At 70.9% G+C, this 461373-nt stretch carries 429 protein-coding genes, 6 tRNA genes, 6 pseudogenes and 1 riboswitch; of the genes and pseudogenes, 281 read left to right on the top strand and 160 right to left on the bottom strand.

Features of this window, described 5'->3' with window-relative positions; genetic code table 11:
• The first annotated feature begins 92 nt into the window (after positions 1 to 92).
• Both O7631_RS02205 and O7631_RS02200 read left to right on the top strand, forming a co-directional pair.
• A complete protein-coding gene (locus O7631_RS02205) occupies positions 93 to 1592 on the top strand; it encodes an amino acid permease (RefSeq protein ID WP_278142778.1) in 1500 nt (499 codons plus the stop codon).
• Between the two features lie 121 nt (positions 1593 to 1713).
• Positions 1714 to 2721: a LacI family DNA-binding transcriptional regulator gene (locus tag O7631_RS02200; RefSeq protein ID WP_278142777.1), complete on the top strand. Its 1008-nt coding sequence runs from the start codon at positions 1714 to 1716 to the stop codon at positions 2719 to 2721.
• On the opposite strand, the gene O7631_RS02195 is transcribed toward O7631_RS02200, so the two are convergent.
• From O7631_RS02195 to O7631_RS02185, 3 genes are all read right to left on the bottom strand, one after another.
• On the bottom strand, positions 2718 to 3443 hold the full coding sequence (locus O7631_RS02195; protein ID WP_278142776.1) for a methyltransferase domain-containing protein: 726 nt from the start codon (positions 3441 to 3443) through the stop codon (positions 2718 to 2720). The two genes, O7631_RS02200 and O7631_RS02195, sit on opposite strands and share 4 nt — an antisense overlap.
• A 615-nt stretch (positions 3444 to 4058) precedes the next feature.
• Positions 4059 to 4367, bottom strand: coding sequence for a hypothetical protein (locus tag O7631_RS02190; RefSeq protein WP_124822832.1), 309 nt, complete (start codon positions 4365 to 4367; stop codon positions 4059 to 4061).
• A gap of 38 nt (positions 4368 to 4405) precedes the next feature.
• Positions 4406 to 6043, bottom strand: a complete 1638-nt coding sequence (locus O7631_RS02185) for an ABC-F family ATP-binding cassette domain-containing protein (protein ID WP_278142774.1) — start codon at positions 6041 to 6043, stop codon at positions 4406 to 4408.
• A gap of 62 nt (positions 6044 to 6105) precedes the next feature.
• On the opposite strand from O7631_RS02185, the gene O7631_RS02180 reads away from it, so the two are divergent.
• From O7631_RS02180 to O7631_RS02170, 3 genes are all read left to right on the top strand, one after another.
• Positions 6106 to 6876 (top strand): ROK family protein, encoded by a 771-nt coding sequence (locus O7631_RS02180; protein ID WP_088987486.1) that lies wholly within the window; start codon positions 6106 to 6108, stop codon positions 6874 to 6876.
• Between the two features lie 90 nt (positions 6877 to 6966).
• Positions 6967 to 7335, top strand: coding sequence for a tetratricopeptide repeat protein (locus O7631_RS02175; RefSeq protein ID WP_088987487.1), 369 nt, complete (start codon positions 6967 to 6969; stop codon positions 7333 to 7335).
• 164 nt (positions 7336 to 7499) lie between these two features.
• Entirely contained in the window at positions 7500 to 7754 is a 255-nt protein-coding gene (locus O7631_RS02170) for a Smr/MutS family protein (protein WP_088987488.1), read from the top strand.
• On the opposite strand, the gene O7631_RS02165 is transcribed toward O7631_RS02170, so the two are convergent.
• From O7631_RS02165 to O7631_RS02155, 3 genes are all read right to left on the bottom strand, one after another.
• Positions 7688 to 8083 carry a tyrosine-type recombinase/integrase gene (locus O7631_RS02165; protein WP_278142773.1) on the bottom strand — a complete coding sequence of 132 codons (396 nt, stop codon included), beginning with the start codon at positions 8081 to 8083 and terminating at the stop codon, positions 7688 to 7690. The genes O7631_RS02170 and O7631_RS02165 overlap by 67 nt on opposite strands.
• A 971-nt stretch (positions 8084 to 9054) precedes the next feature.
• Positions 9055 to 9573, bottom strand: coding sequence for a hypothetical protein (locus O7631_RS02160; RefSeq protein ID WP_278142772.1), 519 nt, complete (start codon positions 9571 to 9573; stop codon positions 9055 to 9057).
• Between the two features lie 131 nt (positions 9574 to 9704).
• On the bottom strand, positions 9705 to 10616 hold the full coding sequence (locus O7631_RS02155; protein WP_278142771.1) for a pentapeptide repeat-containing protein: 912 nt from the start codon (positions 10614 to 10616) through the stop codon (positions 9705 to 9707).
• Positions 10617 to 11184: 568 nt separating this feature from the next.
• Here O7631_RS02155 and O7631_RS02150 point away from each other — a divergent pair.
• From O7631_RS02150 to O7631_RS02140, 3 genes are all read left to right on the top strand, one after another.
• Positions 11185 to 12018, top strand: coding sequence for a hypothetical protein (locus O7631_RS02150; RefSeq protein ID WP_278142770.1), 834 nt, complete (start codon positions 11185 to 11187; stop codon positions 12016 to 12018).
• A 477-nt stretch (positions 12019 to 12495) separates the two neighbouring features.
• On the top strand, positions 12496 to 12756 hold the full coding sequence (locus O7631_RS02145; protein ID WP_278142769.1) for a hypothetical protein: 261 nt from the start codon (positions 12496 to 12498) through the stop codon (positions 12754 to 12756).
• Positions 12757 to 13190: 434 nt separating this feature from the next.
• A complete protein-coding gene (locus tag O7631_RS02140) occupies positions 13191 to 13757 on the top strand; it encodes an NUDIX hydrolase (protein WP_278142768.1) in 567 nt (188 codons plus the stop codon).
• Here the strand turns inward: O7631_RS02140 and O7631_RS02135 are convergent, their stop codons facing one another.
• Positions 13758 to 15167, bottom strand: a complete 1410-nt coding sequence (locus O7631_RS02135) for a helix-turn-helix transcriptional regulator (protein ID WP_278142767.1) — start codon at positions 15165 to 15167, stop codon at positions 13758 to 13760.
• A gap of 147 nt (positions 15168 to 15314) precedes the next feature.
• Between O7631_RS02135 and O7631_RS02130 the strand changes: the two genes are divergently transcribed.
• Positions 15315 to 15650, top strand: a complete 336-nt coding sequence (locus O7631_RS02130) for a hypothetical protein (RefSeq protein ID WP_278142766.1) — start codon at positions 15315 to 15317, stop codon at positions 15648 to 15650.
• A gap of 411 nt (positions 15651 to 16061) precedes the next feature.
• Positions 16062 to 16235: a hypothetical protein gene (locus O7631_RS02125; protein WP_278142764.1), complete on the top strand. Its 174-nt coding sequence runs from the start codon at positions 16062 to 16064 to the stop codon at positions 16233 to 16235.
• 15 nt (positions 16236 to 16250) lie between these two features.
• Here O7631_RS02125 and O7631_RS02120 read toward each other — a convergent pair whose 3' ends face one another.
• The 3 genes from O7631_RS02120 to O7631_RS02110 form a co-directional block, all read right to left on the bottom strand.
• Entirely contained in the window at positions 16251 to 16595 is a 345-nt protein-coding gene (locus O7631_RS02120) for a hypothetical protein (RefSeq protein ID WP_278142762.1), read from the bottom strand.
• A 17-nt stretch (positions 16596 to 16612) separates the two neighbouring features.
• On the bottom strand, positions 16613 to 17107 hold the full coding sequence (locus tag O7631_RS02115; protein WP_278142761.1) for a GNAT family N-acetyltransferase: 495 nt from the start codon (positions 17105 to 17107) through the stop codon (positions 16613 to 16615).
• Positions 17108 to 17186: 79 nt separating this feature from the next.
• Positions 17187 to 17432, bottom strand: coding sequence for a hypothetical protein (locus tag O7631_RS02110; protein ID WP_278142760.1), 246 nt, complete (start codon positions 17430 to 17432; stop codon positions 17187 to 17189).
• Positions 17433 to 17613: 181 nt separating this feature from the next.
• On the opposite strand from O7631_RS02110, the gene O7631_RS02105 reads away from it, so the two are divergent.
• Together O7631_RS02105 and O7631_RS02100 are read left to right on the top strand one after the other, a co-directional pair.
• A complete protein-coding gene (locus tag O7631_RS02105) occupies positions 17614 to 18414 on the top strand; it encodes a hypothetical protein (protein ID WP_278142759.1) in 801 nt (266 codons plus the stop codon).
• 15 nt (positions 18415 to 18429) lie between these two features.
• On the top strand, positions 18430 to 19371 hold the full coding sequence (locus O7631_RS02100; protein WP_278142758.1) for a threonine/serine dehydratase: 942 nt from the start codon (positions 18430 to 18432) through the stop codon (positions 19369 to 19371).
• 21 nt (positions 19372 to 19392) lie between these two features.
• Here the strand turns inward: O7631_RS02100 and O7631_RS02095 are convergent, their stop codons facing one another.
• Complete coding sequence (locus O7631_RS02095; protein ID WP_278142757.1) at positions 19393 to 21501, bottom strand: tetratricopeptide repeat protein; 2109 nt, start codon at positions 21499 to 21501, stop codon at positions 19393 to 19395.
• Positions 21502 to 21819: 318 nt separating this feature from the next.
• Between O7631_RS02095 and O7631_RS02090 the strand changes: the two genes are divergently transcribed.
• Positions 21820 to 22308 (top strand): hypothetical protein, encoded by a 489-nt coding sequence (locus O7631_RS02090; protein WP_278142756.1) that lies wholly within the window; start codon positions 21820 to 21822, stop codon positions 22306 to 22308.
• 107 nt (positions 22309 to 22415) lie between these two features.
• Here O7631_RS02090 and O7631_RS02085 read toward each other — a convergent pair whose 3' ends face one another.
• Complete coding sequence (locus O7631_RS02085; protein ID WP_278142755.1) at positions 22416 to 24839, bottom strand: M28 family peptidase; 2424 nt, start codon at positions 24837 to 24839, stop codon at positions 22416 to 22418.
• Positions 24840 to 25135: 296 nt separating this feature from the next.
• On the opposite strand from O7631_RS02085, the gene O7631_RS02080 reads away from it, so the two are divergent.
• The 7 genes from O7631_RS02080 (at position 25136) to O7631_RS02050 (ending at position 33832) form a co-directional block, all read left to right on the top strand.
• Positions 25136 to 26335 (top strand): fused response regulator/phosphatase, encoded by a 1200-nt coding sequence (locus O7631_RS02080; RefSeq protein ID WP_145778819.1) that lies wholly within the window; start codon positions 25136 to 25138, stop codon positions 26333 to 26335.
• Positions 26332 to 28065: a sensor histidine kinase gene (locus O7631_RS02075; protein ID WP_278142754.1), complete on the top strand. Its 1734-nt coding sequence runs from the start codon at positions 26332 to 26334 to the stop codon at positions 28063 to 28065. Before O7631_RS02080 ends, O7631_RS02075 begins: the two co-directional genes overlap by 4 nt.
• A complete protein-coding gene (locus tag O7631_RS02070; RefSeq protein WP_269682249.1) occupies positions 28062 to 28514 on the top strand; it encodes a response regulator in 453 nt (150 codons plus the stop codon). The genes O7631_RS02075 and O7631_RS02070 overlap by 4 nt, the downstream gene beginning before the upstream one ends.
• Positions 28507 to 29316 (top strand): inositol monophosphatase, encoded by an 810-nt coding sequence (locus O7631_RS02065; RefSeq protein WP_278142753.1) that lies wholly within the window; start codon positions 28507 to 28509, stop codon positions 29314 to 29316. Before O7631_RS02070 ends, O7631_RS02065 begins: the two co-directional genes overlap by 8 nt.
• A gap of 227 nt (positions 29317 to 29543) precedes the next feature.
• Positions 29544 to 30518, top strand: a complete 975-nt coding sequence (locus tag O7631_RS02060; RefSeq protein ID WP_278147816.1) for a hypothetical protein — start codon at positions 29544 to 29546, stop codon at positions 30516 to 30518.
• A 36-nt stretch (positions 30519 to 30554) separates the two neighbouring features.
• The gene (locus O7631_RS02055; RefSeq protein WP_278142752.1) at positions 30555 to 32117 is read left to right on the top strand and encodes a fused MFS/spermidine synthase; all 1563 of its coding nucleotides are present in this window, start codon (positions 30555 to 30557) and stop codon (positions 32115 to 32117) included.
• A 71-nt stretch (positions 32118 to 32188) separates the two neighbouring features.
• On the top strand, positions 32189 to 33832 hold the full coding sequence (locus O7631_RS02050; RefSeq protein ID WP_278142751.1) for a serine/threonine-protein kinase: 1644 nt from the start codon (positions 32189 to 32191) through the stop codon (positions 33830 to 33832).
• 41 nt (positions 33833 to 33873) lie between these two features.
• On the opposite strand, the gene O7631_RS02045 is transcribed toward O7631_RS02050, so the two are convergent.
• Positions 33874 to 34542, bottom strand: a complete 669-nt coding sequence (locus tag O7631_RS02045) for a TrkA family potassium uptake protein (protein ID WP_278142750.1) — start codon at positions 34540 to 34542, stop codon at positions 33874 to 33876.
• Between the two features lie 17 nt (positions 34543 to 34559).
• Positions 34560 to 35894: a potassium transporter TrkG gene (locus O7631_RS02040; RefSeq protein WP_278142749.1), complete on the bottom strand. Its 1335-nt coding sequence runs from the start codon at positions 35892 to 35894 to the stop codon at positions 34560 to 34562.
• A 142-nt stretch (positions 35895 to 36036) separates the two neighbouring features.
• On the opposite strand from O7631_RS02040, the gene O7631_RS02035 reads away from it, so the two are divergent.
• The 8 genes from O7631_RS02035 to O7631_RS02000 all read left to right on the top strand — a co-directional run bounded on the left by O7631_RS02035 (position 36037) and on the right by O7631_RS02000 (position 45967).
• Positions 36037 to 37161 carry a glycerophosphodiester phosphodiesterase gene (locus O7631_RS02035; protein WP_278142748.1) on the top strand — a complete coding sequence of 375 codons (1125 nt, stop codon included), beginning with the start codon at positions 36037 to 36039 and terminating at the stop codon, positions 37159 to 37161.
• Positions 37162 to 37605: 444 nt separating this feature from the next.
• Positions 37606 to 38805 (top strand): substrate-binding domain-containing protein, encoded by a 1200-nt coding sequence (locus tag O7631_RS02030; protein ID WP_269682255.1) that lies wholly within the window; start codon positions 37606 to 37608, stop codon positions 38803 to 38805.
• Between the two features lie 3 nt (positions 38806 to 38808).
• Positions 38809 to 39552, top strand: a complete 744-nt coding sequence (locus O7631_RS02025; RefSeq protein WP_145778829.1) for an ABC transporter ATP-binding protein — start codon at positions 38809 to 38811, stop codon at positions 39550 to 39552.
• 79 nt (positions 39553 to 39631) lie between these two features.
• Positions 39632 to 40393 (top strand): ABC transporter ATP-binding protein, encoded by a 762-nt coding sequence (locus O7631_RS02020; protein WP_278142747.1) that lies wholly within the window; start codon positions 39632 to 39634, stop codon positions 40391 to 40393.
• Positions 40393 to 41283 carry a branched-chain amino acid ABC transporter permease gene (locus O7631_RS02015; RefSeq protein ID WP_088987511.1) on the top strand — a complete coding sequence of 297 codons (891 nt, stop codon included), beginning with the start codon at positions 40393 to 40395 and terminating at the stop codon, positions 41281 to 41283. Before O7631_RS02020 ends, O7631_RS02015 begins: the two co-directional genes overlap by 1 nt.
• Positions 41280 to 42389 carry a branched-chain amino acid ABC transporter permease gene (locus O7631_RS02010; protein WP_278142746.1) on the top strand — a complete coding sequence of 370 codons (1110 nt, stop codon included), beginning with the start codon at positions 41280 to 41282 and terminating at the stop codon, positions 42387 to 42389. The genes O7631_RS02015 and O7631_RS02010 overlap by 4 nt, the downstream gene beginning before the upstream one ends.
• Before the next feature lie 162 nt (positions 42390 to 42551).
• Positions 42552 to 44675 (top strand): RecQ family ATP-dependent DNA helicase, encoded by a 2124-nt coding sequence (locus O7631_RS02005; protein WP_278142745.1) that lies wholly within the window; start codon positions 42552 to 42554, stop codon positions 44673 to 44675.
• 359 nt (positions 44676 to 45034) lie between these two features.
• Positions 45035 to 45967 carry a hypothetical protein gene (locus O7631_RS02000; protein ID WP_278147815.1) on the top strand — a complete coding sequence of 311 codons (933 nt, stop codon included), beginning with the start codon at positions 45035 to 45037 and terminating at the stop codon, positions 45965 to 45967.
• A 352-nt stretch (positions 45968 to 46319) separates the two neighbouring features.
• Here the strand turns inward: O7631_RS02000 and O7631_RS01995 are convergent, their stop codons facing one another.
• On the bottom strand, positions 46320 to 46736 hold the full coding sequence (locus O7631_RS01995; RefSeq protein ID WP_088987517.1) for a helix-turn-helix domain-containing protein: 417 nt from the start codon (positions 46734 to 46736) through the stop codon (positions 46320 to 46322).
• A 247-nt stretch (positions 46737 to 46983) separates the two neighbouring features.
• On the opposite strand from O7631_RS01995, the gene O7631_RS01990 reads away from it, so the two are divergent.
• On the top strand, positions 46984 to 47415 hold the full coding sequence (locus O7631_RS01990) for a hypothetical protein (RefSeq protein WP_278142744.1): 432 nt from the start codon (positions 46984 to 46986) through the stop codon (positions 47413 to 47415).
• Here O7631_RS01990 and O7631_RS01985 read toward each other — a convergent pair.
• Together O7631_RS01985 and O7631_RS01980 are read right to left on the bottom strand one after the other, a co-directional pair.
• Positions 47412 to 48560, bottom strand: a complete 1149-nt coding sequence (locus O7631_RS01985; protein WP_278142743.1) for an SAM-dependent methyltransferase — start codon at positions 48558 to 48560, stop codon at positions 47412 to 47414. The two genes, O7631_RS01990 and O7631_RS01985, sit on opposite strands and share 4 nt — an antisense overlap.
• Before the next feature lie 85 nt (positions 48561 to 48645).
• Complete coding sequence (locus tag O7631_RS01980; RefSeq protein ID WP_278147814.1) at positions 48646 to 50334, bottom strand: DEAD/DEAH box helicase; 1689 nt, start codon at positions 50332 to 50334, stop codon at positions 48646 to 48648.
• A 284-nt stretch (positions 50335 to 50618) separates the two neighbouring features.
• On the opposite strand from O7631_RS01980, the gene O7631_RS01975 reads away from it, so the two are divergent.
• Positions 50619 to 51269, top strand: a complete 651-nt coding sequence (locus O7631_RS01975; RefSeq protein ID WP_278142742.1) for a ferritin-like fold-containing protein — start codon at positions 50619 to 50621, stop codon at positions 51267 to 51269.
• Positions 51270 to 51365: 96 nt separating this feature from the next.
• Here the strand turns inward: O7631_RS01975 and O7631_RS01970 are convergent, their stop codons facing one another.
• Both O7631_RS01970 and O7631_RS01965 read right to left on the bottom strand, forming a co-directional pair.
• Positions 51366 to 51593 (bottom strand): DUF3107 domain-containing protein, encoded by a 228-nt coding sequence (locus O7631_RS01970; protein WP_030329796.1) that lies wholly within the window; start codon positions 51591 to 51593, stop codon positions 51366 to 51368.
• Positions 51594 to 51657: 64 nt separating this feature from the next.
• The gene (locus O7631_RS01965; protein ID WP_278142741.1) at positions 51658 to 52296 is read right to left on the bottom strand and encodes a TetR/AcrR family transcriptional regulator; all 639 of its coding nucleotides are present in this window, start codon (positions 52294 to 52296) and stop codon (positions 51658 to 51660) included.
• Between the two features lie 1495 nt (positions 52297 to 53791).
• Here O7631_RS01965 and O7631_RS01960 point away from each other — a divergent pair.
• From O7631_RS01960 to O7631_RS01935, 6 genes and pseudogenes are all read left to right on the top strand, one after another.
• Positions 53792 to 55843, top strand: a complete 2052-nt coding sequence (locus O7631_RS01960; RefSeq protein WP_278147813.1) for a hypothetical protein — start codon at positions 53792 to 53794, stop codon at positions 55841 to 55843.
• A gap of 23 nt (positions 55844 to 55866) precedes the next feature.
• Positions 55867 to 56841 (top strand): alpha/beta hydrolase, encoded by a 975-nt coding sequence (locus tag O7631_RS01955; RefSeq protein ID WP_278142740.1) that lies wholly within the window; start codon positions 55867 to 55869, stop codon positions 56839 to 56841.
• A gap of 5 nt (positions 56842 to 56846) precedes the next feature.
• Positions 56847 to 57701: a DUF3152 domain-containing protein gene (locus O7631_RS01950; protein WP_278142739.1), complete on the top strand. Its 855-nt coding sequence runs from the start codon at positions 56847 to 56849 to the stop codon at positions 57699 to 57701.
• Between the two features lie 102 nt (positions 57702 to 57803).
• Positions 57804 to 58628, top strand: coding sequence for a DUF3152 domain-containing protein (locus O7631_RS01945; protein WP_278142738.1), 825 nt, complete (start codon positions 57804 to 57806; stop codon positions 58626 to 58628).
• A 56-nt stretch (positions 58629 to 58684) separates the two neighbouring features.
• A pseudogene (gene moeZ / locus O7631_RS01940) lies at positions 58685 to 59933 on the top strand (adenylyltransferase/sulfurtransferase MoeZ).
• Between the two features lie 286 nt (positions 59934 to 60219).
• The gene (locus O7631_RS01935; RefSeq protein ID WP_278142736.1) at positions 60220 to 61056 is read left to right on the top strand and encodes a prenyltransferase/squalene oxidase repeat-containing protein; all 837 of its coding nucleotides are present in this window, start codon (positions 60220 to 60222) and stop codon (positions 61054 to 61056) included.
• A gap of 200 nt (positions 61057 to 61256) precedes the next feature.
• On the opposite strand, the pseudogene O7631_RS01930 reads toward O7631_RS01935, so the two are convergent.
• Both O7631_RS01930 and proB read right to left on the bottom strand, forming a co-directional pair.
• Positions 61257 to 62504, bottom strand: a pseudogene (locus O7631_RS01930) (glutamate-5-semialdehyde dehydrogenase); the annotation flags it as partial.
• A gap of 21 nt (positions 62505 to 62525) precedes the next feature.
• Positions 62526 to 63683 carry a glutamate 5-kinase gene (gene proB, locus O7631_RS01925; RefSeq protein WP_278142735.1) on the bottom strand — a complete coding sequence of 386 codons (1158 nt, stop codon included), beginning with the start codon at positions 63681 to 63683 and terminating at the stop codon, positions 62526 to 62528.
• A 13-nt stretch (positions 63684 to 63696) separates the two neighbouring features.
• Here proB and O7631_RS01920 point away from each other — a divergent pair, with 13 nt between their 5' ends.
• From O7631_RS01920 to O7631_RS01910, 3 genes and pseudogenes are all read left to right on the top strand, one after another.
• Entirely contained in the window at positions 63697 to 64011 is a 315-nt protein-coding gene (locus O7631_RS01920; protein ID WP_278142734.1) for an MGMT family protein, read from the top strand.
• A gap of 171 nt (positions 64012 to 64182) precedes the next feature.
• A pseudogene (locus O7631_RS01915) lies at positions 64183 to 65526 on the top strand (MFS transporter); the annotation flags it as partial.
• 170 nt (positions 65527 to 65696) lie between these two features.
• Entirely contained in the window at positions 65697 to 67184 is a 1488-nt protein-coding gene (locus O7631_RS01910; protein WP_278142733.1) for an aminotransferase class V-fold PLP-dependent enzyme, read from the top strand.
• Between the two features lie 52 nt (positions 67185 to 67236).
• Here O7631_RS01910 and O7631_RS01905 read toward each other — a convergent pair whose 3' ends face one another.
• Entirely contained in the window at positions 67237 to 68442 is a 1206-nt protein-coding gene (locus tag O7631_RS01905; RefSeq protein ID WP_278142732.1) for a hypothetical protein, read from the bottom strand.
• Positions 68435 to 68995 (bottom strand): SigE family RNA polymerase sigma factor, encoded by a 561-nt coding sequence (locus O7631_RS01900; protein ID WP_278142731.1) that lies wholly within the window; start codon positions 68993 to 68995, stop codon positions 68435 to 68437. Before O7631_RS01900 ends, O7631_RS01905 begins: the two co-directional genes overlap by 8 nt.
• A 230-nt stretch (positions 68996 to 69225) precedes the next feature.
• Between O7631_RS01900 and O7631_RS01895 the strand changes: the two genes are divergently transcribed.
• Both O7631_RS01895 and O7631_RS01890 read left to right on the top strand, forming a co-directional pair.
• Positions 69226 to 69807: an NADH-quinone oxidoreductase subunit B gene (locus tag O7631_RS01895; RefSeq protein WP_278142730.1), complete on the top strand. Its 582-nt coding sequence runs from the start codon at positions 69226 to 69228 to the stop codon at positions 69805 to 69807.
• A 101-nt stretch (positions 69808 to 69908) separates the two neighbouring features.
• The gene (locus tag O7631_RS01890) at positions 69909 to 71225 is read left to right on the top strand and encodes a DUF2252 domain-containing protein (protein WP_278142729.1); all 1317 of its coding nucleotides are present in this window, start codon (positions 69909 to 69911) and stop codon (positions 71223 to 71225) included.
• Between the two features lie 16 nt (positions 71226 to 71241).
• On the opposite strand, the gene O7631_RS01885 is transcribed toward O7631_RS01890, so the two are convergent.
• Positions 71242 to 72288 (bottom strand): glucose 1-dehydrogenase, encoded by a 1047-nt coding sequence (locus tag O7631_RS01885; RefSeq protein WP_278142728.1) that lies wholly within the window; start codon positions 72286 to 72288, stop codon positions 71242 to 71244.
• Positions 72289 to 72393: 105 nt separating this feature from the next.
• On the opposite strand from O7631_RS01885, the pseudogene O7631_RS01880 reads away from it, so the two are divergent.
• Both O7631_RS01880 and O7631_RS01875 read left to right on the top strand, forming a co-directional pair.
• Positions 72394 to 72960, top strand: a pseudogene (locus tag O7631_RS01880) (NADH-quinone oxidoreductase subunit C); the annotation flags it as partial.
• A gap of 332 nt (positions 72961 to 73292) precedes the next feature.
• Positions 73293 to 74255, top strand: a complete 963-nt coding sequence (locus O7631_RS01875) for a complex I subunit 1 family protein (protein ID WP_145778856.1) — start codon at positions 73293 to 73295, stop codon at positions 74253 to 74255.
• 148 nt (positions 74256 to 74403) lie between these two features.
• Here the strand turns inward: O7631_RS01875 and O7631_RS01870 are convergent, their stop codons facing one another.
• Positions 74404 to 75423 (bottom strand): glutathione S-transferase C-terminal domain-containing protein, encoded by a 1020-nt coding sequence (locus O7631_RS01870; protein ID WP_278142727.1) that lies wholly within the window; start codon positions 75421 to 75423, stop codon positions 74404 to 74406.
• An 89-nt stretch (positions 75424 to 75512) separates the two neighbouring features.
• On the opposite strand from O7631_RS01870, the gene O7631_RS01865 reads away from it, so the two are divergent.
• Positions 75513 to 75938, top strand: coding sequence for an ester cyclase (locus O7631_RS01865; RefSeq protein WP_278142726.1), 426 nt, complete (start codon positions 75513 to 75515; stop codon positions 75936 to 75938).
• On the opposite strand, the gene O7631_RS01860 is transcribed toward O7631_RS01865, so the two are convergent.
• Positions 75919 to 76494, bottom strand: coding sequence for a Uma2 family endonuclease (locus O7631_RS01860; protein WP_278142725.1), 576 nt, complete (start codon positions 76492 to 76494; stop codon positions 75919 to 75921). The two genes, O7631_RS01865 and O7631_RS01860, sit on opposite strands and share 20 nt — an antisense overlap.
• A gap of 94 nt (positions 76495 to 76588) precedes the next feature.
• Here O7631_RS01860 and O7631_RS01855 point away from each other — a divergent pair, with 94 nt between their 5' ends.
• The 10 genes from O7631_RS01855 (at position 76589) to O7631_RS01810 (ending at position 86646) form a co-directional block, all read left to right on the top strand.
• Positions 76589 to 77197: an NADH-quinone oxidoreductase subunit I gene (locus O7631_RS01855; RefSeq protein WP_278142724.1), complete on the top strand. Its 609-nt coding sequence runs from the start codon at positions 76589 to 76591 to the stop codon at positions 77195 to 77197.
• Positions 77198 to 77222: 25 nt separating this feature from the next.
• Positions 77223 to 77783, top strand: coding sequence for an NADH-quinone oxidoreductase subunit J (locus tag O7631_RS01850; protein WP_244311550.1), 561 nt, complete (start codon positions 77223 to 77225; stop codon positions 77781 to 77783).
• Positions 77780 to 78142 (top strand): NADH-quinone oxidoreductase subunit NuoK, encoded by a 363-nt coding sequence (nuoK, locus tag O7631_RS01845; RefSeq protein ID WP_278142723.1) that lies wholly within the window; start codon positions 77780 to 77782, stop codon positions 78140 to 78142. Before O7631_RS01850 ends, nuoK begins: the two co-directional genes overlap by 4 nt.
• Complete coding sequence (locus O7631_RS01840) at positions 78139 to 80070, top strand: NADH-quinone oxidoreductase subunit L (protein WP_278142722.1); 1932 nt, start codon at positions 78139 to 78141, stop codon at positions 80068 to 80070. The genes nuoK and O7631_RS01840 overlap by 4 nt, the downstream gene beginning before the upstream one ends.
• The gene (locus O7631_RS01835; protein WP_278142721.1) at positions 80067 to 81575 is read left to right on the top strand and encodes an NADH-quinone oxidoreductase subunit M; all 1509 of its coding nucleotides are present in this window, start codon (positions 80067 to 80069) and stop codon (positions 81573 to 81575) included. The genes O7631_RS01840 and O7631_RS01835 overlap by 4 nt, the downstream gene beginning before the upstream one ends.
• Entirely contained in the window at positions 81572 to 83059 is a 1488-nt protein-coding gene (locus tag O7631_RS01830) for a proton-conducting transporter membrane subunit (protein WP_278142720.1), read from the top strand. Before O7631_RS01835 ends, O7631_RS01830 begins: the two co-directional genes overlap by 4 nt.
• A 120-nt stretch (positions 83060 to 83179) precedes the next feature.
• Entirely contained in the window at positions 83180 to 84055 is an 876-nt protein-coding gene (gene htpX, locus O7631_RS01825) for a zinc metalloprotease HtpX (protein ID WP_269682290.1), read from the top strand.
• Positions 84056 to 84200: 145 nt separating this feature from the next.
• The gene (locus tag O7631_RS01820) at positions 84201 to 85460 is read left to right on the top strand and encodes an MFS transporter (RefSeq protein WP_269682291.1); all 1260 of its coding nucleotides are present in this window, start codon (positions 84201 to 84203) and stop codon (positions 85458 to 85460) included.
• Positions 85461 to 85537: 77 nt separating this feature from the next.
• The gene (locus tag O7631_RS01815) at positions 85538 to 86065 is read left to right on the top strand and encodes a dihydrofolate reductase family protein (RefSeq protein ID WP_278142719.1); all 528 of its coding nucleotides are present in this window, start codon (positions 85538 to 85540) and stop codon (positions 86063 to 86065) included.
• Between the two features lie 200 nt (positions 86066 to 86265).
• The gene (locus tag O7631_RS01810) at positions 86266 to 86646 is read left to right on the top strand and encodes a hypothetical protein (protein WP_278142718.1); all 381 of its coding nucleotides are present in this window, start codon (positions 86266 to 86268) and stop codon (positions 86644 to 86646) included.
• 53 nt (positions 86647 to 86699) lie between these two features.
• Here O7631_RS01810 and O7631_RS01805 read toward each other — a convergent pair whose 3' ends face one another.
• Both O7631_RS01805 and O7631_RS01800 read right to left on the bottom strand, forming a co-directional pair.
• On the bottom strand, positions 86700 to 87338 hold the full coding sequence (locus O7631_RS01805; RefSeq protein WP_278142717.1) for a class I SAM-dependent methyltransferase family protein: 639 nt from the start codon (positions 87336 to 87338) through the stop codon (positions 86700 to 86702).
• 134 nt (positions 87339 to 87472) lie between these two features.
• Positions 87473 to 87967: a YajQ family cyclic di-GMP-binding protein gene (locus tag O7631_RS01800; protein WP_088987555.1), complete on the bottom strand. Its 495-nt coding sequence runs from the start codon at positions 87965 to 87967 to the stop codon at positions 87473 to 87475.
• A 147-nt stretch (positions 87968 to 88114) separates the two neighbouring features.
• Between O7631_RS01800 and O7631_RS01795 the strand changes: the two genes are divergently transcribed.
• Both O7631_RS01795 and O7631_RS01790 read left to right on the top strand, forming a co-directional pair.
• Positions 88115 to 88198, top strand: a tRNA-Tyr gene (locus O7631_RS01795).
• Positions 88199 to 88353: 155 nt separating this feature from the next.
• Positions 88354 to 88836 carry a hypothetical protein gene (locus tag O7631_RS01790; RefSeq protein WP_278142716.1) on the top strand — a complete coding sequence of 161 codons (483 nt, stop codon included), beginning with the start codon at positions 88354 to 88356 and terminating at the stop codon, positions 88834 to 88836.
• Here O7631_RS01790 and O7631_RS01785 read toward each other — a convergent pair.
• The 11 genes from O7631_RS01785 to O7631_RS01735 form a co-directional block, all read right to left on the bottom strand.
• Entirely contained in the window at positions 88833 to 90239 is a 1407-nt protein-coding gene (locus O7631_RS01785; RefSeq protein WP_278142715.1) for a tyrosine-type recombinase/integrase, read from the bottom strand. The two genes, O7631_RS01790 and O7631_RS01785, sit on opposite strands and share 4 nt — an antisense overlap.
• On the bottom strand, positions 90236 to 90439 hold the full coding sequence (locus O7631_RS01780; RefSeq protein WP_187691360.1) for a helix-turn-helix domain-containing protein: 204 nt from the start codon (positions 90437 to 90439) through the stop codon (positions 90236 to 90238). The genes O7631_RS01785 and O7631_RS01780 overlap by 4 nt, the downstream gene beginning before the upstream one ends.
• Before the next feature lie 533 nt (positions 90440 to 90972).
• Entirely contained in the window at positions 90973 to 92571 is a 1599-nt protein-coding gene (locus tag O7631_RS01775) for a YfjI family protein (protein WP_278142714.1), read from the bottom strand.
• A 4-nt stretch (positions 92572 to 92575) separates the two neighbouring features.
• Complete coding sequence (locus O7631_RS01770; RefSeq protein ID WP_278142713.1) at positions 92576 to 93316, bottom strand: DNA cytosine methyltransferase; 741 nt, start codon at positions 93314 to 93316, stop codon at positions 92576 to 92578.
• The gene (locus O7631_RS01765; RefSeq protein WP_278142712.1) at positions 93313 to 94212 is read right to left on the bottom strand and encodes a bifunctional DNA primase/polymerase; all 900 of its coding nucleotides are present in this window, start codon (positions 94210 to 94212) and stop codon (positions 93313 to 93315) included. The genes O7631_RS01770 and O7631_RS01765 overlap by 4 nt, the downstream gene beginning before the upstream one ends.
• A gap of 12 nt (positions 94213 to 94224) precedes the next feature.
• Complete coding sequence (locus O7631_RS01760; RefSeq protein ID WP_278142711.1) at positions 94225 to 94464, bottom strand: hypothetical protein; 240 nt, start codon at positions 94462 to 94464, stop codon at positions 94225 to 94227.
• Positions 94464 to 94760 (bottom strand): hypothetical protein, encoded by a 297-nt coding sequence (locus tag O7631_RS01755; RefSeq protein WP_278142710.1) that lies wholly within the window; start codon positions 94758 to 94760, stop codon positions 94464 to 94466. Before O7631_RS01755 ends, O7631_RS01760 begins: the two co-directional genes overlap by 1 nt.
• 387 nt (positions 94761 to 95147) lie before the next feature.
• Positions 95148 to 97373, bottom strand: coding sequence for a cell division protein FtsK (locus tag O7631_RS01750; protein ID WP_278142709.1), 2226 nt, complete (start codon positions 97371 to 97373; stop codon positions 95148 to 95150).
• A 93-nt stretch (positions 97374 to 97466) separates the two neighbouring features.
• Positions 97467 to 98387 carry an ABC transporter permease gene (locus tag O7631_RS01745; RefSeq protein WP_278142708.1) on the bottom strand — a complete coding sequence of 307 codons (921 nt, stop codon included), beginning with the start codon at positions 98385 to 98387 and terminating at the stop codon, positions 97467 to 97469.
• Entirely contained in the window at positions 98384 to 98758 is a 375-nt protein-coding gene (locus tag O7631_RS01740) for an RRQRL motif-containing zinc-binding protein (RefSeq protein WP_278142707.1), read from the bottom strand. The genes O7631_RS01745 and O7631_RS01740 overlap by 4 nt, the downstream gene beginning before the upstream one ends.
• Positions 98758 to 99003: a DUF6284 family protein gene (locus O7631_RS01735; protein WP_278142706.1), complete on the bottom strand. Its 246-nt coding sequence runs from the start codon at positions 99001 to 99003 to the stop codon at positions 98758 to 98760. Before O7631_RS01735 ends, O7631_RS01740 begins: the two co-directional genes overlap by 1 nt.
• Before the next feature lie 409 nt (positions 99004 to 99412).
• Between O7631_RS01735 and O7631_RS01730 the strand changes: the two genes are divergently transcribed.
• Genes O7631_RS01730 through O7631_RS01720 form a run of 3 tightly spaced genes read left to right on the top strand, consistent with a single transcriptional unit; the run spans position 99413 to position 102820 of the window.
• A complete protein-coding gene (locus O7631_RS01730; RefSeq protein ID WP_278142705.1) occupies positions 99413 to 100279 on the top strand; it encodes a GntR family transcriptional regulator in 867 nt (288 codons plus the stop codon).
• On the top strand, positions 100276 to 100971 hold the full coding sequence (locus O7631_RS01725; RefSeq protein WP_278142704.1) for an HAD family phosphatase: 696 nt from the start codon (positions 100276 to 100278) through the stop codon (positions 100969 to 100971). The genes O7631_RS01730 and O7631_RS01725 overlap by 4 nt, the downstream gene beginning before the upstream one ends.
• Positions 100964 to 102820, top strand: a complete 1857-nt coding sequence (locus tag O7631_RS01720) for a hypothetical protein (protein ID WP_278142703.1) — start codon at positions 100964 to 100966, stop codon at positions 102818 to 102820. Before O7631_RS01725 ends, O7631_RS01720 begins: the two co-directional genes overlap by 8 nt.
• 297 nt (positions 102821 to 103117) lie before the next feature.
• Here the strand turns inward: O7631_RS01720 and O7631_RS01715 are convergent, their stop codons facing one another.
• Positions 103118 to 104071 (bottom strand): HNH endonuclease signature motif containing protein, encoded by a 954-nt coding sequence (locus tag O7631_RS01715; RefSeq protein ID WP_278142702.1) that lies wholly within the window; start codon positions 104069 to 104071, stop codon positions 103118 to 103120.
• 349 nt (positions 104072 to 104420) lie between these two features.
• Here O7631_RS01715 and O7631_RS01710 point away from each other — a divergent pair, with 349 nt between their 5' ends.
• From O7631_RS01710 to truA, 60 genes are all read left to right on the top strand, one after another.
• Positions 104421 to 105674 carry a pentapeptide repeat-containing protein gene (locus O7631_RS01710; protein WP_278142701.1) on the top strand — a complete coding sequence of 418 codons (1254 nt, stop codon included), beginning with the start codon at positions 104421 to 104423 and terminating at the stop codon, positions 105672 to 105674.
• A 353-nt stretch (positions 105675 to 106027) separates the two neighbouring features.
• On the top strand, positions 106028 to 106456 hold the full coding sequence (locus tag O7631_RS01705; RefSeq protein WP_278142700.1) for a hypothetical protein: 429 nt from the start codon (positions 106028 to 106030) through the stop codon (positions 106454 to 106456).
• Positions 106457 to 106810: 354 nt separating this feature from the next.
• Entirely contained in the window at positions 106811 to 108001 is a 1191-nt protein-coding gene (locus O7631_RS01700) for an epoxide hydrolase family protein (RefSeq protein WP_278142699.1), read from the top strand.
• Between the two features lie 899 nt (positions 108002 to 108900).
• On the top strand, positions 108901 to 109059 hold the full coding sequence (locus tag O7631_RS01695) for a hypothetical protein (protein WP_278142698.1): 159 nt from the start codon (positions 108901 to 108903) through the stop codon (positions 109057 to 109059).
• A 32-nt stretch (positions 109060 to 109091) separates the two neighbouring features.
• Complete coding sequence (locus O7631_RS01690) at positions 109092 to 111623, top strand: GGDEF and EAL domain-containing protein (protein WP_278142697.1); 2532 nt, start codon at positions 109092 to 109094, stop codon at positions 111621 to 111623.
• 93 nt (positions 111624 to 111716) lie between these two features.
• Positions 111717 to 111789: transfer RNA gene (locus tag O7631_RS01685), tRNA-Thr, on the top strand.
• A gap of 24 nt (positions 111790 to 111813) precedes the next feature.
• A tRNA-Met gene (locus tag O7631_RS01680) sits at positions 111814 to 111886 on the top strand.
• A 132-nt stretch (positions 111887 to 112018) separates the two neighbouring features.
• A complete protein-coding gene (gene rpmG / locus O7631_RS01675; protein WP_007073056.1) occupies positions 112019 to 112186 on the top strand; it encodes a 50S ribosomal protein L33 in 168 nt (55 codons plus the stop codon).
• A gap of 124 nt (positions 112187 to 112310) precedes the next feature.
• Entirely contained in the window at positions 112311 to 112757 is a 447-nt protein-coding gene (locus tag O7631_RS01670) for a MaoC family dehydratase N-terminal domain-containing protein (RefSeq protein WP_145778883.1), read from the top strand.
• A gap of 1 nt (position 112758) precedes the next feature.
• Entirely contained in the window at positions 112759 to 113151 is a 393-nt protein-coding gene (locus tag O7631_RS01665) for a MaoC family dehydratase (RefSeq protein WP_278142696.1), read from the top strand.
• A gap of 129 nt (positions 113152 to 113280) precedes the next feature.
• Positions 113281 to 113353: transfer RNA gene (locus tag O7631_RS01660), tRNA-Trp, on the top strand.
• 214 nt (positions 113354 to 113567) lie between these two features.
• Positions 113568 to 113960: a preprotein translocase subunit SecE gene (secE, locus tag O7631_RS01655; RefSeq protein ID WP_269682297.1), complete on the top strand. Its 393-nt coding sequence runs from the start codon at positions 113568 to 113570 to the stop codon at positions 113958 to 113960.
• A gap of 39 nt (positions 113961 to 113999) precedes the next feature.
• Entirely contained in the window at positions 114000 to 114722 is a 723-nt protein-coding gene (gene nusG / locus O7631_RS01650; RefSeq protein WP_088987561.1) for a transcription termination/antitermination protein NusG, read from the top strand.
• 186 nt (positions 114723 to 114908) lie between these two features.
• Positions 114909 to 115340: a 50S ribosomal protein L11 gene (gene rplK, locus O7631_RS01645; protein ID WP_145778886.1), complete on the top strand. Its 432-nt coding sequence runs from the start codon at positions 114909 to 114911 to the stop codon at positions 115338 to 115340.
• Positions 115341 to 115418: 78 nt separating this feature from the next.
• The gene (gene rplA / locus O7631_RS01640) at positions 115419 to 116135 is read left to right on the top strand and encodes a 50S ribosomal protein L1 (protein ID WP_278142695.1); all 717 of its coding nucleotides are present in this window, start codon (positions 115419 to 115421) and stop codon (positions 116133 to 116135) included.
• A gap of 80 nt (positions 116136 to 116215) precedes the next feature.
• The gene (locus tag O7631_RS01635; protein ID WP_278142694.1) at positions 116216 to 117106 is read left to right on the top strand and encodes an ABC transporter ATP-binding protein; all 891 of its coding nucleotides are present in this window, start codon (positions 116216 to 116218) and stop codon (positions 117104 to 117106) included.
• On the top strand, positions 117103 to 117792 hold the full coding sequence (locus O7631_RS01630) for a hypothetical protein (protein WP_278142693.1): 690 nt from the start codon (positions 117103 to 117105) through the stop codon (positions 117790 to 117792). The genes O7631_RS01635 and O7631_RS01630 overlap by 4 nt, the downstream gene beginning before the upstream one ends.
• Before the next feature lie 339 nt (positions 117793 to 118131).
• On the top strand, positions 118132 to 118677 hold the full coding sequence (gene rplJ / locus O7631_RS01625) for a 50S ribosomal protein L10 (RefSeq protein WP_278142692.1): 546 nt from the start codon (positions 118132 to 118134) through the stop codon (positions 118675 to 118677).
• 55 nt (positions 118678 to 118732) lie between these two features.
• The gene (rplL, locus tag O7631_RS01620; protein ID WP_145778891.1) at positions 118733 to 119122 is read left to right on the top strand and encodes a 50S ribosomal protein L7/L12; all 390 of its coding nucleotides are present in this window, start codon (positions 118733 to 118735) and stop codon (positions 119120 to 119122) included.
• 569 nt (positions 119123 to 119691) lie between these two features.
• Complete coding sequence (locus O7631_RS01615; protein ID WP_278142691.1) at positions 119692 to 123123, top strand: DNA-directed RNA polymerase subunit beta; 3432 nt, start codon at positions 119692 to 119694, stop codon at positions 123121 to 123123.
• A gap of 80 nt (positions 123124 to 123203) precedes the next feature.
• The gene (locus tag O7631_RS01610) at positions 123204 to 127091 is read left to right on the top strand and encodes a DNA-directed RNA polymerase subunit beta' (RefSeq protein WP_088987569.1); all 3888 of its coding nucleotides are present in this window, start codon (positions 123204 to 123206) and stop codon (positions 127089 to 127091) included.
• Positions 127092 to 127185: 94 nt separating this feature from the next.
• Positions 127186 to 127554, top strand: a complete 369-nt coding sequence (locus O7631_RS01605; RefSeq protein WP_278142690.1) for a hypothetical protein — start codon at positions 127186 to 127188, stop codon at positions 127552 to 127554.
• Between the two features lie 633 nt (positions 127555 to 128187).
• A complete protein-coding gene (locus O7631_RS01600) occupies positions 128188 to 128622 on the top strand; it encodes a phage holin family protein (RefSeq protein WP_278142688.1) in 435 nt (144 codons plus the stop codon).
• Between the two features lie 505 nt (positions 128623 to 129127).
• Positions 129128 to 129502, top strand: a complete 375-nt coding sequence (gene rpsL / locus O7631_RS01595; RefSeq protein WP_007465318.1) for a 30S ribosomal protein S12 — start codon at positions 129128 to 129130, stop codon at positions 129500 to 129502.
• A 1-nt stretch (position 129503) separates the two neighbouring features.
• Positions 129504 to 129974, top strand: coding sequence for a 30S ribosomal protein S7 (gene rpsG / locus O7631_RS01590; RefSeq protein ID WP_007465317.1), 471 nt, complete (start codon positions 129504 to 129506; stop codon positions 129972 to 129974).
• A 76-nt stretch (positions 129975 to 130050) separates the two neighbouring features.
• Positions 130051 to 132147 carry an elongation factor G gene (gene fusA, locus O7631_RS01585; protein ID WP_269682302.1) on the top strand — a complete coding sequence of 699 codons (2097 nt, stop codon included), beginning with the start codon at positions 130051 to 130053 and terminating at the stop codon, positions 132145 to 132147.
• Between the two features lie 212 nt (positions 132148 to 132359).
• Positions 132360 to 133553, top strand: a complete 1194-nt coding sequence (tuf, locus tag O7631_RS01580) for an elongation factor Tu (protein ID WP_145778897.1) — start codon at positions 132360 to 132362, stop codon at positions 133551 to 133553.
• Between the two features lie 350 nt (positions 133554 to 133903).
• Positions 133904 to 134212, top strand: a complete 309-nt coding sequence (gene rpsJ / locus O7631_RS01575) for a 30S ribosomal protein S10 (protein WP_007073037.1) — start codon at positions 133904 to 133906, stop codon at positions 134210 to 134212.
• Between the two features lie 11 nt (positions 134213 to 134223).
• Positions 134224 to 134889, top strand: coding sequence for a 50S ribosomal protein L3 (gene rplC, locus O7631_RS01570; protein WP_278142686.1), 666 nt, complete (start codon positions 134224 to 134226; stop codon positions 134887 to 134889).
• The gene (rplD, locus tag O7631_RS01565) at positions 134886 to 135536 is read left to right on the top strand and encodes a 50S ribosomal protein L4 (RefSeq protein WP_088987575.1); all 651 of its coding nucleotides are present in this window, start codon (positions 134886 to 134888) and stop codon (positions 135534 to 135536) included. Before rplC ends, rplD begins: the two co-directional genes overlap by 4 nt.
• Positions 135533 to 135835, top strand: coding sequence for a 50S ribosomal protein L23 (rplW, locus tag O7631_RS01560; protein WP_007465304.1), 303 nt, complete (start codon positions 135533 to 135535; stop codon positions 135833 to 135835). Before rplD ends, rplW begins: the two co-directional genes overlap by 4 nt.
• A 12-nt stretch (positions 135836 to 135847) precedes the next feature.
• Complete coding sequence (gene rplB / locus O7631_RS01555) at positions 135848 to 136687, top strand: 50S ribosomal protein L2 (protein ID WP_088987576.1); 840 nt, start codon at positions 135848 to 135850, stop codon at positions 136685 to 136687.
• Between the two features lie 12 nt (positions 136688 to 136699).
• On the top strand, positions 136700 to 136981 hold the full coding sequence (gene rpsS, locus O7631_RS01550; RefSeq protein ID WP_007465299.1) for a 30S ribosomal protein S19: 282 nt from the start codon (positions 136700 to 136702) through the stop codon (positions 136979 to 136981).
• 42 nt (positions 136982 to 137023) lie between these two features.
• A complete protein-coding gene (gene rplV / locus O7631_RS01545; RefSeq protein WP_088987577.1) occupies positions 137024 to 137482 on the top strand; it encodes a 50S ribosomal protein L22 in 459 nt (152 codons plus the stop codon).
• A complete protein-coding gene (rpsC, locus tag O7631_RS01540; protein ID WP_145778898.1) occupies positions 137482 to 138351 on the top strand; it encodes a 30S ribosomal protein S3 in 870 nt (289 codons plus the stop codon). The genes rplV and rpsC overlap by 1 nt, the downstream gene beginning before the upstream one ends.
• A gap of 3 nt (positions 138352 to 138354) precedes the next feature.
• A complete protein-coding gene (gene rplP, locus O7631_RS01535) occupies positions 138355 to 138780 on the top strand; it encodes a 50S ribosomal protein L16 (protein ID WP_053653940.1) in 426 nt (141 codons plus the stop codon).
• The gene (rpmC, locus tag O7631_RS01530; protein WP_007465283.1) at positions 138780 to 139016 is read left to right on the top strand and encodes a 50S ribosomal protein L29; all 237 of its coding nucleotides are present in this window, start codon (positions 138780 to 138782) and stop codon (positions 139014 to 139016) included. Before rplP ends, rpmC begins: the two co-directional genes overlap by 1 nt.
• Positions 139013 to 139291, top strand: a complete 279-nt coding sequence (gene rpsQ, locus O7631_RS01525) for a 30S ribosomal protein S17 (protein ID WP_112584814.1) — start codon at positions 139013 to 139015, stop codon at positions 139289 to 139291. Before rpmC ends, rpsQ begins: the two co-directional genes overlap by 4 nt.
• A gap of 97 nt (positions 139292 to 139388) precedes the next feature.
• The gene (rplN, locus tag O7631_RS01520; protein ID WP_007073026.1) at positions 139389 to 139757 is read left to right on the top strand and encodes a 50S ribosomal protein L14; all 369 of its coding nucleotides are present in this window, start codon (positions 139389 to 139391) and stop codon (positions 139755 to 139757) included.
• Positions 139754 to 140074, top strand: coding sequence for a 50S ribosomal protein L24 (gene rplX, locus O7631_RS01515; RefSeq protein ID WP_007465276.1), 321 nt, complete (start codon positions 139754 to 139756; stop codon positions 140072 to 140074). Before rplN ends, rplX begins: the two co-directional genes overlap by 4 nt.
• The gene (gene rplE / locus O7631_RS01510; RefSeq protein WP_088987580.1) at positions 140074 to 140640 is read left to right on the top strand and encodes a 50S ribosomal protein L5; all 567 of its coding nucleotides are present in this window, start codon (positions 140074 to 140076) and stop codon (positions 140638 to 140640) included. The genes rplX and rplE overlap by 1 nt, the downstream gene beginning before the upstream one ends.
• 1 nt (position 140641) lies before the next feature.
• Complete coding sequence (locus tag O7631_RS01505) at positions 140642 to 140827, top strand: type Z 30S ribosomal protein S14 (RefSeq protein WP_007465272.1); 186 nt, start codon at positions 140642 to 140644, stop codon at positions 140825 to 140827.
• Between the two features lie 116 nt (positions 140828 to 140943).
• On the top strand, positions 140944 to 141351 hold the full coding sequence (gene rpsH, locus O7631_RS01500; protein WP_007465270.1) for a 30S ribosomal protein S8: 408 nt from the start codon (positions 140944 to 140946) through the stop codon (positions 141349 to 141351).
• Between the two features lie 16 nt (positions 141352 to 141367).
• A complete protein-coding gene (gene rplF / locus O7631_RS01495; protein WP_278142685.1) occupies positions 141368 to 141910 on the top strand; it encodes a 50S ribosomal protein L6 in 543 nt (180 codons plus the stop codon).
• 8 nt (positions 141911 to 141918) lie between these two features.
• Positions 141919 to 142296 (top strand): 50S ribosomal protein L18, encoded by a 378-nt coding sequence (gene rplR / locus O7631_RS01490; RefSeq protein ID WP_347403535.1) that lies wholly within the window; start codon positions 141919 to 141921, stop codon positions 142294 to 142296.
• Between the two features lie 33 nt (positions 142297 to 142329).
• A complete protein-coding gene (gene rpsE, locus O7631_RS01485) occupies positions 142330 to 142944 on the top strand; it encodes a 30S ribosomal protein S5 (RefSeq protein WP_013288621.1) in 615 nt (204 codons plus the stop codon).
• Entirely contained in the window at positions 142944 to 143126 is a 183-nt protein-coding gene (gene rpmD, locus O7631_RS01480) for a 50S ribosomal protein L30 (RefSeq protein WP_030329904.1), read from the top strand. Before rpsE ends, rpmD begins: the two co-directional genes overlap by 1 nt.
• Complete coding sequence (gene rplO, locus O7631_RS01475; RefSeq protein WP_088987584.1) at positions 143126 to 143569, top strand: 50S ribosomal protein L15; 444 nt, start codon at positions 143126 to 143128, stop codon at positions 143567 to 143569. Before rpmD ends, rplO begins: the two co-directional genes overlap by 1 nt.
• A gap of 236 nt (positions 143570 to 143805) precedes the next feature.
• Complete coding sequence (secY, locus tag O7631_RS01470) at positions 143806 to 145134, top strand: preprotein translocase subunit SecY (RefSeq protein WP_278142684.1); 1329 nt, start codon at positions 143806 to 143808, stop codon at positions 145132 to 145134.
• Positions 145135 to 145788, top strand: coding sequence for an adenylate kinase (locus O7631_RS01465; RefSeq protein ID WP_088950228.1), 654 nt, complete (start codon positions 145135 to 145137; stop codon positions 145786 to 145788).
• 88 nt (positions 145789 to 145876) lie between these two features.
• Entirely contained in the window at positions 145877 to 146728 is an 852-nt protein-coding gene (gene map, locus O7631_RS01460) for a type I methionyl aminopeptidase (protein ID WP_278142683.1), read from the top strand.
• Between the two features lie 397 nt (positions 146729 to 147125).
• Entirely contained in the window at positions 147126 to 147713 is a 588-nt protein-coding gene (locus O7631_RS01455) for a DUF1707 domain-containing protein (RefSeq protein WP_278147812.1), read from the top strand.
• Positions 147714 to 148160: 447 nt separating this feature from the next.
• A complete protein-coding gene (gene infA, locus O7631_RS01450) occupies positions 148161 to 148382 on the top strand; it encodes a translation initiation factor IF-1 (RefSeq protein ID WP_007073013.1) in 222 nt (73 codons plus the stop codon).
• Positions 148383 to 148473: 91 nt separating this feature from the next.
• A complete protein-coding gene (gene rpmJ, locus O7631_RS01445; RefSeq protein WP_088952025.1) occupies positions 148474 to 148587 on the top strand; it encodes a 50S ribosomal protein L36 in 114 nt (37 codons plus the stop codon).
• A 213-nt stretch (positions 148588 to 148800) separates the two neighbouring features.
• Complete coding sequence (rpsM, locus tag O7631_RS01440) at positions 148801 to 149181, top strand: 30S ribosomal protein S13 (protein WP_007465236.1); 381 nt, start codon at positions 148801 to 148803, stop codon at positions 149179 to 149181.
• A gap of 87 nt (positions 149182 to 149268) precedes the next feature.
• The gene (gene rpsK, locus O7631_RS01435; RefSeq protein ID WP_007073011.1) at positions 149269 to 149676 is read left to right on the top strand and encodes a 30S ribosomal protein S11; all 408 of its coding nucleotides are present in this window, start codon (positions 149269 to 149271) and stop codon (positions 149674 to 149676) included.
• A 13-nt stretch (positions 149677 to 149689) separates the two neighbouring features.
• On the top strand, positions 149690 to 150316 hold the full coding sequence (rpsD, locus tag O7631_RS01430; RefSeq protein ID WP_007465229.1) for a 30S ribosomal protein S4: 627 nt from the start codon (positions 149690 to 149692) through the stop codon (positions 150314 to 150316).
• A gap of 98 nt (positions 150317 to 150414) precedes the next feature.
• Complete coding sequence (locus O7631_RS01425) at positions 150415 to 151437, top strand: DNA-directed RNA polymerase subunit alpha (protein ID WP_007465227.1); 1023 nt, start codon at positions 150415 to 150417, stop codon at positions 151435 to 151437.
• Between the two features lie 34 nt (positions 151438 to 151471).
• On the top strand, positions 151472 to 152029 hold the full coding sequence (gene rplQ / locus O7631_RS01420; protein ID WP_088987590.1) for a 50S ribosomal protein L17: 558 nt from the start codon (positions 151472 to 151474) through the stop codon (positions 152027 to 152029).
• A 67-nt stretch (positions 152030 to 152096) separates the two neighbouring features.
• A complete protein-coding gene (gene truA / locus O7631_RS01415) occupies positions 152097 to 152927 on the top strand; it encodes a tRNA pseudouridine(38-40) synthase TruA (protein WP_278142682.1) in 831 nt (276 codons plus the stop codon).
• 8 nt (positions 152928 to 152935) lie between these two features.
• Here truA and O7631_RS01410 read toward each other — a convergent pair whose 3' ends face one another.
• Positions 152936 to 154042: a hypothetical protein gene (locus O7631_RS01410; RefSeq protein WP_278142681.1), complete on the bottom strand. Its 1107-nt coding sequence runs from the start codon at positions 154040 to 154042 to the stop codon at positions 152936 to 152938.
• Positions 154043 to 154145: 103 nt separating this feature from the next.
• Between O7631_RS01410 and O7631_RS01405 the strand changes: the two genes are divergently transcribed.
• Together O7631_RS01405 and O7631_RS01400 are read left to right on the top strand one after the other, a co-directional pair.
• A complete protein-coding gene (locus O7631_RS01405; RefSeq protein ID WP_278142680.1) occupies positions 154146 to 154751 on the top strand; it encodes a methyltransferase in 606 nt (201 codons plus the stop codon).
• Between the two features lie 41 nt (positions 154752 to 154792).
• A complete protein-coding gene (locus O7631_RS01400; protein ID WP_278142679.1) occupies positions 154793 to 156472 on the top strand; it encodes an ATP-binding cassette domain-containing protein in 1680 nt (559 codons plus the stop codon).
• 35 nt (positions 156473 to 156507) lie between these two features.
• Here O7631_RS01400 and O7631_RS01395 read toward each other — a convergent pair whose 3' ends face one another.
• The gene (locus O7631_RS01395; protein ID WP_278142678.1) at positions 156508 to 159309 is read right to left on the bottom strand and encodes a BTAD domain-containing putative transcriptional regulator; all 2802 of its coding nucleotides are present in this window, start codon (positions 159307 to 159309) and stop codon (positions 156508 to 156510) included.
• 173 nt (positions 159310 to 159482) lie between these two features.
• On the opposite strand from O7631_RS01395, the gene O7631_RS01390 reads away from it, so the two are divergent.
• Positions 159483 to 160055, top strand: coding sequence for a peptidoglycan-binding domain-containing protein (locus O7631_RS01390; RefSeq protein WP_278142677.1), 573 nt, complete (start codon positions 159483 to 159485; stop codon positions 160053 to 160055).
• Positions 160056 to 160215: 160 nt separating this feature from the next.
• Positions 160216 to 161178 (top strand): aldo/keto reductase, encoded by a 963-nt coding sequence (locus tag O7631_RS01385; protein ID WP_278142676.1) that lies wholly within the window; start codon positions 160216 to 160218, stop codon positions 161176 to 161178.
• A 164-nt stretch (positions 161179 to 161342) separates the two neighbouring features.
• Here O7631_RS01385 and O7631_RS01380 read toward each other — a convergent pair whose 3' ends face one another.
• Positions 161343 to 161939 carry a hypothetical protein gene (locus O7631_RS01380; protein WP_278142675.1) on the bottom strand — a complete coding sequence of 199 codons (597 nt, stop codon included), beginning with the start codon at positions 161937 to 161939 and terminating at the stop codon, positions 161343 to 161345.
• Positions 161940 to 162010: 71 nt separating this feature from the next.
• On the bottom strand, positions 162011 to 167839 hold the full coding sequence (locus O7631_RS01375; RefSeq protein WP_278142674.1) for a ThuA domain-containing protein: 5829 nt from the start codon (positions 167837 to 167839) through the stop codon (positions 162011 to 162013).
• Between the two features lie 301 nt (positions 167840 to 168140).
• A riboswitch (TPP riboswitch) is annotated at positions 168141 to 168250 on the top strand.
• Between O7631_RS01375 and thiE the strand changes: the two genes are divergently transcribed.
• From thiE to thiC, 7 genes are all read left to right on the top strand, one after another.
• Complete coding sequence (thiE, locus tag O7631_RS01370) at positions 168245 to 168871, top strand: thiamine phosphate synthase (protein ID WP_278142673.1); 627 nt, start codon at positions 168245 to 168247, stop codon at positions 168869 to 168871. It overlaps the preceding riboswitch by 6 nt.
• Positions 168868 to 170025, top strand: coding sequence for a glycine oxidase ThiO (thiO, locus tag O7631_RS01365; RefSeq protein ID WP_278147811.1), 1158 nt, complete (start codon positions 168868 to 168870; stop codon positions 170023 to 170025). Before thiE ends, thiO begins: the two co-directional genes overlap by 4 nt.
• On the top strand, positions 170016 to 170216 hold the full coding sequence (gene thiS, locus O7631_RS01360; RefSeq protein WP_278142672.1) for a sulfur carrier protein ThiS: 201 nt from the start codon (positions 170016 to 170018) through the stop codon (positions 170214 to 170216). The genes thiO and thiS overlap by 10 nt, the downstream gene beginning before the upstream one ends.
• Positions 170213 to 170992 (top strand): thiazole synthase, encoded by a 780-nt coding sequence (locus O7631_RS01355; RefSeq protein ID WP_278142671.1) that lies wholly within the window; start codon positions 170213 to 170215, stop codon positions 170990 to 170992. Before thiS ends, O7631_RS01355 begins: the two co-directional genes overlap by 4 nt.
• Positions 170993 to 171093: 101 nt before the next feature.
• On the top strand, positions 171094 to 171861 hold the full coding sequence (locus O7631_RS01350; protein WP_347403534.1) for a thiamine phosphate synthase: 768 nt from the start codon (positions 171094 to 171096) through the stop codon (positions 171859 to 171861).
• On the top strand, positions 171858 to 172643 hold the full coding sequence (gene thiD / locus O7631_RS01345) for a bifunctional hydroxymethylpyrimidine kinase/phosphomethylpyrimidine kinase (protein ID WP_278142669.1): 786 nt from the start codon (positions 171858 to 171860) through the stop codon (positions 172641 to 172643). The genes O7631_RS01350 and thiD overlap by 4 nt, the downstream gene beginning before the upstream one ends.
• Before the next feature lie 17 nt (positions 172644 to 172660).
• A complete protein-coding gene (thiC, locus tag O7631_RS01340; RefSeq protein ID WP_269682320.1) occupies positions 172661 to 174253 on the top strand; it encodes a phosphomethylpyrimidine synthase ThiC in 1593 nt (530 codons plus the stop codon).
• Between the two features lie 177 nt (positions 174254 to 174430).
• Here thiC and O7631_RS01335 read toward each other — a convergent pair whose 3' ends face one another.
• From O7631_RS01335 to O7631_RS01320, 4 genes are all read right to left on the bottom strand, one after another.
• Entirely contained in the window at positions 174431 to 177433 is a 3003-nt protein-coding gene (locus O7631_RS01335) for a hypothetical protein (RefSeq protein WP_278142668.1), read from the bottom strand.
• A 77-nt stretch (positions 177434 to 177510) separates the two neighbouring features.
• Positions 177511 to 177819 (bottom strand): cupin, encoded by a 309-nt coding sequence (locus O7631_RS01330; RefSeq protein ID WP_278142667.1) that lies wholly within the window; start codon positions 177817 to 177819, stop codon positions 177511 to 177513.
• Positions 177816 to 178766: an LLM class F420-dependent oxidoreductase gene (locus O7631_RS01325; RefSeq protein WP_278142666.1), complete on the bottom strand. Its 951-nt coding sequence runs from the start codon at positions 178764 to 178766 to the stop codon at positions 177816 to 177818. Before O7631_RS01325 ends, O7631_RS01330 begins: the two co-directional genes overlap by 4 nt.
• A gap of 2 nt (positions 178767 to 178768) precedes the next feature.
• The gene (locus O7631_RS01320) at positions 178769 to 179554 is read right to left on the bottom strand and encodes an ABC transporter ATP-binding protein (protein ID WP_278142665.1); all 786 of its coding nucleotides are present in this window, start codon (positions 179552 to 179554) and stop codon (positions 178769 to 178771) included.
• Positions 179555 to 179820: 266 nt separating this feature from the next.
• On the opposite strand from O7631_RS01320, the gene O7631_RS01315 reads away from it, so the two are divergent.
• A complete protein-coding gene (locus O7631_RS01315; protein ID WP_269682323.1) occupies positions 179821 to 180852 on the top strand; it encodes an ABC transporter substrate-binding protein in 1032 nt (343 codons plus the stop codon).
• Between the two features lie 103 nt (positions 180853 to 180955).
• A complete protein-coding gene (locus O7631_RS01310; RefSeq protein ID WP_269682324.1) occupies positions 180956 to 181813 on the top strand; it encodes an ABC transporter permease in 858 nt (285 codons plus the stop codon).
• Between the two features lie 233 nt (positions 181814 to 182046).
• Here the strand turns inward: O7631_RS01310 and O7631_RS01305 are convergent, their stop codons facing one another.
• Entirely contained in the window at positions 182047 to 183201 is a 1155-nt protein-coding gene (locus tag O7631_RS01305) for an ABC transporter substrate-binding protein (RefSeq protein ID WP_278147810.1), read from the bottom strand.
• 468 nt (positions 183202 to 183669) lie between these two features.
• Between O7631_RS01305 and O7631_RS01300 the strand changes: the two genes are divergently transcribed.
• The 4 genes from O7631_RS01300 to O7631_RS01285 all read left to right on the top strand — a co-directional run bounded on the left by O7631_RS01300 (position 183670) and on the right by O7631_RS01285 (position 188282).
• Positions 183670 to 186819, top strand: a complete 3150-nt coding sequence (locus O7631_RS01300) for a sensor histidine kinase (RefSeq protein ID WP_278142664.1) — start codon at positions 183670 to 183672, stop codon at positions 186817 to 186819.
• Positions 186816 to 187223, top strand: a complete 408-nt coding sequence (locus tag O7631_RS01295; RefSeq protein ID WP_007465177.1) for a roadblock/LC7 domain-containing protein — start codon at positions 186816 to 186818, stop codon at positions 187221 to 187223. The genes O7631_RS01300 and O7631_RS01295 overlap by 4 nt, the downstream gene beginning before the upstream one ends.
• An 89-nt stretch (positions 187224 to 187312) precedes the next feature.
• Entirely contained in the window at positions 187313 to 187678 is a 366-nt protein-coding gene (locus O7631_RS01290) for a DUF742 domain-containing protein (RefSeq protein ID WP_088950207.1), read from the top strand.
• The gene (locus O7631_RS01285; RefSeq protein WP_145778925.1) at positions 187659 to 188282 is read left to right on the top strand and encodes an ATP/GTP-binding protein; all 624 of its coding nucleotides are present in this window, start codon (positions 187659 to 187661) and stop codon (positions 188280 to 188282) included. The genes O7631_RS01290 and O7631_RS01285 overlap by 20 nt, the downstream gene beginning before the upstream one ends.
• A gap of 47 nt (positions 188283 to 188329) precedes the next feature.
• Here the strand turns inward: O7631_RS01285 and O7631_RS01280 are convergent, their stop codons facing one another.
• From O7631_RS01280 to O7631_RS01255, 6 genes are all read right to left on the bottom strand, one after another.
• Complete coding sequence (locus O7631_RS01280) at positions 188330 to 189418, bottom strand: uroporphyrinogen-III synthase (RefSeq protein ID WP_145778926.1); 1089 nt, start codon at positions 189416 to 189418, stop codon at positions 188330 to 188332.
• Positions 189418 to 189765: a nitrite reductase small subunit NirD gene (gene nirD, locus O7631_RS01275; protein ID WP_269682327.1), complete on the bottom strand. Its 348-nt coding sequence runs from the start codon at positions 189763 to 189765 to the stop codon at positions 189418 to 189420. Before nirD ends, O7631_RS01280 begins: the two co-directional genes overlap by 1 nt.
• Entirely contained in the window at positions 189762 to 192284 is a 2523-nt protein-coding gene (gene nirB / locus O7631_RS01270; protein ID WP_278142663.1) for a nitrite reductase large subunit NirB, read from the bottom strand. Before nirB ends, nirD begins: the two co-directional genes overlap by 4 nt.
• Entirely contained in the window at positions 192281 to 193720 is a 1440-nt protein-coding gene (locus O7631_RS01265; RefSeq protein ID WP_278142662.1) for an FAD-dependent oxidoreductase, read from the bottom strand. Before O7631_RS01265 ends, nirB begins: the two co-directional genes overlap by 4 nt.
• The gene (locus O7631_RS01260; RefSeq protein WP_278142661.1) at positions 193717 to 195951 is read right to left on the bottom strand and encodes a molybdopterin oxidoreductase family protein; all 2235 of its coding nucleotides are present in this window, start codon (positions 195949 to 195951) and stop codon (positions 193717 to 193719) included. The genes O7631_RS01265 and O7631_RS01260 overlap by 4 nt, the downstream gene beginning before the upstream one ends.
• 412 nt (positions 195952 to 196363) lie before the next feature.
• Positions 196364 to 196588 (bottom strand): hypothetical protein, encoded by a 225-nt coding sequence (locus O7631_RS01255; protein ID WP_278142660.1) that lies wholly within the window; start codon positions 196586 to 196588, stop codon positions 196364 to 196366.
• Positions 196589 to 196960: 372 nt separating this feature from the next.
• Between O7631_RS01255 and O7631_RS01250 the strand changes: the two genes are divergently transcribed.
• The 9 genes from O7631_RS01250 to glmM all read left to right on the top strand — a co-directional run bounded on the left by O7631_RS01250 (position 196961) and on the right by glmM (position 203512).
• Positions 196961 to 197728: a helix-turn-helix transcriptional regulator gene (locus O7631_RS01250; protein ID WP_278142659.1), complete on the top strand. Its 768-nt coding sequence runs from the start codon at positions 196961 to 196963 to the stop codon at positions 197726 to 197728.
• Positions 197719 to 197919, top strand: a complete 201-nt coding sequence (locus tag O7631_RS01245) for a DUF397 domain-containing protein (protein WP_278142658.1) — start codon at positions 197719 to 197721, stop codon at positions 197917 to 197919. Before O7631_RS01250 ends, O7631_RS01245 begins: the two co-directional genes overlap by 10 nt.
• A gap of 136 nt (positions 197920 to 198055) precedes the next feature.
• Positions 198056 to 198751 (top strand): methyltransferase domain-containing protein, encoded by a 696-nt coding sequence (locus O7631_RS01240; protein WP_278142657.1) that lies wholly within the window; start codon positions 198056 to 198058, stop codon positions 198749 to 198751.
• Between the two features lie 90 nt (positions 198752 to 198841).
• Positions 198842 to 199099, top strand: a complete 258-nt coding sequence (locus O7631_RS01235) for a DUF6364 family protein (RefSeq protein WP_088950199.1) — start codon at positions 198842 to 198844, stop codon at positions 199097 to 199099.
• Positions 199089 to 199382 carry a hypothetical protein gene (locus O7631_RS01230; RefSeq protein ID WP_145778937.1) on the top strand — a complete coding sequence of 98 codons (294 nt, stop codon included), beginning with the start codon at positions 199089 to 199091 and terminating at the stop codon, positions 199380 to 199382. The genes O7631_RS01235 and O7631_RS01230 overlap by 11 nt, the downstream gene beginning before the upstream one ends.
• Positions 199383 to 199510: 128 nt before the next feature.
• Complete coding sequence (locus O7631_RS01225; RefSeq protein WP_278142656.1) at positions 199511 to 200893, top strand: nitrate/nitrite transporter; 1383 nt, start codon at positions 199511 to 199513, stop codon at positions 200891 to 200893.
• 209 nt (positions 200894 to 201102) lie between these two features.
• Entirely contained in the window at positions 201103 to 201546 is a 444-nt protein-coding gene (gene rplM / locus O7631_RS01220; protein WP_088987625.1) for a 50S ribosomal protein L13, read from the top strand.
• Positions 201547 to 201566: 20 nt separating this feature from the next.
• Positions 201567 to 202040: a 30S ribosomal protein S9 gene (rpsI, locus tag O7631_RS01215; RefSeq protein WP_269682337.1), complete on the top strand. Its 474-nt coding sequence runs from the start codon at positions 201567 to 201569 to the stop codon at positions 202038 to 202040.
• A 116-nt stretch (positions 202041 to 202156) separates the two neighbouring features.
• A complete protein-coding gene (gene glmM / locus O7631_RS01210; protein ID WP_278142655.1) occupies positions 202157 to 203512 on the top strand; it encodes a phosphoglucosamine mutase in 1356 nt (451 codons plus the stop codon).
• Positions 203513 to 203569: 57 nt separating this feature from the next.
• On the opposite strand, the gene O7631_RS01205 is transcribed toward glmM, so the two are convergent.
• Both O7631_RS01205 and O7631_RS01200 read right to left on the bottom strand, forming a co-directional pair.
• The gene (locus O7631_RS01205; protein WP_278142654.1) at positions 203570 to 204757 is read right to left on the bottom strand and encodes a pyridoxal phosphate-dependent aminotransferase; all 1188 of its coding nucleotides are present in this window, start codon (positions 204755 to 204757) and stop codon (positions 203570 to 203572) included.
• A 221-nt stretch (positions 204758 to 204978) separates the two neighbouring features.
• Positions 204979 to 205482, bottom strand: coding sequence for an MmpS family transport accessory protein (locus O7631_RS01200; protein WP_278142653.1), 504 nt, complete (start codon positions 205480 to 205482; stop codon positions 204979 to 204981).
• A 766-nt stretch (positions 205483 to 206248) separates the two neighbouring features.
• Here O7631_RS01200 and glmS point away from each other — a divergent pair.
• A complete protein-coding gene (gene glmS, locus O7631_RS01195) occupies positions 206249 to 208162 on the top strand; it encodes a glutamine--fructose-6-phosphate transaminase (isomerizing) (protein WP_278142652.1) in 1914 nt (637 codons plus the stop codon).
• A gap of 4 nt (positions 208163 to 208166) precedes the next feature.
• Here glmS and O7631_RS01190 read toward each other — a convergent pair whose 3' ends face one another.
• Both O7631_RS01190 and O7631_RS01185 read right to left on the bottom strand, forming a co-directional pair.
• A complete protein-coding gene (locus O7631_RS01190) occupies positions 208167 to 209759 on the bottom strand; it encodes an alpha/beta hydrolase (protein WP_278142651.1) in 1593 nt (530 codons plus the stop codon).
• A complete protein-coding gene (locus tag O7631_RS01185) occupies positions 209756 to 210052 on the bottom strand; it encodes a hypothetical protein (protein WP_278142650.1) in 297 nt (98 codons plus the stop codon). The genes O7631_RS01190 and O7631_RS01185 overlap by 4 nt, the downstream gene beginning before the upstream one ends.
• Positions 210053 to 210226: 174 nt before the next feature.
• Here O7631_RS01185 and O7631_RS01180 point away from each other — a divergent pair, with 174 nt between their 5' ends.
• The 6 genes from O7631_RS01180 (at position 210227) to ung (ending at position 215689) form a co-directional block, all read left to right on the top strand.
• Positions 210227 to 210595, top strand: coding sequence for a holo-ACP synthase (locus O7631_RS01180; protein WP_278142649.1), 369 nt, complete (start codon positions 210227 to 210229; stop codon positions 210593 to 210595).
• 55 nt (positions 210596 to 210650) lie between these two features.
• Positions 210651 to 212120, top strand: coding sequence for an NAD(P)H-hydrate dehydratase (locus tag O7631_RS01175; RefSeq protein WP_278142647.1), 1470 nt, complete (start codon positions 210651 to 210653; stop codon positions 212118 to 212120).
• A gap of 80 nt (positions 212121 to 212200) precedes the next feature.
• A complete protein-coding gene (gene alr, locus O7631_RS01170; protein WP_278142646.1) occupies positions 212201 to 213319 on the top strand; it encodes an alanine racemase in 1119 nt (372 codons plus the stop codon).
• Positions 213316 to 214419: an alpha/beta hydrolase gene (locus O7631_RS01165; RefSeq protein WP_278142645.1), complete on the top strand. Its 1104-nt coding sequence runs from the start codon at positions 213316 to 213318 to the stop codon at positions 214417 to 214419. The genes alr and O7631_RS01165 overlap by 4 nt, the downstream gene beginning before the upstream one ends.
• Complete coding sequence (gene tsaE, locus O7631_RS01160; RefSeq protein WP_278142644.1) at positions 214416 to 214898, top strand: tRNA (adenosine(37)-N6)-threonylcarbamoyltransferase complex ATPase subunit type 1 TsaE; 483 nt, start codon at positions 214416 to 214418, stop codon at positions 214896 to 214898. Before O7631_RS01165 ends, tsaE begins: the two co-directional genes overlap by 4 nt.
• An 89-nt stretch (positions 214899 to 214987) precedes the next feature.
• On the top strand, positions 214988 to 215689 hold the full coding sequence (gene ung / locus O7631_RS01155) for a uracil-DNA glycosylase (RefSeq protein ID WP_145778951.1): 702 nt from the start codon (positions 214988 to 214990) through the stop codon (positions 215687 to 215689).
• 2 nt (positions 215690 to 215691) lie between these two features.
• Here the strand turns inward: ung and O7631_RS01150 are convergent, their stop codons facing one another.
• Positions 215692 to 216396, bottom strand: a complete 705-nt coding sequence (locus O7631_RS01150) for a helix-turn-helix transcriptional regulator (protein WP_278142642.1) — start codon at positions 216394 to 216396, stop codon at positions 215692 to 215694.
• Positions 216397 to 216742: 346 nt separating this feature from the next.
• Here O7631_RS01150 and tsaB point away from each other — a divergent pair, with 346 nt between their 5' ends.
• The 4 genes from tsaB to O7631_RS01130 are packed head-to-tail and all read left to right on the top strand — an operon-like array spanning position 216743 to position 219206.
• The gene (gene tsaB, locus O7631_RS01145) at positions 216743 to 217420 is read left to right on the top strand and encodes a tRNA (adenosine(37)-N6)-threonylcarbamoyltransferase complex dimerization subunit type 1 TsaB (RefSeq protein WP_278142641.1); all 678 of its coding nucleotides are present in this window, start codon (positions 216743 to 216745) and stop codon (positions 217418 to 217420) included.
• The gene (rimI, locus tag O7631_RS01140) at positions 217417 to 217899 is read left to right on the top strand and encodes a ribosomal protein S18-alanine N-acetyltransferase (protein WP_278142640.1); all 483 of its coding nucleotides are present in this window, start codon (positions 217417 to 217419) and stop codon (positions 217897 to 217899) included. The genes tsaB and rimI overlap by 4 nt, the downstream gene beginning before the upstream one ends.
• On the top strand, positions 217892 to 218938 hold the full coding sequence (tsaD, locus tag O7631_RS01135; RefSeq protein ID WP_145778955.1) for a tRNA (adenosine(37)-N6)-threonylcarbamoyltransferase complex transferase subunit TsaD: 1047 nt from the start codon (positions 217892 to 217894) through the stop codon (positions 218936 to 218938). The genes rimI and tsaD overlap by 8 nt, the downstream gene beginning before the upstream one ends.
• Before the next feature lie 13 nt (positions 218939 to 218951).
• Entirely contained in the window at positions 218952 to 219206 is a 255-nt protein-coding gene (locus O7631_RS01130; RefSeq protein ID WP_088987640.1) for a hypothetical protein, read from the top strand.
• A 24-nt stretch (positions 219207 to 219230) separates the two neighbouring features.
• On the opposite strand, the gene O7631_RS01125 is transcribed toward O7631_RS01130, so the two are convergent.
• The 8 genes from O7631_RS01125 to O7631_RS01090 form a co-directional block, all read right to left on the bottom strand.
• A complete protein-coding gene (locus O7631_RS01125) occupies positions 219231 to 219971 on the bottom strand; it encodes a DUF4142 domain-containing protein (RefSeq protein ID WP_269682354.1) in 741 nt (246 codons plus the stop codon).
• Between the two features lie 125 nt (positions 219972 to 220096).
• Entirely contained in the window at positions 220097 to 220393 is a 297-nt protein-coding gene (locus tag O7631_RS01120; RefSeq protein ID WP_278142639.1) for a DUF1707 domain-containing protein, read from the bottom strand.
• 19 nt (positions 220394 to 220412) lie between these two features.
• Positions 220413 to 221594, bottom strand: coding sequence for an ROK family protein (locus tag O7631_RS01115; RefSeq protein WP_088987643.1), 1182 nt, complete (start codon positions 221592 to 221594; stop codon positions 220413 to 220415).
• 24 nt (positions 221595 to 221618) lie between these two features.
• Positions 221619 to 222881 carry an ABC transporter permease gene (locus O7631_RS01110; protein ID WP_278142638.1) on the bottom strand — a complete coding sequence of 421 codons (1263 nt, stop codon included), beginning with the start codon at positions 222879 to 222881 and terminating at the stop codon, positions 221619 to 221621.
• Positions 222878 to 223696 (bottom strand): ATP-binding cassette domain-containing protein, encoded by an 819-nt coding sequence (locus O7631_RS01105; RefSeq protein ID WP_088987645.1) that lies wholly within the window; start codon positions 223694 to 223696, stop codon positions 222878 to 222880. The genes O7631_RS01110 and O7631_RS01105 overlap by 4 nt, the downstream gene beginning before the upstream one ends.
• A 115-nt stretch (positions 223697 to 223811) precedes the next feature.
• Positions 223812 to 224906 carry a substrate-binding domain-containing protein gene (locus O7631_RS01100; protein ID WP_278142636.1) on the bottom strand — a complete coding sequence of 365 codons (1095 nt, stop codon included), beginning with the start codon at positions 224904 to 224906 and terminating at the stop codon, positions 223812 to 223814.
• 177 nt (positions 224907 to 225083) lie between these two features.
• Entirely contained in the window at positions 225084 to 225563 is a 480-nt protein-coding gene (ybaK, locus tag O7631_RS01095; RefSeq protein ID WP_088987647.1) for a Cys-tRNA(Pro) deacylase, read from the bottom strand.
• Positions 225564 to 225573: 10 nt separating this feature from the next.
• Positions 225574 to 226770 carry a methyltransferase domain-containing protein gene (locus O7631_RS01090; protein WP_278142635.1) on the bottom strand — a complete coding sequence of 399 codons (1197 nt, stop codon included), beginning with the start codon at positions 226768 to 226770 and terminating at the stop codon, positions 225574 to 225576.
• A gap of 260 nt (positions 226771 to 227030) precedes the next feature.
• On the opposite strand from O7631_RS01090, the gene groES reads away from it, so the two are divergent.
• From groES to O7631_RS01075, 3 genes are all read left to right on the top strand, one after another.
• Positions 227031 to 227345 carry a co-chaperone GroES gene (groES, locus tag O7631_RS01085; protein WP_030330046.1) on the top strand — a complete coding sequence of 105 codons (315 nt, stop codon included), beginning with the start codon at positions 227031 to 227033 and terminating at the stop codon, positions 227343 to 227345.
• Positions 227346 to 227415: 70 nt separating this feature from the next.
• A complete protein-coding gene (groL, locus tag O7631_RS01080; protein WP_269682359.1) occupies positions 227416 to 229056 on the top strand; it encodes a chaperonin GroEL in 1641 nt (546 codons plus the stop codon).
• Positions 229057 to 229189: 133 nt separating this feature from the next.
• On the top strand, positions 229190 to 230908 hold the full coding sequence (locus O7631_RS01075; protein WP_278142634.1) for a molybdopterin-dependent oxidoreductase: 1719 nt from the start codon (positions 229190 to 229192) through the stop codon (positions 230906 to 230908).
• A gap of 344 nt (positions 230909 to 231252) precedes the next feature.
• Here O7631_RS01075 and O7631_RS01070 read toward each other — a convergent pair whose 3' ends face one another.
• Positions 231253 to 231834, bottom strand: coding sequence for a hypothetical protein (locus tag O7631_RS01070; protein ID WP_278142633.1), 582 nt, complete (start codon positions 231832 to 231834; stop codon positions 231253 to 231255).
• Between the two features lie 681 nt (positions 231835 to 232515).
• Positions 232516 to 232899, bottom strand: coding sequence for a WhiB family transcriptional regulator (locus O7631_RS01065; protein WP_088991383.1), 384 nt, complete (start codon positions 232897 to 232899; stop codon positions 232516 to 232518).
• Between the two features lie 252 nt (positions 232900 to 233151).
• Here O7631_RS01065 and O7631_RS01060 point away from each other — a divergent pair, with 252 nt between their 5' ends.
• Positions 233152 to 233970 carry a response regulator transcription factor gene (locus O7631_RS01060; protein ID WP_278142632.1) on the top strand — a complete coding sequence of 273 codons (819 nt, stop codon included), beginning with the start codon at positions 233152 to 233154 and terminating at the stop codon, positions 233968 to 233970.
• Between the two features lie 53 nt (positions 233971 to 234023).
• Here O7631_RS01060 and O7631_RS01055 read toward each other — a convergent pair whose 3' ends face one another.
• Positions 234024 to 234443 carry a DUF5319 domain-containing protein gene (locus O7631_RS01055; RefSeq protein WP_088987653.1) on the bottom strand — a complete coding sequence of 140 codons (420 nt, stop codon included), beginning with the start codon at positions 234441 to 234443 and terminating at the stop codon, positions 234024 to 234026.
• Between the two features lie 185 nt (positions 234444 to 234628).
• Between O7631_RS01055 and guaB the strand changes: the two genes are divergently transcribed.
• Complete coding sequence (guaB, locus tag O7631_RS01050) at positions 234629 to 236191, top strand: IMP dehydrogenase (protein WP_269682364.1); 1563 nt, start codon at positions 234629 to 234631, stop codon at positions 236189 to 236191.
• Between the two features lie 30 nt (positions 236192 to 236221).
• On the top strand, positions 236222 to 237340 hold the full coding sequence (locus O7631_RS01045; RefSeq protein ID WP_278142631.1) for a GuaB3 family IMP dehydrogenase-related protein: 1119 nt from the start codon (positions 236222 to 236224) through the stop codon (positions 237338 to 237340).
• Positions 237341 to 237404: 64 nt separating this feature from the next.
• Here O7631_RS01045 and O7631_RS01040 read toward each other — a convergent pair whose 3' ends face one another.
• Positions 237405 to 238517, bottom strand: coding sequence for a sugar phosphate isomerase/epimerase (locus O7631_RS01040; RefSeq protein ID WP_278142630.1), 1113 nt, complete (start codon positions 238515 to 238517; stop codon positions 237405 to 237407).
• Between the two features lie 185 nt (positions 238518 to 238702).
• Here O7631_RS01040 and O7631_RS01035 point away from each other — a divergent pair, with 185 nt between their 5' ends.
• Positions 238703 to 240127 (top strand): M1 family metallopeptidase, encoded by a 1425-nt coding sequence (locus tag O7631_RS01035; protein ID WP_278142629.1) that lies wholly within the window; start codon positions 238703 to 238705, stop codon positions 240125 to 240127.
• A gap of 106 nt (positions 240128 to 240233) precedes the next feature.
• Positions 240234 to 241691, top strand: coding sequence for a M1 family metallopeptidase (locus O7631_RS01030; protein ID WP_278142627.1), 1458 nt, complete (start codon positions 240234 to 240236; stop codon positions 241689 to 241691).
• Positions 241692 to 241859: 168 nt separating this feature from the next.
• Here O7631_RS01030 and O7631_RS01025 read toward each other — a convergent pair whose 3' ends face one another.
• Positions 241860 to 242978, bottom strand: coding sequence for an LCP family protein (locus O7631_RS01025; RefSeq protein WP_278142625.1), 1119 nt, complete (start codon positions 242976 to 242978; stop codon positions 241860 to 241862).
• 144 nt (positions 242979 to 243122) lie between these two features.
• On the opposite strand from O7631_RS01025, the gene O7631_RS01020 reads away from it, so the two are divergent.
• Positions 243123 to 244820 (top strand): GMC family oxidoreductase, encoded by a 1698-nt coding sequence (locus O7631_RS01020; RefSeq protein WP_278142623.1) that lies wholly within the window; start codon positions 243123 to 243125, stop codon positions 244818 to 244820.
• A 67-nt stretch (positions 244821 to 244887) separates the two neighbouring features.
• Complete coding sequence (gene guaA, locus O7631_RS01015; protein WP_278142622.1) at positions 244888 to 246444, top strand: glutamine-hydrolyzing GMP synthase; 1557 nt, start codon at positions 244888 to 244890, stop codon at positions 246442 to 246444.
• A 7-nt stretch (positions 246445 to 246451) separates the two neighbouring features.
• On the opposite strand, the gene O7631_RS01010 is transcribed toward guaA, so the two are convergent.
• Positions 246452 to 246820 carry a PspC domain-containing protein gene (locus tag O7631_RS01010; RefSeq protein WP_278142621.1) on the bottom strand — a complete coding sequence of 123 codons (369 nt, stop codon included), beginning with the start codon at positions 246818 to 246820 and terminating at the stop codon, positions 246452 to 246454.
• A gap of 143 nt (positions 246821 to 246963) precedes the next feature.
• Between O7631_RS01010 and O7631_RS01005 the strand changes: the two genes are divergently transcribed.
• The 3 genes from O7631_RS01005 (at position 246964) to O7631_RS00995 (ending at position 250289) form a co-directional block, all read left to right on the top strand.
• The gene (locus O7631_RS01005) at positions 246964 to 247914 is read left to right on the top strand and encodes an NUDIX domain-containing protein (RefSeq protein ID WP_088987662.1); all 951 of its coding nucleotides are present in this window, start codon (positions 246964 to 246966) and stop codon (positions 247912 to 247914) included.
• Positions 247915 to 248102: 188 nt separating this feature from the next.
• Positions 248103 to 249005, top strand: coding sequence for an NUDIX domain-containing protein (locus O7631_RS01000; RefSeq protein WP_278147809.1), 903 nt, complete (start codon positions 248103 to 248105; stop codon positions 249003 to 249005).
• A 345-nt stretch (positions 249006 to 249350) separates the two neighbouring features.
• Positions 249351 to 250289: a CDP-alcohol phosphatidyltransferase family protein gene (locus O7631_RS00995; protein ID WP_278142620.1), complete on the top strand. Its 939-nt coding sequence runs from the start codon at positions 249351 to 249353 to the stop codon at positions 250287 to 250289.
• 90 nt (positions 250290 to 250379) lie between these two features.
• Here O7631_RS00995 and O7631_RS00990 read toward each other — a convergent pair whose 3' ends face one another.
• From O7631_RS00990 to O7631_RS00980, 3 genes and pseudogenes are all read right to left on the bottom strand, one after another.
• Complete coding sequence (locus O7631_RS00990) at positions 250380 to 251633, bottom strand: phosphatidylserine decarboxylase (RefSeq protein ID WP_278142618.1); 1254 nt, start codon at positions 251631 to 251633, stop codon at positions 250380 to 250382.
• A 577-nt stretch (positions 251634 to 252210) separates the two neighbouring features.
• Positions 252211 to 252396: pseudogene (locus tag O7631_RS00985) on the bottom strand (hypothetical protein); the annotation flags it as partial.
• Positions 252393 to 254198, bottom strand: a complete 1806-nt coding sequence (locus O7631_RS00980; protein WP_278142617.1) for a PspC domain-containing protein — start codon at positions 254196 to 254198, stop codon at positions 252393 to 252395. The gene O7631_RS00980 and the pseudogene O7631_RS00985, both read right to left, overlap by 4 nt.
• A 173-nt stretch (positions 254199 to 254371) precedes the next feature.
• Between O7631_RS00980 and O7631_RS00975 the strand changes: the two genes are divergently transcribed.
• The 7 genes from O7631_RS00975 to O7631_RS00945 all read left to right on the top strand — a co-directional run bounded on the left by O7631_RS00975 (position 254372) and on the right by O7631_RS00945 (position 262628).
• On the top strand, positions 254372 to 255619 hold the full coding sequence (locus O7631_RS00975; RefSeq protein WP_269683757.1) for an ATP-binding protein: 1248 nt from the start codon (positions 254372 to 254374) through the stop codon (positions 255617 to 255619).
• A gap of 2 nt (positions 255620 to 255621) precedes the next feature.
• The gene (locus O7631_RS00970) at positions 255622 to 256308 is read left to right on the top strand and encodes a response regulator transcription factor (RefSeq protein ID WP_278147808.1); all 687 of its coding nucleotides are present in this window, start codon (positions 255622 to 255624) and stop codon (positions 256306 to 256308) included.
• Between the two features lie 580 nt (positions 256309 to 256888).
• Positions 256889 to 258529 carry an ABC transporter substrate-binding protein gene (locus O7631_RS00965; protein ID WP_278142616.1) on the top strand — a complete coding sequence of 547 codons (1641 nt, stop codon included), beginning with the start codon at positions 256889 to 256891 and terminating at the stop codon, positions 258527 to 258529.
• Positions 258530 to 258677: 148 nt separating this feature from the next.
• Positions 258678 to 259604 carry an ABC transporter permease gene (locus O7631_RS00960; RefSeq protein WP_278142615.1) on the top strand — a complete coding sequence of 309 codons (927 nt, stop codon included), beginning with the start codon at positions 258678 to 258680 and terminating at the stop codon, positions 259602 to 259604.
• Complete coding sequence (locus O7631_RS00955) at positions 259597 to 260568, top strand: ABC transporter permease (RefSeq protein ID WP_278142614.1); 972 nt, start codon at positions 259597 to 259599, stop codon at positions 260566 to 260568. Before O7631_RS00960 ends, O7631_RS00955 begins: the two co-directional genes overlap by 8 nt.
• Positions 260569 to 260593: 25 nt before the next feature.
• A complete protein-coding gene (locus O7631_RS00950) occupies positions 260594 to 261622 on the top strand; it encodes an ABC transporter ATP-binding protein (protein WP_278147807.1) in 1029 nt (342 codons plus the stop codon).
• Positions 261615 to 262628 (top strand): dipeptide ABC transporter ATP-binding protein, encoded by a 1014-nt coding sequence (locus O7631_RS00945; protein WP_269682381.1) that lies wholly within the window; start codon positions 261615 to 261617, stop codon positions 262626 to 262628. Before O7631_RS00950 ends, O7631_RS00945 begins: the two co-directional genes overlap by 8 nt.
• Positions 262629 to 262786: 158 nt before the next feature.
• On the opposite strand, the gene O7631_RS00940 is transcribed toward O7631_RS00945, so the two are convergent.
• Entirely contained in the window at positions 262787 to 263092 is a 306-nt protein-coding gene (locus O7631_RS00940) for a chorismate mutase (RefSeq protein ID WP_269683759.1), read from the bottom strand.
• Positions 263093 to 263528: 436 nt separating this feature from the next.
• Here O7631_RS00940 and pcrA point away from each other — a divergent pair, with 436 nt between their 5' ends.
• On the top strand, positions 263529 to 265934 hold the full coding sequence (pcrA, locus tag O7631_RS00935; protein WP_278142613.1) for a DNA helicase PcrA: 2406 nt from the start codon (positions 263529 to 263531) through the stop codon (positions 265932 to 265934).
• 80 nt (positions 265935 to 266014) lie between these two features.
• Here the strand turns inward: pcrA and O7631_RS00930 are convergent, their stop codons facing one another.
• Together O7631_RS00930 and O7631_RS00925 are read right to left on the bottom strand one after the other, a co-directional pair.
• Positions 266015 to 266785, bottom strand: a complete 771-nt coding sequence (locus tag O7631_RS00930; protein ID WP_278142612.1) for a M23 family metallopeptidase — start codon at positions 266783 to 266785, stop codon at positions 266015 to 266017.
• 273 nt (positions 266786 to 267058) lie between these two features.
• The gene (locus O7631_RS00925; protein ID WP_278142611.1) at positions 267059 to 267769 is read right to left on the bottom strand and encodes a M23 family metallopeptidase; all 711 of its coding nucleotides are present in this window, start codon (positions 267767 to 267769) and stop codon (positions 267059 to 267061) included.
• 494 nt (positions 267770 to 268263) lie between these two features.
• Here O7631_RS00925 and O7631_RS00920 point away from each other — a divergent pair, with 494 nt between their 5' ends.
• From O7631_RS00920 to sucD, 3 genes are all read left to right on the top strand, one after another.
• On the top strand, positions 268264 to 268668 hold the full coding sequence (locus O7631_RS00920) for a cobalamin B12-binding domain-containing protein (protein WP_088987674.1): 405 nt from the start codon (positions 268264 to 268266) through the stop codon (positions 268666 to 268668).
• A 430-nt stretch (positions 268669 to 269098) separates the two neighbouring features.
• Positions 269099 to 270277 carry an ADP-forming succinate--CoA ligase subunit beta gene (gene sucC / locus O7631_RS00915; RefSeq protein WP_278142610.1) on the top strand — a complete coding sequence of 393 codons (1179 nt, stop codon included), beginning with the start codon at positions 269099 to 269101 and terminating at the stop codon, positions 270275 to 270277.
• A 2-nt stretch (positions 270278 to 270279) separates the two neighbouring features.
• Complete coding sequence (gene sucD / locus O7631_RS00910) at positions 270280 to 271167, top strand: succinate--CoA ligase subunit alpha (RefSeq protein WP_269682385.1); 888 nt, start codon at positions 270280 to 270282, stop codon at positions 271165 to 271167.
• A 64-nt stretch (positions 271168 to 271231) separates the two neighbouring features.
• On the opposite strand, the gene O7631_RS00905 is transcribed toward sucD, so the two are convergent.
• Complete coding sequence (locus O7631_RS00905) at positions 271232 to 271498, bottom strand: DUF4190 domain-containing protein (protein ID WP_145778990.1); 267 nt, start codon at positions 271496 to 271498, stop codon at positions 271232 to 271234.
• Between the two features lie 552 nt (positions 271499 to 272050).
• On the opposite strand from O7631_RS00905, the gene O7631_RS00900 reads away from it, so the two are divergent.
• Positions 272051 to 273340 carry a DUF6350 family protein gene (locus O7631_RS00900; protein WP_278142609.1) on the top strand — a complete coding sequence of 430 codons (1290 nt, stop codon included), beginning with the start codon at positions 272051 to 272053 and terminating at the stop codon, positions 273338 to 273340.
• A 55-nt stretch (positions 273341 to 273395) separates the two neighbouring features.
• On the opposite strand, the gene O7631_RS00895 is transcribed toward O7631_RS00900, so the two are convergent.
• Entirely contained in the window at positions 273396 to 273896 is a 501-nt protein-coding gene (locus O7631_RS00895) for a DUF4190 domain-containing protein (protein WP_269682387.1), read from the bottom strand.
• A gap of 272 nt (positions 273897 to 274168) precedes the next feature.
• Here O7631_RS00895 and purN point away from each other — a divergent pair, with 272 nt between their 5' ends.
• Both purN and purH read left to right on the top strand, forming a co-directional pair.
• A complete protein-coding gene (purN, locus tag O7631_RS00890; protein ID WP_278142608.1) occupies positions 274169 to 274789 on the top strand; it encodes a phosphoribosylglycinamide formyltransferase in 621 nt (206 codons plus the stop codon).
• Positions 274786 to 276357, top strand: a complete 1572-nt coding sequence (gene purH, locus O7631_RS00885) for a bifunctional phosphoribosylaminoimidazolecarboxamide formyltransferase/IMP cyclohydrolase (protein ID WP_278142607.1) — start codon at positions 274786 to 274788, stop codon at positions 276355 to 276357. The genes purN and purH overlap by 4 nt, the downstream gene beginning before the upstream one ends.
• Positions 276358 to 276516: 159 nt before the next feature.
• On the opposite strand, the gene O7631_RS00880 is transcribed toward purH, so the two are convergent.
• The 5 genes from O7631_RS00880 to O7631_RS00860 form a co-directional block, all read right to left on the bottom strand.
• Positions 276517 to 277557, bottom strand: coding sequence for a dipeptide ABC transporter ATP-binding protein (locus O7631_RS00880; RefSeq protein WP_278142606.1), 1041 nt, complete (start codon positions 277555 to 277557; stop codon positions 276517 to 276519).
• Positions 277538 to 278569 carry an ABC transporter ATP-binding protein gene (locus O7631_RS00875; RefSeq protein WP_088987683.1) on the bottom strand — a complete coding sequence of 344 codons (1032 nt, stop codon included), beginning with the start codon at positions 278567 to 278569 and terminating at the stop codon, positions 277538 to 277540. The genes O7631_RS00880 and O7631_RS00875 overlap by 20 nt, the downstream gene beginning before the upstream one ends.
• Positions 278570 to 278633: 64 nt before the next feature.
• Positions 278634 to 279590, bottom strand: a complete 957-nt coding sequence (locus O7631_RS00870) for an ABC transporter permease (RefSeq protein WP_269682390.1) — start codon at positions 279588 to 279590, stop codon at positions 278634 to 278636.
• Between the two features lie 69 nt (positions 279591 to 279659).
• Positions 279660 to 280598: an ABC transporter permease gene (locus O7631_RS00865; protein ID WP_088987685.1), complete on the bottom strand. Its 939-nt coding sequence runs from the start codon at positions 280596 to 280598 to the stop codon at positions 279660 to 279662.
• 197 nt (positions 280599 to 280795) lie between these two features.
• Positions 280796 to 282397, bottom strand: a complete 1602-nt coding sequence (locus O7631_RS00860; protein ID WP_278142604.1) for an ABC transporter substrate-binding protein — start codon at positions 282395 to 282397, stop codon at positions 280796 to 280798.
• A 448-nt stretch (positions 282398 to 282845) separates the two neighbouring features.
• On the opposite strand from O7631_RS00860, the gene O7631_RS00855 reads away from it, so the two are divergent.
• Together O7631_RS00855 and O7631_RS00850 are read left to right on the top strand one after the other, a co-directional pair.
• A complete protein-coding gene (locus O7631_RS00855) occupies positions 282846 to 283706 on the top strand; it encodes a bifunctional methylenetetrahydrofolate dehydrogenase/methenyltetrahydrofolate cyclohydrolase (protein ID WP_088987687.1) in 861 nt (286 codons plus the stop codon).
• A 127-nt stretch (positions 283707 to 283833) separates the two neighbouring features.
• Positions 283834 to 284784, top strand: coding sequence for a malate dehydrogenase (locus O7631_RS00850; protein WP_112583765.1), 951 nt, complete (start codon positions 283834 to 283836; stop codon positions 284782 to 284784).
• A 211-nt stretch (positions 284785 to 284995) separates the two neighbouring features.
• Here O7631_RS00850 and O7631_RS00845 read toward each other — a convergent pair whose 3' ends face one another.
• Positions 284996 to 285799 (bottom strand): MBL fold metallo-hydrolase, encoded by an 804-nt coding sequence (locus tag O7631_RS00845; RefSeq protein WP_278142603.1) that lies wholly within the window; start codon positions 285797 to 285799, stop codon positions 284996 to 284998.
• A gap of 137 nt (positions 285800 to 285936) precedes the next feature.
• On the opposite strand from O7631_RS00845, the gene O7631_RS00840 reads away from it, so the two are divergent.
• Positions 285937 to 287154 carry an NADP-dependent isocitrate dehydrogenase gene (locus tag O7631_RS00840; RefSeq protein ID WP_088987690.1) on the top strand — a complete coding sequence of 406 codons (1218 nt, stop codon included), beginning with the start codon at positions 285937 to 285939 and terminating at the stop codon, positions 287152 to 287154.
• A gap of 307 nt (positions 287155 to 287461) precedes the next feature.
• Here the strand turns inward: O7631_RS00840 and galT are convergent, their stop codons facing one another.
• From galT to cysC, 3 genes are all read right to left on the bottom strand, one after another.
• The gene (gene galT, locus O7631_RS00835) at positions 287462 to 288538 is read right to left on the bottom strand and encodes a galactose-1-phosphate uridylyltransferase (protein WP_278142602.1); all 1077 of its coding nucleotides are present in this window, start codon (positions 288536 to 288538) and stop codon (positions 287462 to 287464) included.
• The gene (locus tag O7631_RS00830) at positions 288538 to 289359 is read right to left on the bottom strand and encodes a DeoR/GlpR family DNA-binding transcription regulator (protein WP_278142601.1); all 822 of its coding nucleotides are present in this window, start codon (positions 289357 to 289359) and stop codon (positions 288538 to 288540) included. Before O7631_RS00830 ends, galT begins: the two co-directional genes overlap by 1 nt.
• Positions 289360 to 289470: 111 nt before the next feature.
• A complete protein-coding gene (cysC, locus tag O7631_RS00825) occupies positions 289471 to 291000 on the bottom strand; it encodes an adenylyl-sulfate kinase (protein WP_278142600.1) in 1530 nt (509 codons plus the stop codon).
• Between the two features lie 362 nt (positions 291001 to 291362).
• Here cysC and O7631_RS00820 point away from each other — a divergent pair, with 362 nt between their 5' ends.
• The 5 genes from O7631_RS00820 (at position 291363) to O7631_RS00800 (ending at position 295536) form a co-directional block, all read left to right on the top strand.
• Complete coding sequence (locus O7631_RS00820; protein WP_088987693.1) at positions 291363 to 292277, top strand: ABC transporter ATP-binding protein; 915 nt, start codon at positions 291363 to 291365, stop codon at positions 292275 to 292277.
• Positions 292270 to 293175, top strand: coding sequence for an ABC transporter permease (locus tag O7631_RS00815; RefSeq protein ID WP_278142598.1), 906 nt, complete (start codon positions 292270 to 292272; stop codon positions 293173 to 293175). Before O7631_RS00820 ends, O7631_RS00815 begins: the two co-directional genes overlap by 8 nt.
• Positions 293175 to 294086 (top strand): ABC transporter ATP-binding protein, encoded by a 912-nt coding sequence (locus O7631_RS00810; RefSeq protein ID WP_278142596.1) that lies wholly within the window; start codon positions 293175 to 293177, stop codon positions 294084 to 294086. Before O7631_RS00815 ends, O7631_RS00810 begins: the two co-directional genes overlap by 1 nt.
• 1 nt (position 294087) lies before the next feature.
• Complete coding sequence (locus tag O7631_RS00805) at positions 294088 to 294798, top strand: ABC transporter permease subunit (RefSeq protein ID WP_278142594.1); 711 nt, start codon at positions 294088 to 294090, stop codon at positions 294796 to 294798.
• A gap of 93 nt (positions 294799 to 294891) precedes the next feature.
• Positions 294892 to 295536, top strand: a complete 645-nt coding sequence (locus tag O7631_RS00800) for a hypothetical protein (RefSeq protein WP_278142593.1) — start codon at positions 294892 to 294894, stop codon at positions 295534 to 295536.
• Between the two features lie 45 nt (positions 295537 to 295581).
• On the opposite strand, the gene valS is transcribed toward O7631_RS00800, so the two are convergent.
• From valS to O7631_RS00765, 7 genes are all read right to left on the bottom strand, one after another.
• Positions 295582 to 298197: a valine--tRNA ligase gene (gene valS, locus O7631_RS00795; protein ID WP_278142592.1), complete on the bottom strand. Its 2616-nt coding sequence runs from the start codon at positions 298195 to 298197 to the stop codon at positions 295582 to 295584.
• A 54-nt stretch (positions 298198 to 298251) separates the two neighbouring features.
• Positions 298252 to 300132: an ABC transporter ATP-binding protein gene (locus O7631_RS00790; protein WP_278142591.1), complete on the bottom strand. Its 1881-nt coding sequence runs from the start codon at positions 300130 to 300132 to the stop codon at positions 298252 to 298254.
• A complete protein-coding gene (locus tag O7631_RS00785; RefSeq protein ID WP_278142590.1) occupies positions 300129 to 301985 on the bottom strand; it encodes an ABC transporter ATP-binding protein in 1857 nt (618 codons plus the stop codon). Before O7631_RS00785 ends, O7631_RS00790 begins: the two co-directional genes overlap by 4 nt.
• Before the next feature lie 38 nt (positions 301986 to 302023).
• Positions 302024 to 302533, bottom strand: coding sequence for a methylated-DNA--[protein]-cysteine S-methyltransferase (locus tag O7631_RS00780; RefSeq protein WP_278142589.1), 510 nt, complete (start codon positions 302531 to 302533; stop codon positions 302024 to 302026).
• Complete coding sequence (locus O7631_RS00775; RefSeq protein WP_278142588.1) at positions 302530 to 304023, bottom strand: AlkA N-terminal domain-containing protein; 1494 nt, start codon at positions 304021 to 304023, stop codon at positions 302530 to 302532. The genes O7631_RS00780 and O7631_RS00775 overlap by 4 nt, the downstream gene beginning before the upstream one ends.
• A gap of 78 nt (positions 304024 to 304101) precedes the next feature.
• Entirely contained in the window at positions 304102 to 305499 is a 1398-nt protein-coding gene (locus O7631_RS00770; protein ID WP_278142587.1) for an FAD-dependent oxidoreductase, read from the bottom strand.
• A 776-nt stretch (positions 305500 to 306275) separates the two neighbouring features.
• Positions 306276 to 306785: a SigE family RNA polymerase sigma factor gene (locus O7631_RS00765; RefSeq protein ID WP_278142586.1), complete on the bottom strand. Its 510-nt coding sequence runs from the start codon at positions 306783 to 306785 to the stop codon at positions 306276 to 306278.
• A 140-nt stretch (positions 306786 to 306925) separates the two neighbouring features.
• Here O7631_RS00765 and O7631_RS00760 point away from each other — a divergent pair, with 140 nt between their 5' ends.
• From O7631_RS00760 to ychF, 3 genes are all read left to right on the top strand, one after another.
• A complete protein-coding gene (locus tag O7631_RS00760) occupies positions 306926 to 307429 on the top strand; it encodes a hypothetical protein (RefSeq protein ID WP_278142585.1) in 504 nt (167 codons plus the stop codon).
• 71 nt (positions 307430 to 307500) lie between these two features.
• Positions 307501 to 308235 carry a peptidase E gene (locus tag O7631_RS00755; protein ID WP_278142584.1) on the top strand — a complete coding sequence of 245 codons (735 nt, stop codon included), beginning with the start codon at positions 307501 to 307503 and terminating at the stop codon, positions 308233 to 308235.
• Positions 308236 to 308305: 70 nt separating this feature from the next.
• Complete coding sequence (gene ychF / locus O7631_RS00750) at positions 308306 to 309391, top strand: redox-regulated ATPase YchF (protein WP_278142583.1); 1086 nt, start codon at positions 308306 to 308308, stop codon at positions 309389 to 309391.
• A 186-nt stretch (positions 309392 to 309577) separates the two neighbouring features.
• Here ychF and O7631_RS00745 read toward each other — a convergent pair whose 3' ends face one another.
• Positions 309578 to 309958 (bottom strand): VOC family protein, encoded by a 381-nt coding sequence (locus O7631_RS00745; RefSeq protein ID WP_278142582.1) that lies wholly within the window; start codon positions 309956 to 309958, stop codon positions 309578 to 309580.
• A gap of 100 nt (positions 309959 to 310058) precedes the next feature.
• Between O7631_RS00745 and O7631_RS00740 the strand changes: the two genes are divergently transcribed.
• Entirely contained in the window at positions 310059 to 310886 is an 828-nt protein-coding gene (locus O7631_RS00740; RefSeq protein WP_278142581.1) for an MBL fold metallo-hydrolase, read from the top strand.
• Positions 310887 to 311285: 399 nt separating this feature from the next.
• On the top strand, positions 311286 to 311420 hold the full coding sequence (locus tag O7631_RS00735) for a hypothetical protein (RefSeq protein ID WP_278142580.1): 135 nt from the start codon (positions 311286 to 311288) through the stop codon (positions 311418 to 311420).
• A gap of 141 nt (positions 311421 to 311561) precedes the next feature.
• On the opposite strand, the gene O7631_RS00730 is transcribed toward O7631_RS00735, so the two are convergent.
• Positions 311562 to 312065 (bottom strand): DUF3592 domain-containing protein, encoded by a 504-nt coding sequence (locus O7631_RS00730; protein ID WP_278142579.1) that lies wholly within the window; start codon positions 312063 to 312065, stop codon positions 311562 to 311564.
• 94 nt (positions 312066 to 312159) lie between these two features.
• On the opposite strand from O7631_RS00730, the gene O7631_RS00725 reads away from it, so the two are divergent.
• Positions 312160 to 312918, top strand: coding sequence for a class I SAM-dependent methyltransferase (locus O7631_RS00725; protein ID WP_278142578.1), 759 nt, complete (start codon positions 312160 to 312162; stop codon positions 312916 to 312918).
• 17 nt (positions 312919 to 312935) lie between these two features.
• Here O7631_RS00725 and O7631_RS00720 read toward each other — a convergent pair whose 3' ends face one another.
• The gene (locus O7631_RS00720) at positions 312936 to 314408 is read right to left on the bottom strand and encodes a hypothetical protein (protein WP_278142577.1); all 1473 of its coding nucleotides are present in this window, start codon (positions 314406 to 314408) and stop codon (positions 312936 to 312938) included.
• A gap of 53 nt (positions 314409 to 314461) precedes the next feature.
• Complete coding sequence (locus O7631_RS00715; RefSeq protein ID WP_278142576.1) at positions 314462 to 314830, bottom strand: VOC family protein; 369 nt, start codon at positions 314828 to 314830, stop codon at positions 314462 to 314464.
• Between the two features lie 114 nt (positions 314831 to 314944).
• Between O7631_RS00715 and O7631_RS00710 the strand changes: the two genes are divergently transcribed.
• From O7631_RS00710 to O7631_RS00700, 3 genes are read left to right on the top strand one after another with little or no spacing between them, the layout of a single operon-like run.
• Positions 314945 to 315403: an SRPBCC domain-containing protein gene (locus O7631_RS00710; protein WP_278142575.1), complete on the top strand. Its 459-nt coding sequence runs from the start codon at positions 314945 to 314947 to the stop codon at positions 315401 to 315403.
• A complete protein-coding gene (locus tag O7631_RS00705; protein WP_278142574.1) occupies positions 315400 to 315750 on the top strand; it encodes a metalloregulator ArsR/SmtB family transcription factor in 351 nt (116 codons plus the stop codon). The genes O7631_RS00710 and O7631_RS00705 overlap by 4 nt, the downstream gene beginning before the upstream one ends.
• A gap of 2 nt (positions 315751 to 315752) precedes the next feature.
• Positions 315753 to 316196 (top strand): SRPBCC domain-containing protein, encoded by a 444-nt coding sequence (locus O7631_RS00700; RefSeq protein WP_278142573.1) that lies wholly within the window; start codon positions 315753 to 315755, stop codon positions 316194 to 316196.
• On the opposite strand, the gene O7631_RS00695 is transcribed toward O7631_RS00700, so the two are convergent.
• From O7631_RS00695 to O7631_RS00675, 5 genes are all read right to left on the bottom strand, one after another.
• Positions 316180 to 317460, bottom strand: a complete 1281-nt coding sequence (locus O7631_RS00695) for an MFS transporter (protein ID WP_278142572.1) — start codon at positions 317458 to 317460, stop codon at positions 316180 to 316182. The two genes, O7631_RS00700 and O7631_RS00695, sit on opposite strands and share 17 nt — an antisense overlap.
• 117 nt (positions 317461 to 317577) lie before the next feature.
• Positions 317578 to 318309: a class I SAM-dependent methyltransferase gene (locus O7631_RS00690; RefSeq protein WP_278142571.1), complete on the bottom strand. Its 732-nt coding sequence runs from the start codon at positions 318307 to 318309 to the stop codon at positions 317578 to 317580.
• Between the two features lie 228 nt (positions 318310 to 318537).
• A complete protein-coding gene (locus tag O7631_RS00685; RefSeq protein WP_030337500.1) occupies positions 318538 to 318900 on the bottom strand; it encodes a PH domain-containing protein in 363 nt (120 codons plus the stop codon).
• Positions 318901 to 318910: 10 nt separating this feature from the next.
• On the bottom strand, positions 318911 to 319666 hold the full coding sequence (locus O7631_RS00680; RefSeq protein WP_278142570.1) for a class I SAM-dependent methyltransferase: 756 nt from the start codon (positions 319664 to 319666) through the stop codon (positions 318911 to 318913).
• Positions 319663 to 320547, bottom strand: coding sequence for a LysR family transcriptional regulator (locus O7631_RS00675; protein ID WP_278142569.1), 885 nt, complete (start codon positions 320545 to 320547; stop codon positions 319663 to 319665). The genes O7631_RS00680 and O7631_RS00675 overlap by 4 nt, the downstream gene beginning before the upstream one ends.
• A 115-nt stretch (positions 320548 to 320662) precedes the next feature.
• Between O7631_RS00675 and O7631_RS00670 the strand changes: the two genes are divergently transcribed.
• On the top strand, positions 320663 to 321016 hold the full coding sequence (locus O7631_RS00670) for a DUF1801 domain-containing protein (RefSeq protein WP_278142568.1): 354 nt from the start codon (positions 320663 to 320665) through the stop codon (positions 321014 to 321016).
• Entirely contained in the window at positions 321013 to 321435 is a 423-nt protein-coding gene (locus tag O7631_RS00665) for a VOC family protein (protein WP_278142567.1), read from the top strand. Before O7631_RS00670 ends, O7631_RS00665 begins: the two co-directional genes overlap by 4 nt.
• On the opposite strand, the gene O7631_RS00660 is transcribed toward O7631_RS00665, so the two are convergent.
• Positions 321422 to 321730 carry a 4a-hydroxytetrahydrobiopterin dehydratase gene (locus tag O7631_RS00660; RefSeq protein ID WP_088991390.1) on the bottom strand — a complete coding sequence of 103 codons (309 nt, stop codon included), beginning with the start codon at positions 321728 to 321730 and terminating at the stop codon, positions 321422 to 321424. The genes O7631_RS00665 and O7631_RS00660 overlap by 14 nt on opposite strands.
• A gap of 183 nt (positions 321731 to 321913) precedes the next feature.
• On the opposite strand from O7631_RS00660, the gene O7631_RS00655 reads away from it, so the two are divergent.
• Entirely contained in the window at positions 321914 to 322354 is a 441-nt protein-coding gene (locus tag O7631_RS00655; RefSeq protein WP_278142566.1) for a (deoxy)nucleoside triphosphate pyrophosphohydrolase, read from the top strand.
• 330 nt (positions 322355 to 322684) lie between these two features.
• On the opposite strand, the gene O7631_RS00650 is transcribed toward O7631_RS00655, so the two are convergent.
• The 6 genes from O7631_RS00650 to O7631_RS00625 form a co-directional block, all read right to left on the bottom strand.
• Complete coding sequence (locus O7631_RS00650) at positions 322685 to 323746, bottom strand: succinate dehydrogenase/fumarate reductase iron-sulfur subunit (protein WP_145779036.1); 1062 nt, start codon at positions 323744 to 323746, stop codon at positions 322685 to 322687.
• On the bottom strand, positions 323743 to 325671 hold the full coding sequence (locus tag O7631_RS00645) for a fumarate reductase/succinate dehydrogenase flavoprotein subunit (protein WP_278142565.1): 1929 nt from the start codon (positions 325669 to 325671) through the stop codon (positions 323743 to 323745). Before O7631_RS00645 ends, O7631_RS00650 begins: the two co-directional genes overlap by 4 nt.
• A 12-nt stretch (positions 325672 to 325683) precedes the next feature.
• Positions 325684 to 326490, bottom strand: a complete 807-nt coding sequence (locus O7631_RS00640; RefSeq protein ID WP_278142564.1) for a hypothetical protein — start codon at positions 326488 to 326490, stop codon at positions 325684 to 325686.
• A gap of 222 nt (positions 326491 to 326712) precedes the next feature.
• Positions 326713 to 328119 carry a metallopeptidase TldD-related protein gene (locus tag O7631_RS00635; RefSeq protein WP_278142563.1) on the bottom strand — a complete coding sequence of 469 codons (1407 nt, stop codon included), beginning with the start codon at positions 328117 to 328119 and terminating at the stop codon, positions 326713 to 326715.
• 58 nt (positions 328120 to 328177) lie between these two features.
• Positions 328178 to 329614 carry a TldD/PmbA family protein gene (locus O7631_RS00630; protein WP_278142562.1) on the bottom strand — a complete coding sequence of 479 codons (1437 nt, stop codon included), beginning with the start codon at positions 329612 to 329614 and terminating at the stop codon, positions 328178 to 328180.
• Between the two features lie 32 nt (positions 329615 to 329646).
• Positions 329647 to 330195, bottom strand: a complete 549-nt coding sequence (locus O7631_RS00625) for a Uma2 family endonuclease (RefSeq protein WP_278142561.1) — start codon at positions 330193 to 330195, stop codon at positions 329647 to 329649.
• Positions 330196 to 330472: 277 nt separating this feature from the next.
• Here O7631_RS00625 and O7631_RS00620 point away from each other — a divergent pair, with 277 nt between their 5' ends.
• The 9 genes from O7631_RS00620 (at position 330473) to O7631_RS00580 (ending at position 339963) form a co-directional block, all read left to right on the top strand.
• On the top strand, positions 330473 to 331528 hold the full coding sequence (locus O7631_RS00620) for an ABC transporter ATP-binding protein (protein WP_278147806.1): 1056 nt from the start codon (positions 330473 to 330475) through the stop codon (positions 331526 to 331528).
• Complete coding sequence (locus O7631_RS00615) at positions 331525 to 332616, top strand: dipeptide ABC transporter ATP-binding protein (RefSeq protein WP_278142560.1); 1092 nt, start codon at positions 331525 to 331527, stop codon at positions 332614 to 332616. Before O7631_RS00620 ends, O7631_RS00615 begins: the two co-directional genes overlap by 4 nt.
• Complete coding sequence (locus O7631_RS00610) at positions 332613 to 333620, top strand: ABC transporter permease (RefSeq protein WP_269682429.1); 1008 nt, start codon at positions 332613 to 332615, stop codon at positions 333618 to 333620. Before O7631_RS00615 ends, O7631_RS00610 begins: the two co-directional genes overlap by 4 nt.
• Before the next feature lie 10 nt (positions 333621 to 333630).
• Positions 333631 to 334617: an ABC transporter permease gene (locus O7631_RS00605; protein ID WP_088987719.1), complete on the top strand. Its 987-nt coding sequence runs from the start codon at positions 333631 to 333633 to the stop codon at positions 334615 to 334617.
• 147 nt (positions 334618 to 334764) lie between these two features.
• Positions 334765 to 336507, top strand: coding sequence for an ABC transporter substrate-binding protein (locus O7631_RS00600; protein WP_278142559.1), 1743 nt, complete (start codon positions 334765 to 334767; stop codon positions 336505 to 336507).
• A gap of 273 nt (positions 336508 to 336780) precedes the next feature.
• A complete protein-coding gene (locus tag O7631_RS00595; RefSeq protein ID WP_278142558.1) occupies positions 336781 to 337896 on the top strand; it encodes an alpha/beta hydrolase in 1116 nt (371 codons plus the stop codon).
• A 205-nt stretch (positions 337897 to 338101) separates the two neighbouring features.
• A complete protein-coding gene (locus O7631_RS00590) occupies positions 338102 to 338776 on the top strand; it encodes a uridylate kinase (RefSeq protein WP_278142557.1) in 675 nt (224 codons plus the stop codon).
• A gap of 36 nt (positions 338777 to 338812) precedes the next feature.
• Positions 338813 to 339364 (top strand): ATP-binding protein, encoded by a 552-nt coding sequence (locus O7631_RS00585; RefSeq protein WP_278142556.1) that lies wholly within the window; start codon positions 338813 to 338815, stop codon positions 339362 to 339364.
• 227 nt (positions 339365 to 339591) lie between these two features.
• Positions 339592 to 339963 carry a DUF805 domain-containing protein gene (locus tag O7631_RS00580; protein WP_278142555.1) on the top strand — a complete coding sequence of 124 codons (372 nt, stop codon included), beginning with the start codon at positions 339592 to 339594 and terminating at the stop codon, positions 339961 to 339963.
• A gap of 102 nt (positions 339964 to 340065) precedes the next feature.
• On the opposite strand, the gene O7631_RS00575 is transcribed toward O7631_RS00580, so the two are convergent.
• Positions 340066 to 342210 carry a prolyl oligopeptidase family serine peptidase gene (locus O7631_RS00575; RefSeq protein WP_278142554.1) on the bottom strand — a complete coding sequence of 715 codons (2145 nt, stop codon included), beginning with the start codon at positions 342208 to 342210 and terminating at the stop codon, positions 340066 to 340068.
• Positions 342211 to 342296: 86 nt separating this feature from the next.
• Between O7631_RS00575 and mshB the strand changes: the two genes are divergently transcribed.
• The 3 genes from mshB (at position 342297) to O7631_RS00560 (ending at position 344222) form a co-directional block, all read left to right on the top strand.
• Entirely contained in the window at positions 342297 to 343223 is a 927-nt protein-coding gene (mshB, locus tag O7631_RS00570) for an N-acetyl-1-D-myo-inositol-2-amino-2-deoxy-alpha-D-glucopyranoside deacetylase (protein ID WP_278142553.1), read from the top strand.
• A 17-nt stretch (positions 343224 to 343240) separates the two neighbouring features.
• Positions 343241 to 343675 carry a hypothetical protein gene (locus O7631_RS00565; protein WP_278147805.1) on the top strand — a complete coding sequence of 145 codons (435 nt, stop codon included), beginning with the start codon at positions 343241 to 343243 and terminating at the stop codon, positions 343673 to 343675.
• 82 nt (positions 343676 to 343757) lie between these two features.
• Positions 343758 to 344222, top strand: coding sequence for a hypothetical protein (locus O7631_RS00560; protein ID WP_278142552.1), 465 nt, complete (start codon positions 343758 to 343760; stop codon positions 344220 to 344222).
• 111 nt (positions 344223 to 344333) lie between these two features.
• On the opposite strand, the gene O7631_RS00555 is transcribed toward O7631_RS00560, so the two are convergent.
• Entirely contained in the window at positions 344334 to 345476 is a 1143-nt protein-coding gene (locus tag O7631_RS00555; RefSeq protein ID WP_278142551.1) for a GNAT family N-acetyltransferase, read from the bottom strand.
• A gap of 78 nt (positions 345477 to 345554) precedes the next feature.
• Here O7631_RS00555 and fdxA point away from each other — a divergent pair, with 78 nt between their 5' ends.
• The 5 genes from fdxA to O7631_RS00530 are packed head-to-tail and all read left to right on the top strand — an operon-like array spanning position 345555 to position 349334.
• Positions 345555 to 345881: a ferredoxin gene (fdxA, locus tag O7631_RS00550; protein ID WP_030490464.1), complete on the top strand. Its 327-nt coding sequence runs from the start codon at positions 345555 to 345557 to the stop codon at positions 345879 to 345881.
• Complete coding sequence (dapC, locus tag O7631_RS00545) at positions 345878 to 346984, top strand: succinyldiaminopimelate transaminase (protein ID WP_278147804.1); 1107 nt, start codon at positions 345878 to 345880, stop codon at positions 346982 to 346984. Before fdxA ends, dapC begins: the two co-directional genes overlap by 4 nt.
• 16 nt (positions 346985 to 347000) lie before the next feature.
• Positions 347001 to 348029: a prephenate dehydrogenase/arogenate dehydrogenase family protein gene (locus O7631_RS00540; RefSeq protein WP_278142550.1), complete on the top strand. Its 1029-nt coding sequence runs from the start codon at positions 347001 to 347003 to the stop codon at positions 348027 to 348029.
• A 10-nt stretch (positions 348030 to 348039) separates the two neighbouring features.
• Positions 348040 to 348687: an SIMPL domain-containing protein gene (locus O7631_RS00535; protein ID WP_278142549.1), complete on the top strand. Its 648-nt coding sequence runs from the start codon at positions 348040 to 348042 to the stop codon at positions 348685 to 348687.
• Positions 348687 to 349334 carry a nucleoside/nucleotide kinase family protein gene (locus O7631_RS00530; protein ID WP_278142548.1) on the top strand — a complete coding sequence of 216 codons (648 nt, stop codon included), beginning with the start codon at positions 348687 to 348689 and terminating at the stop codon, positions 349332 to 349334. Before O7631_RS00535 ends, O7631_RS00530 begins: the two co-directional genes overlap by 1 nt.
• A gap of 68 nt (positions 349335 to 349402) precedes the next feature.
• Here O7631_RS00530 and O7631_RS00525 read toward each other — a convergent pair whose 3' ends face one another.
• Entirely contained in the window at positions 349403 to 349960 is a 558-nt protein-coding gene (locus O7631_RS00525) for a sugar O-acetyltransferase (RefSeq protein ID WP_278142547.1), read from the bottom strand.
• Positions 349961 to 350122: 162 nt separating this feature from the next.
• Between O7631_RS00525 and O7631_RS00520 the strand changes: the two genes are divergently transcribed.
• Positions 350123 to 353419: a S8 family serine peptidase gene (locus tag O7631_RS00520; RefSeq protein WP_278142545.1), complete on the top strand. Its 3297-nt coding sequence runs from the start codon at positions 350123 to 350125 to the stop codon at positions 353417 to 353419.
• Positions 353420 to 353470: 51 nt separating this feature from the next.
• Here the strand turns inward: O7631_RS00520 and dapD are convergent, their stop codons facing one another.
• Positions 353471 to 354430, bottom strand: a complete 960-nt coding sequence (dapD, locus tag O7631_RS00515; protein WP_278142544.1) for a 2,3,4,5-tetrahydropyridine-2,6-dicarboxylate N-succinyltransferase — start codon at positions 354428 to 354430, stop codon at positions 353471 to 353473.
• Between the two features lie 77 nt (positions 354431 to 354507).
• On the opposite strand from dapD, the gene dapE reads away from it, so the two are divergent.
• The 8 genes from dapE (at position 354508) to O7631_RS00475 (ending at position 367046) form a co-directional block, all read left to right on the top strand.
• Positions 354508 to 355581 (top strand): succinyl-diaminopimelate desuccinylase, encoded by a 1074-nt coding sequence (gene dapE, locus O7631_RS00510; RefSeq protein ID WP_088987737.1) that lies wholly within the window; start codon positions 354508 to 354510, stop codon positions 355579 to 355581.
• 380 nt (positions 355582 to 355961) lie between these two features.
• On the top strand, positions 355962 to 356825 hold the full coding sequence (locus O7631_RS00505) for a TIGR00730 family Rossman fold protein (RefSeq protein ID WP_269682447.1): 864 nt from the start codon (positions 355962 to 355964) through the stop codon (positions 356823 to 356825).
• Complete coding sequence (locus tag O7631_RS00500) at positions 356825 to 357370, top strand: TIGR00730 family Rossman fold protein (RefSeq protein WP_278142543.1); 546 nt, start codon at positions 356825 to 356827, stop codon at positions 357368 to 357370. Before O7631_RS00505 ends, O7631_RS00500 begins: the two co-directional genes overlap by 1 nt.
• A gap of 157 nt (positions 357371 to 357527) precedes the next feature.
• Positions 357528 to 361100, top strand: a complete 3573-nt coding sequence (locus tag O7631_RS00495) for an ATP-dependent DNA helicase (protein ID WP_278142542.1) — start codon at positions 357528 to 357530, stop codon at positions 361098 to 361100.
• Positions 361100 to 364555: a UvrD-helicase domain-containing protein gene (locus O7631_RS00490; protein ID WP_278142541.1), complete on the top strand. Its 3456-nt coding sequence runs from the start codon at positions 361100 to 361102 to the stop codon at positions 364553 to 364555. The genes O7631_RS00495 and O7631_RS00490 overlap by 1 nt, the downstream gene beginning before the upstream one ends.
• A 226-nt stretch (positions 364556 to 364781) precedes the next feature.
• Positions 364782 to 364985, top strand: coding sequence for a cold-shock protein (locus tag O7631_RS00485; RefSeq protein ID WP_007464836.1), 204 nt, complete (start codon positions 364782 to 364784; stop codon positions 364983 to 364985).
• Between the two features lie 223 nt (positions 364986 to 365208).
• The gene (locus O7631_RS00480; RefSeq protein ID WP_278142540.1) at positions 365209 to 366522 is read left to right on the top strand and encodes a DEAD/DEAH box helicase; all 1314 of its coding nucleotides are present in this window, start codon (positions 365209 to 365211) and stop codon (positions 366520 to 366522) included.
• Between the two features lie 323 nt (positions 366523 to 366845).
• Entirely contained in the window at positions 366846 to 367046 is a 201-nt protein-coding gene (locus O7631_RS00475) for a hypothetical protein (RefSeq protein ID WP_278142539.1), read from the top strand.
• Positions 367047 to 367153: 107 nt separating this feature from the next.
• On the opposite strand, the gene O7631_RS00470 is transcribed toward O7631_RS00475, so the two are convergent.
• Genes O7631_RS00470 through O7631_RS00455 form a run of 4 tightly spaced genes read right to left on the bottom strand, consistent with a single transcriptional unit; the run spans position 367154 to position 370303 of the window.
• Positions 367154 to 367582 (bottom strand): Rrf2 family transcriptional regulator, encoded by a 429-nt coding sequence (locus O7631_RS00470; protein WP_278142538.1) that lies wholly within the window; start codon positions 367580 to 367582, stop codon positions 367154 to 367156.
• Between the two features lie 3 nt (positions 367583 to 367585).
• Positions 367586 to 368470 carry an ABC transporter permease gene (locus O7631_RS00465; RefSeq protein ID WP_278142537.1) on the bottom strand — a complete coding sequence of 295 codons (885 nt, stop codon included), beginning with the start codon at positions 368468 to 368470 and terminating at the stop codon, positions 367586 to 367588.
• Positions 368460 to 369239 carry an ABC transporter ATP-binding protein gene (locus O7631_RS00460; RefSeq protein ID WP_278142536.1) on the bottom strand — a complete coding sequence of 260 codons (780 nt, stop codon included), beginning with the start codon at positions 369237 to 369239 and terminating at the stop codon, positions 368460 to 368462. Before O7631_RS00460 ends, O7631_RS00465 begins: the two co-directional genes overlap by 11 nt.
• Entirely contained in the window at positions 369236 to 370303 is a 1068-nt protein-coding gene (locus O7631_RS00455; protein WP_278142535.1) for an ABC transporter substrate-binding protein, read from the bottom strand. Before O7631_RS00455 ends, O7631_RS00460 begins: the two co-directional genes overlap by 4 nt.
• A 174-nt stretch (positions 370304 to 370477) precedes the next feature.
• Between O7631_RS00455 and O7631_RS00450 the strand changes: the two genes are divergently transcribed.
• Genes O7631_RS00450 through nudC form a run of 4 tightly spaced genes read left to right on the top strand, consistent with a single transcriptional unit; the run spans position 370478 to position 375245 of the window.
• Positions 370478 to 371593 (top strand): LLM class flavin-dependent oxidoreductase, encoded by a 1116-nt coding sequence (locus tag O7631_RS00450; RefSeq protein ID WP_278142534.1) that lies wholly within the window; start codon positions 370478 to 370480, stop codon positions 371591 to 371593.
• 10 nt (positions 371594 to 371603) lie between these two features.
• Positions 371604 to 372911: a pitrilysin family protein gene (locus O7631_RS00445; RefSeq protein WP_278142533.1), complete on the top strand. Its 1308-nt coding sequence runs from the start codon at positions 371604 to 371606 to the stop codon at positions 372909 to 372911.
• Complete coding sequence (locus tag O7631_RS00440; RefSeq protein ID WP_278142532.1) at positions 372908 to 374248, top strand: pitrilysin family protein; 1341 nt, start codon at positions 372908 to 372910, stop codon at positions 374246 to 374248. Before O7631_RS00445 ends, O7631_RS00440 begins: the two co-directional genes overlap by 4 nt.
• Before the next feature lie 37 nt (positions 374249 to 374285).
• The gene (nudC, locus tag O7631_RS00435) at positions 374286 to 375245 is read left to right on the top strand and encodes an NAD(+) diphosphatase (protein ID WP_278142531.1); all 960 of its coding nucleotides are present in this window, start codon (positions 374286 to 374288) and stop codon (positions 375243 to 375245) included.
• Positions 375246 to 375372: 127 nt separating this feature from the next.
• On the opposite strand, the gene O7631_RS00430 is transcribed toward nudC, so the two are convergent.
• From O7631_RS00430 to O7631_RS00420, 3 genes are all read right to left on the bottom strand, one after another.
• A complete protein-coding gene (locus O7631_RS00430) occupies positions 375373 to 375648 on the bottom strand; it encodes a hypothetical protein (RefSeq protein ID WP_278142530.1) in 276 nt (91 codons plus the stop codon).
• 213 nt (positions 375649 to 375861) lie between these two features.
• Entirely contained in the window at positions 375862 to 376101 is a 240-nt protein-coding gene (locus tag O7631_RS00425) for a DUF397 domain-containing protein (RefSeq protein WP_269682461.1), read from the bottom strand.
• A gap of 74 nt (positions 376102 to 376175) precedes the next feature.
• Positions 376176 to 377156 (bottom strand): helix-turn-helix transcriptional regulator, encoded by a 981-nt coding sequence (locus O7631_RS00420; RefSeq protein ID WP_278142529.1) that lies wholly within the window; start codon positions 377154 to 377156, stop codon positions 376176 to 376178.
• A 216-nt stretch (positions 377157 to 377372) separates the two neighbouring features.
• On the opposite strand from O7631_RS00420, the gene O7631_RS00415 reads away from it, so the two are divergent.
• Complete coding sequence (locus O7631_RS00415) at positions 377373 to 378659, top strand: MFS transporter (RefSeq protein ID WP_278142528.1); 1287 nt, start codon at positions 377373 to 377375, stop codon at positions 378657 to 378659.
• Positions 378660 to 378726: 67 nt separating this feature from the next.
• On the opposite strand, the gene O7631_RS00410 is transcribed toward O7631_RS00415, so the two are convergent.
• A complete protein-coding gene (locus tag O7631_RS00410; protein ID WP_088991393.1) occupies positions 378727 to 378969 on the bottom strand; it encodes a mycoredoxin in 243 nt (80 codons plus the stop codon).
• A 92-nt stretch (positions 378970 to 379061) separates the two neighbouring features.
• Between O7631_RS00410 and O7631_RS00405 the strand changes: the two genes are divergently transcribed.
• From O7631_RS00405 to O7631_RS00395, 3 genes are all read left to right on the top strand, one after another.
• The gene (locus tag O7631_RS00405) at positions 379062 to 381227 is read left to right on the top strand and encodes an ATP-dependent DNA helicase UvrD2 (RefSeq protein ID WP_278142527.1); all 2166 of its coding nucleotides are present in this window, start codon (positions 379062 to 379064) and stop codon (positions 381225 to 381227) included.
• Between the two features lie 122 nt (positions 381228 to 381349).
• Positions 381350 to 381601 (top strand): hypothetical protein, encoded by a 252-nt coding sequence (locus O7631_RS00400; RefSeq protein WP_145779085.1) that lies wholly within the window; start codon positions 381350 to 381352, stop codon positions 381599 to 381601.
• 129 nt (positions 381602 to 381730) lie between these two features.
• Positions 381731 to 382096 carry a WhiB family transcriptional regulator gene (locus O7631_RS00395; RefSeq protein WP_145779086.1) on the top strand — a complete coding sequence of 122 codons (366 nt, stop codon included), beginning with the start codon at positions 381731 to 381733 and terminating at the stop codon, positions 382094 to 382096.
• Between the two features lie 293 nt (positions 382097 to 382389).
• Here the strand turns inward: O7631_RS00395 and O7631_RS00390 are convergent, their stop codons facing one another.
• From O7631_RS00390 to O7631_RS00380, 3 genes are all read right to left on the bottom strand, one after another.
• A complete protein-coding gene (locus tag O7631_RS00390) occupies positions 382390 to 383736 on the bottom strand; it encodes an AarF/ABC1/UbiB kinase family protein (RefSeq protein ID WP_278142526.1) in 1347 nt (448 codons plus the stop codon).
• The gene (locus O7631_RS00385; protein ID WP_278142525.1) at positions 383733 to 384845 is read right to left on the bottom strand and encodes a TOMM precursor leader peptide-binding protein; all 1113 of its coding nucleotides are present in this window, start codon (positions 384843 to 384845) and stop codon (positions 383733 to 383735) included. Before O7631_RS00385 ends, O7631_RS00390 begins: the two co-directional genes overlap by 4 nt.
• A gap of 209 nt (positions 384846 to 385054) precedes the next feature.
• A complete protein-coding gene (locus tag O7631_RS00380) occupies positions 385055 to 385225 on the bottom strand; it encodes a DUF5679 domain-containing protein (RefSeq protein ID WP_167457767.1) in 171 nt (56 codons plus the stop codon).
• Between the two features lie 514 nt (positions 385226 to 385739).
• Here O7631_RS00380 and O7631_RS00375 point away from each other — a divergent pair.
• Both O7631_RS00375 and O7631_RS00370 read left to right on the top strand, forming a co-directional pair.
• A complete protein-coding gene (locus tag O7631_RS00375) occupies positions 385740 to 386270 on the top strand; it encodes a M48 family metallopeptidase (RefSeq protein ID WP_278142524.1) in 531 nt (176 codons plus the stop codon).
• Between the two features lie 170 nt (positions 386271 to 386440).
• Entirely contained in the window at positions 386441 to 387052 is a 612-nt protein-coding gene (locus tag O7631_RS00370; protein ID WP_278142523.1) for a hypothetical protein, read from the top strand.
• A gap of 313 nt (positions 387053 to 387365) precedes the next feature.
• Here the strand turns inward: O7631_RS00370 and O7631_RS00365 are convergent, their stop codons facing one another.
• On the bottom strand, positions 387366 to 388649 hold the full coding sequence (locus tag O7631_RS00365; RefSeq protein ID WP_278142522.1) for a zinc-dependent metalloprotease: 1284 nt from the start codon (positions 388647 to 388649) through the stop codon (positions 387366 to 387368).
• Positions 388650 to 388764: 115 nt separating this feature from the next.
• Between O7631_RS00365 and O7631_RS00360 the strand changes: the two genes are divergently transcribed.
• The 6 genes from O7631_RS00360 (at position 388765) to O7631_RS00335 (ending at position 394864) form a co-directional block, all read left to right on the top strand.
• Complete coding sequence (locus O7631_RS00360; protein ID WP_278142521.1) at positions 388765 to 389778, top strand: PDZ domain-containing protein; 1014 nt, start codon at positions 388765 to 388767, stop codon at positions 389776 to 389778.
• Between the two features lie 96 nt (positions 389779 to 389874).
• Positions 389875 to 392880, top strand: a complete 3006-nt coding sequence (locus O7631_RS00355) for a UPF0182 family protein (protein ID WP_278142520.1) — start codon at positions 389875 to 389877, stop codon at positions 392878 to 392880.
• 184 nt (positions 392881 to 393064) lie between these two features.
• Positions 393065 to 393574: a SigE family RNA polymerase sigma factor gene (locus O7631_RS00350; protein WP_278142519.1), complete on the top strand. Its 510-nt coding sequence runs from the start codon at positions 393065 to 393067 to the stop codon at positions 393572 to 393574.
• 10 nt (positions 393575 to 393584) lie between these two features.
• Positions 393585 to 394508 (top strand): hypothetical protein, encoded by a 924-nt coding sequence (locus O7631_RS00345; protein ID WP_278142518.1) that lies wholly within the window; start codon positions 393585 to 393587, stop codon positions 394506 to 394508.
• Positions 394509 to 394593: 85 nt separating this feature from the next.
• Positions 394594 to 394667 (top strand) — tRNA-Met (locus O7631_RS00340).
• Between the two features lie 123 nt (positions 394668 to 394790).
• Positions 394791 to 394864: transfer RNA gene (locus O7631_RS00335), tRNA-Met, on the top strand.
• 102 nt (positions 394865 to 394966) lie between these two features.
• On the opposite strand, the gene O7631_RS00330 is transcribed toward O7631_RS00335, so the two are convergent.
• Positions 394967 to 398737, bottom strand: a complete 3771-nt coding sequence (locus tag O7631_RS00330) for a S8 family serine peptidase (RefSeq protein ID WP_278142517.1) — start codon at positions 398735 to 398737, stop codon at positions 394967 to 394969.
• A 144-nt stretch (positions 398738 to 398881) separates the two neighbouring features.
• On the opposite strand from O7631_RS00330, the gene O7631_RS00325 reads away from it, so the two are divergent.
• On the top strand, positions 398882 to 399130 hold the full coding sequence (locus O7631_RS00325) for a hypothetical protein (RefSeq protein WP_088950039.1): 249 nt from the start codon (positions 398882 to 398884) through the stop codon (positions 399128 to 399130).
• Between the two features lie 62 nt (positions 399131 to 399192).
• On the opposite strand, the gene O7631_RS00320 is transcribed toward O7631_RS00325, so the two are convergent.
• Positions 399193 to 400524, bottom strand: coding sequence for an extracellular solute-binding protein (locus tag O7631_RS00320; protein ID WP_278142516.1), 1332 nt, complete (start codon positions 400522 to 400524; stop codon positions 399193 to 399195).
• A gap of 139 nt (positions 400525 to 400663) precedes the next feature.
• Here O7631_RS00320 and O7631_RS00315 point away from each other — a divergent pair, with 139 nt between their 5' ends.
• Positions 400664 to 401497: a phosphoribosylaminoimidazolesuccinocarboxamide synthase gene (locus tag O7631_RS00315; protein ID WP_269682478.1), complete on the top strand. Its 834-nt coding sequence runs from the start codon at positions 400664 to 400666 to the stop codon at positions 401495 to 401497.
• 15 nt (positions 401498 to 401512) lie between these two features.
• Here the strand turns inward: O7631_RS00315 and glpK are convergent, their stop codons facing one another.
• The gene (glpK, locus tag O7631_RS00310; RefSeq protein WP_278142515.1) at positions 401513 to 402997 is read right to left on the bottom strand and encodes a glycerol kinase GlpK; all 1485 of its coding nucleotides are present in this window, start codon (positions 402995 to 402997) and stop codon (positions 401513 to 401515) included.
• A gap of 102 nt (positions 402998 to 403099) precedes the next feature.
• Here glpK and O7631_RS00305 point away from each other — a divergent pair, with 102 nt between their 5' ends.
• Positions 403100 to 404038: a ribose-phosphate pyrophosphokinase gene (locus tag O7631_RS00305; protein ID WP_145779099.1), complete on the top strand. Its 939-nt coding sequence runs from the start codon at positions 403100 to 403102 to the stop codon at positions 404036 to 404038.
• Positions 404039 to 404061: 23 nt separating this feature from the next.
• On the opposite strand, the gene O7631_RS00300 is transcribed toward O7631_RS00305, so the two are convergent.
• On the bottom strand, positions 404062 to 404517 hold the full coding sequence (locus O7631_RS00300) for an ATP-binding protein (protein WP_278142513.1): 456 nt from the start codon (positions 404515 to 404517) through the stop codon (positions 404062 to 404064).
• A 120-nt stretch (positions 404518 to 404637) separates the two neighbouring features.
• On the opposite strand from O7631_RS00300, the gene O7631_RS00295 reads away from it, so the two are divergent.
• Complete coding sequence (locus O7631_RS00295) at positions 404638 to 405777, top strand: DUF5931 domain-containing protein (RefSeq protein ID WP_278142512.1); 1140 nt, start codon at positions 404638 to 404640, stop codon at positions 405775 to 405777.
• 14 nt (positions 405778 to 405791) lie between these two features.
• Positions 405792 to 406445, top strand: a complete 654-nt coding sequence (locus O7631_RS00290) for a response regulator transcription factor (RefSeq protein ID WP_278147803.1) — start codon at positions 405792 to 405794, stop codon at positions 406443 to 406445.
• A 21-nt stretch (positions 406446 to 406466) separates the two neighbouring features.
• On the opposite strand, the gene O7631_RS00285 is transcribed toward O7631_RS00290, so the two are convergent.
• From O7631_RS00285 to O7631_RS00275, 3 genes are all read right to left on the bottom strand, one after another.
• Positions 406467 to 407039 (bottom strand): DUF5709 domain-containing protein, encoded by a 573-nt coding sequence (locus O7631_RS00285; RefSeq protein ID WP_088987777.1) that lies wholly within the window; start codon positions 407037 to 407039, stop codon positions 406467 to 406469.
• An 89-nt stretch (positions 407040 to 407128) separates the two neighbouring features.
• Positions 407129 to 408034, bottom strand: a complete 906-nt coding sequence (locus O7631_RS00280; RefSeq protein ID WP_278142511.1) for an ATP-binding protein — start codon at positions 408032 to 408034, stop codon at positions 407129 to 407131.
• On the bottom strand, positions 408034 to 409032 hold the full coding sequence (locus O7631_RS00275) for an SDR family oxidoreductase (RefSeq protein ID WP_269682483.1): 999 nt from the start codon (positions 409030 to 409032) through the stop codon (positions 408034 to 408036). The genes O7631_RS00280 and O7631_RS00275 overlap by 1 nt, the downstream gene beginning before the upstream one ends.
• Positions 409033 to 409256: 224 nt before the next feature.
• Here O7631_RS00275 and O7631_RS00270 point away from each other — a divergent pair, with 224 nt between their 5' ends.
• On the top strand, positions 409257 to 410456 hold the full coding sequence (locus tag O7631_RS00270) for a glycosyltransferase (protein WP_278142510.1): 1200 nt from the start codon (positions 409257 to 409259) through the stop codon (positions 410454 to 410456).
• 239 nt (positions 410457 to 410695) lie between these two features.
• Here O7631_RS00270 and O7631_RS00265 read toward each other — a convergent pair whose 3' ends face one another.
• The 4 genes from O7631_RS00265 to aroA all read right to left on the bottom strand — a co-directional run bounded on the left by O7631_RS00265 (position 410696) and on the right by aroA (position 414890).
• A complete protein-coding gene (locus tag O7631_RS00265) occupies positions 410696 to 411550 on the bottom strand; it encodes a hypothetical protein (protein WP_278147802.1) in 855 nt (284 codons plus the stop codon).
• Between the two features lie 59 nt (positions 411551 to 411609).
• Positions 411610 to 412428, bottom strand: coding sequence for a histidinol-phosphatase (gene hisN, locus O7631_RS00260; RefSeq protein ID WP_278142509.1), 819 nt, complete (start codon positions 412426 to 412428; stop codon positions 411610 to 411612).
• Between the two features lie 28 nt (positions 412429 to 412456).
• The gene (gene rsgA, locus O7631_RS00255) at positions 412457 to 413467 is read right to left on the bottom strand and encodes a ribosome small subunit-dependent GTPase A (protein ID WP_278142508.1); all 1011 of its coding nucleotides are present in this window, start codon (positions 413465 to 413467) and stop codon (positions 412457 to 412459) included.
• 121 nt (positions 413468 to 413588) lie between these two features.
• Entirely contained in the window at positions 413589 to 414890 is a 1302-nt protein-coding gene (gene aroA, locus O7631_RS00250; RefSeq protein WP_278142507.1) for a 3-phosphoshikimate 1-carboxyvinyltransferase, read from the bottom strand.
• A gap of 102 nt (positions 414891 to 414992) precedes the next feature.
• On the opposite strand from aroA, the gene O7631_RS00245 reads away from it, so the two are divergent.
• The 8 genes from O7631_RS00245 (at position 414993) to O7631_RS00210 (ending at position 419518) form a co-directional block, all read left to right on the top strand.
• Entirely contained in the window at positions 414993 to 415703 is a 711-nt protein-coding gene (locus O7631_RS00245) for an SOS response-associated peptidase (RefSeq protein ID WP_278142506.1), read from the top strand.
• A 196-nt stretch (positions 415704 to 415899) separates the two neighbouring features.
• On the top strand, positions 415900 to 416292 hold the full coding sequence (locus O7631_RS00240; RefSeq protein ID WP_088987786.1) for a WhiB family transcriptional regulator: 393 nt from the start codon (positions 415900 to 415902) through the stop codon (positions 416290 to 416292).
• 52 nt (positions 416293 to 416344) lie between these two features.
• The gene (locus tag O7631_RS00235; RefSeq protein WP_278142505.1) at positions 416345 to 416962 is read left to right on the top strand and encodes an alpha/beta family hydrolase; all 618 of its coding nucleotides are present in this window, start codon (positions 416345 to 416347) and stop codon (positions 416960 to 416962) included.
• 294 nt (positions 416963 to 417256) lie between these two features.
• The gene (locus tag O7631_RS00230; protein WP_278142504.1) at positions 417257 to 418084 is read left to right on the top strand and encodes a sigma-70 family RNA polymerase sigma factor; all 828 of its coding nucleotides are present in this window, start codon (positions 417257 to 417259) and stop codon (positions 418082 to 418084) included.
• 1 nt (position 418085) lies between these two features.
• Positions 418086 to 418373, top strand: a complete 288-nt coding sequence (gene rsrA / locus O7631_RS00225) for a mycothiol system anti-sigma-R factor (protein WP_030336658.1) — start codon at positions 418086 to 418088, stop codon at positions 418371 to 418373.
• An 81-nt stretch (positions 418374 to 418454) separates the two neighbouring features.
• Positions 418455 to 418586 carry a hypothetical protein gene (locus tag O7631_RS00220; RefSeq protein WP_278142503.1) on the top strand — a complete coding sequence of 44 codons (132 nt, stop codon included), beginning with the start codon at positions 418455 to 418457 and terminating at the stop codon, positions 418584 to 418586.
• A 210-nt stretch (positions 418587 to 418796) separates the two neighbouring features.
• Positions 418797 to 419012 carry a biotin/lipoyl-binding carrier protein gene (locus O7631_RS00215; RefSeq protein ID WP_145779113.1) on the top strand — a complete coding sequence of 72 codons (216 nt, stop codon included), beginning with the start codon at positions 418797 to 418799 and terminating at the stop codon, positions 419010 to 419012.
• Complete coding sequence (locus tag O7631_RS00210) at positions 419009 to 419518, top strand: GNAT family N-acetyltransferase (protein WP_278142502.1); 510 nt, start codon at positions 419009 to 419011, stop codon at positions 419516 to 419518. Before O7631_RS00215 ends, O7631_RS00210 begins: the two co-directional genes overlap by 4 nt.
• Before the next feature lie 178 nt (positions 419519 to 419696).
• Here O7631_RS00210 and O7631_RS00205 read toward each other — a convergent pair whose 3' ends face one another.
• Positions 419697 to 420323: a TetR/AcrR family transcriptional regulator gene (locus tag O7631_RS00205; protein WP_278142501.1), complete on the bottom strand. Its 627-nt coding sequence runs from the start codon at positions 420321 to 420323 to the stop codon at positions 419697 to 419699.
• Positions 420324 to 420435: 112 nt separating this feature from the next.
• Here O7631_RS00205 and O7631_RS00200 point away from each other — a divergent pair, with 112 nt between their 5' ends.
• Positions 420436 to 422022: an MDR family MFS transporter gene (locus O7631_RS00200; RefSeq protein WP_278142500.1), complete on the top strand. Its 1587-nt coding sequence runs from the start codon at positions 420436 to 420438 to the stop codon at positions 422020 to 422022.
• A 72-nt stretch (positions 422023 to 422094) separates the two neighbouring features.
• Here the strand turns inward: O7631_RS00200 and O7631_RS00195 are convergent, their stop codons facing one another.
• Positions 422095 to 423924, bottom strand: a complete 1830-nt coding sequence (locus O7631_RS00195) for a tetratricopeptide repeat protein (RefSeq protein WP_278142499.1) — start codon at positions 423922 to 423924, stop codon at positions 422095 to 422097.
• A 189-nt stretch (positions 423925 to 424113) separates the two neighbouring features.
• Between O7631_RS00195 and O7631_RS00190 the strand changes: the two genes are divergently transcribed.
• Positions 424114 to 425145 carry an SIS domain-containing protein gene (locus O7631_RS00190; RefSeq protein WP_278147801.1) on the top strand — a complete coding sequence of 344 codons (1032 nt, stop codon included), beginning with the start codon at positions 424114 to 424116 and terminating at the stop codon, positions 425143 to 425145.
• A gap of 25 nt (positions 425146 to 425170) precedes the next feature.
• Entirely contained in the window at positions 425171 to 426763 is a 1593-nt protein-coding gene (locus O7631_RS00185) for a PAS domain-containing sensor histidine kinase (RefSeq protein ID WP_278142498.1), read from the top strand.
• Between the two features lie 340 nt (positions 426764 to 427103).
• Here O7631_RS00185 and O7631_RS00180 read toward each other — a convergent pair whose 3' ends face one another.
• A complete protein-coding gene (locus O7631_RS00180) occupies positions 427104 to 428612 on the bottom strand; it encodes a glycosyltransferase family 39 protein (protein ID WP_278142497.1) in 1509 nt (502 codons plus the stop codon).
• Between the two features lie 409 nt (positions 428613 to 429021).
• On the opposite strand from O7631_RS00180, the gene O7631_RS00175 reads away from it, so the two are divergent.
• The 4 genes from O7631_RS00175 to O7631_RS00160 are packed head-to-tail and all read left to right on the top strand — an operon-like array spanning position 429022 to position 432435.
• Positions 429022 to 430734, top strand: coding sequence for a nitrite/sulfite reductase (locus O7631_RS00175; RefSeq protein ID WP_278142496.1), 1713 nt, complete (start codon positions 429022 to 429024; stop codon positions 430732 to 430734).
• A complete protein-coding gene (locus O7631_RS00170; protein WP_167393614.1) occupies positions 430731 to 430892 on the top strand; it encodes a hypothetical protein in 162 nt (53 codons plus the stop codon). Before O7631_RS00175 ends, O7631_RS00170 begins: the two co-directional genes overlap by 4 nt.
• Positions 430889 to 431650, top strand: coding sequence for a phosphoadenylyl-sulfate reductase (locus tag O7631_RS00165; RefSeq protein ID WP_278142495.1), 762 nt, complete (start codon positions 430889 to 430891; stop codon positions 431648 to 431650). Before O7631_RS00170 ends, O7631_RS00165 begins: the two co-directional genes overlap by 4 nt.
• On the top strand, positions 431647 to 432435 hold the full coding sequence (locus O7631_RS00160) for a CbiX/SirB N-terminal domain-containing protein (protein ID WP_278147800.1): 789 nt from the start codon (positions 431647 to 431649) through the stop codon (positions 432433 to 432435). The genes O7631_RS00165 and O7631_RS00160 overlap by 4 nt, the downstream gene beginning before the upstream one ends.
• Positions 432436 to 432523: 88 nt before the next feature.
• On the opposite strand, the gene O7631_RS00155 is transcribed toward O7631_RS00160, so the two are convergent.
• Positions 432524 to 432781, bottom strand: a complete 258-nt coding sequence (locus tag O7631_RS00155) for a WhiB family transcriptional regulator (protein ID WP_007072794.1) — start codon at positions 432779 to 432781, stop codon at positions 432524 to 432526.
• A 449-nt stretch (positions 432782 to 433230) separates the two neighbouring features.
• The gene (locus O7631_RS00150; protein WP_278142494.1) at positions 433231 to 434178 is read right to left on the bottom strand and encodes a diacylglycerol kinase family protein; all 948 of its coding nucleotides are present in this window, start codon (positions 434176 to 434178) and stop codon (positions 433231 to 433233) included.
• Positions 434179 to 434221: 43 nt separating this feature from the next.
• On the opposite strand from O7631_RS00150, the gene O7631_RS00145 reads away from it, so the two are divergent.
• Positions 434222 to 434611 carry a hypothetical protein gene (locus tag O7631_RS00145; protein ID WP_269682498.1) on the top strand — a complete coding sequence of 130 codons (390 nt, stop codon included), beginning with the start codon at positions 434222 to 434224 and terminating at the stop codon, positions 434609 to 434611.
• Positions 434612 to 434720: 109 nt separating this feature from the next.
• Here O7631_RS00145 and O7631_RS00140 read toward each other — a convergent pair whose 3' ends face one another.
• The 3 genes from O7631_RS00140 to sodN are packed head-to-tail and all read right to left on the bottom strand — an operon-like array spanning position 434721 to position 436107.
• Complete coding sequence (locus O7631_RS00140) at positions 434721 to 435128, bottom strand: ATP-binding protein (RefSeq protein ID WP_278142493.1); 408 nt, start codon at positions 435126 to 435128, stop codon at positions 434721 to 434723.
• 32 nt (positions 435129 to 435160) lie between these two features.
• Positions 435161 to 435706, bottom strand: coding sequence for a GNAT family N-acetyltransferase (locus tag O7631_RS00135; protein ID WP_278142492.1), 546 nt, complete (start codon positions 435704 to 435706; stop codon positions 435161 to 435163).
• A complete protein-coding gene (gene sodN / locus O7631_RS00130; protein WP_278142491.1) occupies positions 435703 to 436107 on the bottom strand; it encodes a superoxide dismutase, Ni in 405 nt (134 codons plus the stop codon). Before sodN ends, O7631_RS00135 begins: the two co-directional genes overlap by 4 nt.
• An 84-nt stretch (positions 436108 to 436191) precedes the next feature.
• On the opposite strand from sodN, the gene O7631_RS00125 reads away from it, so the two are divergent.
• The 3 genes from O7631_RS00125 (at position 436192) to O7631_RS00115 (ending at position 438880) form a co-directional block, all read left to right on the top strand.
• Positions 436192 to 436542 carry a S24/S26 family peptidase gene (locus O7631_RS00125; protein ID WP_278142490.1) on the top strand — a complete coding sequence of 117 codons (351 nt, stop codon included), beginning with the start codon at positions 436192 to 436194 and terminating at the stop codon, positions 436540 to 436542.
• 144 nt (positions 436543 to 436686) lie between these two features.
• On the top strand, positions 436687 to 437865 hold the full coding sequence (locus tag O7631_RS00120) for an NADP-dependent malic enzyme (RefSeq protein WP_278142489.1): 1179 nt from the start codon (positions 436687 to 436689) through the stop codon (positions 437863 to 437865).
• Positions 437866 to 437917: 52 nt separating this feature from the next.
• A complete protein-coding gene (locus O7631_RS00115) occupies positions 437918 to 438880 on the top strand; it encodes a zinc-binding dehydrogenase (protein WP_278142488.1) in 963 nt (320 codons plus the stop codon).
• 179 nt (positions 438881 to 439059) lie between these two features.
• Here the strand turns inward: O7631_RS00115 and O7631_RS00110 are convergent, their stop codons facing one another.
• Positions 439060 to 440028, bottom strand: coding sequence for a chlorophyllase (locus O7631_RS00110; protein ID WP_278142487.1), 969 nt, complete (start codon positions 440026 to 440028; stop codon positions 439060 to 439062).
• A 74-nt stretch (positions 440029 to 440102) separates the two neighbouring features.
• The gene (locus O7631_RS00105; protein WP_278142486.1) at positions 440103 to 441152 is read right to left on the bottom strand and encodes an aldo/keto reductase; all 1050 of its coding nucleotides are present in this window, start codon (positions 441150 to 441152) and stop codon (positions 440103 to 440105) included.
• A 90-nt stretch (positions 441153 to 441242) separates the two neighbouring features.
• Between O7631_RS00105 and O7631_RS00100 the strand changes: the two genes are divergently transcribed.
• Positions 441243 to 441704, top strand: coding sequence for a MerR family transcriptional regulator (locus O7631_RS00100; RefSeq protein ID WP_278142485.1), 462 nt, complete (start codon positions 441243 to 441245; stop codon positions 441702 to 441704).
• On the opposite strand, the gene O7631_RS00095 is transcribed toward O7631_RS00100, so the two are convergent.
• Complete coding sequence (locus O7631_RS00095) at positions 441586 to 442131, bottom strand: aminoglycoside adenylyltransferase (protein WP_278142484.1); 546 nt, start codon at positions 442129 to 442131, stop codon at positions 441586 to 441588. The two genes, O7631_RS00100 and O7631_RS00095, sit on opposite strands and share 119 nt — an antisense overlap.
• 49 nt (positions 442132 to 442180) lie before the next feature.
• Entirely contained in the window at positions 442181 to 443074 is an 894-nt protein-coding gene (locus O7631_RS00090) for an alpha/beta hydrolase (protein WP_278142482.1), read from the bottom strand.
• Positions 443075 to 443230: 156 nt separating this feature from the next.
• Here O7631_RS00090 and O7631_RS00085 point away from each other — a divergent pair, with 156 nt between their 5' ends.
• A complete protein-coding gene (locus O7631_RS00085; RefSeq protein ID WP_278142481.1) occupies positions 443231 to 443401 on the top strand; it encodes a hypothetical protein in 171 nt (56 codons plus the stop codon).
• 20 nt (positions 443402 to 443421) lie between these two features.
• Here O7631_RS00085 and O7631_RS00080 read toward each other — a convergent pair whose 3' ends face one another.
• The 4 genes from O7631_RS00080 to O7631_RS00065 all read right to left on the bottom strand — a co-directional run bounded on the left by O7631_RS00080 (position 443422) and on the right by O7631_RS00065 (position 450770).
• Positions 443422 to 444537 carry an acetate kinase gene (locus O7631_RS00080; protein WP_278142480.1) on the bottom strand — a complete coding sequence of 372 codons (1116 nt, stop codon included), beginning with the start codon at positions 444535 to 444537 and terminating at the stop codon, positions 443422 to 443424.
• Complete coding sequence (gene pta, locus O7631_RS00075) at positions 444534 to 446603, bottom strand: phosphate acetyltransferase (protein ID WP_278142479.1); 2070 nt, start codon at positions 446601 to 446603, stop codon at positions 444534 to 444536. The genes O7631_RS00080 and pta overlap by 4 nt, the downstream gene beginning before the upstream one ends.
• Positions 446604 to 446701: 98 nt before the next feature.
• The gene (locus O7631_RS00070) at positions 446702 to 446887 is read right to left on the bottom strand and encodes a DUF6104 family protein (protein WP_088987811.1); all 186 of its coding nucleotides are present in this window, start codon (positions 446885 to 446887) and stop codon (positions 446702 to 446704) included.
• 121 nt (positions 446888 to 447008) lie between these two features.
• Positions 447009 to 450770, bottom strand: a complete 3762-nt coding sequence (locus O7631_RS00065; RefSeq protein WP_278142478.1) for a multifunctional oxoglutarate decarboxylase/oxoglutarate dehydrogenase thiamine pyrophosphate-binding subunit/dihydrolipoyllysine-residue succinyltransferase subunit — start codon at positions 450768 to 450770, stop codon at positions 447009 to 447011.
• Between the two features lie 273 nt (positions 450771 to 451043).
• On the opposite strand from O7631_RS00065, the gene O7631_RS00060 reads away from it, so the two are divergent.
• Both O7631_RS00060 and O7631_RS00055 read left to right on the top strand, forming a co-directional pair.
• On the top strand, positions 451044 to 451382 hold the full coding sequence (locus O7631_RS00060; RefSeq protein ID WP_278142477.1) for a hypothetical protein: 339 nt from the start codon (positions 451044 to 451046) through the stop codon (positions 451380 to 451382).
• Complete coding sequence (locus O7631_RS00055) at positions 451379 to 451774, top strand: hypothetical protein (protein WP_278142476.1); 396 nt, start codon at positions 451379 to 451381, stop codon at positions 451772 to 451774. Before O7631_RS00060 ends, O7631_RS00055 begins: the two co-directional genes overlap by 4 nt.
• Before the next feature lie 80 nt (positions 451775 to 451854).
• Here O7631_RS00055 and O7631_RS00050 read toward each other — a convergent pair whose 3' ends face one another.
• The 3 genes from O7631_RS00050 to O7631_RS00040 all read right to left on the bottom strand — a co-directional run bounded on the left by O7631_RS00050 (position 451855) and on the right by O7631_RS00040 (position 454400).
• A complete protein-coding gene (locus tag O7631_RS00050) occupies positions 451855 to 452679 on the bottom strand; it encodes an ABC transporter permease subunit (RefSeq protein ID WP_088987815.1) in 825 nt (274 codons plus the stop codon).
• The gene (locus O7631_RS00045; RefSeq protein ID WP_278142475.1) at positions 452676 to 453611 is read right to left on the bottom strand and encodes an ABC transporter ATP-binding protein; all 936 of its coding nucleotides are present in this window, start codon (positions 453609 to 453611) and stop codon (positions 452676 to 452678) included. The genes O7631_RS00050 and O7631_RS00045 overlap by 4 nt, the downstream gene beginning before the upstream one ends.
• Positions 453612 to 453752: 141 nt before the next feature.
• On the bottom strand, positions 453753 to 454400 hold the full coding sequence (locus tag O7631_RS00040) for a hypothetical protein (RefSeq protein WP_278142474.1): 648 nt from the start codon (positions 454398 to 454400) through the stop codon (positions 453753 to 453755).
• 157 nt (positions 454401 to 454557) lie between these two features.
• Between O7631_RS00040 and O7631_RS00035 the strand changes: the two genes are divergently transcribed.
• From O7631_RS00035 to O7631_RS00005, 7 genes and pseudogenes are all read left to right on the top strand, one after another.
• On the top strand, positions 454558 to 455334 hold the full coding sequence (locus tag O7631_RS00035) for a GNAT family N-acyltransferase (RefSeq protein WP_278142473.1): 777 nt from the start codon (positions 454558 to 454560) through the stop codon (positions 455332 to 455334).
• Entirely contained in the window at positions 455331 to 456269 is a 939-nt protein-coding gene (locus O7631_RS00030) for a lysophospholipid acyltransferase family protein (protein WP_278142472.1), read from the top strand. Before O7631_RS00035 ends, O7631_RS00030 begins: the two co-directional genes overlap by 4 nt.
• Before the next feature lie 425 nt (positions 456270 to 456694).
• A complete protein-coding gene (locus O7631_RS00025; RefSeq protein ID WP_278142471.1) occupies positions 456695 to 457522 on the top strand; it encodes a DUF4097 family beta strand repeat-containing protein in 828 nt (275 codons plus the stop codon).
• A complete protein-coding gene (locus O7631_RS00020) occupies positions 457519 to 458130 on the top strand; it encodes a PadR family transcriptional regulator (RefSeq protein ID WP_278142470.1) in 612 nt (203 codons plus the stop codon). The genes O7631_RS00025 and O7631_RS00020 overlap by 4 nt, the downstream gene beginning before the upstream one ends.
• Positions 458131 to 458215: 85 nt before the next feature.
• Positions 458216 to 458917: a response regulator transcription factor gene (locus O7631_RS00015; protein WP_030336721.1), complete on the top strand. Its 702-nt coding sequence runs from the start codon at positions 458216 to 458218 to the stop codon at positions 458915 to 458917.
• Positions 458914 to 460500 (top strand): HAMP domain-containing sensor histidine kinase, encoded by a 1587-nt coding sequence (locus O7631_RS00010; RefSeq protein ID WP_278142469.1) that lies wholly within the window; start codon positions 458914 to 458916, stop codon positions 460498 to 460500. Before O7631_RS00015 ends, O7631_RS00010 begins: the two co-directional genes overlap by 4 nt.
• Positions 460501 to 460562: 62 nt before the next feature.
• Positions 460563 to 461373, top strand: a pseudogene (locus O7631_RS00005) (peptidase S1); the annotation flags it as partial.

Below are 461373 nucleotides of genomic sequence, written 5' to 3'. Positions count from 1 at the left end.
GCAAGGGTTCGTGGTTGACCATTCCCGCCGTTGGGTAGCAACGCCGGTCACCGGCCGCCACCAGGTGGTCGCACGGTGGGAGGGGTGACCGCGTGTCCGTGCTACGAACAAAACCGATCAAGGACGTGATAGCCCAGAGTGAGGCGGACGGCTCCGAGGGCGGGCTCGGGCTGAAGAGGCGGCTCGGGGCGCTCGACCTCACCGGCTTCGGCATCGGCATCGTCATCGGCACCGGGATCTTCACGCTCACCGGAATCGAGGCCCGGGACAGCGCCGGGCCGGGCGTGGTGATCTCCTTCGCCATCGCCGGCGTGGTGGCCCTGCTCGCCGCGCTCTGCTACGCCGAGCTGGCGTCCAGCGTGCCGACCGCGGGCAGCGCCTACACCTACGCGTACGCCACGATGGGTGAGATCGTCGCCTGGATCATCGGCTGGGACCTGCTGCTGGAGTTCGCGCTCGGTGCCGCCGTGGTCGCCCGAGGCTGGTCCGGCTATCTCGCCGAACTGTTCGACCTGCCGACCCGCTGGTTCGGCGAGGAGGGCAGCACCGTCAACCTCGGTGCCATCGCCATCGTGCTGATCCTCGGCGTCGTCGCGATCGTCGGCATCCGCGAGTCCGCCCGGATCACCAACCTGCTGGTGCTGGTCAAGGTGGCCATCTGCGTCTTCGTGGTGGTGGCCGGTCTGTTCTTCGTCAGGGCCGCCAACCTCACCCCGTTCATCCCGCCGGCCGAGCCCGCGGGCAGCGGCGACGACGGCATCAAGCAGCCGGTCACCCAGGCCCTCTTCGGGCTGGAACCGTCGGTCTTCGGCTTCGTCGGAGTGCTCAGCGCCGCCGCTGTGGTCTTCTTCGCGTACACCGGCTTCGAGGCTGTGGCCAACCTGGGCGAGGAGACGCGCAAGCCCAAGCGGGACCTCACCCTGGGTCTGCTCGGCACGCTGCTGATCTCCACGGTGCTGTACATCGGCGTCTCGCTGGTCGTGGTGGGCATGGTGCCGTACACCGAGATCGACCGTGGCGCCCCGATCGCCTCGGCCTTCGAGTCGGTCGGCGCGGGCTGGGCCGCCGTGCTGGTCTCCATCGCCGCTGTCGCCGGCCTGACCAGCGTCATCCTGGTCGACCTGGTGGCGATGGGCCGGATCGGCTTCGCCATCGCCCGGGACGGCCTGATCCCGCCCTCGATCGCGAAGGTGCACCCGCGCTGGGGCACCCCGTACCGGATCTCGGCGATCATGACGGTGGCGGTCGCGCTGCTGGCCGGGTTCCTGCCGCTGTCCGCCCTGGCCGACCTGGTCAGCATCGGCGCGCTCTGCGCGTTCGTGCTGGTGTCGGTGGCGGTGCCGATTCTGCGCCGCAAGCGCCCCGACCTGGAGCGGCCGTTCCGGGTGCCGTTCTCCCCGGTGCTGCCGATCGTCTCCGCGCTGGCCTGCTTCTACCTGATGCTGAACCTGTCGGTGGAGACGTGGCTGCGGTTCCTCGCCTGGATGCTGCTCGGAGCGCTCATCTACTTCGGGTACGGCTACCGCCGCAACCGGCTGGCCCGCCACGAGCCGGCCGTCGCCGCCCCGCAGCCGCGCGAACCGAGCGCCTGACCCCGACCTGCGCAAAAGGGTCCCCGCCTCGGCGGGGCCCTTTGTGGCGCAGGTACGCGGGGACCGTTGCGGCGAGGCCGACGCGGTACGGTGCGCTGGGTCACATCGGGGAGGTTGCGACGTGCGGCACAGGCTCAAGGACGTGGCCGAGCGCGCCGGGGTGTCGGTCAAGACCGTCTCCAACGTCGTCAACGGCTACGTGCACGTCCGGCCGGACACCAGGGCCCGCGTCGAAGAGGCGATCGCCGAGCTCAACTACCGGCCCAACCTCTCCGCCCGGCACCTGCGCAAGGGCCGCACCGGCGTGATCGCGTTGGCCGTTCCGGAACTGGACATCCCGTACTTCGCCGAGCTGGCCCGCCACGTGGTCACCGCCGCCGCCGCGTACGGCTGGACGGTGCTGATCGACCAGACCGGCGGCCGGCGTGAGCAGGAACGGGTGGCCGCCTGCGGCATCACCGACCACCTGATCGACGGGCTCATCGTCAGCCCGCTGGCGCTCACCGCGGAGGACCTGGTCGGCCTGGACGGCACGCCGACGGTGCTGCTCGGCGAGCGGGTCGCGCACGCCCCGGCCGACCGCGTGGTCATCGACAACGTGACCGCGGCGCGGGAGATCACCGATCACCTGATCAAGCTCGGTCACCGCCGGATCGCGGCCATCGGCTCCCAGCGCACCGACGAGGGCGCCAGCGCCCGACTGCGCCTGGCCGGCTACGCCGACGCGCTGCGCGCCGCCGGGCTCGACTACGACGAGGCCCTGGTGGCGCCCGCGCCGGCCTGGCACCGCGCCGACGGCGCGGCCGCGATGCGCGGCCTGCTCACCTCCGGGGTACGTCCCGACGCCGTCTTCTGCTTCAACGACACGCTGGCGCTCGGCGCCCTGCGCGCTCTGCACGAGGCCGGTCTGCGGGTGCCGGAGGACGTGGCGGTGGTCGGCTTCGACGACATCGAGGACGGCAGGTTCTCCATCCCCACCCTGAGCACCGTCGCGCCGGACAAGGAGCGGATCGCCCACCTGGCTGTCGAACTCCTGGCCAACCGCCTGGACGGCGACCGGGCCGCCCCCGCGAAGGCGCTCTCCGCTCCCTACCGCCTGGAACTGCGCGAGTCCACCAGGACTCCCTAGTCGAAGAAGCGGGCCAGGTGCGGCTTGGATGCCAGGTCGGCGTCCGGGGGGAGTGGGGTCAGGTCGGCGAAGATCGAGGCGCCGTCGCAGCCCGCGTGCAACGGGTACCACCGCGGCGTGCCCGGCGGCCGGCCCTGGCAGATCCCCTTGAACGTCTGCACGTCCATCAACCGGACGTGGGTCGGGTCGGCGACCGCGTTCACGTGCCCCCACCAGGGGCTCATCACGTGCAGGACGCCACCCGGACGCAACACCCGGTGGCACTCGTCCACCAGCGGCAGGAAGTCGATCAGGTGCTCCAGGATGTGCACCGCGAAGAGGACGTCCACCGAGTTGTCCGCCAGCGGCAGGGAGCCGGACAGGTCCGCGACCGCGTTCACCCCCGGCGCGGGGTAGATGTCCAGACCCAGGTTGCTCGACCACTGCTTGGTCGGCCCGCAACCGAGGTCCACCACCACCGGCGCTCGTCCGTCGATGCCGACCCGGCACCAGACGCCGTAGACGCCGGCCAGTCGCCCCACCAGGTCGCGTACCAGCCGTAACTCGGCGGGTTCGGCGACGTCCCCGCTGAGGTGGGCCACCCCCCGGTCGAACCGCACCTCCACCCTCAGGTCCCGCAGCCGGTCGTCGTGCCGGACCTGGTCCGCCCACGCCTGAGCGAGAAAGTCGTCGATCGCCCGCAGCCGGTCGGCCGAGGGCGGAGTCTGTGCCAAAGCGACCATTCGGGCCACCTCCCGCCGCGCGATACCCGCAATCGCGCCCGGTATGCCCCGTTGACCGGCTCGAGCAGTGGATCGGCGCGCTCGTCAGCGGACAGCCGCAGCCTGGCCCCCGGCCGGAAAGCCGCGACCTGCCTGGGTCGAGCCCTGGTCCGGCCTGGCCCGCGACCTCATTGGCGGAGCGGTAGCTCGGCTGTCCGGCGGGCATCACTCCGGTGAGCGATATACCTGTGAGTCATAAATATGACTCACAGGTATATCGCTCACCGGGAACACCGGGCCGAGTCAGCGCCACCCGGTCAGACCGCCCGCGGAAGGTCTGGGCCCTGCGAAGATGGCCACGCTGAGCGGCCGGGTCCGAAGCGACTACGGGCCGCGCGGCGACGGACCGGTCACGCGCCGCGGCGGCCACGCCGCGAGCGGCCGGGCCGGACCGGTCACGCGCCGCGGCGGCCAGGCCCCGAGCGGCCGGGCCGGACCGGTCACGCGCCGCGCGGCCACGCCCCGAGCGGCCGGGCCGGACCGGTCACGCGCCGCGCGGCCGGGCCAGAGCGGCCACACGGCGGGGCGCCTACCTGGTGGGCGGCCATGCCCGAGCGGCCACTTCGGGCGGCCGGGTCAGCCCGAGAGGGTACGGCGGCCCCCGCGCATTCGCTGGCGGGGCGGAGGGTCGGCCGGCTTCGGCCGCTTGAGGTGATAGCGGTGCAACTCGTGGTTGCCGGGCAGGGACGGGTCCTCGCTCATCGCGACCAGTTCCCAGCCCTGGTCGCCGGCCCGGTTCAGGTGGGCCAGCGAGGTGTCGCCGTAGGGCGTCACGTCGACCATCGAGCCGTCCGGGCCGTACCAGACGAACACGACCTCCCAGCCGAGGTCGTTGGTCGCCGCCTGACGGCGGCGGACCAGCAGGGCGTACTCCCACTTGAGCATGGCGTCATTCTCACCCCGCAGCGGCCCGCGGACCCGGATCAATCCTCGGCGATCCGCCCGCCGTCGACCCGCAGGCGCCGGTTGGTCTCGATGGCGGCCAGCATCCGCCGGTCGTGGGTGACCAGCAGCAGCGTTCCGGGGTAGGTGGCCAGCGCCGATTCGAGCTGTTCGATGGCGGGCAGGTCCAGGTGGTTGGTGGGCTCGTCGAGCACCAGCAGGTTGACCCCACGACCCTGGAGCAGGGCCAACGCCGCCCGGGTCCGCTCACCGGGGGAGAGGGTGGCCGCCGGTCGGGGCACGTGCGCCGCGCGCAGCCCGAACTTCGCCAGCAGGGTCCGCGCGTCGGCGGGCGACATGTGGGGTACGGCAGCGTGGAACGCGTCGATCAGCGGCGCGTCACCGAGGAACAACCCGCGGGCCTGGTCCACCTCACCGACCACGACGCCGGGCCCGAGCGAGGCGGTGCCGGCGTCCAGCGGCAACCGGCCGAGCAGCGCGGCCAGCAGTGTCGACTTGCCGGAACCGTTCGCCCCGGTGACCGCCACCCGGTCCGCCCAGTCGATCTGAAGGTCGACCGGGCCGAGGGTGAACCCGCCCCGGCGTACCACAGCACCTCGCAGCGTGGCCACGACGGCGCCGGCGCGGGGCGCGGCGGCGATCTCCATCCGCAGCTCCCACTCCTTGCGGGGCTCCTCGACCACCTCCAGCCGTTCGATCAGCCGGTCGGTCTGCTTGGCCTTCGCGGCCTGCTTCTCGCTCGACTCGGCCCGCAGCTTGCGGCCGATCTTGTCGTTGTCGGTGGCCTTGCGGCGGGCGTTCTTCACGCCCTTCTCCATCCAGCCACGTTGGGTGCGCGCCCGCGCCTCCAGACCGGCCTTCGTATCGGCGTACTCCTCGTAGTCCGCGCGGGCGTGCCGGCGCGCCACCTCGCGCTCCTCCAGGTAGGCCGCGTAGCCACCGCCGTAGTGGTTGACCTGCTGCTGCGGCAGGTCCAGCTCCAACACCCGGGTCACCGTGCGGGTCAGGAACTCCCGGTCGTGGCTGACCAGCACCGTGCCGGCGCGCAGCCCGGTGACGAACTCCTCCAGCCGCTCCAACCCGGCCAGGTCCAGGTCGTTCGTCGGCTCGTCGAGCAGGAACACGTCGTACCGGCTCAGCAGCAACGACGCCAGCCCCGCCCGGGCCGCCTGACCGCCCGACAACCCGGTCATGGCGTGGTCTAGGTCCACCGCCAGACCCAGGTCGGCGCTCACCTGCTCGGCGCGTTCGTCCAGGTCTGCGCCGCCGAGGGCGAGCCAACGCTCCAACGCGTCGCCGTACGCGTCGTCGGCGCCCGCCGTCCCGGCGGTCAACGCCTCGGTCGCCGCGTCCAACGCCGCCTGCGCGGCGGTCACCCCGGTCCGCCGGGCCAGGAAGTCACGCACCGTCTCACCCGGTCGCCGTTCCGGCTCCTGCGGCAGGTGCCCGACCGTGGCGGTGGGCGGGCTGAGCCGGACGCTGCCGGCCTCGACCGGCAACAACCCGGCGAGGGTACGCAGCAACGTCGACTTGCCGGCCCCGTTCGGCCCGACCAGGCCGATCACGTCGCCGGGGGCGACAACCAGGTCCAACCCGGCGAAGAGTGAGCGGTCGCCGTGCCCGGCGGCCAGGTCCTTGACGATCATCGTGGCGCTCATCAGGACGGCAGCCTATCCGGCTGCCGGCATACGAGCCGACGGCAGCGGGCAGACTCAACGGCGTGGTGACCACACTGGCGATCGACTGCGGCGGCGGAGGCATCAAGGCCTCCGTGCTGGACGAGGCGGGCACGATGCGGGCCCGACCGTTGCGGGTGCCCACCCCGTACCCGTTGCCGCCTGCGCTTTTCGTCTCGACCCTGCTGGATCTGGGCGGACGCCTGCCGACGGCGGACCGGCTGACCGTCGGCGTACCCGGGATGATCCGGCACGGGGTGGTCGTCGCCACGCCGCACTACGTGACCCGCAGCGGCCCGCGCAGCCGCGTCGACCCGGACCTGCTCGCCGAGTGGTCCGGCTGGGACGCCCGGGGCGCCCTCGCGGACGCCTTCGGGGTGCCCGCGCTGGTGCTCAACGACGCCGAGGTGCACGGGGCCGGGGTGGTCGCCGGCACCGGCTGCGAGCTGGTGCTGACCCTCGGGACCGGGCTGGGCAGCGCGCTCTTCGACGGCGGGGTGCTCGCTCCGCACCTGGAGCTGTCGCACGCGCCGGTGCGGTGGGGCACCACCTACGACACGTACGTGGGTGAGCCGGAACGCCGGCGGCTCGGCGACGCCTTCTGGTCCCGCCGGATCCGGCAGGTGGTCGACGGGCTGCGCCCGGTGTTCCGGTGGGACCGGCTCTACCTGGGCGGGGGCAACTCCCGACTGATCCGGCCCGAGCAGCTCGCCCGGATGGGTGACGACGTGGTGGTGGTGCCGAACACCGCCGGAATCGTCGGTGGTGTCCGTGCTTGGGAGCTTTCCGCCGGACGCCGGGACGCCCGCACCTGACCCCTATTCGACTCCCGGGAACAGTCGCCAAACCTCCGGTGTTGTGCCAGCGTCGGAACAGGTGACGGTGCGACCGAGGGGGTGGGGCAGATGGATCTTCTGGCGGACTACCGGCGGGCGACCATGTTCTTCGAAACCGGTGACCCGAGCGGAGCGGCCCGACTGCTGGAGCCGATCGTCGACGCCGAACCCGGCAACGCGGCCGTTCGGCAGCTGCTGGCCCGGGCGTACTTCCAGTCGGCCCAGCTCAACCGGGCCGAGGAGCACCTGCGGGAGCTGATCGACCGGGACCCCAGCGACCACTACGCGCACCACGTGCTCGGTCGGACGCTGGAGCGGCTCAACCGGCACAACGACGCGCTGCGGCACCTGCGGATCGCCGCCGCGATGTACGCGACGAACGACGACTACCGGACCGCGCTGGAGCGGGTGGAGACCCGAGTGGGCGGCACACGCTGAGGCGCGAACCGGTGACGTGGCAGGGGCGGTCCTCCGGGGCCGCCCCTTCGTCGTCCGGTGGTTGCCCCTGGTCGTTCGGTGGCCACCCCTGGTCGTTGGGTGGGCGGGCCGTGCGGCGTGCCTAGGATGGCGGACATGGGACCTGACCGGCCGGGGGCTGCGGCATGAAGCTCAAGCTGGACCTGCACGACATCTTCAACAAGGGCCAGGACATCGACCGCGCGCTGCGCGGGATCATGGACGAGGCGGTGGCGAAGAAGGCCACCCTCGTCGAGATCATCCCCGGCAAGGGGTCCGGCCAGCTCAAGAAGCGCGTGCTCCGGTTCCTCGACCAGAAGGACGTCAAGCAGCTCTACCACCGCGTGGAGAAGGACTCGAAGAACTTCGGCCGACTCTTCGTCCACTTCCGCTGGAAGTAGAGGCGACATAGCCTCCGACCTGCGTAGTAGGTCCCTGCCGAGGCCGTCGAACCATGATCATGCCCTGTCCAGGCCGTCCAGGGATCCCGGAGGGTCTGCGCCGGCCTGGTCTCCCCGAGTGCCTTGTCGATCGCCCGGCGGGTGCGATCCTCGTTGGCCGGTAGTAGGTGGGTGTAGGTCCGGAGGGTGAAGCCTGGGTCCGCGTGGCCCAGGTAGGCCGACAGAGCCTTGATGCTCTTCCCGACGTCCAGGAGGACCGAGGCGTAGGTGTGCCGCAGGACGTGCGTTCCGTTGTGTCGGTCATCGGGGATGCCGGTCGCCCGGATCACGGGCTCTCAGACGGCGGAATTGAACATCGCGCGGGACAGCCGCCAGGCCGGCGGGTGTCGTCAGGTACAGCTCACCGGTTAGCGTCTCTCACGGCAGGGTCACCGGGACCGGCGGGGCAATCCCGCAGTGTTGCTCGAGTCTCCCGGCTATCGAATCAGGCAACGGAACTTCACGGACTAACTGCCCTTTGGCGGGCGAAGATCAGCGAACCTCGGACCAACTTGATCTGCCGAGTGAAATGTAGGACCGGACGAGTCGGGTCGAGATCCCGGGACTGACCGCGAAGATTCCCCCTGCCGTAGGCTGCATCCCGCGCCCAAGTCCACCGCTATCCGGTACCGGGGACGCACGTTCTTTCGAAGCGCAGTCAACCGGATGACCGGGTCGCGGCACCACCTTGGTCGGAGCGGGTTTCGGTCGGCGAATGCTCTTGACCGCGAACGGGTTGCTTACGACCTTCTTGTCGTCCACCGGCGCGTTGAGAATCATCGACGCTGAGGAGCCGCACGGTGCTCCTCAGCCACCACAGTCGCGCGTCACTAGGTCACTCACGTGCCGATCCTACTTGGGTTGCAGACCATAGCTAGACGGCTAGCGTGACGCCTCAGTCGCGGCCGAGCGGGCGCGGTCTTCACGGCCTAGGCGTACCAACAGCGTGCGGAGTTCAGTGAGGTCAACACTCAACCGGCTCCAGCCCTCACGCCAACGTTCATCAAGAGACTCGCTCCGCTGCGCCAGATGACGACTTTCAGCCGCCAGTGAGTTAAGCAGGACTGCGATTTGACGAACGTGTTCTGGCGATTCCCGGGGAACGTCGAGATGTGTCGGCCCCCGAACGTCAACACCTACCTCGTCTGCGATGACACGGCTGGTAGTCACCAGCATGCGCTGAAGGCGAGTCCGTAGCAGGTAGGCCGACCTCGCGTCATACGCAGCCGAAATCACCTCGTCGAGGCGTTTAATACAAATGTCATACCGCAAGGCGAGACACCTCCCTCACTAGGATATCAGCCCGTTCAACCCACCGTCTGCTCATTGCGAAACTGGCGCCAACCGGCCACGGACGAAGCCGCGCGAGGGACATTCTGTAGGTGTATAGCTCGGGGAACTCTTCCGAAATTTCCGGCGGCAGCTGCATGCGATGGCAAAAATGCTGAACAGCAGTATGCCGACCAAACCGTGGATCGCCAAGCAGGTAGCAGCCCAAAATGGCTGCATGCCGGATCGTCGTAGCTATGGCGGCCAACTCGAACTCCGGCGTGCTGTCCTGCAACCGTATTGCCGATCGAACATCAGTGAGCGAGAGTTCAAAGGATTGGACGTCTTCCCGCCCACGCCTATAGGGAGGAATTCTCCGGAGTAGTTGCTGGTACCTGTCGATTCCCGTGCCGTTCCCTCCAATCACCTTGCCTTCGAGATTCAAGTGCGCAATGAATGGCGATCCATTCGCGTGCATTGCGCGGAACTCTTCCCACTTGTACTGGCTCACAGAAGTTCCGTAGGGGACCGCTTCGCCGATTCCGTGAGCTAGGTCGGATACTACGAGAACGTCACGATCGCTATGCTCGTCAGCACTGCCTCGCGCATGCGAGCCGTAGAGCACAATGACGTGAGGGCTGTCTACTTCCATCGCTCAAAGACCGCCCTGAATAAAAGGGTGACAGTGAGCCCGCCGAACAGAACCCCGGTTAGGACCTCAAGGAAGGCGATTGTTTGAGCGTAGCCGGAGGTATACTTCAACTGGGAAATGCTTGACCCTGGCAGCATCGAGCCAATACTGGCTAGCCATGCGTCCGTCCACTCAGCCGGGCCGTCTGGTTTTTGCAATCCTCGCCGACCAGCGAAAAAGAGCGCCGGAAACAGGATTAGGGTAGTGAAGGCCCAATTTCTGAGGACGACGAGGTAACTTCGCTTGTATCCCCATAGATAGCCCCGAAGGCGGCTCGAAGCGTATTCCACGAAAGCTGCAACGCGGTCCCATCCGCGGAACTTTTCTTTGTAATACTGCGAGGACTGCGTGAAGGCCGCCTTTAGGTATTCTTCTTGGGCTGCAACACCTGCCTGCCTATACCACTCAGCGTCTTTCACATCGCCTGCGAGCCTGGCTTCGTCTGACAGGTTGACACAAAGGTGATGTTTCAGATTGGGTTCCTGCGGGAGGCCATGCTGCAACTCCCGTCGGGGAATCCAGCAACCTTTGAAATGATTGTAGTAGCGGAAATCGTTGCGTCGCAGGTCTATCTTTGTGAAGTCGCAGTCGATGAACTTGGATGCATTGAATGCGGAGTCCTCTAGCCGCGTTCCCCTGAAGTAGCAGTCAACGAAGACGCAGTCAATGAAGGTCAGATTCTTCATCTTGCAGTTCTTAAAGCTGACATTCGCGAAGGTGCAGTGCTTGAACGTGACGCCCTCAATACCTCGATTGTCGAGACGCTGAGAGGCGAATAGCGAGTCCTCAATCGTGCTCCCCGCTTTGATGACCTGGGGCAGCGCGCCGGGTTGGCGGCCGACGAGATAGGAGGAGGCCGGCATGGCAAATTTCTATCACAACTAGCCCGTCTAGGGCTCCCCAGATCGGGCCAGCTTGGACAACCTCCCAGACGATGCAAGTGAGAACTTTTTGTACGAAATCAGGCGGCCAGCTTCGCAGGCCGCTCGCGCCTCCGAACCTGGGCCGGGCCTATGGCCCGCCGCCGCGCCTCTGGCCTTAGGCAGCCAGCGCGACGGTGACAGCCTGCCTTGGCGCGACATACGAAGAAGCCCCGGGCCGCCATGATCGATGATGGTTCCGGGGCTTCAAGGTGATCGAGACACAGGCAATGCCCTCGGCGGGGCGCTCGGGCGCTCTGGGATGGTGGCACCATCCCAACCTCTGTCCGGGCAAAGTGGAGCAGGTGGGGCCTGCCTGCTCCACAACGATGCGGACGAAGGCTGAAGGCTGACGGGATGGCTAAGAGCCGGTAGGACTGTTAGGGCGGGCATGCACACGGACGAAGTTTGCTTCGAACGTCCGAGTAAATCCGAACGAAGTCGGTTAGCTGTCGGCAAGGCGACTGTTGATTGGTTGTCGTAGGCGTAGGCGCTGGTTCATCCTGGCTCGGTGGAACTAGAGGCAGCAGACGACGGCCGGCAGGGCAGGACATCGGGTAGCGCTGCTGAAGGCACTACACCTAAGATCGAATATAAGCTTGCCTTCGGGCCTCGGCGGCGGAAAAGGGTTAGTCCTGCATTGCCGTACCTCGCCGCAATCGTCCAAATCCCAATTCTTGCGATCGTCCTATCATTGGGCGATGACGGCAAGTCACCTTGGCTCGATCGATATGCACGCCTCTTCAATGGGGCGAATTCCGGCAACGGATGGATCGTGTTGGGCTGGTGGAGGGAGGCGCTTGTACTTGCCGTTCTTTTCTTGCTGCTTGTCGCCTTGCAGCGCTCGCTGCGCTCTCGAGCAAACAATGTCGGCCTCAGTAAGCCGCCTTGGATACTTATTATGCTTATCGCCGCTGCCGCCTTGTCGGTTGGCGGACTTACTCTACTGATGCTTTTTCATGAAGCGTCAAGGGCCAAGTTGGATGCTCAACCTCAACTCCGCATTGACGCGATCAAGACGGCTGCGACGGTCGTGGTCGGCACGACTGGAGTAGGGGCGCTGTTGGTCTCGCTGCGGCGGCATTGGATGGGGGAGGGGGATCGAGTAAGCGAAAGCTTCAACAAGGCCATTGATCTTCTCGCGCATGAGGCAAAAATTGTGCAGGTCAGCGGGTTGGTAATGTTGGAGCGCTTGATGATCGCCCATCCTGAATATGACTTCAGTGCGGCTGAAATAATCAACTATTACCGATTGGAGTCTACGGGTTACGAAAACTGGATTGCGCGACGAATCCTGCATCGCCAACACCACTTTGAGTTGGAGCGGGTGGAAGACGGCGATTAGCTCGGGACCCCTGCGCACGATAAGAGACGGCAGCCGCGATGGGCCACCCGGGATGAAGGCCACCGCTAGATCCACAGCCTCAAGATCGAGCGAGTCCCATCAAGGTCGAAGGTGTAAGGGGTTCAGATCCCCGAGGGGATTCCCTGCCCCTGGATCGTCATCCGCACCGCCGCTAGCGTTGGCTTCGTGACGAGTGAGATCGAGCCGGATGTACAGCGACTGCGGGAGCAGGCGCTGACGAGCGTCGGTCGGTCATCTGGTCGGGCGCCGTTCCGTTCCGTTCTCTACCACCTGACACGAGGCCGGCTGGACAGGCGCCCGCGCTATACCGTCGGTCAGCTTCCGACACTTAGGACTCCTTGGCAAGACACCGTCTCTGGTCGGTACTTCGGTTGGCGCTGTAGGGAGGCGAACTTGGGCGGCCGGTTCGCCTTCGCGGTGGAATACATCGTGTGCCAGTGCTGCCGAGCAGCTTGGGTGGACAAGCCCTACACGGCCGAGGAGTACCAACGCAAGGGGCTTGCCTCAGCTGCGTTGAGGGCGCTGCGCGAAGAGAATTCCGGGATGACTTGGTCCACGGGCAGCGGACACATGAGCGACGCGAAAGCTTTCTGGATAGCTGTCGGCACGGGTGTTCCTGGCGAGTACAAGCAGCGCGAGCTGTGCGAGCACATCGGCAGACACAGGGGAGTGAAGCCGCGCTGGCTGCTCAGGCGGCAGCAGCGACAGTGCGACTGAGCGCTGGCTCCGTGGCTGATTGACCGAACGCCCGGGTTCTCGGGCGGCGCTGAACGCAGCACCAAGATCATGCCGTTGCCAGGCTGCTGATGGTGGACCAGTAGCGACGAAGGTTGACCGATGTTGACTGTCTACTTCCCAGGTCGGGAGGTGTGAAGCCCGCCTTAGTCGCCCCTGCCTGCCACCGAGATCAATACCGCTGGAAGTAGAGGCTGCGCCTCTTCCGACCGGCGTGGTCGGTCCATGCGGTCATCGGCCCTTGGGTTTAGGTAGATCGCTTCGAAGCTAGATTCGATCTAGCTTCGGGAGGGTCGTGGCCACTGCGCCTGCCGACGCCGAGGTTCCGATCCCGAGGAGGTTCGGCATCGGGTGGAGCGGAATTTTCGTCATGAGGCGCGGTGATGCGTCCGCGTCAGCGGTCGGATACTGGGCGGGTGACGGAGGAGCAGGTTACCGAGCCAACGCGGTGGACGATTCACGGTGAGCGGGTGGTGGACGGCAGCCGGCGGGCTCGGTTGAGCATTGCCGACGTGGAACTGCCGGATGGGGTCCGCTTCGAGCAGTACGTGATCAGGGCTCCCCGGTCAGCCATGGTTGCGGTGCTCGATGAGCAGGAGCGCCTGCTGCTGATGCGGCGGCACCGGTTCGTGTTCGACCGGTGGGTGTGGGAGCTGCCTGGGGGTTACGTCGACGACGGTGAGCAGCCGGCGGCATGCGCGGTCCGGGAGGTTGAGGAGGAGACCGGATGGCGCCCGGGTTCGGTGGAGCCAATGCTGTCGTTCCAGCCGTGGGTGGCGACGGCGGATGCGGAGAACTTGTTGTTCCTCGCCCGCGATGCGATACAAACCGGTTCGCCGGTGGACGTCAACGAGGCCGAGCGGGTGGCCTGGGTGCCGTTGGCGGAAGCGCGTGACCTCGTGTTCCGGGGTGAGATCGTGGGGTCCGGCACGGTGATCGCGGTGTTGGAGCTGGTCGCGCGCAAGGCCCGGGGTGAGCTGTAGTCAGCGGCGTTGACCGAGGGTCGCGTCGACGCTGCTGATGAAGTGTCGGACGGCTGGCCGGCGGCGGTGCGCTGTGAGTTCGGTCTGCAGGTCGCGTAGGTACCGGACGGCTCGGGCTGACCGCAGTTGAGAGGTCAGCGTGAGCGCTTCGGCCCCGATGGCGCTGGCGCGATCGGGCTCGCCGTGGTGGGCGTGGATGGATGCGAGGAGAGTGAGGTTGAAGGCCTTCCCGCGGACGTAGCGTTCGTCCATTTGCAGCGATCGGACGGTGAAGCGTTCGGCCTGCTGGTGGCGTCCGAGGGCGCGGAAGCAGTGGCCGAACTTCGCTGACAGGTACGCCTCGTCGAAGTAGCCGAGCCATTGCGGGTCGCTGCTGCGGTCAGCACGGTCGAGGAGCTGTTCTGCCTGGTGCAGTGCGGTGGTGCAGGCGCGTTCGTCCCGCCCGGCGGCGTGGGCATGGGCTTCCATGACCAGCGCCTCGGCGGTCAGCACCGCCAGGCCGGCGCGTTGTGCCGTCTGCCGGGCGGCGCGGGCGAGATCGATGCCGCTGGCATTGTGGCCGAGGTAGGTGGCTTGGTGGCTCATCGCGGCGAGGATTTCGGTGCCGAGTCCAGCATCATCGGCAGCTCGGGCTAGGTCGAGAGCGTGGGTGAGGTAGCGCTGGGCGAGGCCGTGTTCGGCCATGTCGTATGCCTGCCAGCCCGCGAGCTGAGTCAACTCGGCGACGGCGGCGAGTAGCTTGCGGCCGGTCGCCGGATCGTAGCGTCCCTCGGTCAGCAGGGGCGTGACCTCGTGGTTGAGGTAGCGGGCGAGGGTTTCACGGGCATGGCCGCCGCCGTGCTGGTTGTCGAGCCGCCGGTAGGTGGAGGTCATCTCACGGATGGTGTCGATGTCGGGTTGACCGACTGGTCGGTGACCTCTCTGTCCGACGGGTTGCGTAGTGGGGGCGGTGAACCAGCGCAGCGCGGGCAGGGTGTAGCCAGCGGAGCTGAATACTGTCTGACGGAGCATGTCTCGGCGGTTCACGTCGCCTTCCCACAGCTGTGTGGTGGCGCGGACGGTCTCGCGCCAGGATTGGTCGTTTGGCACATCACCGCGCGGCCTGGTGGGGGAGAGGTGCTGTGGTTGGCGGCAGGGTGCAAGGCCGAGCAACATCCGGATCTCGTCAGGCATGCCGCAGCCGTCGGCGATCCGCTCCAGCACCTCGATGGACGTCACATTCCGCCCGGCGATCACCCGGCTGACGTAACCCTGTTCCAGGCCAACCACGGCCCCGATGCGTGTCTGACTCGCCCCCGTGTGCCGGGCGAGCAGCCGGAACAGAGTGCCGATGTCCCGGACGCGCACTGCGGTCCTGACGTCTTCCCGTGCCCAGAAATCGTCCGGAATCCGAAAGTGGTCGAGTGGCACAACCGCTCCCACCGTTGTCGAGCGACTACGCATCGTGCTCAACCTGGAGCTTAGGTCTGGTACTCGTGCAGGTCGAGCCCGCTCATGTCACCGTGATATGGCTAGCGGACATGGCCGTGTGACCGCAGCCAGCGGGACCGTCTTGGCATGTTGTTCGATGTCGAGAACCCACCGGTCGAACCGCCTGACGGCTGTCGCCACCGGCTGCTGTGGCGGTTGTGCCGAGCACTGTGGGAAGACCACCGCCCCTGTCGTGCCGGCCACTACCCCAGCGTCGGATGGTTCCATGCCGACCAACGTGTGTCGTGCCGCCTGGCACGCCTCGCCCTCGAAGGCCTGCTGACCGCCAGCGGTGAGCAGGGCGTCGCGTCATCGCTGTGGCTCGATGTTGCCCGGAGCCGTATCGCCACGGGCGACATCAACCTCGCCGCCGTTATGGCGGAGGCACGCTGGCACCGTCGTCGTGCAGGCCTGCCGGAGTGAGGATGGCCGCGATTCACGGCCTAGAGGCCCTCATCGGCCACGCCCAAGCTCAAGTCGACGCTGCGGACGAACTCCTGGTGCTCCACGACGAGGGCGGACTCGACCTGTGTCGATGCGGCCGGCCGCACCCCTGCCCGGAGCGACTCAGATGGCTCCAGAGAAGGGCGCACTTCGTACGCCTGATCGGCGTCCCACAGTGACCACCCACGGCCCGGTGATGCCGATCTGGACCTGCGGAGGCTGCAACGCGCCTTGGCCCTGCCAGACGCGACAGAAAGAACTACGCGCTGAGTACGAGGACGCAGCCGTCTCCCTAGCGCTTTACATGGGTGCTCAACTGGTCTGCGCCTCGCGGGATCTGAGCTGGGTGCCTGCCGGGGTCCTGCACCGTCGCTTTCTCGGTTGGACCCGATGAGCATCCTTCGGCGGGGTGACGAGAAGTTCCACTACAGCTACGGCTCCCACAGGTGGATCCCGCCGGGCCCCGACTACGACCAGGAAGTCTGGGATGAACAGGTTCGCCAGCACAAGCACGGTCACCTGCGGAACGAGCGTCCGAAGATCCGCATCCAGCGCCTGATCTGAGGCGTGCGGTGGCGGTCAGAGGCTGGCGGCGAGCAAGCCGCACACGACCAGCGGAAGCACCGCGGACAGGGTGCCCACCGCTGCCGACGAGCGGATCCGGGTACGGGAGACGAGCACCGCGAGCATCGCCAGGCTGACCAGCAATGCGAGGAACAGCGCGGGCGTGGCCACGTAGAGCCCGAAGAGCAGCGCCCGCGACCGTTCGGAGTCGCATGCCCCGCCGCAGTCTGCCGGGACCGCCCCGGAGAGCGTGCTGAGGAACAGGCCGAACGCAACGACGAGAGCCACGTACCAGCCGGCCAGCACCAGGAAGGATGAGCGCGCGTCAGCGAGATGGGTACGTGACGGTGCCAGAGTCATGACGGAAGTATCCGGGGTCAACCCCCGATCTCGGCGACCATCGTGTCCGCGTCCTCGAACGACTCGACAGTGCGGAACCCTTCGGCGGCGTACAGCCTCGCGGCGAAGTTCGCCCGTTCCACGCTCAGCGACACTGTGCGGATGCCGCGTGACCGTGCGGCGTCGAGAACGGCGCGCAGGAGCATCCGGCCCACACCTCGGCCTCGCCAGGACTCCACCACGCCGATGGTCAGCTCGGGAACGTCGTCACTCACGTACCCGTAGCCCGGATCGGCGGCGGTCAGGAATCGGAACCAAGCCGCGCCGACCGGCCCATCAGTCGGGTCCACCGCAACCAGGCCGAAGTCGTCCGGCCGCATCCAGCCGGTGACGTAGTGGGCCAGCGCGGGGTTCGCCAGGATCTCTTCGTGGGACCAGTTGCGCTCGGGTAGCCAGTTCACGGCCTCCACGAGCATGTCGACCAGGAAATCGGAATCAGCCGAGGTGGCCGCACGGAGGCCGAGGTCAGTCACCGCCGAAGCGTCGCACACAGGACCGGCAGAGCGAGGATCAGCGCCGGTGGGTGCGGGCCTGGGGCAGCGTACGAAAGGGTCAGTGAGCCGTTGCGTCGGCGCGGGCGCTGTGGCCGACCGGGCTGCGGGACCAGCACTGCGGGCGTTGCCGGACGGCCAGGTCCAACGCCAGGTGATCGGACTCGATCATCTCCCGGGCTATTCGACGTGCCATTTCCAGGCGGTCGACGTGCAAGTCAAGATCCGTCGGACCGGCGCCAGCCATATCGAACTCCTCGTCAGCGTTCGAGCTATTCGCATCATGCGGCACGTCGGGAATCGTCACCATTCTCCGATCGGTGGAAAGCTCCCGCCGTACGGCTCGGTGTCGCGTACCCCGGTTGCGCCGATGGTAGCGGCGGCCTCGCCACCCCGCCGGGAACTGCGGAAAGCCGGTCTTGCCGACGGTTTGTACATTGCACGGTGCGACTTGTCCGGTGAGGGATCTTCGTTACGGGAGGACCGCCGTGCAGCATTCGAGCAGGACCGATCCATTGTTCGTCGCCGTCGAATCAGACTCGATCATCCGTGCGGACGTTGCCGGGCTCATCGCGGGGCGGCTGGCCGCCATCCGGGTGCCGGGGCTGTTGTCCGCCGCCCGGTGTCACGCGATCACGGCTGCGCTCGCCGACGCGCCGATGGACCGCTACGACGAGAGTCGGGTCTTTCCGGTCGTCGCCAAGTTCGGCCCGGCCATCAACGACCACCGGGCCGCCGGTGAGCTTCGGGACGACTACTGGGATGCGGCCCGCGCGGCCGACAAGAGCTGGTCCACGTTGGGCCTGCCGGACTCACCACGGGAGTTGTGCCTGTCGGCGTTCCGGACCGCCTGGCCGGATGTCGCACCCGGCCGTCGACAGGGTCGGGAGATGCACGTCGGCATCGTCCGCGAGATCAACGCCGGCCTCCAGGTGCACTTCGACGACGCGGTCCGGGAGTACGCGGGCCGGCTGCTCGACGGTGACGTGGTGGCGCAGTTGGCGTTCAACATCTACATCCGGGTGCCGCCCGCGGGCGGGGAGACGGTGCTGTGGCGGCGGCGGTGGCAGCCGGGCGACGAGGAACGGCGGATCCCCGGCGGGTACGGCTTCGACGAGTCGGTGACCGCCGACACGCAGTCGTTGACGCTGCGGCCCACGCTCGGTGAGGGTTTCCTGTTCGATCCCCGGCACTATCACACGGTGCGTCCCGCGACCGACGGCCGCCGGATCTCCATAGGATGTTTTGTCGGGCTCACCGACGACGGCCGACTGGCCCTCTGGTCGTAGCGAAGGGCGTTTCCCATGGTGGACAGAAGCGACGTGGAGGCGGCTGCGGCACTTGTCGAGGGGCGGGTCCGGGAAACCCCGGTCATCGCCGTCGACGGTGCCGACCTGGGGGTGCCGGGGCAGCTCAGTTTGAAACTGGAGTTGCACCAGCACACCGGCTCGTTCAAGCCGCGCGGGGCGTTCAACCGGATGCTCCAGGGTGCGTTGCCGGCGGCCGGGGTGATCGCCGCGTCGGGCGGCAACCACGGCCTCGCCGTCGCGTACGCGGCCCGGTCGCTGGGCGTTCCGGCGGAGGTCTTCGTGCCGGTCACCGCCTCGCCGGTGAAGGTGCAGCGGTTGGCCGGGCTCGGCGCGCAGGTGCGCCAGGTCGGCCAGCACTACGCCGAGGCCCTGGCCGCGAGCACCCAGCGGGCCGCGGAGAGCGGCGCGTTGGTGGTCCACGCGTACGACCAGCCGGAGGTGGTGGCCGGGCAGGGGACCGTCGGCCGGGAGCTGGAACGGCAGGTCGACGGGATCGACACCGTGCTGGTGGCGGTCGGCGGTGGTGGGTTGGTGTCCGGCATCGCCAGTTGGTTCGACGGGTCGGTGCGGGTCGTCGCCGTCGAGCCCGAGCAGATCCCCACCCTGCACTCGGCGCTCAAGGCCGGCCGGCCGGTCGACATCGAGGTCGGTGGCATCGCCACGGATTCGCTGGGCGCCCGCCGCATCGGTGAGATCGCCTACAACACCGCCAGTCGGACCGGTGTGGAGTCCGTGCTGGTCCGCGACGAGGACCTGGTGCGGGCGCGCCGGCTGCTCTGGTCGGAGCTGCGGGTCACCGCCGAGTTGGGTGGGGCTGCCGCGCTGGCCGCGCTGGTCGGCGGGGCGTACGTGCCACAGCCGGAGGAGCGCGTGGCAGTGGTCATCTGCGGTGGCAACACCGACCCGAGCGACCTGGGCCCGGCCGCGCCGCACTGACCGGGCAAAGCACTGACCCGCTCAGTCGCCGTTTCGCAGGCGACGCAGCGCGTGTTCGATCTGGAGAGTGTCCAGGTGGGTGTCTCCCAGTAGTCGCCGACGGTCGGCCAGGAGTTGCTCGTACTCCTCGATGGCCGGTTCCAGTCGCCCGTCGAGCAGCAGCACCGCGGCCAGGGTGGCCCGGATGGCCAGCACCTCACTGCGGTCGGCGTGCCGGGGCTCCACAGTGGCGAGGGTGGCCCGCAACTCGGTCTCGGCCTCGGCCAGCCGCCCCTGCGCCTGCATGCAGCGGGCCAGCGTGTGCCGGGCTTGCCAGGTCTCCGGTTGGTTGAGCGGCCAGGTCCGGTAGCGGACCTCCAGGATGGCGTGCAGCATCTCCTCGGCCTCGGGTGCCCGCTGCTGGGCGAGCACCGCCAGCGCGAGACTGTGCCGCACGATCATGGTGTCCCAGTGCTCCGGGCCGCGGACCTGGTCCTCCGCGGCGACGATCTGCCGCAGCTCCGTCTCGGCCTCCGGCCACTGGCGCTGCGCCATGATCGCCTTGGTGAGCTTGTGCCGGCTGGCGAGGGTGTCGGCGTCGTCGCTGCCAAGCACCCGGGTGCGGTCCGCGATCACGTCGCGGAGCACCCGGTCGGCCATCTCCGGTTGGTTGCGCTCCAGCCAGGTGCGGCCCAGCTCGTGGCGCAGCGCCAGCACCTGCGGCCGGTCCAAGTCGTGGTCGTACGCGGCGCAGCCCCGCACGATCGGGTCGAGGATGTCGAAGGCCGAGCCGGGTAGGCCGATCGCGATGAGGTAGCGGGCGGTGAGTCGGGCCAGCTCCAGTGCGCGGCGTACCGTCTCGGGGTCGTGCTTGTGTTTCTGCGGCACCAGGTATTCGCGCACGGCCTCGACCAGGTGCGGCACCAGGACGTCCCAGTTGGTCCAGGCCGCCGAGTCGTCCGGGCTCTGCCCCTCGGTGGCGGCGAGCAGCAGCTTCATGACCAGCCCGTGGTATTCGGCGATCTGCTCACGGACCTCGTCGCGGTCGCGGAACATCGCGTGCACCAGCGGGTGCAGCGACAGCACGTGCGCGAACGCCGGGTCGGTGACCTCGTCCTGGACGTCGAAGTCGACCAGGGCGAGGTCGGCGATGCCCTCCAGCACCTTCACCCGTTGCTGGCCGGTGAGCCCCTTGAACAGTGGCGACTCGGCCAGGATCGCCGGCTTGAGCACCACCTCGTAGGGCACCGGGGAAACGCTCAGGCAGGCCAGCACGTTGAGCAACGGCCGGCTCTGCTGGAGCTTGCGGCGGGACAGCAGGTCCAGGGACAGGTCGTCGACCTCGCGGACGATCTCCAGACCGAGCGACTCGTCGAGGTCGACGTCGGGGGCGTCGAGCGGTGCGCGGAACCGGCGCTGCACGGCGGCCCGGTAGTCCGCGAAGGTGGTGATGGTGGACGAGCCGCGCCAGACCGGGCTGGCGTTGACCGACTTCAGGTAGTTGCCGGCGGCGCGCAGGGCGAGGGGCAGACCGCCCAGCTCCCGGGCCAACTCCCGGGCGTCGGCGACGTCACCGGCCTGCCGACCGGCCCGGTCGATCAGCACCTGCGCACCGGCGTCGGCGTCCAGTGGCCGCACCTGGTGCAGCGTCGACCAGGTGCCCCAGGTGGCCCGGTTGCCGTCCCGGGTGGTCACGATGACCACGCCGTCCTCGGCCTCCGGGCGGCGCAACCAACCGGTGCCGTCGGCGAGCACCCCGTCGGTGGGGCCCAGGGTGGCGGGCTCGTCCGCGCTGTCGAAGATCAGCAACCAGGGCTGCGCGGCCTGGTTGAGGTAGCGCCACACCAGGTCGGTGGCGCTGATCATCCCAGCCCAGGCCTGGTCGACCTGGGTCTCCGAGGCGCCGAGTTGGCTGACCACCTCCCGCATGCCGGAGTTGAGCCGCCCCGCCTGCACCCACCAGACCGTCCGGCCGTCGGCCCGCGCGCGGCGGGCGATCTCCAGGGCGACGTGGCTCTTGCCGGAGCCGCCCATGCCGCACAGGATGTGCACCGAGGGCCCCTCGGTGCCTTCCGCGGGCCGCACGATCTCGTCGATCAGGCCGTCGCGGCCGTGCAGTGGGCTGTCGAGTCGCCCGAGCGGTGGGTCCACGGAGACGCGACTCGGCCGGTCGTACGCAGGCCGGGGCGCTGTGACATCCTCGGGTGGAACGTCCGCAGTCAATGCGGTCCCCCTTCGGTGGCGATATTGCAGTGGGGTCGGCGGAAGATCCTGTCCATCTGATGGACAGTCGGAGGGATTGTCGACCACACCACGTCGACAGCAAGCCTATCCACCGTCGTGCTGTGTTGCACACTCACCGTTTAGGCCACACGGATGACCGTAATCGGTGTCCCGATTCCCATTCCGCAGTCGAATCCGGCCGATCCGCCGTGTGTGGCACTCGACAGGGGCATCCACGATGGACTGATGAACTGGTCGCCAATCCAGGACGTGGTCGACTGGGGTTCCGTACCGGACTGGTTCGGTGCGGTCGGCTCCATCGCCAGTGTGCTGTTCGTCTACCTTGGACTGCGGCGGGAGATCCGCGCCCGGCGCAGCGACGACCTGCGGATCCGGGCCGCCCAGGCGCGGTTGGTATCGGCGGTGGTCGAGATCCGCGGCACGTCGGTTCTGCGGGTCACGGTGGCAAACGAGAGCGACGCGCCGGTGCTGGACGTGGCGGTGCTGGCCCGGGTCGTCGCGCCGGACGACCCGGACGGCGCGTCCGTCGAGCTGGCCGCCGCGAAACACGTCCGCCGGATTCCTGGCCGCGACACGCAGGACATCTTCGTCACCGTTACGGCGGAGCACCGGTTGCGCCCGGCCGACACCGTTCTGGTGGATCTCACCTTCACCGATCACGACGGAAATCGGTGGCACCGTATCGGCGCCGGTCAGCCCGAGCCAGTGGACTGACCACATTCCGACTGAACGATTCCGGAAAGGGAGACCGGCGTTTCGGTGGCTCCGAATAGTCGGTGGTCCGGCGGGCGATTCACCACGCCGGACCACCGCAGTGTCCGTCAGATGGGATAGGTGCGGGCGACCGCCAACATCTCCGAACTGTGCGACCCGACGACGCCGACGGCCGGCGGCCGGGCCCGGAAACCGGGCAGTGCCTCCAACCCGTCGCTCGCGTCCATCGCCCGCAACGCGACCTGCGCGGCGGTGGGCCGCACCGTCAGCGTGACCTCGATGCCCTCCGCCGGCGGGGCGTGGAAGACCAACCCGAAGCCCCACTTCCCCTCACGGGGTTCCACCGGCACCGACCGTCCGGCCACCTCGGCCCGCAGCACGGTGGCGGTCGACGTGTCGACGTGCAGGGTCGCGAGCCGGGCCACCCGCTGCGGGGTCAGCCGCAGCCGCAGCGTGCGTTCGCCGCCGGCGGTGGTGGTGTCGCCCAGCACGTCGAGCTTCGGCGCCGGCAGGTTCGCCGTCTGCGCCGGCCCGGCCCGCAGCTCACCGTCGCCGAGCCCGGGGAAGTCGTCGCCGACGTCGGCCATCCCGTCCACGTAGCCGGCCGTCCACGGCTGCGGATCGCTCTCGTGGCTGAGCCAACGGGCCTGACCGGTGCCGGCGTCCATCGCGTACATCAGGTGGGTGGGCGCGGGATGCGCGGCGTCGAAGCGGTCGACGGCCAGCCCGACCCCGGCGAGCACCAGCGCCGCCACGGCGGCGGCCCCGGCCGGCAGCACACCGAGCCGCCGGGCCCGCAGCGCCAGCAGCCCGCGCTGCCCACCGGCCTGCGGGTGCAGGAGGTCGACCACCGGCAGGGCGGTCAGGCCGAGCAGCACCGCCACCAGCGCGGCCACCCCGCCCATGCCCATCCCCAGCGCCGGGAAGAGCAGCACCACCGTCGGCAGCAGGATGAGCACGCCGACGGCCGCGGCGGCCGTCACCGCCACCACCGGCCACGGCCCGGTCTGACGGGTACGCAGCGCGACCAACCCGCCGAGCGCGCCGGCCAGTGCCGGCAGTGTGGTGAGGTACGCCCCGCCGGGCACCGCCACGGCGAGCAGCACGCCGAGCAGCGCCAGCCAGGCCAGCCCGCCGACGGCGAGCGCGGCCGGGCCGATCCGACGGCGGGTCAGCGCGTACCAGGTGAACAGGATGGCGGCGGCCAGCGCCAGGACGGCCAAGCGGTACCAGACAGGTCGGTACGGGTCGAGCAGTTCGGCGTACCCCGGTCGGATCGTGGTGATCGCGAGCCAGAGCAGTTGCGCGGCGACCGGAGCGGCCACGATCGGCACCAGGGCCAGCCCGAAGCCGGCGGCCAGCCGGCCGGTGCCGGCCCGACCCTGCCGACGGGTCAGCCAGCCCAGCGCGACCACCGCCGCCACCGCGAGCAGGGCGAGCGGAAGCGTGAGCCAGCCCGGGTAGCGGACCAGACCACCGGGGACCGGGAAGTAGGTGGCGTCGTGCCCGGAGCGCAGGTCGGTCAGGTCGACGGCGCCGAACTCCCGGGCGACTCCCAGCGCGTTGTCCCCGTGCTGCTGGAGGCTGCCCCGGTCCATGGCCGCCGGGGTGTCCAACGGGGTGTGGTAGATCGCACCCCCGTCGATGTACGCCGAGTTCAGCCCGACGAACTTCTGGTCGAGGAACGCGGTGAAGTCGGTGTCGTTGGGCAGCGCGCGGTAGATCTCCACGGCGAACGAGGTGCCGACCGGGTGCGGGGCGGCGCGGCCGAAGACGTCCACCAGCTTCGCGTTGTTGGTCGACGTCTCGAACATGATCACCGGCCCGGTGGACCCCCGGGCCTCCAGGTTCAGCACCACACCACCGTCGGCGGCCAGCGGGTGACTGGCGGCGAACGCCGACGCGCCGCACAGGCACGCCTCCTCGGCGTCGGTCAGCACGAAGACGATGTCGTTGCGGGGCCGGGGGCCGGTGGTGAGCGCGCGGGCCACCTCCAGGATGGCCGAGGTGCCGGCGGCGTCGTCGTTGCCGCCCGGCCCGGTCTGCACCGAGTCGTAGTGGGCGACCAGGAAGATCCGGCCCGTCGACGCGGTGCCGGGCAGCCGGGCCACCACGTTGCGGACCCGGGCCATGGTCGCCCCGCCCGCCGCCCCGCTGAGCTGGCCGGCCTCCGGCGCCACAGTGTCCTGCACCTCGGTCTCCAGGCCCAGCCCGCGCAACCGCTGCTCGATGTGCGCGCGTACCTGGTCGTTGGCCGGGCTGCCGGCGACGTGCGTCCGGGCCGCGATCACCTGGACGTCCTCGAACGCCCGGCCCGCGCTGAACTCACCAGCCGGCGCGTTTGCCGGCTTCGGCGCCGGGGTGCGCAGGTCGAGCAGGCTGCCGGTGCCGACGGCGGCCAGCGCGACCAGCGCGGCGGCGGCGGCCAGCAGCCGCCGGCGAGGTCGCGTCAACGCCCGGTCGGCCGGGGGTACGCCCCGAGTCGGGCGGGACGGTGTGCCCGTCGTGGCCGGGGTGGTGGGTGCGCCCACGGAAACTCCTCGGGGGGTGGTGGGGCCTGGGGTGGCACCATCCTGCCCGTCGGTGCCCGCCGACGGGATGGCCGGTAAGCCGTACCTCGACCCGCCGCCCGGTTTGTCATCAGGTGGGCAGTGACGCGGTCCATCCCCCTCCCCGCCCGCGCCGGAGGCGTCGTGTTGTGTGCGACCGTTGTGTAATACAGGATCAGCAGGGCACTCGGAAGGAGCCCGACATCACCAGCGAACTCCCGCGCCTCGCGGCGGTGACCCGGCCGACCCGGGGACCCGGTCTGACCGGTTCCCCTGTCGTGTCGTACCCGCATGGCGGCCTGGCGAGGCACGCCAACCTGCCACCGGGAGAGCGGTTGCGGGTGCTGCTGGTGGAAGACGACGAGGGTGACGCCTTCCTGGTCGGTGAGCTGCTCGCCGAGACCAACTCGATGATCGACCTGGTGGTCGCCACCAGTCTCAGCGAGGCGCGGCAGCGGATCACCGACGTGGACTGCGTCCTGCTCGACCTGGGCCTGCCCGACGCGCAGGGGCTGGACGGGCTGCGCCAGGTGCTGGAGATGTCCAGCGGTGCCGCGGTCTGTGTGCTGACCGGCCGTTCCGACGAGCACCTGGGTGTCGTCGCGGTCGCCGAGGGCGCGCAGGACTACCTGGTCAAGGGCCAGGTCGACGGGGTGTTGCTGACCCGGGCACTGCGCTACGCAGTGGAGCGCAAGCGCGCCGACGTGAACGCCCGTCGGCTGCGCGAGGTCGAGCTGCGCCAGGCCGAATCGGCCCGCCTCGAACGCGGCCTGCTGCCACAGCCGCTGATGACGACCGACCAGGTGGCGGTGCACACCTTCTACCGGCCGGGCCGGCACGCCGCGCTGATCGGCGGGGACTTCTTCGACGTGGTGCAGACCCGCCCGGACCGCCTCGACCTGATCGTCGGCGATGTCTGCGGGCACGGGGTGGACGAGGCCGCGCTCGGCGTCGAGCTGCGGGTGGCCTGGCGGGCCCTGGTGCTCGCCGGAGTGCCGGACGACGAGGTGCTGCCCGCGCTGGAGCAGGTGCTGATGAGCGAACGCCGCCTTCAGGAGATCTTCGCGACAGTGGCCACCGCCAGGCTGGACCTGGACGCCAACCGGGCCACCGTCCGACTCGCCGGGCACCCGCCGCCGCTGCTGCTCTCCGGTGGCCGGGTCGCCCCGGTGCCCGCGCCCGGTGGCCGGCTGCTGGGCGTACGACCCCGCCGGCCGATCGCCTACGACCTGGAGTTCGACACCGATGACTGGTCCCTGCTGATGTACACCGACGGCCTCATCGAGGGGCGGGTGGGCGAGGGCAACGAACGCCTCGACGTGCCCGGTCTGAGCGGTCTGCTCGGCGAACCGGCCAACCGCGAGGTGTCGCTGACCGAGCTGCCGGCCTGGCTGGTCGGCAGGGCCGAGCGGCTCAACGGCGGCCCGCTCGCCGACGACGTGGCCATGCTGCTGGTCAGCCGGGGAGGTGGCCGGTGAAGCCGGTGGTCGGCGGCTGGAGTCTGCGCCGCCGGGTCGTCACCCTGCTCACCGTCGTGGGTGTGCTGCTGATCGGTCTGGCCGCCGCGGAGGCGGCGGTGGCGGCCCGCAACCGCACCCAGATCGACGCCGTCCTGAACCAGACCGGCCCGTTGCGGGTGCAGTCGCAGGAACTGCTCAACGCGTTGCTCGACCAGGAGACCGGGATCCGCGGGTACGCGGTCAGCGGTGACCCGGCCGACCTGAATCCCTACCGGGAAGGGCTCGCCCAGGAGACGAGTGTCGTCACCTCGATGCGGGAGTTGCTCGACGACTACCCGCAGATCGGTCAGGAGTTGCGGACCGTCGAGCAGCGCAGCTCGCAGTGGCGGCAGTCGGTCGCGGAACCGGTGATCAGCACCACCGAGCAGAGCGGCACCAGAGCTGGACAGGCGTTGATCACCGAAGCGGCCCGCCAGCAGTTCGACCAGGTGCGCGCCGCGGTGAACGACCTCCAGGCGGAGATCCTGACCGCCCGGGAGCAGGCCGCCACCGACGTGCGGACGAGCAGTAACGTGCTGGTCGTCCTGCTGATCATCGCCGCCCTGGTGGTGGTCGTCGCCGGCGCGGTGCTGCTGGTCTCGCTGGACCGGATGGTGGTCCGTCCGCTGACCGCCCTGGCCGACCAGGTCCGCGAGGTCGCCGAGGGCGACTACCAGCACCGCATCTCCACCGTCGGCCCTCCGGAATTCATCCGGCTCGGCGACGACGTGGACGCGATGCGCCAGAAGATCGCCGCCGACCTGGCCGAGGTGCGGGGCGCGCGCGAGCGCATCGAGTGGGTCAACAGCCAACTCCAGAAGCAGGCCGAGGAGCTGACCCGGTCCAACCGTGACCTGGAGCAGTTCGCGTACGTGGCCTCGCACGACCTGCAGGAGCCGCTGCGCAAGGTGGCCAGCTTCTGCCAGCTGCTCCAGCGCCGCTACGCCGGGCAGCTGGACGAGCGGGCCGACCAGTACATCGCGTTCGCGGTGGACGGCGCCCAGCGCATGCAGCGCCTGATCAACGACCTGCTCGCGTTCTCCCGGATCGGCCGGCTCACCACCGGCTTCGTCGAGGTCGACCTGAACAAGGTGATGGGCGACGTGGCCGGGCAGACCGAGGCCGCCCGGCAGTACGCCGACGCCGAGCTGACCTGGACCGACCTGCCGGTGATCTCGGGTGAGGAACCGTTGCTCACCAACCTGTTGGCCAACCTGGTCAGCAACTCGATCAAGTTCCGCCGCGCCGACGTACCGCCCAGGGTGCACGTCTCGGCCCGCCTGGTGGGCGCCGAGTGGGAGATCAGCTGCGAGGACAACGGCATCGGGATCGAGCCGGAGTTCGCCGACAAGATCTTCGTGATCTTCCAGCGGCTGCACTCGAAAGACGCGTACCCGGGCACCGGCATCGGGCTGGCCATCGTCAAGAAGATCGTCGAGTACCACGGCGGCCGGGTCTGGGTGGACACCGACGTGCCGGAGGGCACCGCGATTCGCTTCACCCTGCCGGCGCTGCCGGCGGACGTGGAAGCGGCTGCCGCCGTCGAGTCGCCGGACCAGCCGACCGCTCTGCCGGCGGGCGACACGACGCCCCCGGACGAGGCTCCGGCAGCGCCGGCCGAGCAGTCCGACGTAGCGGACCGGCCGGACCGGGCCGACGAGCCGTCGGGAAGCGGTAGAACGGGTGACATGAGGGAGACGGTGGGATGACCGCGCCGGCGGATGGCAAGAGCCCGATCGAGGTCCTGCTCGTCGAGGACGACCCGGGTGACGTGCTGATGACCCAGGAGGCGTTCGAGGAGCACAAGCTGCGCAACCGGCTGACCGTCGTCTCCGACGGCGCCGAGGCGCTCGCCTACCTGCGGCGGGAGGGCCAGTACGCCGACGCGGTCCCGCCCGACCTGATCCTGCTCGACCTCAACCTGCCCCGCCGCGACGGTCGGGAGGTGCTCGAAGAGATCAAGAAGGACCAGGAGCTGCGTCGGATCCCGGTCGTGGTGCTCACCACCTCCCAGGCCGACGAGGACATCCTGCGCAGCTACCAGCTGCACGCCAACGCCTACGTGACCAAGCCGGTGGACTTCGAGCGCTTCATCTCGGTGGTCCGCCAGATCGACGAGTTCTTCGTCAGCGTGGTCAAGCTGCCGCCGCGTGGCTGACACCCTGCTCGACGACGTCGGTGACCTCCTGCGGGAGGCCGCCGACCAGGTCGTGCTGCCGCTGTTCCGCAAGCTCGACGACGACGACGTGTCGGAGAAGGCACCCGGTGAGGTGGTGACCGTCGCCGACCGTCGCGCCGAGGAACTGCTCTCGGCGGGGCTGCGTCGGCTCCGGCCGGGCTCGATGGTGGTCGGCGAGGAGGGCGTCGCCGACGACCCGGGGCTGCTGCGGCACCTGCGCTCCGGCGGGGACGTCTGGTTGGTCGACCCCGTCGACGGCACCGCCAACTTCGCCGCGGGACGCCGACCGTTCGCCCTCATGGTGTCGCTGCTGACCGACGGGCGACCGGCCGCCGGCTGGATCCTCGACCCGCTCGCCGACACCCTCGCCGTCGGCTCGGCGGACGACGGCACCCTGCTCAACGGTCGACCGGTGGACCGCACCACAGCGACCCCACCGCTGGGCGAGCTGCGCGGGGCAGCGATGACCCGGTTCCTGCCGCCGGCGACCAGGGACCGGGTCCGCGCCGGCGGTCGGCAGCTCGGTGAGCTGCTGCCCGGCCAACACTGCGCCGGCCGGGAGTACCTGGACATCCTCACCGGAGAGCAGCAGTTCGTCCTCTTCTGGCGCACCCTGCCGTGGGACCATGCGCCGGGCACCCTGCTGGTCCGCGCCGCCGGTGGCGTCGCCCGCCGTTTCGACGGCGTCGACTACCACCCGGCCGACGACGACCGCGGCCTGCTCGTCGCCGCCAACGAACAGATCTGGGCCGAGGTCCGCGACGCCCTCCTCGACGGCTGATCCGCGCCCTGCGCGACGACGCCGAAACGCTCTGTCGACATCTGGGCACCCCGGCGGTCTGAGGGCTGGTCAGCAGGCCGTCGTCCGGTATCGTGACCGGCGGTCTCCGCCAGCAGGCCGCCGACCGGCGCCGGCGGGGACGCCGCCGCAGTTGGTTCACCGGCGGTCGACGGAAGGACGCTTTCGTGCCCAGGACCAGGCTTCGCCCGCGGCTCGGCCGCCGCGCCCTGTTCGCTCTGCTCGCCACCGTCGCGTTGGTGCTCGGCGGTGCCGCCGTGCCCGCGTACGCGGAGCCCGGCGAGGGTGGCAGCAAGAAGCTCCAGGACGCTCTGGAGCTGACCGCCAAGGGCCACATCGAGGCGAAGGCCAAACTGGACAACTCCAAGCGTCGCCAGACGGCGCTGGCCGGCGAGCTGACGACTGTCGAGGGTCGGATGGTCGGGCTGACCGCCCAGGTGGGCGAGGTGGCCGCACAGTCGTACCGGGTCGGTCGACTCACCCCGGCGACGATGCTGCTCAACACGAGCACGCCGCAGGCGTTCCTCGAACGCGTGAGTGACCTCGACCTGATGGCCCAGCGCGACGCCAAGCGGCTGCGTGACCTCGTCGAGGCCAAAGAGCAGGCGCAGCAGGCCAAGATCGCCATCGACGCCGAGGTCCGCGAGCAGCAGAAACAACTCGCCGTGATGGCGAAGAAGAAGAAGGAGGCCGAGGCGGCGCTCGCCGAGGTCAGCTCCGGCAGCAGCAGCGGTTTCAGCGGCGGCAGCTCCGCGTCGGCGACCCCGGCCCCGCGTAACTCGGACGGGTCCTGGCCGTCGGAGTCGTGTTCGGTGAAGGACCCGACCACGTCCGGCTGCATCACGCCGCGCACCCTGAACGCGCTGAAGCAGACCCAGGCGGCCGGCTACAAGCGGCACGTCTCCTGCAAGCGCAGTGGCGGTGGTGGCGAGCACCCCAAGGGGCGGGCCTGCGACTTCTCGGCCGCCACGAACGGCTTCGAGGACAAGAACGCGACCGGCGGCGACAAGGCGTACGGGGACAGCCTGGCCGCCTGGCACGTGCGCAACGCCGACCGCCTCGGGGTGCTCTACGTGATCTGGTACCGGCAGATCTGGCATCCGGGCACGGGGTGGCGCTCCTACAGCGGCAGCGGCAGCCCTGCCGCATCCCACACGAACCATGTTCATCTCTCGATGTACTGACCCGAAGCGCCAGCTTCGCTGCGTACCATCGCGACGATGAGCTCCCCACCGTCCGACGTAACGGCCCCGCCGGCATCCCCGGCCTCGCCCGCTCCGGCCACCGGCCGGGCGTTGCCCAACGGCCTGGCCGCCTTCCTGGTCTTCTTCTCCAGCGGGGCCGTGCTGGTGCTGGAAACCGTCGCGCTGCGCCTGGTCGGCCCGTACGTCGGGGTGACCCTCCAGGTGACCAGCTCGGTGATCGGCATCGCGCTGGCCGCCATCGCGTACGGGGCGTGGTCCGGTGGGTGGCTGGCCGACCGGCGCAACCCGCGTGGCCTGCTGGCGCCGGCGCTGGTGCTGGCCGGCATCGCCACCGCGATCACCCTGCCGGTGGTCCGCTACGCCGGTGAGGTGCTGCGGGGCGGGGCGGCCAGCGGCATCCTGCTGCTGGTGGCGCTGGCCGTGTTCGTGCCGGCCGCCCTGCTGGCCGCCGTCACCCCGCTGGTCGTGAAGCTCCAACTCGCCGACCTGCGCCGCACCGGCCAGGTGGTCGGTCGACTCTCCGGGATCGGCACCCTGGGCGGCATCACCGCCACCCTGCTCACCGGCTTCGTGCTGGTCGCCGCGCTGCGCAGCACTGTCATCCTGCTGACCCTCGCGATCGCGCTCGGGCTGGTCGGCATCGGTCTCGGCTGGTACCTGCGCCGGCAGGAGCCCACCGAACTGCCCGGCCCGGCCCGGACCAGGGCCGCGTTGGCTGTCCTCGGCCTGGTCGGGGCAGGGCTGACCACGATCGCGCCGAACCCGTGCGACATCGAGACGGCGTACCACTGCGCCCGCGTCGAGTCGGACCCGAACCGGCCCACCGGCCGGACACTCCTGCTCAACTCGGCCCACCACTCGTACGTGGACCTCGCCGACCCGAAGCACCTGGAGTACGCGTACACGAAGTGGATCGGCGCGGTCGCCGACGTCGCCGCGCCCTCCGGGCAGCGACTGGACGCGCTGCACCTGGGCGGCGGCGGTTTCACCGTCCCGGGCTACCTCACCGCCACCCGGCCGGGCACCGAGAACGTCGTGTTCGAGATCGACGGCGGCCTGGTCGAGCTGGGCAGGCAGGAACTGGGCGTACGCACGGGGCCGGAGCTGCGGGCGGTGGTGGGTGACGCCCGGATGCTGGTGGCCGGCGAGCCGACGGACAGCCGGGACCTGGTCGTCGGTGACGCGTTCGGCCACCTGGTGGTGCCGTGGCACCTGGCCACCCGGGAGATGGCGGCCGAGATCCGGCGGGTGACCCGCCCCGGTGGCGTGTACGTGCAGAACGTCATCGACTACCCGCCACTGCGCTTCATCCGCGCCGAGCTGGCCACCGTCGGGGCCGAGTTCCGGCACGTCGCGTTGATCGCGCCGCCGGAGGCACTCGCCGAGCAGCAGGGCTCCAACTTCCTCATCGTCGGCTCGGACGCGCCGCTGCCGCTGGAGGCCGTCCGCGCCCGGCTGAGCCAGGTGGACCCCAAGGTCAGCCTGCTCTCCGGCGCGGAGCTGACGGAGTTCATCGGCTCGGCGCTGGTGTTGACCGACGACTACGCCCCGGTGGACCAACTGTTGGCGACCGCCTGATCGGGTGACTTTCCTGACCGATTCCGATCCTTCAGGTGTAGGTGTGTCCAGCCTGGGCAACAACGGCCACCATGGGCGGTGGGGACCGGAACAACGCGCAACTCCTCGATGAGCGGTACCGGCTCGTCGAGCAACTCGGCGCGGGCGGCATGTCGGTGGTCTGGCGTGGCTACGACGAGGTGTTGGGCCGCCAGGTCGCGGTGAAGGTGCTGGCCTCGCGGCTGGCCAGCGACCGGGCCTTCCGGCACCGGATCCGGGTGGAGGCGCAGGCCGCCGCGCGGCTCTGCCACCCCAACATCACCAACGTGTACGACTACGGCGAGTCCGAGCAGGTCGGCCTGACCGTGCCGTACGTGGTGATGGAGCTGGTCGACGGAGCCTCACTCGCCAACCGGTTGGGCCGGGAGGTCAGCCTGCCGTGGCGTGAGGCGGTGACGATCGGCGCCGAGGTCAGCTCGGCGCTGGCCACCGCGCACGCCCGTGGTGTGGTGCACCGCGACGTCACCCCGGGCAACGTGATGCTCACGCCGACCGGTGTGAAGGTCGTCGACTTCGGCATCTCCGCGCTGGTGGGGGAGAGCGAGAAGGGCCCGGACGGCGCGCTGCTCGGCACCCCCGCCTACCTGGCCCCGGAGCGGTTGGACAACGGTCAGGTCTCCCCGGCCACCGACGTGTACGCCGTCGGTCTGCTGCTCTACCGCATGCTCACCGGTCGGCTGCCCTGGCAGGCCAGCACGACCACGCAGATGCTGCGCGCGCACATGTACAACGACCCGGACCCGATGCCACCGGTGCCCGGCCTGCCGGACGAGGTGACCGACCTGGTGCGGCGCTGCCTGGCCAAGCAGCCCGGTGACCGCCCGGCCACCGCCGAACTGGCCCGGACCCTCGCCGAGGCGGCCGGAATGCTCGCCGCGGTGCCGGTCTCGCCGGCCGCCGGGCACCTGGACCCGGCCGCGCTGGCCAACGCGGGCACCACGATCCTGCCCTGGTCCGCGGCGACCGACGCGTTGCCGCTGTCCCGCACCCGCAACCGGAGCCGGCGGATGGACCGGCGTCGCCGGCGGGTCGAGGCCGGGGTGGCCGCCGTCGGCCTGATCGCTGTCACCGGCGCGATGTGGGGCTTCACCTCGCGCAGCCCGGCCAGCGGCGACGACCGGCCGACCACCGAGGCGCGGATGGGCCTGCCACAGGCACCGACGTGCGACGTGACGTACGCGCTGCGGGCCGACACCGGTAAGGACTTCGCCGCCGAGCTGACAGTGACCAACAGCGGCAAGCAGGAACTCCGGGACTGGACGATGAACTTCACGTTCCCCGGCCAGCAGACCGTGACGAAGTCCGAGCCGACGTCGGTGCAGCAGCAGGGGAGCACGGTGCTGATCCGACCCGCGGCCCAGCGCACCACCCTGGCGCCCGGCGCCGCCGAGAAGGTCACCCTGTCCGGCACGTACAGCGGGGCCAACCCGCTGCCGGTGGAGTTCCGGCTCGGTGACGTGACCTGCGGGGTACGCGTCTCCGGGGTGGCCGGCAGCGTCCCGTCCACCGCACCGGCGACGAAGGCGGCCACCACCACGAAGGCCCCGCCGAAGAAGGCGACGACCCCCAGCGGTTCCGGGGGTGGTGCCGCCCAGAAGGCGAAGCCGCCGAAGGCCGCGAAGGGCCCGGCGAAGCCCGGCGATGCCAAGGGGCCGGGTGGTCCGGGAAAAGGGTGAAGGCCCCTGAGGGGCACGGTGGGCCGAAGAAGAAGTGACGGTCAGCGTCGCTCCGCGAACCGTTGGACCTGGTCGATCCCGCCCTCCACGATCAGCACCCCGCCCTGCGTGAGGGTCGTGTCGTCCGAGGCGTACCGGAAACGCTCGCCGGGCACCTTCGCGCCGATCACCCGGACGCCGGAACGCTCGTCCGGGCGCAGGTCGAGCAGGGTGCGCCCGACGAACGACTCCGGAACCCGGACGGTGGCGATCGCGAAGTCGTCGTCGAACTCGACGAAGTCCAGCAGCCGGCTGACGATCAGGTGCGCCACCCGGTCACCGGTCTCCGCCTCCGGGAAGATCACGTGGTGCGCGCCCACCGACGACAGGATCTTGGCGTGTTTCTGCGAGGTGGCCCGCGCCCAGATCTGCGGCACACCCAACTCGACCAACGCCAGCACGGTGAGGACGCTCGCCTCCACCGACGCCCCGATGGCCACCACCGCGCGGGTGAAACTGGCGACGCCGAGCTGACGGAGCGCCCCCTCCTCGGTCGAGTCGGCTTGGACCACCCGGTCGATCTGGTCGGCAAAGCGCTGTACCTGGGCCGGGTTGCGGTCGACAGCCAGCACCTCGCGGTCCATCCGGCTGAGCGCCGCGGCCAGGTGGCAGCCGAAGCGACCCAACCCGATCACCACGATGCCGCCGCCGTCAGATCGTCTCGCGGACACCTCGACCCTCCTCGTTGCTAGCCGACAATTGGTTGCTCCTGGGGGTAGCGGTAGAGCCTGCGTCGGGTGTTCAGGGCGATCGCCGACCCCAGGGTGAGCGGCCCGACCCGGCCGATGAACATCAGCACGGTGAGCACGAGTTGGCCGCTGGCCGGCAGTTCGCCGGCGAGACCGACGGTGAGCCCGGTGGTGCTGAACACGGAGGTGACCTCGAACAGGGCCGCGACGAACCGCACGCCTTCGGTGAGCAGCAGCAGGAGCATGGTTCCGGCCGTGACGAGCGCGACGCTGAGCAGAGCGACCGTGACGGCCTGTCGCTGGCTCGCGGTGGCCACCCGGCGGTGCCCGACCGTCACGTCCGGCTCGCCGCGCAGTTCCGCCCAGATGGTGAACCCGAGCAGGAAGAACGTGGACACCTTGATGCCCCCGGCCGTGCTGGCGCTGCCGCCGCCGATGAACATCAGCACGATCAGCAGCGGATAGCTCTCCTCCTGAAGGTCGGCGATGTTCAGCACGCTGTAACCGCCGGTGCGGCTCAACGCGATCTGGGTGAACGACGCGAGCACTTTGCCGGCGGCGTCGTACGAGCCGATGGTGCTGGCGTTGGTCCACTCGGCGGCGAGCAGACCGGCGAAGCCCAGCAGCAGCAGGGCGAGGCTGCCCCAGATGGTCAGCTTCGTGGCCACCACCCACCCCGCCGGCTTGCGCCACTCACGGACCGCCTCGAACAGGGCCGGAAACCCGAGCCCGCCGACGATCCCACCGAACGCCAGCGGCAGCGACACCCACGGATCGCGGGCGAAGGCCAGCAGACCGTCGCTGTAGAGCGCGAATCCGCAGTTGTTGAACGCCTGGACAGCGTGGAACCCCCCTGACCAGAGAGCCCGTCCCGGCCCGTAGTCGTACGCCCACCAGAGCCGGCCGGCGACCACGGCGGTCATCACCGCCTCGCAGGCGAAGACGGTCACCGCGATCCGACGCAGCAGCCGGGCCACGTCGCCGATCCCGAACTCCGCCGTCTCGGCCTGCACCAGCAGCCGGTTGCGCAGGCCCAGTTGGCGTGAGACCACCAGGATGACCAGCGCCGCGGCGGTGAGGATGCCGAGACCGCCGAGCTGGGTGAGCAGGGTGATCACCACCAGCCCCGGGCCGGACCAGTAGTTGGGGGTGTCGTTGATCGCCATTCCCGTGACCGACACCGCCGAGGTGGCGGTGAACAACGCGGTGACCACCGGCGGACGTTGGTGATCGACTGTTGCCCAGCGCGCCATCAACAGCCCGGTGCCCAGCAGGATCGGCACCAGGAACCCCAGCGGCACCAGCCGCACGGGGTTGCGGAAGAACCAGCGCACCAGACAATCTTCCTTTTCCGGACCGATGTCGGAGCGGGAACGCCCATTCCGGAGATTCACCTGCCGGTCAGTCGTCGACCAACTCCCGGCCAACCGCAGGCGGTCTGCTGTCCGCGACACCCTTCGATGACAGGAGACGGCGTTGCGACGTACCCTCTCGACCCTCGGCGTGGCCGGCGCGCTGCTCGCCGCCACCGCGGTCGCCGTGCCCACGATGGCCGCCGCCGAGCCCTCGACCGGCGCGGACCGCGCCCGGGCGAACGACCGTCCGATCGTGATCGGTCACCGAGGTGCCAGCGGCTACCGGCCGGAACACACACTGGAGGCGTACCGGCTGGCGATCCGGATGGGTGCCGACTACATCGAACCGGACCTGGTGTCGACGTCCGACGGCGTCCTGGTCGCCCGGCACGAGAACGAAATCTCCGGCACCACCGACGTGTCGGCCCACCCGGAGTTCGCGGCCCGCAAGGCGACCAAAGTCATCGACGGTGTCGCCGTGACCGGCTGGTTCACCGAGGACTTCACACTGGCCGAGCTGAAGACGCTGCGAGCCAAGGAACGACTGCCGCAGGTCCGGGTGGCGAACACCGCCTTCGACGGCCGTTTCGAGGTGCCCACCCTCCAGGAGGTCATCGACCTGGCCCGGACCGAGGGGCGGGCACGGGGCCGCACCATCGGTATCTACCCGGAGACCAAGCACCCGACCTACTTCGCGTCGATCGGCAAGCCGTTGGAGGAGCCGCTGCTGAAGGTGCTGCGGCAGAACAAGCTGGACCGCAAGAATTCGCCGGTCTTCATCCAGTCGTTCGAGACGGCGAACCTGCGTCGCCTGAGCCGGCTCACCGACGTGAAGCTGGTGCAGCTGCTCGACGCCACCGGCCGCCCGTACGACTTCACCGTCGCCGGTGACACCCGCAGCTACCAGGACCTCGTCACGCCGGCCGGGTTGAAGTGGATCGCCGGGTACGCCGACGGCATCGGCGCGAACAAGAACCTGCTGGTGCCCCGGGACGCGGCCGGCAACCTGCTCGCCCCCACCAACGTCGTGCGCGACTCGCACCGCGAGCGGCTGCTCGTGCACTCCTGGACGTTCCGCGCGGAGAACCAGTTCCTCCCCGTGGACTTCCGGATCGGCACCGATCCCAACGCTCGTGGCGACATCACGGCCGAGTACGAGCTCTTCCTCGGCCTGGGCCTGGACGGCGTCTTCAGCGACCACCCGGACACCGCCGTCGCCGCCCGCGCCGGCCTCGCCGACAACTGACCTCGGCCGGAGCTGATCCGCTCCGACCGATCGCTGGGCCGATCACGCCCGGCCCAGACGCTGGCCCGTCGTCCGCCACCCGGATGGCGGGCCAGCGGCACGTCCGAGGCGCGAACCGCCAGGCCGCGCGGCGTGATCGACTCCAGGTCGGTGACGTGGGGGTGTCCGGCGTTCGGGATGGAACGACCTCGCCGATGTGGAGTCGATCATCGATTGACCGAACCGGGGCGGATGGCGCGAGACGACACACACCACGTGCGGTCCGTGGGGGTTCGGGCCACCGGGACCGACGACGCTCCGGTGGCCGTGCGGGCCGTTGTAACCTCCGGCCACCTCATTCCTGTTACTTGTGTGTTTCTGCCACATAGCTCGTGGGTGACGTCACTTCTAGCGTGAGCCGTCACGAAGAAGTTCTCTCCCTCCGAGTCCTCATGTGGAGTCGCAATGACGGTCCGGACGACGCGGCGGGTGTTCCTCTCCGCCGCCACGATGATGGCCGCGGCGCTGGCCGCCACGGCCTGTGGTAGCCCGCAGGACACCGCCACCGGCGGCGGCGACAGTGCCGCCCCGGTCAAGGTCGGCCTGGTGTACTCCCAGTCGGGAGCCCTGGCCAGTTACGGCAAGCAGTACATCGAGGGTTTCAAGGCGGGGCTCGACTTCGCCACCAAGGGCACCGGCAAGGTCGGTGACCGGAAGATCGAGTTGACCGAGGTCGACGACGCGGGTGACCCGGCCAAGGCGGTTTCCGCAGCGAAGGACCTGATCGGCAAGGGTACGAAGATCATCGCCGGTTCCACCGCCTCCGGCGTGGCGTTGCAGGTCGCGCCGATCGCGGCGCAGAACAAGGTCCTGTTCATCAGTGGACCGGCCGCCACCGATGCGGTGACCGGCGCGAACAAGTACACGTTCCGTTCCGGCCGCCAGTCCTACCAGGACGTGGTGACCGCCAAGTCCTTCATCGGCGACCCAACCGGCAAGAAGGTAGTGGTCTTCGCGCAGGACGGCGCGTTCGGCGACGCCAACGAGGCAGCCGTCAAGGCCGTCATCGGCGGGGCGGGCGCCACCGTGAGCAGTGTCCGGGCCCCGGCCAGCGCCACCGAGTTCACCCCGTTCGCCAGCCAGATCAAGACCGCCAAGCCGGACCTGCTCTTCGTGGCCTGGGCCGGCACCACCGCCCCGGCCATGTGGCAGACCCTCGACCAGCAGGGTGTGCTCGCGTCCACCACCGTGGTCACCGGTTTGGACATCCGCGCCTCGTGGCCGACCTTCGGGGCTGCCGGCACCAAGATCTCCTTCCTGTCGCACTACTTCGACGGCGCCAGCGACACCGAGGCCAGCAAGGCGCTCAAGGCCAAGGTCAACACCATCGACCTGTTCCACCCGGACGGCTTCGCCGCCGCCCAGATGGTGGTTCGGGCGGCCCAGGAGGGCGGGGACGACGTCGACAAGATGGTCACCGCTCTGGAGGGCTGGAGCTTCGACGGGGTCAAGGGCAAGATGACCATCCGGGCCGCCGACCACGCGCTGCTCCAGCCGATGTTCCAGGCCAAGCTGGCCGGCAGCGGCACCGCGTTCACGGCCACCGCGCAGAAGAGCCTCACCGGTGACGAGACCGCGCCACCGGCCGTGGCCATGAAGGGCTGACCCATGCTCGCCACCCGCGGTCTGACCTGGCGGATCGGTGAGGTCGCCATCGTCGACAGCGTCTACCTCGACCTCGAGCCCGGGGAGTTCCTGGGCGTGATCGGGCCGAACGGCGCCGGCAAGACCTCACTGTTCAACCTGATCACCGGCCTGCGTCGGGCCACGGAGGGCCGGATCACCCTGGACGGGCAGGACATCGGTGCGCTTCCGCCGCACCGGCGTGCCCGCCTGGGGCTGGGCCGTACCTTCCAGGCGTCCTCGGTCTTCGGCTCGCTCAGCGTGCGGGAGAACGTCCGGCTCGCCGTTCAGGCGCACCGCGGGGGCTCGATGGCACTGTGGCGGCGGGCGGCGGCCGACCGGGAGGTGGCCGCCGCCGCCGACGCGGCGCTGGACCGGGTCGGCCTCGCCCACCGGGGTACGGCACTCGCCGGCACCCTGGCCCACGGCGAGAAGCGCAAGTTGGAGATCGCCCTGCTGCTCGCCGGTGAACCCCGGGTGATGCTGCTGGACGAACCGATGGCCGGGGTCAGCGCCGAGGACATCCCGGAACTGGTCGCCGTCATCAAGTCCCTGACCGGCGACAGCGGCCGGGCGGTGCTGATGGTCGAGCACCACATGGACGTCATCCTGGAGCTGGCCGACCGGATCGCCGTCATGCACCACGGCGCGCTGCTGGCCTGCGACACCCCGGAGACGGTGATGGCCAACCCCACGGTGCAAGAGGCCTACCTGGGGGAGTCGCTGTGAGCGCGAGGAGTGAGCCGGGTTTGCGAGCCCCGCAGTCGCGAACGGAGGCAGCGCTGTGAGCGCGAGGAGTGAGCCGGGTTTGCGAGCCCCGCAGTCGCGAACGGAAGCGGCTCAGCTGGAACCCGTTCTCAGTGTCGAGGACCTGTCGGTCCGGATCTCCGGACTGCACATCCTCCAGGGCGTGTCCTTCACCGTCGCCCCGACCGGCGTGACGGTCCTGCTGGGCCGCAACGGTGTCGGCAAGACCACGACGTTGCGTGCGATCCTCGGCCTCACGCCGCCCGCCGGGGAGGTCCACGGCACCATCCGGATGGGCGCGCAGAGCCTGCTGAGCCAGCCCACCCACCGGCTGGTCCGCGGTGGGCTCGGTTACGTGCCGGAGGACCGGGACGTGTTCGCCGGCCTCACCGTCGCCGAGAACCTCCGGCTCGCCGAACGGCGTGGCACCAGCCCGGCGTACGACAAGGTCTTCGCGCTCTTCCCGGAGCTGGACCGGCGCGGACGGCAACGGGCCGGCTCGCTCTCCGGCGGCCAACAGCAGATGCTCGCGATCGGTCGGGTGCTGCTCAACGACAACCGGCTGTTGCTGGTCGACGAGCCGACCAAGGGGCTGGCGCCGAAGGTGGTGACCGAGGTGGCGGAGGTGCTGGAACGGGTGGCGGAGTCGGTGCCCGTGCTGCTCGTCGAGCAGAACCTGGCTGTCGTACGCCGGCTGGCCCGGGACGCGGTGGTGCTGGCCGCCGGCAAGGTGGCCTGGACCGGTGACGCCCACGAGTTGCTGTTGGAGACGGCGTTGACCAAGTCGCTGTTGGGTGTCGGCTCGGCGGAGGTGAAGCACTAATGGGGACCGTCATTCTCCTGGCGTTGACCGGGCTCGGCCTGGCGGCGCTGTACTTCCTCGTCGCCTCCGGCCTGTCCCTGGTCTTCGGCCTGGCCGACGTGCTCAACTTCGCGCACGGGCTGTTCCTCGGCGTCGGCGCGTACGGCACCTGGTGGGCGGCGGGCAACCTGCCGGGCGCGGGCCCCGACGGGTTCGGCTTCGTGTTGGCTGTCGCGTTCGGGGTGGCCGCCGGCACGCTGGTGGCGATCCTGGTCGAGCTGGTGCTGATCCGTCCGCTCTACTCCCGCACCATCGAACAGGTGCTGGTCACCGTCGGCCTGTCGCTGGCCGGGGTGGCGCTGTTGCAGGCCACCTGGGGTGCGGACGCCCGTCCGTTCCCGCGCCCCGACTGGACGCGGCAGGTGACCGGGATCCTCGGCGCGCAGGTGCCGAACGGCGGCCTGCTGCTGATCATCGCGGCGGTGCTGGTGCTCGGCGCGATCCTGGCGTTCCTGCGCTGGACCCGGTACGGCCTGGTGATCCGGGCCGGGGTGGAGAACCGGGAGATGGTGACCGCGCTCGGCATCGACGTGCGCAAGGCGTTCACGTTGGTCTTCGCGATCGGCGGGGCGGCTGCCGCGCTCGCCGGCGCGCTGGGCGGCGTCTACTTCGGCACCGTCTCGCCCGGTCAGGGCAGCTCACTGCTGATCTTCGCGTTCATCGTGGTGGTGATCGGTGGGATGGGCTCGGTGGTCGGCTCCGCGTACGCGGCGGTCGTGGTCGGGCTGGTGCAGCAGTTCGTCAACTACTACGGCACGTCCGGGCTGGGCGACATCTGCGTGGTCGGGCTGCTGGCCGTGGTGCTGCTGCTGCGCCCGCAGGGCATCGCCGGAAAGGTGGCAACGGCATGACGGTGATCGACGCGCCTCCCGCGCAGGTGCCGGACGAACTGACCCCGCAGCGGGGGCGGTGGCACCGGGTCCGCCCGTTCCTGCCGCTCGTCGCGCTCGTCGTGCTGGCGATCCTGCCGTACTCGACGCTCTCCCTGCCGGGGATCTTCGAGGGGCCGGTCAACTCGCCCGGAACGCTGCAACTGCTCGCCATCTGCCTGATCTTCGGCGGGCTGGCGGCGGGTTACGACCTGCTCTTCGGCCGGACCGGGATGCTCTCCTTCGGGCACGCGCTGTACTTCGCCGCCGGCGTCTACGGCACCGACATCCTCGTCACCCGGGCCGGCCTGCCGCTGTGGCAGGCAGCCCTGCTGACCGTCACCGGCGGCACGATCCTCGCCGCGCTGCTCGGTGCGGTGGCGCTGCGGACCGTGGGCATCGCGTTCGCCATGGTCACGCTGGCCTTCGCGCAGGTCGGGGCGATCCTGGTGGCCCGCGACTTCGGTGGGCTCACCGGCGGTGAGGAGGGCCTGCCGCTGGACGTGTCCGGGCTGCCCGCCGGACTGGTCGGGGTGACCAACACCGTCAACCTGTACTGGCTGGCACTGGCGTACCTGACGCTCGTGGTCTTCGTGGTGCACCGCGTCAGCGGGTCGCCGACCGGTCGGGTGCTCGCCGGTCTGCGTGACGACGAACGCCGGATCGGCGTGCTCGGGCTGGACCCGTACCGCTACAAGCTGGTCGCGTTCACCCTGGCCGGTGGGTTGGCGTCGGCGGGCGGGGTGGTCTACGTCCTGATCGTCGGCGGCGCGTCGCCGCACATCACGTCCTCCGAGCTGACCCTGTCGCTGCTGGTCATGGTGGTGCTCGGCGGGCCGGGCACCCGGTGGGGGCCGGTGCTCGGCGGTGTCCTCTACATGTACCTGGACCACCGGCTCACCGCCTTCGGCGCCAGCGATGCCGTCGACAGCCTGCCGGCTGTCCTCAGTCACCCGTTGAGCCAGCCGCTGTTCGTCCTGGGGACGGTCTTCATCCTGGCCGTCTACTTCTTCCCCGGCGGCCTGGCGGGCCTGGCCCCCCGCGTAGCCCACCTGACCAGATCCCTCCGCCCAGGCCCCCGCCCCTGACTCCGACCTTGTTGATCAAGAGGTTTGCGTCAGGATCCGGCCGAACGATGACGCAAACCTCTTGATCAACGGGGATTGGGCGGCGGCCCCCCGCGGTCAACGGAGCGCTTCGGGCCCCGTTGACCGTGGGAGTTCGCCGGCGACGGCTGGTAGACATGTCGGGTGCAGACAGCAGAGCGGGCAGCGGTACGGGAGCGGGCCGAGGCGGTGCTGCGCCGGCTGGCCGGTGACCACGCTCGGCTGCGCGAGGACCAGTGGCGGGCCATCGAGGCGCTCGTCGTCGACCGGCGGCGGGTGCTCTGTGTGCAGCGCACCGGTTGGGGCAAGTCGGCTGTCTACTTCGTGGCGACCGCCCTGCTGCGGGACGGCGGGGAGCACGGCCCCACGGTGATCGTCTCGCCGCTGCTGGCGTTGATGCGTAACCAGGTCGAGGCGGCGGCCCGGGCCGGCATCCGGGCCCGCACGATCAACTCGGCGAACCTCGACGAGTGGGACGAGATCACCGCCGAGATCCAGACCGGGGCCGTGGACGTGCTGCTGATCAGCCCGGAACGGCTCAACAATCCGGACTTCCGTGACGGCGTGTTGCCGAAGCTGGCCGCTACCACCGGGCTGCTGGTGGTCGACGAGGCGCACTGCGTCTCCGACTGGGGGCACGACTTCCGCCCCGACTACCGGCGGCTGCGCACGTTCCTCGCCGAGCTGCCGGAGCGCACGCCGGTGCTGGCCACCACCGCCACCGCCAACTCCCGGGTCACCCAGGACGTGGCCGAGCAGTTGGGCGACGCGCTCGTCCTGCGCGGCACCCTGGACCGCGAGTCGCTGCGCCTCGGGGTGCTCGACCTGCCCAGCCCTGCGCACCGGCTGGCCTGGCTCGCCGACCACCTGGACCAGCTGCCCGGCTCGGGGATCGTCTACACGCTGACCGTGGCGGCGGCGGGGGAGACCGCCGAGTTCCTGCGCTCCCGGGGTTACCCGGTGTCCTCGTACACCGGGCAGGTCGAGGACGCCGACCGGCGGGCAGCCGAACAGGACCTGCTCGACAACAAGATCAAGGCACTGGTCGCCACCAGCGCGCTCGGCATGGGTTTCGACAAGCCTGACCTGGGCTTCGTCGTCCACCTCGGCGCGCCACCGTCGCCGATCGCGTACTACCAGCAGGTCGGCCGCGCCGGTCGCGCCGTGGAGCACGCCGAGGTCCTGCTGCTGCCCGGTGCGGAGGACGCCGCGATCTGGCGATACTTCGCCTCGTTGGCGTTCCCGCCGGAGCAGCAGGTCCGGGCCGTGCTGGCCGCCCTGCACACCGACCGCCCGCTTTCCACCCAGGCCCTCGAACCCCTCGTCGACCTGCGCCGAGCCCGGTTGGAGCTGATGCTCAAGGTTCTCGACGTGGACGGCGCGGTCCGCCGGGTGCGCGGTGGCTGGCTCGCCACCGGCGAGCCCTGGACCTATGACGAGGCCCGGTTGCGCCGCGTCGCCGAGGCACGCACCGTCGAACAACAGGCCATGCGGGAGTACGCGACCACGTCCGACTGCCGGATGCGGTATCTACGGGAACGCCTGGACGACACCGGGGCTGCCGACTGCGGTCGCTGCGACAGGTGCGCCGAGCCCCTCTTCGTCGCCGACGTGTCGACGGCAGCTCTCGCCGCCGCGCAGACCTTCCTGGGCCGGCCCGGTGTGGAGATCGCCCCCAAGAAGCTCTGGCCGACCGGGCTCGACGCGGTGGGCGTACCCCTCAAGGGCCGGATCGCCCCCGCGGAGCAGGCCCTGCCGGGCCGCGCGGTCGGGCGTCTCTCCGACCTGGGCTGGGGTGGCCGGCTGCGGGATCTCGTCGGCCCGGAGGCGCCCGACGCTCCGGTGCCCGACGACGTGGCCGGCGCCGTGGTGGAGGTGCTGAAGGCGTGGGCGCACGGCGACGACCCGTGGCCCCGCCGACCGGTGGCCGTGGTCGCGGTCGGCTCCCGGCGGCGGCCCCGGCTGGTCGGGTCGCTCGCCGAGCGGATCTCCGCCGTGGGTCGGCTGCCGCTCCTCGGCCAGGTCACGCCGGTCGGTGCGGGTGGTCCCGGCGGGCCGCGCGGCAACAGCGCCCAACGGGTACGCGCGCTGCACGACACCTTCACCGTGCCGACCGATCTGGCCGACGCACTGGCCGGCCTGGACGGCCCGGTGCTCCTCGTCGACGACCTGATCGACTCGGGTTGGACGATGACGCTCGTGGCTCGGGCGCTACGCCGGGCCGGCGCACCCGACGTGCTCCCGCTCGCCCTCGCCGTCGCCGGGTGACCCGTTCTCGGTCGGTGGCTCGCTCGGTGCCGGTCGGTTTCGCCGTCGTCGGGTGGCCCGTTCCCGGTCGGTGGCTCGGTTCGGTGCCGGTCGGTCTCGCCGTCGTCGGGTGGCCCGTTCTCGGTCGGTGGCTCGGTTCGGTGCCGGTCGGTGCAGAAGTTCCCCGGCGGCGTCGAATGCGATGGTCGCCACGCCGTCCGGGCGTCGGTCCAGGCCGGCCCGGCGCGGCGGTACCGTGGGCGGCATGACCGACCAGCAGCCCGACACCCGCGCCGCCTTCCACCAGGGGGTTCACGTGCTGGGCGTCGGCGGTGCCTGACGAGGTCTCCGCCGTGCCGGTGTCCGACGAGGTCTCCGCCGTGCGGGCGCCTGACGAGGTCTCCGCCGCGCCGGACCGGGCCACACTGCGGCTGGCGCTGGTGGTCGGCGGGCTGGTGCTGGCGGTCCTGCTCGGTTTCGGCCTCGGCCGGTTGAACGAGGGCGGCACCACCACCGGCCCCCCTTCGCTGGCCGCCGAACACACCGACCCACCGGGCGTCGGCCCGCACAACCACGGCACCGCCACGGGCACCGACCAGGGCGCGCCGACCGAGCCGGGTGGCCTGGCGGTCAGCTCGGCCGGGCTGACCCTGGTGCCGCTGTCCACCGACTTCACCGCCGGTCGCCCCGGTCAGCTCCGCTTCCAGGTACGCGACGTGCAGCGCCGGCCGGTCACCCGCTTCGCCGTCGTGCACGACAAGCCGATGCACCTCATCGTCGTACGACGGGACCTGACCGGCTACCAGCACCTGCACCCGACCATGGCGGCCGACGGCACCTGGTCGGTGCCGTTGACACTCGCGCAGCCCGGCGTCTGGCGCGCGTACACCGACTTCACCGTCGTCGCTGACAACGGCGCGCAGACCGCGGTGACCCTCGGCGCGGACCTGGTGGTGCCCGGTGACTACCAGCCCCGCCCGCTGCCGGGACCGGCCACCTCGACGACGGTGGACGGGTTCACGGTCGGCTACCAGGGCACTCCGCAGGCCGGGACGACAGTGCCACTGACCTTCCGGGTCGACGGCGCGGGCGGAGCCGCCCAGCTGGAGCGTTACCTCGGGGCGTACGGGCACCTGGTGGCACTGCGCGAGGGTGACCTCGGCTACCTGCACGTACACCCGGAACCGGAACTCGTCGACGGTCAGATCAAGTTCTGGCTGACCACCCCGGGGTCGGGCCGCTACCGCCTCTATCTCGACTTCCAGGTAGGCCCCACCGTCCACACGGCGGAGTTCACCCTCACCGTCCCCTAAGGCCCCACCCGCCCCCTGCGCCACCCCGCTCGCCCCGTTGATCATGAAGTTATCGCCACTCTCCACGGCGTGTCGGCGCCATAACTTCATGATCGATGCTCGGAACGGGTCGGCCCGGCCCGTTCCGGGTTGAGAGCCGGTGTCGGTCGGCGCTGACGTTCTGCTTTTGGGCTCGCGAGCCCTCTCCGGCGGGAGATCCGCGCAACATCGGGGATATTGCTGTGTCCTGCGTGTCGGAGGCAGCAACATCCCCGATGTTGTGAGGATCTTGGGCGCGGGGCGCGGGGCGCGGGGCGCGGGGCGCGGGGCGCGGGGCGCGGGGCGCGGGGCGCGGGGCGCGGGGCGCGGGGCGCTAGCCGGCGCGGCGGATGGGGCGTCGGGCCAGGTAGCGGAGCAGGTCGCGGATGTGGTGCTTCTCCTCGGCGGGGACCGTGGGATCGGCCAGCCGGTCCAGGATGGCGCGGACGTCCGCCTCGACGGGGCCGTCATCGTGGCGTCGGCGCGGTGTGGGGCCGGCGTCGGGCAGCCCGAGCGCACGGAAGGCTGCCGCGACCGGCAGATCCAGTGCGGCGCAGAAGCCGCGTACCTTCGCCAGTTCGGGATAGTCCTGCCAGTCACCCGCGAGCCAGCGGAACACGGTGGAGCGGCCAACGCCCGTGTGTGAGGCAAGATCGGTCACGGTCCAGCCACGTTCGTCGCGAGCGTCATCGATGGCGCGCCGGACGAAGCGGGCGAAGGCCATCTGCGGTGATACGTCGGCTGATGCCATCCCTGTGTGTCTTTCCCTCCTGCCGGAGCACCGGGACGATGCGCTTCCGAGGGTAGTACGCCCGAGGGCGGAAACAATTGACTGACCGCACAAACTGTCCCGTGGATGAGACTTTTTCTCCGGCAGCATGGTGCGACCCGAAAATTGCACCGAGCGATCATCATCGTTGTTCCACTAAGCTCGGTGCCCGTCCCGGCCTGGCGTCTTGCGCCTGCCGCGTCCGACCGCACCATCGCCGAGGAGCACCATGGTCGACCCGAGCCGCCCCCAGCCGTACCAGCCCGGTGCGGTGAGCCTCTTCTTCGTCGCCAAGGCCGGCGTCTTCGCTGCCGGGTTCTGGATCTGGCTGCTGGTCCTGGTGCTCCGCACCAGTTCCGCGACCGGTCTGCACGTGTTGGCCGCCACCGGCGCGATCACCACGACGCTGGTCGGTGTCGTGCTGGGCGCCCGGATGGCGTTGCAGCACAGTGCGGCCGTCCGGCACGCCGAGGTCAAGAAGCTGCTGGTGGATATCTCCTGGAACGCCTTCGCCGCGGCCGGCAACGCCGAGAGCGCAGGCAAGGTCGTTCCCTTCCCGACCGCCCCGGTAGACGGGGATCGCGCCGGCCACCGGCCCGGCATCGACCGGGTGTCCGTCCTCGACGGCGGCACCCGCGACCGTAGCGACCGCCGCCGTTAGTCGTCGCCGGAGAGCAGGGTCTCCAGGCGAGGCGTAACCTGCCACTGGTCGACCAGCTCGCGGTACTCCGCACGCTGTGCGTCGGTCGGCGCGCCGCCGGTGCGGCGCGCACGGATCAGCAGGTTGCGCGGCGTGTGCTGGGAGTCCACGAACTCCACCACCTCGGCCCGGTACCCGTGCACGCGCAGCAACCCGGCGCGCAGCGCGTCGGTGAGCACGTCGGCGAAACGCTCGCGCAGGATGCCCTGCCGGGTCAGCAGCTCGTACGGGGACGGGGCCGGGTGGGCGCGGAGCTGCTTGGCCAGATCGTGGTGGCAGCACGGGGCGGCCAGCACCCAACGGGCGTCCCAGCGCACCGCGCGGGCCAACGCCTCGTCGGTGGCGGTGTCGCAGGCGTGCAGTGCCAGCACCAGGTCGGGCGCGGGGTCGACGACGGCGTCGGCGATGGTGCCGGCCACGAAGCTGACCTGATCGGCCCAGCCCAACCGTTGCGCCAACTCGGTGTTGCGCTGCCGCTGGTCTTCGCGGACGTCCACACCGACCAGGTGCACGTCCAACCCTCGACCGGTCAGGTAGCGGTACGCGGCGAACGTCAGGTAGGCGTTGCCGCAGCCCAGGTCGACGACCCGGAGCGGGCCGGTCAGGTCGTCGGGCAGGGTCGCGGCGAGGGCCCGCAGGAACGCGTCCACCTGACGGCGTTTGGCCGCCGAGCCGCCGATCTCGGTGAAGATCGGGTCACCGGGATCGAGGAGGTACTCCTTGGCCCGGTCGTTCCCGCTCGGCTTCGCCGCCGCACGGGTGGTCGAGGCCCGGTGCACCTGAGCCTCGCCGGACTTGGTCACCCGCAGTTGGAGCGTCGCGTCGGCCGTCTCCACGTGCCAGTTGCCGAAGGGCTCGGCCAACAGTTCGTCGACCGCGACGGCGGCCTCCGCGCCGGGAGCGACGTTGCGGGTGTACGGGCGAGAGCCGTCCGACGTGGCGATCTGGATGCGGGGCCCGGCCTTGAGCGTCACCGGCCGCAGCTCGGCCCGAACCATCGAGGGGCGGTGCCCACGGCGTCGTCCGGCGGCGACCGCCCGGGTCAGCGCGGGGTCGAGTAGCAGCGCCCGGACCTCGGTCAGGGCGGCGTCCAGTGGTTCCGGCATCGTTCCATCTTCGGCAGGCGGGGTGGGAAGGGAACATCCCCCGTACCGCGCGGGCGGTGCGGGGGATGTCAGGTGTGGCTGCTGGTCAGTCGGCGGTCGCCTCGGCCGGCGTACCCGCACCGGAGCCGCCGCCACGGCGCCGCCGGCGGCGACGCGGCTTCGACGGCTCGCCGTCGGAGGCGGCGGCCGGCTCGGTGGCGCCGGTCTCGGCGGTGATCACCGCGGTCGCCTCGCCCGCGACCACCTCGCCGGCCCTGCGACGACGCCGACGGCGGGGGGTACGGGTGCCTTCCTCGGTGGCGTCACCAGCGGGTGCCTCGGCGACGTCCGCAGTGCCGGCGTCGGAGCGGCCACGGCGGCTGTCGCCCCGGCCCCGCCGCTCGCCGCGCCCCTCGCCACGGCTCTCACCGCGTCGGGAACCCCGACCGCCGCCGTCGCCCCGGCGGGAGCGCGTCGTCCCGCCCAGATCCTCCTCGATCTCGGCGGACAGCCCGGCCCGGGTGCGCTCGGCCGTGGGCAGCGTGCCGCTGACCTCGGTGGAGATGTGCAGGTCGGTGTAGAGGTGCGGCGACGTGTGGTACGTCTCCGGCGGCTCCGGCATCTCCAGACCGAGGGTCTTGTCGATGATCCGCCAGCGCGGCATGTCGTCCCAGTCGACGAAGGTCACCGCCACGCCCGTCGCGCCGGCCCGGCCGGTACGACCGATCCGGTGGGTGTAGGTGTCCTGGTCTTCGGGGCAGTCGTAGTTGATCACGTGGGTGACGCCGGTGACGTCCAGCCCTCGGGCCGCCACGTCGGTGGCGACCAGAATGTCGATCTTGCCGGCGCGGAAGGCGCGCAGTGCCCGCTCGCGAGCGCCCTGGCCGAGGTCACCGTGCACCGCGGCGACCGCGAACCCGCGGAAGTCGAGGTCCTCGGCGACCCGGTCGGCGGCCCGCTTGGTGCGGGTGAAGATCATGGTCAGCCCACGCCCTTCCGCCTGGAGGATGCGTGCCACCACCTCGACCTTGTTCATCGAGTGGGTGCGGTAGACCAACTGCTGGGTCTGCGGCGACGGACCGGTCTCGGCGGTGTGCCCGGCGTGGATCGTCATCGGCTGGCGCAGGAAGCGCCGGGACAGCGTGACGATCGGGTCCGGCATGGTGGCCGAGAAGAGCATCGTCTGCCGGTCTTCCGGAAGCATTGCGAGGATCTTCTCGACATCGTCGAGGAAGCCCAGGTCGAGCATCCGGTCGGCCTCGTCGAGGACGAGGGCGTGCACCCGGTCCAGACGGAGGTGCTTCTGCTTCTGCAGGTCCATCAACCGGCCGGGGGTGCCGACCAGGATCTCCACGCCCTTGCGCAGCGCGTCGATCTGCGGCTCGTACGCCACGCCGCCGTAGATCGGCAGCACCCGGACGCCGCGCGTGCGGCCGGCGGCGGCCAGGTCCTTGGCGACCTGGATGCCCAGCTCACGGGTGGGGACGACGACCAGCGCCTGCGGGACGCCGTCGCCTCCCTCGCCCGGCGCGAACACCCGGTCCAACAGGGGTACGCCGAAGCCGAGGGTCTTGCCGGTGCCCGTGGGCGCCTGGCCGATCAGGTCGACGCCGCGCAGCGCGATCGGGATCGCGTACTCCTGGATGGCGAAGGCGCGGGTGATGCCGGCCGCGGCCAGAGCCTCGACCGTCTCGGCGCGGGCGCCGAGTGCGGCGAACGTGGGGGCCTCCGGTCGAACCGGGGCGGTGGGGGCCAGTTCCTGGCCGTCCATCAGATCTTGAGTCAACTCGCTCATCTGGATGTGGGGGTGCCCTCTCGTGGGTGCGCCCGTCATGTCCTCAGGGCGCGTTCGGTATGACGCGGGCCACACGGTCGGCGGCAGACTGCCGAGCCGGACCGGGCCGCACGCGCGCCGCGGGCTGAGCTTCGATCAGATCGGCGCCCACGGCAACTGCTCCATGCTACCTGAACAGGCATGCCCCCGTCCCGATTCCCATCCGGCCACTCGCCACGCGGGGCAAGCAAATGTGACCTACGTCACGTCAGCTCGAACGCTCGGACACGGGGTAGCCTGCGCTCGTGTCCACGCCGACCACCCCCGGTCCCGCCGTCGCCGACCTGCTGGGCCTGGTGGCCTTCGGCGAGCTGCTCGCCTTCGAGCGGATGGCTGGTGATGCTCGGTTCGCCCCTGACCTGCGCCGTCGAGCCGCGCTGAACGAGATGGCCGCCGCCGAGATCGTCAACTACCGGCGTCTCGCCGACCGGCTCACCGCGCTGGGTGTGCCGCCGGAGGACGCGATGGCGCCCTACGTCGAGCCGCTGCAGGCGTACCACGACTCGACCGAGCCTCGGGACTGGGCGGAGGTGGTCGCCAAGGCGTACGTCGGCGACGCCATCACCGACGACTTCATCCGGGAGATCGCCGACGCACTGGACGAACCGGACCGGGCACTGGTGCTCGACGTCCTGCACGACTCCCGCTACGCCGAATTCGCCGCGGCCGAGATCCGAGTGGCGGTCGCCGACGATCCGCGAGTGGCCGGCCGGCTGTCCATGTGGGGGCGGCGGCTGGTCGGCGAGGCGCTGTCCCAGGCGAGCCGTGTCGCCACCGAGCGGGCCGCACTCACCACGCTCATCGCGCGGGACGGCCGGGTCGACGTGCCCGGGCTGTTCGGCAGGCTCACCGCCGCGCACACCGCGCGAATGGCCGCCGCCGGGCTGAACAACTGACCGCCTGGCCGGTCGGGGCCGGTCTGCGACGGTCGGGACCGGGGCCGGCCTGCGGCAGGTGGGCCGAACGCCGACCTGCCGCGATGGCCGGACCGGTCAGCGGACGGTGAAACCGACCGCCCGGGGCGACGCCTCGGCGATCTCGACGTAGGCGACCTTCTCGACCGGAACGATGACCCGCCGGCCCTTCTCGTCGGTCAGGGAGAGCGTGCCGCCGTTGCCGGCGAAGGCGTCGGTCACGATCTGCTCGATCTCGGCCGGCGACTGCGCGCTGTCCAGTACCAGCTCGCGCGGCGCGTACTGCACGCCGATCTTGACCTCCACTGTGCCTCCTCAACTGGGGCGAAAGAACCGCCCTGCGAAGGCTATCCGATCACGGGGTCGACGGTCAGGCTGACTCACCTTGCAGCGGGAAGCTCGCGATGCCGCGCCACGACAACGCGGCCACCAACGCCTCGGCCTCGGCCTTCGGCACCTGCCGGCCACCGGCCAGCCAGAACTGCGCGGCCGTCTCGGCGGCGCCGACCAGCCCGGAGGCGAGCAGCTCGGCGTGCGCCCGGCTCACCCCGGTGTCCGAGATGATGGTGTCGGTGATCGCCGCGATGCAGCCCTGCTCGACCCGCTCCACCCGCTGCCGCACCGCCGGGTCGTTGCGCAGATCCGACTCGAAGACGAGCCGGAACGCCTCGCTCTCGTGGTCGACGAAGTCGAAGTACGCGCGAACCGAGGCGCTGACCCGCTCCTTGTTGTCGCTGGTGCCGTGCATCGCGTCCTGCACCTGAGCGACGATGGCGTCACAGTGCGTGTCGAGCAGCGCGAGGTAGAGGTCCATCTTCCCGGGGAAGTGTTGGTAGAGCACCGGCTTCGACACCCCGGCCCGCTCGGCGATGTCGTCCATCGCGGCGGCGTGGTAACCCTGGGCGACGAACACCTCCTGCGCCGCAGCGAGAAGCTGCTTACGACGCGCGGAGCGGGGCAGGCGGGTGGGCCGGCCAGCGGTCTGTGCACCATTCCCCGCAGCGGTCATGGGATCCTCCGAGTTCTCCGTACGAGCCGGCATTTTCCCCCCAGACCGGCGAGGTCACTGACCACCGTCGTGGAAATGGCCCGCCGCTGTAACTTATCGCCACTCTCGGCACACGGTAGCCTCAGCGGGGGCGACCAAGGAGCGCGCGGTGAGTGAAACAGGGCAACCCGGAGCCGCCACCCCGGGAGAACACGGTGACGGAGCGGGTCAGCACGACGACCCGAGTCGTCCCGTCAGTGGGTGGGCGCCTCAGTCGGGTGGGTGGCCCCGAGCCGCCGACCCCGATGACGCCCGGGAGCAGGCGCCGCGCTGGCAGCCCGACCCGGTCTCCGGCTGGCGTACCTCCTCCACCCGCCACGGCGACCTTCCGTCGCCCCTGGCCGGGTCGCCCGGCGACCCGGAGCCGCCGGCCCGGGTCAACGGCCACCACGCCAACGGTGTGCACCCCCCGGACGACACCAACGGGGTCCGTCGCCCCGGTCTCGAACCGACCGGGGGACGTCCCACGCCGGTGAGCGCACCACCCGGGCTGCCCGGCGAGGGGCGACCCGAGACGACCGGTGACCGTCTGGTGGTTCCCGCGCAACGTCCCGTGCCTTCCGCGGAGCAGGGCGGCGGCGAGCCGGACACGGGCGCCGGTCCACGTTCCACAGCCGATCCCGCCGCCGCGCATCGCGCCCGTTGGGCCGAGCCCGGGCTGCCCACCTCGGCGCCACCGGCCGTCCAGGTGCCGCCCGTCGGCACCGCCGCGTCGGGCTTCGAGGTGCCGCCCGGCTTCCACGCGCCGATCGGGGAACGGCTCGCGGCAGACGATCCGTCGGCCACGTCACGCGACTGGCGGGACCCGCTGACCCCGGAGCCTCCGGCGGCACCGGGGCGCACCCCGGGCCCGGACGCGCACGCCGACCCGGGTCGCGGTGCCGAGTCGGGTCGCGGTGCCGAGTCGGGTCGCGGTGCCGAGTCGGGTCGCGGTGCCGAGTCGGGTCGCGGTGCCGATCCGGGTCGCGGTGCTGAGCCGGGTCGCGGCGCCGAAGGCTCCCGCTCGGGAGAGACGCACCGCGCCGGGGAGCCGCCGGCCGTCGAGCCGGACTGGTCGGGGCCGAGCTGGAACCGTCCGAGCTGGGACCGCGGTTGGGCACCGCCCTGGTCCCGCCAGAACGACGAGCCGGACGGCCCGCCGACGCGGGACGAGTCCGCGTCCGGTTGGGTCGCCGAGCCGGTCCAGCCGTACGAGCCGGTACGGGCCGAGTCACCCCGCCCGTACGAACCGGTCCGCGCCGATTCACCGCGTGGGTACGAGCCCGTCCGAGGTGAGACCGCACCCGAATCCGCGCCGGAAGACCCTGTCGAGCCGGTCGGCGTGCCGCCGACCGCCCGCCCGTCCTGGGCTGCTCCATCCGCTGCGCCGCCTGCCGATCGTTCCCTCCGGTCCGTCGACTCGGACCCGTCCCCGACCAGCGGCCCGCCGGTACCGTCGTCGGCACCGCCGCCCACCGTGGGGCGTCCGTCCTGGGCCGGCGGCCCGTCCCCGACCAGTGGTCCGCCGGCCGATCGCCCGTCCTGGGCCGGTGGTCCGACGCCGACCAGTGGCCCGCCGGCCGATCGCCCGTCCTGGGCCGGGTCCGGGAGCACCCGTGCCCCCCGGAGCGACCGCCCGTCCTGGGCCGGCGGAGGCGATTCCGGGCCGACCGACGTCGCGCCGACCCGGCCGTCCTGGGCCGGGGGAGCCGACCCGGTGCCGACGAGTGCTCCGCCGTCCCGCCCGTCCTGGGCTGGCGGGGCCGATGCCGAGCCGACCAGCGCCCCGCCGGCCCGGCCGTCCTGGGCGACCAGCCCGGCGTCGCCCACCACGTCGCCTCCGGCGCCCGCGGGGGCACCTCCCACGTTGGCCGACCCGCCGCCCGCTCCGGCGGGCCCGCCGTTGGTTGCGGAACGCCCCTCCTGGGCCGGTGGTTCGCCGACCGGTTCGGCGAACCCGAGCAGGGAGGAGCGGCCGGACTGGTCCGAGGGGCGCATTCCCGCCACCCCGGTCGAGCGTCCTTCCTGGGCGGCGATCCAGTCGGCCAAACGTCCCCATGGGGGTGACGACGAGACCCCGGGCCCGACCCGGCCCGAGGTCCGGTCGACCGGGCCGTTCCGGCTCCGTCCGGCGACGCCCGAGTCACCCGGCCCGGTCGAGTCACACCGTCCGGCCGGGCCGCCGAACGCCCCGTCGTCCACCGACGTCACGTCGTCCTCGACGGGGGCGCTGCCACCCCCCGCCACCAACGGGCCCGAACCCCGCGACCGACCCGCCTCCGCCTATGCGGCTCGCCGATCCGCACCCGACCCGGCGTCGTCCGCCGACGACGACAGGCAGTCGGACCCGAGCGCGGTGGTGCTGCCGCAGCGCGTCCCCGCAGAACCGGACGTGCCCGTCGTGCCGGAGCCGCCAGCTGTGGACCCACCCGCCGAAACCCCGGAACTCGCCCGCATCGCCACTCACCTCCGCCGCGACGACGAGCCGGCACCGTTGCGGGAGCGCCCCGAGGGGTTCGACGTCAACGCGATCCTGGACGCCGTCCGTGAGGTGGCAGGTGTCCGCGACGCCGCGCTGCGCCGTACCCCGGCCGGGGCGCACAGCCTGCGACTCGACCTGGCCGACGGCGCCGACCCGGCCGAGGTGAGCCGACAGGTGGCCCGCCTGCTCCAGGACCGGATGGGGCTGGCCGCCGCGCCGCAGAACGTGCCCGGAATGCCCAGCACGCCGCCCCCGCCGGTCCGCCGTCGCGTGGCCGAGCCGCGGGTCGCCGAACGACGTACCCCGGATTCCCCGACCGCGGCTGCGCGCGATGCCGGCGCCGACCCGCGTGGCGGTGAAGCCCGGGCGGCCGATGCGACGGCGCCCATCCGACCGTCCGGCGGTCGGGTGGAGGCCGTGCCGACAGGCCCGGAGCAGAGGTCGGGCGCTGACGTCTCGCGCCGCCGCCGGTCGAACGCGCCGCACCGGGGTCGTGCCACCGTCGAGGAGCCGGGGTCGGTTTCGGCCGCGCCGGCTGGTGCCGCCACCGGCAGCCCGGCGACGCTCGGCACGTCGTACTCCGGTGGTCAGGTGACCACGACGGAGTCGGCGCCGTCCCGGCCGTTGGAGACGGGCGGCGCGCCGGGGCCCCGGGTGGTGATCGACCACGTGCAGGTCAGCACCTTCGGCCTGGACGCGAACGTGGAGGTCCGGCTGCTGGCCGGGGGCGAGACCGCCTCCGGGTACGCCACCGGCCCGGCGGTGGACGGCTATGTGCTGCGGCTCTGCGCGGTGGCGGCGGCCGCAGCGGTCGACGAGTTGCTGCGCGGCGCCGACAACGCCGAGCGGGGGCGCTGCTTCGTCGAGCACGCCGCTGTGGTGCCGTTCGGCAACTGTGAGGTGGCCACTGTGGTGGCACTGCTCGTCTGCGAGGGTTGGGTCGAGCAGCTCGCCGGCTCGGCTCTGGTCGCCGGTGATCCCCGACAGGCGGTGGTCCGGGCGACGCTGGCAGCGGTGAACCGTCGGCTGGAGGCACTGCTGTCCTGAGTGGTCCGGGGCAGACTGGAACGATGAGAAGCGCCACCCTCTGGCCGGACCACCTGCTTCCCGACGACAGTGTTCCCCCGCCGTGGCCGGGTCGGGAGGTTCGCCTCGACGGCCTGGTCACGTACGTGCGGGACACCCCGGCCACCGCCGCCGGAGCGGAGCCGGCGCTGTACGTGCACGGGCTGGGCGGGTCGTCGCAGAACTGGACCGACCTGGCCGGGCTGCTCGCCGACCGGCTGGACGGTCAGGCCATCGACCTGCCCGGCTTCGGTCGTAGCGAGCCGGGGCCCCGCTACACCATCCCGGCGTTCGCGGACCTCGTCGTCCGCTGGATCGAGCACACCGACCGTGGGCCGGTGCACCTGTTCGGCAACTCGCTGGGCGGAGCGGTGGCGGTCCAGGTGGCCGGGCTCCGGCCCGACCTGGTCCGTACGCTCACCCTGATCTCCCCGGCTCTGCCGTTCCTGGACTTCCGTCGCTCGTTGCAGGGGCGGATGTTGCCGGTGCTCGCCATTCCGCGCGGCGAACGGTTGGTCGCCCGGCGGCTCACCCAGCTCGCGCCCGAGGTGATGGCCCAGCAGGTGTTGGAGGCCTGCGTCGCCGACCTCAGCCGGATCTGCGACCAACGTCGGGCGGAGGCGTTGGAGGAGATCCGGGTCCGCTACGAGGCGGAGCACTACGCGGCCGCGTACGTCCGGACGTTCCGTGGTCTGGTCTCCAGCTTTCTGCGGGCGTACCTGCCGGGACCGGGTTCGCTGTGGCGGCTCGCCGAGGCGGTACGCGCACCGACGCTGGTGGTGGGTGGCCGGCAGGATCGCCTGGTCGATGTGCGGGTCGCGCCGCAGACCGCGCGGGTCATCCGCGACAGCCGGTTGATGATGCTCGACGGTGTCGGTCATGTGGCGCAGTTGGAGGTGCCCCGGCTGGTGGCCCGAGCGGTGGTCGGCCTGCTCGCCGAAACGGGGGACACCGTTGGGCGGTCCGATCTGGCAGGCTGAGCCCGATGCCCAGCTCAGCCCGCCTCCCGGCCCGTCGTCAGCGACGCTTCGCTCTGTTCGCCCAACTGGTGGCGGTGGTGCTGGCGGTGAGCGCCGCGGTGACCGTGATCGCGGAGGGGTCGGGTGGGCACCCCGGGGCCGAACGGTTGGCCGCCGACGAGATCTCCACGGTGCCGCCACTGGTGGCCGCGCCACTGCCGCCGTCGGCCAGCCCGTCGCCCTCCGCGACGGCGCCGTCCAGCCGGCCTCCGGTGCTGCGGCTGCCCGGTGCGGTCCCGAGCGCCGGTAGCGGCGATTTCGGGTACGACGCCCGCTCCGGTCCGGTGCTGGGGCGAGCGGGTGAGCTGCGACGTTTCCGGGTCGCTGTGGAGTCGGGCAGCAACGAGGATCCGGCCGAGTTCGCGATGGCCGTCCACACGGCGCTCGCCGGTCCGGGCAGTTGGGTGGACAGCGGCCGGCTGCGGCTGCAACAGGTGCCGGGTGCCGCGCCTCGCGACTTCACCGTCTACCTGGCCACGGCCCGGACGGCGGGTCGCATGTGTGCCGCCGGGGGAGTGGACATCCGGGTCGGGGGTCGGCCGTACACGTCCTGCCGTGCGCCCGGCCAGGTGATCATCAACCTGGACCGGTGGCGGCTGTCGGTGCCGCACTTCGTCTCGGCCAAGGTGCCGTTGTCGGTCTACCGGACGTACGTGGTCAACCACGAGGTCGGTCACCAGCTCGGGCACCGGCACGAGCGCTGTCCGGGCGCGGGCCGGCCGGCGCCGGTGATGATGCAGCAGACGCTCTTCTGGAACGGGTGCCGCGTCAACCCGTGGCCGTACCTCGAAGGGCGTCGCTACAGCGGTCCCGCCCTCTGAGTGACGGTCGACACGCCGACCCCGTACCCCCTCCATCAGGCGTCTTGTGGCAATAGCTCCGAAAACGGAGAAATGCCCGAATAATCTGGCAGGCTCGTCGTCATGACGCCGTCGTCCCGATACGGCCCGCCCCAGCCGCCCGACTCGTCGGGCGGATCGGTGTACGTGCGTCCCACGCTGGCCCGGATGCACCGGCGGCGCCGCCGAACCCTGCTGTTCGGCCTGTTCGTGCTGACCGCCGCCATCGGCGTGCCGCTGGCCAGGGGCGACGGTGAGCCGGCGGCCGTCACTCCCGCCGTCACCACCCAGGGCGGCACGGGGCGCGGCGGTGGGGCCGCGCATCCGGTGCCCACCAGCTACCCGTCGGTCGGCGCCGGACGGTTCACCGCGGCCGACGGCGAGACATCGGTGCACGGCGCGGACGGTCCGCTGCGCCGGTACCGGGTCGTCGTCGAACGAGGCACCGGCCAGGACGCCGAGGCCTTCGCCACCCGAGTGGACGAGGTGCTGACCGACCCACGGAGCTGGATCGCCTCCGGTGAGCTGCGGGTGCAGCGGGTGGCCGACGCCGGTGCCGCCGACTTCACCATCTACCTGGCCACCCCTGTCACGTCCGAACGGATGTGCGCCGAGGGTGGGCTGACCACCGAGCGCTACACCTCCTGCCGCCTGCCCGGCCAGGTCATCATCAACCTGGCCCGCTGGATGGAGGCGGTCCCCGACTACGGCGCCTCGCTGGACACCTACCGCACCTACGTGATCAACCACGAGGTCGGCCACGAGTTCGGCGAACAGCACGAGGCCTGCCCCGAGCCGGGTGAGCCCGCCCCGGTGATGCAACAGCAGACGTACGGCCTGGACGGCTGCGTCGCCAACGCCTGGCCCTACCTCGACGGCCGTCGCTACGCGGGTGACATCGTCCCCTGATCGACGGCATCGTCGGTTATTCCCGCTCCCGCATCGCGGACCACGTGTCCTCCCTCATGGCCGAGCAGGGCCCCCGCGAGCAACAATGGCGCGGTTCACACCGCCGATCCCGGGGAGTCCACCGTGTCGTTGCCCCCGCTCGTCGAGCCCGCCGCCGAGCTGACCGTTGACGAGATCCGCCGCTACTCACGCCACCTGATCATCCCGGATGTCGGGGTGGCCGGGCAGAAGCGGCTCAAGAACGCCCGGGTGCTCTGTGTCGGCGCAGGTGGCCTCGGGTCGCCCGCCCTGCTCTACCTGGCTGCGGCCGGGGTCGGCACGCTCGGCATCATCGACTTCGACACCGTCGACGAGTCGAACCTCCAGCGCCAGGTCATCCACGGTGTGTCCGACGTCGGTCGGTCCAAGGCCGAGTCCGCCGCGGCGTCGATCCGCGAGATCAACCCGCTGGTCACGGTGGAGATCCACAACACCGCGCTGGACCGGGACAACGTCCGCGAGATCTTCGCCCAGTACGACCTGATCGTCGACGGCACCGACAACTTCGCCACCCGCTACATGGTCAACGACGCGGCGGTGCTGCTCGGCAAGCCGTACGTGTGGGGCTCGATCTACCGCTTCGACGGCCAGGCGTCGGTGTTCTGGGCCGAGCACGGCCCCTGCTACCGCTGCCTCTACCCGGAGCCGCCGCCGCCCGGCATGGTCCCCTCCTGCGCCGAGGGCGGCGTGCTGGGTGTGCTCTGCGCGTCGATCGGGTCGATCCAGGTGAACGAGGCGATCAAGCTGCTCACCGGCATCGGTGAGCCCTTGGTCGGCCGTCTGATGGTCTACGACGCCCTGGAGATGGAATACCGCAAGATCAAGGTTCGCAAGGACCCGAACTGCGCGCTCTGCGGCGAGAACCCGACGGTCACCGACCTGCTGGAAGACTACGAGGACTTCTGCGGCGCGGTCTCCGAGGAGGCCCAGGAGGCGACGCTCGACTCGACCATCACCGCCCTGGAACTCAAGGAGTGGCAGGACGCCGGCAAGGACATCTTCCTGGTCGACGTGCGCGAGCCGGCCGAGTACGAGATCGTCCGGATCCCCGGCGCCACCCTGATCCCCAAGGGCGACATCATCTCCGGCGAGGCCCTCGCGAAGCTGCCGCAGGACCGGCAGATCGTGCTGCACTGCAAGTCCGGCGTCCGCTCGGCGGAGGCGCTCGCGGCGCTCAAGGCGGCCGGTTTCCGCGACGCCGTACACGTGCAGGGCGGCGTGCTCTCCTGGATCAAGCAGATCGATCCGTCGCTGCCGGCGTACTGATCGGCCGGGCCGGGGCGCCGCACCTCGGGCCGCCCCGGCCCACACCCACGTCGCCCGGCTGCGCACCCGCCCGGGCCCGCCCCGCGCCGGCCATGTCGCGCCCGCCCGGCCCACGTCGTGCCGCGCGCTGCCGGACCGCGCCGCACCGTCCGCCCTGGGCCGCGTCGCCGCCCTTGCAAATCGACGCAGATGACAGCGGATGGCCCGACGGCCGGAGCGACGCAGCCAGTTCGGGCTGGCCGATTCTCTGAGGCGGCATCGCGTCCGCGCAGGTAGCGTCTCCGCCGTGGTCGACTTGGAAGCCGCGATCGGGTTCGTCGTGGCGCATGGGGATGCGGTGGAACGTGCCCGCCTCTCCTGGCTCCGCAACGGCACCCCCGTGCCCGTCGAGTTACTGGAGACGGCCGAGGTCGGCCAGTCACCGGACGGCGGTTGGCCGGCCACCTGGGGCGGCCCGATCGCCTCGATCGACGCCACCTGTTTCCGGCTCGCCGAACTGGACGACCTGGGCGCGCTCGGCCGCCCCGCAGCCCGGCGCGCACTGGACTGGCTGGCGTCCCGGCAGCAGGCCGACGGCGGTTGGGAAGAGGACCCGTCGTTGGCCGACTCGGCACCGGAGTGGGCCCGGCCCGGCGACCCGGAGGCCGGGTTCCTCGTGTCCGCCAACGCCGGTTTCTGGCTCACCGTCGCCGGCCTGGATGCCCGAGCCTCGGGTCCGCTCGACCACCGGGTCGGTGGGGCGTACGCAGGTGTGGTGCAGGCGGCGGCTCACTCGCTCGCCGCGCGGCTGCGCCCGGACGGCAGCTGGCCGTCGTTCCTCGCCGCGGGCTGGCTGAGCGCGGCCGTACTGCACCGGCAGCAGATGTTCCAGGAGTCGGCACGCATCCAGGTGGTGCTCGTTGAGCGGATGCCGAAGATGTCCCCCGGCGACGTGGCGTGGTTGGCGGCCACGCTGCGCCGGGCCGGCGTCGACCCGCAAGACTGGATCATGGCGCGGGCGCTGAACCGGCTGACCGAGACCCAACGCACCGACGGCGGTTGGGAGAGTGACGACGGCCATCAGTTCGACGTGCACACCACGCTGGCCGCGATCCGCGCCGCCCGTCCCGCGCAGCCTGCCTGAGCCCGCCCTCGGCCCGCGCTGAGCTTCCCCTACCCCGCGCTGAGGGGAGCTGCCGGCGTAGATCTTGGACAGTTTCCGTTCTCCGCTAACGGAAACTGTCCAAGATTGCCAGTTGCATCGCCCTGGCGGCGGCGTGCGGCCCTGGTGGCGGCGTGCGCCCGGTGGCGGCGTGCAACTGGCGCCGCCTTCCGGCAGCACGGCTATCGCAGGTGCCCGTCGCCGGTGACCACGTACTTGGTGCTGGTCAGCTCGGGCAGACCCATCGGGCCACGGGCGTGCAGTTTCTGGGTGGAGATGCCGATCTCCGCGCCGAACCCGAACTCGCCGCCGTCGGTGAACCGGGTCGAGGCGTTGACCATCACCGCCGCCGCGTCCACCCGCGCGACGAACTCGCGGGCCGCGCTCGCCGAGTCGGTGAGGATCGCCTCGGTGTGTCCGGTGCCGAAACGGCGGATGTGCGCGACCGCCGCGTCCAGTGAGTCGACCACCGCGACCGAGATGTCGGCGGACAGGTACTCGGTCGCGAAGTCCTCCTCGGTCGCCGGGACGACGGCCGCGGAGTACGCGGCCACCTCGGGGGAGCCGTGCACCGTCACCCCCGCCTCCGCGAGCGCGGCCAGCATCGGCGGCAGGAACGCGTCGGCGACGTCCGCGTGCACCAGCAGCGACTCGGCGGTGTTGCAGGTGGACAGGCGCTGCGTCTTGGCGTTCAGCGTCACCGCGACGGCCTTCGCCACGTCGGCGGCGGCGTCCACGTAGACGTGGCAGTTGCCCACCCCGGTCTCGATCACCGGCACTGTCGACTCCTCGACCACGGTGCGGATCAACGACGCGCCACCACGTGGAATGAGCACATCGACGAGCCCTCGGGCGCGCATCAGCTCCTTGACCGAGTCGCGGGAGCTGGCGTCGAGCAACTGCACCGCGTCGGCCGGCAGCCCGGCCCCGGCCACCGCGTCGCGCAGCACCGCGACCAGCGCGGCGTTGGAGTGCGCGGCCGACGACGACCCGCGCAGCAGTGCCGCGTTGCCGGACTTGAGGCAGATGCCGGCGGCGTCCACCGTCACGTTCGGCCGCGCCTCGTAGATGATGCCGACCACCCCGAACGGCACCCGGATCTGGCGCAGCTCCAGCCCGTTGGGCAGGGTCGAACCTCGGACCACCTCGCCGACCGGGTCGGGCAGCGCGGCCATCTGGCGCAGCGCGTCGGCGATGCCGGCCACCCGGCCCGCGTCGAGGGCGAGCCGGTCCAGCACGGCCGCGCTCAGCCCGGCCTCGCGCCCGGCCGCCAGGTCCGTCTCGTTCGCGGTCAGGATCTCCGGGGTACGCGCCACCAGCGCGTCGGCCATCGCCACCAGCGCGGCGTCCTTGACCGTACGGGTGGCAGTGGCCAGGTCAGCGGCGGCGTCCCGCGCCCGCTTCGCCTGCTCGACGACGGTCATCGCTTGCTCCTCAGCTGGGCAGTTGGCTTACAGCAGCACGAGGTCGTCGCGGTGGACGACCTCTCGTTCGTACGCCGGGCCGAGCGCCGCGGCGAGTTCGGACGTGGAGCGGCCGAGCAGCCCGGGCAGCTCCACCGCGTCGTAGTTGACCAGACCTCGGGCGACCGACGCGCCGGCGGTGTCCACCAGGTCCACCGGGTCGCCAGCGGTGAACGTGCCGTCCACGGCGGTGATGCCGGCCGGTAGCAGCGACTTTCGGCGCCCGACGACGGCGGCCACCGCGCCCGGGTCGAGGTGCAGTCGCCCTCGGGGCGAGGTGGCGTGGGCCAGCCAGAACAGCCGGGCCGTCGGGCGTTGCCGCTGCGGGTGGAAGAGGGTGCCGACGGGTTCGCCGGCCAACGCCGGACCGGCCAGGTCGGCGGCGGTGAGCACCACCGGAATGCCGAAGCCGGTGGCGATCCGGGCGGCCTCGACCTTGGTCACCATGCCGCCGGTGCCGACGCCGGACCGGCCGGCCCCGCCGATGGTGATCCCGGCGAGATCCGCGTCGCCGTGAACCTCGGAGATCCGCGTCGACTGCGGCTTGGTGGGGTCGCCGGTCCAGAGCGCGTCCACGTCGGAGAGGAGGACCAGCAGGTCGGCGTGCACCAGCGCGGCCACCAGCGCCGCCAGCCGGTCGTTGTCGCCGAACCGGATCTCCTGGGTGGCCACCGTGTCGTTCTCGTTGACGATCGGCACCGCCCGCAGGTCGAGCAGTTTGCGCAGCGTGCGGTACGCGTTGCGGTAGTGCGCCCGCCGGGTCACGTCGTCGACGGTGAGCAGGACCTGCCCCACGGTGCGGCCGTGCCGGGCGAAGCTGGCCGCGTACCGGCCGATCAGGAGGCCCTGCCCGACGCTGGCGGCGGCCTGCTGGGTGGCCAGGTCGCGCGGGCGTCGGGGGAGCCCGAGTGGGGCGAGTCCGGCGGCGATCGCGCCGGAGGACACCAGGACCACCTCGCGCCCCTCGGCGGCGAGCCGACCGAGGATGTCGACGAGCGCGTCGACGCGCTTCTCGGCCAGACCGCCGCCGGCGGTGGTCAACGAGGAGGATCCGATCTTGACGACGACCCGCCGGGCCGCCGTGACTGCGTCGCGCACCCGCCCATTCTGCGTGGTCACGGCCGCACCGCCCGGCGGCGTTCCCATATGGTGGCGGATTGTGACACCTGACGAGTATGTCGAGGCGGTGCTCGACCTGGTCGAGCGGATCCCGGAGGGTCGGGTCATGTCGTACGGCGCGGTCGCCGACGCGCTCGCCGAGCGATCGGGTCGCGCGTCGGCGCGACTGGTGGGCAGCATCATGGCCCGCCATGGCGGCTCGGTGCCCTGGCACCGGGTGGTGACGGCGGCTGGCCGGCTGCCACCGGGCCACGAGCGGGAGGCGCGGGCCCGCCTGCGTGCCGAGGGGGTGCCGCTCCGCCCGAACGGGGTCGACATGGCGGCGGCCGGTTGGTCGCCGGACGAGGACCGGTGACCAGCCTTCCCGTCACCGCCGGGTCGGTTTGCCGTCGGCGCTGGTAACACTCCGAGGTTGCGGAGGTGGTTGCGTGCCTGGCTGCCGTCAACCCGACTGTTCGGTTGTCCGCATCGGGCGGGCGGATGAGGGGATGTGACCTCCGGCATAACGTGAGTAACATTCGGGCCCATGAAAACGCCGCTGGGCACCGGGTCGTCAGCCGCCGGCTCGCTGCCTCGGCCGGTGCACGCGGGCTACGCGCTCGGCTCGCTGGCGACCGGCGCGTTCGGCACCGTGCCCGGTCTGCTGCTGCTGCCGTACCTGACCGACACGCTGGGCGTGGCCGCCGGACTCGCCGCACTGCTGGTGCTGCTGCCCAAGGCCTGGGACGTGCTGGTCAACCCGGTCGCCGGGCGGATCTCCGACCGCACCCGGTCACGCTGGGGCGCTCGCCGCCCGTACCTGCTCGTCGCCGGCCTCGCGCTCGCCGTCCTCTTCGCGTCGATCTTCGCCGCGCCGTTCGGCAACGGGCCGGCCGCCGCTGCGTACGTGGCGTTCGCCTTCCTCGCCACCGCCACCGCGTTCGCCTTCTTCCAGGTGCCGTACGTGGCGATGCCGGCGGAGTTGACCGACGACTCCACCGAGCGCACCCGGCTGATGACCTGGCGGATCGCGGTGCTGGCACTGGCCATCCTGGTCTCCGGCGCGGTCGCCCCGCTGGTGGTCGGCGCCGGCGGCGACGGTGTTGCCGGGCACCGGTGGATGGGGTTGTTCGTGGCGGCGCTGATCGCCGTCGGCGCCGTCGGGGCGTTCCTCGGCACCCGTTCCGCGCCCACCGGCACGGTGAGCGGGAGCGAGCCGACCCTGCGCGCCCAACTCGCCGTCGCCGCCGCCAACCGCCCGTTCCGGGCGCTGCTGATCTGTTTCGTCGTGCAGTCCGCCGGGGTGGCGACGATCCTGGCCGGGGTCAACTACTTCGCCGGGCAGATCCTGCGCGACGACGACAGCGGGCCGACCCTGCTCTTCGTCTGCTTCGTCGGGCCGGCGCTGCTGGTGATGCCGATCTGGTCCCGGGTCGGTGCCCGGCTGGGCAAGCGGACCGCGCTGGTCGCCGCCTCGCTGATCCTCGCCGTCGGGGCACTCACCCTGGTCGCCGCGCCGGTGCTGCCGACGGTCACCGTCTACCTGGTGGTCGCGGTGATCGGCGTCGGGTACGCCGGGCAGCAGGTCTTCGCGCTGTCGATGCTGCCGGACTGCATCGCGTACGACACCAGGCGCACCGGTCGGCGACAGGCGGGTGTGTTCACCGGCCTGTGGACGGCCGGGGAGACCCTCGGGCTGGCGCTGGGTCCGGGCATCTACGGCCTGGTGCTCCAGGTCTCCGGCTACGTCTCCTCCGACACCGGAACAGCCGCCGCCCAGTCCGACGGCGCCCGCCTGGGCGTCCTGCTCGGGTTCACGCTGATCCCGGCCCTGTTGATCGCCCCGCCGATCCTCCTGCTCCGCCAGTACACCCTCACCCCCGCCGCCCTGGCCGACCCGATCCGCGCCGACCACGCCGACCGCGCCGACCGCGCCGACCGCGCCGACAGCGCCGACAGCGCCGACAGCGCCGACAGCGCCGACAGCGCCGACAGCGCCGATCATGGAGTTGTGGTGGGGACGAAAGCCGTTGACCGTCACGAGAAGGGCACCACAACTCCATGATCGACGAGAGCAGGGTCGAGGGCCGGGCCGTGTTGCCTCTCGGGGTGCCGGCGGATGTCGCGTTGACCGAGGTACGGCAGTTGCGCGCCGGTGACCGGCCGACCCACGGTGGGCAGCTGTTCGCGTACGTCTACGACCCCGCGGTGCCGGGCCTGGACGAGCTGACCGCCGCCGCGCACCGGGAGAGCGCGCACGTCAACGGGCTGGACCCGACCGCGTTCCCGTCCCTGCTGGCGATGGAGAACGCCCTGGTGGGCGCTGCCGGCCGGGTGCTCGGCGCCGGCCCGGGCACGACCGCCCCGGACGTCGTCGGCAGTGTCACCAGCGGCGGCACCGAGTCGCTGATCCTCGCGGTCAAGACGGCCCGGGACGCGCACCCGGAGATCGCCGAACCCCGGATCGTGGTGCCGTCGAGCGCCCATGCCGCGTTCGCCAAGGCGGCGCACTACCTGCGGGTGGCGATGGACGTCGTGCCGGTCTCCCCGGACACCCTGCGTCCCGACCCGGCCGAGATGGCCGCCGCGATCCGTCCGGAGACGGTGCTGGTCGCCTGCTCCGCGCCGTCGTACGCGCACGGGGTGGTGGACCCGGTCGAGGAGATCGCAGCGGTGGCCGCCGCCGCCGGGGTGCGCTGCCACGTGGACGCCTGCTTCGGCGGCTGGACCCTGCCGTACCTGCGTCGCCTCGGCGAGCCGGTGCCGCCGTTCGACTTCGCGGTACCCGGGGTCACGTCCATCTCGGTGGACCTGCACAAGTACGCGTACGCGCCGAAGGGGGTGTCGGTGCTGCTGCACCGGGACGCCGCGCTCCGCGCACCGCAGTACTTCGCGTACGCCGACTGGCCCGGCTACACGATGATCAACCCGGTGATCGCGTCCACCCGCTCGGGTGGTCCGATCGCCGCCGCGTACGCCACGGTGCGGCACCTCGGCGACGACGGTTACCTGCGGCTCGCCACCGTCACCCGGGATGCGGTCGCCGGCCTGGCCGAAGCGGTACGCGCCGTCGACGGCTTGCGGCTGATGGCCGAGCCGGAGTCGACGGTGGTGTGCTTCACCGCCACCGAAGGCGGCCCGGACCTGTTCGTCCTGGTCGACGAGCTGACCGCGCGGGGTTGGCACACCCAGCCCCAACTGTCGTACGCCGGGCTGCCGGCGAGTGTGCACCTCACCGTGACCGCCTCGGTCGCGCCCCGGGTCGCCGAGTTCGGGCCGGACCTGGTCGAGGCGGTGGCCGCCGCCCGGGCGGCCGGTCCGGTCGCCCTCCCGCCCGAGCTGGTCGCGCTGGCGACGTCGCTGACCCCGGACGCCCTCACGCCCGAACTCGTCGCCGGGCTGGCCGCCGGGCTCGGACTCGGTGGCGGGGGAGCGTCGACGCCGGATCGCCTGGCGGTGGTGAACACGCTGCTCGACGCCGCCCCGCCGGCGTTGCGCGAACGTTTGCTGGTCGAGTTCGTCGGCCTGCTGCAACGTCCCACCTGGTGATGCCGGGCGATCCGGTCCACCGTCACAGGAGGGTGGACCGGACCACACCGGTTCAGCGGTAGTTCATCTGCACCACGTTGTCGGCGCGGTTGACGTCCGGCAGAAAGTTGCGATCGCTGTCCATCGGCTGGACGTCCACGTCGGCCTTTCCGCTACCCACGGTGATCCCCACGCCGGCCCGGAAGCTCAGGTCCAACCGCACCTCCGCCCCGGCTGCCAGTCGACCCAGGTCACAGGTCACCGGCTCGCTGGTGTGCTGAGGCTCGCCCCCGCACGGTGCCCACCCGTCGACGTCCGGACGCACCGGCGCGGGCACACCGAGCCGGAGCGCCACGCGGGCGACCGGCCCCGTGCCCCGGTTGCGAATCCGCACCGTGGCGGTGCCGGTCCGGGAGCCGTCGTCCGCCGTCGTCAGGACGAGGTCGGTGGCGGTGACCGCGATGTCCGCCAGGTTCGGGTTCGGGCCGAAGCTCGTCGGCCCCGCGACCTGGGCGAAGGCGTCGCCCTTCCAGCGGTAGCTCCGCCACTGCCGCTGTGACCAGTCGGCGGACCAGCCGCCCCCGGGAGCGATGTCACCCACCTGCACGCGGACAGTGCCGTCGGCCACCACGTCGAGGGCGAACAACCACTGCGGTTTGTCGATGGTGGTCGCCACCACGCGGCCGAGCGTGACCACCTTCCCCTGCTCGTCCCGGTCGAAGGCGACAACCTGCATCGGGCCGCCGGTGCCGAGCACACACTGTACGAGCGCCACCGTCTCCACCGCACCGTCCCCGTCGACGTCGCCGTGGTCGAGCGCCAGCAGCCAGTTGACCCCTTCGCGATCGTCACCGCTGATCCGTACGGCCGACGTCGGGCAGCCGCGCCCGGCCCGCCACGCGGGCAGGGTCACCGACGCGCCGAGCAACTGCGCCCGGCTGATCCGGCCGTCGGGCACGGCGGAGGCCGGGCTGCCGGTGGTCACGGAGGGACCAGGGGTCGGGCTCATCGAGCCCTCCGGGGTGGGCGACACCGAGATGCTCGGCGTCGGGTCGACCGGACCCGGTTGGTGGTCCAGGCCGCTCATCGCCGCGTACCCGATGGCGGACCCGCCGAACAGCGCGAGCAACGTCGTGGCGGTGGCCCCCCACCGGCGTCGGTTGCGACCTCGCACCGTCCGGCGGACGGCGGCGGGACCGGGCACCTCGACCTTGTCCAGCACGGTACGGCGGTAGTGGGCAAATTCCTCGGCGAGGCCGAGGGTCTCCTGCTCAGACATCCCGCACCTCCTCGTTGGTGTCCCGCAGATGGGTCGCGAGGGCCGTGCGGCCCCGGTGCAGCCACGATTTGACGGTGCCCTCGGCGACCCGCTCCTGAGCGGCGATCTCGGCGACCGACAGGTCGGCGAGGTAGTGCAGAACGACGGCCCGTCGCTGCTTCGGCGGCAACTTCGCCAGCGCGACGTCGAGGGCGACCCGGTCGGGGCTCGGCCCGGCGACGTGGGTCTCCCGTTGCCGCACCAGCCACGACTGGGCGGTCCGCAACCGCCGCCAGCGGTTGTGGCCGAGGTTCCAGGCGACCTTGCGTACCCAGGCCAACGGGTCCTCGTACCGGGCGAGCCGGTCCCAGCGGGCGTACGCCCGGCAGAACGCCTCCTGGACCAGGTCCTGCGCCTGTCCACGGTCACCCGTGTACGCGGTGAGCTGCACGACCAGGGAACGGAAGTGGGCGTGGTAGAAGTCGTCGAAGACCAGTTCGTCGGCGGCCGAGGTGGAGTTGCCCGGCGGGTCCGGCGGCCGTCCGCCCACCTGTACTTCTCTCGTCACAAGCACTCGTCCTCCCCGTGGTGGCCGCGGGCGCCGTGTTCGCCAGCACCGGTCACACATTCGGGTACGCCGGCAGGTTGCGGGAGAACCGGTAGGCGTTCCTGTCGTCTGCGGGACATACCTGTGCCTCTCGTCGTCGGCGGCGGTGCGGGGCGCGCCGTACCGGGCACGAAGCCAGGAACGAGGCTCGGAGTCGCTGTGGTTGACTGTCCGGTGGGGGACGGAAGGGGGCGGTCGTGCAGCTACCGGCAGTGCTCGGTGAGCCGATCCGGTTCGTGCTGAACTGGGGGCGTCGCTACTCGCTCTGGGTGTTCAACTTCGGCCTGGCCTGCTGCGCGATCGAGTTCATCGCCACCAGCATGGGTCGCCACGACTTCATCCGGCTGGGCGTGATCCCGTTCGCCCACGGCCCCCGGCAGGCAGACCTGATGGTGGTCTCCGGCACGGTGACCGACAAGATGGCTCCGGCCATCAAGCGGCTCTACGACCAGATGCCCGAGCCGAAGTACGTCATCTCGTTCGGCGCCTGCTCCAACTGCGGTGGCCCCTACTGGGATTCGTACTCGGTGACCAAGGGCGTGGACCAGCTCATCCCCGTCGACGTCTACGTGCCTGGCTGCCCGCCCCGGCCGGAGGCGCTGCTGCACGGCATCCTGCGCCTGCAGGAGAAGATCGCCGCCGAGCAGTCCGGCATCGGTGGCGTACCGCAGCGCGACGTGTTGGCCGCGCCGTTGGACGCGCCGCCCCGCGAAGCCCCTGCCCCGCGTTCCGTCGACTCCCTCACCGCGCCACCGGTCCGTCCGCCCGCCACCGACTGACGGCGGCCGCGCCGCGCCGCGCCGCGCCGCCCGAACAGGCTGAACGGGGCAAGTCGGTTGTCCGACGTCCGGGGTGGCCGAGCGGGGCTAGCCTGCGGTTCATGAGCAGTTCAGAGGATCGGCGGTCCACCCACATCGTCGACGTGCTCACCGAGGAGTTCGGTGCGTCGATGGCGATCGACCCGGCCGCCTTCCGCCGCAAGTTCCGCAAGATGGCGGCGTCGCCGTTCGCCTTCTACCGGGGCAGTGCCGCGCTGTTCTACGCCGACCAGCGCGGCGACTTCGCCGACGACCGGTTCTCCGACGAGCGGACCAGCCGGGTGTGGATCCACGGTGACCTGCACGCGGAGAACTTCGGCACCTACATGAACGCGTCCGGGCAACTGGTGTTCAACGTCAACGACTTCGACGAGGCGTACGTCGGGCCGTTCACCTGGGACCTGCGGCGGCTCGCGGCCAGCGTGGCGCTGCTCGGCTACGGCAAGGCGCTCTCCGACACGGCGATCGGGGACCTGGTGGCCGGCTTCGCGCGGTCGTACCTGACCGAGCTGCGGGCGATCGCCGCCGGCGGTGACGACGCGATCGGCTCGATCACCCTGGACAACGCCGACGGCGTGCTGCGCCGGGTGCTCCAGCAGGCGCGGCTCAACACCCGGGTCGACCTGCTCGCCGCGCAGACCACCATCGACAACTACGAGCGGCGCTTCTCCCTCGGTGACGGTGTCTTCGAGGTCGACGACGCCACCCGGGATCTGGTGAGCGCCGCCTTCGAGGACTACCTGGGCACCCTGCCGGCCGGCTCGACGCAGCTACGGCCGGTGGCGGCGCGGATCAAGGACGTCGTGCTGCGCAAGGGCGTGGGCATCGGCTCGGCCGGACTGCCGTCGTACAACCTGCTGCTGGAGGGGCACACCCAGGCCCTGGAGAACGACGTCGTCATCTACATGAAGCAGGCGCAGGTGCCGGCCGTGGCGCGGTACGTCACCGACGAGACGGTCCGGGGCTACTTCCAGCACCAGGGGCACCGGACCGCCGAGTCGCAGCGGGCGTTGCAGGCGCACGCCGACCCGTGGTTGGGCTTCACCGAGCTGCACGGGGCCGGTCAGCTCGTCGCCGAGGTGTCCCCGTACGCCGCCGACCTGGACTGGTCCGACGTGAACGAGCCGGAGGAGCTGACCGGGGTGCTCGTCGACCTCGGTCGGGCGGTGGCCCGGATGCACTCGGTCGCCGACGACGAGTCCAGTCACGACCTGGTGGACTACTCCACCGAGGAGGCGATCGTCGCGGCGGTGGACACCGACGAGCGGGGCTTCGTCGCTCACCTGGTGGACTTCGCGCACGCGTACGGGGTGCGCGCCCGACAGGACCACCAGCTCTTCGTCGACCTGTTCCGCAACGGCCGGCTGCCGGGTATCTGAGTCGGCGGGTCGCCGATCAGGACGCGAACTCCAGCACCACCTTGATGTCGTCCGGCCCGGGGGTGTACGCGTCGGCGTACCGGTTCACCGGCACCCGACGGGTGACGAGTGATTCGAGCCAGACCTGGTCGGCGCGGGCGAGCGCCTGCGCGGCCATGCTCCAGTGCCGCCGGTTGGCGTTCACCGAGCCGAACACCACGTTGTTCTCCAGCACCAGCGCCCGGTTGAGCGCCCCGGCGTCGAAGTCGATGGTCCGGCCCCCGCTGGACACCCCGGCGAGGCAGACGATCCCGTTCGGCGCCGCCTTGCACATCACGTCGAGGACGACGGTGGGCGCACCGGTGCACTCGATCACCACGTCCGGTTCGAACGGCAGCTCGTTGACCGGCACCGTGTGGTAGGTGGCGCCGAGTCCGGCGACCAGCTCCGGCTTCGGCCCTTCGGTGTTGCGGTCCAGCACGTGCACGGTGAGCCCACGCTGGGTGCCGAGCAACGCGGCCAGCAACCCGATCGGGCCGGCCCCGGTCACCAGGACGGTCTGCGGCTGCCACTCGGCCCGGTGCCCGATCCGCTCGATGTGGTCCCAGGCCTTCGCCACCACGCTGGTCGGCTCCAACAGCACGCCGACCTGGGCCAGCGCCGGATCGAGCTTGACCGCGTACGGGTGCTCGATCCGCCAGCGGTCACGGGCGAACCCGGGTAGCGCCTTGATGCCGTGCTCGGTGTACTGACCGTTGCGGCACATGTCCCACTCGCCGACCGCACAGTTCGGGCAGGGGACCGGGTCGGGGTGCCGGACGATCCCGGCCACCAGGTCGCCGGGTTGCAGGGTGCCGCTCGCGTCCTCGATCACCCGGCCCAGCGACTCGTGCCCGATGATCAGGCGGTCCGCGCCCGGCGGCGCCTCGCCGTAGTCCCCGGCGATGATCTCGTGGTCCGTGCCGCAGATGCCGACCGCCAGCGCCTCGACCAGGACGGAGCCGTCCTCGGCATCCGGCTCCGGATGGTCCTCGACGAGGCTCAGCGAGTTGGCCACCCCGGGCCTCACAGTCACAGCGCGCACACCCTCATCCTTCCCCGCCGAGGGCCGCGCCGCGCCCAAAGCAGGCAGATCGCCGGGCATCGGCGGCGACCAGGTGCGGGTGCGGGCGGCACTAGGATCAGCGGCATGACTCCCGAAGAGGTCGGCGCTCGGCTGGTCGCGCTGCTCGCGCCCGTCGAGGTGACCCCGTCGGTCTCCGGCGGGCAACGGTTCGCCCGCGCCACAGTCGACGTGCCACCGGCGAACTGGCTGGCCGCTGTCCGCGCGGCCCGCGACGACACCGAGCTGGCCTGCGACTTCTTCGACTGGCTCTCCGCCGTGGACGAGCTGGCGGAGGGCTTCGACGTGGTGGCGCACCTATGGTCGACGCGGCTGCGCCACGGTGTGCTGCTGCGTACCCGGTTGCCGCGCGGCGCGGCCACTGTCGCCTCGGTCGTCGACGTCTACCCGGGTGCCGCCTGGCACGAGCGGGAGACCCACGAGATGTTCGGCATCGACTTCGCCGGCCACGGGGAGCTGCGGCCGCTGCTGCTGCCTCCGGAGTTCGAGGGGCACCCGCTGCGCAAGGAGTTCGTGCTCGCGTCCCGGGTGGCCAAGCCCTGGCCGGGCGCGAAGGAACCGGGCGAGTCGGAGGCCGGCGGCGGGCGTCGGCCGATCCGCCCCCCGGGCGTTCCCGCACCGGGCGAGTGGGGCACCACGCCCACCCCGGCCGGCGCGGGTGGTGTGGGGGAGGGCCCGCGTGGCGGCACCCCGGCCAGGCCGGCCGGCGAACGTCCGGCGCGGCCCGCCCCGGGGGCCCGTCCGGCGCGTACTCCCCGGCCTGCCGCCGGTGACGACGGCCCGGCGCTCACCGACCGGGCCGCACCCGGCGCAGGCCCGGCACCGACCGACCGGGCCGCACCCGGCGCAGGCCCGGCACCGACCGACCGGGCCGCACCCGGCGCAGGCCCGGCACCGACCGACCCGGCCGCGCCCGGGCCGGCGGCGGGCGACGACCGGCCCGACCACGACGGGGGTACGACCTGATGCCGCTCTGGGTGGAGCTGGTGCTCCGGATCGGCGGGGTGGTGGTCGCGTTCCTCACCCTGCCGCTGCTGGTGGGCCAGGCCGAGCACAAGGTGATGGCGCACATGCAGGGGCGTCTCGGCCCGATGTACGCGGGCGGCTTCCACGGCTGGGCCCAACTGGTCGCGGACGGGGTCAAGTTCGTGCAGAAGGAGGACGTGACCCCGCGGGAGGCGGACCGGGCGGTGTTCCGGCTGGCCCCGGCGGTGGCGCTGGTGCCCTACCTGCTTGTGCTGCTGGTCATTCCGCTCGGCCCGAACGACCTGGTCGGGCAACCTCTGGACATCGGCCTGTTCTTCGTGCTGGCCGTGGTCGGCGTCGGGGTGGTGGCGGTGCTGATGTCGGCGTGGGCGTCGGCGAACAAGTACAGCCTGCTCGGTGGCCTGCGTGGAGCCGCCCAGCTGCTCGGTTACGAGCTGCCGTTGGTGCTGGCCGCCGCGTCGGTGGCGATGGCGGCGGGCACGCTCAGCCTCTCCGGCATCGTCGAGGCGTGGCAGCCGTGGTGGCTGCTCTGGCAGGCGCCCGCGATGATCATTTTCTTCGTCGCCGGGCTGGCCGAGATCCGCCGCCCGCCGTTCGACATGCCGGTGGCCGACTCGGAGCTGGTCTTCGGCTACATGACCGAGTACACCGGACTGCGCTTCGCGTTCTTCCTGCTCGCCGAGTACGTCGGCATCGTGGTGATCGCCGCGCTGACCACTGTGCTGTTCCTCGGCGGGTGGCAGGGCCCGTTCGCCGACGACCAGCTCGGCTGGCTCTGGACGCTACTCAAGATCTTCGCCGTGTCCTTCGTGATCATCTGGCTCCGGGTGTCCTACCCCCGGCTGCGTGAGGACCAGCTGCAACGGCTCTGCTGGCTGGTGCTGGTGCCGGCGTCCCTCGGGCAACTGGTCCTCACCGCCGCGGTCCGCATCGCCCTGTGACCTTGCGCGATCACCGGCCCCGCGCCGGACGATCGCCCAAGATCCACGCAACTTCCCGGATGTTGCTGCCTCCGACGGGCGGGAGACACCAACAACCCTGATGTTGCGCGGATCTTGGCGACGAGCCGGCGCGAGATGGGTCGGTCGCTCAGCGCAGCGGGGTGTGGGCGGGGTCGACCGGCTCGACCGGCGGCGGGGGCGGGGTGCCGTCGCCGAAGGGGCGGCCACCCAGCGACTCCCGGCCGTGCGGAGAGAGCCAGTTGGACAGGTCGGGCCCGAGCGGCACGATCCCGGTCGGATTGATGTCGCGGTGCACCTCGTAGTAGTGCCGCTTGATGTGGTCGAAGTCGATGGTGTCGCCGAAACCGGGGGTCTGGAACAGGTCCCGGGCGTACGCCCACAGCACCGGCATCTCACTCAACTTCTGCCGGTTGCACTTGAAGTGACCGTGGTAGACCGGGTCGAAGCGGACCAGCGTGGTGAACAACCGCACGTCCGCCTCGGTGATGGTGTCGCCGACCAGGTAACGCTGGTCGGTCAACCGCTCGGTGAGCCAGTCCAGCCGGTCGAAGAGCCGGTGGTACGCCTTGTCGTACGCCTCCTGGCTACCCGCGAAACCACACCGGTAGACGCCGTTGTTGACGTCCCGGAACACCACGTCGTTGACCTCGTCGATCTGCGCGCGAAGGTGCTCGGGGTAGAGCTGCGGCGCGCCGTCGCGGTGGTACGCGACCCACTGCGTCGACAGGTCGAGGCTCATCTGCGCGTAGTCGTTGGTCACCACCTGCCCGGTCGGCACGTCCACGATCGCCGGCACGGTGATGCCGCGCTCGTAGCCGGGGAAGCGCTTGAAGTACGCCTCCTGGATGCGCTCGATGCCGAGCACCGGGTCCCGGCCGTCCGGGTCGAGGTCGAACGTCCAGCTCCGAGCATCGTGGGTAGGGCCGGCCACCCCCATCGACAGGGCGTCCTCCAGGCCGAGCAGCCGTCGCACGATGATCAGGCGGTTGGCCCACGGGCAGGCCCGACTGACCACCAGCCGGTACCGGCCCGGTTCCACCGGGTACCCGTCGCGTCCGTCCTTGGTGATCCGCGTGGCGATGTACCGCTGGTCGCGGGTGAACTCGCCACCCGGCTCGACGTACTTGCCGCCTGTTTCCTCGCCCACGTCAGCCTCCCGGTCGTGTTGCTGCCCTGCACCCCATCCTTACCGATCTCCGACCGATCGACGCGGTGAGCCCGGATACCCTCGCCGGCATGACGGATGTGGAGGCGGCGGCCCGGCGGTTCATCGCCGACGTGTGGAACGCGCGTCGGGAGGAGTCGGCGTACGAGTTGGTGGCCGAGGAATGCCCGGGGCTGGGCGGCACCGGCCCGGAGGCGACGTTGGCCTGGCATCGTGAGCGCCGGGCGGCCTTCCCCGACCTGCGCTACAAGATCGTGGACGTGGTGGCGGCCGGCGAGCGGGTGGCGGTGCACTGGCGGGCGGCCGGCACCCATGTAGGGCAGTTCGGGCCGGTGCCGCCGACCGGTCAGGTGGTGAGCTATTCGGGCGCGACGTTCCTGCGCTTCGACGCGGCGGGCCGGATCGTCGAGGTGTGGAGCTGCAACGAGTTGTTCCAGTTGTTGCAACAACTCGGCGTCGAGATGCTGCCCCCAGCCGTCAGCGGGCCCGGGGCGTGATCCGGCTGATCGGCAGGTTGATCGGGAAGGGCTCGCCGGTGTCGACGAATTTCGTCCACCGCCCGGTCTCGGTGTAGACCTCGTTCACCGCGTCGATCCGGTAGGTCACGACCTCCAGCTCGCCACCTTCGGTCTCGATTCGCCAGTAGTAGGGGATGCCGGCCTGGGCGTACAGCGCCGGCTTCAACACCCGGTCGATCGAACGGGTGTTGGGCGAGACGATCTCGATGGCCACGACGACCTCGTGCGGCTCGTACTTCGACGGTTCGCGAGCCGCCGCGGCAGCCGTGGTGATCAGCACGTCGGGGATGAAGGAGCGGGTGCGGTTGATCCGCACCTCGACCGCCTGGGTCACGTCGTAGCCGTCGGGGCAGTCCTCGTCGAGCGCGGCACCCAGGCGCATGGCGATGCTCTGGTGGGTACGGGTGGGGGAGGGGGACATCAGCAGCACTCCATCGAGCAGTTCCCGGCGGCGGCCATCCTCGGGCAGCGCATCCAGATCGTCAGTCGTCCACTCGCTCTCGGGCGGGTAGTCGCTCTGCAGCGCGGCGGTCATGGCAGGTCCTTCCAGGTGCGTCGTTCTCCCCACGACCACCGTACCGCCCTCGACCTGTGGGTGGTGGTCGCGCGCGCCGGGGCCACAGGGCAGGATGGTCGACATGAGCGACCCCAGCGAGCACGGTGGCGCCAGCGAACGCGGGGGCCTGCCCGGCGCGGGCCTGGTGAAGGGGTTGGCGGTCACCCTCAAGACGATGACCAGCCGGTCGACCACCCAGCAGTACCCGGACGTCGCCCCCGACCTGCCGCCCCGCTCGCGGGGTGTGATCGCGTTGTCGGAGGAGAACTGCACGGTCTGCATGCTCTGCGCGCGCGAATGTCCGGACTGGTGCATCTACATCGACTCCCACAAGGAGGAGGTGGCGGTGCCCGGCGCCGCCCGCCCCCGGCAGCGCAACGTGCTGGACAAGTTCGACATCGACTTCTCGCTCTGCATGTACTGCGGTATCTGCATCGAGGTCTGCCCGTTCGACGCGCTCTACTGGTCGCCGGAGTTCGAGTACGCCGAGTACGACATCAAGGACCTGCTGCACGACAAGGACCACCTCGGTCAGTGGATGGCCACGGTGCCGCCACCGCCCGCGCACGACCCGAACGGCGAGCCGGCCAAGGAGGAGACGGCCGCCGCGCGCAAGGCCGCCGCCGCCCGTCCGGCTTCTCCATCGGTACGCGCCGAAGCCGACCAGGACTCGGCGTCGTGACCGCCCGAGCCGGGGAGGTGTTCCGGTGACCGGGGCGGATGTGCTGCTGCTCGCCCTCGGCGCGGTGGCGGTCGGTGCCGGTGTGCTTGTGGTGACCACCAGACACCTGGTCCGTGCCGGCCTCTACCTGGTGGTGTGCCTGGGCGCGTTGGCCGGTGACTTCCTGGTGCTCAGCGCCGAGTTGGTGGCCTGGGTACAGGTGCTGATCTACGTGGGTGCGGTGGTGGTCCTGCTGTTGTTCGCGGTGATGCTGACCCGGGCGCCGATCGGTGCCTCCGACGACCTGGACCGGCCGGGCTGGCCGGCCGCCCTGATCGGTGGCGGCGCCGGCCTGGGGTTGACCGCACTGCTCGTCGACGCGTACCGCTGGAGCACCGTCGCGTTGCCCGACACGGGCACCGCCGAGCGGTTGGGGGAGCAGATCTTCCAGTCCTGGGTGTTGCCGTTCGAGGTGCTCTCCGTGCTGCTGTTGTCCGCCCTGGTGGGTGCGATCGTGCTGTCCCGACCGGACATCGGCCGTCCGCCCAGCCGTGCGACGGCGGCACCTACCGAGCTGGCCGACGCGGAGCCCGGGGGGCGCCGGTGAGGCCGGTCATCCCGTACGTCACCGCCGCGCTGCTGTTCGGGCTGGGCGTCTACGGCGTACTTCGCCGACGCAACGCGGTGCTGGTGCTGATGTCGGTCGAGTTGATGCTCAACGCGGTCAACCTGATCCTGGTCACCGCGGACAGCACCGCCCGCGCCGTGCTCCCGCACTCGGGGCAGGTCTTCGCGCTGTTCGTCATCGTCCTCGCCGCCGCCGAGATCGGCGTCGGGTTGGCCATCGTTCTGCAGCTCTACCGGTTGCGGGCCACAGTGGCTGTCGACGACGTGCCGCTGACCGAGCCGGCGCAGACCGCCGACGGGCGCGAGACGGCCGTCCTGGACACGGAGGCGAGCCGGTGACCGGGCTGCTCGGGGCGTTGCTGCCCGCCGTCCCGCTCACCGCCGGCCTGGCCGGCCTGCTGCTGCCGGCGGCCCCGCGTCGCGATGACACGACCGGCGGCGGCCGGGCCCGGCAGGCCGCCGTCGCGCTCGGCGTGACCGGTGCGACCGGCGCGTTGGCGCTGGCCGTCGCGCTGCTGCTGACCGTCGACGGGCCGACGGAGACCTCGACCACCTGGGTCGACCTCGGCGGGCTGACGGTGACCCTCGGCGTACGGCTGGACGGTGCCGCCGCGCTGGTCGCGGTGGCGGTCACGGCTGTCGCCCTGGCCGTGCAGGTCTACTCGATCGGGTACCTGCGGCGCGGTCCGCACGACGACATCGACGTCGACCACCGCTACCCCTCGTACGCCGCCCAGATCAGCCTCTTCACGGGCGCCATGCTGCTGGTGGTGGTCGCCGGAGACCTGATCATGCTGCTGGTCGGCTGGGAGGTGATGGGCCTCTGCTCGTACCTCCTGATCGCCCACGACCGCCGACTGCCCGGCGCTCCCGCCGCGGCGATGAAGGCGTTCCTGGTGACCCGGGTCGGTGACGTCGGGTTCCTGCTCGGCATCGCGCTGCTCGGCGTGTCGACGGGCAGCTTCCGGATCGCCGACGTGCTCGCCCACGACCACTCCGGCGCGACGTTGACGGCGGCCGGTCTGCTGCTGCTCGCCGGGGTCGCCGGTAAGAGCGCGCAGTTCCCGCTGCACACCTGGCTGCCGGACGCGATGGCCGGCCCGACGCCGATCTCCGCGCTGATCCACGCCGCGACGATGGTCGCCGCCGGGGTGTACGCGGTGGCCCGCCTCTACCCGCTGTTCACCGACGCTCCGGTGACGCTGACGGTGCTCGGGGTGGTCGGAGCGATCACGGTGCTGCTCGGCGCGTTCGCCGCGACCGCGCAGGACGACATCAAACGCGTACTGGCCTGGTCGACGGTGTCCCAGCTCGGTTACATGACGGGTGCGCTGGCCGTCGGCTCCCCGTCGGCGGCGCTGTTCCACCTGCTGACGCACGCCGCGTTCAAGGCGCTGTTGTTCCTCGCCGCGGGCGCGGTCATCCACGCGGTCGGCACCACACTGATGTCGGAGATGGGCGGGCTGCGCCGGAGCATGCCGGTGACGTTCTGGTGCACTGTGGTGGGCCTGGGCGCGCTGGCCGGGGTGCCGCCGCTCGCCGGCTTCTGGAGCAAGGACGGCGTGTTGACGGTGGCCGAATCGGCAGCGCTGGAGGGCACCGGCCCGGCGCCGTCCTGGGTGGGCTGGATGGTGTGGCTGGCCGGGTTGCTCGGCGTGGCGATCACCTCCTGGTACGCCGGTCGCCTGCTGCTGCGCGCCTTCTTCGGGGCACCCCGCCTGCCGCTGGTCCAACCGCACGACCCGCCGGCACTGCTGCGCTGGCCGGTGCTGCTGCTGGCCGTACCCGCCGCTCTGCTCGGTCTGGCCGGCTTCGTCGGGGTGTTCGCCGACCGCCTGCGCTTCCCCACGGTGCCGGTGGCCGGCTCCGAGGACGGCCTTGTCCACCTCGGCCCGGGGCTGTTGCTGCCGCTGGTGTTGCTGCTGGTCGGCGCCGGGCTGGTGACGCTGCGCTGGCGGCGGGATCCGACCGCCGACCCGGCGACCACGCTGGGTCCGCTGCGGCCGGTCTTCGCCAGCGCGTTCCGGCTCGACGACGTCCAGCACGCACTTGTCGTACGCCCCGTCCGGGCGCTGGCCCGCGCCACGCGTACGACGGACGAGGTGGTGGTGGACGGTGCTGTCGAGGGCAGCGGTCGGGCCGCGTCCGCGCTGGGCGCGGGGCTGGCCGCGTTGCACCGGGCGGCGCTGCCCCGGGCCGCCGCCGGCGTCCTGGCCGGCGCGCTGCTGATCGGCCTGGCCGCCGCCCTGATCGGAGTTACCCAATGACGTTCGGGCAGGTGTTGCTCGTCGCTGTCCTGGCGGTGCCGGCGCTCGGCGCGGTCGCGGTGGTGGCGACGCCCCGGGATCGGGCGGCCCGGCTGGTCGGCACCGTCGCTGCGGCGCTGACCCTGCTGGCCGCGGTGCCGCTGGTGTTCGGCCGTCCGGACGCTTACATCTGGTCGGCCGACGCCCCGGCGGTGCGCCCGTGGCACGAACTGGACCGGTCCTGGGTGCCGGGTCTGGAGTTGCGCTTCCACCTGGGCGTCGACGGCATCTCGTGGCCGCTGGTGGTGTTGACCGCGCTGCTCACGTTGCTGTGCTGCGCGTACACGATGTGGCGGGTGCCGGACGGCGGCAGTGGCCGGGCGCTGGTCGCGTTGCTGCTGGTGGTCGAGGTGGGCATCCTGGGGACGTTCCTCGCCCTGGACCTGGTGCTGTTCTTCCTCTTCTTCGAAATCGTCCTCCTCCCGATGTACGCGATCATCGCCGGCTGGGGTGGCGCGGAGCGCCGCCGGGCGGCCCGGAAGTTCGCCCTCTACACGCTGTTCGGCTCGGTGCTGCTGCTGGTCGGCGTGTACGTGGTGGTCGCCGCCGCCGGCACCGCCGACCTGGTGGCGTTGACGGGTGGCGCGGGGATGTCCCGGGGCACCCAGTTGGCCGCGTTCACACTGCTCGCGGTGGCGTTCGCGGTGAAGAGCCCGCTGTGGCCGTTGCACTCCTGGCTGCCCGACGCGCACACGCAGGCACCCACGGTGGGCAGTGTCGTGTTGGCCGGTGTACTGCTCAAGATGGGCACGTACGGTCTGATCCGGGTGGCGGTGGGGGTGGCGCCGGATGGTGCCCGCTGGGCGGCGCCGGTGCTCGGCGTGCTGGCCGTCGCCGCGATCCTGGTCGGTTCGCTGGTGTGCCTGGCCCAGGTCGACGTGAAGCGGCTGATCGCGTACTCCAGCGTGGGGCACATGGGCTTCGTGCTACTGGGGGTCGCCACGCTGACCACCACCGGCATCCAGGCGGCGCTGATCGGCAACGTCGCACACGGTGTGATCACCGGTCTGCTGTTCTTCCTGGCCGGTGCGGTGAAGGACCGTACCGGCACTGGTGCCCTCGCCGAGTTGTCCGGGCTGCGCGAGACCGCGCCCCGGTTGGCCGGTCTGCTCGCGTTCGCGGCCATCGCGTCGCTCGGCCTGCCCGGGCTGGCCGGCTTCTGGGGTGAGGCCTTCGCGGTGGTCGCTGCCGTCCAGGTGGGCGGCCCGCTCTGGACCACCCTCGGGGTGCTGGCGGCAATCGGCGGGGCGCTCACTGCCGCGTACTTCCTGCGGTTGCTGCGTCAGGTCACCCACAACCGTCCGAGCCCCGCCGTCGGGCAGGTCGGTCCCGGCCTGGCCGGCGCGGAGTTGACCGCCTGGGTTCCGCTGGTGCTGCTCGCGTTGGCCATCGGGCTGGCCCCGGCGCTGGTCCTCGGCGTCGCCGAGGCCCCCGTCGACGCCCTGATCGGGGTGGTCCTCCCATGACTGGTGTGCAGAGCGTGGACAGCGTCGCGCTGCTCCCGGCCTACCTGGCCGCCGGCACCGCCGTACTCGTGCTCCTCACCGACCTGATCCTGGCCCGGCCACGAGCCACGATCGTGGCGGCCGCGGTGGGCGCGCTCGGCACCGCCGTCGGCTCGGCGGTGGTCGGCGTGGGCGGTGAACGGCGGACCTTCTGCGTCGGCGCCGACTGCTCCTGGATCTTCGGCGGCCGGGCCGCCCTGATCGGCGTGGTGGTCGCGCTGCTCACCGTGGGGGTGCTCGGGCTGTCGGTACCCGCGCTACGGGCCGGTCGGTCACCGGTGGGGGAATACTGCTTCCTGCTGGCCTGCTCGATGACCGGCGGCGTGGTGCTCGGCGCGGCCGGTGACCTGATCACCCTGATCGTCGCCCTGGAGACGCTGACCCTGCCGCTGTACGTGCTGGTCGGCCTGCGTCGGGGCAGTCTCGCCAGCGCTGAGGCGGCGGTGACGTTCTTCGTGGTCAGCGTGGTCGCCACCACCCTGACCCTGCTCGGCGCTGCCCTGCTGTACGCGGTGACCGGTGGGCTGCACCTGGACCGGCTGGGCGCGTCGCTCGCCGACCGGCCGGAGCTGCGGGACCTGCCACTGACCACCGCGGCGGTGGCGGTACTGCTGGTCGGGTTGGCCTTCAAGGTGGCGGCGGTGCCGTTCCACGCGTGGGCGCCGGCCACCTACGACGGCGCGCCGCTGCCGGTGGCCGCGTACCTGTCCACCGCGTCGAAACTGGGTGGCCTGGTCGCCCTGCTCGCCGTGGTGCAGCGAGCACTACCGGCGGACCAGACCGGCCCGGTGCTCGCCGTCCTCGCGGTGCTCACCATGACCGTCGGCAACCTGGTCGCGCTGCGCCAGCGGCGTACCGTCCGGCTGCTCGCGTGGTCGTCCGTCGCGCAGGCCGGCTACATCCTCGCCCCGTTGGGGGCATTGGCGCTGGCCGCCGGCCGCACCGACGACGCCCGGTCCGCCGCGTACGCCGCCGCTGTGGCGTACGCCGTCTTCTTCGTGGTGTTGGAGTTGGCCGCGTTCGCCGGGGTGACCGCGCTGCGCCCGACCGGTGCCGACGGCGGCACGCTGGACGACCTGCGCGGGGCGGCCCGCCGGCACCCGTGGCGGGCGGCGGCGCTCGGTCTCGCGCTGGTGGGCCTGGCCGGCCTGCCACCGGGGCTCGCCGGCCTGTTCGCGAAGGTGACGGTGGTCCGGGCGCTACTGGATGGTGGTGCGGCCTGGCTGGCGCTCGTGGTGGCCCTGAACGCCGTGATCGGTCTCGCCTACTACCTGCGGGTGACCGCCGCGCTCTGGACGCCGGCAGCTCCTGCTACCGCGAGTGGTGGGGGCGTTGCGGCCGTACCCCTGGTGGGTGTGGTGGCCGTGGTGCTGGCGGTGGCGACGGTGGCCGCCGTGGTCCTCGGCGTCGCCCCGCAGTTGGTGCTCGACGTCGCCGGCCGCTGACCCGACCTGACCTGCGGCGCAGTCTCAGTCAACTCTCAGCGTTGTAACGGATGGTTGGCGGGTACCGGGTTGTTGCACCGGTCAGCGGATCCCGGCGATCCGTGCACCGAAGGAGAGATCGTGCACCACAACCGTCTGAAGACCGCAGCGCTGCTTGGCCTGCTCAGCGCCCTGATCCTGGCGGTGGGCTACTGGTTCGGTGGCAGTGGTGGCCTGGTCATCGCTGTCGTCGTGTCGCTGGTCATGAACGGCGTTTCCTACTTCTACTCCGACAAGATCGCACTGCGCTCGATGGGGGCACAACCGGTCACCGAGGCACAGTTCCCCGAGCTGTACCGGATGGTGCGTGAGTTGGCGGCCGACGCCCGGCAGCCGATGCCCCGGCTCTACGTGAGCCCCACGGCACAGCCCAACGCGTTCGCCACGGGTCGTAACCCGCAGCACGCGGCGGTCTGCGTGACCCAGGGCATCACCGAGATCCTCGACTACCGCGAGCTGCGCGGTGTGATCGGGCACGAGCTGTCCCACGTCTACAACCGGGACATCCTGATCTCCAGCGTGGCTGCGGGTCTGGCCAGCATCATCACCCTGCTGGCGAACCTCGCCTTCTTCATCCCGATCGGCGGTGGGGACGACGAGGACCGGCCGAACCCGGCCGTCCTGCTGCTGACCCTGATCCTGGGCCCGATCGCGGCGACCGTGATCCAGTTGGCGATCAGCCGGAGCCGCGAGTTCCAGGCGGACGCCTCGGGCGCCGAGCTGAGCCGCGACCCGCTGGCCCTGGCCAGCGCGCTCCGCAAGATCGACGCGGTGGCCCGGCGTCGGCCGCTGCCGGCCGAGGGCCAGCTCACCAGCACCGCACACCTCATGATCGCCAACCCGTTCCGGGGCGGTGGCGTGGCGGCGCTGTTCGCCACGCACCCGAAGATGGAGGACCGGGTCGCCCGGCTGGAGCAGATGGCCCGCAACTCCGGGCCGGTGCAGTTCCAGCGCTGACCCACTGATCGACGCATCCGCCCGTACCCGGTCGCCCGGGTACGGGCGGACTGCTGTGTCGAGGGCGATAACCGCTGTCTGCCGTCGCACCGTGCCGTTAGGGTCGTAAACGGTCCACGCTCATTACATCCTCAGGAGGTCCACCGTGGTCGCGCTGCGTCAGTACCTGGGAGTCTGGCGAATCCCCGGCGCGCCGATGCTGCTGATCACCGGCATCATCGGGCGGCTCGGGATCGGCATGACCCCGCTGGCGCTGCTCCTGGTGGTCGAGCAGGTGACCGGCCGATACTCGTTGGCCGCCGTGGCCGGCGGGATCTACGCCGTGGCCGGTGCCGCGCTCAGCCCGGTGGCCGGGCGGATCGCCGACCGGGTCGGCCCCAGCCCTGTCCTGCTGGTCACCGCCGTGGCCCACCCCCTGGCGCTCACCGGGCTGCTGCTCGCCAGCCGCTCGGGCGACGACGCGCTGGCCGTCATCTACCTCGCCAGCGGCGTCGCAGGTGCCACGTACCCGCCGCTCACCGCCGCCATCCGAGGCGCCTGGAACGACCTGACCGGCCCCAACTCCGGCCGGTACGCCCTCCGCAACACCGCACTGGCCGCCGAGACCACGCTCTTCGAGATCGTCTTCGTGCTCGGCCCGCTGCTGGTCGCCGGCTTCGTCCTCGTCGCCGACGCGGCAGCCGCCCTGATCGGCGCGGCAGTCGTCACCCTGGCTGGCACCACCGCCGTGGCCCTCGGCCAGGTCATGCGCGGCTGGCAGCCGCACCCCAAGGAACACCACGCCCGAGGCCTCGGGCCGCTGCGGGTCGCCGGCTTCCCGGCCCTGCTGGTCTGCGTGGCCGGGCTGGGCATCGCGTTCGGCGCCGCCGGGGTGATCGTCCCGGCGTACGCGAGCGGCCACACCACCGACGACCCGGAGAGCCTGGCCGGCCTTCTCCTCGCGGTCTGGGGGCTCGGCAGCGCCGCCGGCGGCGTCTGGTTCGGCGTCCGCAAGCCGGCACCGAACATGACCCGCCAGTTCGCCCTGCTCCTCGCCGCCCTCGCCGGCACCTTCGCGGTGTTCTCGGTGATGCCCACCCCACTGGCCCTGGGTGTCGCGCTGGTCGTCGGCGGAGCCACCATCGCGCCCGCGCTGACCCTGGAGAACACCCTGGTCGGCCGAATCGCCCCCGCCGGCATGCTGAACGAGGCGTACACCTGGGTCGTCACCGTTGCGGTCGCCGCGAGCGCGGCCGGCGGCTCGGTCGCCGGCCTGATCGTCGACCACGCCGGCGGCGTCCGCTGGGCGTTCCTGTTCGCTGGAGCGGCGGTCGCCGTCGCGGCCGGGGTCGCCGCGCTCCCCGCCGGGCCCATCGCCCGTGCGGAAACCACGGCGGTACGCGCCGAACAGCCCGTCCCCGCCTGACCCGCCCGGCCTCGATCCGGGCCCGCCCGGGCTCGATCCGGGCGGCGTTGTGGGGCGGTGCGCCGTACCCTCGGCTGATGGCCAAGGTTCTGTACTCGGCGACCGCGTCCCTCGACGGCTACATCGCCGGCCCGGGCGGTGACATGTCGTGGCTGACGGACCACCTCGGGGGCGAGAACCCGACGGCGGAACGCCTCCTGCACAGTGTCGGCGCGATCCTGGCCGGCAACGGCACCTTCGGCGGCGACGACCCGAACCGGGGCACCGACAGCGAAGGCGCATTCGGCGGCCAGTACCACGGGCCGGTGTTCGTCCTCACCCACCGACCCCCGGCCGAGCCACCCGCCGACGTCACGTTCGTCGGTGACCTGCACAGCGCCGTCGCGCAGGCCAAGGAGGCCGCCGGGGACAAGTACGTCAACGTCCTCGGCGCGAACGTGGCCAAGCAGTGCATCGAGGCCGGGCTGCTCGACGAGGTCCTCATGTTCTTCGCCCCGGTGCTGCTCGGCGACGGGGTGCGCATGTTCGACCACCCGGGCGGCACCAAGGTGCGGTTGGTGCGCCTACCCGGCGAAACCGAACACTGGTACCGCGTCACCTACTGAGCCCGCTCGCCTCGCGCCTCGCGCCCCGCGCCTCGCGCCCCGCGCTCCGCGCCCAAGATCCGCGCAACTTCCCGGATGTTGCTGCCTCGGACGTGCGGGAGACACCAATATCCCTGATGTTGCGCGGATCTTGGCGACGAGCATGCGGCGCGGGCGGTCGCATCGGCGTACCGCGCGCACTGCCGGTGCAGTATTAGGGCGTGCGGCGGGATCTGGGTGACGGTTGGTCGATCGATCTCTACGGTGACTGGACGGCTGAGCGCGCCACAGACGGCGGCGCAACCTGGTGTACGCCCGGCCGCACGATCCTGGTCGTGCTCGGCGTGCCGTGGCGGTGCGCCGATGGGGTCGACATCATCGCCTCGCTCGATGCCCAGCTACCGCCAGACCCGACGGTCAAGATGGGCGAGGGCGGCCGAGGTGGAATCGGTCATCGTGCCGCCTTGGTCTACCACCACGACGGCGATGTCGGTTCCGCTCTTCACGGCTACACCTTCACCGACGAGACGTACCTGGAGACGTCTTCACCGACACGCACTCGGGGGACTTCGGTTGGGCCTACGACGCTTGGCGCTCGGTGACCCGAACCGCCACATAGTTCGGTCGGCGGATCTCGGGCAGCGACCTGCTGGCGTCAACGCAGGAACGTGAAGAGGGTTCCCGCAGGTTCCAGGGGCAGCGGAGCGCCTTCGAAACGGTGAACGCCGACAGAGAATCGAACGCCGTCCGGAGCGTGGAATGCCTGCTCCACGAAGCCGGCATTCCGAAACCACCCGCGTACCGCCGGGGTCAGGTCCGGGTCGCGTCGCGTCCTGGTCCAGATCACGGTGGCGCCCTCGGCGCAGATCTGGGGTAGGGCGGCAACGGTTCGCTCTACGTCGGCGTCCGAGATGTTGCCGAAAACCCCGACCATGAGCAGCAGGTCGGCCGGAACCACCCCCACGTACGACGACAGCCGGCCCGCGTCTGCCTGCCCGATCGCGATGGTGGAGAGGCCGGCCTGCGCGGCGGCGGCCTGAGCGGCCGACACATTGCCCGCGTCGTACTCAAGAAGGGTCGCGTGTACGCGCTGAGCATCAGACCTTGAGGCGAGGACGCCGATGAGGTCATGGCCCTGCCCCGCACACACGCTCACCGCGGTCAGCCGCTCGTCGGAACGCTGCTCGAGCCACGACGCGATGTGCTGCTGCACCAGGCGCAGTCGACGCGACAGCGGGGACGCTTCATCGGCATAGGGCTCATGCCACGCCTGCCAGTGTGTCTGGGCGGTCATCCGGGCAACGTTGCCAGGCCGGAGCTCACACCGACCCCGCGCCGGGCCGTCGGAGGCCGATCGGCCGACCAGCGACGACCAGGAGCGGCGGTGTGCCCAGGCAGCGCCTTACCGGGCGGGCTGGTCGTCCCGCCCTACCGGTAGTTGTTGAACTGGAGGGCGACGCCGAAGTCCTCGCCCTTGAGCAGTGCGATGACCGCCTGGAGGTCGTCCCGCTTCTTGCCGGTGACTCGCAGCTGGTCGCCCTGGATCTGAGCCTGCACGCCCTTGGGGCCCTCGTCGCGGATCTTCTTGCTGATCGCCTTGGCCTTGTCCGTCTCGATGCCCTGGATGACCTTGCAGTCGATCTTGAAGATCTTGCCAGACGGACGCGGCTCGCCGGCGTCCAACGATTTCAGCGAAATGTTCCGCTTGACCAACTTCTCCTTGAACACGTCCAAGGCGGCACGGACACGCTCCTCGGTCTCCGCCTGAAGACCGATCGCCTCCTCGCCGGACCAGGAGATCTCGGCGCCGGTGCCGCGGAAGTCGAACCGCGTCGCAAGCTCCTTCTCCGCCTGCCGAAGGGCGTTGTCGACCTCCTGGCGGTCGACCTTGCTCACGATGTCGAACGACGGGTTCGCTGCCATGTTTCTGCTCCTGCTGTCCGGCGGTCTGGGCCTGCCGTCGGCCGCCGACCAGCGGCACGACCCCCTGACCGTACCCGGTTGCGTGGCTGCCGGGTGGAGCCGCTATCCTTGCTTCCGCCGCCGCGTTACGACGCGGTGGGGTGCCCTGGCGGGTTGCCCGAGCGGCCAATGGGAGCGGACTGTAAATCCGTCGCGAAAGCTTCAGAGGTTCGAATCCTCTACCCGCCACCAGGTGCTAAAAGAGGCCCCTGACCAGCGCGAACGCCGGTCAGGGGCCTCTTTTGTGAGTCTCACTCAGTCCCGCTCTAGCCCGCTCGATCTCGCTGGTTGTGTCACATACGTGTCACCGCCTGATCTTGCCCCTGGTATCCCGGCAGGATGTTCGGATGGCGTGGGAGTGGCTGGCACCAGCCGGGACGGCCTTCGGTGCAGTGGTTGGAGCGTTGGCGGTAGTTGTCAGTGGGCAACTTGCTTCCCGGTCGGGGGTTCGAGCTCAAGAGATCCAGCTAGCAACCCTCAAGCACCAGACCGCAGCGGAGGATCGCCGCGCTCTCGTAGCGGCCAAGCAGGTGCTGTACAGCAAGTTCCTCGTCGAGCTCGAAATAGCGTTCGTTGCGGCCCTCGACGTTTCGTTACTTGCCGACACGCCTGAGGGACAGCAAGCGGCAAAGGTCTCGATGTGGGAATCCGCCCAACGGCTCTTGGCGCTTCAAGCGGAGATTGCCGTGCTGGCCGGCCCGTCGGTCTATACCTTGACGGGCAAGTTATTTAAGGCGCTCGATGGTTTGGCTGAGGGTTCAACGTCCAAGGCTTTCTCGGAAGCGAAAGCCGACGTGGTTTACGCCTTTCACAAAGACGTGGCTTCCTAGTTGTAGCGGTTAGTAGGTGTTCGCGTCAGTGCGGCCTCAATGCGGTGTTTGGCGGCCTCGTCTTGGCCATGAACGCACTTCGCGTAAACCCGCATGAGGACGTGCACGCTGTGCCCGGCCCATTCGGCGACCTGGGTTGCCGGCACCCCGGCGTTGAGCCAGAGCGACACGGCGGCGTGCCGCAGGTCGTACGGTCGCCGCGCCAGCGGGGAACGCTGCTGAGCCGGGGTGAGCACCTTTGCCCGCGCGTCGCGCCACGCCTTCCCGTAGGTGTTGTTCGGGATAGGTTGCCCGGCGGTGGGCACGTACCGCCCGCCGGGGCCGCGTCGGGTCACGAACAGCTTGCCGTTCGATCCCGGCGGGTACTCCTTGATGTGGTGGTCGAGCAGCCGCACGAGCGGCGGCGCGACGGGTACGTCCCGGGTCGCTGCCTTCGCCCGGTGCTTGAGCCCTCGGTCCTCGGCGGTGTCGTCTCCGTCGCCCCAGTCCCGACCTACGGCCACCGTCGAGCCGGTCAGGTGTAGCACGCCCCACCCCCCAAGCTGGGCCGGCCGCTCGTACTCGTCTTCGCGCAGGTGGAGCACTTCCTCGGGCCGCAGCGCGGCGTAGTACATGCACCCGAAGAACGCTTCCAACTCGGGCACGCTGCGCCCCACCTCGGCGAGCAGCGCCCGAACCTGATCGGGGTTGACCACCGCTCCCCGGTCGACCTCATCGGCCATTTTCGGCGCGGTCCAACTCACCAGGGTCATCGGATGCGCGTCGAGTAGCCGCAGCTCAACGGCGTATTTGAGGGCGCCGGAGAAGACGGCCCGCTTGCGGGCGATCGTGCTGGGCGACGCGGGCGCACCGTCCATTCGCAGGGCAAGCGTGTCGAGCGCCTTCCGCACCAGGGCAGCGTCGGCGAGCGCCGTCAGGTCGACGGTGTTGGCCTTGAGCCAGCGCACGGCGGCGGCCAGGTGGGCGGGCGGCTCGCCAGCGTCTCGGCGAGTCCTGTTGAACACCCACCCATAGAGCGCGGCCCGCATCGCCTTCTCGCTCGGCGCGCCTCGGTCGGTCGCCAGCAGCGCCGGAGTGACGGTGGCCAGCGTCTCGGCGATGCCCTTGCGGTGCTTCGCCGACGCGCGCGGCCACTTCATGTCGACGTAGGCCACCGCGTGCTCGTACCACGACCGGGCGTTGAGCGCGCGCGCCATCGGCTCGGGCAGGCCGCTGGCCTCATCGAACGCGACGCCTTCCCGCTGGGACACCACGAGCTTGGATCGGAAGCTCTCGGCCAGTGCTCGGGTGGCGAACGTGTCGCGGAACGGCCTGCCGGCGACCTTCCACCGCACGCCGTAGGAAAAGCCCTTGGTGAGCTGCCGTTTCTGGATGCTGTAGACCCGTACGTCGTAGGTGCTCATGCTGCCTCTTCGTGGTCGTTGAGCCAGTTGTCCAGGTCGCGGCGACGGACGTACAGGCTGCCGTTCGGGTACTTGATCGTTCGGGGGGCGCGGCCGGTGGCCTTCCAGCGGAAGAAGGTCGACCGGGGTACGCGCAGTTCGTCCAGGACTTCGGCGAGGGTGAGCAGGTTCCCGGTCGGGGTGCGGCGGGCGGTGGTCATGGTCGGGTGTCCTCCCTCGGGGTGGCGTGGAGGTCGATGCGCTGGAACAGTGGGGGATCGGCGGTCGGGGTAGGGCCGGCTGACCTGCTGGATGTGCAGCACTTGGGCGATGTCGGCGAGCGCTGCGGCTGTTTCAGCGGGTGTGCCGTGCAGCCTGATTCGCACGGTGAGCGCCTTCCGGTCGGTGCGGGTCGCGTATGGAGGGTCGCTTAGGCATCGCGGCAGAAGGGCGTAGGGCGGCCCGCTGAGAGCGCCGTAGAGCCAAGATTCGGAGCGTCCTGGTGTAAGGCGTAGGGCCTAGTGCTTCCAGGCGCTCTCAGCGGGCCGTTTCGGGGGTGCCGGCGGCCGGGTCGGGCGTCCGGCGCTGCCGGGAGGGGGCGGGAGGCGTTGACACGTTGACAATCGGCGGCCGGGCGAGCGTTTCCGCAGGTGAAGGCGGGTGGGGTGCTGTCAACGGGGGGGCGTTGACAGGCGTTGACACCCGTTGACACCGGTTGGGCCGGCGGCGGATTGTCAACGCCTGTCAACGCCTGTCAACGGGGGGCGTTGACACCCTCGGACGTGTCCTGAGCTGGGGAAACGTCGCCGGCCGGGACCGGTGTCAACGTGTCAACGCTTCCGGGGGCCTCTGCGACGGCGCGGGGGTGCAGTTCGTACCGGCCGTCCGGCCCGCTGCGGACCCACCCGAGTGCGGCCAACTCCGCGAGCACCGCCGACACCTCGTCGGACTTCGGGAGCCGGCGGGACACCTTGCGGTGCAGTTCCCGGCGGGTGAACGTGGTCATGCCCTTGTTGGTGAGCACGCCGAGCACGTACCGAGCGTTCTCGATCGCGGTGTCGCTGCCGATCGTGGTCAGCGCCGCTCGGTAGTGCGCCGCGAAGAACTCCGCGAGCCTCACGGCGTCGGTCATCCGGTCGGCGTCGATGGGGCGTCGCCACGCGTCGGCGGGGTGGTGGGCGACGTGCAACAGGCCGGCTAGGCGCAGCGTTGCGCCGGAGAGCTTGTTGCCCCACTCGCGCATGTCGTGCAGCGTCCCGCCGGGGCGTAGTTGTGCTTCCACCTCCTGGGCTGCGGCCAGCCGTACCCGCCCGGCCTCGGGGGTGAGGGTGACCACGGCGGGGTCTTCCCAATCGGCGAGGGTGGCGGCCAGGTCGTGTACCCGGTGCCGGTAGCCGCCCGTCACCGCCTCGGGCACCGGCTCGGTATCCACCAACCGATACCCCGCGAGGGACCGGGGCAGTGCGAACAGAAACCGGGCCGGCAGGCCACGCCCGGCCAGGTCGGCATTGCCGCCGAACTTGCGCAGCACTGAGGGTTGCGCCATCACGCACACGGTCAGCGCGGGTTTGTCGACCGAGGCTCCCTCGCGGGTCTGCCGTTCGTTGCTCATCGGCTGCCCCGCGTGGCCCTTGAGGTAGGGATCAAGGTTCGGCGCACCGGAGTAGCGGCCGGCGAGGGTGTCGAAGATCCCGCCTTCATCGCTGATGATCGCCATGCGTCCGCCGTTGGCGGCCATCAGCCCTATCAGGGCTTCCGGGGTGGCGTCGTCCACGATCAGGCGGGGCAGGCCGGGAACGGTGATCGCCTCGGCCGCGATCGCGGCGGCTACCGCCTCGGCGGCGGCCTCATCGCGCTTGCTCGGGTCGCTGGCCTTAGCTGCCTGTGCCTTGGCCTGTTCGGCGTGCCGGTCGGCGATGTCCCGCAACGCGGCAGCCTCGGCGATCCGGGGCCGCATCGCCTCGCCGAGCGTCGACTGTGCGGCGAACAGCGGTGCGGTCATCGCCCGGTGAACAGGCGACTTCCGCTCGCCGGGGCCGGCGATGACGGCGGCGAACACGTTCACCGGCTCCCGCCACCCGCCGACCGGCTCCACCTCCAACCGGCCACCCGCGCAGGCGGACAGCACGGCGGCGGCGAGGGTGCCGGCCATCGCGGGGTCGGTCTGGGTGAACCGGGCGACGCCGGTCACCATGTCGCCGAGCCAGCGGGGGAACACGTCGACCGGGAACGGCGGCGGCGCGGTGCTCGGCCCGGTCAAGGGCACTGGAACATCCCACAGCGGCCCGCCCGAGGTCGGCTCGTTGGTGGCGTCGGGGTGGTCGGTGACCAGGTGCAGACGTGCGGGTGTCATGGGGTCACCTGCTTTCGTGGTGGTCGAGGATGAGGCGGCCGATGTGTTCGGCGACGGCGGGGACGACGGCGTTGCCGAGGGCTGCAAGTCGGTCCACCCGGTCGGGAAGCCCATAAGCCACTCGATCCACTGCGGGTTCGGTCGGCCACCGATCAGGTCGGGGATGTTCACCCCGGTCTTGTTGGCGGCGCGGCGTCGGGCCAGTCCAGCCGGGCTCAAGGCACCTCGGCGGGCGTCGGCTGCCTTGGGCGTGGGCCAGGACGAACAGGCGGGCGCGTGGGTGTGCGGCGCCCATCTCGCAAGCGCGGATGACTCCGGCGCGGGCGGTGTATCCGAGGCGGTCGAGGTCTCGGAGCACGAAACGAAGTCCCCGGGAACGGTGGCCCAGGACGTTCTCTCCGATGACGTAGCGGGGTCGGGTCGCGTGGACGACTCGGGCCATCGCGGGCCACAACCACCGCTCGTCGGTGTGGCTGAGTCCCTTACCGGCGCTGCTCTCCGGCTGGCACGGGTAGCCGCCCGCGACGACGTCGACACGGGGCCGGGGCCGGGAGTGCCACCATGCGGCGGCAGTGCGGACGTCGTCATGGCAGGGCACCTCCGGCCAGTGCTTGTGCAGGACGGCGCGGCAGAACGGGTTGATCTCGACGTGACCGACGATCCGCATCCCTGCCCGCTGCAACCCCAGCGACAGCCCGCCGATACCGGCGAACAGCTCCAACACGTTCAGCGGCTCTGGGCTCATGCGGCCACCTGCCGGGGTCGGCGGGCACCGGCGGCCAGCCCGGATCGGATGGTGCGCGCGGTTTCGACGCTGCCCAACCCGGCGGATGCTGCGGCCTGTTCCAGCACTCCCGACGCGTCCGCCTCGGTGAGCGACCCGCCCGCCACGAGCTGCCCGAGGGCCACGGCAGCGATGTAGAGCGCCCGGTTGCGCTCCCCTGCCGGAGCGGTGGTCACCCGGTCGGCTTCCCGGGTGATCGCGGCCCGGACGTACGCGCCGCTGCGGTCGGTCGGCAGGGACATCACCACCGGGCGTTGCGGCGGTAGCGGCGCCGGTGCCAACAGGGCGGCCAGCCACCCGGGCAGCGGGGCGGGGTCGGTGTCGAGGTCGACCCGGTAGGGCCGTCCGTTGACCGTCGACCCGGCGGCGACGACGTAGCCGCCGTGGGCGCGGGTGTCGACCAGCGGCCCGAGCGTGCCGGCGGTGTTGCGCAGTGCCGGCCCGTCGCCGGGATGCTGGTAGTAGAGGTGGGTGCCGCCTCCCCCGGTCGTCGCGGTGTACGTCGGTTCGATGACCGTTCCGTGCGTGGCGGCCAGGTCGGCGAGGGTGTCCAGCCCGGTCGGTCCGGTGGTGTTGTCCTTGGGCCGGTCGAGGTCGACCACGACCAGTAGGGACGGGCCGCAGGCCAACCCGATGCCGTACGGGCGGTGCGTCCATGCCCGGCGGATGCGGGCCGGGTCGGTGGTGGCCCGTGCTTCCCACCCGACGTGCCCGGCGGTGCGGCAGCGCGGGTCGCGGCCGGTGCACTGGTCGGCGGTGTGGTCGGGGAAGGCGGGTCGCTTGTCGTCGGGGCGTAGCGGGAAGACGTGCCAGCCGCGCGCGGCGTGTGCGAGCGCGGCGGTGAGCAGTTCAGACATGAGTGCTCCTGTTCAGGCGGGGCGACGCAGAGCGCGGGCGGCGGTGAGGTCGATCAGCTCACCTCCGGCGTCGGGTGCCGGGCGGGTACGGGCGGGGGTGGCGACGGCAAGCCGCAGGTACAGGCGGTAGCGGCCGGCATCCGCACCGCCCATCGGCCACCGTTGGCCCTGTTGGATGACGTGCCCGAGGTCAGCGAGAGCGGCGGTGGCGGCGTCCAGCTCGGCGCGGGTGCCGCTGAGCCACACCTCCATCAGCCGGCCCGCCTCGGTCGCGGCCGGGCGGTGATCGCGGCCCGCGTGACGGCGTGCCGCAGGTCCCCGAGCAACCCGACCAACTGCCGGCGCGCGGCCACCTCGGACGGGGCAAGCGCGACCCTGACGCGGACCTCGGCGTGCTCCCGCCCGGTGGCGGTGCGCACCCGCACCAGGACGGCACGGGAGCGGCCGGCGACGTCGACAACGATCTCTTCCGAGCGGTGCTCACCGAGGCCGCAGCGGTGGTCCTTGCCGCACCACTCGGTGTGCCCGTCGCGGGTGCGGCGGTTCATCGGTTCGCCTCGGCGCGCAGCCGGTGAAAGTGGTTGTAGACGCGTCGGCCCGTGCGCAACCGATTGCCTCGGTCGCAGCGCCGACAGGCACGCGGCCGGTGGAGCACGCGGGTGGTGATGCGGCCGGTGCCGGCGCACCGCTGGCAGGTCTTGACGGGCTTGACCCAGCACAGCCCGGCGTAACCGAGCGTGATCAGGGCGGGGATCGCGGCGAGGACGATAGCGGCGGTCAGGTGGGGGTTCACAAGTGCCTCCCGGGCCGGTTTTTGGGTACACGGGGCCGTGAGCTGCTATCTGCTAGGTCGCAGCTCATGATTCGGATCGGGTGCTAGCGAGGGTGCTAGCGCTAGCAGGACGGGCCGCTAGCGCTAGCACCCCCAGAGGCGGTTAGCCGGCGGACCGCTTCCGGTCACGCTCCGCGATCGCGGCGAGCACGTCGGGGTGCTTGATGCCGCGCCGGGTGGTGGCCTTCCCGTCGATGCGCCGGCCCACGTCGCCGACCTTCACGAGGGGGTGGGGCTTGAGCGCGGTGGTGAGCTGTGCCGCCTCCCACCCGCCGTACACGTCGGGCCGCAGCTCGGCCAGCAGCGCGCACAGCGTCTCGTTCCACACGGCCTTTTCATCGCCCGGCCACACGCGCGCCAGGTCCCCGAGGACGTCCGCGACCGGGGCCACGTCGCGGGTCTGCTCGTCCAGCTTCGGCAGCGTCCCGGCCGTGGTGCGCAGCGCGACGGCGCGGGCGACGATGCGGGCGGCGGCGGTGGTGTCGACGTAGAACGACCGCACCGCCGACGCCTTCGCCCCGAAGCCACGCAGGATGCCCCACCCGGCCTCGGCCACCGGCTGGAAGACCGTCGCCCGGTAGCCGTTCTTGTACGCCGACGTCCCAAGGATCATGTCGTTCGCGGTCTGATCGGCCACGGACAGGCAGAACCGGGAGTTGACGTTGCGGGTGATGCCGGTCGGCAAGCTGTCCTTGTCCGGGATCTGCGTACCGATCAGGATGATCACCCCGAGCGCCCGGCCGAGCTTGATGACCTTTTCCAGGATCTCTCCGGCGTCTTTGCCGTACTTGCTGGTCATCAGCTCTTGCAGCTCATCGAACCACGCCACCAGCGGGTGAAGCCCCGACCCCTTGAGCGACGCCAGTTCCGGCGTGACCTTGTTCTCCGGGGCCTTGCCAAGGCGGGCGTAGTGCTCGATGCGCTTAGACCGGCGGCGGCACTCCTCATACAGCCACTCAATGAAGGCGAAGCAGCGGGCGAGGGTGTCGTCATCGAAGCCGTTGCCGTACTCAGCCATGACCGGCTCCAACACGGCGAAGTCCCCGACGCCCTTGAGTTCGTAGCCTCGGACCTCGGTGCGGGCGTCGAGGGCGGCGGCCAGGATCAGATCCCGCAACGCGAACGTCTTACCCGACCCGGGCTGCCCGCCGAACAGGTAGTTGCGGAACATCAGGTCTACCGCAACCGTGTCGAGGCGGGGCGTGGTGGCGAACGGGAACGCCTTGAACACGTCCACCTTCGCCGACTCCGACAGCAGCGGCCACGCGGGTTGCTTCATCTGCGACGCCGGCTCATACCCAACCCACAGCGCCAGTCGGCCCGTGTGACCGGGTGCCGGCTCGGGCCACACCTGGTCGAGGGGTAGCCGCATCGCTGAGGCCAGCCGGCCGCGCCGGGCGACGACCTCGGCGGCCTCCACCCCGTACGGCAGGTCGACCACCGCGAGGTGCCCGGGGCCGTCGCGGTGAATGTCTACCGGGAAGCTGATCGCCTTCGGGTCCTTGGCAACCGCGCTGTTGATCGCGGCCATTTGCAACGAGGTCAACGCCCGGCGCACGAGGTCGGCGGTGAGCTTGCGGTAGCGGGTGCCTTCGGTGACCCGGTCGGTGAGCGGCTTGTCCGCCGGTCGACCGAGGGTGGCCAGCAGCGGCACCACCACGGCAAGGGCAACGTAGCGCCACCACGGCGGGCCGACTGCGAGAACGATCGCGCCGGCCACGGTCGCGCCGGCACCGGCGGCGAGGACCCACCACCGCCACACGCTTTGGCGCTGCCGGCGGGCGTCCAGCTTGAGCCACACGTCGGCCTCACCACGGGTCGCGGCGGCCTGCCGCAAGTGCCAGTTGCCCTCTTCGGCGGTGGCCCAGTGCACCGCCCGACCGAGGCCGCGGAACAGCCCGACCGGTGCCCACACAAGGGTTCTCGCGGCGTACTTCGGCAGCCGCACCGCGTGGTAGGCGGTGACGTAGCCGGCGTCCTTGCTCTGGTGCCGTGCGGCGGCGCGCAGGCCGCGCCACGAACGCGCCCACTCGGCCAGGATCGGCCGGCGCTCCCGCTGCCGGGCCAACACGTCCGGCGGGATGTCCTCGGCCGTGTCGACCAGGCCGCCAAGGCGCTCCGGCCCGTCGTCGACCGTCTCGGCGTCCTCGGTGCCGTCGTCCTCGCCCGTGTCGTCGGCGTCGGCCGGCGGGCGGGGGCGCGGCACCCGGCGGGCGCGGGCGTCGTCCAGGTCGACCACCTCGGCATCCGGGCCGGCGGCGGTCGGATTGGTCAGGTCGTGCTCGGCGGCCTGCCAGTCGAAACGGTCGTCATCTCGGGGGGACGTCATGATGGGTGTTCCTCCAACGGTCGGGAGATCGGCAAGAGGGGGCCGGCGGCACGGCGCAGGTTGGGAAGCCAGGGGCCGTGCCGCCGGGCGGAACTAGTCGTGCGTGCGCACCAGGTGCGCCAGAGCCGCCCCCATGCCGAGCACCGCGACGGGCAGGCAGGCAACGGCGGTGGTGATCCACCACGGGGCCGAGGTGACCCCGGCGGCCTCCAACAGGTGGTAGGCGACCTGCCCGAGCGCGCCGATGGCGAGGGAACCGAGGGCGGACCACTTGGCGAACCGGCGTGCCCGCTCGGGCACCCGACCGGACAGCCACACGTAGAGCGCGTAAGCGCCGTACGTCTCCACCCCGATCGGGAGCGTGATCGCCGAGTTGATGGAGAAGCTGTCCCAGATTCCCGGGAGCGGGTGCACGATGCCGAACCCGGTGAATCCGCCCAACCCGACCCACCCGGACCAGATCGCGACGAACGCCGGCAGCGCCAGCAGCACCACCGGCCACACCACCGCCGACCGGACCGGCGCGGGCGCGGCGGGCGTGTCCGGGTGACTGACCGGCGTGACCTCGGCCGGCGGGTCGGCCGGCGTGATCTCCGGTACGGGGGCCGGGTCCGGTGCGGCCGGCGGCGTGGACTCGGGTACGACCGGGGCCGGCAGGGGATCCGGGGCGGTATCCGCGAGCACGTCGCGCGCCGTTTCCCGCAGGTAGTCAGAGGCGGTCGGGTCGGCAGCGACCCGGCGGGCCGCGTCGGCGACATCGGCGTCAGTCGCGCCGCCGGTCCCACCCCGAACCAGGTTGTAGGTCGTGGTATCACGGGCGGCGATCTCCCGGGCCTTCTCTTCGACCAGCCGGATACGCAGCTCGGTCGCCTTGGGTGCGCCGATGCGGTACTCGGTCATCAGCCGGTTACGCGAGGGAACCTCGCCCAACTCCTTGGTGAGCGTGCGGGCGGCGGGAAGCAGCTCGTCGATGGGCTGCGGGTACTTGGTGCCGTTGATGGCGGGGGCGGTCATGCTGCGTCCTCCTGGGGGAAGGCGCACGCGAGGCATTCGCCCAGCGAGCGCGGAATGAAGTACGGCCGAACCGTGCGGCAGACGCGGCAGGTCCGGCGGGCAATAAGGGCCTTGTCGATCGCGGCGCGCTGCGCGGGAGTCGCGGTGCGCTTTGGCGCGGCCAGGTCGACCCGGTACAGGTACGCGATCCGGGTGCCGCCGACGCCGCGCCAGAGCACCTGCGCGGCAACGGGTTGACCACCGGGGCGCAGGCCAGTGGCGGTCAGTTGACGGCGGGTGGCGTAGCCGGGCGGGGCACCCTTCCACCAGTAGGTGGGGATGCCGTACCGCGTGCCGTCCGGATCGTGGAAGGCGGCGCGGATGCGGGCCATCAGGCCGCGCGGCGCGGGTCGGTGCGGGTGGCGCTGCCGGTGGCGGCGCGGGTGACGCGGGCCTCGGCCCGGCGCAAGCGCCGCCAGTCCAGCTCGGTCGGGCCGCCGTGGTCCTCGGCGTAGATGAGCCTGATCTCGGCGTCCAACAGGTCCAGCTCGGCCGCGATCAGCGGCCACTCCGCGTCGATCGAGGCGAGGTCGCCAGCGGTCGGCTCGGCGGTGACGGGGGCAAGGTGCGTACGCACGGGGAACCTCCGGTAAATCGATGAAGTGGGGGAAAGCCCGGGGGTGCGACCAGATCGGCCACACCCCGGGCGGATAGAAATCAAGAGGCAGAAGTCCATGCCGCGCGCCAGACCCGGCCCGCTCGCCCCGCTCGCCCGGGATCTACCGGGGTCGGCCACTGTGTGGCTCAAGGCGGGGATGCCGCAGACGGATCTACGCGGCGCTTCTGCTGTGAAGTTCTCAATGAACGACCACACGACCGGCCCGTGGGCATGCGCAGCGCAATGCGCCACCTTCCCCGGCTTCCGCTCGGCCTGTCGTACCTGGCTAGCCAGGTGCAACGAGATGAACGTAGGCCGGCTTGGCTAGTCAGGTCAAGAGGGCGCGGCGAACTTTCCTAACTTGGCTAGTCAGCGCTACCGTGAGCAGGTGAGCGAGAACCTTGACTTCCTCGGCGAACTGGATCCCGACGACCCCAAACAGGCCTCGCAGCAGATCGCGAACAAGCTGCGGGCGGCCATCCTCACGCGTCGACTCGCGCCCGGCGACAAACTGCCGTCGCAGCCCGAACTAGCCACCCGCTACGGCGTCGCACGAGAAACGGTCAAGCGAGCCTTGGACCTGCTCCGGGCAGAGCGGCTGATCGTGTCCCGGCAAGGCAGCGGCGCGTTCGTCCGCGCGCAGACACAGCGCGCGGTCGAGCTGCGTCCGCACATCGAAGCGTCATTCGACCGACCTCACGTCGCCATCGACTTCGCCGGCTTCTCCGGGGAGACGCTGCGCGACGCGCTCGCCGAAGCGCTCGACAAGGTGCGCGTCGGCCGGCTTGCGCCGGAGACGATCGCGGTTCGGATCCTGATCTCCGACATGGCTGTGCCGATGGCGTTGCCGTCGCGGGCCGAGACGCAGGCAGACGACCCAGCAGTACGCGAACGCGCGGAGCGGATCACCCGCCGGGCCGCAGACGGCATCATTGACCAGGTCGCCGAGCTTGGCGACCTCGGCCTCATTCGGTCAGCCACCGTTGATGTGCGAATGCACCGGGCGTCCCCGCTGTTCAAGCTCTACATCCTGAACGGCGAAGAGGTCTTCTACGGCTTCTACCCGGTTGTTGAGCGCACCGTCTCGATCAAGGGTGAGCCGATGGCGATCTACGACCTGATGGGCAAGGACGTGCCGCTGTTCCACTACGCGGTAACCGACGATGACGCCTCACACGGAACGCAGTTCGTCGAGGCTTCCCGCCAATGGTTCGACTCGGTGTGGTCGACCATCGCCTACCGGTACGACGGATGAACCCCGACCTGGGCCGGCTGCTCGGCGAGGTCGGCGCGGTGCTGCTCGACTTCGACGGGCCGGTCTGCAGCATCTTCGCCGGCTACCCGGCACCGCAGATTGCCGCCGAGTTGGTCGAGGTGCTGCGACGGCGAGGCGTAGCCGTGCCGCCGGATCTCGAAGGCGAGCAAGACCCGCTTGAGGTGCTGCGCCGCACCGGAGCGGCCGGGGACCACGGCACCACGCGGGCAGTAGAGGATGCGCTCTGCGCAGCCGAGCTCCGGGCAGTCGAGACTGCCGAGCCAACGCCATACGGCCGCGAAGTCATCGTGACGGCCTGGCAAGCCGGTTTGCCACTGGGTGTGGTCAGCAACAACTCGGCCAGCGCCGTAACTGCGTACCTGGTAGCGCACCGTCTCGCCGCCTACGTCTCGCCGGTGGTCGGTCGGGCATACGCCGACCCTGCCCAGATGAAACCTGACCCGGCTCCGATCCTCCAAGCGGTCCATGCCCTAAGCATGTCGCCAAGCCGATGTGTCCTGGTCGGCGACTCTCTATCCGACATTGAAGGGGCGCACGCGGCCGGAGTGCGTGTGATCGGCTATGCGAACCGAGCTTGGAAGGTCGACGCATTTCGAGCGGCCGGAGCGGAGGTGGTGGTTACCAGCATGAGTATGCTACCAAAAGGACTGGCGGATTTAGAGAATGACTAAAAGGCTCGGCGTAGGAAACTTTCGGCGACTCCTCGGCTTGGGCTACAAGAGGGTTTCTAACAAGCTGTTGAATTCGCTGCCGAGCATACCCGGGCAGCCAGACGATGTACTTAATGTTGCGCCGACCGGAAAGGTTCTGAGCGCGAGCGAGGCCAATCATAGCAAAGTCGAATCATCCCAAAAAGATCCTCGCTTCGAATTCTCTGAGGAGAAATTCCACGAGAATTATTCCAGAGTGGCAGAAATCGGCGAGGGCCGTCGCTGGTATGACCTGCCCTATCGCGTGCTCGATGGATTTTTCAGATCGAGGTTCTGGAAATTCGTTCCACAAAGATTGAGAGAACTCGTAACTTATTTCCTAAGCTACCTCCATGCTTTCAATACCCACGACCGAGATAAGGCGTGGGATCTGGACGACCTCCTACATAACCTAAATGTTCCCGACAGTGAGCATGTGTATGTTCCGAGCCTTTGGGTGGTGGAACTCTTTCCCCCGAGCCAGTTTGCAGCACTTGAACGCGCTATCAAGAACGGGAACTGGGACCGGCGTCGCCGGCTAGTTCGCGCCGACGAAAGCAATCGACGGCACCTGGAGCTTTCACGATCGGGCAAAGGGTGGACCTGGTGGCGTCTTGCTGAAATCGCTCAAAGCGGAAGCAAAGCCTGGTTTCCAGATGGGACTAGAGAGGTCTTGCCAGCCCACTTTGACAGTATCGAGCTCAAAGCAGTTCAGATCGGCGCTGGGCTGACAGCAGTGATTGCGAAGTTTCGGTTGACGGAGACAGCCGCGCGGCAGCTCGATGACGCATGGCACACGAAGCATGAACCCCAGCTTGTGATGGGTAGGGGCTTACCGAAGGCAGAGAACCGACACTGGGCCTCACTTAGGCTTACCCAGGAGGCGCGACGCGCTTATCACGACGCTGCCCGGTCTTGGATGGCAGAGCGCTGTCCCGGATTCTTCTCGTTTCAGAGGGAGCCTCAACCTCTACTCGACTTACTCCTGATGAGCGGGTTTGATCCATTACAGGAAGACCGAGCAGGCCGAGAAATCGCCGATGCCCTAAGGGCGCTGGGGTTTACCAGCGACTTGATGCATAGAACCTCGCCAAGCCTCCCCGGAATCCTGCTCAGCGCTGTCGATGGCCTACTCTGCCGCGCCCTAGAGGAAAGGCGAACCTGGGGACTATGGGGAAACACGGCAAAAATTTCTGCAATACCCGGCTACCTTGAAGAGCATGGAGGTGACAGCAACCGTGCGATTGCCCATATAGTCGATCGCCGCATCCGAAACTTCTCGGTCATCCTCGCTATTTCTGGTTTCCTCGAAGTAACCGAAGCAGAGTATGCGAAGCTGCGCGACACCGCGCGGACGCGACATGGCGCATTCAAAGCGAAGCGCCTCCACTATTTGCGTCGTAGCCTCCTGACGCTCAGCCTGGACCTTACGAGTGTGGCTCGGGATATCGACGATTTCTGGACGCGCAACTGGCACGATGGGGGAGACGCCCAGTTCATACTCGACTACTCTCCTCGGATCGTTGAGGAGGACCAAAAGGAGGGCCGCGAACGGTTTGAGCCAATCAACATGAATGATGACTTTCGCGAGCGGCAACAGAAATGGTTTGAGAAGCTGATCAAAGCTGACCGCGACTATCGAGAAATCCTCGCGACGGTCGCCTCACTCGGAGCATCCGCTGATACCTATAGAATCAGCCGTGTCGCCCTTTGGGCCGCTATTGCATCCTTAATTGTTGCGTCCGTTACGTTGCTGGCCACCGAGGCAAATGACCGGAACATCCTCGGTGTCGTGCTCTCGTGGCTAAAGCGCATCGTCGAGGCCTGGTGATTACAGTGCGGGAGCCGGCGGGGCGCTTCGGTGCCGTCAAAATGCGGCTTCAGGCCCCGACACCTGTGAGTCACCGCTGGCGCGGGACCGCTTTCACCCGAGGACGACCGGCGCTCCGTGCCACATGCGTGCCAAAGTTGCCCGGGCTGGCGCACAACTACCGGCGCTCGCCGAGGTCAGGCATAGGGTACGACCGTGGCTCGCACCGCCCTCCGGAGGCGCTTGCGTAGGTCCGAGCGATCGGCTGTCTCGTAGGTGCCGGTCTTGTGGTGGGGAAGACGCTGGCGTGGTGGTGTTTCAGAGCCCCGCTTCTTGTCGGTGCCAAACGTCCTCTGCCCAGGTGAGGTGGGCGCTGAGGTAGTCGGGGTTTGGCCGGGTCTGGGCATCGATGGTGAGGGGAGCTCCTTCGAACCTTGCCACCCCGGGAAAGGCTCTCAGTGAAGGTGCAACGCGGACTGTCCAGGTTGTGGGGTCAATGGCAAGGAGGAAGCGGTCGAACAGCGAGTGGAGGTCTCGGCGGAGGAGGAGTCCGCCGTTCGGGTCGTGGTGGCCGGCGTCGCAATACCGGTAGAGGTGTGCGGCGTCGATCGCCGCGGCCGGTTGTGGCCCGGTGATGGCGCATGTGTTGCCGAAGCGTTGTTGGAGCATCTTGCGGAACTTCTCCTGGCCGATCCGGGCTCGTCCGATGACAGGGCGGTGGCCACCAGGAAGGCTGGGGCTGCTGGCGTCGGTCCACCAGAGGGGGCCCACGTCCGCGGGATCGGTAAGGAGTGATGGCAGGTACGCGATGTTGAGTTCACGGATTGAGTGCTGCTGTGATTGGGACAGGTAGGCGGGGGTGAGTGCCGTCGTCCTCATGTCCGTCGTTGTCCGCCAGGTGCGCTCGTAGTCCGCGGCGTAGACGGTGACCTCGATCTGTTCCTCGGTCGCAACGTCGAAGGTCTGCTTGCAGGGCGAGCACTTGTACCGTGGGGTTGCGTGCTTGCGGGTCTTGAAGGCGGTGCTACGGCAGGAGGGGCAGCGGCGCCGCACCTTGCTGCGGGTACCGGTCAGTATCTCGTCGATCCAGGCCACGCCGAGCACGAAGTAGCCATTGCGCAGCACCGCCAGGTCGCCTGGTTCGACGGCGGCGTGATTCGGAACAGTGCTGTCCCAGACGTAGCTGCTTCCCAGGACGTCTCCATACCCGAGGTTGCCGCTGAACTGCCGTTCAGCCTCGTCCACTGTGAGCAGGCTCCAGGCGCGATACATGGCACATCTTCTACAGCAGCCGCGGTAGCCTCGCCGCCCCGGCCGTGCCAGTGCTGCTCCGCCTGCGTGTCGTGTCCGTGTCGGCCGCCACGATCCAGGTTCCGTAGAGGCAGGTCAGGGCCGCGAGGGGGTTTGGTCTTGAAAACCGGTAAGCCGGTTGGGGCTGCTAGTTGCCGGGATCCGCTAGGAAGGGGCTGTGCGCGAAGTCCAACCCTTGCCCCCGCCCATGACGAGCGCTGGTGTGTCACCAGTCTCACCAGCGGATAACCCCGTCCCGGCGCTTCGGCTCTGGAGCCTTCGGCGATCGGTCGCGCTGGTCATCGCCGCTGCCGTGGTCTTGGTAGGAGCCATGGCAGCTGGTGCGTTCTGGTACGCCGGTTGGCCGAGCGTTCGCCGGGACAGCACCGTCACGCCGGCCACGCTGTTTGACCTACTGAAGCTGGTCTTCTCCGTGGTGGCGGGTGTCGGGGGCGTCGCAGCTCTCGTGGTGGCGTACCGACGGCAGCGCGTCGCCGAGCACGCAAACAAGCTTGCGGAGTTTGCCCACGGGTTGGCACACGCCGCTGACCTCCGCGCGGACGCAGCCGAAGGCCGAGCCAAGACTGAAACCGACCGCAACGGCATTCGGCTGTTCAACGAGCGATTCGCCAAAGCGTCCGAACAACTCGGCTCGGACAAGGCGGCAGTGCGGTTGGCCGGGGTCTACGCCATGGCCGGGCTCGCCGACGACTGGCGCGATGGTCGACAGACCTGTATCGACGTCCTCTGTGCCTACCTCCGTATGCCATACACACCGCCTGCCGAGGATTCAAGTGACGTAGGGCCAACTGGTGAGGCGGCTTCGACGGAGCCCGTCCACGGAGACCCGCTCGCTCGTGAGGAGCGAGAAGTGCGCCACACGGTGATCCGACTGATCAGCAGGCACCTACGCCTCGCGAAGGACGAGCCCACCTCGTGGCGAGGGCTCAACTTCGACTTCACCGGGGCGGTCTTCGACGGTGGCGACTTCTCCGAAGTGACGTTCAGCGGCGGGGAGGTGTCTTTCGCCGATGCGACGTTCTGCGGGAGGATTGTGTCTTTTACGGGTGCGACGTTCAGCGGCGGCGGGGTCTCCTTCGCTGGGGCGACATTCAGCAGCGGAAGGGTGTTTTTCGCGGAAGCGACGTTCAGCGGCGGCGGAGTGAGCTTCTACGAGGCGAAGTTCAGCGGTGGAGAGGTGTTCTTGGCCGTAGCAAAGTTCAGCGGCGGAAATCTGTCCTTCGACAGGGCGACGTTCAGCGGCGGAGCAGTCTTCTTCAGCGCGTCTACCTTCAGCGGTGCGAAGGTGGAGTTTGGCGGAGCGATGTTCAGCGGCGGGCGGACGGAGTTCATCGGGACGACGTTCAGCGGGGGATCGGTGGGCTTTCGGTTTGCAACCTTCAGCGGCGGAAGAGTGAGCTTCCGCGACGCGATCTTCAGCGGCGGAGAGGTGGATCTCCGCGACGCGATCTTCAGCGGCGGAGAGGTGGACCTTCTCAAGGCAAGGATCGAAGCGGCACCGCCCCTGTCCGACTCCTGGCCGGACGGGGTGCCGCCGGAGGGGCTGTATCTGCCAGCCATGTGACCCCTGTGTCACATACGTGTCGCCAAAGGTTTGCCTCAGGGCATAGCCGCAGTTCAGCGCCATCTCATTGGCGCACTGTAAATCCGTCGCGAAAGCTTCAGAGGTTCGAATCCTCTACCCGCCACCAGGTGCAGACACGGCCCCTGACCAGCAGAGATGCTGATCAGGGGCCGTTGTCGTTGATCTAGTCAAGTCCAGCGGAGTCCAGCCGTTGATGACGGGTCGTGGGCAGATGGCGGACGGGTCGATCTTGCTTCTGTTGGGCGACGTCAAGCGCCCGTCGGCTTCGGGGCCTGATTTGGCCGTGCCCGAGGCCGGGCCGGGAACGTCGACGGACCGGGCAGGATGGCCCGGTGAAGCGAGACACCCTGATCGCCCTGCTCGACGCTACGGACGGCGACGTCTACGAGTCCTGCCGCGACGCTCTGCGAGCGGGCTACGCCTTCAAGGTCTTCGACGGGGCCGTACCTATCGGAGCCCTGGTCACCATGTATCGACGTCGAGAGCGTCATACGCGTGCGCGCGGTATCCGGACTCTTGGATTCGTCCAGGCCTTGGACCGGCTGGTCTCGGCCGAGGATTTGGGAGAGTTGCTGATCGGCCAGGTCGGTGGCGCCGGAACGGTCTGGTTCTACCAGCTGTTCCTCGCACCTGACGGCTCCCGCGTCGTCGCCTGCTTCGCAATTGGTCAGGACAAGGAAGTCACTCCACGCCCGTCGGCGTCCGATCGATTGCCGGGACGGGGGCGGAAACCACTGTGCGCTCTGCCGCCGACACGTTGAGCCGCGCGGCGGTGCTCCTGACCTGGCGGCAGACCGGCAAGGCTTCACAGCTGACCAAGCTGGCCCTGCGACCCGGTCACCCGGCTTCGAGCCGAGAACCAAGAACCCAACCACGTGGTACGCACCCAGCCGCCCGGACGCCGAGATGAGACCCGGCGCTCGAGCGTTGACGCGCTGGTCTCCATCACGGTGACCTCGACCCGGCCGGCAAACGAGGCGGACCGACCGCCGTGTTCCGGTGGGGTGGGTGATCGGAAAACGGCCCGCCCGGTCGTGGACGGCTGCGAAACTGGGCGGGTGCCGGCACCACCGGCGCTCGGAGTGCCGGCTGACGCGACCCGGTAGGTGGCGAAGATGTCCGACGACAACGAAATCCGTCAGTTCCGGCTCGACACGCCGGAGGAGGCTCTTGCCGACCTGCGCCGCCGGATCGCGGCCACGCGTTGGCCCAGCCGCGAGCTTGTCACCGACCGCTCGCAGGGCGTGCAGCTGGAGACGATCCAGAAGTTGGCCCGTTACTGGTCGACCGATTACGACTGGCGTGCGTTCGAGACCAAGCTGAACGCGCTGCCGCAGTACACGACGACCATTGACGGGGTTGAGATCCACTTCATCCACGTCCGTTCCCAGCACGAGAACGCCCTGCCGCTGATCATGACGCACGGATGGCCGGGTTCGGTCGCCGAGCTGCTGGGGGTCATCGGTCCACTGACCGACCCGACCGCGCACGGCGGCACTCCCGAGGACGCGTTCCATCTGGTGTTGCCGTCCCTGCCGGGGTACGGGTTCTCGGGTGAGCCGACCGACCTGGGCTGGGATTCCGCCCGCATGGCACGGGCGTGGGCGACGTTGATGGATCGCCTCGGCTACGCGGGCTACGTCGCCCAGGGTGGCGACGTGGGTGCCGCGGTCACGGATGCGATGGGACGCCAGGCGCTGGACGGGCTACTCGGCATCCATGTCAACCTCCTTGCCGGGGCGGTCGGTATCAAGGACCAGTTGCCGTCCGGTTCTGAGCAGGAACGTGCGGCGCATGAGGCGCTCAACCTGTTCACGATGGACGGGTTCGGCTACTTCCTGGAGCAGTCCACCCGGCCGCAGACGATCGGGTACTCCCTGCTGGACTCACCTGTCGGGCTGGCCGCGTGGATGCTCGACCACGACACGGACAGCTACTACAAGATCACCCGCGCCTTCGTCGGCGGGGAGCCTGCCGGGGGTCTCACCCGGGACGCCATCGTCGACAACATCACGTTGTACTGGTTGACCGGCACGGGTGCGTCGTCGGCCCGCTGGTACTGGGAACTCGGCCGGTTCCAGGCCGCCGCCAAGGCAGCAGGTCAGGCTCCTCCACCGGTCACGGTTCCGGTTGGCTTCACGACGTTCCCGGGGGAGATCTGGGCCGCCCCACGCAGTTGGGTCGAGGCCGTCTACCCCGGCGTCGCGTACTTCAACGAAGCGGCCGCCGGGGGTCACTTCGCGGCCTGGGAGGAGCCGGAGCTCTTCTCCGCCGAGGTGCGGGCGGCATTCCGGCCGCTGCGATAACCCGGACTTCGCCCCGCTTGGAGAGGGGCTTCGATGGCGCGGTTCAAAAGCGTCAGGCATTTCAATGAATTCGTTCTACGAATCGCGGCGATTGGGGCCGCACGCCCACCTTCAATCGTATGAAGATCCCCCTGAGCAGCGGCATTCTTACGCAGCGTCGCACCACCCGGCGGCCGAGCGCGGGCCTTCGTGGCGGCTTTCCGCCGTCGGATCCCGGCCGCTCGCGAGAACAGGAGCAACCTGACCGATGGTCGGAGAGGTTTCGTCTCTGACGAGGCCCATGTCGACCAGCGGCGACGGCGCGACGTCCGGGCGCAACCGCGATCGGGTCGGCGCTGTCGAGGGTGGACCGGGCGCCGGGGAGGGGCCGTCGGTCGGAGGCGCGTGCCGGGTGCCCACCGCGGCTCGGTCGTCCCCCTCCCGGGCCCGTCCCTGTCGGCGAGCTTCCGAATCAGGGGATCGAACAGATTCTCTGCGTCCCGGTCTCCTCCGGCGGGGAGATACCAGCTACTCTCACCATCGGGGGTACGTAGGGGGTCAGGGGTTGCGAAGCTCGCGGCGTGCGCAGGCCGGGCCGCAGGCTCCGCATCTGCAGGGCCCGGACGGGCTCTCCTTAGGCCTAAGGAGCTAGCGGTCGAGCGATTTGTCGCCTCTGGGTCAGCAAGGGCAAACTTCCGATTCGCCACCTTGGCTGGAAGCCGCACTATGTGCCGATGGGAAGTTGAAGATCGCGTTGCGTAGACGCTCTGTCTGCGCGTTATTACGCGGCGGTCAACTGGCGTCGCGGCTCGCCCGGTCGGCCATGCCGATCGGCCGTACGTGGGCTTTGCGGGTGGTTTCGACTGTGGCACGATCAGGGGCACTGATTCTTGTTCTGACCCCCCGACAGGAGCACGCTGATGTATGGACGGACGCCTCGCCGCCTTCGCGCCGCCCTCGCGTTCGTGGCCGCGGTCGCGTTCGCGGGTTCCTTCCTCGGCGCGACGACGGACTTTCAGCAGTTCGACTTCTCGTGGGGGGCTTCGGTCGTTGACGAGGGCGTCGCTGTCTCCCGATAGTCCCGCTCCGCACCACCCAGCGAGGGAGCGGAATGAAGCCTGGCTCACCCCCGACTCGTAGATCCAACGAGCAGGCTTGGTTGATCACGGGTCCGCTGGCGGTGCTGGCCATCGTCTGCTCACTCGTCCTGGCGCTGGCAGGGCCCCCACCTCCGGGCAACATCCTCGCGGCGGTGGTCATCTTCGCTGTGATGGTGGCCGCCAGCACGCAGGTGCTTCAGATCGTGGTGCGTCGCCAGGCGCTCGAAGTCATCGTCATCGAGATCCCGCTGCTCCTCGCCTTCTTCTACCTCCCACCTCTGACGGTCGTGCTCATCGCCGTTCTGGCCGCTCTGATCGGTCAGCTTCGTCGGCGCCTCAGCGCCCCCAAGGTCTGGTTCAATCTCGCCAGGGCAGCTGTTGCCGCCTCCCTGGCGGGAGTCGTCCTGCTGGCACTGCCTCCGATCGGTGACGAGGTCGGCCCCAAGACGTGGGCTGTCCTCTTCGCGGTGGTGAGTGTCAACAGCCTGGTCTCGCTGGCGGCCATCAGTGCGGTGATCACTCTGCTGCACGGGTGGCAGGCGGGGTGGGAACTGATACGCAACGGCACGGCTCCACAGATGATCTGTGCGATCAACACCGTCGTCGGGTTGGTGATCCTGATGGCGATCGAGTCCAACCTGTGGTCCGTGCTCCTGATTGCCGTGTTGGCGATCGCGGTCGTCCTGGTCTACCGCTCCTACGCCCAGTTCCTCCGCCAGCACCGCACGCTCGGCAGCATGTACGAGCTGACGCGGGCCATCAGCGAGAGCGGCCAGGAGGGCGGCCTGGTGGACGCGCTGCTGGACCGGGTCCGCGCGCTAATGCAGGCCGAGTACGCCACGCTCTGGCTGCCGGCCCAGGGGCGCCACCCCGAGGTGCTGCTGAGCGCCCGGCTCGACGACCGTGGCCTGCTCGATGTCGCGCTCACTCCCTCCATCGTTCGTGAACGTGCCCGGCAGTCCGGCCGGACACTGGCCGCCGGTCGGGCCTTCGAGGAGGACGAGGAGGTCCGTAGGGCGCTCAGCAGGGACCAGGTGAAGGACGTCATCGTCGTTCCACTCCGGTCTGGTCAGGCGGTCATCGGCACCCTCGAAGTGGTCAACCGGCTCAGTGACGTGGGTCATTTCACCGGCGCGGACATCCCGGTCTTCGAGACCGTGGCCGCCCACGCCGCGGTGGCGCTGGAGAATTCGCGGCTGGTCGACAGGCTTCGGCACGACGCGTACCACGACGCGCTGACCAGGTTGCCCAACCGGCGGCGGATCATCGGCGCGCTCGAGGAGTCCTTCAAGATCGCTGCCCCGGGCGAGGTGGTGGCGCTGCTGCTCTTCGACGTCGACGGGTTGCGTCAGGTCAACGAGTCCCTCGGTCACGCGGCCGGGGACAAGGTCCTCGCCGAGGTGGCCAGCCGGTTGCGGGCCAGCGCGCCGTCGTCGGCTCTGGTCGGCCGGGCGGGCGGGGACGAGTTCCTGGTGACGCTACGGCTGGAGAGCGCCGAGGCGGCGCTCGAGTTGGCCGCCCAACTACGTGACCAGATCCGCGACGAGATGGTCTTCGACGCGCTCACCCTGGACGTGAACACCGCCGTCGGGGTGGCCGTACACCCTGATCACGGCAGCGACGCGGCGACCCTGCTCCTGCGGGTCGACCTGGCGGCCACGGCCGCCAAGTCGGTGCCGGGCAGCGTGCAGCTCTTCAACCCGGCGCTGGAGTCCCGGTCGCTGCGCCGGCTGGGTCTGGCCGGCGATCTGCGCCGGGCGCTGGACGACAACGAGCTGGAGGTCTACTTCCAGCCGAAGGTGACCCTTCGGGACCGGCGCCTCGTGGGTGTCGAGTGCCTGGCCCGCTGGGAGCATCCGACGCACGGCACTGTGGCTCCCGAGGACTTCGTGGCGGTGGCCGAGCACACCGGCCAGTTGAGCAGGCTCACGGAGGTGGTTCTCCGCGAAGGGCTGCGCCGCAGCCGGGACTGGGCGCTGGCCGACCAGCCATTGCCGATCGCGGTCAACCTCGCGGCCCGGACGCTCACCGACCAGCACTTCCCGGACCGGGTGCAGGAGCTGCTGAGCGAATATCGGGTGCCGGCGCAGCGTCTCACCCTGGAGATCACCGAGTCGGGGGTCCTGGACGGCACCGACCGGCCCATCCCGACCCTGCAACGGCTGCGCGACCTCGGCGTCCGGTTGTCGGTGGACGACTTCGGCACGGGTGACTCGTCCCTGGCGCACCTGCGCCGGCTGCCGGTGCACGAGGTGAAGGTGGACCGCTCCTTCGTGCAGGGCATGGCCACCGACCCGGGGGACCTGGCCATCGTCAACGCCGTGGTGACCCTCTCCCAGCAGTTCGGCCTGGCCGTGGTCGCCGAGGGTGTGGAGAGTGAGCTGACGCTGGAGCTTCTCCAGGACATCGGCTGTGAGATCGGGCAGGGCTTCCTGTTCAGCAGGCCCCTGCCGTACGAGCGGTTGGCCGCCTGGTTCGGTGCTCAGGTCGAGCCGGAGACGACCGCCGAAGGGGAGCTTCCGCGCCTCCGAGTAGTGCCCTGACCAGGGCGCGGACGATCACCGGGGATCCGATTTCACCTGTCGAGCCGGGCCGTGTACTCTTACTCCTGCGCGCCCCACGGGGAGATCGCGCAGGCCCCCTTAGCTCAGTCGGCAGAGCGTCTCCATGGTAAGGAGAAGGTCTACGGTTCGATTCCGTAAGGGGGCTCGAGGGTTCAGCTGGACCCATCGCAGCGGTGTAGCTCAGATGGTAGAGCAAGCGGCTCATAATCGCTGTGTCGCCGGTTCAAGTCCGGCCACCGCTACTCTCGTCTTCCGGGCTCGTTGCCGGTGGTCGTAAGAATGGGCGCTTCTGGCGCCCACTTTGCATGTCCGCGCTGTCAGCGTCTAGGCTGGCGCGTCGTAGTTGTTTCCGTTAGCGAGGAAGGCACTCCGCCGTGGCGAAGGCTACCGATGTCCGGCCGAAGATCACTTTGGCGTGTGTGGAGTGCAAGGAGCGCAACTACATCACGCGCAAGAACCGGCGCAACGACCCTGACCGCATCGAGCTGAAGAAGTTCTGCCCGCGTGACGGTCGGCACACGGTCCACCGCGAGACCCGCTGATCGCTGCCGGCTTCGCGCCGGCCGCTGTCGAAGCTTTCCGATCGCCGATCTGACCGGTTTGGCGCGGCTCCGCTGCCGCCTGCCGATCAGATCGGCGATTGTGCTTTCCGTGTAGGTTCGCGGCATGCCTCTGGACCCTTCCTTCGTCGGCCGGACCTATCCGCCGACCGCCCCCTACCAGGTGGGCCGAGAAAAGATCCGTGAGTTCGCCAGCGCCATCGGTGCCACGGACCCGGCTCATCACGACCCGGAGGCCGCGCGGGCGCTGGGGCACGGCGACGTGGTGGCCCCGCCGACCTTTCCGGTGATCGTCACGATGGCCGCGAGCCGTCAGATCATCGAGGACCCCGACCTGGGCGTCGACTACAGCCGCCTGGTGCACGGCGACCAGCGGTTCGCGTACACGCGCCCGGTGGTCGCGGGTGACGAGCTGGTCTGCACCAACACGATCGAGGACGTCAGCACCCGGGGCGGGCACGGCTTTCTGACCACGCGTACCGACGTGAGCACCGTCGGCGGGGAACCGGTGGTCGCCGTCTGGGCCAGGTACGTCATTCGCGGGGAGGCCTGAGATGGAGTTTCCAGCCAAGACGTTCCGGGTGACGCGCGCCGACCTGGTGCAGTACGCCGGCGCCTCGGGTGACTTCAACCCGATCCACTGGAGTGACCGGGTCGCCACCAAGGTTGGTCTGCCCGGGGTGATCGCCCATGGCATGTTCACCATGGCGCTGGTCGGCCGGGCGGTCACCGAGTGGGCCGGGGCGCCGGACGCGGTGGTCGAGTACGGCGTTCGGTTCACCCGACCGGTGGTGGTGCCCGACGACGACCAGGGCACCGAGATCGAGGTGACCGCACGGGTCCGTGAGGTCACCGAGGACGGCTTGACCCGCCTCGACGTGACAGCGACCTGCCTGGGCGAGAAGGTGCTCTCGCAGGCCCGGGCAACCATCCGTACGGCACGCTGAACCCTCCTCGCCACGCGTGGCGAGGAGACCGGTTGGGAAAGTCGGGGGGCTACCCGTACACTGGTCCGCCGTGGGGCAAGTGACCCCTGCTCGGTCGTCTGTGGCCGCGTGGGGCGAGTGTTGCCGCATAGGGGTGTAGCTCAATTGGCAGAGCAGCGGTCTCCAAAACCGCAGGCTGCAGGTTCAAGTCCTGTCACCCCTGCGCCTCAGGCCTGACCGTTCCCGTGGGTCGCGCCGCCACCATGGCGGCGTCCGGCCCGTGGTGGTGGCATCGGCGGGGTGGTTCCGAGGCAATCGGGGCCCTCCGGATGATCCACCGGCCGCGGCCCGTCGCGGGACGGTTGGGCCCGGCCGGCGTGACCAGCGCCGCGTACGCCGCTCGGCGTGCGACCCGAGATTCCGCGACGGAGGGCGAAGTGGCCGACAACAAGCGGCACGGCGAGGACGCCGGCGACGATCGTCTGGATGACGAGATCGTCGACGACGTAGCCGACGACGACGCCACCGGCGCGGACGAGCCGGTTTCCCGGGGCGGCACCGCCACGCGGTCGCGTGCGCGGGCGGAGTCGGCGGACAGCCGGCCGACCACCCGGTCGGAAACGGGTCGGGTGGGCGTGTTCGGCCGCATCGCCCGGTTCTTCCGCGAGGTCGTAGCCGAACTGCGTAAGGTCATCTGGCCGACCCGCAAGGAGTTGCTGACCTACACCGCCGTGGTGGTGACGTTCGTCGCGGTGATGCTGACGATCGTCGGCGTGCTGGACTACGGCTTCGCCAAGGTCGTGCTGTTTGTCTTCGGCAACTCGGACTGACCGGCTGCCTCCAGCCGATAGTGACGGAAGTGAGCGAGCGTGCCTGAGTACGACGAGACCGCCGGACCGGTGGACGAGCAGTCCACTGTCGCGACGGCGGCTGGTGACGAGTCGGTTGAGGCCGCCAGCGAGCCGGAGTTCCCAACGACCGAGCCCGCACCGGACGAGGATTACGACGCGGTCGCCGAGCTGAGGCAGAAGCTGCGTTACGCGCCTGGTGACTGGTACGTGGTGCACTCGTACGCCGGTTACGAGAACAAGGTGAAGACCAACCTCGAGACCCGGATCACGAGCCTCGACATGGAGGACTTCATCTACCAGGTCGAGGTGCCGACCCGGGAAGAGGTCGAGGTCAAGAACGGGAAGCGTTCCCAGATCCAGGCCAAGGTCTTCCCGGGCTACATCCTGGTCCGGATGGAGCTGACCGCCGAGTCCTACTCGTGTGTCCGCAACACCCCGGGTGTGACCGGCTTCGTCGGCGCGACCGACCGGGCCGACCGGCCCGCCCCGCTCTCCCTCGACGAGGTGCTGAAGTGGCTGGCGCCGGCCGTCGAGACCGAGCAGAAGAAGGCGAAGCCGGAGATCAAGGTCCTCGACTTCGAGGTGGGCGACTCCGTCACCGTCACCGACGGCGCCTTCGCGTCGCTGCCGGCCACGATCAGCGAGATCAACGCCGACCAGCAGAAGCTCAAGGTGCTGGTTTCGATCTTCGGTCGCGAGACCCCGGTGGAGCTCAACTTCAACCAGGTCGCCAAGATCTGACTGGTCGTCGGCGGCGGGCCGTGCCCGCCGCCGACGTCGGCGTAGCCCTCCCGCTCGACCTCGGCGGACGAGTGGGCTGCGGCCTGCGCTACTCTTGAATGTCGCCGCTGTCGCACCGCGCTGACCGTGCGCGCTCCGAGGGCGGCGACAGCCGCATTTTCCCAGCTCCAAGCCCCAGGAAGTGACATGCCTCCGAAGAAGAAGCTCGTCAAGACGTTCACGCTTCAGCTGCCGGCGGGCCAGGCCACGCCGGCCCCGCCGGTCGGCCCCGCGCTCGGCCAGCACGGCGTGAACATCATGGAGTTCTGCAAGTCCTACAACTCGCAGACCGAGTCCCAGCGGGGCGACATCGTCCCCGCCGAGATCAGCGTCTACGAGGACCGGTCCTTCACGTTCGTGCTGAAGACCCCGCCCGCCGCCCGGCTGCTGATCAAGGCCGCCGGTGTGCAGAAGGGCTCGGGTGTTCCGCAGTCCGAGAAGGTCGGCTCGGTCAGCCGCGCCCAGCTGCGTGAGATCGCCGAGAAGAAGATGGCCGACCTCAACGCCAACGACATCGAGCAGGCCGAGAAGATCATCGCCGGCACCGCCCGGTCGATGGGCATCACCGTCAACGACTGACGTCGGCCCAGGCCGTCGACCCGACCGTGGGAGGGCCCGCGCCGAGCGGCCCGCCAGAGACCACAGGAGTAATCAGCAATGCAGCGCAGCAAGAGCTACCGCAAGGCCGCCGACGTCATCGACCGGTCGAAGCTCTACACCCCCTCTGAGGCCGTGAAGCTGGCCAAGGAGACCACCAACGTCAAGTTCGACGCCACGGTCGAGGTCGCCATGCGCCTCGGCGTCGACCCCCGCAAGGCGGACCAGATGGTCCGCGGCACGGTCAACCTGCCGCACGGCACCGGTAAGACCGCCCGCGTGATCGTGTTCGCCAGCGGCGCGAAGGCCGAAGAGGCCGCCGCGGCGGGTGCCGACGAGGTGGGCACCGACGAGCTGGTCGCCCGGATCCAGGGCGGTTGGCTCGACTTCGACGCGGCGATCGCCACGCCGGACCAGATGGCCAAGATCGGCCGGATCGCGCGGATCCTGGGCCCGCGCGGTCTCATGCCGAACCCGAAGACCGGCACGGTGACCATGGACGTCACCAAGGCGGTGCAGGACATCAAGGGCGGCAAGATCACCTTCCGGGTGGACAAGCACTCCAACCTGCACCTGATCATCGGCAAGGCCTCCTTCACGGAGACCCAGCTGGTGGACAACTACGCCGCGGTGCTCGACGAGGTGCTGCGTGCCAAGCCGTCCGCGGCCAAGGGCAAGTACCTCCGCAAGGTCATCCTCACCACCACGATGGGCCCGGGTGTCCCGGTCGACCCGAATCTGGTGAAGAACCTCCGTGAGGACTCGGCCGAGGCCTGAGCCGACAGTTCGCTCCGCCGGGGCGCCGCCACGACTGTGGCGGCGCCCCTGCGCGTTCCAGGTGTGGCAGGCTCGACGCCATGCGACTGGAGAACGTCTGGTTGCGGTACCACCGGCGGGGGCCGTGGGTGCTGCGGGGCGTCGACGTGCGGATCGGTCCGGGCGAGGTGGCGGTCGTGCTGGGCCGCAACGGGGTGGGCAAGTCCACTCTGCTTCAGGTGGCGGCCGGGGTGCTCCGACCGGGCCGCGGCCGGGTCACCGACCGACCCGCCCGGGTGGGCTGGGTGCCGGAGCGTTTTCCGGCCGACCAGCCGTTCACAGTGGCCCGCTACCTGACCGGGATGGCCCGCGTGGCCGGGTTGGGCAGAGCGGCGGCCGACGAGGCGGTGGGTTCCTGGATCGACCGGCTCGGGTTGTCCGCCTTCCGCTCGGTCCGTCTGCCGGAGCTGTCGAAGGGCACCGCGCAGAAGGTGGGCCTGGCCCAGGCGATGCTGTGCCCTCCGGGCCTGCTGGTGCTCGACGAACCGTGGGAGGGGCTGGACGCCGCCACCCGCGAGCTGGTGCCCGAGTTGATCGACGAGGTGCTCGCCGCCGAGGGGTCCGTTCTGGTCAGCGACCACCGGGGCGAGACGGTCCGGTTGCCGGCCGCGCGCCGCTGGCTGGTGGCCGACGGTTCGCTGACCGAGGAGACGTCCGCCGCCGACGAGACGCTCGCGGTGGTCGAGATCGCGGTGCCGGCCGCGCGGGCCGCCGGCACCGTCGCCCGGTTGCGCGCCGAGGGGCATCACATTCTGCGGGTACGCGTCGACGCCCCCACCGCCACGTCACCGGCGCGACCCGCCGAGCCGCTTCCGGAGGCCGGCGCCGCCCGACCCGCCGAGCCGCCGTCACAGGTGGTCGGGGAGTCGACAGCGGAGCAACCGGACGCCACCGACGCGGTGGTCGGGCCGGCGGCGGGGGAGGCCCGGTGAACGCCCTGATCCGGATGCGGCTGGCGGGGTTCCTGCGGACCGGCCGCGCGATCGCGCCGCTGCTCGCCGGCCTCGTCACGCTCGGGCTCCTCTACGGCGGCGGTCGTGCCCAGCCGGCGGAGGCGTACGGAGTCTCGGCCGTGGTTCTCTTCCCCGTCATCGCCTGGCAGACCAAGATCCTCCTGGACGTGGAGCCGGACGTGCAACGCCGGCTGGCGCAGGTGGCGGTCGGGGTGGCCCGCGAGCGGTTGGCGGGTCTCCTCGCGGCCGGCGCGGCAGCGCTGGTGACGGTGGGTGTCGGGCTGCTGTTCCCGTGGTTGGTCGGTGGGGTCTCCGGCCCGGTCGAGCCGGGGGACCGGTCGATCCCGGTCGGGCTCGCGCTGGGGCTGTGGGCGCACCTGGTGGCCGTACCCGCTGCGGTTGCCCTCGGCGCTCTGGCCAGTCGAGCGTCGGTGGGCGGGGCCGGGTACGGCGTCGCGGTCCTGGCCCTCGGCGGTGTCGGCGCGGTGGTGCTCGGCCTGAGCGGCTCGGTGGCTCCCTGGCTGGCGCCGCCGATCATGGCCGCCGCCCGGGCCACCGGTGGTGACGCCGCGGCGCTCAGCCTGCTGGGGTTGACCATGTGGGCGTTGGCCTGGAGCGCCGCTGTAGTCGGCGGCTATCTGTGGCGGCGGCGGGCCCAGGGCTGACCCGCGTCGGTGTCGGTGACGTGGCTCACCCGGCGAGATTTGGTGCTGGTGACCTGGGCGCGTAGTCTTCAACAGTCATCCGTGTTCTCATGGATGTCGAACCACCCAGAGACCGCTGGTCACCGTGCTCCGGCACGGTCGAAGGTCCCGCGACACCGGGCGACCCGCGCAGGGCGGCAAGCGTAACTCGGCAGTGAGCATGGTCCGCCGACCGTGACGATCCGCCGGCCCTCGCCCCGTGCGCCCTGCGCCGGGGCTTTTTCGTTGTCGCGTCGCCTCCGCTCCCGTTCCGGCTTCGGCCGTGACGGGACCAGCCTCGAGTAACGAGAGAGGAGGGACATGGCGGACAAGCCGATTCGTGCCGACAAGGCCACGGCCGTCGCTGAGCTGACCGAGAGCTTCCGCAGCTCGGGCGCCACCGTGCTGACCGAGTACCGCGGTCTGACGGTTTCCCAGCTCACCCAGCTTCGGCGCTCGCTCGGCGCCGAGACCAGCTACATGGTCGCGAAGAACACGCTGGCGAAGCGTGCTGCGACGGACGCGGGCATCACCGGCCTCGACGAGCTGTTCACCGGTCCTACCGCGCTGACTTTCGTTTCGGGCGACGTCGTCGAGGCGGCGAAGGGTCTTCGCGACTTCGCGAAGGCCAACCCGAAGCTCGTCATCAAGGGCGGTGTCTTCGAGGGCAAGGCCATTTCCGCGGCCGAGGTCACGAAGCTCGCCGACCTGGAGTCCCGCGAGGTGCTGCTGGCCAAGCTGGCCGGCGCGATGAAGGGCAACCTGAGCAAGGCCGCGGCCCTGTTCCAGGCCCCGCTGTCGAAGACCGCCCGTCTGGCGGCTGCCCTGCAGGACAAGCGCGACAAGGAGGGCGCCGAGGCGGCCTGACGGCTCCCGCGGCGCACCAGTTCTTACTTATCAGCATTAGGAAAGGACGCCAGACATGGCGAAGCTCAGCACCGACGAGCTGCTCGACGCGTTCAAGGAGATGACGCTGATCGAGCTCTCTGAGTTCGTGAAGCAGTTCGAGACCACCTTCGAGGTCACCGCTGCCGCTCCGGTCGCGGTTGCCGCGGCCGGCGGTGCCGCCGGTGGCGCTGCTGCCCCGGCCGAGGAGGAGAAGGACGAGTTCGACGTCATCCTCGACGCCGACGGTGGCAAGAAGATCCAGGTCATCAAGGTCGTGCGTGAGCTGACCGGCCTGGGCCTCAAGGAGGCCAAGGACGCGGTCGAGTCCGCGCCGAAGGCCATCCTGGAGAAGGTCAACAAGGAGACCGCCGAGAAGGCGAAGGCCAAGCTCGAGGGTGAGGGCGCCAAGGTCACCCTCAAGTGACCTGAGCTCCACCTGCGCGTACCCGGCTCGTGAGCCGGGACACGAATCGCGTCACGGCGGGCGGTGATCCGACACGGATCGCCGCCCGCCGTGTTGGTGGATCCGGCGCGGACCGGCCCTGAGCTGGGCTCCGACGACCGGCGTCCTGGGTCCCGACGAGCGCGGCGGGTTCCCCTCCAGGAGGAAAGAAGTAGCGACCCGGATACCGGCCCTTGACGCGGCACCGGCCTGCCAGGCACGCTGACACCAGCAAGACACCGCGCTTGCGACGGCCACGATGTGGGTATGACAGCGACGGCACCATCGGTCGCGGTCACCCGTGCGGCCCAGTGGGGAGTTGCGTTCTGAGCGGCCCGGCAGACCCCGGTTGACGGGGGCCGAGGCGCGTTCCGCAAACGACCTGCGGGGTGGGCTGGACAGCGGTTAGCCTCTCGGCTACACTGCTAGTTTGCGCTGCCTTCCGACTTGACCCCTGCTCGGAAATGTCCGTTTACGGATAATTCTGGTGGGGTCATTGGAGTGCACGCGTACCAGCCGTTCTGCAGCACCGGTCCTCGGAAGGACGCATCTTGGCAGCTTCCCGCCCTGCGAAGACCAGTCGTACGTCGAGCGCATTCGCTCCCCGCCGAGTTTCATTCGGCAGGATCACCGAACACCTCGAGGTCCCCAACCTCCTTGCCATTCAGAACGAGTCCTTCGACTGGCTCGTCGGCAACGAGGCTTGGCAGGGCCGGTCGGCGGACGACCCGCACGCACGCTCGGGTCTCGCGGAGATCCTTGAAGAGATCAGTCCCATTGAGGACTTCTCCGGCACCATGTCACTTTCCTTCTCGGCGCCGCGCTTCGACGAGGTCAAGGCCTCGATCGAGGAGTGCAAGGAGAAGGACCTGACCTACTGCGCTCCGCTCTTCGTGACCGCGGAGTTCACCAACAACACCACTGGCGAGATCAAGAGCCAGACGGTGTTCATGGGTGACTTCCCGATGATGACGCCCAAGGGCACCTTCGTCATCAACGGCACCGAGCGCGTCGTGGTCAGCCAGCTCGTCCGGTCTCCGGGCGTGTACTTCGACAAGCAGCCGGACAAGACCTCCGACCGCGACCTCTCCAGCGTCAAGGTCATCCCGAGTCGGGGTGCCTGGCTGGAGTTCGACATCGACAAGCGCGACACGGTCGGCGTACGCATCGACCGTAAGCGTCGGCAGGCCGTCACGGTCCTGCTCAAGGCCATCGGATGGTCGGCCGAGCGCATTCGTGAGAAGTTCGGCTGGTCCGAGCTGATGATGACCACGCTCGAGAAGGACCACATCGCCGGCGCCGACGAGGCGCTGCTCGACATCTACCGCAAGCTGCGCCCTGGCGAGCCGCCGACGCGCGAGAACGCCCAGACCCTGCTCGACAACCTCTTCTTCAACCCGAAGAGGTACGACGTCGCCAAGGTCGGGCGCTACAAGTTCAACAAGAAGCTCGAAGTCGACGTGCCGATCACCACTGGCACGCTGACCGAGGACGACATCGTCGCCACCGTGGAATACCTCTGCCGGCTCCACGCCGGTGAGGAGGGCTACGAGGCCGACGACATCGACCACTTCGGCAACCGTCGCCTGCGCACCGTGGGTGAGCTGATCCAGAACCAGGTTCGGGTCGGCCTGTCCCGCATGGAGCGGGTCGTCCGCGAGCGGATGACCACGCAGGACGTCGAGGCGATCACGCCGCAGACCCTGATCAACATCCGCCCGGTGGTGGCGGCGATCAAGGAGTTCTTCGGCACGTCGCAGCTGTCCCAGTTCATGGACCAGACCAACCCGCTGGCGGGCCTGACCCACCGGCGCCGGCTGAGCGCGCTCGGCCCGGGTGGTCTGTCCCGGGAGCGGGCCGGCTTCGAGGTCCGCGACGTGCACCCGTCCCACTACGGCCGGATGTGCCCGATCGAGACGCCGGAAGGCCCGAACATCGGCCTGATCGGCGCGCTGTCCACCTTCGCCCGGGTCAACCCGTTCGGCTTCATCGAGACGCCGTACCGGAAGGTCGTCGACGGTCGGGTCACCGACCAGATCGACTACCTGACCGCGGACGAGGAGGACCGGTTCGTCAAGGCCCAGGCCAACGCGCGCCTGAAGGCTGACGGCACGTTCGCCGAGGACCGGGTGCTCTGCCGTCGTAAGGGCGGCGAGACCGAGGACGTCGTCCCCGCCGCCGTCGACTACATGGACGTCTCGCCCCGGCAGATGACCTCGGTCGCGACCGCCATGATCCCGTTCCTCGAGCACGACGACGCCAACCGGGCACTGATGGGCGCGAACATGCAGCGCCAGGCGGTGCCGCTGGTCAAGGCCGAGGCGCCGCTCGTGGGTACGGGCATGGAATACCGCGCCGCGGTCGACGCCGGCGACGTGGTGGTCGCCGAGGTCGGCGGTGTGATCGAGGACCTCTGCGCCGACTACGTCACCATCCACCAGGATGACGGCCACCGCCGGACGTACCTGCTGCACAAGTTCCGCCGCTCCAACGCCGGCTCCTGCGTCAACCAGAAGCCGGTCGTCTTCGAGGGCGACCGCGTCGAGGCCGGTCAGGTCATCGCCGACGGTCCGTGCACCGACGAGGGCGAGATGGCACTCGGACGCAACCTGCTGGTGGCGTTCATGTGCTGGGAGGGCCACAACTACGAGGACGCGATCATCCTGTCGCAGCGCCTCGTGCAGCAGGACGTGCTCACCTCGATCCACATCGAGGAGCACGAGGTCGACGCTCGGGACACCAAGCTCGGCCCGGAGGAGATCACCCGCGACATCCCGAACGTCAGCGAGGAAATGCTCGCTGACCTCGACGAGCGCGGCATCATCCGGATCGGCGCCGAGGTCGTCCCCGGTGACATCCTGGTCGGCAAGGTCACGCCCAAGGGTGAGACCGAGCTGACCCCGGAGGAGCGCCTGCTCCGCGCGATCTTCGGTGAGAAGGCGCGTGAGGTTCGGGACACCTCGCTGAAGGTGCCGCACGGCGAGACCGGCACGGTCATCGGCGTGCGCACGTTCTCCCGCGAGGACGGCGACGAGTTGCCGCCGGGTGTCAACGAGCTGGTCCGGGTCTACGTCGCCCAGAAGCGCAAGATCCAGGACGGCGACAAGCTCGCCGGCCGGCACGGCAACAAGGGCGTCATCTCGAAGATCCTGCCGGTCGAGGACATGCCGTTCCTGGAGGACGGCACCCCGGTCGACATCGTGCTCAACCCGCTCGGTGTGCCGAGCCGGATGAACATCGGCCAGGTGCTGGAGACCCACCTCGGTTGGGTCGCCAAGACCGGTTGGAAGGTCGAGGGCGACGACGCCGAGTGGAAGCGCCAGCTCCGCTCGATCGACGCGCACGAGTCCGAGGGCGACACGAATGTGGCGACCCCGGTCTTCGACGGTGCCCGCGAGGAGGAGATCTCCGGTCTGCTCGAGTCGACCCTGCCCAACCGGGACGGCAAGCAGCTGATCGGTCGTACCGGCAAGGCGCAGCTCTTCGACGGTCGTTCCGGTGAGCCTCTGCCGGACCCGATCGCTGTCGGCTACGTCTACATCCTGAAGCTCAACCACCTGGTCGACGACAAGATCCACGCTCGGTCGACCGGCCCGTACTCGATGATCACGCAGCAGCCGCTGGGTGGTAAGGCGCAGTTCGGTGGTCAGCGTTTCGGTGAGATGGAGTGCTGGGCGATGCAGGCGTACGGCGCTGCCTACGCCCTGCAGGAGCTGCTCACGATCAAGTCCGACGACGTGCTCGGCCGGGTGAAGGTCTACGAGGCCATCGTCAAGGGCGAGAACATCCCGGAGCCGGGCATCCCGGAGTCGTTCAAGGTGCTGCTCAAGGAGCTGCAGTCGCTGTGCCTCAACGTTGAGGTGCTGTCGAGCGACGGTGTGGCCCTGGAGATGCGCGAGACCGACGACGAGGTGTTCCGGGCCGCTGAGGAGCTGGGCATCGACCTGTCCCGGCGCGAGCCGAGCTCGGTCGAAGAGGTCTGAGGTGAGCGGTCGGGGGCCGGTTCGCCGGCCCCCGACCCCACCCGAGAATTAGCAGTACAGACGACGACATAGGGGACATAGTGCTCGACGTCAACTTCTTCGACGAGCTGCGCATTGGTCTCGCCACCGCCGACGACATCCGTCAGTGGTCGCACGGCGAGGTCAAGAAGCCTGAGACGATCAACTACCGCACCCTGAAGCCGGAAAAGGACGGGCTCTTCTGCGAGAAGATCTTCGGTCCGCAGCGGGACTGGGAGTGCTACTGCGGTAAGTACAAGCGGGTCCGGTTCAAGGGCATCATCTGTGAGCGCTGCGGCGTCGAGGTGACTCGCTCCAAGGTCCGTCGTGAGCGGATGGGGCACATCGAGCTCGCCGCTCCGGTGACCCACATCTGGTACTTCAAGGGCGTTCCGAGCCGGCTGGGCTACCTGCTGGACCTCGCCCCCAAGGATCTCGAGAAGATCATCTACTTCGCCTCGTACGTCGTGACGAGCGTGGACGCGGAGTCGCGTCACCGTGACCTCTCGACGATCGAGAACGAGATCCTGGCCGAGAAGCGGCAGTCCGAGAACAGCCGCGACTCGGAGATCGAGAAGCGGGCCGCCAAGCTCGAGGCCGACCTGGCCGAGCTGGAGGCCGAGGGTGCCAAGGCGGACGTCCGGCGCAAGGTCAAGGAGGGCGGAGAGCGCGAGATGCGCCAGATCCGCGACCGGGCCCAGCGCGAGATCGACCGCCTGGACGAGGTGCTGGACACCTTCCGCAAGCTGGAGCCGAAGCAGCTGGTCACCGACGAGCTGCTCTACCGCGAGCTGCGCGACCGGTTCGGTGAGTACTTCACCGGTTCCATGGGCGCCGAGGCGATCAAGGCGTTGGTCCAGAACATGGACCTCGACGCCGAGGCCGAGAGCCTGCGGGAGACCATCCGGTCCGGCAAGGGTCAGCGGAAGATCCGGGCGCTCAAGCGGCTCAAGGTCGTCGCGGCGTTCCTGAACACCCGCAACTCGCCGCTCGGCATGGTGCTGGACTGCGTCCCGGTCATCCCGCCGGACCTGCGCCCGATGGTGCAGCTCGACGGTGGCCGCTTCGCGACCTCGGACCTCAACGACCTGTACCGCCGCGTGATCAACCGGAACAACCGCCTCAAGCGGCTGATCGACCTCGGTGCTCCCGAGATCATCGTCAACAACGAGAAGCGGATGCTCCAGGAGGCCGTCGACGCGCTGTTCGACAACGGCCGTCGTGGTCGGCCGGTCACCGGCCCGGGTAACCGCCCGCTCAAGTCGCTGTCCGACATGCTCAAGGGCAAGCAGGGCCGGTTCCGCCAGAACCTGCTGGGCAAGCGCGTCGACTACTCCGGCCGTTCGGTCATCGTGGTCGGCCCGAAGCTCAAGCTGCACCAGTGTGGTCTGCCCAAGCAGATGGCGCTGGAGCTGTTCAAGCCGTTCGTGATGAAGCGGCTGGTCGACCTCAACCACGCACAGAACATCAAGTCCGCCAAGCGGATGGTCGAGCGTCAGCGCCCGGTCGTGTGGGACGTGCTGGAAGAGGTCATCGGCGAGCACCCGGTGCTGCTCAACCGTGCACCGACCCTGCACCGCCTGGGCATCCAGGCCTTCGAGCCGCAGCTGGTCGAGGGCAAGGCCATCCAGATCCACCCACTGGTCTGCACCGCGTTCAACGCCGACTTCGACGGTGACCAGATGGCGGTGCACGTGCCGCTGTCCGCCGAGGCTCAGGCCGAGGCGCGGATCCTGATGCTGTCGTCGAACAACATCCTCAAGCCGGCCGACGGTAAGCCGGTCACCATGCCCACCCAGGACATGGTCATCGGTCTGTACCACCTCACCCACCTCACCGCCGGTGAGAAGGGCGAGGGCCGGGCGTTCAGCTCGGACGCCGAGGCGCGGATGGCCTTCGACAACAGTGAGCTGCACCTGCAGGCGCCGGTGCGGATCCGCCTGCGTGGCGTGATCGGTGTCGACAACGGTGCTGGCGCCGAGGCGTGGACCGCCCCGGAGGGCTGGGTCGAGGGTGACCCGCTGACCATCGAGACGACCCTGGGTCGGGTGCTGTTCAACGAGACGCTGCCGCAGGGCTACCGCTTCGTGAACTACGAGATCCGCAAGGGTCAGCTCTCCGCGATCGTCAACGACCTCGCTGAGCGCTTCCCCAAGGTGGCCCTGGCCGCCACCCTGGACGGGCTCAAGGAGGCCGGCTTCCACTGGGCCACCTGGTCCGGCGTGACGATCGGCATGGAGGACGTCATCGCTCCGCCGCGCAAGGCGGAGATCCTGGCGCGGTACGAGAAGGAAGCCGACCGGATCGACAAGCAGTACCAGCGTGGTCTGATGACCGCCGAGGAGCGTCGCGGCGAACTCATCGAGATCTGGACCAAGGCGACCAACGAGGTCGCCAAGGAGATGGACACCGCGCTGCCGCAGGAGAACCCACTGTGGAAGATGATCAACTCGGGTGCTCGCGGTAACCTGCTCCAGCTCCGGCAGATCGCGGCGATCCGTGGTCTGGTGGCCAACCCGAAGGGCGAGATCATCCCGCGGCCGATCAAGGCCAGCTACCGGGAGGGTCTGTCCGTGCTGGAGTACTTCATCTCCACGCACGGTGCCCGTAAGGGTCTCGCCGACACCGCGCTGCGGACCGCCGACTCGGGTTACCTGACCCGTCGTCTGGTGGACGTCTCGCAGGACGTCATCATCCGCGAAGAGGACTGCGGCACCGACCGGGCGATCCCGATGCAGATCGGCGAGCGGCTGGACGGCAAGCTCGTCGTCCACACCCACGCCGAGACCAGCGTGCACGCCCGGACGCTGGCCGACGACATCAAGGGCCCGGACGGGACCGTGGTGGCCGAGCGTGGCCAGGACATCAACTCCATCGGGGTCGACAAGATCGTCGCCGCCGGCGTGGAGACGGTCCGGGTCCGCAGCGTGCTCACCTGCGAGTCGAAGCTGGGTGTCTGCGCGGCCTGCTACGGCCGGTCGCTGCCGACCGGTAAGTCGGTCGACATCGGCGAGGCGGTCGGCATCATCGCCGCCCAGTCCATCGGTGAGCCCGGTACGCAGCTGACGATGCGTACCTTCCACACCGGTGGTGTCGCGGGTGAGGACATCACCCAGGGTCTGCCTCGTGTTCAGGAAATCTTCGAGGCTCGGGTCCCGAAGGGTAAGGCGCCCATCGCCGACACCCCTGGCCGGATCCGGATCGAGGACGGCGAGCGCTCGCGCAAGATCATCGTGGTGCCGGACGACGGCAGCGACGAGATCGTCTACGACAAGATCTCGAAGCGGGTCAAGCTCCGGACCCACGACGGCGGTCACGTCGCGGTCGGCGAGAAGCTGACCGAGGGCACCATCGACCCGCACGAGCTTCTGCGGATCATGGGTCCGCGGGCGGTCCAGGTCCACCTGACCAGTGAGGTCCAGGAGGTCTACCGCTCGCAGGGTGTGCTCATCCACGACAAGCACATCGAGATCATCATCCGCCAGATGCTCAAGCGGGTGACGGTCATCGACTCCGGCTCGACCGAGTTCCTGCCGGGTGTGCTGGTCGACCGTGCGCTGTTCGAGTCGGAGAACCGCCGACTCGTCTCCGAGGGCGGCGAGCCCGCCGCCGGTCGTCCGGTGCTGATGGGTATCACCAAGGCCTCGCTGGCCACCGACTCCTGGCTCTCGGCGGCCTCCTTCCAGGAGACCACCCGGGTGCTGACCGACGCTGCGATCAACTCGCGCAGCGACTCGCTGGTCGGCCTCAAGGAGAACGTGATCATCGGAAAGCTCATCCCGGCCGGTACTGGCATCAGCAAGTACCGCAACGTCCGGGTGGAGCCGACCGAGGAGGCCAAGGCCAAGGTCTACTCGATGACCGGGTACCCGGAGACCGACTACGGGTTCGGGCCGGCCGGCGGGCAGGCTGTTCCGCTGGACGACTTCGACTTCGGGTCGTACCGCTAAGCACCAGTCACACGACGAGGCCCCCGGCGTCCGCCGGGGGCCTCGTCGCGTCCGGACCCACCCACCCCGGCTGCGAGTTGGGCATGATGGGGGGATGACGACCGCACCCGGGCAGGTGCCCGTCGCGCAGCAGGACCCGCGTCACCCGCTGGACCCGGATCCGGCCCGTGCCACGAAGGCACGGGCGGTCTTCGCACTGGGGCTGCTCGGCATGCTGACCGGGCTCTTCATCGGCGGGGTGGTGCCGGCGACGGTCGCGCTGCAACTGGCGCGACAGGCGCGCCGTGAGGCGTACACCTCGGGGGGTTTCCTGACCGGCGGCGCCTGGCTGCGCCGGGGGGAGCGGATGGCCTGGACGGGCCTGGTCCTGGTCGCGGCCACCGTGGTGATCGCGGTCGTGATCGGTGTGGTCCGGTTGGCCGGTGGGCCGTTCGGCCACGACTACCCGACGAACATGGACTGAGCGCGCCGGTGGCCGCGCCCCGGCGACGGTGCCCTCGGCGGTAGCCTGGCCGGTGTCCACCGTGCGGCGGTGGTGCCCTTTCGACAGGAGGACCTCGTGACGGAACCGGCGCGGCCCCCTGCGGACGAACCGGCCGGCCCTCCGGACGCGCAGACCCCGCCCGAGCCGACCTCTCCTGTGCCGGCGTCGCCCGAGCCGACCCCTCCCGCATCGGCGTCGCCCGCGCCCGCTTCGGTCGCGCCAGCTTCGCCCGCGCCTGCTCCGGTCGCGCCGGCTTCGTCCGCGCCGGCTTCGTCCGCGCCGGCCTCGGCCCCGCCGAGTGGCTGGGAGCGACCGGGTCCGGGCGGCCCACCGCACCCCCCGGTCTCCGCGCCGGGATGGGGTGCGCCGCACCCCGGCTGGGGCCCGACCGCGCCGACCGGCTTTCACCAGCCGTACCCGGTCTCCGGTGCGCCGACCCACGCACCCCACGGGTGGGGTCCGCCGTCGTCTGGGCCGGGTGTGCCGCCGGGATGGGGTCCGCCGTCGTCCGGGCCCGGTGTGCCGCCCGGTTGGGGTCCGCCGCCGTCCGGGCCCGGTGTGCCCCAGGGGTGGGGTCCGCCGTCGCCGGGTCACGCACCCGGGTGGGGCGGCGTGGCCGGGTCTCCGCCGCCGCCGACCGACGACCAGCGCCGACCGCCGAAGCGGGTCGAGACGGTTCCGGGTACGCCGTTCGGTGTCGTGCACCTGGACGTGGCGCCGGTCACATCCGGGCTGGCCATCGGGGCGCTGGTGGCCGGAATCGCGTCGGCACTGGTTTCGCTGCTGGTCATCTGCTTCGGGGTGACGTTCGTGGACGAGGGTGGGGCCTGGGCTTCCGGGGCGTTCGCGGTGCTCGGGGTGCTGACGGGTGTGGCAGCCGTGGTCATCGGGCTGCTCGGTCAGCGGCAGATCCGCCGGCCGGTAGCGCCTCCGGCCGTCCGCTTCACCGGTCGTGGTCTGGCGGTGGCCGGGATCAGCTGCGGTGTGGCGGGAGCGGTGCTCAGCCTCCTGGGCCTGGGCCTGGCGTTGCTCCTCGCTCTGGCCTGAGGCACTCCCGTCCGTTTCGGTGCCGTCCTCGCATCGGTGGTGCTTTCCGGTGCCGGCCCGGGGCCGACGGGTGGTCCTGCGGGGAAGCCGGTACACTTGTGCTCGCAGGTGCCCATCGCGGGCGACGAGGCAGGACGAGATCCGGCCGGCGGATGTGAGACAGTCGCCGGGCCATTCCGTTTTGACCTGGGCGGTTGTGGTAGGTACTCTTTCCCCTTGTGCCCGGGCTTGCCCGGGCAACTCGTGCGTGCGCTGTTTCCGGAGTCCGGGCGGCGGCACGACAAGGCCAGAGATCCGGGGCGGGGCAACCCGCGTACCGGTGACAAACTCCGGTTCGCACGCGAGAGCGTCGCAACGGAGCCGTGACGAGGGCGACACGCCCGACCGCGGGTGCCGGGGTCTCCGCAAGGCGACCCTGGTCGGAATGTAGGAGAGCCGGTCATCAGACCGGCTAACGAGCAGACGGCGCGGCCGCGGATGCGGCCGAAGGGAGCGGAGAAACCCGGTGCCCACGATCCAGCAGCTGGTCCGAAAGGGCCGCCAGGCGAAGACGACCAAGACCAAGACCCCGGCGCTGAAGGGTTCTCCTCAGCGGCGCGGCGTGTGCACCCGCGTGTACACCACCACCCCGAAGAAGCCGAACTCGGCGCTGCGCAAGGTCGCTCGCGTGAAGCTCAGCAGCCAGATCGAGGTGACCGCCTACATCCCGGGCGTCGGTCACAACCTGCAGGAGCACTCGATCGTGCTCGTCCGCGGTGGCCGGGTGAAGGACCTCCCCGGCGTGCGTTACAAGATCGTTCGCGGCTCGCTGGACACCCAGGGTGTCCGCAACCGCAAGCAGGCGCGCAGCCGTTACGGCGCGAAGAAGGAGAAGAGCTGACATGCCGCGTAAGGGACCCGCTCCGCGGCGGCCGCTGGTCGCTGACCCGGTGTACAACTCGCCGCTGGTCACCCAGCTGGTGAACAAGATTCTGCTCCGCGGCAAGCGTCAGCTCGCCGAGTCCATCGTGTACGCGGCCCTCGAGGGCTGCCGCGAAAAGTCCGGCACCGACCCGGTCGTCACCCTGAAGCGGGCGATGGACAACGTCAAGCCGACCCTCGAGGTGCGCAGCCGTCGTGTCGGTGGCGCCACCTACCAGGTTCCGGTCGAGGTCCGCCCGACCCGGGCGACCACCCTGGGCCTGCGCTGGCTGGTCACCTACTCCCGCGCCCGGCGCGAGAAGACCATGGTCGAGCGGCTGATGAACGAGCTGTTGGACGCGAGCAACGGCCTCGGTGCCGCCGTCAAGCGGCGCGAGGACACGCACAAGATGGCCGAGTCGAACAAGGCCTTCGCGCACTACCGCTGGTAACACCCTGGTTCCGGCGCCCCCACGGGCGCCGGAACCGCCACCAGTTGAGTCGAGACGACGATAAGTAGGGATTGAAGTGGCCGCCGCAGACGCGCTCGCCAACGTACGCAACATCGGCATCATGGCGCACATCGATGCCGGTAAGACCACGACCACCGAGCGAATCCTGTTCTACACCGGTATCACGTACAAGATCGGTGAGGTCCACGAGGGCGCTGCCGTCATGGACTGGATGGAGCAGGAGCAGGAGCGTGGTATCACCATCACCTCCGCTGCTACCAAGTGTGAGTGGAAGGGCCACACGATCCAGATCATCGACACGCCCGGCCACGTCGACTTCACGGTTGAGGTCGAGCGGTCGCTGCGGGTCCTGGATGGTGCGGTCGCGGTCTACGACGGTGTCGCCGGCGTGGAGCCGCAGACGGAGAACGTCTGGCGGCAGGCCGACAAGTACAACGTCCCGCGTATGTGCTTCGTCAACAAGCTCGACCGGACCGGTGCCGACTTCTTCCGCTGCGTGCAGATGATGGTCGACCGGCTGAACGCCACCCCGCTGGTGCTCCAGATCCCGATCGGGCTCGAGGGCGACCACATCGGTGTCGTCGACCTGATCGGCATGCGCGCCCTCACCTGGCGCGGGGAGACCCAGAAGGGTGAGGACTACGCGGTCGAGGAGATCCCGGCCGAGCTGGCCGACTCCGCAGCCGAGTGGCGCGAGAAGCTGATGGAGACCCTCGCCGACGTCGACGACGCGGTGATGGAGAAGTACCTGGAGGGCGACGAGGTCTCCGTCGAGGAGATCAAGGCCGCCATCCGGCGTGCCACCATCGCCGGCAAGGCCAACCCGGTGCTGTGCGGCTCGGCGTTCAAGAACAAGGGCGTTCAGCCCATGCTCGACGCCGTCGTCGACTTCCTGCCGTCGCCGCTGGACGTCCCCGCGATCGAGGGTACGGCCACCGACGGTGAGACCCCGCTGCTGCGGAAGCCGTCGAACTCGGAGCCGTTCTCCGGTCTGGCCTTCAAGATCCAGACGGACAAGCACCTCGGCAAGCTCACCTACGTGCGGGTCTACTCCGGCACGCTCGATTCCGGTTCGCAGGTGGTCAACTCCACCAAGGACCGCAAGGAGCGGATCGGCAAGATCTACCAGATGCACGCCAACAAGCGGGAAGAGCGTCCGTCGGCGCAGGCCGGTGACATCATCGCCGTGCAGGGTCTCAAGCAGACCACCACCGGCGACACGCTCTCCGACCCGGCGAACCCGGTGATCCTGGAGTCGATGACCTTCCCGGAGCCGGTCATCTCGGTGGCGATCGAGCCGAAGACCAAGTCCGACCAGGAGAAGCTGGGCACCGCGATCCAGCGCCTGGCCGAGGAGGACCCGACCTTCCGCGTCCAGCTGGACGAGGAGACCGGTCAGACGGTCATCTCCGGCATGGGTGAGCTGCACCTGGACATCCTGGTCGACCGGATGCGCCGCGAGTTCAACGTCGAGGCCAACGTCGGCAAGCCGCAGGTGGCGTACCGCGAGACCATCCGCCGCAAGGTGGAGAAGGTCGAGTACACGCACAAGAAGCAGACCGGTGGTTCCGGCCAGTACGCCCGCGTCATCGTGAGCGTCGAGCCGCTGCCGCTGGACAACGACTCGCCGACCTACGAGTTCGCCAACGCCGTCAGCGGCGGCCGCATCCCCCGGGAGTTCATCCCCTCGGTGGACGCCGGTGCCCAGGACGCCATGCAGTACGGCATCCTGGCGGGCTTCCCGCTGGTCGGTGTGAAGCTGACGCTGCTGGACGGCCAGTACCACGAGGTCGACTCGTCGGAAATGGCATTCAAGATCGCCGGCTCGATGGTGATGAAGGACGCGGCCCGCAAGGCCGATCCGGCACTGCTCGAGCCGATGATGGCCGTTGAAGTCACCACTCCTGAGGAGAACATGGGTGACGTCATCGGTGACCTCAACTCCCGCCGCGGCATCATCCAGGCGATGGAGGAGCGCAGCGGCGCCCGCATCGTCCGGGCTCTGGTGCCGTTGTCGGAGATGTTCGGCTACGTCGGCGACCTGCGGTCGAAGACCCAGGGCCGGGCTAGCTACAGCATGCAGTTCGACTCCTACGCCGAGGTTCCGCAGAGCGTCGCGAAGGAGATCATCGCCAAGGCAACGGGCGAGTAACGCCCCGAGCAGGTGATTCGTGGTTGGTCGCGGGAGGTTTCACCCGCCCGCGGCCACCACGATCGGATCGCGTGAGACCGGGCCTGTAGGCTTCATCGCCGCAGAACCCACAAAGGCTCTCCGGCCGTCTGGCCGGAAAGGCTGTCGACAGAGTCCTAAGCGCCGACCGGCGCGCCGGGCGTACGAACCAAGAAGTCCACAGGAGGACACCAGTGGCGAAGGCTAAGTTCGAGCGGACTAAGCCGCACGTCAACATCGGCACCATTGGTCACATCGACCACGGTAAGACGACGCTGACGGCGGCCATCACCAAGGTCCTGCACGACCAGTACCCGGACCTGAACCCCTACACGCCGTTCGACGAGATCGACAAGGCGCCGGAGGAGAAGGCCCGCGGCATCACGATCTCGATCGCGCACGTCGAGTACCAGACCGAGGCGCGGCACTACGCGCACGTTGACTGCCCCGGTCACGCGGACTACATCAAGAACATGATCACCGGTGCCGCGCAGATGGACGGCGCGATCCTGGTGGTCGCGGCGACCGACGGCCCGATGCCGCAGACCCGCGAGCACGTGCTGCTTGCCCGTCAGGTGGGTGTGCCGTACATCGTCGTGGCGCTCAACAAGAGCGACATGGTCGACGACGAGGAGCTCCTGGAGCTCGTCGAGCTCGAGGTCCGCGAGCTGCTCTCCTCGCAGGAGTACCCGGGTGACGACCTGCCGGTCGTCCAGGTCTCCGCGCTGAAGGCGCTCGAGGGTGACCCGGTCTGGACCGCGAAGCTCCTCGAGCTGATGAGCGCGGTCGACACCGCGATCCCGCAGCCGGAGCGCGAGACCGAGAAGCCGTTCCTCATGCCCGTCGAGGACGTGTTCACGATCACCGGTCGTGGCACCGTCGTCACCGGTCGTGTCGAGCGCGGCGTGCTGCTCCCGAACGAGGACGTCGAGGTTGTCGGCATCCGCGAGAAGGGCTTCAAGACCAAGGTCACCGCGATCGAGATGTTCCGGAAGACCCTGGACGACGCCCGCGCAGGTGAGAACGTCGGCCTGCTGCTGCGTGGTACCAAGCGCGAGGACGTCGAGCGCGGCATGGTCGTCGTGAAGCCGGGCACCACCACTCCGCACACGGAGTTCGAGGCGACGGTCTACATCCTCTCCAAGGAGGAGGGTGGCCGCCACACCCCGTTCTTCCAGAACTACCGTCCGCAGTTCTACTTCCGGACCACGGACGTCACCGGTGTCGTCACCCTCCCCGAGGGCACCGAGATGGTCATGCCGGGTGACAACACCACCATGTCGGTGAAGCTGATCCAGCCCATCGCCATGGAGGAGAACCTCAAGTTCGCGATCCGCGAGGGTGGCCGCACCGTCGGCGCCGGGTTCGTCACCAAGATCGTCAAGTGAACTAGGTAACCCCGATTAGACCCGCCGCCGGTCGTGCGGCATACTAGTCAGGTTGCGTAACGACAGTTCGTCGCCTGTGTTCGGCTTTCGCTGAACCTCCGGGTGGCGAGACAGTCGAGCGTAGGGTGGTTGGCGGCCCAGTCGCCAACCACCCTCGCACGGCGTTCAGGTCGCGGTAATGCGATCGGCGCCTTGACCCACCGCGCGGTCAGCACCACTCCGGAACCTAGGGGCGGAGCTCGGCCCGAGGGCGCGACACGCCCGACCGCGGGGGTCGGCGAAGTGGACCTGTACCAGCCGGTACAGGCGCCCGCAACACAGCGGCATCGAGAGAAGGAACAGAAGCCACCATGGCGGGACAGAAGATCCGCATCCGGCTCAAGGCCTATGACCACGAGGTCGTCGACTCCTCGGCTCGGAAGATCGTCGAGACGGTGACGCGCACCGGGGCGCAGGTCGCGGGCCCGGTGCCGCTGCCCACGGAGATCAACCGTTTCTGCGTTATCCGCTCGCCGCACAAGTACAAGGACTCGCGCGAGCACTTCGAGATGCGCACGCACAAGCGGCTGATCGACATCATCGACCCGACCCCGAAGACGGTCGACTCGCTCATGCGCCTCGACCTGCCGGCTGGCGTCGACATCGAGATCAAGCTGTAGGGACCGGACAAATGGACAGGCAAGTCAAGGGGATCCTGGGCGCCAAGCTCGGCATGACCCAGGTCTGGGACAACAACCGCGTTGTTCCCGTGACCGTGGTCGAGGCCGGCCCGTGCGTCATCAGCCAGGTTCGTAGCGCCGAGAAGGACGGTTACTCCGCGGTCCAGCTGGCCTACGGCACCATCGACCCGCGCAAGGTCAAGAAGCCGGTCAGCGGGCACTACGCCAAGGCGGACGTGGCGCCGCGCCGGCACATCGTCGAGCTGCGCACCACGGACGCCGCGGAATACTCGCTCGGCCAGGAGGTCACGGTCGAGGAGTTCCCGGCCGGCGTCGTCATCGACGTCACGGGCAAGACCAAGGGCAAGGGCTACGCGGGTCCGATGAAGCGGCACGGCTTCCACGGTCTGGGTGCCGGCCACGGTGTCGAGCGCAAGCACCGCTCGCCCGGTTCCATCGGCGCCTGCGCCACGCCGGGTCGTGTCTTCAAGGGCACCCGGATGGCCGGCCGGATGGGTGGCGTGCGGTACACCGTGCAGAACCTCACCGTCCAGGCGGTCGACACCGAGAACAACCTGCTGCTCGTCCGGGGTGCCATCCCCGGTCCGAAGGGCGCGCTCGTTCTGGTCCGTACCGCGGCGAAGAGCAAGGTGAAGAAGGGCGGTGCGGCCAAGTGACCACCGTTGACGTGCGCACCGTCGAAGGCACCACCAGCAGCTCGGTCGAGCTGCCGGCGGACATCTTCGACGTGCAGGCCAACGTCGCGCTGATGCACCAGGTCGTGGTGGCCCAGCTCGCGGCGGCCCGACAGGGCACGCACAAGGCCAAGACCCGCGGCGAGGTCGCCGGTGGCGGCAAGAAGCCGTACAAGCAGAAGGGCACCGGTCGCGCCCGCCAGGGCTCGATCCGCGCGCCGCAGTTCGCCGGTGGTGGCGTCGTGCACGGTCCCGTGCCGCGTGACTACAGCCAGCGGACCCCGAAGAAGATGAAGGCCGCCGCTCTGCGGGGCGCCCTCTCCGACCGGGCGCGCGCCGGGCAGGTGCACGTCGTCGAGGCGTTCGTCTCCGGCGAGAAGCCGTCGACCAAGGCCGCTCTCGCCACGCTGGCGAAGCTCACCGAGGCCCGTCGGGTCCTGGTCGTGCTGAGCAGCACCGACGAGCTGAACTGGGTGTCGCTGCGCAACGAGCCGCGGGTGCACCTGATCGAGTCCGGCCAGCTGAACACGTACGACGTGCTCGTGGCCGACGACGTGGTCTTCACCAAGGACGCCCTGGACGAGTTCCTGGGCGTGCCCGCCGAGACCACCGAGGAGGGTGGCAAGTGAGCACGATCGCCGACCCGCGCGACATCATCGTGGCGCCGGTCGTCTCGGAGAAGAGCTACAGCGAGCTGAACCGGAACTGGTACACCTTCCTGGTGCACCCGGACGCGAACAAGACCGAGATCAAGATCGCTATCCAGCAGATCTTCAACGTCCGCGTCCTGACGGTCAACACGCTCAACCGCCAGGGTAAGCGCAAGCGCACCAAGACCGGCTTCGGTCAGCGCAAGGCGACCAAGCGGGCGATCGTGAAGCTGGCTGACGGTGACCGCATCGAGGCCTTCGGCGGCCCGGTCAGCTGAGGGGTGTAGACAATGGCTATCCGTAAGTACAAGCCGACGACGCCGGGCCGACGTGGCTCGAGTGTCGCTGACTTCGCCGAGATCACCCGGTCCACGCCGGAGAAGTCGCTGCTGGCTCCGCTGCCGAAGAAGGGCGGGCGTAACGCCCACGGCCGGATCACCACGCGGCACCACGGCGGCGGTCACAAGCGTCAGTACCGTCTGATCGACTTCAAGCGGGTCGACAAGGACGGCGTGCCGGCGAAGGTCGCTCACATCGAGTACGACCCGAACCGCACGGCGCGCATCGCGCTGCTGCACTACGCCGACGGCGAGAAGCGGTACATCATCGCGCCGAAGGACCTGAAGCAGGGCGACCGCGTCGAGTCCGGTCCGGGCGCCGACATCAAGCCCGGCAACAACCTGCCGCTGCGCAACATCCCGGTCGGTACCACGATCCACAACGTGGAGCTGCGCCCGGGTGGCGGTGCCAAGCTGGCCCGTTCCGCCGGCGTCGGCATCCAGCTGCTCGGCCGTGAGGGCGCGTACGCGACCCTGCGTATGCCGTCCGGCGAGATCCGGCGTGTGGACGTGCGCTGCCGCGCCAGCGTCGGCGAGATCGGCAACGCCGATCAGTCGAACATCAACTGGGGCAAGGCCGGCCGTATGCGGTGGAAGGGCAAGCGCCCGACCGTCCGTGGTGTCGCCATGAACCCGGTCGACCACCCGCACGGTGGTGGTGAGGGTAAGACCTCCGGTGGTCGCCACCCGGTCAACCCGCAGGGTAAGCCCGAGGGCCGCACCCGCCGTAAGGGCCAGCCGAGTGACCGGCTGATCGTCCGCCGTCGCTACGCCACGCGTAAGCGCGGCTGAGGGAGATAAGACATGCCTCGCAGCCTGAAGAAGGGCCCGTTCGTCGACGACCACCTGCTCAAGAAGGTGGAAGTCCAGAACGACAAGGGCTCGAAGAACGTGATCAAGACCTGGTCGCGGCGCTCGACGATCATCCCCGAGATGCTGGGGCACACGATCGCCGTGCACGACGGACGCAAGCACGTCCCGGTGTTCGTGACCGAGGCGATGGTCGGGCACAAGCTCGGCGAGTTCGCGCTGACCCGCACGTTCAAGGGTCACGAGAAGGACGACCGGAAGAGCCGTCGGCGCTGACGCCGCCAGGCATACGGATAGAGGGAACAAGGGGTTACAGCGATGCCAGGAAAGGGCGACGCTCCGGTGCTTCCGGGCGCGCGGGCGGTTGCGCGGCACGTGCGCATCTCGCCGATGAAGGCGCGCCGGGTGGTCAACCTCGTCCGCGGCCTGCCCGCGAAGGAGGCGCTCACGGTGCTGCAGTTCGCGCCGCAGGCTGCGAGCGAGCAGGTTTACAAGGTGCTCGCTAGCGCGATCGCCAACGCGGAGAACAACGAGCGGCTGGACCCCGACGCGCTGCTCGTCAGCGAGGCCTTCGTGGACGAGGGTCCGACGATGAAGCGGTTCCAGCCGCGGGCCCAGGGTCGGGCCTACCGCATCCGCAAGCGCACGTGCCACATCACCGTGGCGGTCGAAGCGGTCGCGCCGGCAACGCCGAGGAAGGCCGCGGCCAAGAAGGCCGCCCCGGCCACGGAGGCCGCACCGGCCGAAGCGCAGAGCAAGACGGAGGACGCCGAGTAATGGGTCAGAAGGTTCACCCCACTGGGTTCCGGCTCGGCATCTCGACCGACTGGAAGTCCCGCTGGTTCGCGGACAAGCTCTACAAGGACTACATCGGCGAGGATGTCAAGATCCGCCGCATGATGTCCAAGGGCCTCGAGCGTGCCGGGATCTCCAAGGTCGACATCGAGCGCACCCGCGACCGGGTTCGGGTCGACATCCACACCGCCCGGCCGGGCATCGTCATCGGCCGTAAGGGTGCGGAGGCCGACCGGATCCGCGGCGAGCTGGAGAAGCTCACCGGCAAGCAGGTTCAGCTGAACATCATCGAGGTGAAGAACCCCGAGTCGGACGCTCAGCTGGTCGCGCAGGGCGTGGCCGAGCAGCTGTCCAGCCGGGTCAGCTTCCGTCGGGCGATGCGCAAGGCCATGCAGTCGGCGATGAAGAACCCGGTCTGCAAGGGCATCCGGGTTCAGGTCTCGGGTCGCCTCGGCGGCGCCGAGATGAGCCGGACCGAGTTCTACCGTGAGGGCCGGGTTCCGCTGCACACGCTGCGGGCCAACATCGAGTACGGCTTCTTCGAGGCCCGTACCACGTTCGGTCGGATCGGTGTGAAGGTCTGGATCTACAAGGGCGACGCCGTTCCGGGCCGGGAGGCTCCGGCCGAGGCCGGTCCGTCCCGCCCGCGTCGTGGTGAGCGCGGCGACCGTCCCGAGCGTCCGCGCCGTGGCCGGTCGGGTTCGTCCGGCACCACGGCTGGTGGCACCGAGGCCGGCCGGGCTGCTGCGACCACCATCGCGCAGCAGGCCGAGACGCCGAGTGGCGAGCCGGTCGACAGCTCCGCTGTCGCCGCCGCGGCTGCTCCGGCAGAAACGCAGCAGGAGGGCTGACAGATGCTGATGCCGCGCAAGCCCCCGAAGGGCTTCCGCAAGCCGCACCACCCGGACCGCAGTGGCGCGTCCAAGGGTGGTAACCGGGTGGTGTTCGGCGAGTTCGGGATCCAGGCTCTCGAGCCGGCGTACGTGACGAACCGGCAGATCGAGTCGGCACGTATCGCGATGACTCGCCACATCAAGCGTGGTGGCAAGGTCTGGATCACGATCTTCCCGGACCAGGCCCTCACCAAGAAGCCTGCCGAGACCCGGATGGGTTCCGGTAAGGGTTCGCCCGAGTGGTGGGTCGCCAACGTCAAGCCGGGGCGGGTTCTCTTCGAGATGTCCTTCCCCAACGAGCAGACCGCGCGAGAGGCCATGCGTCGCGCGATCCACAAGCTCCCGATGAAGTGCCGCATTGTTACGCGCGAAGTGGGTGAATCCTGATGGCAGCGGGCGTTAAGGCGACCGAGCTGCGTGAGCTCTCCGAGGAGGAGCTGGTCACGAAGCTGCGGGAGGCCAAGGCGGAGCTGTTCAACCTCCGCGTGCAGGCCGCAACCGGGCAGCTGGACAACAACCGGCGGCTGCAGGTCATCCGTCGGGAGATCGCCCGGATCTACACGATCATGCGCGAGCGCGAGCTGGGGCTCTCGGCCGCGCCGACTGAGGTGACTGCATCATGACCGAAGACACCGCCACCGCCACCGCGCGGTCCCGCCGCAAGGTCCGTGAGGGCCTGGTGGTCAGCGACAAGATGGACAAGACCGTCGTGGTCGAGGTCGAGGACCGGGTTCGGCACGCGCTGTACGGCAAGATCATGCGCCGTACGAGCAAGCTGAAGGTGCACGACGAGCAGAACGCCGCTGGCACCGGTGACCGGGTTCTCATCATGGAGACCCGGCCGCTGAGCGCCACCAAGCGTTGGCGGATCGTGGAGATCCTGGAAAAGGCCAAGTAGCGAAGGCTCGAGCTCGCCCGGCGTTGCGTCGGGCGTAGGTTCCGCCAGGCTCCGGCCGCCACGGCGGCCGGAGAACCGGCAGACATAGGAGATAGACGTGATTCAGCAGGAGTCGCGACTGCGCGTCGCCGACAACACGGGTGCTCGGGAGATCCTGTGCATCCGGGTTCTCGGTGGCTCGGGTCGGCGCTACGCGAGCATCGGCGACGTCATCGTGGCCACGGTCAAGGACGCCATCCCGGGTGCCGGTGTGAAGAAGGGCGACGTCGTCAAGGCTGTCGTCGTTCGCACGGCCAAGGAGAAGCGGCGGCCGGACGGCTCGTACATCCGCTTCGACGAGAACGCCGCCGTCATCATCAAGGACGGCGGGGACCCGCGTGGTACCCGCATCTTCGGCCCGGTGGGCCGGGAGCTGCGGGACAAGCGGTTCATGAAGATTATTTCCCTCGCGCCGGAGGTGTTGTGACCGTGAAGGTCAAGAAGGGCGACACGGTCGTCGTCATCGCCGGCAAGGACAAGGGTGCCAAGGGCAAGGTCATTGCGGCCTACCCGCGGCAGGACAAGGTCCTGGTCGAGGGCGTGAACCGGGTCAAGAAGCACACCCGCATCAGCACCACCCAGCGTGGCGCCAAGACCGGCGGCATCGTCACCCAGGAGGCCCCGATCCACGTCTCGAACGTGCAGGTCCTGGACTCCGACGGCAAGCCGACCCGCGTCGGTTACCGGATCGACGACAACGGCCAGAAGGTCCGCATCGCGCGTAGCACCGGTAAGGACCTGTGATGACCACGGCTACCGAAAAGACCATGCCGCGCCTCAAGGAGCGGTACCGCAACGAGATCGTGGCCCAGCTGCGCGAGCAGCACAGCTACGGCAACCCCATGCAGGTGCCGCGGCTGGTCAAGATCGTCGTCAACATGGGTGTCGGCGAGGCTGCTCGCGACGCCAAGCTGATCGACGGCGCGGTCCGTGACCTCGCCACGATCACCGGCCAGAAGCCGCAGGTGCGGCGGGCGACCAAGTCCATCGCGCAGTTCAAGCTGCGTGAGGGCATGCCGATCGGCGCGAAGGTCACCCTTCGCGGTGACCGGATGTGGGAGTTCCTGGACCGGCTGCTCTCCATCGCGCTGCCGCGTATCCGCGACTTCCGCGGTCTGGACGGGCGCAAGCTGGACGGGCACGGCAACTACACGTTCGGTCTGACCGAGCAGTCGGTGTTCCACGAGATCGATCAGGACAAGATCGATCGCCAGCGGGGCATGGACATCACGGTGGTCACGACCGCCACGACCGACGACGAGGGCCGGGCGCTGCTCAAGCTCCTGGGCTTCCCGTTCAAGGAGAACTGAGATGGCCAAGAAGGCGCTGATCATCAAGGCGGCCGCGAAGCCGAAGTTCTCGGTTCGCGCGTACACCCGCTGCCAGCGGTGCGGGCGTCCGAAGGCGGTCTACCGCAAGTTCGGGCTCTGCCGGGTCTGCATCCGGGAGATGGCTCACCGCGGTGAGCTGCCGGGCGTGTCCAAGGCTTCCTGGTAAGGGCGACCGCGTCCCGGCCGTCGGCCGGGAACTCCTGCACCGATTAGGTATTGCTCTTCGCCGTAGGCCCGGGGCTGATGCCCCGGGAACCCCGGCGAGAAAGGCTGACGAAATCCATGACGATGACCGACCCGATCGCAGACATGCTCACGCGTCTGCGTAACGCCAACCAGGCGTACCACGATCAGGTGAAGATGCCCTACTCCAAGATCAAGGCGAACATCGCCGAGGTCTTGAAGGCCGAGGGTTACATCGCCACCTGGTCGGTCGAGGAGCCCGAGGAGGGCGCCGTCGGCAAGCGACTGGTCGTCGAGCTGAAGTACGGCCAGAACCGCGAGCGGAGCCTGGCCGGCATCAAGCGCGTGTCCAAGCCCGGTCTCCGGGTGTACGCCAAGTCGGACGGGCTCCCGCGGGTGCTCGGTGGGCTGGGCGTGGCGATCATTTCGACGTCCCAGGGGCTGCTGACCGACCGGCAGGCCCGCAAGCGGAGTGTTGGCGGGGAAGTCCTCGCCTTCGTCTGGTAACGGGAGACAGGTAGAAATGTCGCGAATTGGACGTAAGTCGATCCCGGTACCGACCGGCGTCGACATCACGATCGACGGGCAGACCGTCAAGGTCAAGGGGCCCAAGGGCCAGCTTGAGCACACCCTCGCCGAGCCGATCACGATCGAACGGGCCGAGGATGGGCAGCTGAGCGTCAACCGGCCGAACGACGAGCGCAAGGCCAAGGAACTCCACGGCCTGAGCCGTACGCTGGTTGCCAACATGATCGTCGGGGTCACCGAGGGCTACCGCAAGAGCCTGGAGATCGCCGGCACCGGTTACCGGGTCACCGCCAAGGGTTCGGACCTCGAGTTCGCGCTCGGGTTCTCGCACCCGGTGGTCGTCTCCGCCCCGGCGGGCATCACCTTCACGGTGGAGCGGCCGACCCTGTTCCACGTTGCTGGCATCGACAAGCAGCAGGTCGGTGAGGTCGCCGCCAACATCCGGAAGATCCGCCCGCCGGAGCCCTACAAGGGCAAGGGCGTGAAGTACCAGGGCGAGGTCATCCGCCGCAAGGCCGGAAAGGCAGGTAAGAAGTGAGCGCCACGCTGCTCAAGCGCCGCCGCGGTGTCGCCGCCAAGCGCGCCGTCGGGCGTGCGCGTCGACACTTCCGCGTCCGCAAGAACGTCACCGGTACGGCCGAGCGTCCGCGCCTGGTCGTCACCCGTTCGCTGCGGCACATGGTCGCCCAGGTCGTCGACGACTCCAAGGGTCACACCCTGGCGTCGGCGTCGACCCTGGACGCCTCGCTGCGCGGTGCGGAGGGCGACAAGAGCGCCCTCGCCGGCAAGGTGGGCGCTCTGCTCGCCGAGCGGGCCAAGGCCGCTGGCGTCTCCAAGGTCGTCTTCGACCGCGGTGGCAACCGGTACGCGGGGCGTGTCGCCGCGCTTGCCGACGCCGCCCGCGAAGCCGGGCTCGAGTTCTAACAACCCCGTCACGAGAGATAAGGAAGGCTGCTGATGCCAGGTCAACAGCGCCGTGGCGGCGGGTCCGGTGGCAACGAGGGTGGTCGCCGCGACAACCGCCGTGAGGGCGGCCGCGGAAACGCGCCCGTCGAGAAGACCCCGCACCTTGAGCGGGTCGTCGCGATCAACCGCGTCGCCAAGGTCGTGAAGGGTGGTCGTCGCTTCAGCTTCACCGCCCTGGTGATCGTGGGCGACGGCGACGGCACGGTCGGCGTGGGCTACGGAAAGGCCAAGGAGGTGCCCGCGGCCATCGCCAAGGGCGTCGAGGAGGCCAAGAAGCACTTCTTCAAGGTTCCGCGTATCGGCCAGTCGATCCCGCACCCGGTGACGGGTGAGGACGCCGCTGGTGTGGTGCTGCTCAAGCCGGCCTCGGCCGGTACGGGTGTCATCGCCGGTGGTCCGGTGCGTGCCGTGCTGGAGTGCGCCGGTATCCACGACGTGCTCTCCAAGAGCCTCGGCTCGTCGAACCCGATCAACATCGTGCACGCCACCGTGGCGGCCCTGAAGGGGCTCGAGTCCCCCGAGCAGGTCGCGGCGCGTCGTGGTCTGCCGGTGGAGGACGTCGCGCCGGCCGCCATGCTGGCGTCGCGGGCGGGGGTGGCGTCCTGATGGCACGCCTGAAGGTCACCCAGCTCCGGTCCGGTATCGGGACCAAGCAGAACCAGCGTGACTCGCTGCGTTCGCTCGGTCTCAAGCGGATCAACGACGTGGTGGTCAAGGAGGACCGGCCCGAGATCCGCGGCATGATCTTCACGGTCAACCACCTCGTGAAGGTCGAGGAGGTCGAGTAATGACGATCAAGGTGCATCACCTGCGCCCGGCGCCCGGTTCCAAGACCGCGAAGACCCGTGTGGGTCGCGGTGAGGGTTCCAAGGGCAAGACCGCCGGTCGCGGTACCAAGGGTTCCAAGGCCCGCAAGAACATCTCGGCGGCGTTCGAGGGTGGGCAGATGCCCATCCACATGCGTCTGCCGAAGATGAAGGGCTTCAAGAACAAGTTCAAGGTGGTCTTCCAGGTGGTCAACCTGGACCGACTCGCTGAGCTGTTCCCGAACGGTGGCCAGGTCGGCCCGCTGGAGCTGGTCGAGGCCGGCGCGGTCCGCAAGGGTCACCCGGTCAAGGTCCTCGGCACCGGGGATCTCGGCGGTGTGGCGCTCCAGGTGTCCGCGCACGCGTTCAGTGCGTCGGCCAAGGAGAAGATCGCTGCCGCCGGTGGCTCCGTCACCGAGCTGTAAGGCGTAAGACCCATGGCGTCCGTCCGGTTGTGTGAGCAACTGGCGGGCGCCATGGGTCTGCCTGGGGTCTTAGCACCCGGTAACATCGGAATCGATTTATGTAGTCGGGCGCATCTGCCCGTAGCGGGATAGGGCTGTTAGAGTCCCATCCCAGTCATGGATTGCGGGCACTCGCCCGTGATCCACCCCGACCCGCCAGGGATCACCGGCGGCCCGCCTCGCGCAGGAGGAAGAAGTTGCTGTCCGCCTTTCTCAGTGCGTTCCGTACGCCTGACCTGCGCAAGAAGCTGCTGTTCACAGTAGGCATCATCGCGGTCTACCGGCTGGGTGCGACGCTCCCCAGCCCGGGCGTCTCGTACGGCAACGTGCAGAAGTGCCTCGACACCATCCAGGGTGACACCACCGGGGTGGTGAACCTTCTCAACCTCTTCTCCGGCGGAGCGCTGCTGCAGCTCTCGGTCTTCGCGCTGGGCATCATGCCCTACATCACCGCGTCGATCATCCTGCAGCTGCTGACCGTCGTGATCCCGCGGCTGGAGCAGCTCCGCAAGGAGGGCCAGGCCGGCCAGGCGAAGATCACCCAGTACACCCGCTACCTGACTCTCGGTCTCGGTGTGCTGCAGGCGTCGGCGTTCGTGGCCCTGGCCCGTTCCGGGCAGCTGTTCCAGAACAAGTGCGACCAGTTCCCGATCATCCCCACCGGCACCGGCATCCCGGACTGGCTGACGCTGTCCATCCTGGTGATGACGATGACCGCCGGCACCGGCATGGTCATGTGGCTCGGTGAGCTGATCACCGACCGCGGCGTCGGCAACGGCATGTCCGTCCTGATCTTCACCTCGATCGCGGCCCGGCTGCCCAGCGAGGGCTGGCAGATCAAGACCAGCAAGGGCTGGGACATGTTCGCCCTGGTCATCGCGCTGGTCCTGGTGGTCATCACCGCTGTCACCTTCATCGAGCAGGCGCAGCGCCGGATCCCCGTGCAGTACGCCAAGCGGATGATCGGCCGGCGGATGTACGGCGGCACCTCGACCTACATCCCGCTGAAGGTCAACCAGGCGGGTGTCATCCCGGTCATCTTCGGCTCGTCGCTGCTCTACCTGCCGCAGCTGGCCCTGCAGTTCTTCGACCAGAACGACCCGGGCAAGACCCAGGCGTGGATCCAGAACAACCTGGTCAACCCGAGCAGCCCGATCTACATCGCGGTCTACTTCCTGCTGATCATCTTCTTCACGTACTTCTACGTCTCGATCACGTTCAACCCGACCGAGGTCGCGGACAACATGAAGAAGTACGGCGGGTTCGTGCCGGGTATCCGCCCGGGCAAGCCGACGGCCGACTACCTGGACTTCATCCTCAGCCGGATCACCCTGCCGGGCGCGCTCTACCTGGGCGTGATCTCGATCCTGCCGAACTTCTTCTTCATCTGGCTGGACAACCAGCAGTACCAGAACTTCCCGTTCGGCGGCACCGCTGTGCTCATCATGGTCGGCGTCGGTCTGGAGACCGTGAAGCAGATCGAGAGCCAACTCATGCAGCGGAACTACGAAGGGTTCCTGCGGTAGATGAGACTCGTTCTGGTTGGCCCGCCGGGCGCGGGCAAGGGCACTCAGGCCGAGTTCATCGCCGCGCACCTCTCGGTGCCGAAGATCTCGACCGGGGACATCTTCCGGTCGAACGTCACCCAGGGCACTCCGCTCGGTGTCGAGGCGAAGCGGTACATGGACGCGGGCGAGCTGGTTCCGGACGAGGTCACCATCAACATGGTCCGGGACCGGCTGGCCGAGCCCGACGCCAGCGAGGGGTTCCTGCTCGACGGTTTCCCGCGGACCACTCCGCAGGCTGCCGCTCTGGACAAGCTCCTCGCCGACCTGGGGACGGCGCTCGATCTGGTCCTGGAGTTGGTGGTCGACGACGACGAGGTGATCCGGCGGCTGTCCGGCCGGCGTACCTGCCGGGGTTGCGGCAAGATCTGGCACGTCGAGTTCGACGCCACCACCCGGCCGGGCATCTGTGACCGGTGCGGCGCCGAGCTGTTCCAGCGCGACGACGACAAGCCGGAGACGATCGCGACCCGGCTCCGAGAATACAGCGAGAAGACCGCGCCCCTGGTCGACTACTACGGCGCCCAGGGCAAGCTGGTCGGGATCGACGCCACCGGCCCGGTGGAGGACGTCACCACCCGGGCCATCGACGCCCTGCGGTCCTACGGCGGCTGAGGTCCGGCCGAGCCACGGCGGATAGAGTGCGAACAGCGGGGTACGCGAGACGTGCCCCGCTGTTCGGCAACTGAAAGGTAATCGCTCCATGCGTCGTCCCCAGCTGGACATCCAGCTGAAGACCCCTGACCAGATCGAGAAGATGCGGGCCGCCGGGCTGGTGGTGGCCGAGGCTCTTCGCCGGATGCGGGAGGCTGTCGCCCCCGGCGTGAGCACCGCCGATCTGGACGCCATCGCCGAGGCGACCATCCGCGAGGCGGGTGGCGTTCCGTCGTTCAAGGGCTACCACGGCTTCCCGGCGTCGATCTGCTCCTCGGTCAACGAGCAGATCGTGCACGCCATCCCCTCGGCGAAGCAGGTGCTCTCCGAGGGGGACCTCATCTCCATCGACTGCGGCGCGGTGCTGGACGGGTGGCACGGCGACTCCGCGATCACCGTCGGGGTCGGCGAGGTCGATCCCGCGCTGTTGAAGATGGCCGAGGTCGCCGAGGACGCCATGTGGGCCGGTATCGCCGCCGCCGCCCGTGGCGCCGCGAGCGGAAAGGGCCGGCTCACTGACATCTCGCACGCGGTGGAGACCGCCGTCCGCAAGGGCGGCCGGTACGGCATCGTCGACGGCTACGGCGGGCACGGCATCGGTACGGAGATGCACCAGGATCCGCACGTGCTCAACCACGGCCGCCCGGGCAAGGGTCCACGCCTGGTCGCCGGCATGGCGTTGGCGATCGAGCCGATGATCACGATGGCGTCCCCGCGTACCGTCGAGTTGTCCGACGGGTGGACGGTGGTCACCCGGGACGGCTCGGTGGCGGCGCACGTCGAGCACTCGATGGCTCTGCTGCCGGACGGGGTGTGGGTGCTGACCGCGTTCGACGGAGGCCGGGCAAGACTTGGTGACCTGGTCACCGCCCGCCAGCCCGCCGTCTCCACTGCCTCCTGACCGGTCGATCCAGGTCGGGCTGCCCTGGCGGGTCAGTCACCCTGTCGGTTGAAGCACGGGTCCGGGCTGCCCTGGCCGGTTAGTGACCTGTCGGTCGAAGCACGGTCCGGGCTGCCCTGGCCGGTCAGTCACCACTGACCGGCGGGCCAGGTGACCGGTCGGGCCTCCCAGACCGTGATGTGACCGGCCGGCCCGCCCCGACCCCGCTTCATCCTGATGATCGACTCCGTATCGCCGAGGTGGCGGTATCAGGTCGCTCGGACACCCCCAGGTCGGCGATCTGGAGTGGATCATGGGCGCGCAGGCGGGGACGGGTCCGGGGCGCGGGCGGGCCGGGACGTGGGCGGGCCGGGACGTGGGCGGGCCGGACTGGCGGGGCGGTGGCATGCTTGCCGGCATGGACGGGCGCGACGGGATGCGAGCGGCGGACGCGGACCGTGAAGCGGTGGCCGAACGGTTGCGGGTCGCCCTCAACGAGGGCCGGTTGGACCTCCACGAGTACGACGAGCGGTTGCAGCGGGCCTATGCGGCGCGCACGTACGCCGACCTCGAAGCGCTGCTGACCGATCTGCCGCCGGTGACGCCCCCGCAGCGGTCCGGTCTGGCGCCGGCTCCGGCCACGGCGCTTGGGGTGGGCTCTCCGGAAGGTGAGCCCGGCCCGGTCGCCACCCGTGGCGTCACGGCCCGCTGGCTGGCTGAGGTGTGGCTGCCGTACCTGAACGTGATCGCCATCGTGGTGACGATCTGGGCGGTGACCTCGCTGCTCAGCCGGGATCTGCTCTACTTCTGGCCGGTCTGGGTGGCCGGGCCGTGGGGTGCCGTGCTGCTGGTCCGCACGATCACCGGGCTGACCGGGGGAGAGCCGCAGCGCCAGGCCATCGAGCGGGAGCGCCGCCGGCGGCGTAAACGGGACAAGCGGGAGCGGCGGCGCGAACTGCGAACCGCCGAGTCGGACGAGCCGGACGATCCTGCCGCACCGGCTTGACTCGACGCAGCCTCACCGGCGAAGGCCGGCGACGGAATCCTTGATCGACTCGGGTTCCGGGAAATCGGGGTGTCGAGGGCGGTTCGTCACCGCGGGTTCCGTGAAGGCGAGTCGATCGACGTCCGCGACCCCGAGCCTCGCCAGCGGTGTAGATCAACGGCCCCAGGCCCACGCCCCAGGCCTCACCAGCCTTGTCGATCATGACGTGCCGGTCGGTCATTTCATGATCGACGAGAGTCTGCGGGTCGGGGCGGGTGGCCGGTTTGGCGGGCGACTGTCGGCGGGCGTACACTTTCAGATCGGCGCACAGCGTCCACTCCGGCATGCCCACCCTGCGCTTCGGTGGGAGCTGGAGCCGCGGCTGGCGCGGTCTTCTGGTCAAGATCAGATTTCCGTGTAAGGCGTTGTGGGCCGCCCGGAGCAATCGACGTCAGGACAGCGGAGGACATGCCGAAAAAAGACGGAGCCATTGAGATCGAGGGTCGGGTCATCGAGCCCCTGCCGAACGCCATGTTCCGGGTGGAGCTCGCGAACGGCCACAAGGTGTTGGCTCACATCAGCGGGAAGATGCGGCAGCACTACATCCGCATCCTTCCGGAAGACCGGGTCGTCGTCGAACTCTCGCCGTACGACCTGACCCGCGGGCGCATCGTCTACCGCTACAAGTAGTCCTGACGACGGCCGGGAAGTCCCGTGTCCGTCTTCGACGTCCGGCGTCGCGCATCGCGCGTCCCCGGGCCAGATGGGAAGTAAGGCAACCGTGAAGGTCAAGCCGAGCGTCAAGAGGATCTGCCAGAAGTGCCGGGTTATCCGCCGGCACGGCCGGGTCATGGTCATCTGCAGTGACCCGCGCCACAAGCAGCGCCAGGGCTGAGTAAGCCCCACACATCACACATGCTCGTCCCAGCCGCGAGCGGTACGCGAGACGTACTCCTTCGTGGCTGACCCCCGGTCGGAGGCCGGGGCCCGCTTGGGCAGCGACCGATCCCGGTCGCCGGCGCTTATCGCGTCGGAAAGACGGGACGGCCGGTAGCGGGGTGGGACGGGTCCACACCTCCGCCACACATAACGAGGAGTACGCCCGCACATGGCACGTCTAGTCGGCGTGGATCTCCCCCGCGAAAAGCGGATGGAGATCGCGCTCACCTACATCTTCGGGGTCGGTCGCACCCGCGCCCTGGAGACGCTCGCCGCCACCGGCATCTCGCCGGACAAGCGCGCTCGGGACCTCACGGACGAGGAGCTCGTGCAGCTCCGCGACCACATCGAGGGCAACTACAAGGTTGAAGGCGACCTGCGCCGCGAGGTCGCCGCTGACATCCGCCGCAAGGTTGAGATCGGCTGCTACGCCGGCATCCGGCACCGCCGGGGCCTGCCCGTGCGTGGCCAGCGGACCAAGACCAACGCCCGGACCCGCAAGGGCCCGAAGCGGACCGTGGCCGGCAAGAAGAAGCCCGGCAAGAAGTAAGACGTAGACCGGAATACGGGTCTAGGTCCGCCGAGCACGGCCAGGCCGCAACCTGTATCGGAAGTCAACTAGGAGCGCAGAAGACTTATGCCACCGAAGGCTCGTGCCGGAGCCGCTGTCAAGAAGGTCCGGCGCAAGGAACGCAAGAACGTCGCCCACGGGCAGGCGCACATCAAGAGCACGTTCAACAACACCATCGTGTCCATCACGGACCCGACCGGTGCGGTCATCTCGTGGGCCTCCGCCGGCCAGGTCGGCTTCAAGGGCTCCCGCAAGTCGACTCCGTTCGCCGCGCAGCTCGCCGCCGAGGCTGCCGCGCGTCGCGCCATGGAGCACGGCATGCGCAAGGTCGACGTGTTCGTCAAGGGCCCCGGCTCCGGCCGGGAGACCGCCATCCGTTCGCTGCAGGCAGTGGGCCTCGAGGTCGGGCAGATCTCCGACGTCACCCCGCAGCCGCACAACGGATGCCGTCCGCCGAAGCGTCGCCGGGTCTGAGAGGTAGAGAGAGATGGCTCGTTACACCGGTGCTGACTGCCGCCGTTGCCGGCGGGAGAAGATGAAGCTGTTCCTCAAGGGCAGCAAGTGCGATGGTCCGAAGTGCCCGTTCGAGTCCCGGCCGTTCCCGCCCGGGCAGCACGGCCGCGGCCGCACCAAGGAGACGGAGTACCTGCTCCAGCTCCGCGAGAAGCAGAAGGCCCGCCGCGTCTACGGCGTGCTGGAGAAGCAGTTCCGCGGTTACTACGAGGAAGCCGTCGGCAAGCAGGCGAAGACCGGTGAGGTCCTCCTGCAGATCCTCGAGTCGCGGCTGGACAACGTCGTTTACCGGGCCGGCTACGCCCACTCGCGGGACATGGCCCGCCAGCTGGTCAAGCACGGTCACTTCACGGTGAACGGCAAGAAGGTCGACATCCCGTCGTACCGCGTCAAGGAGCACGACATCATCGAGGTTCGGGGCAAGAGCAAGGAGCTCACCCCGTTCGTCGTCGCGCAGGCCCAGGCCGGCTCGAAGACGGTCCCGGCGTGGCTTGAGGCCATCCCGAGCCAGATGAAGGTGCTCGTGCACTCCCTCCCGGCCCGGCAGGTCATCGACACGCAGGTCCAGGAGCAGCTGATCGTCGAGCTCTACTCCAAGTAGTCGGGCTCGTTGCGGTGGCCCGCCCGGTTGGGCGGGCCACCGGAACAGTTTGTGTCGTGGACGTCAAATAGCGGGCGTCCCGGAAGAGAAGAGAAAAGATGCTCATCAGCCAGCGACCCTCCCTGTCCGAGGAGTCGATCAACGAGACCCGGTCGCGGTTCGCCATCGAGCCGCTGGAGCCGGGCTTCGGCTACACCCTGGGTAACTCGCTGCGGCGTACGCTGCTGTCGTCGATCCCGGGCGCGGCCGTCACCTCGATCAAGATCGACGGCGTGCTGCACGAGTTCACCACGATCCCCGGTGTCAAGGAGGACGTGGTCGAGCTCGTCATGAACATCAAGGAGCTGTGCGTCAGCTCCGAGCACGACGAGCCGGTCAGCATGTACCTGCGCAAGCAGGGCCCGGGCGACGTGACGGCGGGCGACATCCAGCCCCCGGCCGGCGTCTCGGTGCACAACCCGGATCTCAAGCTCGCCACCCTCAACGGCAAGGGCCGGCTCGACATGGAGCTGACCGTCGAGCGGGGCCGGGGTTACGTGACGGCCGCGCAGAACAAGCAGTCCGGTGCGGAGATCGGCCGGATCCCGGTCGACTCGATCTACTCGCCGGTGCTGAAGGTGACCTACCGCGTCGAGGCGACCCGTGTGGAGCAGCGCACCGACTTCGACCGGCTGATCATCGACGTCGAGACCAAGCCGTCGATGGGCCCGCGTACCGCGCTGGCCTCCGCCGGTTCGACGCTGGTGGAGCTCTTCGGGCTGGCCCGGGAGCTGGACGAGACCGCCGAGGGCATCGACATCGGGCCGTCCCCGCAGGACGCCCAGCTGGCGGCGGACCTCGCTCTGCCGATCGAGGAGCTGGACCTCACCGTCCGCTCCTACAACTGCCTCAAGCGCGAGGGCATCAACTCCGTTGGTGAGCTCATCGGGCGTACCGAGGCCGACCTCCTCGACATTCGCAACTTCGGTCAGAAGTCGATCGACGAGGTCAAGATGAAGCTCGCCGGGATGGGTCTCGGGCTGAAGGACTCGGCTCCGAACTTCGACCCGGCGCACGTCGTGGACACCTTCGGCGAGGCCGACTACGACACCGACGACTACCGCGAGACCGAGCAGCTCTAGTCCGCGCTGCCGCCACAACTGAGGAGCACCAAAAATGCCCACGCCCACCAAGGGCCCCCGCCTCGGCGGCAGCCCCTCGCACGAGCGGCTGATGCTGGCCAACCTGGCCACTGCGCTGTTCCAGCACGGCAAGATCCAGACCACCGAGACGAAGGCTCGGCGGCTGCGTCCGCTGGCCGAGCAGCTCATCACCAAGGCCAAGCGCGGTGACCTCGCCTCGCGTCGGCGGGTGCTGGGTGTCGTCAAGGACAAGGACGTGGTCTACGCCCTGTTCGACCAGATCGCGCCCCGGTACGCCAACCGCCCCGGCGGTTACACCCGGATCGTGAAGACCGGCCCGCGCAAGGGTGACGCCGCTCCGATGGCGATCATCGAGCTGGTGGAGGAGCTTCAGGTCGCCGAGCCGAAGGCGAACAAGAAGACCGCCGCCCGCAAGGCCGCGCAGCAGGACAAGGTCGAGGCGCTCGCCCCGGCCGAGGAGGCCCCGAAGTCGGCCGAGACCGACCAGGACTCCGAGGCGCCGGTGTCGGCGTCCGGTGACACCGACGCAGCCCGCGAGGACAGCGACGAGGCCACCGAGAACAAGGCCTGATCAAGGGCATTGTCGGGCCCGGCACCCCATCGGGGTGTCGGGCCCGACCCGTTACAGGAGGTACGAGGTGGACGAGCTGATCCGGCTGCGGCTGGACGTCTCGTACGACGGCACTAACTTCTCCGGGTGGGCGGCCCAGCCGACCCGGCGCACCGTCGCGGGCGTGCTTGTCGAGACCCTGGACCTGGTCCTCGGCGCCGGCACTGTCACCGGGCTGACGGTGGCCGGGCGGACCGACGCCGGGGTGCACGCCACCGGGCAGGTGTGCCACCTGGACCTACCCGCGGACGTGTGGCGGGAGCATGACGGGCGGCTGCTGCGACGCCTGGCCCGGCTGCTCCCCGCCGACGTGCGGGTACGCGCGATGACCGAGGTGCCGGCCGACTTCGACGCCCGGTTCTCGGCGACGTTCCGGCGCTACGAGTACCGGGTCACCGACGCGCCCTTCGGTGCGGAGCCGCTGCGCCGGCACGAGGTGTTGGCCTGGCCGAAGCCGCTGGACCTGGCCGCGCTGAACGCTGCCGCCGGCGGCCTGGTCGGCGAGCACGACTTCGCCGCGTACTGCCGGCGCAAGGAGAACGCGACCACCCTGCGTGAGGTCACCCGGCTGGACTGGCGGCGCGACCCGGACGGCATCCTGGTCGCCACCGTGCAGGCCGACGCGTTCTGCCAGGCGATGGTGCGCAGCCTGGTGGGGGCGATGCTGGTGGCGGGCGACGGCCGTCGCCCGGTCGAATGGCCGGGCAGCCTCCTCACCCAGCAGGCTCGCTCCAGCGAGGTGACAGTGGCACCGGCGCGTGGGTTGACGCTGGTCGCGGTCGGCTACCCGGCCGATCCGGCGGACTACGCCCGCCGCGCCGACCTCACCCGCCGGCTGCGGGTCCCCGTCGAGGGCTGACCCGAGGGTCAGTCGCCTGGCAGGTCGTCGTCCCCGGTGCTGCCGCCCTGGGTGCCGTTGGTCTCCGTAGGTGCTGCCGTCGGCTGTGCGGCGCTGCCACCGTCGGCGCGTTGTTGCAGCACGCCACGGCTGAGGTGCAGCTCGATCATGTCGAACAGGATCTCGCCGACCTTGGCGTCACCCGCCTTGATCGCCGTACCGTCCTCGCGGACCACCAGGGCGTACGCCAGGTAGTGCCCGCGTACCTGCCAGCCGACCCGTGCCGGGGCGCTGGTCAGTACGCCGGTGCCGTCGCCTTCGGTGCCGGTGAGGCCGCGGAACCGTCCCTGCCGCTCGTCGAGCAGCTGTCGAATGCGGTCCCGGGCTCGTTCGGCGCTGACCTTGTCGGTGAGGTTGAACAGGCCGGTGGTGACCAGGTGGTTGCCGTCGGGAGTGCGCAGGGTCGCCCGGACGACCTGGTTGCAGCCGAGTCGGACCAGCAGGTCGGCGACCTCGCCGGTGGCGGCGACGGCGCAACTGCCACTGGACTGGGTCTTGACGACCTGGTAGTTCGACTGGCCGTCGCCGAGCTTCAACTCCTTGCCGGGGAAGAGTTCCTTGGCGGTGAGCGGGGCCTGGTCGGTGTCCCGGGAGTCCAGGGTCAGCCGTTCCGCCGGTGCGGACGGCGGTGCGGCGTTCGGTTGCAGGGTCGGGGTCGACTGGGGCTGCGGTTCGCGTTCGGTGAGCAGCGCGGCGGCACCCAGGCCGCAGAGTGCGAGGAGGACGAGGACGGCTGCGCCGCCGATCAGGACCTGCCACAGTCGACCGCCGCGGCGGGCTTGGGGCGCCATCGGTGTCGCCGAGGTGTAGACCTGGCCCCGGGGCTCGGCGGGCGGAATCTCGGTACGGGCCGGCGGCGGTGGCGACGACGGCTGCGGGGACGACGGCAGTGAGGAGGACCGCTGCGGGGACGATGGCAGCGAGAGCTGGTTCGGCCGAGGCAGCGACGGCGTGGGGAAGCGTGACGGAGAGGGCCCGGCCGGTGGGGGCGGACCGGCGCCGAGCACCGACAGATCGGACCCGGGCTCCGGGTACTCCTCGAAAGCGTCCTCATCGGACTCGTACCGATACACCATGTGGCCCAGAGTAAGAGCTATTGTCCCCTTTAGGGATAATTTTGGAGAAATGTGCGCGCAGGCCGCCTCGTGACCCACCCGGGCTGGTGCGAGAATTGCCGGCGTGACCGGCGACCACTACTTCACTGCTCAGCCCGCCAGCGACGCCCCGGCTCGCGAGGTCGAGTTCTCCGTCGCCGACCGCGACTACCGCCTCGCCTCCGCCGGCGGGGTCTTCTCCGCCACCCGGCTCGACCCGGGCACCGCGGTGCTCCTGCGCAAGGCCGAGCTGCCCGCCGCCGACACCAGCGGTGACCTGCTCGACCTGGGCTGCGGATTCGGACCGATCAGCTGCGTGCTGGCCGACTTCGCGCCGAGCAGCACCGTCTGGGCGGTCGACGTCAACGCCCGCGCCCGCGAACTCACCGCCGCCAACGCCGTCCGCGTCGGTGCCGGTGACCGGGTCCGGGTCAGCGCGCCGGACGACGTGCCGGTGGACATCCAGTTCGCCGAGATCTGGTCCAACCCTCCGATCCGCATCGGGAAGGACGGGCTGCACGAGCTGCTGCTGCGGTGGCTGCCGCGGCTCGCGCCGGACGGCGTCGGCTGGCTGGTCGTCGCCCGGCACCTCGGCGGTGACTCGTTGCAACGCTGGCTCACCGAGCAGAACTGGCAGGTGGAGCGGCACGCCAGCCAGAAAGGCTTCCGGGTGCTACGAGTTACCCGGTAATTGGATGTCCCCTTCGGCCCTCACTGGGGCAGGATCCCCGCGTGGGATACGTGGACGTGGCAGGAGTCGGGCACATTCTGCCGGACGGTCGGGAACTCTTCGCCGACGTGTCGTTCCGGGTCGGGGAGGGCACCAAGATCGCCCTCGTCGGGCCGAACGGCGCGGGGAAGACGACGCTGCTGAGGATGGTCGCCGGTGACCTGCCGGTGCGTACCGGCGTCGTCGCACGCGCCGGTGGGCTGGGCGTGATGCGTCAGTTCATCGGCATGATCGGCGACGAGTCGACACTCGCCGACCTGGCGTTGTCACTGGCCCCGCCCGCACTGCGCGACGCCGGCCGCCGGCTGGGCGAGACCGAGACCGCCATGCGGGCCGCCGAGGCCCGCGGCAAGTTCAGCAACGCCGCGAGCAATGCCCAGTTGGCGTACGCGGACGCGCTCGGCGCCTGGGGCGAGGCCGGCGGGTACGACGCCGAGGTGCTCTTCGACACCGTCGCCACAATCGTGCTGGGCCAACAGTGGGACGCGGTCCGGGACCGACCGGTGCGCACCCTGTCCGGTGGTCAGCAGAAGCGCTTCGCCCTGGAGTTGCTGCTGCGCGGCCCGGACGAGGTGCTGCTCCTCGACGAGCCGGACAACTTCCTCGACGTGCCCGGCAAGCGTTGGCTGGAGGCACGACTGCGCGAGTCGACGAAGTCGGTGCTCTACGTCTCGCACGACCGTGAGCTGCTGGCCCAGAGCGCCGACCGGGTGGTCGCCGTCGAGGGTGGCAGCGCGTGGGTGCACCCGGGCGGCTTCGCCAGCTGGCACGACGCCCGCGTCGCCCGGCACGCCCGCCTCGACGAGCTGCGGCGGCGCTGGGACGAGGAACACCAGAAGCTGCGCGAGCTGATGCTGATGTACAAGCAGAAGGCCGCGTACAACGACGGGTTGGCCTCGCGCTACCAGGCCGCGCAGACCCGGTTGCGCAAGTTCGAGGAGGCCGGGCCGCCGCCCGTACCCCCGAAGGACCAGGACATCCGGATGCGGCTGTCCGGCGGGCGGACCGGCAAACGCGCCGTCGTCTGCGAGCAGCTCGAGCTCGACGGCCTGACGTTCCCCTTCGACCTGGAGATCTGGTACGGCGACCGGGTGGCCGTGCTCGGTGCCAACGGCACCGGCAAGTCGCACTTCCTGCGGTTGCTGGCCCGGGGTGGCACCGACCCCGACCCGGCGAACGGGCCGGTCGACGGCGCGGGAGCGCTTGCCCCGGTGGCGCACGACGGTGTGGCCCGCCTCGGTGCCCGGGTCCGCCCCGGGCACTTCTCGCAGACCCACGACCGCCCGGAGCTGATGTCGAAGACCCTTGTCGAGATCCTCTGGCGGGGAGACGAGCATCGCATCGGGATGGACCGGCACACCGCGATGGGGGTGCTGAGTCGGTACGAGTTGGCCGCGCAGGGCGACCAGCGCTTCGGGACGCTATCCGGCGGGCAGCAGGCCCGTTTCCTGGTGCTGCTGCTGGAGCTGTCCGGGGCGACCCTGCTGCTGCTCGACGAACCCACCGACAACCTCGACCTGGCCAGCGCGGAAGCCCTCGAAGCGGGTCTGAACGCCTTCGAGGGGACGGTGATCGCGGTGACCCACGACCGCTGGTTCACCAGGTCCTTCGACCGGTTCGTGCTGTTCCGGGGCGACAACGAGGTGGTGGAGACCCCGGAGCCGGTCTGGGACGTGGGTTGATCGCCGCCGGCGGGCGACTCAGGCTCTGACACCGACTAGGACGGAGGCAGGCGTTCGAGGCGGCGGCGGGCCTCCGCGGCGGCGGGGTCGCCCACGTCCTCGTAGATGCGCACGGCCTGGTGCCAGGCGAAGGAGGCAGCGGGCAGGTCGCCCATCCCTTCCCGGGTGTCACCGAGTCGGATGAGGGTCTCCGCCTCGTGGTAGCGGTCGGCTGAGTCGCGGAAGAGCTGGATCGCCTGCTCGTAGCAGTCGGCCGCGCGGTCGCGTTCACCGAGGCGGTCGTAGGCGAAGCCGAGGCTGTCGAGCGTCGCGGCCTGGCCGTTGCGATCGTCGCTCTGTCGTTGCTGGTCGAGCGCTTCGGTGCAGCTCTCGATGGCCTGGGCGTAATCGCCGGTGCTGGCCAGCAGCCAACCGATCGCGTTGAGTGTCCGAGCTTCACCCGAACGGTTGCCGGCCAGGCGGTAGAGCCGTAACGCCTCGCGACCATGCGCGAGGGCCTCGTCGAACCGGCCGTCCAGATAGCAGAGTTCACAGTAGTTGTGCAGCGTCTGCGCCCGACCGGTCGGATCACCGAGGCGTTCGTGCAGCTCGAGCGCGCGCCTCAGCCGGTGCTCGGCGGCATCTCGGTCGCCGAGTCGGGTCAGTGCACGGGAGAGCAACCGGTTGGCGGCAGCCTGACCGGCGAGGTCGTCGATCTTCTCCGCGGCGGCCAGCGCGACCCGTTGGATGTCGAGCTGGTCCTGCCACAGGCCGCGCGGCGCGACGAAGGTGTTCAACGCCCAAGCGACCTGCCAGGCGTACGCGTCGAACCCGGTCTCGGCAGCCTGCCGAACCACCCGGATCAGCACCCGGTGCTCCGCCGTGAACCAGGCGAGCGCGCCGCCGTGATCGGTCACCGGCCGCCGGGCGGGTACGGGCAGCGGCGGCACCGGCTCGATCGGGGGCCACTGCGGCTGGAGCAGTAGCGCGGCCGGATAGGCGGCGTGCAGGTAGTGGTCGTACAGGCGCTGTCGGGCGTCGGCGCGTTCGTCGGCGCGCTCCGACGACTCGGCGAGCTCGGCGGCGTAGGCGCGGAGGAGATCGTGGAAGGCGTAGCGGCCAGGCGCGTGCTCGGCCAGCAGATTGAGCCGGGTCAACTCCCGCAGTCGTGGCGTGACGGCTGCGGTGGGCATGCCCGCGAGTGCCGCGGCTGCGGCGGCGGTCAGATCCGGGCCTGGATGCAGCCCCAGCAGAGTGAACAATCGGGCCGCTTCCCGCCCCAGGGCCAGGTACGACCAGGAGAAGACGCGCCGCACGTCGCCGTCGGCCAACACGTCGAGCCGTGCCTCGGTGGAGTGCAACTCGGCGGCGATGGCACCGAGCGGGAACGACGGATGGGTGGCGACGCGTGCCGCCACTATCGCCAGCGCCAGCGGAAGCCGGCCGGCGGCCTCGACGATGTCGGCCACCGCGGCTGGCTCGGAGGAGAGGCGGCCGACCCCGAGCCGGCCGGCGAGCAGGCTCGTCGACTCCTCCGCTGTGAGCACGCCCAGTGTCAACGGCACCGCGCACTCGGCGGCGATCAGGCCGTCGAGTCGGTCACGGCTGGTGACCACGACCATGCAGCGACCGGCTCCGGGCAACAGGGCGCGAACCTGGGCGGAGTCGCGGGCGTTGTCGAGCACCACGAGCATCCGACGGGAGGCCAGCAGGCTGCGGTAGAGACCGGTCCGGGCCTCCAAGCCGGCGGGTATGCGGTTGTGGGGCATGCCGAGCGCTTCGAGGAATTCGGACAGGGCGTCGAGTGGGGACACCACCCCGGCCTCGTCGTAACCCCGGAGGTTGACGTAGAGCTGGCCGTCGGGGAAGCGGTCTGCGACCCGGTGCGCCCAGTGCAGGGCCAGGGCGGTCTTGCCGACTCCAGCCATGCCGGACACCGCCGAGATGACCCCTGTGCTCGACCCCTGTGCACCGCCGTCCAGTAGCGCGTCGAGGTTGGCCAGCTCGACGCTGCGGCCGACGAACTCCGGTACCGCGCGCGGCAACTGCTCGGGGCGGAGGACCTGCGGCCCCGGCACCGGCCCGTCCGACCCCGATGGCGGTGGCGCTGCCAACTCCGGTCGGTGATGCAGGATGTCGTCGTACACCTTGATGAGTTCCGGTGCGGGATCGAGGCCGGTCGCCTCCGCCAGCGCCTGCCGAGCCTGCCGGAAGGCGTCCACGGCGCCGGCCATGTCTCCGATGCGGTACAGGCCCACCATCAGCTGCCCCCAGGCCCGCTGCCGCAGCGGGTGCAGGTCGAGCAGGGCCCGCAGTCGGCGTACCACGTCGGCCGGTGCGCCGAGTGCCAGCAACGCCTCGGCGTGGTCCTCCTCGACGAGCAGCCGGCGTTCCTCGAACTGCGCGACCCTCCGGGCGAACACCGCACGCAGGGGCAGGTCCGACAGGGGCGCCCCGCGCCACAGGCCCAGCGCGGCGGAGAGTTCGGCCTCGGCACGCTCCGCATCGCTGGCGATGAGGGCGTCGCGCCCTCGGGCCGCCGCGGTGTCGAAGAGGTCCAGGTCCCGCTCGTCGGGGCCCACCCGGAGCACGTATCCGCCCGCCACGGCGGTTATCCCGTCCCAGGACGCCCCGTCGCCCAGCGACTGCCGCAGCCCTCGCACGTAGGTGCGCAGGTTCGAAGCCGCCGACGCCGGCTCGTCGTCGCCCCACAGCATCGAGGTCAACTCGTTGACGCCGACGACCTCGTTCGGGCGCAGCAACAGCGTGGCCAACAGGAGACGCTGTTTCACCGAGCCCAGCGGAACCGGTCGGCCCTCGCGGTACACCCGGAACGGACCGAGGATGTCGAAACGCAACCAGGCACCTCACAGGTGGGCGTTGCAATCCGTCGCGACGCGTACCGCACCGGGATGACGGGGCGGGCGGGTGGCCTGTACGCCAGTTGTGCGGCGGATGTGCCGGGCCCACCTTACCTTTCAACAGTTCCATCGCCCATCCGAAGTAGACACTCGCTCAGGCAAGGAGATGCATGTCTTCGCTTCACTCCGTCCGCCGCGTACTCCGTAGGGCTGCCGTTCCCGCAGTCGGCGCGGCACTGGCCATCGGCATCAACGTCACGCTCGCCACGCCGGCTGCGGCCAGCGGCTCCTACACCGGCCTGGCGTACGTCCACGGCACCGGTGGGGTGTCCGACGACTTCGATGACGAGGGCGTCGTCAACGTCGGCACTCACCGCAGCTCGAACGTCACCTGCCTGTGGCAGACCGTCCTGTGGGCAAACGGCTACCTGCCCTCGTCCGGGATCGATGGCATCTTCGGCGACCAGACCGACGCCGCGACGAGGAACTTCCAGCGCGACAAGGGTCTGGGCGCGGACGGCTCGGCTGGCCGCAACAGCTGGACGAAGGCCGGCGACAAGCTCGCGCAGACCGACGACCAGAACGGGTGGCGGTACGTGGTGTACCGCGGGGCTAAGGGTTCCCGCAGCTCGTACAGCGCGCACGAGTTCGTCCTGCAGCGGTCGCCCGACGGGAACTTCAGGTTCTACCCGCCGCAGGGCGGCGGTCCCTACTGGGCCACCTACAACAGCCGTTCCTGCTGATCTCCAACTCTGCGTCTCCGGGGCCGCTGCGCGCTGATCGCTCGGCGGCCCCAGGCGGGCGAGGCCGTCGGCCCTGGCCCACCGGCATCGCCCTGAGCTGGTCAGTGAGGTGTGCTCGGTTGAGCCGCCGCCGCTGTGGGGCGCGTCCGGCCGGCATAGGGTGGATCTCGTGACTGAGATGACCTATCGCCGGCTGGGCGACTCCGGGCTCGTGGTTTCCGTTGTCGGCATCGGCTGCAACAACTTCGGCCGCAAGCTGGACCTCGACGGCACCCGGGCGGTGGTGGACGCGGCCGTGGACGCCGGGATCAACCTGTTCGACACCGCCGACATCTACGGTGAACCGCAGGGCGGCTCCGAGGAGCTGCTCGGGCAGGCGCTCAAGGGCCGCCGGGACGACGTGGTGGTGGCCACCAAGTTCGGCATGGACATGAACGGCCTCAACGGGCCGGACTTCGGTGCCCGTGGCGCACGCCGCTACATCGCGCGCGCGGTGGAGGCGTCACTGCGCCGGCTCGGCACCGACCACATCGACCTGTACCAGATGCACGAGCCCGACCCGGGCACCCCGATCGACGAGACCCTCGCGGCCCTGGACGACCTGGTGCGCGACGGCAAGGTGCGGTACCTGGGCAACTCCAACTTCGCCGGCTGGCAGATCGCCGACGCGGACTGGGTCGCCTCGTCCAACGGTCGGGCCCGCTTCATCAGCGCGCAGAACCACTACAGCCTGGTGGAGCGGTCCGTGGAGGCCGAGGTGATCCCGGCGTGTGAGCGGTTCGGTCTCGGCATGCTGCCGTTCTTCCCGCTCGCCAACGGGCTGCTCACGGGCAAGTACAAGCGCAGTGAGCAGCCCCCGGCCGGGAGCCGGCTCTCCGGCGGTGGCCGGTACGCGGAGCGGCTCGCCGCAGCCGACTGGGACACCATTGAGGCGATCGAGGCGTACGCGGCCGAGCGGGGTCTGAGCATGCTCCAGGTGGCGATCGGTGGGTTGGCCGCCCAGCCGGCGGTGACCTCGGTGATCGCCGGTGCCACCACGCCGGAGCAGGTCCTCGCCAACGCCGCCGCCGGCACCTGGGAGCCCAGCGACGAGGACCTGGCCGCGCTGCGCGCCATCCTCTGAGCGCTGCCGGTTCGTTGATCGAGGGCGCGCGCCGCGCTTGATCCACCCGCGTTCCTTGAAGTCGGGGTGACCTGTCGCGCGGGACACCCCGACTTCAAGGAAGCCGAGACGCGACAGGGCCGGGCCGCTGTCGCGGCCCGGCCCTGTCGACTACTGCCGATGGATCAGTTGGTGGTGCGGCGGCGGCCGAACAACATGGCCACCACCATCGCCAAGGCGACGAGAACCAGGCCGGCTGCCGCGAACGGCCACCAGCCCGCACCGCCCTCGCCGTCCGCCGGCTTGTTCACCGCGACCGGCTCGGGCGCGGGCGGAGTCTGCGCGGCGCGGGCCTGCACCGTTGCGGTGGCCTTGCCGGACAGCGGGGCGGGGGAGTTGACGGTCACCTTCCACGTGCCGGCGGTGAGCACCTTGCCGCTGCTGTAGAAACCCTGCCCTTCGGGCTGCGGCTCCAACTGCACCGGCCCGACCTTCTGCCCGTCCGGGCCGGTGGCCGTGAGGACCAGTCGCACCACCTGGTCCAGCCGACGCCCGTCGGGGTAGGTGGCCTGGATGGTGACCCCCTCGGCGCCGTCACCGGCCACCACGAGCTTGAGCTTGTCGGCCTGCGCCGCCGGGGCGGCCTGAGCGGCCTGCGCCGCCGGGGCGGCCTGAGCGGCCTGCGCCGCCGGGGCGGCCTGAGCGGCCGCCGGGGCAGCGGCGAACACCGTCAGAGCCAGTCCGACGAACACGGCGGCCAACACCTTGCGGATACCCGTCACGGACATCTCCTCACTACGGATGAGGGAGGCCCCTCCCCGACGCCGCAGCGTCGGAGAGGGGCCTCGTCGGATCAGAGCTGGCGACCGGGCGCGAGCCGGGTGGCATCGCCACCGAGCCGACCGGTGCCCTTGACCGATTCGCCGTCGTTCGCCTTGACCCCGGCCTTACTGGCCGCCCCGCCGAGCCGGACGATCATGGCATCGGCGTCCCGGATCAGAACGTCCCGGACCTCCGCCTCGCCCACCAGAGCGGTGTCGGAGGCGAGCGTCCGGAACGCGGTCAGCTGCCGCACCGCCGCCTTGTCGTCGCCGGCCGCCTCGGACTTGCGGACGGCGTCGAGCTTGTTGGTCAGCTGCTTGTGCGCCTTGGCCGAGAGCCGACCCGTCGCCTTGAACCGGTCCAGCAGACCCTGCATGTCCCGGAACGAGGTGGTGACGAAGAACCGGACCGTCGAGGTGGTCTCGTTGCCCGCCTTGTCGGTCGCGGTCACGGTCAGCTCGTGCAGGCCGAGCGACAGCTCGTACATGGCCTGCAGGGTGCCGCTGGCGTACGCCTGGCCGTCCAGCTTGCCGACCACCGTCGCGATGCCCGAGGTCGGGTCGACAGCCTGCCAGGACACCCGGACGTCCTGGCTGTCACCGTAGAGCTGGCCGTCGGCGATACCGGAGACCAGCAGCGTCGGCTTGGTGCCGTCGATCTTCAAGATCGCCGACTTGAGCGTCTCGACGTTGCCCGCCTTGTCGGTCGAGCGGTACAGCAGCTCGTGCTGCCCGTCACCGGTCACCTCGACCGGCGTCGTGTACGGCGTCCACGCGCCACCGTCGAGCGACCACTCCACCGTCTTGACACCGGAACCGGCGTCGGTGGAGGCCAGCACGACCGGGATCGTGCCGTTGTGCCAGCCGGCGTCGTTCGCCGGAGCGAACGTCGCTGTGGTCACCGGCGCAGTGGCGTCGATCTTGGCCGAGACGGTCTTGGTCGCCTCCACGTTGCCGGCCTTGTCGGTCGAGCGGAACCGCAGCTCGTGCTCGCCGTCACCGGTGACCTCCACCGGGGCGGTGTACGCCGTCCAGGTGGTGGCCCCGTCCAGCTGGTACTCGGTGCTGGCGAGCCCGCTACCGCCGGCCTCGTCGGCGGCGGTGAGGGTCACCGTCACCGGCCCGGTGTACCACCCCTCGGTCGGGGTGCCGGACACCGACGCCGTGGTCACCGGCGCGGTCTCGTCGGCCACCTTCGTGCTCAACCGGAAGTAGTCGAACGCGGCGGTCTTCGAGGCCGTCTGGTTGGCGCCGAGGGTGAACAACCCGACCTTCGGGGTGGCACCCACAGCGGTGTTGGTCAGCGCCTCCAACGCGGTCCAGGTCGTCCCGTCGGCCGAGTACGACGCGGTGAACGTGTCACCGGTGCGGGCCAACCGGAGGTGCCACACGGCACTGGTCAGGCTGGTCACCTCCGGCTGCGGGTTCTGGACCGCCCCGCCGATCTCGCTGCGGAACTCGATCCGCCGCGTCACCGCCGAGCCGGCCTGGTTGTCCGCGATGAAGTCGAACTTCAGGTAGTTGTCGTCGTCGGCCTGCACGAGCAGACCGGCCTGCTGGTACTGCTCGTTCAGCAGGCTGCCGTCGACCTTGGTCTCCAGGGTCCAGTCGCCCGACGGCGCGGTCTGGAGGATGAAGTTCTTCGGCCCGGTGTTGTCGGTGCCGTAGATGTCACCGTTGGGCACGTCGATGCGCAGCGCGCCACCGGTGACCCGGTAACCGGTCGGGTCCTCCCGGAGGATCGCGTCCCACCGGCACTTGTCCAGCGTGTCACCGTTGAACTCGTCCGACGGGTCGACCGGGCCGGCCGGAGCGTCCGGCGTGACCTGGAACGAATCGAAGGCCGCGTTCACGACCGGCGCCTCGGTGCCGCCGTTGAGGGCGAAGACCCCGATGCGCGGGTTGGTGATGCCGGCGAGCGCGGCCGAACGGCCGACCGGGGTGAAGGTCTGCCCGTCGGCCGAGACGGCCGCGGTCAGGTTCGTCCCGTCGCTGGTGACCCGCAGGTACACGGTGTCACCGGCAGGTGCGTTGGTGGCGTCGGCGGCCTCGTTGCGAGGCGTGCCGGCGGTCTCCCGGATGAACTCCACCCGACGGCTGCCGTTGTACAGCAGGTCCACCTTGGCGTAGTTGTCATCGTCGCCGTACACCAGCAGACCTGCCTGCTGGTAGTTGGCCGTCACCGGGAGGGTGACCTTGGTGGTCATCTCCCAGGCGCCGGTCGGCGCCGGCTGGAGCACCAGGTTGGTGGCGTCGTTGCGAGCGCCGTAGAGGTCACCCACCGCGGTGGGCAGTTGGAGCGCGCCGCCACTGAGCGAGTAGAGCTGGTTCTCCCGGACGACGCTCCAGCGCTCCTTGTCGAGGCTGTTGCCGTTGAAGTCGTCCGAACGCGCCCCGAAGCAGGACGTGTCCGGAGCGTCGACCCGCACCGGCACCGTGGCGTACGCCTTGGCGCCCTTGCTGTCGGTCACCGTGAGGGTGGCCGTGAAGGTGCCCGCCGTGGTGTAGGTGTGGCTGGCGTCCACAGTGGTCGCCGTGCCTCCGTCACCGAAGTCCCAGGCGTACGTCAACGGGGTGTCCCCCTCGGCGTCGGTGGCCGTGCCGTCGAACGCGACGGTGACCGGTGCGGTGCCGGTGGCCGGGGTGGCCGTGGCACTGACCACCGGCGGCGCGTTCTCGGTGACACCGCGACCGACGAAGTCCATCCAGTTGACGTTGAACAGCGAACCGGAGCCGCCGTTCGGGTCACGGGCCAGGAAGTACAGCGAGCCGCTCGCGGCACCGGTGACCGGCGCGCTCACGTCCGTGTACGTCTGCCACCCGCCGGTCGCCGGCACGGTGGCCGTCGCGACCACCGGTCCGTCGACAGCACCCGCGCGGACCTCGATCCGACCACCTGCGGCGGCCGAGGCAGCCCGGAAGCGGATCTCGGTGATGTTGGTCAGGTCCGCCGGAGCGACCGACCACCAGTCACCGTCCTCGATGAACGCGATGCTCTGCCCGCCGCCGGCGGTGTCGGTGGCGGCTTCCCGCTGCACGCCGGCGTCGCCGCCGCCGGTGCTCACCGGAGCGCGCCCGGTGGCGGTGAAGTACTCGGCCTGCTTCTGCTTCGGCTGCAGGACCTCGATCTGCCGGCCGGTCAGAGCACCGGACCCGCCAGCACCACCCTCGTCGGTGTAGGTGGCCTCGAAGACCGCGAAGACGTTCGCCTCGGCGCCGTGCCCGGAGGCGAGCGACGTCTGGACGGTGCCGGTGCAGCCGGTGTGCTGCTCCAACGGGTGGGCGTGCTCGTCGTGACCGAGCAGCACCTGCAGACCGACCTTGGCGCAGTCGATCTCCCCGTCCTCGGGGTCGGTCACCTTGATCGAGTAACGGACCTGGTCGCCCCAGTTGAAGAAGCCGCCGTCCGGTGGGAACTCGATGGAGACCGTCGGAGCGGTGTTGCCCACGGTCACCGGCACGTTGGCCACCGCGGTCCGACCCTTGGGGTTGGTGACGGTGAGCTGGGCCGTGTAGTTGCCCGCCGTGGCGTACGTGTGCGTCGGGTTGGCCTCGGTCGAGGTCTGCCCGTCGCCGAACGTCCAGGCGTAGGTGAGTGCCCCACCGTCCGGGTCCCGGGAGCCGGCGCTGGAGAACGTGACGGTCAACGGCGCCGGACCCGAGGTCGGGTTGGCGGACGCCGCCGCGATCGGGGCACGGTCACCGGCGGTGTAGTCGATCCGGTAGACGCCGGAGTTGTCGTTGTTGCCGCCGAAGCCGCTGCCCCACTCGATCAGGTACAGCGCGCCGTCCGGGCCGAACTCGAAGTCCATCGGCCGGATCATGCTCATGCCGGTGAGCAGCTGGTTGATGTCCACGAGCGACTTGCCGTCGGCAGTCACCTGCATCGTGTACATCTTGTTCTGGTTCCACTCGCCGAGCAGAGCCTTACCGTCGTAGTACGCCGGCCACTTCCGGTTGGAGTTGAGGTCGGCGTCGTAGCGGTAGACCGGGCCACCCATCGGGGCGCCACCGCCGCCGATCTCCGGGTAGCGCGCGTCACCGGCGTACCCGTAGTCGACGGTCGCGGGGACGACCGGCGGGAGGTTGGTCAGGCCGGTGTTGTTGGGCGAGTTGTTGACCGGTGCGGCGCAGTCGAACTTCGGGCCGCTCGGACCGGACGGGAACGTGTAGTCGTTGTAGGCCTCGTTCGTGCCCGTGCAGTACGGCCAGCCGTAGTTGCCCGGGGTGACGATGTTCCACTCGACCAGACCACGGGGGCCCCGGTTCGGGTTGTCCGAGTTGGCGTCCGGTCCGTAGTCCGCCACGTACAACGTGTTGGTCTTGGGGTCGGTGCCGATCCGGAACGGGTTGCGGAAGCCCATCGCGTAGATCTCGGGACGGGTCTTCTCGGTGCCGGCCGGGAAGAGGTTGCCCGACGGGACCGTGTACGTCCCGTCGTCCTCCGGGTGGATCCGGATCACCTTGCCGCGCAGGTCGTTGGTGTTGGCGGAGGTGCGCTGCGCGTCGTAGTCCTGGCGGCCCGCCCGCTCGTCGATCGGGGAGTACGAGTTCGACTCGAACGGGTTGGTGTTGTCACCGGTGGCCAGGTAGAGGTTGCCGTCGCTGTCGAAGGCCATGCTGCCGCCGGCGTGGCAGCAGGTGTTGCGCTGGGTGTCGACCCGTAGCACCTGCTTCTCACTGGCCAGGTTGATGGTGTCACCGGTCACCGTGAAGCGGGACAGCAGGTTGCGGGTGACCCCGTCGTTCGGGGCGTAGTAGAGATACACCCAGTTGTTGGTCGCGAAGTCCGGGTCGAGCCGGATGCCGATCAGGCCGTCCTCGTTGCCGGTGAAGACGTCCAGGTCGACGGCGGTGACGGTGTTGCCGGTGTCCGGCTTCACGATCTGCACGCGACCGTCGCGCTCGATGTAGAAGACGCGCCCGTCGGGGGCGATGTCCAGCTCCATCGGGTTGCTGGTGTTGCTGTCCAGCGTGACCTTCTCGAAGTTCGAGGTCTTCGAGGCGCCGCAGTCGGCGTTCTCGACGCCGGCCGCGGTCCGGATGCCGCCGAGCAGGTGGGAGAGGAACTGGGGCTCGGCGTACGACTCCCGGGTGTGCCCCAGGCCCGTGTACCAGGACCGGCCACCGTCGTAGTCCTGACACCAGGCGACCGGGTGGTCCGCACCCATCGCGCCGGCGCCCGGGGTGTAGCTCTTCTCGTCCAGGCTGGCCAGCACGTGGACGTCCGGCCGGGGGTTGGACTGGTAGTTGTACCACTCGTCGAACCGGGACCAGCGGTCCGGCAGACCGGCCGTGGACGGGTGGGCGTGATCCTCCACCTTGACCGTGGCGGTCTGGTTCTGCGGGTGGTTGGCGAAGTACGCGCCGACCAGGTCGCCGTACCAGGCCCAGCTGTACTCGGTGTCCGACGCGGCGTGGATGCCGACGTAGCCGCCGCCGGCCTGCACGTAGCGCTCGAACGCCGCCTGCTGCTCGGCGTTGAGCACGTCACCGGTGGTGGAGAGCCAGATCACCGCCTTGTACTTCGCCAGGTTGGCGTCGTTGAATGCGGCGCCGTCCTCGGAGTTGTCAACGGTGAATCCGTTGGCGGCGCCGAGTTGCTGGATGGCGGCGATGCCGGTGGGGATGGAGTCGTGCCGGAAGCCGGCGGTCTTGGAGAAGATCAGGACGGAGAAGGGATCGGCCGCTGCCTTTGGTGCCTTGGGCACCACCTGGCTGACCGGGGCGGCGGCTGGCGCCTCCCGTGGGGGGACCTGGGCGGCTGCCTGGGCAGGCGTGCCGAACAGGGTGGTCGAGGCCATGGCCAGGGAGATCAGGGTTGCGGTGATGGGTACGCGGGCACGACGAGAACGGGACACGCCGCCTCCTGTGTCGTAGTGACAGAGCTCGCGGGAGTCGGCTCGCCGAACGCCCTCCCTCATGGAGCCGGTGGTGACGCCGTGCCAGGGTGCCCCCACCGACATTTTGTCGAATCGCTGAACAAATTAATTCGGCTGGCTCGATGTCGGGCAAGATGCAGACGGGTAACGGTTCTGCAACGGCGGGCGACATTCCGAACAGGACCGTATGAAGTGCCCCATCGATCTTGCTCGTCGCGGCCGGCCCGGACGCCGCCGAACCCGCCTTGGCAGACCGACGGAACTGTCGTACGGTGACACGCAAGTAACCCACGGGAGCCCGGTGCACCGGGCTGAGAGGGGGGCTGACAGCCCCCGACCGTCGAACCTGATCCGGGTAATGCCGGCGCAGGGAGGAGTGTTGCCGTGCCGTACCTGGGGCGACTGCATCTGATCACCGACACCCGACCCGGGCGTGACCCGCTCACAGTGGTCCGGGCCGCCCTCACGGCCGCCCGTGCCGACCTGGTGGTGCAGGTCCGGGTCGAGGATTCCGCCACCGACCGCGAGGCGTACGACCTGGCCCGGCGGGTGCTGGCGCTCTGCGACCCGTACGAGGCGACCTGCCTGGTCAACGACCGGTTGCACGTGGCGCTCGCGGTCGGTGCCGCCGGCGGGCACGTCGGTGCCGACGACCTGCCGGTCGCCGCCGCCCGCCGGGTGCTCGGCCCCGCCGGAGTGCTCGGCGCCACCGCCCGCGCTCCGGGCACGGCCAGCGAGGCGGTCGCGGCCGGAGCCAGCTACCTGGGCGTCGGGCCGTGCCACACCACCAGCACCAAGTCCGGCCTACCCGATCCCATCGGGCCCGCCGGGGTACGCGCCGTCGTCGACGCCGTCGACGTGCCGGTCATCGCGATCGGCGGAGTGACCGCCGCGCGGGTGCCGGCGCTGCGGGCGGCCGGCGCGTACGGGGTGGCGGTCGTCGGTGCCCTCTCCGCTGCCGCCGATCCCGTGCGGGCGACGGCCCAGCTGATCGAGGCGCTGACGTGCTGACCGGCCGGTTCCCGTCACCGCCGTCGCGCGACCGGGTCCGGCCGGATGTGGCGGTGGTGGGGGCGGGACCGATCGGGCTGTCCATCGCCTGGCGCTGCGCCGCCCGAGGGCTGCGGGTGGTCGTACACGATCCGGCACCCGGTTCGGGGGCCTCCGCGGTGGCCGCCGGCATGCTCTCCCCGGTCGCCGAGGCGTACTTCGGTGAGCGGCAGTTGACCGACCTGCTCCTGGCCTCCGCTGAGCGCTGGCCGGGCTTCGCCGCCGAGGTGACCGAGATGACCGGCGTCGACATCGGCTACCGGACCGAGGGCACCCTGATGGTCGGCCTGACCGGCGACGACCTGGCCGAGGCGCGCCGGCTGTGGGCGTACCAACAGGGGTTGGGTCTGCCGGTGACCCCGCTGCGCCCCAGCGAGCTGCGCGACCGCGAGCCGGCGCTCGCCCCGAGGGTGCGCGGCGGCGCGCTCGCGCCCACCGACCACCAGGTGGACCCACGGCTGCTGGTGCCGGCACTGCGCGCGGCGGCGCAGCAGGCCGGCGCGGCGCTGGTGCCGCAACCGGTTCGGCAGTTGTCCGACGTGGACGCTCGGGTGACGGTGGTCGCCGCCGGCTGCGGCGCCGCGGCACTCACCGGTCTGCCGGTGCGGCCGGTCAAGGGCCAGATCCTCCGGCTCCGTGCGCCCGACGGCGTCGCGCCGGGCTTCCGGCACGTGATCCGGGGGTACGCCGACGGCGAACCCGTCTACCTCGTGCCCCGTGCCGACGGGGAGGTCGTGCTCGGCGCGACCGTCGAGGAACGGGCGGACACCACAGTCACCGCCGGTGCCGTGCAGCGGCTGCTCCGCGCCGGAGTCGACCTGCTGCCGGAACTGGCCGAGTACGACCTGGTCGAGGCCGTTGCCGGGCTGCGCCCGGGTACGCCGGACAACGCGCCGATCCTCGGGCCGCTGCCCGGCCGACCGGACGTCCTGGCCGCCACCGGGCATCACCGGCACGGCATCGTGCTCGCCCCGATCACCGCCGACCTCATCGCGGACCTGGTGCTCGACGGCGTGACCGACCCGCTGCTCGCGCCGTTCCGGGCCGACCGGTTTCTCGGCCTGACAGCCGGCGGCAGCCCTGATCGCACCACGGAGGGGGACCAGTGGAGTTGACGGTCAACGGAGCCGGACGCGACGTGCCCGGCGGCACGTCCGTCGCCGACCTGGTGCGCGACATCGTGCCCGAACAGCGTGGGGTGGCGGTCGCTGTCAACGGGGAGGTCGTACCCCGCGCGGGTTGGCCGGCCACGGCGTTGCGCGACGGCGACCGGGTCGAGGTGCTCACCGCGGCGCAGGGCGGGTGAGCGGCATGTCGTTCGAACTGGGCGGGGAGACGTTCACCTCGCGGCTGATCCTCGGCACCGGCGGCGCAGCGAACCTGCACGTCCTGGAGCAGGCGATCCGGGCGTCCGGCACCGAGCTGGTCACGCTCGCGTTGCGTCGGGTGGGCACCGCGCCCGGCTCCAGCGGCGGACTGTTGGACCTGCTGGACCGGTGCGGGGTACGACTGCTGCCGAACACCGCCGGCTGCCACACCGCGACCGAGGCGGTCAAGGTGGCCCGGCTGGCCCGGGACGCGTTCGACACGGACTGGGTCAAGTTGGAGGTGATCGGCGACGAGCGCACGCTGCTGCCCGACGGGGTGGAGTTGCTCCGCGCCGCCGAGGAGCTGGTCGCCGACGGCTTCACAGTGCTGCCGTACACCAGCGACGACCCGGTGCTGGCCCGCCGCCTCGCCGACGTGGGCTGCGCGGCGGTGATGCCGGCCGGCTCACCGATCGGCTCGGGGCTCGGCATCGGCAACCCGCACCACATCCGGCTCATCCGGCAGGGCGTGGACGTGCCGGTGATCCTCGATGCGGGCATCGGCACCGCCTCCGACGCCGCCCTGGCCATGGAGTTGGGCTGCGACGGGGTGCTGCTGGCCAGCGCCGTCACCCGGGCCGCCGACCCGGTGGCGATGGCGACCGCGATGCGGTACGCGGTCGAGGCGGGACACCTGGCCGCCGGGGCCGGCCGGATCGCCCGACGTTTCCACGCGCTCGCCTCCACTCCCGACGAGGGAAGACCCGACCTGTGACCGGGCCCGACGGGCGCGCCCCCTCAGCTTCCCACCCGGCATCCCGCCCGGCGGCAGATCTTGGAAGCAATCCGCCCCTGGAGGGGCCCGTTCCTGCCAAGATCCCGTTGGGGGTTGTTGTTCTCACCGACCGGCTCGTGGCGCAGGGCGGGCTCGACCGGGTCGTGGCGGGAGCCGTCGCCGGGGGAGTGCGCTGGGTGGTGCTGCGGGAGAAGGACCTGCCCCGCGCCGAACGCGCCGCCCTGGCCGCCGACCTGCGCGCGATCCTCGCCGACGTCGGCGGGACCCTCGTCGTGGCCGGTCCCGACCCGCTCGGGGGCGACGCTGTCCACCTCCCGGCCGCCGGCCCGTACCCACCACCGACCCACACGGTGGTCGGCCGCTCCTGCCACGACGAGAACGAGCTGACCCGCCTGACCACCGAGCACTACGCCACGGTCTCCCCGGTCTGGCATACGAAGACAAAACCGGGCTATGGCCCACCCCTGGGTGTTGCGGCGCTGGGCAACCTGGTCCGCGCCAGCCCGGTGCCCCTGCTCGCCCTCGGCGGAGTCGAGACACCAGAACACGTAACCGCCTGCGTCAAGGCGGGAGCAGCAGGCGTAGCCGTCCTTGGCGCGATCATGCGAGCCCAAGACCCCGCCGAGGCGTCAGCGAGCCTGACCAGCGCATTTGTAGAGGCGGTCACCCCGGTGCTGACCCAAACCCGGCGCGGGGTCACACAGGTCTCCGAGTCAGGGCTGCGGCCGACCGTGCCCACGCAGGGATCAAGCCTGACCGCCCGGAGTGGGCACGGTCGGCCGCAGCCCCCAACCGCAACCACAAAAAGTCGGCCGCAGCCCCCAACCGCAACCAGGGAAAGAAAATGACCCCGCAAACACTGCTGACCATCGCCGGCTCGGACTCCGGCGGCGGCGCGGGAATCCAGGCCGACCTCAAGGTCTTCGCGGCGCTGGGCGCGTACGGCACCAGCGTCCTCACGGCGGTCACCGCGCAGAACACCCGGGGTGTCGACGCCGTCCTGCCGATGCCTCCGCGCACTGTCACCGAGCAGTTGGACAGCGTGCTCGCCGACTTCACCGTCGCCGCCGTGAAGACGGGAATGCTCGGTACCCCCGCCGTCGCCGACGCGGTGGCCGAGGCGGCCCGGGCCGGCCGGCTGCCCCACCTCGTCGTCGACCCGGTGCTGGTCGCCACCAGTGGTCACCGGCTCGGCGTGGTGGGCGCTGTGGAACGGCTGCTGCCGTACGCCACTGTGGCGACGCCGAACTGCGCGGAGGCCGCGGCCATCACCGGACGCCCGGTCGACGACGTGGCCGGGATGGTCGTCGCCGCCGAGGCGCTCGCGGCCGGCGGACCTGACTACGTGGTGGTCACCGGCGGCGACCTGGACGGCGGCGAGGCGGTCGACGTGCTGCACGGCGACGGCGTCACCACTCTGCTGCGCGCGCCACGGGTGGACACGCGGCACACCCACGGCACCGGGTGTTCGTTCTCGGCGGCGATCGCGGTGCGGCTCGCGCTGGGCGATCCGGTGCCGGCGGCGGTGGGGGCCGCCAAGGAGTACGTGCTCCGCGCGCTGGATGGCGCGCGGAGTTGGGAGCTGGGCGCGGGACGCGGACCGCTGAACCACTTCGGCTGGTCCGCTTGATCACCAGGGAGGCTGTCATGCAGGCACGAGGCAAGGTGTACGTCGAGGGTTCCCGGCCGGACGTGCGGGTGCCGTTCGCGGAGGTGGAGCTGACCGGGGACCATCCGCCGGTGCGGCTCTACGACACGTCCGGTCCGGGGTCGGACCCGTCGGTGGGGTTGCCCGCCTTGCGAGGGCCGTGGATCGCCGAGCGGGGTGACGTGGCACCGGTACGGGGTGCGGGCACTCCACTGGCCGGTGTGGACGGTCGTCGACCCACCCAGCTCGCGTACGCGCGGGCCGGTGTGGTGACGCCCGAGATGGAGTTCGTGGCGATCCGGGAGAACGTCGACCCGGAACTCGTGCGCGCCGAGATCGCCGCCGGCCGGGCGGTGCTGCCCCTCAACGTCAACCACCCGGAGTGTGAACCGGCGATCATCGGCAAGGCGTTCCTGGTCAAGGTGAACGCCAACATCGGTACCTCGGCGGTCAGCTCATCGGTGGCCGAGGAGGTGGAGAAGCTGACCTGGGCCACCCGGTGGGGCGCGGACACGGTGATGGACCTGTCCACCGGTAAGCGGATCCACGAGACCCGGGAGGCGATCGTGCGGAACTCGCCGGTGCCGATCGGGACCGTGCCGATCTACCAGGCCCTGGAGAAGGTCGGCGGCGACCCGGTGAAGCTGAGCTGGGAGGTGTTCCGGGACACCGTCATCGAGCAGGCCGAGCAGGGCGTGGACTACATGACGGTGCACGCGGGCGTGCTCCTGCCGTACGTGCCGCTGGCCGTGGACCGGGTCACCGGGATCGTGTCGCGCGGCGGCTCGATCATGGCGGCCTGGTGCCTGGCGCACCACGAGGAGAACTTCCTCTACACCAACTTCGCGGAGCTGTGCGCGATCCTCGCGAAGTACGACGTGACGTTCTCCCTCGGTGACGGGCTGCGCCCCGGTTCGATCGCGGACGCCAACGACGAGGCGCAGTTCGCCGAGCTGCGCACCCTCGGCGAGCTCACCAAGGTCGCCTGGGAGTACGACGTCCAGGTGATGATCGAGGGCCCGGGTCACGTACCGATGCACAAGATCAAGGAGAACGTGGATCTCCAGCAGGAGTGGTGCCACGAGGCGCCGTTCTACACGCTCGGGCCGCTGACCACCGACATCGCGCCGGCCTACGACCACATCACCTCGGCGATCGGCGCCGCGATGATCGGCATGTTCGGCACCGCGATGCTCTGCTACGTCACCCCGAAGGAGCACCTCGGCCTGCCGGACCGCGACGACGTGAAGGCGGGCGTGATCGCGTACAAGATCGCCGCGCACGCCGCGGACCTGGCCAAGGGGCACCCGGGGGCGCAGGCGTGGGACGACGCGCTGTCCAAGGCGCGGTTCGAGTTCCGCTGGGAGGACCAGTTCAACCTCTCACTGGACCCGGAGACCGCGCGGTCGTACCACGATGCGACGCTGCCCGCCGAGCCGGCGAAGACGGCGCACTTCTGCTCGATGTGCGGCCCGAAGTTCTGCTCCATGAAGATCACCCAGGAGCTCAAGGAGTACGCGGCACGCGGCATGAAGGACAAGTCGGAGGAGTTCGTCTCCGGCGGTGGCCGGGTCTACCTCCCGCTGGCCTGACCGAGCGACAGCCGGCGCGACCCGGCCCGGTTCGGCCGCGCCTGGTCGGCCCGGCCCGGTGCTGCCGCGCCTGGTCGGCTCGGCCGGGCAGGTGATCGACTCGGGTTCACTGGTGTCGCGGTGTCCAGCCGTTCGGGATGGCCCGACTTCAGTGAACCCGAGTGGATCACGCAGGTCTCACTCGCGGTGGTGCCGGCCGGTGGAGCGCAGCGAACGGCGGGCGTTCCCCTGCTCCGGCTCGTTGTCCGACACCGGCTTGCTCAGGCCCGCGACCCAGTCGACGAACTCCTCGTCCTGAGCCGGCAGCGGCTCCGTCGCGCCTTCCGGATCCTGGTGCTCCTCGCTCCGGGACCGGTTGCGGCGGAAGAGGCCACCGAGCCGTCCGCGCCGGGAAGGCTGTTCCGCCACCTTGCCGGCCGTCGGCGTGGCATCGCCGCCGGCCGGGTCGTCGGTGTCGGCGGCGGAACCGGCCCTGGCCGGCGCGACCGGGAACTCCACGGCGCTCGGGTTCTCGGACGGAGACGATGGTGCGCTGCTGTCGGCCGGGCTGGAACGGTCCGGCGACTCGGCAGATCTGGTACGCCGGCTCGTGTCGAAGGCGTTCCAGGTGCTGGCCCGGCTCAGGTCCGGCAGCGGCGCCCGGTGTCGCGGCCTCGGCATCTGATCGGTCGACGCCTCCGGCCCGGTCGGCGCGTCCGAAGCCGTCGACTCCTGCCCGGGCGCCTGCGGCGGCACCGTCCAGGCCGGGGTGACCGGCCAGGGCGATCGTGCAGGCGTCCACCGGTCGGTGTCCGAGTTACCGGAGGTCGGGATCCCGAACAGCCCAGCGGTGGAACGGTCCTCCGTGGCCTTCTGCGCGTCGCCGGCGTCGCCGGCCCGTTCGGCAGCGGACGCACTGGGCGGGTCCGCCGGTGACGCGGAGGAACTGGCGGCTGCGGTGGCCGGTGTCGCGGTGGTTGCCGCGGACGGCGGCGCGGTGGGGTCCGTGGTTGCGCCGACCGGTGTACGCGGCGATCCCGCCTTCGGGTCGGCCACCTTCGACGTCGGGCTGGCGGCCGGTTGGGGCTTCGCTGCTGCTGCCTTCCTGATGTCGGCCGCGTCCTTCTTGCTGGCGGCCGTGGTGCGCGGCGGGCTGGCCGTCTCGGCCTCCGAGCCAGGTGCGGCCGGTGCCTCGGTGGTGCCGGGTGCGACGGTCGAGTTCGCTGCCGTCGGGCGGGTCGGGGAGGCCTTGGCCTCCGGGTCGGAAGCTGTGCCTCCGCTCGCGTCGCTGAGCACCGGAGTGTCGGCCGGGGTGCCGAAACCGGTGCGGTCGGCCGACGTGCCGGGCCGGGTGACCTTCCTGGTGCGCCCGGTGGTCGTCTCGTCGGTGTCCCTCGACTCGGTCGGCGAGGCGCCAGGAGAGTCAGGTGTGGCCTCCGAACTGACCTTCGGCTTACGCGTCCGGCGTGGCTTGAGCGGTGCCGCCGCATCACCGGCGCCCGTGCTGGCTGCGCCCGTGCTGGCTACGCCCGTGCTGGCCATGCCTGTGCTCAGTGCGCCGGTCGTGCCCTTGTCGACTGCGTCGACCGCGCCGGTCCTGCCCTTGTCGACTGCGCCGGCCGCACCGGTTGTGCCTGTGCTGGTCGTGCCGGCGCTGGTCGAACCGACGTTGGTCGTGCTGGCGCCCCGGCCGTCGGTGGGTCGGCCCTCCGAGCGTGGTGTCGAGCTGTCGGTCGGCTCGCCGTCGGCAGAGCCGGCCGCCGGAGCGGCGGCACCCGGGCGCCCGCCCTTCGCGCTGGCCGCCGCTGCACCGGTCGCTGCTGCACCGGTCGCTGCTGCGCTGGTCGGGGCGGTGCTGGTCGGGGCGGTGCTGGTCGGGGCGGTGCTGGTCGCCGCTGCACCGGGTGCGGCGGTGTCGGTCGGGCCGCTGACCTCGGTGGTGGCCGGACGCTCGGTGTCGGCCGAGGAGGTGTCCCCCTCCGGGATCGGCCTGCGGGTCCGCGTGTCGGCGGTGAACTCACCGGTCGGATCGGTCAGCCAGGATGCGGGCTTGGTCAGCGTGTCAGGGGTTGCCGCAGTGGCGGGGGCCGGACCGTGTTGGCCGCTCGCGGTGGTCGTCGGCCAGTCCCAGTGGGCCGGGACGGTGCGTACACCATCGGAGCCTTCGGCGGCCCACGGACCTGGGACGACGGTGGCCGGCTTGGTGTCGGTGGGCGGCTCCACGGCGGTGCGTTCGGCGGCGGCCGGCCCGTTCGGCGCATCCGTCGACGCCGTGCCCGGCAGTTCCGGGCCCGGGGGCAGCGGGCGCAGGATGTCGGAGGGCTCGATCGCCTCCGGGCCCGTGGTACGGGCGCCGGCCGGCCACCGCAGCAGCGCGGCTGCCGCCGCGCCGAGCGCGCCGGCGAGGATCGCGATCAAGGAGGCGTAGTAGGGGGTGGCCTGGTAGCGGTCCACCGCGTCACCCGGGCCTGCGGTCAGGTACGCGAATGCCACCAGCACCGGCCCGGCGACTCCGGTGGCTCCGCTGACCAGTGGCGCCTGGCCCCGCCAACGGGCCAGCCCGGCGGTCGCCCCGCCGGCCAGCAGCGCCACGATGGGCAGCAGGAGCAGCGCCAGCCGTTGCGCGGCGGCGTCGTCCAGCCAGCTCGGCTCAAGGACGCCGAGCCGGACCGTCGGCAGTGGGCCGGTCGTGCCGAGCGACGGCAGCACCGAGATCAGTGCGAGCAGCCAGACCGCGCCGGCGACGGCCGCCATGTTCCAGCCCAGCTCGGGCCGGAGCAGGACAGCGATCGCCGCGCCCGCTCCGATCACCGCGCCGAGGACGGCGCAGATTCCCACCGCCCACACCGGATCCACCGAGATCAACTCGGCGGCACGGGCGGGCTGCATGCAGAGCGGAGCGATGACTGTGGCACCGAGCGCCGCCGCACCGCCGATCGCCAACTGGCGGCCCGTGCTGGGCGGCGGCGCGTCGCGGCGAGCGAGGCGTCCGGTCAGGACGGCACCGACGACGGCGGCGTTCGCGGCGAACCAGCCAACCCAGACGAGCTGGCTCGGCCACTGGTTGACGGTCGTACCGGTGAAGGCGCCGGTCAGCCGGACGATGCCGAAACCGTACGCGACGCCGAGCTGGCCGGCCCCGGCCAGCACACTCACGCCGAGCGCCGTGAGCAGCAGTCTGCCCCAGGTCCGAAAGGCCATGTCGGGCACGTTACGCACCTGGTACACCCGACCGCCACCGGCGCGCCGCGCGGCGCGCCGGCCCGCGCTCGGCGGGTCTACTTGAGTTCGACCAGCCGGGCCAGGTAAGTCGTGTCTCCGACATTGGTGAGCATATGTACTGCGCCCGGGTCGCGGTAGACCACGCCGCCGGTGGGTTCGTCGGCGTCGATCAGGGTGCCGTCCACGGTCTGTACGACGTTCTTCGCGCCCTCGATCGCCACCACCAGGTAGGGGTGGTCATGCCGGTGCAGCGGCTGCCGCTCGCCGGGCTCGAGGCGGATGTGCCAGACCCGGACCCGGTCGTTCTCGAACACGATCTCCTGGCCCACCGGGCCGAGTTCGGTCCCGTCGATCACGTCGGTCATCGTTCTCCGTCCAGTTGGGGAAGCACCTCGGCGGCGATCAGTTCGAGGTGGTCGAGGTCGTCGAAGTCGATCAGGCGGAGGTGTACGCGGGTGGCGCCGATCGCGGCGAACTCGCCGATCCGCTGCGCGAGCTGCGCGGGTGAGCCGACCACCGGGTCCTCCGGGGGCAGCGCGCTCTTCTCGTGCAGGGGTGCCGCGCGCCGGCGGGCCTCCTCGTCGGTTCGGCCGACGGCCACGACGATCCCGGCCGAGAGCACCAGCGGTGCCCGCCCGGACTCCGTCCGCCCGGTGCGCTCGCACGCCTCCCGTACCCGGTCGTAGGCCTCGGCGGTCTCCGCGACGGACTTGAACGGCATGTTGAACTCGTCGGCGTACCGGGCGGCCAGCTCCGGGGTGCGTTTGGGCCCGCGACCGCCGACGATGATCGGCGGCCCGGGCACCTGCACCGGCTTGGGCAGGGCGGGCGCGTCCACCAACCGGTAGTGGTCGCCGGTGAAGCTGTAGGTCTCGCCGGACGGGGTTCCCCACAGCCCGGTGATCACCTCAAGCTGTTCGGCCAGCCGGTCGAAGCGTTCGCCGACCGCCGGGAACGGAATGCCGTACGAGGTGTGCTCGCGCTCGTACCAGCCGGCGCCGATGCCCAGGTCGACGCGGCCGCCGCTCATCTGGTCGACCTGCGCGACCATCACCGCGAGTGGACCGGGCAGCCGGAAGGTGGCCGACGTCACCAGGGTGCCGAGCCGGATCCGTTCGGTCTCGCGGGCCAGCGCGGCGAGGGTCAGCCAGGCGTCCGTCGGGCCGGGCAGGCCCGGGTCGGCGCCCATCGACTGGTAGTGGTCGGCGCGCAGGAAACCCTCGTAACCGCAGGCCTCGACCAGTCGGGCGAACCGAAGTTGGGTGTCGTAGGTGGCGCCCCGATTGGGTTCGGTGAAGACCGACACCCGCATGTTCATCGTCCTTCCGCGCCGGCCGCCGCCGGCTCGTCGCGTTCCATCAACAGCTCGTGGAGGTCGGCGCTGACCCGCGCGACGTCGGCCAGGTGGGCGTTGCGGCCCAGGGTGCGGGGCCGGGGGATGTCGACGTCGAGCACCTTGCGGATCCGGCCGGGGCGAGGGCTCAGCACGACCACCCGGTCGGCGAGCAGCACCGCCTCGTCGATCGAGTGGGTGACGAAGACGATCGTCGGCTTGTTCTCCATGTGCACCCGCTGGAGTTCGCCGGACAGCTCCTCGCGGGTGAGAGCGTCGAGCGCGGAGAACGGCTCGTCCATCAGCATCACCCGGGGTTCGCCGATCAGCGACCGGCACAGCGACACCCGCTGCTGCATGCCGCCGGAGAGTTCGTGCGGCAGGCGCTTCTCGAACCCGGCGAGACCGGCCACGTCGAGCAGTTGCCGGGCCCGCTCGCGGTGCTTGGCGCGGCTCCAGCCGAAGATCTCCACCGGCAGCAGCACGTTGTCCAGCACCGTGCGCCAGGGCAGCAGCGCCGGCTTCTGGAACAGCATGGCGATGTCCTGGCGCGGGCGGGCGATCGGCGTACCGGCCACGGTGATCTCGCCGGCGGTCAGCGGGAGCAGCCCGGCGATCAGCCGCAGCAGCGTGGACTTTCCGCAGCCGGAGCGGCCGACGACCGCGACGAACTCACCCTCGGCGACGTCGAGGTCGATGCCGCGCAGCGCCTCCACCCGGCCGGACCGGCCTTTGAAGGTACGGGACACTCCGGACAGTCGGATCATCTCCGGCGGCCTCCGCTGAGTGGACGGTCAGGAATCCGACAAAGGCTAGCCCGCCGGTTCGTGTATCGCACCGTCCGGGGTGGTCGTCAGGTTGTTTCCGTTCCGCAACCCGATGCACCTGGCGTCGCAAGTGTGGGTTTCTCGTACGCTGTGCCCGCGAAGAGTCCCCCCACGACGGCGGTGCCGGCTTCCGCCCCTCACGCCGGCCCGTCATGACAACCCCTCCGGTGCCTGTCAGGCCCGGTCGGAAAGGACATGGTGCTTTGATGAGAAGGCTGACCCGTACGGTCGCTACGGCCGCGCTGGCCACCGCCCTCGCCTTTGTCTCCGCCTGCAGCAGCGGGTCGGACTCGGCCGACGACGCCAAGGGTGGCGACAGCAAGAGCCTGGAGAAGGTGACCTACCTCACCTCCTTCGGCAACTTCGGCCGTGACTCCTACGCCTGGGTGGCGAAGGAGAAGGGCTTCTTCAAGGAGGCTGGCTTCGACGTAGAGATCAAGCCCGGTCAGGGCACCGGCGGCGTGATCCAGACCATCGTGGGTGGTCAGGCCGACTTCGGCCCGGTCGACCTCACCGGCAGTCTGCTGCAGGTCGGCAACGGCCAGGCGAAGGACTTCACAGTGGTGGCCGCGATCCAGCAGCGCACCATGGCCGGGATCGCCTCGGTCGAGGGCAAGAACATCGCCTCCCCGAAGGACCTGGAGGGCAAGAAGCTCGCCGACACCCCCGGTTCCGTGGTCCGCAACCTGTTCCCGACGTACGCCCGGCTCGCCGGTGTGGACGTCAACAAGGTGACCTGGGTCAACGGTGAGGCGCAGGGCCTGATCGGCATGCTGGGCTCCGGCTCGGTGGACGGCATCGGCCAGTTCGTCGTCGGCCAGCCGACCATCGAGGCGGTGGCCAAGAAGAAGGCCGTCATGCTGCCGTACAGCAACGTGATGCAGGACCTCTACGGCAACGTGCTGATCACCTCCTCGAAGATCGCCAAGGAGAAGCCCGAGATGGTGAAGCGGTTCACCGCGGCGCTGCTCAAGGGCCTGGAGTACAGCCTGGCGAACTCCAAGGAGGCCGGCGACATCCTGAAGAAGAACATCGACGCCACCAACCCGGTCGCCGCCGCCGCCGAGCTCGAGCTGATGGCCGCGTACGTCCGTTCCGGCAACACCGGCACCGCGATCGGCACCCTGGACAGCGGCCGGGTGGCAAAGAGCATCGCCATCCTGCAGGGCGCCGGCGCGCTGAAGCAGAACATCACCCCCGAGCAGATCATCGACTTCAGCCTCGCGCCGAAGGCCTGATCGTCCGGTCGTCATCAGGGGGTACGTTCCGCCGATCCCGGTGGGGCGTACCCCCGTCGCTCGTCGGCTCCCACCGGGGCCGTGAGATTTCGAGGAGGACAAGATGACCGACGTCCGGTCAGCGGACCCGGCGGTGGCGGCGACCCCGACCCCGGGTGCCGGCCCCGAGTCGGGGCGTGCGGGTCGAGGTGCCGGTCTCCGGGCCGGAGCCGGGGCGGCCCTGCCCGCGGTCGGCCTCCTGATTGCTCTGGCGGTGTGGTGGCTGACCGCCCGGCTGGAGCTGATCCACCCCGCGGCGCTGCCGCCGCCCGGCGACGTGCTCACCGCGTTCGTCGACAAGCCCGCCCAGATGCTGGAGCACACCTGGGACACGATGCTGGAGATCCTGTACGGGTTCGCCCTCTCGGTCGCCGCCGGTGTCCTGCTCGGACTCTCCCTGGCCAGCTCCCGCACGGTCGAGCGGATGTTCACCCCGCTCCTGGTCGCGGTGAACGCGGTGCCGAAGATCACGTTGGGCCCGCTGCTGGTGGTGGCATTCGGCTGGGGTCAGACGCCGATCCTCACCATGGTGTTCCTGCTCTGCTTCTTCCCGATCGTGCTCTCGACCGCCACCGGCCTGACCACCACGCCGGCCGACCTGGCCGAGCTGGTGCGGTCCTGGAACGCGTCCCGGTGGCAGGCGTTCCGGAAGGTGCGTTTCCCGGCCGCGCTGCCGCAGATCTTCGTCGGGCTCAAGGTGGCCATGCCGTTGGCTGCGATCGGGGCGGTGATCGGTGAGTTCCAGGCCGGCGAGAGTGGCCTCGGCTTCGTCATCACGCAGTACGCCGGCGTCGGCGACACCGCCACCGCGTGGGCGGCGATCATGCTGGTGGCGCTGGTGAGCATCCTGCTCTACTCGGCGCTCCTGCTGACCGAGCGGATGGCCCTGCCCTGGGTCCGCGAAACCACCAGCAGCCGCTGACCACAAAGAAGACCAAGACCGGCACCTGAACACCATCCAAGATCAACCCAAGGAAACGCGAAGGGCCGGCCCCCACTGGGGAGCCGGCCCTTCCGTCAGAGCCGCAGGCGAGTCAGGTGTGGCCGACCGTGCCCGGCGGAGGGATCAAGCCTGACCGCCCGGAGCCGGGGACGGTCGGCCACACCCCCCGCCCGGCACACGACAAACCAGACAGCCACGAGAGAGCCCGACCGTTACCCCGCCAACCTCCAGCGGCCGTTACGGGCGACCAGGGTGGTGAGTGCCTGCGGCATCAGGCCGCTGTGGTTGTCCGGCGTCATCCGGATCGGCCCGGACAGGCCATCCATCTGCGACGTTTCGAGCACGTCCCGGAGGCCGTCGCGGTCCACCTTGCCGATCTCACCACCGGCCCGCAGTTCCGCGTCGGCGATGAGCTGGACGGCGTCCGCGGCGAAGGACGACGCCCCGTTGTAGCCGCCGAAGCGTGCCGTGTAGTCCTGGAACCACTGCCGCCGCGCGGCCTTGGCCGGCGTGGTCGCGATCACGTCGTCGATCGCCATCGTCTGGGTGAAGATCAGCGTCGCACGCTCGGTGGCCTTGGCCGCGCCGCCGAGGAAGAGGTCGCCGGCGGCCCCGGCGTCGAAGAACAGCGACCCACGGAAGGTGGTCTGCTGGGCGCTGGTCGCGGCCAGCATCGCCTGCTCCGGCGGGGTCCAGAAGACGAGGGCGTCCGGCTTGTTCGACGCGAGCGACCGGACCTGCTGGTTCACGTCGGTGTCGGTGATCTTGGCCTTCTGCTCGCGGAGCGTGATGTTGGCCTTCTGCAACTCGCTCTTGAGCGCGGCCATGCCCTCCCGGCCGTAGTCGTCGTCGCTGACGAGCGCCCCCACCTTGCGGACGTTGTTACGTCGCAGTTCGGTGGTGAGTGCGGCGGCACTGTCGGCGGCGTTGGGGCCCAGCTTGAACACGTAGCGCCGTTCGGCGACCGGGCTGGCGACCGCGCCGGAAGCGGCGAGCGCAATGGTGGGAATCCGCTTCTCGTTGATGGTCCCCACGGCACCGAGCGCGCATTCGTTGCAGCCGCCCATGATGATGGCGCTGACCTGAGAATCGCTGCTGAAGTCCGCGATGTTGCGAAGCGACTCGGCGGCGTCGGAACGGTTGTCCTTGAACTTCAGTTCAATCTTCCGGCCGTTGAGTGCTCCGGAGGAGTTCAACTGATCGCGCTTGAGTTCGAGGGCTCGCTGGTATGTCCGGCCGACGGGGGCCGCGGCGCCGGACAGTTCGAGGTCGACGGCGATCACGATCGGACTCGTGTCCGTGTCCGCTTCACCGAACTGGCAGCCGGTGAGCGTGGTGGCCACTACGGCCGATGCGAGCGCCGCGATGGTCGCGGAGCGGATGGGGCTCAACTCAGTCCTCCAGGTGCGGGCGCGGGCGCTGCCCGGTCACCGCCGCTAAACCGTCCTCAGTGGAGGGCGGGATCTTCTCTGCCGTACGGTGTGCGCGAAGCCTGCAAAACCTTGCCAATGGCCGGCGCTGTGGTCAAGCGCGGACCCCGGCATCGCTTTCGGGACGGTCATCCCACATGCTGGGGTAACGCAATGTTTGCAAAAGCTCACTTTGCACACACGCGTGACCACTCTGGAGTCACATGCCCTGTTCAGGGGCTTGCGGAAATGAAGGTATCAGTTGCCCGGAACATGGGATGCGCTCCGTCCGACCGTTTCCTACCTCACTGCGGCTTCCCAAATCCGATCTCTTCTGATGAAATCGCGGCCGTGCCGCGCGTGGTCCCCTCCGCTTACGGCATGGCTCGGCGGGTCAGGCGGGGAAGAAACGACGGAGGCGATGTCGTGAGCACCGGACCGACGGCCCTGCCCACACTCGGCGACAACACTCGGCGTCCGAGCCGACGGTTGCCCAGACTGCGGGACGCACGAATTCGGTCCAAGCTGGCGCTGATCCTGGTCGTCCCGGTGGCGGCGGTGATCGCGCTGGCCACGGTCCGGTTGATCACCGTCGGCGAGGGTGCCCTCGACGCCACCCGAGCCCGTGCGTTGACGGCACTCGCCGTCGACGTCAGCGCCCTCACGCAGGATCTCCAGAGCGAGCGGATGGCCGCGGCGGCCTACCTGGCCACGCCGCAGCAGCCGGCGGACGCGTACAACCTGCGGGTCCGTCAGACGCAGCAACAGGTGGACGAGTACCGCGCCGAGCGGGGCCGGGTCGGCGAGGTGCCGGCGGCCCTGCGCGAGCGACTCGCCGTCATCGACGAGCACCTGGCCACTCTGGACGGCACCCGCCAGGAGGTTCTGGACCGCCGGCAGATGGCGGTCGCCGAGGCGGTCCTCCGCTACGGCGTCATCCTCACCGACCTGGTCGCGTACGGCGACGGCCTGGCCCAGTTGCCCGGCTCCGAGAGCCTCGCGGACAGCCGGCGCGCGGTCGCCGCCTTCGCCCGCGCCAAGGCCTCCGTGGCCGAGGAGCAGGCGGTCGCCTTCACCGCGCTGACGGCGGGTCAGCTCGACTCGGAGCAGTTCTCCTCCTTCGTGGCGACGCTGACCAGTCAGCAGGAGTCCCTGGTCTCCTTCTCCCTGGCCGCCGACCCGGTGCAGCGGGCACTCGTCGACAGCACCGTCTCGGGTGACGCGGTCGGTCTGGCCGACCGGGTGGCCACCGACATCACCCGCTCGGTCGGGCAGCGCCCGCTGGTCAGCGCGCAGGACGCCACCGCCGCCATCGGCGCGGTGAACGACCTGATGCGCTGGGCCGAGATCCAACTTCAGGACCGACTGCTCCAGCAGGCCGACGAGGCGCGCTCGGACGTCATCCGGCAGGCCATCGTCGAGTCGGTGCTGGTGCTGCTGACGCTGATCATCGCCGTGACGCTGGCCGTGGTGCTGGCCCGATCGCTCAACCACTCGCTGCGCCGGCTGCGTGAGGGCGCCCTCTCGGTGGCGAACCACGACCTGCCGGACGCCGTGCAGCGGTTGCAGACGATGGGCAGCGTGGGCGACGGCGGGGTGGACGAGATCGTCCGCCAGGTCCGGGACCCCATCCAGCTCAACAGCCGCGACGAGGTCGGTCAGGTGGCGGTGGCCTTCAACGTCGTCCACCGCGAGGCGGTACGGGTCGCGGCCGAGCAGGCGGCGCTGCGTACCAGCGTCTCGGCGATGTTCCTCAACCTGGCCCGCCGTAGTCAGACCCTGGTCGACCGGATGATCGGTGAGCTGGACGCGATCGAGCGTGGCGAGGAGGACCCGAAGCGGCTCGCGCAGCTCTTCGAGCTGGACCACCTGGCCACTCGAATGCGCCGCAACGACGAGAACCTGCTGGTCCTGGCCGGTGCCGACTCCGCCGTACCGCGTCGCGACGACGCCCTGGTGGTCGACGTCCTGCGGGCCGCCCAGTCCGAGGTGGAGCTGTACAACCGCATCGAGTTCGGAACTGTCGACACCGACATCTCGGTGGCCGCGCACGCGGTCAACGACGTGGTACGCCTCGTCGCCGAGCTTCTCGACAACGCCACCCGGTTCTCGCCGCCGAACACCACAGTGGTCGCCGATGGTCGCCGGATCCGCGACTACGTCCTCATCCAGATCGAGGACCGCGGGCTCGGCCTCACCGATGAGCAACTCGACTCGCTCAACCGCCGGCTGGCCGCCCCGCCGAGCGTCGACGTCGCCGCGTTCCGGTTGATGGGTCTGGCCGTGGTCAGCCGGCTCGCCTCCCGCTACGGCATCCGGGTGGAGCTGCGTCGCAACGTGGAGGGCGGCACCGTCGCCCAGGTGACGTTGCCCGCCGCCACCGTCGTGCTGCCCAGCAGCCGGGGCCGCGACCAGGCGCTCACCCGCCCGCGTCAGCCGATGGCCGTTGAGCAGGCGCCGCTCACGCCGGCCGGTCACGCCGAGCAGTTCGCCGGCGCCGCGACCTCGGCGGCGACGCTGCCGGACCAGTGGCGGACCAGCACGCCGGCGACCCCGCAGTGGCAGTCCCCACTGGATTCGCGGGACACCACTCCGGCGGTGCAAGCCGGTGGGTACGCCGGCACGCGTTCCACGGTGCCGCCGGCACCCGCAGCCCCGGCACCCGCAGCCCCGGCGCCCGTGGCGCCGCTCCCGCCGGCGCGGCCCTCGTACGGCAACGGGCTTGGCGCCTCGACGGGCAGTCCCACGGTGGCCTACCCGACCATCGACCCGCTGCCCCGGCGCGGCTCGACCTCGGAAGCCGAGGACGGGCGCGCCGTCAACCCGGGCCTGCCGGTCGGGCCGGTCGCCGGACTCGGCGCGGTGGCACCGCCCGCCGCCCCGTCGGTGCCCGCCGCACCGGTCAGCACCCGTCCGGACTTCCCCGCCGAAGCGCCGATCTTCCGGGAGATGGAGGCGGTCTGGTTCCGGTCGCACGGCGACGACGCCACCGCGATCTTCACCCGGCCGAACTTCGACGAGCCGCCGGCGACCACGGCGGCTTCGGCCGACGCCGGTCCGCGTACGCGCGGCGACGCCCGGCCGACTGCCGCTCCCGTGCCGGCAGCCGCGCCGGCCCGGCCGAAACTGCCGACCCGTACCCCGGGCACGTCCAACACCGACGGTGCCGCCGCCTCGGGCGGCGGGGGTCTCGGCGGCGCGAGCACGGGCGGTCTCGGCACGCCCCCCTCGGCACCTCCGTCGTACACTCCGCCTCCGGCCGCCCAGCCGGCCGCAGCGCCCAGCGCGCCGTCCGCGGACCCGCAAGCCTGGCGGACGGCTGCGGACGAGGGCTGGTCGCGGGCCAGTCGGGCCGCCGAGCCGGCCCCGGCCGGGACCACCCGATCCGGGTTGCCCAAGCGGGTGCCACAGGCACAGCTCGTGCCGGGCGGCATCGAACCGAAGAGCGGCCGGGACCGCAGCCGGCGGACCCCGGATGAAGTACGTGGTCTGCTGTCGGCCTACCACCGCGGCGTACAGCGCGGTCGGACGGCCGGAACGGACCTGAACAGCACCTCGACCAAGGAGAGCCGATGAACAGGCCAGCTGCCATGCAGGACATGGGTTGGCTGCTCACCAACTTCGCCGACAGCGTGGCGGGTATCGCCCACGTGGTGGCGGTGTCCGCCGACGGGCTGCTGCTCGCGTCCTCCCGGGATCTTCCGGGGGACCGGGCCGACCAGCTCGCCGCGATCACCTCTGGCGTGGTGAGCCTGACCGAGGGCGCGGCCCGGATGTTCAGCGCGGGCGGGGTGTTGCAGACAGTCATCGAGATGGACAGCGGGTACCTCTTCCTGATGTCGATCAGCGACGGCTCGTCGATGGCCGTGCTGGCCGCGCGGAGCTGCGACGTGGGCCAGGTGGGCTACGAGATGGCGCTGCTGGTCGAGCGGGTGGGCGCCGCGCTGGTGCCGCTGCCACGGGACGCGGTGCGTTCCTAGCAGCGGTAATCGGCGCGCGATCGGTGCGCCGAGCCAGAGACCGGAGCCGGCACCCGCCGACTTCACGGGGGACGAGGAGGTGATCGGGGATGGACCAACGGCGCGTTGACCCGCGCGGTGCGCTGGTGCGCCCGTACGCGGTCACCCGCGGTCGTACCGAGCCCCGGCAGGACATCGCCCTCGAGGCCGTCCTCACCGCGTCTCTCACCCAGGTCGCCGAGTCCCGCTTCGCAGGGCATGACAAGCACCGCATCGCCACGGTCTGTGAGGGCCGAGCACAGTCGCTGGCGGAGATCGCCGCGTACACCCGGATGCCGCTGGGCGTCGCCCGGGTGTTGGTCGCCGACATGGTGGCCGAGAGCCTGCTGACGTTACACACTGCTGCTCCCGCCGAGGGGTTCGAGGAGCGGATGGAACTGCTTGGAAGGGTGCTAAGTGGACTTCGCAGGCTATGACCCCGCTGGGGGGCGGCCGGGCCGGGGAATCGTCTCCGCGAAGATCGTCGTCGCGGGCGGCTTCGGCGTCGGTAAGACGACACTAGTCGGGGCGATCTCCGAGATCACACCGCTGACCACCGAGGCTTTGATGACCGCGGCGGGCGTCGGTATCGACGACCCGTCCAAGGTGCCGGGCAAGGAGACCACCACGGTCGCCATGGACTTCGGCCGTATCACCATGGCCCAGGACCTGATCCTGTACCTCTTCGGTACGCCTGGTCAGACCCGCTTCTGGTTCATGTGGGACGAGATCATCCGAGGCGCGGTGGGTGCCGCCGTGCTGGTGGACACCCGCCGGATCACCGACGCGTTCGCCCCGCTGGACTACTTCGAGAACCGCAACCTGCCGTACGTGGTGGCTCTGAACCGGTTCGACGGCGCTCCCCAGTACGAGCTGGAGGAGGTCCGCGAGGCGCTGGCCATCTCGCCGCAGGTGCCGCTGGTGATGACGGACGCCCGGCACCGGGAGTCGGTCAAGCAGGTGCTGGTGACGGTGGTCGAGCACGCCATGCTCCGCCTCGAGGCGGAGCACGGGCGGGGCTTCGCCGCGCCGGTCGGCTGACCTGTCGTGTCCCGGCCGGCCGGTGTCCACCGGCTGGCCGCGACGCGTCAGTCCACCCGGAGGCGGTAGCCGCGCTTCACGACGGTCTGCACCACTCGGGGCGCGCGCAGGCCGGCCCGCAGGCGGGCGACAGCCATCTCCACGGCGTGCTCGTCCGCCCCTCGGGGCAGCGTGCGCAGCAACGCCGTGCGGGACAGCACCCGGCCGGGGGACTGGGCCAGGGCCCGTAGCACCGCCATCGGCGCGGGGGCGAGTGGCCGCAGCTCTCCGTCGATCACGGCGGCGTGCCCGCGCAGCGTCAACAGGTGCCCGCCGGCCTTGAACGTCACGGTCCGGCGGGGCAGCTCGTCGACGATGGTCCGTACCAGGGCCCCCAGTCGGGCCCGACCCGGCGCGCTCACCGGCACCCCGCGTCGGAGCAGCGGCTCGGCGGTCACCGCGCCGACACAGCTGGCGAGCACGTCGCTGCGGAACGCGGAGAGCAGCGCGTCGGTACGGTCCCCGGCCGCGCGCAGCAGCGCCTCGGCCGCCGGTGCCGAGGTGAAGGTGACAGCGTCCACCAGCCGGCCGGCGATCAGGTCGATCAACCGGTGCAGTGGTGCCGGATCGGTCGGCGGAGCCCAGCGGTAGACCGGCACCTCGATCACCGTCGCGCCGGCCGCCTCCAGTGCCATCGTGCAGTCGGGTTGCCGCTCACCGTGCAACTGCATGGCGATCACCTGCCCGGCCACGCCCCGCCGACGCAGGTGGTCCACCACCTCGTCGCAGCTCTCCGAGGCCGGCGACCACTGGTCGTGCAGCCCGGCCGCACGGATCGCGCCGCGCGCCTTCGGCCCGCGGGCCACCACGTACGAGCTGGCCAGCACCGAGCGCAGTGGCTCGCCCAACCCCCAGCCCTCGGCCGCCTCCAGCCACCCCCGCATGCCGATGCCGGTGTTGGCCATCAGGATGTCCGGTGGTTGGTCGAGGCAGGCACGGGTCGCCTCGCGCAGCTCGGTGTCGTCGGAGAGCGGCACGATCCGCAGCGCCGGGGCGAGCACCACCCGTGCGCCCCGCCGTTCGAGCAACGCGGCCAACTCGTCGCGCCGCCGGTCGGCGGTCACCCCGATGGTGAAGCCCGCCAGTTCCTCCCGCATCAACCCTCCTGTCGCAGCCGTACCTCGACCAGACCGTCGCGGCACCGTGCGTCGTGCCGGGCCACGGCCACCCCGGGCAGGTCGAGGCAGTGCCCGCTGCGCAGGTCGTACACCTGCTTGTGCAGCGGCGAGGCGACTGTCGGCACTCCGCCGCGGCTGCCGACGATGCCCCGGGACAGCACGTACGCCCCGGAGACCGGATCGCGGTTGTCGATCGCGAACAACCCGTCCGCCGTCCGGAACAGCGCGATCTGTGTGCCGTCGACCAGGGCGGCCACCCCCCGGTCCGGTTCGAGGCGGTCGAGGGTGCAGACAGCTGTCCAGCTCAGCGTGATGGTCTGGTTCATCGCCGTACCTCCGGTAGGCCGAGGGTGACCGGTCGACGGCGGTGACCGTCGGCGGGGGTGTCGCCCCGCGCCGGCACCGGCTGGCCGCGCTCCAGGGCAAAGGTGATCGACGGGTCGGGCACGTCGGGTGCGTTGACGAAGGACGTGTAGCGGCGCAGCCGGTCCGGGTCGTCGAGCACGTCGCGCCACTCGTCGGAGTACGACGACACGTGCTGGGCCATCGCCGCGTCCAGTTCGGCGCAGAGCCCGAGCGAGTCGTCCACGATCACCGAGCGCAGGTGGTCCAGGCCGCCGTCCATCGCCTCGATCCAGCCGGCGGTGCGTTGCAGCCGGTCGGCCGTGCGGATGTAGTAGATGAGGAATCTGTCGATCAGCGTGACCAGCGTTTCCGTGGACAGGTCGGTGGCGAACAGGTCGGCGTGCCGGGGCCGGAAGCCGCCGTTGCCACCGACGTAGAGGTTCCAGCCGGTCTCGGTGGCGATGATGCCGAAGTCCTTGCTGCGGGCCTCCGCGCACTCGCGGGCGCAGCCGGAGACCGCCGACTTGAGCTTGTGCGGGGCGCGCAGCCCCCGGTAGCGCAGCTCCAGGGCGACGGCCAACCCCACCGAGTCCTGTACGCCGTACCGGCACCAGGTCTCGCCGACACAGGACTTCACCGTCCGCAGCGCCTTGCCGTACGCGTGACCGGACTCGAAGCCGGCGTCCACGAGTCGCCGCCAGATCTGCGGCAACTGCTCGACCCGCGCCCCGAAGAGGTCGATGCGCTGCCCGCCGGTGATCTTCGTGTAGAGCTGGAAGTCCCGGGCGACCTCGCCGATCACGATGAGCTTCTCCGGGGTGATCTCGCCGCCCGGGATGCGTGGCACCACCGAGTAGCTGCCGTCGCGTTGCAGGTTGGCGAGGAAGTGGTCGTTGGTGTCCTGCAACGACGCCTGCTCACCGTCGAGCACGTGCCCGCTGCCCAGCGACGCGAGGATCGACGCCACCACCGGTTTGCAGATGTCGCAGCCGCGCCCCCGCCCGTGTTCGGCGACCAGCCGGGAGAACGTGCGGATGCCGCGTACGCGGACGATCTCGAACAGCTCGCGGCGACTGACGTCGAAGTGCTCGCAGAGCGCGCTGGACTGCTCCACCCCGGCCGCGTCCAGGAGCTGCTTCAGCATCGGTACGCAGGAACCGCAGCTCGTGCCGGCCCGGGTGCACGCCTTCAACGCCGGCACGTCCGCGCAGCCGCCGGCGATGGCGGCGTCCACGTCGCCCCGGGTCACCGCGTTGCAGGAGCAGACCTGCGCGTCGGTGGGCAGGGCACCGGCGTCCGCCCCGCCGCCGTCCGGGGCGAGCAGCGCCAGCGGCGCCGCCGGCAACGGGCCGCCCACACTGGCCCGCAACGTCGGGTACGCGCTGGCGTCACCGACCAGCACGCCGCCGAGCAGGGTGTGCGCGTCGTCGGAGAGGACCAGCTTCGCGTAGACCCGGGTGGCCGGGTCGGTGAAGGTGACGTCCAGGCAACCGGGGGTCACACCGTGCGCGTCGCCGAACGAGGCCACGTCGACCCCGAGCAGCTTGAGCTTCGTGGCGGTGTCCGCGCCCGGGAACGTCGCCGCGCCACCGACCAGCCGGTCGGCCACCACCTCGGCCGTCGCGTACCCCGGCGCCACCAGCCCGTGACAGGTGCCGTCGACCGCCGCGCACTCACCGATCGCCCAGATCCGCTCGTCGACACTGCGGCAGGTCTCGTCGACCAGCACCCCGCCGCGCGGACCCAGCGGCAGGTCGGCGTCCCGGGCCAGCCGGTCGCGGGGCCGGATACCGGCCGCCACCACCACCAGCTCGGCGTCGATCGCGCCGCCGTCGGACAACTCCAGCGCGGCCACCGCGCCGTCCGGGCCCGGACGGATCGCGCTGGTCGCGACCCCGAGATGGGTGCGTACGCCCAACTCGTCGACGTAGCGCCGCAGCATCGCCCCGCCGGCCTGGTCCACCTGCACCGGCATCAGCCGGGGCGCGAACTCGACCACGTCGGTGCTCAGGCCGAGCAGCCGCAACGCGTTCGCCGCCTCCAACCCGAGCAACCCGCCGCCGATGACCGCGCCGACCCGCCGACCCTCCGCGTACGACCGGATCGCCGCCAGGTCGTCGAGTGTCCGGTAGACGAAGACCCCGGGCAGCTCCGCCCCGGGCACCGGCGGCACGAACGCGTACGACCCGGTGGCCAGTACCAGCGCGTCGTACCGGTACTCGCCGGCGTCGGTGGTCACCACCCGCCGCGCCCGGTCGATGGCGGTTGCCGGTTCGCCCAGCCGCAGCCGCACCCCGTCGTGCGCCGTGTACAGGTTGAGTTCGCTCTCGCTGACCCCGTCGAAGTACGCCGAGAGCCGCACCCGGTCGTACGCCGGGCGTCGCTCCTCGGCCAGCACCGTCACCCGCCAGCGACCCTCCGGGTCGCGAGCGCGCAGCGCGTCGACGAAGCGCTGCCCGACCATGCCGTTGCCGATGACGACCAGATCGCCGCCGTTCATCGCGTCACCTCCACCGATTCCGCCTGGCTCAGCCAGTCGACGATGCCGCCCACCGCGTCCCGGCAGCCGCCGCAGCCGGTGCCGGCCCGGGTCGCCGCCACCACCGCGTCGACAGTCCGGGCTCCGGAGCGCCAACTGCGTACGAGTGCGCCCTTGCTCACCGTGTTGCACTGGCAGACAGTGGCCGCGTCCGGCATCAGCGCCGGTGACGCGGCCGGGGTCACGCCGGCCGTGCCCAGGGCCCGGCCCAACAGGAGTGCCCGCCGGTCGGCCGGGACCGGGTGACCACGGTCGAAGAGCTGGATCACCGTCCCGACGGCCGGGTTGTCGCCGAGCAGGATCGCCCCGATCAGCCGCTCGTCACGGATCCGCAACCGGGCGTACGTGCCCCGGGTCGGGTCGGTGAAGGTCAGCTCCTCGCCCGGCCCGCCGCTGGCCGGGTCACCCATCGAGGCGAGGTCGATCCCGGCGGCCTTGAGCCGGGTCACCACCGGCTGGGGCCGGTACCGTGCCAACGGGTCCGTCCCGGTCAGCACGTCCGCGAGCACCCGCGCCTGGGCCCAGGCGGGCGCGACCAGCCCACTGAGCACACCGTCGTGCTCGGCGCAGTCGCCGATCGCCGAGATGGATCGGTCGTCGGTGCGAAGCCGGTCGTCCACCACCACCCCGCGCCGAACGGTCAGCCCGGCGGCCCGCGCCAGGGCGGTGTCCGGGCGTACGCCGCAGGAGAGCACCAGCAGGTCGGCGTGCAGCGTCCGGCCGTCGGCGAGGTCGAGGCGAACGCCGTCGGCGTCGGCGGCCACGCCGGTCGCCGGCACCGCGAGCTGCACTGTGACGCCGAATCCGGCGAGTGTGCCGGCGAGCACGGCACCGGCAGCCCTGTCGAGCTGCCGTTCCATCAGGTGCTCCCTCGGGTGCACCACAGTGGTGGCCAACCCCCGGCTGGCCAGGCCCCGGGCGGCCTCCAGACCGAGCAGACCGCCGCCGAGCACCAGGGCGCTGCGCGCGCCGTCCGCCGCGGCGAGGATCCGCCGGCAGTCGTCCAGGGTCCGGAAGGGAACCACCCGCTCCGGGAGGTCCGCCGGATCGAGGCCGGGCAGTGGTGGCACCACCGCCCGTGCGCCCGTGGCCAGCACCAGGTGGTCGTACCCGATGCGTTCGCCGCCGTCGGTGTGGACCTCCCGCGCGGACCTGTCGATAGCGGTCACCGGCACGCCGGTGCGCAGGTCGATGCCGTGCCCGGCGGCCTCGGTCAGCTCCACGTCCGGCTCGTCGATGCGGCCGGCCAGCAGCGTGGAGAGCAGGATCCGGTTGTACGCGCGGTGCGGCTCCGCCCCGAGCACGGTGACCTTCCGGTCCCCCTCCCGGGCGTGCAGTTCACCAGCGAGGCGGGCGCCCGCCATGCCGTTGCCGACGATCACCACCCGGCCGCTCATGCCTTCTCCACCCGGACCGCGCAGATCTTGAACTCGGGCATCCCGGAGATCGGGTCGACCGCGTCGTTGGTCACCGAGTTGGCCCGTCCCGCCCCGGCGTAGTGGAACGGGGCGAACACCGTGTCCGGTCGGATCCCGGCGCTGAGCCGGGCCGGGGCGCACAACTCGCCCCGCCGCGAGGTGACCTTCACGGCGTCGCCGTCGTCGATGCCCAGGCGAGCGGCCAGGTCGGGGTGCAACTCGACGAACGCCTCCGGGGCGGCCCGCCGCAGCGCGGCCACGCGTCGGGTCTGGGTGCCCGACTGGTACTGCGTCAGCACCCGGCCGGTCGTGAAGTGCAGCGGGTACGTCGCGCAGACCTCCTCGGCGGCGGGCCGATGGTCGACGGTGTGGAACCGGGCCCGCCCGTCCGGGGTCGCGAACCGGTCGGCGAAGAGCCGTGGCGTGTCCGGCCCGTCCTCGGTGCCGCAGGGCCAGTAGACGCCGTCCTGGTCGTCGATCCGGGCCCAACTGATACCGGCGTAGTCGGCCGCCCCACCGGCGGAGGCGCGACGCAGCTCGGCGAAGACGGTGGCCGGGTCGGCCGGGAACCGTGCTGCCGCAACGGCTTCCGGCCGCGCGCCGGCCGGTCCGGTGCCGGCTGGCGTAGCGCCGGGCGCTTCGGCGGCGGCCGTTTCGGCGGCGTGCGCCTCCGCGCCGGGCGCTTCGGCGGCGGCCGTTTCGGCGGCGGCCAGCCGGGCGGCAAGGTCGGAGATGATGGCCAGGTCGGTGCGAACGCCCGGTGGGGGGTTGCGCAGCGCGCGACGGCGCAGCACCCGGCCCTCCAGGTTGGTCATCGTGCCGTCCTCCTCGGCCCACTGCGCGGTGGGCAGCACCACGTCGGCCAGCGCGGCCGTCTCGGAGAGCAGCAGGTCGGCGACGACCAGCAGGTCGAGGTCACGCAAGCGCCGCTCGATCCGGGTCGCCCGGGGCGCGGAGACCACCGGGTTGGAGCCGAAGACCAGCAACGCCCGGGGGCCGTCCGGAGTGCCGAGCGAGTCGAGCAACTGGTAGGCCGGCACACCCGGCCCGGGCAGTTCGTCGGCTGTCACCCCCCAGACCTGGGCGACGTGTTCCCGGGCCGCCGGATCGTCGATCTTCCGGTAGCCGGGGAGCTGGTCGGCCTTCTGCCCGTGTTCCCGCCCGCCCTGGCCGTTGCCCTGGCCGGTGAGGCAGCCGTACCCCGAACCGTCCCGGCCGGGCAGGCCGAGGGCGAGAGCGAGATTGACGTACGCGGTGACCGTGTCCACGCCCTTCGCGTGCTGCTCGGCGCCGCGCGCGGTCAGGATGATCACGCGTCCGCCGGTGCCCAACGCGCGGGCGGTCGCCTCCAGGTCGGCCACCGGCACCCCGGAGAGCTGTTCCGCGCGGGCCGGCCACCATGCGGCGACGGCCCGGCGGACCGCCTCGAAACCACTGGTGCGCTCGGCCACGTAGGTGCGGTCGACCCAACCCTCGGTGAGCGCGATGTGCAGCAGCGCGTTGGCCACCGCGAGGTCGGTGCCGGGCAGCGGTTGCAGGTGCAGGTCGGCCTGGCGGGCGGTCGCGGTGACCCGGGGGTCGACGACGATCAGCTGGCCGCCGTTGCGGCGCTGTTCGGTGAGCCAGCGCACCAGCGGCGGCATGGTCTCCGCCGGGTTGGCACCGACCAGCAGCAGTGTGTCAGCCCGGCCCAGGTCGGCGAGCGGGAACGGCAGCCCTCGGTCGATGCCGAACGCGCGCATCCCGGCGGCCGCGGCCGAGGACATGCAGAACCGTCCGTTGTAGTCGATGTTCCGGGTGCGTAGCCCGATCCGGGCGAACTTGCCCAACGCGTACGCCTTCTCGTTGGTCAGGCCGCCGCCACCGAAGACGGCCACCGCGTCCGGGCCGGCGTCGTCCTGGATCGCGCGGATGCCGGTGACGATCCGGTCGAGCGCGGCGTCCCAGCTCGCCGGGCGCAGCTCGCCGCTGGCCGGGTCGCGCAGGAGCGGGGTGGTCAGCCGCTCCGGGTGGTCGAGCAGTTCGGCGGCGGTCCACCCCTTCTGGCACAGCCCGCCCCGGTTGGTGGGGAACTGGCGGGGGTGGACCGTCACCCCGGTGTCGTCCTCGCGCAGCGTCATGCCGCACTGCAAGGCGCAGTATGGGCAGTGCGTCGCCACCTCCCGGGGTGTGGACCCCGGTCGAGTTGCCGACCGTGCACCGTCTGTCATGTCGGGAAAGCGTGCCGCCGAGCGGTTTCCGGTCCGGGTCCCTTCTGTTTCGGTCCTGTCAAGTGGGGCTCACACCGCACCGGGGCAGCGAGCGCGTCGGAGGGTACGAGTAGTGGAAGCGCGTGTCACCCCGCAGGCGGTCAGCGCACGTCGTGGCGGTGTGGTCGGCGGGTCAGTGACAGCCAGCCGAGGAACCGGGCGTGGAGTGCCCGCGGGTCAGGGTGAACGCCCAGGGAGTACAGGTCGTGAACCGCGTCCTGCATGTTCGCTGCCAGGTAGAACGCCAGGGCGATCGAATGGCCGTAGAACTCGGTCGCGAGGTGAAGCTGAGCCGGCGCGCACGGCCAGGGCGCCGCGCAGTTACGGCAGAGCCACGCCGGGCGTATCGGCTGGTGCGGGCGAGGTCGGCGGTTCATCGAACACTCACCGGACCGCGCCTGACGGGAGTGCGGGTGGTTGACGGACGGCCCGCCGGGGCGGGCGTGTCCGGCCAGATCAAGCCCGCCGACATCACGAACAGGGTTCGGCGCGCGACCGCAGCACCCTTCGCGGACAGCTCGTAACCGTCAAGCCACAGCCACCCGTCGTACGTCGGCCAGTCGAGAACGCGGATCACCCGAACGACGATCGGGCGCATGAACTGCACACTCGCCGCGCGGGTCAGGTGCAGGACGTCGCCCGTGTGCGGCCTCCGTGGCGTGGGCTTCGGCTCGGGTCTCCGATCGTGCGGCTCATCCGGCACGGCGCTATCTCCCCTGGTCGTCACTGTGGGAAGGGGCCGCCCCGTGGTGCTCACCCGCAGAGATCTTGGACAGTTTCCGTTACGTGAGAACGGAAACTGTCCAAGATCTGTGGCAGGCCAAGGGCGGCCCCGACACGAACACGTCCGCCAGGTCTCGCGTCCCTACCGGCCGCGCCGTCTGCCGGTTACATTGCCGAGAGCGATGGGATCAGTACACGACGTAGCTCTATTCCCGGGGACGTTCGGGACGTTCTTCGTGGAGGCGGGATGAACCATGCACTTCAATTGGCCATGGCCGAAGCTGGTGAGACAGCCGAGAGTCTTGCAGCTCAGACGGGAGTGGATCCGAAAACGGCAGCGCGGTGGATAAGCCCGGGACGCGTGCCGCAGCCCCGTCGGCGCGCAAAGCTGGCCGCGCTCCTTGGGAGGGACGTTGGGGACCTCTGGCCGGATGTCCTCAAGCGGCGCGAGCCGCAATGGCTGCGCGAGTGGGTCGACTGGGAACGCGAAGCCGTTGCGATCCGGTGGTTCGAGCACACCTGGGTGCCTGGCCTCTTGCAGACGGACGCGTATGCGCGGGCGACGTTGACGGGCGAAGCGTTGACGCTTGGCGAAGTTGACGATGTGGTCGCCTCCCGCATCGACCGCCAGGCCATCCTTCGCCGCGAACGTCCACCCCTTCTGGTCGCAGTCGTCCACGAACTGGTCCTGTACCAATCGGCGTATGGCGACCGGTCATTGATGCGTGAGCAGGTCGCCCACCTTGCGCAATGCGCGGCACTGCCCGCTGTGCAGGTGCTCGTAGTGCCGCAAGACGTCGGGATGTATCCGGGCCTTGGCGGGGGTTTCATCGTGGCCGAGCTGCCCGACGGCGGGCAGGTCGCACATATCGACAGCCAGGTGCGGGCGCAGATCCTTAATGGAGCTGCGGACGTTGCTACGCTCAATCACAGGTGGGAACGCATCAGAAGTGAAGCCCTTTCCCGTCAACAGTCCCTCGACCTGATCAGGAAAGCAGCGGGATCATGGACCTGACCGGCGCGCAGTGGCGTAAGAGCACAAAGAGCGGAAACAACGGAGGCTCGTGCGTCGAGGTCGCTGACAACCTTCCCGGCGTCGTCTTCGTTCGCGACACCAAAGACCGCGACGGCGGGACGCTGACCTTCGAACCGGCGGCATGGGCCGGCTTCGTCAACCTGGCGAAGGCGATCGGTCCCGTCGGCTGACCAGCGCAGCACCAACCGCCCCCGGTGTCCTGGAGGTCCAGGGAACCGGGGGTCTTTTCGCGTGTCCAGGATGAGGTCCGCTCACCGTGCAGCGCTTATAATGTGGGAAAATAGTCTCAAAGTTTGGGAGATGGCGATGAGCGTGACGGACGTTTTTGACGCGGTGGCCGGCACTTACGACGAGTCGCGCCGGCGGTTGGTGCCCTGCTTCGACAGCTTCTACGGCACCGCCGTCCGAGTGGCCGCGCCGCCGTTGCGGGCCGCGCTCGCCGCCGGGCGTACCCCGCAGGTTCTGGATCTGGGCGCGGGCACCGGTCTGCTCTCGCTGCTGCTCGCCGCGGCGGTGCCCGGAGTCCGGCTGACCCTGGTGGACGGAGCGCCGGCGATGCTCGCCCGAGCCTCCGACCAGTTGGACGCGCGGTCCGTGCCGTACCTGACGGTCCACGCCGACCTGGCCGACGAGCTGCCGCCGGGCCGGTACGACGCGGTGGTCAGCGCGCTGGCGATCCACCACCTGGACGACGCCGGCAAGCGCTCGCTCTACCGGCGGGCCGCCGCCGCGCTGGCACCGGGTGGGGTGTTCGTCAACGCCGAGCAGGTCGCCGGCCCGACCCCGGAGCTGGACCGGCGCTACGACGAGGTGTGGATGGAGCAGATCACCGAACTGGGCGCGTCCCCCGAGGAGATCGCCGGCTCCCGGGGCCGGATGCGCCACGATCGGCCGGCGACCGTGGCCGACCAGTGCCGGTGGCTCGGCGAGGCCGGCCTGGTCGACGTCGACTGCTACTTCAAGGAGTGGCGGTTCGCGGTGTTCGGCGGTCGCGCCGCGTGAAGACCACCGTTTTGTGCGTTTCGCCGCCCGGGGGTGAGCCGGAGAACGCAGGGATGACTGTCGGTCATACCTCTGGGTAGTCTGCTCGGCATGACTGCCAAGGTGACTCTCTCGTTCACCGACGAGACGATCGAGGAGGCCCGGCGGTTCGCCAAACGCGAGGGCCTGTCGCTCTCCGCGTGGATGGACCAGGCCGCCCGCGAGAAGGCGCTGCGTGAGGTCTTCACCGCGCACGCCGCCGCCGTGGGCCGAGCCGGTCTCGACCTGGAGTCCGCCGCTCTCGCCGACGCCCGCGAGGTGGGCATGGTCAACGACCTGCTCTCCGGCGGCCGACCGCGTGCTGCGTAGGGGAGAGGTCTGGCGCATCGAGGGCGCCCGGGAACGACTCGGGCTCGTGGTCAGCTCGGACGTCTACAACTCCACCGACGTACCCATCGTGATAGTGGTCGAGGTCGTCGAGGAGTCGCTGCTGCGCGACTCGCCGCTCGCCGTGTCCATGGGCCGGTACGTCGTGATGCCCGACCGCATCTCCTCGCCGATGAAGAAGTGGTTCACCGAATGCGTGGACGTCGCCGACACCGACACCATGCTCCGGGTCGGCCGCGCGCTGCGCATCCTCCAGCAACTCTGAGCGGCACCTCACCACCGCCACCGACCCGTGGTGCGGTCCCCGTTTCCGGGCCGACCCGCGACGGGCACTGTCAGGTAACCCGGCGTTCCTAGCGTTCCTCCTCGTCACATCGACGAGGAGGAGTCGCCGTGAGCACTCTCACCAGCACCGCAGTCGCCGCCGGGCCGCCGGCCACCACCGGCCGCGCGCGCCGGCTCGACGACTGGCGCCCCGAAGACCCCGACTTCTGGCGTACGACGGGCGCGCCGATCGCCCGGCGCAACCTCTGGGTCTCGATCTTCGCCGAGCACGTCGGCTTCTCGGTGTGGAGCCTCTGGTCGGTCACCGTGCTCTTCCTCGGCCCGGCCTACGGCATCGACCCGGCCGGGAAGTTCCTGCTCACCGCCGTACCCGCCGCGCTGGGCGCGGTGCTGCGGCTGCCGTACACCCTGGCGGTGGCCCGCTTCGGCGGACGGCGCTGGACGATCATCAGCGCCCTCATGCTGCTGGTGCCCACGGTGCCGATGACGGTGCTGCTGGAACCGGGGGTGTCCTACTCCACCCTGATGGTGCTCGCCTGCCTGACCGGCGTGGGCGGGGGCAACTTCGCCTCCTCGATGGCGAACATCAACCTGTTCTATCCGGAGCGGCTCAAGGGCCGGGCCCTCGGGCTCAACGCGGGAGGCGGCAACCTGGGCGTACCCGCTGTGCAACTGGTCGGGCTGGCGGTCCTCGCCACCGCCGGCGCCGCGTACCCCCGGTTGGTGCCGGCGGTCTACCTGCCGCTGATCGTGCTGGCGGCGCTGGCGGCGGCCCGCTGGTTGGACACCGTGCCCGGCGCGCGCAACGAGCCCGGCGCGCTGCGCGAGGCGGCCCGCGACCCGCACACCTGGGTCATGTCACTGCTCTACATCGGCACCTTCGGCTCGTTCATCGGCTTCGGCTTCGCCTTCGGCCAGGTTCTCCAGCTCCAGTTCGCCGAGCGGTTCCCCACCCCGGTCGACGCCGCCTGGCTCACCTTCCTCGGTCCGCTCGTCGGCTCGCTGATCCGCCCGCTGGGCGGGCACCTGGCCGACCGGTTGGGCGGGGCCCGGGTGACCTTCTGGAACTTCGTCGCGATGGCGGCCGGCGCGGGCACCGTGCTGTACGCGGCCCGGGAACGCTCGTTCGGGCTCTACCTCGCCGGGTTCATCGCCCTCTTCGTCTTCTCCGGCATCGGCAACGGCTCCACCTACAAGATGATCCCGGCGATCTTCCGGGCCCGGGCGGCGGACGCGGTGGCCACCGGTCACCGCGACCCGGAGGCGGCCGCCCGGTGGGCACGGCGGATGACCGGCTCGTTGATCGGCATCGCAGGCGCTGTCGGCGCGTCCGGCGGGGTGCTGGTCAACATCTCGTTCCGTCAGTCGTTCCTCGGCTCCGGCAACGCCGACGCTGCCTATCTGGCCTTCATCGGCTGGTACGCGTTGTGCTTCGCGGTCACCTGGGTGGTCTATCTGCGGCCCCGGGCCAGTCGGCTGGCCAACGTGTGAGCTGGGCCACGGACGGCGGGTCGACGCGGGGGACCGTACCCCCGTTTTGACCTGCGTACCGGGCGCCGGGTATCGTTGCCTGCTGTTGTACGACATCCAGAGGCGTGCCCCATCAGGTACGCTTGGTCGTTCGTGCGCGCTGGTCCGGCCTGCAAGATCTGGTCACCTCGGCGCGCGACCCCAGACCGACGACGAGACAAGGTAGACCTGTGCGTACGTACAGCCCGAAGCCGGGTGAGATCGAGCGTCAGTGGCACGTCATCGACGCCTCTGATGTCGTGCTGGGCCGCCTGGCCACCCACGCCGCCACGTTGCTGCGTGGTAAGCACAAGCCGACTTTCGCGCCGCACGTCGACACGGGCGACTTCGTCGTCATCGTGAACGCGGGCAAGGTTGCGCTGACCGGCAACAAGCGCCACACCAAGGTCGCTTACCGCCACTCCGGTTACCCGGGTGGTCTTAAGCAGGTCGGCTACGATGAGCTGCTGACCAAGCGCCCCGAGCGGGCCATCGAGCTCGCGGTGAAGGGGATGCTCCCGCACAACAAGCTCGGCCGTCAGCTGATCAAGAAGCTGAAGGTCTACGCCGGTGCCGAGCACCCGCACCTCGCGCAGCAGCCGGTGCCGTTCGAGATCAAGCAGATCGCGCAGTGAGCGCGGGCGAAGGAATCAGCATGACCGACATCACCGAGACCGAGGTCGCCCCCGAGGTCACCGAGGTTACCGAGGCGCCGGCACCCGTTGCCCGCGCGCCGCGTGGTGACCGCCCGATCCAGACCGTGGGTCGGCGCAAGGAGGCCATCGTCCGGGTCCGCATCGTCCCGGGCACCGGCAAGATCACCTGCAACGGTCGCGACCTCGAGGCCTACTTCCCGAGCAAGGTGCACCAGCAGCTCATCAAGGACCCGCTGGTCACCGCCGAGAAGCCCGAGGCGTTCGACGTCATCGCCAACCTGCGTGGCGGCGGCACCACCGGCCAGGCCGGTGCGCTGCGGCTGGCCATCGCGCGTGCGCTGATCGTCAACGAGCCGGACGACCGCCCGGCCCTGAAGAAGGCCGGCTTCCTCACCCGGGACGCCCGGGTCAAGGAGAGCAAGAAGTACGGCCTCAAGAAGGCCCGTAAGGCTCCCCAGTACTCGAAGCGCTGATCTTTCACAGCGCGTTGTACTTCTGACGGACGGCCGGTCCGCCTCCCCGATCGGGGAGGTGGGTCGGCCGTTCCGCTTTCTCCTCACTTGTTGTGCTCATTCGGAGGTTGGCGGGTATGGGTCGGTTGTTCGGCACGGATGGCGTACGCGGGCGGGCAAACGCGGATCTCACCCCCGAGCTGGCGTTGGCGCTCGCCGTGGCCGCCGCGCACACACTCGCCGAGACGGACCGCAGCCACCCGCCACTCGCTGTCGTCGGTCGGGACACCCGGGCCAGCGGCGAGATGCTGGAGGCCGCCGTGGTGGCCGGCCTGACCAGCGCGGGCGCCAACGTGGTGCGCGTCGGCGTGCTGCCCACCCCCGCGGTGGCGTTCCTCACCGCCGAGGCCAAGGCTGACCTCGGCGTGGTGCTCTCCGCGTCGCACAACCCGATGCCGGACAACGGGATCAAGCTCTTCGCCGCAGGTGGGCACAAGCTGCCCGACGAGATCGAGATGCAGATCGAGGCGGCCGTCGAGACGAACAGCACCACCGCCTGGGAGCGGCCGATCGGTGCCGGCGTCGGCCGGGTGCACGACCTGCTCGACGGTGCGGACCACTACGTTCAGCACCTGGTCGGCGCCCTGCCGCACCGGCTGGACGGAATCAAGGTCGTGGTCGACTGCGCCAACGGCGCGGCGAGCGAGGTCGCTCCCGTCGCCTACCGGGAGGCCGGCGCGGAGGTCGTGGCGATCAACGCCGAGCCCGACGGGCTGAACATCAACGACGACTGCGGCTCCAACCACATCGAGGCGCTGCGCGAGGCCGTCGTCCAACACGGTGCCCACCTGGGCATCGCCCACGACGGCGACGCCGACCGCATCGTGGCGGTCAGCGCCGACGGCGACGAGGTGGACGGCGACCAGGTCATGGCGATCCTGGCGCTGGCCATGCGCGAGGCCGGCACCCTCACGCAGGACACCCTCGTCGCCACCGTGATGAGCAACCTCGGGCTACGGCTCGCGATGTCCGCGCAGGGCATCCGGCTGATCGAGACCAAGGTCGGCGACCGGTACGTGCTGGAGGAGCTGCGCGCCTCCGGCCTGGCGCTCGGCGGTGAGCAGAGCGGTCACATCGTGATGCCCGCACACGCCACCACCGGCGACGGCGTCCTCACCGGCCTGCACCTGATGGCACGGATGGCGGCCACCGGCCAGTCCCTCGCCGAGCTGGCCTCGGTGGTCACCAAACTGCCCCAGGTGCTGATCAACGTCCCGGTCGGCGACCGGACCGTCGGCGCCAACGCGCCCGCCGTCCGCGCCGAGGTCGAGCGGGCCGAGGTCGAGTTGGGTGAGACCGGCCGGGTGCTGCTGCGCCCGTCGGGCACCGAACCGCTGGTGCGCGTGATGGTCGAGGCCGCCACCGAGGCGACCGCCCGCGAGGTAGCCGAGCGGATCGCCGAGCAGGTCCGCACCGCCAGCCCCGCCACGTAGTAGTCCGGTTGGAGGCTGTGGAGCTGAATCGTCAGCTCCACAGCCAGCCCGTCCAGCTCAGCGGCGTAGCGTGCGTAGCCGGGTGACCGCCTCGGTCAGCACCTCGGGGCGCTTGCAGAAGGCGAAGCGGACCAGCCGCCGGCCGGCTTCGACGTCGTCGTAGAAGACCTGGGTGGGCACCGCCACCACACCGCAACGCTCCGGCAGGGACCGGCAGAACTCCACCCCGTCCCGGCCGCCGAGGGCGGTGATGTCGGCGGTGACGAAGTACGTCCCCTCCGAGCTGAGCACGTCGAAACCGGCGTCGGTGAGACCGTCGACGAGTTGGTCACGTTGCTGCTCAAGCCCGTCCCGGAAACCGGTGTAGTAGTCGTCCGGCAGGGCCAGCGCCACGGCCACCGCCGGTTGCAGCGGCGCGGCGTTGACGTACGTGAGGAACTGCTTCACCCGCACCACCGCCGAGACCAGCGCCGCCGGACCGCTCGCCCAGCCGACCTTCCAGCCCGTGCAGGAGAACGTCTTGCCGGCCGAGGAGATGCGCAGCGTCCGCTCCCGCATCCCGGGCAGGGTCGCCAGCGACACGTGCGGGTTCGCCGCGTCGGTGAACACCAGGTGCTCGTACACCTCGTCGGTGACCGCGTACGCGTCGAACTCCTGGCACAGGTCGGCCACCATGGCCAACTCGGCCGGGGTGAAGACCTTGCCGGTCGGGTTGTGCGGTGAGTTGAGCAGCACCAACCGGGTGCGCGGGCCGAACGCCGCGCGAAGCGCCGCCGGGTCGAAGGCGTACCGGCCGTCGGCCGTCGGGCGCAGGGTCACCGGTCGCCGGACCGCCCCGGCCAGTGCGATCGAGGCGGCGTACGAGTCGTAGTACGGCTCGAAGCAGACCACCTCGTCACCCGCTTCGCAGAGAGCGAGGATGCTCGCCGCGACAGCCTCCGTCGCCCCAGCGGTGATGACGATCTCGCCGTCCGGGTCGTACGTCAGGTCCTGGAATCGTTGCTGGTGGGCCGCGACCGCCGCGCGCAGGGCGGGGATACCCGGGCCGGGCGGGTACTGGTTGTGCCCGCCGCGCAACGCCTCGGCCGCGGCGGCCAACATCTCCGGTGGGCCGTCGGTGTCGGGAAACCCCTGGCCGAGGTTGACCGCCCCGGTGCGCACGGCGAGGGCGGACATCTCAGCGAAGATCGTCGTGCCGAACGGCCGCATCCGGGCCACCAGCGGGTCGACATCGGTGCTCGTCACCTGCGCCAGCCTAAGGCCACCTAGGGGCCGAACCCCAGACCCGTCGGGCTCATTCGCGTTCGCCCACGCCCGCGTCCGCCCTCACCCACGTCCGCCCTCACGCCCGCGCCCGCCCTCACGCCCGCTTGATCGACACGAGATCGCCGAGGTGGGGGTATCGACGGCATCCCGATACCCCCACCTCGGCGAACCGGTGTCGATCAAGCGGGATCGGCCACGCCTCATTCGGGTGCGCAGGAGATGCTGTAGTGCCCCTGTTCCTTGATGACCACCGGCTTGCCGACGCCGGTGATCGTGACGGTGCAGTCGATCGGCGTGGCGTTGTTGATGTCGGGCCCGGTGGCCTCGACCATCACCCTGGTCTGGCCATTGGTCCGGATGGTGGCGCGCCAGGGGAGCTTCGCCGCGTCGACGTGGATCAGATCGCTCTCGGCGTCGAAGTACGCGATGTCGGCCTCGCCCGATCCGCTGACCTCGTAGACCACTGTCACCGGGGCCGGCCCCGACGTCGGCCGGGTGATCGGCTGCTTGCTCGGGGTCGCGGGGCTGGGTCGCTCCGCAATGGGCGCACGTGTGGTGGGTGCGGTCCAACCGTCGTCGGGAACGACCCACGGCTCCCCGGCGACCGGGTCCGAGCCGGGCTCGTCGAGCAGGAAACCACCCGCGCAGAGGCAGCCACAGGCGAGCACGACCAGCACCACGAAGGCCGCGACGACGATCCCCACGATCCGACCGGCGCTCGTGCTCTGGCCGCCGCTTGACTGCGGGTAACCCGGGTAGGCGTACGGCGGCGGATAACCGTGGGGCGGCCACCCGGCGTGCGGTGGCCATCCAGCTTGCGGCGGCTCCCCGGGAGGCGGGGGCCAGCCGGCGTGGGGCGGCCAGCCGGCGGGCGGGGGCGAACCGGCGTAAGGCGGCCAGCCGGCGTGCGGGGGCGAACCGGCGTGCGTCGGGTCCGAGGTAGGAGTCGGGTCCGAGGCGCCGGGCTGGGGCGACGTCCAAGGGGAGGTTGGCGATTCGGGCGCCCACTGGGTAATGGGCGGTTGCGGCGTCCACTCGGTCGTGGGCGGTTGCGGCGTCCACGGCGCGGGCGTCCAGGGGGCCGGTGGCGCCCACGGCTGGCCCGGGGCGAGCGGGTCGGGTGCCGGCAGCGAAGCCGAGGACGGTGGCGCCGTCGGGTCCGACGGTGGCGGGCTGGGAGCCGGATCCGACGGGGAGGAGGGGGACGGATCGGGCGGCGGCGCGTCGGACATGGCTGCTCCGGACGGGATCGGGTATGGGACGAACGGGCCGAGGGCAGGCGCGCGGAACCCGCCGAGAGACTTTCGTACCAGCAGGCGTGCCGCAACCCCGTCTGTCCCGGACTGTCCCCGAGCGGGCTGTGACGCTCGTCCCGTTGCTACCCGCCAACCACCTATCGCTCAAATTCGGTGATTGATAACCCGACTTTCGAGCACCCAACATGAGTGAAACTGGGTTAGGCTGCGGGCCATGTGTGGAATCGTGGGTTATGCGGGCGCGCGCCCCGCACTGGGCATCGTGCTCGACGGACTGCGGCGGCTGGAATACCGCGGCTACGACTCGGCGGGCGTCGCGATCGTCTGCGACGACCAACTGCTGACCGAGAAGAAGGCCGGCAAGCTGGCCAACCTGGAGAAGGTGCTCTCCGAGCGGGCCGCCGACGACCCGACCTCCTGCGCGGCCAGCCCGATCGGCATCGGTGACGGCACCACCGGCATCGGCCACACCCGGTGGGCCACCCACGGCGGCCCGACCGACCGCAACGCCCACCCGCACGTCGCACCGGACGGCCGGGTCGCGGTCATCCACAACGGCATCATCGAGAACTTCGCCAAGCTGCGTGCCGAGCTGGAGGCTGACGGGGTCCAGTTCGCCAGCGACACCGACACCGAGTGTGCCGCCCACCTGCTCTCCGCCGCCTTGGCCGACCTGCGCGCCGCCGGTCAGCCGGACGGCCCGCAGCTGCTCGCCGCCGGCATGCGGGTGGTCTGCCAGCGACTGGAGGGCGCGTTCACGCTGCTCGCGGTGGATGCCGCCGTGCCCGGCGCGGTCGTCGGCGCCCGGCGCAACTCGCCACTCGTGGTGGGCCGGGGCGACGGGGAGAACTACCTGGCCAGTGACGTGGCCGCGTTCATCGAGCACACCCGGGAAGCGGTCGAGCTGGGTCAGGACCAGATCGTCCTGATCACCGGTGACAGCATCGAGATCACCGACTTCGAGGGCCAGCCCGCCGCCGGCAAGGACTTCCACATCGACTGGGACTCCTCGGCCGCGGAAAAGGGCGGCTACGACTGGTTCATGCTCAAGGAGATCGAGGAGCAGCCGCAGGCCATCGCCGACACGCTGCTCGGCCGGCTCACCGAGACCGGTGAGATCGCTCTCGACGAGGTCCGCCTCAGCGACCAGGACCTTCGTGATGTCGACAAGATCTTCATCGTGGCGTGCGGGACGGCGTACCACGCCGGAATGGTCGCCAAGTACGCCATCGAGCACTGGACCCGGATTCCGTGCGAGGTGGAGCTGGCCAGCGAGTTCCGCTACCGCGACCCGGTGCTCGACCGGTCCACGCTGATCGTGGTGATCTCGCAGTCCGGCGAGACGATGGACACCCTGATGGCGCTGCGCCACGCCAAGGACCAGAAGGCCCGGGTGTTGGCGATCTGCAACACCAACGGCTCGACCATCCCGCGCGAGTCGGACGCCGTGCTCTACACCCACGGCGGGCCGGAGATCGCCGTCGCCTCCACCAAGGCGTTCCTCACCCAGGTCGTCGCCTGCTACCTGATCGGCCTGCACCTGGCCCAGGTGCGCGGCATCAAGTTCGCCGACGAGGTGGGCGCGGTCGTCGCCCAGTTGCAGGAGATCCCGGGCAAGCTGCGTGAGCTGCTCGACCGGATCGAGCCCGTCCGCGAGCTGGCCCGGGACCTGAAGTCCGAGCCGACAGTGTTGTTCATCGGCCGGCACGTCGGCTACCCGGTGGCGCTGGAGGGTGCGCTGAAGCTCAAGGAGTTGGCGTACATGCACGCCGAGGGCTTCGCCGCCGGCGAGCTGAAGCACGGCCCGATCGCTCTGATCGACAAGGGCACCCCGGTGATCTGCGTGGTGCCGTCGCCGGTCGGCCGGGGCATGCTGCACGACAAGGTCGTCTCCAACATCCAGGAGGTCCGGGCCCGCGGTGCGCGGACCATCGTGATCGCCGAGGAGGGCGACGAGGCCGTCGTGCGGTACGCCGACCACCTGATCTACGTGCCGCGTACGCCGACGCTGCTGGCCCCGCTCGTCACCACTGTGCCGTTGCAGGTGCTCGCCGCCGAGATCGCCGCCGCTCGTGGGCACGACGTGGACCAGCCCCGCAACCTGGCCAAGTCGGTCACCGTCGAGTAGCCGCTCAGCGACCCAACACGACCCGGGCCATCCCGTCCAGCGCGGGATTGCCCGGGTCCCAGTAACCGGTGTGGCCGCCCCGCCCGCCGTCGAAGACCCGGCCGCCGAAACCCGGATCCGACGGGTCGTGACCGAACCACAGCTCATGCCCGGTCCGTTCGGGCCAACCGAGCACTGCGGCCAGCGGCGCCGCACCCAGCAGGGCGCGGCGCCCCAGCTCGTCCGCCGACCGGGCCGCGCGGATCACGTCGCCGGAAGCGCTGCTCGCCCAGACCTCCCCGGGCGGTACGCCCAACTCGGTGGCGTGCGCCGCGCCGACCCCGGGCGAGCCGACGAAGACCAGCGCGTCGGCGGCCAGCCCGTGCTCCCGGGCGGCCACACCCACCACCAGCGACCCGTAACTGTGCCCGAGCACGGTCTGCCGGGCCGGTGACCCCTCGTGGGTGGCCCGCAACCCTTCCTGGAAGCGGTGCAGCGCCGGACCGGCGTCGCGCGCCTGACCCGCCGAGGCAGCCTCGGTCAGGGAGTCCGGAGCGTCGTAGTCCAACCAGAGCACCGCCGCGCTGCGGTCACCCGGGGCGAGCGCCGCGCACCGGTCCAGCACCCGCGCCGCCCTGCCCAGCTCGCCAGGGGCGTCGTCCAGGCCGGCGGTCATCCCCGGCACGTAGGTCAGCACCCGGTCGGCCCGGTCCGGGTCGCCGAGCGCCATCACCACCCGACCCTCACCGGCCGGATCCAACCCGAGCAGGTACGCCCGGGGCTCCCCGCCGGCCGCCAGCCGTCCGGCCAGCGCGTCCAGGCCGGCCAACCGGCCGGCGACCCCGCGCAGCCGCAGCGACGTGAGTGGCAGGGGCGGCACCCGGGACAGCAGGTCGCGCCGCTCGGCCAGCAGCTCCTCCCGCCACACCCCGAGGTGCAGCCGGTTGGCCTGGTCCCGGTCGGTCGCCGGCACGCCGTCCCACCGGCCGACCAGTGCCGGCTCGTGCCCGATCAGCCACCGTCGCTGCGCCGCTGTCAAGCCTGACCACCAGGCGTGGACCAGAGCCGGTACGGCGTCCGGTGCCGGTCGGCCCGGCGGTGGCGGGGACGCCCACCCGGTGCCGGCGGCCCGGGCCAGCTCATCCAACCGGTCGGCGGCGAGCCGATCGGCGACGCCCGCCCCGTCGAGCGCGTCCCGCAGGGCGGCCGTCACCCGGGCCGCCGCCACGCCGTCCCGCTCGGTGGACAGTTGTCGGGCGGGATCGACGTGCACCCCGCCCGAGCGGTCCACCACCAGGCCGGCCGCTTCCGCCTGGGCGACCGCGTCGGCGAGCCGCGCCTTCGCCACCGTCAGCCGTCCGGCCAGCTCGGCAAGAACCTGATCGGCTTCGATCAGCGCGGGCGCGACCGACGTCAGCTCGTCCCGCAGAGCCACGAGCCGGGAGCCCGCCGCAACGGCCGCCGCGCCGGACCAACCGTCCCGCAACCGGCCGCCCGCCGCCCGCAGCTCACCGGCGCGACTGTCGACCGGCTCGGTCAATCCGGCCCAGGCCACCCCGGCGGCCCGCCACCCGCCCGGGTCGGCCACCCACAGTTGCCGGTAACCGACGCTGCTCACCGGGGCAGGGCGGCGAAGCGGTCGGCGGCCCGGTCGTCCACCGTCTCGTACGCCTCGGCTGCCGCCCGCACCCCCTGCGAGGTCACCGCGACCCGGGCCCCCAGCCGGCAGAGCCAGGTGTGCGCGGCCACCTCCAGCCCGGCCAGGGCCGCGCCGGCTCGCCACTCGGGCGCCGCGACCAGCAACCCGGGTGCTCCCGCGAGGCCCAGCGCCAGCCGGTGCGCCTCGCCGTCGAGCGTGCCGGCGACCGCCCGCAACTCCTTCGGCCGGACGACGAACGACTCATCGGTCATGACTCCACCCCCGTGGACGATCGGCTTCGACGCGCTGACGCTAGGCGCGTACCGGTGGCCGTCCGGTGCCCTGTGGACAGCTGGCGGTGAGGCGTACCCCGGCCTGTCCACAGGCGTTGCCCAGCGCGGACCCGACGGCTAATCTGCGGCCCCGACCGCCGGTAGGGTGGTGTGGTGATCGTCGCTGTCGGCATCGACGTGGTCCTGGTCGACCGGTTCGCCCGGGCGCTGGCCCGGACGCCGCTGCTCGCCGACCGGCTCTTCACCACGACCGAGCGACACACCTGGGCCGGTGCCCCACGCTCGTCGGAGTCGCTCGCCGCCCGCTTCGCCGCCAAGGAGGCAGTGGCCAAGGCGCTCGGTGCTCCGGCCGGGCTCAACTGGCACGACTGCGAGATCGTGTCCGACCCGGACGGCCGCCCCCGGCTCGCCGTCTCCGGCACTGTCGCAGCCGCGGCCGAGGCGCGTGGAGTCAACCACTGGCATCTGTCGTTGTCGCACGACGGGGGGATCGCGTCGGCGATGGTGGTCGCGGAACGGTGACGTCGGCTGGGCGGGCCGCTCCGGCCCACCCGCGAACGGGATGGGACACGGTGGCATGAGATCGGTGTGGCGGGTTGCCGACGTACGGGCGGCCGAAGCAGGGCTGATGGGCGCAGTGCCGGAGGGGACGTTGATGCAGCGTGCCGCCGCCGGGCTGGCGCGTCGGGCCGCTCTCCTGCTGGACGAGCGCGGCGGGGTCTACGGCGGGCGGGTGCTGCTGCTGGTCGGCTCCGGTGACAACGGCGGCGACGCCCTGTACGCGGGGGAGCGGTTGGCCCGCCGGGGTGTCCACGTGTCCGCCCTGCTGCTCACCCCCGGGCGCGCGCACGCCGCCGGGCTGGCCGCGCTGCGGGCGGCCGGCGGTCGGCTGGTGCCGCAGCCCACCGGCCCGGTCGACCTGGTCCTCGACGGGATCGTCGGCATCGGTGGCACCGGTGGCCTGCGGGCGAACGCGGACGAGGTGGTCCAACGTCTCGGCGAGCTGCGGGGGCGGGACGGTGAGCGGGCCACTGTCGTGGCGGTGGACGTGCCGAGCGGGGTCGCGGTGGACACCGGCCACGTTCCGCTGTCCGCGTCCGGCCGGCCGACCGCCGTACGGGCCGACGTGACGGTGGCGTTCGGCGCGCTCAAGCCCGCACTGGTCGTCGGGCCGGCCGCCGCCCTGGCCGGGCAGGTGGAGCTGGTCGACATCGGGTTGCGGCCGTGGCTGCGAGGCACCCCTGCGCTACGGGTCACCGAGTGGTCCGACCTGGTCGAGTGGTGGCCGGAGCTGGGACCGGCGTCGGAGAAGTACACCCGGGGTGTGGTGGGGGTAGCCACCGGCTCGGAGACCTATCCGGGTGCGGCGGTGCTCTCCGTCGGCGGGGCTCTGGCCGGGCCGACCGGCCTGGTCCGCTACGCCGGCAGCGCCCGCGCCGAGGTGCTGCACCAGCACCCCTCGGTGATCGCCAGCGGCCGAGTCGCCGACGCGGGCCGGGTGCAGGCCTGGGTCTGCGGCTCCGGGCTCGGCACCGGCACGGACGCGGCCGCCGAGCTGCGTGCCGTCCTGGCCGCCCCGGTGCCGGTGGTGCTCGACGCCGACGCGCTGACCCTGCTGGTGGACGGTTCGCTCGCCGAACGGCTGCGGAGCCGGGACGCGCCGATCGTGGTCACCCCGCACGACCGGGAGTTCACCCGACTCTGCGGGGAGGAGCCCGGCACCGACCGGGTCGGCTCCGCGCTGCGGCTGGCCGCCTGGATGAACGCCGTGGTGCTGCTCAAGGGGGATCGCACGGTGATCGGCACCCCGGACGGTCGGGCGTACGTCAACCCGACCGGCACTCCCGCGCTGGCCACCGGCGGCACCGGCGACGTGCTGGCCGGGCTGCTCGGCTCGCTGCTGGCCGCCGGAGTGCCCGCCGACCGGGCGGCGGCCTCGGCCGCGTACCTGCACGGGCTCGCCGGTCGGGAAGCGGCCCGGGGCGGGCCGGTGACAGCGCCCGACGTGGTCACCGCGCTCCGCCCGGTTGTCGCCCGGCTGGGCTGATCGTGCCGTTACGGCCGGATCGGCACCCCGGGGCGTGCGTCGCCGCCCCCGGTGATCACGGCGGAAAGTAGGCTGGGCGCATGTGGCAGGCCGAGGTACGCGTCGATCTTGACGCCATCCGCGAGAACGTGAGCCGACTCCGCTCCGGCACCACCGCCGAGCTGATGGCGGTGGTGAAGGGCGACGGGTACGGCCACGGCATGCTCCCGGCCGCCCGCGCGGCGCTCGACGCCGGTGCGGACTGGCTCGGTGTCTGCACCCTCGACGAGGCGCTCACGCTGCGCCGGGGCGGGGTGACCGCGCCGGTGCTGGCCTGGCTTCTCGCGCCGGGGCTGCCGCTGCACGAGGGGGTCAGCGCCGGGGTGGACCTGGGCGCGGCCAGCCTGCCGCAACTGGACGAGATGATCGAGGCGAGCCGACTCGCCGGGCGTCCCGCCCGTCTGCACCTCAAGATCGACACCGGGTTGTCCCGGGGCGGCGCGACTGTCGCCGACTGGCCGGCGCTGCTGGACGCCGCCGCGAAGGCACAGGCCGACGGCCTGGTCGAGGTGGTCGGTGTGTGGAGCCACTTCGTGTACGCGGACTCGCCCGGCCACCCCACCACCGACCGTCAGTTGGCCGTCTTCCACGAGGGGTTGGCCATGGTCGAGCGGGCCGGGCTGCGACCGCGCTGGCGGCACCTCGCCAACTCGGCGGCCACCCTGACCCGCCCGGACACCCACTTCGACCTGGTCCGCCCCGGCATCGCCATCTACGGCCTCTCCCCGGTCGCCGGCGAGACGTACGGGCTGCGGCCGGCGATGACCGCGCGGGCCCGGGTCATGCTCACCAAGCGGGTGCCCGCCGGCACCGGCGTCTCCTACGGGCACGCCTACACCACCGAGGCCGACGCGAACCTGGCCGTCGTCCCGCTCGGGTATGCCGACGGGGTTCCCCGGCACGCGTCCAACACCGGGCCGGTGCAGCTCGCCGGGGCGCGAAGGACCATCTCGGGGCGGGTCTGCATGGACCAGTTCGTGATCGACTGCGGCGACGACCCGGTGGCCGACGGCGACGTGGCGACCCTGTTCGGCAGCGGCGTCGACGGCGAACCGACGGCCGACGACTGGGCCGAGGCGGTCGGCACGATCAACTACGAGATCGTCACCCGCTTCGGCGGCACCCGGGTGCCCCGGGTCTACGACGGCGAACGGCCATGAGCTACCGCATCCCGCGCCCGCGTACCGCGGCGGGTCGGGTCGCCGGCATCGTCGGCGCCGCGGTGGGGGTGGCCGCGGCGGGCCTGGCGGCCGGCGTCGCGACCGAACGCACACTGGTCCGCCGCTTCAAGGCCGACCCGACCGACCGCTACGCGCACGAGACGTTCGGCGAGCAGCGGTACGACGAGGCGTTCCGTCTGGAGCTGCCGGACGGCACGGACATCCACGTCGAGGTGGTCGAGCCGACCCGGCCGGTGTCGGGGCACCCGACCGTGGTGCTGGTGCACGGCTTCTGCCTGGACATGGGGACGTTCCACTTCCAACGCCAGATGCTCGCCGAGCGCGGTGACTACCGGATCGTGGCGTACGACCAGCCCGGTCACGGCCGCTCCGGCCGGTTGGAGACCGGGGAGTACGACCTAGCGGTGCTCGGCCGGACGCTGCGCCAGGTGATCGATCGGACCGCGCCGGACGGGCCGCTGATCCTGGTCGGGCACTCGATGGGCGGCATGACCATCATGGCGTTCGCCGAGCTGTTCCCGGAGCTGTTCGGTGACCGCGTGGTGGGCACCGTCCTGATGGCCACGTCGGGCGGGCTCGTCGCGGAGACCAAGCTGGTCGCACCCGCGCTGCTCGGCCGGGTCGGCGGCCCGGTGCTGTACATGGTCAGCAACGCCACCCGGTACGGCGGGCCGGTCATCGACAAGGCACGCAAGTCGACGTCGAACGTGGCCTGGCTGCTGACCCGCAAGTACGGCTTCGGCACCCGCAAGCCGAGCCCGGCGCTGGTGTCCTACGTGGAGACGATGAACTCCCGGACGTCGGCCGACACCGTCACCCGCTATCTGCGTACCCTGGCCACCCACTCGCGCTTCCCGGCGCTGGCGGCCCTGGCGGCGACCCCGGTCCTTGTGGTGGTCGGCGACAAGGACATGATCACTCCGGTGACCCACTCCGAGGAGATCGTCCGGCGGCTGCCGCACGCCGAGTTCGTGAAGATCAAAGACAGTGGTCACGTGGTGATGCTGGAGCACGCCGACGAGGTCAACGCCGCCCTCGCGCGGTTCCTCGATTCGATCGCAGAGCCGGAGGAACGGTGAGTCACGTCGTCAAACTGCCGACCGTCGAGGACACCCGGGAGTTCGGCCGCCGCCTGGCGGGGCTGCTGCGCGCCGGCGACCTGGTGCTGTTGACCGGCCCGCTGGGCGCCGGCAAGACAGCGCTCACGCAGGGCATCGGCGCCGGGCTCGGTGTGCTCGGCGACGTCACCTCGCCGACGTTCGTGATCGCCCGGGTGCACCGGCCCGACCCGGCCCGGGGCGGTCGGGTGGCGCTGGTGCACGCCGACGCGTACCGGTTGGGGGCTGCCACCGATCCGCGCGCCGAGATCGACGATCTGGACCTCGACGCTTCGGTGGACGACTCGGTGACGGTTGTGGAGTGGGGCGAGGGCCTGGTCGAGCAGCTGGTCGACGCGCACCTGCGGGTTCGGATCGACCGCCGCGACGACGACACCCGAGTCGTCGAGCTGGACCCGGTCGGTGGTGACTGGGCTCGGCGGCTCGCCGACCTGGGTTAGTCGGCGCTCTCCGGACCGGGCTGGGCCGGCCGCTGTCGTACCCGATGCCTAGAGTGCGGGGGACCGACCCGCGCTGTGAGAGGTTCCTGATGCCCGACGACGCCCCCGCCCTGGATCTGTTGGCCCTGCTGCCGGAGCAGTGGCGTGCCGTGCTCACCCCGCACCTGGACGCGGCGCGCACCGCCGCGCTGGGCGAGTTCGTCGCCCGCGAATACGCGACGCAGACCGTCTTCCCGCCGGTGGAGGACCTGTTCTCGGCCTACCGGCTGTGCCCGCCGCAGGCCACCCGGGTGCTGATCCTCGGGCAGGACCCCTACCACCGGGCCGGGCAGGCACACGGGTTGAGCTTCAGCGTGCGCGACGGTGTGACGGTGCCGCCGTCGTTGCGCAACGTCTTCAAGGAGTTGGGCGAGGACGTCGGGGTTCCCAAGCCGCGCAGCGGCAACCTCGACGGTTGGGCCGCCCAGGGCGTGTTGCTCCTCAACGCGGTGCTGACCGTCCGCCAGGCCACGCCGGGCTCGCACGCCAACGCCGGCTGGGAGGAGTTCACCGACGCGACCATCCGGGCGCTGGACGCGTCACCGGACCGGGTTGTCTTCCTGCTCTGGGGTGGCTACGCCCGCAAGAAGGCCGCCCTGGTCACCAACCCGCAGCACGTGGTGCTGGAGGCCGGCCACCCCAGCCCGATGAACCCGCGTGGCTTTCTCGGCAGCCGACCGTTCAGCGCGGCCAACAAGGCTCTCGCCGATGCCGGCCTGCCCACCATCGACTGGGAGCGCACCGCCGGCTGAGCTCAGCCGCCGCTGGTCGACTGGCGGTCCCGATAGCGGCGCAGCAACTCGGCTGCCCGGGCGTCGGTCAGCTCCAGCTCGACCAGCGGCACCACCTGGTAACTCCGCTGACCGTGGCGCACCTCGATCGTCTCGGGCAGCTCGTCGCACATGATGGCCCTGATCTCGCCGTACGTGGTCGACCACCGGTGCTCGCCCGGCTCCTCCGGCTCCAACCACACCCCGCCGAACTCACTCCAGCGGGCGTTCCACCGCTGGCCGTAGTTCGCCTCCAGCCAGCGGGTGAACAGCTTGGAGTCCTGCCAGCGCAGGGCGATCTCCGGCGCGTCGACCGGCACCGGCGCGCCCTGCAACAACGCGGCGGTGCTTCCGGTGAGCACCTGCGGGAAGTCGGGAAGCCGGTCCAGCAGCTCGTCCAGGCCGAGCTCCTCGATCCGCTCCGCGATGGGACGCACCGCCAGGTCGTCGATGCGGGCATCAAGGTGCGCGTCCAGCGGCTCGACCCCGACCACCAACTGCACGTCCATCGCGGCGAGCAGTGCCTCGAGAACGGCGATGCTTGGCGTGCGGTTCCCGTTTTCGATGCGGGCCACCGCAGCCTGGCTGATCCCGGCCGCGTCAGCCAGCTCGCACTGGCTCAGCTCGCGCAGGTGCCGTTGCTCTCGAATCGTGTTGGCGAGCAGGGTGGCCAGGCGTGTGGACGGCATCCCGGCATGGTGGACCACGCTGGGCCGGAGTGGATACCGCAGAGCCGGATTCACGACTGGATGGCCTTCTTTGAGATCCATCGTGCGAACGGTGGCCTCGCCGGCAGGAAGGCCGTTCGCTGATGAGCGATATACCTGTGAGTCATATTTATGACTCACAGGTATATCGGCTGTTGTGACAGGTGCCGCCAGGGCCGGAGCGGGTCGGGCGCGACATGTCTGCGCGGCGTCGGCGGCCCCCCAGGGCGACCGCGTGCCTGGGGGCGACCGGGCGGCATGGGCCGGGCGGCGGGTGAGGGCGGGGCGTGACGGAGGGCTGCGGCGGGGGCGGCTAGGCTGGCTTACCGTGCTCGTACTCGTGGTGGACAGCTCGACCCCTGCGGTGACCGCAGCGCTGGTGGATGTCTCGGCGGACGGTGTGGTGTCCCGGGCGCACCGGTGCACTGTCGATGCCCGCGCTCACGGCGAACTGCTCGCCCCCCAGGTGGACGCCGTCCTCGCCGACGCCGACGCGCGCCCACGTGACCTGACCGCCATCGTCGCCGGGCTCGGCCCAGGACCATTCACCGGGCTGCGGGTCGGCCTGGTCACCGCCGCCACGATGGGGCAGGTGCTCGGCATCCCCACGTACGGCGTCTGCTCGTTGGACGCCATCGGCTACCCGGCGGCGTCCGGTGAGCCGGTGTTGGCCGCCAGCGACGCCCGGCGCAAGGAGCTCTACTGGGCCGTCTACGACGGCGCCGGCCAGCGGATCGTCGGGCCCGAGGTGTCGACCCCGGCGGTGGCCGCGGTGCGCGCCCGGGAGCTGGGTGCGACGGTCGCGGTCGGCGACGGGGCGCACCGGTACGCCGAGACCCTGGACCTGCCCGTTCGGGTCGAGCCCCGGTACCCGGATGCCACAGTGCTGGCGCTGCTCGCCGCCGAGCGGATCCGGGCGGCGGAGCCCGGCGAGCGGCTCACCCCGCTCTACCTGCGCCGCCCCGACGCGGTGGCGGCGACCGGCCGTAAACCGGTCCTGCCATGACGGCGGTACGGCTACTCCCGTTCCGCTGGTGGCACATCGACGACGTGCTGCCGATCGAGGCGGACCTCTTCGGGGCCGAGCAGTGGTCGCCCGGCATGTTCTGGAGCGAGTTGGCGAACGGACACCACTACCGGGTCGCCGTCGACGAGGACGGTGCGGTGCTCGGTTACGCCGGGCTCGCCGGAGTTCCCCCGGACGAGGTGTGGGTGCAGAACATCGCCGTCCGCCGGGACGCCCAGCGGCGCGGTGTGGGCCGTGCCCTCCTGGAGGACCTGCTCGCCGAGGCGGCCCGCCGCGAGACCCGCAGCACCCTGCTGGAGGTCGCCGTGGACAACGCCGCCGCCCAGCGGCTCTACGCGACGTACGGGTTCGAGCCGATCGGCGTGCGGCGCGGCTACTACCAACCGAGCAACACCGACGCGCTGGTCATGCGGCGCGACGCCGAGCCGACCGGGAACGGACCACACGACCATGGCTGACGAACCGCTGATCCTGGGTATCGAGACCTCCTGCGACGAGACCGGCGTCGGCATCGTGCGGGGGCATACCCTGCTGGCCGACGCGCTCGCCTCCAGCGTCGAGGAACACGCCCGGTTCGGGGGTGTGGTCCCCGAGGTGGCCAGCCGGGCGCACCTGGAGGCCATCGTTCCGACCATGGACCGTGCCCTGACCGAGGCCGGCGTCACCCTGGCCGACATCGACGCGATCGCGGTCACCTCCGGGCCCGGTCTGGCCGGCGCGCTGCTGGTCGGTGTCGCCGCTGCCAAGGGGTACGCGCTCGCCGCCGAGAAGCCCGTGTACGGCGTGAACCACCTTGCCGCGCACGTAGCGGTGGACACCCTCGAACACGGCCCCCTGCCCGAACCCGCGATCGCGCTACTGGTGTCCGGTGGCCACTCGTCCCTGCTGCTCGTCGACGACCTGGCCCGAGGCGTCACCCCACTGGGCGCCACCATCGACGACGCGGCCGGCGAGGCGTTCGACAAGGTCGCCCGGCTACTCGGGCTGCCGTTCCCGGGCGGGCCGCCGATCGACCGGGAGGCCCGCGCCGGTGACGCCGCCTCGATCGCGTTCCCGCGTGGCCTGACCGCCGCGAAGGATCTCGCCGCCCACCGGTACGACTTCTCGTTCTCCGGACTGAAGACGGCGGTGGCCCGGTGGGTCGAGGCCCGTCAACGTGCCGGCGAGCCGGTGCCGGTCGCCGACGTGGCCGCGTCCTTCCAGGAGGCGGTTTGTGACGTGCTGACCAACAAGGCACTCGCGGCCTGCCGTGCCCAGGGCATCGAGACCCTGGTGATCGGCGGGGGAGTGGCGGCGAACTCGCGGCTGCGGGCGATGGCCGAGCAACGGGCCGAGAAGTACGGCATCCAGGTCCGGGTGCCCCGGCCCAAGCTCTGCACCGACAACGGCGCGATGGTGGCCGCACTCGGTTCGCACCTGGTCGCCGCGGGTGTCGCACCGAGCCGACTCGACCTGCCGGCCGACTCGGCGCTGCCGTTGACCACGGTCAGCGTGTGACGGGGCGGCGGGCATGATCGTGCGGATGTGGGAGGCGCGCGCCGAGGCGTACGGCGTGGCGGATCTGATCACCTGGGTGTGCGACACCGCCCTGCCCGAGTTGGAACACGACCCGCTGTACGTCTCCAGTGAGGTCTTCTCCTCCACCGACCATCGGGTGGTGGTCATCTCGAAGTGGCGCAGCAACCCGCGTCCGTTGCCGGATCCGCCTGCCCTGCTGGTGGCCCGCGCCCCGCACTCCTGGGACTTCACCCAGGTCGACCGCTGACCCGGGCCACCAACGAAGGCAAGGTCAGCTGCGGCGCATCATCCGGTAGGTGGCGATGCCGCCGGTGCCCAACGCGGCGAGGAAGACCAGCCAGACGACTGTGCTGCTGACGCCGACCTGAGGGCCGGAGTTGGCCGAGGCGGCGGCCAACAGCCCGTCCTCACCGGGGGCGGGCAGCGCGGCCGGCGGCAGTTCCGGCCAGCGGACCAGGCCCGTGCTCTCCAGCATCTGCATGTGGTGCTGTACGAAGCCGTTGGCGTCTTCGCAGAGCTTGCGGACGGTGGCGTCCCGGGTGCTGGCCCGCACCGCCCCGATCACCGGGAAGATCTTGCCGTGGGCGACCCGGAGCCGGGTGACGAAGATCTGGTCGAACCGGGCGCCGGAGGCCTTCTGCATCTCCGCCAGCCAGCCCTTCTGCTCGGCGGTCGGCTCGCTGGGGATCGTCGCGCCCAACTTGTTGGCCGCCTCGACGACGAGTTCGTCGAGCTTCTGGTGCTCACCGGCGATGCCCGCGCCGATCTCCCGGACCTTGGCGGACTGCCCCTTCTCGGCAGCCATCTGCCCGGCTGGCATCTCCCACAGCCCGGCCAGCCGTACCCCGTTGAGCAGTGTCATGTCGGCGGCGTTGAGCTGCTGGCCGCCGGCGGGCGCGGCGACTGCCACGCCGGGCAGGACACCGACCCCCGCGATGACCGCGATGAGCAGCATCGCTGCTCGGTGGGTCCGGTTGCCCAGTCGGCGGTGGGCGGATCTGAGCGGTGCCATGTCTGTGGTGCCTCCTCGGTCCGGACCGGATCGCGTCTGGACCGGCCCGCCGTACGCTCCCGGCTGCCCGTCCGCCCACTGGTACGGACCGAACGCGTGATCAGTTCACCGGTTGGCGACGTGGATCAGCGCGTGATGGCGAGGAAGCCGCCGAGCAGCAGCAGAGTGATCGCCGCGGCGGCGAAGAGCATCAGCAGCTCGCGACGCCCGTGCCCGACAGTGTCGCTGCCGACGGCCGGGTCGGACAGGGCGGGAAGGTCGCGGGTCAGCGCGGCCAGGTCGCCGAGGGTACGTGCCGTCCACACCGCACCGGCCCGGTCGGAGAACTCGTCGAGGGTCAGCCGCCCCGCCGCGGTGTGCCGGTGCAACTCGGCGACCACCCGGTTACGGTCGTCGTCCGAGGCGCGCAACTCGACATCCACGCCGGACAGCGTACGCGGGTCAGCCCACGTCGAGGGGGTCGGCGAGGAGCCGTTCGAAGGCCAGCTCGGCGGCCCCGATCAGCGGTGCGTCCTCGCCGAGTTTGGGCGTACGCAGCCGGACGTGCTCCAGGCAGGCGCCGAGCGCGTTGGAGTTGAGTCGGCTGCGGATCTGGGCGGCGGCGGCGAGGTACAGGTCGCGCATGGTGCCGCCGAAGATGACCATTTCGGGGTTGAAGACGTTCACCAGGTTGGCGACGCCGAAGCCGAGCCAGTCGCCGGCCTGGCGTACCGCCGTCTGCGCCCGGGCGTCACCCCGGTCGGCGGCGTCGAAGACCTCCAGCAACGCGTCACGGCCCCGGGCGTCGGACCGTCCGGCGGCGCGCAGCAGACCGTGCTCGCCGATCTCGGTCTCCCAGCAGCCCCGGGCACCGCACTCGCAGGGCCTGCCGTCGCGGACCACCTTCATGTGTCCGACCTCGCCGCCGTACCCGCCGTGCCCGGTCAGCCGCCGTCCACCGGCGATGATGCCGGCACCCACGCCGACGTCCCCGTACAGGTAGAGGACGTTGTCGCAGCCGGCCGCCACACCTCGGGCGTGCTCGGCGAACGCGGCGACGTCGGCCACGTTGCCGACCGTGACCGGTACGTCGATGCCCAACTCGTCGGCGACCGCCGCGCCGATCGGCTCGTCCACCCAGCCGGTGGTCGGACCGAGCCGGACCAGGCCGTCGTCTCGCCGGACCATGCCGCAGACGGCGACTCCGGCGCCGACGCAGATCGCGTCGGCCGGGACCAGTTGCTGCATCTCCTTGACCGCGCCGGCCAGCAGCGGCGCGGCCTCGGCGGCCAGCAGACCGCGTGGTCGGTCCAGTTCGCGGCGATCCAGGACCGCGCCGCCCAGACCGATCCGGGCGGCGCGTAACCGGTCCACCTCCACCGAGTACGCGTACGCGTAGACCCGGGCCGACTCGGGCCGGACGACAAGTGACGGTCGTCCGGCCCGGCCGGTCTCCTTCGGCGCGCCCTCACTGACCAGCCCCACCGCGGACAGGTCGGCGGTGAGCGCGCCGATGGTGCTGCGGTTGAGGCCCAGTGTGGTGGTCAGTTCGGCCCGTGTGGTCGCCCCATGGACGTGCACGTGTCTCAGCAGGGCACCGAGGTTCTGCCGTCTGACGTCCTCCTGGCTCGGTCCTGGGCGCATCGTGGTGCTACCTCCCGCGGGGGGTCAGCGGGTGCCGGTGGCTGCCGCGCGGCGGCGGGAGAGGGCATCGACGCTGGCGGCGAGCAGCAGGACGACGCCGGTGACCACGTACTTGACTCCCGCGCTGTACCCCATCAGGCCCATTCCGTTTTCGATGACCGCGACGACCGCGCCGCCGAGCACTGCGTCGAGGACACGGCCCTTGCCGCCGAAGAGGCTGGTGCCGCCGATCACCGCCGCGCCGACCGCGTAGAGGAGTACGTTACTGCCCCCCGTGTTCGGGTCGACCGAGTTTGCCCGGCTGGCCGCCACGATGCCACCGACGGCCGCCATGGACGAGCAGATCATGAAGACCGAGATCCGGATCCGGTCGACGTCGATGCCGGCCCGGCGGGCCGCTTCCCGGTTGCCGCCGACGGCGTAGATGTGCCGACCGTAGCTGGTGCGTTGGAGCACGAAGGTCCACACGATCAGCAGCACCGCGATGATCGGCACCACGATCGGCACGCCCTTGAGTGAGCTGATCACGACGTTGCGGCTGCGTTCGAGGTTGAGTACGTACACCGCGGTGACGAGGATGACGGCGAGCCCGCCGATCCGCAGCGCCACCACCGCGATCGGGTCGGTGATCAGACCGCGGGCCACCCGGTTGCGGTGACGCAGCAGTTGCACCGCCGCGTAGCCGACGACCGCGAGCACTGCCAGCGCCCAGCCCAGGGTGGGGGTGAGGTTGCGGTTGGCGATGGCGACCAGCACCTCGTCGCGGACGGAGATGTTGGTGCCCTCCTTCACCAGCAGCAGCACGATGCCCTGGAAGGCGAGGAAGCCGGCGAGGGTGACCACGAAGGACGGAATGCCGATCTTCGCGACGAGCAGGCCGAGGCTGGTGCCGATGACCAAGCCGGTGGCGATCCCGGCGAGCACGGCGACCCACCAGGGGTAGCCGAGCACGGTGACCACATTGGCCAGTACCGCCGCGCAGACACCGCTGGCGAAGCCGGCGGAGAGGTCGATCTCGCCGAGCAGCAGTACGAAGACCAGACCCATCGCGATCAGCGTGACCGCCGCGCCCTGGGTGAAGAGGTTGGCGAAGTTGCCGGCGGACAGGAACGACGACGGCTGCATGATCGCGAAGACGGTGCAGAGCACGATGAGGCCGAGCACCGCGGGTAGCGCGCCGACGTCGCCGCCGCGTACCCGGCTCAGGTAGTTGCGGGCGTGGCTCCCGACGGTCGGCGGCGGTGTGACGGCCGCGGGGCCGTCCTTCCGCACGGCGGTGGTGGTCATCGGGCGCCTCCTGAGATCGAGTCGGCCGGCTGCGGGCCGTCGCCGTTGCTGCCCGGGTCGGCGGCGATGCCGAGCCCGCCCGAGCGCCCGGCGGTGATCAGCTCGACCACCTGCGCGTGGGTGATGTCGGTGGTCTTCACCTGGGCGACCATCTGGCCGAGGTACAGCGCGGCGATCCGGTCGGAGACGGCGAAGACGTCGTTCATGTTGTGGGAGATGAGCACCACGGCCAGGCCGTTGTCGGCGAGACGGCGGACCAGTTCGAGCACCTGGGCGGTCTGTGCCACGCCGAGTGCCGCGGTGGGCTCGTCCAGGATGACCAGCTTGCTGTTCCACAGCACGGCCTTGGCGATGGCCACGGTCTGACGCTGACCGCCGGAGAGGCTTGACACGTGCTGGCGCAGCGAGGTGACGGTGCGGATGGAGAGCCCGGCCAGCGTCTCGGCGGCGAGCTGTTCCATGGTCGGCTCGTCGAGGACGATGCCGCTGCGCTTCTCCCGGCCGAGGAACATGTTCTGCACGATGTCCAGGTTGTCGCAGAGCGCGAGGTCCTGGTAGACGACCTCGATGCCGAGCGCGGCGGCGTCGCGGGGGCTGCCGATGTGCACTGGTTCACCGTTGAACAGGAACTCACCGGCATCGGTGGGGTGGATGCCACTGATGCACTTCACCAGGGTCGACTTGCCGGCACCGTTGTCACCGACCAGTGCGGTGACTTCGCCCGGGTGGACGGTCAGGGCGACGTCGCGGAGCACCTGGACGGGACCGAAGCTCTTGTCGATCCCGCGGAGTTCCAGCAGGGGGGTCGCGGACACGGGGGTCTCCTTCTTAAGGGAGGGTCGGGGCCCGTCCGGCGGGCGCCGCCCGGCACGGGAGGGGTGCTCCCGTGCCGGGCGGCGGTGGTCGTCCCGGCGGGTACTGCGGCGTCGGTCAGCTGATGCCGGCGTCGGCGCAGGCCTTGGCGTACGCCGCGGTGCAGACCTCTTCCTTGGTCACGTAGCCGTCGGCGATGACGTCCTTGACGGTGTCCTTGTAGATGGCCTTCGGGGTGAGCAGCACCGACGGGACGTCGCGGTTGCCCTCGGGGTCCTTGACCGTCTGGCCGGTGTCCTTCTTCTCGCCCTTGGCGAGCGCGATGGCCAGGTCGGACGCGGCCTTGGCCTCTTCCCGGACGGCCTTGTAGACGGTCATGCACTGGTCACCGGCGAGGATGTTCTGCAGGCCCTCGGTGCTGGCGTCCTGCCCGGTCACCGGCACCTTGCCGTTGAGCTTGTTCTTCTTGAGGATCGAGATGGCGGCGTTGCCGAGACCGTCGTTGGCGGCGAGCACGCCGTCGATCTTGCCGTTGGCCTTCGTCAGCTGCTGCTCGAAGATCGTTGCGGCCTGCGCGTTGTCCCACGCCGGCACGGCGTCCTCAGGGCCCTTGACGTATTCCTTGGAGTCGAACTTCGGCTTGAGCACCGAGTCGTAGCCGGCCTTGAACAGGGTGGCGTTGTTGTCGGTGGGGGAGCCGTTCAGGTACGCCACGACGGGGTTCTTCGCGCCCTTTTCGGTCAGGCACTTCGACAGGCCCTCGCCCTGGAGCTTGCCGACGACCTCGTTGTCGAAGCTGACGTAGTACTGGGCGGAGCCGCCGAGGGTGAGCCGGTCGTAGTCGATGGTGGCGACGCCCTGCGACTTGGCCTTGTCGAGCACGGCCTTGCCGGTGCCCGAGTCCAGGTTGACGATCATCAGAACGGTGACGCCGCTGGTGATCATCTGGTCGGCGATGGTCTGGAAGGCGGTCTTGTCGTTCTGGGCGTTCTGGATGTCGTACTGGACCCCGGCGGTCTTGAACGCCTCTTCCAGGAAGCGACGGTCCGCGGTCTCCCAGCGGACGGACGACTTGCTGTCCGGGAGGATCACGCCGATCTTGGGGGTCTTCTTGGAGTCGGTCGAACCAGAGCCGGCGTCGTCGCCGCAGGCGGTCAATCCACCGGTCGCGAGTAGGCCCACGGTGGCGATGGTGAGGATCCCCTTACGCATGTGCAGGGTCCTTTCGGGTGGGGGAGGTGTCGTTTTGTTGTGTCCGGCAACGTATTTCGCGTCACACCGGCTCCACAAGACCGCGCAGGTGCCAAGTTTGTTGGGAGCGATAACAATTCAGCAACGCGACTGTTACTCCCCGGCCATCCCGGAACGGGTCGGCCGTCATGAATGTCGTCAGCGGGTCTGTAGCGGCGCGGTGCGCGCGTCCGTCAGCGCCACCAGATCGGCCGCGGCCAGTTCGAGCTGCAGGCCACGCCGACCAGCCGAGACGTAGATCGTCGGGAGGTCCAGCGCGGAATCGTCCAGCACTGTCGGCAACCGGCGGCGTTGCCCGAGCGGGCTGATCCCCCCGCGTACGTAGCCGGTGGCCCGCTCGGCGACCGCCCGCTCGGCAAGCGTCGCCCGCTTGCCGCCGACCGCCGCCGCGAGCGCCTTGAGGTCCAACTCACCAGTGACCGGGACGACCGCGACGGTGAGCCCACCGTCGACAGCGGTCACCAGCGACTTGAAGACGCGCTCCGGTGCCACGCCGAGCGCCACCGCCACCAACGCGCCGTAGTTCGGGGCGTCCGGCGACACCCGGTACGGGTGGGTGCGATGCGCGATCCCGCGCTTGACCAACAGTGCCGTCGCCGGTGTGCCCTGTCCCGCCACACCGACGACGCTAGACCACCGGCTGCCCGATCAGCACCGTCGGTGCGTTCGCGACCCGGGTGAGCACCAGGCTGGCCGAGGCGTCGCCGGCCAGCCGTAGGTCCCGCCGAAGCTGCTCCGGGGTGAGCGCGGAACCCCGCTTGAGGATCTCCACCCGACCCACCCCGCGATCGCGCAGCAGCGCCCGCAGTCGCTTGAGCGAGAACGGCAGCACGTCGGTGATCTCCAGGCAGCGCGCGTACGGGGTGCGGGTGGGGCGGTCGGCGTAGAGGTAGGCGATGCTCGGGTCGCCGAGGGTCGCGTCCAGTTCGGAGGCGAGTTCGGCGACGAGGTGCGCCCGGACCACCGCCGGGTCCGGGTCGTACAGGTAGCGACGCGTCGGCCCGACAGGTGCCTCGTCGGCGCCCGAGCCGGTGAGCTGGTGGCGGTGGGTCTCGACGCCCCGCTGCCGGTAGAGGGTGGCGCGGCGGGGCACCTCGGCCAGATCACCGCACCAGAGCGCGGCCTCGACCAGGTCGCCGTCCACAGCTACCCACTCCGCCTCCGCGCCGGCCGGGATGAGCCCGTGGTCCAGGCCCGGTGCCACCTTCACGACGGTGTGCGGCACCCGCTCGGCCAACCCTGTGACGAAGTCCCACGGCGGCGAGTAGGCGCGTGGGTCGAAGATCCGACGGCCGGTGCCGGTCGCGCGGCGGGCCGGGTCGCAGAAGACCCCGTCGACCCGGGAGACGTCGAACGCCGTGGCATCCCCGCACTCGACGGTGAACAGGTCGGCCAGCCCGGACGCCGCGGCGTTGGCGGCGGCCATCGCGGCGGTGACCGGGTCGGCCTCCACCCCGTACACCCGGATGCCGGCGCGGGCGGCGGCCAGCGCGTCGGCGCCGAGGCCGCACCCGAGGTCGGCCAGGGTGCGCACACCGGCGGCGTGCAGCCGGGCCGCCCGACGGTCGGCGACGACCCGGCGGGTGGCCTGTTCCAGGCCGGGGCGGGTGAGGAACATCCCGGCGGCGGCCGGGCCGAACTTGCCGACCGCACGGTGGCGCAGCTCGGCCTGGGTGAGCGCCGCGGCGGCCAGCGTCGGCGGCACGCCGGCCGCGCGCAACGCCGAGGCCGCGGCCAGTGGATCACCGCCGGCGAGACCGGCCGCCGCCGTGAGCGCGGCCGACCCCTCGGGGGTACGCAGTGCCGCCAGTTGATCGAGATCCACGCGGTCATTCTCCCGGTCGGACCAGGAATCCTGGCTGGCGGGGCGCGACGCGCTGGCACTCTCCTTGACGGAGTGCTAGCCACGGAATAACCTGCGATTAGCACTCTCACCCTGAGGGTGCCAGCTTCCGGGTCTCACGACCCGGGTGCGCAACGCCAGGCGGACCGGCACCCGCGACGACGGCCCCGCCCGGTGGCATGAGGCAGATTGACGCTGGTCGGCCCCGCCGGCCAGCAACGAAACCAGTACCCCAGGAGGGTATGCCCGTGACTACCGCGACCAAGGTTGCGATCAAGCCGCTCGAGGACCGCATCGTGGTCCAGGCGAACGAGGCTGAGACCACCACGGCGTCGGGCATCGTGATCCCCGACACCGCCAAGGAGAAGCCGCAGGAGGGCACCGTCCTCGCTGTGGGCCCGGGGCGCGTCGACGACAACGGCAACCGGGTTCCGGTTGACGTGCAGGTCGGCGACACCGTCCTTTACTCGAAGTACGGCGGCACCGAGGTCAAGTACGCCGGCGAGGAGTACCTGGTGCTCTCCGCCCGCGACGTCCTCGCGGTCATCGAGAAGTAAGCAACCGATCAGTTCCATTGCCCCGGTCCGGCTCGCCGGGCCGGGGCAATGGCGCTTCGAAGGGACATTAATGGCGAAGATCCTGAGCTTCTCGGACGACGCCCGGCACCTGCTGGAGCACGGTGTCAACGCCCTCGCGGACGCGGTCAAGGTCACCCTCGGCCCGCGCGGGCGCAACGTCGTCCTGGACAAGAAATTCGGTGCGCCGACGATCACCAACGATGGTGTGACCATCGCCAAGGAGATCGAGCTCACCAACCCGTACGAGAACCTTGGCGCGCAGCTGGTCAAGGAGGTGGCGACCAAGACCAACGACGTCGCCGGCGACGGGACCACCACCGCGACCGTGCTGGCCCAGGCGATGGTTCGCGAGGGTCTGCGCAACGTGACCGCCGGGACCAACCCGGCCGGCCTCAAGCGGGGCATCGACGCGGCGGCCGTCAAGGTCTCCGAGGCGCTGCTCGGCCGTGCCGCCGAGGTCACCAGCAAGGAGTCGATCGCGAACGTGGCGACGATCTCCGCGCAGGACGCCACGATCGGCGACCTGATCGCCGAGGCGATGGAGCGGGTCGGCCGCGACGGTGTCATCACCGTCGAGGAAGGCTCCATGCTGACCACCGAGCTGGACGTGACCGAGGGTCTCCAGTTCGACAAGGGCTTCATCTCGCCGAACTTCGTCACCGACCTGGAGAGCCAGGAGTCCGTCCTCGAGGACGCGTACATCCTGGTCACCACCCAGAAGATCTCGGCGATCGAGGAGCTGCTGCCGCTGCTGGAGAAGGTCCTGCAGAACAGCAAGCCCCTGCTGATCATCGCCGAGGACGTGGACGGCCAGGCGCTCTCCACCCTGGTGGTCAACTCGCTGCGCAAGACCCTCAAGGTCTGCGCGGTCAAGGCCCCGGGCTTCGGTGACCGGCGCAAGGCGATGCTCCAGGACATCGCTATCTCCACGGGTGCCGAGCTGGTCGCCCCGGAGCTGGGCTACAAGCTCGACCAGGTCGGCCTGGAGGTGCTCGGCACCGCCCGGCGCGTCGTGGTCGACAAGGAGAACACCACGATCGTCGACGGCGGCGGCCAGAAGGCCGACGTCGCCGACCGGGTGGCCCAGATCCGCAAGGAGATCGAGGCCTCCGACTCCGACTGGGACCGGGAGAAGCTGGCCGAGCGGCTGGCGAAGCTCTCCGGTGGCATCGCCGTCATCAAGGCCGGCGCCGCCACCGAGGTCGAGATGAAGGAGCGCAAGCACCGCATCGAGGACGCCATCGCGGCGACCAAGGCAGCGGTCGAGGAGGGCACTGTCCCCGGCGGCGGCGCCGCTCTGGTGCAGATCCTCTCGGTGCTCGACGACGACCTGGGCTTCACCGGTGACGAGAAGGTCGGTGTCTCGGTCGTCCGCAAGGCGCTGGTCGAGCCGCTGCGCTGGATCGCCCAGAACGCCGGTCACGACGGCTACGTCGTGACGCAGAAGGTCGCCGACCTCGACTGGGGCAACGGCCTCGACGCCGCCAAGGGCGAGTACGTCGACCTGGTCAAGGCCGGCATCATCGACCCGGTGAAGGTGACCCGCAACGCGGTCACCAACGCCGCCTCGATCGCCGGTCTGCTGCTCACCACGGAGAGCCTCGTGGTGGACAAGCCGGAGCAGGCCGAGCCGGCCGCCGCCGGTGGGCACGGCCACGGTCACGGCCACCAGCACGGCCCGGGCTTCTGACCCGGTAGCGACACCCGTTCCGGGGCACACCGTCGTACGGCGGTGTGCCCCGGTCCGTTCTCGCGCTTGTCAGGTCATTACCGAACGCTGACGTTGTTGGCGACCGGGCGAGATGATCGCGCACACTGGGCCGATGAGCACCACGTCGCGGCGTTACGCCGCGCTGGCCGGAGTGACCGCCGCCGCCGTCGCGATCGGGATCGCCGAACCGGTGGCGGTGCTGACCGGTCCCCGGTCGGCGCCCCTGGTAGCGGTGGGCGGCGTGGTCGTGGACGCCGTCCCCGAGTCGCTGAAGCAACTGGCCATCGACGTCTTCGGCACCGCCGACAAGATCGCACTGCTGGTCGGTACGGGCCTGCTGCTGGCAGGGTTCGCCGCGCTGTTCGGTGTGCTGGCGGTCCGTCGGTTGGCGTTCGGCCTGGCCGGCATCGCCGCGTTCGGTGTCATCGGTGTGGCCGCCGCGGTGACCCGCTCCGGTGCGGACGCCTTCGACGCGCTGCCGTCGCTGGTCGGCGCCGGCCTCGGCGCCCTGGTGCTCTGGCTGTTCATCGACGGGCCGTTCGAACTGGACCCGTGGCCGTGGTCCCCACCCACCCCGACCGAGACGCCCGCCGGTCCGGTGCCGACCGATGGCCTGGTGCGGGAGTCACCGGCTGAGCCGTCCTCGGCGGCGCCGCCGGTTGGCGAAGGGTTGCCGGTGACACCCGCCGCGCCCGTGCCGGTGACACCCGCTGCGCCCGTGCCGGTGGCCCCCGTCGGTGCGGACGGCCCCGCCGAGGTCGACCCCGAGTCCCGGCGGCGGTTCCTCACCGGGAGCGGGGCTCTGCTCGGCACCGCAGTGGTGGCCGGCCTCGGTGGGCGCTGGCTGTCCGGACGACGCGGCGTCTCCGCCGCCCGGGACGCGATCCGCCTACCCGCACCGGTCGCCCCCGCCCCGGCCGTGCCGGCCGGCGCGGACCTCTCGCTGGCGCAACTCGCGCCGTACGTCACCCCGAACCTCGGCTTCTACCGGATCGACACCGCGCTGGTGGTGCCGCAGGTCGACCCGGACACCTGGCGGCTACGGATCCACGGTCGGGTCGGCACCGAGCGCACCTACACGTACGCCGACCTGCTGGCCCGGCCGCTGGTTGAGCGATACGTCACGCTGGCGTGCGTCTCCAACGAGGTGGGCGGGGACCTGATCGGCAACGCCCGCTGGCTCGGCGTACCCATTCGGGAACTGCTCGACGAGGTGGACCCGGACGACGACGCCGACCAGGTCGTCGGCCGGTCGGTCGACGGCTGGACCTGCGGCACCCCCACCGCCGCGCTGCGCGACGGGCGGGACGCCCTCCTGGCGGTCGGCATGAACGGCGAGCCGCTGCCGGTCGAGCACGGCTTCCCGGTCCGGATGGTGGTGCCCGGCCTCTACGGCTACGTGTCGGCGTGCAAGTGGGTGACCGAGCTGGAGTTGACCCGGTTCGCCGACTTCGACGCGTACTGGGTGCCGCGCGGCTGGTCCGCCCAGGGCCCGATCAAGACCCAGTCCCGGATCGACGCGCCCCGCCGACGCAACCGGTTGACCCCCGGCCCGATCACCGTGGCGGGGGTGGCGTGGGCGCAGCACCGGGGCATCCGCCGTGTCGAGGTACGCGTCGACGACGGGCCCTGGCAGGAGGCGACACTGGCTCCGACGGTGTCGGTGGACACCTGGGTGCAGTGGTCGTGGAGTTGGGACGCCACCCCGGGCGAGCATCGCCTCCAGGTCCGGGCGACGGACGCGACCGGCGAGACCCAGACCGAGCGTACGCAGGGCGTCGCCCCGGACGGCGCGACCGGCTGGCACACGGTAACCGTCACCGTCCGCTGATCGCCGCAGCCGTCATCTGGCACGGGTCTTCCGCGGGAGCCGGCTGCCTGGCCAGCGGGCCGTGCTCTGAGGCGTCCGTCTTCGCCCGAGGGACCGGGGTTCTGCCGGCTTTCCCCCGGCGGGCCGGAGTTGGTCCGCCTCAGCAACCCGTGGAAGCCCTGGCACGTCGAGATCTTGGACAGTTTCCGTTCGCGCAGAACGGAAACTGTCCAAGATCTCGGGTGCTGATGTGCCGCCGCCGCCTCTGCGCCGCCCGGGGTGGCGGTGTTCGGCGGCGGCGGTGAAGACGCCGCTGGCCGGCACCCGGTTGTGGGTGCCGGCCAGCGGTCAGGTTGTTCGGTGGGTCAGCTGTTCCAGTACTGGCCGACGAGGTCGGCGGCCTGCTGCTCCCACTGGGCGTACGCGTCGGGGTAGGCGGAGACCTGCACGGTCTGCGCGGCCTCGGTCAGCGGCATGTCCTGCCACCCGTCGACCTGACGCAGCCCCTTGAGGAACGCGGTGGTGGAGTAGGCCGGGTCGGTGATCTGCTCCGGCGTGCCCCAACCCGAGCTCGGCCGCTGCTGGAACAGGCCCAGCGAGTCGTGGTCGTTCATGTCGCCGAGGTGGCCGAGGTTCTCCAGCTTCGACTCCTGCAGGCTCGTCGCGATCGAGATCACCGCGGCGCGCTCGGGCAGGCCGGCCTTCTTCGTGGCGGCGATGATCGCCTTGACGTTGGCGGTCTGCTCGTCGTTCAGGTCGATGTGCGACTGGTTGCCCTGGGTGCCGTGCGGGATCAGCTTGGCGGTGTCCGGCTTGTCGGCCTGCACCGTTACCGCTACCGGCTTGGCGTCGCCGACGTTGTGCGCGGCGATCGGGCCGGCGAACACACCACCGACGAACGCGAGACCAGCAACGGACAGCACGCTCTTACGCATGATCGTGTTCATGGGGGTAGCTCCTTCGGGGGTAAGGACACCCGCGCACGTTCCACGGGTGTGAGCACCTCGTCCGGCGCTGCGACAAAGGGGGAAGTTCTCGGCGCCTGCGGCTCAGGGGTGGCTCGCGGCGCGGTGTCGGCGACCTACGGGCCAAGGCCCGTGACACCGGGATCGGCTACCTGCCAGCTGAAGCTCGCGGTGCCGGGTCACCGTGTAACGACCGGGGGCCGGGGTTGATTCCCGGGTCATCTCCGGGCGCTCTCGGTGCGGCGGCGCCGGGGGTGTAACGAACACCCGGTGGCCGGCATTCCAGCCTGGGGGACTCGGCCGGCGGGCCCTGGTACTGCGATCGTCCCTGGGGGACTCGGCCGGCGGGCCCTGGTACTGCGATCGTCAGGGGGTGTAACGACTCCGGCCCGGCCGCGATTCCGGCCTGCGGGTGCGGCCGATCACAGGACGAAACCTCGATACGGCCCAACCGGTCGACGTCGGGGCACGCCCGACCGGACGAAAACGCCCATCGCTCGCGGGTCACGCCGTGCCGAGGCGGGGGCGTACCGGACCGGACACAACGCCCATCGCTCGCGCCTCACTCCGTCACGACGAGCGGTTCAAGTGCCCCGGGTTCGGAGACGCCGAAAACGCGCCCCCGAACCCGGGGGCGCGTTCCGTATGTCGGCTATGTAAGGGTCAGGCCACGTTGCGTTGGATCGGGATGGTCGACTTGTGCGGGTGGCCCAGCCGGGCCTCCAGCCGTGCGACGTCGACCCGGGCGTGGCGGCGGTCTGCCAGGTCCTCCCAGCCGACGGCGAGCAGGCGCAGGCGCTCCGACTCGCTGAAGCCGCCCCACACGCCGTACGGTTCGCGAACCGACAGTGCGTGCGCGGCACACTCGGCCCGGACCGGGCAGGCGCGACACACCGACTTGGCGGCGGACTCGCGACGCAGTCGGGAGGAGCCCCGCTCGCCGTCGGGGTGGAAGAACTGGGCGCTGTCCCGCCCTCGGCAGGCACCGAGCCGCTGCCAGTCCCAGAGATCGACGATGGGTCCGGGCAGTCTACGTACGTTCGACATCAGCACCCCTCCTCCCGCGCGGCTCCGCGAGAATCCTTGTGGCCGGTGTCCGGGCGGCGGGCCGCGCAGGCGCACCGTTCCCGGCCTGGACCCCCCGGTACCCGGGCTGTCGTCACCTCACACGTGTGTGATCGAAAACGTCCGCAAATTGCGGCTTTTGCCCCATCTGTCGGAAAAGTTCGAAGGATTGCCGGGAACCCCCTCCCCAGCCGACCCCGTCATGGTCTGCTCGTTGGCGGAGAGGAGACCACAGTGCGTAGCGTCCTTGTGTGCGTTCGGACACCACTCGCGGCCCAGCACCTTACTTCTGCTGCCGCGCGGCTGGGGTTGTCAGCAATCGTCCGTACCGCCGTCTCCGATCCTGAGGTGATGCTGCGGTTGGCCGAGCGACCGGCCGACGTGGTGCTGGCCGACACCGCCCTCACGCGGCCGGACAGTGCCGGCTTCGTACGTCGGGTCCTGGCCCGCGCGCCGCAGGCCGCGGTGCTGCTGCTCGGCACCGAGGAGCCCGAGGCGGCGGCGGCCACCATCAGCGCCGGCGCCCGGGGCCTCATCCAGAACGTCGACCACGACCTGACCAGCGCGGTGGCCAAGGCACTGCTGCTGCTCGCCGCGCCGGGTCGGGCCTCCCGGCAGCGCATCACCGACCCGGCCCGCAACGCCGCGGCGGTGGGCGGTTCCGGTCGCTCCGGGCCGTCGCCGCGAGGCTCCGGCGAGCCCGGCTGGGCGGCCACGCCCGGCGACGGGACGGCGGGAGTGCCGTCGGTACCGGTGCAGCGGGGTGACGACGAGGCTGAGTCCGCCACCGGTGAGTCGTCGACGGACCAGACAGATCCGTCCCGCCCCGCCCCGAACGCCCGCCCGAGCCGTGCCTCGATCGGCCTCACCGAGCGTGAGCTTCAGGTGCTGCTGGGCATGGCCGAGGGCAAGAGCAACGCGGAGATCGGCCGGGAGCTGTTCGTCTCGGAGGACACCGTCAAGACCCACGCTCGGCGGCTGTTCCGCAAGCTCGGCGCGCGGGACCGGGCGCACGCGGTGGCGGCGGGCTTCCGCGCCGGCCTGGTCGCCTGACCCTGCCTCGCCCCGAAGGGCGACCGCCCTGAGGTACGCGACGGACGGCGGCGTTACTGGGTGGCGCTCGGGGTGCCCGGCTCGTCCTCGGTGCCCTCGGAGAGGGTGTCGTGCACGCCGTCGGCGTACCCCCGGGCGTAGTCCCAGGTCACGTAGTGATCCGGGTCGGGGTCGTAGGCGGGCTCGTGCACCCGGGGGCGACCCGAGTTGAGCAGGTGGCGCAGGTTGCCCCGGAGCAGGTCCCAGTCGAAGTAGTGCGGCTCTCGACAGTCCTCGCATTCGATCACCAGCCCGCGGACCCCGATCGGGGCCAGCAGAGCCTGGTAGATCTCCAGGTCGGCGAGGTCTTCCAGCACGTCCTGACGCTCGACGTCGGTCAGTGGATCAGGCGTCGCGTCATCGCCCGGGTCGTCCAGATCCGCCGTGGGATCGGCCGGGTCGCCGTTGAACGGGTCGATGGGCTCGTCGTGCACCCCTTCACCGTAGACCCAACGCGGCGCGGACGTCCGCCCCCCGGCCGCGCGCCGGGCCGGGCCGCCACGGACGGGTCGCCCAGCTCACTGGGTACGATGAGGCGACGTGCCGGCACCGTGGTGCGCTCCGGTGCCCGCCCGCGCCACCTCGCTGAAGCCCATCCGAGCAGCTCAGGGGAGCAATCGTGGAAAATTCGCCCAGCACCGATCTTCCGGCCGGCGTCGAGCACGCCGACCTGGGCGGCCACCTGCCCGAGCTGCCGGCCGGCTCCGCCCGGGTGGTTCCGCTCGGCCTCACCTTCGACGACGTGCTGTTGCAGCCGGGCGAGTCGGACGTGGTGCCCAGCCGGGTCAACACCCGGACGAAGCTCACCCGCAACGTCGAGTTGTCGATTCCGCTGCTGTCCAGCGCGATGGACACGGTGACCGAGGCCCGGATGGCGATCGCCATGGCCCGCCAGGGCGGCATCGGCGTGTTGCACCGCAACCTGTCCCTGGAGGACCAGGCGCTCCAGGTCGACCTGGTCAAGCGCTCCGAGTCCGGCATGATCACCAACCCGGTGACCGCCAGCCCGGACGACACGCTGCGCGAGGTCGACGAGTTGTGCGGGCGTTACCGCATCTCCGGCGTGCCGGTGGTGGACGGCGACGGCCAGCTGGTCGGCATCGTCACCAACCGGGACATGCGTTTCGTCTCCGAGCCGAACACCCCGGTCCGCGAGATCATGACCCACACCCCGCTGATCACCGCCCGGGTGGGTGTCAGCAAGGACGACGCGCTGGCGCTGCTGCGTCAGCACAAGGTCGAGAAGCTGCCGATCGTCGACGACTCGGGTCGGCTGCGTGGCCTGATCACCGTCAAGGACTTCACCAAGAGCGAGCAGTACCCGGACGCCAGCAAGGACGACGCCGGTCGCCTCCGGGTGGCCGCCGCCATCGGCGTCGGCGAGGACGCGTACAAGCGGGCCCGTGCCCTTGTCGACGCGGGCGTCGACGTGCTGATCGTGGACACCGCGCACGGCCACCAGCGGGCCGTGCTGGACATGGTCCGCAGGCTCAAGGCCGACGTCACCGTCGACATCATGGGCGGCAACGTGGCCACGTACGCCGGTGCGAAGGCGCTTGTCGACGCCGGCGCCGACGGCGTCAAGGTGGGCGTGGGGCCGGGCGCGATCTGCACCACCCGGATCGTCGCCGGGGTCGGCGTGCCGCAGGTGACCGCGATCATGGAGGCGGCCCGGGCCGCCCGTCCGGCCGGCGTGCCGGTGATCGGCGACGGCGGCATCCAATACTCCGGCGACATCGCCAAGGCCCTGGTGGCCGGCGCCGACACGGTGATGCTCGGCAGCCTGTTGGCCGGCTGCGAGGAGAGCCCCGGCGAGCTGATCTTCGTCAACGGCAAGCAGTACAAGACCTACCGCGGGATGGGGTCGCTCGGCGCGATGCAGTCCCGGGGCCAGGCCAAGTCGTACAGCAAGGACCGTTACTTCCAGCAGGACGTGCTCAGTGACGACAAGCTCGTCCCGGAGGGCGTCGAGGGCCAGGTTCCCTACCGGGGGCCGCTGTCCCGGGTGGCCCACCAGCTGGTCGGCGGGCTGCGGCTGGCCATGGGGTACGCCGGTGCGGAGAACATCCCCGATCTGCACCGCCGCGGCCAGCTCATCCGGATCACCGCGGCCGGTCTGAAGGAGAGCCACCCGCACGACATCCAGATGACCGTCGAGGCGCCCAACTACCACACCCGCTGACCCACCACCCCCAACCACCTGGAGTCCCCCATGCGTGACGTGGTCGAGATCGGGCTGGGCAAGACCGCGCAGCGCGGTTACCACCTGGACGACATCGCCATCGTGCCGAGCCGCCGCACCCGGGACGTCGACGACGTCTCCACCTCCTGGCAGCTCGACGCGTACCCGTTCGGTATTCCGTGCGTCGGCCACCCCTCCGACGCCACCATGAGCCCGGCCTCGGCGGTGCGGCTCGGTCAGCTCGGCGGCCTCGGCGTGCTCAACGTCGAGGGGCTCTGGACCCGCTACGAGAACCCGACGAAGGTGCTGGAGGAGCTGGCCGGCCTCGACGAGGACGCCCGCGCCACCAAGCGGCTCCAGGAGGTGTACGCCGAGCCGATCCGCCCGGACCTGATCGCCGAGCGGGTGCGCGAGCTGCGCGCCGGCGGCGGCACCGTGGCGGTGCGGGTGTCCCCGCAGCACACCCTGGCGCTGGCGCCGGTGATCCTGGACGCCGGGGTGGACATCCTGGTCATCCAGGGCACCATCGTCTCGGCCGAGCACGTGTCGACCACCGACGAGCCGTTGAACCTCAAGGAGTTCATCGCCGACCTGGATCTGCCGGTGATCGTCGGCGGTTGCACCGACTACAAGACGGCGCTGCACCTGATGCGTACCGGCGCGGCCGGTGTGATCGTGGGCATCGGTGGCGACGAGTGGTCGACCACGGAGTCGGTGCTGGGCATCCGGGTGCCGATGGCCACGGCGATCGCCGACGCGGCGGCGGCCCGTCGCGACTACCTCGACGAGACCGGTGGCCGGTACGTGCACCTGATCGCCGACGGTGACATGCAGACGTCGGGCGACATCGCCAAGGCGCTCGGGTGCGGCGCGGACGCGGTGATGCTCGGTGAGCCGTTGTCGCTCTGCAACGAGGCCCCCGCCGGTGGTGCCTGGTGGCACTCGGCGGCGAGCCACCCGTCGTTGCCGCGTGGCGCGTTCGAGGTTGCCGGTGAGCCGCTCGGGTCGATGGAGGAGCTGCTCTTCGGGCCGGCGGACGAGGCCGACGGTCAGCTCAACCTGTTCGGTGGGCTGCGTCGGGCGATGGCCAAGTGCGGGTACCGCGACCTGAAGGAGTTCCAGAAGGTCGGCTTGGTCCTGGACCGCTGACCCTCCCGACCGACGTGCGAAGGCCGGCCCGTACGGGCCGGCCTTCGTCGTGTTCAGCCTGGCGTCACTTCTCGACGTAGATGGTCAGGTCGGACATGTTGCGGTAGCTGCTCGCCGCGAAGTCGAGCGACTGACCCTTGTTGTCGACACCGCCGGGGGCGGTGTCCATCTCCCAGTTGGCGTGGTGGAAGTTGCGCTCGCCGATGGTCTGGAAGAACTGCTGGAAGTTGATGTCGCCGTCGCCGAGCGGGACCATCTGGTGCCCGTTGGGGACGCTGGTGTCCCGGTCGCCGTCCTTGGCGTGGAAGAGCGGAAACCGGGTGGTCCGGTCGGCGACGGTGAGGATCGGGTCGAACAGGTCGGTGACCTCCTGGCCGGCCCCGTTGACGTACTTCTGGTGCTTGTAGCGGGCCACGTAGGCCCAGTAGATGTCGAGCTCGAAGAAGACGTACCGCGGGTCGGTGATCTCGAAGAAGTATTCGAGTCGGCGGATGCCGGACGACCGCGTCTGCCGGCCCTGCGCGTCGCGCGGGCCACGGTCGATCAGGAAGCTGTACGCGGCGTCGTGGTTGTGCGTGTAGAGCCGCATGCCCCGGGCCTTGGCCTGCCGGCCCAGCTCGTTCCAGATGTCCGCGGCGGCGTCCCACTCGGCCTTGTACGCGCTGCTGGTCGGGTCGCTGCCGGTGCCGATGTTCTTCATGCCGAGTTCCTCGGCGATGTCCAGCTGCTGCTGGAAGGTGGACGGCTGGATCGTGGCGTGGGTGCCGTTGGCGACCAGGCCGTTGTCGTCCAGGATCTTGCGGATCTCGGCCGGGGTGATCTGCCGGCCGAGGATCTCGGTGCTCTGCGTGTACCCGGCGAACTCGATCTCCTTGTAGCCGATCTCGGCGAGTCGGGCGAGGACGCGCTCGAAGCCGTAGGGCACCCCGCTGTCGTCGGGTGCGGCGGTGATCCGGTCGCGGACGCTGTAGAGGATGATGCCGCGGTTGCGGGCCGGGATCAGCGGCTCGACCCGCAGCTTGCTCGCGGTGGGGTTGGCAAGTGCGGGGGTGCCGGTGGCGAGGACCGGCAGGCCGGCCGCGCCGATCGCGGCGGCGGCTCCGGCGGAGGCGGCGAGCAGGGACCGGCGGCTCATCCGGGGGGTGGGGGTGGCGTCGGGTGCGGTGTGGTCGGGCATGGTTCCACCTTTCGCGACGGTGGTCGGGACCAGACACTAACGTCGGTCTAAGTCGAAAGAAAGTGAAGATCGATCGCTACTTTTGTTTGTTCCAGCGAAAGTGACTGATGGTTGTCGATATTGACCGCGCGACCGGTGGCGCTGACTACGCTCGTCCTGACCGCGACGCCGCAGGAGGAGTGTGCATGGTCCGGACCCGACGGACACCTGCCGCCGGTCGGCTGACCGCCGCGGCGACCGCGCTGACCTGCGTGATCGCGCTGCTCACCGCCGGCTGTACGGGCGACGACAGCGACGGTTTCCGGCCCGGCGCCGCCGACGCCGGCGATCCGTACGTGCCGGGGCACGGCAACGGCGGCTACGACGTCACGCACTACGGCCTCGACGTCCGCTACGACCCGCCGACCGACCGGCTGACCGGGCGGGCCGTCATCACCGCCACGGCCACCCAGGACCTGTCCCGGTTCAATCTGGACCTGGTCGGCCTGGACGTCGCCACGGTGCGGGTGGGCGACGCCCCGGCCGACCACCGCCGCAGCGACGGCGAGCTCGTGGTGACCCCCCGCGACGGGCTCCCACGTGGCCGGCAGTTCACGGTGACCGTCGACTACGCGGGCGTGCCCACCGCCGTCGAGGACGGGTCGTTGGGCAGCGGCGGCTTCCTGCACACCGCCGACGGCGCTGTCGCGCTCGGGCAACCGGACTCGGCGGCCACCTGGTTCCCGGTCAACGACCACCCGTCGGACAAGGCCGGCTACGACCTGGCGGTGACCGTCCCGGACGGGCTGGCCGCACTGAGCAACGGGGTGCCCGGTCCGAAGAGCAGCGCCGACGGCTGGACCACCTGGCGATGGTCGGAGCGCACGCCGATGGCGAGCTACCTCAGCACCCTCGTGATCGGCGACTACCGGGTGGTGACCGGCACCCACGCCGGCCGGCCGATGGTCACGGCGGTGGCGGCGAGCCTGCCGGCGAACGGTGCCGCGGCCAGCTCACTGGCCCGCACCGGGGAGATCGTCGACTTCCTGGCCACCCGCTTCGGGCCGTACCCGTTCGACTCGTACGGCGGGATCGTGATCGCCGACGAGCGCATCGGGTACGCGCTGGAGACCCAGTCGCGCCCGGTCTACGGACCCGCCTTCTTCGCCGACGACCGGCCGAACCCGGGCGTGGTCGCGCACGAGCTGGCCCACCAGTGGTTCGGTGACAGCGTGTCGCTGACCAGGTGGGGCGACATCTGGCTCAACGAGGGCTTCGCCAGCTACGCCGAGTGGCTGTGGGAGGAGCACGACGGCGGCCGGACCGCCCAACGCAACTTCGAACTCCAGTACGCCAAGATCGACTGGTCGCAGCCGTCGGTGGAGCCGGGCCGGGAGCTGATGTTCGGCACGGCCGTCTACAAACGCGGGGCGCTCGCCGTGCACGCGCTGCGCCGGACCGTCGGTGACGACACGTTCTTCCGCATCCTGCGGACCTGGACCTCCGAACGGGCGTCGGGCAACGCGACCACGGCGGACCTCGTGACGCTGGCCGAGCGGGTGGCGGGCCGGCAGCTGCGGCCGCTCTTCGACGCCTGGTTGGTGGGTGGGTCCGCCCCCACACTGCCGTGACGGAGCCGTGATCACCGGTCGATATGCTCGCCGCCTGCGAGCAGCGGAAAGCCGTCGTCTCGCGCGGAGCGGCGTCGGCCGTCGCCGCCACACGGGGGAGGGTGGAATGCGGGTGACGCGGCACAGACTGCGGTTGAGCGTCGGTCTGCTGGTGACCGGGGCACTCGCACTGTCCGGATGCGACTCGTCGTCGCCGGAGGCGGCGTCGTCGCCGAGCGCGTCCCCCACCCCGTCGCGGACGTTCGCCGCCGGCGCGGAGGGGGTCGGCGACGCCTATTTCCCGAGCTACGGCAACGGCGGGTACGACGTCGGGCGGTACACGGTCAAGGTGCGCTACGACCCGGCGAAGGACCGGCTGACCGGTACGACCACGGTGCAGGGCACCGCCACCGCCGACCTGTCCTCGTTCAACCTCGACCTGGCCGGCCTGACCGTCACCGCGGTCACCGTGGACGGCGCGGCGGCGACCCACACGCGCCAGCGGAACGAACTGGTGATCACACCGGCCTCCGGTCTGATCAACGGCAACGGGTTCGTCGCCGAGGTCACCTACGAGGGTGTGCCGAAGCCACTGAAGAACGAGATCCTCGGTGAGGGCGGTTTCCTGCACACCGCCGAGGGTGCCATCGCACTGGGCCAGCCCGAGTCGGCCAGCACCTGGTTCCCGGTCAACGACCACCCCTCGGACAAGGCGGCGTACGACTTCGAGGTCACCGTCCCGAACGGCCTGACCGCCGTCAGCAACGGCGTTCCCGGTGGCAAGACCAGCGCGGAGGGGTGGACCACCTGGAAGTGGTCGGAGAAGTCGCCGATGGCGAGTTACCTCAGCACGTTGGTGATCGGCAAGTTCCGGATCACCACCGGCGAGCACAAGGGCCGTCCGGTGTACAACGCGGTCGCCACCAACGTGGCGAAGGGCGCGGCGGACACGTCGATCGCGCAGACGGTCAGGGTGGCCGACTACCTGGAGAGCGTGTTCGGGCCGTACCCGTTCGACGCGTACGGCGGTGTGGTGGTCTCGGACAGCCGGATCTCGTACGCCCTGGAGACGCAGAGCCGGCCGGTCTACTCCGCCGGGTTCTTCCGGCAGGGCGAGAACACCGAGGTGGTCGCCCACGAGTTGGCGCACCAGTGGTTCGGCGACAGCGTCGCGATCGGCACGTGGGAGGACATCTGGCTCAACGAGGGCTTCGCGACGTACGCGGAGTGGCTCTGGGCCGAGCACACCAAGGAATACACCGCCAAGCAGGCGTTCGACATCCGGTACACCGAGGTGCCCGCGCAGGTGTGGAAGACCCCGCCGGGCAAGCCGGGTGTGAAGCAGTTGTTCAGCGAGTCGGTCTACCAGCGTGGTGGCATGACCCTGCACGCCCTGCGGGTGGCAGTGGGCGACAAGGCGTTCTTCGAGATCGTCAAGACCTGGGCGGCGGAGAAGCGCAACGGCACCGCCACCACCGCCGAGTTCATCGCCCTCGCCGAACGGGTCTCCGGCAAGAAACTGGGCCCGCTCTTCGACGCCTGGCTCTATGGCACGAAGAAGCCGGCCCAGCCCAAGCGCCTCTAGGGCGTGTGTCAAAGCCCCTGGCCGGCCTGCGGCGGGCCCAGACGACGGCCGGCGGCGTTGGAGATGGGCTCAGATACAACACCGGTATCCGAGCCCATCTCCGCCTTGCCGGACCGCCGCCTGGACTCCACCTCGGCTCGACCGAGGACTTTGACACACGCCCTAGGGTCAGTTCTTGACCACCAGGGTGGGGTGGGCTTTCAGGTAGGCGTCGGCGCGGCCGGCACGGAGTTCGGTGATGAAGTCACGGCCGACCTTGGTGAGCTGTTCGCCACGGTAGGCGCTGCCCTTGCCGACACCGGCGCCGGGCAGGCCCACCAGCACGAACTTGTTCTCCGGCACCCCGCTGAGGGCGTACGCGATGTCGACGATCCGTCGCCCACCCACGTAGATCAGCGTGTCTCCCAGTGCGGCGACCACCTGGTCGACCCGCTCCGGTTGGCGGGCCAGGTTCTCGTCCAGGATCTTGCGGGTGAGTGCCTTGATCAGTTGCTGCTGGTGGCGCTGCCGGGCGTAGTCGCCGCCGGTGATGTACCGCTGCCGCGCGTAGTCGAGCGCCTGCCAGCCGTTGAGGTGCTGCTCGCCCTTCTCGTAGACCTGCTGCGGCCCCGTGTAGCCGCCCGGGGCGCTCTCCCGGTACTTGCCGTCCGGTCGGCGGTGCAGCGACTCGACCCGCTGGTCGACGTAGATGTCGACCCCGCCGAGTGCGTTGACCAGCCGGTCGAACCCGTTGAAGGTGAGCACCGCGCCCGCGTCGATGCGCAACCCCGTGTACCCGCTGACCGTGCTGCGCAGCAGCTCGTACCCCTGGGCGGTGTTCGGCTGCTTGGGTTTGCCCGGCACCCGGCTGCCGAAGCTCATCGCGTGGGTGAGCTTGGTCTTACCGCCCTTGTAGCCGGCCTTCGGGAACGCCGGGATGTCCACCAGCAGGTCGCGGGGGAGCGAGAAGAGGTACGCCTGACCCAACCCCTTCGGCACGTGCAGCACCAGCACGGCGTCCGAGTGCGGTTCCCACCCGGGCACGCTGACCCGGGTGTCCACACCGACCAGCAGCAGGTTGAGCGGGCCGGTGATGTCCGCGCCCGGCGGTGGGCCGCTGGGGCTCGGGGTGGGAGTGCCGATCGGCGACGGGGTCGGCGAGCCGGCAACCGGGCCGCCGCCCGGCTTGCTGTCACCGGTCAGCCGGGTGATCACCACCGCCCCGGCCGCGATCAGCGCGACAGCGGCGAGGGCCGTCAAGCCCAGCAGCAGCCATCGTCGGCGCGGCGCCATCGACCCGAGGATCATCTTGATTCCTTCCACCCGTCTGGTGAACAACGTTCCGACGGGTGCTCCGGGTTGCGGCCGGAAGGCGCCGGGTCGGTCGGCCGGAGCATGATCGCGCGAAAACTGCCGCTGGCGCGAGCGCTACTCGCGAGTAATGATGCGTCCATGCGGTACGACGTGCTCGTCATCGGGTCCGGCTTCGGCGGTGCCGTCACCGCGCTCCGACTGGCCGAAAAGGGTTACTCGGTCGCCGTGCTGGAAGCCGGCCGCCGCTTCACCGACGACGAGTTCCCGCAGACGTCCTGGCGGGCCCGCCGGTTCCTCTGGGCGCCGAGGCTGGGCTGCTACGGCATCCAGCGGCTCACCCTGCTCCGCCCGGCCCGTCGAGGTGCCGGCAGCGGGGTGCTGGTGCTCTCCGGCGCCGGGGTGGGCGGTGGTTCGCTGGTCTACGCGAACACCCTCTACGAACCGTTGCCCGCGTTCTACGTCGACAGGCAGTGGCGCGACATCACCGACTGGCGGGATGAGTTGGCCCGCCACTACGACCAGGCCAAACGCATGCTCGGCGTCACCACGTACCCGCTGGACACCGGCGCGGACCGCGCCATGCGGGCGGTGGCCGAGCGGATGGGGGTGGGGCACACCTTCCACGCCACCCCGGTCGGCGTGCACATCGGCCGCCCCGGCCAGCGGGTCGCCGACCCGTACTTCGGTGGTGCCGGCCCGGAGCGCACCGGCTGCCTGCACTGCGGCGCGTGCATGACCGGGTGCCGGCACGGCGCGAAGAACACGCTGGTCAAGAACTACCTGTGGCTCGCCGAACGGCTCGGGGTCACGGTGCTGCCACTGACCACCGTGACCGCCGTCCGTCCGACCGCCGACGGCGGGTACGACGTACACGCCGAACGCACCGGTGCGTGGCTGCGCAAGCGGCGGCAGATCATCCACGCCGACCAGGTGGTGTTCGCGGCCGGTGCGCTCGGCACCCAACGACTGCTGCACGCCATGCGGGCCGACGACGTGCTGCCTCGGCTCTCACCCCGTCTCGGCGAGCTGACGCGGACCAACTCGGAGGCGATCCTGGGTGCCTCGGTGCCCCACCGGCGGGCCCGGTCCGAGCGGCTGGACTACACCGAGGGGGTGGCCATCACCAGCTCGTTCCACCCGGATCCGCAGACCCACGTCGAGCCGGTCCGTTACGGGCGTGGCTCCAACGCGATGGGCCTGCTCCAGTCGCTGCTGGTCGACGGGGGTCCACACCGGGTGCGACGGTGGCTGGGCAGCATCGTGCGGCAACCCGGGCTGGCCGCCCGAATGCTGTCGGTCCGTGGCTGGTCGGAGCGGACGGTGATCGCCCTGGTGATGCAGTCGGTGGACAACTCGCTGACCACCCGGTGGCGGCGCGGCGTGTTCGGCCGTCGACTGGTCACCGGCCCCGGCCACGGCACCCCCAACCCCACCTGGATCCCGGCCGGAAACGCCGCCACCCGACTGCTCGCCGAGGAGATCGGTGGCACTCCGGGCGGTTCGCTCACCGAGCCGTTCGACATCCCGATCACCGCGCACATCCTGGGTGGGGCGGTCATCGGGGCGACACCGGCCGACGGGGTGATCGACCCCTGGCACCGGGTGTACGGGCACCCCGGGCTGCACGTCGTCGACGGGGCGGCGGTCTCCGCCAACCTCGGCGTGAACCCGTCCCTGACGATCACCGCACAGGCGGAACGGGCGATGTCCTTCTGGCCCAACAAGGGCGAGGAGGACCCACGTCCGCCGCTCGGATCCGCGTACCGTCGGCTGGCGTCCGTACCCCCGAACCAGCCGGCGGTGCCGGCGGACGCCCCGGGTGCGCTCCGTCAGTGAGCCCGGCGGACGCCGCAGGGCGAGCCGGTGCCGGGCGCGGCCGTGACTGTCGGTAGGCTTTGTGCACATGAGCCTGCCTCGCCCCGTCCTCGTGGTGGACTTCGGAGCCCAGTACGCCCAGCTCATCGCCCGCCGGGTCCGTGAGGCGAAGGTCTACTCCGAGATCGTGCCGCACTCGATGCCGATCGCCGAGATGCTGGCGAAGAACCCCGCCGCGATCATCCTCTCCGGTGGTCCGGCCAGCGTCTACGCACCGGACGCGCCGCAGATCGACGCGGGCGTGTTCAGCGCCGACGTGCCGGTCTTCGGCATCTGCTACGGCTTCCAGGCGATGGCCCAGGCGCTCGGCGGCACCGTGGCGAAGACCGGTAACCGCGAGTACGGCGGCACGCCGCTGCGCCCCCGCCTCCTCGATCCCGGTGTGCTGCTGCGTGACCTGCCCGCCGACCTGCCGGTGTGGATGAGCCACGGCGACGCCGTCACCGAGGCCCCGGAGGGTTTCACCGTCACCGCCGAGTCGGCGGGCGCGCCGGTGGCCGCGTTCGAGGACCTCGCCGGGCGGCGTGCCGGGGTGCAGTTCCACCCGGAGGTCGGGCACACGGCGCACGGCCAGGAGATGTTGACCCGTTTCCTCTACGACATCGCCGGCATCGAGCCGACCTGGACGCCCGAGAACATCATCGACGAGCAGGTGGCCCGGATCCGCGCCCAGGTCGGCGACAAGGAGGTCATCTGCGGCCTGTCCGGCGGGGTGGACTCGGCGGTCGCCGCGGCGCTCGTGCACAGGGCTGTCGGTGACCAGCTCACCTGCGTCTTCGTCGACCACGGTCTGCTGCGCGCCGGCGAGGCCGAGCAGGTGGAGAAGGACTACGTGGCCGCCACCGGCATCAAGCTGAAGGTGGTCGACGCCGCCGACCGGTTCCTCGGCGCGCTGGCCGGGGTGACCGACCCGGAGCAGAAGCGCAAGATCATCGGTCGGGAGTTCATCCGGGTCTTCGAGGCCGCCGCCCGCGAGATCGCCTCGCACGGCGACGTGGAGTTCCTCGTCCAGGGCACGCTCTACCCCGACGTCGTGGAGTCCGGCGGCGGCACCGGCACCGCCAACATCAAGAGCCACCACAACGTCGGCGGTCTACCGGAGGACCTGAAGTTCGCCCTGGTCGAGCCGCTGCGCACGCTCTTCAAGGACGAGGTCCGGGCGCTCGGCCTGCAACTGGGCCTGCCCGAGGCGATGGTCTGGCGGCACCCGTTCCCGGGCCCCGGCCTGGCCATCCGGATCATCGGTGCCGTCGACCAGCAGCGCCTCGACCTGCTCCGCGAGGCCGACCTGATCGCCCGCGAGGAGCTGACCGCCGCCGGCCTGGACCGGGGCGTGTGGCAGTTCCCGGTGGTGCTGCTCGCCGACGTACGCAGCGTCGGTGTGCAGGGAGACGGGCGCAGCTACGGGCATCCCGTGGTGCTGCGCCCGGTCTCCAGCGAGGACGCGATGACCGCCGACTGGTCCCGACTGCCCTACGAGGTGGTGGCCCGGATCTCCACCCGGATCACCAACGAGGTCGCCGAGGTGAACCGGGTGGTCCTGGACGTGACCAGCAAGCCGCCGGGCACCATCGAGTGGGAGTGAGCGCCGGTCAGGCGGCCGGCGGCGGGTCCGACGGGGTCGTCGGCGGGTAGGGCGGCGTCGGGGCGTACCCCGGCTGTGGTCCGCCGGGCGCGGGCCCGGCGGTGGGCGGCGGGCCGGCCTGCGGCGCGACGCCCGCCGGGTGCGGCCAGGCCGGCGCGCCGGTGGGCTCCTCCGGCATCAGGAACCACATGATCGGGTACGCGAACAGCGCGAGCCCGCCGGTGAGCAGGCCGGTGACCGCGAAGGCCACCCGGACGAGTGTGGGGTCGACGGCGAAGTAGCGGCCGACGCCACTGGCGACCCCCGCGACCATGCGGTCGGTGGTGGGGCGTCGGAGCTGCTTGTACGGGGCGTGGGGAGCGGCGGTGGATGTCATACCACCACGGTCCGCGTTGCCGCTCGACCCGCCCTCGGTGACTGCCCGGATCCTTACCCTGACCGATCCCTGATCCGGGTCCGACAGTCAGGAATCTGACTCTTTTCCGTTCCGGTAACCCGGCCCGGGGAGAATTTGCTCCCGTGACCACCATGCTCGAGCCGCTCCGCAGGATCGCGGCATACGCAGTTTGTGCTGATTCAAGAGGCCGAGTTCTGCTGGTCCGCGCATCGGAGCGCTCCGGCACCCCCGGCACGTGGTCGCTGCCCGGCGGGGCGGTCGACCACGGCGAGGACCCGAACCACACAGTCGTCCGCGAGACCGCCGCCGAGACCGGCCTGTCGGTCGCCGTCTCCGGCCTGGCCGACGTGCTCGCCGACATGCGGGCACTGCCCGATCGGGGCATCACGATCCACACCGACCGGCTGATCTACCGGGTGGCGGTCCGCGGCGGCACCCTCGCCGACCGGGTCGGCGAGCGCCCCACCGACCTGGCCCGCTGGTACACCCTCGACGAGGCGCGCAAGCTGCCGCTGCGCTCGTTCACCGCACGTGCCCTCGGGCTGCCCGCCTCCTCGGCCGACGTGGTGCCCGACGAGCCGCCGGAGTTCCCCTCGTTCTACGCGGTCCCCGGCCCGGACGGGCTGCACCGGGCGCAACGCTTCGCCGCGTACGCGGTGTGCACCGATCCGGCGGGGCGGGTGCTGCTCACCCGGGTCTCCGACGGTTACCCCGGCGCGGGCTGCTGGCATCTGCCCGGTGGCGGCACCGACTACGGTGAGCAGCCCGGCGCCGCCCTCATCCGGGAGTTGGTCGAGGAGACCGGGCAGACCGGCCGCCTGGTCGAGCTGCTCGGCGTGGCCAGCCACCGCGACGCCGCCTCGCTCGGCCCCGAGGGCTACCCCATCGACTGGCACGGCGTACGCGCCTTCTACCGCGTCGTCGTCGACAAGCCCAACCCGCTGACCGTGGCCGATGTCGGCGGTTCCACCTGTGAGGCCCGCTGGTTCGGCCGTGAGGAGCTGGGCGCCCTGCCCACCGACCGCCTCACCGAGGTGACCGCCGAAGCAGTCCAGGCAGCCCAACTGACCTGACCTGCCCGGGCGGCGGCCAGCGCGGCCCGCTGATCTCACTCGGTTCTCCGGAAGGCGCGGTATCCCGGTCGTCGGGATACCGCGCCTTCCGCGATTCTGAGTGGATCATGACGTGGCCCGACTGCTTCGGCGTGGACGGGCTAACTTCATGATCGATGGGTCGGGTCGAAGCGGGGGAGTGGGCGAGGGTGCGGTTCGCGCGGCGAGTGGGGAGTTACGGGCTTCTGCGGGACTCGGACCGGGTCCTGGTGGTTCGCGACGGGGCGGACGGTGAGTTCCCCGGGGTGTGGCGGCTGCCGGGTGGTGCCGTCGCGCACGCCGAGCACCCCGAGCGCGCTGTCGTCCGCACCGTCGGCGAGCAGACCGGGCTGACCGTCACCGCTGATCGGCTACGCACTGTGGCATCCGATGTGACCGACTGTGCGGATGGTGTCGCAACGCACACCGACCGGTTGATGTTCGACCTCACCGGGCGCGACGGCGCGACACGCGACGGCGGAGGCGGCCCGGTCGAGCAGGCTCGCTGGCTCACAGTGGACGAGCTGACGCGGTTGACGCTGGCACCGTTCACCGCCGAGCTGCTCGGCCTGCCGGTCACGCCACTGCCGCGCGGAACGCACCGGCCGCAGGAACACCTCTCCCCGCCGCATCCCGACCGTCGGCTGCGCTTCGGCGCGTACGGGCTGGTCACCGACCCGGCCGGACGGATCCTGCTCACCCAGATCGCGGACGGCTATCCGGGTGCCGGCCTGTGGCACCTGCCCGGTGGAGGCACGGATCACGGTGAGCAGCCCACGACCGGCCTGCTCCGGGAGTTGGTCGAGGAGGGTGGTCAGGTCGGCCGGGTGGTGGAACTCCTCGGCGTGGACAACCTGCACAACCCGGCCGCGCTCGGCCCGGAGGGTCGTCCGTTGGACTGGCACGGCGTACGGGTGATCTATCGGGTGCTGGTGGACGTACCCACCGATGCGGTGGTCACCGAATCCGCCGGGGGCTCGACAGCGAGGGCTGGTTGGTTCACCCGCGCCCAGGCCGCTGAGCTGCCGTTGAGCGACATCGCTGCCTCGGCAATCGGACAGAGTGGCCGATAGCACGCCGCTCACTGAGCCGAGATGGTGACCCTCCGGTACAGTCAAAGGCGGGAATGGTGGAGGAAACGGGCGATGAAGCCCGGGATGGGAACAAGCGAGCGGTTCGAGCGGTTTAAGCCAGATATAAGTACCGCCGGCAGCTATCGCCAAGCCATGTTCCCCTATGCGATGGTGTACTCCGCAAAACGGCTGCCGGGCCACGCAAGGTCCGGCACGAGACAGCCGGACACCCGCCACACGGCGGTCAGCCGATCCGGTGATGGAGGAAACGTGCCGAGAGCCCCATGGCGCCGGCGTCGTACTACTGACAGTCCGCGCCCCGCTGGGCGTCGCTGGGCGGGCCCGTTGCGCCGCAGCAGCACGTTCGCCCGCCAGGTGCTGTTGGTCCGGGTCGGTCGCCGGGACAGCGACCTGCTCCCGACCGACGTGACGTTGCCCGAGCACCGGTACGCCGACCGGCAGCGCCGCCGCTACGGCCTGGACCGGCTCAGCCGGCCGGCCGGAAGCATCGGTCGGGCGGAGATCGAAGCGGTCATGCCGGTCAGCCCGGCGATGCCGCCGATGGCGCACGCCGACGAGGCCTCGGCCAGCTCGATCCCGCTGCTACCTGGCGAGCGCACCATGGCTCGGCGGATGAAGTTCGGCCTGGTCAACGCCTGCACCCTGGCCAGCCTGATGCTCGGCATGCTGGCCATCTTCCTGGCGATGCAGGGCGAGGTCCGCGTCGCCGCGCTCTGCCTGATCGCCTGCGTCGCCTTCGATGGTCTGGACGGCGCACTGGCCCGCCGACTCGGTGTGGCCAGCCCGTTCGGCGCGCAGATGGACTCCCTGGCCGACATGTGCTCGTTCGGTCTCGCCGCACCGGTGGTGGTCTACGCCTCGCTCGCCGGCTCCGTCTCCACCGCGGCGGCGGCGGTGGCCTGCGCTCTCGTCGCGGCGTGCGCCGCGATTCGACTGGCCCGCTTCAACGTCTCGCCGAAGGACGGCCGGTTCTTCTGCGGCGTGCCCACCACCATGGCGGCGGCGGTGCTCGCCGTGACCGTGGCGATCGGCCTGCCGGTGCCCGGCGCCGTGCTGGTCGCCGGCGTGGCGCTGCTGGCCTTCGCGATGGTGTCGAGCTTCCCGTACGCCAAGCTCGCCCGCCTGGTGAAGCTGCCCCCGTGGCTCTGGCTGGCCCCGGTGATCGGCGCGCTGATCGACATCCGGATCACGTTCGCCCTGATCGTGGTGGGTTACCTGGTCAGCGGGCCGGTGCTCTGGCTGCGGCAGCGCCGCACCGCCTGACCACAGCAGACGAAACGGGGCGCCGCTGGCCAGCGGCGCCCCGTTTCGCGTTCGTCGGTCAGCGCCAGCGGGCGATGACGGTTCAGCCGGTCAGCGCCAGCGGGCAATGACGGTCGACCCGCCGACGACCTTGTCGCCCGGACCGACCAGCGGGTCCGCAGCCTCGGCCGGGAGGTAGACGTCGGTCCGTGAGCCGAACCGGATCAGGCCGAAGCGCTCGCCCTTGGCCAGCAGCGCGCCGATCGGCGCGCGCTGCACGATCCGGCGGGCGATCAGCCCGGTCCGCTGCGCGACCACCACAGTGCCGCGAGCGGTGTCCAGCACGGTGTACGCCGCCACGTTGTGTTCGGCGTCCGGCTTCATCGCGTTGACGAACCCGCCGTCGGCGACGAAGTAGTCCACCACCTTGCCGGCGACCGGGGAACGGTTGACGTGCACGTCCAGCACCGACAGGAAGACCGCTACCCGAAGCCACTCGCCGTCGCCGAAACGCTCGTCGTGCAGTCGCTGCACCGAGAGGACCTTGCCGTCCGCGCTGGCGACCACCGCGGACGGGTCCTCCGGCACGTCCCGTTGCGGGTCGCGGAAGAACGCGGCGACCGGCCCGGCGGCCAGCGCCGGCAGCAGCCACAGCTTGGACGACGGACGCGCCACCCGGGCCAGCGCCGCGAGGCCCAGCGCGATGCCCGCCGCGGCCACGCCGTTGGAGTCGATGTGCATGCCGCGGGTCAGCGGCACACTCGACGGGCGGTGCGCGGGGGCCAGCCGGTCGGCCGAGGCCGGGCTGGCCGGGGTGAACCGCAGTCGGTAGACCCGCACCGGCGGCGAGTTGCGCAGCACCAGGTCGGCGCCGACACCGTAGAGCGCGTCCTGCCGAGCCAACTCGGCTGCCGCCCCGGTGGTCCGGCCGGGCGTGGCCACTGTCGCCACGCTGAGGACCGCACCGTCGGAGAGGTACTTGACCAGTCCTTCGATGCCGCCGCGGGTCTCCTCGGCAGAGCCGGCGAACACCTCGCCGGCGATGACGACCCCGGCGGGCTCGGCCTCGGTCAGCGAGTCGACGACACTCACCCGGTCGGCGACCCAGCGGCCCTGGGCGGTGACGTGCTCGCGGAGCGCGGCAGCGCCGAGCGGTTCGACGGGCACCACGGTGAGCCGGTCACCGGGGAGCAGCGCCTCGATCGCCGCGGCCAGCACCGCGGACTCCGGGCCCGCCCCGACCAGCAGGGCGGTCTTGGGGTCGTTGATCCGGGCCAGTTCGGTGACGAGCGTACGGGCGGCTCGCTCGCCGATGCGGATCGGACCGGACCGGCCGGTGATACGCACGGCGGGGGACTGGGTCATGTCGGGCGGGCTCCTGACGGGGGTAGAGACGGGAATCGCGGCGGGGCCGCCATGGCGGGACGGGCCGGCCGGCGGAGGGCGAGATCTCCACCGGCCAGCATATGCGCCCGTTCGCGCCAACCGCACCGCCGTAGCGGTGGAGTGGGCCTCCGCCAGCCGACGCCCGAGGTCAGGCCTTCCCGCGCCGGCCCTCCCGTTCGTCGTCCGGCTGGTCGCCGACGGCCTCGATCGGGTGGTCCGACCGGGTCGGCTCGTCATCCTCGACGGGGGCCGGCCCCGTGCCGAGGCCGACGGTCGCCTCCTCGTGTCGGTCGTCGGGCTGGCCGGAAACGGCTGACGTCTGCGGCTCCGACGGCGGATGAGCCAGCCAGGCCGGGTGGATCACCTCGGCAGTCGGCGCCTCCGGTGTCGTTGCCGAAGGGGGAGCGTCCCAGGTGGACTTCTCGGCCTCCCAGACCGGCAGGGGCGCGCCGGAGGTCGGCACCGCGGCTCCGGAGACGGGCACCGCGGCTCCGGAGACGGGTGCGGTCACGCCGGAGACCGGTGCGGTGGCCTCGGTGGTCGCCTCCGGCCGCTGCGACCGACCCGAGCGCAGCGCGCCGACCAGCCCGAAGACGCCGATCAGGATGAGTGCGCTGGCCAGGAACCAGCCCACCGCCGGCAGGGCGAGCCCGAGCAGTTGGGCGAGCAGCCACCAGCCGGACAACGCCAGGAACACGAGCCCGAAGGCGAACGACACCAGATCCGTACGGTGAGCCTTCACCGGGTCACCTCCAGGTTGCCGGCATTGACGTGGATGTAGAGGCGCAGGGTCCCGCCGCCGGGCCCGTCGGCGCCGACATCGGTGAACTCCCGCAGGCGGCCGTCCAACCCACCGGACCGGTTGCCGAAGATGTTGGCATCGCCCGCGTTGACGTCGGCCACCGTGGTGACGTCGACGTTCGGCGGTACGACAACTGTGGCCTGGCCGAAGTTGATGGCGACGGTGACCTGCGTGTCCCGCTTCGCGAAGTCGATACCGCGCAGGTCGAGCACCGCGTCACCGAAACTGTTCTCGTAGCGGTCGGCGAGGTCGCGGTATTCGGTGGGCGCCCAGGTCACCGCGCCGTCGACCCCGCGGATCCGGTCGTAGGACTCGGCGACCGTCGCCGTGCCCAGCGCCGCTGCGGTGACCAGGCCGAGCGCGATGAGCCAGCGGGCCCGCCCGAACCAGGTGCCGACGAGCAGCCCCAGCGCGATGGTGGCCAACGCCGCCGCGAAGTACGCCGAGGCGCTGATGGAGAACACGTCCAGCAGGTCGAGCAGGGCGACCATGCCGAGGACCAGGAAGATCAGGGAGAAGGTCACCGCGCCCAGTGGCGACCGCTCCTTCGGGCGCTTCGGTGGCTTCGGCGGCTTGGGCGGCGGGAGCGGTGCCGGGGTCGGCGAGGCGTACGGGCCGTGCGGTGCGAACGGCTGGCGGTAGGCCGACGGCGGTGTGGCGGTCGGGTAGCCGGACGGAGCAGCGGGCGCGCCGGTCACCGGTGCCGACGGCCAGCCGACGCCGGGCGCGGCGGTGCTCGGCCAAGCCGTCGTCGGTGCCGGCCAGCCGGGCTGGACAGCCGTCGTGCCGCCCGGCTGCCCGGACACCGGGCCCACGCCCGACACCGGCTGCGCGGTGATGGGCGGCTGCGGACCACCGGTCGGCGGTACGTCGTACGCCACGGTGGGTGTCCCTCCGGTCGTCGCGGTGGCGTAGGCGGGGTCGCCGCTCGCCCCCGGCGCTGCTGTCGTGGTGGTCGGGCCGGTCGACGGGACGGCGCCGGTCGACGGCGCCGGCCAGGTCACCGGTGGGACCGGACCCGGTGGGGTGCCGGTCGGTGCGGCCGGCATCGGCCCGCCGGGGGTGCCGGCCGGCTGGTTGCGGCTGTCCCGGTTGAGCAGCAGCGCGCCGGCGACCAGGATGGCCGCGCCGAGCAGCACGGCCCGGAAGGCGTCGGTGACGATGTAACCGAAGCTGGCCGCGACCAGGATGCCGAGGATGATCACGGTCACCGGGGACATGCTGGAACGGCCGCGCCCGAGCATCGACTCGATCGGAGAGGCGGTGTCGCCCTCGTTCGGGATGATCAGCCAGGCAGCGACGTACACCAGGATGCCGATGCCCCCGAAGAAGCCGAGCACCGCGAGCAACACCCGCCACAGCACCGGGTCGGTGTTGGTGGCCCGTCCGATCGCCGCGCAGACACCGGCGAGGTAGCGCCCCTCGCGCGGCCGGACCAACCCGTACCGGGAGGTGAAGCCGGTGCCGCCCAGTGGCGGTGGCGGCGCGGACGGGCCGTGGCCGCCGCCCGGTCCGGGCGGTGCGCCGGGAGGCCCGTAACCGGTGCCGTCCGCGAACTGCGGGCCGTGGCTCGCGCCGGTGGGCGGCTGGTAGCCGTACGGATCGGTAGGCGCGGCGCCCGGGTGCGGGCCGGGCGTGCTGGGTTCGGTCCAGGCGCCGGGCGTCGCGGCCGGTGCGGGCGGTGCCGAGCCCTCCGGCGGTGCCGACCCCGGGCGGGGTGGCGGGGCAGCTTCCTCGGTCATGCTTCGATCCTGCTGCCCGGTGCACCCGAACGGCCTCAGGACCCGACCCTGACCCCACCCTGAGATCCGGCGGCCGGAATGTCGGGGGCGTCCCCGTGGTCGTGGACGCCGCAGCGTGTGACGATCGAGTCACCGACCTCGACCAGCCCGCCACCGCTACCAGGGAGCCTCCGATCAGCACCGTCACCACGCCCCCGCGCCTCTACCGCGCCCCGGAGCACCGGATGGCCGCCGGCGTCGCCGCCGGTATCGCCGACCATCTCGGCATCTCGGTGCTGCGGGTGCGCGTCGCGTTCATGGTGCTGCTCGGGCTGAGCGGGCTCGGCCTGCTGCTCTACGCGGCCTTCTGGGCCGTGGTCCCGCTGCGGCCCGGCGACACGGCGGTGCCGCCCCGGCGCGACGTGGCGCAACTCCTGCCGTTCGTGGGGATCGGGCTCGGTGTCCTGCTGATCCAGGTGATGGTCTTCGACTCGGTCGGCGCGGCGGGCACCGCCGGCTGGCTGGTGGCCATCATCGCGGTCGGCGCCGGGGTCATCTGGCACCAGTCCGCGCCCGAGCGGCGGCGGCAGTGGGGCGAGACGATGCCGGTGCCCTGGCTCGGCGCGGTCGTCGAGGAGAGTGACCGACGGGCCTTCGTGCTCCGGTTCATCGGCGGCGGAGTGCTGGTCGCGGTCGGCATCATCGGCGTCGCGGCGGTCTACTCGCCGGCGCAGAACTTCGACGCGGTGATCAATGGCGTGATCTTCGCGCTGGTCGGGCTGGCCGGGGTCGGCGTGGTCGCCGCGCCGGTGCTCTGGCGTACGTACAGTCAGCTCCGCTCGGAGCGCGAGGGCCGCATCCGTGAGCAGGAGCGAGCAGAGCTGGCCGCGATGGTGCACGACCAGGTGCTGCACACGTTGGCCCTGATCCAGCGCAACGCCGGCGACGTCAAGATGGTGCAGCGGCTGGCCCGCGGCCAGGAGCGTTCCCTGCGCAACTGGCTCTACAAACCCACCGCCTCGCCGAGTGAGCGTTTCGCCGCCGCGCTGGAGCAGGCCGCGGCCGAGGTCGAGGACACCTTCGCGATCACGGTGGAGGCGGTGGTGGTCGGTGACCGGGAAACCGACGAGAAGGTCGGGGCGCTGGTCGCGGCCGCCCGGGAGGCGCTGGTGAACGCGGCACGCCACGCCGGTGTGCAGACGGTCTCCCTGTATGCGGAGGTGGAGCCCGATCAGGTCAGCGTCTTCGTCCGGGACCGGGGCAAGGGCTTCGATCCGGATACCGTGGAGGACCACCGGCACGGCGTGAGCGGCTCGATCATCGGGCGGATGAAGCGGCACGGCGGACGGGCCGAGATCCGGTCCGGCCCGGGGGAGGGGACCGAGGTGCGGTTGATCCTGCCGATCTCCCGGGACTCGTCCGCAGCGGAGAGGAACAGATGACCATGGCCGAGCAGTCGACCGAGCACCTCAACCCGGCGGATGGCCGCCCCGAGCGGCTGCGGGTGTTCCTGGTGGACGACCACGCCATGTTCCGGGCGGGGGTGCGCGCCGAGTTGGGCGCCCACGTCGAGGTGGTCGGCGAGGCGAGCACGGTGGCCGAGGCGGTCACCCGGATCGCCGCCGTCGGGCCGGACGTGGTGCTGCTCGACGTGCACATGCCCGACGGTGGTGGCCGGGCGGTGCTGGAGGCGATGCGGCGTACCCACCCGCAGGTCAAGTTCCTCGCGTTGAGCGTCTCCGACGCGGCGGAGGACGTGATCGGGTTGATCCGGGCGGGTGCTCGGGGGTACGTCACCAAGACCATCTCCCCGGACGAGCTGGCCGCCGCGATCCGCCGGGTGGCCGACGGGGACGCGGTGTTCAGTCCCCGGTTGGCCGGCTTCGTGCTGGACGCCTTCGCGGCCCGACCGGACGCCCCGGTGGCCGACCCCGAGCTGGACCAACTGACCAACCGCGAGCGCGAGGTGCTGCGGCTCCTGGCCCGGGGGTACGCGTACAAGGAGATCGCCAAGGAGCTGTTCATCTCCATCAAGACGGTGGAGACGCACGTGTCGAACGTGCTCCGCAAGCTGCAGATGTCCAACCGTTACGAGCTGTCCCGCTGGGCGGCGGACCGCCGCCTCGTCTGATCGGCCCTCGCCCGGCGCCGAAGATCAGAGAAACGATCTCGGCGCCCTCATCCACCCAGTCGCTGATCGTGTCCGTGCAGCCGAAGTCGACCTAGTCCGGACGGGTCGAAAAGCCAGCGGTGACCGACGTCCTATCGGTCACCGTTCGCTCAGGGCCGGCGCGCGGGCCGCGACCCGATGCGCGGGTGGCGCAACAGATTTCCTGCTCAACGCTGCCCGAGCCGACCGTTTTATGATCATTTTTCAAGTATCGGCAACATGGCGGGCAACTAACGGCTTGATAACGGCACCTTCACGGAAGCGGCCAGTGGGTGTCACAGTGGCAGCACCTCACCATCGGTGTGTGGCACTCCGTACGGCCCACGACCATGTCCTCGCCGCTCGCGGCGGTTCGTGGCTGTGTCTCCTGCGTCGTGTCGCGCCTCGTTGGCGGGGGAGCCCGGCGGATCGGTACATCAGGGGTGTCCCCAACTTCCCTGTGGTCCCGGCGACCCGCGCCCCGGGGTGGTCGGGCGGTGTCACCCCCAAACGTGCGTGAAACCCACGACGGAACCTGGTTAGAAAGAGGAGGCCCCTCGGAATGAGAGTCTCGAAGCGGGCGACGAGCGCCATCGCGCTCAGCGCGGCTGCCGCGCTTGTCGCGAGCGGTTGCTCGAGCAGCGACGGCGACGGCGACGCTGCCGCCAGCAAGGACGGCTCGATCGTTGTCCACGGCGTCCAGCCGGAGAACCCGCTGGTCCCGTCGAACACCACGGAGACCGGCGGCGGAAAGATCATCGACTGGCTGTGGACCGGCCTGGTCGAGTACCCGAACGACGGTGGGGCCCCGCGTAACGCGCTGGCGGAGTCCATCAACACCACGGACTCCAAGGTCTTCACGATCAAGATCAAGGCCGGCACCAAGTTCCACGACGGCACCGAGGTCAAGGCGAAGAACTTCGTCGACGCCTGGAACTGGGCCGCCTACTCGCCGAACGGTGCGCAGAACGGCACCTTCTTCGCGGACATCGCGGGCTTCGACCAGACCTACACCTCGGACCCGGACGGCCCGGACGGCCCGAAGAAGGCCCCGACGCCGACCGCTGACAAGCTGTCCGGCCTGAAGGTCATCGACGACCAGACCTTCGAGGTCACCCTGGCCGCGCCGACCGCGGTCTTCCCGACCAAGCTCGGCTACAGCGCCTTCATGCCGCTGCCGGACGTCTTCTTCACCATGAAGCCCGAGGAGTTCGGCCGTAAGCCGATCGCCAACGGCCCGGTGAAGTTCGTGTCGTGGGAGGACAACTCCCTCATCAAGCTGACGCGCTTCGACGACTACAACCTTCGCGACAAGATGAAGGTCAAGGACGTCGACGTCAAGCTGTACCAGGACGACAACGCCGCGTACGCCGACCTGCTGGCGAACAACCTCGACTTCATGGAGGTCGTTCCCACCTCGGCGCTCGCCGGTGACAAGTGGAAGACCGACCTCGGTGACCGGGGCCGCAACACCGTCACCCCGTCGACCGCGTTCATCGCGTTCCCGATCTACGACAAGCGCTTCGCGAACGCCAAGCTGCGTCGTGCCGTGTCCCTCGCCGTCAACCGGCAGGAGATCTCGGACAAGATCTTCTTCGGCACCCGCAAGCCGGCCGACAGCTGGGCGAACCCGCTGACCCCGGGCGCCAAGCCGGGCAACTGCACCGCCTGCAAGTTCGACCCGGAGACGGCCAAGACGCTGCTCGCCGAGGCCGGTGGCTTCAGTGGTGAGATGGTCTTCTACTACAACGCGGACTCCGCCCACAAGGACTGGATGGACGCCGTCGCGCAGCAGATCAAGACCAACCTGGGCATCAACGCTCGGGCCGAGGGCGTGCCGACCTTCGCGGTCTTCCGCCAGAACATCAACGCCCACAAGATGACCGGCCCGTACCGTGCCGCCTGGCAGCAGGACTACCCGGACGTGGAGAACTGGGTCAACCCGCTCTTCATCACCGGCGGTTCCTCCAACGACGGTCTGTACAGCAACCCCGAGGTCGACGCTCTGGCCAAGCAGGCCAGCGCCGCGCCGAGCCTGGAGGCCTCGCACGAGGCGTTCGCCAAGGCCGTCGAGAAGGTCGACCAGGACGTCCCGAGCATCCCGGTCTACTTCTACGGCCAGCAGTCCGGCCACTCGGAGAAGATCAAGAAGCTCGAGCTGAACAACGTCGGCGAGATCGACATCACCTCGGTCGAGCTCTGATCCGAACGGTCTGACCCCGGGTCGGGCTCGCCACATCCGGTGAGCCCGACCCGGGGCCGTTCCGCGAGTGGGTGTTACAACACTCCACTCGCACGTTGTCACCACCGTGTCGGCCGTCCGACGCGCCCCCTGTCTGGAGGACCACCCCATGGGCCGTTATCTGTTGAGACGGCTGCTCCAACTCGTGCCGGTCTTCATCGGTACGACGTTCCTGATCTACTGGCTCGTCTGGGCCGTTCCGGGCGATCCGTTCGCCGGCAAGTGCGGTGAGCGCCGCTGCCCGGACCAGTACATCGCCTTCATGACCGAGAAGTACCACCTCGACCAGAACGTCTTCGTGCAGTACGCGAACTACATGAAGAACCTGCTCCAGGGTGACTTCGGTCAGACGTTCTCCCAGCGCGAGATCAGCGACATCATCCTGACCTCGTACCCGAACACGCTGAAGCTGGCCGTCGTGGCGCTCGCCATCGAGGCGGTCATCGGCCTCGGTGCCGGTGTGCTGACCGGTCTGCGGCGCAACGGTTTCCTGGACAACCTGGTCCTGGTCTCCACCCTCTTCCTGATCGCGCTGCCGGTGTTCGTCGTCGGCTTCGTGCTGCAGTGGCTGCTGGGCGTGCAGTGGGGCATCATCAAGCCGACCGTCTCCTCCGAGATGCGGTGGTCCGAGCTGATCGTGCCGGGCTTCGTGCTCGGCAGCGCGTCAGTGGCGTACATCGCCCGGGTGGCCAGAACGAGCATCGCGGAGAACCGTCGCGCCGACTACGTGCGTACCGCTATCGCCAAGGGCCTGCCGATGCGCCGGGTGGTGGGTGTGCACCTGCTGCGCAACTCGCTCATCCCGGTGGTGACCCTGCTCGGCACCGACCTCGGCGCCCTCATGGGCGGCGCGATCGTCACCGAGGGGATCTTCGGCATCAACGGAATCGGCCGCCAGGTCTTCCGGGCGATCATCACCAAGGAAAGCGCCACGGTGGTAGGAATCGTGGTCGTCCTGGTGCTGGTCTATCTCGTGATGAACCTGCTGGTTGACCTGCTCTACGCCGCCCTGGACCCGAGGATCCGTTATGAGTGACCCCAGTACCGCATCGATCGTCAGCACCCCTGGCGCACAATCGACCGACTCCGCCGCCCCCGCCACCGCGGGCCAGCCGCAGAGCAACGACAAGCCGCGCGGTCTGCTCGGTGACGCCTGGCGGGACCTGCGGCGCAAGCCGCTGTTCTGGATCTCGGCCACGCTGATCGTCATCTTCCTGCTGATGGCTGCCTTCCCGCAGCTGTTCGCGCCGGGCGGAGACCCGGTCAACGGCTCGCTGTCCCGCAGCCTCAACAAGCCGGGCGCCGATGGCTGGTTCGGCTACGACGTGCAGGGCCGCGACGTCTACGCCCGGGTCATCTACGGCGCACGGGCCTCCGTCGTGGTCGCCGTGCTGTCCGTGATGGGCACCCTGCTCATCGGCGGGACGATGGGCATCATCTCCGGCTACCGCGGTGGCTGGGTGGACGCGCTGCTCAGCCGGATCGCCGACGTCTTCTTCGGCCTGCCCTTCGTGCTCGGCGCGATCGTCATCCTGACCACCTTCAACGGCTCGGGCTCCGGCAACAGCAAGGCCCAGATCATGGGCCTGGTGATCGCGTCGCTGATCGTGCTGAGCTGGCCGGTCGTGATGCGGCTGATGCGCTCGTCGGTGCTCGCCACCAAGGAGGCCGACTACATCGTGGCGGCCCGCGCGCTGGGCGCCGGCACCGGCCGGATCATCCTCAAGCACCTGCTGCCGAACTGCCTGGCCCCGCTGCTGGTCTACGGAACGATCATGGTCGGCTCGTTCATCGGTGCCGAGGCCACCCTGTCGTTCCTGGGCGTCGGTCTGAAGTCGCCGGTGGTGTCCTGGGGCATCATGATCAGCGATGGGCAGCAGTTCGTCCGGGTCGCGCCGGGACTGGTCTTCTTCCCCGCCGCGTTCCTCGTCACCGCAGTGCTGAGCTTCGTGATGCTCGGTGAGTCGGTCCGCGAGGCCCTCGATCCGAAACTCCGCTAGGGGATATCCAGTGTCCGACATTCTCGTGTCCGAGCAGTCCGCGCCGGGATCCGGCGGGTCCGGGCGTCCCTCCGGCCGGCTGCTCGAGGTCGACGACCTGCGGGTGGAGTTCCGCACCCGGGACGGCGTCGCAAAGGTCATCAACGGGGTCACGTACCACGTCGACGCGGGGGAGACCCTCGCCGTGCTCGGCGAGTCCGGCTCCGGTAAGAGCGTCACGGCGCAGACCATCATGGGCATCCTCGACACGCCGCCCGGCTTCGTGACCGGTGGGCAGGTCCGCTTCCACGGCAAGGACATGCTCCGCATGTCCAACGAGGAGCGCCGCCGCATCCGCGGCGAGGGCATCGCGATGATCTTCCAGGACGCGCTCTCCGCTCTGAACCCCGTCTTCACCGTCGGGTTCCAGATCGCCGAGCAGTTCCGGGTCCGGCGGGGCATGGGTCGCGCCGAGGCCAAGAAGCGCGCGATCGACATGCTCGACCAGGTCAAGATCCCGAACGCCAAGGGTCGGTTCAACAACTACCCCCACCAGTTCTCCGGCGGTATGCGGCAGCGCGCGATGATCGCGATGTCGCTGGCGCTCGACCCGGAGGTGCTGATCGCGGACGAGCCGACCACCGCACTCGACGTGACCGTGCAGGCCCAGATCATGGACCTGCTCGCGGAGCTTCAGCGTGAGCGGCAGATGGGCATGATCCTGATCACCCACGACCTCGGCGTCGTCGCCGACGTCGCGGACCGGATCGCCGTCATGTACGCGGGCCGGATCGTCGAGGAAGCGAACGTGTACGACCTGTACGCCAAGCCGGCGCACCCGTACACGATCGGTCTGATCGACTCGATCCCGCGCATGGACGAGAAGGGGCAGCAGCTCCGGACGATCAAGGGCCTCCCGCCGAACCTGATGAACATTCCGCCGGGCTGCCCGTTCAACCCGCGCTGCCCCATGGCTCAGCCGGTGTGCCGGGAGAAGGTCCCGCCGCTGCTGCAGGTGGGTGCCGGCCGGGCCAGCGCCTGCCACTTCGCCGAGGAGCTGGTGAACCGTGTCTGAGAACATCCTCGAGGTCAACGACCTGGTCAAGCACTACCCCGTCACCCAGGGCGTGGTGTTCAAGAAGACCGTCGGTCAGGTCAAGGCGGTCGACGGGGTCTCGTTCGGTCTGCGCGCCGGTGAGACGCTCGGCGTCGTCGGCGAGTCCGGCTGCGGCAAGTCGACCCTCGCCCGGGTGCTGATGAACCTGGAGAAGCCGACCGCCGGCAGCGTGGTCTACAAGGGCCAGGACATCTCCAAGCTGTCCGGTGGGGCGCTGCGACGCCTCCGCCGGCAGATCCAGCTGGTCATGCAGGACCCGTACACCTCGCTGAACCCGCGGATGACAGTCGGTGACCTGCTCGGCGAGCCGTTCGAGATCCACCCGGAGGTCGCGCCGAAGGGCAGCCGCCGGGCCAAGGTCCGCGAACTGCTCGACCTGGTCGGGCTCAACCCGGAGCACATCAACCGGTACCCGCACCAGTTCTCCGGCGGTCAGCGTCAGCGCATCGGCATCGCCCGGGCGCTCGCGCTGCGGCCCGAGATCATCGTCTGCGACGAGCCGGTGTCGGCGCTGGACGTCTCCATCCAGGCTCAGGTCATGAACCTGCTGGAGCAGCTCCAGGGCGAGTTCGGGCTGTCGTACGTCTTCATCGCGCACGACCTGTCGGTGGTCCGCCACCTCTCGGACCGGGTCGCGGTGATGTACCTCGGCAAGATCGTGGAGATCGGCACCGAGGACGAGATCTACGAGCGGCCGACCCACCCGTACACCCAGGCTCTGCTCTCCGCGGTGCCGGTGCCGGACCCGACCCAGCGGCACAACAAGACGATCATCCGTTTGACGGGTGACGTGCCGTCGCCGATCAGCCCGCCCTCGGGCTGCCGGTTCCGGACCCGCTGCTGGAAGGCGCAGGACGTCTGCGCCGAGCAGGTCCCGCTGCTGGAGATCCGACGGGGCTCGGACCACCCGAGCGCCTGCCACTTCGCGGAGCGACGCGAGATCGTCGCCACCCACGAGGCGTGAGTCACCGAAACCGCCTGCCGACGTCCTCACGACGACGGCAGGCGGTTTCGTCTGTCCGGTGACCGGCGGTCGTCGGCCGCGCCCCCGGGCCGGCAGAGCGGCCCACGGTGAGCTGCCGCGGCCGCGTCGAGGGGTTACGGCGGCCCCACAGGCAGGTGTTACAGCGGCCCGCGGCCCGCGCGGAGCAGCAGCAGGGCCAACTGGGTGCCGTCCGCGCCGAGTGCGACCCGGAACCGCTCCAGGATCGCCCGTTCCCGGGAGAGCACCAGCCGGGTTCCGCCGGACGCCATCCGGGTGGCCCCGACCTCCTGGGACAACGCGGCCCGCTCCTGCCAGAGTGCGATCAGCGCGTTGTCGATCTCGTCGATCCGTTCCCTGATCTCCACGATTCGGGCGGCGGCGGACGGCTCTTCGGTGCCGGTCTGCGCCTCGGACTGCTCAGTGTGCTCCGCCGCCAGCGACACGGGTGCCGTCTCGCGTCCGTTGACCGCGGGCTGCCCAGCCTCCGGTCGGGTCGGGCCGCCGCTCTGCTCCATCACGTCTGTCATCATCGGGTACCTCTCGCACTGTGGTGCCCTGTGCCCGGAACCCGGGACGGAAAAGCCCCGGACTCCAGGAGCCCGGGGCTTTCGTAGGTCTGAATCGATCAGGCGCGACCTACGGCAGCCGGACTCCCGGTGCCGTAGTAAAAGTAGTAGCGCGCAGCGATCACGCCGTCGAGTATGCCCACGTCGGCGGCGGGCGCGCAAGCATTCGACGGTGCACCGGGGATCTTTCTTCGACGGGGCGCGCCGTGCGGTGGCAGCACGCGGTCGGGCACGAGCTGCTGAGCGCCGAAGGCCACGAGCCCTTGAGCGCCAGCGGCGCAGTGTCCGACCGGCGGCATAGACTTGTCGGGCGATGCATCCTCTCTTCGACATCCCCGCGTCCCCGCCTGCGCCGGAGTCCGCGCCGGCCCGCCCGGACCGGCCCCGGCCCGCCGCCGTCCGCCTCGATCCGCAGCAGCTGCTCGACGGGCTGAACGGGCCACAGCGCGACGCGGTCAGCCACGCCGGCTCGCCGCTGTTGATCGTGGCCGGCGCCGGGTCCGGCAAGACCCGGGTGCTCACGCACCGGATCGCGTACCTGCTCGCCGCACGGGACGTGCACCCCGGCGAGATCATCGCGATCACCTTCACCAACAAGGCCGCCGGCGAGATGAAAGAGCGCGTCGCCGCGTTGGTGGGCCCCCGGGCGCGCCTGATGTGGGTGTCGACGTTCCACTCCGCGTGTGTCCGGATCCTGCGCGCCGAGCACGAGCACGCCGGCCTCAAGTCGACGTTCTCGATCTACGACGCGGACGACTCCCGCCGTCTGATGCAGTTGGTCGCCCGCGAGCTGGATCTGGACCCGAAGCGCTACCCGGCGCGCGGGTTGGCCGCCCAGGTCTCCAACCTCAAGAACGAGCTGGTCGACCCGGAGCAGTTCGCCGCACGGGCCACCGGGCCGAACGAGCGGGCCCTCGCGGAGGCGTACACGCTCTACCAGCGGCGGCTGCGCGAGGCGCACGCACTGGACTTCGACGACCTGATCATGACCACGGTGCACCTGCTCCAGTCCCACCCGCACGTCGCGGAGAGCTACCGTCGGCGGTTCCGCCACGTCCTGGTGGACGAATACCAGGACACCAACCACGCCCAGTACGTCCTGATCAAGGAGCTGGTCTCCGGCACCGACGGGCTGGCACCGGCCGAGCTGTGCGTGGTCGGCGACGCCGACCAGTCGATCTACGCGTTCCGGGGCGCGACGATCCGCAACATCCTGGAGTTCGAACGGGACTTCACCGACGCGCGCACGATCCTGTTGGAGCAGAACTACCGCTCCACCCAGACCATCCTCAACGCGGCCAACGCGGTGATCGACCGCAACACCTCCCGCAAACCCAAGCGGCTCTGGAGCGAGTCCGGCGCCGGCGAGCAGATCGTCGGCTACGTTGCCGACACCGAGCACGCCGAGGCCGACTGGGTGGCCCGGGAGATCGACCGGCTGGTCGACGCCGACGAGACCCGCCCCGGTGACGTCGCGGTCTTCTACCGCACCAACGCCCAGTCCCGCGTCTTCGAAGAGGTCTTCATCCGCGTCGGCCTGCCCTACAAGGTCGTCGGCGGGGTGCGCTTCTACGAGCGCAAGGAGGTCCGCGACGCGCTCGCGTACCTGCGTTCGGTGGTCAACGACGACGACACGGTGAGCCTGCGGCGGGTGCTCAACACCCCCCGCCGGGGGATCGGCGACCGCGCCGAGGCGTGCGTCGAAGCGCTCTCCAGCCGCGACCGGATCTCGTTCGGTGCGGCGCTGCGGCGGGCCCGGGAGGCGCCAGGCATCTCCACCCGAGCTGCCAACGGCATCGCCGACTTCGTCGCGTTGCTCGACGACGCCCGGGAGTTGGCCGAGACCGGCACCCCGGAGGAGGTGCTGGAGGCCCTGCTGACCCGCTCGGGCTACCTCACCGAGCTGGAGGAGAGCCTGGACCCGCAGGACGCCGGCCGGGTGGACAACCTCCAGGAGTTGGTCAGTGTCGCCCGGGAGTACACCGAGCGGATCGAGGCGCTGGGCGAGGAGGGGGAACGCGCCACCCTCGCCGGGTTCCTGGAGCAGGTGGCGCTGGTCGCCGACGCCGACCAGATCCCCTCCGACGACCCCGACCACCAGGGCGTGGTCACCCTGATGACCCTGCACACCGCCAAGGGGCTGGAATTCCCGGTGGTCTTCCTGACCGGGCTGGAGGACGGCGTCTTCCCGCACCTGCGCTCGCTGGGCGACACCCGCGAGTTGGAGGAAGAGCGCCGGCTGGCGTACGTCGGCATCACCCGCGCCCGACAGCGGCTCTACCTCTCCCGGGCGGTGACCCGCTCGGCCTGGGGGCAACCGTCCTACAACCCGCCGTCGCGGTTCCTGGAGGAGTTGCCGACGGAGTTGGTCCACTGGGAGCGCACCGAGGGGTCGTACACCTCCTGGGCCGGCGGTGGCGGCGGCGTCGGCGGCCGCGCGGACCGCGCGCCCGGCGCGCGGGGCAACTTCACCGGGGGTACGCCGAAGGCGGCGCAGCTGGCCCAGCGGCTCGGCGTGGACGCCAGCCGGCTGACCACTGCCAGCGAGTTGCCGCAGGGGCCGAAGGTGTCCGCGGGCGACCGGGTCAACCACCAGCGGTACGGGTTGGGGCGGGTGCTCGCCGTCGAGGGGCACGGCCCGGGCGCCCGCGCGCAGATCGACTTCGGCGACCAGACCATGTGGCTGGTGCTGCGGCACGCTCCGGTCGACAAGCTCTGACCGAGCGGGCCAGACCAAGGAAAGAGTGACCTCACGTACCGCTGAGGCCACTCTTTCCTGTCGTTAGGCGCAGGGATGCGTCAGCAGCCCAGGTCGACACCGCGGGCCCGCATGAACGGGGCCGGGTCGATCTGGTTCCACATGCCCTGGTGCACCTCGAAGTGCAGGTGCGGGCCGGTGGCGTCGCCGGTGGCGCCCTCGTAGCCGATGACCTGGCCGGCTTTGACCGCCTGCCCGACGGTGACCGCGATGCGGCTCTGGTGGGCGTAGTGGGTCAGGTAGCCGTTGCCGTGGTCGATGAACACGGAGTTGCCGTACCCGTCGGAGGCGTCGCCGGCCTGGGTCACGGTCCCGGCGGCTGCGGCGTGGATCGGCGTACCGGAGGGCAACGCCAGGTCGATACCGGCGTGCAGGGTGCCCCAGCGCTGCCCGTAGCAGGACGTGACGGCTGCGTCCGGCATCGGGTTGACCCAGGCTGGCGTGGGCTTGGTGGTCTTCTTCGGCTTCGGCTTGGCCTTGGCGGTGGCCGTCTTGGCGGGTGTCGGGCTGGCGCTGACCGCCGAAGGGCTCGCCGTGGGGCTGACCGAGGGAGCGACCGGCGTGTTCGACTCGCGGGCGGAGCGGTCCGCCCGGCTGTCGGTCTCGGCCCGGGACTGCGCGTCGAGGGAGACGGCGGTCGGTGCCGGGCGGTCGTTGCCGGTGGTGGTGACGGCGATGCCACCGAGCCCGAGGGCCACCAGGGCGGCTGCGCTGAGCACGATGAGGCGGTTCCGCCGGCCGGCGCGCTGCGGCTGCTCGGTCTGGGCGGTGTCCGGGGTGGTCTCGTTCTGGACGGGGCTGTCTTCCTGCACGGCGGACCTTCACAGTCGAGGGGCACTTGACCTCGAAATACTGGTGTCGGGCCGAGTTGGGGCGGGCGCGGGGGACCGGATCACGGGCGATGGACTAGGTGGTGAGCGCCCATATTTGAGCAGTTCTGGTGTGCTACATCCGGATAAGCGATCATGCGTAGGCGTGTCACCGGTCACAGTCGAGATGGTGACCCGGCACACATCCGCTAGGCGAGCGCAACGAAAAACCGCCCAGATCGATCGATCCGGGCGGCCATCGGTCGGTACGCAGCGTCAGGACGCGGCTACCTCGCTGTAAATTGCCTCAACTTGCAGCTTGATGTCCACTCCGCGGTCCTGGAGGTAGGGCACCGGGTCGACCGGCTGGCCCTTGACATGGATCTCCAGGTGCAGGTGGGTGCCGTACGCGTGGCCGGTCTGGCCCACCAGGCCGAGCTGGTCACCGGCCTTGACCTGCTGGCCTTCCTTCACGCTCACCGCGGAGGAGTGACCGTAGATGGCCTCACTGCCGTCGGCGTGCTGCACGATCACCGCGTTGCCGTACCCGCCGAACCAGCCGGCCTTGGTGACCAGCCCGTCGTGGATCGCGACGTAGGGAGTGCCCTCACCCGCGACCAAGTCGACGCCGGTGTGCATCTTGCCCCAGCGCACCCCGTAGGGAGAGTTGAAGTCGTAGCCCTGGAGCGGCAGCAGCCAGACCTCGGGCTCGGCGCTGTCCTTGCTGCGGTCGTTGTCCCGCGTGGGGCGGTCGGCGCCCTCCGCACGGGCCGCCGCGTCCTGACTGGTGACCGACGCCTGCTTGAGCTCGTCGAGGACCGTCGGGCTGACGTCCTTCGCGTCCGGCAGGGCGCTCGCGCCGAGGGCGACGATGCCGGCCCCGACGAACGCGGTGGTGACGACCGCGGCGTAACGGCTGCGCGGTGGGGTGGGCACACGGCGACGACCGCGATATCGATCGGGCTCAGACGACAGGCGCTGGCGCACGCACACCCTCCGTTGTCGGGGTTCCGAGGCGGCCGGTGGGCGTTCGTGAAGCTCAACTGAACACCCGCTGACCGCGTCGTCACCCGTCCATGGACCTGATGACAACCGTGGACACGTTAGCCAACCACCAGGCGAGTCACAAGCTAGAGCGCCAAATTGGCGTGTCGTTCTGTCCGTTTGCGTCCATTATTGTCACGCATCGCGACGCCGAACGGTGCCCTCGATGCTGCCCGTTCGTCGCCGAGCGTGACCGATCCGGCGGACTCGTCCGACTTGACTACGGGCGGTGTTGGATCGCCACTGCGGGTAGTGCCGCGTCGCCGCCCTCGCGGGTCGGCGACCCCTCTCCGGTTCGTGGGCTTCCACAGCGCGTCGCTACGCAGGCGGCGGCCGGTGACCGAGCCGGCTTTCCGGCCCGGATTTCCCGGGCCGGGTCCGCCGGGTTACCGTTCGTTCAGGTGAAGGCCCGTGAAGCCGGTGAAAGGTGTGCGCTGATGAGCTCTCGTATTCGGGTCGTCGTCGCCAAGCCCGGCCTGGACGGCCACGACCGGGGCGCCAAGGTCGTCGCGCGTGCCCTCCGGGACGCCGGCATGGAGGTCGTCTACACCGGCCTGCACCAGACCCCCGAGCAGATCGTGGAGACCGCCATCCAGGAGGACGCCGACGCGGTCGGGTTGTCAGTTCTCTCCGGCGCGCACATGACCCTGTTCCGCCGGGTGCTGGAGTTGCTGGGTGAGCGGGACGCCCGCGACATCGTCGTGTTCGGCGGCGGCATCATTCCGAACGGCGACATTCCCGAGTTGGAAAAGCTGGGCGTCGCGAAGATCTTCACGCCGGGCGCCACCACTCAGGCGATTGTCGAGTGGGTCCGAGAGAACGTCGCGCAGCCGGTTTCCTGAGGCACGCCGAACTGCTGCCCCACCGAACTTGGGCACGGGGGAGGGGCCGGACGCACCCCTCACACGTCCGGCCCCTCTATGCACGATGCCCCGCCGCCACCCCTCGACCGACAGGGCATCGGCCGTCTCCCGTCATCGCGCTGTTCAGCGCTCCGACATCTGACTCAACGACGCCCCCACGGCCGGGTTACGCAAGCCGGGCAACATCGCCCGGACGGTGGATGACGTCCGCGTCGTGAGCCGAAACCGGGCCGCCGGATGTCCGGTTGTGCATTACCGCACACCGCGCACCCGCTCGGTTGCCGGTGGTGCCGACCTCGCTAGGCTGCGGCCAATGGCCTGTTTCAACTGATGACAGGCGTCAAACTGTTTTCTGAACGCTGGTGGCGGCGCGACGGCGCGCCGCGGAGACGGGACGGGACGCGCAAACGTGGACCTGTACGAGTACCAGGGGCGGGACCTGTTCGAGCGGCACGGCTTGCCCGTGCTGGCCGGCGGCGTCGCCACTACCCCGGAAGAGGCCCGTGCGATCGCCGAACGCCTCGGCGGTCGCGTGGTCGTCAAGGCGCAGGTGAAGGTCGGCGGCCGAGGTAAGGCCGGCGGCGTGAAGCTGGCCGAGGGCGCCGAGGAGACGGTGGCCCGCGCCACCGACATCCTCGGCATGGACATCAAGGGTCACACCGTCCACAAGGTCATGATCACGGTGACCGCGGACGTGGCCGAGGAGTACTACTTCTCGTACCTGCTCGACCGGGCGAACCGCACCTTCCTCTGCATCGCCAGCGTCGCCGGCGGCATGGACATCGAGCAGGTTGCCGCCGAGACCCCCGACAAGGTCGTGAAGGCCCCGATCGACGCCGTGAAGGGCGTGGACGAGGCCAAGGCCCGGGAGATCGTGGCCGCCGCCGGCTTCCCGGCCGAGGTCGTCGACCAGGTGGTCGAGATCGCCGTCGGCCTGTGGCAGGCGTTCGTCGCCGAGGACGCCACCCTGGTCGAGGTCAACCCGCTCGCCAAGAACGGCGACGGCCGGATGCTGCTGCTCGACGCCAAGATCAGCCTGGACGAGAACGCCGCGTTCCGGCACCCGGACCACGAGGCGCTCGTCGACCAGGCCGCCGTGGACCCGCTGGAGCAGGCCGCCAAGGCCAAGGACCTCAACTACGTCAAGCTCGACGGCGAGGTCGGCATCATCGGCAACGGTGCGGGTCTGGTCATGTCGACCCTCGACGTGGTCGCGTACGCCGGTGAGCGGCATGGCAACGTCAAGCCGGCCAACTTCCTCGACATCGGCGGTGGCGCGAGCGCCGCGGTGATGGCGAACGGTCTGGAGATCGTGCTCTCCGACCCGGCCGTGAAGAGCGTCTTCGTCAACGTCTTCGGCGGCATCACCGCCTGTGACGAGGTGGCGAACGGCATCATCCAGGCGCTGGCCCTGCTGGAGCAGCGCGGCGAGCAGGTCAGCAAGCCGCTCGTCGTCCGCCTGGACGGCAACAACGCGGAGGCTGGCCGGGCGATCCTGGACAGCGCGAACAACCCGCTCGTGCAGCGGGTGGACACCATGGACGGTGCGGCCGAGCGGGCCGCCGAGCTGGCAGCTGCGGGGGTCTGATCATGGCTATCTGGCTGACCAAGGACTCGAAGGTCATCGTCCAGGGGATGACCGGCTCCGAGGGTTCCAAGCACACCCGGCGAATGCTCGCCGCCGGCACCAACGTGGTGGGCGGCGTCAACCCGCGCAAGGCGGGTCAGACTGTCGACTTCGACGGCACCGAACTGCCGGTCTTCGCGTCCGTCGCGGACGCGATGGCCGAGACCGGGGCCGACGTCACTGTCATCTTCGTGCCGCCGCAGTTCACCAAGGCCGCCGTGGTCGAGGCGATCGACGCCGCGATCCCGCTGGCTGTGGTGATCACCGAGGGCGTGCCGGTGCACGACACCGCCGCGTTCTGGGCGTACAACGTGGCGCAGGGCGAGCGGACCCGGATCATCGGGCCGAACTGCCCGGGCATCGCCTCGCCCGGCGCGTCCAACGCCGGCATCATCCCGGCCGACATCACCGGCTCCGGTCGGATCGGCCTGGTCAGCAAGAGCGGCACGCTGACCTACCAGATGATGTACGAGCTGCGCGACATCGGCTTCTCCACCTGCGTCGGCATCGGCGGTGACCCGATCATCGGGACCACCCACATCGACGCCCTGGCGGCGTTCGAGGCCGACCCGGACACCGACGCCATCGTGATGATCGGTGAGATCGGTGGCGACGCCGAGGAACGGGCCGCCGAGTTCATCAAGAGCAACGTCACCAAGCCGGTGGTCGGCTACATCGCCGGCTTCACCGCTCCGCCCGGCAAGACCATGGGCCACGCCGGGGCGATCATCTCCGGTTCGGCCGGCACCGCCGAGGCGAAGCAGGCGGCGCTGGAGGCTGTCGGCGTCAAGGTCGGCAAGACGCCGACCGAGACCGCGAAGCTCATGCGGGAGATCATGTCCGGCAACTGAGCCGGCACGGCAACAGCGAAGGGGGTCGACCGGAACCGGTCGGCCCCCTTCGTCGTGCGGAGAGTCAGTCGTTGTTCCAGAACGGGTAGTTGCCGGTGAGCCGCAGGATCGAGCCACCGATGATGTTGATCACGCCGAACACGATGGCGAGGTAGCCGAGCACCGGCGACTGCCCGTTGCGCCGCGCGTCGCGGATGGACAGATAGCCGAAGATGATGCCGAGGATGCCGCAGCAGATCAGACCCAGCACGATGCCGAGCACGCCCCAGAGGGTCGTCCGGTCCCGTCCCCGTGCCGGTGGGGGCGGGGGCGGCGGGTATGCGGTCGTCACAGCGTCCTCCGGCGGTCGTGGGCGGGAACCGACCCGGGCCGCGACCGGCGGGCCCGACCCGGGTGGCGGCGGGTCGCGCCCCCTCAGGGCCGAGGCTAGACCGGACCGGGTGACCTGGACGCCGGTTCGGTGAACTCGCCGCCTCGGTGGCGCAACGGCAGTAGGCACAGCCGGCGCGTCCCCACGGCCGCGCTCCGCCCGCCGCGCTCCGCCCGCGCCCGAACGTGGTCACCAAGATCCGCGCAACATCAGGGATGCTGGTGTCTCCTGCGTGTCTGAGGCAGCAACATCCCCGATGTTGTGAGGATCTTGGGCGCGGGGCGCGGGGCGCGGGGCGCGGGGCGCGGGGCGCGGGGCGCGGGGCGCGGGGCGCGGGGCGCGGGGCGCGGGGCGCGGGGCGCGGGGCGCGGGGCGCGGGGCGCGGGGCGCGGGGGCGCGGGGCTTGTCGGATGGCGGCCCGGACGTCGCCTCGACCCGATCGCCCTTATGAAACGCGCCCTAGGAGGCGTTAACGGACTGCCACCGCCCGCGCGACGTGCCAGAGTAGAGCGGATGTCCCCCGTCACCCCTGACCGTCCCAGCCGTCCCGGCGGTGTGAGCGCCGACGACCGGCCGGTCAACCGTGCCGCGCCGTCCCGGCGGGTGCCCGCGCCCCGCGCGGGCGGGTCGCCGCGCGGACGTGCGCCGTTGCCGGTCGCCGCCGGGGTGGCGGCCGGCTGGGCCGCCCTCACCTCCTACCTGCCGGTCGCCATCGTGCTCGGTCTGGTCCAGCTCGGCACCGACTCGACCACCCTGGTCGGCACCCTGCGCACGGCGCTGGCCGGGTGGCTGCTCGGTCACGGGGTGCCGCTGCACACCGAGTCCGGTCCGCTCGGGCTCGCCCCGCTGGCGCTGACCGTGCTCGCGCTCTGGCGGCTGACCCGGGCCGGGGTTCACGTCAGTCGCGCGATCGGCGCCCGGGACACCCGTTCACCGCGCCGAGCGCTGCTCGCCGCGGGTGCGGTCGGCATCGCGTACGCGCTGCTCGGCGTGCTCGCGGCGGTGCTGGTCGGCGCCGGTGGGCCGGACGTGTCAGTGATCCGGGCGGGTGCCATGTTCGCGGTGGTCGGCACGCTCGCCGCCCTGGTCGGCGCCACCCGGATCACCGCTGTGACCCGGGTGCTCGTCGCCCGGATGCCCGGCCCGGTCCGGGACGGCGTGCGCACCGGCCTGGTGGCGGGGCTGCTGCTGCTCGGCGCGGGCGCGGGTGCGGCCGGCCTGGCGGTGGCCACCGGCGGCGGCGACGCGGCGGACATGATCGGGGCGTACCGGACGGGGGTCGCCGGTCAGGCGGGGATCACCCTGGTCAGCGTCGCGTACGCGCCGAACGCGGCGATCTGGTCGACCAGCTATCTCCTCGGGCCGGGCTTCGCGGTCGGCACCGACACCGCGGTTCGTACCAGTGAGGTGTCGGTCGGCGCGTTGCCGGCAGTGCCTCTGCTCGCCGGCCTGCCGCGCGGCCCGGTGGACGGCTTCGGCGCGCTCCTGCTCGCGGTGCCGGTGCTGGCCGGGATGGTCGGTGGCTGTCTGCTGGCCCGCCGGGTGGCCCGACTCGCCGGGCCGGAGCGGGCGCCGCAGCGCTGGGTTGAGGTGCTGACGCCGGCAGCGTTGGCCGGGCCGGTGGCCGGCGTGCTGCTCGGGCTGGTCGCCGCGGTTTCCGGCGGGCCGCTGGGCGCCGGACGGCTGGCGGAGGTCGGGCCGGTGGGCTGGCAGGTAGGTGCGGTGGCGGCCGTCGTCATCGCGGTCGGCGCGCTGCTCGGCGCTGCCGCCACCCGAGCGCTCACCCGCGCACCCGCCCAGTAGACGAGCCCGGGGCGCCCCGGACGGAATCCGGAACGCCCCGTAGCTGCGGGATGCGTCAGGGGTTGGTCGGCAGGCCGACGTTCAGCGCGACGCTCAGGATGATCGAGATGATGCCGAGCGCGACACCGACGGCGCCACAGATCAGGCCGGCCTTGGCCTGCCCGGCGTTGCTCGCCTGCCCCTGCGCCGCCTTCTGCCGGCCCAGGTAGCCGGTCACCGCACCACCGATGCCGACCGGGATGCCCAGCAACGGGCAGCAGGCCAGCGGGATCGACGCGATACCGAGGATCAGCGCCACCAGACCCAGGGTGTTGTTCTGCCCCTGGCCCTGCGGGTAGCCGGCGTTCGGGTACGTCGGACCGCCCCCGTACTGCGGCTGCTGCTGGCCGTACGGGTCCTGGTACGGCTGCTGCTGGCCGTAGGGCTGACCGGACGTCGGCTGCTGACCGTACGGGGCGGCCGGCGGCTGGCCGTACGGGTTCTGCGGCGGCTGGGGCGCGGTCGGGTCGTTGGGCTGCTGGCCGTACGGGTCCTGGCCGGGGTTACCGGGTTGCATTCACAAGCTCCTTGAACTGGTTCCGTCAGTTACCACTGTTGTTTCCACCCATGATCGCTGTCACTCCTCGGAATGCACAGCGCGGGATCACGACGACATCACCACGGTGCTGTCGATCGACGACTGCCGTTGACCGATCAGTGCTGGCGTGGACCGGCGCGGCTTTCGGCCGAGCGAGCGGCAGCGTACCGGGTCGATGCACGCCGACGCTGGCAAAGATCGGCGCGCCGCCCAGCCGAAGGGCGTCCTGACCTGCCCGATAGGGTGGCCCGGTGACCGAGCCCGCGCCTGTCGCCCGCATCGTCGTCCTCGTCTCCGGCTCCGGGAGCAACCTCCAGTCGCTGCTGGACGCCGCCGCCGACCCCGCGTACGGCGCACAGGTCGTCGCGGTCGGCGCGGACCGCGACGGCATCGCGGGCCTGGACCGTGCCGAAGCCGCCGGGGTGCCGACCTTCGTCGAGCGGGTCCGTGACCACGACACGCGGGAGGACTGGGACCGGGCGCTCACCGTGCACGTCGCGAAGCACCAACCCGACCTGGTCATCTCCGCCGGTTTCCTCAAGCTGGTCGGGCCGCACTTCCTGGCCGCCTTCGGCGACCGGTACCTGAACACCCACAACACCCTGCTGCCGGCGTTTCCCGGCATCCACGGCCCGCGTGACGCGCTCGCCTACGGCGTGAAGCTCACCGGTGCCACCCTCTTCTTCGTCGACGCCGGTATGGACACCGGGCCGATCGTCGCGCAGGTGGCGGTGCCGGTGCTCGACGACGACGACGTGGACACGCTCACCGAGCGCATCAAGGAAGCCGAGCGGCGACAGCTCGTCGAGCAGGTCGGCCGTCTGGTCCGCGAAGGTTGGACCATCACCGGAAGGAAGGTCACGGTTCCGTGAGTCCCACTCAGGACGGGCGCCGCCCGATCAGGCGGGCGCTGGTCAGCGTCTACGACAAGACCGGGCTGGTCGAGTTGGCCCAGGCCCTGCACGCCGCCGGTGTGGAGATCGTGTCCACCGGCAGCACGGCGGGCACCATCGCCGCCGCCGGTGTGCCGGTGACGCCGGTGGAGACGGTGACCGGGTTCCCCGAGGTGCTCGACGGCCGGGTGAAGACCCTGCACCCGAAGGTGCACGCCGGCCTCCTGGCCGACCTGCGCAAGGACACGCACGTCACGCAGCTCGACGAGCTGGGGGTGGCGGCGTTCGACCTGCTGGTCTCCAACCTCTACCCGTTCCAGGCGACCGTCGCGTCCGGCGCCGGGGTCGAGGAGTGCGTGGAGCAGATCGACATCGGTGGCCCGGCCATGGTGCGGGCTGCCGCCAAGAACCACGCTTCGGTCGCGGTGCTCACCGACCCGGCCGGTTACCCGGCGCTGCTCGGCGCGCTCGACGAGGGCGGTTTCACTCTGGCCCAGCGCCGTGCGCTGGCGGCCCGGGCGTTCGCCGACATCGCCGAGTACGACGTGGCCGTCGCGCAGTGGTGCGCCCGGGAGCTGGCCCCGGCCGACGACACCTGGCCGGCGTTCGCCGGGTCGGCGCTGCGCAAGTCGACGGTGCTGCGCTACGGCGAGAACCCGCACCAGCCGGCCGCGCTCTACACCGACCCGGACGCCCCGGCGGGGTTGGCCCAGGCCGAGCAGCTGCACGGCAAGGAGATGTCGTACAACAACTACGTCGACGCGGACGCCGCGTGGCGTGCCGCGAACGACTTCGCCGACCAGCCGGCGGTGGCGATCATCAAGCACGCGAACCCGTGCGGCATCGCGGTCGGCGTGGACGTCGCCGAGGCGCACCGCCGGGCGCACGCCTGCGATCCGGTGTCGGCGTTCGGCGGCGTCATCGCTGTCAACCGCCCGGTCTCGGTCGAGCTGGCCCGGCAGGTCGCGGACATCTTCACCGAGGTGGTCGTCGCCCCCGGCTTCGACGAGGGCGCGGTCGAGGTGTTGCAGGGCAAGAAGAACATCCGGCTGCTGCGCGCGCCGGCCTGGACTCCGGCGACTGTCGAGTGGCGGCCGGTGACCGGTGGCGTGCTGACCCAGGTCGCGGACCGGGTGGACGCCCCTGGTGACGACCCGTCGAACTGGCAGTTGGCGACCGGCGAGGCCGCTGACGAGGAGCTGCTGCGTGACCTGGCGTTCGCCTGGCGGGCGGTGCGCGCGGTGAAGAGCAACGCGATCCTGCTCGCCAAGGACGGTGCCACCGTCGGCGTGGGCATGGGTCAGGTCAACCGGGTGGATTCGGCGCAGCTCGCGGTGAGCCGGGCCGGCGCCGACCGGGCCCGGGGTTCGGTGGCCGCGTCGGACGCGTTCTTCCCGTTCGCCGACGGTCCGCAGATCCTCATCGACGCCGGCGTGCGCGCCATCGTGCAGCCCGGTGGCTCGATCCGCGACGAAGAGGTCATCGAAGCCGCGCGCAAGGCCAACGTGACGATGTACCTGACCGGAACCCGCCACTTCTTCCACTAACCCAGCCCCAGCCCCAGCCGCGCCCCCTGTCGCGGCCCTCTGTCGCGGTCGATCATGGAGTTGTGGTGCCCCACAAAAGGGGCGCAGGCCGGCAAACCGGCCACCACAACTCCATGATCGACCCCAGCGGGCGGGGCGGGGCGGGGGCGGGGTTGCGGGTCAGGCTGTGGGGAGGGTGGGACGGAGTTCGGCGAAGTGGCAGGCGGACGGGTGCGGGTCCGCTGCCCTCGGGACCGTAGCGGGGTCCTCCGCCGCGCAGATCTCCTGGGCCTTCCAGCAGCGGGTGCGGAAGTGGCACCCGCTCGGCGGGTCGGCCGGGCTGGGCACGTCCCCGACCAGCCGGATCATGGTGCGCTGCTCGCGGGCCGCCGGGTCCGGCACCGGCACGGCGGAGAGCAGAGCCTGGGTGTACGGATGGGTGGCCCGCTCGTAGATCTCGTCCTCGGTGCCGATCTCCACGATCCGACCGAGGTACATCACCGCCACCCGGTCGGCGATGTGCCGCACCACCGACAGGTCGTGGGCGATGAAGATGTACGACAGCCCCAGCTCGTCCTGCAACTGCTTGAGCAGGTTGATCACCTGGGCCTGGATGGAGACGTCCAGCGCGGACACCGGCTCGTCGCAGACGATCACGTCGGGCCGCAGCGCGAGCGCCCGGGCGATGCCGATGCGCTGACGCTGACCGCCGGAGAACTGGTGCGGGTACCGGTTGATGTGCTCCGGGTTGAGCCCGACCAGGTCCAACAGCTCCTGGACACGCCGCTGCTTGCTGCCCTTGGGGGCGGCGTCCGGGTGGATCTCGAACGGCTCGCCGATGATGTCGCCGACGGTCATCCGCGGGTTCAGCGAGGTGTACGGGTCCTGCATCACCATCTGCATGTTGCGGCGCACCCGACGCAACTCGCCACCGGAGGCCTTGAACAGGTCCCTGCCCTCCAGGGTGGCACTTCCCGAGGTGGGCGTCTCCAGCCGCATCAGCAGCCGGGCGAGGGTGGACTTGCCGCAGCCGGACTCGCCGACGACACCCAGTGTCTCGCCGCGACGCAGCTCGAAGCTCACCCCGTCGACGGCCTTGACCGCGCCGACCTGCCGCTGGAACAGCACGCCCTGGGTGATCGGGAAGTGCTTGACCAGGTTGTCGACGGAGAGGATGGCCTCGCCGCGGACCTTGGTGGGGTTAGCGGGCGACGCTGTCATCACGGACCTCCTGCGCGAAGTGGCAAGCGCTGGTCCGGCCGTCGCCGAGGACCAGGTCGTGCGGTACGACGTCCACGCAGACCTGCTGGACGTACGGGCACCGGGGGTGGAACGGGCAGCCGGACGGGATGCGCATCAGGTTCGGCGGCAACCCCTTGATCGTCGACAGCTCCTCGCCACGGACGTCCAGGCGCGGGATCGACTCCAACAACCCCTTGGTGTACGGGTGGGCGGGCGCCTTGTAGAGCGAGTGGACGTCGGCGTGCTCGACGATCCGACCGGCGTACATGACGGCGATCCGGTCCGCGACACCGGCGACCACACCCAGGTCGTGCGTGATCAGGATCATCGCCATGTTGAGTTCGCGGCGCAGGTCGGCCAGCAGGTCCATGATCTGGGCCTGGACGGTCACGTCGAGTGCCGTGGTGGGCTCGTCGGCGATCAACACCTTCGGGTCCAGCGCCAGCGCCATGGCGATCATGACGCGCTGCCGCATGCCCCCGGAGAACTGGTGCGGGTAGTCGCCGATGCGCTTGGCGGCACCCGGGATCTTGACGAGGTCCATCAACTCGATGGCGCGCCGCCGGGCGTCGGCCCGGGACATGCCGGCACGCTGGCGCAGCGTCTCGCCGATCTGCCAGCCGACCGGGAACACCGGGTTCAGGGCGGAGAGCGCGTCCTGGAAGATCATCGCGATCTCCTTGCCGCGTACCTGCCGACGCTGCTCCTCGGATTGGGTGAGCAGGTCCTGACCCTGGTAGAGGATCTGGCCGGAGCGGACGAAGGCGGGCGGGGTGTCCAGGATGCCCATGATCGCCTGGGCGGTGACCGACTTGCCCGAGCCGGACTCGCCGAGCACGGCAAGCGTCTCGCCGGCGTCCAGGTGGTACGACACGCCGTTGATCACCCGGGCCACACCCTCGTTGGTGCGGAACTCGACGTGCAGGTCCCGCAACTCCAGCAGGTGGCCGCCCTCGGGAGTGGCGGAGGCCGGCGTGGGTTGGACGGTCATGACTGTGCCTGCCTTTCGCTCGCGACTGCGGGGCTCGCTTCGCTCACTCCTCGCGCTCGCATAATCACCGCAGCTTCGGGTCGAAGGCGTCACGGATCGCGTCGCCGAGCATGATGAACGCCAGCACGGTCAGCGCGAGGAACGCCGACGGGACGATCAACGGGGTGGCCGCCTCCCGCATGTGGATCCGGCCGGTGTCGATGTCCTGACCCCAGGAGATGGTCGGCGCCTTCAGGCCGATGCCCAGGAAGGAGAGCGTCGCCTCGGCCGCGATGAACGAGCCGAGCGCGATGGTCAACACGACGATGACCGGGGCCAGCGAGTTCGGCAGGATGTGCCGCCACATGATCCGGCTGTTGCCGGCGCCGAGCATCCGGGCCGCCGCGACGTAGTCCTGCTCCTTGGCGGTGATCACCGAGGAGCGGACCACGCGGGCGGCGGTGGTCCAGCCGAGCAGGGCCAGCACGAAGACGACAGCGCCGATCCGAGCCCACTGGCTGTCGCTGGACACCCGCTTGAGCAGCACGATCGCGGCCAGCAGCAGCGGAATGCCGAGCACCACGTCGATCACCCGGGACAGCACCGCGTCGACCCACTTGCCGAAGTAACCGGCCAGCATGCCGATCACCAGGGCGATGATCCCGGTGCCGAGCGCGGCGAGCGCGCCGACCAGCAGCGAGGCGCGGGTGCCGTAGACCGCCCGGGAGTACGTGTCGCAGCCCTGGAAGTCGTACCCGAAGATGGCCCCGCCGGACGGCCCGGCGTGCTGCCGGGACAGCAGGCAGTCGTTCGGGTTGTTGGCGGTGAACACGCCGGGGAACAGAGCCATCAGCGTGAAGATGACGACCAGCGCCAGCGAGATCCAGAAGATCGGGTTGCGGCGCAGGTCGCGCCAGGCGTCTCCGGCCAGGCTGCGCGGCTTGTTCGGAGCGCCGACCTGGTTGGGGGTGCCCGGCTCGCCCGAGGGGCCACGTCGTGCGGCCTGGTTCTCGCTGGCCGCCACAGTTTCAAAATCACTCATGCCCGCACCTCGCTGCGCTCAGCGCCGGCATGAGTGCCGGGCGCTGCGCTGATCATTCGTTCGCTGCGCTCACTCATAGCGGATCCTCGGGTCGAGTACGGCGTACAGGACGTCAACCACCAGGTTCGAGATCAGGTAGACCACGACGAGCACGCTGACGATGCCCACCACCAGCGGGCCGTCCTCGGTGCGGATGCCCCGGAAGAGGTTGAAGCCCACGCCGGGAATGTTGAAGACGCCCTCGGTGATGATCGCGCCGCTCATCAGGTTGCCCAGCTCCACACCGAGGAAGGTGATGACCGGGATGAGCGAGTTACGCAGCACGTGGACGATGACGATGCGGCGCTTGACCAGGCCCTTCGACCGGGCGGTCCGGACGTAGTCCGCGCGCAGGTTCTCCGCCACCGAGGCGCGGGTGAGGCGCAACGCGGTGGCCAGCGACAGCGAGCCGAGCACGATGCCCGGCAGCAGGAGCGCGTAGAAGGAGGGGTCGGACCCGGCGGTGGGAGGGAAGAGCTGCCACTTGACGCCCAGGAAGAACTGCGCCAGCGGTGCCAGCACGATGGTCGGGATACCCAGCACCAGCAGGGTCAGCACCAGCGTCGAGTTGTCGAAGATGCTGGCCCGGCGGATGCCGGCGACCACCCCGGCGCTGACCCCGAAGATGATCGCCACGGCGAGCGCGATGAGCGCGAGCCGTACGGTGACCGGCCAGGCCTGTTCGAGGATGTCGCCGATGTTCCGGCCGGTGAGCGATTCGCCCAGGTTGCCCTGGAGCAGGTTCTTCACGTAGTCGAAGTAGCGGTAGAAGAAGCCGCCGACACCGGTGGCGTCCAGGTGGTACTTCTCGGTCAGGTAGGCCCGTTGGGCTGGCGTCACCGGCCGCTCACCGGCGAGCGCCTGGATCGGGTCGCCCTGCCCGGCGAATGTCAGCGCGTAGACGATCAGGGTGGTCCCGAAGAACGCCAGGACCATCTGCAGTAGGCGCCGCAAGATGTAGCGGAACATGCTTAGCAGTCTCTCCGGAAATGTGCGAAAGGGTCGCAGGACGGCATCTCTGGTCGTACCCGAAATGTCAGAGACGTGCCGTCCGGCCCGGGGGAGCCGGCACCACCGGGCCGGACGCGCTGCTGCGGTCCGGCCCCCGGTGGTGCGGTCCGGGCCACCCGGGCATCGTCGCCCGGGTGGCCCGCACTCTGGTCAGCTCAGCTGGCCGCTTCGATCTTGACGAGGTTGACCCGCTGGAACAGGTCCATCTCCACGTTCTTGACCTTGGACGAGTGGCCGAACACGTTCTCGCCGAAGCGGAGCGGGATCACCGGCATGTCCTTGGCCAGGATGTCCTCCGCCTGCTGGTACTTGGCGATCGCCTCGTCCTGCGTCTTGGCGGCGGAACCCTCCTTGACCAGCTTGTCGAACTCCGGGTTGCTGTAGCCGTAGTAGTTCGACGAGCCGTTCGTGCTGTACAGCGGGCCGAGGTAGTCCTCCATGGTCGGGTAGTCCATGACCCAACCCATCCGGAACGCACCCACCGGCGTCTTCTTCTCGACCTTGGTGAGCAGGTCGGCGAACTTCGGCTCGGCCGAGCCCACGGCGTCCACGCCCAGGTTGGCCTTGAGCTGGTTGACAGTGGCGTCGACCCAGTCCTTGTGACCGCCGTCGCCGTTGTAGGAGATGACGATCTTCGCAGGACCACCGGCGGCCTGGTAGAGCTTCTTGGCCTCGGTCGGGTTGAACTCGCCCGACTTGCCGGTGGTGTCGTCCCGGAAGCCCGGCAGCACCGGCGAGACGAAGGAGCGCGCCGGCGTCTGCGAGCCCTTGAAGACCGACTTGGTGATCTCGTCACGGTCGATCGCCATCGAGATGGCCTTGCGGACGTCCGGGTTGCTGTAGTCCTTGTCGAACGTCGGGAACGCCAGGAACTGGAACGACGACATCGGGCTGGTCTTGTACCGGTCACCCAGGTCGCTCGGCGCGGTGCTCAGGCTCTCGGTCGGGATCGTCGGCAGCACGTCCAGGTTGTCCGCCAGGACGTCCGCGTACGCCGCGGTGAGCTGCTGGTAGATCCGGAACTCGACGTTCTTCACCTTGGGCTTCTCGCCCGGGAAGGCGTCGTAACGCTCGACCTCGATCTTGCTGTCGTGCTGCCAGGTGCCCTTCATCTTGAAGGGGCCCTGCCCGATCGGAGCCTGCTCGTAGGAGTCCTTGAGCACGCCCGGAGCCGAGAACGCGGCGTCCGGCATCGGGAAGAACGCGTTGTAGCCCAACGTGGTCTTGAAGTCGATGTACGGCTCGCTGAGCGTCACGGTGAAGGTGAGGTCGTCGACCTTCTTCAGGCCGGACATCTCCTTGGCCTTCGGCTCCTTGCCCTGCAGGTCCGCGTAACCAGCGATCTTCTCGAAGAACGGGTTGGTGTCCTGGCCGTTGGGGGCGTACGCGCCGTAGTTCCAGGCGTTGATGTAGTCCTCGGCCGTGACCTTCTCACCGTTGTGGAAGGTGTAGCCGTCCTTGAGCTTGATCGTCCAGACCTTGTTGTCGGTCGAGGTGACCGACTCAGCCGCGACCTCGTACGGCTTGTTCTGGGCGTCGTAGTCGACGAGCGGGCTGAACAGGCCGGCGATGACCTGAGAGCCGGACGTCTCGGTGGTGTTGGTCGGAACCAGGTGCTTCGGCTCGGCGATCTGGATGCTGACCACCGAACTGTCGCTGCCACCGGAACCACCGTCGCCGCCGCTGCCGCAGGCCGCGAGGCCCAGCGTCACCGCGAGCGGGAGGGCGGTCCAGGCGGCGAGTCTACGAACTCGCATTGAGCCTCCTCATCTCCTCACGCTGCGCAGTCAGGCCCGACGCTGGGTTTACGCTGCGCAACAAGCGGTAACGGTAGGTCGGCGGCGAGGCTTCGACAACGGCGCGGTTGCGGGTGGGTAACGGTCTGAGGTCGAACCCCTTGTCGAAGGGCTTCCCCGCTGCTACGTCAAACCGTGCGAAACGTCATCTGGCTGCAAAGATGTCGCTGCCTTCGGGCCCCGTCGTGGCGCTCTGGCTGGCGATGTCTCCTGCTGGAGTATCCGTCCGCTGTTGGCCCACCACGATCGGCCTGTCTGGTTCGACGGTGACCGGATGAACAGAAGTTCACTCAGAGTGACTAGAGACACGTCACAGATCGTCACTTTTGCTAATAATGATCAAGGGGCCGGCGGGCCGGCCGATCGAGGTCGTCGGAACCCCGGGCGGAGGTCGTGAGACGATCTGGGCGTGACGGCGACGCTTCTGGACGGCAAGGCAACCGCGGCGGAGATCAAGGACGAGCTGCGAATTCGGGTGAAGGCACTCGCGGAACGCGGCATCACCCCCGGGCTGGGCACGGTCCTGGTCGGGTCGGACCCGGGCAGTCAGGCGTACGTCAACGGCAAGCACCGTGACTGCGCCGAGGTGGGCATCGCCTCGATCCGCCGGGAGCTGCCGGCCGACGCCACCCAGCAGCAGGTCGACGACGTGATCGCCGAGCTGAACGCCGACCCGGCGTGCCACGGCTACATCGTGCAGCTGCCGCTGCCCGCCCACCTCGACACCCAGCGCGTGCTGGAGCTGATCGACCCGGACAAGGACGCCGACGGCCTGCACCCGGTCAACCTGGGTCGGCTCGTCCTCGGCTACGACGGCCCGCTGCCCTGCACCCCGCGCGGCATCGTCGAACTGCTCCGCCGCCACGACGTGGCACTGCGCGGCGCCACCGTCGCCGTCGTCGGCCGGGGCAACACCGTCGGCCGCCCGCTCGGCCTGCTGCTCACCAGGCGCTCCGAGAACGCCACAGTCACCCTCTGCCACACCGGCACCCTCGACCTCGCCTCGCACACCCGGGCCGCCGACATCGTCATCGTCGCGGCCGGCGTACCAGGGCTGCTCACCGCCGACATGATCAACCCGGGCGCGGTCGTCGTGGACGTCGGCATCACGCGGGTGATCGGCGCGGACGGCAAGGGCCGCTACACCGGCGACGTGGACCCGGAGGTGGCCGAGACGGCCGGCGCGCTGGTCCCGATGCCCGGCGGTGTCGGGCCGATGACCCGGGCCATGCTGCTCAGCAACGTGGTGGAGCGCGCGGAACGCGGCTGAACCGCGCGCCCGGCGACACCGGTGACGTTCGCCCCATCCCGGCGATGCCCGCCGCCCCTGGCCTGATCGGTGCCAGGATGACTGATACGGTCCGGAAAACCGACTGGTATCAGGGAGTGGGACGACCATGGGTAAGAAGGTCACTGTCGTCGGGGCTGGCTTCTACGGCTCTACCACCGCACAGCGCCTGGCCGAGTACGACGTCTTCGACACCGTAGTGATCACCGACATCGTGGAGGGCAAGCCCGCGGGTCTCGCGCTCGACCTCAACCAGTCGCGGGCCATCGAGGGCTTCGAGACCAAGGTCGTCGGCGTGACCACCGGCCCCAACGGTGAGGGCTACGAGAGCATCGAGGGCTCCGACGTCGTCGTGATCACCGCTGGTCTGCCGCGCAAGCCCGGCATGAGCCGCATGGACCTGCTGGAGACCAACGCCAAGATCGTTCGTCAGGTCGCCGAGAACGTCGCCAAGTACGCCCCGAACGCCGTCGTCATCGTCGTCTCCAACCCGCTGGACGAGATGACCGCGCTGGCGCAGCTCGCCACCCAGTTCCCCAAGAACCGGGTGCTCGGCCAGGCCGGCATGCTCGACACCGCCCGGTTCAGCAACTTCGTCGCCGAGGCGCTCAACGTGCCGGTGGCGTCGGTACGCACGCTGACCCTGGGCTCGCACGGCGACACCATGGTGCCGGTGCCGTCGAAGAGCACGGTGAACGGCAAGCCGCTGCGCGACGCGATGCCAGCCGAGCAGATCGAGGAGCTGGTCGTCAAGACCCGCAACGGTGGCGCCGAGGTGGTCGCGCTGCTCAAGACCGGCTCGGCGTACTACGCCCCGTCGGCCGCCGCGGCCCGGATGGCGAAGGCTGTCGCCGAGGACTCCGGCGAGGTCATGCCGGTCTGCGCCTGGGTCGACGGCGAGTACGGCATCTCCGGTGTCTACCTCGGCGTCGAGGCCGAGATCGGTGCCGAGGGCGTCAAGCGGGTCGTCGAGACCGACCTGGACGCCGACGAGCGCGCCAGCCTCCTGGAGGCGGCCGAGGCCGTCCGCGCGAAGCAGGGCGACATCTCCAGCATGTAAGGCCCAAACCCAGACCCACCCGAAGGGCCCGCCGGCCAAGCCGGCGGGCCCTTCGCCGTCCCACCCACCGCCCCTCCCGCTCCCGCCCCGGGTGATCAAGAGGTTTGCGTCACCGCGCACCCGATTCTTGACGCAAACCTCTTGATCACCGCGGCGGCGGGGTGGGGCGGTGGGGTGGGGGGCGGTGGGGTCAGGGGGCGGTGGGGTGGGGTCAGGGGTGGGTGGGGGTGAAGGGGTCGCCTAGGTGGGGGGTGGCCAGCACGGTGGGGGAGTGGGTTCGGAGAGTGGTTCGGCGAGAGCGGCGGGCTTCGTCCGGGTCCTCCTCGTGGGCGTACGCCAGGTCGGGGTCGACGAGCTGCACCATGTGCACCAGCAGGTCGCCGGTGAGCAGCATCCGTTCGTCGGCCGAGGTCAGGAGCACCGATTGGTGGCCCGGGGTGTGGCCGGGAGTGGGCAGCAGGCGTACCGCCGGGGTGAGGCGCGTCTCGCCGTCGACCACCCGGAGCCGGCCGGCGGCGCGCAAGGGCGCGATCAGGCCGGCCGGCAGTCCTGGGTTGAGGGTCTGCGCCGCGTTCACCTCGGCGCGCTGCACCAGGTAGCTCGCGTTGGGGAAGTACGGCCGGCCGGGCGTGCCGGTGACGGCCCAGCCGATGTGGTCGCTGTGCAGGTGGGTCAGCACCACCGTCTCGACGTCGGCCGGGTCGATGCCGGCGGCGGCCAGCTCGGCGGGCATCCGGCCGGGCACCGGCGCCCAGCTCGCGGCCGGCGCGTCGGCCGGGCCGATGCCCGCGTCGACAAGTGTGACCGGCCCGTCGCCGGAGCGGATCGCGAAGCTGCGGAACGGTAGCCACCACTGCCCGTCGGCGGTGACCGAGGTGGGGTCGCGCCGGTCGGCCTCCGCCCACTGGGCCGCCGTGGCGTGCGGAAACGCCTCCGCGCGGGGTTGGAAGAAGGCACCCTCACCGTCGGTGAGGGCGGTAACCGTGATAGACCCGAGGGTGCGGCTCAGTGGCATCGCGTCATGATCCAGGCAGTTCCTGCGCCGCGCAGCCCGGTTTCCACCGGTCGGTCGAGGCCGGCTGGGGGCCGCCGGCCCAATTGCAGTACGCTCGTACTGCTTGAGCACGTGTCCCCCGAGAGGAGCGCCGGCCGATGGCGAAGATCAAGGTAAACAACCCGGTCGTGGAGCTCGACGGCGACGAGATGACCCGGATTATCTGGAAGCAGATCCGGGAGCAGCTGATCCTGCCCTACCTCGACGTCGACCTGCACTACTACGACCTGTCGATCCAGTACCGCGACGAGACCGACGACCAGGTCACCATCGACGCCGCCAACGCCATCAAGGAGCACGGCGTCGGCGTCAAGTGCGCGACCATCACCCCGGACGAGGCCCGGGTCGAGGAGTTCGGCCTGAAGAAGATGTGGCGGTCGCCCAACGGCACCATCCGCAACATCCTCGGCGGCGTCGTCTTCCGCGAGCCGATCATCATGTCCAACGTGCCGCGCCTGGTGCCCGGCTGGACCAAGCCGATCATCATCGGCCGGCACGCCCACGGTGACCAGTACAAGGCCACCGACTTCGTCGTCCCCGGTCCGGGCACGGTGACCATCACCTACACGCCGGCCGACGGCGGCACGCCGATGGAGATGGAGGTCGCCAACTTCCCCGGCGGCGGCATCGCCATGGGCATGTACAACTACGACGAGTCGATCCGGGACTTCGCCCGGGCGTCGTTCCGGTACGGCCTGGACCGCAACTACCCGGTCTACATGTCGACGAAGAACACCATCCTCAAGGCGTACGACGGCCGGTTCAAGGACATCTTCGCCGAGGTGTTCGAGGCCGAGTTCAAGGCCGAGTTCGACGCCGCCGGCCTCACCTACGAGCACCGGCTCATCGACGACATGGTCGCCGCCGCGCTCAAGTGGGAGGGCGGCTACGTCTGGGCCTGCAAGAACTACGACGGTGACGTGCAGTCCGACACCGTCGCGCAGGGCTTCGGCTCGCTGGGTCTGATGACCTCGGTGCTGCTCTCCCCGGACGGCCGGACCGTCGAGGCCGAGGCCGCGCACGGCACTGTCACCCGGCACTACCGGCAGTACCAGAAGGGCGAGAAGACCTCGACCAACCCGATCGCGTCGATCTACGCCTGGACCCGTGGCCTGGCCCACCGGGGCAAGCTGGACGGCACCCCGGCGGTAACCGAGTTCGCCAACACCCTGGAGCAGGTCATCGTCGACACCGTCGAGGGTGGCCAGATGACCAAGGACCTGGCGCTGCTCATCTCGCGCGACGCCCCGTGGCTGACCACCGACGAGTTCATGAACGCGCTCGACGAGAACCTTGCCCGTAAGCTCGCCGCCTGATCCAGGCGTACCGCGTCATCGGAGCCCGCCGGCCACTCGCCGGCGGGCTTCGGCGTGTCCGGCGGTGCCACGCCGACCGGCGTCACCGCCGTCGGCGCGCCTCGTTGACCAGGATGGACGAGATGCCAGTCGCGTCCAGGAAGGTTGACCACGGTCGACCTGCGGCACCCGTGCGCCGATCAGCCAGCCTTCCCGGCTGTGCCGTGCACAGCCAGCCGTCCCTTCCCTGCGGGGGGCCCTGTCCCGGGCCCCCCGCGCCCTGTTTCCCGCCCACGTCGCTCACCGCACGGCGGGGAAGCCGGGCGGCTCAGGCGGCGCGGAGCAACTCGGCGGCGCGCTCCGGGGAGATGTCGTTGATGAAGACACCCATCCCGGACTCGGAGCCCGCCAGGTACTTCAGCTTGTCCTTGGCACGTCGGATGCTGAACAGCTGCAGGTGCAGGTGGCCCAACTCCCGGTCGATCCGCACCGGCGCCTGGTGCCACGCCGAGATGTACGGCATCGGCATGTCGAACAGGCCGTCGAAGCGGCGCAGCAGGTCCAGGTAGAGCGGCCCGAAGGCGTCCCGCTCGCTGTCGCTGAGCGCCGGGATGTCCGGCACCACCCGACGCGGGGCGACGTGCACCTCGAACGGCCAGCGGGCAGCCGCCGGGACGAACGCCGTCCAGTGTTCGTTCTCGGCGACCACCCGCTCACCGGCGGCTCGCTCGGCGGCCAGCACGTCCGCGTACAGGTTGCCCCCGCCGGTCTGCTCGGCGTGCCGCCGTGCGGCGGCCAGCAACGCGCGGGTGCGCGGCGTCACGAAGGGGTACGCGTAGATCTGCCCGTGCGGGTGGTGCAGGGTGACGCCGATCTCGACCCCGCGGTTCTCGAAGCAGAAGACCTGCTCCACGCCGGGCAGCTCCCCGAGCACCTCGGTGCGGTCGGCGAGCGCGTCCAGCACGGTGCGCACCCGACGCGGCGGCAGGCTGGCGAAGGAGGCGTTGTGGTCCGAGGTGAAACACACGACCTCGCACCGCCCGAGGCCCGGCCGGACGGACGTGAACGGGGTGATCGCCCCCGGTTCGTCGGCGACCCGGCCGCTGAGCGACGGGAACCGGTTCTCGAAGACCACCACGTCGTAGTCGGGGGCGGGGATCTCGGTCAGCCGGTCGCCCACCGACGGGTCGAGCGGGCACTCGTTCGCCGGCGGCAGGAAGATGCGGGTCTGCCGGTGTACGGCGACGGCCACCCACTCGTCGGTCAGCGGGTCGTAGCGCAGCTGGGACGCGGGAGGCAGTGGTGGGAGGTCGCGGCGGTCCGGCTGGTCACGGACGGCGTCGTCGCGCTCGTCGAAGTAGATCAGCTCCCGGCCGTCGGCCAGGTCGATGGCGGTGCGCTTCACTACGCCGTCCCCTCACTCGTCGGCGTGCGCGTCGCGCGGCCCGCCCCTGTCGCCTTCACCATGATCAACTCGCCCACCTGTTCGCCGAGTACCCGTCGAGCGGGTGGTGGCAACCGGTCGTCGCTGACCAGTACGTGTGCTGCGGCCAGCTCGACGATCGAGGAGATGCCCACGGTGCCCCACTTGGTGTGGTCGGCGAGCACCACCAGTCGGTCCGCCGCGGCCACGAGCGCCCGGTCGGTCTCCGCCTCCATGAGGTTCGGGGTGGTGAAGCCGGCCCGCTCGGTGATGCCGTGGACGCCCAGGAAGAGCAGGTCCAAGTGCAGGGACCGGACCGCCCCGACCGCGAGGGGGCCGACCAACGCGTCCGACGGCGTGCGGACGCCCCCGGTGAGCACCACGGTCTGGTCCGGTCGACCTCCGGCGTGCAGGATCTCGGCCACCGGCAGCGAGTTGGTCACCACGGTCAGGCCGGGCACGTCCACCAGCCTGCGGGCCAACTCGGCGGTGGTGGTGCCGGCGGAGAGGGCGACCGCCGCGCCCGGACGGACCAGTTGGGCGGCGTGGTCCGCGATGGCGGCCTTCTCCGGCAATTGACGGACCGACTTGGCGTGGAAGCCCGGCTCGTCGGTCGCGCTCGGTTCGGCTGTCGTGGCGCCGCCGTGCACCTTGGCCAGCAGGCCGCGCTCGTGCAGCGCCTCCAGGTCGCGGCGGATGGTCATGTCGGAGACGCCGAACTCGCCGGCCAGTTCGCTGACCCGAACGCCGCCGGTCGCCCGGACCCGCTCCAGGATGGCCGCCTGCCGCTGCTGAGCGAGCAATGCCGTGCCTCCCGGGGTCACCGTACTCTCACGCGGTCAAACGTGTTCCAACAAGAATGAACACTAGCGCGTAGCGGGCAGCGGTGGAAGGAACGGGGTACGACGGACGCCTCAGGCAGACGCGATCTTCAACTCCACCCAGCCGGTCTCGGTCAGGTGGTGAAGCACCGCCTGCACCGCGTCCGCCACGGTCAGGTCGGTGGTGTCGACCACCAGGTCGGCGTCGGTCGGCTCCTCGTACGGGTCGTCGATGCCGGTCATCCCGGTGAGCAGCCCCGCGCGTGCCCGCGCGTACAGGCCCTTGCGGTCCCGGCGCTCGCACACCTCGAGCGGGGTGGCCACATGCACCAGCACGAAGCCCGCCCCGGCGGCCAGGGCCATCTCCCGAGCCGTGGCCCGGGCCGCCGCGTACGGGGCGATCGGGCAACAGATGCCCACCCCCCGGTGCCGGGCGATCTCGGCGGCCACCCAACCGATCCGTCGAACGTTCAGATCCCGGTCGGCCTTGCTGAAGCCCAACCCGGCGGAGAGCTCCCGGCGCACCACGTCCCCGTCGAGCAGGGTCACCGTGCGGTCGCCGCTCTCCCGCAACGCGTCCGCCAGCCCTCGGGCGATCGTCGACTTGCCCGAACCGGAGAGGCCGGTCAGGAAGACCACCAGCCCCCGGTGCCGACGCGGCGGTCGGGCCCGGGCCAACTCCCTCGCCACGGCCGGAGGCGTGTGCCACTCGGGCAGCGGGAAGCCCCGATCGAGCAGGTCGTCGATCTCCTGCTGGGTCAGAGCGAGCCGACGGTTGCGCGGTGGGATGTCCTCGCGCCAGCGCCACTGCCCGTCCCGGTTGTCGTACGCGAGTTCGCGCGGCACCAGCACCCGCAGCCCGGCACCGGAGAGCATCTCCCCGGTGGAGAGCAGGTGGGTCACCCCGTACGAGGCGGAGACCCGGGCGCGCAGCAGCGCGTCGCTGATCTCCTCCCGCCGGTGCGACAGGGGCACCGCGACCACCGTTGCCGGTGGCATCCGGTCCCGGGCGGCGAAGATGGTGCGGACCAGCGCCTCCGGCGGGAGCCCACCGACGCCGCCCTCACCGACCGGGATCATCACCAGCAGGTGCGCGGCCAGGGTGCGGGCGGCATGAGCGATCTGGGCGAGCTGCGGGCGGTGCAGTGGCCGATCGGCGATGACCCCGAGCACCCGACCCGGAGGCAGCAGCGCCCGGACCTCCTCCGGGTTGCGGCGCAGCCGCTGGAACGGGCCATGGCCACCGTCGCCCAACCGCCGGACCGGGCCACCGACCCCGGCGATGCCGTCGCGCACCTGCCAGACGTCCGCCACGTCCAGGGCAGCCGCCGGGGCGCCCTCGCCGTCGGTGAGCACCAGCGCCCGGCGGGCCGGGTCACGCGGATCGAAGCTCTGCGCCAGGGAGGTCGGCACCTGCAGCGTCACCGCGACCTGCCACGGCACGCCGTCGGCCAGCCGGCCGCGCCGACTGACCGAGACCAGGTCGGCGCGGGTCATGAAGCCGGTCAGAGGGGCGTACGCGCCGGTCAGCAGCAGCTCAAGATCCGCGAGCTCGCCCGGACGCGGCGTGTACGCCGGTGCGTCCCGCAGCACCTCGTCGGGCAGCACCCAACCGTTGCTCATCCACACCCCCCACTCGCTGACCGGCACACAGTTTCGCAGCCGACCGCCGATCGGTCGAGAGCGCCACTCCACGACCGCGGCGGACAGGAGCGACGCCGGATCCGCCCCACCCGTGCGCACCTCGGCCGTCCGCCCGTCCGGGGCCTCGCGCCGTCGTCGGCACCCGACGGATTGCTGCCCACTGAACGGAAGATGAATCGTCCCACCCCCGGACGGCTTTTCCGCAACGGGGTCGTGGACCGGGGAGGAGCGTCCGACCGGCCGGACCGCGGGACCCTAAGGGTCCGCCAGGCCAAGGATCAGGGAAGCGCCGGGGGCGCGCCGGTGTCAGCGCCGGGCGTCCACTCCCTACCCTGGGCAACGTGACACTGATCGCGACCCAGTCGCTCACCAAGACGTACGGAGGTCGGGTCACCGCGCTCGCCGACCTCACCGTCGCCGTCGAGCCCGGGATCATCGGCCTGGTGGGCGCGAACGGCGCCGGCAAATCCACGCTGATCAAGATTCTGCTCGGCCTGATCCCACCGACCAGCGGTCAGGTGTCGGTGCTCGGCATCGACCCGACCGCCGACCCGGCGCAGGTCCGCGCCCGGGTCGGCTACATGCCCGAGCACGACTGCCTGCCACCGGACCTGTCCGCCGCCGAGTTGGTCACCCACCTCGGCCGGATGAGCGGCCTGCCCCGCACCGCCGCCCGCGAGCGGGCGTCGGAGGCGCTGCGGCACGTCGGCCTGTACGAGGAGCGTTACCGCCCGGTCGGCGGCTACTCCACCGGCATGAAGCAACGCGTCAAGCTCGCCCAGGCGCTGGTGCACGACCCCGACCTGCTGCTGCTCGACGAGCCGACGAACGGCCTGGACCCGGCCGGCCGGGACGCCATGTTGGCCCTGGTGCACCGGATCGGCACCGAGTTCGGCATCTCCGTGCTGGTCTGCTCGCACCTGCTCGGCGAGGTGGAGCGGATCTGCGACACCCTGATCGCCATCGACGGCGGCCGGCTGCTGCGCGCCGACAACATCTCCGCGATGACCTCGGCGACGGATGTGCTCGCCGTGGAGGTGAGCGAGGGCACCGAGGAACTGGCCGCCCGGCTGGCCGAGTTGAAGCTGCCGGTCGCGCGGGACGGCCGACTGCTGCTCGTACCACTCGCCGACGACGGCACCTACGACCTGATCCTCGGCGCGGTCGCCGAACTGGACCTGCCACTGCACCGACTGGACCAGCGCCGGCACCGGGTGGCCGAACTCTTCGCCACGAGGGAGCTCACCCATGCCTGAGTCGTCTTCCGCCGCGCTGCGGTCCGCGCCGACCGGTGTCATCCACGACATCGGCTACCAACGGTACGCAGGCCCGAGGCTGGGCCGGGGGCACGTCTTCGGCGCGCTCTACGTGCACGGGCTGCGCACCACCTTCGGCTTCGGGCGCAGCGCCAAAGCCAAGATCTTCCCGTGGCTGGTGATCGGCATCGTCACCCTGGTCGCGGCGGCGCTGACCGCGATCCGCAGCCAGATCGGCGAGCCGGTCGCCACGTACGCCCAGTTCGCCGACTCGATGAGCTGGCTCGTCCTCTTCTTCGTCGCGGTGGCCGCGCCGGAGCTGGTCTCGCGGGACCTGCGCAGTGGCGTCCTCCCGCTCTACTTCTCCCGGCCGCTGCCGCGCGGTGACTACGCGCTGGCCAAGCTGCTGGCCCTGGTCACGGGGCTCTGGCTGCTGCTCGGCGGCCCGCAGGTGCTGATGTTCCTGGGTGCCGCGTTCACCACCAAGCAGGGCCTTCGCGGGGTCTGGAACGAGCTGCTCGACCTGCTGCCCGGCCTTCTCTACGCGGGGCTGTGGGCCGTGGTCTTCGCCTCGGTCGGTCTGCTGATCGCCTCGCTGACCGGCAAGCGCGCCTTCGCCGCCGGTGGGGTGGTCGCCGTCTTCCTGATGACCACCCCGATCGTGGGGGTGCTGAGCATCCTGCCGTCGCGCAGCGCCAACGAGCTGGCCGGCCTCGCCTCGCCCTCCACCCTGGTGCAGGGAGTGGGCATCTGGTCGCTCGGCGACCTGCTGGTGGAGAACGGTCAGGAGGGCATCGGGGTCGGCCGGTTCGGTCCGGTCTACGCCCTGGCCGCGGTGCTGCTGGTCGCCGGCGCCACCGCCCTCCTGCTGGCCCGCTACCGGAAGGTTGCCTCCTGATGAGCACGCTGAGCCTGACCGGGGTGTCCCGGTGGTACGGCAACGTGGTCGCGGTCAACGACATCAGCATGGCCCTGGGGCCGGGCGTGACCGGGTTGCTCGGCCCGAACGGTGCCGGTAAGACCACGCTGCTGCACATGATGGCCGGGTTCCTCGCCCCGTCGCGCGGCACCGTCACGCTGGACGACGAGCCGACCTGGCGCAACCCCGACGTCTACCGGCGGTTGGGACTGGTCAGCGAGCGGGAGGCGGTGCAGAGCTACCTCACCGCGCACGAGTTCGTGCTGGCCAGCGCGAAGCTGCACCGGCTGGCCGATCCTGCCGCGGCCGCCCGGCGGGCGATCGAGCTGGTCGAGTTGGAATCGGCGCAGGATCGGCGGATCGGCACGTACTCCAAGGGCATGCGGCAGCGGGCCCGGGTGGCCGCCGCGCTGGTGCACGAACCGCAGGTGCTGCTGCTCGACGAGCCGTTCAACGGGATGGACCCGCGTCAGCGGCTGCACATGATGGACCTGCTGCACAAACTGGGTGACTCCGGGCGGACGATCCTGTTCAGTTCGCACATCCTGGAGGAGGTCGAGCAGGTCTCCGGGACGGTGCAGGTGATGGTGGCCGGCCGGCTGGCCGCCTCCGGTGACTTCCGGACCATCCGGCGGCTGATGACCAACCGCCCGCACGTCTTCGCGGTGCGCTCCACCGACGACCGGGCGTTGGCCGTCGCGCTGATCGCCGAGTCGTCGGTCACCGGGGTCGAGCTGGAACCCACCGGTCTGACCGTGCGCGCCGGCGACTACGGCGCCTTCACCCGGGCGCTACCCCGGATCGCGCTCAACCACGGCATCCGGGTGCGCCAACTGGTGCCGTCCGACGAGTCCCTGGAGAGCGTCTTCTCCTACCTGGTGGAGGCCTGACATGTCCACGATTACCTGGATCACCGCCCGTGGGCTGTTCGGCCGCCGCCGGTTCCTGCTACTGCTCCCGCTGCCGTTGGTCCTGCTCGGGCTGGCCGTGCTGTGCCGGTCCCTGGACGTCGACCCCCGCCAGTGGGGGCCACCGGTGCTGGTCGGCCTCGGGTTGGCAGTGGTGCTGCCGGTGGTCGCGCTGATCATCGGCACCGGCGTGCTCGGTGCCGAGATCGACGACGGCACAGTGGTGCACATCCTGACCAAACCGCTCCCGCGGTGGCAGATCGTGCTGCCGAAGCTCGCGGTGGCCGCCGGGATCACCGCCGTCACCGTAGCGGTGCCGCTCTACGTCGCGGGCGTGCTGGCCGCCTCGGTACGCCTCGGACTGGCGTTGGCGGTCGCGGCGGCGCTCGGCGCGCTGGCGTACTCGGCGTTCTTCCTCGCGCTCAGCCTGGTCACCCGGCGGCCGGTGCTGCTCGGCCTGGTCTACGTGTTGATCTGGGAGGGCCTGCTGGGCAACTTCGTCAGCGGCACCAAGGTGCTCTCCATCCAGCAGTACGTGATCGCGCTCGCCGACCGGATCGCCCCCACCGGGCTGCTGGAGACCACCGTGTCGGTGCCGGTGGCGTCGGTGATGACCGCGCTGGTGGCCGTCGGTTTCACGGTGCTGGCCATCGACCGTCTGCGCTCGTTCAGCGTGGCCGGCGAGACGAGCTGACACCGGTGCGAAACGCCGTTCCGGCCAGCCCCCGCCCGGCGGTAGGGCTGGCCGGATGGACCGGCCGGGCCACCTCGGGCCAGGCTGTCGGGTGTGAGCGTCGAAGCGAGGCAGACGTCGTTGACTGAGCCGTACTCCCGGAGCAGCCGTCCGTGGCTGACCAGCCTGGCCGTCGCCGGGGTGGCCTGTGCCACGGTCGCCACGGCCGCCCAGGGCAGTGGTCAGTTCCACTGGTGGGCCGTGTTCATCCTGATCCCGGCCGCGTTGATCGCGGCCAGCGGCGGCCCGTTGCTCGCTCGGGGCGGTGGCCGGGCCTTCGCCGGGTACATGCTCGCCTGCGTCGGCGCGATCGTCTTCGCGGTCGGCGCGCTGCTCATGTTCGGCGTGATGGGCCGGGGTTGGCCGTTGCTGGTGGTGCTGCCCTGCCTGGCGGTCGCCGGCACCTACGGGTGGCGGGCGGCGCACCCCCTGGTCCGTGGTCTGCACCGGGCGGTGGCCCTGCTCGCGCTGACCGGCGCGTTGCTCGGCCTGACCCTGCAACTGATCCGGGTGGACCTGATCCAACTCAGGACCGGCTGGTGGGGTGCGTTCCTGATGCTGGCCGGGGCCATCGTCCTCGGCAACGCGGGCGAGTTGACCCGGCACCGGATGCCGTACCGCCTCCAGGCGATCACCCTGCTGGTCGGGCCCTCGGTGGTCGCGTTCCTGCTGGGGCTGCGCTTCCTACGCGGCTGGTGACCACACGTCCGCCGCCGCGCGAGGGGGGCGGCGGCGGACGTGTGGTCAGAAGGCGCAGGCGATGACGAGCTCCGGGGTGCGGTCGGGGAGCAGGTCGAGCTTGGCGATCCGGCCGGCCGACCGCAGGTCGTCGGCGACCAGTGTGAGTTGCTCCAGGAGCGCCGCCGGGCCCAGCGCCTCGGCCAGCGGCACCTCAGCCTTCATCGACAGCTTCCGCTCCGACTTGGCCCGCCGGACCTGACTCAACGCGTCGCCGGCGAGCCGCAGCAGCGCCGGCTCACCCGACCCCTCGATCGTCCGGGCCACCTCGTAGGTGGTCGGCCACGGCGCACGGTGCACCGAGCCGTACCGCCACCACGACCAGATCTCCTCGGTCACGTACGGCAGCACCGGGGCGAACAGTCGGAGCTGCACCGAGAGCGCCGACGCCAGCGCCGCCCGTGCCGAGTCGGCCGCCGCGTCGGTGCCGTAGGCGCGCTCCTTGACCAGCTCGATGTAGTCGTCGCAGAACCGCCAGAAGAACGCCTCGGTCGCCTGCAAGGCGGCGGTGTGGTCGTACGAGTCGAAGGCGGTGCTCGCGGCGCTGACCACCGTGGCCAGTTCGGCGAGCATGGCCCGGTCCAGTGGAGCCGTCGCCGGGGCGCGTAGCGCGTCCGCCGCGCCCAGCCCGAGCGCGAACTTGGAGGCGTTGAGCAGCTTGGTGGCCAACCGCCGACCGATCTTGATCTGCGCGGGGTCGAAGGCCAGGTCGGTGCCGGGTTTGCCGCTGGCCGCCCAGTAGCGAACCGCGTCCGAGCCGTGCTGCTCCAACAGGGCCAACGGGGTGACCACGTTGCCCTTGGACTTGGCCATCTTCTTCCGGTCCGGGTCGAGGATCCAACCCGAGAGCACGGTGTCCCGCCAGGGGAGCACCCCGTGCTCGAAGTGCGATCGGACCACGCTGTCGAACAGCCAGGTCCGGATGATCTCCTGCCCCTGTGGTCGGAGGTCCATCGGGAAGATCTGGGCGAACAGGTCCGGGTCGGTCTCCCAACCACCGACGATCTGCGGGGTCAACGACGAGGTGGCCCAGGTGTCCAGCACGTCCGGGTCACCGATGAAGCCGCCCGGGTGACCGCGCTGGGATTCGTCGTAGCCGGGCGCCGGGTCGCTGGACGGGTCAACCGGCAGCGCGGACTCGTCCGGCGTGAGAGGGTGGGACCAGTCCGGTTCGCCAGCGTCGTCGAGCCGGTACCAGACCGGCACCGGCACGCCGAAGAATCGCTGCCTGCTGACCAGCCAGTCACCGGTCAGGCCGCCCACCCAGTTGTCGTAGCGGTGCTTCATGTGCGCCGGCACCCAGTGCAGCTCACCGCCCCGGGCCAGCAGCGTCGCCCGCAGCTCGGCGTCCCGGCCACCGTTGCGCAGATACCACTGGCGAGTCGAGACGATCTCCAGTGGCCGGTCGCCGCGCTCGTAGAACTTCACCGGGTGCGTGATCTGACGCGGCTCACCGATCAGGTCACCCGCGTCGGCCAGCAGACCGACGATCTCCCGGCGGGCGCCGTTGACGGTCTGCCCGGCCAGCGCCGTGTACGGCTGTGCCGGCACCCCGTCCGGCGGCTCGGGGAGCAGCCGCCCGTCCCGCCCGATCACCACCCGCGTGGCCAACCCCAGCTCACGCCACCAGGTCACGTCGGTCAGGTCGCCGAACGTGCAGACCATCGCCACGCCGGTGCCCTTGGCGGGGTCGGCGAGCGGGTGGGCGTACACCGGCACCTCGACGTCGAACAACGGGCTGCGGGCGGTGCCGCCCACCAGGTCGGCGTACCGCTCGTCGTCGGGGTGGCAGACCAGCGCCACGCAGGCCGGCAGCAACTCGGGACGGGTGGTGTCGATGAGCACCTCACGCCCGCCGGGCGCGGTGAACCGCAGCCGGTGGTAGGCGCCGGGACGCTCCCGGTCCTCCAACTCGGCCTGGGCGACAGCGGTGGCGAAGCCGACGTCCCACAGCGTCGGCGCGTCCGCCTGGTACGCCTCACCGCGGCGCACGTTGCGCACGAACGCCCGCTGGCTGGTGGCCCGGGCGATCCGGCCGATCGTCGTGTACGTCAACGACCAGTCCACGGAGAGCCCCAGCCGCCGCCACAGCGCCTCGAAGGCCTGCTCGTCGGTGACCGTCAGCCGCTCGCACAGCTCGATGAAGTTGCGCCGGGAGATCGGGGTGGGGTTTCGGCGGGCCGCGTCGTCCACCGGGGCTGCCGGTGGCCGCCACACCGGGTCGTACGCCAACGCCGGATCGCAGCGCACCCCGTACACGTTCTGCACGCGACGCTCGGTGGGCAGGCCGTTGTCGTCCCAGCCCATCGGGTAGAAGACGGCCTTGCCGCGCATCCGCTGGTAGCGCGCCACGGTGTCGGTGTGCGTGTACGAGAAGACGTGCCCCATGTGCAACTCGCCCGATACGGTCGGCGGAGGGGTGTCGATGGAGTACACGTCGGCCCTGCGGCCATTCCCGCTCGGCGCGTCTGACGCCGCGCCGCTCCCGGGAACAGCCGTCCTGCTGCGGTCGAACGCGTACGTGCCTTCCTCCTGCCAGCGGCGTGCCCAGCTCTCCTCGAGCCCGTCCAGTGTCGGACGCTCGGGAACGCCGGCGCGGGCCGTCCTCGCCGTATCGGTCATCTAGCGATCGTAGGCACCACCAGGGGGTCGGACCACGCAGTTACGCATCGCTGGTCAGATCAGCGAGTCGCGCCACTGCCGGTGCAGGGCCGCGTACCTGCCGTCGGCCTCGGCCAGCACGGCGGGTGGGCCGTCCTCGACGACGGTGCCGTCGTCGAGGACGAGCACCCGGTCGGCGGTCTCCACTGTGGAGAGTCGGTGTGCGATCACCAGGGCGGTGCGGTCGCGCAGGATGGTGCCGAGCGCCCGCTGTACCAGCCGCTCGGTCGGCACGTCCAGCGACGACGTCGCCTCGTCCAGGATCAGCACTGTCGGGTCGGCCAGGAACGCCCGCGCGAACGCGACGAGTTGCCGCTGCCCGGCGGAGAGCCGACCGCCGCGTCGGTGCACCTGGGTGGCGTACCCCTCGGGTAGCGCGGCGATGAAGTCGTGCGCGCCGATCGCCCGCGCGGCGGCCTGGACCTCGGCGTCGTCGGCGCCCGGGCGGCCGAACCTGATGTTCTCCGCGACGGTCCCGCTGAACAGGTGGTTCTCCTGTGTCACCAACACCACCGCCCGGCGCAGGTCGGCGTCGGTCACGTCGCGCAGGTCGACCCCGTCGAGCCGGACCGTACCGGTGTCGGGGTCGTGGAAGCGGGCCACCAGCTTGGCGATCGTCGACTTTCCCGCGCCGGTCGGGCCGATCAGCGCCACGGTCTGCCCGGCCGCCACGGTCAGCTCCAGCCCGCCGAGGATCGGGGTGCCCGCCCGGTAGCCGAAGGAGACCGCCCGGAAGGTCACCTCGCCGCAACCCGGTCCGGTCGGCAACGGTGTGGGCCGGCTCGGTTCGGCGACGGCCGGCCGTTCGTCGAGCACCCCGGCGAGTTTCTCCAGCGCGGCGGTGGCCGACTGGAGCGAGTTGTAGAACTGGCTCAGCTCCTGCATCGGCTCGAAGAAGCGGCGCAGGTAGAGCAGGAACGCGGCGAGCACACCGATCTCGGTCTGCCCGCCGAGCACCCGCCAACCGCCGTAGCAGAGCACCACGGCGACGGTGACGTTGCCGATCAATTTGATCGCGGGCGAGTACGTGGCGATCAGTCGGAACGCGTGCAGACTGGTGCGCCGGTAGTCGTCGCCCAGCGCCACGAAGATCCGTTGGTTGCGGGGTTCCCGGCGGAACGCCTGCACCGCCCGGATGCCCCGCATCGACTCCACGAAGTGCACGATGACCAGCGCGACGGCATCCCGGGTCCGCCGGTACGCGCTGGCCGACGACCGGGCGAACCAGCGGGAGAGCCAGAACAGGAACGGGAAGGCGAACAGCGTCACGGCGGCCAGCGGCAGGTCCAGCCAGAGCAGGATGGCGGCCACCGACAGGATCGACAGCCCGGCCAGCACGAGGCTGTCGATGCCACCGTCGACCAGCTCGGCGATGGAGTCCAGGTCGCTGGTGAGCCGGGAGACCATCCGGCCGGAGGTGTACCGCTCGTGGAAGCCCACCGACAGTCGGAGGAAGTGCCCGAACACCCGCTGCCGGAGGTCCAGCAGGACGGCCTGGCCGATCCGCGAGGAGAGGGTGAGGAACCCCCGGCGGGCCGCGTACTCCGTCACCGAGGCCACCGCGAACGCCCCGGCGACGGCGATCAGTGGGCCGGGGTCGCCGGCGCGCAGCGGCGTGATGGCCCGGTCGATGCCGATCATGACCAGGTACGGGCCGGCCATCGCGGCGGCGTTCTGGGCCAACAGCAGGCCGATGGCGGCGGCGAGTCGCCTGCGGTGTGGGCGGATCAGGTCGGCCAGCAGGACGCGGCTCAGCCCGCGCAGTCGGGCCACCGCCTCGGGCGCGGCGTCCTCGGCCCGACTTCGGTCGGCCTCCGGGTCGGTGGCGGTGCCGCGCCAACGGGTCAGTTCCGGTTCCTCCTCCGGCGGGGGGTCGGCCTGCGTCGGCACGGTCACGAGTGCACCAGCCCCCAGCCGTCCGAAGCGGACGGGCTGGACCCGGAAGGGCCGGACGGCGGTGGGTGTCCGGCGGGCGGTTCGGCGGCGAGCAGCGCCCGGTACGCCGGCACACTGGCGAGCAGTTCGGAGTGCCGCCCGGTCGCCGTGATCCGCCCGTCTTCGAGCAGGGCGACCCGGTCGGCCAGCGCGATGGTCGACGGCCGGTGCACCACCAGCAGCGCGGTGGTGTCCCGCAGGACCCGGCGCAGCGCCGCCTCGACCAGCGCTTCGGTGTGCACGTCGAGCGCGGACAACGGATCGTCCAACACGAGCAACGCCGGCCGGCCGAGCACCGCCCGCGCCAACGCGAGCCGCTGCCGTTGCCCGCCGGAGAGGGACAGCCCTTGCTCGCCCACGCGGGTCGCCAACCCCCACGGCAGGTCGTACGCGAAGTCGGCCTGGGCCAGTGCCAGGGCTGCCCGGACGTCGTGGTCGCCGGCGTCCGGGTGACCCAGGGTGAGGTTCTCCCGGACCGACATGGAGAACAGCGTGGGTTCCTCGAACGCGACCCCGACGAGCCGGCGCAGCGACGCCAGCCGAAGCTCGCGCAGGTCGTGCCCGTCCAGTGTGATCCGGCCGGCGGTGACGTCGTGCAGCCGGGGGACCAGCGACAGCAGTGTGCTCTTGCCGGAGCCGGTGGCACCGACCAGGGCCAGTGTCTCGCCCGGCTCGATGGTCAGATCGATCTCGCGCAGCACCGACGCGGTGGCGCCCGGATAGCTGAACGCGACCCGTTCGAAGCGGAGCTGACCGTGGACCGCGTCGCGGGGCAGAGTGAGCGCTCCGGGGCGGTCCACGATCCGGGGTGGGGTGTCCAGCACCTCCTGGATCCGGTCGGCGGCGGTGGCGGCCTCCTGGCCGTTGGCGATGATCCATCCCAGGGACTGCACCGGCCAGATGAGCATCAGTTGGAGGCTGACGAACGCGACCAGCTCGCCGATGGTGAGCACACCCTCCGCGGCGGCGGCCGCCCCGGCCACCAGCACCACGCCCAGTGTCACGTTGGGTACCAGGTCGAGCAGTGCCGAGGTGTTGGCCAGCAGCCGCCCCTTGCCGATGCCGGTGTCGTGCAGCCGCCGGGCGGCACCGGCGAAGCGGGCGGCCAGTTCGGGCCCCCGGCCGTACGCCTTCATGGTGCGCAGACCCTGCGCGGTCTCCTCGACCAGGGTCGCCACGTCGCCCTGCTGGTCCTGCATCCGTCGGGACGCGGCGTGGTAGTGCCGCCCGAACCGGCGGCTGATCAGCAGCAGCGGCACCGCGCTGGCCGCCACCAACGCCCCCAGCACCGGGTGCAGCCTGATCAGTAGCACCACCACGACCACGTAGGTGGTCAGGTTGAGCACCAGGAAGAACACGCCGAAGGAGAGGAACCGGCGGATCACCGAGAGGTCGCTGGTGATCCGGGAGAGCAGCTGACCGGACTGCCAGCGGTCGTGGAAACTCGTCGGCAACCGTTGCAGGTGGGCGTAGACGTCGGCGCGCAGCGCCGCCTCCATGCCGACGGCCGAGGAGGACTGCACCCACCGGCGGATGAAGATGAGCACCGCCTCGACCACACCGAGCAGCAGTGCCAGAGCACCGAGCTGGAGCAACCCGCCAGGTTCGTGCCGGGCCACCGGGCCGTCCACCACCCGCTGCACCACCAGCGGTACGGCGATCCCGGCCGCCGTGCCGGCGAGCCCGGCGAGGAGCAACCAGGCGAACTCGGCGGCGTACGGGCGCAGGTAGGGGCGCAGCCGCCAGAGGTTGTGCACGGGGTTGGTGCCGGCAGCGACCCGCGCGGCCGGGTCGCCGTCGCTCTCCACAGGCACTACCAGACGGTAGCGTCTAACAGGTGGCGATGCCTCTGTCAGCTTGCCGTCAAGCGGCGCTCATGACCGAGAAGCCACTTCTTCACGTCCAGCCCCCAGCGGTAGCCGCCGAGTGATCCGTTGGTGCGGAGCACCCGGTGGCAGGGCACGAATAGCGCGACGGCGTTGCGGGCGCAGGCCGCCGCGGCGGCTCGCACCGCCGGTGGGCGGCCGGCCAGTGCCGCGTACCCGGTGTAGGTGACCGGGGTGCCGGGCGGCACCGCACGCAGCACCTGCCAGGCGTGCGCCATGAACTCGCCACCGGTGACCTGACGGACCGGCACCGCGTCGATCGCGGCGAGGTCACCGTCCAGGTAGGACGTCACGGCGACGCTCACCGGGCCGAGGTCGCCCCGCTGTCGCAGCGGCGCTCGCAGGGTCGGGTGGACCAGGGGCAGCAGTGCCGCCGGGTCGTGGGTGAAGCCGGCGGCCCGTACGTCACCGTCCGGGCCGGCGAGGATGCTCAACGGGCCGGTCGGTGTGGTCAGGACGGTGCTGTCGATGCTCATGCGGCTCTCCAGAGTCTGATCGTGGCGTAGGACCGCCAGGGACGCCACCGATCGGCGTACCCGTCGAGGGTCTTCTGTGTGTCGGGCAGGCCGAGCGCGGCGGCGCCGCGCCGGACCGCGAGGTCGGTGCTGAGCAGGATGTCCGGGTCGCCGAGGGCGCGCATGGCCAGGTAGTTGGCGGTCCACGGGCCGATGCCGGGCAGTGCGAGGAGCCGCCGCACGGCCTCCTCGCGATCCACTCCAGGAGCAAGGTCCAGATCCCCGCCCACGACGGCCCGAGCCACTCCCCGCAGGGTCTCCCGCCGCGCCGAAGGCATCCCGAACCCGCTGTCCGGCAGACCCAACAATTCCTCCGCGCTCAAGAACCCCCGCAGCGGCCCCGCCACCGAACCCGGTTGATCATGGGGTTGGCCTGGAGTTCGATCTCCATCGGCCCGGTCCACCTCATGATCGACCTGGTGGGTCAGGAGGAGGCGGGTGAGGGTCGTCCTTGCTGCGGAGACTGCGATCTGTTGGCCTACTACGGCGCGTACCGTCATCTCGAAGCCGTCCACCGCGCGCGGGAGCCGGACCCCGGGTTCGGTGGCGACCGCCCGCGCCAGCGCCGGGTCCGCCGCCAGGGTGGCGTCGATCGCCGTCGGGTCCGCGTCCAGGTCGAGCAGCCGACGGCACCGGGCCACGGCGGGTGCCAGGTCGCGCAGGTCGGTCAGCCGCAGCGTCGCCGCCACGTGCCCGTCCGCCGGGGTCAGCGCCACCTCGCCGGTGCCGTGCGGCAACCGCAGACCCCTGCGGTACGTCCCGTCGCGGACCTCGTCCACCCCGGGCAACGCCCGCACCGCGAGGAAGTCCAGCAGCGCCCGGGCGTGCAACGGCGGGCGGTACGCCAATCGCAGGGTGATGGTCCCCGCCCCGGTCGCCGCCGGCTGGCGACCACGGGCCGTCCGCAGCTCCGACGGCGCGCTCGCGTACACCTCGCGGAGCGTGTCGTTGAACTGCCGCACGCTGCCGAAGCCCGCGGCGAACGCGATCTCGGCCATCCCGAGGTCGGTCGTCTCGATCAGGATCCGGGCGGTCTGCGCCCGCTGGGCCCGGGCCAGCGCGAGCGGGCCGGCGCCCATCTCGGCGCTCAGCATCCGGTGCAGGTGCCGCTCCGTGTAGCCGAGACGCGAGGCCAGCCCCGGCACGCCGGCGCGGTCGACCACCCCGTCGGCGATCAGCCGCATCGCCCGACCGACGACGTCCGCGCGGACGTCCCACTGCGGTGAGCCGGGTGCGGCGTCCGGCCGGCAGCGGCGGCAGGCGCGCAACCCGGCGCCCTGCGCGGCCGCGGCCGACGGGAAGAACCGGACGTTCTGCCGCTTGGGCGTGATCGCGGGGCAGGACGGTCGGCAGTAGATGCCGGTGGACGTCACGCCGGTGTAGAACCAGCCGTCGAAGCGCTGGTCACGGCTGTCCACGGCCCGGTAACACCGCTCGAAGTCCATCTCCACGTCCCCGATGATGCCCCGTCCGGCGGGGCAGCGGCTGGCGGGAATCGGACCTGGGCGTGCTGGTGTCCAGGGCCGCCGTCAACGGGGGCGTCGACGGCGCCGATGCGGCTGGCCGGATCCGGTGGGCTGGGCGGACCGGGTCGGCCGTACGGCGCGTTGCGGTTGGCCGGTCAGCAGGGCCGGGCGGAACACGCCATCCGGGTCGTACCGCTTCCACAGCCGCCGCACCCGGGCTCCGGTCTCGCCCGGGTAGATCCGGGCGAACGCGTCCGGGCCGGGCCGGCTCTCGAAGTTGACGTACGCCCCGTCGGCCCGCGCGCCGACCGCCCGCCAGGCGGCGTCCAACGCCCCCGCGCCCTGGGGAGGGAACACCGACGCGACCACCATCGTGTCCTGGTGGCGATGGGGGTACGCGGTCGCGTCGGCAGCGACGTCGTTGATCGCCCCGCCCAACGAGCGGAGCTGGACCACCGCCCGCCCCGGCCCGGTCACCGCTCGCATCACGGCCCGAGCGCCGGCGTCGTCCAGATCGCGGAACAGACCGTTGGTGGTCGTACCCCGCTGCTGGCCGACGTTCGGGTGCAAGTGCGCGGTCGGGACCAGGGCCGGGTAGGGCAGCAGGTCGGTCCGGTGTTCGAGCACCCTGCCGATGGCGAGCAGCGGCTCCACCGCGGGTCGGGCCCGGCGCAGGCTCTCGGCGGCCACCACGGCGGTGATGGACATGAGTGCCGAGCGGCCCTCGGCGTACACCACGGCGGCGGCGGACAGCTCCCGTGGAGCCTGCGCGAGGTAACTCGTCCACTCCCTGATCGTGCGCCCGTCCGGCCGCGCCTCGACGACCACCTGCGCCACGCCGACGTTGCGCTGCTCCGCGGCCTCGATCTCGAAGGCCACCACGATCCCCGCTCCCGCTCCCGCGCCCCGGACCAGCCAGAACAGTTCCGGCTCGTGGTCGGCGTCCGCGCGTACCAGCGTCCCGTCGGCGAGGACCACCTCGACCGCCCGGACGCGGTCGATGGTGAGGCCGTGAGCGCGGACCAGCCAGCCGATACCTCCGCCGGTGGCCAGGCCGCCGACACCGACACCGCCGTGGTCGCCCGAGCTGACCACCAGGCCGTACGGGGCCAGTGTCTTCGCCACGTTGGCCCAACGGGCGCCAGCCTCGACCCGGACCAGCCCGGCCCGCTCGTCGAGCACCTGCACCCGGTTGAGCATGGACAGGTCGATGACGACCCCGCCGTTGTTCGAGGAGGCGCCGGAGAAGCCGTGCCCACCGCTGCGGACGGCGATGGGCAGCCGCTGCTCCCGCGCGTAGCGGAGGGCGTCGACCACCTGAGCCGTGGTCTTCGGCAGCAGGACGGCGGCCGGTGACGCCGAGGTGGTGTACGTCGAGCGCAGCTGCGCGTACCGGCGGTCGCCGGGCGTGACGATCTGTCCCCGCAGGGAGTCGGGCACCCGGGCCATGGCGGTGGTCATCGGTGCCACCGCAGCCTGCGCTTCGGGTGTCCGGGATTGGTCATGGCCCAAGGATGAGCGGGCACACCGGGCTCGACAAATTCCGTGGGCCGGCGCCCACTGTCGCCGTGACGCGCGACGCTCGCCGGCACGGGGGAGCGCGGCGGGGAAGTGACCGGGATCTCGGTTCGACCCCGTGATCCGAGTCGCCGTCGTCCTGGCCCGGCCACAGACGGGATGGAGGTGGGACGGCCGGTCCGGCCGGCGTTGGGAAACCGCAGGCCGGACCGGTCCAACTCAATGCGACGGGCTCGGCGTGGCCGTCGGCGGGCCCGGCACCCCCGGTACGCCCGGCGGACTCGACGGACGTGGACTGGCAACCGGGTCGCCCGGCCTGCCGGGCACACCCGGCGGAGTCGACGGGCTCGGCGTGGCCGTCGGCCGGCCCGGTACGCCGGGCGGCCCGATCCTCTTCCCCGGGGGCATCTCCGCCTTGGGGCTCGATTCGAGCGGCACCAGGGTCGGCCCGGACGGGGTGGGTACCGGCGGACTGGGTACGGCTGCCGGGCCCGCGGGGCTCGGCACGGCTGGGGGAGGCCCGTCCGATCTGCTGGCGGCCAGGGCGATCGGCGCCGCGATCAGAATCGCCGCGAGAGTGCCCACCGCCCCCATCGTCACCGTGCCACGGCGTCGGTTGCGAACCCGCCGTTCCGCTCGATTCAACTGGTCATGCACGATCGGTGCCTCCTCGGCCAGGTCGGTGAGGGTGGAGCGGATGAGGTGCTCGAAGGGATCGGTCACTGCCGTACCTCCAGCATTTCGATCTCCGGCAGCAGGTCGCGCAGCCGCTTGACCGCCCGGTGCGTCCGGCTGCGTACGGTGCCCACCGAGCAGCCCAGAAGCTCGGCCACCCGGGCTTCGGGCAGATCCTCGTAGTAGCGCAGGACCACCACCGCCCGCTGCGCCGGTGGCAGGTGACGGAGCGCGGCCCGCATCGCCAACCGCACGTCGGAGCCGCCGCTCGGGTCAGCGCGGACCGGTTCGTCGGCCGGGTTGAGGGGCGTCTCCCGCCATCGGCGCAGTCGCCGCCACCAGCTGATCTGCTCGCGGTACATCACCACGCGCAGATATCCCTCCGGGTCGGCGTGCCGGATGGTTCCCCACTTCGGGATGGTCCGCGCCAACGCGGTCTGGAACAGGTCCTCGGCGGCGCTGCGGTCCCCGGTTAGGAGGTACGCGACCCGCATCAGCGCTGGGGTCCGGCTGGCGACGAACTCGGACAGCCGCGCGCGCTCGTCCTCGTCCACTCATCACCCCCGTTTCGTTGTCACACCTACAGACGCCCCAGGTCATCGTCGCTATCCACGATCAGAGAGGTTTCTTCGGCCCGGAAGTGTCGGTCGTGGCGGGTAGCGTCCGGCCACCAACTCAAGAAGGGGTGCAGCGGATGGCGAGCGTGGCGGGTTGGGCGGCGGCGTCGACATCGGGTGCGTTCCCGTCGTTGCCCCGCGCTGTGGTGCAGGCCTTCTACCGACGGATGCGGGCGGTCGCGCCGGCCGCCGTGGGTGCCATCGAACGGGACCGGGCGGGCGACCCCGACCAGGGTTTCTCCGACACCGCCTGTGGCCGGTTGGCCGGTTCCCTGGACGACGCCGGTCTGCGGGCGCTCGGGATGTGGACGCACCACTGGTGCATGCGCTTCTACGACGACGACACCCGGGTCGGCCGCCGGCTGGTTCGCGAGATCGCCGGGCGGCCGGCGTTGGGCTGGACGGCCGACGAGGTGCGGTGGATGCTGCGCGAGTCGTTTTCGGCAGGTCCGGCCGCCGCCGACCGGTTCACCCTGCCCCGAGCCGCCGCGGGGCAACTGCCCCTGGCCGACCGGCCGGCCTTCGCCAGCTGGCCCGAGGTCGAGGTGCCTCGCCAGCGGCGACCGGAGGGGTCCCGGTGACCGTCGAGCCTGCTTGGTGTGTCGGCTGAGGCAGGATGGGCACGGCAACGCCCCGACGGAAGGACGCCCCGATGCCTGCCAGCGAGCCGACCATCATCGCCACCAGCATGGGCTTCTCCCGGGGTGACCGGGGGCCCTACGACATGCGCCCCAGCCCGGTCTTCGACCTGGCGGCCGAGCTGGCCGAGGCTGGTCCGCACCCGCGGGTCTGCTACCTCGGGCAGGCTGTCGGCGACCAGCCCACCTCGCTGACCGCCGTCTACAGCGCGTTCGCCGCCACCCGGTTCCGGCTGTCGCACCTCGCGCTGTTCCCCATGCCGAACGTCGAGGACGTTCGCGCGCACATGCTCGCCCAGGACGTGATCTGGGTCGGCGGCGGCAGCGTGGCCAACCTGGTCGCCGTCTGGCGGGTGCACGGGCTCGACGAGATCCTGCACGAGTGCTGGCAGGCCGGCGTGGTGCTGGCCGGTGTCTCCGCCGGCTCGATCTGCTGGCACGTCGGTGGTGCCACCGACAGCTTCGGCCCCCGGCTGCGTGGCTTCACCGAGGGCCTCGGCTGGCTGCCGTACGGCAACGGGGTGCACTACGACAGCGAGGGCCAACGCCGTCCGCTCATGCACGAGCTGGTCGGTGACGAGAGGCTGCCGACCAGCCACTGCACCGACGACGGGGTCGGGCTGGTCTACCGGGGCACCCGGTTGGTCGAGGCAGTCGCGGACCGTGCGGGCGTCTCGGCGTACGAGGTCAGCCGCGGCGTGGACGGCAGCGTCCGGGAGGCGGTCATCGCCCCCCGACTGCTCGGCTGAGCGGCGGCGGTCGGGCCGAGTCGGAGCCGCGTGGGTCGGCCCGGTCGGCACCCGCGTAAGCTGGCTGGTCGTGAGTCTCTCCATCGGCATCGTCGGCCTGCCCAACGTCGGCAAGAGCACGCTTTTCAACGCGTTGACCAAGAACGACGTGCTGGCGGCGAACTACCCGTTCGCCACCATCGAGCCCAACGTCGGCGTGGTCGGGCTTCCCGACGAACGGCTGGGCAAGCTGGCCGAGATCTTCTCCTCGCAGAAGGTGCTGCCGGCCCCGGTGTCGTTCGTCGACATCGCCGGCCTGGTGCGCGGCGCGTCGAAGGGGCAGGGTCGGGGCAACGCCTTCCTGGCGAACATCCGGGACGCGTCGGCAATCTGCCAGGTGGTCCGGGCCTTCTCCGACCCCAACGTGGTGCACGTCGACGGCAAGATCTCCCCGGCCGACGACATCGAGACGATCAACACCGAGCTGATCCTCGCCGACCTGCAGACCCTGGACAAGGCGCTGCCCCGGTTGGAGAAGGAGGCCAAGCTCCGCAAGGACCGGGCCGTCGCCGTGGCGGCCGCGAAGGCCGCCATCGAGGTTCTCGACGGTGGCACCACGCTCTACTCCGGGGCCGCCGCCGCCAAGATCGAGCTGGAGCACCTGCGCGAGCTGCACCTGCTCACTACCAAGCCCTTCCTGTACGTCTTCAACGTCGACGAGGACGAGCTGGCCAACGAGGCGTTCCTCGACGAACTGCGCGCCCTGGTCGCCCCCGCCGAGGCCGTCTTCATGGACGCCAAGATCGAATCTGAGCTGGTGGACCTGCCCGAGGAGGAGGCCCGCGAGCTGCTGGAGTCGATCGGCCAGAACGAGCCGGGCCTCAACCAACTCGTCCGCGTCGGCTTCCGCACCCTCGGCCTCCAGACGTACCTCACGGCCGGCCCCAAGGAGGCACGCGCCTGGACCGTCCCGATCGGCGCCACCGCGCCGGAGGCCGCGGGCGTCATCCACAGCGACTTCCAGCGCGGCTTCATCAAGGCCGAGGTGGTCTCGTACCACGACCTGGTCGAGCACGGCTCGATGGCGTCGGCCAAGGCGGCGGGCAAGGTCCGCATCGAGGGCAAGGAGTACGTCATGCAGGACGGCGACGTCGTGGAGTTCCGCTTCAACGTCTAGCCAGGGTCGTTCCGGGTCAACGTTTCCCGCGTCCCATTTCGATGGCGGTGCGCAGCAGCGGCCGGACTGCCGGCGCGTTCTCCGTCGACTGATGCGCGGCGGTACGCCCGGCGGCTGGCGCGGAAGCGGGGAGCCCGAGGGGCCGCCGCAGAACGACAGGGGCGTCGATCGTTCGGGCGAAGGCCGTCAGAGTGGGTCGAGGCGGCGCTTGAGCAGGCAGAACTCGTTGCCTTCTGGATCGGCGAGGACGTGCCAGGACGCATCCGCGGGCTGGCCGATGTCGACGAGTTCGGCCCCGGCTGCCAGGAGGCGCTCCAGCTCGGCGTCCTGATCGCGGTCGGTAGGGTTGACGTCGATGTGCAGCCGGGCATGCCCGTTCTTGGGCTCGTCGTCGCGGATGAGGAAGATCGTCGGCTGCGGGCCGCCGAACCCTTCGCGCGGGCCTATCTCGATGTAGACCCCCTCTTCGCGATCGAGCTCTACGAAGTCCAGGACCTCGCACCAGAACCGCGCCAGCACCTGGGGGTCGCGGCACTTGAGCACGATCTCACTGATACGGCATGCCATTGACGAGACCTACTCTCAGCACGGGAACTGCCGGGGCGGCCGACGTGGATCTCATGGGCTCCCCGCAGTGACAACACGGTCGCGACCATACCGGGCGAAGGTGGCGGAGCGGGACGAGGGCCAGGTGAGGGGGCGCAGGGCGGCTAGACAACTGGCGGGCTGGCAATCTGTGCGGATGCGACAGGTCACCGTGCTCGGCAGTTGTGGTGCCTTCCCCGAACCGGGCCGCGCCTGTAGCGGTTTCGCCGTGGACTGGGACGGCTACCGCCTTGTGCTCGACCTCGGCTACGCCACGCTGCCGCGGCTGCTCGCGCACTGGCCGGATGGTGCGCTGGACGCTGTCGTCATCACCCACGAGCACCCTGACCACTGCATCGACCTGCACGGGCTGTTCCGGATGCGGCTCTACGGTGACTCTGATGGATCACCGTTGCCGTTGTACTGCCCGCCAGGTGTGCTCGAACGGCTCAGCGGCCTGGAGCCCGATGTCGACCTGCGCGCGGTCTTCGACGTGCATCCGCTGCCCGGTAACCATCGAGTGGGACCGTTCGACCTGACCGGCCTGTCACTTCCGCATCACGTACCCAACGCAGGCATTCGTCTGGAGGCCGACGGGATCGCCGTGGCCTACTCGGGGGACACTGGCCCGACCCCTGTGCTGGCCGAACTCGGCCGCGACGCCGACCTCTTCATCGTCGAGGCCACTGATCGCGACGGCGAAACCAACCGGCCCACACGTCATCTCATGACCTCTGTCGAGGCAGGCCACTGGGCTCGCCGGGCGAGGGCCCGCCGACTGATGCTCACCCACTTCTGGCCGGGCAACGACCGGGCTGCGTCGGTGGCCGCCGCGCAGATGGAGTTCGACGGGGTTGTGCTGGCGGCCGAGGAGGACCTCACCGTCGTCCTCGGGGTGCCGGGTCGCTGAAGACCACCAAGTCGGTCTCAACGTCCTGTTACAGCCTCACACCGAACTGCTCATCCAGCGAGTTCTCGCAGAAGGGCTGTCTGGTCGTCAACCTCGTACTCGGTCCACGAGTTCGCGCGAGCACGCCAACCCGCGCGCACGAACATCTCGGCCAGCTCCTTCGCCCTCGGTGCGTGGTGGAGGCGGCCGTAGACGTTGTTGTCGAGAACGGCTAGACGGTCGGCAAGGCGCGGCCCTGGCGTACCGCCAGAAGTGATCTCCATGGTGCCTCCCATGCATGGTCGTGCCACCGGGCAGGTGGCAGGATCGCACACGTGGGACCGGCGGGTAGCCCGTGTGGCAGACAGCGAAGACGCCGAAGCAGGGCTTTGTCCTGGGAGGGTTCTGCTCCTCCTCGCCGTGGCGTACGGGGTGTTCGCCGTCGGGGAGCCGATCAGGTGGTCCGTCATCGTCGCTGTGTTGGCAGCACTGCTCGGCGTTGGTTACCTGGTGACAGCCGTGCTGCTACGCCAGCGTCAGCGCGACCACCGGTAGTTGCCGGCGCGGTGGGCCGATCGCGCGGGTGGGGGATGATGCGTGTAGTCGAGGACAGCATGGTCGAGCCTTGATCCGGGTCGGGTGACGGCGCGGACCAGATATGGGGCAGCTCTACAGGCAGTGGTCGGGTTGGCCTGGTCAGCGGCGGCTCGGCTTGCGCTTCGTCCCGCCCCGGGCGTTCAGGAACTGTCGTCGGCGCTCTTCTCGTTGTTGTGACTGCCAGTCGCGTCGTCGGCGGTCTCGTCGTTGTCCGAAAAAGCGGACGATCACCGCGGCCAGCATCGTGCCGGCCAGGATCAGACCCGCAGCCCCGACCACGCCCTGCAGCCGGCCGCGATGCCCACTCAACACCCCGAACTCGGTCACGAAATCGTCGGGATCATCGGGGTTGACCCAGATCCGGACGGCGGTGTCGGCCTGGAGGCACACCTCCCAACAGCCAACCTCGGCCTGACGCTGGGCCCCGCCGACCTGGTATCGCAGATGCATGGTGTTGCTGCTGCGTCCCTTGTGCACGATCTCGTGGACGACTGCCTGGACCGGTACGCCATCGGACCGCAGCCGCGTCTCCCAGGCTTCGTTGTCGTCGAACGTCTTCATCGGCAGCCAGAACATGGCTATCCCGGCCGCGATGCCCAGCACGTAGGCGGGGTACCGCATCCGCCAGCAGATCCACACGATCTTCACGGTGGCCATGGTCGCAGTCGACGTCCATCGATCGGGGTAGGTTGACCGTGTGACGGAACAGCTGCTGCGATCGTCGTTCGGCGCGGCGGCTGCCGCGTACGCCGAGCACCGCCCGGACTACGCGCAGGCCGCCGTTCGATGGGCGCTCGACGTCGCGCCCGGCCAGCGCGTGCTCGACCTTGGCGCCGGCACCGGCAAGCTGTCCGCCACACTGCTCGCGGTGGGCGTGGACGTCGTTGCGGTCGAGCCCGACCCGGCGATGCTCGCCGAGTTGCGCCGCGCGATGCCGGCCGTTCGTGCCCTGCCGGGCAGCGCCGAGGTCATCCCGTTGCCGGACGCGTCAGTCGATGCGGTGTTGGCCGGCAACGCCCTGCACTGGTTCGACATGGCCGTCGCGGGGCCGGAAATCGCCCGGGTCCTCGCACCCGGAGGCGTCCTGGCCGGACTGTGGAACGTCATGGACGACCGGATCGACTGGGTTGCCGACCTCGAACGGGTCAGCGGGAGCGCGGCCATCGGCCCGCGGGACACGTTGAGCGCCTGGCGGACGGCGACAGCGGACATGCTCGGTCCGGCTGTCCGGTTCGGGTCGTCGGAGCAGGCCGAGTTTCCGCACGGGCAGCGCCGTACCGCCGAGTCCCTCGTCGCGACACTCGCGACCCGGGCGGGAATGCTGGTCATGCCGGAGGCGGACCGGGAGGCGTTGCTCGGCCGGATCCGTTCGTTTCTCGAGAGCAGGCCGGACACCGCCGAGGGCGAGTTCACACTGCCGATGCTGACCGGCGTGCTGCGCGCCCGGCGGCAGTGACGGACCCGCCTGTGGGCTCAGATCCCCGACGCTCTACGGATCCGCCGCGCGGGTAGCACGGACCGGAGCTTGCCGGCTGCGCTGGCAAAGTCCGAGATGGTGGTGACGCAGCCGTGGCCGACGTGGGCGAGCCAGAGCGCGTCGTCCCGTTCGACCACGAGCGCCTGGGACAGCGGAACGGTGTGCACGTTGCCCTCGCCGTCCACCGTGGAGATCGCGTCAGTGCTGATCACCAGCGAGCCCTTGTTGCCGAACCGCTTCCGGAAGGCCGGCCGGACCACGTCACCTGCCGGCACGAAGCGAGTGCTGGGGCAGGAGGCGTCGGTGACGCCGGGGAGGTCGGGTCGAGATCCGTACGGCACGACGATCATGGCGGAGGAGAGCCATCCCGACATGATGTCCCGCGCCGCGACCGGAGAGAGCCCGTCCGGTTCGGTGAGCGGATCCGTGAGGTAGTGCTCGGTGGTGCCGAGCAACTCCCGGTGGGCAGCGGATTCGAGCTGTTGGATCGGCCGCATCCATGCCAACGCGTCGTACGTCGGCACGAGTTCGGCGGGTACGGCCATGGTCCGACTCGCTTCCAGGTTCGCCATGTCGGCCTGGTCGAGCCCGTCGTGCACCAGTCTCCGTAGCTCGGCCCAGAGCAGTTCCGCCGCCACCGCAGCGTCGAACCGCCGGGCGCTCGTCGGGTCGATCCGGATGCCGAGTTCGTGCCGCGTGCCGTCGACGACCTCGGCCATGAGTTCGGCGTACCGGGCGATCCCGGCCCGCTGCACCGCCTGAAAGACGCGCGATCTCAGCGCGGACATCAGCAGGAGGGCTTCCGCGCTGGGCGGGGAGCCGACGACCAGCGCCACACCGTGCACCTCATCGGCGTACCAGACCGGGCCCGACTGGTGGTTCGCGAGGCGTGTGTCGTGGTCTGCGCGGGGTCCGGCGGGCAGTAGCAGTCGCATCGACGGAGGTGCTTCGGCGGTCGTTGCGAGGACGGCGTTGCCGCTGGTGAAGAACCTGCCGACATGCTGTCTGATCTCGTCGGCCGTGAAGAGTCGGTAGTCCACTGCCGGCCAGCGCGCCAGGCCGTGCCCGCGCGGCCCGAACCGCCGGGCGAGCAGTGATCCCCACGGGTCGAGCACGCCTTCGTCGATGTCGGACACGTCCCGGTCGTCCGCGTCGACGTCGGCGACCGCGTCGGACAGGTCGGTGGGCGGAAGATGGCTGATGGTCGAGCAGAGCGTGGTGAAGTGCTCCGCGATCTGCTCGGGGGTGCCGGCGGCGACGAACGAGGTCTCGTTCACCCAGGTGTCGTTCGCGTACTTGTCCGCGACGTACGGGTCGGCCCGTTCCAGTAGATGGTGCACCAGATGGTTCAGGCCGATGGAGTCGAGTTCCTCGTCGCGGGTGCCGCAGCCGAAGGTCAACGATGCGCCCAGCACGCCCGGCAGGTCGCGTCGCAGGACCGTGACCCCGTCTATCTCCGCACGCCTCATGCGCGGATCGTATGGTGGCCGGTCAAGCCGGCCGGCCGCCACGCGACAGGGGCCTACTGCTCGGCCCAGACGCCCAGCTCGTTGCCGCTGGGGTCGGTGAAGTGGAACCGCCGGCCGCCCGGGAACTCGTACGGCCCGTCGACCACCTGGCCGCCGGCGTCCTTGACTGCCTGCACCGACGTGTCGAGGTCGGTCGAGAAGAGCAGCACCAGCGGACCGCCGGCGCGTACGGCCTCGTCCAGGCGCAGACCGCCGACCTCGGAGTCACCCTGGGGGTTGCGGATTCCCGCGTAGCCCGGGCCGTAGTCGGTGAACTGCCAACCGAACGCCTCGGTGTAGAAGCGCTTGGCAGCGGCGAGGTCGGTCACCGTGAACTCGACGTAGTCGATGGCGTGGTGCTGGTGCGGAGTCGTCTCAGACATGCCGGGCATTGTCCGACCGGGGTACGACGATCCCGAGACGCGCAACGAAAGGTTGCACCAGGGGGGTGCTCGGCGTAGGTTGGGTGCAACCAAAGGTTGCGAAAGGGTGAGGGTATGGAACAGGGAACGATCGAACGCGACATCCACGTCGACGCGGCACCCGAGGTGGTCTTCGAGGTGGTCAGCCGGCCGGAGCACATGCGGGAGTGGTGGCCGGACGACGCGCGGTTCGAGTCGGTCGCGGGCGCGCCCGGCGAGCTGGTCTGGCGCAACGGCGACACCGGCGAGACGACGACCGTCGCCCTCGCCGTGATCGAGGTCGACCCGCCGAAGCGGTTCTCCTTCCGGTGGTGCTTCACCGACGATGGCCGGAACGGCCAGGCGCTGCTCGTCACCTTCGACCTGGCACCCAGCGGTGCGGGCACCCGGGTCCGGATGACCGAGACGGGGTTCCGCGAGATGGGCTGGGAGGTCGCCGTCCTGGAGGAGCAGTACCGCGACCACGAGAACGGCTGGGACCACTACATGCCCAGGCTGGGCACGTACGTCGCGCGGCTGGTCGCCACCCCGTGAGTACGGCGGTCGACGACGAGCTGTGGTCCGCTATCGGCGACCCCACCCGACGTACCATGATCGATCTTCTTCTCGCCGACGGACCGGGCACTGCCACGTCGCTGAGCAGGCGACTGCCCGTCACCCGCCAGGCCGTCGCGAAGCACCTGGCCGTCCTGGACCGGGTGGGGCTGATCCACGGCGAGCCGGCCGGCCGGGAGCGTCACTACCAGGTCGACGAGGCGCAACTCGCCCGAGCGGTCGCCCAACTGTCAGCGGTGGGCGCGACCTGGGACGCCCGTCTGCGCCGGATCAAGCGCATCGCCGAGGCGATCGAACGCGACCGCCACCACGACGAAGGAGCATGACAATGGTCAACATTCTGCACCAGGTCGGCGTCGTCGCTTCGCTCGCCGACGTCCACCGAGCGGTGGCAACTCCCGAGGGCGTCGCCGGATGGTGGTCGGTCGACACGGCCGGCACCAGCGAGGTCGGAGGACGGTTGGCCGTCCGGTTCGGCGACGACGGTGGTTTCGACCTGGACATCCTGGAGTCGGACCTGGCCGGCCGGGTGCGGTGGCGGGTCACCGACGGCCCCGCGGAATGGATCGGCACTCAGATCAACTGGCGTCTGGAACAGCGTGGCAGGTACACGATCGTCCAGTTCACGCACGAGGGCTGGCGCGAGCCGACCGAGCTGATGCACCAGTGCAGCACCAAGTGGGCGACCTTCCTGATGAGTCTCAAGGCGCTGGTGGAGACGGGGCGCGGCCGGCCGGCACCGGACGACGTCCAGATCAGCGACGGGCACTGATCTCGGGAACGGCTGGACCGTCGGGGGTTTGCGCGCTCCGCCGCGAGATCGCGAACCCCGCGGCGACCAGCCCGAGGGCCACGATCGCGACCGCGCAGAGCAGCAGCGTCGGGCGTGCGCCGATGACGCCCACCAACGGCCCGCCCAGCATGGTGCCCAGGGGTACGGCCAGCACGAGGATGGCGCCGTTCGCGGCGAGCACCGCCGGCAGTTGCGCGGTCGACGTGCTGCGCTGGAACAGCGCCATCGACGTGGAGCGGTACGGCGCCCAGATCACACCCGCGAGAGCGAACGCCGGCAGGGACAGGCTGACCGGTGCGCCCAGGCCGAGCGGCAGCATGGCCGCCCCGAACCCGACGACGATGCCGATGGTGGTGGCCCCCAGCGGCCAGCGGTGCAGGTAACCGGCGACCACACCTCCGACGAGGCCACCGACACCGAACGCGGTGTAGTAGATGCCGAGCAGCGTCGCCGATGCGTGCAGGTCGTCGGTGATGTGCAGCGGCATCGCCACGTACACCGGTCCGAAGAGGAAGAAGAACCCGAGGCTCAGGACCAGGAGGCCCAGCAGGGCGGGCTGGCGGCGGATGACCGCGAAACCGGCGGTCCGCGACGCCTCGCGCTCGTGCGGTGCGGCCCGGTCGGTGGCGGGAAGGGCGAAGCGGTACGTGAGGGCCAGCACGGCGAAGGTCACGGCGTCGGCGGCGAGGACCCACACCGGGCTCACCCATTCGATCAGGAGTCCCGCCAGTGGTGGGCCGATGACCGTGGCGAAGCCGGCGATGGTGGTGAGCAGCGCGTTCGCCGGCAGGTGGTGTCGTTGCGGCAGTAGCTCGGCGATCAGTGTGAAACGCCCGGCGGTACCCCACGAGTGCAGCAACGCCGACACGGCGAGCAGGAGGACGTACAGCCCCACGGTGAGTACGCCCGCGAGGTAAGCGAGGGGGATCGCCGCGAGCGCGCCGGCCCGCAGGATCGCGTCCCAGCCGGCGAGTTGGGCACCGCTGCGCCCACGGAGCAACCGACCGAAGACGATCGTCCCGGCTGCGCTGGGCAGGGTGTACGCCGCCACGGCGGCAGCGATCCAGGTGCCACGCTGATCCGGTGGCGCGAGTTGGATGGCGAGCCAGGTCACCGCGACCACCGCCATGCCGTCACCGAGCGCGGACACGACAAGCCCGGGCAGGACCCGCCGGAGCTGGGGGTGACTGACCACCGGCCAGTACGGCGAGGAGCGCGGGAAACCGGCGACTTCCGATGACATGCTGCCAGCTCACCTCGGCGCAAGCCGGCGGATCAAGTGAGGCTGCCGTCAGCAGAATCAGCCGAGCGCGGAAGGCCGACTCCGGCTCCGTCGGGAACCGGAGTCGACCAACCGCCGCTACTCCGCTCGGTAGACGGAGATGTGCGACGGGCTGTCGGCCTGGAACGGTCGCCGTTGCCAGTCGGCGTACCGTTCGGTCAGCCGAAGCCCCGCCTGCTGCGCCATCGCGTCGATCTGGTGCGGCCAGGCGTACCGCATGGCGAACGGCTTCAGGTGCACGCCATCACTGTCGAAGGTGATGGTCTGCCTGATGAACCGTTGCGCCGGTCGGTCGTACCTGTGCAGCCGGATCGTCGCGGAGTCCTCGGTCACCTCACGCACCTGCACCTGCTCGTCCCTGTCGAAGCTGCGCGGGTCGGGCACGAACGTCTCGATGACGAACGCGCCACCGGGCGACAGCACCCGGGCGACGTTGCGGAAGCAGTCCGCCTGCCGCTCCGCGTCGACCAGGTTGAACAGCGTGTTGAAGACCAGGTACGCGAGCCGGAACTCACCGTCCACCGGTACGTCGGCCATGTCGGCGATGACCACCGGGATCCGGTCGCCGCCGGGCTTGGCCCGCAGATGCGCCACCATCTCCTCGGACGCCTCGACGCCGTGCACTGTCAGACCGCGCTCGGCCAGTGGAAGAGCGACCCGGCCGGTGCCGATCGCCAGTTCGAGAACCGGACCACCGTCGGCCAGATCGGCCAGGAAGTCCACCGCCGGCATCGGGTCGGGGTTGCCCGGGCCGTCGTACTCGGCGGCCCACAGTCGGCCGAAGAGGCCGGGATCATCGAAGACCGACATCAGCGGCCTCCGCGGTTGGTGTCAGTGGCGCGCAGCGGCGCCGTGGTCGGGGGAACAGATCTGCTCACGAAGTCTCGATTCCTCGGTGCGATTGACGTCGGGTCGGAGGCACTTCGTCGTAGCGGGCATGGCGCTGCTCCCTTCGCGTGACTGTCGACCGAGGACACCAGAGACGGTGCGAGCCCGGCAAGGCAATTACGCCGGCCGGGCCCGCAGCGGGACCTCAGGTCAGGAGATGTGGTGCAGGATCACGTTGTGCACGTGGTGGCTCTTCTGCGCACCACGGAACTCCACCTCGTAGGTGTGCGTGCCGACGTGGATCGCGATGGCGCCGGTGGAGAAGAACGACCCTCCCCAGGACTTGTTGCTGACCACGCTCACGCTGGTGATCTTCGAGTACGGGATGCTGGTGATCGCGAACCGCTTCCCGACGAAGGACCGGTCCTGGATGATCACGCGCCGGTCGGTCAGCCCGATGAACCCGGTGCCCGTGCCGACGGCGTCGTAGACGGCGATGATCTGCTCACCCTCGAGGAGGCCGCTCTCGATCTGCTGGACCTGCTCTTTGCGGTCGTACGCGATGTTCGCCATGCGTCCCAGGTTAGAAACCCGGTGCCACAGTGCCCGCCCGGGCAAGCACCAGGAACTCGCCGTCGCCGTGGCCGACGGGCTCCTGCCGCCAACCGCCGTAGACACGGTCCACCACGAAACCCGCAGTGGTCAGAGACGTCCGCAGCTCCGCCTCGGTGCGGAACCGCAGGGTCGCCGAGCTGACCAACCGCTCGCCGTCGGCGAAGTGGTAGTGATGGGTGAAGTCGACCACTCCGTCGCGTACCCCCGTGACAGCTGTCCATGCCCGGACCTCGCCGCCGCCCGGCAGGATGATCCGGCGCTGCGAATCCACCGGGTTCCACAGCTCCCAGCGGCGGTCCGCCGGGTCGCGGGCGTCGAACACCAGCCGGCCGCCGGGCACGAGCGCACGGCGCAGATCGGCGAGGGTACGCGCCCACTCCGCGTCGTCCACGAAGAACTGCGCCACGTGACTGGTCAACACCGCCACGTCGAACACCCCGGTCGGAAGCACTGTCGAAGTGCCCACGGCCCAGGTCACCCGCTCGCCACCGGGCCGGGCGCGGGCGGCGGCCACTGACGCGCCGGCGGGGTCGACGCCGGTGACGGTGTGACCCGAGGCGGCAAGGGCGACAGTCAACCGGCCGGTGCCGCAGCCGAGGTCGAGCACCTGGGCCGCCGGAGTCTCGCCCACCACCGCCTGGAAGAAGTCGTCGTCCGGCCCCCACCGGCACTCCGCGTCGTAGACCTCGACCAGGCGGGGATGCTGGAACTCGCCGTGCCTCACGGCGCGTTCGCGTCGGTCGCGGCGCGGACGAATTCGCGTACCCGGGTGGTGGTGTTGCTGGGCAGCCACACCGGCCCGCGTTCGATCGGTGGCGCGTCGTGGATGGGCACGTACGCCACGTCGGGGCGGGGGTAGTAGCGGCGCGTGTGCTCACCCACCGGCAGTACGCCTCGACCCAGCGCGACCAGCGACAGCATCTCGGAGAAGGTGTTCCCGGAGGGCCCCTTCGGAATGGGCCGGCCGGTCGGGGTGCGCTCCGGGGTGCGGTCCCGCTTGAACTCCGTCGAGGTCACCGCCGGGTACTGCACCACCGGGTGGTCGGCGAGCACCTCCAGCGACACCGATCGTTCCCGGGTGAGCGGGTGACCAGCCGCCACCGCCAGCGCCCGATCCTCGGCGAGCAGCGCCGGGCCGGTGGCCATCCCGTCGAACGGGAACGAGGCGATCAGCACGTCCGTCGAGCCGTCGAGCAGCCCGGACCGGGTGTTGGACAGCTGTGCCTCGTGCACCTCCACCCGGCAGTCGGGATGCCGTTCGCCGAACAGGGCCACGGCCCGCAGCAGCACGGGCGCCGTCCACTCGCCGAGGAACGCCACCCGTAACGTCCCGGTGACGCCCCGGCCGGCGTCGACCGCCCGGCGGACGGCCTCGTCCATGCCGGCCACCAAGGGGGCCAGTTCGTCGGCGAGTTGCCGTCCGATCGGGGTGAGCCGGACGACCCGACTGGTGCGGGCGAACAGCGGCGCGCCGATCCGACGCTCCAGCCTCTTCACGATGTGGCTGACCCGACCGGTGCTGACGGCCAACCGCTCGGCGGTCCGGCCGAAGTGCAACTCCTCGGCGAGCGTCAGGAACGTCTCGACCTCGTACCGCTCCAGCACGTCGCTCCCACCGTTGACCTGTGGGCAACGATCGTAACGGCATCGGGTCTTGGTCGGCGTCCCCCGTGCGGGGATCGTGAACGCGGCAGGGAACACCTGACAGAAGGGCTGCGACATGAGCATCGAGGACTACCTGGCCGGCCTGGCCGACCCACTGCGCGAGATAGGGGAGAAACTGACGCCGATCATCACGGCCTCCCTGCCCGGTGCGACGGGCGGGATCTGGCACGGCCACCCGGTCTGGGGGCTGGGCGCCCGGGTCGGTCAGCGGCCGGTCTGCCTGCTCAAGGCGTACGGGTCGTACGTCACCTTCGGGCTGTGGCGCGGGCAGGAGATCACCGACCCGGCTGGGCGGCTGGTTCCCGGTGCGAGGGCGATGGCGGCGGTGAAGCTGCGCGCTGTGGCCGACATCGACCCGGCGCTGTTCACCGACTGGCTGCGCGCGGCAGCCGAGCTGGAGAAGAGGTGAGCGCGGTGCGGGTGACCGGCTTCGACCACTTGGTGCTGACCGTCGCCGACGTGGAACGGGCACTGGGCTTCTACTGCGGTCAACTCGGCCTGACGCCGGTACGGGTCGACGAGTGGCGCGCGGGCACCGCGCCGTTCCCGTCCGTGCGGGTCAGCCGCGACAGCATCATCGACCTCGTCCAGGGCGACCGGCACGGCACCAACGTCGACCACTTCTGCCTGGTGGTGGCCCCGCTGGACTGGGAGCGGGTGGTCGAGTCGGGGGCCTTCACGGTGCTGACCGGGCCGGTCGCCAGGTTCGGTGCCCGTGGCTCGGCGACCTCGATCTACGTCAGCGACCCGGACGGCAACGTGGTGGAGTTGCGCTGGTACCCGCAGGATGTGGAGATGGCTGCCGAGACGGACGTCAGGACTCCGTGACCGCCCGGTAGGCGTCCTCGATGCGGGCGGCCAGCAGGACCTCGCCCTCGGTCAAGGGCTCGCCGTTGCCGTGCCCGACCCTGATCTGGGTGCTGTCGGACCGTCGGCTGATCTCCGGGCGCAGGTGCAGCGCGTCCGCGACGACCTTGACTCGTTCAGTTAGGGCCGCGTGTTGGGTATCGTCGATCACGAGCGTCCGTCGGATCTGCTCCCCTTCGCGTGTCCAACCAGATAGCAAGGTCAACGCGTCGGCAAGGTAGTCGTGCTTCGACCTGCTGCTGAACAGCACGCGCATCACCGCACCCCCCAAGCGCCGTTGCCGGCTTGTGGCCAAATCGTCGCCATCCCGTGTCTTGTCGGTGTCCCCTAGTCTCTCCCCACGCGGGAGGGGTGTCCACGCCCACACTTCCGTGTTCTATTGGCCTAGCGGACGGTTCCGGTACCCAAACCGCCGATTGATCTGGCACCCTGGACGCCCGTGCGGACCGAACGGGCGAATGATGGCGGGCAGGCCGAACGACGGGCCCTGAAGGTGATCGTCGGCGCGGCGATAATCCGGGACGGACGGGTGCTAGCCTGCGCGCGCTCCGCCCCGCCCGAGGTGGCCGGGATGTGGGAGTTCCCCGGCGGGAAGGTCGAGCCCGGCGAGGCCGAGGTCGACGCGCTCGTTCGGGAGTGCGTCGAGGAGCTGGCCGTACGCGTCGAGATCGGTGATCGGGTCGGCCGCGACGTCCGGATGGCACACGGCCGTTCCGTGCTCAAGGTGTACGCCGCCCGTCTGCTCGACGGGGACGAGCCGCAGGCGCTGGAACACGAGGCGCTGCGGTGGCTGACCGCCGACGAACTGGACTCGGTCACCTGGCTCCCCGCCGACGCTCCCATCGTCGCAGCCCTCCGCCCTGTCCTGAAGAAGCCCTGACCCCCACCCCTGCTCCGGCCCGCCCTGCGTCCGGTTGATCAAGATGCCGGTCAGGATCCGGCCTCCCGGTGACCGAACGTCCCGCATCCGCAGGCCAGGATTGGAATGAGGTTGATTCCGCTGTGGCATCTAGATGCCACAGCGGAATCACGCCCATCAGGGACATCATGCCGGGGCGGCGCCGGGTCAGCCGGAGAGTCGCGACGGTCGGCGCCCAGGACCAGCCGGAGCCAGCGGCGGCGGGTCTTCGATCACCGGGGTGGGGTGGGGTGGGGTGGGAACGGGACGGGGGCCGCGGCTGTTGCCGCGGCCCCCGTCTGGTTCGGGTGGTCAGTGCTTGTCCTGGTCCGGGTGCGCGAAGTTGAGGTGCTCCGGAGGCAGCGGGAAGGTCACGTCGTCACCGAACGGCGACGGTGCGGCCGGCCGGTCGAAGGTGAGCTCGGTCAGCGGCAGCTTGCCCCGGTCGTCCACCGCCGGAGCGGTCGGGTGGGGCACCTCCCGGTCCCAGTTGACGCCGCTCTGAGCCTGCGCCTCGGCCCGGGAGTCGTGGGAACCACCCGCGTGCGAGTGCAGCCCACCGTGGGCTGAACCCGGCGTCGCCGAGCCCTGACGGGCGGTGGTCACGCTGGTCTGGGGCGTCTCGCCCCGGCGGAAGATCTTGCTACCAAGCCACACAAGGGGATCGTACCTGCGGTCGACGACCCGTTCCTTCATGGGGATGATCCCGTTGTCAGTGATCTTGATGTGCTCGGGGCAGACCTCGGTGCAGCACTTGGTGATGTTGCAGAAACCGAGGCCCTGTTCGGCCTGCGCGTACTCCTTGCGGTCGGTCCGGGTGTCCAGCGGGTGCATGTCCAGCTCGGCCGCCCGGATGAAGTACCGGGGCCCGGAGAACGCCTGCTTGTTCTCGTCGTGGTCCCGGATGACGTGGCAGACCGTCTGGCACAGGAAGCACTCGATGCACTTGCGGAACTCCTGCGAGCGCTCCACGTCGACCTGCTGCATCCGGTAGTCACCCGGCGCGACGTCGGCCGGCGGGGCGAACGCCGGCGTCTCCCGTGCCTTCTCGTAGTTGAACGAGACGTCGGTGACCAGGTCCCGGATGACCGGGAAGGTCCGCAGCGGGGTGACAGTGACCGTCTCGTCGTCGCCGAAGGTCGACATCCGGGTCATGCAGCCCAGGCGCGGCTTGCCGTTGATCTCCATGGAGCAGGAGCCGCACTTGCCGGCCTTGCAGTTCCACCGGCAGGCCAGGTCGGGCGCGTCGGTGGCCTGGAGGCGGTGGATGACGTCGAGGACGACCTCGCCCTCATTCACCTCCACCATGTAGTCCTGCAGGTCGCCGCCGGTCTCGTCACCCCGCCAGATCCGGAACTGACGCTTCGCGCTCATCGGTTGTCCGCCTCTCCAGCGTCGGCGACGAGGGCGTCGAAGTCGGTCAGCTCCTCGTCGGTGAGGTACTTGGCCAGCTCCGCACGGTCGAAGAGGCCGATCAGCTCCGGTCGCATCTTCGGCAGCGGCTTACGGGTCAGCCGCACGGTGTCGCCGTCCAGCGAGCAGACCAGGTTCACCTGCCGCCACTTCGGCTCCATCGCCGGGTAGTCCTCCCGGGTGTGCCCGCCGCGCGACTCCTGCCGCTCCAGCGCCGCCTTCGCGGTGCACTCCGAGACCACCAGCATGTTGCGCAGGTCCAGGGCCAGGTGCCAGCCCGGGTTGTAGCGTCGGCCACCGGCCGCGCTCACCTTGGCGACCCGCTCGCGCAGCTCGGCCAGCCGCACCAGCGCGTCGGCCAGCTCACCCTCCCTGCGGATGATGCCGACCAGGTCGCCCATGACCGCCTGAAGGTCCTGCTGGAGGGTGTACGGGCTCTCGCCGGTGTCGCGCTGCAGGGGGGCGAGCGCGGTCTCGACGGCGGCCTCGACGGCGTCCACGGCCACCTTCGGCCGGGCGGCCAGCCCGTCGGCGTAGCTGGCCGCGTGCCCGCCCGCCCGCTTGCCGAAGACCAACAGGTCGGACAGGGAGTTGCCGCCCAGCCGGTTGGAGCCGTGCATGCCACCGGAGACCTCACCGGCGGCGAACAGGCCGCGTACGTGGCCGAAGGCCGCACCCGAGTCCGGGTCGACCTCGACGCCGCCCATCACGTAGTGGCACGTCGGCCCGACCTCCATCGCCTCGGAGGTGATGTCGACGTCGGCCAGCTCCTTGAACTGGTGGTACATCGACGGCAGCCGCCGACGGATCTCGTCGGCCGAACGCCGGCTCGCGATGTCCAGGAAGACGCCACCGGCGGGGGAGCCCCGACCGGCCTTGACCTCGCTGTTGATCGCACGGGCCACCTCGTCACGTGGCAGCAGCTCCGGCGGACGCCGGTTGTTGTCCGGGTCGGTGTACCAGCGGTCCGCCTCCTCCTCGGTCTCCGCGTACTGCTTGCGGAAGACGTCGGGGACGTAGTCGAACATGAACCGCTTGCCCTCGGAGTTCTTCAGGACACCACCGTCGCCACGGACCGACTCGGTGACCAGGATGCCCTTCACCGAGGGCGGCCAGACCATGCCGGTCGGGTGGAACTGGAGGAACTCCATGTTGATCAGCGTCGCCCCGGCGCGCAGCGCCAAAGCGTGCCCGTCCCCGGTGTACTCCCAGGAGTTCGAGGTGACCTTGTAGGAGCGTCCGACACCGCCGGTCGCCAGCACCACGGCCGGCGCCTCGAAGAGGATGAACTCGCCCGACTCGCGGTAGTAGCCGAACGCGCCGGCGACCCGGTCACCGTCGAGCAGCAGCTCGGTGATGGTGGTCTCGGAGAACACCTTGATCCGAGCGTCGTACGAACCGAACTCCCGGTGGTCGTCCTGCTGGAGCGAGACGATCTTCTGCTGGAGGGTGCGGATCAGCTCCAGGCCGGTCCGGTCGCCCACGTGCGCCAGGCGCGGGTACTCGTGGCCACCGAAGTTGCGCTGCGAGATCTTGCCGTCCTTGGTGCGGTCGAAGAGCGCACCGTACGTCTCCAACTCCCAGATCCGCTGCGGCGACTCCTTCGCGTGCAGCTCGGCCATCCGGAAGTTGTTCAGGAACTTGCCGCCGCGCATGGTGTCGCGGAAGTGCACCTGCCAGTTGTCCCGGCTGTTCACGTTGCCCATCGCGGCTGCCGCGCCGCCCTCAGCCATCACCGTGTGCGCCTTGCCGAACAGCGACTTGGAGATGATCGCGGTCTTCTTGCCGGCGAGCCGGGCCTCGATGGCGGCACGCAGACCGGCGCCGCCGGCCCCGATGACGACGACGTCGTAGTGGTGTCGTTCGATGCGAGTGGTAGTGGTCATGTCAGGGGCCCTTTAGTTGATGAACCGCAGGTCGGAGAACCAGCCGGCAGCGAGCGCCATGATGTAGAAGTCCGCCAGCGCCAGGGTGCCGAGGGTGATCCAGGCGAGCTGCATGTGCCGGACGTTCAACGCCGAGACGAACGTCCAGGCCTTGTACCGCACCGGGTGCTTGGAGAAGTGCTTCAACCGGCCGCCGATGATGTGCCGGCAGGAGTGGCAGGAGATGGTGTACGCCCAGAGCATCACCACGTTGAGCACCAGGATGACGTTGCCCAGCCCGAAGCCGAAGCCCTTGGGGGAGTGGAAGGCGAGAATCGCGTCCCAGGTGTTGATCAGCGAGATGATCGCGGCGGCGTAGAAGAAGTAGCGGTGCAGGTTCTGACCGAGCAGCGGGAAACGCGTCTCTCCGCCGTACTCCTTGTGGCCGTCCGGCACGGCGCAGGCCGGCGGCGACAACCAGAACGACCGGTAGTACGCCTTGCGGTAGTAGTAGCAGGTGAGCCGGAACAGCAACAGGAACGGCAGGGTCAGCGCGGCGTCCGGGATGATCCACCAGCCGGGCAGGAACCGCCCGAAGTGCGAGGCCGCCTCAACACACCTGTCGGTCACGCACGGGGAGTAGAACGGGGTCAGGTAGTGGTAGTCGTTGACCCAGTAGTTGTCGTGCTGGAAGACCCGGACCGTCGCGTACACGACCCAGGCGCTGAGCCCGATCACGGTGATCAGCGGGGCGAACCACCAGCGGTCGGTACGCAACGTCTTCGCCGCGATGGCGGCGCGCGCCCGCGCTCCCCGCGGCCTCGTTGCCGTTGAAGTCATTCGAGTCGTCTCCTCGACGGGCCCGTACAGGCGGGCTGGGCTTTCACCGGTCGGCACGCGGACCGGAGAACCGCACCCGCTGCCACGTCCTGCGCACACAACGACCACGCCGGATCGACCGACGCAGCTAAGTGACACACGTTACGCCGATCTCTGCGGGCCGTCCGCGCAAGGGACCGTCCCGTGTGTCTGGCCTGCGGAAAAGCCGCCTTCTGGATGGCCTCAGCCGGAGGCGCCTCCGGTGAAGTGCCAGGACGCCAGCCGCACCGAGGGCGCCGTCCACCACGCACCGTCCACCCGATCCGGTTGGCGCACCGGCCGCGCACCCAACCCGAGCACCGCCCCCGGCCCGAGCGCCCGGGGGTACGACTCGGTGAACCGCAGGTCACGTACCGCCCGCACGACGGTGCCGTCCTCGATCAACCAGACACCGTTGCGGGTCAACCCGGTGACGACGAGGCTCTTCGGGTCGAGCACCCGCGTGTACCACAAATCGCTGACCAGCAGCCCTCGTTCCACACCGCTGACCAGCGCGGCCGTGTCCGCGTCGACGACCGCCCCGGCCGCCGTGCCGGTGGTGCTCCGGCCGCTGGCGCTGGCCGGCCCCGCGGCCGCGCCGGACAGCCGCATGGTGCGGGCCATCGGACCCCAGGTGGCGCCACCCGCGACTGCGTGCCCGGTGGACTGCGTACCCGCCTGGGCGGCGGTCCGCCGGTCATGCGCCACCGCCCGGGTGACGCCCGCCTCCACCAGTGTCAACGCCCGACGCGCGATGCCCTCCGCGTCGAAGGGCAGGCCCGACGCGCCCAGCGGGTCGTCCACCAGGGTCACCGCCCTGTCGAACTGGGCGACCCCCGGCTCGGCGAACGACTGCCGTTCGGCGTACCGCTTGCCGTTGAAGCCGTACCAGGACAGGTTCTGCAACAGGTCCGCCACGGCCGCCGGCTCGAACACCACCTCGTAGCGCCCCGGCGGCAACTCGACCGGGTCCGCCGCGGCCTGCGCCTTCGCCGCGGCGTGCGCACCCAGCTCCGCACCGTCGAGGTCGGAGAGCCGATCCGCACTGCGCCGGGCCACCCCGTCCGCGCCGTCGCGGCGGGCGATGCCGTCCATCGCCGCCTCCGCCGAGCGGCCGGCCCCGGTGTGCCCGGCCGAGTTCGCGTACGCCGACGAGCGATGCGCGGTACGGCAGTAACCCGCCGTGCTCAAGCCCCCGGCGGCGGCCACGAACGCGCCCACCCGGTCGGCCCGCTGGTCCGGCTCGGCGTACGCGGTCGCCTCGTCCACGGGCGGCGCGTCCGGCACGGGCGTCGGCGCGGTCAGCCCCGGCCAGCCCGGATCAGGTGGGCAGAGCCGCGCCGCGGCCAGGGTCCGCTCCACCAGCGCGCGCAGCCCGTCGGTGGTGACCACGCTGCCACTGCCGGCGGCGGTCCGGCCGTCCACGTGCAGCCGCAGCCGGACCCCGACCGTCGACTCCGCGACGTTCTGGTGGATGGCCGAGTTGGCGAAACGGGTCAGCGCCAGATCCGCCCGCGTCACCACAGCGTCGGCCTGCGCGGCCGGACCGCCGAGCTGGCGGACCAGTTCGATAACCTGCCCCGCCAGCTCCAGCTCGGTAGGCCCACTCACGCTGTGCCGCCTTTCGTTCGCGACTGCGGGGCTCGCAAGAGCGGCTCACTCCTCGCGCTCACGCCGACACCCCCACGCGGACGTTGCGGAACCGGGCCGGCGCGGCCGGGTGGCCGGTGTGGCCGATCTGGCCGGGCTGGCCCTTGCCGCAGTTGGGCGTGCCCCAGGAGATCGTCTCGTTGGAGAGCATGTCCATCGAGCGCCAGAAGAGCGGGCCGATCCCCGTGTACGTGGGGTTGCGCAGCATCCGCCCCCGCCGCCCCTTCTTGATCTCCCAGCCGACCTCGCACCCGAACTGGAAGTTGAGCCGCTTGTCGTCGATCGACCAGGACCGGTTGAGGTCCATCAGAACGCCGTCGTCGGTGGCCGCGATGATCTCCTCCAGGGTGTGCGGGCCGGGTTCCAGGCCGACGTTCGTCATCCGCACCATCGGCAACCGGGCCCACCCGTCGGCCCGTACGCTGCCGCCGTAGTCGAGGCTGGCCATGGCGGCCGAGTCCCGACCGGCGAGCACACCGACCCAGCGCCCGTCGCGGACCGCGTCCCGCTTGACCGCCGGGGAGCCCTCGTCGTCGAACCCGAAGCTGCCCAGGGCACCGGGGATCGTCGGGTCGATGGTGATGTTCATCAGCTCCGAGCCGTAGCGCAGCGAGCCGAGCTGGGCCAGGTCCAGCCAGGACGTGCCGGCGAACGCCGCCTCCCAGCCGAGGATCCGGTCCAGTTCGATGGCGTGCCCGACCGACTCGTGGATCTGCAGGGCCAACTGTTCACCGCCGAGGATCAGATCCGTCTCGCCGGCCGGGCACTGCGGCGCGGTGAGCAGCGCCCGTGACTCGTCGGCGATCTGCGCGGCGTGCGCGGCCAGGTCGAGCGACTCAACCAGCTCCCACCCGGTGGTGCCGTACTGCCCCCGGTAGCTCGGCCAGGACCGGCGCTGCGTCTCGCCGTCACCGATGGAGGTGGCGGAGATGCCCCCACCGCACTCGCGGATCCGCTGGTCGATCCGGTGGCCCTCGCTGGAGACGAACCACTTGGCGGTGTCCCAGATCTGGTACAGGCCCTCGGCGAGATCCGCGCCGTGCTCGACCATCGCGCGGGTCGCGTCGACCAGCAGGTCACCCTTGTCCGACAGAGGCACCCCGAGCGGGTCGATCTGGCAACCGGAGGCCCAGCTCGCGGTGACGGCCTCGGCGGGCACCAGGTCGACCGGCGGGCCGGGCACCCGCGCGCTCGCCATGGCGGTACGCGTAGCGCGCCGGCCGGCGTCGCGGGCGGCGGCGTCGGAAAGATCGGGTACGGCGTAGAAGCCCCAACTCGCTCCGACGAGCGCCCGGACACCGAGCCCGATGCTTTCGTCCTGGGTCAGCTCCTCCACGTCGCCGTTGCGCGCGGTCATCGACTCGTAGCGGCGATGCATCACCCGTGCGTCGGCGTACCGCGCTCCCGCGTCGAGGGCGGCCTGGACGGCGGCGGTGGCCGCGTCGAACTCGGTCATGGACCGACCCTAGGCCAGACGACCGACACCCGTCAGGGGACGAGATCCTCCGGCCGAATCGTGGCCCGCACCGGCTCCGTCAGCTCCAGAACCTCGCCGCGCTTCGTTGATGCCCTCTCCACGTAGTGCCCACCCTGCCGTTGGTAAAGACGCATTGCGCCTGTCCCCTGCTCCACCAGCAGGTACCACTCGATGCCGGCTGCGGCGTAGTAGTGCATCTTGAGGACTTTGTCGGTGGACGCGTTGCTCGGCGAGATGATTTCGCAGACCAGTCGGACGTCAGCCGACTCGATGTTGGGTTCGTCGAGATCGATTGCGTTGGTGACGACAAGATCAGGAATCGGTATTCGACCTGGCCGGAGCCGGACGTTCACCGCCTCCAGCAGCTCAAGGTTGGCTGCCTCTGCGGCTGCTTCCAGGATGTTGCCGAGCTTACGAGAGATGCGTTGATGCCGTGGGGTGGGTCCTGGGGTCACGTGGAGGCTCCAGTCGAAGAGTTCGACGCGATCCTGCGTCTCGCCGAGGGCGAGGAACTCCTCTTCGGTCCACGGACCTTCGTGATCGAACACCGCCGCGGTCATGGGTCACCTCCACCTCGTGCCACGGGCATCCTCTGCTGGCTGCTCTTGTCATGGTCGCACCTGAGGTGCGGTTTCTGCAGGAACAGGCGTCGATGGCGAGGTGGCGGGACTGCGGGGCCGATGCTGACTCGTTACGCTCGGGCCCGCTGACACGTGCCGACTTTGTAGCTTATTTTCACCCTCGGGACTTTATTGTAAGTTCTCTTCGTCACTGAGGGAGGTTGCCGTGGACAGCTCGGATCCGGCGCCGTCCGGGAAGCCGGACGACCATCCCGCCGTGCCGACGCAGCGCGGCACCGAGGACGCCTACCTGCGGGTGCGTGATCTGCGGGTCCGGTTCGACACCGAGGACGGCGTGGTGCGCGCTGTCGACGGGGTGTCGTTCGCCGTCGAGCGGGGCCGCACGCTGGGCATCGTGGGTGAGTCCGGCTCCGGCAAGAGCGTCACCTCGCTGGCCATCCTCGGCCTGCACGATCCCAAACGGGCGACCATCACCGGCGAGATCTCCGTCGGCGGCCGGCAGGTGGTCGGTCTGCCCGACGAGGAGGTACGCCGGCTGCGCGGCCGGGACATGGCGATGATCTTCCAGGATCCGCTGTCGGCGTTGCACCCGTACTACACGGTGGGTCGACAGATCGCCGAGGCGTACCGGGTGCACCACCCGAAGGCCAACCGCCGCGAGGCCCGGCAGCGGGCCGTCGACATGCTGGACCGGGTCGGCATCCCAGAGCCGGCCCGCCGCTTCGATCAGTACCCGCACGAGTTCTCCGGCGGCATGCGGCAACGGGCGATGATCGCGATGTCGCTGGTCAACGACCCGGCACTGCTGATCGCCGACGAGCCGACCACCGCCCTGGACGTCACGGTGCAGGCGCAGATCCTGGACCTGTTGGCCGACCTCCAGGCCGAGTTCCAATCCGCGATCATCCTGATCACCCATGACCTCGGCGTGGTCGGCCAGGTCGCCGACGACGTGCTGGTGATGTACGGCGGTCGCGCCGTCGAGCGGGGCAGCGTCGAGCAGGTGCTCCGTTCGCCGCAGCATCCGTACACCTGGGGGTTGCTCTCCAGCGTGCCGTCGCTGCACGGCGACGCGGACGCCGACCTGGTGCCGATCCCCGGCAACCCGCCGAGCCTGATCAACCTGCCGTCCGGCTGCGCGTTCCACCCGCGTTGCCGGTACGCGGGCCGCGCCGGCAGCCGCTCCCGCACCGACGTGCCCGAGCTGCGGGCGGCCGGGGTCGACGGTCACCTCGTCGCCTGTCATCTGAGCGCCGAGGAGCGCGCCGCGTTCTACACCGAGGACGTCGCTTCCGTGGGGGTGGCCCGATGACCGACGAACCTCTGTTGCGGGTACGCGGCCTGACCAAGCATTTCCCGGTACGCGAGGGGCTGCGCTCCACCGGCCTGGTGCGCGCGGTGGACGGGCTCGACTTCGACGTGCGCCCCGGCGAGACGCTCGGGCTGGTGGGGGAGTCGGGCTGCGGCAAGACCACCACCGGTCGGATGCTGGTGCGGCTGCTGGAGCCGACGAGCGGCAGCATCGAGTTCGCCGGGCGGGACATCACGCACGCCGGCCGCCGGGAGTTGCGTCCGCTGCGTCAGGAACTCCAGATCATCTTTCAGGATCCGTACGCGTCGCTGAACCCCCGGCACACCGTCGGGCGGATCGTGGCGATGCCGTTGCAGGTCAACGGGATCAAGCCGCCGGGTGGGATCAAGGCGCGGGTGCAGGAGTTGCTGGAGCTGGTCGGGTTGAACCCGGAGCACTACAACAGGTACCCGCACGAGTTCTCCGGCGGTCAGCGGCAGCGCATCGGCATCGCCCGGGCGCTGGCCCTGCGGCCCAAGCTGATCGTCGCGGACGAGCCGGTGAGCGCGCTGGACGTCTCGATCCAGGCGCAGGTCGTCAACCTGCTGCGTGACCTGCAACGGGAGCTCGGTCTGGCGTTCGTGTTCATCGCGCACGACCTGGCCGTGGTCCGGCACTTCTGCCAGCGGGTCGCCGTGATGTACCTGGGCCGGATCGTGGAGATCGGCGATCGGGAGGACATCTACGAGCGCCCGCAGCACCCGTACACCCGGGCCCTGCTCTCGGCGATTCCGGACGTCACCCAGCTCGGCCCGGCGGGCCGCATCCGGCTGACCGGAGACGTGCCCACGCCGCTCGACCCGCCGTCGGGCTGCCGGTTCCGTACCCGGTGCTGGAAGGCGCAGGACGTCTGCGCGACCGAGGAGCCGGCGCTGGTGCCGCGGGACGGCGGCAACCAGGCCACCGCGTGTCACTTCCCCGAAGGGGAATCAGTTGGCACGAGCCCCGAAGGGGAAGCGGCCAGCCCGAGCCCCGAAGGGGAAGCGGCCAGCATGAGCCCGGAGTCAGCCGAGGTGGCTGCGCAGGTCGACGAGGAGGTGTCGTCGTGAGCCTCTCCCCGGTGGAGGGTGTGGCGCTGGCTGAGATCGAGTCCGGCACCGACGCGGGCGGGCCCGCCGCGAAGGGCGTCGTCGGTCGCTCGCCCGGTCAGCTCGCGTGGATGCGGCTGCGCCGTGACCGTACGGCGGTGGTCAGCGGCGTACTCCTGGTGTTCTTCATGGTGTTGGGTCTGTCCGCCCCGCTGATCGAGATGGTCTACGGGATCGGGCCGCGGGAGCAGTTCCAGAACCTGCTGGACGGCTTCGGCATGCCACTGGGCTACGCCGGTGGGGTCACCGGGGAGCACTGGTTCGGTCTGGAGCCGGGGCTGGGCCGGGACATCTTCATCCGGCTGATCTACGGGTTGCGGACGTCGCTGTTCATCGCGTTCGCGGCAGCCCTGATCACGGCGACGATCGGGGTCGTGCTGGGTGCGCTCGCCGGCTACCTCGGTGGCTGGCTCGACGCGGTGATCAACTGGATCACCGACCTGACGCTGGCCATGCCGTTCCTGATCATCGCGTTGGCGCTCACTCCCACCATCACGTTGCGCTTCTACGGTGAGCGGGGTCAGGTGTCGTCCGCCTTCGGGGTGGGCGTGCTGATCGGCGTCTTCGCGATCTTCGGCTGGACCAGCACCGCCCGCCTGGTACGGGGGCAGGTGATCGCGCTGCGCGAGCGGGAGTTCGTGGAGGCGGCCAAGGCCAGCGGCGCTGGGCTGGGGCACATGCTCTTCCGGCAACTGCTGCCGAACATCTGGGCGCCGATCCTGGTGTCGTTCTCCCTGGCGGTACCGCAGTTCATCACCAGCGAGGCAGCGCTCTCGTTCATCGGCGTCGGCCTCAGCGACGAGACGCCGAGCTTCGGCCGGATGATCTACCGCAGTCTGGACTTCCTCCAGACCGACCCGGCGTACGTCTTCTTCCCGGGCATCACGATCTTCGCGTTGGTGTTCGCCTTCAACCTCTTCGGCGACGCGTTGCGGGACGCGCTCGACCCGAAGTCGTCCCGGTAGGGGGTACCCCATGGCGCGATTTCTGATCAAGCGACTCTTCTCCGCCGCGCTGACCCTGTTCGCGGTGAGTGTGCTGACCTTCCTGATGTTCTTCGCCCTGCCGCGCGACCCGGTCAGCAGCATCTGCTCGAAGAACTGCAACCCGGAGCGGTTGGAGCGGGTCCGCGACGACCTGGGCCTGAACGACCCGCTGATCAGCCAGTACGCCGGTTACATGAAGGGCATCGTGACCGGTCGTGACCTGGGTAGCGCCCAGGGTGGCCGCTGCGACGCGCCCTGCCTGGGCTGGTCGTACGTCACCAACGAGGCCGTCTCGGACACCATCGCCCGGGTGCTGCCGGTGACGCTGAGCATCGTGATCCCGGCGGCGATCCTGTGGTTGCTGCTCGGCGTCGGTCTCGGCATGGTGTCCGCGCTGCGGCGGGGCACGTGGCTGGACCGGGCCGCCATCGGCTTCTCGCTGACCGGCGCCTCGTTGCAGCTCTACTTCGTGGGCGCGGTGCTGCTGCTGGTGTTCGTCTACAACCTGCGGTGGCTGCCGGTGCCCAGCTACACCTCCCTCTTCGACAACCCGGCGAAGTGGGCCAGCGGGCTGGTGCTCGCCTGGGTGGCGCTGGCCTTCCTCTTCTCGGCCATCTATGCCCGGTTGTCGCGGGCGCAGATGTTGGAGACGCTCTCCGAGGACTTCGTCCGGACCGCGCGGGCCAAGGGCCTGGCCAAACCGAAGGTGTACGGGCGACACGCGCTGCGCGCGGCGATCACCCCGGTGGTGACCATCGCGGGGCTGGACGTGGGCGGAGCGCTGGGCGGCACGGTGATCACCGAGACGACGTTCGGCATCCAGGGGTTGGGGCGTACGGCGGTGGACGCGGTGCGCTCGGGTGACCTGCCCACCATCATGGCCACCGTGTTGATCGCGGCGGTCTTCGTGGTCCTGGCGAACGTGCTGGTGGACCTGCTCTACGCGACCATCGACCCCCGGGTGCGGCTGCGTTGACCGGCTGCTCGGCGGCCACCGTGTCCGATGGCGAAACTTATCGACAACTGTTACACAACTCGTAGGTTTTCTTCCTTACGATCCTCGGGACGTCGGCGGTTCTCGCCCCGACGAATCCGCACGGCACATGGCTGAAGGAGGTACTTCATGCGACCACGCGTGGCGGTTGCCGCAGGCGGCGCGATCGCTCTGGTTGTGGCATTGGGTGCGTGCTCGAAGAACACGGGCGAGGGCACGACGGTGGACACCGACCGGAAGCAGACCGGGGTCATCGCGACCGACCCCAAGGACTCGCAGGGGCCGGCGGCCGAGGTGAGCGGCGCCGCGAAGGGCGGCATCTTCTCCGTCATCCGGGAGTCGCCGATCTCCCACCTCGACCCACAGCGGACGTACTCGTTCGCCGGTCTGATGGCCAACCCGCTCTGGTCCCGCTACCTGACCACCTGGAAGGACGACGGCAAGGGCGGCCTGGTCCTGGTCGGTGACCTGGCCGAGACTCCGGGCAAGAACGTCAACAACGACTGCAAGGTCTGGGAGTTCACCGTCAAGGACGGGGTGAAGTTCGAGGACGGCCGGCCGATCACCTCCAAGGAGATCGCGTACGGCATCGCACGCTCCTTCGACCCCGACCTGTCCGGCGGCCCGACCTACATCCAGGAGTGGCTGGCCGACACCGCGCAGTTCGACACCAAGTGGGACTTCAAGAAGAACAAGACGTCGCTGCCTCCGGGCCTGAGCACGCCGGACGCCAAGACGCTGCGCTTCGAGTTCGCCAAACCCCGCTGCGACCTGCCGTTCGCCGCCTCGCTGCCGACCACCGCGCCGCTGCCCGCCGACAAGGACACCGGCATCGACGTGGACAAGCAGCCGTTCTCGTCCGGCCCGTACAAGGTCGCCAAGAACCAGGTCGGCGTCCAGCTCACCCTGGACCGCAACCCCAACTGGGATCCCAACACCGACCCGGTGCGGCACCAGTACCCGGACCAGTTCGTCTGGACCTTCGGCCCGACCGCGGACGCCGCCAACAACCGGGTGATCGCCGACAACGGCGCCGACCAGAGCGCGCTCGCCTTCAACACCGTGCCCGCCTCGCTGGTCGCCAAGGTGGCCGGTGATGCCGCGCTGAAGTCCCGGACGCTTCTCTCGCCGACGCCGAGCGCCAACCAGCTCGTCATCAACAACCAGCGGGTCACCGACCTGAAGGTCCGTCAGGCGCTCAACTACGCCATCGACCGCGAAGGCATGATCAAGGCGCTCGGTGGTCAGACCGTCGCCGCGCCGCTGACCACGCTGATGCCGTCGGCCACGATCGGCTACAAGGCGTACGAGGCGTACCCGGCGGGTGCCAACGGCAACGTCGACAAGGCCAAGGAACTGCTCGGCGGAAAGACGCCGGAGCTGGTCCTCGGCGTGGCCGACAACTCCACCGAGCAGCAGCAGGGCGCGCAGCTGAAGGCCAACCTGGAACGGGCCGGCTTCAAGATCACGCTGCGGAACATCTCCGACGACGCCAAACTCGACGAGATCAAGAAGAAGAACAACCCCTGGGATCTGTACATCGGCAACTGGGCGGCGGACTGGCCCAGCGGGGCGTCGATCCTGCCGGTGCTCTACGACGGCCGCACCATCAAGGCCGAGGGCAACAGCAACCAGTCCTACTTCAACGACCCGGCCATCAACGCCGAGATGGACCGCATCCTGGCGCTCGCCCCGGCCGACCAGGGCCCGGAGTGGGCGAAGCTCGACGAGCGGATCATGAAGGAGCACGCTCCGGTGGTGCCGCTCTACGTCGACGTGGCCTACAACGTGCACGGGTCCAAGGCCGGCGGAGTCTTCATCTCCAGTGTCTTCGGCTACCCGTCGTTCGTGAACGCGCACGTCAAGCCGTAGTCACACCGCAGGCAGGCCGGGCCCCCTTCCGACAGCGTCGTCGGGAGGGGGCCCTTGCCGTCCGTCCTCCGAGCCCCCGGCGCGCCGACAGCCACCGTCGAGCGCCGTCAGCAGAGGCAGATGCCACCGAAATCGGGGCGATACGCTGGCGCGCGGTGTTCACGGCCGGCAAGCGTGACTCGATCGGGAGCGGTTGTTCGGTTCAGCCGCACGTGACCCCGCCATCGTCGGAGCCGCCATCACCGGATCTCACGCCGTCGACGAAGGCGACCGGTGGTCGGACGGCAGCGTCGTCGGGACGGGACCCTGGCCGACTCCGCCTTTCTGCCGGAACATTCGTCCAAGCCAGTGGTACCGCAAGGCAGCGACAGTGACTTCATGACGGCATCGCCAGCCCCTGGCAAAGAGCAGTTCGACGAGGTCGACCCGCGCGCGTCCGGCCAACAACCGCGTCGAAGTCGTGCCCGCCGGCGGCGCGTCATCGCCTCGACGACGCTGCTCACGATCGTCGGACTGCTCCTGGCCAACGCGGCATCGGTGAACTGGCAGTCCGCCCCTGCCACCGGAGACTCGATCCTGCATCTCGACGGCGGCGACATCAACGTCAGCCAGGACGGACCCCCCGATGCCCCGGTACTCGTGCTGATCCATGGGCTCGGTGCCTCGACCGAGTGGTGGAAGTCGATAGTTCCGACGCTGGCAACGTCCCATCGTGTCATCCGAATCGACCTGCTCGGACATGGACGGTCCGCGAAACCGACCGGCGGCGGCTATGACGTCCCGCGGCAAGGCCGCCGAGTCGGGCAGGCACTGGACCAACTCGGCATCGCACAGGCGATCGTGATCGGCCATTCCACCGGCGGGTACGTCGCCACCGCGCTCGCCGAACACCGCGGCGACCTGGTGACCGCGCTGGCGCTCATCAACACGGGACCGCGCCTGGACGCCTTCATCTCGGACGGGCCGGTGGGCAAGCTCGTCTTCGTTCCCGTGCTGGGTCACCTCCTGTGGCGGCTTCGGACCGACGGGATTCTGCGCCGGGGCCTGAGCACCGCGTTCGCGCCAGGCTTCCACGTCCCGCAGCAGCTCCTGGACGACACGCGGGGCATGACCTACCACTCGCTCACGGCGACATCGCGGGCGTCCGACGACTACCTGACCCAGCGACAACTTCCGGACCGGCTCGCGATTCTCGGCAAGCCACTGCTGGTCATCTTCGGTGAGCGCGACCAGAGGTGGCGATCCTCATCGGCGGCCGAGTACCGCCGCGTTGCTGGTGCGACAGTCGAATTGATGCCCGGTGTCGGTCACTCGCCCATGCTCGAAGATCCTGCGCAGACGGCCGGGCTTCTCCTCGACTTCTTCGATTCCGTGTCGGGCGGTCGGTGAGTCGAACGAGAAAAGCGACAATGTGCCGCCGTGCGGAGGGCCCTGGTGTTCGTGGATCCATGCGATCGTCCGCGCGCATATTCAGGTGTCGGACGACCGGATCGGTCCACGTCGTTCGTATCCGTCAGGGACCCGGCGCGAAAGGCTGGTGCGCATAGGGTCATCCCGACACGGTGACATCCGCGAGACCAGGACGGGGGAGGACATGCGCCACGGCACCCGGAACGAGATGCTCGCTCGTCTGGTTGAGGCGGTCGGGTCTGTCACTCTTGCCCACCCGGTACGGGTTGCCGTCGACGGCCCGCCCGCCGCCGGCAAGACGACCCTCGCCGACGAGCTGGCCGTCGTCCTGCGCGAACGCGGCCGCGACGTCGTCCGCGCGACGATCGACGACTTCCTCGTTCCACGGGCGCGGCGGTATCCGCGCGGCGAGTACTCGGCCGAAGGCTGCTACTACGACGCACACGACTACGGCGCGTTGAACCGGGTTCTGCTGGATCCGCTCGGCCCCGGCGGAGACCGGCGCTTCCAGACCGCGGTCTACGACAGCACCGCGGACGCCGTGCTGTCCCCGCCGACCATGACCGCTCCCGCCGACGCCGTGCTGGTGTTCGACGGCGTCTTCCTCCTGCGCCCGGAACTTCTCGACCGGTGGGACCTACGCGTCTTCGTGTCTACCGCGCCCGAGAAGACCGTGGATCGTGCCCTGGTCAGAGAGCGGCAGGTGTCATCCCGCGCCGACGTCGAGCGACGCTGGCGTGAGCGTTACCTCCCCTCCCAACAGCTCTACCGCGACAGGGTGCGGCCGACCGATCACGCCGACGTCGTCGTGCACAATGACGAGCCCCAGCAGCCGGTCTGGGAGAGCCGCACACGTTGAGGTGGGTAACACTGTTCTGTCGGTTCGGAGGCGGGGATGACCACACTGTTCCTGACGGTGGGGCTTCCGTGCACCGGGAAGACCACTGCTGCTCGGCGTATCGAAGTCGAGCGGAAGGCTCTTCGTCTGACGAAGGACGAGTGGGTGAAGGCTCTCTACGGGCCGGAGAATCCGCCGTTGGCTCAGGACGTGATCGAAGGACGGCTCATCGAGATCGGGCTGCGGTCCCTGGAACTCGGCACCAACGTCGTGATCGACTACGGCCTGTGGAGTCGGGACGAGCGCACTGCGTTGCGGCAGGCAGCAGCGGACGTCGGCGCGACGGTGGAGTTGCACTACTTCGCACTCACCCCGACCGAGCAGCGCAGACGGCTCGATCAGCGCCAAGCGGAAGCGCCGCACACGACGTGGCCGATGTCCGACGACGAACTCGCCGAGTGGGCTGCGAACTTCGAGGTCCCGACGCCGGGCGAACTCGACGGCACCGCACCCATCGACGCACCGCCGGCTGGATTCGCGAGCTGGAACGAGTGGCGTACGCAGCGCTGGCCGCCGTCGGTCCCCGACCAGGGCACCAGCGGTCTGTGACCGGAGGTGCGTCCGGTGCCGGGCAGCGACTCGACTCGTCGGCGCTTTCGTCTCGTCGCCGTACCCGGTGGCAGCCTCGCCGGTTGGTGACGCTTGCCTCATCGGTCGGTCCCGATGGGCGCTGCGGCTACCGCACCTCGGCTGTTCGCCCGTTGACCTCGCCACATCGAACTGTTTGGCTGCCTCCGCGATGACCTTGAAAACCTCTCAATCGAACGGGGATAGCCATGTCCTTCATTGACGCAGTCAAGTCGGTTCTCAGTAAGTACGTCGGCTTCACGGGCCGCGCCCGCCGGTCCGAGTACTGGTGGTTCGCCTTGTTCACAATCCTGGTCAGCATCGTCGCGTCCATCCTGGATGGTGCGCTGGGACTGGACTTCGAGGGCTCCACCACCGGTTTGATCGGCCTCGTCGCCTCCCTGGCGCTGCTGCTGCCTTCGCTGGCGGTCGGGGTGCGACGCCTGCACGACACCGACCGCACGGGATGGTGGTTGCTGATCGCGCTGGTGCCGCTCGTGGGCTTCATCGTCCTCATCGTGTTCTTCGTGTTGGACAGCACGCCGGGCACGAACCGTTTCGGCCCCAACCCGAAGGGCTGAGCGCCGACAACACGTTCCAGGAGTGGGCAGGCCGGCCCCCTTCCGACAGTGTTGTCGGCAAGGGGGCCGCGTCCCGGGGATCGGATTGAGGCCGCATCCCGGCTACAGCAGATGGGTCCGCAGGAAGTCCAGTTCCAACGGGAGCAGGCGCTCGGCGGTGCCGTTCGCGGCCATGTGCGTCGCGCCGGTCAGCGGCAGCACGGCGTGCGGGCGGCCGGTGCTCAGCAGCGCAGCCGACAGCCGGAGCGTGTGCGCGGCCACCACGTTGTCGTCGGCCAGACCGTGCACCAGCAGCAACGGGCGGGCCTGGTCCGGGGTGGTGACCGGCTCGGCGGCCAACTCGACGAGCGAATGGTGCGCGTAGACGTCCGTGCCGTCCTCCGGCAACCCCAGATAACGCTCGGTGTACGCGGTGTCGTACAGCGCCCAGTCGGTCACCGGCGCACCGGCGATGCCGCACCTGAACAGCTCCGGGTGACGCAGCACCGCCAACCCGGCCAGCCACCCCCCGAACGACCAGCCGCGCACCCCCACCCGGCTCAGATCCAGGTCGGGATGCTTGCCGGCCAGCGCCGTCAACGCGTCGATCTGGTCGGTGAGGATCACGTCGGCCACCCGGCGGTGGATCGCCTTCTCGAACGAGGGGGCCACTCCCGGCGTACCCCGGTTGTCGATGGTGACCACCGCGAACCCGGCGTCGGCCCACCACTGCCGCTCCAACCACGCGGCCCGCGCCGCCACGACCTCCTGGTGCCCCGGCCCGCCGTAGATGTCCAGCAGCACCGGCAACCGTCGACCCGTCACGTGGTTGTCCGGGTAGAGCACCGCCGCCGGCAACCGCCGGTCGGTCACCCGGTCCAGCAGCGGCAGCGGCGAATACGGCGGGTTGGCGGCGAACGACCGCAGCTCGGCCAGCTCCTGGTCGCCGCGGCGCACGGTCCACCGCACCCCGGCGTGATCCAGCGACGCGACACCCACCGCCAGCACGTCCCCGCCCACCGCGGCGGTGTACCAGCCGGAGTCGGTGGTGAGTCGCCGCGCGTCCACCCCACCGCCGATGGTGGTGCGGATCCGGAAGAGGTGCCGCTCGCTCGGCTCGCCGTCGCTCGCCTCGACCAGCAGGTCGGCCGGCCCGGAGGCGGCCGGCAGCCGACCCACCACCCGGCGTACGTACAGCGACGGAGGGGTGAGCAGGGTGCCGTCGGCGAACAGGCACCTCGCGTCGTACCCGTCGTGGGCCAGCTCCCCGCCGACCAGCACGCGGCCGTCCGGGAGGTGCGCCGGGGTGCCGGCGATCGGCTCGACCCAACGCGGGTCGGCCAGTTCCGCGTGCACCTGCGTCTCACCGGTGCGGGGGTCCACCGCCAGCACCAGCCCGTGCTGCTGCGACCGGCGCAGCACGGTGATCAACGGGCTGCCCTCGGCCCAGCTGACCCCGGTCAGGTACGGGTAGGTCTCCCGGTCCCAGTGCACGTCCACCCAGCCGTCGTCCAGGTCGAGCAGGTGCAGGCTGACCTCGGCGTTCGGCCCACCAGCCCGGGGGTACGCGACGGCGGTCGGCGGGCTGGCCGGCTGGGCCGGGTCGTGCAGGTGCCACCGTTCCAGGCGGGACTCGTCGACGCGGGCGGCGAGCACCATCCGGCCGTCCGGAGCCCACCAGTAGCCCCGGTACCGACCGAACTCCTCAGCCGCGATGTGTTCGGCCAATCCCCAACTCACACCGGCGTCCTCGCCCGCCAGCAGGGTGTCGGTGCCGTCCGCCTCGATCACCCGCAGCTCGCCCCGGCGCACACCTTCGGCCGCGTCGGTCACGTACGCCAGCCGCTGCCCGGTCGGGTCCGGACGCGGGTCCAGCACCGGACCGACGGCCGCCACCTCCACCACGTCGCCGTGCACCAGATCTGCCCGGAACAACCGCCCGGCCAGCGCGAACACCGCGACCCGACCGGCGGCGTCCAGCGCGTACGAGCCGATGCCGGCGGCGCTGAGCCGCAGCCGCTCCCGCAGCGCGCGTTCACCGGGGGAGAGGGACCTGACGTCCCCGTCCTCGCCGAGCAGTGTTGCCGGATCGGCGACCAGGCGCTCCTCGGCGGTGGCGACGTCCAGCAGCCAGAGCGCGTCCGCCGGGTCCTCCGGACCGGCGGAGCGCAGGAAGATCACCCGGGAGCCGTCCTCGGCCACGGAGACAGCGCGTGGCGCGCCGTGGCTGAACCGGTGGGTGCGGGCGGCCAGCTCCGGAAAGTCCACACGCCAAATCGTAGAGCCGGACCGGAGGTGATGTGGCCGACCTGGGCGGACGCGTCGACGTCGGCCGGGGGGAACCGCCGGTTAGAGTGACCGTCGTGACGATGTTGCCCGACCGCCGCCTGCTGCTGGTCCACGCGCACCCCGACGACGAGTCGATCGGCACCGGCTCGACGATGGCCCACTACGCCGCGCAGGGCGCGCACGTCACGCTGGTGACCTGCACCCTCGGCGAGGAGGGCGAGGTGCACGTCCCGGCGCTGTCCCAGCTCGTCGCCGCCGAAGCCGACCAGCTCGGCGGGTACCGGATCGCCGAACTGGCCGCCGCGTGCGCCGCGCTCGGCGTCAGCGACCACCGCTTCCTCGGCGGCGCCGGCCGCTACCGCGACTCGGGCATGATGGGGCTCGCCACCAACGAGCACCCCCGCGCGTTCTGGCAGGCCGACCTCGACGAGGCCGCCGGGCACCTGGTCGAGATCATGCGGGAGGTACGCCCGCAGGTGCTCGTCACGTACGACCCGAACGGCTTCTACGGCCACCCCGACCACATCAAGGCGCACCGGGTGGCGATGCGCGCCGTCGAGTTGGCCGCCGCCGAGGGCTGCGCCCCGCTCAAGGTCTACTGGACGGCGATGCCGCTCAGCGTGCTGGAGGCCGGGATGACGCAGTTCGCGGAATCCTCCGACAACCCGTTCGGCGGGATCGAGGACATCGCCGACCTGCCCTTCGGCACCCCGGACGCCGACATCGCCGCCCAGATCGACGGCACCGACCAGCACCTGGCCAAGGAAGCCGCGATGCGGGCGCACGCCACGCAGATCCCGGCCAACTCCTGGCTCTACTCGATCGCCGGCAACTTCGGCGGCGAGTTCATGGGTGTGGAGTACTTCACCCTCGCCGTGGGCGAGAAGGGCCCGGGCGCCGGGCCGTACGGCTGGGAGGACGACCTCTTCGCCGGGCTGCCCGAGGAGACCGCCCCGGACCGTTCGCCGGTCGCGGCGGCCGGTCTCCGGTGACCTCGCCCGCCGCGTCGATGACGGTCGTGGACGACCAGACCGCCCCGCCGCCGGCGGGGCCGCCGCCCCGCCTGCTGGACCTCGGCGTACGGGTGGCCGGCGCGATCGTCGTGGTGGTCGCCGGGGTGGTGACCGGGGTGCTGGAGTTACTGCTGGCCACGGTCCGCGTCGGCGGGTACCTGATCGGTGTCTCGGCACTCATCGCCGTCGGCGCCAACATCGTGCTGAGCTGGTTCGCGTACGAGGCGGTCGGCCGCAGGTGGGCGGTGGCGTTGCCGGCGGTGCCCTGGTTCGCGTTGATGGCGGTGGCCGCGGTCCGGACCAGCGAGGGTGACCTGCTGCTGGCCGGAGACAACTGGGTCGGCCTGGCGATGATCGTGGCCGGCGCGATGACCTTTGCGGTGATGGGTTTCCGGCAGATCCTCGCCCCGACACACACGCTCCGAGGCTGATGACGTCACCCAGGTAGGGGTGGTAGATATTCCTGCCAGAGATGGGGGCCCCGCGACGGGGCGTACGGCGGGAGGTCCGGCGATGGACAAGCGGTGGCGTGACCTCGGGGTGCTCGTTGCGGCCCTGTTCGCGGTGAACGTGATCGCTCGGCTGATCATCCGGTTCGGCTTCGAGGGTGACGACACCGCCGCCGACCGGGTGTCGTTGGCGATGTTCGCGGTGATCGGGCTGATCCTGGCGGTGGTCGCCTTCCGTTGGGGTCGTCGTCGACCGCTGGCGGGTTGGGCGGCAGACATGGCCCTCGTGGTGCCGGTGGCGATGGTGCTGACCGTGCTGGTCGGGCCCCTGCTGATCGGTCACAACCCCTTCGCCGGCGGCGCGCCGACGTTCTTCGCCCAGATCTGGCTCTACCTGCTCGCCACCGGCGCCGGGTTGCTGGTCGGCTACCTGGTGCTCACCGCGCTCGGGCGCGACTACCGCTCGCAGCAGCTCAAGCGGTACGCCGAGGTGACGGCCGCCAAGCCCCGCCGGGTCGTCCGCCGCTGACCCGACAGCGTCGTACCGCTTGATCCACTCCAGTGCGCCGGTGTGGCGGTATCGGGCGCCTGGGAAGCCCCCACGTCGGCGATGTGGAGTGGATCAAGGGGGTGGATCGGCTCAGTGTGGGGCGACCCGGGTCAGGTAGGTGTGGTGGGTGGTGAAGCCGAGCCGCCGGTAGAGCGTGACCGCCGCCGTGTTGTGCTGTTCGACCTGGAGGAACGCGTGCGTCGCTCCGGACGACACGCCCCAGGCGGTCAGTTCGTGGATGACCTGACGGGCCAGCCCTTGCCGGCGGGCGTCGGGCAGCACCTCGATGAGGCTGAGGCCCAACCAGCGCCCCTGGCCGGTCACCGTGCCCCGGCCGACAGCCACCAGCGCGCCGTCGGCGTACACGTGGGCGAAGCGGACCTGGTCCACGGCGGTGAGCACGTGCCGCGCGGCCTCCGGCAGGCCGCCCTTGCGTCCGGCGGCGACGGCCAGCCACCGTTCGCTCGGAGCGGTGGCCAGCTCGACGACCGCGCCGCGCCACGCACCGGCGGCACCGGCGGACGCCCCGCCGGCGGCGTCGGCGGACACCGCGCCGGCGACGTCGGTGCCCAGCTCGCCGGCGGCGTCGGTGCCCGGCTGGATGGCGTCGACGGCCGGCTCGGTTACCGCGCCGCGCCGCGCACCGGCGACGTCGGACGTGGCACTGACGGCGTCCCCCTGGCGCGGGGCCGGCCGGCCCTCGGCCGGCAGGGGGAGTGGGGCGGTCTGCACAAGTGTCGGCGGTCGGGCGGTCCAGCCGCGGGCGTCCAGTTCCGTGCCGACCGGTGCGGCGAGCGGCAGCGGCGTGTTGATCATCGCGGGCTGGCCCTGCTCGGCGTACCAGCGCTCGACAGCGTCCACTGCGGCGGGCAGCGGGCGGTCCGGGTCGCCGATCGGTAGCGCGGAGTTGGCCCGCCCGGTCCAGCCGTCCGCCGACCGGAGCAGCCAGTCGCCCAGCCGGCCGCGCGTCGGCGCCGGCCAGGCTTCGTCGGCGGCCCGCTCCAGCGCCACCACGGCCGCCGCGGTCGGTCGCCGGGTCGCCGGCACGCGTTTGGCGCGGTGCACCTGTGCCACCGGTACCCGTAGCGGCCCTTTCGCGGTGGCCAGCGTGAGATGAGTCTCGCTCAGCTCCACCAGCTCGCCGAGGGCATCCGAGAAGAGCGGGCGGCCTTCGCGAATCCCCACAATCCGGCGGACCACGATTCGGTGTCCCACATCCTGCTGTCGGAGCACGATCGACCCCCTCCCCGGCGAGATACTAGGCTCTTACCGTCGCGGGAGATCGCGACGTGTCTGCGGAGGAGAAGACCGGTGACCTACATCATCGCCGAGCCGTGCGTGGATGTGCTCGACAAGGCATGCATCGAGGAGTGCCCGGTCGACTGCATTTACGAGGGCAACCGGATGCTCTACATCCACCCCGACGAGTGCGTCGACTGTGGTGCCTGTGAGCCCGTCTGCCCGGTGGAGGCGATCTTCTACGAGGACGACGTCCCGGAGCAGTGGAAGGACTACACCGGCGCCAACTACGAGTTCTTCGAGGACCTGGGCTCGCCCGGTGGCGCCTCGAAGGTCGGCAAGGTGGAGAAGGACGCCACCTTCGTCGCCGCGCAGCCGCCGCGCGGCGAGGGCCACTGAACCGGCCCGCGCCGGTCTCGTCGCGGCTGCCCGAGTTCACCTGGGACACCCTGGACGCCGCGGCCACCCTGGCCGCGGCGCATCCGGAGGGCCTGATCAACCTCTCCATGGGTACGCCGGTCGACCCGGTGCCCGAGGTGATCCGTCAGGCCCTGGCTGACGCGTCCGACGCTCCCGGTTACCCGCTGACCGCCGGTACGCCGGCGTTGCGGGCCGCGATCGCGGCGTGGGTGTCAAGGGCCTGTGGCGCAGGTGTCGACGGTCTCGGAGTGCTGCCGACGATCGGCTCCAAGGAGCTGGTCGCGTGGCTGCCTACCCTGCTCGGCATCGGCCCGGGTGACGTGGTGGTGGTGCCGTCGATCGCATACCCCACGTACGAGGACGGTGCCCGGCTGGCCGGTGCCACGGTCGTGCGCGCCGACTCGCTCACCTCGGTCGGGCCGACCTCGCGGGTCCGGTTGGTCTGGGTCAACTCGCCCGGCAACCCGACCGGGCGGGTGCTGCCCGCCGCGCACCTGCGCAAGGTGGTCGACTGGGCCCGGGAGCGCGGCGCGGTGGTCGCCAGCGACGAGTGCTACCTGCCTCTGGGCTGGTCGACGGAGCCGGTCTCCGTGCTGTCCCCGCAGGTCAGCGGCGGCAGCTACGACGGGGTGCTGGCCCTGCACTCGCTGTCCAAGCGGTCCAACCTGGCGGGCTACCGGGCCGGTTTCGTCGCCGGTGACCCGGCGCTCGTCGCCGAGCTGCTCAAGGTGCGCAAGCACGCGGGCATGATCGTGCCCGCGCCCGTGCAGGCGGCGATGGTTGCCGCGCTGGACGACGAGCGACACGCCGAGGAGCAGCGGGAGCGCTACCGCGCCCGGCGTGAGGTGCTCCGGGCGGCGTTCACCGAGGCCGGGTTCACCGTCGAGCACTCCGAGGCGGGTCTCTACCTGTGGCTCACCCGCGGTGAGGACTGCTGGGAGACAGTCGACTGGCTGGCCCGGCGGGGCATCCTGGTGGCCGCCGGCGTCTTCTACGGCCCCTCCGCCGGGCAGTACGTCCGGGTCGCGCTGACCGAGTCCGACGAGCACGTCGCGGCGGTCGCCGGCCGGCTGCGGGCCTGACCCCGGGCGCCCGGCGATGACCGACGGCACGACCGGGCGGTACGCCGGGGTGCGCGCGGCCGTGATCGGCACCGGCCTGATCGGCGGCTCCGTGCTGCTGCGCCTGGCCGAGGCCGGCCTGGACGTCGTCGGATGGGATCCGGACCCGGCCACCCGCGAACGGGCCCAACTCCGGGGCGTGGTCGCCCCGGCCACTGTCGAGCAGGCCGTGGCCGGTCGGGACGTGGTCTTCCTCTGCGGTCCGCTGCCCACGCTCGCGCACACCCTGGCCCGGGTGGCCGAGCTGACCGCGCCCGGCTGTGTGCTCACCGACGTGGGCAGCACCAAGGTCGAGGTGGCCGAGGCGGCCGATCGACTCGGGCTCGCCGACCGGTTCGTACCCGGGCACCCGATGGCCGGCGCGGAGTCCGCCGGCCTGACCGCCGCCTCGCCGACGCTGCTGACCGGTGCCGCCTGGGTGCTCTGCCCGACGCCGGGCACAGCGACGGCGGCCTTCCGCTGGCTGACCGGGCTGCTGGTGGAGGTGTTCGCCGCCCGCGTCGTACCGATGGCGGCGCCGGCGCACGACTCGGCGGCGGCGCTCGCCTCGCACGTCCCCCACCTGCTGGCCGGTGCGCTGGCCGGTGCGACGCAGCGGGCGCCGCTGCGCGACGCCGTGCTGACGCTGGCCGCCGGCAGTTTCTCCGACGGCACACGGGTGGCCGGCACACCGGCCGAGCGGACCGCGAACATGCTGCTCGGCAACCGTGACCGGGTCCTGCACGAGTTGGACGAGGTCCGCGCCTTCCTGGACGGGCTGGCCGCCGCCCTGCGGGCCGACGACGCACCGGCGCTGGTCGCCCGGTACGCGGAGGCCAGGGCTGCCCGCTGCGCGTTGGCGGACCGGCGATTCACCGGTGAGACCCGGGAGTTCCCGGTCGCCGGCGACGGTGCCGCCGAGGTGGCCTGGTTGCGCGGATTGGGTGACGTCGGCGGGCACCTGACCGGGTGTCAGGTCGGCTCCGGGGCGGTTTCCTACACTGCGCGGCTTCCGGTGGCTGACTAGGCTGAGGGGCATGGCGACGGACGGTCCGGTGGTGCAGGTGCGCGGCGAGGCGTACCGGGAAGTGCCGCCCGAGCTGGCCCGGTTCGCGGTCACCGCGACAGCGCGCGACCGGGACCGGGAGGCGACGCTGACCCGGTTGGCCGAGCGGGCTGCCGCCGTCCGGGTGCTGCTCGACGGTTCCGGGCCCACTGTGGCTCGGCGGGAGACCGGCGACCTGCGGGTGCGGCCGGAGACCCGGCGTTCGGGCGAGCGGGTGGTCGCGTGGCACGGCAGCGTGACGACCACCGTCACCGTCACCGACTTCACCGCTCTGGGTGAGTTGATGCTCCGGTTGGCCGACCAGGACCAGGTCGAGGTGGCCGGGCCCTGGTGGGAGCTTCGCCCGGACAGCCCCGCGCACCGGGAGGCCCGACACGCCGCGATCGGCGACGCGCTGCTGCGCGCCCGGGAGTACGCGGAGGCGCTCGGTGCCCGGGTCACCGCACTGATCGAGCTGGCCGACGCCGGCCCGGCCGACCGACCGATGTTCGCCCGCGCGGCGTTCGCCGGTGGTGGCGCGGGTGGTGGTGCGCCGGAGCTTGAGCTGGACCCGCAGCCGCAGACGGTGCAGGCGGCGGTGCAGGCGCGGTTCACCATCACCGACCCGGTCCTCGACTGATGCCACCGGCCCAGGTGCTGTCCGTCGAAGAGTTGGTCGAACGGGCGCTGGTGTTGGCCGAGGCCGGGCCTCGACAGCTGCTCGGCATCGCCGGTGCGCCGGGCGCCGGGAAGTCCACGCTGGCCGAGTTGATCGTCGCCGAGGTCGGGCCGGCCGCCCGGCTGGTGCCGATGGACGGGTTCCACCTGGCCCAGTCGCAACTGGTCCGGCTGGGCCGCGCGGACCGTAAGGGCGCGGCGGACACCTTCGACGCCAACGGGTACGTCTCGATGCTGCGCCGGTTGCGTCGCCTGGAGCCGACCTCGGTCTACGCCCCGGAGTTCCGGCGGGAGCTGGAGGAGCCGGTCGCCGGGGCGATCGAGGTGCAGCCGTCGGTGCGACTGGTGGTGACCGAGGGCAATTATCTGCTGCTGCACGACGACCCGTGGTGGGAGATCCCGCCGCTGTTGCACGAGACGTGGTTCCTGGACCTGGACGCGGAGATCCGCCACCGGCGCCTGACCGCCCGGCACGAGGCGTTCGGGCGGTCGCCGGAGCAGGCCCGCGAGTGGGCGTTGGGCAGTGACGAGGCCAACGCGGCCCTGATCACCCCCACCGCCGAGCGGGCTGACCTGGTGGTCCGCCTTCCCGAGCCGCCGGCGGTCTGACCGGCTCGTCGACAGCGGCGAGCGTGAGTGCCACCGACGGCTGACCGTTCCGTCGAGGGTGGCGAGCGTCAGTCCAGCTCTCGGACCGGTCGGGCCGGGTTGCCGACGGCGACCACGTTGGGCGGCAGGTCCCGGGTGACCACAGCGCCCGCGCCGACCACCGTGTTCGCGCCGATGGTCACGCCGGCGAGCACGATGGCACCGCCGCCGAGCCACACGTTGTCCTCAATGGTGATCGGCTTGGCGGCTTCCCACTTGTCGCGGCGCGGACCGGGCTCCACCGGATGTGTCGGGGTCAGGAGCTGAACGTTCGGTCCGATCTGGACGTCGGCGCCGATGATGATCGGCGCGACGTCGAGGAAGACCGCCTGGTAGTTGACGAAGCTGCGTGGCCCGATCCGGATCTGCCAGCCGTAGTCGCAGTGGAACGGCGGGCGGATCCAGGTGCCCTCGCCCAGTTCGCCGAGGAGGGCGCGGAGCGCGTCGAGGCGGGCCTGCGGATCGGCGGCGGCGCTGGTGTTGAAGCGTTCCATCAGCAGGGCGGCACGGTCCAGGTCGGCGATGATCTCGGGATCGTCGGCGAGGTACGGCTCACCGGCGAGCATGCGGTCCTTCATGGAGGTCACCCGGTCGATGATGCCTGCCATCCCACTCAGGGGTTGGCAGGTCCGTCATATTTTCGACCCCTTTTCTGCATACCGGGTATGCAATACTGACTCCGGTCTATGGAACCCCGTCATCGGTATCGACGCTCCACCGAGGAGGATCCGTTGCATCGACGCAGAAAAATGACCACAGCCGTCACCGCGGTCGCAGCCCTCGTCCTGGGCACTCCAGCGCACGCCGTGGCCAGCCCACCCACCAGCACCGCACCCGACGCCGCCCCGCGTGCCGCGGCCGGCGTCTCCACCACGAAGACCGTCACCCTGCTCACGGGTGACCAGGTCACCGTCACCGCGTCCGGGTCGGCCGCCGTCCGACCGGGCCCGGGCCGGGCTCATCTGCGATTCGTCACCACCCGTGACCGCGGTCAGGTCACCGTGCTGCCGCAGGACGCCGTGCCGCTCGTCCGGTCCGGTCGGGTCGACCGGCGACTGTTCAATGTGACCGGCCTGATCGCCGCCGGTTACGACGACGCCCGGCGGGACAACCTCCCGGTGCTGGTCGCAGGCGGCGCGGGCGCTCGGCAGCGGGCCACCGCGCCCACCGGGCTGACCGTCACCGCGCAGCTGCCCGCGATCGGCGGGGTCGCCGCGCAGGCGGACAAGAAGCAGGTCTCGACGGTCTGGGCAGCGCTCACCGGCGCGAACGCCCGGGTCGGCACGGCGGGGGGTGCCGACCGAATCTGGCTCGACGGTCGCCGACACGTCACGCTGGACCACAGCGTGCCGCAGATCGGCGCGCCGGCCGCGCACCAGGCAGGCTTCACCGGTCAGGGGGTACGCGTCGCGGTGCTGGACACCGGCATCGACGCCGACCACCCCGACCTGGCGGGCCGGGTCGCCGAATCGCACAACTTCACCGAGGCCACCGACGCCGGTGACACAGTGGGCCACGGCACCCACGTCGCCTCGATCATCGCCGGCAGTGGTGCCGCCTCGGGCGGCAAGTACCGGGGCGTCGCACCGGACGCCACGCTGCTCAACGGCAAGGTCTGTGAGGACTTCGGCTGCCCGGACTCGGCGATCCTGGCCGGCATGCAGTGGGCCGCCGTCGACCAGGACGCCGACGTGATCAACATGAGTCTGGGCGGTACGGACACGCCCGACGTCGACCCGCTGGAGGCGGCCGTCGAGTCCTTGACCGCGCAGACCGGCGCGCTCTTCGTGATCTCCTCCGGCAACGACGGCACCGACGGTTCGGTCAGTTCCCCGAGCACGGCTGACGCCGCGCTGTCGGTGGGCGCGGTGGACCGGGACGACGCCCTGGCCGACTTCTCCAGCCGAGGCCCCCGGGTGGGCGACGGCGGGCTGAAGCCGGACCTGACGGCTCCCGGCGTCGACATCGTCGCCGCCCGGGGCGAGGGAACGCTGCTCGGCGACCCGGTGGGCGACTCCTACGTCAGCCTCTCCGGCACCTCGATGGCCGCACCGCACGTCACCGGCGCGGTGGCGCTGATCGCCCAGCAGCACAGCGGCTGGGCGGCGGCCCAGCTCAAGGCGACACTGATGGCGTCGGCGAAGCCGCACCCGGAGCAGACCTCCTTCCAGCAGGGTGCCGGCCGGGTCGACGTGGCCCGGGCGATCACCCAGCGGGTGGTCAGCGACCCGGTCAGCGTCGGCTTCGGGCAACCGGCCTGGCCGCACGACGACGACACCCCGGTCACCCGGACCGTCGACTGGCGCAACGACGGGCCGGACCCGATCACCCTGGACCTCACCCTCGAGGTGACCGGCCCGGAGGGCCAGCCGGCACCGGCCGGCCTGTTCACCCTGGCGGCGGCCCAGGTCACCGTGCCCGCAGGCGGCACCGCCGGCACCACTGTCACCGCGGACACCCGGATCGGCACCGACGGCTACTGGACCGGGCGGATCGTGGCCCGCTCCGGGGAGACCGTGGCGGTCACCCCGATCGGCGTCAACCGGGAGGTGGAGAGCTACCAGGTCACGGTGCGCCACCTGAATTCCACGGGAGCGCCCGCGACCGACCACATCACCACGTTGATCGACCTGGACACCTTCAGGTCCTACGACCTGTACGACCCGGACGGCACCGCCGACGTCCGGTTGCCCAAGGGCCGTTACGGGCTCGTCAGCATCCTCTTCTTCGAGGACGGGGCCACCCAGTTCGCCCAACCGGAGCTGGTAGTGGACAGCGACACCGCGGTGACCGTCGACAACCGGAAGGCCCGACCGGTGCGTACGACGGTCCCGGAGCCCTCGGCCACGCCGGCGCTCGTGGACATCGGGGCGCTGTTCCTCGAGGGCGACAACGCCGCCGGGTTCGGCCTGCTCTCGTTCGACTTCACCGGGTTGGCCACGGGGCACCTCGGCCGGGCGGTGTCCGGCAAACGGTTCGTCTCGACGATCAGCAGCCAGTGGGCGACAGCGGAGTTGGACAACAGCCCCTTCCTGTACGCGCTCGCCGAGACGATTCCCGGTCGGATGCCGACGGGCTTCGACAAGACCTACCGGAGCAGGGACCTGGCGAGCGTCACCCACCAGTTCCGGGGCGGCTATCCGGGCCTGGTGGCCGAGCGGGTGGTGTTCCCCCATCTCGAACCCGACCTGGGTGGCTGGGCGGTCGGCCTGCCCACCACGGTGCCGGGGCAGCGGGTCGAGCACTACAGCACCAACGCGGTGCGGTGGAACTCGGAGCTGATGTTCGGGGCCGTCACCGAGGAGGGGTGGCTCGACCTGAAGGTGGATCTGGCCTCCGACACGAAGGCGTACCAGCCCGGGCGGCACACCAGGGAGAGCTGGAACAGCGCGCCGTACGGGCCGTCCTTCCCGGCGCCGCGCTGGCCCGGTCAGAGCGTCAGTCGACTCGGTGACGAGATCCAGGTGGGAGTTCCTCTGCACGGCGACGCCGAGGGGCACGCCGGATTCTCGGTCACCGACGAGGGCCGAACTGCCCTCTACCGCGACGGCAAGCTGGTCGGTGAGTCGGCGGAGTCGGGATTCGCGCAGTTCACGGTGCCGCCCGGCAACGCCAACTACCGGTTGGAGGTGTCGGCCAAGCGGAGCTTCACCGACCTCAGCACCGAGGTCAGCACGGCGTGGACGTTCCGTTCCCGGCGCGTCGGCGGGGACGACTACCGTCTACTGCCGGTGTCGGCCATCCGGTTCACGCCACCGCTGAGCGTGGACAACGCGGCTCCCGCCGGACAGAGTCTGGTCATCCCGGTGCAGGTGCAGCGTCAGCCCGGTGCTGCCGGGTCGCGCGTGACCAAGCTGACCGTGGACGTCTCCTATGACGGAGGTAAGACCTGGCAGTCCGCCCGGGTGCGGCACGGCGGGCACGGTTGGACGGCGACTGTCCGGCATCCCGCCGGGCCCGGCTATGCGTCCCTGCGGGCCACCGCGAAGGACGCCGCCGGAAACACGGTGACCGGAAAGATCATCCAGGCGTACCGGTTGCGCTGAGGCGTACCCCCGACGGGTCCGTGGCCGAGTGCCGCGGACCCGGCGGGGACGTCAGTCGTTGGCGTGCAGGGCGGCGTTCAGCTCGATGCCCCGGCCGGTGCGCGGCTTCGCCTCCAGCGCGCCGGTCACCGAGTTCCGCCAGAACAGCAGCCCGTCGACGCCGGACAACTCGCGGGCCTTGACCACCCGACCGTCGGGCAGGGTGACCTTCGACGCGGCGGTGATGTAGCAGCCGGCCTCGACCACGCAGTCGTCGCCGAGCGAGATGCCGACACCGGCGTTCGCGCCGATCAGGCTCCGCTCGCCGATGCTCACCTTCTCGGTGCCGCCGCCGGAGAGCGTGCCCATGATCGAGGCGCCGCCGCCGACATCGGAGCCGTCGCCGACCACCACGCCCTGCACGATCCGCCCCTCGACCATCGAGGTGCCGACGGTGCCGGCGTTGAAGTTGACGAAGCCCTCGTGCATCACGGTCGTGCCGGCGGCCAGGTGAGCGCCGAGGCGCACCCGGTCGGCGTCGGCGATCCGCACACCGGAGGGCACCACGTAGTCGGTCATCCGGGGGAACTTGTCCACCCCGTACACCGCCAGGTGGCGGCCCGCGGCCCGCTCGATGACGCGCAGCTCGTCCACCCGCTCCGGTGGGCACGGCCCGGCGGACGTCCAGGCCACGTTGGCCAGCTTGCCGAAGATGCCGTCCAGGTTGACCTCGTTGGGTCGCACCAGGCGGTGCGAGAGCAGGTGCAGACGGAGGTACGCGTCGGACGCGTCCTTGATCGGGTCGTCCAGCGAGCCGATCACGGTGACCACCTGGACGGTACGCAGACCAGGCAGCGACCGGTCGCCGAGCGCCGCCGGTGGCAGGTCGAGCACGTCCGCCTTGTCCTCGCCGGCGACCAGCGGCAGCTCACCCAGGCCCAGCTTGCCGGTCGGGTACCAGGTGTCGAGCACCTGCTCGTCTGCGGTGACAGTGGCCAGGCCGATGCCCCAGGCCGAATCTGCGGACGTCACTGTTACACCTCTCGGTAGCGGCCGGCTGGCCTCAGCTCACTGCTCACGCTGACAGCCCTGAAGGTACCGTGCGATCCATGGAGAACCCGCTGACCCCCGAGGTCCTCGCCGATCCGGTACAGCTGACCCGCGCTCTGGTCGACATAGAGTCCGTGTCCCTCAACGAGAAGGCGATCGCCGACTGCGTTGAAGAGGTCCTGCGAGGTGTGCCGCACCTGAGCACCCACCGGCACGGCAACACCGTGATGGCGCGCACCGACCTCGGTCGGTCGCAGCGCGTCGTGCTGGCCGGGCACCTGGACACGGTGCCGCTCAACAACAACTTCCCGTCGACCATGCGTGGCGACCTGATGTACGGCTGTGGCACCTCCGACATGAAGTCGGGCACCGCGTACGCGCTGCACCTCGCGGTGACCCTGCCCGACCCGCGCTACGACGTGACGTACTTCTTCTACGAGGCCGAGGAGATCGAGTCCCGCTACAACGGGCTGAACCTGGTCGCCCAGGCGTACCCGGAGTGGCTGGAGGCGGACTTCGCGGTGCTGCTGGAGCCGACGTACGGCATCGTCGAGGCGGGCTGCCAGGGCACCATGCGCTCGGTGGTCACCACGACCGGGGTACGCGCCCACTCGGCGCGCTCCTGGCACGGGGTGAACGCCATCCACGCCGCCGGTGAGGTGCTGCGACGCCTCCAGACGTACGAGGCACGTCGGGTCACGATCGACGGCTGCGACTACCGCGAGGGCATGAACGCGGTGCGGATCGGCGGTGGAGTGGCGGGCAACGTGGTCCCCGACCACTGCGAGATCGAGGTCAACTACCGGTTCGCCCCGGATCGCAGCCCCGCCGAAGCGGAGGCGCACCTGCGGGAGGTGTTCGCCGGTTTCGAGGTGAAGGTGACCGACATCGCGCCGGGCGCGGCCCCCGGTCTGGAGGCGGCTCCGGCCAAGGAGTTCCTGGCCGCGGTGGGCGCCGCGCCGATCGGGAAGCTGGGCTGGACGGACGTGGCGCGCTTCGCGGCGATGGGCATCCCCGCGCTGAACTTCGGCCCCGGTGACCCGAACCTCGCCCACCACCCCGACGAGCACGTCGAGATCAGCAAGATCCGCGACGGCGCGGCCACCCTGCACCGCTGGCTGGCCCCGGCCTGACCGGGCGGCGGCCCCGGTTCCCGGCGGGGCTCTCGCCCCGGTGATCAAGAGGTTTGCGTCAGCCTGGCCCGTTGTCGGCGACGCAAACCTCTTGATCGGACCCGGTTGGTGCGGGAGAGGCGGGGGAGAGGTTCAGGTCCCGGGTGCGGCGGCGTTCGGCCACGACGTCTCGGATCCGTCGCTGCATCTGGCGACGGATGCGGACCATCTCGCTGTTACTGATCACGCTGTCTCCTCCCCCGAAGGCGCGCGCCGGGGCATACCCGGTATGTGAATAGTAAGACGTACGGGAGAGCCGAATAGTTGCCCTTGATCGCGAACAATTTCTCGGCGTCCCCGCCCCGCGCACCCGGCGGGTGCTGCTCCACTACGGTTGCTCCATGAGCCAGAGCAACGGGCGGGAGGCCGGTCGCGGTCCCGGACAGGAGCGACACCGGGGCGCGGTCACGCTGCGCAGAGGTGCGATCCCGAGCAGCACGGCCGATCAGCGGTTGCTGGATTCGCGGGGCCGGGGCGACTGGAAGACCAAGGACGCCTGGCGCGCGCTGCGCATCCTCTCCGAGTTCGTCGAGGGTTTCGACACCCTCGCCGACCTGCCGCCGGCCGTCAGCGTCTTCGGCTCCGCGCGCAGCGGTCCGGACAGCGCCGAGTGTCAGCTGGCCGAGCAGTTGGGCGGCGCGCTCGCCCGGGCCGGCTACGCGGTGATCACCGGTGGTGGGCCCGGTGTGATGGAGGCTGCCAACCGTGGGGCCAGCGAGGCCGGCGGGCTCTCCGTCGGGCTCGGCATCGAGCTCCCGTTCGAACAGGGCATCAACGAGTGGGTCGACCTGGCCATCGACTTCCGCTACTTCTTCGCCCGCAAGACCATGTTCGTCAAGTACGCCCAGGCGTTCGTCGTGCTGCCCGGCGGTTTCGGCACGATGGACGAGCTGTTCGAGGCGCTCACCCTGGTGCAGACCGGCAAGGTCACGCGGTTCCCGGTGGTGCTGATGGGGGTCGCGTACTGGCAGGGGCTGCTGGACTGGCTGCGCGACACGATGGCCGCCGACGGCAAGATCGGCCCGGTCGACCTGGAGCTGATCTGCCTCACCGACGACGTGAACGCGGCGGTCCGGCACATCGTCGAGGCCGAGGCCGCGCTGTCCGCCGAGCAGGAGGCGGTCCGCGACGAGGTCGTCGCCCGTACCGGGGCGGACCAGCAGGCAGCAGCCGAACAGGCCGCCGAGCACCCGCGGGACAACTGATGGCGGCGATCTGCGTCTTCTGCGCCTCGTCCCGCACGCTGGACCAACGCTGGTTGGACCTGGCCACCGAGACCGGCGCCGAGCTGGCCCGGCGCGGGCACACGCTGGTCAGCGGTGGGGGCTGCGTCGGCATGATGGGAGCACTGGCGGACGGCGCGCGGTCCGCCGGTGGGCGCACCCTCGGGGTGATCCCCCAGTCGCTCGTCGACCTGGAGGTCGCCGACCTGGCCTCGGACGAACTGCTGGTCACCGACTCGATGGCCAGCCGCAAGACCCTGATGATCGAGAAGTCGGACGCCTTCCTCACCCTGCCCGGCGGGCTGGGCACCCTGGACGAGCTGTTCGAGGTCTGGACCACCGCGACCCTCGCCCTGCACGCCAAGCCGATGGTGCTGATCGACACCGACGGGTTCTTCCGCCCCCTGCTGGACTGGCTCGACAGCCTGGCCGAGCAGAACTTCCTGAAGACCGCCGGTCGCGACCTCCTCACGGTGACCACCACCGTCCCGGAAGCCCTGGACGCGCTGGAGTCCCGCCTGACCTGACCGCGCCGCCCCTCTTTTGTTGTTGATCATGAAGTTAGCGGCGCGACACGCCGACAGCGGCACCGCTAACTTCATGATCGACGGAGCTGGATGGTGGGGTGGGGTGGGGCCTGGGTGGGGGCGGGTGGGTGTCGTACGGGTTTGATGGGATGAGCTGATGCAGGCGTACCGGTTGGTGCGGCGGTCTGGTGGGCCGGCGCGGGAGGGCGACGGCGTGCCGGGCGGCAGCGCCGACGGCACCGCGCTCGCCGACCACGGCACCCCGGTCGCCGGTGGCAGCGGGCTGGCCGACCGGGACGGCGGGGCGCCCGGCCGACGGGTCGACCCCGTGCAGGCCGAGGTGGTCGGGCACACCGACGGCCCGATGCTCGTGCTCGGCGGCCCGGGCACCGGTAAGACCAGCACCCTGGTCGAGGCGGTCGCCGCCCGGGTGGCCGAGGGAGTCGACCCGGAACGCATCCTGGTGCTGACCTTCGGCCGTCGAGGAGCCACCGCGCTGCGGCAGCGCATCGAAGCCCGGATCGCGCAGGACGGTCACCGGGTGTTGCGCGAGCCGCTGGTGCGCACCTTCCCGGCGTACGCCTTCGGGTTGCTCCGCCGCGCCGCCGCCGAACGGGGTGAGCCCTCGCCCCGGCTGCTCACCGGCCCCGAACAGGATCTGATCATCCGCGAGCTGCTGGACGTGGTGGGCGAGGAGCCCGAGGACGACCCCGTCGGCTGGCCGACCGACCTGCGCCCCGCCCTGCGTACCCGGGCGTTCGCCGGTCAGCTACGCGACCTGCTCATGCGCGCCGCCGAGCGGGGTGTGGGCCCGGTCGACCTGGCCCGACTGGGCGAGAAGCTCGGCCGCGAGGACTGGCCGGCCGCCGCCCGCTTCCTCCGGGAGTACGTCAGCGTGCTCGCGCTGCGCGACGTCAGCAACCGGGGCTCCATCGCGTACGACCCGGCCGAGCTGGTCCGGGCGGCCACCGGGCTGCTCCGCGACGACGAGGAGTTGCTGGCCGCCGAACGCCGCCGCCTCGCCCACGTCTACCTCGACGAGTTGGCCGACACCGACCCCGCCCAGATGGAGCTGCTCTCGGTCATCGCCGGCGGAGGCACGTCACTCGTCGCGTTCGCCGACCCGGACTCCTCCACGTACGCCTTCCGGGGTGCCGACCCGGCCGGGGTGGCCACGTTCCCGCACCGCTTCCGCACCGCTTCCGGGGCGCCGGCCGCACAGGTGCTGCTGACCACGTCGTACCGGGCCGGGCCGGATCTGCTCGCGGCTGTCGCTCGGCTGGGCCGCCGGTTGCGCGGCCCGGCGGCGCACCGCCGGCTGCACCCGCTGCCGGACGCGCCGCCCGGGACGGTCGAGGTCCACACGTTCCGCTCCGCGACCAGCGAGGCCGCGTGGCTGGCCCACTCGCTGCGTTCGGCCCATCTGCTCGACGGCGTGCCCTGGTCGCGGATGGCGGTGCTGGTGCGGTCCACCGCGTTGCAGCTGCCCACCCTGCGACGGGCGCTGCACGCGGCCGGCGTACCCACTGTGGTGCACGGCGAGGACCTGCCCCTGCACCTGCAACCGGCGGTCGCGCCGCTACTCCTCCTGCTGCGGTGCGCGCTCGAACCGGAGAGTCTGGACGAGGAGGCGGCGGTCGCGCTGCTGCACTCGCCTCTCGGTGGCGCCGACCCGCTGGCCGAGCGGCGGCTGCGGCAGGGCCTGCGCGCGCTCGCGCTGGCCGGCGGTGACCGACGCCCGTCCGGGGAGCTGATCGTGGAGGCGCTGCGCGATCCCGCGGAGCTGGCCGACATCGACCGGCACTGGGCCGAACCGGCGCAGGCGGTGGCCGGGCTGCTGGCCTGCGCGCGGGACGCCGCCGCCCGACCCGGGTCGACCGCCGAGGACGTGCTCTGGGCGGTCTGGCACGCCAGCAACCTCGCCGAGCGTTGGGCGGGCGCGATCCTCCAGGGTCGGCCGGCGGCCGGTGAGGGCGACCTGGCCCGGCGGCGGCGGGCCGAGGCGGCCGACCGCGACCTGGACGCGGTGCTGGTGCTCTTCGACGCGGCGGCCCGGTTCACCGACCGGCTACCCGGTGCCCGCACCGAGGTCTTCCTCGACCACGTGCTCGCCCAGGACCTGCCGGCCGACACCATCGCGCCGACCGCCGACCGGGGCGCCGCGGTACGCCTGCTCACCGCGCACGCCGCGAAGGGCCTGGAGTGGGACCTGGTCGCGGTGGCCGGCGTACAGGAGGGCATCTGGCCGGACCTTCGACTGCGCGGCAGCCTGCTCGGGTCCGAGCGGCTGGTCGACGTGTTGGCCGGTCGGTCCGTCGACGGGGCGACCGCGGCGAACGTGGTGGGTCAGACCTCCGCTCTGCTCGACGAGGAACGCCGGCTCTTCCACGTCGCCATCAGCCGGGCCCGGCACCGGTTGCTGGTCAGCGCCGTCGCGTCGGCCGCCGTCGGCGGTGACGACCACGAGGAACAGCCGAGCCGGTTCCTGCACGAGCTGGTCCCCAACACGCCGCCCCGACCGCCGGACGGCACCGGACCGGCCGACCCGACCGCGCCGCCCGGCCCGCGCAACGGTCCGCAGCGCGGCGGCTCCACCGGCGGTGTGCCCGGCGGTACGTCCTCCGACGGCGGCACGCCCCTCGCCGACGGCGGGACCGGCGGCGGGACCGACGGTGACGTGAATGACGGCGACGGCGAGGCGGACCGTCCCGGGGCGCTGCCGGTGACCCGTCCACCCCGGGCGCTCACCCTGCCGGCACTCGTCGCGGAACTGCGTACCGCCATCACCGACCCGGCCGCTCCGGCGGGCCGGCGGCGCGCCGCGGCGGCCGAGCTGGCGCGGCTCGCCGCCGCCGGGGTGCCCGGCGCCCACCCCGACGACTGGTGGGGGTTGCGCGCGCTGTCCGACGACCGGCCGCTGGTCGACGAGGGTAAGCCGGTACGGGTCACCCCGTCGGCGATGGAGAGCGCACTGCGGTGCAGCCTGCGGTGGTTGCTCGAACGGCACGGCGGTAGCGGCCCGACCAGCACGGCGCAGGGCGTGGGCAACCTGGTCCACGCCGCCGCGATGCTCGCCGAGGACGCCAGCGCCGACCGGGGCGCTCTGCTCGACTACGTGGCCGCCCGGTTCGACGCGATCGAGTTGGCCGCCCGGTGGATGGCCGGGCCGGAGCGCGAGCGCGCCGAGGCGATGGTCGACAAACTGCTGCGCTGGTTGGCCACCAACCCGCGCCGGCTGCTCGCCATCGAGCACGAGTTCGCCGTCCGCCTGGACGACCCGAACCGGCCGGTGGACCTGGCCGGGCGGGTCGACCGGTTGGAGATCGACGAGGCCGGTCGGCTCGTGGTGATCGACCTGAAGACCGGCAAGTCCACCGCCGTCACCGGTGCCGAACTGGCCGAACATCCGCAGCTCGGCGCGTACCAGGCGGCGGTGGAGGCGGGGGCGTTCGCCGAGTTCGGGGACGAGTCGGGGGGCGCCGCGCTGGTGCAGCTCGGCACCTCGGCGAAGGACGCCCGGGAGCAGAACCAGCCGGCGGCGGGCGAGGGACCGGCGGCCGGCTGGGCGACGGCACTGGTCCGGCGCACCGCCGATACGATGGCAGCCGCCACGTTCGCCGCGGTGGCCAACTCGAAGTGCCGGGTCTGCCCGGTGCGGACCAGCTGCCCGGTCTCCGGGCAGGGACGCCAGGTGGTCGAGCCGCCCACCGTCCGTCCCCCGGAGAACTGATGACCCAGCCCACCCTGTTCGGAGCGGGCCCCGCGCCGACGCCCCGGCGGGCGGACTCCGGCCCCCGGTACACGCCCACGGAGCTGGCCAAGCTGCTGCGGTTGCCGGCGCCCACCCGGGAGCAGGCCGCGATCATCGCCGCCCCGGTGGAGCCGCTGCTGGTGGTCGCGGGCGCCGGGTCGGGCAAGACCGAGACGATGGCCGCGCGGGTGGTCTGGTTGGTGGCCAACTCGTACGTGCGCCCGGAGCAGATCCTCGGGCTGACCTTCACCCGCAAGGCGGCCGGCGAACTGGCCCACCGGGTCCGTACCCGGCTCGATCAACTGATCCGCCGGGTCGGCCGGCAGGGCCGGGACCCGCTGGACGACCCGCTCGCGGGTGAGCCCACCGTCTCCACCTACCACTCCTACGCGGGGCGCATCGTCACCGAGCACGGGCTGCGGGCCGGTTACGAGCCGTCCACCCGGCTGCTCACCGAAGCCTCCCGGTGGCAGTTGGTCGACCTGCTGGTGCGCAACTACGACGGCGACATGTCCGAGGTGGACCGGATGCCGAGCACCATCACCGACGCGGTGCTGGCGCTCGCCGGTGAGCTGGACGAGCACCTGGTGGCGCCGGACCAACTGGCCGCCTGGACCGGTCGCTTCTTCGCCGAGGTGCAGTCCCGGCCGGGTCGCGTGTACGCCGACGTGCGCAAGGCGCTCGCCCTGCAACAGACCCGGCTGCGCCTGCTGCCCCTGGTGCGGGCGTACGCCCGGCGCAAGGAGGACTTCGAGGCGATGGACTTCGCCGACCAGCTCGCGCGGGCGGCCCGGGTGGCCCGGGACCACCCGGCGGTCGGCCAGATCGAGCGGGATCGTTTCCGGGTGGTGTTGCTCGACGAGTACCAGGACACCAGCCACGCCCAGGTGGTGCTGCTCAACGCGCTGTTCGGCGGCGGCCACCCGGTGACCGCCGTGGGCGACCCGTGTCAGTCCATCTACGGCTGGCGGGGGGCCAGCGCCGGCACCCTGGACCGGTTCCCCGCCGAGTTCGCCCGCGTCGACGGCCGACCCGCCGAGGCGCTCGGGCTCACCACGAGCTGGCGTAACCGTCCGGAGATCCTCCGGGTGGCGAACGCGCTGTCCACTCCACTACGCGCGGCGGGCGCCCAGGTGCCGGAGCTGCGCTCGGCGTTGACCGTCCGGGAGCCGATCCCGCACCGCAGCCCCGGTGGTGCGGCCGGGGGCACCGTGCACTGCGCGATGCTGTCGACGTACGCCGACGAGGCGGACTGGATCGCGGACAGCGTGCTCGCCGCCTGGCGTGGTGCGGCCCGGATGCCGGGCGCGGCTCCCGAGCACATCCCGGTGGCGCAGCGTCCGACGACGGCCGTGCTGGTCCGGGTACGCAGTCAGATCCCGGCGATCGAGTCGGCGTTGCGCGAGCGCGGCCTTCCGGTGGAGGTGGTCGGGCTGGGCGGCCTGCTGGACACTCCCGAGGTCCGTGACGTGGTCTGCACGCTGCGGGTGCTCGCCGATCCGACCGACGGCGCCGCGCTGTTGCGGTTGCTCACCGGCGCCCGTTGGCGGATCGGGCCACGGGATCTGGTGGCGCTGCATCGGCGGGCTCGGGCGATCGCCCACTCCCGTCGGCAGGTCGCCGCCGACGATGCCTCGGACATCAGCCCGGACCTGCTGGACGAGGCGACACTGGTGGAGGCGCTGGCCGATCTCGGCCCGGCGCAGGCGTACTCGGCGGAGGGTTTCGCGCGGTTGCGCGCGTACGGGCTGGAGTTGGCGCTGCTGCGCTACCGACTGGACCAGCCCCTGCCGGACCTGATCGCGGACATCGAGCGGACCATCGGCCTGGATGTGGAGGTCGCGGTGCGGGCCGGCCGGGACGGCGCCGGCGACGCGGGTCTGGCCCGGGGGCACCTGGACGCGTTGGGGGACGTGGCGGCCCGTTTCAGCGGGGAGACCCCGGGCGCGACGCTCTCCGGTTTCCTGTCGTACCTGGCGGCCGCCGAGGACGAGGAGCGCGGCCTGGCACCGGGCGAGGTCGAGGTGGTGGAGGGCGCGGTGCAGGTGGTCACCGCGCACGCCGCCAAGGGCCTGGAGTGGGACGTGGTGGCGGTGGCCGGGCTGAGCCGTGGGCTGTGGCCGGGCCCGGTCCGCAACTCCGATCACTGGCTGGGCGGGCTGGGTGTGCTGCCGTTTCCCCTGCGCGGTGACGCGGACGGGTTGCCCGAGCTGGCGCTCGACGAGGCGGCCGACCAGCGGGCTGTCGCTCGGGCGGTGACCGACTTCACCGACGCGTGGCGGGCCCACGACGAGCGGGAGGAGCGCCGGCTGACGTACGTGGCGGTCACCCGGCCGCGCCGCCTGCTGCTCTGCTCCGGCTACTGGTGGGGGGAGGGCACGAAGCGACCGCGAGGTCCGTCGGTCTTCCTGCGCGAGGTGTACGACGCGTGTCTCGACGGCGGGCCGGGGCACCTGATCGACGTGTGGGCGCCGGAGCCGACTCCGGATGCGACGAACCCCACGGCCGAGGTGGTGCTCCGCGCGGAGTGGCCGGCCGACCCGCTGGGTGGCCGTCGGCCGGCGCTGGCGGAGGCGGCCGGGCTGGTGCGCCGCCTGATGACCGACGGTCCGAGCGCGGTGGTCGCCGGGCCGGTGGGGCCGGTGCTGCCCGGGCCGGTGGGGTCGGTGCTCGCCGGGTCGCCGGGGGCGGTGCTCGCCGAGTCGGCGGAGTCGGAAGCGGAGCCGGAGCCGGACCCGGAGGTGGCGCGCTGGCAGCGCGAGGCGGATCTGCTGCTGGCCGAACGGGCCGAGCTGACCAGGCTCTCCGGTGCGGTCGAGGTGGCACTGCCCGGGCAGTTGAGCGTGACGCAGCTGGTGGCGTTGCGGCGTGACCCGGCGGGGTTGGCCCGTACGCTGCGCCGTCCCGTTCCGACCGAACCCAACCCGTACGCGCGTCGAGGCACCGCCTTTCACGCCTGGTTGGAGCAGCGCTTCGGCGCTGACCGCCTGCTGGACCTGGACGAGTTGCCGGGTGCGGCGGACGCGGATGCCGCGCCCGACGAGGCGCTGGTCGAGCTTCAGGAGCGGTTCCTGGCCAGCGAGTGGGCCGACCGGTCGCCGGTGGAGGTGGAGGTGCCGTTCGCCACGGTGATCGCCGGGGTCGTGGTGCGGGGGCGGATGGACGCGGTCTTCGCCCGGCCGGGTGGGCGGTTCGACGTGGTCGACTGGAAGACCGGTGCGCAGCCGACCGGGCCGGCGGCGGACGTGGCCGCCGTGCAGTTGGCCGTGTACCGGCTGGCCTGGGCGGAGTTGGCCGGTGTGCCGGTCGACCGGGTGGGTGCCGCGTTCCACTACGTCCGGCACGGGGTGACGGTCCGGCCTGCCGATCTGCTGGACGTGGCGGGGCTCACTGCCATGATCACTCAGTTGCCCGAAGATTCCGCCCAACATTGACCATGGCGGGGAAATCCGTGGTAGGTTGACCGGGTTGCAGTTTTGGTTACCAGAGACTCTGTGTGCGCCTGGCGGGATTGTGGCCCCAGGCGCTCTTTGTTGTGTCCGGAGTTCTCCGGGCGGGGCGACCAGAAGCGACAGGCGATTCGCGCATCCCCGCGCGGAGCGCTCCTCTTCGGGCACGCAACAAGTGCGGGTCCGACGTTCCGTCAAGGAGACGAAACACATGGCTATTGGCACCGTGAAGTGGTTCAACGCTGACAAGGGCTTCGGCTTCATCACCCCGGACGGCGGCGGCGCTGACGTCTTCGCCCACTTCTCGGCGATCCAGTCCTCCGGCTACCGGAGCCTGGACGAGAACCAGCGGGTCGAGTTCGAGGTGACCCAGGGCCAGAAGGGCCCGCAGGCGGAGAACATCCGCCCGCTCTGATCTTCGGATCGGTCAGCATTACCTGTCGCGCCCTCCGGGTGTGACGGTGACGGGACCGGCCCGCCTCGCCGCCGCCTGCCAACGCAGGCGGCGGCCCGGTGGCGGGCCGGCCCGTACTCCAATCGGTTCGTGCTTGTGAGTCCTGGCTGCCTTGCTGCCGCCGGTGACAGCGCCGACGTCGGCGCCCTCCCTCGACACGTGCCGCGTCGAGGAAGGCTTCCGCATGACCACAGTTATTCCTTCTTTCGCACATACCGGCCTGGCTCCGGGGTTGCTCACCGCGTTGACCGCGCAGGGCATCACCGAGCCGTTCCCGATCCAGTCGGCGACGCTGCCCGACTCGCTCGCCGGCCGGGACGTGCTGGGCCGGGGTCGTACCGGCTCCGGCAAGACCCTCGCCTTCGGGCTTCCGCTGCTGTCGCGCACCGCCGGCCGTAAGGCCCGTCCGGGCCGCCCGCTCGCCCTGGTGCTGGTACCGACCCGCGAACTGGCCCAGCAGGTCACCACTGCGCTCGCCCCGTACTCGCGGGCCGTCGGGCTGCGGTGCGCCACAGTCGTCGGCGGGCTGTCGCTGCAGCGGCAGGCGGACGCCCTGCGTGCTGGCGCCGAGGTTGTCGTCGCCACCCCCGGCCGGCTGCACGACCTGATCAACCGCGGCGACGCCCGGCTCGACCAGGTCGAGATCACCGTGCTGGACGAGGCCGACCAGATGGCCGACATGGGTTTCCTGCCGCAGGTCACCAAGCTGTTGGAGCAGGTCGCGCCGCAGGGGCAGCGGATGCTCTTCTCGGCCACCCTGGACGGTGGCGTCGACCGGCTGGTCCGTCGCTTTCTGAGCAACCCGGTCACCCACTCGGTCGACCCGGGCACCGCCACCGTCACCGCGATGACCCACCACGTGCTGCACGTCGACGCGCTGGACAAGCCCGACGCGTTGACCAGGATCGCCGCCCGCGAGGGCCGCACCATCCTGTTCATGGGCACCAAGCACCGCGCCGACCGCCTGGCCCGCCAGTTGCTGTCCAAGGGTGTGCGCGCGGCCGCGCTGCACGGCGGCAAGTCGCAGCCGCAGCGCACCCGGATCCTGGAGCAGTTCCGCAACGGCCAGGTGACCGCACTGGTCGCTACCGACGTGGCGGCCCGGGGCATCCACGTGGACGGCCTGGACATGGTGGTCAACGTGGACCCGCCGACCGAGGCGAAGGACTACCTGCACCGGGGCGGTCGTACCGCCCGGGCCGGTGAGTCCGGCACTGTGGTCACCCTGGTCCTGCCCGAGCAGCGCCGGGACGTGTCCCGGTTGATGGCCACCGCCGGCATCCGGCCCGAGTCGGTCCAGGTGCGCGCCGACGGCGAGGCGTTGGCCCGGGTGACCGGTGCCCGCGAGCCGTCCGGTGTGCCGGTGACCATCGCCGCCCCGCCGGCACCGGCCGCCCGGGGGCGTGGCAACGGTGGTACGCCCACCGACGGCGCGCCCCGCCCGGCGCACCGGGCGTCGGGCCGGTCCCGCCGCCCGCGCCGTCCCCGTACCGTCTGATCTTCTGCGCCTCGACCGACCCGCCCCGCTTCGGCTGGGCGGGTCGGTTTTGTTTGTCGGACCGCCCAGTGGTCGACGGACGGCGCTGTGGTCCCGGTGCGTCGCGGCCCGGGGTGGGTCTCCGTGTCGACGGGGGTCGGAGGCTGCGCGGACGACGGTCAGTGGGGACGATGCGGTGGCCGATCGGCCGCGCCGTCCGACCGCTCGTCTGAGTCGGTAATCAGCCTCGCCTTGGTCGGCTGGCCGACTGTGTCCCGGCTGAGGGTGGTCGAGGCTGACCACCGGGGGATGTCGGGCGGGGGGCCCGGCAGGGAGGGGTGACCATGGCGGGCGAAGCCGGCTCGGGTGCACTGCGGGAACTGATCCTGGTGGTCGCGGTGGCGCTCGCCGGGCTGCTGCTCGCCATGGTTGCGGCCTTCGCGCCCTGGCACGCCACCTCGGCGGGTAACGCTCCCGCGGGTCTGGTGGAGCTGCGCGGCCCCGGTGACCAGGGCGTCGGTCCGGCTGTCGCACACGTGGGTTGAGCAGCGACCGGCCGACCGGCGCCGGCGGAGGGGCAGGCCCGGTCAGGATCGGTACGAGGTGTGGTCGGGTCGGCGGGGCACCGACCCGACCACACCGCCTCCCTGGCTCACGAGGTCGTGGGAGCGTGGGTGAGCAGGTCCGCCAGGCTGGTGCTGTCGACCACTGTGGCGATCGCCCCGTGCACCGCCAACCAGACGTCGGTCAGGCCGGCGGCCACCCCGTGGTAGCCGGCGCGCTCGGCCGGCAGGCCGCGCACCGTGGTGAGCGAGCCGCCGACCGCCCGTAACACGTCCCCGACCGTGATCTCGTCCGGCGGACGGGTCAACGCGTACCCGCCGTCGGCGCCGCGATGGCTGTGCAGCAGCCCGGCCCGGCGCAGGTCGAGCAGGATGCCCTGAAGGAAGCTGAGCGGGATGTCCTGCGCCTCGGCCAGGCTGGCCGCCTTCGCCAGCTCACCATGCTCGCCGTCGCCGCCACCACTGGCGACGGCGAGCATCGCCCGGAGCGCGTAGTCGCTGCGCGCGGAGACGTACACGGGTCAGTTGCCCGCCTGGTCGAGCACGCCCCAGCGTCGCCGGATCGCCTTGTCGGCCGCGCCGAAGGCGGCGTCCACGCCGAGACCGAGCACCAGGATGACGATCATCGTGGAGAGCAGCCAGGGCGCGTCGGACAACTCTCTGGAGTAGGTCAGCTGTGCGCCGAGGGAGGTCTGCGAGATGCCGACCACGATCAGCTCGCCGGCCATCAGGCTGCGCCAGGAGAACGCCCACCCCTGCTTCAGTCCGGCGACGATTGCCGGCAGGGCGGCCGGGGCGATGACGTACCGGTACAGGTTGAGCCCTCGGGCGCCCAGGTTGCGACCGGCGCGCAGCAGCAGCGGCGGCACGTAGTCCACACCGGAGATCACCCCGTTGGCGATGGACGGAGCGGCACCGAGCACCACCACGAAGAAGATCGCCTTCTCGCTCAGCTCGAACAGCAGGATGGCCAGCGGGAACCAGGCGATCGACGGCATGGTCTGCAACGCCGTGATCATCGAGCCGATGGCGGCGCGGAGCACCTTCGACCGGGCCACCGCCAATCCCAGCAGCAGGCCGACCGCGACCGAGAAGACGTAGCCGACGGCAGCCCGGCGCAGGGTGGTGAGCAGACCCTCCCAGAGCTGCGGGCCCTGGGCCTGGGCGACCAGCTCACGGCCGACCTCCAGGGGCCCGGGCAGGGAGTACGGCGGCTTCCAGCCCGACCAGACCACCAACTGCCAGGCCGCGATGGCGATGGCCAGCGCCGCCAACTTCGGCCAGGTGGCCGCCCAGATCCGGGCGCCTCGGGTGACCTCCGCGTCCCGCCCGGCGATCTCCAGCGCGTCCAGGCCGGAGATCTGCGCGTCGGTACGCGCGGCACTGGTCAGCGTGTCATTGGCCATGGCGGCCCACCTCCGTACGGAGCCGCTCGGTGACCTCGGCGGCGATGGCGGCGACCTCGGGGGAGTCGATCCGTCGGGGGCGCGGGATGTCCACCTTCGTGGAGTAGATGATCCGGCCGGGGCGGCTGGAGAGCAGGATGATGCGGTCGGCCAGTCGGGCGGCCTCGCGGACGTTGTGCGTCACGAAGAGCACCGAGAGCTTGCGTTCGGACCAGATGCGTTCCAGCTCGTCGTGCAGGATGTCCCGGGTCATCGCGTCCAACGCGCCGAACGGCTCGTCCATCAGCAGCACCGGGGTGTCCAGGGCCAGGGTGCGGGCCAGCGCGACGCGTTGGCGCATTCCGCCGGAGAGCTCGTGGGGGCGCTTGCGGCCGAAGTCGGCCAGGTGCACCGTACGCAGCAGTTCGGCGACCCGCTCGCGTCGCTCGGCCCGGGGCAGCCGGCGCAGCTTCAGCGGCACCTCCACGTTGCCGTCGACGGTCAGCCAGGGAAACAGCGCCGGTTCCTGGAACATCAGCCCCGGGTTGGTGTCACCGTCGAGCGTGATCTGCCCGCCGCTGGGCCGGTCCAGCCCGGCGACCAGGTTCAGCAGGGTGCTCTTGCCGCAGCCGGAGGCGCCGACCAGGCAGACGAACTCGCCGGGCGCGACGTCCAGCGACACACCGTCGAGGGCCAGGACGGCGTTCGCCCCGCGCCCGTACACCTTGGTCACGCCGGAGAGCGCGACCGCTGTGGTCGCGCTCTGCGGCGTCGTCGTGGTCGACGTCATGGTTGGACGACCTCGGGCTTGCCGGCGGCCTTGAGCGCGTTGTTCAGGTACTTCAGGTCGTACAGGCCGTCGAGGTCGACCGGCTCGGTCAGCTTGACGTCGACGGCGTGGTCGAGGCCGGCCTTGAGCGAGGTCGCGATCGGGTCGTTGGTGAACTCCAACGTCGGCCACGCCTGCTGGATGAGCTTCAGGTCCAGCGGCTTGCCGGTGATCTTCCCGATCGCGTCGGAGATGGCCTGCTGGGCCTCCTCCGGCTTGCTGTTGACGAACTCGTTCGCGGCGACCTGGCCGTCGACCAGCTTCTGCACGACGTCCGGGTGCGCCTTGAGGAACTTCGTGCTGACCAGCAGGTTGGTGATGACGAACTTCTTGTCCGGCCACAGGTCGCGCTCGTCCACGAGCACCTTGCCTCCGGCGTTGACCAGCCGGGAGACGAACGGCTCGGGCACCCAGGCACCGTCGATGGCGCCGCTGTTGAACGTCTCGACCGTCTGGGCGTTCTCCTGCGGCACGATCTTGACGTCGCCGCCACCCTCCTTCGTGGTGGTCAGCCCCTGCTGCTTGAGCCAGTAGCGGATCGCCACGTCCTGGGTGTTGCCCAGCTGCGGGGTGGCGATCTTCTTGCCCTTCAGGTCCTGCACGCCGCTGATGGCGGGCTTGACCACCAGGGCCACGCCGCCGGAGGCCGCGCCGGAGACGACCCGGACGGCCTCGCCCTTGGACTTGGAGAAGGCGTTCACCGTTGGGTTCGGACCGATGTAGGTGGCGTCCAGCGCGCCGGAGAAGACGGCCTCGATGGCGGCCGGTCCGGCGTTGAAGGTCTTCGGGTCCAGCTTGACGTTCGCGCCGAGCTTCTCGGCGAAGATCCCCTTTTCCACGCCGACGACCGCCGGCGCGTGGGTGATGTTGGGGAAGTAGCCGAGGCGCAGCGTCACCGGGCCGGAGCTTCCGCTCGCGCCCTTGCTGTCGTCGTCGCCGCACGCGGCGGTGCTGCCCAGGGTCGCCGCGCCGACCACGGCGAGGGTGGCCAGCGTGACCATCCGGCGCAGGGGGGACCGTCTCATCGTCCGTCCAATCCGCAGTATTCCTACTTAGTTGGTAGGAAGACTGGGCCAGGCTGCGGTCAGCGTCAAGACCCATCCACATGGCGGGATTCCGCGTCTCAGTTATGTCGGTATTTCCTACCAGATTGCTAGGGTCTCCTGCACTCGGGGATCGACCAGAGAGGCAACTACGCGATGACCTTCCACTGGTTCCTGCCCACCTCCGGCGACGGCGACCAGGTCGGCGCCGCCACCGTCACCGCAGGCGCCGCCCGACACGACCGGGCCGCCACAGTGGCCTACCTCGCCGAGGTCGGCCGGGCCGCCGAGACCCACGGATTCACCGCCGTGCTCACGCCCGTCGGCGCCGGCTGCCCCGACCCGTGGATCGTCTGCGCGGCGGTCGCCCAGCACACCGAGCGGCTCGGCATGCTGGTCGCCGTCCGCGCCGGCTTCGCGCTGCCCACCCTGATCGCCCAGCAGGCCGAGGCGTTCCAGGCCGTCTCCGGAGGCCGGCTGTCGCTCAACATCGTGACCGGCGGCGACCCGACCGAGCAGCGGGCGTACGGCGACTTCCTCGGACACGACGACCGCTACGCCCGCACCGGCGAGTTCATCGAGGTGCTCCGCCGCGCCTGGGCTGGTCGGCCCTTCGACTACGCCGGAAGCCACTACCGCGTCGACGGTGGTGGCCTGGCCACCCCGCTCGCCGAGACGCCCCCGGTCTACTTCGGTGGCGCGTCCCCAGCGGCCGAGACGGTGGCCGCCCGACAGGCCGACGTGTACCTGATGTGGGGCGAGCCGCCGGCGGCCATCGCGGCCCGGACCGCCCGGATCAGGGCGCTCGCCGCCGAGCACGGCCGCACACCGCGCACCGGCCTGCGGCTGCACGTCATCGCCCGGCCCACCAGCGCCGAGGCGTGGGCCGAGGCCGACCGGCTGCTGGCCGGGATGAGCCCGGAGCGGATCGCCGCCGCCCAGGCTCGGTTCCGCCGGATGGACTCGGTGGGCCAGGCCCGGATGGCCGCGCTCAACGCCGGCCGCACCGACGGGCTCACCGTCGCGCCCAACCTCTGGGCCGGCGTCGGCCTGGTCCGCGAGGGCGCCGGCACCGCGCTGGTCGGCAGCTACGCCGAGGTGGCGGCCCGGATCGACGAGTACGCGTCGCTCGGCGTCGACGAGTTCGTCCTCTCCGGCTGGCCGCACCGCGAGGAGGCCGAGCGGGTCGGCGCCGAGGTTCTGCCGCTGGTCACCGCTTCGGTCGCGGCGGCTCCGGGTAGGTCGCAGGTGGTGGGGGTGCCGACGCGCTAGGGTCGATCCCGTGGCGCGGAGATCCAGAATTCCAGCGACGAAATATCCGGTCGAGCGGTTCACCCTCGACAACGGCCTGCGGGTGGTTCTCACCCCTGATCGCAGTGCCCCGGTGATCGGGGTGGCGGTGGTCTACGACGTCGGCATCCGTTCCGAGCCGGAGGGCCGCACCGGCTTCGCCCACCTGTTCGAGCACCTGATGTTCCAGGGCTCGGAAAACCTGGAGAAGCTGGCCCACTTCCGGCACGTGCAGGGTGCCGGCGGCACCTTCAACGGCTCCACCCACCTGGACTACACCGACTACTTCGAGACGCTGCCGAGCAACGCGCTGGAACGTGCGCTGTTCCTGGAGGCGGACCGGATGCGTGGCCCCCGGCTGACCGAGGAGAACCTGCGCAACCAGGTCGACGTGGTCAAGGAGGAGATCCGGGTCAACGTCCTCAACCGGCCGTACGGCGGCTTCCCCTGGCTGACCCTCCCGCCGGTCATGTTCGACACGTTCCCGAACGCGCACGACGGCTACGGCTCCTTCGACGACCTGGAATCGGCGACCGTCGCCGACGCCGCGGACTTCTTCCGCCGCTACTACGCCAGCGGCAACGCCGTCCTGGCCGTCAGCGGCGACATCGACGTGGCCGAGGCGACCGAACTGGTCACCAGGCACTTCGGGGACGTGCCGGCCCGGCTGGCGCCGCAACGACCCGACTTCACCGAGCCCGACCTGACCACGGAGCGGCGCACCTCGTACACCGATGCCCTCGCCCCGCTGCCGGCGGTGGCCGGCGCCTGGCGTGTGCCCGACCCGATCAGCGACTTCGCCGGCTACCTGCCGTACGTGGTGCTGGCCGAGGTGCTCACCGACGGCGACGCCTCGCGGCTGGTCGAACGACTCGTGCAGCGCGACCGCATGGTGACCAGCCTCGGTGGATACCTCGGCTTCATGGGCGACCCGTTCGACGTCCGTGACCCCACCGCCCTGCTGTTGCAGGCGCACCTGCCGCCCGGAGGCGACGTGGACAAGGTGCTGCGCACCATCGACGAGGAGCTGGACCGGCTGGCCACCGACGGGCTGACCGACGGTGAGCTGGACCGCACCCAGGCCCGCATGGCGACGCACCTGTTGCGCGACACCGACGCGGTGCTCGGCCGCGCGCTGCGGATGGCCGTGCTGGAACAGCAGCGCGGCGAACCGGGCCTGCTCAACGAGTTGCCACGGTTGGTCGGTGAGGTCACCGAGGAGCAGGTCCGGGCCGCCGCGGCCACCCTGCGGCCGGAGCGTCGCGCCGCGATCGAGGTCATTCCCGGAGGTGCCCGATGACCGGGACCGTCGCCGCCGCGCCGCGCACGCTGCCCCCGCTGGGGCCGACCCGCAAGCTCAAGGTGCCCAAGCAGGCCGAGCGCACGCTGCGCAACGGCCTCACCGTGATCGCCGTACGCCGGCCCGCCGTGCCCCTGGTCGAGATGCGGCTCTGGGTGCCGTTCGGGCGGGTCCACCTGGCCCGGGGCGCGATGCTCTCGCAGACGATGCTCTCCGGCACCGAGTCGATGACGAGCGTGCAGCTTGCCGCCGAGTTGCAGAAGGTGGGTGGCGGGCTGTCCGCGGGCGTCGACCCGGACCGGTTGATGCTCTCCGGCGCCGGGCTGGTCACCGGCCTGGACCGGATGCTGGAGCTGCTGGCCGACGTGCTGACCAGCGCCAACTACCCGAGCGACGAGGTCGCCACCGAACGGGACCGACTTGTCGACCGGATCCAGGTGGCGCAGAGTCAGCCCGCTCACCTGGCCCGGGAGGCGCTGCTGAAGCGGGTCTACGGCCGGCACCCGTACGCGACGCAGACCCCGGAACCGGGGCAGATCCGGGCCGTCCGACCGGCGGCGCTGCGCACCCTGCACGCGGAGCGGGTCCATCCGGCCGGCGCGCAGTTGGTGCTGGTCGGCGACGTGCAGCCGGAGAAGGCGCTGGACGCGGCCGAGCGGGCGCTCGGCGGCTGGGCCGGCGCCGGGCGGATCGCCGAACTTCCGCCCACCCCACCGTTGGAGCCGGGGCCCCTGCTGCTGGTCGACCGGCCCGGTTCGGTGCAGTCCTCACTGCGGATCGCGCTCCCGGCGGTGTCCCGCACCGACCCCGACCACGCCGCGCTGCAACTGGCCAACCTGATCTTCGGCGGCTACTTCTCCTCCCGCTGGGTGGAGAACATCCGCGAGGACAAGGGCTACACGTACGGCCCGCACTCGAGCATCGAGCACTCCGTGGCGGGGTCGGTGCTGGTCGCCTCCGCCGAGGTGGCCACCGAGGTCACCGGCCCGGCCCTGCTGGAGACCACGTACGAGTTGGGTCGCCTGGCGTCACTGCCGCCGAAGCCCGAGGAGTTGGAGCAGGCGCGCCAGTACGCCCTGGGCACCCTCCAGCTCGGCATGTCCACCCAGGCCGGGTTGGCGGCGCTGACCAGCGCGTACGCGGGCAACGGGCTGCGCCTGGACTTCCTCGCCGAGTACGCGGCGAGGTTGGCGAAGGCGAGCATCGACGACGTCGCGCGGGTGGGCGCGAGGTACCTGGCACCGGCCCGGGCGGCGGTGGTGGTGCTCGGTGACGCGGAGCGGGTGACCCCGGGTCTGGCCGCGCTGACCACTGTCCACACCGAGCCGGCAGCGTGAGCGAGCGACCGGTGGGGCCCGGCAGCGGAGCGTCGGCGTGAGCGGGGAGGCGTCCCCGCCGTTGGCGCGATCCACGCTGGATCGGGCGGCACACCGGCGGGGTGACGCGCAGTGGCTGACCGAGGCATGGCTGCGTGCACGGGTGTTGCTGCTCGACTCGACCGCCGACGGTCGGACGCTGGCCCGCACCGACGCGTCGCCTCCGGCGCTGGTGCTGTTCGGTGCGGCCGACGTGCCGGCCGGGTCCGAGTCGACGGCGATGTTCCTCGGTGTCGAGCCGGACGGGGTGCCGGTCTTCGCTGTCGACGCCCCGCTGCCGGCGGTACCGGGGACCCGGGCGGTCAACCTGCGCGAGGTGGGTCACCTGCTGGCCGACCGCGAGGCGGGCATCTTCACCACCGCGTTGGCGCTGCTCAACTGGCACACCCGGCACGGCTACTCGACGAGCACCGGGGCGCCGACCGCGATGGACGAGGCCGGTTGGTCCCGGGTGGACCGCAACGGTGGGCGGATCTGGCCGCGTACCGACCCGGCGATGATCGTCCTGGTGCACGACGGCGTGACCGGCCCGGACGGGCGTTGTCTGCTCGGCAACAACGCGAGTTGGCCGGGCACTCCCGGCGGCCGGCGCTACTCCTGCCTGGCCGGTTATGTCGAGCCGGGCGAGTCGGCCGAGGCCGCCGTCCTGCGCGAGGTCCGCGAGGAGGTGGGCATCGAGGTCGAGCACATCGGGTACGTGGGCAGCCAGGCTTGGCCGTTCCCGGGCTCGCTGATGCTGGGTTTCCTGGCCACCGCCGACCCTGATGATCCGGTGCGGGTCGACCCGTCCGAGATCGCGTACGCGAGGTGGTTCTCGCGTCGCGAGATCGGGGCGGCCCTGGCCGGGAAGACGGTGGACGTGGGCGACGGTGCGCAGTTGATCCTGCCGCCACCGTCGTCGATCGCGTTGTTCCTCATCCACCGCTGGCTGGACGGTTGGGTGGACGCCGACAGGTGAGGCGCGGTCCCGACCCGTGGCCGCCGTTGCCGCGACGGTCACGGGCCGGGAACACGTGCCGTCGTGGTCGGTGGGTGCGAGAAACGCGGCGGGGGAGCCGGTCCGACCATGACGGACGTCTGTCGAATCAGGTGCCGGTGGGCCCCGGTCTGTGTCGGAAGGCGGCTCGGGGTTCGGCCAGCGGCAGAACCTTGACCCGTTGCTTACCGGCGCGGACCGCGCCGACCGTGGCGAGGGCGCGGGCCAGCAGGAGCGCGGCGTCCCGGTCCTCGGCGTGCACGGTCTGCCGTCGCGGCTCGGGCGTGGTCGTCTCGTCGCGAAGTCGGTGGCCGTCTGCCCAGGCAGCGGCGATGTCCCCGTCGGCGACGGTGCGGATGTCGGTGCGAACGATCAGGAACCGCATGAGGGTCTCCGGATGAACCGCGACGAATGAGTTTGTGTGGAAGTTCCACGTACCCGAGGGCCATGTTACGCCCCGTGTTCGTCCCAGCAACTGAAACGCGCCTATCAGTTCCGAGCGTCGTCCGATCGGCGGATGCTGCTCAGCGGGGTCGGTGGGCCGGTACGACGACGGGGCCGCCGGCAGCACGCCGACGGCCCCGTACCAGTCACCGGATCAGTTCAGATCGAACTGTCCCTTCTTCGCACCGCTGATGAAACCGAGCCATCCCGCGCGGTTGAACAGCAGCACCGGACCGCCTCGGTCCTTGCTGTCCCGCAGCGCGACGGCCGACGGGCCGGTGCCGAGCGGGGCGACCTCCACGCAGTTGGAGGTCTGGCTGCGCGTGCTGGTACGCCACGGGGCATCCGCCAACGAGTGGGCGGTGACGGACGGCGTGTTGTGGATGTCGTTCATGGTTCTGCTCCTGATGTGAAGCGATCCGATGGGACGAGTGGTGCCGCACGTCCCGACGGAGGGTCCCCCGTGGATCACCGGTCCGTCAGCCGCCCCGAATCCCGGCGGCGTTGGGTCGGCGCCGTTGCCGGCCCGAACGCCACTGTGGATGGGGGCACCGCCTCGGTCAGCCGTCCCGTCGCCTCGATCAGCCAGGAGAGGGTGTCCGAGGCGTTTAGTGCCGCCGTGCATAGCCACTCGAACACCACTTTATAGCGATTTAGCGTGATTGCCTCGGTCGACATGACATCAGTGAAGCCACCTTCGATCGCGAGCGTCTCCGGATCGAGGGGATCGGCGAACCGGTAGACCGAGAACGCGGTCGGCGGGAGGTACCAGTTGCCGATCTGGGTGTCCCGCAGCAGCACGTGCAGCGTGACGTTCGGCAGCAGGGCCAACTCGCAGAGCTGGAGCAACTGCTCGTGCAGCACCTCGGGTGGCCCGGCGCGGCGGCCGAGGGCCGCCTCCTCCAGCACTGCCGTGTAACGAGGCGCGTGCGGCTCACGGGTCAGCAGCGACTGGCGGGCCAGCCGTGCCTGCACCTCGGTGTCCGGCTCGTCGTCGGGCTCCGGTTCGCCGGCACCCTCGCCCACCTGCCGGGCCGAGACGATCCGGACCTGGGCATAGCCCGGGGTCTGCAGCAGGCCGGGCACCAGCGTCGGGTTGTACTCGCAGATCTCCGCGCAGCCCGCCTCCAACTCGGCCCAGCTGCGCTGCTGCTGCGTCATCACCGGGAAGTTCTTCAGCCAGCCGCGCATGTCGCCGGCCTCGCTGGTGATGCCGAGCAACTCGTCGTGCACGGCCTGGTCGGCGCCGTAGAGATCAAGCAGGTCGCCGACGTCCTGCGGGTCCGGTCGGCTGCGGCCATTCTCCAGTCGCGACAATTTGGATGCGGAGGCCCAACCGATACGCTCGATTACCTGGTCACCGGTGAGGCCTGCGGCTTCCCGCAGGCGACGCAACTCGACGCCCAACCGGCGACGACGCAGGATCGGGCTGGGTGCGGCAGGAGGCACAGTGTCCTCTTTCCCGTCGACCGCCGCAGACGCGACGGTAACTGTATGAAATTCGCCCCCCACGGTCAGTATGGACGGCGCGGCCGACGTCGGAGGTTCCCGGCGGGGGCGTGTCTTACGAAAATCGGACCACGGGAATGCCAGACGACGACGGACCCGCGGTCGCGGCCCGTCGACCTCGCCCACAGTGGGCACGCCATCCCGCCGGAGGGACCCATGCGCACCGTCCTGCGCCGACCCGACTTCCGCCTGCTCTTCGGTGGCCTGCTGGCCAGCATGACCGCCGAGTCGATCCTGCTGCTCGCGCTCGCCATCTGGGTCAAGGATCTGACCGGTTCGAACGGGCTGGCCGGCGCGACCATCTTCGCGGTCATCGCGCCGATGATGCTGGCGCCGCTGATCGGCTGGTTCGTCGACAGGTACCCGCGCCGGCCGTTCTTCGTGGCCGCGAACGTGGTCACCGCCGCCCTGCTCACCCCCCTGTTCACCGTCCGGGACGCGGGGGACGTCTGGGTCGTCTACCTGGTGGCCGCCCTGTACGGACTGTCGTCCATCACGCTCGGCGCGGCACTCAGCGGCCTCATCCGGGAGCTGGTGCCGGTCGAGCTGCTGGCCGAGGCGAACGGCCTGTTGCAGACCGTACGCCAGGGGATGCGGCTGATCGGCCCGCTGGCCGGCGCGGCGCTCTACGCGGCGCTCGGCGGGTGGGCGTTGGCCGGGATCGGGGTCGTCGGATTTCTGACCGCCGCGGTGGTGGTCACCGCGCTGCCCGCTCCACGGCAGGTGCCGCCGACCGTACGGCTGCGCTGGCCGGCCGAGCTGGGCGCCGGTCTGCGGCACCTGGCCGGCGAGCCGGCCCTGCGCCGGGCCCTGCTCGGGTACGGGCTGGGCTCACTGGTGATGGGCTTCAGCGAGTCGCTCATCTTCGCCTACGTCGACCAGGGGCTGAACCGGGACGCCGCGTTCGTCGGCGTGCTGGTCACCGTGCAGGGCGTGGGAGGGCTGCTCGGTGGGCTCTGCTCACCGGCGCTGATCCGCAGGCTCGGCGAGGTCGGCACGCTGGCCGCCGGGGTCGCCTTCTTCTCCCCGGCCGCGCTGGCGCTCGCGTACCCCGATATCCGGCTCGGATTCGCGGCCGTGCTGCTGGCCGGCGTCTCGATCCCGCTGACGATGGTCGGGCTGCACACACTGATCCAGCGTCGGACCCCGCCCACGCTTGTCGGCCGGGTCGCCGCGGCCACCCAGGCGGTGGTCAGCGGGCCGCAGGCCATCTCCATCGGAGCGGGCGCACTGCTGGTCGGGTTCCTGGACTACCGGGTGCTGTTCGCGCTGGTCGGGCTGGCCACCCTGGTCGCCGGCACCTACCTCTGGCGGGGCCGGCACCTGAGCACCCCGACCGGCAGCCGCCGACCGGAGCCGACCCGTCCGGTGCTCCCGGCGCCCCGCCGTCCGGCCGAGGACGCCGCCGGTCGATCCGGTGCCCACCGGCCCTCGCCACGCTGACCCGTCCGGGCACACCACGAGCGGCCGCCCCGGGGAGGGGGCGGCCGCTCGTCGATGGCCGGACCGGTCAGGCGGAGAGGGACTCGAGGTGCTGCTTGACCTGGTTGATCGAGGGATTCGTCAGGGCGCTGCCGTCGTCGAAGCGCAGGGTCGGCACCGTCTGGTTGCCGCCGTTGACGCTCATCACGAACTCCGCGGCCTTCGGGTCCTGCTCGATGTCGACCACCTCGTAACCGATGCCCTCCCGGTCGAGCTGCGACTTCAGCCGGTGGCAGTAGCCGCACCAGGGGGTGGAATACATCGTCAACATCGTCGGATCCTCCAACTCCTCCGGCCGCGGCTTGCCGATCAAGCCGAGGCTGTTCGCTGCAACGCTGCGGGTAGCTGAGATGATTCCTGGTTGTGGCGGTTCACTCAGCGTCGGAACAGGTGCTCGCCGGGCTGGACCCGGAGCAACGCTCCGCCGTGACCGCGCCCGCCGGCCCGGTCTGCATCCTGGCCGGCGCGGGCACCGGCAAGACCCGGGCGATCACCTCGCGGATCGCCCACCGGGCACTCAGCGGTCAGATATCCCCCCGGCACGTCCTCGCGGTCACCTTCACCGCCCGCGCCGCCGCCGAGATGCGACACCGTCTCACGCTGCTCGGGGCGCAGGGTGTCCAGGCGCGGACGTTCCACGCGGCCGCGTTGCGGCAGGTGCGGTACTTCGCACCCCGACTGCTGGCCGGTCGCGCCATGCCCGAGCTGCTGGACAGCAAGGTGCGACTCGTCACCCTCGCCGCGGCCCGGGTCGGCCTGCGCGCCGACCGTGCCGCCGCCCGCGACCTGGCCGGCGAGATCGAGTGGGCGAAGTCGTCGCTGGTCGAGCCGGCGGACTACGTGGTCTCCGCCGCCCGGGCGTTGCGCGACACCCCGCACGAGCCGGCGAAGGTGGCCGACGTGTTCACCGCGTACGAGCAGCTCAAGCGGTCGAACGGCGTGATCGACTTCGAGGACATGCTGCGTGCCGCGGTGTGGGGCATCGAGGAGCACCCGGACGTCGGCGAGCAGGTCCGTGGCCAGTACCGCCACTTCGTCGTCGACGAGTACCAGGACGTCAACCCACTCCAGCAGCGGCTGCTCGACGCCTGGCTCGGCGGCCGCGACGACCTGACAGTGGTCGGCGACGCCAGCCAGACGATCTACTCGTTCACCGGGGCGACCTCGGCGTACCTGGTCGACTTCCCGCGCCGGCACCGCAACGCCACAGTCGTGCGGCTGGTCCGCGACTACCGTTCCACCCCGCAGGTGGTCGGGCTGGCCAACGCGGTGATCTCCCAGGCCCGAGGCACCGAGGCGCGGCTGCGCCTGGAGTTGAGCGGGCAGCGCCCACCCGGCCCAGAACCGGACCTGCGGATCTTCACCGACGAGCCGGCCGAGGCGAACGCCGTGGCCGCCCGCTGCCGGGCGCTGATCGACGCGGGCACCCCGGCGAAGGAGATCGCCGTGCTGTTCCGGGTCAACGCGCAGTCCGAGGCGTACGAGAAGGCGCTCACCGAGGCCTCGGTGCCCTACGTCGTACAGGGCGCGGAGCGGTTCTTCGAGCGGGCCGAGGTGCGCCAGGCGATGGTCGCGTTGCGCGCCGCCACGCGGTCCATCCCCGGCGAGACGCCGCTGCCGGCCGCCGTCGTCGAGGCGCTCACCGCTGTCGGCTGGTCGCCGGACACGCCCCCGGCCGGCGGCGCCGCCCGCGAACGTTGGGAGGCGCTGTCCGCGCTGGTCCAGCTCTCCGAGGAGTACGCGGCCAGCCCTGAGGTGGTGCCCATCGGCGAGGCCGCGTCGGTGGAACGCCCCGTAACCCTCTTCGACTTCACGGAGGAGCTGGCCCGCCGCGCGGCCCAGCAGCACGTACCGACGGTGGACGGGGTGACCCTTGCGTCGCTGCACTCGGCCAAGGGGCTGGAGTGGGACGCCGTGTTCCTGATCGGCCTCGCCGAGGGCACCCTGCCCACCACGTACGCCAAGACCGTCGAACAGATCGAGGAGGAGCGTCGGCTGCTCTACGTCGGGATCACCCGCGCGCGGGAGTGGCTCTGGCTGTCGTACGCCGCCGCACGCTCGCCGGGCGGTCGGGCCCGGCGGCCGTCGCGTTTCCTGCCGCAGTTGGACCGCTCCGGCGGCACCGAGCGGGCGGCGGGTGGCACCGGTCCGGCCCGCCGCGCCGAACGGCGGCGGACCCAGATCGTCTCCTGCCGGATCTGTGGCGCCACACTGCTCGCCGGCCCGGACCGCAAGCTGGGTCGCTGCCCCACCTGCCCGTCCGACATCGACGACGAGCTGCACGAACGGCTGCGCGAGTGGCGGCAGCGGGTGGCCGCGGCGCAGAAGGTGCCCGCGTACGTGGTCTTCACCGACGCGACGCTCGTCGCGCTGGCCGAGCGGCGGCCCGGACGGTCCGAGGAGCTGATCGCCATCGCCGGCATCGGCCCCCGCAAACTGGGCCTTTACGGAGATTCGGTGCTGGCCCTGGTGGGAGGCGCGGGGGTGGACGACGTCTGCCCGGAGAAAACTTTCGAAATCTCGTCGTAAATTCGTTTGCCCTCGCCCCGGCGCGAGGAATAGCCTCAGGACACACCACGCGAGCGGCGCCATTCCGGCTGCTCACGGGGGTTGGTTCAGTCGAGTCGAGGAACGTGAGGGAGGTGGCACCCGTGAAGATCTTCACCTATGAGCGTCTGGCGGCGATGCCGTCTGTCCACGCTCCGCTGTCGGCTGTCCGGGTGGCCCTCACGGCCACCGCACGACCGTCGGTTCCGCAGGTGCACCAGGTTCAGGCCGAGCTGACCCTGACCGTCGCGCCCGTCGGAGTCGAGGGGACCAGTGGCTTCACGGGCAATGGCATCCGGGTCGCCAAGAAGCGCATGGATGTCCGCGGCGTTCCACCTCGAGGTAAACCGGTCTGACCATCAGACACCGGCTCACCTCGAGGCCGCGGAACCCGTAACCGGGATCCGCGGCCTCAATTTTTTGCCCGCCGTAAGTACGTCGGAATGCGATCCACGAGATCGAAGTGAGAGAGAGGTGACCGGGAGATGAGTCTGGCGTTGGCCCCCCTCGACATGAGCGTCGAGTTGGAGGCGAACCTGCCCTGCCGGAAGTTCGACCCCGACCTGTGGTTCTCCGACTCGCCCACCGAGCTCGAGCTGGCCAAGTCACTCTGCGGGGACTGCCCGCTGCGTGTCGAGTGCCTGGCTGGAGCCGTTGAGCGAGCGGAGCCGTGGGGCGTCTGGGGCGGCGAGATCTTCGAGCGTGGCGCGGTCGTCCCGCGCAAGCGGCCCCGTGGCCGCCCGCGTAAGGAGGACGTCGCCCGTGACGCCGAGCTTCGGGTCGAGGCCGAGGCGCGACTGGCGGCCAGTGGGCTGTCCGAAGTGCGTGGCGCGGTCCGGCTGGCAGCCTGACATGTTCCCGATCCGTACCAACGACGCCGGTGTCACACCGGCAGTGAGAGAGAAGACGATGTTCAACGTCCCGAGTGGAGCCTTCGAGATGCAACTACTCAACGAAGCGTTGTCCCGGGCTCGAATGCGCCGGCCTCAGGCCGGTCGTACCACCACGAGCACTGAGGCAACCCGATCCGCCCGTACCGTCGCCATGAACAGCCGCAACCAGACGGCGCGCGACCTGGGCGTTCTCTAGTACCACTCCACGCAGAAGGGCGGGTGCCGACCGGCACCCGCCCTTCGTCACGTCGTCAGGCGACCGGCGCGAAGCCGGGCAGCCAGCGTTCCAGGATGCTGCGGTACGGGGCCTTCGCCTCCAACTGGCACAGCACACCGATCGACCCGAGCGTCACCCGGTGGATCAGCAGGTACGACGGCGGCAGGTTGAGCTGCCTGCTCAGCTGGTACGTGGGGGAGCGAGGGCTGGCCAGTCGGCCTGCTTCGGCCCGCAGCCAGGCCCGGGTGAACCGGAACCCGTCCGCCGCGATGGGCTCCAGCATCGGACGGATGAAGTCGAGCACACCCTCGGCGTCGATCACCTCGGCGGAGCCGATGAAGCCCTCCGCACGAAGCCCCGCCACCACCTCGTCGGCGTCGCCGCGCAGGGCGGTCGCGGCGATGCGGCCGATCGGCTCCGGCGTGCCCTCCGGCATCCGGGCCACCGCACCGAAGTCGATCACCCCGAGTCGGCCGTCGGGCAGCAGCCGGAAGTTGCCCGGGTGCGGGTCGGCGTGCAGCAGCCCGGCACGCTGCGGCGCGGAGAGGTGCAGGGTGGCCATCAACCGGCCCGCCTCGTCCCGTTCCTCTTCGGTGCCCTCCCGGATGATGTCGGCCAGCGGGGTGCCCGTCACCCATTCGGTGACCAGCACCCGGGGCGCCGCGTTGACCACCTTCGGGATGTAGATCTCCGGGTCGTCGGCGTACGCGGCCGCGAAGGCGCGCTGCGACTCGGCCTCCAGCTCGTAGTCCAGTTCCTCGGTGATCCGCTCGCGCAGTTCCGCCAGGAGCGGCTTGACGTCCAGGCCGGGTTGGATGGCCCGGAACATCCCGCCCAGGCGGGAGAGCTGCTTGAGGTCGGCGAGCAACGCCTCGCCGGCACCCGGATATTGGATCTTCACGGCGACGTCGCGGCTGTTCGGCGTGCCGGACTCGTCGAAGCCCGCCTCCCGCCACCGGGCCCGGTGCACCTGGCCGATGCTGGCGGCGGCGGCGGGAGTGTCGTTGAACTCGACGAACAGGTCCCGCCAGTCGGGGCCGAGCTGCTCGGCGAGCACCTTGTGCACGCTGGCCGCCGGCAGCGGTGGCGCCGCCTCCTGGAGCTTCGTGAGCGCCTGACGGTAGGGCGCGGCGATTTCCTCCGGCAGCGCCGCCTCGAACACCGACAGCGCCTGACCGAACTTCATCGCCCCGCCCTTGAGCTGGCCCAACACGCTGAACAGCTGCTCGGCGGTGCGCTGTTGGATCTCCGCGGAGATCACGTCGGAGGCGAGCCCGGTGACGCGCTTTCCCATGCCGAGGACTGTCCGGCCGGCGAAGCCGAGCGGTAGGGCGGCGAGCTTGGCGGTGCGGGACACGGCGCGGCGCGGGATGTCGGTCACACGGTCATTGTTACCGACCGGAGGGCTCCGCTGCTGGTCTGCGGCCGGGCTGGTGCGGACACCCGGCCCCGCGAGCACTCACATGCCGGATGTGGCGGCCACCCTCGGCGGCGGAAACCGCCCGCACCGGTGATCTCCATGGCACCACCCAGCGTCTCGGGCTGGCCGCCGTCGAGCTGCTTCAGCGCCTCGGCCAGCGCGTACCCGACGGCGGCGAGCAACGTGCTGGTCGCGCCGGCGGCGACCGGATCGGTGGCGGCGAGCTGAGCGGCGAGCCGCGGCCAGTCCGGGTCGCGGTCGGCCCGGTGCAGCTCGACGCAGTGCAGACAGGGCCCGGCGGGTGGGCGGACCAGCGGCCCGACGACCGGTACGCCCTCGCGAAGAGTGACCAAGAGGTGTGCCTGCCGCCGCTGGGCGTGGCCGGCGGCGAGCAGCGCGGGTGGCCGGTCCGTGCCGAGTTGGATCACCAGGTCCACCCGGCCACCCCGGACCGGACGGGTGCCGGTGCCCGGCGCGACGCGGTCGACAGCGTCGCGTACGGCAGGTGTCAGCGGGTGGCCCAGCTCGATGGCGGGGATGCCGGTGCCGACCAGGTCGACGGGGCGTACCGGGCCGGTGAGCTGGGGGATCACCTGTCCGACGCCGGCCTGGGCCAGCGCCACCGCCAACGGCGCACCGAGCGCCCCGGCGCCGGTGAGCGCGACCCGGGCGGTCCGCCGCCGCCGCAGGACCTGTGCGGGGGTGCCGGGTAGTCGGGCAGCGGTCAGGGCCAAGGCGCCGGCTTCCGCCGTCAGCCGGGCACGAACCGGTCCGGCGAGGTCACGGGGGATGAGGCTGTGCGCGGGCACCAGCAGGCCGGCCGTACTCAGGGCGTCGAGCAGCGTGCGCGCCTCGTGGGCGGTGACCTGGACGGTGGCCGCCTGCGCCAGCACGGTGCGCTCGCTGCGGGTGCCGTCGACGAGGTCGAGCAGGTGAGCGGCTCGGGGGTTGGCCAGTTCCAGCAGCACGGCAAGCCCCGGGCCGACGCCGAGTTGGAGGGTGTGCCGGTCCCGCCAGAGCCGGTTGAGGCCGGGCAGCAGTGTGGGGCGGGGCAGTGGAGTGCGACTCATGGTCGCTGATCGTGACCGCATCTTCGCGTTCGGTCGATCGTTGTCCACAGGCGCCCGGCCCTCTGTCCAGGGTTATCCACAGGCTTCGGCGGGTTTTCCACAGCCCGCCGGGGCGGCTGTCAGTCACCCGACACCTGGACGTGGGCACCCTCGGACGGCAACGGGGGCGGGGTGGCCGTCGGCCACCCCGCCCCCGTCAGTCGTACGGGTCAGACCTTGGCCTTACCCAGGATGCGGTTCACTGTTGTCCCGCACACCGGACACTTGCCCTTGGCCATGTTCATTCCGGTCTTCGAGACCTCGACGTGCCCCTCGAAGTCCCGCTTCTCCTTGCACTTCACGCAGTAACCGTTGTAGGTCGTCTGGGCCTGGTCGGCCACGGTGCCCTCCTCGTCTCGTCCGCCGGTCGATGCCGTCCCGGCGGGGGTGCCCGGCGGCGGGCCACACGGGGCGCCGGCGCTGGGTCTCACTCCGCGGCCACCTTCGTGACCGCTGGTCCGCGGACCCTACCCAGGTCTGGGCAGTTCCATGTCAGCTGTGCATCGACACTGTGAGCTAGTCGACGTCGAGAGTGTGCATGGCGAATTAGGTCGGATAAGTCAGTTTGGCGGGGACACGCCGACCAAACCCTCACAGCCACCCGTGCGGGTGCCCCCGAGGCCGCATCCAGGACGGTGATCACCTACGGTGAGAAGGCGTCGCGTAAGGCCGCCATCGGCGTTCACGAAGGGTGACGAGATGGCTCGGCGACGTCGCTGTCAAGAAATTTTCCGGACTCCTGGCGACCAATCACCACTTTCTGGGCGCGTGTCGTGCGGTTGACTCTTGCGGACCCCTGGTCAGTACGCATTAGCTTTCCTTCGTGACACGTAGCCGAGGCTGCGCGGGCCAGTGATGGCGGGGACGCGCAAGCCGGTCGTCGAGGTGCGGCGCAGCCAGCGCCGACGACGCACGGTGTCCGCGTACCGTGACGGTGAGCGCGTGGTCGTCCTCATCCCGGACCAGTTCTCCCGCGCGGAGGAGAGCGAGTGGGTCGACCGGATGCTCGCCCGGCTCGCCGCCCGGGAGGGGCGCCTGGCCCGCTCCGACGCCGAGCTGCTGACCCGGGCCACCCGGCTCATCGACCTCCACCTCGCCGAGTACGCCTCGAAGGCGGTGCCGGCCAGCGTCCGCTGGGTGACCAACCAGAACGGTCGGTGGGGGTCCTGCACGCCCGCCGACCGCAGTATCCGGATCTCGCACCGGGTCCAGGAGATGCCCGACTGGGTGATCGACTACGTGCTGCTGCACGAGTTGGCGCACCTCATCGTGCCCAGCCACAACGCCCGCTTCTGGGCGCTGGTCGGCCGCTACCCCAGGGCGGAGCGCGCGCGGGGCTACCTCGAAGGTGTGGCCGCCGCCTCCTGCGCTCCCGTCTCCACCTGACCCGTCCCGCAGGCCCCCGTCCCGTGCGGGCCCGCCGGAGTCGAACCTCCCTTGATCGACTCGAGATCGCCGACGTGGGGGTATCCGGCGTCGCGGATGCCCCCACGTCGCCGATATGGAGCGGATCGGCGGGCTCGGGTCGCGGTCGGGGTACGCGCTAGGGTCGGCAGGTGGCACGACGGGTGGTAGTGGCGTTGCTCGGGCCGGTCCAGTGGTCGCCGCCGGGCGTCGACCTGGCGGAGTGGCGGGCTGCGCTCGCGGAAGACGTCATCGACCTGCTCGCCACGCTCAACGAGGTGGAGGTCGCGGTCGCGGTCACCCCGGCCGACCGGGCGCTGGCCGACGCGTTGGTCTGGCCCGGGACGACCGTGTACGAGGTGGCCGAGCCGACGCCGAACGCGGTCTTCGCCGCGCTGGAGGGCTACGACCAGGCAGCGGTGCTGGTCGGCGACGTGCCGGACCTGCCCGCACTGACCGTCGGCAAGCTGCTGCGGCCGCTCACCACCCGACCCGTGGCGGTGGCCCCGGTCGACGGCGGTGGCCCGGGTCTGCTCGGTGTGGCGGTGCGCCTGCCCGTGCCGGGCTGGGTGCCCCCGCTGGACCTGGACTCGGCGACGCCGGCGGACGTGCGGTCCGGTGCCCCCCGACCCGGGGACGTCGCGGTCACCGCCGGTTGGCGACGGCTGCGCGGCCCGGCCGACCTGGCCATGCTGGACCCGGCCTTCGAAGGGTGGGAGGCGACCCGCGCCCTGCTCTCCGGCTCAGGCCGCCCCGCCGCCTGACACCCATCAACCAGCCAGCTCTCGGCAGGCCGGGCTCTGACCCCGGACGGAGGGCTGGCCCGCCACCACCTGGACAGCGACCCCGCCGCCGAGGTCGCCGAAGCCGCAGTCGATATGCTGGTGAGCGATATACCTCAGAGGCATAGATATGACTCTCAGGTATACCGGTCATGACCCCGTCCGCCCCGACGGAGGTGACCGACGGTCACCGCCGGCCGTGGCTGCGTTCAGACCTCGACGGCGACGTGCACCGGGCGCCCGCCACAACGCGCGGACGCCCGGGTCGACGCTCAGGCGTCAGGGCTCAGCAGGCTCACGCCTTGCCGTCGCCGTCGGTCTCGTCGGGCTTGCCGGGGGCCTTCTCCTCGACCCCACCGGGTGCGGTGAAGTCGAAGCTGTCCAGCTCGCTCAGGTCCATGTCGTTCATGGCGAAGGCGACCGGGTCGGCGAAGTCGTCGTCCGAGGGGAGCAGGTCCGGGTGCCCCCAGACGGCGTCGCGACCCTCGATGCCGCGGTGCTGGGTGAGCGCTGCCCAGAGCGCGGCGGCCTCGCGGAGCCGGCGCGGGCGCAACTCCAGGCCGACGAGCGCCGCGAAGGTCTGCTCGGCGGGCCCGCCGGCGGCCCGGCGACGGCGGAAGGCCTCGCCCAGCCGGACGACGTTGGGCAGCCGGTCGCTGGCGGCGCTGTCCACGACGTGGCACACCCAGCCCTCGACCAGGGCGAGCGCGGTCTCCAGTCGGGCCAGCGAGGCCTTCTGGGCGGGGCTGTCCTCCGGAGTGAAGATCCCCTCCAGGGCGATCGCCTGCATGGACTCCGGGTCGGTCGGGTCGACCCGGCCCATCGCCTCTTCGATCGCCTCCCGGTTGACCCGGATGCCCGAGGCGTACATCTCGACCGCGCTGAGCACGTGCCCGCGCAGCCACGGGACGTGCTGGAAGAGCCGCTGGTGGGCGGCCTCACGCAACGCCACGTAGAGGCGGACCTCGTCCTCGGGAAGCTCCAGGCCCTCGCCGTACGCCCGGATGTTGGCCGGGATCAGCGCGGCCGTGCCGGCCGGGCCGAGCGGCAACCCGATGTCGCCGGCGGAGAGGACCTCCGCGGCGAGCGAACCGAGGGCCTGGCCGAGCTGGCCGCCGAAGAGCGCGCCACCGAGGGTGGCCACCATCGACTGCATCGGGCCGAGCTGGGCGCGGGCCTCGGGCGGCACCAGGTCGCCCATCGCGCCGACCATCCGGCTGGCGACCGGGTCGCAGAGCTTGCGCCACACGTCCAGCGTCTTGAAGATCCACTCATTGCGGTTCCAGGCGACCGGCGACTGGATGCCCGACGGCCACGCCGAGGCCGGCTCCAACCACAGGTCGGCCAGGCGCAACGCCTCCTCGACCGCGTTGCGCTCGAACGGTGACACCGCCGGGTCGCCGGCGGCCGCGAGCTGGCTGGCCGCTACCTGCCGAGCCAGGTCCCAGTTGACCGGCCCACTGCCCGGCGAGGAGAGCAGGTGCTGCATCTGCGACATGAACTGCTGCATCTGCGCGGGATCGTTGGGGTCTGGTGGTTGCCCACCCGGGAGCGCGAAACCGAACGGAATATCAGGCACGACGTCTACGGTACGCGGGCCGCGCCCCTGGTAGCCGCCGCTGGCGTTGCGCTGAGGGCGAAGTCGCGTGGCGCATCCGGCGGGCGGTCCCCGGCCGGTCGGTACGCTCTGCGGCATGAGACGTCGCGGCCTGACGGTCCTGCTCGGTGCCCTGTTCACCGCCCTGCTGAGCATCGGGGTGCTCCGGGTTCCGATCCCGTACGTGGTGCTCGGGCCCGGTCCGACGGTCAACACCCTGGGCACGGCCGACGGCAAGGAGGTCATCCAGGTCTCCGGGCGGGAGACCTCGACCTCGGCCGGGCAGCTGCGGCTGACCACGGTGGGTGTGCAGCCCACGGTGCGGCTGCGGGGAGCGATCGCGGGATGGTTCTCCGACGACGAGGCGGTGGTGCCGCGGGAGCTTGTCTACCCGCCCGGGGAGTCGACGGAGCAGGTCGAGCAGCGTAACGCCGAGGACTTCAAGGCATCGCAGACCAGCGCGGAGACCGCCGCACTGCGGGAGCTGGGCTTCCCGGTGCAGGTGGTCATCAAGACGGTGGCCGGGGACGGCCCGGCCGCCGGGGCGCTGAAGGCCGGCGACGTGATCACCTCGGTTGACGGTCAGCCGGTGCCGGTGGCCGCGAAGGTGACCGAGCTGGTCCGGGCCAAGCCCGTCGGCACGGCGTTGACCATCGGCTACACCCGCGACGGCGTACCGGCCACCGTCTCGGTGACGAGCCGGGAGCAGGACGGCCGCCCACGCATCGGTGTCGAGATCGACCAGCAGCAGCCGCACCCGTTCACCCTCGGTATCGACCTGGAGGACATCGGCGGCCCGAGCGCCGGTCTGATGTTCGCCCTGGGGATCGTGGACAAGTTGACCCCGGCGGATCTCACCGGTGGTCAGGTCATCGCCGGCACCGGCACCATCGACGACGAGGGCGCGGTCGGCCCGATCGGTGGGATCGCCCAGAAGCTGGTCGGCGCGAAGCGCGCCGGGGCGAAGGTGTTCCTGGTTCCGGCGGACAACTGCGCCGAGGCCGTCCGCAATCCCCAGCCGGATCTGCCGCTGTTGCGGGTGGGCTCGTTGGACGAGGCATTGACCGCTCTGGAGACGTTGCGCGGGGGCGGCCAGCCGACCCGTTGCTGACCGACGTGACCGTGCCCCGACACGTTCAGGATCACCCCGTACTCTGGGTGCCTGGTCGGAGCCGATCACATCGAGCGTGCGGAGCCAACAGTGGTCATGCGTAGCAGCAGCCCCCTTCCGAGGATGAGCCGGCGCGGGCGCGTCACCATCGCCGTCCTGGTCGGGGTGTTCGTGCTCTTCACCCTGCTCGGGTGGGGTGTCCAGGCGTGGACCGACTGGCTGTGGTTCGACGAGGTCCGCTACACCGAGGTCTTCACCGGAGTCCTGCTCACCCGGCTGGTGCTGTTCCTCGCCGTCGGGCTCGGCATGGCGGTGATCGTCGGTGGCAACCTGTGGCTGGCCCACCGGTTGCGTCCGCGGCTGCGCCCGCACTCGGTGGAGCAGGCCACCCTAGAGCGCTACCGGATGGTGCTCAGCCCACGACTCGGCACCTGGATCGTGTTGACCGCCGCGGTGGTCGGTCTCTTCGCCGGCCTCTCCGCGCAGAACCGGTGGAACCAGTGGATGCTCTTCCGCAACGGCGGTGACTTCGGGATCAAGGACCCGGAGTTCGGGGTGGACATCGGCTTCTACGTCTTCCAGTTGCCGTTCTGGCGTTACCTGCTCGGCGTCGCCTTCACCGCCGTGGTGCTGGCGGTGATCGGCGCGCTGGCGGTGCACTACCTGTTCGGCGGGGTTCGCCTGCAGGGCGTCGGGGACCGGATGAGCAACGCCGCCCGCGCGCACCTGAGCAGCCTGGTCGCTGTCTTCGTGTTGCTGAAGGCCATCGCGTACGTGCTGGACCGGCGGGCGATGCTGCTGGAGTACAACGAGGGCGTCAAGCTGTACGGCGCCGGCTACGCCGACGTCAACGCGCTGCTGCCGGCGAAGGAGATCCTGGCCTACATCTCGATCGTGGTGGCGATCGCGATCATCGTCTTCTCCAACGCCTGGATGCGGAACCTGGTCTGGCCGGGCATCTCGCTGGCGCTGCTCGGCGTCTCCGCGGTGGCCATCGGCGGCATCTACCCCTGGGCGGTGCAGACCTTCGAGGTCAAGCCGAGCGCGAAGGACAAGGAAGCGCCGTACATCCAGCGCAGCATCGACGCGACCCGGGCGGCGTTCGGGCTGGGGGCCACCGAGACGACCCCGTACGCGGCGAACAACCTCACCCCACCGGCGAGCCTGGCCACCGACACGTCGGTGGTGCCGAACGTGCGGCTGCTCGACCCGCAGCTGGTCAGCGAGACGTACACCCAGCTCCAGCAGGTGCGTGGCTTCTACGACTTCGGCCCCAAGCTGGACATCGACAGGTACGGGGTGAACGGCAAGGTCTCCGACTACGTGGTCGGCGTCCGGGAGATCAACTACGGCGAGCTGACCGACCAGCAGAACACCTGGATCAACAGGCACACCGTCTACACCCACGGGTACGGGCTGGTGGCCGCCCCCGCCAACCAGGTGGTCTGCGGCGGGCAGCCGTTCTTCGTCTCCGGTTTCCTCGGCGAGAAGACCCAGGAGGCGTGCTCCTCGCAGACCGAGCAGATCCCGGCCAAGCAGCCGCGGATCTACTACGGCGAGCGGATGGCGGCGGACGACTACGCGATCGTCGGGCAGTCCGACCCGAACAAGAAGGCCGAGTTCGACAGGCCGGTCGGTGAGGGTGGCGGCGAGTCCTACACCTACACCGGCGAGGGCGGCGTCGAGATCGGCTCCTTCGCCCGGCGCCTGCTGTACGCCATCAAGGAGCAGGAGTCGAACTTCCTGCTCTCCGAGGCGGTCAACAAGGACTCCAAGCTGCTCTACGTGCGTAACCCCCGGGACCGGGTGGAGAAGGTGGCGCCGTTCCTCACCCTGGACGGCGACCCGTACCCGGCGGTGGTGGACGGTCGGGTGCAGTGGATCGTCGACGGTTACACCACGGCGGCCAGCTACCCGTACGCCGAGCGGGTCAACCTGCAGACCGAGACGACCGACGAGTTGACCAACCGGGGCACGTTCCAGCTGGCCCGGGAGAACGTGAACTACATGCGTAACTCGGTGAAGGCGACGGTCGACGCGTACGACGGCACCGTGACGCTCTACGAGTACGACGACACCGACCCGGTGCTCAAGGCCTGGAACAAGGCGTTCGGCGGCGACCTGATCCAGCCGAAGGCGGACATCCCGGTAGAGCTGAACGAGCACTTCCGCTACCCGGCGGACATGTTCAAGGTGCAGCGCAACCTGCTCACCAAGTTCCACGTGACCAACCCGGGCGACTTCTACTCGGCACAGGACTTCTGGCAGGTGCCCAACGTGCCGGACGCTCCGGACAGCGGCCAGAAGCAGCCCCCGTACTACCTGTTCACCCAGTTCCCGGGCCAGGACAGCCCTCGGTTCCAGCTCACCTCGGCGGTCACCCCGAACGGCCGGCAGAACCTCGCCGCGCTGATCTCCGGGTCGTACGTCGACGGGAAGCCTCGGCTGGAGGTGCTGGAGTTGCCGGACCAGACCCGGATCTCCGGCCCGGTCCAGGTGCACCAGCAGATGACCAACAACGCCAACATCCGTCAGCAGCTCAACCTGCTGTCCAGCAACCAGGCGCAGGTGCAGTACGGCAACCTGCTGTCGTTGCCCTTCGCCGACGGCATGCTCTACGTCGAGCCGGTCTACGTGAAGAGCAACCAGCAGGACGCGTACCCGCTGTTGCAGAAGGTGCTGCTCTCGTACGGTGACGGTGGCTCCTTCGTGGCGCTCGCCGACAACATCAACGACGGCATCAAGCAGTTGGTCGAGCAGGGTAAGAAGGCCGGGCAGGGCGCGCCGCCGACTCCGCCGCCGGGGGGCAACCCGACGAGTCCGACGCCGACGCCCACGCCCAGCGGGGCCGCCACGCCGACGCCGACCCCCACGCCGAGCGCGGGCACCCCGCCGCCGACCGGTGACCTGGCCGCGGCGGCGGACCGGGTGCAGACCGCGATCACCGAGGTGCGGGCGGCGCAGACGTCCGGTGACTTCGAGCGGTACGGGCGCGCGCTCAAGGCGTTGGACGAGGCGCTGACCGCGTTCCAGCAGGCGCAGCAGGCCGCCAACCCGGGTGGTGGCACGTCCCCGAGTGGCAGCCCGAGCGCCGGCGGCTGATCCACCACCGGGAGTCGTCTCGGAGCCCCCGTCGTCGGACCGCAACGGTCCGCACGGCGGGGGCTCCGCCGTGTGCGGACACGTGCCCCGCCTGTCACCTCACCGACAGCTGCCGCAGGCCCGCAACCTGGGACAACGCTCCACCGTCCTCATTTGCAAGGGGTGGGGACGAGGGGGAGCAGCAGTGAGGGATGCGCAGAGCTTCGACGACTTCTACCGCGGCACCGCGCGGCGGATGGTGCGGTACGGCTACGCGGTCGCCGGTGACCACAACGAGGCGCAGGATCTGGTGCAGGAGGCGTACACCCGGGCCTGGCGACAGTGGGGGCGGTTGTCCGAGCATCCCGCGCCGGAGGCCTGGCTGCGGTTGGTGGTGGCCCGGTTGGCGACCGATCGTTGGCGGCGGCTGCGCACCCTGCGCGGCGCGCTGCGGACGGCAGGGCCCCCGCAGCCGGTCGCGCCGCCCAACGAGGACAGCGTGTTGCTGGTCCAGGCGCTGCGTCAGGTGCCGGCGACCCACCGGCAGGCGTTGGCTCTGCACTACCTGTTCGACATGCCGGTCGACGAGATCGCTCGCGAGGTGGGCGTACCCGTCGGCACTGTGAAGTCCTGGCTCTCCCGCGGCCGGTCCCGACTCGCCGCCCTGCTGCCCGATCTCGCCGACGTGGAACTGGAGGCCAGCGATGTCGCGTGAACTGTCAGAGATGTATCGGTCCCTCGCCGCCGACGCGGACACCCGTGCGCTGGCCGTGCCGGACGTGCTGCGGCACCAGGCCGACCGTCGGGCCCGTCTCCGTGCGACAGGTGGTGCCCTCGCCGTGGCGTTGGTGGCGGGCGGCGTGGTCATCGGTAGTCAGGTGGTTGCCGTCCCGGCGACGAAGACCGTATCCCCGCCGGCCGGCACGCCGACGGTTCCCTCGCCCCCGGTCTCGCCGACGCCGGACGCGACGGCCGCTCCGCCGTCGCCGTCGGTCCCGCCGACGGTGCCCAGCCGCCCCCCGGGTACGGCGTCGGCGTCGCCGAGGGTCACCGGCGTGGCGCCACCTCGTACGCCGACCAGCATCCCGGATCGGGCGTTCTTCGCGCTCGCGCCGGCCAACCAGACCGGCATCGCGCCGGAATTCCGGGACCTGGCCGTGCTGCCGGGCCTCTGTGGCGCACGTGTTTCGAGCGAGGCGGTGGTGCAGCGCCGGACCCGGCTCCTGATCTACAAGCTGCCGCAGAACCCCGGTGAGGGGTACGTCCCGGACGGCACCTACGCGCACTCCATCACCATCTATCGGGCCGGACGCGCCGACGACGTGCTGGACGAGCTGCGGGAGGCGGTGCGGAACTGCCCCGAGCAGAAGTGGCCGGGCGGCGACACACCGTCGCGGAGCACTCAGCGGCTGCTTGCCGACAGCGGGTACGGCGACGAGTCGGTGCTGTTCGAGGTGCGCAGCCCAGGTCAGGACATCAACGGCGATCCGACCGGCGTGGAGGACGTGCGGCTGGTCCGGGCGATCCGGATCGGCGACGTGGTGACGATCCTCTGGGAGCAGGGCTGGGAGAACACCTCCAGCCAGCGGGCCCAGGTCGACGCGGACAGTCGCCGCGCGGTCGCCGCCATCCGGGCCTGGCTCGACTGACGTCGGCGTGGCCGGAAGCTCCCTCGGCGGATTCGGATGTCGTTTTGCGGGGTCCGGGGGTGGTGCGCTACGGTTATCGAGCCGACGCGGGGTGGAGCAGCTCGGTAGCTCGCTGGGCTCATAACCCAGAGGTCGCAGGTTCAAATCCTGTCCCCGCTACGAACGAAAGCCCGTCTCCGGTTTCCCCGGAGGCGGGCTTTCACAGTTCCGGGCATCGCCCGGCGCCGTTCGGTGACCCCGCTGATCATCGTCGGCGCGGATGGGCTAGTCTTAACGGGCCGACGCGGGGTGGAGCAGCTCGGTAGCTCGCTGGGCTCATAACCCAGAGGTCGCAGGTTCAAATCCTGTCCCCGCTACAACTGAGAAAAGCCCGACCCCACCTGGGGTCGGGCTTTTTAGTGCCGCCGTGCGGGCAGGACAGCGGGGGCCGGTGCCGCGTCGGCACCGGCCCCCGCGTCCTACCGGAGGCCGAAGGCCCGCGTGACGGTCTGGGTGACGCCGCCACCGTTGCGCTGGTCGGCGGTGACCCGGATCGACACGAAGTCGGCCCGGTGCGGCGCGTTCACTGAGACCCGCCAGATGCCCTGCTTCTCCTTCAGGTCCTGCCGCTGCCAGGTCTTCCCGTCGTCGTAGGAGACCTCCAGTCGGAGCGAGGACACCCCGTCCCGGGCCGCGGTGCTGCCCTCCACCACGGGGGTGATCGAGAATTCGCTCCCACGCTTCGCCCGACCCGTGACGTCCACGTCCGTGCCGTAGTCCAGTTGGACCAGCGGGACGGCCCGCACCTCCCCGCTCCAGCCGGAGGTGAAGCGCCACTCGGTGTGCGTGGCGGTCGAGTACGGGCTGAATTCAGGATTGCCGGTGGTCTCGACGACCAGCCGGTACGGCATCTTCTCCGGCGACAACTCACCCGCGCCGATCTCCGGCCAGCCGTCGAACCGGGTCAACTGCTTGTCACCCTGGTAGAACGTGGCGACCTGGGACATCCTGGCCCCACCACTGTGCGCGGCCCCCGCATCGCCGAACCCCTGGATGTAGGCGCTCATGCCGGTCTCACCGCGGAACGGGATCTCGGTGCTGAGCATGCGTGGCCGGGTGATGGGCCCGAACCAGCGGTCCTTCTGCACACTGCCCGGCCGGTAGGCGATCGCGTCCGTGTTGGACCGCGCCCAGTCGGCGACGTCCGCGTACTGCATCCACTTCACGCCGTCACCCGCGGAGACCCAGTCGGTACGCGGACCCGGCACCACCGGCTGGAACGGGAACGAGCGTGCCGCACCGTACTCGTACGGCGGGAAGTCGACCCGGCTCTCGCTGGACTGCTTCCCCGGGGGAGGGGAGAAGGTGAGATCGATCCGGGCGAGGTCGCGGGGACCGGTCTTGGCGGAGGGATCAGCAGGCACCCCGCCACTGTGGTAGTCGACCAGGTCGTACAGGTACTTCGCGAAGGGGTGGGCCACGACGGCCAGCCGTACCGGTTTGCGGCCGGCAGTGATCTTCTGGATCAACGCCTCGCCCTGGTTCATGGTCACCGAAGCAACCGGGATCTGACCGGTCGTCACGCCGTCGGGGTTGCCGTACCAGTCACTTTTGCGGCCGGCGCGGTCGTTGACCACGAGGAGCATCGCCGCACCGGCGGCGTACGCCGCAGCAGCCTGGTCGGTGGGGGTCACCGAGTCGGTACCGCGGACGACCACGGCCCTGCCCTGGGCGGGCACACCCGCGTAGTCGGCAGCCGCGCCGACGCCCGCGAAGACGGCGTCCAGGCGCGACGTGCCGTCGGGCAGTGCCGACGAGCCGGGCTGCGCGAGGGGGTCGCCGAGGCGGCGGCCGTCGTAGGTGATCGCCAGCGGCGTCTGCGCGGCGCGGATCCGGGTGGTCAGGACGAAGCTCCCCTTTTTGACCTTGCCCTTGGTCGGGAGCGCCCACAGGCTGTCGTAGGTGGCGCCGGGCCAGAAGGTCTCCTTCAGAGCACTCCAGTCGGTGGGGGTCGGCTCGACGGAGGTGAAGGACCGGTAGAGGTCGATCCTTGTGTTGACAACGGCAGTCGGCTGCGGTGTCGCCACCTTCACCTGACGGGCCCGTGCCGCGTCGAGTTCCACGACCCGGTCGGTCGTCAGGTCGACCTCGGGGGCGGTCAGCATCGCGAGGCCGAGGGAGCCGGGCCCGTTCACACCCTCCACGTCGGGCGTGGCGACGACGGTGTAGGAGCCGGGGGCCAGGCGACTGGTGAGCTTTCCGTCCGGAACCCACATGAACGTACGGCCCGTCTCGGCGTTGACGACCTCGACCTCGCCGCTCACGGGTCGACCGGCGCGGTCCTTCAGGTGGATGGTGAGGTCGTACTTCTTGGACTCGACGGCGACCCCGACGGCCGTGTGGACCTCCCCGGTCGGGGAGCGGGCCGTGACCTGGGCGGAGTACCGCCCCGGCGCAAGACCTTCCGGGTCCACCACGACGTCGACGGTGGAGGTGCCGTGAGCCGGCACCGTGACGCTGTCGGCCGCCGCCGTGAACGTCCCTGCGGAGGAGGAGCCCTGCTCGACGGCGAGAGCCAGGGTGACCGGAGCGGCGGTGGTGTTGGTGTAGGTGATCTTCCGGGTGATCGGCTGTGGTGAGGTGCCGGGAGCCCACCGGACGAGGCCGGCGTCCACCGAGCCGGTCGCGACGACCTGGTCCTGGTGGTAGGCGGCGGCCACGTTCAGTCGACCACTGCCGGCCTGGTACGCGGTGTAGTCGGGGGTGCGGACGCTGGTGCTCATCAGCGCGTCCTTGATCTGCCGCGCGCTCCAGGTCGGGTGCTTCTGCACCAGCAGGGCAGCCGCCCCGGCGACGTGCGGCGCGGCCATCGAGGTGCCACTGTCCAGGCGGTAGTAGCCCTCGCCCCACGGGATGTGCTGCGAGCGCGCTGCCAGCACGTCCACACCGGGGGCGGTCATGTCGGGCTTGAGTGCCTCGTCGTTGGTGCGCGGCCCGACGCTGGAGAAGTCGGCCAGGTGGTCGGAGGTGTCCACCGCGCCGATGGTGAGGGCGGCGTCGGCGGTGCCCGGGGCGCCGAGGGTGTACGGGTCGGGGCCGCTGTTGCCGGCGGAGACGACGAAGAGCGCGCCCGTCTCGGCGGTCAGCTGGTTCACGGCCTGACTCAGCGGGTCGTCCTGGGTGTGCCACGCGCTGACGCCGAGGCTCATGTTGATCACCTTGGCGCGCTCGGTCCGCGCGGCCCACTCCATGCCCGCGATGATCCCCGAGATCGAGCCGCTGCCGTTCTCGTCGAGGACCTTGCCGATCACCAGGTCGGCGTCGGGAGCGACGCCCCGTTCCTTACCGTCCGAGGCCGCGCCGGTTCCGGCGACGGTGGAGGCGGTGTGGGTTCCGTGCCCGTTGTGGTCGATGACGTCCTGGCCCGGAATGAAACTCCGGGACGCCACCACCTGGTCCACGAGGTCGGGGTGGGTGGTGTCCACGCCGCTGTCCAGGACGGCGACCCGCACACCGCTGCCGGTGCCTCCGGCCGCCCAAGCCGCCGGAGCGCCGACCTGCGCTGTGGTGTCGGCGAGGGCGGCCTTTGCCTTGCCGTCGAGCCACACCCTGTCGACGTCCGAGGTGAAGGAGGGGACCGAGGTGGCGGCGCGGCGGGCGGCCGTCGACTGTCCACCGCCGGTGAGCGCCGACCAGAAGTCCGTCGCCTGTGACCGGCGGGTGCGGATCGCCTCGCCGCGGACCGAGGGAAGCTCCAGCGCGGTCCGCGTGCCCGGCAGCGTAGCGCTGGTCCGGCGGGTGGCCGCGCCTGCGGCGCGGGTGACGATCAGGGGAAGTTCGCTGGTCCGCGCGTCGTCGAGGCCCTGCGCGATCAGTTGGGTGACGTCGAAGAGTTGCTTGTCGAGTCGGCCGGTCGCGAGGTAGGGCATCGCCTCGTCGGGGTACACATAGGTGTCCCCACCCTCGGTGGCGACCCGCACGGCGCCGGTGGCGCCGGGCGGGCGTGTGACGTCCACCGAGGGGGTCGCGCCGTTGACGCCCGGGGTCACCGTCACCCGGTCGCCGGTGATCAGCGTGACCGTGACAGGTGCGCGGTGTGCGGTGCCGGTGGCGGCGGGTGTCGCCGGTGGCGGTGGGGCACCGTGCGCCGCCGTCGGGGTGAGGAGAGCGGCGACGAGGGTGACGCCTACCGCTGCCGCCGCAGATCTTCGGGTGCGAGAGATCCGCGCACTGTTCACAGAGTTGACCATGGATGAGATCCGATCACCTCCGGAGATTCATGTAAAGATCATCATCGTTGCCGGGGCGTTGCGGAGACGTTGCCCGCGATCTCGGTCCCGTGATTCGGCGTGGACCGACGTGCCGAGGTTGCGCCCTTCGGCGAGGATGGGCACATGTCTTCATTTGGTAAGTGGTGGGGCCGGCTCAGCGCGGTCCTCGGTGGGGCCGTGCTGGCGGTCTTCGTGCCCGTCGCGGCCTGGGCGTCCACGGGCACCGGCGAGTTGGTGGTGGAGGCCGCCCGGCGGCGGGGCCGCAGCGGCTTCGGCATCCTCCCGCTGCTCTGCTGCCTGGTGGTGGTGGCGATCGTCGTGTTCCTGGTGCTGCGTCTCATGCGCAACCGCCGGGGCGGTCCGCCCCGCTGATCCACCCGCCTCGGGCGACGCCACGTTCCGGGCGGCCGGCCTCAGGGGCCGGCCGCCGGCGCTCACACCGCGAGCGCCGCGATGGCCCCGGACAGGAAACGCGCGGTGGCCTCCCGGGTGCCGTCCCGCTTGACGCGGATGCGCTCGGCGGCGGTGACCAGCAGGGTCCGCACCTTGGCGTGCCCCTGGGGCGGCGGCGCCGGCGCCGGCCCGAGCAGGTCGGCGATGCTGGCACCGAACGCGGCGGCGCGTCGCTGGGCCGGGTCCGTGATGCTGCCCTCGGCGTAGCTGCGGACGGCGAGGCTGGCGTTCAGCCCACGCTCGTGGCCCAGCACGGTGCCGGCCTCGCCGTTCGTGGTCAGGAAATTGATCACGTCGACGACGGCGTCCGGGTGGCGGGTGCCGCGGAACGCGGCCCAGTACATCGACGCCCGCGCCCACTGTGCGCCCGGCGCCCCCGGTAGGCCGGTCAGGTCCAGCTCGGCGTCGGTGAGTCGCTGAAGCTCCGGCAGTTGATGGGACCAGGCGAAGGACGCGGCGGTCAGCCCGGTGACCACCGGTTGCCGACCCGGCTCCGCGCTGTCCGCCTGCTCGACCAACGCCCCGCCCGGGGTGGCCCGTCCGGCGCGGGCCCGCTGCCACAGCTCGAACCACGCGATCAGTTCGTCCGCGCCGAAACCGATCTGGTTGCCCCGGTAGAACTCACCGCCCTGCGATCGCAGCCAGAGCCAGAGCGCCCGGTAGTCGCCCGACGCGTCCATCGTGCCGGCCACCTGGCCGTCGCTGGCGTCGGTGACCTGCTCCGCCCAGGAGAAGTACTCGGCCCAGGTCATCCCGCCGCGTGGCTCCGGCACCTTCAGATCCCGCAGCAGGTCCCGGTTGAAGACCACGCCCACGTGGGTCTGCCCGCTGGCCACCGCCATCGTGCGCCCCTCGACAGTGCCGTACCGGATCAGCCCTTCCGGCAGACCCCGCAGGTCGAGGTGGTTGTCGGCGACCCGGTCGCTGAGATCGAGGATGATCCGACGTTGGGCGTACTCGGTCAGCATCGCGTCGTCGATCTGGATCAGGTCGGGTACGTTCCCACCCGCCGCCTGGGTGGCCAGGCGGTCGTAGTAGCCCTCGGCGCCCTGCCAGGTGACTCGGAAGGTGACCCGGGGGTTGCGCTCCGAGTAGAGCCGCAGCACCTTCTCGGTGATCTCGGCCCGCTTGGCGGTGCCCCACCAGAAGACCGACAGCTCGACCGGCCCCGTCTCGGTCGAGGTGGTGGCGCCGTCGCTGCATCCGGCGAGCCCACCCGACGCGAGCAGGGGAGCGCCGAGCAGCGCGCCGAGCAGTCGGCGTCGGCCCGGGTCAGCGCCGAGGCGGTCGATCGGGGGTCGTACAACGGGCACGGGGGTCTCCTGGACCTGCGAGGGCAGCGGTCGGACCATTCACGCAGGCAGCGCACGAGGGTGTCAACGTCCGTCCGGTCAGCCCCTCGCGCTGGTGGTCGAATCGGGCTGACCGACGCCGCATGGTGTACTAGGGCGCGTGGAACTTCTGCACTCGGGCAAGGTCCGGGACGTCTACGCCGACGGCGACGACCTGATCCTGGTGGCCTCGGACCGCATCTCGATCTACGACGTGGCGCTGCCGACGCCGATCCCGGACAAGGGTCGCCTGCTCACCGCCCTTTCGCTCTGGTGGTTCGAGCAGCTCGCCGACCTGGTGCCGAACCACGTCATCTCGGCCACCGACGTGCCCGCCGAGTTCGCCGGGCGGGCGATCCGCTGCCAGCGGCTGGACATGGTCCCGGTCGAGTGCGTCGCCCGCGGCTACCTCACCGGCGGCGGGCTGCGGGAGTACGAGCAGACCGGCGCGGTCTCCGGCGTACGTCTGCCGCGTGGGCTCGCCGAGGCGTCGATCCTGCCCGAGCCGATCTTCACGCCGTCGAGCAAGGCGCCGGCGGGGGAGCACGACGAGCCGATCACGTACGACGACGTGGTGGCGAAGGTGGGCGAGGCCACCGCCGAGCGACTGCGGCAGATCACCCTCGACATCTACCGGCGCGGCGCCGAGCTGGCCGCCGACCGGGGCGTCCTGATCGCCGACACCAAGATCGAGCTGGGCTGGGCGCCGGACGGCACCCTGGTCCTCGCCGACGAGCTGCTCACCTCCGACTCGTCGCGGTTCTGGCCGGCCGAGTCGTACCAGCCGGGCCGGGTGCAGTTCTCCTACGACAAGCAGTACGTGCGGGACTGGGCCACCGGCAGTGGTTGGGACAAGCAGCCCCCGGCCCCGGACGTGCCGGACGAGGTGGTCGAGGCGACCCGGGCCCGCTACGTCGACGTCTACGAGAAGCTCACCGGCAACCGCTGGGAGTGACCCCCGGGCGGGGGATCACTCCACCCAGTCGAGGGTGCGCTGCACGGCCTTGCGCCACTGGCCGAGCTCCCGCTCACGCAGCTCCGGCGTCATCGTCGACTCCCACTGCGCGTCGGAGCGCCACTGTGTCCGCAGGGTGGCCAGGTCGGGCCAGAAGCCGACCGCCAGACCAGCCGCGTACGCGGCGCCCAGGCAGGTGGTCTCGGTGATCCGGGACCGGACCACCGGCACGTCGAGGACATCGGCGAGGAACTGCATGAGCAGCCCGTTGGCGGTCATGCCACCGTCCACCCGCAGCCGGCGCAGTGCCACGTCGGAGTCGGCGTCCATCGCGTCGACCACCTCGCGGGTCTGCCAGGCCGACGCCTCCAGCGCGGCCCGCGCCAGGTGCCCCTTGGTGATGTATCCGGTCAGGCCGGCGATCACGCCACGGGCGTCGCTGCGCCAGTGCGGGGCGAACAGCCCGGAGAACGCCGGCACCACGTAGCAGCCGCCGTTGTCGTCGACGGTGCGCGCCAACTCCTCCACCTCGGCCGCGGTGGAGATCAACCCGAGGTTGTCCCGCAGCCACTGCACCAGCGAGCCGGTGACGGCGATCGCGCCCTCCAGGGCGTACGCCGGGGGTTGGTCCTTGATCCGGTAGGCGACAGTGGTGAGCAGGCCGTGCGTCGACGGGACCGGGGTGGCGCCGGTGTTGAGCAGCAGGAAGCTGCCGGTGCCGTAGGTGCACTTCGCCTCGCCCGGCTGGAAGCAGGTCTGCCCGAACAGGGCGGCCTGCTGGTCGCCGAGCGCGCTGGCCACCGGCACCCCGGCGAGTACGCCGGTGGCGTGGCCGTACACCTCGGCGGAGCAGCGGATCTCGGGCAGCATCGCCGCCGGAACGCCCATCGCGTCCAGGAGGTCCGGGGCCCAGTCGAGGGTGGTGAGGTCCATCAGCATCGTCCGGCTGGCGTTCGTCACGTCGGTGACGTGCTCTCCGGTCAGCTTCCAGATCAGCCAGCTGTCCATGGTGCCGAAGAGGGCCTCGCCGCGCTCGGCGCGCTCGCGCAGACCGTCGACCTCGTCCAGCAGCCACCGCAGTTTCGGACCGGCGAAGTAGGTAGCCAGGGGCAGGCCGGTGCGGGCCCGGAACCGCTCCTCGCCGTACGCCGAGGCCAGCTCGCGCAGCAGCGGCCCGGTGCGGGTGTCCTGCCAGACGATGGCGTTGGCCACCGGGCGGCCGGTGGACCGGTCCCAGACGACGGTGGTCTCCCGCTGGTTGGTGATGCCGATGGCCGCGAGGCCGGCCGCGTCGGTGCCGGCGGCCCGCAGCGCCTCGGAGACGACCTGCTGGACGTTGTCCCAGATCTCCTCGGCGTCGTGCTCCACCCAGCCGGGCCGGGGAAAGATCTGCCGGTGTTCGCGCTGCGCGACGGCGACGATCTCCCCGGCGTGGTCGAAGACGATGCACCGCGAGGAGGTGGTGCCCTGGTCGATGGCGGCGACGTACTGGGGGGTCACCGCAGCACCGTACCCGGACCGACGGTGTGGTGCGAGCTGCGTCACGTCCGGTTGCGGCCCGCCGCCGTCCGCCGCGCTCCTCGTCCCCTACGATGTGCGAACGTGCGCGACATCGCCGTTTTCAGTGGAACTGCCCATCCCGACCTGGCTGCCGAGATCTGCGCCCACCTGGGGGTGCCGTTGCATCCGGTGCGGGTCTCCCGGTTCGCGAACGACTGCCTGGAAGTGCAGCTGCAGGCCAACTGCCGCGAGCGGGACGTCTTCCTGATCCAGCCGCTGGTGCCGCCGGTCCAGGAAAACCTGGTCGAGTTGCTGCTGATGATCGACGCGGCGCGGGGCGCGTCCGCCGGCCGGATCACAGTGGTGCTGCCGCACTACGCGTACGCCCGCTCGGACAAGAAGGACGCGCCGCGGATCTCGATCGGCGCCCGGCTGGTCGCCGACCTGCTCACGTCGGCAGGGGCGGACCGGGTGCTCGCGATGACGCTGCACTCGCCGCAGGTGCACGGCTTCTTCAGTGTCCCGGTGGATCACCTGCACGCGCTGCGTGAGCTGGCCACCCACTTCCAGCGCTACGACCTGAGCAACACCGTGGTGGTCTCACCCGACCTGGGCAACGCCAAGGAGGCTGCGGCCTTCGCGAGGCTGCTCGGCACGCCGGTCGCGGCCGGGGCGAAGCAGCGGTTCAGCGACGACCTCGTCAAGATCAGTGCGGTGATCGGCGAGGTGACCGACCGGGACGTGATCGTGCTGGACGACGAGATCGCCAAGGGCAGCACCGTGGTCGAGCTGATGGAGCACCTGCGTGGCCTGAAGGTCCGGTCGATCCGGCTCGCCTGCACGCACGGCCTCTTCTCCGACGACGCCCTGCGGCGGCTCAGCCAGCAGGACGGCGTCCTGGAGATCGTCTGCACCAACACGGTGCCCATCCCGGCCGCCAAGCGGGTGCCGGAGTTGCAGGTCCTGTCGGTGGCGCCCGCCCTGGCCGAGGCCATGCGTCGGATCCACAACGGCGAGTCCGTCTCCGCGCTCTTCGGCTGAGCCACGCGGCACCGTCGCGGGGGTCAGTATGTGGTGCGGTCGGGGCTGACGAGACCGGTGCTGACGCGGACGGTGGTGCCGGCGGTGCTGGTGACCACCTCCATGACGTCGGTCAGCTCGCGGGCCAGCCAGAGGCCCCATCCGCCGGCGGTGTCCGGGGCCGGCCGGCTGCGGTCGCCCAGCCGCTGCGGGCTGATCCCGTGCCCGTGGTCGGACACCTCGCAGATCAGCGCGTCGGCCTCGTGCCAGAGCCGCAACCATCCGCGTCCGCCACCGTGCCGGACCGCATTGGTGATCAACTCGTTGATCGCGAGCACGAAGTCGTCCAGCCGTTGGCCGGTGAGGCCGGAGGCATGCGCGCAGGAGGTGACCGAGTGTCGAATCTCGGTCACCTGGGCCTGGTTGAAGGCGTCGGCGATCAGGAGGGCAGGTTCGATGGGCACAACCGTACGCGGTGCGTGTGGATCTGCGTTGGTCATGGGCCCGTCCCGGCGGCGGATCTCGGAGTACTTCGCGGCTTTTCCACCGTACGTCAGGGTTTCCCGAACCGCACTCGCTGCTCGCCATGCGGCCGGCCGGGGTGTGGCATCCTGACCGCCATGCCGTCGCCGCCAGGTGAATTCGAGGTGCCGCTGTGGCGTGCGCTCACGGTGTTCCGGGTGGCGTCCCTGGCGTACGTCTGCGTGCTCGCGGTGCGCGACGTCGACCGGTACGACCACCCGTACGCCGTCGGCGCCCTGGTCCTGGTGATGGCGGGCTGGACGGCGGCGACCGCGATCGCGTACGCCCGGCCGGCCTGGCGGCGCTGGCCACTGCTGCTGGCCGACCTCGCAGTGGTGCTGGCCGTCGTGCTGGCCACCCCGTGGGTGGTCGGTCGGGCGGCGCTCGCCGGCGGCGTACCCACCATGGGGGTTGCCTGGATGGCCGGCCCGGTGCTGGCCTGGGCGGTCTCCGGCGGGCGGCGGCGGGGCACGATCGCCGCGCTGCTGGTGGCCGGCGCGGACCTGGCCACCCGGGAGCGGATCGGCCAGTCCTCGTTCACCGGGGTGATTCTGATGCTGCTCGCCGGAGTGGTGGTGGGGCACGTGGCCCGGCTCGCGGTGGGCGCCGAGGAGCGGCTGCAACGCGCTGTGGAGTTGGAGGCTGCCACCCGGGAGCGGGAGAGGCTGGCCCGGGGCATCCACGACTCGGTGCTCCAGGTGCTGGCGCTGGTGCAGCGTCGGGGCGCCGACCTGCCCGGCGAGGCCGGCGAGCTGGCCCGGCTGGCGGGTGAACAGGAGGCCGCGCTGCGGGCGTTGATCGCCGGCACCGATCCGGCCGCCGCCGCGCTCCCGGACAGCGCCGAGGCGGCGGCGGTGGACCTGCGGACCCTGCTCGGTCGGTACGCCTCGACGGCGGTGGCACTCTCCGCGCCGGCCACCCCGGTGCCGCTGCCCCGGCGGGTGGCCGGTGAGCTGGCCGCGGCGACCGGCGCGGCCCTGGACAACGTGGGGCGGCACGCGGGTGGGAGAGCCTGGGTGTTGATCGAGGACGAGGGGGCGACGGTGACGGTGTCGATCCGCGACGAGGGGCCGGGCATCCCGGCCGGCCGACTGGCCGAGGCTGCCGCGCAGGGCCGCCTCGGCGTGACCCAGTCGATCCAGGGTCGGGTGGCCGACGTGGGAGGGACGGTACGGATCATGTCCGTTCCCGATGCTGGCACCGAGATCGAGTTGACGGTGCCGAGGGCGCAGCGGTGACCCCGACGAGGGTGATGGTGGTCGACGACCATCCGATGTGGCGCGAAGGCGTCGCCCGTGACCTCACCGAGGCGGGCTTCCTGGTGGTGGCGACAAGCGGCGAGGGGCGACAGGCCGTCCGGGTGGCCGCCGCCGCCCGGCCCGACGTGGTCGTCCTCGACCTCCAACTGCCGGACATCTCCGGCGTCGAGGTGATCATGGGTCTGCGCGCGGCAGTGCCCGAGGTGCGGGTGTTGATGCTCAGCGCCAGCGGCGAACAGCAGAGCGTGCTGGACGCCGTCAAGGCGGGGGCCACCGGCTACCTGGTGAAGTCAACAGCGCCCGCCGAGTTCCTCGAAGCGGTCCGCCGCACCGCGGCCGGCGATACTGTCTTCACCCCCGGCCTGGCCGGGCTCGTCCTCGGCGAGTACCGCCGGCTGGCCGCCGGCCCGGGCCAGGCGGCCGACCCGAGCGACGGCGCGGAGCCCGCCACGCCCCGGCTCACCGACCGGGAGACGGAGGTGCTGCGGTTGGTGGCGAAGGGGTTGTCGTACAAGCAGATCGCGCAGCGGCTCGGGTTGTCGCACCGCACCGTGCAGAACCACGTGCAGAACACCCTGGGCAAGCTGCAACTGCACAACCGGGTCGAGTTGACCCGCTACGCCATCGAACGCGGCCTGGACGACTGACTGCGGGCTCGACGGACGGCGTCAGACCGAGCGCGGCGGCTCCGTCTCGTGGATGGCCAACTCCTCGGCGGTCGCCCCGCCACCGGCCGAGCCCGCGTCGTACGCCACCGAGTCGGTCTCCTGGTCGGTGTGCGACCCCTCGTCCGGCTCCACCAGCCGGCCCACCGTGGCGTCGGCGACAGTGCCGAGCTGACCGTGGTCGTAGAGGGAGACCGGTGAGTTCGGGTCCGAGGTCGGCCCGGGATCCATCACGTCAGCGTCCAACTGGGCCTCCGCCGCGGCCTCCAGGTTGTCCGCCTCGAAGGCGATCTTCGGGTCGATCGTCCCGGCCAACGGGTCGTCCGCCGGACGCTCGTAGACCTCTCGCCCGAGCTTGTAGTCCAGCGACTCCCCGTCGAGCTGCTCCTCGGCGGTCGTCCCGAACCGGTCCACCGCCACCGGTGTCCGGTCGCCGGGCAACTGGGCCGGGTCCGGGCCGTCCGCCTCGCGCCCGGTGAGCACATCGTCGTTGGCGGTCGAGTCGTCATCTGCGGTGTCGGGCAGGCCTTGCGCCTCGGTGTCGGACACGGGGGTCGGGTACTCGTTGTCGCGCATGTCTGATCACTACCCGCTGCCCTCCCGCCGTAACCGGAGCCCGGCAGGCCGTGCGGTCGCGAAACCGGCATCCGGTACGGAACCTCCCGTCAGTCGCGGTGGGCGACCTCGTCGTCCGGGTGCAGAACGCACCAGACGACCTTGCCGTCCCCTGCGGGGCTGCTGCCCCAGCGGCGGGCGACAGTGTCGATCAGCAGCAGGCCCCGGCCACCGACCCGGTCCGGTGGGGACAGGCCCGCGAACGTCGGCAGGTGCGACGAGTGGTCGCGGACGGCCAGGTGCAGGCTGCTGTCCTGGGGGGCGAGTCGTACCGTCATCGGGGTCCGGGCGTGCGCCACCACGTTGTTGACCATTTCGGTGATCGCGATGCACGCCGGGTCGATCAACATCGGCACGCCCCAGCGTCGGCAACCGGCGGCGACCAGCTCACGGGCCTCCCGAGCAGCTCCCACAGCGGGGGCCAGGTCGGCGGTGAGCACCGCCGCCAGTGGCGTCGCCGCGACAGCTGCCAGGGCGCCGTCCACCGTCGGCCAGGCCGGCACCCCGGCCACCGTCGCGGACCCGGCCACCGTCGCGGACCCGGCCACCGTCGCGGACCCGGCCACCGGTGTGGACCCGGCCACCGGTGTGGGCGCGGCCGGTTCCTCGGCCGGTGCGACCGGCAGTGCCGCCTCCGTGCGGCCGACCCCAGGATCACACAGCAGGAGATCCGCTGCCGGCCAGTCGGCGACCTCCCGGCGAACCTCGGCGAAGACGCCCCGCCCGGTCGGATCGACCACCCGCAGCCCGGTCACGTCGGCCACCACCGGACCGGGCCGGTCGGCGAGCCGGGAGAGCAGCGCCAGACGTACCGCCTCGGCCCCGGCGGCGTCGAGCACACCTGTCAACCGGACCACCGCCGACGACTCGTCGGCCTCCACCCGGCAGTTCGCCGTGATCGCCTCACGAGGCGCGCCGGTCATCGCGCGCGCGTCCGGACGCTCGGTCGCGGTCATCAACGCACCGACCGCGATCGGCGGTTGATCGCCGCCATCGTGCCGACCGCCGTCCCGGCCGCGGCGAGGCCGAACGCCGCGGTCATCCGCACCAACTGACGCCGTCGGCCCTGCCAGCCGCCGTCCCGGCGGGCGCCGGCGTCAGCGTGGAACACGTTGCCGGTGCTGTCCACCCGAGCCCCCGGACCGAACTGGGTGCGGTGGGCGTACCAGCCGAGGGTGCGCTCCACCAGCGCCGGTGCCACTCGCCACTGGAGGCCGAGCAGCCGGGCCGCGCCACCGGCGTACGCCTCCCGGCGCGGTCGACGGAGCAGCCGGACGATGGTCTCGGCGACCACCTCCGGCGGGTAGATCGGAGGAGGCGGCACCAGTTCGCGGCCGGTGTGGTTGGCCGCGTGCCGGAAGAACGGGGTGTCGATGGTGGCCGGCAGCACGGTGCAGACCGAGATCTGACCGCGACCGGTGACCCGCAGCTCCTGCCGGACCGTGTCGGCCAACCCGCGGATGCCGTGCTTGGTGGCGTTGTACGCCGACTGGTACGGCATCGCCACCTCGGCCAGCACCGAGGCGTTGTTGACCAGCACGCCTCCGCCGGCCGCCTCCAGGTAGGGCAGCGCGGCCTTGATGCCGTGCACCGTCCCAAGCAGGTTGACCTCCAGCACCCGGCGGAACTCGGCGACCGGGATCTCGTCGAACAGTCCGACAGCGCTCACCGCCGCGTTGTTCACCCAGGCGTCGATCCGGCCGAACTCGGCCGCCGCCCGATCGGCCAACCGCCGCACCGACTCCAGATCGGTCACGTCGGTCGGTACGACAAGCGCCCGGCCGCCCAACTCCCAGCACTGGTGCGCGACCTGTCGCAGGGCCGGCTCACTGCGCGCGGCCAGTACGACGGCGGCGCCCCGGCGGGCCAAAGCGTACGCGGTCGCCGTGCCGATCCCGCTGGACGCGCCGGTGATCACCACGGTCGAATCGTCGAGGGTGCGGGTCAGCGGCATTCCTGGGCGGTACCCCCGCCCGGGCCTGGTCATACCACCGAGCAGTTGTCGATCATCGTCGAATTGTCACCCAGGTGGCACCTGTGCTTGCTGTGGCGCAAGTGTCGGCGGCACTCGTCGCGACTCTTCCTGATCTGCCAGGTTTCGGCTCCGGCTACGGGGGTTAATGGGACGCTCTGACCGGGAGGACCACCGCCGAGGAAAAGATCGCAGGGAGGTGACCCATGCGCGTCGGCCTCGTCTGCGCGCACGCCAGTTCGTACCGCCACGCCGACGGCCCACCGGTCGGCACCCGCCAGCACATAGCGCGGGTCGCCGCCGAGTTGGCCGAACGGGGCCACGACGTCCGGCTCTACGACCGCACTGACGATCCGGGACTGCCGGCGACGATCGACGTCGACGGCTACCAGGTACACCGGGTGCCGGCGGGCCCGCCCACCCCCCTCTCCACGGCCGAGCTGATCCCCCACGTGACGGAGTTCGGCCGCTGGTTGACCGACGAGTGGTCCGGCGCCTGGCGACCCGAGGTGGTGCACGGGCACTACTGGGTCGGTGGCCTGGCCGCCGCGCACGCCGTCCGGGAGACCGACATCCCGGTGGTGCAGACGTTCCACTCGCTCGGCGTCGAGCAGCTACGACACCTGGGCGGCCACTACGACGGGCCGGGGGAGCGGATCACCCTGGAACGGGCCCTGACCCGGGCCGTCGACATCGCCGTCGCCCAGTCGAACGACGAGGTCGACGAGTTGACCCGGATGGGTCTGCAACGCAGCTCCGTCGCGTTGGTGCCGGCCGGTGTCGACATCGAGCAGTTCCACCCCGACGGCGAGGCGGCGCCCCGCGAACAACGGGCCCGCATCCTCTCGGTGGGCTCACTCTCGGCCGGGCACGGCCAGGAGGACCTGATCCGGGCGATGCGGCTGGTCGGCGACGCCGAACTGGTGATCGCCGGTGGGCCGCCGACCGGCCATCTCGCCAACCACGCCGAGGCGCGACGGTTGCGTGAGCTCGCCGAGCAGGTGGGCGTCGCCGACCAGGTGCGGCTCGTCGGTGCGGTCCCGCACGACCAGATGGCCACCTGGTACAGGTCGGCGGACGTGGTCGCCTGCACGCCGCACTACTCGTCGGCCGGGCGGGTCTCGTTGGAGGCGATGGCCTGCGGCGTGCCGGTGATCGGCTACGCCATGGGCGGCCTGGCGGACGCCGTCGTCGACGAGGTCACCGGTCGGCTGGTGCCCCCCGGCGATGTGCGGGCCCTCGGTGTCTCGCTGCGTCGGCTGCTCGCCGACAACGCCGGCCGGTTCGCGTACGGGCACGCCGCGGTGGACCGGGTCCGCAGCAGCTACACGTGGGAGCGGACCGCCGGTGCGTTGGAGCGGCTCTACGAGCGGGTGGTGAGCCGCCGCAAGCCGGTCGAGGCCTAGCCCTGCCCTGGGCCGGGCACCGACGCCGCGCTGCCCGCGCGTTCGTCGTCGTTCGTCGTCAAGATCTGCGCAACATCGGGGATGTTGCTGTTTCCCGCGTGTCGGAGGCAGCAACATCCCCGATGTTGTGAGGATCTTGGGCGCGGGGCGCGGGGCGCGGGGCGCGGGGCGCGGGGCGCGGGGCGCGGGGCGCGGGGCGCGGGGCGCGGGGCGCGGGCGGGTCAGCCGGAGCGGGCGGGTCAGCCGGAGCGGGTGGCGACGGCCATGGCCCGGTCCCGCCCGCGTGCCACCGAGCGGTGCTGCTGCGGCTCCGCGTACCGGGTCAGTCCGATCACCGCGGTCAGGGTGACCAGGAAGCCGGCCGCCGCCAGCCACTCCCGGCCCGGCCAGATCTTGTCGTTGAGCAGCAGCAGGCCGACGATCGCGGCCGGCACCGCGCCGGCGGCGTCCATCGCGGCGACCGCCGCGGTGGTCGAGCCGCGCTGCATGGCCAGGCCGAGCAGCAGTTGACCGACGATCGAGTGGACGATCAGCAGGTAGAACAGCGGGTCGGTGAGGAACGCCTCGGCCGACGGCGCGGACGCCAGCGGCCGGGCGGCGACGGCGGCCGAGCTGAACGCCAAACCGGCCAGCGAGCCGAGGGCCACCGACCCCGGTGCCCCGTGCAGTCGGACGGCGAAGACACCGAGCACCCCGATGACGCCGAGAGCCACCAGCAGGGCGATCGAGCCGGCCGTGCCGAGCTGCCGCGACGGCGCCGGACGGGCGGACAGCACCAACGCGGTGATCCCGGCGAAGAGCAGCGCGAGCAGCACCACCTCCGCGGCCGGCAGTCGCCACTTCAGCACCAGCACGCCGAGGATCGCGGTCACCCCGAGCCCGGCCGCCACGCTGGCCTGCACCAGGAACAGCGGGAGATCCCGCCGGGCCAGGAAGGCGAACACGAAGCCGGCGATCTGGCAGCCCAGGCCGACCAGGTAGGTCCGGTGCCCGGCGAGGCGCAGCAGCAGGCCCGGATCGAACGTGTGGTGGACGGTGGTGCGGGCTGCGGCCACCGACTGGAGGAGGTTGGCGAAGCCGTACGCGACGATCATCGTCGCGAGGAAGCACCAACCGGAGGAGACCACCTGGCGAGGATAGAGGTTGCCGGGTGTCAGCGCTCGGCTGGCCGATCGAGCCGGGCGAGGATGTCGGCGTGCAGCACACCGTTGGTGGCCACCACACTGCTGTCGGTGCCGGGGTCGCCGGCCGGGGTCGGTCGACCATCCAGATCCGTCACCGTGCCACCCGCCTCGGTGATGATCGGCACCAATGCCGCCACGTCCCACAGCGACAACTCCGGCTCGACCATCACGTCCAGTGCTCCCTCGGCCAGCAGCATGTAGCCGTAGAAGTCGCCGTACGCCCGGCTGCGCCAACCGTCGCGCATCAAATCGAGCATCGCGTCGAGCAGCCCGGCGCGTTCCCACCCGGTCAGGGAGGAGTAGCAGACGCTGGCGTCGGCCACCGCACGTACCGCCGACACCCCGATCCGCTCGCCGTCGGCCGCGCCCGATCCGGCGTACGCGCCCGCGCCGGCGCTCGCCCACCAGCGCCGACCCAGCGCCGGCGCGGACACCACGCCGACCGCCGGTCGGTCGCCGTCGTAGAGCGCGATCAGGGTGGCCCAGACCGGCACACCGCGAACGAAGTTCTTGGTGCCGTCGATCGGGTCGATGATCCATCGGCGGCCGGCCGGGTCGGTGGACGGCCCGGCGCCGTACTCCTCACCCAGCAACCCGTCCGTCGGCCGGTGCTCGGTCAGCAGGGCCCGGATCTCCCGCTCCACAGCGGTGTCCGCGTCGGAGACCGGTGTCAGGTCGGGCTTCGCCTCCACGCGCAGGTCGAGTGCCCGGAACCGGGCCGTGGAGATGGCGTCGGCCCGGTCGGCGAGCTGGTGGGCGAGGGCGAGGTCGTCGGCGTACCCGGTCATCCCGGCAACCTAGCCGACGCCCGTCGGCTCACTCGTCGGGCCCGCGCCGGTCACCCTCGCCCGGCCCGCGCTGGTCGCTCTCACCGCGCGCGTCGCCCTCGCCGGCGCGGGAGGCCAGCAGTCGACGGTACGACGCCAGCCGGCGCGGGTCGGCCTTGCCGGAGGCCACCCAGGCGTCGAGTGCGCAGTCGGTCTCGTCCGCCGTGTGCTGGCAGTTGGGCGGGCAGTCGACGGTGCCCTCGACCAGGTCGGGGAAGCCGTGCAGCAGGCTGTCGGCGGACACGTGGGCCAACCCGAAGCTGCGGATGCCGGGGGTGTCGATGATCCAACCCGGGTCGGTGTCCACCCCGGGCACCGGTGGCAGTCGCAGCGCCACCGCGCTGGTGGAGGTGTGCCGACCTCGGCCGATCGCACTCACCACGCCGACCGCGCGGGCGGCGTCCGGGACGAGGCGGTTGACCAGCGTCGACTTGCCCACGCCGGAGTGCCCGACCAGCACCGACACCTTGCCGCTCAGCAGCGCACGGAGCGCGTCGAGGTCGGAGTCCGGGCGGTTCAGCACGTACGGCAGCTCCAGCTCGGTGTAGTAGCCGAGCACCTCCTCCGGACCGGCCAGGTCCGCCTTGGTGAGGCAGAGCAGCGGCTCGACGTCCGCGTCGTACGCGGCCACCAGGCAACGGTCGATGAATCCGGTACGCGGCGGTGGGTCGGCCAACGCGCTGACGATCACCAACTGGTCGGCGTTGGCCACCACCACCCGTTCCAACCGGCCCTCGGCGGTGGTCTCGTCGTCGTCGGCGGTGCGGCGCAGCACCGAGCGGCGGTCGGCGATCCGGACGATGCGCGCCAGGGCGCCCTCCGCACCGGACGTGTCCCCGACCAGGCTGACCCGGTCGCCCACCACCACCGACTTGCGGCCCAGCTCACGGGCGCGCATCGCGGTCACCGTGGGCAGCTCGGCCCCGACCACGCCGCGTTCGGCGCCGGACAGCACGCAGGTGTAGCGCCCCCGGTCGACGGCGATGACGAAGCCGTCCACGGCGTCGGAATGCCGAGGTCGGGTGCGCGTACGTGGACGCGACGACTTTCCGGGCCGAACCCGTACGTCGTCCTCGTCGTACTCCCGCCGTTTGGTCGCCAGGACCTGTCCTCTTCTCGCGTCAGCTCTTTCCGGTCACCATCGCTGACCATAGTGCCGGGAACTCGGGCATCGTCTTGGAGGTACACCCCACGTCGTCCAGCTCGATGCCGGGAACGGCGAGCCCGGTGACCGCGGCGGCGTGCGCCATGCGGTGGTCCTGGTAGGTGCGGAAGGTCCCACCGCGCAGGGGGCGGGGCCGCACCTCCAACCCGTCCGGGGTCTCGGTGATGTCCGCCCCGAGCCCGCTGAACTCTCGCGCCAGCGCGGCGAGCCGGTCGGTCTCGTGGCCGCGGATGTGCCCGACGCCGGTGAAGACCGACGGTGAGTCGGCCAGCATGGCCAGCGCCGTCAGCACCAGGGTCAGCTCGCCGACGTCGGACAGGTCGGCGGTCAGGCCGTGCACCACGCCGGTGCCCCGCACGGTCAGCCCGTCGGTGGAGAGGGTGACCTCGCCGCCCATCCGTTGCAGCAGCGAGCGGAGCTGCTCGACCGGTTGTGCGCTGCTGTGCGGCCAGCCCTGGAGGGTCACCTCACCGCCGGTGACCAGGGCGGCGGCGAAGAACGGCACCGCGCCGGAGAGGTCCGGCTCGATCTCCCAGGCGCGCCCGGTGAGCGGACCGGGCTCGACGGCCCAGACGTCGGGGGTGCTGTCGTCGACCGCCGCGCCGGCGGCCCGCAGCATCTGCACGGTCATTCGCAGGTGCGGCGCGGACGGCACCGGCGGGCCCTCGTGGCGCACCACGACACCCCTGTCGAAGCGCGGGGCGGCCAACAGCAGCCCGGAGACCAGCTGGCTGGAGGCGGACGCGTCGATCACCACCTCGCCGCCGGTGATCCGGCCGGTGCCGAGCACGGTCAGCGGCAGACTGCCGGTGCCGGTGACGTCGATCCGGACGCCGAGCGAGCGCAGCGCGGCGATCAGCGGGCCGAGGGGACGGGTGCGGACGTAGGGGTCACCGTCGAAGGTGACCTGCCCGTCGGCCAGGCCCGCGACCGGCGGCACGAACCGCATCACGGTGCCGGCCAGCCCCACGTCGACGTGGGCGGGGCCGACCAGCGGGTGCGGCCGGACCAGCCAGCGCTCGTCGTCGCTGATCGACACGTGCGCGCCCATGCCGCGCAGGCCGGCGGCCATCAACTCGGTGTCGCGGGCGCGTAGTGGCCGGGCCAGCGTCGACGGGCCGGCGGCCAGCGCGCTGAGCACCAGGGCGCGCGCGGTCATCGACTTGGAACCGGGTAGGCGCAGCGTCGCCGTCACCGGGTCGGACGCGGTCGGTGCGGTCCACGGCTGCGACGGCCGGGTCGCGGTTAGATTCCCCACGGTTACATTCTGCCGTGCCGGCTGCTGGGCGACGGGGGCCGGCGGTCGTACTCCCGGTTGGCGGGACAGCCGACAGGGCCTCCGACGCGTTAGCGTGTGCCCATGTGCGGCAGGTACGCGACGACCCGGAGCTCCGGCGAGCTCAGCGCGCTGTTCGAGTCGTCCGACGACACCGACGGCGTGCTCCGACCGGATTACAACGTCGCGCCGACCGACCGGGTGCCGCTGGTGCGGGTCAGCCCGGAGGGGCATCGCAGTCTCTGCGTGGGCCGCTGGGGCCTGCTGCCGCACTGGTCCCGGTCCGCCGCCGGGGCCGCTCGCATGATCAACGCGCGGGCGGAGACGGTGGCCACCAGCCGGGCGTACGCCGGGTCGTTCGCCCGCCGCCGCTGCCTCGTCCCGGCCGACGGCTGGTACGAGTGGGTCCGTCGCCCGGACGGCGGACGGCAGCCGTACTACATGACGCCCACCGACGGGTCGGTGCTCGCCCTGGCCGGCATCTGGTCGCTCTGGGAGTCCGGTGGCGATTCCCGGCTCACCTTCAGTGTGCTGACCACCGCGGCGCTCGGCGACCTGGCCGAGGTGCACGACCGGATGCCGGTGCTGCTGCCATCCGGTTCCTGGTCGTCGTGGCTGACGCCGACCGACGACCCGGATCGGTTGCTCGTCCCGGCGTCGGCCGAGCAGTTGGCGGGTTTGGAGATTCGACCGGTGGGGCCGACGGTGGGCGACGTCCGTAACGACGGCCCGCACCTGATCGACCGGGTGATGGTCGCGCCGGCGGTGGCGCCGCAGGAGTTGACGCTGTTCTGAGGTGACAGCACATCGTCGGGCACCGATTTGACAGCATTACGCGCGATTCGTCTCCCGACTGTTCAGTCATGTTCCCGGCAGACCCTTGTCCCGGTGTTGCGAAGTGCGATAGAACACAGCGCCGGTAGTGGCTGTCGATTCGCACGGGGCGGACGACGTCCACCGATCTTGCCGGTCCCACGGGGGAGGTGGGTGGATGACACGGGCGCGTATGCCCCGGCCGCACGAGGTGGCAGCGGCGCGGCGAGATCCGCGACTGCTGCGGGCATTGCGGGAACGACGACAAGACGACGCGTGGCGCACCAGAGGCACCTGTCAGAGCGTCGATCCGGAGACATTCTTTCCGGCACCGAACGAGCCGGCGGATGCTGCCGTCGCGCTGTGCCGCAGTTGTGATGTGCAGGGCTCCTGCCTGGCCTGGGCCCTGGACGTCGGTGACTGCCATGGCGTCTGGGGGGCGACCACGCCCCGCGAGCGGCGGGCGATGCTGGTGGCCTGGCGGGGCGAGGTCGAACCTGACCCGGATGCCGTCGACGACGCCGGTCCGCCGGTGCGGGACCGGCTACTCACTCTGGTGCCGCTCAGCTGACCCGCGGCCCGGTCCACCACCGGACGTCCAGCACGCGGCGCAGAATGGGCCGGTGCCAACCAGCGACCAGATAGACACCCCGCGCGGTCCGGCGGGGATCATCACCGACCTGCCGACCCGCCCGGCGACCGCGCTGCTCGTGCTCGGTCACGGGGCGGGCGGCAGCGTCGACGCACCCGACCTGCTCGCGGTCCGGGACGCGTCGGTCGCGGCCGGTCTGGTGGTCGTCCGGGTGACCCAGCCCTACCGGGTCGCCGGTCGACGTGCGCCCGCACCTGCGGGTCATCTCGACGAGGCCTGGACGGCGGTGCTCGCCGTGCTGCGCGGCCGGCACGCCGACGCACCGACGGTGCTGGTCGGAGGCCGTTCCAGCGGTGCCCGGGTGGCCTGTCGGACGGCGCGTGCGGTGGGCGCGGCCGGCGTGGTCGCGTTGGCCTTTCCGCTGCACCCGCCCGGACGGCCGGAGCGTTCCCGCGCCACCGAACTGGCCACCGGCCTGCCGACGCTGGTCGTCAACGGCGACCGGGACCCGTTCGGTACGCCGGAGCCGGCGCCGGGCGTGCGGGTGGTGAGCCGTCCGGGGGAGACGCACGACCTGCGGCGCGATCCGGTGGGCACGGCGACAGTCGTGCGGGACTGGCTGCGAGCCCAGGGCTGGGCGGCCGACTGATCGGCTCAGCCCGGCGACGGGCGTGCCGGGCTGTGCGGTTGTGCCCGGCGACGGGCGTGCCGGGCTGCGCGGCTGTGCCCGGCGACCGTTTCCGGTGCCGGGCAAGGGTCGTTGCATCGGATGGTGCCACCGGGTCGGTTCGAGCCGGAGGCGCCAGTCCTCCCAGGCCCTTCCTGGTCCCAGCGCCGGCCGCCGTCGGGGCCGGGACCAGGAACGGGGAGGCCCGGACGGAATGCCCCAGTGGTCATCTCGCGTTACAAACCCCGGACGACTTTTCTGCGAGGGGGGTGACCGGTGCCGACCGAGACACGGAGCCTGAAACGGGATGAGCGGGACGCCCGGCAGCTGAAGCGGCTGCTGGATGCTCCGGAGTGGCCTGCGACGGCGGGACCGGGCGGGGTTGGTGTGGTGAGCACGGGCACACCAGCCGGAAGTGAATCTGCGGGCAGGTCCGTACGCGTATCCTCGGCGGGAAAGCATCCGACGCGAGGGGATGTGCGGTTGACCACCGAGAAGACGGACGAGCGCAGGGCCCGATTCGAGCGGGACGCGATGCCATTCGTCGATCAGCTCTACGCTGCTGGGCTGCGGATGACACGCAACCCGGCGGATGCCGAGGACCTGGTCCAGGAGACGTACCTGAAGGCGTACGCGGCCTTCCACCAGTTCGAGCAGGGCACGAACCTGAAGGCCTGGCTCTACCGGATCCTGACCAACACCTACATCAACTCCTACCGCAAGCGGCAGCGTCAACCGATCCAGGCGCCGACCGAGGAGATCACCGACTGGCAGCTCGCCGAGGCCGAGTCGCACACCTCCAGCGGGTTGCGCTCGGCGGAGACCGAGGCACTGGACCGGCTTCCGGACAGCGACGTGAAGGAGGCCCTCCAGCAGTTGCCGGAGGAGTTCCGCCTGGCCGTCTACCTGACCGATGTCGAGGGCTTCTCGTACAAGGAGGTCGCGGACATCATGGGCACGCCGATCGGCACCGTGATGTCGCGTCTGCACCGGGGCCGTCGTAATCTGCGCAAGCTGCTTGAGCGCTACGCCGGGGAGCGGGGCTTCAGTGCCGCCCGCTCGTCCAAGGGCTCCAGCACCGCCGCTGCCGGCCAGGAGGTGTGACGTGAGCTGTGGGGAGCCGCACGAGACAGACTGCCGCGAGGTGCTCGCGGAGGTCTACCTCTACCTGGATCTGGAGTGCGCCGACGAGCGGCGTTCGCTGATCCGGCACCACCTCGACGAGTGCGGGCCCTGCCTGCGCGAGTACGGGCTGGAGCAGGAGGTGCGGGCGCTGGTGGCGCGTTGCTGCGGCAACGAGACCGCGCCGGACGAGCTGCGCGAGCGGCTTCGGGTCAAGCTCACCGAGTTGGTGGTCTTCGAGACCAGTGATTCCCGCGAGCTGGCCGACTGAGCGTCAGCACATCTGACTGACCAACACCGGTGGCCCGGGTCGACGTGGACCCGGGCCACCGGTGTGCCCGGCGTCCGCCGGGTGGGGCTGATCGGTGACGGGCCGCCGGCCCGTCGACTCGGTCAGGAGTTGGGACGCTTGCCGTGGTTCGCGGCGCTCTTCTTACGGGCCTTCTTCTTCCGGGACTTCTTCGCCATGCTGACCTCCTCGTGATGGGTCGGATCCGTCCTGCGCACGACCTCGGCGCGGGTGCACCCACCGGCCGTCCGGCGTCGGGTCCGACCCGCTGATGGTAGTGCTGTCGACACCCGCCACCTTCCCCAGGGCGGATGTGCGATCCGGCTGTGCCGCTGTGCGCTCGCCGCCGTCCGGCGCATGATTGGATACGACGGCAGACACATCGCGAAGAGGGAGGGCCCGGACATGGCCGAGGAGATCCGCGCCGAGATGGTGGCGAACGTCTGGAAGGTCGTCGCCACGGCTGGTGACACGGTGGCCGAGGGCGACACCCTGGTGATCCTCGAGTCGATGAAGATGGAGATCCCGGTCATCGCCGAGTCCGAGGGTGTGATCCAGCAGCTCGCCGTGCACGAGGGCGACGTCGTGCAGGACGGCGACCTGATCGCGGTGATTGCTTGACCGGGCTGCGGGTCCGTCCTGCCGAGCAGGCCGACTTCCCGGCGGTGGCCCGGCTGACGGTGGCCGCGTACGAGGCGGACGGTCAGCTCAAGGGCGAGCACGGGTACGGCGCGGTGCTGGCCGACGTGTCGACCCGGGCTGCCAGTGGCGAGGTGCTGGTGGCCGTGGACGAGGCGACCGACGCGGTGCTCGGCTCGGTGACCTTCGTGCTGCCGGGCACCCGCTTCGCGGAGCTGTCCGGGCCGGGTGAGGCGGAGTTCCGGATGCTCGCTGTCGACCCGGGCGCCCAGGGGCGGGGCGTGGGTGCCGCGCTGGCGCAGGCGTGCGTCGCGCGCGCGACCGAGTTGGGCTGCGTGGCGGTGGTGATCTGTGTGCGGGCCGGGATGGCTCTCTCGGCCCACCGGCTCTATTCGCGGCTCGGGTTCGCCCGTGCGCCGGAGAAGGACTGGTCGCCGGCGCCGGGGGTGGATCTGCTCGGTCTGCGGCTGGATCTCACGCGCGGCTGACCGCCCCGCGTCCGCCCGCGCCCACCCGCGCCGCGCCCACCCGCGCCGCGGCCGTCGCAAGATCCGCGCAACATCAGGGTTGTTGGTGTCTCCCGAGCGTCGGAGGCAGCATCAACCCTGATGTTGTGCGGATCTGGTCAGCTGGCGGGGCCGGTCGCGCCCCGGTGTGGTGTCGCGGCTACTCAGCCGGCGCGGGCGGGGCGGGCGGCACGGGCGGGGGCGGGGGCGGGGGCGGGGCGTGATCGGTGCCGATGGCGGCCAGCAACTCGTCGGCGACCTCCAGGGCGAGCTTGCGGCGTTCGTCGTCGCTGATGTGCGGGGCGCGGAGCGCGAACCAGCTGCCGTGCACCGCGAACAGGGACAGGGTGGCGCGCAGTTGGGCGGCGGGGGAGTCGTCGCCACGGCACAGCGCGTCGGCGAGCGTCATCATCCGGCCGCGCATCTGCTGGCCGGCGGCGAGACTCTTCAACACGGTCTGGTTCTGCTCGAAGAACCGCATCACCGACGGCATCTCACCGCTGAACATCGTGTCGGCGTAGCGGGAGACGAGCTCGCGCCGGGTGTCCAGGGTCGCGGGCTGCGACTCGGCCCAGGCGGTCAGCGTGTCGATCTGCACCAGCCGGTCCTCGACGAAGCTGGCGACGATGTCGTCCTTGCTCTTGAAGTGGTAGTAGAGCGCGGCCTTGGTGACGTTGAGGCGCTCGGCGATCTCCCGAAGCGAGGTCTTCTCGTACCCCTGCTCGGTGAAGAGCTCGAGCGCGACGGCCTTGATCCGCTCCCGCGTGCCGCCTGTGCTCTCCCTCACCCACGCCCCCCAATTTGCTTGACCGCTAGTTGGTGCCCAACTTACCGTGCGGCTAGTAAGGTGACTAGCCGGGCGGCAAGTAAGTATGGCAATCCTCGGGGGGAGCTTACCCATGACACAGGCAACCCAGGCCGGCGCACGACCCGTCAACATCAGGGTCGTGCTGTTCGGGCTGATGATCGCGATGATGCTCGCGATGCTCGACAATATGATCGTCAGCACCGCGTTACCGCGGATCGTCGGTGAGTTCGGCGGGCTCAACCACTTCACCTGGGTGGTCACCGCGTACGTCCTGGGCACCACCGTCTCCACCCCCATCTGGGGCAAGCTCGGTGACCTCTACGGCCGCAAGTCGGTCTTCCTGACCTCGGTCGTCATCTTCCTCGTCGGCTCCGCCCTCTGCGGTATGGCCGGTTCCGGGATGTTCGGCGGTCCGCAGGACGGCATGGTGCAGCTGATCGCCTTCCGCGCCGTGCAGGGTCTCGGTGCCGGCGGCCTCATGGTCGGCGTGATGGCGATCATCGGTGACCTGGTCCCGCCCCGCGAGCGTGGGCGCTACCAGGGCATGATCGCCGGCATCATGGCGATCGCCATGGTCGCCGGCCCACTGGTCGGCGGCTTCATCACCGACCACCTCTCCTGGCGCTGGGCGTTCTACGTGAACCTGCCGCTCGGCGGCGTCGCGTTGCTCGTGCTGATCACCACCATGCACCTGCCGAAGTACCGCACCGAGCACCGGATCGACTGGCTCGGCGCGGGTCTGCTCTCGGTCGGCATCACCGCGATCGTGCTCATCACCACCTGGGGTGGCAACGAGTACGACTGGACGTCCCCGCAGATCTTCGGCCTGGCCGTCCTGGCCGTGCTCGCGTTGGTGGCGTTCGGCCTGGTGGAGCGCCGGGTCCAGGAACCGATCCTGCCGTTGGGGCTCTTCGCCAACCGCAACTTCGCGTTGATCTCGGTGATCGGGTTCCTGCTCGGCTTCGCGATGTTCGGCGCGATGAACTTCCTGCCGCTCTACCAGCAGACCGTGCAGGGCGCGTCGGCGACCAACAGTGGTCTGCTGCTGCTGCCCCTGATGTTCGGCATGCTCGTCGTCTCGCTGGTCATCGGTCGGGCGATCACCAAGAACGGCAAGTACCGGGCGTACCCGATCATCGGTGGCGTGGTGATGGCCGCCGGCATGGCGCTGCTGTCCATGCTCGACACCGACACGAGCAAGCTGACGTCCTCGCTCTACATGGTCGTGCTCGGCGTCGGCATGGGTTTCCTCATGCAGACGTCGATGCTGATCGCGCAGAACAGCGTGGAGCAGAAGGACCTCGGCGCGGCCAGCGGCGCGGCGACCTTCTTCCGGTCGATCGGCGGCTCGTTCGGCATCTCGCTGTTCGGTGCGATCTTCGCCAACCGGCTGGCCAACTCCGAGGGCGGCCGCGCCTTCGGTGGCGGCGAGGCCGGGGCCGGCATGGACCTGGCGAAGCTCAAGGAACTGCCCGCCCAGGCGCGCGAGTTGGTGCTCGGCGGTCTCTCCGACGCGATCTCGCACGTGTTCCTGTGGGCGGTGCTGTTCACCATCGTGATCCCGGTGCTCGCCTGGTTCATCAAGGAGATCCCGCTGCGGACCGCCAACGAGGCGCCGCCGCAGGCCACCCCGGAGGAGGAGGCCGAGGTCGCTCTCGGCAAGGCTCCCGTCGCCTGATCCGACATCCGCGTCGCACGCCGCGTCGTCCCGTCCGGGGCGGCGCGGCGTGTGTCGTCCGCCGAAGCACCGTTACCGGCGACGCAGGCGTTGCCAGAGGCGGCGTAGCGGATTGCGGGGGCGGGGGACCCGGGCGGAACGCGTGCCGAGCAGGTCGGTGGCGAGCGCCGCGGTGGCCGGATCCAACTCCGGAGCGGCGAGCGCCAGATGGGCCAGCGAACCGGCGATCGGGACCGGCCGGGTCCGCGCCACGGCGGCGGCGTCGGCGAGCCGCTCCGCCACCACCCGCGCCACGTCCGCGCGCACCGAGGGATCCACCCAGGCTGCGGTGACCAGGGCGAACAGCGCCGCCTCGGTGACCCAGTCCTCGACCCCCCAGATCAGGTCGAGCAGCACCCGGCGGCGGGTCGAGCCCTCCCACGGCTCGTCGGTGCTGTGGTGCAGCAGACCCAGGCAGGCCCACACCTGCACACCCCGGACCCAGACCGACGGGTCGTGGGCGGCGAGCAGTCGACCCACCGCGTTGGCCGGCGGCGCGGGTGGGTGCACCAGCAGACCGAGCAGATCGGCCACGTCGAGACCGGCCAGGCTCACGGCCGCGTCGTACGCGGCGGGCGGGTGTGGCCACGCCGGGTGCGCGATCTGCCCGATCCGGTCGACAGCCGTCGCCGAGGGCGTCGGCAGGGCCGGCGTGGGTACGTCGTCCGCGTACCGCCACAGCTGTTGGGCGGACGCCCGTCGCGGCTCGCGCGGGTCCGGTTCCAGCGCGCTTCCGACGACGTCGATCCGCAGCCCGGGAGCTGTCGACGTCGCCGTCCGGACGGCGCTCGGCGGGGCCGGGGCAGTCAGGTGTACGACGCCGCCGAGGCCGTTGTCGTCGTCGGCCACCGCCCGGCGCACCGCGTCGGCCAGCGGGCCGTCGGCCGGTGTCAGCTGACCGAGCCAGGGTCGGGCCCGGCAGCACTGGGCCAGGTCGCCGTGCTCGTGGGTGTCGTCGGGATGGTCCCGGACGAAGTCGGCGAGCGCGACCAGGTGGGCCAGGTCGCCGTCGCGCAGGTGCCGCAGGCGGTGTGCGGTGTGCACCGCGCAGTCGAACGACGGGTCGCGTGCCAGCGCCCGCTCGGTCCACTCCAGCGCCTCGTCGAGCCGGCCGATGTCGGCCAGGGTGCCGGCGATGTCCGCGTAGATCGCCAGGTCGTCGGGGTCCAGCTCGACAGCCCGACCGAGAGCCGCGAGGCCGTCGCGGGTCCGGCCCGCGCTGCGGTACGCGTACCCGAGCCAGACCTCGCCCATCTTCGACTGCTGTGCGCGTACCCCTCGGGTGGCCCAGCGGACCGCCAGAGCGGCTTCGCCGACGCGCCGGGCCAGCGCGGACGCCGCTCCCAGCAGCAGGCTGTGCTCGGGGTGCACGGTGACCGCGTTGCGGGCCAGCGTCAGGTACGGCGTGAGGGCGGCCCGGCCGAGCCGTGGCACCGGGTCAGGCAGGGCGGCGCACACCTGCATGAGGACGCGGGCGATGTGTTCCGGGTCCAGTCGTTCGGCCAGCTCGGGTGCGGTGACCCAGGGCACCTCGGCCCACGGGGCGCCGGGCGCGTACGCGGTCGCCGCGGCCAGCAGTTCCAGCCCTTCGGCGGGGCGCCCGGCGGTGGCGAGCAGGTGGGCGCGGGCGACGACGGCTCCCACGAACGTGTGGTGGTTGATCGGGAACAGGTCGAGGCCACCGTCGCTCACGGCGGCGAGTCGGGCCAGTGTCTCGTGCACCTCGGGCAGGGTGGGGGCCCGCGCCATCGCACCGGCGAGGTGACCGGCGGCGTGGTGCAGGTCGCCCTCGTCCAGTGCCAGCCGGGCCAGCGCCAGCTCCTCCGTGGCGGAGAGCGCGGCATCGTCCGTTCCCTCGGGCACGTCGTCCTCTCGTCGCAGACTCGACCGTGTGCAGCGGGCCAAGCGTAGTTGATATTGGGATCATTCGGTGATCATCTGCGCACTCCTGCTCGTTCAATTGCTCGAATATGGGGAAAGGTGCAAGACTGAGCAGGAAACGCGCGGGAACCGCGCAGGGGAGGAGTGTCCGTGACACGCGCAGGGGCTGGCATGGCCGCCGACATCGACGAGCAGCCGGCCGGCTACGCGCGGCTGCTCTCCGCCGCCAACGCCGCCGAGATCGCCCGGGTCGCGGCGGTCATCGCCGAACGCCGCCCGCGGCACGTGGTCTTCACCGCCCGGGGCACCTCCGACCACGCTGCCCTCTACGGGGCGTACCTGACCGAGATCCGGCTCGGCCTGCCCGCCGGGCTCGCCTCGCCCAGCGCGGTCACCCTGTTCGGGGCCCGACCCGACCTGTCCGACGCCTTGGTCGTCGGGGTCAGCCAGAGCGGCGGTTCCCCCGACCTGGCCGAGGTGCTGCGAGCCGCCCGCGCCTCCGGGGCGCTGACCCTCGCGGTGACCAACGCCCCCGACTCGCCGCTGGTCGACGTGGCCGAGCTGAGCGTCGACATCGCCGCCGGGCACGAGCGGGCGGTGGCCGCCACCAAGACGTACACCGCCGAGCTGCTCGCCCTGCTGATGCTCGTGGAGGGGATCCGGGCCGGCGACGGTGTGCTCCCGGCGGCCGAACGGGAGGCCCTCGACGCGCTGCCCGAACTGGCCGCGCGCACCCTCGCCGACGACACTCCGGCCCGACTCGCGCCGCGCTACCGGTTCGCCCGGCAACTGGTCACCACCGGGCGGGGGTACGCGTACCCGACCGCCCGGGAGGCCGCGCTGAAGCTGATGGAGACGTCGTACCTGCCGGCGCTCGCCTTCTCCGGCGCCGACCTGCTGCACGGTCCGCTCGCGATGACCGACCCGGAGGTCCCGGTGCTCGCCGTGGTCGGCTCCGGCCCGGGTGGACGGTCGATGGGTGAGGTGCTGCCCCGCCTCGGCGAACGCCGCGCCGACGTGGTGGTGGTCGGCTCCGCCGAGGTGCCGGGGGCCACCCGGCTGGCAGTTCCCGAGGTCGACGAGCGGTACGCCCCACTGCTGGACATCCTGCCGTTGCAGCGGTTGGCGCTGGCCCTGGCCCTCACCCGGGGTGAGGACCCGGACGCGCCACGCGGGTTGAAGAAGGTCACCGCGACGATGTGAGGCGCGGCGTGGCACCCTGGTCACCGTGTCCACGCTGCGCGACCTCGCCGAGGAGCACACCCATCTCCGTCCGGCCGACATCGACCACCTGCACCGCATCGCCGGCGACTGGCAACTGCTCTCCGATCTGTCCTTCGCCGACCTGCTGCTCTGGGTGCCGGTCGACGCCGACGGCACGTTCCTCTGCGTCGCCCAGGTCCGCCCGACGACCGCCCCCACCGCCTATCAGGACGACCAGGTGGGGCGCATCGTCGGCGGGTCGGAGGTGGCACACCTGGGCGTCGCGTACTCCCAGGGCCGAATCTGGCGGGAGGGCGACCCGGTCTGGTACGGCGACGTGCCGGCCCGGCACGAGGCGATCCCGGTCCGGCTGCGCACCGCCGAGGGGGAGGCCGGTGAGGTGATCGCCGTCGTGGGACGGGACACCAACCTCTCCACCGCGCGTACGCCGAGTCAGCTGGAACTCAACTACCTGACCACGGCGGACGACCTGGCGCAGATGATCGCGGACGGCACCTTCCCGCCGCCCCGGCATCCCGGCGAGACCACCTCCGCACCCCGGGTCGGCGACGGCCTCGTCCGGCTCGACGCCGGGGGGAAGGTCACCTACGCCAGCCCGAACGCCCAGTCCGCGTACCGCCGACTGGGCTACGCCTCCCATCTCGTGGGCGAGGACCTGGCCGCGCTGCACCGCCGGCTGGCCGGCGATCCGTTGGAGGGCACCGAGGCGGCGAACGGCATCCTGGCCGCGTTGCGCGGCGAGGGGCCGCCGCGACGGGAGATCGACGCCCGAGGGGCCACGATGCTCACCCGGGCGTTGCCGCTGATGCCCGCCGGGGTGCCGATCGGCGCGCTGGTGCTGGTCCGGGACATCACCGAGGTACGGCGTCGTGATCGGGCGTTGATCACCAAGGACGCCACCATCCGGGAGATCCACCACCGGGTGAAGAACAACCTCCAGACCGTGGCCGCGCTGCTGCGGTTGCAGGCCCGCCGGGTGGCCATGCCGGAGGCGCGGGTCGCGCTGGAGGAGTCGGTACGCCGGGTCGCCTCGATCGCCCTGGTGCACGAGACGCTCTCCATGTCCAGTGACGAGGCGGTCGAGTTCGACGGCATCGTCGACCGGGTCTCGAGCGCGGCGACCGAGGTCGCGGCGACCGAGGTGAGCGTCGGCATGCGACGGCGGGGCAGTTTCGGCGTGCTGCCGGCGGAGATCGCCACCTCGCTGGTGATGGTCCTCAACGAGTTGCTGCTCAACGCCGTCGAGCACGGCTTCCCGCCGAGCGACGAGGAGGACGAGCCCCTGACCGTCGCTGCCTCCGGAATGGTGCCGGTCGCCGTACCCGAGGTCGACCCGGAGCTGCGACCCGAGGTGGTGGTCTCGGCGCATCGGTTCCGCAAGATGCTGCACGTCTCGGTGGCCGACAACGGGCGCGGCCTGCCACCGGACTTCGACGCCGAACGTGCCAGCCGGCTCGGCCTGCAGATCGTCCGGGCCCTGGTCACCGGGGAACTGCGCGGCACCATCGAGCTGCGGGCCGGCGCCAACGGCGGCACCGAGGCCGTGTTGGTCGTCCCGCTGGCGCGTAACGCCCCGGACGGTCGGTCGCAAGGCTGAGCCGAGCTGGCCGCGCTCCGCCGGGTCGGGGTCCGGCTGGTCCGCCTGGGGGGTGGTCCGGTCCGCTCGGGTCTGCTCCGATCACCACGTTGACTCGGACGACGAGTGCCGGTCGGGCGTCTCATTGTTCTGAGCGATATACCTCTGGGTCATATTGATGACTCAGAGGTATATCGCTCAGAAAGGTGAGGCCCGCCCGCCGCTGCTGCTTGCGTGCCCGCCCGCCGCCCGCGCAGGACGGCCTCCCCGCGTCTGCGCGACTCCCACGCCCTGTTCGCGGCGGCCCTCGCCCCCTCGCGGCGGCCCTCGCCCCCTCGCGGCGGCCCTCGCGGCAGCCGGGTCAGTTGCCCGGCCGTCGGATCAGCAGGGCGACGGCCAGGCCGGGGCGCTGCCAGACCTGGGTGACGGTGAACTGCGCGCGCAGCGTGTCGCCCTTGGCGCCGGGCACGGCGGCCAGCGGATCGGTGTGCCGGCCACTGACGACCAGCCAGACCCGTGGCGTGCCGGCCAGGCACTGCGCCGGTTGGGGACACTCGGCGGCCCACAGGTCACCCCGGCGGGCCTCGTCCTCGGTGACCAGCACGTCGCGGGGCGGGTCGTGGAGGTGGTATTCGATGCCGAGGTCGAGGAAGAGCCAGCTGTGTCGGGGCGAGTAGACCACCGCGTCACCGGGCCGCTGACCGTCGCCGATCACCCTCGCCGCGCCCGCGTAGTCGACCGGCGCGTTGCGCGGCCACTCGTGTGTCCGCCGCAGCGCTGCCTGGTCGGGGAGGCCGAGCAGCCCGGCCAGGACCACCACGACGAGCGCGGCCGGCGCGGCCACCGCGGCCAGGGCCGCGCCCGCCAGCAGGCACGCGAAGGGCACCACGAAGACCAGGTACCGAGGCACCCACAGGGGTACGACAGCGCCGGCGGCGAAGAGCAGCAGCACCGGCAGCAGCACCGCGCTCACCGGCAGCAGTGCCCGACGTCCGAGCCGTGCCGCCCCCAGCGCGGCCACCCCGAGCAGCAGGCCGCCCACCACACTGCTCTGGGCCACGCCGCCCGGCAGCGCGGTCAGGTCGTCCAACCGAGCCAGACCCACCCAGTTCAACTGCCGGGACTGCTGGGTCCGGGCCTTGACCAGCAATGGACCGGCCAGCAGCACGACCGGCACCACGGCGGCCACCCACCGCCAGACCCGCCGGTCCCGCTCGGCGGTGGTGTGGTCCCGAGTGCCGGCACCGGCAGCGGCGGGCCCTCGCCACCAGACGAGCACGACGACCAGCGCGTGCGCGGCCAGCAGCGTCAGCGCGATCAGGTGGACGAGGCCGAGAGCCGTGACCGCGACGGCGTACCCGGCCCAACGGGCCCAGCTCGGCCGTCGCAGCGCGGTCACCAGGAGCACTGTGGCGAGCACCGCGAGCATGGTGGCCAGGGCGTACGGGCGGGCCTCCTGGCCGTAGCGCGACGTTCCGGGGAGCACCGCGAACAGCAGGCCGGCGAAGAGGCCGGTGCGCCGGTCGACGAGCCGAGCGCCGAGCACGGCGAGCAGCCCGGCGGCCACTGTCATCGCCAGCACGGCCGGCAGGCGCAGGGCGACTGTGGAGTCGCCGACGATCCTGGTCCAGATGTGCATCAGCAGGTAGTACGGGCCGGTCGCGGCGTCGATGGTGTCGGCCAGGCGGGCCAGGTCGGTGGGCGACCGGGTGGCCGCGCTCCACGTGGCCAGTTCGTCGCGCCAGAGCTGGGCGGAGCCCAGGCCCGTCACCGTCACCGCCAGGGTCAGCAGCGCCGGGGGGAGCCAGACCGGTGGGCGGCGCAGGTGATCCCACGCCGCCCCGCTCGACTTCTCGGACAATCCGCCCACGGTTCGAGCCTGCCACGGCCCTGCCCCCCGTGGGTGTCAGCTGGCGGCAGGCGATGGCCGACAGGGGCGGGTGGTGCGTTATGCCCGAACTGTCCTCGGTGACCAGCTGGTCGGCTGACCACCGGCCCGTGATGTGGGATCCAGCACGCGGACATTGGCCGGCCCCCTTGGGGTGTGGCAGCATGGGCGCATGACCGCCGCAGTCGTCCGCCGCTTCGTGGCACGTCGCCACGTCGATTACGGCCGCGTGCGCAGCGCGGTCTGTCCGGCCTACTGACGACGCCCGACCAATCCGTCTCGGGCGCGCTCCGCGCCGGCTGTCTGAAGACACCGTTGTCCCGCCCGCTACGCGGGCCGGCCGCCGCGCCCCGCGTACACCGAGGCACAGCAGACAACGGAGGACGCCGCGATGGCGGTCAGCAGCATCCCGGCCCGTTCCGAGGACCCGACGGCTCGCCCGACCCGAGCGCCGCGCCGGCCACGGGGTGAGGGCCAGTGGGCGCTCGGCCACCGTGAGCCGCTCAACCCCAACGAGCGGATCAAAAAGGACGACGACCCGCTCAACGTCCGGGCCCGCATCGAGACGATCTACGCGCACCGGGGTTTCGCCTCCATCGACCCGCAGGACCTGCGGGGACGGTTCCGCTGGTGGGGCCTCTACACCCAGCGCAAGGCGGGCATCGACGGCGGGCGCACCGCCGTGCTGGAGCCGCACGAGCTGGAGGACGAGTTCTTCATGCTCCGGGTCCGCATCGACGGCGGTCAGCTCAGCCTGGCCCAGCTACGGGTGATCGCGGACATCTCCCGGGAGTTCGCGCGGGACACCGCCGACATCACCGACCGGCAGAACATCCAGTACCACTGGATCCGGGTCGAGGACATGCCGGAGATCTGGCGCCGACTGGAGTCGGTCGGTCTGCAGACCACCGAGGCGTGCGGTGACTGCCCGCGCATCGTGCTGGGCAGCCCGGTCGCCGGGGTGGCCCGCGACGAGGTGCTCGACCCCACCCCGGCGATCGACGAGATCGTCTCCCGGTACGTCGGCGACAAGCAGTTCTCCAACCTGCCCCGCAAGTTCAAGACGTCGATCTCCTGGCTGGTCGACACCCCGTACGAGTCGAACGACATCGCGTTCCTCGGCGTCGACCACCCCGAGCACGGCCCCGGCTTCGACGTCTGGGTCGGCGGTGGCCTCTCCACCAACCCGATGCTCGCCCAGCGGCTCGGCGTCTGGGTGCCGCTGGCCGAGGTGCCGGACGTGTGGGCCGGTGTCGTCGGGATCTTCCGCGACTACGGCTACCGCCGGCTGCGCAACCGGGCCCGGCTGAAGTTCCTGGTGGCCGACTGGGGTGTGGAGCGTTTCCGGGAGGTCCTGGAGAAGGACTACCTCGGCCGCACGTTGCTCGGCGGTCCGGCGCCGACCCTGCCGTCGAAGCCGATCGACCACGTGGGCGTGCACGAACAGGCCGACGGGCGGCACTACGTGGGCGCCGCCCCGGTGGTCGGGCGGGTCTCCGGCGCGCAGCTGAGCCAATTGGCCGACGTGGTCGAGGCGCACGGCAGCGACCGGGTGCGGCTCACCCCGTACCAGAAGCTGCTGGTGCTCGACGTGCCGTCGGAGCGGACGGAGTCGCTGGTCGACGCGTTGCGCGGGATCGGTCTGGAGGCCCGGCCGTCGGCCTGGCGGCGCGGCACCATGGCGTGCACCGGCATCGAGTACTGCAAGCTCGCGATCGTCGAGACGAAGGCCCGCGGCGAGGAGCTGGTGGCGCGGCTGGAGCAGCGGCTGCGCGACTTCGACGCGGACATCTCGATCCACATCAACGGCTGCCCGAACGCCTGCGCGCGCACGCAGGTCGCCGACATCGGGCTCAAGGGTCAACTTGTGGTCGGCCCGGACGGTCGGCAGGTGGAGGGCTTCCAGGTGCACCTGGGCGGTGGCCTGGGCATGGCGCAGGGCCAGACCGCCGGTTTCGGCCGCAAGCTGCGCGGCCTGAAGACCACCGCCGACGAGCTTCCGGAGTACGTGGAACGGCTGGCCCGTCGTTACCTGGCCGGTCGGAGCGAGGGCGAGACGTTCGCCAACTGGGTGATCAGAGTCGACGAGGAGGACCTGCGGTGAGCAGCGAGAACCGAGCGGCACCCCTGTACTGCCCGTACTGCGGCGAGGAGGACCTGCGGCCGCACGAGGCGGGGCACGGCGCGTGGGAGTGCCACGCCTGCACCCGAGTCTTCTCGGTGAAGTTCACCGGCCTGCTCTCGCGGGCGGTGACCCGATGAGCCTCGTCTCCGCCGCGAGTCTGCGCCTGGTCGGTCCGGGTGGCCCGACGCCGACCGATCCGGCCCGGCGCGGCCCGGACGAGCTGCGGGCCCTGGCCGAGCAGGCCGCCCGGGACCTGGAGGGCGCACCGGCCCTGGAGATCGCCCGCTGGGCGGCGCAGACCTTCGGCGACCGGTTCTGCGTCACCAGTTCGATGGCCGACGCCGTGCTGGCCCACCTGGTGTCCCGGGTGGCGCCGGGCGTGGACGTGGTGTTCCTCGACACCGGCCTGCACTTCCCCGAGACGCTGCGGGTGCGCGACGAGGTCGCCCGGACGCTCCCGGTGAACGTGCGGTCGATCCGGCCGCGGCTCACCGTCGGCCAGCAGGACGGCCAGTACGGCCCCCGGCTGTTCAACAAGTCGCCGGACGACTGCTGCCAGCTGCGCAAGGTGGAGCCGCTGGAGCGGGCGCTGACCGGGTACGACGCCTGGGCCGCCGGCCTGCGCCGGGACGAGTCACCGACCCGGGCTAACACGCCCGTGGTGACCTTCGACGCGCGGCGCGGCAGGGTCAAGGTCAACCCGATCGCGGCGTGGTCGCAGCGGGACGTGGACGCCTACATCGCCCGTTTCAACGTGCCGGTCAACGAACTGTTCAAGCAGGGTTACGGGTCGATCGGCTGCTGGCCGTGCACCCGCCGTACCAAGGCCGGCGAGGACGCGCGGGCCGGCCGGTGGGCCATGTTCGAGAAGACCGAGTGCGGCCTGCACGTCTGACCTCACCGGCGACGACCCCGACCGGCCCCGGTGCGGCCGGCGGGGCCGACCCGGTGGTGCTGGTCGCGCACGGCAGCCGCGATCCGCGAGCGGCCGAAGCCACCGAGGCGCTGGCCCGGGCCGTGTCGGCGGCCCGTCCGGGCACACCGGTGTGGGCGAGCTGGCTGGACCACACCGAGCCGGGGCCGACAGCGGTGTTGCGTGACCTGGCCGCAGCCGGTCACCGTCGGGCGGTGCTGGTGCCGCTGCTGCTGACCGCCGCGTACCACAATCGGGTGGACATCCCGGCGGCGGTCGCCGCGGCGGCGCAGAGCGGGCCACCGCTGGCGGTGCGGGTGACCGACGTGCTCGGTCCGGCGGACGGGACTGTCGACGCGGGGCTGCTGGGCGGGTTGCGTCGCCGGCTCGACGAGGCGGGTCCCGGCCGCTTCGACGCGCTGGTGCTGGCGGCGGCGGGCACCCGCGACGCGCGGGCGCGCTGTTCGGTGGGTCGGGTCGCGGACGCGCTCGCCGACGAGTTCCAGGTGCCCTGCCGGGTGGCGTACGCCTCGGCGGCTCCGCCGTCAGCGGGCGTGGCGGTGTCCCGACTCCGGGCTGCCGGCGCGCGGCGGGTCGCGGTGTGCGCGTACTTCCTGGCACCCGGCCTGTTTCACGACGCGGTGGCCGAGGCGGCCCGCGCGGCTGGGGCGGTTTCGGTCGCCGCGCCGCTGACCGACGCGCCGGAGTTGGTGGAGTTGGTGTTGCGGCGGGTCGACGATCGGCCGGTGCCTGCGTCGACGGGGTGACCCGTGCCGGCACGACGTCGCAGGTGCCGGACAGCGGAACGCCCCGGTGGGTGAACCCACCGGGGCGTACAGCTGTGTCGTTGGGGGATCAGGCGGAGTGAGCGCGCAGCACCCGGAGGCCGCCACGCCGCTTCACAGCGCGTCGCTCCTCCTCGCTCATTCCGCCCCAGACGCCGGCGTCCTGACCGGACTCGAGCGCCCACTGCAGGCACTGATCGGTCACGGAGCAGCGCCGGCAGACGGCCTTGGCCTGCTCGACCTGCAGGAGAGCCGGCCCGGACGTCCCGATCGGGAAGAACAGCTCCGGGTCCTCGTCGCGGCAGACAGCATGGTGACGCCAGTCCATGGCGGCAACACTCCTCATTCTGGATGGGTGGCAAACAATTGCTTGTCGTGCTTTTCCTATATGCATCCGCAGTGCCGGTGGTGACAGTTAGCGTCCGACCATTCGGCAGTGCGTGAGCAGGCGGTCAGCGCCGGGGACCTGCTGGAACAGCTCAACCTGACGAGCATATCCAGGCAATGTCCCGGTAACTCAAGTTCGCTTGTGAATACTTTCACGAACGCTCGTGATGTCAAGGGTGACGCTCGGAAAAACTCCGGGCGGTGAGCAAGCCCACAACCTGTTTGTCCGGATTCCAGTGCTTTCCTGGTTACCCGCCGTGCCACAGTCGAGGATCAATATAGTACAGTCCGCGTGACATTGCTGACATTTCCGGCACCTGCCCCTCGGTGTGGCGGCGACCGGCCGATGCGGTTGTGGCCACCGTGTCGACCAAGGGTGGTACCCGAGACCTAGCAGATTACTCTCAGTGCGGCCGGAACGGAGGTGAATCTGACTTTCTCCCGCTCGCCGAGATAGTCGCCGTCCAGCTGGAACGCCTGCGGACGGCTGGAGACCAGGGTGAACTCCGGCGTGTCATGGAGTCGTAACACCTGACGACCTCGCGGATCCGGCTGCCGACCCAGGAATTGGGTCACTGTCCGTGTTGTGCTAGCCACCCGGAGCTGCCGCAGGGCCAGCACATCGAGCCCGAGATCGAACGATGCGGCCGGGTTCGGGTTGACCTCCCGGTCGCCGAGGTACGTCCACGGCGCGGTGTTCTGGATGATCACGGTGGCCAACTCGACCTCCGCCTTCTCGCCCGGACGCTCCAGGCTGATCGCGGGATGCCGGCGGTCCGAGGCGAAGAAGTACTGGTTCATGATCGAGCGCAGGTACAGCGTCGGCGTGGACACCCGTCCCTTGCGCCGAGCCTGCTCCACCCGGTGGATCACCGCGGCGTCCAGCCCGAATCCGGCGCAGAACGTGAAGTAGCGGTCGTCAGCGCGGCCGAGCCCCACCGTCCGGCTCCGGCCCAGCCGCAGCCCTTCGAGGATCATGCTGGTCGCCTCCGGCCACTCCCGGGGCAGGCCCACCGCGCGGGCGAACACATTGGTGCTGCCACCCGGAACGGTCGCCAGCGCGGGCAGCCGCTCGGCCATCGAGGCGTCGTCGAGTTGCGGCGGGTCGGCGGTCATCAGACCGTTCACCACCTCGTTCACAGTGCCGTCGCCACCCAGGGTGACGACGAGGTCGACCCCCTCCGCGGCGGCCTCCCGGGCCAGCGCCACGGCGTGACCGCGCCGACGGGTGTAGCGCACGCTGAGGTCGACTTCGCTGCGCAGCGCCCGGACAAGCACGTCCCGGCTGCGTTCGCTGGTGGTGGTGGCCTTTGGATTGACCACCAGGACGGCCCGCATGGGCGGCACTGTACCTCCCGGCCGCCCGGGTATCGTGGCGCGCGTGACCATCGACTCGGCCCCGATTCCCGTCACGCTCCGCTGGGCGGTGCGGCTGCTGTGGGCGGAGGCGGCCGTCGTCGGGCTGATCGCGCTCTGGCTCATCTGGGCCGACCTCACCGCCACCACCACCGACCTCCTGTCGGCGTTGCTGGTGACCGTGTTCGCCATCGGCGCGGCGGTGGCGCTCTGGGCGCTGGGTCGGGCGCTGCTGCGCCGTCAGGCGGGCGCACGGGCCCCCGCGATCGTGCTCCAGCTGATGCTGCTGCCGATCGGATGGTTCATGATCCAGGGCGGGCTCGGTTGGCTGGGCGTGCCGTTGATGGCGCTCGGCCTGGGCGTGGGCTGGCTGCTGGTCAGCCCTCCGACGACCCGGGCCCTCGGCTTCGAGTGACGGACCGGGTTCCAGTGATCGTGCAGGCTCGACTGACCGTGCCGGATCCGGCGGGTGCCGGGCCGGTCAGTGGCAGAACCGGGCCGGTGGCCGGTGGCGGAGCAGCCGGTCAGTAACCGCCGGAGCGTCGGGTGAGCAGCGCGATCGTCGCCCGGCCGTCGGCGGCCGCGGCGGACGCCGAGGTGGTCAGCGCGGTGAGCACCTTCCAGGCGAACGACGACTCGGCGGGCAGCGTGGCGCCCCGCACGGTCGGCACTGTCACCTCGACGGTCAGTGCGTCCTCGGTGACGGCGAAGCGGCACTCCAGCTCGGCGTCGCGGGTGGCGATGGCGAGCAGCATGGCGCACGCCTCGTCGACGGCGATCCGCAGATCCTCGATCTCGTCGAGTGCGAACTGCAACCGGGCCGCCAGACCGGCGGTGGCGGTGCGGAGCACGCCGAGGTAACCACCGTCGGCAGGCACCGTGAGGTGCACCACGTCGTCGTCGGTGGCTGGTTGGCCAGTCAGTTGAGTCACGCCTCATCCCCCCGGTCGGGGACTCTACCCGGTCAGTCGCCCCCACGCGTGCCGACGGTGGTGGCCTGGGTGGCCAACTCGCGCAGGGCGTCGCCGCTGAGCCGGTAGGGCACCCACTCGCTCATCTGCTCCGCCCCGATCGAGGCGTAGAAGCCGGCCGCCGGATTCCAGTCGATCATCCACCACTCCAGCCGCCGGTAGCCGCGTCGTACGCAGATGTCAGCCAGGGTGGCGAGCAGCATCCGACCTGCTCCGGTGCCTCGCGCGGACGGCCGGACGTACAGGTCTTCCAGGTAGATGCCGTGCACGCCGGCCCAGGTGGAGAAGTTGAGGAACCACAGCGCGAAGCCGATCGGCTCGTCGCGCTCGTCCACGGCGACGTGACCGAAGAGCGCCGGAGCGCTCGGCTTTTCCGACGCCGCGCCGGCACCGAACAGGGCCGAGGTCAGCTGCTCGGTGGTGAGGTGGCACTGCTCGGGGGCGCGTTCGTACTCCGCCAGCTCGTGCACCATGGCGACGACGGCCGGCACGTCCTCGGGACGTGCCGGCCGGATCGTCGGTATGACCGACGAGGTCATGCCTTCTTGGTCTCCCAGAAGATCTTCGAGATCTCGTCGATCTTCGAGAGCAGCTTGTCGGCGGTGGCCGGGTCCAGGCTGCCCTTGACGCCGCCGGCGCCGGCGAGCTTGGTGGCCTCGTTGAACAGGCTGTGCAGGTTCGGGTACTTCTCGAAGTGCGGCGGCTTGAAGTAGTCGGTCCACAGCACCCACAGGTGGTGCTTGACCAGCTCGGCGCGCTGCTCCTTGATGATGACGGCCCGGGTGCGGAACTCCGGGTCGGTGTTCGACTGGTACTTCTCGCAGATCATTTTGACCGACTCGGCCTCGATCCGGGCCTGAGCCGGGTCGTAGACACCGCACGGCAGGTCGCAGTGAGCGCTCGCGGTGACGCGGGGCGCAAGGATGCGCGGAAGTCGCATCGGGATCCTCCATGGGAAGTTTGCGATGATCAAAGGCGACATTACTCCTGGGAATGCTCCCCGAACCGGGTGGAGGTGAAACCAGTGCAGGCCGATCACCCGGCTGAGGCGGCCCGGTTGCGCAGGCCGCTGACCGCCGTCCTGGTGACCGGTCCGTCCATGGCGCCGACGCTGCGGCACGGCGACGCGGTGCTGGTGCGCCCCGGCGGCCGTCCGATCCGACCCGGGGACGTGGTGGTCGCGGTCTTCCGGACCCGTCCCGAACTGCTGGTGGTGAAGCGGGCGGTCCGGCCGCAGGACGGCGGCTGGTGGCTGCGCGGGGACAACGACCTGATCACCGACGACTCCCGGGCGTACGGGGTGGCCGACGTGCGGGGGAGGGTCGTGGCCCGCTACTGGCCACGTCCCGGACGGGTGCCTCCCCGGCCGATATGACCCTGCTCACATCCGACGGGCAGTGCCGACACTATGCTCGGAAAGTGCCGGGTGACCCCCCGCGCCGCGTGCCACCGCTCGCCGCCCACCTCGCGGCCGGGCCCGCCGCCTCACATCTGCTCGACAGATCCTGGAGTCACCGCCATGTCTTCATCCACCGTGGACCCCGCTGATCCCGTCTTCCTGCTGCACCGGGGCGGCAAGATGGCCGTCGCCTCGACCGTGCCGCTCACCAGCCGGGAGGACCTCTCCCTGGCGTACACCCCGGGGGTGGCTCGGGTGTGTGAGGCGATCGCCGCCGACCCCGACCTGGCCGACGACTACACCTGGGCGGCGCACACCGTCGCGGTGGTCACCGACGGCACGGCGGTGCTCGGGCTCGGCAACATCGGCCCGCGCGCCGCGCTGCCGGTGATGGAAGGCAAGGCGGTGCTGTTCAAGCAGTTCGCCGGGGTGGACGCGGTGCCGATCTGTCTGGACACGCAGGACGTCGACGAGATCGTCGCGGCGGTGCGGGCGCTGGCGCCGTCGTTCGGCGGCATCAACCTGGAGGACATCAGCGCACCGCGCTGCTTCGAGGTGGAACGTCGCCTGGACGAGGCGCTGGACATCCCGGTCTTCCACGACGACCAGCACGGCACCGCGATCGTGGTGCTGGCCGCCCTGCGCAACGCCGCCAACCTGCTCGACCGCAAGCTCGGTGACCTGCGGGTGGCGGTGAGTGGCGCGGGCGCGGCCGGGGTGGCCGTGACGAAGATGCTGATTGCCGGGGGAGTGGACCCCGACCAGGTGGTGGTCTGCGACTCGAAGGGGATCATCGGTCGGCACCGCACCGACCTGACCGGCAGCAAGGCCGAGCTGGCGGCGAGCACCAACGCCGACGGTCGCCACGGCGACATCACCGAGGCCCTGCGCGACGCGGACGTGCTGATCGGGGTCTCCGGCGGCCAGATCCCGGAGACCGCGGTGGCCGGGATGGCCCCCGACGGGATCGTGTTCGCGCTGGCCAACCCGACGCCGGAGGTGCACCCGGAGGTGGCCGCCCGGCACGTGGCGGTGGTGGCCACCGGTCGTAGCGACTACCCGAACCAGATCAACAACGTGCTGGCCTTCCCCGGGGTGTTCCGGGGCGCGCTGGACGCCGGCGCCACCCGGATCACCGAGGCGATGAAGGTCGCCGCCGCGGACGCCATCGCCGGAGTGGTCGCCGAGTCGTTGACCGTCGAGGCGATCGTCCCGTCCCCGCTCGATCCGCGCGTCGCGCCGGCCGTGGCCGAGGCGGTGGCCGAAGCCGCCCGCCGCGACGGCGTGGCCCGCCGCTAGCGGCGCAGGAGCCGGTGCGCGCGGCTTCTTAACGAACGCTCAGCTTGTTACCGTGCCGATCATGCGTGCTGCCTTTGCCTCCCGTTTCGACGACGCCGATCCGCTCGCCGCGCTCACCGTCGGCGAGCGGCCGGAGCCGACCCCTCCGGCCGACGACTGGGTGACCGTGCAGTTGCGGGCCACCTCGCTCAACCACCACGACCTCTGGTCGCTGCGCGGGGTGGGTCTCACCGAGGCCCAGCTGCCGATGATCCTCGGCTGCGACGCGGTCGGGTTGGACCCGGAGGGCCGACCGGTGGTCGTCTACCCGGTGGTCGTCACCCCGGGTGACCCGCGTGGGGTTTCCATCCTCTCCGAGCACTTTCCCGGGACGCTCGCCGAGCGGGTGGCCGTACCCCGGTCGAACCTGATCCCGCTGCCCGACGGCATGGCGGCGACCGACGCGGCGTGCCTGCCGACGGCCTGGCTGACCGCGTGGCGGATGCTGACCACCAAGGGCCGCGTCGCGGACGCCGACAGCGTGCTGGTCCAGGGCGCGGGCGGTGGCGTGGCCACCGCCGCCGTCGCGCTCGCCGTCGCGATGGGCAAGCGGGTGTACGCGACCAGCCGCGACTCCGCCAAGCGCGACCGGATCTCGGCCCTCGGCGCCACCGCCGTGGAGCCCGGCACCCGGCTGCCGGAACGGGTCGACGTGGTGATCGAGACGGTCGGCGCCGCCACGTTCGACCACTCGCTGAAGTCGGCCGCGCCGATGGCCCGGATCGTGGTCTCCGGGGCGACCGCCGGGCACGAGCCGTCGGTCAACCTGCGCCGGGTCTTCGCGATGCAGTTGGAGATCCTGGGCACCTCGATGGGCACGCCCGGCGAGCTGTACGAGCTGTTGGCGTTCTGCTCCGAGAACGAGGTGCGCCCGGTGGTGGACAGCGTCATCCCGTTCAGCCGGGTCGAGGACGCCTTCGCCCGACTGCACTCCGGCGACGCCTTCGGCAAGGTCGTCATCGACCACGAGGTCTGAGACGCGGTCGCTGCGGCGTCCGCGACGTCCGCGCCAAGATCCGCGCAACATCGGGGAAACTGCTGCCTCCCGGCGTCTTGAGGCAGCAACATCCCCGATGTTGCGCGGATCTTGCGGGTGCGGGGCGCGGGGCGCGGCGCGGGGCGGCGCGGGGCGGGGCGGGGCGCGCAGGGCGCGGGTCAGAGGTGGTCGTCGAAGGTGGCCAGGTCGCCGCGCGTGGCGTCGGTGGAGATGCGCTTCTTGGCCTCCGGGTCACCGTAGAGCGACCAGCGGAGGAACTCGACGGACGTGTCCGAGACCAGCCGCAGTGTCGCGTTGTCGCCGAGCAACGCCCGCCCGTGGTCGCCCTTGGGCAGGCTGAGCATGGCCTTGGGCCAGGGCACCTTGTCGTAGGCGGCCTTGCCCGCCGCGTACTCGACCACCTCGTCCAACTCGCCGTGCACGAACAGTTGCGGCGCGGCCGCGCCGGCGAACGCCGTACCCACCCCGAGTGCCGTGCCGGCGAACACCACACCCGCGTCCAGCCGTTCGTCCCGACCCGTGGTGAACAGACCGATGGTGGTCACCCCGCCCGCCGAGTGCCCGGCCGCGGCCACCCGCTCGCCGTCCAACCGGCCGCGCAGCGCGTCGCCGGCGGTGCCGTCCAGCGCCAGCACCTGGTCGAGTGCGTACGACACGTCGGCCGGCTGGTTGAGCACGTCGAGGACGTTGTTGTCGGCGCCCTTGGAGGTGTGCGGGAACGTCGGCGCGGCCACCACGAAACCGGCCGCCGCCCACCGGGTCAGCAGCTTGGCGTAGTCGTCCGGCCGCCCACCGAGCCCGTGACTGAACATCACCACCGGGAACCGGCCCTCCGCCGCGGTCGCGGACCGCTTGGCCGTGCCGCCGGACTGCCCGGCCGCCGGGTACCACAGCGTCGTCGGCAGCGCCCGGCCGTCCCGGTTCAGCTTCAGTTGGCGTACGCCGACCGCGAAGGTGGTCTTCGGGGCGGACCCGGCGGCCACCTGGGGCGTCGGCGTGGCGACGGGTCGCGGCTCGGCCGGCGGTGTCTGCCCGCCGGCACTCGGGCGGGTGTCCGCCGAGCAGCCGATCAGGCCGGCGATGAGCACGGTGCTGGCCATCAGTGCGGGAGTCACGCGACGGGGCATGAACCCAATTGTGCCCTGTCCGGCGGTGCCGCCAGCGCGGCTTGGGCGGGGTGTGCCCGCCCGGTCACCGCGCGTCAGGCCGCCGCCCGCTCGGTGAGGGGACGCCGTCTCATGGCCGTGTCGGTCAGCGCGCGTGGCGGGAAGGCGGCGTTGGGGTCGTACCGATTCGTCCCCGGCGGCACGATCTCGTCGATCCGGTCCAGGGTGGCGTCGTCCAGGGTGAGCGTGGCGCCCTTGAGCAGGTCCTCCAGCTGCGGCAGGGTTCGCGGTCCGATGATCGCCGACGTGACGGCCGGATGGGCCACGGTGAAGGCGATGGCGAGCTGGGGGAGCGTGCAGCCGATGCTCGCCGCCAGGTCGACGAGCTGCTCGACGATGTCGAGCTTGGCGGCGTTCTCGGCGATCGTGGGATCGAACTGTGCCGGCCGGAGCACGGCCCGCCCGGTCGAGAGGTCGACGGGCTGGTTCTTGCGGTACCTACCGCTCAGAAACCCGAAGGCGAGCGGGCTCCAGACCAGCACCCCCATGCCGTAACGCCGGCAGACCGGCAGCGTGGAGGCCTCGACCCCACGGGCCAGGATCGAGTACGGAGGTTGCTCGCTGCGCAGGCGCCCGAGACCGCGACGTTCGGAGACCTGGTGTGCCTCGACGATCTCCTCGGCCGGGAAGGTCGAGCAACCGAAAGCGCGGATCTTTCCCTCGCGTACGAGGTCGGTGAGCACCGAGAGCGTCTCCTCGATGTCGGTCGACGGGTCGGGACGGTGGACCTGGTAGAGGTCGATCCAGTCGGTGTCCAACCGCCGGAGGCTCCCTTCGACCGCCTTGAGGATCCAACGCCGGGAGTTGCCGCCCTGGTTGGGGCCCTCGGCCATCGGAAAATGCACCTTGGTGGCGAGCACGACGTCGTCGCGGCGCCCGCGCAGCGCCTTGCCCACGATCTCCTCGGACTCTCCCCGGCCGTACATGTCGGCGGTGTCGACGACGTTGATGCCCTGGTCGAGCGCGGTGTGGATGATGCGGACGCAGTCGTCGTGGTCGGGGTTGCCGACGGCACCGAACATCATGGTCCCCAGGCAGTGGGTGCTCACCTCGATGCCGGTGCCGCCGAGAGTGCGATAACGCATGTCGATGCTCCTTTGGCGCTTCAGTGACGATCACGTGGCACCCTAGGAGCTAGAGTCGGCTCTAGGTCAACCCTCGTTACCCTGCTCGGCATGGCTGACGACACAGCGAGTCTGAGCATCGGGCAGGTCGCCGAGCGTACCGGTCTGAGCGTGCACGCGCTCCGCTTCTACGAGCAGCAAGGTGTCTTCGTCAGCCCGATCCGTCGTGCTGCCGGCGGGCGTCGTAGCTACAGCCAGGACGACGTCGACTGGCTGACCGTCTGCATCATCCTTCGCGCCTCCGGCATGCCTCTGCCCGCGCTGCGCCGTTATGCCGACCTTGTTCGTGCGGGCGCGGGCAACGAGGAGGAACGTCTCGCGCTCCTCCAGGAGCACCACGGACGCGTCACCACCCAGCTCGGTCGGCTCACCCAGTGCCTGGACCTGATCACCTTCAAGGTCGGGGTGTACGAGGACCTGATCGACCAGAAACGGCACGCAGCAGGGCCAGGTCGTCCACGTCCTTCGGTCGGCGGGGACGTTCCGGCATCCACACCGGGTACATCTGCTTGAACTCGATCTGAGCTGCCACCGAGATCGTCGGCACGGTGAGCGCGCCGATCCGACCGGGTGGCGCGTCCAGCATTCCGGCCGGGAGTGGGATGCCGGCCCACGGACCGCCACCCACCGTCGGTCGACCGTCGCTGTCCCGACCCAGATAGGCGAAGCTGGCCTCCACGTCGGCGGAGAACAGGTCGAGTTGCGTCGTCACCGGCATTCGCGGGTCGAGCCGCCAGTCACGGGCCAGCAGCAGAGTCGCCAGTCGGTTCGCGTCCTCGTGCCAGCAGTACCAGTCGACGTCGACATGCGGACGGGTCACCGCGCCGAGCTGGAAGTCCATCGCCCAGCCGCCACGCAGCCACACCGGGATGCCGGCTGCCCCGGCCAGCCCGACCACCTCGGCGATGCTCGCCAACTGGCGGCGCGTCAGCTCGTGCACCGGGCCACCGTACCGGCGGGTGCGGTCCGCCCACCGAGCTCCGGCGGCCTCACGGGGCCGGGCGGGATTCGTAGCGGGTCAGGGGGGAGCGGGCGCCGGCGGGCAGCCGCGCACCGGCGGCCCGGTCGCCGTAGAGGGCCCAGCGGAGGAAGTCGGTGGTGGTGGCGACGACAGTGGCGAAACCCGGGTGGCCCGGCGTCAGGTACGCGCCGTGGTCCTGCCCCAGCAGGCTGAGGAACGCGGCCGGCCCTCGGGTGCGCCCGTACGCGGCCCGGCCGACCGTCAGTGGCACCACCGCGTCGGCGGTGCCGTGCACGAAGAGCACCGGCGCGGCCAGCCCCGCGAAGCTGCCGGGCAGCCCGCCGCCGGCGATGACGATCCCGGCGCGCAACCGGGCCGGGTGCCCCTCGCTGAACATCCCGGAGGTGGTGAAACCACCCGCCGAGTGCCCGGCGGCGGCGACCGCCGTCAGGTCCAGGTGCCCGGCGAGCGGGTCGTCGCGACGCCGGTCGAGACGGCCCAGGTGCCGGACCAACCGCCAGGCGTCGGCGGGCTGGTTGCGGACGTCGGCCCTGCTGAACTGGGCGGCGCCCTGCCGGGTGTGCGGGTACGCGGGCGCCGCGACCACGAACCCGGCCGCCGCCCAGCGGGTGGTCAACCCGGCGTGCAGATCGGGTCGGCTGTGCAGCCCGTGGCTGTAGATCACCACCGGGAACCGCCCGGCCGCCACCCCGTCGGTCGACACCGGGTACCAGATGGTCACCGGCAGTGGGCGCGCCGAGCGCGGATCGAGGGTGAGCGTACGCACGCCGACGGTGTACGACCCCTCGGGCGCCCGACGTGCTGACGCCGGCGCTTCACCCTGGCCGGCCTCGGGCGTCGCCGACGCGCAACCCGCCACCAACGCCGTCATCAGCACGGCGATCAGCCGCCCCGCCCCCATCCTTTTACGGTAGGTGCCCGGGCGGGCGTAGCCACCCCACCGTCCGGCTCGGCTGCGCCCGCCACCCGGTCGGGTCACGTCGACCAGCCGGATCCGGCTTGAGACGACGCGGACCGGGGACGGTGCCGCGTGACCAGCTTCGCTAGGGTCACCGGCATGGCTGAGAACTACACCGACCCCAGCGGCAACACCGAGGCGTTCCGTGCCTTCTCCCAGACGCCGGAGGCCGCAGCGCCGACGGACGCCCCGTCCCGGCTCCCCCTGATCGTGGGCGCGGCCGTCGTCGTGCTGGTGGTGGCCGCCGTCGCCTGGTTCGCGCTGAGCTGACCGGAGGGCAACTGACCAGTTCAGTTGCCCTCCACCACGCCCCGGGTCTGCCGGGCGATCTCCCGCTCCTCGTCGGTGCGGATGACGCAGACGCTCACCTCAGCCCCGGCGGGTGAGATCACCCGGTCGCCCTCGCCGTCGTTGCGGGTGTCGTCGACGCTGATGCCGAGGCGTTCCAGACCGGCCAGCGCGGCGGCCCGCACCGGCGCGGCGTGCTCGCCCACACCGGCGGTGAAGGCGATCGCGTCGACGCGGCCGAGCAGGGCGTAGTACGCCCCGACGTAGCCGGTGATGCGCCGGCAGTACACGTCGAACGCCAACGTCGCCGTCGGGTCGCCGGCCGCCCGGCGTTGCAGCACCTCACGCATGTCGTTGACGCCGGTCAGCCCGAGCAGGCCGCTGCGGTGGTTGAGCAGGTCGTCGATCTCGTCGACCGACAATCCACCCTCCCGGCGCAGGTGGAAGATGACGGTCGGGTCCAGGTCGCCGCTGCGGGTGCCCATCACCAGCCCCTGGAGGGGCGACATGCCCATCGAGGTGGCGACGCTGCGACCGTTCGCCACCGCGCAGGCGCTGGCCCCGTTGCCCAGGTGCAGGGTGATCGTGTTCAGCTCGTCGTACGGGCGGCCCAGCAGTTCGGCGGTGCGGCGGGACACGTACGCGTGCGAGGTGCCGTGGAAGCCGTACCGGCGGATGTCGTACCGCTCGGCGACGTCCCGGTCGATCGCGTACGTCGCGACGGCCTCCGGCAGGGTGTGGTGGAACGCGGTGTCGAAGACGGCGACCTGCGGGACGTCCGGCAGCGCCGCCCGGGCCACCTCGATGCCCGCCAGGTTCGCCGGGTTGTGCAGCGGCGCGAGTGGCACCAGGTCTCTGATCGCCGCCAGGACCGCGTCGTCGACCAGCACCGGGGCGCTGAACATCCGGCCGCCGTGCACCACCCGGTGCCCCACCGCGGCCAGCCCGCCGAGGTCGAGGCCGTCGAGGATCTGCCGGACGGCCGTGGCGTGGTCCGCCGGACCGCCACCGGGTTCACCGATCCGCTCGACGGTGCCGTGGTCGAGCGTCCGGTCACCGTCGTACCGTCGCCACTTGACCGACGACGAACCGCAGTTGAGCACCAGCACCTGACTCACGACGCCTCCTCGGTGGCCGCCTGGATGGCCGTGATCGCCACCGTGTTGACGATGTCCGGCACCCCCGCGCCCCGGGACAGGTCGTTCACCGGCCGCCGCAGGCCCTGCATCACCGGACCCACGGCGACCGCCCCGGCGGAGCGCTGCACGGCCTTGTAGGTGTTGTTGCCGGTGTTCAGGTCCGGGAAGATGAAGACCGTCGCGTGACCGGCGACCGGGCTGCCCGGCAGCTTCGTCGCCGCCACCGCCGGGTCGATCGCCGCGTCGTACTGGATCGGCCCCTCGACCAGCAGGTCGGGCCGACGTTCCCGGACCAGGGCGGTCGCCGCGGCGACCTTCTCCACGTCCTCGCCGGCGCCGGAGCTGCCGGTGGAGTACGACAGCATGGCCACCCGGGGTTCGATGCCGAACCGGGCGGCGGTGTCGGCCGACGAGATCGCGATGTCGGCGAGCTGCGCGGCGTCCGGGTCGCGGTTGACGGCACAGTCGCCGTAGACCAGCACCCGGTCCGCGAGCAGCATGAAGAAGACGCTGGAGGCCACCGAGACCTCCGGCACGGTACGGATGATCTCGAACGCCGGCCGGATTGTCGCGGCGGTGGTGTGCGTGGCGCCGGAGACCATTCCGTCGGCTCGTCCGGTCGCCACCATCAGCGTGCCGAAGTAGTTGGGTTGCGCCACGATGTCGTGCGCCAGCTCGGCGGTCACGCCCCGGTGCGCGCGCAGCCGCGCGTACTCGACAGCGAACTCGTCCCGCCAGCCGCTGGTGACGGGGTCGACCACGTTCGCGTCGCCGAGGTCGACGCCCAGCTCACGGGTCCGGCGGGCGATGTCGTCCGGCCTGCCCAGCAGGGTCAGCTCGGCCACTCCACGCCGCAGCAGGATCTCCGCCGCCCGCAGGATCCGGTCCTCGGCGCCTTCAGGTAGCACCAGGTGCCGACGGTGCGAACGGGCCCTGTCGATCAGCTCGTTCTCGAACATCAGTGGGGTGACCCGCGCCGAGCGGCTGACCCGCAGTCGGCGGGCCAGGTCGTCGGTGTCCACGCAGCGCTCGAACGCGCCCAGCGCCGCCTCCACCTTGCGCGGGTTGGCCGCGCTGGGCCGACCCTCGATCCGGCTTGACGCGGCCACCGTGTCGTAGCTGTCGCTGCGCACGGAGAGCACCGCCAGCCCGGTGTTCAGCCCCTCCACCAACCGCATGACCCGGGGATCGGGCTGCTCGCCGAGGGTGAGCACCAGCCCGGCAACCGACACCTGCCCGGCCACGTGCGCGGCGCTCGCGGCGACGAGCAGGTCGGCCCGGTCCCCGGGGGTGATCACCAGGGCACCTTCGGTGAGGTGGTCCAGCAGGGTCGGCACGTGGGCGGCACCGACCACGAAGTCCAGCACGTCCCGGCCGAGGGCGGCGTCGTCCCCGGCCAGCAGGGTGGCGCCGAGCGCCGCCGCCACCTCGGCCACCGTCGGCGCCGACACGCTCGGCACCTCCGGGATGGCGTACGCGGGGACCGGCAGGTCCGGCAACGTCATCGGCTCGGTCACCCGGTTGGCGATCACCGCGAGCACTGTCGCGCCCAGGTCGGCCAGGTCGTGGTACGCCCCCCGTACCGCCGCCGCCACGGCGGCCGGCTCCTGTCCGAAGCCGTCCACCACCGGCACCACGACACTGCCGAACTCGATGGCCAGTCGGGCGTTGAAGGCCAGCTCCCGAGGGTGGGCCGGGTCGCCCGGGTCGTCGAAGTCGCTGCCCACCACGACGACCGCCGGGCACTGCCGCTCCACCGCCCGGTACCGCTCGACGACGGCGGAGATCAGTTGCTCACGCCGGCCGTCGGCGACCAGCGTCGCCGCCTCGGCGTACGTGGCCCCGGCCAGTTCGGCGAGGGGCACCTCGACCCGGTACCGCTCGCTGAGCAGGGCGAGGATCGGGTCCGCGCCGCTGGAGGCCACCAGTGGCCGAAAAACGCCGATCCGCCCCACCTGCCGCGACAACAGTTCGGCCAACCCAAGGGCGACAGTAGATTTCCCCCCACCAGAACCGACGCTGGTCAGATAAACGCTCCGAGCCACAACCCCACCCCCACCCCACACTCGGTGATCAAGACGTTCGCGTCAGTTCCGGCCCCCATGGTGACCGAAAGCTCTTGATCACCGGGGGCGGAACGGAATCATGCGTCGTCGTCGTCGGGGTCGTCCAGGCGGGCCAGGTACGTGGCCAGCCGCTCGATGGGGGTTTCGAAGTCGGGGTTGAGGTCGACGAAGTCGCGCAGGCGTTCGCCGAGCCACTCCAAGGTGACCTGCTCGTCGCCTCGGCGCTCGACCAGTTCCTCGATGCCACGGTCGGTGAAGTACATCGCGTACGTCCTCGTGTTCGGCCCGGCGGGTGGCCGGGCGGTCGGCGGGTGGGTGGACCGACGCGAGCCGGGGCAGGACCGTGGGAAACGGCCCTGCCCCGGCTCGCGTGGTGCGGTCAGGTCACGGGCGGGGGAGAGCCGCCTCGATCAGCGCGGTCTGCTCGACCTCGTGGGTCTTGGCCGAGCCGACCGCCGGGGCGGCCGCGGCCGGGCGGGAGATCCGCCGCAGGCGCACGTCCGTCAGGTGCTCCAGCAGGTTGAGCGCGACGAACGACCAGGCACCCTGGTTGGCCGGCTCCTCCTGCACCCAGGCGAAGTCCTCCGCGTTCGGGTACTGCGCCAGCGCGGCCCGGATCTCCTCCACCGGCAGCGGGTACAGCTGCTCGATCCGGAGGATCGCCGTGTCGGTGACGCCGCGCTCCTGCCGGGCCTGGAACAGGTCGTAGTAGACCTTGCCCGAGCAGAGCAGCACCCGCTTCACCGCCTCCGGCGCCGGAGCGGCGGTGTCCCGCAGCACCGGCTGGAAGGTGCCGGTGGTGAAGTCCTCCACCGAGGAGACGCAGAGCTTGTGCCGCAGCAGCGACTTCGGCGTGAACACCACCAGTGGCTTGCGCTTGGGCGACAGGGCCTGACGGCGCAGCAGGTGGAAGTAGTTCGCCGGGGTCGTCGGGATGGCCACCCGCATGTTGTCCTCGGCGCACATCTGCAGGAACCGCTCCGGCCGCCCGGAGGTGTGGTCCGGGCCCTGACCCTCGTGGCCGTGCGGCAGCAGCAGGGTGACAGCCGAACGCTGGCCCCACTTCACCTCACCCGAGGAGATGAACTCGTCGATGACCGACTGGGCGCCGTTGACGAAGTCGCCGAACTGGGCCTCCCAGGCGACGAGGGCGTTGATGTTCTCCACCGAGTAGCCGTACTCGAAGCCCATCGCCGCGTACTCGCTGAGCAGCGAGTCGTGCACGAAGAACCGGGAGCGCTCGCCGTCGCCGGTGAGCGACTTCAGCGGCAGGTAGTCGTCCCCGGTGCGGGAGTCGACCACCGAGGCGTGCCGCTGGACGAACGTGCCGCGACGCGAGTCCTGACCGGCGAGCCGGACGGTGACCCCGTCGTGCAGCAGCGACCCGAACGCGATGATCTCGCCGTAGCCCCAGTCGATGTTGCCCTCGACGGACATCTTGGCCCGCCGGTCGAGCAGCTGCTGGATCCGCTTGTGCGGCGTGAAGCCCTCGGGCAGGTTGACGTGCGCCTCGCCGATGGCCTTCACGACCGCCGCGTCGGTGGCCGTGTCGACCTGCGGCTCCGGCTCCTCCTCGCGGCGCGGCCGGTTGAGCTGGCGCGGTGCCGAGGCGGCGTCCCGGGTGGCCTTGAAGACCTTCTCCAGCTGCGCCTGGTAGTCGCGGAGCAGCTCCTCCGCATCCTCCACGGTGATGTCGCCGCGACCGATCAGCTCCTCGGTGTAGAGCTTGCGGACCGAACGCTTCGAGTCAATGATCTTGTACATCTGTGGGTTGGACATCGACGGGTCGTCGCCCTCGTTGTGCCCGCGCCGGCGGTAGCAGACCATGTCGATCACGACGTCCTTGTTGAACGTCTGCCGGTATTCGAAGGCCAGCCGGGCGACCCGGACCACGGCCTCGGGGTCGTCGCCGTTGACGTGGAAGATCGGCGCCTGGATCATCCGGGCCACGTCGGTGCTGTAGAGGCTGGACCGGCTGTATTCCGGGGCGGTGGTGAAGCCGACCTGGTTGTTGACCACCACGTGTACGGTGCCACCGGTGCGGTAACCGCGCAGCTGCGACAGGTTGAGGGTCTCGGCGACCACACCCTGCCCGGCGAACGCGGCGTCACCGTGCACCGCCAGCGGCAGCACCGTGTAGCCCTCCAGCTTGAGGTCGATCCGGTCCTGCTTGGCCCGGACGATGCCCTCCAGCACCGGGTCGACGGCCTCCAGGTGCGACGGGTTGGCCACCACCGACACCTTGACCGCGTGCTCGCCGTCCGGGGTGGTGAACTTGCCGTTCTGGCCCAGGTGGTACTTCACGTCGCCGGAGCCCTGCGTCGAGCGCGGGTCCAGGTGACCCTCGAACTCCGAGAAGATCTTCTCGTACGGCTTGCCGACGATGTTGGCCAGCACGTTGAGCCGACCCCGGTGGGCCATGCCGATGACGACCTCGTCCAGGCCGTTCTCGGCGGAGGACTCCAGGACCTCACCGAGCAGCGGGATCAGCGACTCGCCGCCCTCCAGCGAGAAGCGCTTCTGGCCCACGTACTTGGTCTGCAGGAACGTCTCGAACGCCTCGGCGGCGTTGAGCCGGTTGAGCACGTGCTTCTGCTCGTCGGCCGACGGCTTCTCGTACTTGCGCTCGATGCGCTCCTGGACCCAGCGACGCTCCTCCGGGTCCTGGATGTGCATGTACTCGATGCCGACCCGGCGGCAGTACGAGTCGCGCAGCACCCCGAGGATCTCGCGCAGCTTCATCCGCTGGCGGCCGGCGAAGCCGTTGACCGGGAACTCCCGGTCCAGGTCCCACAGGGTCAGCCCGTGCTGGAGGACGTCCAGGTCGGGGTGCTTGCGGATCTTGAACTCGAGGGGGTCGGTGTCGGCCATCAGGTGACCGCGCACCCGGTACGCGTGGATCAGCTCGTGCACCCGGGCGGTCTTGTTGATCTGGCCCTCGGAGCTGACCGCCACGTCGCGCATCCAGCGCACCGGCTCGTACGGGATGCGCAGCGCGGTGAAGATCTGGTCGTAGAAGCCGTGCTCGCCCAGGATCAGCTCGTGCATGACCTTGAGGAACTCGCCGGACTGCGCGCCCTGGATGATCCGGTGGTCGTACGTGCTGGTCAGCGTGATGATCTTGCTGACGGCCAGCTCGGCCAGGGTGGCCTCGGACATGCCCTGGTAGGGGGCCGGGTACTCCATCGCGCCGACACCGATGATCGCGCTCTGCCCCTGCATGAGCCGCGGCATCGAGTGCACGGTGCCGATGCCGCCCGGGTTGGTCAGCGAGATCGTGGTGCCGGAGTAGTCCTCCATGGTCAGCTCGTTGCGCCGCGCCCGACGGACCACGTCCTCGTACGCCTGCCAGAACTGCCGGAAGTCCATCTGCTCGCAGCCCTTGATGGAGGGGACCACGAGGTTGCGGCTGCCGTCGGGCTTGGCCAGGTCGATCGCGATGCCGAGATTGACGTGCGGCGGGCGGACCATCGCCGGCTTGCCGTTGGCCTCGGCGAAGGAGTTGTTCATCTCCGGGTGCTGGACCAGCGCCCGGACCAGCGCGTAGCCGACCAGGTGGGTGAAGCTGACCTTGCCGCCGCGCCCCCGGGCGAGGTGGTTGTTGATCACGATGCGGTTGTCCACCAGCAGCTTCGCCGGGACCGCGCGGACGCTGGTCGCGGTGGGCACGCTCAGCGAGGCGTCCATGTTCTGGACGATCTTCGCGGCGACGCCACGCAGCGGCGTGGTCTGCGGACCGTCGGCGGTCGGCGCGGCGGCCTTGGCGGCAGGCTTGGCCTTCTCCGGCGCGGCCTTGGGCGCGGCCGGAGCAGTGGCAGCGGGCTTGGCCGGCGCCGACTGGGCGGCGGCCGGCTTCGCGTCGGCCGGCGCGCTCGCCGGCTTCGCTGGGGCGCTCGGCTGGCTGACCTTGGCGGCTGCCTCGGGCTGACCGTCCGGTTCGGGAGCGGCGGCCGGCTTGTCCGACGACTCGGCCCCACGCGGGGTCGCCGCTCCGGGTGCCGGGCGGTAGTCGGCGAAGAAGTCGTGCCAGGCCGAATCGACGCTCGTTGGGTCGGCGAGGTAGCGCTGGTACATCTCCTCGACGATCCACTCATTCGGGCCGAAACCCGCTAGTGGGTTCTCCTGCGAAGTCTGCTGGGTCGACACGGCCGGTAATCGCCTCTTTCACGCGGGTTTGTGTGGCACGCGGTGCGTCCCTCGCGCCCGGTAGGAGAGCGCGAACTGGACGGTTCCCAGGCTACGCCGTGCGGATCCCGCAGGCATTTCCGCCTCGGTCCCGTGGCCGGTTTCACAGAAGATGCCAGAAGTTCACCAACCGCTGCGTGATCGGCCGCCGGCTGCTAGCGATGGCCATGAGGCCCGACAACTGAGTACGGATGCCGATGTCTCCGCGCCGCGAGTCCGGTGAGGATCCTTCGCATGGATCACAACGGGGTACGGGGGCGCTACGGCCGGAGTGTGGCGGTGGCGTCCGGTTGGTACGTGACTGTCGGTGCGGCAGTGGCGGTGGGCCTGGCGAGTGTGCCGAGCCCGCCGCCGACGGACTGCTCGGCCTGGTTCAGTTGCCTGTCGCCGGGGGAGTCCCTGGCGCTGGTCATGCTGGTGTGGGGTGGGCCGGTGCTCGCCGGGTTGCTCGTCGTGACGGCGCTGGTGACCGCGCTGGTCGTCCGGCTGGTGCCGACGGCGGTGCTCGCCGGCACCCTGTCCGCAGTGGTCACCGTCACGATCTGCGCGGCCGTGTACGCGGGGCGCTCGTGAGGCGGCTCGGCCTGGGAGGGCTCTTCTTCGTCTGGTTGTACGGGGTGCCGTTCCTGCTCGTGGTGGGCCTGATCCGGCGCACCTCGAAGCCGTACGCGCCGACCCACGAGGCGGCGCAGGCGTTCGGCGCCGGCACCGACGCCGTGCTGATCGCCGCCCTCCTGCTCAACGCGCTGCCGATCGTCGGGCTGTGGCTGGCCGGCGAGGGGGACTGGCACCGGCACTTCCGCTGGGCGGTCGGCGGCATGGTGGTGGTGTATCTGCTGGTCGTTCTGGTCGGCCGGATGGCCACCGGCGGCCTGATCGGCCACACGCCCGCCGACGACGAGCCCGCCCCGGCGGTCACCCAGTGCATACCGCGCAGCGGCGGCCGGGGCTGCCCCGGCGGGTAGGTCGGGCCGGAGCTGCCCTGGCGGGTGAGCCGGGCCGGCGTTCCGGGGTGACGGCGGCGCTGCCGTCACCCCGGCACCGGTCAGGAGATGTCGCGTCGACGCATCAGCAGGGTGCCGACCACGCCGGTCACCACCGCGTACCCGATCAGGACGGCGGCCCCGGCCCAGCGCGGCGGGTTGCCCGGGATGTCGGCCCCGGTGACCATCAGCGACGAGGCCAGCGACGGCACCAGCAACTGGAGGTTGTTGATCCAGTCACCCCACCGGTCGGCCAGGATGGCGATCACGAAGATGGCGCCGATCGAGCCGCCCAGGTAGAGCAGGATGCCGGTCACCGTGGCACCGATCTGGCTGCGCAGCAGCACGCCGATGCCGACTCCGAACACCGCCCAGAGCAGGTACGCGAGCAGGTTCAACCCGATCGCCCGCCACGCGGCCTCGTTGCCCAGTTGTGAGTCGAGCCCGATGGCGTTCAGCACCGCCGAACCGGCGACCAGGTTGAACGCGGTGGTCACCAGCCAGAACAGCAGCGCCAGCACGCCCGCCGCCACCAGCTTGGCGCTCATCACGGCGGTGCGGTGCGGGTTGGTGAGGAACGTGGTGGTGACCGTCTGGTGGAAGAACTCGCTGGTCACCACGATGATGCCGAGCAGCATCACGATCAGCAGGCCGAAGAACTGCCCGGTGGTGAACAGGTTCGAGGAGAGCGCGTCCGCGCTGGACGCCGCCGCCAGGGTGTCGGCCTGGTCGGCCGGCACCTCGCCGAGGTTGCCGTTGGTCAGGGTGTCGGCCTGCAGCCAGTTGATCAGCAGGGTGAGCGCCCAGAGCGGCAGCGAGATGAGCGCGAAGATCCACCAGGTGTTGGTGGTACGGATCTTGAGCAGCTCGGATCGGACCAGGTTCATCGGATGCCCGCCTTTCCGGCCGTCAGCTCCAGGAAGACCCGTTCCAGGTCGGGCCGTTCGGTGGTCAGTTCGTGCAGTTCCACGCCGGCCGCGAGGGCAGCGCGGCCGATGGCCGGCGCGTCCACCCCGGTGACCAGCAGCACGCCCTGCTCGTCGACGTTCACCGTCGCCGACTGCGCCTTGAGCGCAGTGGTCAGCGCCTCGGCCTGCGGCGTACGTACCCGGACCTGCGCGCCCTGTGCCATCGACCCGAGCACCTGGTCGACCGGGCCCTGCCGGATCAACTGGCCGGCGGCGATGATCACCACGTCGTCGGCGAGCAGCTGCATCTCGGACAGCAGGTGGCTGGAGACCAGCACCGTACGACCCTCGTGGGCGAGGTTCTTGAGGAACCCACGCATCCACCGGATGCCCTCCGGGTCCAACCCGTTGGCCGGCTCGTCGAGGATCAGCACCCGGGGGTCACCGAGCATCGCCGCGGCGATGCCGAGCCGCTGCTTCATGCCCAGCGAGTAACCCTTGAACTTGCGCTTCGCCGCCGGGGTCAACCCGACCAGTTCCAGCACCTCGGCGGCCCGCTGCTTGGGCAGCCCGGCCGCCGCGCAGATCACCCGCAGGTGGTTGATGCCGGTGCGGCCCTTGTGCGCGCTGGACGCCTCCAGGATCGCGCCGACGTGCCGCAGCGGGTCGGCGAGGTCCGCGTACCGGCTGCCGCTGATGGTGGCCGTGCCGGCGGTCGGGGTGACCAGGTTCAGCAACATGCGCAGCGTGGTGGTCTTACCAGCGCCGTTCGGGCCGAGGAAGCCGGTCACCCGCCCCGGCGCCACGGTGAAGGACAGGTTGTTCACCGCCCGGACGTTCTTGTACTGCTTTGTCAGACCGGACACCTCGATCTGACCGTCGCTGGTGGGGCTTCTCTGCCCGTCAGTCATCGTTCTCCTCCCGTGCGTGGCGTCGAGGTACGCCGTGGCACAGCGTGACGGCCCAATGCAACAAGGTCAATCAGGCACGGTCCGTATGTCCTGATCCGTCTCAGGGTGGAGACGGGTCCTCCCTGCGGTTGACGACCGGGATCAGCGGGCGATCCAGGTCGCCCGTGCCGCGCCCAGCAACGCGCCGTCCGGGCCGTACAGGCTGGTGTGCACGGTCGCCTTGCGCCCGTCGACGCCGAGCAGCGCCCCGGTCACCACGCACTCGTCGCCGGGCGCCGGCAGCGCGGCGACCACGGCGGCGATCCGGCCCAGCAGGTACGGGCGTCCGGGCGCGAGCACCGTCCACCCACCGGGACAGTCCAACGCCGCCCAGACCGTGGCCTCGCTGACTTGTCCGGGGGCCCGGAACGGCGCGGCGGTCCGCCCGTCCGGCAAGGGGCCGGGAAAGATCCGCAGCCCGTCGGACCGCTGCGGTCCGCAGACGTAACAGCCGGGGAACGGATGCTCGACCAGCCCCGGGTAGCGGGTCGCGGCGGCCACCGCGGTCTCCAGGTCGACCGGGGGTACGACGGCATCGACCGCGTCGACCGGGCGTACCTCGGCCACCAGGTCCCCCGCCGGGTCCCGGACCTCGCCGTCGACCAGCCGCAGCTCGGTCTCCAGCGGCGGTGGTCGGCGCAGTGTCACCTCGACCGGCCCGGTTCCGCCCGCCTCGGCGGCGAACACCCCCGCGCTCCATCCGCCGTTGCCGGAGCCGGTGGGCCCGTTGTAGCGGGACTCGATGCGCATCGTCGACCTCCAGGTGGCGTACCAGCGTCCTCGCCGGCCGTCCCGGCAGCCTCGCACGGGCGGAACCCTGTGGTGCTCGCGGTCTCGCCTGCCGGCGTTCATCCGATCGACACCGGTGGTCCCCGTGAATGGCAACCCAGGCACCTACACAGATCCCATGGCCGTTCTGCATGCCGCTGGCGCACCCCTGAAGACCAGCGGATACACCCTGCTGATCGCCGACGACCCCACCCAGGTCGCGGCCGCGCAACGCCTGCGCCACGAGGTGTTCGCCACCGAGCTCGGCGCCACCCTCCGTCCCGGCCAGGCCGGGCTGGACGTGGATCCCTTCGACGCGTACTGCGACCATCTGATCGTCCGTGAGGACAGCACCGGCGCGGTGGTCGGCACCTACCGGCTGCTGCCGCCCGGCCGGACCCCCCGCCGGTACGCCGAGGGCGAGTTCGACCTCACCGCGCTCGACTCCCTCCGCGACGACCTGGTGGAGACGGGCCGGTCCTGTGTGCATCCGGACCACCGCTCCGGCGCGGTGATCAACCTGATGTGGGCCGGTCTGACCCGCTACCTGCACCTGCGCGGCTCCCGCTGGCTCGGCGGCTGCGCCTCGGTGCCGGTGGACGACGGTGGACGGACGGTCGCCGAGGTCTGGGCCCAGGCCCAGACGCGGCACCTGTCGCCGCCGCCGCTGCGGGTCCGTCCGCTCCGACCCTGGTTCGCCGAACCGGCGGCCGCCGCACCGGTGACCGCCGCCGAGCCGGCTGGGCGCGTCGTGGTGCCGCCGCTGCTGCGGGGCTACCTCCGGCTCGGCGCGTGGATCTGCGGTGAACCCGCGTACGACAGCGACTTCGGGTGCGCGGACTTCTACGTGCTCTTCTCGCTGGACCGGATGAACCCGCGGTACCTGCGGCACTTCCTGGGCGGGGAGCAGCGGTGACCACCGTGGCGCACGACCTGTGGCGGCCCTCCTCGGGCTGCGACGACGACTGCCTGCCGGTGGCCGGTGAGGTGCCCACGGTGCCGGTGGCCCGTCGGGCGCTGCGATTGGCGGCGGCGGCCGGCATGTTGGTCGCCGGGGTCGGCCTGGTGCTGCTGCTGCCGGTGCTTCCAACCCGGGAACGGCAGGCGGCGGTACGCGGCTGGGCCCGGGCCACCATTCGCGCCTTCGGCGTCCGGCTGGTGATCCGGGGCCGGCTGCCCCGACGGCGGGCGCTGCTGGTCGCCAACCACGTCTCGTGGCTGGACATCCTCGCGGTCCTGGCGGTCGCGCCCACCCGGATGGTCGCCAAACGGGAGATCCGCTCCTGGCCGGTGGTCGGCCTGTTGGCGGCGGCGGCGGGCACTGTCTTCGTGGACCGGTCCCGCCCGAGAGCACTGCCGAGCACCGTCGGCCGGGTCGCGGACGCGTTGCGCGCCGGCCGGTCGGTGGCGGTCTTCCCGGAGGGTACGACCTGGTGTGCGGGTGACGGTGCCGACGATTGCCGCCCTGGTGGTGGTTTCCGGCCCGCGACGTTCCAGGCGGCGATCGACGCAGGCAGCCCGGTGGTGCCGCTGCGGCTCGCCTACCGCTGCGACGCGACCGGCTCCGCGACCACGGCGACCGCCTTCCTCGGCGCGGACACCCTGCTGCGGTCGGTGGCCCGGGTGGTCGCGGCGCGGGAGATCGTGGTTTCGGTGACGATCGCCGCCGCACTGCACCCCGCCCGGGACGCCGATCGGCGGTTGCTGGCCCGGGCCGCCGAGTCGGCCGTACACCTGCTGCCCGCATCGGACGCGGCGACGCGGACCCGCTTGCGTGCGGTTCCCACAGTGGCCCCGGCGGTCCCCGTCCCGACGCCGACCACAGGAAGCGACCTGGACCTGGCGGCCTAAGCCCGCCCGCCCCCGCCCGCCCCCGTCCCCGCCCCCGCCCTCCACCCCGCGCCCTCCCGGGCCCCCGCCCCGCGCCCTCCCGGGCCCCCGCCCCGCGCCCTCCCGGGCCCCCCGCCCCGCGGCCTCCGCCGCGGGATCACCCGCCAAGATCCGCGCAGGATCGGGGATGTTGCTGCCTCCGGAGCGCCTGAGGCAGCAACATCCGGGAAGTTGCGCGGATCTTGGGCGCGGCGCGGCGCGGCGCGGGGCGGGTGGCGCGGGCGGCGCGGGGCGGGCGGGCGTGGGTGGTGTGGGGGTTTCGGCAGAGGTCTTGGGGGTTGGTGGTCTGGCGGCTCGCGACCTATCTTGTGATGTCGCGATGTATCGCGTTAGTGTCTCCTGGTGTGGCACGTGTCGGCGTGTCGCATCGTCGAGAGGGGGACGCCATGGCCGGATGGACGGTCGAGAGCCCGCAGCGGCTCACCGTGGACGGTCCGGTCACCCGGCTGGACGTCCGGCTGGTGAGCGGACGGCTCAACGTGGTCGCCACCGACGGCCCGACCCGGATCGACGTCACCCAGGTCGGTCGCCGGCCGGTAGTGATCGACCACTCCGACGGCCGGCTCAGCATCCGCCAGGAGCGCGGCCGGAGCTGGTCGGACGTCCTGCGGTGGTTTCGGATGATCCACCGGTACCCGCGGGTGGACGTCTCCGTCGCCGTGCCCGCCGACGTCCTCGCCGATCTGGGTCTGGTCGCGGGCTCGTTGGTCGCCTCCGGCCTGCGCCGGCAGACCACAGTGCACGTCGTCTCCGGCCAGATCACCCTGATGGGCCTGCGGGGCAACACCTCCGCGACCATCACGTCCGGGCCGGTGGAGGCGCTCGGCATCCGTGGCGACCTCTCCATGGAGACGGTCTCCGGCGAGGTGATCCTCGCCGACAGCGCCGCCGACCGGGTGCGGGCGCAGACCGTCTCCGGCGCGATCACCTGCGACCTGGTGGAGAACCCTCGACGCAGCGAGATCCGGCTGACCACCATCTCGGGCGGCATCACCGTCCGGGTCCGCGAGGACAGCGACCTCGCCGTGCAACTGCAGACCGCCTCGGGCCGGATCACCAGTGGCTTTCCGCAGATCCGCACCTCGACGTTCCCACTGCGCAGCAGTGAAGGGGTGCTCGGCGCGGGCGAAGGTAAGCTCTGGGCTTCCGCGACCTCGGGGAGCATCGCCCTGCTCGCCCGAGCCGTCGACGACGATGGGGAGGAGTTGCCGTGACCGCCGTGTTCAGCCACGGACGGCTCCGGCTCTACCTGCTCAAGCTCCTCGACGACGGCCCGAAGCACGGGTACGAGCTGATCCGCCTTCTGGAGGACCGGTTCCTCGGGCTCTACGCGCCCAGCGCCGGCACCATCTACCCCCGCCTCCAACGGTTGGAGGCCGAGGGCCTCGTCAGCCACACCGCAGCCGGTGGCCGCAAGACGTACGACATCACCGACGCTGGTCGTGCCGAGCTGCGCCAGCGGGCCGGCGAGTTGACCGAGCTGGAAGCGGACATCGCCGCCTCGGTGGCCGACCTCTCCAGCCTGGCCGGCGAGATCCGCAGCGAGGTACGCGGGTCGGTACGCGACCTCAAGCGGGAGCTGAGCGAGGCCACCCGGCAGACCCGGCGTACCCGGTGGGAGACGCCCGCACCGCCGCCCCGGCCGGCGTCGGCCACCGGGCCGCACGCCGCGCTGCTCGACGAGTTCGACACGCGGCTGGCCGCGTTCACCTCCGAGGTGGGTCAACTCGTGCGCGCCCGACGGTTCAGCGAGACGCAACTCCGCACCGCGATCAGGTTGCTCGACGGCGCCCTGGACGGGCTGCGCCGCCTGTTGCGCTGAGTCGGAAAACCAGTCGACCGCGACTCACAGGGTTTTTGCAGGAACCGTCCAGCGCCGACGCAGTGATGTCACCGATGATGGGCCCATGCCCGCTACCCAGACCGAGGCGCGACTCCTCGTGGTCGAGGACGACCCCAACATCCTCGAACTGCTCTCCGCGAGCCTGCGGTTCGCGGGCTTCGACGTGGCCACCGCGACAAGTGGGAGCGCGGCGCTCAACGCCGCCAAGGACCACCGGCCCGACCTGGTGGTCCTCGACGTGATGCTGCCGGACCTGGACGGGTTCGAGGTCATCCGCATGCTCCGCGAGGGCGGCACGCGTACCCCGGTGGTCTTCCTGACCGCCCGGGACGCCACCGACGACAAGATCCGTGGCCTCACCCTGGGCGGTGACGACTACGTCACCAAGCCGTTCAGCCTGGAGGAGTTGACCGCCCGGATCCGCGCCGTGCTGCGCCGCACCACGACCGGCGAGCAGGCACCCTCCCGGCTCACCTTCGCCGACCTGGAGTTGGACGAGGAGACCCACGAGGTGCACCGGGCCGGGCAGCGCGTGCAGCTCTCGCCGACGGAGTTCAAGCTGCTGCGGTACCTGATGCTCAACGCCAACCGGGTGCTGTCCAAGGCGCAGATCCTCGACCACGTCTGGAACTACGACTTCCGCGGTGACGACAACATCGTCGAGTCCTACATCTCGTACCTGCGGCGCAAGGTCGACACCACCCAGCCTCGGCTGATCCACACCCTCCGTGGCGTCGGGTACGTCCTGCGCAAGCCGGCGGCGTGAACCCGGTCCAGCAGGCGAAGGGGCGGGTGCGCGGCGTTCCACTGCGGATCAAGCTGGTCACCTCGGTGCTGGCGCTGGTCGCCGTCGCGCTGCTGGTGATCAGCGTCTCGACCGCGTACTTCCTGCACAACTACCTGGTCGACCAGATCGACCTGGAGCTGCGTAGCTCGGCCAAGGGAATCCAGTCCATCACGGAGAAGGGGATCCAGTCGATCACGCCGTCGACGAACACCGTCTCGCTGCCCAGCGACTACGTGGTCGTGCTGACCGACGCGCGGACCGGCAGGGTGCAACCGCCCCTGTACGACTCGTCCCGCTTCGGGGTGGACGATCTGCCGCCGTGGCCGAGTGACGCGAGCGGCTTCCAGGCGCAGGACGAGGCCCGCGAGGGAAATCCGTTCACCGTTCGGGCCCGGGACAGCTCGGTGCGCTGGCGGATGCTCTACACCGAGCTGCCCAACGGCCAGATGGCCGTGATCGGCCAGCACCTGACGGATGTCGACCAGGCCGTCAAACGACTGGCCTGGATCGACCTGCTGGTCGGCGGTGCGGTGCTGATCATGCTGGCCTCGGTCGGCGCGGCGATCGTCCGCACCAGCCTGAAACCGCTGGTGGAGATCGAACGCACCGCCGCCGCCATTGCCGGGGGTGACCTGACCCGCCGGGTGCCCGATCCGGAGCAGGGGCAGGAGCATCCCACCTCCGAGCTGGGGCGGCTCTCCCGCGCGCTCAACGCGATGCTCACCCAGATCGAGGTGGCGTTCACCGCCCGAGCAGCCTCGGAGACCGCGGCGAGGTGGGCGGAGAGCGCCGCCCGGGACGCGGCGGCCTCCGCCCAGGCATCCGAGGCGCGGGCCCGGCGCTCGGAGGAGCGGATGCGGCAGTTCGTCGCGGACGCCTCGCACGAGCTACGGACCCCGCTGACCACCATCCGTGGTTTCGCCGAGCTGTACCGGCAGGGCGCCTCCCGCGCGCCGGAGCAGACCGCCGGCCTGCTGCGCCGCATCGAGGACGAAGCGGCGCGGATGGGACTGCTGGTGGAGGACCTGCTGCTGCTCGCCCGCCTGGACCGGGAACGGCCGCTCTCGCTGACTCCGGTGGAGCTGCCGGTGCTCGCCTCCGACGCGGTGCACGCGGCCCGGGCGATCGCCCCGGACCGGCGCATCGAGCTGGAGATCGCGCCCGACGCGGGCCCGCTCGTGGTCTCCGCCGACGACGCGCGGCTGCGCCAGGTGATCGGCAACCTGGTCACCAACGCGTTGACCCACACTCCGACCGACGCCGAGATCCGTGTGCGGTTGCGCAGCGAACCGGGCGGCTTCGCCGTGGTGGAGGTGGCCGACACCGGCCCGGGCCTCTCCCCGGAGCAGGCCGAACGGGTCTTCGAGCGATTCTACCGGGCGGACGCGGCACGGACCCGGCGGGCTGACGGCAACACCGGCACCGGCCTCGGCCTGGCCATCGTGGCGGCGTTGGTCGCGGCTCACCACGGTTCGGTCGAGGTGGCCGAGACGCCGGGTGGCGGGGCTACCTTCCGGGTCCGGCTTCCGCTGCTGGCACAGGTCGACGACGCCGGCGAGTGACTTTCAGCCAACTTCCAGGACGGTTCCAGCTTGATCGCAGAGCTGGGGGGGAAGGTAGTGCCATGACCGAGTTCGAGTCCGACCCGCAGCGCCGGCCGGCCCCCACCGACGCCGAGCCGTCGCACCCCACCGCCGAGCTGCCGCGCGACGAGCGCGCGCAGTCCGACTCCCCGACCACTCCCATCGAGGTCGTCTCCACCAGCGGTGACGACACGCCGACGAGCGCCGTGACCCCGACCGCGTCGCCCGCGCCGGCCGGCCCCTCCGCGCCCGCCCACCAGCCGACCGGGTACGAGCCGCCGACCGCCTACCAGCCCTCGGCCGCCACCCCGTCCGCGCCGCCGTACCCGGTCTCCGGCTACCCGGCGCACGGCCAGTCCGGCTACCCGCAGCAGAGCGCCGGTCAGTACCCCGGTGCTCCCTGGTACCCGGGCCAGCAGTCCGGCTGGGCCGGCGGGGGCCAGCCGGGCATGGCGTACCCGGGTCAGCACCAGCAGCACGCCCAGCACCCCGGGCAGCACCCCCAGCACCCGGGCCAGCCGGTTCCTCCGTGGGGCCCGCAGGTCGCGCCGCCCGGCAGCGGCCCTCGGCCGGGTCGGATCGCCAAGTTCGCCGGGGCCGGCGTCGCGGTGTTCGCCCTGATGCTCGGGTCGGGCGTCGCCGGTGGCGCGCTCGCCCTGGCCCTCGACGGTGACGGCGGCGGCGTCACCCGCACCTACTCGGCGGCACCGGTGATCAACGGCGCGGACCTGCCGAAGATCGCCGCGTCCGTGCAGGACAGCGTCGTCTCGATCACCACCGACAGCGGTGAGGGTTCCGGGGTGGTGCTCAGCGCCGACGGGTACGTGCTGACCAACAACCACGTGGTCGCCT

Source organism: Micromonospora sp. WMMD967 (assembly GCF_029626165.1).
Lineage (GTDB): Bacteria > Actinomycetota > Actinomycetes > Mycobacteriales > Micromonosporaceae > Micromonospora > Micromonospora taraxaci.
Note: the sequence above shows the minus strand (reverse complement) of the source record. Positions and strands in the feature narration are given on the sequence as shown.

Bases quoted from the DNA above. Each gene is read 5' to 3' on its own strand.
- O7631_RS00585 (WP_278142556.1), top strand. From the start codon at position 338,813: ATGACCACACTGTTCCTGACGGTGGGGCTTCCGTGCACCGGGAAGACC.
- rplK (WP_145778886.1), top strand. From the start codon at position 114,909: ATGCCTCCGAAGAAGAAGCTCGTCAAGACGTTCACGCTTCAGCTGCCG.
- O7631_RS00710 (WP_278142575.1), top strand. From the start codon at position 314,945: ATGGAACAGGGAACGATCGAACGCGACATCCACGTCGACGCGGCACCC.
- O7631_RS01030 (WP_278142627.1), top strand. From the start codon at position 240,234: ATGCGGGTGACGCGGCACAGACTGCGGTTGAGCGTCGGTCTGCTGGTG.
- tsaD (WP_145778955.1), top strand. From the start codon at position 217,892: ATGGCTGACGAACCGCTGATCCTGGGTATCGAGACCTCCTGCGACGAG.
- O7631_RS00865 (WP_088987685.1), bottom strand. From the start codon at position 280,598: ATGTTCCGCTACATCTTGCGGCGCCTACTGCAGATGGTCCTGGCGTTC.
- O7631_RS00345 (WP_278142518.1), top strand. From the start codon at position 393,585: ATGTATCGGTCCCTCGCCGCCGACGCGGACACCCGTGCGCTGGCCGTG.
- O7631_RS00690 (WP_278142571.1), bottom strand. From the start codon at position 318,309: ATGTCGGTCTTCGATGATCCCGGCCTCTTCGGCCGACTGTGGGCCGCC.
- O7631_RS00190 (WP_278147801.1), top strand. From the start codon at position 424,114: ATGGCCGCCGACATCGACGAGCAGCCGGCCGGCTACGCGCGGCTGCTC.
- O7631_RS00660 (WP_088991390.1), bottom strand. From the start codon at position 321,730: ATGCGCGTGCTGTTCAGCAGCAGGTCGAAGCACGACTACCTTGCCGAC.
- groL (WP_269682359.1), top strand. From the start codon at position 227,416: ATGGCGAAGATCCTGAGCTTCTCGGACGACGCCCGGCACCTGCTGGAG.
- O7631_RS01290 (WP_088950207.1), top strand. From the start codon at position 187,313: ATGGACCAACGGCGCGTTGACCCGCGCGGTGCGCTGGTGCGCCCGTAC.
- O7631_RS01755 (WP_278142710.1), bottom strand. From the start codon at position 94,760: ATGAACCGCCGCACCCGCGACGGGCACACCGAGTGGTGCGGCAAGGAC.
- O7631_RS00895 (WP_269682387.1), bottom strand. From the start codon at position 273,896: ATGCAACCCGGTAACCCCGGCCAGGACCCGTACGGCCAGCAGCCCAAC.
- O7631_RS00850 (WP_112583765.1), top strand. From the start codon at position 283,834: ATGGGTAAGAAGGTCACTGTCGTCGGGGCTGGCTTCTACGGCTCTACC.
- O7631_RS02120 (WP_278142762.1), bottom strand. From the start codon at position 16,595: ATGACTCTGGCACCGTCACGTACCCATCTCGCTGACGCGCGCTCATCC.
- O7631_RS01995 (WP_088987517.1), bottom strand. From the start codon at position 46,736: ATGGCATCAGCCGACGTATCACCGCAGATGGCCTTCGCCCGCTTCGTC.
- O7631_RS01065 (WP_088991383.1), bottom strand. From the start codon at position 232,899: ATGTCGAACGTACGTAGACTGCCCGGACCCATCGTCGATCTCTGGGAC.
- groES (WP_030330046.1), top strand. From the start codon at position 227,031: ATGCCCGTGACTACCGCGACCAAGGTTGCGATCAAGCCGCTCGAGGAC.
- O7631_RS00150 (WP_278142494.1), bottom strand. From the start codon at position 434,178: ATGCGGGCCGTCCTGGTGGTCAATCCAAAGGCCACCACCACCAGCGAA.
- O7631_RS01425 (WP_007465227.1), top strand. From the start codon at position 150,415: ATGCTCATCAGCCAGCGACCCTCCCTGTCCGAGGAGTCGATCAACGAG.
- O7631_RS00215 (WP_145779113.1), top strand. From the start codon at position 418,797: ATGGCCGAGGAGATCCGCGCCGAGATGGTGGCGAACGTCTGGAAGGTC.
- O7631_RS00600 (WP_278142559.1), top strand. From the start codon at position 334,765: ATGCGACCACGCGTGGCGGTTGCCGCAGGCGGCGCGATCGCTCTGGTT.
- O7631_RS00395 (WP_145779086.1), top strand. From the start codon at position 381,731: ATGAGTCTGGCGTTGGCCCCCCTCGACATGAGCGTCGAGTTGGAGGCG.
- O7631_RS01780 (WP_187691360.1), bottom strand. From the start codon at position 90,439: ATGACCACCGCCCGCCGCACCCCGACCGGGAACCTGCTCACCCTCGCC.
- O7631_RS01020 (WP_278142623.1), top strand. From the start codon at position 243,123: ATGCGGTACGACGTGCTCGTCATCGGGTCCGGCTTCGGCGGTGCCGTC.
- thiC (WP_269682320.1), top strand. From the start codon at position 172,661: ATGCAGGCACGAGGCAAGGTGTACGTCGAGGGTTCCCGGCCGGACGTG.
- O7631_RS00920 (WP_088987674.1), top strand. From the start codon at position 268,264: ATGAGCTCTCGTATTCGGGTCGTCGTCGCCAAGCCCGGCCTGGACGGC.
- O7631_RS00980 (WP_278142617.1), bottom strand. From the start codon at position 254,198: ATGACCGAGGAAGCTGCCCCGCCACCCCGCCCGGGGTCGGCACCGCCG.
- O7631_RS00295 (WP_278142512.1), top strand. From the start codon at position 404,638: ATGCCGTCGCCGCCAGGTGAATTCGAGGTGCCGCTGTGGCGTGCGCTC.
- O7631_RS00645 (WP_278142565.1), bottom strand. From the start codon at position 325,671: ATGACCACTACCACTCGCATCGAACGACACCACTACGACGTCGTCGTC.
- O7631_RS01835 (WP_278142721.1), top strand. From the start codon at position 80,067: ATGACGTTCGGGCAGGTGTTGCTCGTCGCTGTCCTGGCGGTGCCGGCG.
- rplO (WP_088987584.1), top strand. From the start codon at position 143,126: ATGACGATCAAGGTGCATCACCTGCGCCCGGCGCCCGGTTCCAAGACC.
- O7631_RS00330 (WP_278142517.1), bottom strand. From the start codon at position 398,737: ATGGTCAACTCTGTGAACAGTGCGCGGATCTCTCGCACCCGAAGATCT.
- O7631_RS01800 (WP_088987555.1), bottom strand. From the start codon at position 87,967: ATGGCAGCGAACCCGTCGTTCGACATCGTGAGCAAGGTCGACCGCCAG.
- O7631_RS00845 (WP_278142603.1), bottom strand. From the start codon at position 285,799: ATGCCACTGAGCCGCACCCTCGGGTCTATCACGGTTACCGCCCTCACC.
- O7631_RS00120 (WP_278142489.1), top strand. From the start codon at position 436,687: ATGTCTTCATCCACCGTGGACCCCGCTGATCCCGTCTTCCTGCTGCAC.
- O7631_RS00015 (WP_030336721.1), top strand. From the start codon at position 458,216: ATGCCCGCTACCCAGACCGAGGCGCGACTCCTCGTGGTCGAGGACGAC.
- rplF (WP_278142685.1), top strand. From the start codon at position 141,368: ATGTCGCGAATTGGACGTAAGTCGATCCCGGTACCGACCGGCGTCGAC.
- O7631_RS00240 (WP_088987786.1), top strand. From the start codon at position 415,900: ATGACACGGGCGCGTATGCCCCGGCCGCACGAGGTGGCAGCGGCGCGG.
- O7631_RS00275 (WP_269682483.1), bottom strand. From the start codon at position 409,032: ATGCCGCTGACCCGCACCCTCGACGATTCGACCGTGGTGATCACCGGC.
- O7631_RS00625 (WP_278142561.1), bottom strand. From the start codon at position 330,195: ATGACCGCGGCGGTGTTCGATCACGAAGGTCCGTGGACCGAAGAGGAG.
- O7631_RS00685 (WP_030337500.1), bottom strand. From the start codon at position 318,900: ATGGCGAACATCGCGTACGACCGCAAAGAGCAGGTCCAGCAGATCGAG.
- O7631_RS02170 (WP_088987488.1), top strand. From the start codon at position 7,500: ATGAAGCTCAAGCTGGACCTGCACGACATCTTCAACAAGGGCCAGGAC.
- rpsG (WP_007465317.1), top strand. From the start codon at position 129,504: ATGCCGCGTAAGGGACCCGCTCCGCGGCGGCCGCTGGTCGCTGACCCG.
- rplB (WP_088987576.1), top strand. From the start codon at position 135,848: ATGGCTATCCGTAAGTACAAGCCGACGACGCCGGGCCGACGTGGCTCG.
- ung (WP_145778951.1), top strand. From the start codon at position 214,988: ATGCCCGACGACGCCCCCGCCCTGGATCTGTTGGCCCTGCTGCCGGAG.
- O7631_RS01985 (WP_278142743.1), bottom strand. From the start codon at position 48,560: ATGCCGGAACCACTGGACGCCGCCCTGACCGAGGTCCGGGCGCTGCTA.
- O7631_RS00505 (WP_269682447.1), top strand. From the start codon at position 355,962: ATGAGCCAGAGCAACGGGCGGGAGGCCGGTCGCGGTCCCGGACAGGAG.
- O7631_RS02155 (WP_278142771.1), bottom strand. From the start codon at position 10,616: ATGCCGGCCTCCTCCTATCTCGTCGGCCGCCAACCCGGCGCGCTGCCC.
- proB (WP_278142735.1), bottom strand. From the start codon at position 63,683: ATGGGAACGCCGCCGGGCGGTGCGGCCGTGACCACGCAGAATGGGCGG.
- O7631_RS00465 (WP_278142537.1), bottom strand. From the start codon at position 368,470: ATGGCCAATGACACGCTGACCAGTGCCGCGCGTACCGACGCGCAGATC.
- rplJ (WP_278142692.1), top strand. From the start codon at position 118,132: ATGGCGGACAAGCCGATTCGTGCCGACAAGGCCACGGCCGTCGCTGAG.
- O7631_RS00770 (WP_278142587.1), bottom strand. From the start codon at position 305,499: ATGACCACCGCCATGGCCCGGGTGCCCGACTCCCTGCGGGGACAGATC.
- O7631_RS01075 (WP_278142634.1), top strand. From the start codon at position 229,190: ATGAGCACCACGTCGCGGCGTTACGCCGCGCTGGCCGGAGTGACCGCC.
- O7631_RS02070 (WP_269682249.1), top strand. From the start codon at position 28,062: ATGACCGCGCCGGCGGATGGCAAGAGCCCGATCGAGGTCCTGCTCGTC.
- O7631_RS00870 (WP_269682390.1), bottom strand. From the start codon at position 279,590: ATGAGTGATTTTGAAACTGTGGCGGCCAGCGAGAACCAGGCCGCACGA.
- nirD (WP_269682327.1), bottom strand. From the start codon at position 189,765: ATGAACCAGACCATCACGCTGAGCTGGACAGCTGTCTGCACCCTCGAC.
- pcrA (WP_278142613.1), top strand. From the start codon at position 263,529: ATGCATCCTCTCTTCGACATCCCCGCGTCCCCGCCTGCGCCGGAGTCC.
- O7631_RS00860 (WP_278142604.1), bottom strand. From the start codon at position 282,397: ATGCGAGTTCGTAGACTCGCCGCCTGGACCGCCCTCCCGCTCGCGGTG.
- O7631_RS01725 (WP_278142704.1), top strand. From the start codon at position 100,276: ATGAACCCCGACCTGGGCCGGCTGCTCGGCGAGGTCGGCGCGGTGCTG.
- O7631_RS00475 (WP_278142539.1), top strand. From the start codon at position 366,846: ATGGCGGGCGAAGCCGGCTCGGGTGCACTGCGGGAACTGATCCTGGTG.
- O7631_RS00280 (WP_278142511.1), bottom strand. From the start codon at position 408,034: ATGACCGCGACCGAGCGTCCGGACGCGCGCGCGATGACCGGCGCGCCT.
- rplL (WP_145778891.1), top strand. From the start codon at position 118,733: ATGGCGAAGCTCAGCACCGACGAGCTGCTCGACGCGTTCAAGGAGATG.
- O7631_RS01855 (WP_278142724.1), top strand. From the start codon at position 76,589: ATGGTCGACATGAGCGACCCCAGCGAGCACGGTGGCGCCAGCGAACGC.
- O7631_RS00090 (WP_278142482.1), bottom strand. From the start codon at position 443,074: ATGGGGGCGGGGCGGCTGATCGCCGTGCTGATGACGGCGTTGGTGGCG.
- O7631_RS01280 (WP_145778926.1), bottom strand. From the start codon at position 189,418: ATGCGGGAGGAACTGGCGGGCTTCACCATCGGGGTGACCGCCGACCGG.
- O7631_RS01455 (WP_278147812.1), top strand. From the start codon at position 147,126: ATGGACGGGCGCGACGGGATGCGAGCGGCGGACGCGGACCGTGAAGCG.
- O7631_RS01110 (WP_278142638.1), bottom strand. From the start codon at position 222,881: ATGACCACCACCGCCGTGCGGAAGGACGGCCCCGCGGCCGTCACACCG.
- O7631_RS01240 (WP_278142657.1), top strand. From the start codon at position 198,056: ATGAGCGTGACGGACGTTTTTGACGCGGTGGCCGGCACTTACGACGAG.
- O7631_RS00100 (WP_278142485.1), top strand. From the start codon at position 441,243: ATGGCTGACGACACAGCGAGTCTGAGCATCGGGCAGGTCGCCGAGCGT.
- O7631_RS00810 (WP_278142596.1), top strand. From the start codon at position 293,175: ATGAGCACGCTGAGCCTGACCGGGGTGTCCCGGTGGTACGGCAACGTG.
- O7631_RS00045 (WP_278142475.1), bottom strand. From the start codon at position 453,611: ATGACTGACGGGCAGAGAAGCCCCACCAGCGACGGTCAGATCGAGGTG.
- thiD (WP_278142669.1), top strand. From the start codon at position 171,858: ATGACCCCGCAAACACTGCTGACCATCGCCGGCTCGGACTCCGGCGGC.
- O7631_RS00960 (WP_278142615.1), top strand. From the start codon at position 258,678: ATGGGCCGTTATCTGTTGAGACGGCTGCTCCAACTCGTGCCGGTCTTC.
- O7631_RS00085 (WP_278142481.1), top strand. From the start codon at position 443,231: ATGGCTGAGAACTACACCGACCCCAGCGGCAACACCGAGGCGTTCCGT.
- O7631_RS01750 (WP_278142709.1), bottom strand. From the start codon at position 97,373: ATGACGTCCCCCCGAGATGACGACCGTTTCGACTGGCAGGCCGCCGAG.
- O7631_RS00715 (WP_278142576.1), bottom strand. From the start codon at position 314,830: ATGTCTGAGACGACTCCGCACCAGCACCACGCCATCGACTACGTCGAG.
- rplA (WP_278142695.1), top strand. From the start codon at position 115,419: ATGCAGCGCAGCAAGAGCTACCGCAAGGCCGCCGACGTCATCGACCGG.
- O7631_RS00700 (WP_278142573.1), top strand. From the start codon at position 315,753: ATGGTCAACATTCTGCACCAGGTCGGCGTCGTCGCTTCGCTCGCCGAC.
- O7631_RS01100 (WP_278142636.1), bottom strand. From the start codon at position 224,906: ATGCGTAAGGGGATCCTCACCATCGCCACCGTGGGCCTACTCGCGACC.
- O7631_RS00025 (WP_278142471.1), top strand. From the start codon at position 456,695: ATGGCCGGATGGACGGTCGAGAGCCCGCAGCGGCTCACCGTGGACGGT.
- O7631_RS01635 (WP_278142694.1), top strand. From the start codon at position 116,216: ATGCGACTGGAGAACGTCTGGTTGCGGTACCACCGGCGGGGGCCGTGG.
- map (WP_278142683.1), top strand. From the start codon at position 145,877: ATGCGTCGTCCCCAGCTGGACATCCAGCTGAAGACCCCTGACCAGATC.
- O7631_RS01175 (WP_278142647.1), top strand. From the start codon at position 210,651: ATGAGATCGGTGTGGCGGGTTGCCGACGTACGGGCGGCCGAAGCAGGG.
- O7631_RS00155 (WP_007072794.1), bottom strand. From the start codon at position 432,781: ATGGACTGGCGTCACCATGCTGTCTGCCGCGACGAGGACCCGGAGCTG.
- O7631_RS00495 (WP_278142542.1), top strand. From the start codon at position 357,528: ATGCAGGCGTACCGGTTGGTGCGGCGGTCTGGTGGGCCGGCGCGGGAG.
- O7631_RS01860 (WP_278142725.1), bottom strand. From the start codon at position 76,494: ATGACCGCCGCGCTGCAGAGCGACTACCCGCCCGAGAGCGAGTGGACG.
- O7631_RS00840 (WP_088987690.1), top strand. From the start codon at position 285,937: ATGGCGAAGATCAAGGTAAACAACCCGGTCGTGGAGCTCGACGGCGAC.
- O7631_RS00590 (WP_278142557.1), top strand. From the start codon at position 338,102: ATGCGCCACGGCACCCGGAACGAGATGCTCGCTCGTCTGGTTGAGGCG.
- O7631_RS00540 (WP_278142550.1), top strand. From the start codon at position 347,001: ATGACCGACGGCACGACCGGGCGGTACGCCGGGGTGCGCGCGGCCGTG.
- rpsS (WP_007465299.1), top strand. From the start codon at position 136,700: ATGCCTCGCAGCCTGAAGAAGGGCCCGTTCGTCGACGACCACCTGCTC.
- O7631_RS02025 (WP_145778829.1), top strand. From the start codon at position 38,809: ATGCTCGCCACCCGCGGTCTGACCTGGCGGATCGGTGAGGTCGCCATC.
- O7631_RS00955 (WP_278142614.1), top strand. From the start codon at position 259,597: ATGAGTGACCCCAGTACCGCATCGATCGTCAGCACCCCTGGCGCACAA.
- O7631_RS00440 (WP_278142532.1), top strand. From the start codon at position 372,908: ATGACCGGGACCGTCGCCGCCGCGCCGCGCACGCTGCCCCCGCTGGGG.
- O7631_RS01865 (WP_278142726.1), top strand. From the start codon at position 75,513: ATGACGGATGTGGAGGCGGCGGCCCGGCGGTTCATCGCCGACGTGTGG.
- guaA (WP_278142622.1), top strand. From the start codon at position 244,888: ATGAGCCTGCCTCGCCCCGTCCTCGTGGTGGACTTCGGAGCCCAGTAC.
- rimI (WP_278142640.1), top strand. From the start codon at position 217,417: ATGACGGCGGTACGGCTACTCCCGTTCCGCTGGTGGCACATCGACGAC.
- rplQ (WP_088987590.1), top strand. From the start codon at position 151,472: ATGCCCACGCCCACCAAGGGCCCCCGCCTCGGCGGCAGCCCCTCGCAC.
- O7631_RS02190 (WP_124822832.1), bottom strand. From the start codon at position 4,367: ATGCTCAAGTGGGAGTACGCCCTGCTGGTCCGCCGCCGTCAGGCGGCG.
- O7631_RS00105 (WP_278142486.1), bottom strand. From the start codon at position 441,152: ATGCGTTATCGCACTCTCGGCGGCACCGGCATCGAGGTGAGCACCCAC.
- rpsK (WP_007073011.1), top strand. From the start codon at position 149,269: ATGCCACCGAAGGCTCGTGCCGGAGCCGCTGTCAAGAAGGTCCGGCGC.
- O7631_RS00455 (WP_278142535.1), bottom strand. From the start codon at position 370,303: ATGAGACGGTCCCCCCTGCGCCGGATGGTCACGCTGGCCACCCTCGCC.
- O7631_RS01770 (WP_278142713.1), bottom strand. From the start codon at position 93,316: ATGAGCCCAGAGCCGCTGAACGTGTTGGAGCTGTTCGCCGGTATCGGC.
- O7631_RS00270 (WP_278142510.1), top strand. From the start codon at position 409,257: ATGCGCGTCGGCCTCGTCTGCGCGCACGCCAGTTCGTACCGCCACGCC.
- O7631_RS01910 (WP_278142733.1), top strand. From the start codon at position 65,697: ATGATCGACGAGAGCAGGGTCGAGGGCCGGGCCGTGTTGCCTCTCGGG.
- rpsC (WP_145778898.1), top strand. From the start codon at position 137,482: ATGGGTCAGAAGGTTCACCCCACTGGGTTCCGGCTCGGCATCTCGACC.
- O7631_RS00565 (WP_278147805.1), top strand. From the start codon at position 343,241: ATGACGGTCGTGGACGACCAGACCGCCCCGCCGCCGGCGGGGCCGCCG.
- O7631_RS01295 (WP_007465177.1), top strand. From the start codon at position 186,816: ATGAACAGGCCAGCTGCCATGCAGGACATGGGTTGGCTGCTCACCAAC.
- O7631_RS00670 (WP_278142568.1), top strand. From the start codon at position 320,663: ATGAGCATCGAGGACTACCTGGCCGGCCTGGCCGACCCACTGCGCGAG.
- O7631_RS01670 (WP_145778883.1), top strand. From the start codon at position 112,311: ATGCCTCTGGACCCTTCCTTCGTCGGCCGGACCTATCCGCCGACCGCC.
- rplE (WP_088987580.1), top strand. From the start codon at position 140,074: ATGACCACGGCTACCGAAAAGACCATGCCGCGCCTCAAGGAGCGGTAC.
- O7631_RS02090 (WP_278142756.1), top strand. From the start codon at position 21,820: ATGAACTGGTCGCCAATCCAGGACGTGGTCGACTGGGGTTCCGTACCG.
- O7631_RS00720 (WP_278142577.1), bottom strand. From the start codon at position 314,408: ATGAGGCGTGCGGAGATAGACGGGGTCACGGTCCTGCGACGCGACCTG.
- O7631_RS02055 (WP_278142752.1), top strand. From the start codon at position 30,555: ATGAGCTCCCCACCGTCCGACGTAACGGCCCCGCCGGCATCCCCGGCC.
- glmM (WP_278142655.1), top strand. From the start codon at position 202,157: ATGGGTCGGTTGTTCGGCACGGATGGCGTACGCGGGCGGGCAAACGCG.
- O7631_RS00460 (WP_278142536.1), bottom strand. From the start codon at position 369,239: ATGACGTCGACCACGACGACGCCGCAGAGCGCGACCACAGCGGTCGCG.
- O7631_RS00560 (WP_278142552.1), top strand. From the start codon at position 343,758: ATGGACAAGCGGTGGCGTGACCTCGGGGTGCTCGTTGCGGCCCTGTTC.
- O7631_RS01740 (WP_278142707.1), bottom strand. From the start codon at position 98,758: ATGGCCCGCATCCGCGCCGCCTTCCACGATCCGGACGGCACGCGGTAC.
- O7631_RS02050 (WP_278142751.1), top strand. From the start codon at position 32,189: ATGGGCGGTGGGGACCGGAACAACGCGCAACTCCTCGATGAGCGGTAC.
- O7631_RS00880 (WP_278142606.1), bottom strand. From the start codon at position 277,557: ATGACAGCGTCGCCCGCTAACCCCACCAAGGTCCGCGGCGAGGCCATC.
- O7631_RS01955 (WP_278142740.1), top strand. From the start codon at position 55,867: ATGAGAAGCGCCACCCTCTGGCCGGACCACCTGCTTCCCGACGACAGT.
- O7631_RS00530 (WP_278142548.1), top strand. From the start codon at position 348,687: ATGCCACCGGCCCAGGTGCTGTCCGTCGAAGAGTTGGTCGAACGGGCG.
- rpmD (WP_030329904.1), top strand. From the start codon at position 142,944: ATGGCACGCCTGAAGGTCACCCAGCTCCGGTCCGGTATCGGGACCAAG.
- O7631_RS00650 (WP_145779036.1), bottom strand. From the start codon at position 323,746: ATGAGCGCGAAGCGTCAGTTCCGGATCTGGCGGGGTGACGAGACCGGC.
- O7631_RS00580 (WP_278142555.1), top strand. From the start codon at position 339,592: ATGTCCTTCATTGACGCAGTCAAGTCGGTTCTCAGTAAGTACGTCGGC.
- O7631_RS01980 (WP_278147814.1), bottom strand. From the start codon at position 50,334: ATGAGCGAGTTGACTCAAGATCTGATGGACGGCCAGGAACTGGCCCCC.
- O7631_RS01125 (WP_269682354.1), bottom strand. From the start codon at position 219,971: ATGGCACCGCTCAGATCCGCCCACCGCCGACTGGGCAACCGGACCCAC.
- sucD (WP_269682385.1), top strand. From the start codon at position 270,280: ATGGCTATCTGGCTGACCAAGGACTCGAAGGTCATCGTCCAGGGGATG.
- sodN (WP_278142491.1), bottom strand. From the start codon at position 436,107: ATGCGACTTCCGCGCATCCTTGCGCCCCGCGTCACCGCGAGCGCTCAC.
- O7631_RS01815 (WP_278142719.1), top strand. From the start codon at position 85,538: ATGGCCAAGGTTCTGTACTCGGCGACCGCGTCCCTCGACGGCTACATC.
- O7631_RS00285 (WP_088987777.1), bottom strand. From the start codon at position 407,039: ATGCGCGACAACGAGTACCCGACCCCCGTGTCCGACACCGAGGCGCAA.
- rpsH (WP_007465270.1), top strand. From the start codon at position 140,944: ATGACGATGACCGACCCGATCGCAGACATGCTCACGCGTCTGCGTAAC.
- O7631_RS00325 (WP_088950039.1), top strand. From the start codon at position 398,882: ATGTCTTCATTTGGTAAGTGGTGGGGCCGGCTCAGCGCGGTCCTCGGT.
- O7631_RS00070 (WP_088987811.1), bottom strand. From the start codon at position 446,887: ATGTACTTCACCGACCGTGGCATCGAGGAACTGGTCGAGCGCCGAGGC.
- O7631_RS01890 (WP_278142729.1), top strand. From the start codon at position 69,909: ATGAGCAGTTCAGAGGATCGGCGGTCCACCCACATCGTCGACGTGCTC.
- O7631_RS01760 (WP_278142711.1), bottom strand. From the start codon at position 94,464: ATGGAGGTGTGGCTCAGCGGCACCCGCGCCGAGCTGGACGCCGCCACC.
- O7631_RS00425 (WP_269682461.1), bottom strand. From the start codon at position 376,101: ATGAACGACATCCACAACACGCCGTCCGTCACCGCCCACTCGTTGGCG.
- alr (WP_278142646.1), top strand. From the start codon at position 212,201: ATGTGGCAGGCCGAGGTACGCGTCGATCTTGACGCCATCCGCGAGAAC.
- O7631_RS00605 (WP_088987719.1), top strand. From the start codon at position 333,631: ATGGCGCGATTTCTGATCAAGCGACTCTTCTCCGCCGCGCTGACCCTG.
- O7631_RS01410 (WP_278142681.1), bottom strand. From the start codon at position 154,042: ATGGTGTATCGGTACGAGTCCGATGAGGACGCTTTCGAGGAGTACCCG.
- O7631_RS01235 (WP_088950199.1), top strand. From the start codon at position 198,842: ATGACTGCCAAGGTGACTCTCTCGTTCACCGACGAGACGATCGAGGAG.
- rpsQ (WP_112584814.1), top strand. From the start codon at position 139,013: ATGACCGAAGACACCGCCACCGCCACCGCGCGGTCCCGCCGCAAGGTC.
- O7631_RS00755 (WP_278142584.1), top strand. From the start codon at position 307,501: ATGCCTGCCAGCGAGCCGACCATCATCGCCACCAGCATGGGCTTCTCC.
- O7631_RS00490 (WP_278142541.1), top strand. From the start codon at position 361,100: ATGACCCAGCCCACCCTGTTCGGAGCGGGCCCCGCGCCGACGCCCCGG.
- O7631_RS00480 (WP_278142540.1), top strand. From the start codon at position 365,209: ATGACCACAGTTATTCCTTCTTTCGCACATACCGGCCTGGCTCCGGGG.
- O7631_RS00355 (WP_278142520.1), top strand. From the start codon at position 389,875: ATGCGTAGCAGCAGCCCCCTTCCGAGGATGAGCCGGCGCGGGCGCGTC.
- O7631_RS00165 (WP_278142495.1), top strand. From the start codon at position 430,889: ATGAGCCTCGTCTCCGCCGCGAGTCTGCGCCTGGTCGGTCCGGGTGGC.
- dapE (WP_088987737.1), top strand. From the start codon at position 354,508: ATGGAGAACCCGCTGACCCCCGAGGTCCTCGCCGATCCGGTACAGCTG.
- rplC (WP_278142686.1), top strand. From the start codon at position 134,224: ATGGACAGGCAAGTCAAGGGGATCCTGGGCGCCAAGCTCGGCATGACC.
- O7631_RS00035 (WP_278142473.1), top strand. From the start codon at position 454,558: ATGGCCGTTCTGCATGCCGCTGGCGCACCCCTGAAGACCAGCGGATAC.
- cysC (WP_278142600.1), bottom strand. From the start codon at position 291,000: ATGAGCAACGGTTGGGTGCTGCCCGACGAGGTGCTGCGGGACGCACCG.
- O7631_RS00695 (WP_278142572.1), bottom strand. From the start codon at position 317,460: ATGTCATCGGAAGTCGCCGGTTTCCCGCGCTCCTCGCCGTACTGGCCG.
- O7631_RS00485 (WP_007464836.1), top strand. From the start codon at position 364,782: ATGGCTATTGGCACCGTGAAGTGGTTCAACGCTGACAAGGGCTTCGGC.
- O7631_RS01785 (WP_278142715.1), bottom strand. From the start codon at position 90,239: ATGAGCACCTACGACGTACGGGTCTACAGCATCCAGAAACGGCAGCTC.
- O7631_RS01830 (WP_278142720.1), top strand. From the start codon at position 81,572: ATGACTGGTGTGCAGAGCGTGGACAGCGTCGCGCTGCTCCCGGCCTAC.
- O7631_RS01700 (WP_278142699.1), top strand. From the start codon at position 106,811: ATGTCCGACGACAACGAAATCCGTCAGTTCCGGCTCGACACGCCGGAG.
- O7631_RS00760 (WP_278142585.1), top strand. From the start codon at position 306,926: ATGGCGAGCGTGGCGGGTTGGGCGGCGGCGTCGACATCGGGTGCGTTC.
- O7631_RS00500 (WP_278142543.1), top strand. From the start codon at position 356,825: ATGGCGGCGATCTGCGTCTTCTGCGCCTCGTCCCGCACGCTGGACCAA.
- O7631_RS01185 (WP_278142650.1), bottom strand. From the start codon at position 210,052: ATGACCGATGAGTCGTTCGTCGTCCGGCCGAAGGAGTTGCGGGCGGTC.
- O7631_RS01990 (WP_278142744.1), top strand. From the start codon at position 46,984: ATGGTCGACCCGAGCCGCCCCCAGCCGTACCAGCCCGGTGCGGTGAGC.
- O7631_RS01390 (WP_278142677.1), top strand. From the start codon at position 159,483: ATGTCTTCGCTTCACTCCGTCCGCCGCGTACTCCGTAGGGCTGCCGTT.
- O7631_RS01315 (WP_269682323.1), top strand. From the start codon at position 179,821: ATGAGAAGGCTGACCCGTACGGTCGCTACGGCCGCGCTGGCCACCGCC.
- O7631_RS02010 (WP_278142746.1), top strand. From the start codon at position 41,280: ATGACGGTGATCGACGCGCCTCCCGCGCAGGTGCCGGACGAACTGACC.
- O7631_RS01765 (WP_278142712.1), bottom strand. From the start codon at position 94,212: ATGTCTGAACTGCTCACCGCCGCGCTCGCACACGCCGCGCGCGGCTGG.
- O7631_RS01720 (WP_278142703.1), top strand. From the start codon at position 100,964: ATGACTAAAAGGCTCGGCGTAGGAAACTTTCGGCGACTCCTCGGCTTG.
- O7631_RS02195 (WP_278142776.1), bottom strand. From the start codon at position 3,443: ATGGTCGCTTTGGCACAGACTCCGCCCTCGGCCGACCGGCTGCGGGCG.
- O7631_RS02015 (WP_088987511.1), top strand. From the start codon at position 40,393: ATGGGGACCGTCATTCTCCTGGCGTTGACCGGGCTCGGCCTGGCGGCG.
- O7631_RS01505 (WP_007465272.1), top strand. From the start codon at position 140,642: ATGGCCAAGAAGGCGCTGATCATCAAGGCGGCCGCGAAGCCGAAGTTC.
- O7631_RS01335 (WP_278142668.1), bottom strand. From the start codon at position 177,433: ATGGCCTTTCGGACCTGGGGCAGACTGCTGCTCACGGCGCTCGGCGTG.
- O7631_RS00430 (WP_278142530.1), bottom strand. From the start codon at position 375,648: ATGCGGTTCCTGATCGTTCGCACCGACATCCGCACCGTCGCCGACGGG.
- O7631_RS00265 (WP_278147802.1), bottom strand. From the start codon at position 411,550: ATGATCGTCGCGTACGGCTTCGCCAACCTCCTCCAGTCGGTGGCCGCA.
- O7631_RS00970 (WP_278147808.1), top strand. From the start codon at position 255,622: ATGGCCGAGCAGTCGACCGAGCACCTCAACCCGGCGGATGGCCGCCCC.
- O7631_RS02175 (WP_088987487.1), top strand. From the start codon at position 6,967: ATGGATCTTCTGGCGGACTACCGGCGGGCGACCATGTTCTTCGAAACC.
- rpsJ (WP_007073037.1), top strand. From the start codon at position 133,904: ATGGCGGGACAGAAGATCCGCATCCGGCTCAAGGCCTATGACCACGAG.
- O7631_RS01775 (WP_278142714.1), bottom strand. From the start codon at position 92,571: ATGACACCCGCACGTCTGCACCTGGTCACCGACCACCCCGACGCCACC.
- O7631_RS00745 (WP_278142582.1), bottom strand. From the start codon at position 309,958: ATGGCATGCCGTATCAGTGAGATCGTGCTCAAGTGCCGCGACCCCCAG.
- O7631_RS00245 (WP_278142506.1), top strand. From the start codon at position 414,993: ATGTGCGGCAGGTACGCGACGACCCGGAGCTCCGGCGAGCTCAGCGCG.
- O7631_RS01045 (WP_278142631.1), top strand. From the start codon at position 236,222: ATGCGTGACGTGGTCGAGATCGGGCTGGGCAAGACCGCGCAGCGCGGT.
- O7631_RS01070 (WP_278142633.1), bottom strand. From the start codon at position 231,834: ATGAACACGATCATGCGTAAGAGCGTGCTGTCCGTTGCTGGTCTCGCG.
- O7631_RS00535 (WP_278142549.1), top strand. From the start codon at position 348,040: ATGGCGACGGACGGTCCGGTGGTGCAGGTGCGCGGCGAGGCGTACCGG.
- O7631_RS00110 (WP_278142487.1), bottom strand. From the start codon at position 440,028: ATGCCCCGTCGCGTGACTCCCGCACTGATGGCCAGCACCGTGCTCATC.
- O7631_RS01950 (WP_278142739.1), top strand. From the start codon at position 56,847: ATGCCCAGCTCAGCCCGCCTCCCGGCCCGTCGTCAGCGACGCTTCGCT.
- O7631_RS00300 (WP_278142513.1), bottom strand. From the start codon at position 404,517: ATGACCAACGCAGATCCACACGCACCGCGTACGGTTGTGCCCATCGAA.
- hisN (WP_278142509.1), bottom strand. From the start codon at position 412,428: ATGACCGGGTACGCCGACGACCTCGCCCTCGCCCACCAGCTCGCCGAC.
- rpsE (WP_013288621.1), top strand. From the start codon at position 142,330: ATGCCAGGTCAACAGCGCCGTGGCGGCGGGTCCGGTGGCAACGAGGGT.
- O7631_RS01965 (WP_278142741.1), bottom strand. From the start codon at position 52,296: ATGACCGCTGCGGGGAATGGTGCACAGACCGCTGGCCGGCCCACCCGC.
- O7631_RS01945 (WP_278142738.1), top strand. From the start codon at position 57,804: ATGACGCCGTCGTCCCGATACGGCCCGCCCCAGCCGCCCGACTCGTCG.
- O7631_RS01035 (WP_278142629.1), top strand. From the start codon at position 238,703: ATGGTCCGGACCCGACGGACACCTGCCGCCGGTCGGCTGACCGCCGCG.
- O7631_RS02100 (WP_278142758.1), top strand. From the start codon at position 18,430: ATGGTGGACAGAAGCGACGTGGAGGCGGCTGCGGCACTTGTCGAGGGG.
- O7631_RS00040 (WP_278142474.1), bottom strand. From the start codon at position 454,400: ATGCGCATCGAGTCCCGCTACAACGGGCCCACCGGCTCCGGCAACGGC.
- O7631_RS00385 (WP_278142525.1), bottom strand. From the start codon at position 384,845: ATGAGTCGCACTCCACTGCCCCGCCCCACACTGCTGCCCGGCCTCAAC.
- O7631_RS02185 (WP_278142774.1), bottom strand. From the start codon at position 6,043: ATGAGCGCCACGATGATCGTCAAGGACCTGGCCGCCGGGCACGGCGAC.
- O7631_RS01715 (WP_278142702.1), bottom strand. From the start codon at position 104,071: ATGTATCGCGCCTGGAGCCTGCTCACAGTGGACGAGGCTGAACGGCAG.
- O7631_RS00060 (WP_278142477.1), top strand. From the start codon at position 451,044: ATGGATCACAACGGGGTACGGGGGCGCTACGGCCGGAGTGTGGCGGTG.
- O7631_RS01255 (WP_278142660.1), bottom strand. From the start codon at position 196,588: ATGCGCCCGATCGTCGTTCGGGTGATCCGCGTTCTCGACTGGCCGACG.
- infA (WP_007073013.1), top strand. From the start codon at position 148,161: ATGCCGAAAAAAGACGGAGCCATTGAGATCGAGGGTCGGGTCATCGAG.
- O7631_RS01745 (WP_278142708.1), bottom strand. From the start codon at position 98,387: ATGACCGCCCCCGCCATCAACGGCACCAAGTACCCGCAGCCCATCGAC.
- O7631_RS01150 (WP_278142642.1), bottom strand. From the start codon at position 216,396: ATGCCGTCCACACGCCTGGCCACCCTGCTCGCCAACACGATTCGAGAG.
- O7631_RS01330 (WP_278142667.1), bottom strand. From the start codon at position 177,819: ATGACCGACGTGATCGACGGGACCGAACTCGGCCCGGTGGGCCAGGAG.
- O7631_RS00135 (WP_278142492.1), bottom strand. From the start codon at position 435,706: ATGACCTCGTCGGTCATACCGACGATCCGGCCGGCACGTCCCGAGGAC.
- O7631_RS01040 (WP_278142630.1), bottom strand. From the start codon at position 238,517: ATGCCCGACCACACCGCACCCGACGCCACCCCCACCCCCCGGATGAGC.
- O7631_RS01710 (WP_278142701.1), top strand. From the start codon at position 104,421: ATGGCAGCTGGTGCGTTCTGGTACGCCGGTTGGCCGAGCGTTCGCCGG.
- O7631_RS01695 (WP_278142698.1), top strand. From the start codon at position 108,901: ATGTATGGACGGACGCCTCGCCGCCTTCGCGCCGCCCTCGCGTTCGTG.
- nirB (WP_278142663.1), bottom strand. From the start codon at position 192,284: ATGAACGGCGGCGATCTGGTCGTCATCGGCAACGGCATGGTCGGGCAG.
- O7631_RS02130 (WP_278142766.1), top strand. From the start codon at position 15,315: ATGTTGTTCGATGTCGAGAACCCACCGGTCGAACCGCCTGACGGCTGT.
- O7631_RS00050 (WP_088987815.1), bottom strand. From the start codon at position 452,679: ATGAACCTGGTCCGATCCGAGCTGCTCAAGATCCGTACCACCAACACC.
- rpmC (WP_007465283.1), top strand. From the start codon at position 138,780: ATGGCAGCGGGCGTTAAGGCGACCGAGCTGCGTGAGCTCTCCGAGGAG.
- O7631_RS01025 (WP_278142625.1), bottom strand. From the start codon at position 242,978: ATGATCCTCGGGTCGATGGCGCCGCGCCGACGATGGCTGCTGCTGGGC.
- O7631_RS00410 (WP_088991393.1), bottom strand. From the start codon at position 378,969: ATGTTGACGATGTATTCCACCCCCTGGTGCGGCTACTGCCACCGGCTG.
- O7631_RS01265 (WP_278142662.1), bottom strand. From the start codon at position 193,720: ATGAGCGGCCGGGTGGTGATCGTCGGCAACGGCATGGCGGGCGCCCGC.
- O7631_RS01010 (WP_278142621.1), bottom strand. From the start codon at position 246,820: ATGACATCCACCGCCGCTCCCCACGCCCCGTACAAGCAGCTCCGACGC.
- O7631_RS01130 (WP_088987640.1), top strand. From the start codon at position 218,952: ATGATCGTGCGGATGTGGGAGGCGCGCGCCGAGGCGTACGGCGTGGCG.
- O7631_RS00815 (WP_278142598.1), top strand. From the start codon at position 292,270: ATGCCTGAGTCGTCTTCCGCCGCGCTGCGGTCCGCGCCGACCGGTGTC.
- O7631_RS02030 (WP_269682255.1), top strand. From the start codon at position 37,606: ATGACGGTCCGGACGACGCGGCGGGTGTTCCTCTCCGCCGCCACGATG.
- rplV (WP_088987577.1), top strand. From the start codon at position 137,024: ATGCCAGGAAAGGGCGACGCTCCGGTGCTTCCGGGCGCGCGGGCGGTT.
- O7631_RS01905 (WP_278142732.1), bottom strand. From the start codon at position 68,442: ATGTCTGAGCAGGAGACCCTCGGCCTCGCCGAGGAATTTGCCCACTAC.
- O7631_RS00200 (WP_278142500.1), top strand. From the start codon at position 420,436: ATGACACAGGCAACCCAGGCCGGCGCACGACCCGTCAACATCAGGGTC.
- O7631_RS01320 (WP_278142665.1), bottom strand. From the start codon at position 179,554: ATGATCCGACTGTCCGGAGTGTCCCGTACCTTCAAAGGCCGGTCCGGC.
- O7631_RS01310 (WP_269682324.1), top strand. From the start codon at position 180,956: ATGACCGACGTCCGGTCAGCGGACCCGGCGGTGGCGGCGACCCCGACC.
- O7631_RS00805 (WP_278142594.1), top strand. From the start codon at position 294,088: ATGTCCACGATTACCTGGATCACCGCCCGTGGGCTGTTCGGCCGCCGC.
- O7631_RS01260 (WP_278142661.1), bottom strand. From the start codon at position 195,951: ATGACAGACGGTGCACGGTCGGCAACTCGACCGGGGTCCACACCCCGG.
- glmS (WP_278142652.1), top strand. From the start codon at position 206,249: ATGTGTGGAATCGTGGGTTATGCGGGCGCGCGCCCCGCACTGGGCATC.
- O7631_RS01605 (WP_278142690.1), top strand. From the start codon at position 127,186: ATGACGACCGCACCCGGGCAGGTGCCCGTCGCGCAGCAGGACCCGCGT.
- O7631_RS01115 (WP_088987643.1), bottom strand. From the start codon at position 221,594: ATGCGCCCAGGACCGAGCCAGGAGGACGTCAGACGGCAGAACCTCGGT.
- O7631_RS00415 (WP_278142528.1), top strand. From the start codon at position 377,373: ATGCGCACCGTCCTGCGCCGACCCGACTTCCGCCTGCTCTTCGGTGGC.
- rpsD (WP_007465229.1), top strand. From the start codon at position 149,690: ATGGCTCGTTACACCGGTGCTGACTGCCGCCGTTGCCGGCGGGAGAAG.
- O7631_RS01465 (WP_088950228.1), top strand. From the start codon at position 145,135: ATGAGACTCGTTCTGGTTGGCCCGCCGGGCGCGGGCAAGGGCACTCAG.
- O7631_RS00780 (WP_278142589.1), bottom strand. From the start codon at position 302,533: ATGAGCATCGACAGCACCGTCCTGACCACACCGACCGGCCCGTTGAGC.
- O7631_RS00640 (WP_278142564.1), bottom strand. From the start codon at position 326,490: ATGACTTCAACGGCAACGAGGCCGCGGGGAGCGCGGGCGCGCGCCGCC.
- O7631_RS00450 (WP_278142534.1), top strand. From the start codon at position 370,478: ATGACCTTCCACTGGTTCCTGCCCACCTCCGGCGACGGCGACCAGGTC.
- O7631_RS01325 (WP_278142666.1), bottom strand. From the start codon at position 178,766: ATGCGGGTGTCGGTCTTCACCGAACCCAATCGGGGCGCCACCTACGAC.
- valS (WP_278142592.1), bottom strand. From the start codon at position 298,197: ATGACCGATACGGCGAGGACGGCCCGCGCCGGCGTTCCCGAGCGTCCG.
- O7631_RS01875 (WP_145778856.1), top strand. From the start codon at position 73,293: ATGCCGCTCTGGGTGGAGCTGGTGCTCCGGATCGGCGGGGTGGTGGTC.
- rplP (WP_053653940.1), top strand. From the start codon at position 138,355: ATGCTGATGCCGCGCAAGCCCCCGAAGGGCTTCCGCAAGCCGCACCAC.
- O7631_RS00990 (WP_278142618.1), bottom strand. From the start codon at position 251,633: ATGACCCAGTCCCCCGCCGTGCGTATCACCGGCCGGTCCGGTCCGATC.
- O7631_RS01790 (WP_278142716.1), top strand. From the start codon at position 88,354: ATGGCGTGGGAGTGGCTGGCACCAGCCGGGACGGCCTTCGGTGCAGTG.
- O7631_RS01805 (WP_278142717.1), bottom strand. From the start codon at position 87,338: ATGACCGCCCAGACACACTGGCAGGCGTGGCATGAGCCCTATGCCGAT.
- rpsM (WP_007465236.1), top strand. From the start codon at position 148,801: ATGGCACGTCTAGTCGGCGTGGATCTCCCCCGCGAAAAGCGGATGGAG.
- O7631_RS00900 (WP_278142609.1), top strand. From the start codon at position 272,051: ATGTCCCCCGTCACCCCTGACCGTCCCAGCCGTCCCGGCGGTGTGAGC.
- O7631_RS00175 (WP_278142496.1), top strand. From the start codon at position 429,022: ATGGCGGTCAGCAGCATCCCGGCCCGTTCCGAGGACCCGACGGCTCGC.
- O7631_RS01245 (WP_278142658.1), top strand. From the start codon at position 197,719: ATGGACCTGACCGGCGCGCAGTGGCGTAAGAGCACAAAGAGCGGAAAC.
- O7631_RS00520 (WP_278142545.1), top strand. From the start codon at position 350,123: ATGACCACAGCCGTCACCGCGGTCGCAGCCCTCGTCCTGGGCACTCCA.
- O7631_RS02125 (WP_278142764.1), top strand. From the start codon at position 16,062: ATGAGCATCCTTCGGCGGGGTGACGAGAAGTTCCACTACAGCTACGGC.
- O7631_RS01250 (WP_278142659.1), top strand. From the start codon at position 196,961: ATGAACCATGCACTTCAATTGGCCATGGCCGAAGCTGGTGAGACAGCC.
- O7631_RS00630 (WP_278142562.1), bottom strand. From the start codon at position 329,614: ATGACCGAGTTCGACGCGGCCACCGCCGCCGTCCAGGCCGCCCTCGAC.
- O7631_RS00290 (WP_278147803.1), top strand. From the start codon at position 405,792: ATGGTGGTCGACGACCATCCGATGTGGCGCGAAGGCGTCGCCCGTGAC.
- O7631_RS00375 (WP_278142524.1), top strand. From the start codon at position 385,740: ATGGCGGGGACGCGCAAGCCGGTCGTCGAGGTGCGGCGCAGCCAGCGC.
- O7631_RS00360 (WP_278142521.1), top strand. From the start codon at position 388,765: ATGAGACGTCGCGGCCTGACGGTCCTGCTCGGTGCCCTGTTCACCGCC.
- O7631_RS01665 (WP_278142696.1), top strand. From the start codon at position 112,759: ATGGAGTTTCCAGCCAAGACGTTCCGGGTGACGCGCGCCGACCTGGTG.
- O7631_RS01165 (WP_278142645.1), top strand. From the start codon at position 213,316: ATGAGCTACCGCATCCCGCGCCCGCGTACCGCGGCGGGTCGGGTCGCC.
- O7631_RS00615 (WP_278142560.1), top strand. From the start codon at position 331,525: ATGACCGACGAACCTCTGTTGCGGGTACGCGGCCTGACCAAGCATTTC.
- O7631_RS01690 (WP_278142697.1), top strand. From the start codon at position 109,092: ATGAAGCCTGGCTCACCCCCGACTCGTAGATCCAACGAGCAGGCTTGG.
- rpsI (WP_269682337.1), top strand. From the start codon at position 201,567: ATGACCGACATCACCGAGACCGAGGTCGCCCCCGAGGTCACCGAGGTT.
- O7631_RS00965 (WP_278142616.1), top strand. From the start codon at position 256,889: ATGAGAGTCTCGAAGCGGGCGACGAGCGCCATCGCGCTCAGCGCGGCT.
- O7631_RS00875 (WP_088987683.1), bottom strand. From the start codon at position 278,569: ATGACCGTCCAACCCACGCCGGCCTCCGCCACTCCCGAGGGCGGCCAC.